A 344,355-nucleotide genomic window follows, 5' to 3' on the forward strand; every position below is an offset into this window, starting at 1 on the left:
TTCCTTCCGCGTGGCGAGCTGGGCGGAAAATGTGCCGGTCTCGCGATACATGGGGTACAGGCCGCCGACGATGCGGGTGGCCAGCGTGGTGTCGAACCAGGCGGGCCCGCCCGCGCGTGCCTCGTCCTCCGGCCGCAGCCGCACGCGTTGCAGCCCCTCGCCCGGCGCATCCCGCAACAGCGCGTCATCGCGCGCCCGCAGCCGCCGCACGCCACGCCAGCCGATGCGGTGATAGCTCATCGTCTCGCTTTCCAGACCCGGGACCACCACCTTCACCACGCGCACCTCGGCACTGGGCGAGCAGTCGACGTAGAGAACCTCGAGACCTTCAGCCGCCAGGGCCCGCACCAGCAGGTCCAGCCGGTCCTTCGAGGCGGCGACGGCGGGCGCGCCGGCATCCGGCAGGTCCGACAGGCTCCGGCGCTGCCGTTCGGAAAACACCGTGCCGGCGAGGCGCGCGCGCAATGTCGCGGCATCAAGCCCCATCCATTCCACCATGGCGGCCAATGCGCGCGGTTCCTCCTCGTCCAGCATGGCGACCGCAAGCTGGCGTTCCACATACTCCGCCGGCAACGCCTGCCGCAGCAGCGGCACCGGCCCGTGCGTCGCGGCCTTGCGGGCGCGCGATCCACAGAATTCCAGCAGCGCCTTGCGCAGCCCGCGCGAGCGGTCCGGGTGCACCGCCTCGCCACAGGCCGTCACCTGGATCGGCACCACCGGCTGGCCGCGGTCGTCGCCCACGACATACAGGTTGGTCATGCCGAACTCGGTGCTGGCGAGCTTCACCGTCACGCCGATGCCGAGGCCGCGCAGCCGGTCCAGCAGGCCCTGCACCTGCGCATCCGCCACCGCGTCCGGCTCCACCACGATTCCCTGGTCGAGCGCGCGGTAGCCGGTGACGTTGCCGTCGCGCTGCAGCGCTTCCATGATCCCGTGCGCGATGGCGTGTTCCAGGTCGAAGCCGGCGCCGAGGCCGTTGGTGATCGGCGTGATCAGTCGCGGCGTCGCGCCAAGCTGGTAGGGATAGGCCGCGACCCATTCGCGCGGCACCAGCACCGCCTCGCCGGATGGCCAGCGCCGCGCCTCGATCCAATCCAGCGCCAGGTCCGGCGTATAATCCGACCCGGCCGGCAGGCACAGCGTCAGCGGGTCCGCCACCGGCCGTTCGCGCGACAGGCCCGCCGGCTTCCCGTGACGCGCGGCGCCTCGGCCACATGCCGGCCGACATGCACTTCCTCGCACAACTCACCGAGCGCGCCGACCTCGGCCTCCACGGCGCTGAAGCCGTAGCCGTAGCCGATGGTGGCGGGTTCGTCGGGCAGGATCAGGCTCGCCTGCACCACCGGCACGCCGGTGCGATCGAGGCGGTCGATGCGGAAGACGGAGACATGGGCGTCACGCGGCATGGTCCCGCGGAAGGCGTCCGCCACCGCCTGAAGGTCGTCGCTCATCGGGCCTCGCGCAGTTGATCCAGGGGGATGTGCCGCACGCCCGGCGGGCCGCGCAGCTGGTCGTCCAGCACCGCCAGGGCGATCTCGGTCGTGATCCCCGGCGCGTGTTCAAAAGGCGTGCAGACGGTATCGAAGCGCAGCCCGCCGATCACCTTGCGGTAGTGCCGCACCTCGGCCGGCGACAGCGGGATATCCTTGTGGAACGCCTTGTGCGTCGAGATCGCCGTGCTGTGGCCGCTCTCGTCCTGGTCCACCTTGAAGGCGTCGCCGCAGAACAGGATTTTCCGGTTGCTGTCGTGCAGCACGGCCTGGCCCTCATAATGGCCGCCGACATGCAGCAGGCGCTGCCCGGGCCGCAACTCCAGCGCCTCGTCATAGGGCCAGGTGACGCGGAACGCCTTGGTCATCCGAAGGTCGTCCTTCTGGATCGCCGTGACTTCTGGCTGGAACACGTCCTGCAACTGCCACAGCGCGCCGTAGCCGTGGCAGTGCGAGGCGGCGAGAAAGCGGATGCCGCCGAGCCTGCGGATCTCCTCCAGCATCTCCGGCGTGTAGTAGGGCGCGGCCTCGAAGGCCGTGTTACCGTCAGGGTGCAGCAGCAGCCAGCCGGTGCCGTTCAGCCCGAAGGGCGGCGCGGTGGTGAAGGCGACCATGTCGCGGTCGAGCCGCCGCCAGCTTCCGGTCAGCTTCTCCGCCACCTCCGCCTCACGCAGGAAATGCCAGCCATCCGCCGGCAGGTCGTTGCGCGTGTCCTCGCACACGGGGCAGCCACGCGGCTCGAAATGCTTTTGCCAGAAGCCGCAATGCGCGCAGGCCCAGGGGATCAGCGGCATGCGCCAGCTCCTTCATAGGCCTGGTGCAGCAGCCGCATCGTGTGCAGGTCCCGCGTGGCGCTGAATCCCGCGCCACCATCCCGCATCGCCTGCCCGAACGCCGTCATCTGCCGCGCGAAGGGCGAGGCCTCCGCATCCGGCACCGCCAGCCGCCGCGCCCGCCCGCGCTCGTCCAGGTGCAGCACCGTGCCGCCGGGGTCCTGGCCCATCGTGTCCTCCGCCAGCAATTGCCCGGCCGAGCCGAGGATCTCGAGGCGCCGCCGCGGCAGCCCGTCGGGGCAGTTGTAGGCGACGTGCATCTGCAGCAGCGTGCCGCCGGTGGTGCGCCCGATCAGCACGGCGCCGTCATCCACGGCGTAGCGCTGCACACGCCGTTGGGTGAAGGCCGCCACCTGCTCCAGCGTCTCGTCCAGCAGGAACTGCGCGAGGTCGAGGCCATGCGGCGCCAGGTCCATCAGCGCGCCACCGCCGGCGCGCGCAGGATCGGCGCGCCAGTTGTCGCCCTCTCCGGTCACGCTCCACTGCGCGTCGAGCCAGCAGGCGTAGGCAATGCGGATGGCGGTCGGCGTGCCGATCAACCCCTGTGCGATCGCCTCGCGCATCGCCTCGTGCGCGGGGTGGTGACGCTGGTCGAAGGCGGTGCCGTACAGGATGCCGGCGCGCGCGACGCAATGCGCCATAGCCTCCGCATCCGCCAGCGTCGCCGCCATCGGCTTCTCGCACAGCACGGCCTTGCCGGCCGCCGCCGCCGCCTCCACCGCCGCACGGTGCAGGTGGTTCGGGGTGGCCACGTAGATGGCCTGCACCGCCGGGTCGCCCAGCAGTGTGGCGAGCCCCTCATGCACGCCGCCGGGCGGGTCCAGCCGCGCCCGCGCCGCGTCGCGCGCGGCGGCGCCGATGTCGCAGACCGCCTGGACGCGATGCCCTGCCGCCAGCATCGCCGGCGCCGCATAATCCCGGGCAACCCAGCCATATCCGGCGATACCCCAGCCCAGCATCACCAGCGCTCCGGCAGGTCGAGCAATTCGCGCCGCAGGGCCCAGGCGGCGGTGTGCGCGCCGGCCACCGCCGTCTCCGGCGCCGTCGCGCGCAATGGATAGGTGGCGCGCGGCCCGTATTCCCGTTCGTAGCGCGCGGATGGCCAGGCGATGGCGCCGTCCTCGCGGTACAAAGGATTGCGTCGCAACCTCACGCCGTGCGGCGGCAGCGCCAGGCGACCCATGGCCGGGTGTGCCGCGGCGAGGCCCGGCCCGGCGGCCACGGCGAAGGCTTCGACCTGCGCCAGGAATGCGGCGGGCGCCGCCGTGGGCACGCGCCCCTGCACCGCCGCGCGCGTCAACTCGGCATCGTCGTAGAAGACGCCGTCAGGGAACAGCGCCGCCATCTCCGCCGCCGTCACCGCGGCACCAGCGGACAGGTTTGGGCAGTCGCGGTTGTGGACGTGGCCGATGGCCAATATGCCATGCGGGCCTGCCAGGCCACGAAGCCAGCGCAGCACGTCCGCCTTCGGCTCCAGGAAGTAGAAGGCGTCATGACAGGCAACGAGGTCGAAGCCACCCTCAATCCCGAACGGCTCCGCCGCGTCCAGCCCCAGCGGCTCCGCCGCGTCCAGCCCCAACGGCTCCGCCGCATCCAGGCACATCAACTCCGCCGCCGGCACCACCCAGTGCCGCGCGACCTAAAGCTTGGCGAAGACCACATCCGCGCCCGCCACCGCAACATCCCGCTGCGCCAGGGCGCGCAGATGCTGGCCGATGCCGCACGCCAGTTCGAAGGCCCGGCGCGGCGCATTCCAATGCGCTTCGACCAGCGCAAGACCGGCGAGGAAGGTCGGGTCGCTCCAGCGATGCGCGAAGTAGTCGGCCACCGACCCCCAGGCCAGCCGCGCCATCGCCTCGCGCAGGCTCAGCCTTTCCCGGTTCGTGACGAGGTCGCGCAGCGCATCAGGTTCCGCGACAGGCCCGCGCCACCAATCGTCCTGGTCGGCCAGCAGCAGCACCAGCGCCGCATCCTTGTCGCCCGCATCGAGCAACCCGAGCGCCAGCCGCGCCATGTCCTGGCGCGAGGCACGTGCGAAGACGATGCCGTCCAGCACCGGCCAGCGGCGGCCTTGCGCATCCCGCACCGAATGCGGGCCATCGCGCCGCATCACGCCAGCAGCCCCACGTCGCGCAGCAGGCGATCCTGGAAGGGCTTCACCGGCCCGGCATGCACCAGTTCCATGTCCTCCAGCACGAAGCGCAGCGTCGCCTGGCCGGCGCGCAGGTGCTGTTCGACCTGCAGCACGCGGTCGAGCGTATCCGCCGCGTGGAAGGCGCGGCCCTCCGGCGTCGTCGTGCCGGTCAGGATACGCCTCGCCTGGCGCACCATCCCCGCGACCGGCGCGGGAAGTTGCGCCAGCGCCGCCTCCGTCGCGCGCAGAAAAGCCGGAGCAAGCTGATCGCCCAGAAGTTCCTCGCCGACGAAGCCGGAATCCGGCAGCAGCGCATTGTGCAGGTGGTGCGCGAGGGCGGCGACGAAGACGGTATCAGGATCGGCCGCATAGGCCGGACACAGCAGGACGCCGTAGACCGCCACGACCAGGCAATGCTCCGCATGATTCTCCGGCGGTTCCAGAAGCAGCCTGGGACGCCCGGGGCAGGTGACGCCGGCGCGCGGCTGCCGCGCCAGCGAGGCCACGAAAGCCGGCACCGCGCCTTCGTGCAGCGCGGCGCCCTCGTGCAGCGCTGCCCGCAGCCCTGCTTCGACGCCCTGCGCCGCATCCTCCAAGGCCCTGGCATGAATTACGCGCGCCGCCGAAGGTTCAATGCCGACGGTTGCGAGGGCGGCCGCATCCAGGTCGCCCATCCGTGTCGCCGCCAGCGCCGCGCCTACCGTAGCACGCCAGCCCTGCGCCGCATCGCCGCCACCTGCGAGATGCGCCCATGCGGCCGCGAACAGACGTTCCGCGATGGAGCCCTCCCGCGCCGCAGACCGCACCCGCTTCAGGTCCCCGATTTCGCGCAGAAGCGGCAGGTGTTCCGCCCGCAGCTCCTGCCGCGTGGCCAGACCGTCCGTCATCATCGGCGCGCCCCTATTGCGGCGCCCCCAGCCAGTCCATCAGCATGCGCTCCTGCACGTGGAAGGCATGTTCCGGCGGGTGGCCGTTGCCGACCATCGGCGCCTTGAAGAACACCGAGAGCTGTTCCTGCACGCCGCCCTCGCCGCGCTGCTCGGCCAAGTCCAGGACGCGGGCGATTTCCAACACCAGCGGCGCCGCGAGCACGCTGTCCTTGCACAGGAAGTTCACCTTGATCTGCATCCGCTGTCCCAGGAAGCCCGAGATGTCGATGTTGTCCCAGGCTTCCTTGTCGTCGCCGCGGGGACGGTAGTAGCGGATGTCGACCAGGTGATCCTCGACATGGTAGCCGAGGATGCTGTCCAGCACCTGGCCTTTGGTATCCAGCTTGGATTGCAGGCTGTCCGGGTCGCGCAGCGCCTCGCCGTCGCGGTTGCCGAGGATGTTGGTGCTGAACCAGCCATCGACATGCAGCGCACGCGCGCGCAGCGCCGGCGCCAGCACGGTCTTCATCATGGTCTGTCCGGTCTTGCCGTCCTTGCCCGCGACCGGCACGCCGCGCTGCCGCGCGAAGTCGATCAGGGCCGGTGCATCTGCTGCGAGGCTTGGCGTGAAGTTGCCGTAGGGCACGCCGCTCTCGATGGCCGCATACGCATAGAGCATGGCTGGGCCGATGGACGGGTCGTCGCGGTCCAGTGCCTGCTCGAAGGCATCGAGCGATCCCAGCGTCTCCTCCGCGACCGGCGTCCGCTCGGTGGAGGCGAGGTTGATCATGACGATGTTGTCGGCGCCGCTGTTCTCACGGAAGCGGCGCAGGTCCTCCGCAATTGCCTGCACGGCTGCGCGATGTCCCGGTGTCTCGCGCTTGTTGACGCCGTCAATGCCGCGGCAGAAGGAACCACTGCCGACGGCAGGCCAAGGGCGGATGGCGGAGAGCGCCTCGCCCGTACTCGCCATCTGCGCCTCGTTCAGCACGCGATGACCGGTCGCGGCCGTCGCCAGGTCTGCACCATTGAGGTCCCAGCCGCCGAAGATCATGTCGCGGTAATCCGCGAGACCCGGCACGTTCACATCGGCCAGCGGCAGCCCCTCGCGCCGGTTCGCGCCGCGCCGAAGGGTCTCAATCCCGGCAACTGCCGTCGTCGCCACGGCCCCGCCGAGCCCCACGACCGCAACACCGAGACGGCGGCCTGGATGTATCGTCAGCATGCTTTCACCTTGGCTCCGAGCAATTCCCAGAGCTACAGGTTGACCGCTTCTGGCTTTTGCCAATCACGAGGACGTGGGCGTAAGCAACAGGGCCAGTTACGAACAGTAAAACCGCGACATTCTGTGGTCGCCGCGTAATGTTATCCCAGCGCGATCAACTCCCACGGCTTATTTCTTGATACCGCATTGCTTGCATCCGCAGCGGTCGTCCTTTTTGACAACATGGCATATCGGCGGGAGGGAACAGATCCCATCTCGCATTGCTCGGAGTCGACGTGCCGACTTGCCCAATCCGATGGTCATGATGCGCCTGGGCTGATCCACGAGGCGGTTCCAGGTGTGGCAGCAGTGGGCGACAATGTCGTCACAGCCCTGGAGCACGCGATTGGAAGCTGGTTGGCGCAGAGGAACCGCCGGACGTTGTCCCTGACGTTCAACTCCGGGCAGTTTGGTTGCAGCGCCAGAAGGGTGACGTTGCCCGGCACGGCGTTATGGCCGGAGCGGTGCCGGCAGATGGCCTGCGCGGCGTCCTTCCCTCTTGAAGCCTCGCTGAAGTCCGGCCTCTGCGGGCGCCAGCGATGGAGCCACGCATCGCCTCTCAGGTCTTTGAAGGAGGATGGTGCCGACACCCGGGATTGAACCGGGGACCTACTGATTACGAATCAGTTGCTCTACCGCTGAGCTATGTCGGCGCACCAAGCCCAGCGCCTATAGCCGCCCCGACGCCGACCGACAACCCGTTCCCAGTGCCGGTCGCGCCGGCCCCGGCTCAGCTGACGGTCGCAGGCAGGGTCTGGGGGCTCGTCCAGTTGATGGTGCCCACCGCTTGGCAGCTCGGGCACACCGGTTGCCACGCCGCATGGTCCGTGCCGCAGGAGGCGCAGCGCCACCGCGGCTCCGGCGCGGCTGTGGCGGCCTGGCGCAGCCAGCGGGCCTGGGCGGCGCGGCCCTCCGGCGTCTCACCGTGCTCCGCTTCCTCCAGGTCGCTCAGCGCCAGGTAGGCGCGGCGGTCGGCCTGGCCGCCGGAGACCAGCGCATCCAGCTCCTGTCGCGCCCGGCCAGTCAGCCCGGCCTCCAGCGCCGCGCGGCCAACCAGCAGCCGGCTTTCGGCATGGCGTGGACTGCCCTTGGCCAGCGCCTCCGCCGACTTCATCCGGGCCAGCGCATCGGCGTCGTCCCGGAAATACTCCTGCGCCAGGTCCGGATGCGGCCGTGCCGCCCAAGCCTGTTCCAGCACGGTACGGGCCCGGCGCGGGCTGCCACTGTCGCGCAGCCGGCGGGCATGCGCCAGCGCCGCCGGCGCGAAGGCCGGGTCGGCCGCGAAGCCCTGCCGTTCCAGCTCCGCCGCGCGGATCAGGTCGGGCTCCTGCCCGGCCGCGGCCAGCGCCAGCGCCGCCTGGCCGGCGCCGGGCGGGGCCAGGGTCAGCGCCTCCCGCCAGTCGCGCATGCGCAGCGCCAGCGTCTCGCGTTCCTGGCGCAGCCAAGCGGCACCGGGCTGCGCCGCCTCGGCTTCGCGCGCCAGGCGCTGCGCCGCCGGCCAGTCCTCGCGCTGGATCGCTTGGCGCAGCAGGCCGCGCAGGCCGAGGAAGCGGGCCTCCGGGCTGGCGGCAAGCTGGCGGAAGATCTCCGTCGCCTGATCCTCCCGCCCCGCGAGGCGCTCGGCCTCGGCCGCCAGCAGCAGGGTCTGCGGCGTGTCGCCGAGCCCCTTGCGCGCGCGCTTCGATTCGATGCGTGCGGCATCCGGCGTGCCGGCAGCCAGCGCCACCAGCGCACGGGTCAGCGCGGCATCGCCTTCCGCGCGGCGCTTCGTCGCCTTGCGGGCACGCAGCTTGCCAGGCAGCCGCCGCAGCGCGGAGATGCCGGACAGGATCAGGTGCAGCACAAGAAACAGCACCGCCAGCAGCAGCAGCGCGATCGGCAGGCCGACCAGGATCTCCGCATCGCCGACGCGGACGGCGACGTCGCCGCCCACCTGGGCGAGCCACAGCACGCCGGCGATACCGGCCGCCAGAAGAACAAGGTAGATCAGGGCATGACGCATCGTGCGGCCCTCAGCCCGCGGCCAGGCTGCGCAGCGCGGCGCGGGCCTCGATCAGGGCTCGGGCCTGTTCGACCCAGGCTCGCATCGCCTCCTGTGCCGGCGGCGACAGGCGCTGCAACGGCGCGAGGCTACCCTCCAGGTCGCCGGCTTCCAGGGCGCGGCGGGATTTCTCGATCTCGGCGGCGGCGGCATCGCCGAACACCACCTCCTCCCCCCGGCGCACGGTGACCAGGCCGGACAGGCGCGACAGCGCGCTGTCCATCACGCCCTGGCCCTGCCGGCCGGGGTCGCTGGCGGCCATGGCGGCGCGCGCCGCCTCCTCGAAGCGCAGCCGCAGCGCGGATTCGGTCGGAGGCGCGGATTGGGCAAACCGTGTCAGCGCCGCCGGCGGCTCCCGCAGCGTGCCGAGCGCACCACCCAGCGGCGCCCCGGCCGCCAGCGCCGCGCGCAGCTGGTCCAACGTGGCCAACCGCCCGGCACGGCCTTCCAAGGCGGAGAGGCGCTGCGCCTGGCCCTGCAACTCGGTGATGCGGGCAGCCTGCTCCTCCAGCGTCGCGCGCTGGGCCGCCACCTGGTCCTGGATTTCGCCTAGCCGACGGGTCAGGGTCGACTCGACCCCGCCAAGCCGTTCCGTCGCCTGCGTCAAAGCCTGTTCCGCCGTGCCGACGCGCGCGGCCAGTTCCTGTGCCACGCCCTCGATCCGGGCGGAGCTGGCGGTGGCGCGGGCTTCCTCCTGCGCGATGGCGGCCTCGGCGCGCTGCGCCAGGCCATCGACACGGCGCATCAGCGCGTCCAGCGCCGGGCGCGGTGCCAGCTCGGCCGGGTCCGTCACCGGACGCGCGGCAAGTTCGGCGGCGGCGCGTTCCACCGCGGCGATACGCCCTGCCAGCGGCGCAAGGTCCGGCCCGGTGGCCGATTCCAGCGTGGCGAGGCGGCTGGTCAGCCCCTCCAGCGCCGGCTGCCGCGCGACGGCCGTCTCCAGCGCCGCCAGGCGCTGCTCCAGCGCTGCGACGGCCGGGCTGGCCTCGGCGCGGTCCTGCGGCAGCGGGCGCGCCAGCAACCAGGCGACAGCGCCGACCAGCACGACGGCCGCGACCAGGATCGGCAGGGCGGCGGGGTCCATGCGGAACCGTCGGAGCCGCTCGGAGAAGGAGGGGGGCGGGGTCGGGCTCATGGCTCTCCTGGCAGCTCGGCGGGGCAGCTTCAGCGTGGCACGGATTCAGGGTCGCGCTGCCCTTGCCGGGTTTCCCCGGGGCCGAGCAGCGCCAGCAAGGCATCCTCGGATGGCCGCCCAGCCACGCGCATCTCGCGCCATGCCAGCGGGGCGAGCGCCACGCGGGCCGCATCCGCGACCCGGGGGCTGATCGCCAGCGCCACCATGTCCGCGAGCTTCGCGGCAAGGCCTGCCTCCCGAAGCAGAGTGATGGCACAGGCCGCCGAGCGAGGCGAGTGGAACAGCACCTGCCCCGGTCCATTCCCGCCCCGCAGCGCCGCCAGCACCGGCGCCGGCACGCTCGTCGCGGGCGTCGCGGCATAGGCGACGCGGCGCAGCACGCGGAAGCCGCGCCGGCGCAGATCGGCGGCCAGATCCAGCGCATAGCCCTGGCCCACGGCCAGCAGCAGCGGGCCGGCCGCGGGATCAAGCCGGTGCGCGGCGAGCCGGGCCAGATCCTCCGCCGTGCCGCTCGCGGCCATCGCATCCGCCCAGCCGGCCGCCCGCGCCGCCTCCGCCGTCGCCTCGCCCACCGCCAGCAGCGGGAGGCCGCGCGGCTGAGGCGGCAGGGCGCGCGCTGCGGCGCGGCTGGTCAGCAGAACGGCTTGGCACTGCGGCAGCGCAAACCGTCGTGGCCGCAGCACCAGCGCCGGCATCGCCAACGCCCGAAAACCGAGCGCCCGCAGCCGCGCCATGGTCTCGGCCCCGCCCGGTTCCGGGCGGGTCACCAGCACCGCGGCCGGATTAGCCAAAGATGTCGGCGGGGCTGTCGCGGCGCAGGCCCTCGCCCAGGTCCCGGCCCAGCGCCACCGCATCGGCCACCGCGCCCTGGGCGCTGCGCTTCAGCAGGAAGGATCCGTCCGGCCGCGCCACCAGCCCGGTCAGGTGCAGCCTTCCGTCGCTCAGCAGCCGGGCATGGCCGCCGATCGGCGTGCGGCAGGACCCATCAAGTGCCGCCAGCAGGGCGCGCTCCGCCCGGCTCACCGCCGCCGCTTCCCGGTCCTCGATCGCCGCCAGCAATTCCAGCAAATCCACGTCATCAGCCCGCGCAGTGACGCCGACGATGCCCTGGCCGGCCGCCGGCACCATCGAATCGGGGTCCAGCACGACGGAAGCGCGCTCCTCCATCCCCAGCCGCCGGAGGCCCGCCAAGGCCAGCAGCGTCGCCGCCGGACCGTCCGGCTGCGCCAGCTTGCCCAGCCGGGTCTGCACGTTGCCGCGGATCATCTCGATCCGCAGGTCGGGCCGCGCATGCAGGATCTGGCTCTGCCGGCGGACGGAGGCGGTGCCGATGACGGCGCCCGCCGGCAGCGCCGCGAAGGGGTCGGACGGGTCCGGCGTGCCGCAGCGTGGGCCCAGGATCACCGCATCCCGCGCATCCTCCCGCCGCAGCGTGCAGGCCAGCACGATGCCGGGCGGCATCTCGGTTTCCAGGTCCTTCAGGCTGTGCACCGCGAAGTCGATGCGGCCATCCAGCAGCGCCTCGTGGATCTCCTTGGCGAACAGCCCCTTGCCGCCGATATCCGCCAGCCGCTTGTCCTGGATGCGGTCGCCAGACGTGGCGATGGCGTGTTCCTCGAAGGCCTTCGCGTCGCGCAGCACCGGGCAGAAGCGGGTGATGATCGACAGGAAGTGCCGCGTCTGCCACAGCGCCAGCGGCGAGCCGCGGGTGCCGACGCGCAGCGGCAGGTTGCGGAAATGCGGCCGGACCTGCCCCTCCACGGGGGCGGCGACGGGATGGATGGCGGACATGCGGCCTATTAGGCCCCTGCCCCGGACTTCGGAAGGTGCCTTGATGACGGATCTGCTGCGCGCGGACGCGCTGGTACTGGGCCTCGAATCGTCCTGCGACGAAACCGCCGCCGCGATCCTGCGCGCCGACGGCACCATCCTGGCCGAGGCGGTACTTTCCCAGCTCGAGGACCACACCCCCTATGGCGGCGTGGTGCCGGAGATCGCGGCGCGGGCGCACCTGGCGCACCTGCCGGGGCTGGTGCGGCGCGTTCTGGACCAGGCCGGCACCACGCCCGCAGGCCTCGCGGCGGTGGCCGCGACGGCGGGGCCGGGGCTGATCGGCGGGCTGATCGTCGGCGCCACGCTCGGCAAGGGTCTCGCCATCTCCCAGGGCATCCCCTTCCTCGGCATCAACCACCTGGAAGGCCACGCGCTGACGCCGCGGCTGCCCGGCGTGCATCCGGGCGGCCTGGAATTTCCCTACCTGCTGCTGCTGTTGTCCGGCGGGCATTGCCAATGCGTGCTGGTGGAAGGCGTCGGCCGGCACCGGCGGCTCGGCACCACGCTGGATGATGCGGTGGGGGAGGCCTTCGACAAATCCGCCAAGCTGCTCGGTCTGCCCTGGCCCGGCGGACCGCATCTGGAGCGGCTGGCGGCAGGCGGCGCTGCGAAGCGCTTCGCCCTGCCCCGCCCGCTGTTCGGCCGCGCCGGCTGCGACTTTTCCTTCAGCGGCCTGAAGACGGCGGTGGCGAACATCGTGGCGAAAGGGCTGGACGAGGCTGGACGCGCCGACCTCGCCGCCGGCTTCCAGGCTGCGGTCAGCGCCACCCTGGCAGACCGCGCGGCGCATGCCCTGGCGATGGCCCCTGGTGCCACGGCGCTGGTTGTGGCCGGCGGCGTCGCCGCCAATGCCGGCATTCGCGCGGCGCTGGCCGCCGTCGCGGCGCGCTGCGGCCTGCCTTTGGTGGCGCCGCCCATCCGGCTGTGCACCGACAATGCCGTGATGATCGCCTGGGCCGGGATCGAGCGGCTGCGCCTCGGCCTGACCGAACCGCTGGACCACGCGCCGCGGCCGCGCTGGCCGCTGGCGGAACTTTCCGGCGCGCTCCAGGAGAACCGAGCTGGATCCGATGCGTTAACGGGACAGGAATGTTGAAGGAGGTTTCGATGTCCATGATTCCCCGGCTCGCCGTTGCGCTTGGTCTCACCTTCGCCGTCGCCGCCTGCGGCCAGACTCCCGGCCAGCGCGCCGTCAGCGGCGGCCTGCTGGGCGCCGGCACGGGTGCCGCCGTCGGCTCGCTCTCGGGCAATGCCGGCACCGGCGCCCTGATCGGCGGCGGCGTGGGTGCCGTCGGCGGCGCCGCCACCGCCCCGCGCCGCTACTGAGCCCCTACACTGCGGGTTGCGCCGCCTTGCTGGTGGCGCTACCCGCAGCTTCGTGAACTATCGCCACGCCTTTCACGCCGGCAACGCCTGCGACGTTGCCAAGCACGCCCTGCTCGTCGCGCTGTTGCAGGCGTTGCGGATGAAGGCGAAGCCGTTCCGGGTGCTCGACACCCATGCCGGCATCGGCAGCTACGTCCTGGCCTCGGCGGAGGCAGCGCGCACCGGAGAGTGGCGGGCCGGCATCGGCCGGGTCGCCGACATCACCGAGGGGCCGCTCGCCGATTATACCGCGCTGGTTCGCGCCGCCGGATTTCCCGACATCTACCCCGGCTCCCCGGACCTGGCCCGAGCCCTGCTGCGCCAGGATGACCAACTCGTGCTGTGCGAACTGCACCCGGAGGATCACGCCACCTTGCGCAGCCGCTACCGCGGCGACCCCCAGGTGGCCGTGCATCGCCGCGATGCGTGGGAGGCGGTGGAGGCGCTGACCCCCTTCCCCGAACGCCGCGGCCTGATCCTTATCGACCCGCCCTTCGAACAGCCTGGCGAGTTCGAGCGCGCGGCCGCCGCCCTCGCCCGCCTGCGCCATCGCTTCCGCGCTGGCATCGTCGCTGTCTGGTACCCGATCAAGCACCGCGCCCCGCCCCGCGCCTTCCACACCGCGCTGCGCGACGCCCAGGTGCCGGACTGCATCACGGCCGAGTTGCTGCTGCGGGAGCCGACCGACCCGACCCGCCTGAATGGCTGCGGCCTGCTTGTCGCCAACCCACCACATGGCTTTGCCGGACGCGCCGAGGCAATCCTGGCCGCCCTGCTGCCGCACCTGGCACAAGGGGAGGCCGGCGCTGCCTCCGTCGTCAGCCGAATCACGCCGGAATAGGAACCAGGGGGAACGCATGCCGCAGCGCGCACGACGACGCATCGCGGTGCTGGGCGCCGGCGCCTGGGGCACCGCCCTGGCACTGCAGGCGGCGCGCGCCGGCAACGCCGTCAGCCTCTGGGCACGCAATCCGGACCGCGCCGCCGCCATCGTCGAGGCCGGGGAGAATGCGCGCTACCTGCCCGGCGTCCCGCTGAGCCCGGCCATCACCGTCACCGCCGATGCCGCCGCCGCGCTGTCCGAGGCGCTGTTCGCCCTGCTGGTGGTGCCGGTGCAGCACCTGCGGGAGGTGGTGGCCACGCTGCCGGACTCGACCTGCCCGCTGGTGGTCTGCGCCAAGGGCGTGGAGCGCGGCACCCTGTGCCTGCCGCTGGAGATCCTGCACCAGTCCCGGCCGCACACCCCGGCCGCCGTGCTGTCCGGCCCCAACTTCGCGCATGAGGTGGCGCGCGGCCTGCCCGCTGCCGCGGTGGTCGCCAGCCGCGACGCCGGGCTGCGCGGACTGGCGGCGGATCTGCTCGGCACCGCCGGCTTCCGGCTGTATGGCGGCGACGACCCGATGGGCGTGCAGGTCGGCGGCGCCGCAAAGAACGTCATCGCCATCGCCGCCGGCGCGGTGATCGGCGCCGGGCTTGGCGAGAATGCCCGTGCCGCGCTGGTGACGCGCGGCCTCGCGGAATTGTCGCGTCTGACGGTGGCGCTGGGCGGGCGGGCGGAAACGGCGGCGGGGCTGTCCGGCCTCGGCGACCTGCTGCTGACCACGACAGGCCCCGGCAGCCGCAACACGTCCCTCGGCATGGAACTGGCGCGCGGCGCGCCGCTGGAGACGGTGCTGGCCGGTCGCGTCGGCGTGGCGGAAGGCGTGGAAACGGCGCCCGCTCTGGTCGCGCGGGCGACGAAGGCGCGCATCGAGTTGCCGATCTGCGCCGCGGTGGCGGATCTGCTGGCCGGCGACCTGACGATCGGTGAGGCGATGGGCCGCCTGCTGGCCCGGCCCCGGCGCGACGAGTAGTCGCGCCGAGGCGCCGGGCGCTAAGGCCGCCCGATCGACCGGTAGCTGAAGCCGGCGTCGCGCATCGCCGCCGGCTCGTAGACGTTGCGCAGATCCTCAATGACGGTGCCGCGCATGGCCTTGCGCAGTCCGGCCGGCGACAGCGCGCGGAACTCGTTCCACTCCGTCAGCACCACCAGCGCATCGGCGCCCTGCGCCGCGTCCATCGCGCCGTCGGCATACTCGATGCCGTCGGGCAGCATGGTCCGGGCGTGGTCCATCGCCACCGGGTCGTAGGCCCGCACCCGCGCGCCCGCCTCCAGCAGCTTCGGCAGCACCACCAGCGACGGCGCATCGCGCATGTCGTCGGTCTCCGGCTTGAAGGCCAGCCCCAGCACCGCCACCGTCTTGCCCACCAGGCTGCCGCCGCAGGCCGCGATGATGCGGTCCGCCATCTGCCCCTTGCGCGCGTCGTTGATCGCGATGGTCGCCTCGATCAGGCGCAAGGGGCTGTTGAAATCGCGAGCCGTCTGCGCCACCGCCAGCGTGTCCTTCGGGAAGCAGGACCCGCCATAGCCCGGGCCAGGGTGCAGGAACTTGCGCCCGATGCGGCCATCCAGCCCGACGCCGCGCGCCACGTCGTGCACATCCGCGCCGACATTCTCGCACAGGTCGGCGATCTCGTTGATGAAGGAGATCTTCATCGCCAGGAAGGCGTTCGCCGCGTATTTCGTCAGCTCCGCCGTCTCCAGCGAGGTGTTGACGATCGGCGTCTCCATCAGGAACAGCGGCCGGTAGATCCGCCGCAGCAGCTCCCGCGCCCGCTCGCCGGCCTCACCCTCCTCGGTGCCGACCACCACGCGGTCCGGCCGCATGAAGTCGCCGATGGCATTGCCCTCGCGCAGGAATTCCGGGTTGGAGGCAACCGCGATCTCGACCTCAGGCCGGATGCGCGTGACGATCTCCTTCACCTTGCGGCCGGTGCCGACCGGCACGGTGGACTTCGTCACCAGCACGATCGGACCCTTGGCCGCGCGCGCCACCTGTTCGGCGGCGGCGAAAACGAAGGACAGGTCGGCGTGGCCGTCGCCACGCCGGGACGGCGTGCCGACGGCGAGGAACACCGCATCCGCCCCCTCCATCGCCGCATCCAGGCTGGTGCCGAACACAAGGCGGCCATCCTTGACGTTGTCGGCGACCAGGCGGTCCAGCCCGGGCTCGTAGATCGGGATGCGGCCGGCGTTCAGCGCCGTAATCTTGGATGGATCGGCGTCCACCACATGCACATGCATGCCGAATTCGGCGAAGCAGGCCCCAGAGACGAGACCCACATAGCCGGCACCAATCATCGCTATCCGCACAGGCTGCTCCGCTGCCGCAAGTTCGCGGCTGTCTTACCGCGCGGTCAAACATCCCGCCAACGCAGCGATCGGGCGTTCTCCGCCTCATGTGATCGCGCAGGCATCTACGTTTTCGGCATCGCCAGGGGGATCGTCATCGGGCGAGCCCGCTCCGCCGGCAAACTGGACGCCGCCGCGGCCGGAAGCTAGACGGACGGGGTCAGCCAGGAACGGGGATGCGGGTGCCGGACGCGGTGGAAGTACGCTTCGTCGCCAAGAACATGCGCCTCGACCTCCGCCTGATCGCGGAGATGATCGACCCGGGCGCCCGCGTGCTCGACATCGGCTGCGGCGACGGCGTGCTGATCGAGTACCTGACGCGGGAAAAGCGCGCCGACGCCCGCGGCATCGAGATCGACATGGCGGAAGCGACGGAGGCGGTGGCCGCCGGCCTGCCGGTCATTCATGGCGATGCCGATGCGGACCTCGCCTTTTACCCGGATGGCGCCTTCGACTACGTGGTGCTCAGCCGCACCCTCCAGGCGGTGGAGCGGCCGCGGGAGGTGCTGCGCCAGATGCTGCGCATCGGCAGCCGCGCCATCGTGTCCTTCCCCAATTTCGGCCATTGGGAGTTGCGACTGAGGCTGCTGCTGTCCGGCCGGATGCCGGACAACGAGACCTGGGACCGCCCCTGGTACGAGACGCCCAACATCCACCCCTGCACCATCCGCGACTTCTTCGAATTGTGCGCGATGGAGAACTACGTCGTGGAACGCTGGCTGGCGGTAGACGAGAAGGGCCTGCGGTCCCCCTGGAAACGCTCGCCCTGGCTTGCGAACCTGTTCGGCGAGCAGGCGCTGTTCCTGCTGCGGCGGCGCTGAGGCCGCCGCGAACAGGCCCTCAGTTCAGGCGGATGCCCGCCGGCGCGCCCAGGCCGGGCATCATGGCCGCCGCCAGCGCTGCATGCTGGGCCGCGGCATCGGCGCCAAGGCGCCGGCATTCTGCCTCGACATATTCCAGGATCAGGATCAGGGCGTTTCGATCGGTCTCGGCGTCGGCCGGGGCAGGCTGCTGTCTCGACATGGTCTGGGTCCTGGGGCGCACAGGTTGAGGCATGGCCGTTGCAGGATATGCCACACTCATCACGCCGACGTGAAGCCGCAAAAACTTTGTATCCTTTTCAACCGCCAATGTTCATCGCGTTCGCCCAACGATAAAGGCGGATGACTTCGCCGTTGAAACCCGGCCTGGGATCGGCCGGCAAAGCCAGGAATTGCGCGGCGAAGCTGGCCGGGCGAGGATGGGCCTGCAGCGCCACGGCGTTGGAACAGGAAGCGGTGGCCGGTCCGGATCTGGCGCGGCCGCCCCGGGGCACAGAACAGGGAGGAAAGCCGGCATGGCACGTGTGGCATTGGTGACAGGCGGGCAACGGGGAATCGGCGCCGCGATCAGCGAAGCCCTGAAGGAAGCCGGGCGCACCGTCGTCGCCTCCTACGCCGGCAACGACGCGGCGGCGAAAGCCTTTACCGACAGCACCGGCATCCCCTGCTACAAGTTCGACGTCGGCGACTACGACGCCTGCATCGCCGCGGTGGCGAAGATCGAGGCCGAGGTCGGCCCGGTCGAGATCCTGGTCAACAACGCCGGCATCACCCGCGACGCCATGATGCGCAAGCTGACGCGGCAGATGTGGGACGACGTGATCGATACCAACCTCGGCTCCTGCTACAACATGTGCAAGGCGGTCTGGGACGGCATGAGCAGCCGGAAGTTCGGCCGCATCGTCAACATCGGCTCCATCAACGGCCAGGCCGGGCAGCTCGGCCAGGTGAACTACGCCGCCGCCAAGTCGGGCATCCACGGCTTCACCAAGGCGCTGGCCCAGGAAGGCGCACGCAACCAGATCACGGTGAACGCTGTGGCGCCCGGTTACGTGGACACCGAGATGGTGCGCGCCGTGCCGCCGGACGTGCTGGAGAAGATCATCGCCCGCATCCCGCGCGGCCGCCTCGGCACCGCGCACGACATCGCCCGCGGCGTCGCCTTCCTGACCGCCGACGACGCCGACTTCGTCACCGGGTCGACGCTGTCGATCAACGGCGGGCAGCACATGTACTGAGGGAGGCGCGTCGGATGACCTACGCGATCCTCGGCTGGGACGGCGACGACGAAGGCGCGCCCGCGCGGCGCGCCGCCGCCCGCGACCGCCACGTCGCGCACATCACGGCGGAGGCGGCGGCCGGGCGCCTGCTGCTCGGCCTGCCGCTGCATGACGAGGCCGGGCGCAGCCTGGGCTCGCTGATGGTGGTGGCCGGCGATGCGGCGGCGCGCGACGCCTACCTGGCCGGCGAGCCCTTCGCCAACTCCGACGTCTGGCGCAAGGTGGAAAGCCACCCGTTCCGCATCGCGCCGCTGCCCTACCAGCCCTGGCCAGCCCCCGGTCAGCCGCCGCCCAACGGCCGCACCCACAGCATCATCATCGCCTGGGACGACACCGATGCGGAGGCGCCGGAACGTCGGCTCGCCGCCCGCCCGGCGCATTTCGAGCGGGTGCAGCCGATGGCGGCCAGCGGCACCCTGCTGTTCGGCGGCGCCATCCTGGACAGCGAGGACGGCCGCATGGTCGGCTCCATCGCGGTGACGCGGCATGTGACGCATGAGGCCGCCCGCAACTGGCTGGAGGGCGACCCCTACGTCACCGGCGATGTCTGGCGCGACATCGCGGTCCACGCCACCACGCTGCGGCCGCTGCCCTACGCCAGGCTTCCCGGCTGAACGGGCGGCGCAAGGAACAGGCGGCCGCCTGCCTCGTTTTCCTCCGCACCAGGAGGAGCGAGGCCATGAGCAACAAGCATCCGAAGAACCAGGCGGAGCGGCGGCAGGGACCCGGTGGGGACGTGCCCCGCCCGCCCTCCGACCTTGAACGCGATCCCGGCATCGGTACGTCCAAGGGCGTGTTCGGCCATGCCACGGACCCGGAGCCGATCGAAGGCGACAACACTTTCGAAGGCGATGTGATGAACGACCCGGACCGCACCGGCGCTGTTCCGGAAGACCACCGGGGCCGCACCAACCGCTGAACCCCCACGCGCCGGCACGGGTTCGCAATGGCGGCTGGCTGACCTAGAAGGCTGCCATGTCTCCCGCCACCCTTGCCGGCTGCGGCGCGCTTGCGCTGTGGGCCTTCCTCGGCCTGCTGTCGCGGCTGGCGGCCGGGCTGCCGCCGCTGCAGCTCACCGCCATGGGCTTCGCCCTCGGCGGATTGGTGGGGCTGGCGGTCGTCGCCTTGCGCGGCGGCCTCGGTGCGCTGCGGCAGCCGCCCCTCGCCTGGCTGCACGGCATCGGCGGGCTGTTCGGCTACCACGCCCTGTACTTCACCGCGCTCGCCCTGGCGCCGGCGGTGGAAGCCAACCTCATCAACTATCTCTGGCCGCTGCTGATCGTGCTTCTGGCGGCGCCGCTGCGCGGGCTCCGGCTGGGGCCGGCCCGGCTGGCCGGAGTCGGGCTCGGCTTCGCCGGCTGCGCCCTGCTGGTCGGCACCGGTGCGTCCTTCCCGCCGGAGGCCGCGCCCGGTTTCCTGGCCGCGCTGGGCTGCGCCGTGGTGTGGGCGGTCTATTCGGTGACCGCCGGCATGCCACGCCTGGCGCGGGTGCCGACCGAGGCGGTGGCCGGCTTCTGCCTCGGCACTGCGGCGCTGGCGGCGCTGGCGCATCTGGGCTTCGAGACGACGGTGGTGCCGGATTTCGGGCAGGCGCTGGCGGTGCTGCTGCTCGGCCTGGGGCCGGTCGGCGCGGCTTTCTTCCTTTGGGACGTCGGCATGAAGCGCGGCGACCCGCGGCTGCTGGGCACCCTGGCCTATGCCGTGCCGGTGGCCTCCACGCTGCTGCTGATCGTCGCTGGCGAGGGAGCCTTCACCTGGCGCGTCGCGGCGGCGGTCCTGTTGGTGGCGGGCGGGGGCTGGATGGCCTCCCGGTCCAGATGATCGAAGAATTCTTGTTGTTTTGCTGTATTGATCGCTAGGCTGCCGCCCGGGCGAACCAGAGGGCGCAAGATGGGCAGCGACATCCGATGAGCATGGCACTGCATCAGCCGGCCGCCGTCGCCGTGCAGGCGGGGCCGTTCTGGCTCAACAACCACCTCGTGACCATCTACAAGAACATGCAGAACCTGCGGGTGGAGGGACCCTCCAACCGTGTTGGAGGCCGCACGGATGCGCCACCGACCATCACCAACCACCTGAAGCCGATCGAGAGCATCGACCCGGCCAAGTCGCTCATCCTGCGCAACGGCCTGCCGGCCGCGGGCCTCGCGCCGATCGCCGAGCGCCGGCTGCAGGCGCTTGCGACCGTCATCGCGCAGGCGGCAGCCGGCAACGGATCGTCCACCGCCGCGCTGTTCGAGAACCTGACCATTGGTGGGCAGGCCTATCCCGGGATCCTGACCATTCGCGCCTTCATGAACATGACGGCGCAGAACCAGCTCGCCGTCATCGACGCCGGCTGGGCCCGCGTCTGCTTCAAGAAATCCTACGACAAGCTGACGCACCAGATGTTCGAGCCTGCCACCACCGCGGTGTCGGGCGACAGCAAGGCGCCGGTTCCCTCCGGCGTGGTTCCCGCGGGCGGTGGCCTGATGCGGGTCGACTATACCGGCGACAGTCGGCTGCCGGACGCGTTCTGCGGACTTGGCATCGGTTTCCGCGTCGATGGCAGCGGCGATGGTCACGCCGACAGCATCCGTCGCGTGACCACCACCGGCATGACCACGCAGTTGAAGAACGGCTACCTGATGCGCAACATCAAGGGCTGGGAGGTCGAGGGAACCCTGGTGGACCGGGACACCAACGCCCCGCGCGTCTGGGCCACCAAATGCGACCTGTTCAACGAATCCGCCGTGTGCGTCGCGCGCAACCTCTACGGCGCCACCGCCTTTCCAACCCGGGAGATGGACAACGAGGTGGCGGTGCTATGGGCCGTGGACGTGCGCGGGCTGCGCGGCTTCGACACCGAGACCTACCAGATGACGCTGGCGGGCAACAAGCAGTGGCGGCCGGGCGAGAAGGCCTACAAGCTGGTGCCGAAGGGCAACGTCATCGCGCATGTCCTATTCAACAAGCGCGGCTGTTCCGGCGCCGGTGGCTGGCGCTTCCAGATCCCGGGCGGCTCGACCTGGACCTACCATGGCGAGTGGGCGAAGCCGGCCGCCTCCGGCAGCCGCGAGGCAAAGGTCCGCGGCTACATCGAGAGCCAACTGGCGGCCTGGTCCGGCCCCCAGCACGAGATCGACGGCGCCTACGACTTCGCCTGAGCCGGCCTTGGATTCGCGAGGACACGCCCCCGCCCCGGGGCGCCTCCGCCTCGGTTGATCCAGCCGGAATGGCGTGCCTGTCTCGGATTCAACAGGTTGCAAGGCTACGAGCCCGGCTTGCGCCACAGCCCACGCACCACCTCCGCATGGCCCTGGTGGCGCGGCCCTTCGTCAAGAAGCACGGTGCCTTCCAGCAGTTCCAGCACCTCGAGTCCGTCGAACAGATCCTCCGCGATGGCGCGGGTCCAGAGCAAAGCGGGGATCTTCGGCCCGCCGCTGCGGCGGCCGTGCTGGGCCGGGGAGAAGCATTCCAGCGCCAGCAACCCGCTGGGCGCGAGCGCCCGCACCACGCCCGCCGCCGCCGCCGCGCGATCTTCCGGCGGCAGATGCAGGAAGATCCAGGCGACCAGGTCATAGCCCTGCGCCGGATATGCCCAGCCCGCCGCATCGGCGGCGACCGTCTCCAGCGCCACGCCGCGCGCCTCGGCCAGCGCCCGCGCCTTCTCCAGCCCGACCGGCGACCAGTCGAGCGAGGTCGTCACCAGCCCGCGTCCGGCCAGCCAGACGCCGTTGCGCCCCTCCCCATCGCCGACTGCCAGCGCCCGCATCCCCGGCCGCAACCGCGGCGCCAGGCTTTCCAGGTAGCGGTTCGGTGCCTCGCCGAACTGGAAGCTGCCGCCCGCGTACCGCTCGTCCCAGGCGAGGGACGTGCTCATGCGCCCGGTTTCCAACCCGGTGGTGCCAGTTCGAATCCCGAAAAATCGAAGGCCGGGCTGACGGTGCAGGAGACCAGGCACCAGCGGTCCCCGGCCGGCCGCGCCGCCTGCCACCACCCCTGCGGCACCACGCCCATCAGGGCCGCATCCTGCGGGCCGAGCCGGATTTCCTGATCCACAATTGTCCCGTCCTGCGACAGCGACAGCAGAAGTGGCCCGCCACCCTGCCAGAACCAGCATTCCGCGGCATCGACCCGGTGCCAGTGGCTGCGCTCTCCGGCATCGAGCAGGAAGTGGATCGCGGTTCCCGCGCCACGCCCGCCCCCCTTCGGCCGGTCGCGCCACATTTCGCGAAAATGGCCGCCCTCCGGGTGCGGTGCCAGCCCGAGCGCCGCCACCACCTCCGCGCCGGTCAAGGCTGGGTCGCGCAGGTCCATGTCGCTCAGCCCGGCGCGGTGCGCGCCAGCGCCGGCTCGCGCGAGACCTTCTCGAACCAGTCGGCCAGACGCGGATGCGCCGCGCGCCAGGGCTCGTCGGCGAAGCGGAAATCCAGGTAGCCGAGCGCGCAGGCCACCGCGACCTCCCCGATGTGCGACAGCGCCTCGGGCGGGTCGGCTTCCAGCGCCGCCAGTCCGCGCGCCACCGCCGCCTTCTGGCGCGCGATATAGGCCAGGCGGGTGTCGTCCATCGGCTTGCCGAAGCGCATCCGCCGCGCCACCGCCGCATCCATGATGCCATCCGCCAGGGCGTGGCAGACCTGGGCGGACAGCCGCGCCATGCTGCCGGTCGGCGGGAACAGCGGCGCCGCCTCGCCCACAGTGTCGAGGTACTCGCAGATCACCCGGCTGTCGTAGACCGGGCGGCCGTCGTCGGTGACCAGGGTCGGCACCTTGGACAGCGGGTTGTCCAGCAGCAGCGAGGCCGGGGAGGCGTGCGGGTCGGTCGGCACGATCTCGATGCGGGTCTCGATGCCGCGCAGCATGGCGCAGGCCATGACCTTGCGGGCGAAGGGGCTGGTCGGCGCGTGGTGCAGCTTCATGGGCGTCGGTTATCCCCGGAAATGGTTCTTGGCCTCGCGCCGGGCGGTGAATTCCGCCAGGTCGCGGGCGCGGAAGTACGGATTGGCGACCATCTCCTGCGCCAGGGTCGTCGGCACCGTGGGCCGTCCGGCGGCGCGCAGCGCGCCGGCCGCCTCGGCCTCCGCCCGCAACGCCTTGTTGCCGGGCTCGATGGTCAGGGCAAAGCGGGCATTGGCCTCGGTGTATTCATGGCCACAGCAGAAGCGGGTTTCCGGCGGCAGCTTGGCCAGGCGTTGGAAGGACCGGTACAGCGCTTCCATCCCGCCCGGCTCCAGCGGCCGGCCGCAGCCGAGTGCGAACACCACGTCGCCGCACAGCAGAAAATGGTCGGCGGCGAAGTGGAAGGCGATGTGGCCGGTGGTGTGGCCGGGCAGGTGCATCACCTGCGCCTGGGCGGCGCCGAAGGTGATGACGTCACCCTCCCCCACCGCCTGGTCCAGCTTCGGCAGCCGGTGCGCGTCCGGCGCGCCACCGATCAGCCGCGCCTCGGGGAAGCGGGCGCGCAGCTCGGCCACGCCATCGATATGGTCGCCGTGGTGGTGGGTCAGCAGGATCGCATCGAGCCGGCCGCCGGCGGCTTCCACCGCGGCGATGGCCGGCCCGGCCTCGCCCGGGTCGCAGATGCCGATGGCGCCGGTCGGGACATCCCGCAGCAGCCAAAGGTAGTTGTCCTCGAGGCAGGGAACCGCTTCCACCTTCACCGACATCGCGCGCATCCCTTTCAAAGTGGTCAGGTTCCTGAACCATGCCGGTCCAAACCGGGACCGTTCCCCCCTATATCCCCGGCATGACGACCGAGGTCCATGGTTTGCCGGCATTCCATGCCGCGGGGTTGCCGGCCTTCTACGCCTCGGCCGGCGGCACCGTCGCCGCAAGGCTGGTGCGGGACCGGCTGGCGGTGCTGTGGCCGGCGCTGCCCGGCCAGGCGGTGCTCGGCATTGGCCATGCGGCGCCCTATCTCGGCCTGTGGCGACGGGAGGCGGGGCGCTGTATCGCGCTGACCCCCGCCCATGGTGCGCACGCCAACGGCACCCACACCCCCTGCCCCCCCCTCTGGCCGCCCCCTTGGCCCGGCGCCGGCGCCCGTTCCGCAACCCTGGTGGCGGAGGAGGAGGCGTTGCCCTTCGCGGATGCCAGCTTCGACCGCGTGCTGCTGGTGCATGGGCTGGAGGCCGCGGACAATGCGCGCCGCATGCTGCGCGAGGTCTGGCGCGTGCTGCGCGACGATGGCCGGATGATCGTGGTGGTGCCGAACCGGGTCGGGCTCTGGGCGCATCTGGAACGCACGCCCTTCGGCCATGGCCACCCCTATTCCCGCGGCCAGCTGTCCCGCCTGCTGGCGCGCCACCTGTTCCGGGTCGAACGCCGGGAGGCGGCGCTGTTCATGCCACCCTTCGGCCTGCGCTTCCTCGGCGCCGCCGCGACGCCGTTCGAGAAGCTGGGCCGCGCGGTCTGCCCGCGCCTTGCCGGCGTCGCGATCATCGAGGCGGAGAAGGACCTGTTCTCCGCCATGCCGGCCGGCGCCGTGTCGGTTCGCCGGCGCGTGGTGGCGCCGGCGATGTCGGGCCGCGTCGCCATCCGGTCCGGCAGCCCGCACCAGCCGGGGTAAGCCCCGGCAACCGCTTGTTCACCGGAAGCTGGCATCATGGTTCGTCAGCGCGACCCGATCCGACGGGCGCCAGCGCCCCGGGGACCATCGCCATGTCCGAGACGATCTGTGCCACCGAGACGCTTCGCGAGGCGATGCGGGCCGAGCTTCAGCCGGCCTTCGCCGACCTGCATCGCTTCGTGGATCGTCGCTTCGCCGAGCTGAGCGCGGAGCTGCATGCCAGCGTCGAGATCTCCGACATGGGCGAGGAGCGCATGTCCCAGGAACTGGCGCGCATCCACGACCAGATCGGCCAGCTCGTCGCCATGCCGGCGGCAGCGACGCGCAACAGCGGGCTGGAGCTGGAGGCAGTGGTGCAGGCGACGGAAACCGCGGCCAACACCATCATGGAAGCCGCCGAGGCGATCCAGGACTGGGTCGCCGCCGGTCGCGATCCCAACGGCGTCGCCGCCATCGCGGACCGGGTGAACGCGATCTTCGAGGCGTGCAGCTTCCAGGACGTGACAGGCCAGCGCATCCGCCGCGCCATCCAGCACCTGCAACAGGTGGAGACGATGCTGGAGACGATGATCCCGGACGTCGCCCGGCCGGAGGTGCCGCGGCAGCAGGTAACCATCGCGACCGCCATCCGCACCGTCGAATCGCCCACCGGCGGCGATCTCGGGCAGGCCGCAATCGACGCCCTGCTGAACGATTTCTAAGTTCGGCTGCAGTCCAACCGGACTACAGGATGAAGTCGGCCTCCGTCAGCACGGTGTCCGCCGCGAAGGACAGGGTGATCGACGACCCGCCGGAGGTGGTGACCACCGCATAGGCGAATTCAGCCCCGGCTGGACTGACGCCGATTTCGAGAGCGGAAAAGTCCGCATAGCCGAAGGCGCTGAGATCGAGCAGATCCTCGCCCTGGACGAAGTCCTGGATGCTGTCATGGCCATGGCCCGAGGCGAAGACGAAGATGTCGCCGCCTCCGGCACCGGTGTAGATCTGCGCCTCCGCCCCGTCGATGAACCGGTCGTCCTGGTTGGTGCCGATGAAGCTCTCGAAGCGCATCAGGCTGGCGCCGGCCTGGCCGTCCAGCGAAAGGGTGAAGTTCCGCAGGTTCACCACGGCGCCGAAGATCTGTACGTTGAACAGGTCGAGCGTGTCGCGCCCGCCCCCGCCATCGAAGCGGTTGCCGAGGAAATCCAGCACGAGTTCCTCGCCGTCGAAATACAGGGCGAGTTGCAGCAGGTCGTCGCCGCCGCCTGTCGCCACCAGGTTGTCCCGCAGCACGATCCGCGCGTCGCCCGATGCGCCATCCTCGCCGGCCGCACCAGTCAGGCCGAGGCGGTTGGTCACGAGGATGCCGCCTTCCTCCGTCGTGCCGACATCCTCCTCACCCCCGCCAAAGCCATGCCAGCCGCCGAAGCCGCCCCAGCCACCGATGGCCGCGGCCTCCAGCCGCACCGTGGTCGCGGCCTCGCCCCCCGCGCCGATCCGGTTGCCGACCAGTTCCGCCACGGCATCACCACCGGCCCCGCCGGCGCCGCCATCGCCGCCGATATCCGAGCCTTCGTCGCGGGCGCCGGCGACCTCGTCATTGGCGTACTGCTCAAAGCCCGTGCTGCCGAAGCCGGCGTCACCGCCCCAGCCACCGTCGCCGCCATCGCCGCCCAGCGCCGTCGCCACAAGCACCCAATCCGTGCCGGGTGCGGCCTGGGCATCCAGGCCGGTGATGCGGGCCAGGGCATCGCCGCCCCGGCCGTCGGCGCCGCCCGCACCGCCCTCCCCACCGTCGCGTCCGTCGGACAGATCCGCGTCGAAATGCCCCCAGCCGCCATCGCCGCCCCAACCCCCCTCGCCGCCCGCGCCGCCGGTCGCCGAGGCATGGAGGGCGTGGTTGGCCCCGGGTCCATACGCAGCGACATAGGACCCGATGCCCGCCAGCGCGGCGCCCCCCGCGCCCCCGGCCCCGCCAGCGCCGCCGCTGCCACCCTGGCCGGAGGTGTCGTACAGCCCGCCGAGCAGGTTTCCCTCCCCATCCAGCTCCATGACATCACGCTCCGGCGCGGAATCGCCGCCCCAGCCGCCATCCCCGCCATCCCCGCCCTGGCCGCCCCGGGCGGTCATGCGGAATTCCGATTCATCCCGTCCGGCCAGCGCACCGCCCAGGCGAGTGCCCGCGCCATCCGCGATGGCCGAAGCAGCGCCGCCGCCACCACCGTCGAGGCCTGCCGCGCCATCCTCCCCGCGCGTCGTGATCCGCGTGCGCAGCGGGGCGGTGTACAGGTAGGTCTCGACCCCCTCCGCACCGTCGCCGCCATCGTCGCCGCTGCCGCCATTCCCGCCCTCGGCCAGGCCGTGGCGCCGCACCAGGTCCTCCCGCACGCTGCCCGCCAGCACGTCGTCGCGGTCGAACAGGGTCGCCTGGACCACTTCGCCGGCCTGGCCCATCGCGCCGTCCGCGCCGGCCTCCCGCCGCAGTTCGTCAATTTCCAGCGGGTCACCGACCGGGCCGAACAGCAGGTTGCCGGCATGCAGGTCGGTCAGTGCCGTGTTGCGAAGCGTCAGCCGGATCTCGCCGTCGAGGTCGATCCGCACGACCCGGCCGACCTGCGTCGCGACCGCCATCAGTCCATCCAGCGTCAGCCCATCGAAGGCTGAGAGATCGATCAGGTCCTCGCCATCGGTGAAGTCCACCAGGACCACATGGCCCGCCTCCGGCCCGATGCGGAAGACGTCCACGCCGGCACCGCCGGTCAGCCGGTCATTGCCGCCGCCGCCCTGCAAGGTATCGGCGCCGTCGCCACCCAGGATGGTGTCGTTGCCGAGGCCGCCGCGCAGCAGATCATCCCTACCACGGCCGACCAGGCGCAAATGGGTCGCGATCCCGGCGGCATCCACGTCGAGGCTGGCGGTGGCGATCCGGGCCAGGGTGATGGTGGCGGTCGGGCCCAGCGCGGTCTCCGCCGCGCTGCCCAGGGTCAGGCCGGCGGTGCCGGTGGCGCGCAGGACGACCTGTTCGAAACCTCGCAGCCCGAGGAAGGCTGCATCCCCGACCACCAGGGGGCCAGGCGACAGGATGCGCAGCGTGTCGCGCCCTTCGCCAGCATCCTGCATCAGCCCGGATGCGAACAGGCCGGGCGTGCCGAAGGTGAGGAAGACGTCAGGCCCCGCGCTTCCATCCTGCAGCAGCGGCCCGCCGGTCAGCGGGGTAATCCGAAACTGTGCCATCGCTGCGCCCTCCACTGCCACCGGTTCGGTTTCGCAGCGAAGTCAGCATAGGCACGGCGCGCGCGGCGTCCAGATGGACGCCGCACCGGCCACCGTCGGCCTGGACGGCCCGGATCAGAACTCCACGCACATCGCGCCGGTCAGGCGCGTTCGACGCACGTCGCGTGTGTCAGGCGCGTTCAACGCACATCGCGACACCCATCCCGCCGCCGATGCACAGAGTCACCAGGCCGCGCTTGGCATCGCGCCGCTGCATCTCGAACAGCAGCGTGTTCAGCACCCGCGCGCCCGAGGCCCCGATGGGGTGCCCGAGCGCGATCGCGCCGCCATTGACGTTCACCTTGGCGGGGTCCCAGCCGAGGTCCTTGTTCACCGCGCAGGCCTGCGCCGCGAAGGCCTCGTTGGCCTCGATCAGGTCGAGCGAGGCGACATCCCAGCCCGCCTTCTGCAAGGCCTTGCGGCTGGCCGGGATCGGCCCGGTGCCCATGATGGAGGGATCGACGCCCGCCGTGGCCCAGGACACGATGCGCGCCATCGGCGTGATGCCGCGGCGGCGCGCCTCCTCGGCCGACATCACCACCACCGCGGCGGCGCCGTCATTGATGCCGGAGGCATTGCCGGCGGTGACGGTGCCTTCCTTGCTGAAGGCCGGGCGAAGCTTGGCGAGCACCTCCAGCGTCGTCTCCGGCTTCGGGTACTCATCCTCCGAGATCACCGTGTCGCCCTTGCGGCCCTTCACGGTCACCGGGGTGATCTCGTCGCGGAAGCGGCCGGCCTTCATCGCCTCGCCGGCCTTGCGCTGGCTGGCGGCAGCGAATTCGTCCTGTTCCTGGCGCGTCAGCTGGAACTTCTGCGCCACGTTCTCTGCCGTGTTGCCCATGTGGTAGCCATGGAAGGCGTCCCACAGCCCGTCCTTGATCATAGTGTCGACCATGGCGAGGTCGCCCATCTTCTGGCCGGCGCGCAGGTTCGCGCAGTGCGGCGCCTGGGTCATGCTTTCCATCCCGCCGGCGACGACGATGCCGGCATCGCCGCAGGCGATCTGCTGCGCCGCGAGCGCGACGGTGCGCAGGCCCGATCCGCAAAGCTGGTTGATGCCGAAGGCGGTGCGCTCCACCGGGATGCCGGCGGCGATGGCGGCCTGGCGGGCCGGGTTCTGGCCGGCACCGGCCGGCAGCACCTGGCCGAGGATCACTTCATCCACCTGGTCCGGCGCGACGCCGGCGCGTTCGAGCGCGGCACGGATGGCGACGGTGCCGAGCGCATGGGCCGACAGGCTGGCGAAGGCGCCGTTGAAGGATCCCACGGGGGTGCGGGCGGCGGAGGCGATGACAATCTCGGTCGACATGGGCCCTGCGGCTCCTTCCTGCTTGGCTGGCGTTGGCTGCCAGTGTGGTGCGGCGCGAAGGCGGCTACAAGCCGCGCAGCCAGGCCAGCAGCGGGCGCCACAGCGCCGCCTCCGCCCCGCTGCCGGCGGCCATGCCGATATGGCCCGCGGCGGCCTCATGCACCGTGGCCCGTGGCAGTTGTGCGGCGAGGGCCCGGGCGGATGCCGGCGGCACGATGCGGTCCCGGTGCGGCACGGCGCAGAAGGCCGGCATCGCCAGCACGGACGGGTCCACCACCGCGCCGGCCACGCGCCAGGCCAGGCGGTGCGGGGTGTTGGCGCCGTACCAGCCGCCCAGCGCCTCCCGCGCCACGGGGGCTGCCAGCGGCACGCCGTCGTTCAGCCAATCCTCCAGCGCGACGAACTGCGCGGCGCGGTCGGAGGCCGGGTCGAGGCGGGCGAAGGCGCGGAATTTCTGCGGGATGCCGAAGGGGTCGAGCCCGGCGAACAGGGTCTGGATGACGTCGACCGGCAGCGCGCCGGTGGCCTGCATCATCGGCTCCAGCCCCGGCAGCAGGGCGGCGGCGCCACGCGCCCGATCAGCCTCAGCCACATCCGCGTGGAAATCCCACGGCGTCGCCAGCAGGCCAAGCGCCGCCACCCGGTCCGGCCGCCGCAGCGCCGCGGCCAGCGCCAGCAGCCCGCCCATGCAGTAGCCGACCAGCACCACCGGCCCCGGCAGCGCGGCAAGTGCGCGTTCCAGCCGGCCGGCGATGTAGTCGGTGAGGGAAAAGCCGCGCTCGGCCTGTTCCGGCCAGCCCCAGTCCAGCAACAGCGGGCGCTGCCCCTGCCCGGCCAGGAAACGCAACAGGGACCGCCCTGGCATCAGGTCCAGGACCTGCGCCCGGTTGATCAGCGAGGGCACGAACAGCACCGGCATGCCAGGCGCGCCGGCCGCATAATCCAGAACGCGGGATCCACCTTCGGCCCAGGCCACCGGCGGGTCCGGCAGGGTGCGCGTGTAGGGGTGGCGCCGATAGGCGGCGATGCCGGCCAGCAGCGCACGATCGGCGCGCAGCAGCCGGCGGATCACCGCGGCCCGGAAGGCCTCAGGCGGGTGGCTTCCGGCGGCGAGGGCGGCGACGATCCGGCGCATCTCCGCCTGCCCGGCCGGCGAGACCCGGCTGCTGCCGCCCTGGGCCGACGCGCTCGAGTTCGGCCAGCCGGCGCTCCAGCTCGGCGATCCGGTCAGCCCCGGCAGGCTCCCCGCGCTCGCGATCGCCGCCATCCCCCGGCTCGCGCCCAGGATCAGGTGCAGCGGCAGCGGGCGCGGGCCGCGGCGGCGCAGCGGCGCTGTCATGCGCGGGCCAGGTGGGCCAGGCGGGTGGGCTCCAGTTCGGCATGGGCCAGTTCGGCGGAAATCCTGGCGCGCCCGGCGGCGGCCGGCCGAAGGGCGGCGCGATGGCCGCCCGCAGCCACGCGCCACCCAGCCCGGCCCAGGCGGCGGTCATCGCGGCCCAGGTCTCGGCGGTTTCGCGGTCCGCCGCCAATCCGGCAATCTCGCTCTGCCACAGGGCGATCCAGTCCTCGGCCAGCGCTTCCAGCTCCGCCGCCGCATCCCGGCCGTCCTTGGCGCCGTCCCCGTGCATCATCCATCCTCGAGGAACCCGTCATGCGGACCGGCGAGGGCCAGCCCGCGCGGGATCATAGTCCAGCCAACGCCCGCGGACAGGACCGGCTGCGTGCGATGGCGTCAGAATCCGAGAAACAGGTGTTTCGCGCTGCGATGCAGCGCATGGTAGGATTCGATGACGGCAGCACCGCCGGGGAAAGCAGGGCGAACATGGCACAGGATACGATCCAGAAGGGAGCCGGCCAAGCGGCGGGCCGCAAACCCTCCCTCGCCAAGGGCTCGCCGCCGTCCGAGGCCCAGGGCAGGGCAGATAGCGAACAGCCGGGTGGTCCCCCGACCGGTGCGGCGCTCAACGAGGAAACCGCGGCAATGCCGCCGGTGGTTGTGAAGAAATACGCCAACCGCCGGCTCTACAACACGGAATCCTCCTCCTACGTCACGCTGGAGGACCTGGCGGTGATGGTCCGCCACGGGCGGCACTTCGTGGTCTACGACGCGAAATCCGGTGAGGACATCACCCGCGGCGTGCTGACGCAGATCATCGTCGAGGAGGAAGCCAAGGGCCGCAACCTGCTGCCGACCTCGTTCCTGCGTCAGATCATCGGCTTCTACGGCGACAGCATGCAGTCCCTGGTGCCACGCTACCTGGAATCGGTGATGGGCGCCTTCTCCCGCCAGCATGACCAGGTGCGGCGCACCGTCGAACAGACCATGGGCGGCTTCATCCCCTTCACCAACCTGGAGGAGATGGGCAAGCAGAACATGGCCATGATGGAGCGCGCGATGAGCCTGTTCTCGCCCTTCCGCGCCGCCGGAGAACAGGCCGAGCCGCAGCCCGATTCCGCCCGCCTCGCCGCGCTGCAGGCGGAGCTCGAGGCCCTTCGCCAGCAGATCGAGCACTACAAGGCAATGGAGGCCGCGAAGAAGCGGGATTAGCCGGACTCGCGTCCGACGCGAGTAGAATGTGGGACCTACACGCAAAAATAACGTAAGTCGGTCTACATCACGTCCTTGTCATGCGCGCGAGAGGCGAACCCGTGCGCAATAGAGCCTGCTCATCAGATGTATCGCGGCCGGCGCCGCGGAGGTCCAGCAATGCCGACGATCGAGACCGAAGAACAGGCCATTCCCGCCGTGGCCGGGGAGCGTCCGGGACAGCGCGCGAACGCCGCCGACCGCCATGTGGGAGCCCGCATCCGCGAGCGCCGCGTGATGATGGGCCTGTCGCAGCAGCAGCTCGCGAAGCTGATCGGCGTGACCTACCAGCAGGCGCACAAATATGAGCGCGGCCTGAACCGGATCTCGGCCGGGCGGCTGTTCGAGATCGGCCAGGTGCTGGGCGTGCCGGTGTCCTGGTTCTTCGACGGGCTGACGAGCGAAAATGCCGGCCCCGAGGCTTCCCCACGCCAGCGCATGTGCCTGGAACTGGCCCGCAACTTCGCGCTGATCGACAACGAGAAGCACCAGGAGGCGCTGAGCCAGATGGCCCGCGCCCTGGCCGCGCAGTCGCAGGCGGAACGCGGCGCATCGTGAGACGACTGGCGGGGCTGCTGCTGCTCCTCGCCAGCCCGGCTGCCGCAGAACCCCTGCTGATCGAGGGCAGCGCCCTGCGGCAAAGCCTGGACTGCACCGGCCGCGACGTGCTGGTGCGCGGCCACCGCAACGCTCTGGTCCTGACCGGCGGCTGCCGCAGCCTGCATGTGCAGGGCGATGTCAGCAGCATCCGCGCCGAACTCGAACCCGGCGCCCGAGTGACACTGGCCGGAGAGGTGCTGGACCTGGCCTGGTCGCTGAGCGCTATCGGGGCACCGCCACGCATCGCCGAGCAAGGCCGCCAGATCAGCATCGCCCGAGTCATCCCGCGCTGAGTCAGCGTGCCGGCAGGATCTCCCTCCCCCCGATCAGCCTGCGGCGGATGCGGGCGGAAATCTGGTCGATGATGGCGACCACGACCAGCATCAGGATGATGATGAAGGCCACCTCGTCCCAGGCACGGATGCGGATGCGCTCGGCGATCGCCAGCCCGATCCCGCCGGCACCGACGATGCCAAGCACGCTGGCGGAGCGCGTGTTGCTTTCCAGGAAGTACAGCGCCTGGGACAGCATCACCGGCAGGACCTGCGGCAACAGGCCAAAGCGGGTGCGCATCAGCGGGCTGCCGCCCACCGCCTCGATCCCCTCCGCCTGCCGGCGTTCCGCATTCTCGATCGCCTCGGCATACAGCTTGGCCAGCACCGCGATGTCCGCCGTCGCAATCGCCAGCACGCCAGCCAGCGGGCCGAGGCCGACGGCTCGGACATAGGCAAGCGCCCAGATCAACTGATCCACGCCGCGGAAGCCGTCGAAGACCCGGCGGATGGAGAAATGCGCCAGCGCGTTCACCACCACGTTGCGCGCGCCGAGGAAGCCCAGCGGCACCGCGATGACGGCGGCGATGAAGGTGCCGAGGAAGGCCATGGCGACGCTTTCGGCGATGCCCTCCAGGATATCCACCCACAGCTCGCCCGGCGAGGGCGGGATCATCAGCACGACGATGGTGCCGAGTCCCGAAAGCCCGTTCCATAGCCGGGCCGGCGTGATCTGGAACCACCAGAACAGGAAGCCGATCCAGGCGAGCGCGGCAATTCCCGCCGCCGCCCGCAGCGCCCGCACCCGCGGCGTCGGCCCGAACGCCGCCGGCATGCGCGCGCGGATCTGCTTGATCTGGCCGGGTGTCGGCTGGGCGAGCGCCATCGCCGTCAGCCCCGCGCCGTGCCGGCCATCAGGCCGTGCCGCAGGCGTTCGGACACCAGGTCGATCATCGCGACCGACAGGATGATGAGGACCACGATGGCGCCGACCTCCTCGTAGTAGTTGAAGGAGATCACGTGATACAGCTCCTCCCCGATCCCACCGGCGCCGACGAAGCCGAGCACGCTGGCGCCGCGCACGTTGATCTCGAAACGCAGCAGCGTGTAGCTGAGAAGGTTCGGCGCCACCTGCGGCAGCACGCCGAAGCGCACCCGGTGGAACCAGTTGCCGCCGGCGGCGCGCACACCCTCCATCGCCGAGGCTTCGGCATTCTCCACCACTTCCGCGAACAGCTTCCCGTTGGCACCGGCGGTGTGGATGATGATGGCAAGGATACCGGCCAGCGGGCCGACGCCGAAGGCCCAGACGAAGATCAGCGCGAAGACGATTTCCGGCACCGTGCGGCAGAACTCGAGGAAGCGCCGCGCGACCTGGAAGGCCACCCGGTTCGGCGCCAGGTTGCGGGCCGCCACGAAGCACAGGCTGAACCCGATGGCCGTGCCGAACAGCGTGCCCAGCAGCGCCATCTGGCTGGTCTCGAAGATCAGCCAGGCCCATTTGTCGAGGCGGTAGAACCAGGAGGCGAGGCTGCCCTCGGTCTCCCAGTCGGAAAACAGCGTCTCCCACCGCAGGGTCGGCACGATGCGCCAGAAATACTCGCCGATGCGCGGCAGGCCATCGGCGAGCGCGCCCGGCGTCATCTCGCTGAGCCAGGCCGACAGGACCAGGCACGCCAGCAGGATCACGCCCCACCGCAGCGTCGCCTGCCGCCGCATCCGCCGCGCCGCCCGGAACGCCGCCTCCGCCCGCGAGACGACATCCGCGGCAGGCAGGGAGGAGGCGGGCAGCGCGGCGTCCATCACTAGGAGCGGCGGCGGCGTTCGGCCGCTTCCTCGCGGCGCAGGCGCACGATCGGCTCGAACATTTCGTGCGTCACGGGCGCGTAGCCCTGGCCGCCGCCGCGTTCGATCTGGGCGTAGATCTGCGGATGCGCACCGGCGAGCGCCAAGTGGAAGTCGCGAAAATCGTCCTTGAAGGCCTGCGGCAGGTCGCGCCGCACCGTCATCGGCCCGTTCAGGATCGGCGCGGAGGTCCAGATGATGCGCAGGTCCGCCATGTTCAGCATGCCCTTCTCCACCATGGCGCGCAGGTTGCCGCGGGTGAAACCCTGGCTGACCTCGCCCTGGCCGGAGGCCCAGGTGACGGCGGCATCATACTGCCGTTGCAGAACCGCCACCACCGCCTGTTCATGCCCGCCGCCGAAGCCGGTGCGGGAGAAGTACTGGCCGCTTTCGGTGCCGATGCCGGCGGCGCGCAGCTCGCTGCGCGGCACCAGGTAGCCGGAGGTGGAGTTGGCGTCCGCCCAGGCCAACGCCTTGCCGCGCATGTCCTCCAGGCTGGTGATGCCGCTGTCGGCGCGCACCACCATCACCGCGATGTAGGAGATGCCGCCATCGGCCTCCCGCGCCACCCACAGCGGCTCGACCCCGCCATTGGTGTCGAGCCACGCGCCGGCATAGGCGGAGGCGCCCATGCCCGCGCCCTCGATCTGCCGCGCGCCGAAGGCCTGCATCACGCCGGAATAGTCGGCGGCCGGGAACAGGCGGACGGGGATGCCGAAGGTGGTCTCCAGCAGCGCGCGGTAGACCTCGTAGCGGCCGAGCCGGTCCTGCTCGTTCTCACCGCCGAGCAGGCCGATGCGCAACTGCGGCACCTGCTGCGCCCAGGCGCGGCGGCCCGGCTGCGGCATGGCCGGCGTGGGTGTCTGGCTTGCGGTCTGGGCGGCCACGGCGAAGGGCGCCAGCGTGGCGCCGGCGACCAGAAGGCGACGGGTGATCATGCGGGTCTCTCCAGGAGAGCTTGGGGGGAAATCCGCCGACCACGCCGCCCGGTTCAGGCGACGGCGAGGCCGGGTTGCGCGAGGAGGCCCGGGCGCGCGGCGGTGCTTGCCTGCTCCTCCGCCTGGTCCTCGAATTCATCCTCGGTGACGCCGTAGATCTCCTGCACCCGCGCCGCGGTCAGTTCGGACGGCGTGCCGTCGAACATCACGCGGCCGGCCTGCATGGCGACGATGCGGTCGCAGTACTGCCGGGCGGTGTTCAGGTGATGCAGGTTGGTGAGCACGGTCAGCCCGTCCTCCCGGTTCACCTGGCGCAGCGCGTCCATCACCGTCTTCGCATTGCGCGGGTCGAGGCTGGCGATCGGCTCGTCGGCCAGGATCAGGCGCGGTTCCTGCAACAGGGCGCGGCAGATCGCGACGCGCTGCTGCTGGCCGCCGGACAGCGTATCGGCGCGTTGCAGCGCCACCTCCGCCAGGTCGAACCGGTCCAGCGCCTGGATCGCCATGGCGCGTTCCTTCGGTGTGAACATCTTCAGCAGGCTGGTGACGGTGCCCATCACGCCGGGGCGGTGGTTCAGCCGGCCGACCAGCACGTTGGTCAGCACGTCCAGCCGCTGCACCAGGTTGAACTGCTGGAAGATCATCGCGCAGTCGGTGCGCCAGCGGCGCAGCGCCGCGCCGCGCAGCATGGTGATGTCCCGCCCGCCATAGGCGATGCGGCCCTCGGAAGGTTCGGTCAGCCGGTTGATCATGCGCAGCAGGGTGGACTTGCCGGCGCCGGACCGGCCGATGACGCCGACCATCTGCCCGTCCGGGATGACCAGGTTCACTTGGTTGACGGCCGTGACGGCGCCGAAGCGACGCGTCAGGCCCTGCAGTTCCAGCATCCGTGCAGCCCCTTGCTGTAGGGGGCTATACAAGCACCGGATGACGTGGCGGTGACACCGCCATGATGAAGCGGTTGCACCTGACGCGGCTTCCCCGCCCCGGCCCGGCGCGCCATGCTGGCCGCGGGACAAGGAGGAACACCCCATGCCGGCGCCTTACGGAATCGTCGACCTGCGCATCTACACCACGCTGCCCAACAAGCTGCCGGAATTCGTGGCGCTGTATGAGGAGAAGGCCTGGCCGCTCCAGCTCAAGTACCTTGAGAACTGCCTGGGCTGGTACACCACCGTCGAGGGCGCGCTGAACACCGTGGTGCACATGTGGGGCTATGCGGACCAGGGCGACCGCGAGCGCCGCCGCAGCGCCATGGCCGCCGACCCGGCCTGGGGCGAATACCTGAAGGCCGCCGGCGACCGCGGCCTGCTGGTCAAGATGGAAAACCGCCTGATCAAGCCGACGCCGTTCTTCACCGCGCGGCAGAAGGCGGCAGGCTGACCAGCGTTCAGCGCCGGCGCGACAGCATCGCGCCGGTCATCAGGGTACCGGCGACCAGCGCGGCAAGGCCCGCCGTCGCCGCCAGCGCCGCCACCGGGTTCATCTGCGCCTCCAGCAGCAGGCTGGATGTCCGCTGCGGCGTGCCGGACAGGCTCGACCGTTCGGCGCCGCCTGGCCGGCCCTGGTACAGGTTGTCCCGCCGCTCCGGCTTGCCCGTCCGCCGCGTGGTCTGGCTGCTGCGGCCGATCGCCTGCATCACCAGGTCGGTGCCACGCGGGAACAAGTTGCCGAACAGGGAGATCGCGGCCCCACCGCCGCCGACGTACAGGTCGCGCCGCGGCGTCGTGCAGGCGAACAGGATGGCGCGCGCGACCAGCCGAGGATCGTAGGTCGGCGGCGGCACCATCACGCCCGGCGTGTCCAGCAGGATGCGGGCATGGTCCTGGAAGGTGGTCTCGATGCTGGCGGGCTTGATCAGCGTGACCGAAACCGGCGCGCGCTCCGCCTCCAACTCCATCCGCAGCGCGTCGGTGAAGGCCTTCACCGCGTGCTTGGTGGCGGAATAGGTGCCCTGGTAGATCATCGCCCGGTCCGACAGAACGGAGCCGACATTGACCAGCGCGCCGCCCTTCGGCTTCAGATGCGCACAGGCGATCAGGCTGCCATGCACGGTGCCCCAGTAGTTCGTCTCGAACAGCCGGCGCTGGTCCTCGACCGGCGTCTGTTCCTGCGTGCCGTAGATGCTGCCGCCGGCATCGTTCACCCAGGCATCGAAGCCGCCGAATTTTTCCGTGGCGAGGTCGGCGGCGCCCTGCAGCGCCTCCCGGTCCGCCACGTCCGCGACACGGTACTCGGCCCGGCCGCCGGCCTCCCGGATCTCCGCCACCGCCTCGGCCAGCGATGCTTCGCTGCGCGCCACCAGTACCACGGCCGCGCCGCGCTGCGCCGCCATGCGCGCGGTGGCGAGGCCGATGCCGGAGGAGGCGCCGGTGATGACGAGGACCTGTTGCGAAAGGGGCTTGAGGCGAGGCGCCATGATGCCGATGACCCAGGAGGTGGAGCCGGCTCCAACGGCAGCCCCCCGCTCCCGGTTCCGACCTACACCGTCAGCGTGCCGGCCTTCGCCGCGGCGTAGCGCGCCGCCACCTTCTGCCAGTCCACCACATTCCACCAGTTGCCGGTGTATTCGGCACGGCGGTTCTGGTAGCGCAGGTAGTAGGCGTGCTCCCACACGTCGTTGCCGAGCAGCACGCGCTGGCCGTCCATCAGCGGCGTGTCCTGACCCGGCTTGGTCACCAGCGCGAGGCGTCCTTCCCGGTTGACCGTCACGAAGGCCCAGCCGCTGCCGAACACGCCATTGGCCGCCGCGTTGAAGCGGCTGCGCAGCGTGTCGAGGTCGGTGAAGTCGCGGCGGATGGCCTCGGCCAGCTCGCCATCGGGCGTGCCGCCGGACCCGCCCATGATCTCCCAGAACATCGTGTGGTTGGCATGGCCGCCGCCATTGTTGCGCACCGCGGTTCGCACGCTGTCCGGCACCTCGGCCAGCTTCATCAGCAGCTGGTCGAGCGGCAGTTGCGCCAGCGCGCCATGGTCACGCAGCGCCGTGTTCAGGCCGTTGACCTGGCTGCCATGGTGGAAGCGGTAGTGCAGTTCCATGGTCCGCGCATCGATCGCCGCCTCATTCTTGTCGAAGGCGTAGGGCATCGGCGCCTGCCGGTGCGGGCCGGAGGGCGGTGCGCCCGCGGCGGCCTGGGCGAAGGCAGGGCGCGGCGTCGCCCAGACCGGCAGGGCCAGCGTGGCGGCGATAGGCGCCAATCCGCCCAGCAGGCGGCGGCGGTGCAGTTGGGTCATGCGATGGCTTCCTTGGGTTTCCTGTGCTCGGACAGTGGGCCGCGGCACTTCGGGCGCCAAGGTGCCGCCCCCTCAGTTTTGCGCCAGGAGGGCCACTATCGCCGCAGCCCGGCCAGTCGTGTCTGCGGACAAGCCTTGCAGGCTCGCGATTCAATGAACACGGCCCGCGTGCTCGGGGTGGCAGGAAAAGCAACGGGATGGGCCCGGGGTGATGCCTGCGACGCTGGCGCAGCGCCTGGGCGTGGCGCGACTGCGCTGGCTGCTCGCTGCCGTGCTGGCGCTGCAGGTGTTCGACATCCAGGCCGGGATGAGCCGAGTTCGCAGGCTGGTCGCGGCCGCGCCGGCGCGACAAGGCGATGCGCCGCCTGGTGGCGGCACGTGCCGACCGGTCCCGGGACCTGCTGGCGCAACGCGACGGGCTGTGGGTGTTTGCGCCCGGCTGGCTGCGCGGCGCACCCCGCCCCTGAGCAAGCGGCGGGTCCCTACCCCGCCAGGAACGCCTCGAAGCGCCGGTTCAGCCGGTCCAGGTTGTCGACCCAGAAGCGGTCGTCGATGCGCAGCGAATCCTCCAGGTGCGATGGCGCCGTCGGCAGGCGGGCCAGCAGGGGGCTGGGCAGCAGGGCCTCCACCCCCTGCGCCGTCATGCCGTAGGGGATGCGCGGCGGCAGGCCGGCCTGCACCTGCGGCTGTCCGGCGAAGCGCAGGAACTCCAGCGCGCGGGCCCGGTTCGGGCTGCCGCGCATGATGACCCAGCTGTCCAGCGTGGTCAGGTTCTGCTGCCAGGCGATGCCGAAGTCCCGCCCGTCCTGCGCATTCGCCAGAGCGATGCGCCCGTTATAGGCGGCGGTCAGTGCCACCTCCCCGGCTGCCAGCCACTGCGTGGGCTCGGAACCGCGCTCCCACCACGCCAAGTCGGCCCGGATCGTTTCCAGCTTGCGGAAGGCCTGCGCCAGGCCGCGCTCCGTCGCCAACTCCGCATAGACCCGGTTGCGGGGCACGCCATCGGCCAGCAGCGCAATCTCCAGCGTCGTCTTCGGGCCACGGCGCAGCGCGCGACGCCCCGGGATGCGCGTGGTGTCGAACAGGTCGACCCAGCCGCGTGGCGGGTTCGCCACCCGGGGCCGATCCCAGGCCAGGATGAAGGAGTACTGGATGGCGCCGACGCCGCAGTGGCTGACCGCCTCCGGCCGGTAGGCCTCGCGGCCACCGATGGCGTCCCAGTCCATCGGCTCGAACAGGCCCTCGTCGCAGCCGATCAGCAATTCCTCGGATTCGACCTGCACCAGGTCCCAGGTGTTGGGGCCGGGCTGGATGCGGCGGCGCAGCTCGTCGATGCCGCCATCCCAGGTCTCCTCCAGGATGCGTTCGTTCTGGGCGGTCATCCAGGGGCGGAAGAACACGTCGCGCTGGGCGTCCTGGTAGGCGCCACCCCAGGAGACCACGGTCAGGTCGCGCGGATTCTGCGCCCGGGCCCCGCGCCCGGCCAGGGCAAGGGCCCCGCATGCCGCCAGCCATTGCCGCCGCCCGCGCATCTTCGTTTCCCTGTGCCACCCTGCGGCAAGGCTATCGCGCAGGCGACGCCACCGGAAGCCGAAGTCTCGCCTCCACGCGCGATGCGTGGTTCAAGTTCCGCGAACCCGAGATGGAACCGGAACGGGTCTGGCGCGTTAACCGCGCGACCAATTCACGAAAGGACCAGGATCATGTCGCAATTCGGCAAAGACGTGGGCAACGACATGCGCAATCTGCGTGACGACGCCACCGCCGCCGGCGGCCGCATGGCCGACGACGCGCGCGCCGAGCTCGCCCGCCTGCGCAGCCAGGTGGAGCGCCTGATGGAGGAGCGTGTGACCCCCGCACTCGGCCACGCCGCCGAGACGGTGGAGGATTATTCCCGTCGCGCCCGCGACACCATCGAGGACAACGCCACCGCCGTGTCCGAGACCATCCGCGCACAGCCGCTGCTGTACGTGACGGCCGCTGCGTTTGGTGGCTACATCCTGGGCCGGCTGATGGGCAGCCGCACCTACGTCTACCCCGACCGCAAGTAAGGGTGTTCGGCCCGATGCGCCTGCTGAGCCTGGTTCGTGCCGCCTGGCAGGCGGAAGGGCTGTATCTGAAGCGTACAAGCCGGAGCTACGCCATCCAGGCTGGCTACGGTGCCGTTTCAGCGGTGTTCGCGCTGATGCTGCTGGTGATGCTGCATATCGCGGGCTTCGCCGCCCTGGTCCCCTCGCAGGGGCCGGTCTGGGCGGCGCTGATCGTGGCCGCGGTGGACCTGGTGCTGGCCGGCATCCTCGGGCTGATGGCCCGCAAGCCGCCGCGCGACGCCATCGCGGAGGAGGCACTGGCGCTGCGCCAGGCGGCGATGCGCCAGATGGGCGACACCGCGGCGCAGGCGATGATCCTGGCGCCGCTGCTGCGCAGCCAGACCTTGAAGAAGGGCGCCATCGGCGCGGCCCTGACCGCGGCGGTGGTCGGCTTCTTCAACCGGCGCTGAGTTCTTCGGGCGGCAACGCCCGGAACAGCAGCATGCGGCGGCCGCGATGCTGGAATTCGTCGCACTCCACCATGCCGATGTCGACCAGCACCTGGCGGGAGGCAACGTTGCCCTCCCACGCCACGGCCTGGATCTGCGCCAGCCCGCGACGGAAGCCGAAGGCCAGCGCCGCCCGCGCCGCCTCCCGCGCATAGCCCTTGCCGCGGCAGGCGGGCCACAGCGCGAAGCGCAGCGCGACGCCCCGGCCATCGGGCCGCTCCATCAGCCCGGTAATGCCGAGGAAGTCGCCGGTGGCGCGTTCGTACACCGCCCAGGTGCCGTAGCCGCGCACCAGCCAGAACTCCATGTCGTCCTCAAGCTCCTCCCGCGTCCGCTCAGGCGTGCGGGTGCCATGGAGCATGAGGCCGAAGGCGTCCTCATCGGCTTTCAGCGCGATCAGGTCAGGCAGGTTCTCGGGCGCCACCGGCCGTAGCGAAAGCCGCGGCGTGGTGATGCCGTTGCCCTCCGCGAGGCGCTGGACGACCAAGGACCTGAACTGTCCCTTATCGGGCCAGCGGCCGGTACTTGATGCGGTGCGGCTGGTCCGCCGCGGCGCCGAGTCGACGTCGCTTGTCCGCTTCGTAGGCCTCGAAGTTCCCCTCGAACCACTCCACGTGGCTGTCGCCCTCGAAGCTCAGGATATGCGTCGCCAGCCGGTCGAGGAACCAGCGGTCGTGGCTGATCACCACGGCGCAGCCGGCGAATTCCTCCAGCGCGTCCTCCAGCGCCCGCAGCGTGTCGATGTCGAGGTCGTTGGTGGGCTCATCGAGCAGCAGCACGTTGTGCTCCCGCTTCAGCATCTTGGCCAGGTGCACCCGGTTGCGCTCGCCGCCCGAGAGCACACCGACGCGCTTCTGCTGGTCGGCACCCTTGAAGTTGAAGGCGGCGACGTAGGCGCGGCTGGGGATCGTGCGCTTGCCGATGGTGATCTGGTCCATCCCGTCGGAAATTTCCTGCCAGACGGTGCGGGTGTCATCCAGGCTGTCGCGGGACTGGTCGACATAGCCGAGCTTCACCGTGTCGCCGACCACCAGGCTGCCGCCATCCGGCTGCTCCACCCCGGTGATCATCTTGAACAGCGTGGACTTGCCGGCGCCGTTCGGCCCGATGATGCCGACGATGCCGCCCGGCGGCAGCTTGAAGTCCAGATCCTCGATCAGCAGCCGATTGCCGTAGCCCTTCCGCAGCTTCTCCGCCTGGATGACGATGTTGCCGAGGCGGGGTGCCGGCGGGATGACGATCTCGGCCTCGCCGCTGGTCTTCTCCTGGCTCTTCGCCAGCATTTCCTCATAGGCCGCGATGCGCGCCTTGGACTTCGCCATGCGCGCGGCCGGCGAACGTCCCATCCATTCCTGCTCGCGGGCCAACTGGCGCTGGCGCGTGCTTTCCTCCCGCTCCTCCTGCTGCAGCCGCTTCCGCTTCTGGTCGAGATAGGCGGAGTAGTTGCCCTGGTAGGGGAAGCCGCGGCCGCGATCGACCTCGAGGATCCAGTTGGTGACGTTGTCCAGGAAGTAGCGGTCGTGCGTGACGATCAGCACGGCGCCCTTGTAGTCCTTCAGCGTCTGCTCCAGCCACGCCACCGATTCCGCGTCCAGGTGGTTGGTCGGCTCGTCCAGCAGCAGCAGGTCGGGCTTTTCAAGCAGCAGCTTGCACAGCGCCACGCGGCGCTTCTCGCCGCCGGAGAGATGCGCCACCGGGCTGTCGAAGGGCGGGCAGCGCAGGGCGTCGAGCGCGATCTCAATGCGCCGGTCCAGCTCCCAGCCATCGGCCGCCTCGATCTTCTCCTGCAACTCGGCCTGCTCGGCGAGCAGGTCGTTCATCTGCTCCTCCGTCATCTCCTCGGCGAATTTGTCGGAGATCTCGTTGAAGCGGCGGAGCTGGCCGGTGAGGGCGGCGAAGGCTTCCATGACGTTCTCGCCGACCGTCTTGGTCTCATCCAGGTGCGGCTCCTGCGGCAGGTAGCCGACGCGCGCGCCCTCCGCGGCCCAGGCCTCGCCACCGAATTCCTTGTCCTGGCCGGCCATGATCTTCATCAGCGTGGACTTGCCGGCGCCGTTCGGGCCGAGCACGCCGATCTTCACGTCGGGCAGGAAGGACAGGGTGATGCCCTTGAACACCTCACGGCCGCCCGGATAGGACTTGGTGAGGTCTTTCATCACATAGACATACTGCCAGGCGGGCATTGGCTCGTATCTTCCGGGGCAGGAGGTGAAGCGGGGGGTTCTAGCCCGCCCGGCCCCGCCCTGCCAACCGCGACCTCAGACGGGCCAGGCCGCATCGGCGGGGCGTGCCGCGGCGAGGTCCAGCATCTCGACCACCGAGAGCACCCCATCGGCGAAGACCACCGCCACCGCGTCATGCCCGGTACGGCCAAGATCGGCGAAGCCCAGCGCCTCGCCATCCTCGAACAGCAGGCGGAGGTCCCAGGCGCCGGTCTCGAAGGCGACGTCGGCGATACGGATCTCGCGCAGTTCCACGCGGTCACGTCCCGGTTCAAAATCATGGATGGTGCGGCCGGCCTCCCCGGCGCCGAAGCGGAAGGTGTCGCGGCCAGCGGTGGCGTGCAGGTCGCCATCTGGGCGCGGGGGAGGCTGGAACGGCGGCAGCGGCGGGGTGTCGCGGCCGAAGGACAGCAGCAGCAGGGCGTCGGGCGTCCAGCCGGGCGAGGCCGGCAGCAGGGCGGTCGTGGCTCCGGTCGGTTCGGCGCGGACCGGGGCAGGAATCGGCACTTCAGGCCACGCCACCGCAGCCTTCAGACCCATGACGGGCGTCACACCCGTCGCGGGCGCCGGATCCGCGGGAAGCGGATCGACCGTTATCCGGGATAAGGTCGGGATGTCGGCAGCATCGTCCGGGCGCATTGGCTCCTGCACCGCAGGAGGAGGCGCCAGCAACGCGGGCGGCAGCAGGATCGGCGGCAGGAGGAAGAGAAAAGGCACCTCGACGGCCGGAAGCTCGTCGAGAACGCAGGTCTGGCGGGGAAGGGGCAAGGCTCAGTCTCCGGCTTGTCTGAAAGTGCCGGAGCGAGGGGCGTGCCACGCAGATTGCAGGAACGGAGCGTCCGTTCCTGCCGAAACCACGCCACAAGCATATCAAAATCGGGCGCTTGTCGCATTTTGCGATGCGTAGTCGCAAAATTAAGAAATGGGCCCGGAGGGACTCGAACCCCCAACCAAGCCGTTATGAGCGGCCCGCTCTGACCATTGAGCTACAGGCCCAGCGCCGCCCCCTGCATGGCAAGCGCCGCAGCCTCACGCAAGCCCGGCGAGCACCTTGGCCGTCGCCCCGCTGATTTCGCCGAGCTTCGCGCCCGCGGCGCAGCGCGCCTGGGTCGCCAGGCCGCGCTCCTGCGTCGCGATCGCGCGGCGGGCTTCCTCCTCCGCCTCACCCGGCGGCAGAACCAGCACGCCGGATTCATCCGCCAGCACGGCATCGCCTGGCATCACAACGACGCCGCCGATGGACACCGGCACGTTCATGCGCCCGCCGAGGTCGTAGATGCGCGTGGTGATCGGGGCCAGGCCGCGGCACCAGAGCGGGAAATCGCTCGCCTCCACCTCCTCCACATCGGTGCAGGCGCCATCGACGATGCCGGCTTTGGCACCAGCGGCCTTCGCGGCGACCGTCACGCCGCCGCCCCAGCAGGCGTGCCGGTCGTCGCCGAGCCGGTCCACCACCAGGATATCGCCCGGCCGCAGCAGGCCGAGCGCGTGGTGCAGCAGCGTCGAATCGGCGCCGGGGATCTGCACTGTCACGGCGGTGCCAGCGACCCGGCGGCGCAGCAGCCCCTGGATGCCGCGGTTGACGAAGCCCCAATGGCGCCAATGGCCGACGGTGGCGGTTTCCGCCTGCTCCAGCAGGGCCACGACCTCCGCGCTGATCTGCGCGGGCATGGGATCGACGACGTAGCGGGGGGGCATGGGGAACTCCGGGGCTGTGCGCGTGCCGCATCTCAGCGGCAAGCGGCGTCCCGGGCAAGTGCGGGGTCGGGGCGCAGCCTCGGAACCGGGCGGGGCATCCCCGCCGCGGTTCCTCGGCACGCGGGCGGTCAGTCGCGCCGGCGGCGGCGACGGGCAGCGCCCAGGGCGGCGAGGCCGAGGCCGAACAGCGCCAGGGACGCGGGCTCCGGCACCGGCGTCGGGCCGGGGCCAGGGCCGCCCCCAATCTCGATCACCAGCTTGGTCTGGATGGCCGTCGCGAAATCCTCGAAGCTGTTCGCGGGCAGGGAGAAGGCGCCCGGTCCGCCGATGACGTTGGTGGCGTAGAAGGTGTTCAGGCTCTCCGGCCCGCCGATCGGCAGCCCGTTGATGGTGTAGCCCAGCGCGACGGCCGCATCCCGCGCCGCGGCGGTGGCCGAGGCGCTGGAGGTGCCGTCACCGGAGACATCGATGACGTTGCGCGCCCCCTCGAAGCCGTTATCCGCCTGCAACAGGCCGGTGGAGAAGGTGATCGCCGTCTGCACGCTGGTGCCGCCGGAGAAGGCGCGGCCGAGGCTGGAGATCGAGGCGGCGAAGGCATTCGCCGATGCGGCACCGTCGAGCAACGTCCAGCCGATGGACTGCACGGCACCGGTGGACCACTGCACCAGCGTCACCGCGATGCCGCCGGGCGCCGCCGCGATGGCGTTCTGCACCACGGCGCTGGCGAAGGCATCGGTGTAGCCGGTGCGTTGCAGGTTGAACTCGCTGGTGCTGATGCTGCCGGATACGTCGAGCGCCAGGACCAGTTCCAGGGCCACCGGCCCCGCTTCGGCTCGCTCCGGCATCAGGGGTATGGCGAGGACGCCGGCTGCAACCACGCTGAAAGCGGTTTTCCTCAAGTTCAGCATTGTTCTTGACCTCCACACGCACCGGCTTCCAGGCCGGGCCTGTCAAGGCTGCAACTGCCGTGCCAGCAACCAAACATCAGCAAGTCCCGTGACTTGATCCGCGTATTCAGGATCTCCCCGGGGAACCGTTATGACCTCCGACACATCATCGCCGGCCGCGAGCCGGTGGAGATTCATCTGCTGCAACGTTATCCGTTACAGCGACTTGCTTCCAAAGCCGACGCGGCTGCGTTCTGCTACCGCGTCGACTATACCTCGGTTCAGGGTTGTGCGTTCAGGAATGCGCGGATGCGGCCCGCCACCGGCGCCATCCCGACCACGCCATTCAGATGCCCGAGCGGCCCCGTGACCTCCACCAGCTCCGCCGGCCTTCCCAGGCGGGTCAGCGTGGCGACCATCTCCCGGTTGTAGTCGAGCATGAACACCCGGTCGGTCGGCGATGCCACCACCAGCCAGCGCGCCCGGCTGCGGCCGAGGGCGGCTTCGGTGCTGTCGTATTCGTTCAGGAACAACTGGTTGGCGCGCGTCAGGTACAGGAAGTGGTTGGCGTCCGACGCCTGGGCGCGGGCCATGGCCGCGGTATCCAGCGCACTCTCCGCCTCGAAGCGGTCCGCCAGGCGCCGGGCCGGGTCCTGGCCCTCCGGCAGTCGACGGCCGAAGCGCGCCAGGGACGGCCGGTCCTGGGCGTGGACGGTTACGATCTTCAGCGCCGCCGCCAGGCCGCGCAGCGGTGGCTCCCGCCCCTGGGCGTAGTAGTCGCCGTCCCGCCAGTTCGGGTCGAGCCGGATCGGCGCCTCCCAGATGTCGAGCCAGTTCAGCATCCAGGGGTCCACTTCCCCGGTGCCGATCACCGGCATCACGCGATCGATCATCTCGGGGTAGGCCGCGGCCCATTCGATGGCCTGCAGCGCGCCCATGGAGGGGCCGGTGACCAATGCCAGGCGCCGCACGCCGAGGCTGTCCAGCAGCCGCTTCTGCACCTCGACGAAGTCCCGCATCGAGACCACCGGGAAGGCGGTGCCCCAGTTGCGCCCGGTCGCCGGGTTCACCGAGACCGGGCCGGTGGTGACGGTGCGGTTGTCACGCACGTTGAGGTTCACCAGCGTGTCGGAGGAGATGACGAAGAAGCGGTTGGTATCGATGGCGCGGCCCGGGCCGATGATGGCGTCCCAGTAGCCAGGCGGCTGGTCCGCCGCATAACGCCCGAAGGCATGGCTGTTGCCGGAGAAGAAGTGCGCCACCAGCACGGCATTGTCGCCGGCGGCGTTCAGCGTCCCGGCGGTCTGGTAGCCGATGCGGAGGTTGGCGATGGTGCCGCCGTTGCGGGTCTGGTGGGTCGCGGCTTCGAAGACCCGTTTCTCGACGATCTCGGTCGGGGGCGGCACGGCCGGGATCTGGGCCAGGCCTGGGGTTGCCAACGAGGCCAGCAGCAGGGCGGCCAGGATGGGGCGTAGGCGCATGGGTCGGGGTCCTTCTCCGGTCGGTTGCGGACAGGGTGGGCTGGCTCGGCGCCGCGCGCTAGACTGCGGCCACAACCGCCATCCAAGGGCCTCCTCCGCCATGAACCTCGCCAAGATCCCGACCGGCAAGGCGCCGCCGCACGACGTCAACGTGGTGGTGGAAATCCCCCAGGGCAGCCAGGTGAAGTACGAGCTGGACAAGGACAGCGGCGCGGTGGTGGTGGACCGGTTCCTTTTCACCCCCATGGCCTACCCGGCCGCCTACGGCTTCATCCCCGGGACGCTCGCCGATGACGGCGACCCGGCCGACGTGCTGGTGCTCACCCCGGCCCCGGTGGTACCAGGCTGCGTCATCCGCGCCCGGCCCATCGGCGTGCTGCACATGGAGGATGAGGCAGGGTCCGACGAGAAGCTGGTCTGCGTCCCGCACGACAAGGTGCACCCGATGTTCTCCGGCATCACCAGCGCCGAGGAACTGCCGCAGATCACCCGCGCCTCCATCGAGCACTTCTTCGCCACCTACAAGGACCTGGAATCCGACAAGTGGGTGAAGGTGCGCGGCTGGGGCTCGGCGAGCGAGGCGGCCGACATCATCATGTCCTCCATGGCCGCCTACCAGAAGGCCGGACTGAAGGACGCGGCCGAGTAGGCCACACCTCCGCGACTTTTTCTTGCGCGGTTCGAACGCGCGGCGTGGACAGCGCCGCACCTGACCGGCAAGCTTTCCCCTGGCCCGCGTCGCGGGGCAGGTCCCGCACGGCTCCTCCCGCGCGTCCCGCCCGCCTCGCCCGAGGACCGGGGAGACCAGGAAGGGGGAGTTCGTCGCTAAATGACGCTCGCATTGTTGCTGATCATCGTATTGGGCACCCTGTCCATCGCCTACGGCGTGGTGACGGCGAAGGAGGTGCTGGCGCGTGACGCCGGCACCGCCCGCATGCAGGAAATCGCGCTGGCCATCCAGGAAGGCGCCAACGCCTATCTGAAGCGGCAATACATCACCATCTCCGTCGTCGGCGTGGTGCTGTTCTTCGTCATCCTGGCCGCCTTCGGCTTCGGCGGGCACGCCTTCGCGGTGGCCATCGGCTTTCTGATCGGCGCCGTCCTGTCCGGTGCCGCCGGCTTCATCGGCATGAACGTCTCGGTCCGCGCCAATGTCCGCACGGCGCAGGCGGCGACGCAGTCGCTGGCTTCGGGGCTCGATGTCGCGTTCAAGTCGGGCGCCATCACCGGCATGCTGGTGGCCGGCCTCGCGCTGCTCGGCGTCGCCGTCTACTTCCTCATCCTGGTGCCGATCATGGGCCACGCGGCGAACAGCCGCCTGGTGATCGACGCGCTCGTGGCGCTCGGCTTCGGCGCCTCCCTCATCTCCATCTTCGCCCGCCTTGGCGGCGGCATCTTCACCAAGGGTGCGGACGTCGGCGGCGACATGGTCGGCAAGGTGGAAGCCGGCATCCCCGAGGACGACCCCCGCAACCCCGCCACCATCGCGGACAACGTCGGCGACAATGTCGGCGACTGCGCCGGCATGGCGGCCGACCTGTTCGAGACCTATGCGGTAACGATGGTGGCGACGATGGTGCTGGCCGCCATCTCCTTCACCGACGAGGCCCGCATCGCCGGCATGCTGTTCCCGCTGGCCATCGGCGCGGTCTGCGTCGTGACCTCCATCGCCGGCACCTACTTCGTGAAGCTGCCGGCCTCCAACAACATCATGGGCGCGATGTACCGCGGCTTCATGGTGACGGGCGTATTGTCGCTCGCGGTCCTGCTGCCGCTTTGCTACCTCGCCTTCGGCAGCACGCCGATCGTCTCCGGCGGGCGCAGCTTCGGGGCGTTCAGCCTGTTCCTGTGCGGCGCCGTCGGCCTGGCGGTGACGGCGGCCATCATCGTGGTGACGGAATACTACACCGGCACGCAGTTCCGCCCGGTGCGCTCCATCGCCGAGGCCTCGCAGACCGGCCACGGCACCAACGTCATCCGCGGCCTGGCGGTATCCATGGAAAGCACGGCGCTGCCGGCGCTGATCATCATCGCCGGCGTGCTGTCTGCCTATGGCCTGGCGGGCCTGTACGGCATCGCCATCGCGACCACGACGATGCTGGCGCTCGCCGGCATGGTGGTGGCGCTCGATGCCTTCGGGCCGGTTACGGACAACGCCGGCGGCATCGCCGAGATGGCGGGGCTGCCGGCGGAGGTGCGGGTCTCGACCGATGCGCTGGATGCCGTGGGCAACACCACCAAGGCGGTGACCAAGGGCTATGCGATCGGCTCGGCCGGCCTCGGCGCGCTGGTGCTGTTCGCGGCCTACACGCAGGACCTGAACCACTTCATCGCCAATCCGCAGACCTATCCCTATTTCGAGGGGATCGGCGTGCTGACCTTCAGCCTGTCCGACCCGTACGTCGTGGTCGGCCTGCTGTTCGGCGGCCTGCTGCCCTACCTGTTCGGCGGCATGTCGATGACCGCCGTGGGCCGTGCGGCGACAGCGGTGGTCGAGGAGGTGCGGCGCCAGTTCCGCGAGCATCCGGGCATCATGACCGGGGCGGAGAAGCCGGATTACGGGCGCGCGGTGGACATGCTGACCAAGGCGGCGATCAAGGAGATGATCATCCCCTCGCTGCTGCCGGTGCTGTCGCCCATCGTCGTCTTCGTGGTCATCCTGACCATCGGCGGCAAGGCGGCGGCGTTCTCCTCACTGGGCGCCATGCTGCTCGGCGTCATCGTCACCGGCTTCTTCGTCGCGGTCTCCATGACCACCGGCGGCGGCGCCTGGGACAACGCCAAGAAGTACATCGAGGAAGGCCACTTCGGCGGCAAGGGCAGCGAGGCCCACAAGGCCGCGGTGACCGGCGACACGGTGGGCGATCCCTACAAGGATACGTCGGGGCCGGCGGTGAACCCGATGATCAAGATCACCAACATCGTGGCCCTGCTGCTGCTGGCGATCCTGGCGCATAGCTGAGCCTGCCTCTCCCTCCCCCGCGCGCGGGGGAGGGTCGGGGTGAGGGCCGATGGCCCGCTCTACCGCCCCCGGAACACCGGCTTGCGCTTCTCCATGAAGGCCCGCGTCGCCTCCCGGAAATCCTCGGTGAAGGGGAAGCTGCGGCTGGCTTCATAGGCTTCCGGCGTGATCGGCAGTTCCCCGCGCAATTCCTGCAGCGCCTTCTTGTGGAAGCGGTTGGCCAGCGGCGCCCCCTGGGCGATGCGTTGCGCCAAGGCCAGCGCCTCCGCCTGCACATCCTCATCCGGCACAAGCCGGGTCAGCAGGCCCTTCCCGAAAGCTTCCTCCCCGGTGAAGACGCGGCCTTCCACCAGCAATTCCATGGCGACCGCATAGCCGACCGACTGCAGGATCGGGTCCAGCTCGTCATAGGCATAGAAGATGTTGAGGTTGCGCGCCGGGATGCCCATCCGGGTCCCAGGCCCGCCGACGCGGAAGTCCGCCATGGTCGCCAGGCCGCACCCGCCGCCCATCGTCCAGCCACGGCAGGCCGCGACCACCGGGTGCCGGCAGATGCGCAGCGACTGGAAGCTGCGGCCGATCTCGGCGGCATAGACCGCCTCGCGTTCCGGCGTCCCGCGCTCGGTCGGGAAGGCGGCGATATCGGCGCCGGCGCAGAATGCCTCCTCCCCCGCGCCGCGCACCACGACGCAGCGCAGTTCGTCATCGGCGGAGCAGTCCTCCATCGCCTCGGCGAGGGCGATCCACATCGGCAGGTCCATGCAGTTGCGCTTGGCCGGCCGGTCGATGGTGACGGTGGCGATGACGCCATCGCGGGTGAGCTTGATGAGGGGGTGCGACATGCCCGCACCGTAACGCGGGCCCAGAGCGAGGCAACCCTCGCCGCACAGGACCGTTTCATGCCCAACCAAAGCAGGAGATGCCCGCATGACCGAGACACGCACCGACCAGGCCGCCCGCGACAAGGTGTGGGAGTTGATCCGCGACGTCGAGGTCGCGACCCTGGTCACCGTGGACACCGATGGCCACCTGCGCGGCCGGCCGATGCGGGCGGCGAAGCTGCAGGAATTCGACGGCACGCTGTGGTTCTTCACCGGTGACCACACCCCGAAGACCGAGGAAATCCGCCACGACGAGCGCGTTCTGCTGGCCTATTCGGACCCGTCCGCGCAGAACTACGTCTCCGTCTCCGGCACCGCACAGGTGGTCCGCGACGTGGCGAAGCAGAAGGCGCTATGGTCGGAGCCGATGCGGACCTGGTTCCCGGGCGGACCGGAAGACCCCAGGGCGGCCCTGCTGAAGGTTGTGGTCGAGGGCGCCGAATATTGGGATTCGCCGTCCTCCACCCTTCTGCACGCCTATGGCTACGTGAAGGCGCGCCTGACCGGGGAGCCGCCGAAGGCGGGCGAAAACGACAAGGTTTCCTTCAAGCGTCCCGCCTGACGCCCGACAGCTCCGCCACCAGCGCCCCCACGGCGGAGCTGTCGAGACCACCCCGGCCGGACTGCACCAGCGCCTCCAGCATCTGCGCGGCGAGGGCGGTGGCCGGGGCGAAGACGGCGTTGTCCCGCATCGCGGTGGCGGACAGGCGCAGGTCCTTCCGCATCAACTCGGCCCGGAAACCGGGGGCGAAGTTGCCGGCCAGCATCCGGGTCGCGTGGTTTTCCATGACGAAGCTGGCGGCACTGCCGCCGCGCAGCGCGCGCCGCATCGCCTCCCCATCCAAACCGGCCTTGGCACCCAGGGCCAGCGCCTCCGCGACCGCCAGCATGGTCGTCGCGACGATCAACTGGTTGGCGGATTTGCAGACCTGACCGGACCCGGCCGGGCCGAGATGCGTCAGCGTCTTGCCCATCGCCCGGAAGCAGGGCTCGGCGCGGGCGAAGGCGTCCGCGTCGCCGCCGACCATGCAGGTCAGCGTGCCGTCCAGCGCGCCCTTCGGCCCCCCCGAAACCGGGCTGTCCAGCAGCACGGCGCCGGTCTCTCTGGCCAACCGTGCGGCGAAGCCGGCCGCGGCGCTGGCCGAGATGGTGGAGAAATCCACCACCACGGTGCCGGGCGCGGCTCCCTGCGCCACGCCATCCGGCCCGAACAGCACCGCCTCCACATCCGGCGTGTCCGGCAGGCAGAGCGCGACGAACCGCGCGCCCCTCGCCGCCTCGGCCGGCGTCGCCGCCCAGCGTGCGCCCGCGGCCTCCAGCGCCTCCGCCTTGCCGCGGCTGCGGTTGTGGATCGCCAGCGCGTAGCCGGCGCGGGCCAGGTTGGCGGCCATGGCGGCGCCCATCACGCCGAGGCCGATGAAGGCCACCGGCGCCGGCGGGCTGATCAGGTCCGGCATCAGGCGCGCATTGCCGCGCGGATGGCGTCCAGCAGCGTGTCCATGTCGCGCTGGAAGCCGGCGCCGTCGGCGTAGCCATCGGCCTCCCCGGTGGTCTGCATGAAGCGTTGCCAGCCGGGGGCGGACATGCCCTGGCGAAAACGATCATGCAGGTAGCTGACCATCTCCGGCGGCATGCCTGCGGGCCCGACCCAGCCCTTCATGTTGTCGGCCACCAGCTCGATCCCCCGCTCCCGCAGCGTCGGCACCTGCGGATAGGCCGGCATCCGCTGGGCGGAGGCGCAGGCCAACGGCAGGATGTCGCCGGAGGCCGCCAGGCCACGCAACTCGTCCGAGGCCTGCACCACCAGATCCACCTGCCCCGCCAGCAGCGCCTGCTGCTGCGGCCCGCCTCCGGTGTAGGGCACGTGCAGGATCTGCGTGCCGGTGGCGCGGCCGAGCATGATGAAGATGGAGTGCGACAGGGTGCCGACGCCGGAGGAGCCATGCGTCAGCGCTTCCGGCCGCACCTTCGCCGCCTCGATCACCTGTTCCAGCGCGGTGAAGCGGCCGCCCTTGCCGCGGGCGCAGATGAAATGCGCGTTGCGCGTCAGGCGGATGACGGCGGTGAAGGACTTCTTCGGGTCGTAGGGCAATTCGCGGTGCGCCGGCAGCGACGTGCTTTCGGACCCACCCGCGATCAGCAGCGTATGCCCATCCGGGGCCGCCCGCGCCACCTGTTCCGCCGCCAGCGCCCCGCCGGCGCCAGGCCGGTTGACCACCACCAGCGGCACCGGGAACAGCGGCGTGCAGGCCTCTGCGATGGTGCGCGCGATGATGTCGGAGCCGCCACCGGGGGCGAAGCCGACGATGAGCTGGATCGGGCGGGTCGGCTGCCAGCCGGATTGCGCCCGGCCAATAGAGGGCGCGAACAAGGGGGCGGCCAGCAGAACGCGGCGTGTCAGCTTCATGGATCTGTCTCCCGTTCCGGCCGTCTGCGCGGCCCATGCGGGGCAGGATGCCGCCCATGTCGACAGTCGGCAACCGCGCCGTGGCCGGGCGGGGTGGCTCAGTCTTCGTCGTCGGGGATGTTCAGCTGGATGCCGCAGGCCTTGCAGTGCACCGCATCCGTGTCGTGCCGGCCAAGGCCGCAGCTCGGGCAGCGGAAGCTCACCTTCAGCGGCCGGAACAGCGCCTGCGCCAGCCGCAGGAACAAGGTGACGCCGGCCAGCATGATCAGCACGGTCAGCAGCCGGCCGCCGGTGCCATCCAGCGTGATGTCGCCGAACCCCGTCGTGGTCAGCGCCGCGACGGTGAAGTACAGCGCATCCGTCCAGTTCGCGATGTCCGGATTCCGCGCATGCTGCGTGGCATGGACGAGGCCGGTCATCACGGCGATGAACACCAGCAGGTCCGCGGCGGCGATCGGGGCTTCCGGGTTGCGGCGGAACACCGGCAGGTCGCGGCGCAGCTTGGCCAGCAGGCGCGCGGACCGCAGCAGGCGCAGGGTGCGCAGGCTACGCAGGAAGCCCCAGCCGGGGGCGAAGGGCGCCAGCAGGAAGGCGGCGACCGCCACCACATCGGCGATGCCGGCCGGGTGCGCCAATTCCCGCCAAGGTCGCGGGCTGGCCCTCAGCCGCAGCACGAGCTCCGTCCCCAGCACCAGCCCGAAGCCGAAATCCACCAGCCGCAGCGCCGGCCCCTGCGGCAGGAAGGATTCCAGGATCACCCAGGCCAGCGCCGCCAGGTCCAGCGCCAGCAGCCCGTAGCCGGCACGGATGCCGACCCGACCGGCGACCCTGTCGAAGGCGCCGATGGGCTCGGACATGGCGGTCAGCGCGTCGGCTTCGGCGGGCTCACGCCATAGTCGTAGAAGCCGCGGCCGGATTTGCGGCCGAGCCAGCCGGCCTCGACATACTTTGCCAGCAGCGGGCTCGGCCGGTACTTCGGATCGCCCATGCCTTCCTGCAGCACGCGCAGCACGGCGAGGCAGGTATCCAGGCCGATGTAGTCCGCCAGTTCCAGCGGCCCCATCGGGTGGTTGCAGCCGAGCTTCATGCCGGCATCGATGGAGGCGACGTCGCCGACCCCCTCATGCAGCGCGAAGCAGGCCTCGTTGATCATCGGCAGCAGGATGCGGTTGACGATGAAGGCGGGGTAGTCGGCGGCATAGGCCACCGTCTTGCCCATGCGTTCCGCCAGTGCCGCCACGGCTTGCACCGTCGCGTCATCCGTCGCGAGGCCGCGGATCACCTCGACCAGCTTCATCAGCGGCACAGGGTTGAAGAAATGCATGCCGACGAAGCGCCCCGGCCGGTCCGTCGCCGCCGCAAGCCGGGTGATCGGGATGGAGGAGGTGTTGGTGGCGACCAGCGCCTCCGCCTTCAGATGCGGCGTCAGGCTCGCAAAAATCTTGGTCTTGATATCCTCGCGCTCGGTCGCCGCCTCGATCACCAGGTCGCAGTCGCCGAAGGCGGCATAGTCCGTGCTGGTGGAGATGCGGGCCATGGCCGCGTCGCGATCCGCCTGCGCCAGCGTGCCCTTGGAGACCTGCCGGTCCATGTTCTTCGTGAGCGTGGCGAGGCCTTTGTCGAGCGCGGCCTGCGCCACGTCCAGCATCACCACCGTCAGCCCGGACTGGGCCGCGACATGGGCGATGCCGTTGCCCATCTGCCCGGCGCCGATGACGCCGAGTTTTTCGATCGCTGGCATGGTCTGGGTCTCCGAGCGTGGCCCCCTCACCCAAACCTCTCCCCTGAAGCCGGGGGAGAGAGCTCCTGGCGGGCAGGCGGTCCTACTTCTTGTCGAGGGCGGCTTCCAGCTCCGGGATCACCTTGAAGACGTCGCCGACCAGGCCGTAGTCGGCCACCTGGAAGATCGGCGCCTCCTCGTCCTTGTTGATGGCGACGATCACCTTGCTGTCCTTCATGCCGGCCAGGTGCTGGATGGCGCCGGAGATGCCGAAGGCCATGTACAGCTCAGGCGCCACGATCTTGCCGGTCTGTCCGACCTGCATGTCGTTGTGCGCGTAGCCCGCATCGACCGCAGCGCGAGACGCACCGATGGCCGCGCCAAGCCGGTCCGCGACCCCGTCCAGGATCTTGAAGTTCTCCAGCGAGCCGAGCGCGCGGCCGCCGGAGACGACGACGCGCGCCGCCGTCAGTTCCGGCCGCTCCAGCTTCACCAGCTCCGAGCCGACGAAGCGGGAGATGCCGGGATCGTCCGAGGCGGGTGCATCCTCGATGGGCGCATTGCCGCCCTCGGCCGGCGCCGGGTCGAAGCTCGCCGCGCGCACGGTCAGCACCTTGACGGGATCGGCGCTGCGCACGGTCGCCAGCGCGTTGCCGGCATAGATGAAGCGGCTGAAGGTGTCCGGCCCCTCGATGCCGGCGATGTCGGAGATCACCTGCACGTCGAGCAGCGCGGCGACGCGCGGCATCACGTTCTTGCCGGCCGTGCTCCCAGGGGCGACCAGGTGGGAATAGTTCGGCGCCAGCGCGACCAGCAGCGCCGCCAGCGGCTCCGCCAGCCCGTGTTCGGCCACGGCGCCGCCGGCCACCAGTACCTTGGACACGCCCGGCAGCGCGGCCGCGGCCGGCGCGTCGTCGCGGCTCATCACCAGCACATGCACGTCGCCACCGAGTTGTGTGGCCGCAGCCAGGGCGCTGCGGGTCGGCTGGGTCAGCGGGTTGCCGCGGTCGGCAAGCAGCAGGATGGTCATGCTCAGATCACCTTCGCTTCGTTGCGCAGCTTGTCCACCAGTTCGGCGACGCTGCCGACCTTCACGCCGGCGCTGCGCTTCGGCGGTTCCACGACCTTCAGCACCGTCAGGCGCGGCGCGGTATCGACGCCGAGGTCGCCTGGCTTCACCGTCTCGATCGGCTTCTTCCGCGCCTTCATGATGTTGGGCAGGGAAGCGTAGCGCGGCTCGTTCAGGCGCAGATCGGCGGTGACGATGGCCGGCAGGGTCAGGGCCAGCGTCTCCAGCCCGCCATCGATCTCGCGCGTCACGTTCACGCTGCCGTCGGTGATCTCGACCTTGCTGGCATAGGTGCCCTGGGCCCAGCCGAGGAGTGCCGCCAGCATCTGGCCGGTGGCGTTCATGTCGTCGTCGATTGCCTGCTTGCCCATCAGGATGAGCTGCGGGCTTTCCTTGGCGACCAGCGCCTTCAGGATCTTGGCGACCGCCAGCGGCTCCACCGTGCCCTCGGCCTCGACCAGGATGCCGCGATCGGCACCCATGGCGAGCGCGGTGCGGATCTGTTCCTGGGCGGCGGCCGGGCCGATGGAGACGGCGACGATCTCGGTCGCCGCGCCCTTTTCCTTCAGGCGCACGGCTTCCTCGACGGCGATCTCATCGAAGGGGTTCATCGACATCTTGACGTTGGCGGTCTCGACGCCGGTGCCGTCCGCCTTCACGCGGACCTTCACGTTGTAGTCGACCACCCGCTTGACGGGGACGAGGATTTTCATCGGCTACCGGATCCCTGGGGCTTGGCGCGGCACGGGAAGGCGGCGCCAGGTGCTTTTCGCAACTGCGAAAGGATAAGCGAAAACGACGGTGAACATACGGCGGAGGCTTAGCGCGGACAAGTCACCGCCCCGGTTCCAGGCACCGTCGAGACTTCGGGCTCAGGCCCGCATCACGAACAACAGCAGCAGGAACAGCAGCAGGGTGACGCCCTGCAGGATAACGCGCCAGCGCATCAGCCGGTTCGACCGGCCGCCGCCGCCATCCTCGCTGCGCACCATTCCCAGCATGCCCGCGAACATCACGCCGAGGGTGCCGAGCATCGAAAGGCCCACCAGGACCGTCAGGAAGGTCGTCATCGCGGCAACATGGCATGTAACGGCGCGCCAGCAAGGCGGGCAGCCCCCCTACTTGCGCGCCCCGGCTATCGCCACCGCGCCGATCGCGGTGGCGACGACGCACATCAGGAAGCCGGCGCCATAGCCGCCGGTCAGACCGATCAGGCCGGAAAAGGCCGGAGGCGCCACCAGCATGGTCATGCCGAAGGCGAAGGACAGCGCCGCGGTCGCGCCGCCGACCTGCCCGGGTGGGGCCAGTCGCGCCGCCTCCGCCAGCATCACGCCGTTCCAGCCCACCGCCGTTGCTCCCATCACCATGCCGGCGGCGGCCACCAGGAAACCCGGCCAGTCCGGCCCCGCGAAGGCCAGCGCCAGCCCGGCCAGCGCCGCGCCGATGCCGCAGGCCGCCAGCACGCGGGAGGCGCCGATCCGGTCCGCCAACAGCGCCCACCCGATCCGTCCGATCACACCCGCCGCCTGCGCGATCGCCAGTCTCAGCCCGGCCTCCCCGAGGCTGGTGCCGAGCGAGGCGACCTGGAAGGCGACGAAGAAGGTCGAGAAGCAGAACTGCGCGATGCCGTAGCCGCAGGACATCAGCGTCAGCCGCGCCAGTTCCTTGTCGGTCCGCAGCAGGCCGAGATTGGCGGCGGATTCGCGCAGCACCGCCAGCAGCCCGGCGCTGGCCCCGGGCCTGTCCCGGTCGCGGTCCAGCCCGGCGCGCAGCGGCTGGATGGCGATGGCGACCAGGAAGGCGATGCCGGCCATGCACAGGATGCTGGCCCGCCATCCGGCGACCAGCGCGATGGCCGGCGCCAGCGCGGCGACCACCATGGCCCCAAGCGGCACCCCGGCCTGCTTCAGGCTGAACACCAGCGCCCGGCGCCGGGCCGGAGTATGCGCCGCGATCAGGTGGCTGCCGCCCGGCGTCACCGGCCCATGGCCCATGCCAGCCAGGATGGCGGAGGCTGCCAGCGCCAAAGGATGCCCCAGCGCCGCCAGCGCAATGCCGCAGCCCAGTACCACCATGGAAATCTGCAGCATCCGCACCCCGCCCCAGCGGCGGATCAACGGCCCGGTCAGCGGCCCGGTCACCAGCGCCCCGGCGTAAACAAGCGCGGTGTGCAGCCCGGCCAGGCTTGCCGGTACGCCCGTTTCCGACGCCATGGCCGGCGCCAGCACCGGCACCGTCAGGAAGGCGCCCATGCCCGCCAGGTGCGCCGCCATAAGGGCCAGCATGATCAATGGCAGGGGAGGAGCGGCCGGTGTCACCCGCGCATCCTCCGCCCGGATGCGCTGCACCGCAACATGCCCACCTGACATTTCCGCCGGTCGGCTTGAGCCAGGCCGGCTTGAGCAAGGGTTGACCGCGCAGGCCGGAACAAGCTTCACCCCGGCCATGCACGCGCTGTTCCGGCTGCTCCCCCTCCTCCTCCTGCTGCTCGGTGCCCCGGCCCTGGGCCAGGCCCCCGCGCCCCAACCCGCGCCGCAGGCGAGTACCGCCGAGCTGGATCGGCTGCTGGCGACGCTGCGCGACGAGGCCGGCCGCGCCGCCCTGCTGCGCAACCTGGAGGCGCTGGTGGCGGCGCAGCGCGCGGCCCCGGCGGGAACCACGCCCGCCGCAGCGCCTCCCGCCACCGCGCCGACACCCGACGCCGCCGCTGCGCCCGCTGCCGCGCCTGCTGCACCTGCCGCCCCCGATGCCCCGCTGCTGGCGCCGAACACCCTGGGCGCGCAGTTGCTGATGGGCGCCTCCCAGCGCCTGCAAAGCCTGTCGGAGAGCCTCGTCGCGGCGGCAGAGGCGGCGACGGACTTGCCGGCCGTCGCGCGCTGGGCCTCCGATGCGGCGCGCGATCCGGTGACCCAGACCCGCGTCATCGACGCCGCCTGGAAGCTGGCGGTGCTGTTCGGCGCCGGCCTGCTGGCGGAATGGTTGACGCGGCGCTTCCTGCATCGGTTCTCGGACCGGTTGGATGCGCTGGCACCGGAAGCCGGCAGCGCCTGGACCTGGATGCGCCGGGTGCCGCTGGTGCTGGCGCGCTTCCTGCTGGACCTGGTGCCCCTGGCCGCCTTCGCCGTGATCTCCTACGGCATGATCGGCGCCGTCCGCCCGCTGCCGACCACCGAGTTGGTGCTGCTGACCGCGAACAACGCCTACATCGCGCTGCGCGCCGTGATGGCGCTGTCGCGCATGCTGTTCTCCCCGGCCTCGCATCACCTGCGGCTGGTGCCCTGCCTGGACGAGACGGCGGCCTACATCACCATCTGGGTTCGCCGGATCATGGCGGTGGCGATCTTCGGCTATGCGATGGCCGAAGCCGGGCTGCTGTTCGGCCTGCCCTGGGCCGCCTATGACGGCATCCTGCGGCTGTCGGCGCTGATCGTCACGCTGCTGCTCATCATCGTCATCCTGCAGAACCGCGGCGCCATGGCCGATGTGCTGCGCGCCCCCGAGCTCAAGCCCGGCGACCACCCGGACCGCGCGCGGCGCACGCTGCGCCTGGCGCGCGATCGCATCGCCGATATCTGGCACCTGCTGGCGATCCTGTGGCTGGTGGCGCTGTGGGGGGTGTGGGCGCTGGAGGTGCGGGACGGGTTCGACCGCCTGATCCGCGTCTCCATCGCCACCTTCGTCATCCTCGGCCTCGCCAAGCTGATCGACGAGGTGGCACGGCGCGCCATCGCCCGCGGCTTTCGCATCGGTCCGGACCTGGCCCGCCGCTATCCAGGGCTGGAACTGCGCGCAAACCGCTACCTGCCGGTGCTCAAGGGCATCTTCAGCGGGCTGATCGCCATCCTCACGCTGCTGTTCCTGCTGGAAGCCTGGGGCGTGCCGGCCTTCGCCTGGTTCCGCCGCGGCCAGCTCGGCGCCCGCCTGCTGTCCTCCCTCGTCTCGGTCGGACTGACGGTCGGCGTCGCGCTGGCGGTGTGGGAGGTGGCGAACGCCGCCATCCAGCGCTACCTCGTGCGCCTTTCGCGCGACGCGCAGGCCGCGCGCAGCGCCCGGGTGCGGACGCTGCTGCCGATGCTGCGCACGCTGCTGTCCGGCACCATCATCGTCTTCGTCGCGCTGAACGTGCTGACCGAAATCGGCGTCAACGTCGCGCCGCTGATCGCCGGTGCCGGAGTCATCGGCCTCGCCATCGGCTTCGGCTCGCAGACCCTGGTGCGGGACGTCATCACCGGCGTCTTCCTGCTGTTCGAGGATGCGGTGGCGGTCGGCGACGTGGTCTCGGTCGGCGGGCTGTCGGGGGTGGTGGAGCAACTGTCGATCCGCTCCATCAAGCTGCGGGCGCAGGATGGCAGCATCCACATCATCCCGTTCAGCGCCGTCACCACGGTGACGAACATGACCCGCGACTTCTCCTTCGCCGTGCTCGATGTCAGCGTCGCCTACGGCGAGGACACCGACCGGGTGGTCGAGGTGATGCGGGAGGTGGCGGCCGAGATCCGCGCCGATCCGAAGTTCAACCCGATCATCCGCGACGACCTGGAGGTGCTGGGTGTCGAGCGGCTGGCCGATTCCGGCGTGCTGATCCGCGCCCGCATCAAGGGCGAACCGATGGCACGGTGGAACATCGGCCGCGAGTTCAACCGCCGCATCAAGCAGCGCTTCGACAAGCTGGGCATCGAGATCCCCTACCCGCACCAGAAGCTGATCATCGACCGCGGCGAGGCTCGGCACCCTGCCGAGAAGGAGGACTTTCCCGCCGCGCCGGAACCCGCTAAGTCATAGGCGTGACGACCTTCCGGATCCTCACGGGCCGAATTACCGGCCCGGCCGCCTGACCCCGACCCCCGCAAGGGGATGGGCCACGCGCGGCCGGGTGCCTTCTCGGTTCTTCGCCACCCGATCCGGAGCCTTCCACATGTCAGATTACGATCCCGAGCCGCTCGTCGCGGCGCGCTTCACAGTGACGGCGGACGTCTTCCCCGGCCTGCTGTCCCGCATCCTGGAGCCCTTCGCCAAGCGCGACCTGGTGCCCGACAGCGTCCGCGCCACCCGCGATGGCGATGCCATGCGGGCGGAGGTGGCGCTGGGCGCCATGCCGCTCTGCATGGTGCACCTGGTTGCCGGCAATCTCGGCCAAATCATCGGCGTACGGCGGGTGGAGGCGATGGAGGGGCGCATCGTCCGGTTGGCCGCCTGAAAGGGATGTGATCCGGCGCCGATTGAAGCGCGGGGAGCACAGGGCCATTTCATGCGGACCATGATGTACCTCCTCGCCATACTCGTCCCGCCGCTCGCCATCCTGTTCGCAGGCAAGCCCTTCCAGGCCGTGTTCAACGGCCTGCTCTGGGTCGGCGGGCTGGTCTTCATCCTGCTGCCCTTCGTCGCCGGGCAGGCGGCCTGGGGCATCGCGGTGATCTGGGCGCTCGCCGTGGTGCATGGCCGCCGCAACGAGGCCCGCGACCGCGCCCTGGTCGAGGACGCGCTGCGCCGGCGCGGGTAGGCTCAACATTTTCCGAGTCGTCCGGCGTACGCGCCGGACCTGAAAATGCTCTATCCCAGCTTCGGCTGCGTCTTCATGACTGAGGGCCGTGCCGCCATTCGCGCATGCCAAGCCGCCAGCTTCGGGCTGTCACCCAGTGCCGCCTGCCCGGCCTCGACCATCACCAGGTAGTCGAGCACCGGCAGCAGGTGCAGGTCGGCCAGGGTCACCTGCCCGCCGCACAGCAGGTCGCCCTGGACCAGGGATTCGATCACCCGCAGGCTCCGGCGCGTCGCCTCCAGGCCCGCCTCCAGCAGCGCCGCATCGGCGGTGCCGCCCTGCATCGGCACCACCACCGCTTGCCAGAACACCTTCCCGACCATGGCGCCGTAGGCGTAGCTGTCGATGATGCCGCAGATCTGCGTCATCCGCGCGCGAACCCTGGCATCCGCCGGTTGCAGGGCCGGACCGGAGAAGGCTTCGTCGATATACCGCGTGATTGCGAAGGTCTCGAACAGGACGAAGCCGTCATGCTCGAAGGCCGGCACCTTGCCCCAGGGCTGCCGCGCCAAATGTTCCGGCGCATGGCCCTTGCCGGACAGGATGTCGACCTCGTTCAGTTCGTAGGCGACGCCCTTCTCCTCCAGCGCCAGGCGGGCGGTGCGGGCGTAGGTGCTGTAGCCGGGACCGTGCAGGATGACCGACATCTTGTTTCCTCCCAGGTGCGTCGCGCGCGGCTACAGGAACCCGACCGGGTCCACATCCACCTGCACCCGCACGCTGTTCGGCAGCTTCACACGTTCCAGCCATTCGCGCAGCAGCGGTTGCACCGGCACGTCCTTGCGGGCCTTCAGCAGCAGCCGTCGCCTGTGCCGCCCCCGCAGCAAAGCGAGCGGCGCCGGCGCCGGCCCCAGAACCTCCACCCCCTCCGCCCTTGGCGCGGCAAGGCCGAGGTCGCGGGCGGCACGGTCCGCCTCCCGCTCATCCTGGGAACTCACCACCAGAGCAGCGAGGCGGCCGAAGGGAGGCCAGTGGCCAGGGCGGCGGCCGGCGGCCTCGGCGGACATGAAGGCCTCCAGGTCGCCGGAGACCAGCGCCTGCATCACCGGGTGATCCGGATTGAAGGTCTGCATCAGCACACGCCCCGGCGCCTCCGCCCGCCCGGCGCGGCCGGCGACCTGGTGCAGCAGTTGCAGCGTACGCTCCGCCGCCCGCAGGTCGCCACCGGCAAGGCCCAGATCGGCATCGACCACGCCGACCAGAGTAAGCCCCGGGAAGTGCCAGCCCTTGGCCACGATCTGCGTGCCGATGATCAAGTCCACCTGCCGGGCCGAGATCGCCGCCGCGGCCGCCGCCGCCGCCGCCGGGCCAGGGATGGTGTCGCTGGCCATGACGATGCGCCGCGCATCCGGGAACAGCGACGTCGCTTCCTCCACCACCCGTTCCACGCCCGGCCCGACGGGCGTCAGCGTGCCGGGGGCGGCGCATTCCGGGCAGACGGGTGGGATCGGCTCGGCATGGCCGCAATGGTGGCATTGCAGGCGCTTCTGCGCGCGGTGTTCCACCAGCCAGGCGGTGCAGTTCGGGCAGCGCATGCGGTGGCCGCAGGCGCGGCACAGCGTCAGCGGCGCATAGCCGCGGCGGTTGAGGAAGAGCATCGCCTGTTCGCCGCGCGCCAGCGTCTCCCGGATCGCCTCCACCAGCGGCGGCGCCAGGAAGCGGCCGCGCTCGGGCGGCGATTTCCGCAGGTCCAGCGCCTCGACCCGCGCCATGCCGGCGGCGCCGTGGCGTTCCGGCAGGTCGAGATGCGCGTAGCGGCCGGCCTCGACGTTGTTCAGCGTCTCCAGGGACGGCGTGGCGGAAACCAGGACGCAGGACGCCTTCGCAAGTCGGGCGCGGACCACCGCCATGTCGCGGGCGTGGTAGACGACGCCCTCCTCCTGCTTGAAGGCGGTCTCGTGCTCCTCGTCCACCACCACCAGGCCGAGGTCGGGGAAGGGCAGGAACAGGGCGGAGCGCGCGCCGACCAGCACCCCCACCTCCCCTTCGGCCACCGCCCGCCAGGTTTTTGCGCGCGTGCGGGAGCCCAGTTCCGAGTGCCACAGGGCCGGGTCGACGCCGAAGCGGTCCCGGAAGCGTTCCAGCCATTGGGCGGACAAGGCGATCTCCGGCAGCAGCACCAGCGCCTGCCGGCCGGCCCGCAGACATTCCGCGACGGCGTCGAGGTAGACCTCGGTCTTGCCGGACCCGGTCACGCCGGTCAGCAGCGTGACGGAGAAATCCCGGGCCGCGACCTTGCCCCGCAACGCCGCCGCGGCCAGCGCCTGTTCCACGCCGAGCACCGGGCCGGCATGGTCCGGGTCCGGCGGCGCGAAAGCCCGGCCGGGCGGCAGCAGGGCCGGCACCAGCAGGCCGGCATCGGCCATGCCGCGGATCACGGCGGGGGAAACGCCGGCGGCCTCGGCCAGATCGCGGCCGGCACGGACCTCGCCCGGTGCCAGCGCCGCCAGCACGCGGGCGCGGGCGGGGGTCAGCTTGCGGGTGGCCTCCGCGGGGGCCGCCTGCCAGCCGGCGCGGGCCGGCGCCGGCTCCAGCGCGGCCGGCGCGCTCATCGCCATGCGCAATACGGCACCGGGCGGGGCCAGGGTATAGGCGGCGACCCAGGCGACGAAGCGGCGCAACGTCTCGCCCATCGGCGGCGCGTCCAGCACCTCGGCCACGTTGCGCAGCCTGGCCTCCGGCAGCGCGGGGTCGGTGGCGCCGTCCCAGGCGACACCCACCACCTGCCGCCCGCCGAGCGGCACCACCACGAAATCGCCAGGATTGACCGTCATGCCGGCCGGCACGCGGTAGTCATACGCACCAGCCACCAGCGGAAGTGGCAGCAGAACACGGATTCGTGGCGCAGAAGACACGCCCGCCGGTTGGTTCGGATGCGGCGCCTTCCACCCGGGGGGGTGCATGCTATAAGCTCCAAGACAAACAAAACCGAAACAAAATAAACCGCGGCGTATGCGCGGGACGTGCGTTGCAGAACCTGACGTTATAGGAATTGCGTCTGATGAAATTCTTTGTCGACACGGCCGACGTCTCGGAAATTCGCGGGTTGGCGGAAGCCGGGCTGGTCGACGGCGTGACCACCAACCCGAGCCTGATCGCCAAGTCCGGGCGCAAGATGGCGGATGTCATCGCCGAGATCTGCGCCATCACCGATGGCCCCGTGAGCGCGGAGGTCACCGCCACCGATTTCGCCGGCATGCTGGCCGAAGGCAAGTACCTGCGTGGCATCGCCGCCAATGTCGCGGTGAAGGTGCCGCTGACGGAAGCTGGGCTGCGCACCTGCCGGGCGCTGGCGAACGAGGGTACGCCGGTCAATGTCACGCTCTGCTTCTCCGCCGCCCAGGCGCTGCTGGCGGCGAAGGCGGGGGCGGCCTTCATCTCGCCCTTCGTCGGCCGGCTGGACGACATCGCGACCGACGGCATGCTGCTGATCGCCGATATCGTGCAGATCTACCGCAACTACCCCGGGATCAAGACGGAAGTGCTGGTCGCTTCCGTCCGCCACCCGATCCACCTCGTGCAGGCCGCCAAGCTGGGCGCGCATGTGGCAACCCTGCCGCCCGGCGTCATCCGGCAGCTTCTGAAGCACCCGCTGACCGATAGCGGGCTGTCCGCCTTCCTCGCCGATTGGGCCAAGACGGGGCAAAGCATCCTGTGAAGACGAACGCCGCCACCATCCTCGACACCACCGCCGGTCGTGCCGCGCCTGATCCGCAGGGCCTTGACTCGATGGCCGAGGAGGTTGCGGCGTACCTGGCCGAACACCCGGATTTCCTCGCCCGCCGGCCAGACCTCTACCGCGCCCTGACGCCGCCGCGCCGCATCCACGGGGAGAACATGGCCGACCACATGGTCGCCATGGTCGCCGCCGAACGCGCCCGCACCCGCGGCCTGGAAGCCGAGATGCGCGCCGCGATCGACGATGGCCGCGCCGGGGCCACGCTGATGATGCAGGTCCGCCTCGCCGTGCTGGCGCTGATGCGCTCGCGCGACGTGGTGGAGACGGTGATGCAGGAACTGCCGGCGCTGCTGCGGGTGGAAAGCTGCAACCTGCTGGTGGAACCGGGCCCGCACAACCAGGACCGCGGCTTCGGCTTTCGCCGCGCCGGGATGCTGGCGCTGCCCGCCGGCGGCGTTTCCAACCTGATCGGCCGAGGGCGCGATGCCCGCGTGCGGACCGAGGTGACGGATGCCGTGCTGCTGCACACGGAAGCCGCGCCGCTGGTGACGCGGGATGCGCTGATCCGCGTGCCGCTGTCCTGCAACACGCCCTGCCTGCTGGCCCTCGGCGCGCGGGATGCGTCGGCGCTGCCGGTGCGGCAGACGACGACGACCTTCGCCTTCCTCGGCCGCACCGTCGCGGCGGCGCTGTCCCGCTAGCCCATGGAGGGCGCGCAGGCCCTGGCCGGCTGGCTCGCCATGCTGGCCGCGGAACGCCGCGCGAGTCCGCATACGGTCGAGGCCTATGGCCAGGACCTGTCGCTGTTTCTCGGCTTCCTGACGAAGCACCTGGGGGAGGAGCCGGATGTCGCGGCGCTCGGCGCGCTGCGACCGGCTGATCTCCGTGCCTTCCTGGCGGACCGCGCCCGCCTCGGCGACGGCAACACCACCCGCGCCCGCCGCCTGGCGGCGCTGCGCGGCTTCCTGCGGCATCTGGCCAAGCGGCACGGGCAGCCAGCCACCGCCCTGGCCGGGCTGCGCGGACCACGCGCGGGCAAGCCGGTGCCGCGGGCGCTTTCACCATCCGAAGCCAAGGAAGCCGCCGCCGGCATCGGCGCCGTGCACGACCCGGACCGGGCGGAACAGCCGAGGATGCAGGCGGCGCGCGACGTGGCGCTGTTCACCCTGCTGTATGGCTGTGGGCTGCGCATCGCGGAGGCCCTGGCGCTGCAGGTGGGCGATGCACCGCGACCGGGCCAGGACGGCGCCCTGCGAGTGACGGGCAAGGGCAACAAGCAGCGCCTGGTGCCGGTGCTGCCCGCGGTGCGCCAGGCAATGGAAGCGTGGCTGGCCGAACACCCGGACCGCCGTCCGGACGCGCCGCTGTTCGTCGGCGCCCGCGGCGGGCGGCTGGACCCGGCGGTGGCGCAGCGTTCCCTGCGCAACTGGCGTCGGTTGGCCGGCCTGCCGGAACATGCGACGCCGCATGCGCTGCGGCACTCCTTCGCGACGCATCTGCTGGGCGGCGGCGCCGACCTGCGGTCGATTCAGGAACTGCTTGGCCACGCCAGCCTGTCGACCACGCAGCGCTACACCAGCGTGGATGCGGCGTCCCTGCTGGAGACCTGGCGCCAGGCGCATCCGCGCGCCGATTAACCCAAAGCCAGGCCGCCGCCCCAGCGCCACCAGTCCTGTGGCAGGGCCGCTGCCGCCGCCTCGGCTCCGGCCGGGTCCGGAAACAACCCGAAGCAGGTGGCGCCGGAGCCGCTCATCCGCGCCATCAGGCAGCCGGGCCGTGCCGCGATCGCGGCCAATACCTCCGCCACCGGGGGGCATAGGCCGATCGCCGCCTCCTGCAGATCATTGCCGAGTGGCCGCAGCCAATCCGCCAGCGCCGCGGCATTGGCGAAGCCCGCCGGCATGGCGGGCTCTGCCGAGAAACCCGGCACCCGCGCCCGGAACACCGCGGGCGTCGCCAGTGCGACCTGCGGATTGGCCAGCAGCAGGCCGAGCGGCGGCAGCGCCGGCACCGGGGACAGCACCTCCCCCACCCCACGCATCCGCGCCGGCCGGCTTCCGACGCAGACCGGCACATCTGCCCCGAGCCCGGCCGCCACCCGCGCCAGCCCCTCCGGCCCCAGCCGTGTGTCCCACAGCGCATCCAGCACCCGCAGCGCCGCCGCCGCATCAGCCGACCCGCCACCGATGCCGGACGCCACCGGCAGATGCTTTTCCAGGTGCAGCGCCGCCAGTGCGGGGCGGCCCACAGCGGCTGCCAGCGCACGCGCCGCGCGCAGCACCAGGTTGTCCGGCTCCGCCGCCAGCGCCGTCGATTCCGGCCCGGCCAGGGTCAATTCCAGCCGGTCGGAGGCCTGGGCCGAGACGCGGTCTCCGACGCCGGCGAAGACCGCCAGGCTGTCCAGCAGGTGGTACCCGTCCTCGCGCCGGCCGGTGATGCGGAGGAAAAGGTTGACCTTGGCCGGTGCGAAGCCCGGCGCCTGCCCGCTCACTCGCTGCGCTGCGCCGTCGCGGCAGGCGGCTCGGGCAGGCCGTGGCGCAGCTTCTGCGTGATCTTGGCCAGGTCCGCCGCCTCCGGCTCCAGGCCGAGCGCGCGGCTCCACTGGAAGCGGGCCTCCTGCTGCCGGCCAGCGGCCCAATAGGCGTCGCCCAGGTGGTCGTTGATGACGGAGTTGCGCGGCTCCAGCTCCACCGCCCGTTCCAGGGCGGCAATGGCCCCCGGGATGTCGCCCATGCGGAACAGCGCCCAGCCGAGGCTGTCGACGATGTTGCCGTCGTTCGGCCGCAGCGCCACCGCGCGTTCCAGCATCTGGCGTGCCTCCGGCAACCGCTCGCTGCGCTCGACCCAGGTATAGGCGAGGTAGTTCAGGACGTAGGGCTGGTCGGGCGAAAGCTCCAGCGCACGGCGGAAATCCGCCTCCGCCTTCGGCCAGTCGCCGGATCTCTCGTTGGAGATGCCGCGGGCATAGAACAGCGGCCAGTCCTGCACGCCGGGCGTGGCGATGCGCGCGGCGGCTTGGTCATAGGCGGCGACCGCATCCGGGAAGCGGCTGCGGGCGCGCAGCAGGTCGCCGAGCCGCAGCAGCGGCTGCGGTGCCGTCGGCAGGTCCACCGCCAGCCCGCGCAGCGCCGCCTCCGCCGCCTCCACCCGCTCCAGCCGGTCGAACAGCGTGGCGCGACGCAGCGCGGTAACGGTGGCAAGCGGATCGGCGGCCGGCACGGCCTCCAGCACCCGCAGCGCGCTGTCCGGATGGTTCTCCTCGGCATAGCCTTCCGCGATCAGCAGCAGCGTGGGCGCGAAATCGGGGCGCAGCCGCAGCGAAAGCCGCGCCAGGATCAGCGCCGCATCGCCCGCCCCCTGCTGGCGCAGCGCGGTGGCGAGGGAGAGGTAGGATTCGGCGATGCCCTCCACCGCCGAGGCCATGCCCCGCGCACCCAGCAGCGCCTGCCGGCCGACATCGGTTCCGGCAGCGACGGCATAGTCGCCCGGGCCGCGGCCGAGGCCGTCCACCAGCGCCATCGCCTCCGCCTCCCGCCCGCTGCGCACCAGGATGGCGGTGGCCAGTTGCAGCAGGCGGATGGATGGCGCTGGCGTTTCGGCCATGGCGATCCGGATGGCGCGCTCCGCCTCCCGCGGCCGGCCAGCGAGATCGGCGATGAGCGCCAGGTGCAGCGCGTGGATGCCGCGCAGCGCGCCAGCTTCCGTCAGGGGTCGCAGCGTTGCCATGGCGGCATCGGTCTGGCCGCGGCCCTGCTGCATCCAGGCCAGAAGCAGCGGCCGCAGCAGCTGCGCGGGGCCGGTGTTGGGCAGCGCGCGCACGCGGCCCTCGGCGCGTTCCCAGCGGCCGGCCAGCGCCTCCGACCCAACCAGCAGCAGCCCGGCGGTCTGGTTGCGCGGCAGGCGGCGGGCCAGGCGCAGCGCCTCCGGCCGCCCGTCCAGCAGCGCCGCGGCGAAGGCGCGGGTCAGCACCTCCGCCTGGTCTGGATCGCGCCGCAGCGCCTCCAGCAGCCGGTCGGCGGCGGCGGCTGTATCCGTCTCGGACTGCGCGAAGCGGCCCGCGAGGTAGGTGCCGAAGACACCAACCGGCTCAGCGGCGACCTGCGGCACGGTGGCCGGGCTCGGCGTGCCGGCGGCGGCACCACCGGCCACCATGGCGGCCAGCAGCAGAAGGATGCGGCGGGGCGGGAGGGAGCTGTTCATGTCGGAAAACCTAGCAGGCAAGCCGGCCGCCTTGCCAGGATGGCGTGGCCGCGCTGCAACAGGGTGCAGCGTGGCGATGCCGAAAAGACACGGCGCGGATCATGATCCGGCCTTCCGCTTCGCGCGCTTCACGCCTCCGGCCGTTCCAGCCTGTGGCGATCACGCTCTATCCCATGCCGAGCACCAGCAGCAGCACCGCGCCGCCGGCCCAGAAGGCCATGGTGGCGACCTGCGAAGCGCCAAGCCGTTCGGCAATGGCGGCCGGGATGGCGGAGGCCAGCAGCGTGGCGGTCGCGACGATCAGGCTGGCGCCGTAGTAGATCAGCTCCTGCACCGGGGTGACCACCTGCGGGTACCACAGCGGCCAAAGCCCGAAGACCAGGCCGGTGGCGGGGCTGGTCATGCCGGTCAGCAGGCTGGCCGTCATCGCGACCAGGAACAGCGTCTGTGGGCTCATCGGATCATGCTCAAGCCGGCGCCAGCCGCGGCGCCCAGCCGGCGGACCACATGAAGATGCCGAAGGCCATGCGGAAGCTGAAGATCCAGAAGGCTGCGACCAGCGGCAGATACTGCGGCGCGACGTAGCGCGGCACCAGCCAGGACGCGGCGCGCACCGCCCAATCGGTCAGCAGGCGGAACCAGCGCCAGATGTACAGCCGGCTGTCGGGGGCGATGAAGAACTGCATCAGGAAACGGCCGAAAAGCGTCCAGCCGACCACGGCCAGGCTGTAGGTCACCAGCCAGAACGGAAGGTGCCCGAGGATGAAATGCGGCTGGTCCATCGGTCACCGGAAAAGGCTGCGGACAGAGGAAGGGCGGGGCACCCTTCGGCGCCCCGCCCGTGGTTCAGGCATACAGGCGCCTGTCAGTCCAGCACCTTCTCCCCACCCACCATGCGCACGCCGCCGCGCGGCGTCCGGATGCTGTCGATGAAGTCCTGCATCGCCTGGGACGGTGCCGGCGTCATCAGGCTGACGACGAAGGTGGTGAGGAAGGCGGCCGGGATGCCGAACAGGCCGCAGGAGATGTTCCGCACCCCGAACCACAGCGGCATGCCGTAGTACTGCGTGCCGATCAGGTAGAACAGACAGACGCCGTAGCCCACGATCATGCCGGCGACGGCGCCGGCGGAGGTGGTGCGTTTCCACCAGACACCCATCACCAGCGCCGGGAACAGCCCAGATGCGGCGATGGAGAAGGCCCAGGCCACCATGGCCAGGATGCCGGCGGGCCGTGTGCTGGCCACCCAGGCCGCGACGATCGCGACGGCGATCAGCAGAACACGCGCCATGGTCAGGCGGCGCTTGGCGTTCGCCTTCGGGTCGATCATCCGGAAGTAGATGTCATGGCTCAGCGCGTTGGCGATGGCCAGCAGCAATCCGTCCGCGGTGGACAGCGCCGCCGCCAGGCCACCGGCGGCGACCAGGCCGGCGATGACGTAGGGCAGGCCGGCGATTTCCGGCGTCGCCAGCACGATGGCATCGGCGTTGATGACGAATTCGCGGAACTGCAGGATGCCGTCCGCATTCGCATCCGTCACCCGCACCAGGCCGATGTTGGTCCAGATGCTGACCCATTCCGGCAGGCTCGCGATCGGCGCGCCGATGACGTTGGTGAAGACTTCCAGCTTGGCGAAGGCCGCATAGGCCGGCGCGGTAAAGTACAGCAGGAAGATGAAGAACAGGCTCCACGCCACGGACTTCCGCGCATCGCGCACGGATGGCGTGGTGAAGTAGCGCATCAGGATATGCGGCAGCGCCGCCGTGCCAATCATCAGGCAGAAGATCAGCCCGAAGAAGTTCAAGGGGTCGGAGTTGATGAACGGCGTGACGTGGGATGGCGCTCCCGCCAGGGCCTCCTTCGTCGTGCGCAGCAGCTCGATCTGCTCGAGCGCCTGGCCGTACATCAGCTGCGGAATCGGCACGCCCGTCACCTTGGCGGACAGCAGCACGACCGGCAGCAGGTAGGCGATGATCAGGATGATGTACTGTGCCACCTGCGTCCAGGTGACGGCGCGCATGCCACCGAGCATGGAGCAGACCAGGATGCCGGCGAGGCCCACGAACACCGCGACCTCGAAGGAGATGCCGAGGAAGCGGGACGCGATGATGCCGGTGCCGAAGATCTGCGCCACGACATAGGTGAAGGACGCCGACATCAGCACGATGACGCCGCAGAACCGCGCCAGGTTGCCGCCGTACCGCGCGCCCAGGAAGTCCGGCACGGTGTAAGCGCCGAACTTGCGCAGATAGGGCGCCAGCAGGATCGCCACCAGCACGTAGCCGCCGGTCCAGCCCAGCACGAAGGCAAGGCCGTCATAGCCCTGCAGGTACAGCGTGCCGGCCATGCCGATGAAGGAGGCGGCGGACATCCAGTCCGAACCCGTCGCCATGCCGTTGTACAGCGCCGGGACCCGCCGGCCCGCCACGTAGTATTCCGACACCTGCGCGGTGCGCGAGAGGTAGCCGATCAGCGCGTAGACGCCGATGGTCAGGAAGACGAACAGGTAGCCGATGATCCGGTTCGGCACGCCGACCTGTTCCAGCACCGCCAGGACCAGCACGAAGGCGGCGAAGCCGCCGGTGTACCAGCCGTAGACGCGGCCAAGATTGGACAGGAAGTCGCCGCTGTCGGCGCTTTTCGGGGAATCCGACATGGCTATTCCTCCTCCACGCCGAATTCCTCGTCGATCGCGTTCTGGCGGGAGGCGAACCAGAACAGCGAGACGACGAAGATGATCAGGCTGCCCTGCGCTGCCATGTAGAAGCCGAGCGGGAAGCCCAGGATGACGATGGTGTTAAGGCTGGTGGCGAACAGGTGCACACCGAAGCCCGCGATGGCCCAGATCGCCATCATGATCCACATCAGGCTGGAGGTGCGGCGCCAATAGGCATCCCCCGTCGCCTTATCTACACCCGGGTCCACCTTGGCCGAAACTGGCCCGCGTGGACCCCTCGTGTCTTCCACAAGCGGCATACCCCATTCTCCCCTGCTCGACCGGCTTGGCCCGGCATTCACCGTTTGCAGTACGTGCCCGGTGAAATTTCGCTGTCTCGGTGGCTATCATGGTCTGAAACCACCTCGCAACATCGTTGCTGTTCTGGGAGCTTATTCGCAATGCTGTCGTGGCTGACGCGCCACTTTTACCAGCCTCCGAGCGAGGATGCGGCTGATTTCGCCCGTTTTCTGGGCGAACAGGCGGCCTTCGTCGCGCAGAAGCCGGCGGTGGATTACTGCCGAGTGAAGGCCGGATTAACGGAACGACTGCTTTTCGAGGATCCGGACTTCCTCGCGGCCCTGGCGCATTGCCGCTGGCAGACCTTCGCCGCCGCGACTCCGGACATCCTAGCCCTGGCGGAGGGTTGGCTGCGCCCGCATGCCCCGGGCGCGGAGCCGGATCTGGCCGCTTCCCTCGCCCGCATCGGCCGCGACTTCCTCGACCAGTCGCCGGCTCCGGAGGCGGAGCGCGCCACGCTGGATGCGGCGGGCGCGGCGCTGGAGGCCCATCTGCGGGCCCAGCAGGTGGCACCCCCGCAGGGCGCGGACCGGCGCCCGATCAACGCCCAGGCCACGTTGTTGGCCACGTTGCCGGTGCATCCCGACCAGCGCCGCGGGGAGACGGTCGCCATCACCGGCGCGCTGCGCTTCCAGCTGGTCGCCGCGCAGCAGCGCATGGAGAAGCGCTTCCACGCACCGGCGCTGGCCCGGGCGCTGGTGCCTTGAGCGCCGGCCAGCGGGGGTCCAGTGGCTTGAATCGGCTTTGAAAAGGTTGCATCCGGCCCCGGCCGCGGCGCAGTCTGCGCGCCGGCCGAAGCGGCCTGCCAATGACGGGAACGCCAACATGCAAAGCCAGGCCCATGCCTGACGGCTCGACTCCCCTGCTGCTGCGGCAGGACAGCGAGGCCGGCATCACCCGCCTGACCCTCAACCGCCCGGACAGCCGCAACAGCCTGTCCTTCGCCATGCTGGGCGCGCTGCACCACGCCCTGTCCGAGATCGCCCAGGACAGCGGCCCGCGGGTGGTGGTGCTGGCCGCCGCCGGCCCGGTGTTCTGCGCCGGTCACGATTTGCGGGAGATCACCGCGCATCGCAACGACGAGGATGCCGGCCAAGGCTTCTACGACGCCGCCATGCAGCGCTGCGCGGAGGTGATGCAGGCCATCGTCGCCCTGCCGCAGCCGGTGATCGCGGAGGTCCAGGGCGTCGCCACCGCCGCCGGCTGCCAGCTTGTCGCCAGCTGCGACCTGGCGGTGGCCAGCGAAGCTGCCCGGTTTTGCACGCCGGGGGTGGATATCGGCCTGTTCTGCTCGACCCCGGCCGTCGCCCTGTCGCGGGCCATCGCCGCCAAGCCGGCGCTGGAGATGCTGCTGACCGGGGAGATGGTCGGCGCCGAGGAAGCCCGCCGGCTCGGCCTGGTGAACCGCGTTGTTCCGGCGGATGGGCTGACGCAGGCGACGGAGGCCCTGGCCGCGCATATCGCCGCCCGCTCCGCCCATGCCGTGCGGCTCGGCAAGGCGGCGTTCCACGCGCAGCGCGCCCTGCCGCTGGCCCAGGCCTATGTGCATGCCGCCGGGGTGATGGCCTGCAACCTGATGGCCGAGGATGCGGCGGAGGGAATCGCGGCCTTCCTCGGCAAGCGTAAGCCGGTCTGGCAGGATCGCTGACGCCGCCGCTTGCCGCCCCGCGCGGTTGCGGCAGATCATTGCCAATGCGGGGGGCGCCGTTCCAGTTTCGGCGCGGCGCCAAGACCGTCCGAGGAAATCCAGAATGGCCGCATCCGACTATGACGCCCTGCCCCGCACGCCGGCGAACCACCAGCCGCTGACGCCGCTGCTGTTCCTGGAGCGCACCGCGACCACCTTCCCCGACCATGTCGCGGTGGTGCACGGTCAGGTGCGCCGCAAGTACCGCGAGCTGCGCGCCCGCTGCGTGGCGCTGGCGGATGCGCTGGCGCGGCGTGGCGTGGTGCGCGGCGATACGGTGGCGGTGCTGCTGCCGAACATCCCGGAGATGCTGGAATGCCACTACGGCGTGCCGATGGCGGGCGCCGTGCTGAACACGCTGAACACGCGGCTCGATGCGGCGACCATCGCCTATTGCCTCGACCACGGGGAGGCGAAGGTGCTGGTGGTGGACCGGGAGTTCGCGCCGCTTGCCCGCATGGCGCTGACGCAATGCCAGGTGAGGCCGCTGTTGGTGGAGGTGGATGATCCCGAGGCCAGCGACGCCGCCCGTGCCAATCGGCTGGAAGGTGCCATCGACTACGAATCGCTGATTGCGGAAGGTTCGGACACGTTTGATTGGCCGATGCCGGGGGATGAGTGGGACGCGATTTCCCTGAACTACACCTCCGGCACCACCGGGCGGCCGAAGGGCGTGGTGTATCACCATCGTGGCGCGCAGTTGCTCGCCATCGGCAACATGCTCTCGGCCGGCATCGGCAAGCATCCGGTTTACCTCTGGACGCTGCCGATGTTCCACTGCAACGGCTGGTGCTTCCCCTGGTCCATCACCGCGCAGGCCGGCACGCATGTCTGCCTGCGCGCGGTGCGCGGCAATGCGATGTGGGATTTGATGGCGCGGGAAGGCGTGACGCATATGTGCGGCGCGCCGATCGTCATGGCGACGCTGCTGGCGACGCCCGAGGCCGAGAAGCGCCCCCTGCCCCACCAGGTGCAGTTCGTCACCGCCGGCGCGCCGCCGCCCGAGGCGGTGCTGGGCGCGATGAAGGAATCAGGCTTCGCCGTCTGCCACGTCTACGGTCTGACGGAATGCTACGGCCCCGCCGTGGTGAATGAATGGAACAGCAGCTGGGACTGGAAAACCGCGCAGGAACAGGCCGCGCTGATGGCGCGCCAGGGCGTGCGCTACATCGCGCTCGAGGGCCTCACCGTCATGGACCCCGACAGCATGGCGCCGATCCCCGCCGACGGCACCTCGATGGGCGAGGTGATGATGCGCGGCAACGTGGTCATGAAGGGCTACCTGAAGGACGAAGCCGCAACGCAAAAAGCCTTCGCAGGCGGCTGGTTCCACACCGGCGACCTCGCCGTGACCTACCCGGATGGCTACATCCAGCTCAAGGACCGCTCGAAGGACATCATCATCTCGGGCGGCGAGAACATCTCCTCCATCGAGGTCGAGGACGCGCTCTACAAACACCCGGCCGTCGCCGTCGCCGCCGTGGTGGCAAGGCCCGACGAGAAATGGGGCGAGACGCCCTGCGCCTTCGTCGAGCTGCGCCCGGGTGCCGCGGCGACGGCGGAGGATCTGATCGCCTGGTGCAAGGGCCGGCTGGCCAGCTTCAAGGTGCCGCGCCACGTGGTGTTCGCCGAATTGCCGAAGACCAGCACCGGCAAGATCCAGAAGCACATCCTGCGCGCCCAGGCGCGGGACGGCGTGGGCTGACAGCGAAACTTTCCTTGCACATGCCGGAAAGCCTCCCCATCATGTCAGGCATCAGGCAACAACCGAAAGGAGGTGATCCAGTGTCTCATGGTATCAATGCGGGCGTCCGTTCCGCGGGCTGGATCATCGCCACCGCCAGCGCGGCGGCGAGTCACTAGACCCAAGGCGGCAACGCCACAGGATCCATGCAAGGCCCCCGGCGAATGACTTCGCCGGGGGTTTTTCTTTGCCCGCTTCGCAAGTGGATTGACAGCGCGTCGGAAGCGGCAGGACCATCGGCCCTCGATCCAAACAGGGGGTTCAAACAATGTCTTGGGCACGAGGCCTCGCGGCCGCGTTCGTTGGCGCCTGCGCGGCGTTCATCCAGCCGGCACAGGCCGGGCCGACACTCGATGCGATCCGCGCGCGGGGCATGGTGGTCTGTGGCATCCATACCGGCGTTGCCGGCTTCGCGCTGCCGGACAGCCGCGGCGAATGGCAGGGCATGGATGTGGATCTGTGCCGCGGCGTCGCCGTCGCCATCTTCAACGACCCCAGCAAGGTCCGCTTCGTCGCACTGTCTTCCTCCACGCGCTTCACCGCGCTGGGCTCGGGCGAAGTGGACGTGCTGTTCCGCACTTCGACGCAGACGATGTTGCGCGACACCACGCTCGGCCTGCGCCATGCGGTGACGTATTTCTACGATGGCCACGGCTTCATGATCCGCGCCAACCTCGGCGTGTCGAAGGTCGCAGACATGCGTGGCGCAACCATCTGCCTGATCCAGGGCACCACGAACGAACAGGTGACAGCGGACTACTTCCGCTCCATCAACGTGCCCTTCACCCCGGTGCTGTACGAGCGCACGGACCAGGCCAGCGCCGCGCTCCAGGCCGGCCGCTGCGACGCCTTCGGCACCGATGCCTCCCAGCTTGCAGGCGTGCGGTCCTCGATGCCGCGGCCGGCGGACTGGACCATCCTGGACGAGCGTTTCTCGAAGGAGCCCTACGGCGCCTATCTGCGTCGCGGCGACGACGAATGGTATGACCTGATCCGTTGGTACACCTACGCCGTCATTGAGGCCGAGGAACAGGGCGTGACGCGGGCGAATGCCGAGGAAAGGCGCCGCACCAGCGTCAACCCCAACACGCGCCGCCTGCTGGGCGTGACGCCCGAGCTTGGCCAGTCGCTGAAGCTCGACCCGGCCTGGGCCTACAACGTGGTGCGCACGCTGGGCAATTACGGCGAGATCTACGACAGGCACTTTGGACCGAGCACGCCGGTGAACCTGCCGCGCGGGCCGAACCGGCTGTGGACGGATAGCGGGCTGATCTACGCGCTGCCGCTGCGGTAGGCCCCGCGCCCAAGGCATCCCACCCTGCGGCCGGCACAGCCGGACGAGGCCACGAACGTGGCCCGCCGCTTATGCGGCGAGCCAAGCGAAGCGCCGGCGCCTGAGGCAGGCAACATCAAATGGCGCCGCCATCCACCACGAAGTATTGGCCGGTGACGATCTCGCTGTCATCGGCGGCCAGCCACAGCGCCATGCGGGCGATGTCGGGTGGCATGACCTTTCGCTTGATCGCCTGCTTGTCCATGTGCCGCGCCACACCCTCCGGCGTTGCCCACAGCGCTTCCTGCCGCCCGGTGAAGACCCAGCCCGGCACCAACTCGTTCACCCGGATGCCATCCACGCCGAGGTCGCGCGCCAGGCCGCGCGTCAGGCCGCGCACGGCGGATTTGGCGGCGGTGTAGGCGGGCATGCCGCCCTGTCCGCCCATCCAGCTGACGCTGCCCATGTTGATGATCGACCCGGCCCCGGCGGCGCGCATGCCCGGTGCCACGGCCTGGGCGCAGAAGAACTGGTGGCGCAGGTTGGTCGCCATGCGCTCGTCCCAGTACTCCGGCTCCACATCGTCCAGCTTGTGGCGGTCGTCGCGCGCGGCGTTGTTCACCAGCACCTGCACCGGGCCGAGCTGTTCGGCCACCTGCGCCACCGCCGCCCGCAGCGCCGCGATGTCGCGCAGGTCGCAATGCAGGAACAGCGCACCGGTCGCGGCGGCGATCTCCCGCCCCGGCGGATCGTTGAAGTCGAGGAAGGCGACGCGCGACTTCTGCGCGGCGAATTGCGCCACCAGCTCCGCCCCGATGCCGGAGGCCCCGCCGGTGATCAGCACGACCTTTCCGGCCAGCGAGGGGTAGGTGGCGAAGCGCGTCTCAGGCATGGCGGTTCATCCTTGCTCGTGCGGCAACAACGGCTGGGGATCGAGAAAGGTCTGGTACCAGGACAATGAAAAATGCAGGTGCGGCCCGGTGACGCGGCCGGTCGCGCCCATCCGCGCGATGCGATCGCCGCGTGCCACCTGCGCCTCTTCCGGCACCAGCCGTTCCGAGAGGTGCGCATACAGCGTGTTCACCCCATGCCCATGGTCGATGACGAGAATCTGCCCGAAGAAGAAGAAATCGCCCGAGAGGCTGACCCGCCCGCCGAGTGCCGCGCTGATCGGCGTGCCGGTGGGCGCCGCGACGTCCAGGCCGTAATGCGGCTGGCGCGGCTGGTCATTCAGGATGCGCTGGCTGCCGAAGATGCCGCTGATGCGCCCGCGTGCCGGCCAGGCCATGGCCTCGGTGAAATCGGTGCCGGCGCTGTCCAGCGCCCGCGCCGCCGCCAGTTGCGCGCGTTCCGCCGTGATGCGCCGCAGCGCCGCCTCGTTCGGCGTCACCAGGCCCGGCGGCAGGCCGGTGATGCGCTGCACGTCCCAGTCGCGCGGCTCTACCGGCAGGCGCAGCGTCTGCACGCGGCCGCCGGGATGCGTCACGGCAAGCCGCGCCTCCGCCCCATGGTCGCGGGCGAAGCCGAGCGCGAAGTCGCCGCGCGGCGAAACGCGCACAGCGCGGCCATCCAGCGCCAGCCGCGTTCCCGGCTCCGCCCGCCCCAGCACCAGCGCGCCCTGCGCCGCATCGCCGCGCCATTCGATGGCCTCCGCCCCACGCGCCAGCATCAGCGCGGGGGCGGCGAGCAGGATTCGGCGTCCGATCACAGCAGCGTCTCCTGTTCCGGCGGCTTTCCCCGCGTTCGGCCTCGCTTCTGTGGCGGTCCGTCCGCGGTGGCCGCGACCTCGCCATCGGCGAATGCGATCGCAAGTTTCTGGCCGGGTCCCACCTGCGCGGCCCGCGTCAGGGCATGGCCCTCGGCATCCCGGACGAGGGAAAAGCCGCGGGCGAGGACGGATTGGTAGGACCCCGCCTCCAACCGCGCCGCGAGGCCCGCGAGCCGGGACGCCTTCTCCCGCAGCAGGCCGGCCAGCGGCGCCACGGAGAATGCCTGGACCGCACGGGCGCCGCGGGCACGCTGCACCTGACGAGCGAAGGCGGCACCCTTCCGCCCCTCCAGCAGCGCCAGCGTGGCGCGTCGTGCGGCGATGGCGGCGCGGGGGTGCGGCACCGGCAGCCGGGCCAGCGCATCGTGCCGCCGCCGCACGAAGCCGGCGAGCGCCGGGGCCAGGCATTCCTCCGCCTCGTCCAACCGGCGGCGCAAATCTGTGACGCGGGCCGGCACGTCCGGCAGGCGGCGTTCCAGGCGCAGCAGGATGGTCTCGGCGGCGCGCATCTGCCGAACCATGGCGCCGCGCAGCCGCGCCTCCCGCTGCGCCAGATCGGCCAGCAGGTCGGCCCGCGCCGGTACCGCGAGTTCCGCCGCGGCGGTCGGCGTCGGCGCCCGACGGTCGGAGGCGAAATCGATGAGCGTGGTGTCGGTCTCATGCCCCACGGCGGAGATCAACGGGATGGCGGAGGCGGCGGCGGCGCGCACCACCACCTCCTCGTTGAAGGCCATCAGATCCTCCAGGCTGCCACCACCGCGCGCCACAATGATGACGTCGGGCCGCGGGATCGGCCCACCCTTGGGCAGCGCGTTGAAGCCGGCAATGGCCGCGGCGATCTTGTCCGCCGCGCCCATCCCCTGCACGGCGACCGGCCACAGGATGATCCGGCGCGGAAATCGGCGCAGGATCGTGGTGCGGATGTCCTGGATCACCGCGCCGGCCTCGCTGCTGACCACGCCGATCACCAGCGGCAGGCGCGGCAGCGGACGTTTCCGGTCCTCCTCGAACAGGCCTTCGGCCAGCAGCTTCTTGCGCAGCGTCTCGATGCGGGCGAGCAGCGCGCCCTCGCCGGCGAATTCCAGGCGGTCGATCACCAGCTGGTACTTCGAACGGTCGGCATAGGTGGTGATGCGGCCGGTGGCGATGACCTCCACGCCGTTCTCCGGCTGCAAGGCCAGCCGCGGCACGGTGGTCTTCCAGATCACCGATTCCAGCTTCGCGTTCTCGTCCTTCAGCGACAGGTACCAATGGCCGGAGGGGTAGCGCTTGGCCTCGCAGATCTCGCCGCGCACGCGGACACGGCCGAAGGCGCCCTCCAGCGTGCGGCGCACCGCGCCGGCGATCTCGGAAACCGCGTATTCGGGAACGTTGGAGGCGGGGCCGTTCAGAGCGGGGGGCTGCGTCGTGTCCATCTCCCGACCCTATGCTAGGAGGCGGCGGGATGTCAGGGGGGCCGCGATGCGGGTGCTGGTGGTGGGCGGCGGCGGCCGGGAACATGCGCTGTGCTGGGCGATCGCGAAGTCGCCGCGGCTGGCGAAACTATGGTGCGCGCCGGGCAATCCCGGCATCGCCGCCCTGGCTGAATGCGTCCCCATCGGCGCCGAGGACATCGCCGCCCTGGTCGCTTTCGCCCGCGACCAGGCGGTGGACCTCGTCGTCGCCGGGCCGGAGGCGCCGCTGACCCTCGGGCTGGCCGATCAGCTTGCGGCTTCCGGCATCGCCTGCTTCGGCCCCTCCGCCGCCGCCGCGCGGCTCGAAGGCAGCAAGGCCTTCTGCAAGCAGGTCGCCGATGCCGCCGGCGTGCCGACCGCCGCCTGGCAGCGGTTCGAGGAGGCCGGCGCCGCCCGCGCGTATCTGCGCGAGACCGGCGCGCCCATCGTGGTGAAGGCCGATGGCCTGGCCGCCGGCAAGGGCGTGGTGGTGGCCGAAACGCTGGCCGAGGCGGAGGCCGCCATCGCCGCCATCATGGAGGACCGCATCCATGGCAGCGCCGGCGCCGCCGTGGTGATCGAGGAGTGCCTGGCCGGCGAGGAGGTCTCCTTCTTCGCCATTTGCGACGGCACGGAGGCGCTGGCCTTCGGGGCCGCGCAGGACCACAAGCGCGTCGGCGAGGGCGATACCGGCCCCAATACCGGCGGCATGGGCGCCTACGCACCCGCCCCCGCCTTCACGCCGGACTTGCAGGCCGAGGTGATGGACCGCTTCATCCGCCCGACCCTGGCCGAGATGGCGCGCCGTGGCACGCCTTTCCGCGGCGTCCTGTTCGCCGGGCTGATGCTGACCGCCGAGGGGCCGCGGCTGATCGAGTACAACGTCCGCTTCGGCGACCCGGAATGCGAGACGCTGCTGCCGTTGCTGCAATCGGACCTGCTACCCGTGCTGCACGCCGCCGCCACCGGAAAGCTGGCCGGCCACAGCCTGGACTGGTCCAGCCGCCACAGCCTTGTCGTGGTGATGGCCGCCGAGGGCTATCCCGGCACCCCACGCCGCGGCACGGCGATCCACGGCCTCGACGCCGCGGCACGGCGGGCGATGATCTTCCACGCCGGTACGACCTGTGACGCGCAGGGCGTGCTGCGCGCCCATGGGGGCCGCGTGATCGTCGTGGCCGGCACGGGCGACACCCTGCACGAGGCGCGCGATGCCGCCTACGCCGCCGTCGATTCGATCGACTGGCCGGCCGGATTCTGCCGGCGGGATATCGGCTGGCGCGCCCTGTAGCGGCGCGCGACGCGCATCAGTGCGGGCGGCATCCGAAAATAACACCAGAAATACAACCGAAGCGCCCGGGCGCGTGCGAAACTATCGCCCTGTGCAAAACAAATAAATCACCTTGTTTTGACGAGAAGGCCGATCCGCAATTGCCCATGGTGACAGTGGGACGTTCACCTAGGCTGAAGTTTCAACCGGGTTGGGCTGTTCGCCGGCACGGGAGACACGGATGCGATCAATCAGGCTTGCTGTAGTTGGGGCGGTGCTGCCGCTGATTATTAATCCGGCATCGGCCGCTATGGTCTACAGCTTCACCCAGACCGGCCCGACCATCGCGACGGGGTCGGATTACGGCCCCGATGGCCCGAACGACGTGTTCACGACCGGCAGCTTCATCCTGGCGGACCAGTTGGTGCGTGCGCCCTACAGCCTGGGCGCCGACAACAATGCGCCGTCCGCCGGCGCGCCACCGGCTGGGCTGATCGACATCTTCTTCGCGACCTTCGACCGAGGCCGCGCCGTCATCGGCGACCTGCCGCGATTCGTCACGCCGAACCGCAACCCCGGCAACGGGCAGTACTATTCCTTCGGCCTGCTCGGCACGCCCGGCGCGCTGTTCCCAACCGGAACCGTCGCCTACAACGACAGCGAATCGAATACCGACCTGGTGTTCGGCGCCGATGGCCGCGTCAGCGGGGTCTACAGCACGGATCGCGGCGGCCCCTGCTTCACCAGCGGCGCCTGCACCTTCACCGGCCAGTTGACCGCGACGCACATTCCGAATGCCCGCCCCGCGGCCGTCGCGGTGCCGGAGCCGATGTCGCTGGCCCTGTTCGGCATGGGCCTGTCCGCCCTGGTCCTGGTGGGCCGCCGCCGCTCGGCCGACTGACGTCCCAGGTCCGGGGCCTCAGACCGGCTCCGGCCAGACGAAGCGCTGGCGTTCCAGATAGGCCAGCCGCGCCGCCAGGTCCTCCGCCGCGCAGACCATGATGGAGACCACCCCGACTCCGACCTCGGGCGCGCCGGGCTCGGCCGAGGCCGGCGCAGCATCGGCCTCGATCGCGATCTCCAGCAGGCCGGGCGTGGCGGGCAGTTCCAGCGCGGCGACGGCCCGCGCCCCGGCCGCCAGTTCCAGGACCAGCGGCTCCACCCCCGGGGTCGCCAGCACCACGCGCTGCGGCCGGGTGGGGGCACGCAGCATCAGGTGCAGGCGCAGGGTATCGCCCGATCGGTCGGTGGCCGGTGCCACGGGCAGGCGCAGCAGGGCGCGGCCGGGGCGGGTCCAGCAGCCCCAGGCCTCGGCGCGGTGCCAGCCCTCTCCGGCGCGCAGCAGGTCGGCGCGGGCCATGGCGGCGGTGGGCAGCGGCGCCGCGACCTCGCCCAGGCCCAGCACAAGGCCCGGTGCCGCCGGCAACGACGCCTCCTCCGCGGGCGGTGCCGCGACCAGGCGGTCGAACAGGTCGCCCGTCACGTCAGGCCAGGCGCGCAGGCGCAGCCCAGCCTTCACCTTGGCCTCCTGCGCCGTGCGGAAGGCCGGGTCGAAGACCAGCTTCTCCACCGCATCCAGGAAGTCCGGCTCGCTCTGGTGGCGGAAATGCAGCGCGAGGCCCAGGCCGGCTTCCAGCAGCCCGCTATGGTCCGGGGCGAGGACCACCTTGCCGAGCGACAGCGCCTCCGTCACCGGCAGGCCCCAGCCCTCGTGGAAGGAATTGTACAGGCTGAACAGCGCGCCCCCGACCAGGCCGGCCAGCGCCGCATCCGGCACGTCCGACAGCAGCCGCACGCCGTCCCGCAGCGCCGGAGCGTTGCGCAGCAGGGCAAGCACGGGTTCCGACAGGTAGCCGGGTCGGCCGGCCAGGACCAGCAGCGGCAGCTTGGCCGCGCCGTGCCGGCGGATCAGCGCCAACCAGGCGTTCAGCACGAACAGGTGGTTTTTTCGTGATTCCAGCGTGCCGACGAACAGCGCGTAGGGGCGCCCGGCCAGCGCCGCGACGCCGGGATGCGGCCGCGTCGCCGGCGCCTGGCCAGCCTTGGCCCAGCTCGGCGCCGCATCCAGCCGCAGCACGGCGACCGGCGGCGCCGGCAGACCGGGCAGCAGCGTGGCGCGCAGCCGTTCCAGGTCCTTCCGCGTGGCGTCGGACACCGCCAGCAACAGATCCGCATGCGCGCCCAGCCCGGCAAACCAGCGTGCGAACTGCGCCACCGTCGCAGGATCGTTGTGTTCCGGCACCACCAGCGGCCCGCAGTCATGCACCAGCGCCGCGTAGCGCAGCCCATGGCGCGCCTTGGCCGCCCGCAGCGCCAGGTTGTAGTCGCCGAGCCACCAGGAGGAGCCGAGGTTCACCAGCCAGGCGCCCGGTGGGAAGGCCAGTTCCGGCGCCGCCGCGACGGCCTGCTGCGCCAGGCCCACCACCTCCCGCCACGCCGCATCCATCGGGTCCGCCCCGGCACGGGACAGGTTGGCGAGGCGCAGGAAGATTTCGCGCGGCAGGGCCCGCCATTGGCCGGCCGCGGCGTCGAACACTGCCAGCAGAACCGTCGTTGCCACCGTGCCGCCGCGCAGCGCCGGCACCACGATCTCCATCTGCACCCGCTGGATGCCCGAAGGCGCGCGGTGGCTGCCGAACCAGGACAGCAGGTCGGACAGGTCGAACACCACGGACAGGTCGCCGAGCAGCGTCAGGCCGCCCGCATCGGCCTCTCCCAGCCCGCCCTGCGTCAGCAGCGCCGCCACTTCGCGCCAGGCCTGGTCGCTGTCCGGCGCAAGGTCCAGCGCGCGGGCATAGGCCTGCCGCGCCGCGCCGCGATCCCCGGCCAGCTTCAGCGCATGGCCGAGTTGCATCGCCACATCCGCATCCTGCGGCCGCGCCCGCTGCGCCTGGCGGTAGGAGGCGATGGCGCCCGCCAGATCGCCCTGTTCCTTCAGGCAGTGGCCATGCTGCACCCAGATCGCGCCATCATCGGGACGCTGCGCCAGCCAGGCGGCATAGCCCTCGGCGGCGCCACGCCAGTCGCGCGCGTCGCGGCGGCGATCCGCCTCGCCCAGAAGCCCCGCGCCCTCGCCCTGCCGCGCCCCGTCCATGCGTCTGGCCCCGCCCGATGTCGTCGCGGGATGGCATAGCGCGAATCACACGGCGGGTGCAGCCGTGTCACGCTGCGCGTCGGGTCAGCTTGCGCCGAGGTTGACGGAGCGGCCCGGTCGTCGCTTAAGGAACCCGAGGCATCCTGCCTGGATGCGCAGCCAAGGGATTGCCCGTGTCGAAGCCGCGCATCGCCATCGATGGATACAACCTCGCCCTCGACCAGGGCACCGGCGTCGCCACCTACGCCCGCAACCTGTCGCACCGGCTCGGCGCGCTGGGGGCGGAGGTGGGCGTGCTGTACGGCCAGCGCGCCTCCGCCGGGAAGGACGAGCTGCTGCGCGAGGTGACGCTGTACGACGCGCGCCCGCGGCCGCCGCACTGGGCCAAGCGCATGATCGACGACGCGGTGCAGGGCGTGAAGCTGTCCTTCGGGCAGGAGGCGCAACGCGTGCCGCTGACGGATCGCGTGATCCGCAAGGGTCTGGAAGCCCGCATCCCGCACGCCGACACGCTGTGGAACATCCCGGAGGTGTTCCGCGCCGCGGTGCAGACCTTCGGCGCCAAGCGCAAGATGGGACGGGTGCGGCTGCCGGACCGGCAGGACGTGATGCACTGGACCTACCCGCTGCCGCTGCGGGTGGAGGGGACCAGGAACATCTACACCATCCATGACCTGGTGCCGCTGCGGATGCCCTACACCACGCTCGACGTGAAGCGCCGCTACCTCGGCACCTGCCGCGCCATCGCGGCGGAAGCGGACCACATCGTGACGGTGTCCGAAGCCTCCAAGCGGGACATCATCAACCTGCTCGGCGTGCCGGCGGAGCGGGTTTCCAACACCTACCAGTCCGTCGAGATCCCGGACCGCCTGGCGCGCAAGCCGGAGGGCCTGGCCCGCGCCGAGGTGCAGGGCGCCTTCGGGCTGGAATGGGGCCAGTACTGGCTGTTCTTCGGCGCCATCGAGCCGAAGAAGAATGTCGGCCGGCTGATCGAGGCCTACCTCGCCTCCGGCAGCACGTTGCCGCTGGTGATCTGCGGCAAGCAGGCCTGGCAAATGCGGCAGGAACTCGGCCTGATCTACGAGGACGATGTCCGCCTGATGTCCGACCCCGGCCCGGTCGATGGCGTGCAGAGCCTGGTCCGCAAGCTGCGCGACCGCGTGATCCTGCTGGACTACGCGCCGTTCCGCCTGCTGGTCAGCCTGGTGCGCGGCGCCCGGGCGTTGCTGTTCCCCTCCCTGTACGAGGGCTTCGGCCTGCCGGCGCTGGAGGCGATGCTGCTCGGCACGCCGGTGATGACCAGCAACACGTCGTCCCTGCCCGAAGTGGTGGGCGAGGCGGCGCTGACGGTGGACCCCTACGACACAAGGGCGATGGCGGAGGCGATCCAGGCGCTGGATGGCAATGCGGAGCTGCGGGCGGAGCTTGCGGCGAAGGGGCCGGTGCAGGCGGCGCTGTATGGGCCTGAGCAGTATGAACGCCGGCTGGCGGAGATGTATCGGCGGGTGGGGGTGCGGCTCGGGCAGCCTTCGGCCTGAGCCCAAGGGTCGCCTTTGGCGATGCGGATCGCGTCCCGATTGCCCAAGGCGGTGACGTCAGGTGGGGCGCCGCATGCTCACGCGATCCGAGACCCCAGCCGGTGCGTTGGCTTTGGTGTTCCGGCGCACGCCGGTCATGAGAAGAGGGCCCGCTGCCCACGCAGCGAGCCCCGTCCCTTCTACGCGCTGCGCCGCCGCCGCCGGGCCACCCCGAGCGCTGCAAGCCCGAATCCGAACAATGCCAACGAGGCAGGCTCGGGGACCGGCACGGCGCCGGTGAAGGTCGTCAGGACCTGGCCGCTCGTCTGGCAGACGTTGGCGATGCAGTAGCCGATGCTGCCGAATGCGTCGTCCGAGCCGAAGGTTGCCGTGAACAATCCATCAGGCGTGATCTCAAAATCCACCTGATTTCCGCCGCCGGTCAGGTCGAGAAAGCCGGTCGGCGTACCAAACGGGGTGCTCGTGAACCGGTAGCCCGTTTGGAACACCGTACCCAGGGTCGACGGAAAGATCCGTCGGTTGTCGAGGATCTCGAACCCCAGCGGGCTGAACAATGTCAGGCGGAAGTCGGGTAGCGCCCTGTAATCGGCATCCGTGAACGTGAACGGCGGCTCCGTATTCGTTGCGCGCAGATCAAAGCCTGAGGCGTACTGCTGATCCGTGACGATCAGCCTGCCCCCAAAGGAGACTGGCACAGTTGTAGGTTCAGTTCCGCCAAACGGTATGGAAGTCGTCGGGCTGGTTTGTTGAAAAGTGAATATCACGTCGGCTTTCGCTGGCGCTGCAACCGCCAAAGCAGTCGCAACCATGGCACCCAATCCTATGGCCAGCTTTCGTATCTGCATTACCATCTCTCCCCTGGCTTCCTGCCAGCGGAGGGTCAAGAGCAAGCGGCATGCCGCATATGAAATTCAATGACTTATGTCACTATTTCTGCAATTTCGATAGTTTCAACGTAAGCACGACCGACGAAGCGATTGCTCCTGTGCCTCCTGAAAGTCCCACTCATCTGCGGTGATTTACGCTTCTCACATTAAAATCCGATTGTTTACTGGGATGCCGCGAGGTGGAGCGTCATTCGGCGTCTGCTGTTTGGGCCGGACGGGCTGCCAGGCCTGCCGCCGGCGATGCTGCTCGTAAAAACACCACCCGCGCCGCCCCATGTTCCCTCTCCGCCACCGCCGCGAAGCCCGGCACCTCCAGCGTCTCCTCCCGCCCCACCTCGGCCACCAGCAGCGCGTCCGGCGCGATCCAGCCCGCCGCCGCCAGGGCCACGACCGCCTTCGGCACCAGCTCGCGCCCATAGGGCGGGTCGAGGAACACCAGCCCGCAGGGCGTCGGCGCCGCGCGCGGACGCAGCACGTCGCCAACCAGCACCGAGCAGCGCGCCTCCTCGCCCAGTGCAGAAACATTCTGGCGCAGCACGGCCAGCGCGACGCGGTCCTGTTCCAGAAAACTCGCATGCGACGCGCCGCGCGACAGCGCCTCCAGCCCCATCGCGCCGGACCCCGCGAAGGCGTCCAGCACGCGAACGTCCTCCACCGCCTCGCGCCCGGCCCAGGGCGCGTGCCACAGCATGTCGAACACCGCCTGGCGCACCCGGTCGCTGGTCGGGCGGGTGGTCTCGCCCGGCGGGGCGGCGAGCCTACGCCCGCGGTGGCGGCCGGCGACTACGCGCAGCACGGGCGGGCTTCCTGGGTTCGGCGTTGCGGGCGCGCGGGATGTTGCCCGGGCGGGGCGGGCGCTTCGGCGTGGCTTCGGCAGCCGGATCGGGCGGCGGCGCGGCGGCGGCGGCGGCCTCGGCTTCCGCCACCTCCCGTCGCCGACGCTTCTGCGGCACCTCGCCAATGCCGAGCTGTTCGCGCATCACCTTCGGATGCACCTCCTCCACCGCGCCCTTCGGCAGGGTGCCGAGCTGGAACGGCCCGTAGGCGGTGCGGATCAGCCGCGTCACCTGCAAGCCCAGATGCTGCATGACGCGCCGGATCTCGCGGTTCTTGCCTTCCTTCAGGCTGACGGTCAGCCAGGCGATGCCGCCCTGGCGGCTGTCCAGGCCGCATTCGATGGGGCCGTAGGCGACCCCCTCGATGGTGATGCCGCGGGCCAGCTGGATGAAGGCGCGCTCGTCGATGTGGCCGAACACCCGCACGCGGTAGCGCCGCAGCCAGCCATTGCTGGGCAGTTCCAGGCGGCGGGCCAGCGCGCCGTCATTGGTCAGCAGCAGCAGCCCCTCGCTGGTCAGGTCCAGCCGGCCGATGGACACCACGCGGCCGATTGCCGGCGGCAGGCGCTCGAACACCGTGGGGCGGCCCTGCGGGTCCTTGTGGGTGGTGACCACGCCGTCCGGCTTGTGGTGGCGGAACAGGCGGGTGCGCTCCGCCGTCGCCACCGTCTTGCCCGCAACCGAGACGCGGTCGCCCGGCGTGACGAAGGTGGCGGGGCTGTCCACCTTCTTGCCGTTCAGCTTGACCACGCCATCGGCGATCAGCTTTTCCGAATCGCGGCGGGAGGCGACGCCGGCACGCGCCAGGTATTTCGCGATGCGCTCGCCGCGCTCGGCGTTGTCGTCCTTGTCGTTGGTCTCGTCGGTCATCGGCGTGCTGCCTCGACAAAGGCCGCAAGGATATCCGGGTCGCGCGGGTCCACGGCGTATTCCGGGTGCCACTGCACGCCGAGGGCGAAGCGGTGGCCGGGATGCTCGATCCCCTCCACCACGCCATCCGGCGCCACGGCATTGACCACGGCGCCCAGCCCCGGCGTCGCGACCGCCTGGTGATGCGCGCTGTTCACCGCCATGCGGGTGCCGCCGACGATGCGGGCCAGCAGCGTGTCGGGCGCCACCGAGACCTCATGCCCCGGCTCGGTGCGCGGGTTCGGCTGTTCATGCGCCAGTGCGCCCGGCACCTCGTCCGGGATGTGCTGGATGAGCGTGCCGCCGAGCGCCACCGCCAGCAATTGCTGTCCGCCGCAGATGCCGAGCACCGGCATGTCCCGGTTCAGCGCCGCCCGCATCGCCGCCAGTTCGAAATCCGTCCGCCCCGGCTTCAGCGTCACCTTCGGATGCGGCGCGCCGCCACCCCACAAGGCCGGGTCGACATCGAACGCCCCGCCCGTCACCAGCAGCCCGTCGATCGCATCGAGATAGTCCACAGCGAGGTCCGGATGGTGCGGCAGCGCAACCGGCAGGCCACCGGCCGCGATGATGCTGGAGAAGTAGTTCTGGCGGAGCGCGTACCAGGGCAGCTTCGACCAGCCACCGGCCGGTTCCGCATCCAGGGTCACGCCGATGACCGGGCGTTTGTTCATGCCCCCGCTATAGCACCTTCCCGCCGCGCGGCACGCCCGCATGGCGGAAAACCGCTCGACCCGTGCCTCGTCAGCAGGCAAAGCAGCGCCGATGTCGCCCATGGAACTCGCGCTGGAGGAAGCCCGCGCCGCCGCCGCGCGCGGCGAGGTGCCGGTGGGCGCCGTCGTCACCGATGCCCGGGGCCGCCTGATGGCGCGCGCCGGCAACGAGGTGGAGGCCAGGTTGGACCCCTCCGCCCATGCCGAGATGCTGGCGCTGCGCGCCGCCGCGGTCGCCATCGGCGACAAATTCCTGCCGGAGGCGACGCTGCACGTGACGCTGGAGCCCTGCCCGATGTGCGCCCAGGCCATCGCCTTCTTCCGCGTCCGCCGCGTGGTGTTCGGCGCCTATGATCCGAAGGGCGGCGGTGTCGAGCACGGCCCGCGCATCTTCACCCAACCCACCTGCCACCATGCGCCGGAGGTGGTCGGCGGCGTGCGGGAGAGCGAATCGGCGGCGCTGCTTCGGGACTTCTTCCGGCTGCGGCGCTAAACCGGCCACGCCACCCCTCGCGAAAGCCCGCATGGACCACCCCTACCGCAGCCTTCCCGACACCGCCTTCTGGCGCCGCGCCGTGGCAGGCGTACCGGATGGCATGATGGACCCGGTCACGCAGGTGCCCTTCGGTATCGGCCCGGGCGATGTCGTGGCGACGGCGGGAAGCTGCTTCGCGCAGCACATCGCCGGCCACCTGCAACGCCGCGGCCACAGGCTGGTGCGCACCGAGCCACCGCCCGAGGCGCCGGAGGCCGCCGCCTTCGGCCTGTTCGCCGCCAACTACGGCAACATCTACACCTGCCGCCATATGCTGCGCCTGTCCGAGGAAGCCTTCGGCCTGTTCCAGCCGCGGGACATCGCCTGGCAGCGCCCCGATGGCCGCTACGTCGACGCTTTTCGGCCCGGCCTGCACCCTGCGGGCCACGCCACGGCAGACGCGGTGCGGGCGTCGCGCGAGCCGCATCTGGCCGCCCTGCGCCAGGTGTTCGAGACGGCGGATGTGCTGGTATTCACGCTCGGCCTGACCGAAGCCTGGATCGGCGCCGACGGCGCGGCCTACCCGCTGGCGCCCGGCATCCTCGCCAGCCCGCCCGACCCCGCCGCCTGCCGCTTCCACAACTTCACCCTGGACGAGGTGCGGGCGGACCTGCTGGCCTTCCTCGGCCTGCTGGCCGAGGTCAATCCGGACCTGCGCTGCATCCTGACCGTCTCCCCGGTGCCGCTGGCCGCCACCTACACCGCGGCCCACGTCCTGCCCGCCAGCAGCTACAGCAAGGCGGTGCTGCGCGTTGCTTCCGAGGAAGCCGCCGCCCGCCTTCCGTCCGTCGCCTACTTCCCCAGCTACGAGATCATCACCGGCCCACAGGCGCGTGGCCGCTACTTCGCCGAGGATCTGCGCAGCGTGACGGCGGAGGGCGTCGCGGCCGTGATGACGGTGTTCGACCGCCACTACCTGACGGGCGAGGCTGGGACGTTCGTGGCGCCGGCGCCGGCCGCCGCACCGCGGGCGGCGTCACCGGCGGACGCCGCCGAATTCGACAGGCTGGCGCAGATCCTCTGCGACGAGGATGCGCTGGACCCCGGGCTGCAGGATCGCTGACGACAATGCGCTTTGCGGTGATCGGCAATTGCCAGGCGGCCGGCTTCGCCGATTGCCTGCGGGTCTTCCTGCCGAAGGTCGAGACAACGCTGTTCGACCTGACGGCGCTGGGGGCTACCGGCGATCCGGTGGGCGCGGCGGCGGCGATCGGTGAGCGGCTCGGCGAGTTCTCGCATGTCTTCGCCCATCCGGTGCATGGCGCGCGGTTCGGGCCGCTGGAACAGCCGCGCCTTGCCGCCTCGGGCCTGCCGGTCTGGTTCATCCCGACGCTGGCCTTCCAGGGCTTCCACCCGGACTGCGTCTACCTGTTCCCGCCCGGCGGGGTGGTGGGCGGGGAGCCGTTGCGCGGGCCGCTCGATGTCTATCATTCGGCCATCGCCGCATCCGCCTTCCTGCTCGGCCTGCCGGTGGAGCGCACGGTGCGGCTGTACAACCCGCTGGTGTTCGGCCGCCTGGGCTTCGCCGAGGCCTACGAGACGGCCGTGGCGCAGTTGCTACGACACTACCGGGACCTGGGCCACGACATCGCGGACCGGCTGCCGGTCTGGACGCAGGCAGGATCAACGGCGGGCCGGGCCTTCATGCACACCATCAACCACCCCGGCCTGCGCCCGATCGCCGACACCTGCCGCATGGTCGCTGGCGCGGCGGGGCTCGGCGAGATGGCGCTCGAGGACGCGGAGGTGGTGCCGGACCGGCTGGCGGATCTTGCGATCTTCCCGGTCTATCCTGGCCACGCCCGCCGCCTCGGCGTCGCGGGCCACCTTCGCTTCCGGCCCCGGCTGCGGCAGGATCGCAGCTTTGAGGTCCTGGACCTGGAGGATTTCGTCTCCCGCAGCCATCAGGCCTATGCCGAGGCACCGGAGGCGGTGGATGCGGCGGTGCGTGCGAACCCGGTCTCCGCCCGGATCCTCGATCTGCTGTCGAAGCTGCTGGCCGGATGAACCGCGCGCTACAGCGTTCCGTGCACCCCGGCGGCGCGGCGGTCCCACCACCAGGCGGGGTCGGGGCCCACCATCACGCCGCCCTGGAAGCGCGGCGGCGGGCGGTGGCGGGCCTCGCCGGCCAGCACCAGCCGGCCGCGCTCGGTCAACTGCCAGGGCGCGTCGCGGCCGATTAGGCGCTGCGGGCCGGCGGACAGGCGCTGCGCCACCTCCTTCACGATCAGGTCCGTCACCTGGAACACCGGGTCCGCCTTTTGCAGCGCAGCCAGCGCGGCGGGCAGGCCAGCGGCGCCCTCGGCCACCGCGCGCAGCAGCAGGCGCTCCGTCAGCGCCAGCCCGTCGTTGCGCCAGGGCAGGTCCTGCAGGTGCCGGCGCAGTGCGGGTGCCAGGTGCGGCAGCGGCAGCGCGCGGCGCGAAAGCCGGTCGAGCGCCGTGGGATCGGGATCAGCGAAGGCGGCCCAGGCCTCGGCGCCGGCTTCCAGTTGCAGGGCGCCGAGAGCCACCGGCTCCAGCCCGGCCAGTTCCTCCGCCGGCAGGTGGGCGAAGGCGCGGCGGCCATCCGCCGGCATCAGGAACAGCCGGCCCTCCAGCGGCGCCCGCCCGGCCAGCAGCGACAGCACGCGGATCAGCACGGCCTGGTCCCACAGATCGTGCTCGAACCACAACAGCACGCGGTCGTATTTCCCGAGGCTGTTCAGCGCCATGTATTCGCGCCCGAGCCGCAGCCGCGCCTCCTGCGCATCCACCCCGGCATGCAGCGCGACGACGCGGGCGCGCTGGCCGAGATAGGCCATCAGGTCGCCGTCGGAAACGGCACCGACGCAGACCGGGTCCGCGATCGGCAGGTAGTCCCCTGCCCAGCCCGCCTGCGGCAACAGGTCCCGGAGGTCGTCGCCGCAGCGGATATGGGCGGTCGATGGCATCCCTATTCCTTCATAGCCAGCGGCCGGCGCTTCTTGCCGGCCGAGCGGCCGAATGGCCGCCGCCGCCTATGCGACGAAGCCCCGGGCCGCGGATGCGGTCCGCCCGGCGCTCGAGGGACGCCTCAGAGGCGCAGCCCCAGGCGGCGGATCATCTCGCCCTCCTCGGCGTATTGCCGGCGCGCGAAGGTGGCGTACTCCTCCGGTCCCAGGTGGAACGGCGCCATGTCGAAGCGGTCCAGGATTGCGACATGGGCAGGGTCGAACAGCGCCTCCCGGAACGCGTCGTGCAGCACCTTCACATGGTCCGGGTTCATGCCCTTCGGCCCGGCCAAGCCGTAGGGAGACGCCGAGACGATGTCGATGCCGCTTTCCTTCAGCGTCGGCACGTTGGGGAAGCGCTTGGCGCGTTCCGCCGACCAGGTGACCAGCAGCCGCATGCGCCCCGACATCACCAGTTCCGCCCAGCCGGAGCTGTCAGCACTCGCCTGGATCTGGTTGCCGAGCAGCGCCTGGCTGTTCTCCGCCCAGCCGCGGAACGGCACATGCGTCCAATCGATGCCGCCGCGCGCCCCGGCGATCTGTTCCATGGTGATGTGCAGGGAGGTGCCGACGCCGGGCGTGCCGTAGTTCACCTTGCCCGGATTGGCCTTCGCATAGTCGAGGAACTCCGACAGCGTCTGCCACGGGCTGTCCGCGTTCACCACGATTCCGAACAGGTAGCCGGTCAGGTGGATGACGTAGGTGAAGTCCTCGAGCGGGTTGAACAGTGCGCGCGGGGCCATCTGCGGGTGGCGGAACACGCTGATCGGCATCTGCGCCAGCACGTAGCCATCCGGCCGCTCGTTCAGCAACTGCTGCGGGCCGAGGATGCCACCGGCACCGGCACGGTTCTCGATGATGATGGGCTGGCCGAGGCGCTTCGAAGCCTGTTCGCCAAGCGCGCGCATCTGGATGTCGGTGGTGCCGCCGGCGGCCCAGGGCACGATCAGGCGGATCGGACGGTTCGGATAGCGGTCCTGCGCCCGCAGCGCCGGCGCGGCCAGCAGGCCAGCCCCGAGACCGAGCGCGGCACGGCGGCCAAAGGTGGTAAAGATGGGACGGGTCATTGGTCGCGGCCTCCCTGCCTGGCGCCGGCCTTGGGCCGGTCGTCCCATGCTGGTAACGCGCCGGACGCCGCGCCGCAATCGGGCGCGGCATCACGCACGGATCAGGTCATGCCAGCGGCACCAATGGATGACCCGCGGCCGGCCATGCCGGCCGGGCGCCCGGCGCCTGTGGCCAAGGCGATACCGGCGGTCATCCAGACCGACCGCCGGTGTCAGTTCATGAAGACGCGCGCCGACAGCGCCGTCTGGAAGATCAGGTTCAGCAGGTCGCGCGCGATCTGGAAGTTCTTCGGGTCCAGCCGCGGCAGCGCGATCAGCTCATCGCCTGGCGCCGGGCCCTCGGTGGGCTCCAGGATCAGCTCGCCGCTGGCCTTGCGGATCATGACCTGGGATTCGACGCCGCGCTCGGCGAAACCGCCGGCCGCGCGGACGTAGTCGTTGATGCGCATGTCCGGCCGCCAGACAACCGCCTGCGGCACCATCACCTCGCCGGAGACCAGCACGGTCTGCACCCGCTCCGGAACGACGACGACATCGCCATCCTCCAGCCGTACGTCGGCGCAGCGCCCGGCACGGTCCATCACCACCAGGCGGCCTTCCGGCCGGGTGCGGCGGGCGCGCTGGATATAGGTGGAGACCAGGTTCGCCTCGACCGCACGGATCTCGGCGACGCCGGTGGTGGAAGACACCGTCATGAACAACTGGCGCTCCAGCCGGTCCAGTGCCTCGTTGATCACCCGCACCTGCTGCTGCGCGACGGAGGGACGCAGCAGGAAGACGCCGCTGGTATTGGCCAGCGCCGGGTCCACCGCGACATGGTCGAGCAGCGTGCACAGGCTGATGTCGCGATCCGCGATCAGGACCGAAGGCCCGATGCGGCTGCCCTCCACGCTGACGCGCACGGTTGGGGCCGGGCTGTCGGTAATGAAGGTGATGGTGTCCTGGTCGAGCAGCTGCAGGCTGCCGAGTTCGCGCACCGTGGCGTAGCGGGCGAAGGGCTGGCTGCCGCGGGTGCCGCGGATCACCGCATTGGTCGCGGCCGGCAGCGGCGACGCCAGGCGCAGCAGCTCGCTGCCCGGCATGGCACGGCCGCTGACCTCGAACAGGAAGTTGTTGCGCACCGCGCCATCGGCCCCGACCATTGCGCCCTGCGGCGCGACCACGATCGTGTCGCCTTCCTGCATGGTGATGTTGGGAAGCTGGCCGGTCTGCAGGAAGCGGTAAAGGTCGATCCGCGCCACGGTACGGCTGCCGCGGTTGATGGCGATGTCGCGGTACGACCCGCGGCCCGGGTCCACGCCTCCGGCGCGCGTCAGGTAGTCCAGGATGCTGTCCGACCCGGCGCCGAGGTGGCGGCCCGGAAGGCGGACGTAGCCGGTGACGAAGACGCCGACCTGCCCCGCGTTCAGCAGCACGGCGTAGACCTGTACCTGCTGCGAATAGATCCGGCGGACCTCGGCCTCCACAACCCGCTGGACGTCGCCGGACCGGGTCCCGGCCAGACGGATCGGGCCGATCTGCGGCAGGAACAGGTTGCCCTCGGGGTCCACCACGCCGACGGCCGACGCCTCGATGAAGCCCCAGATGGTGACGGAGATGCGGTCGCCCGCGCGGATCACGTAATTCGGGTTCGGCGTCTCGGTCGCCGAGGGCGGCGCGCGCGTGAACAGGGCGGCGCCGAAGACCACGGTGGCTGGGCCGGCCGCGCGCGCCGGGTCACCGATCGGCCCCACCGCCACCGGCCCGCCTTCCGCCGCCGTGGCGGTGCCGGCACGGGCGGTGTTGATGTTGTCGGCCGTGGCGCCGAGCAGCGCCGGCAAATTACCGACCGCCGGGCCGCGCATGGCCGCGCCCGCCACGCCCGGCGGCTGCAGCTGCGCCGCGGCCAGGTCGGGCAGCAGCAAGCTGAGGATCAGCGCCAGGCAGACCGGCAGGGTTCGGAAGCGACGGGCGGATGCGGGCATGTGCTTGAAAGTCCGGATCAGGATCAGGCCGGGCCGGAATTCGGCCGGCGGCAGCATGGCGTGCCCGAAACGGAAACGCCATGCCTGGAGCGAAAGGACATCAGGCCCGGCGGTCAGCTCGCATGCTCACGCGCGCCCGCCATGATCAGCCATCCGATGGCGAAGAAGACGGTCAGGATGACGAACAGCGTCATGATATTGAAAAAGGCCTTGGGGAAGGTCGACCGTTCCGGCAGGTTCGGCTCCACCACCCGCATCAGGAAGACCTGCTGGCGCTGCGCATCCGCCCGCGCGCCCTCTAGCGATGCGATGGCGGAGGCGTAGACCCGCTCGGCGAACTCGCGCTCCAGCGTCAGGCGCTCATAGCCCGACAATTGCTGGGTCAGCGTCTCGTTGCCGCTGGTGCGTCGCGCGCGTTCCGTAGAGATCTGCGCCGAAAGGGCCGCGATGCGATTGTTGAGCACCTGGATCTGCGGATTGTCGGCCCGCATGAAGGCGCGCTTTTCCTGCAGTTCGGTCCGGGCCTGCGCCAGAGCGCCCTCCAGACGGCCGATCGTCTCGACAGCGGACCCGACGGCGGCGGTCGGGTCCAGCGTCTGCTCGCGTTCGCGGAAGGCCGTCAGCGCGGCACGCGCCTCGACGACGCGGCGCTCCGCGATGGCCACTTCCTCGCGTCCCACGCGCAACGTGTCTTCGGAGGTTCGCGCGGTGAAGCGGTTGACCAGGTCCTCCGACATCTCCAGCAGAGAGGTGGCGATCGCCCTGGCGTCCTCCGGCCGGTACGCCAGCGCCTTCAACGTCACGAGCCCGGTTTCGAGATCATAATCCACCGTGACCCGGCGGCGGTAGTATTTCATCAGTTGCTCGGCCTGGGGCTCCTCGTACCAGAGGCGCGAAATCCAGTCGGCCTCCTCCGGCCGCCAGATCGCGATAAGGTCGAGGCGTTGGCGAAGCCCAGACAGCGCATCCAGGCTGTTGACGAAGGCCCGCACGGCCTGCGCTTCCTCCCCCCCCGGCCGCATCGTGCCCGATGCGGCGCCCATCATGCTGGCGATGCCGCCGCTGGCCGAGGCCCCCGGGCGTCCGCGCACCAGGATGCGCGCCTCAGCCTCGTACATGTCTGAGGCGTAGGTTGCGTAGTACAGACCGACCAACAGCGTCGGCAGGGCGACCAGCAGCAGGAACCAGGCCAGTGCGCCGCTCGGCACCAGGGTTCGGCGCCTTCGTGCCGGCTCCGCGGAAAGTCCTGCGACGCCAGGCGCAACGCCCGTGGCGGCGAGGGACTCAGAGGGCCTTATAGGTGGCGACAGCTTCATCGACGTCCTCGAAGAAGGTCAGACTGCCGTCGTGCAGCACCGCGGCGCTCCGGCAATACAGTTTCAGGTGATCCGGTACGTGGCTGACCAGGACCAGCGACCGGCCACGGGTCTTTTCAGCAAGCAGCGCCTGGGCGCGGGCGATGAAGCGTTGGTCGCCCGTCGCCGTCACCTCGTCGATCAGGTAGCAGTCGAAATCCACCGCGAAGGACAAACCCATCAGGAGACGGCCCATCATGCCGACCGAATAGGTCTTGGCCGGCATATGCATGTACGGGCCGAGCTCCGCGAACTCCTCAACGAAGTCGAGCACGCGCTTGACCGGCTGGTTGTAGATGCGGGCGATGAACCGGGCGTTATCGGCGCCGGACATGCTGTTGTGCAGGCCGATGCCATGGGCCAATGGCCATGACACCGACATGCGCCGCTCGATCCGCCCGGAGTTGGGATGCTCGACGCCGGCCAGCATGCGGACCAGCGTCGACTTCCCGGTGCCGTTGCGACCGAGGATGCCCAGCGCATCCCCGGGGCGGATGATACCCGAGACATTGCGCAGCACGTGCTTCTTGCCACCACCGCGCAGTTCGTAGTGCTTGGAGACGCGGTCGAAGTAGATCATGCGCGCATCGTCAGAATTCGAGCTTCGCGCGCACCGCGCGCACCGCGGCAATGCCGAGCAGGTTCACCATGACCACCCAGATCACGACATAAGTCGTGTCGTAGTAGGCCGGGATCATGTCGCCGAACATGCCGTCGCGCACCATCTCGTGCAGGTTGGCCTGTGGATTCCACAGCAGCGCTTCGCGCCAGGAGGGCGGCATGAAGTGCAGCGCGAACATGCAGCCGGAGAAGGGCAAGGAAAGGTAGGTCAGCGGATGGACGATCTTGTCCAGGATCTCCCACCGCGCCGCACCCGCCGCGACCAGCAGCCCCAGCCCGTTGGCAAATGCGAACATCAGGATCATCGCCTCCACCAGCACCGGGATGGAGAAGGGCGTGAAAGCGGAGAACCAGGAGGTGCCGACGACGACCAGCACCAGCACGCAGGTCACCGCCCCCATCTCCAGCAGGTTCCGCGCGATCATGATGTCCAGCAGGCGGACCTGCCGGTGGTACATCAGGGTCATGTTCGCCTGGAAGGCGGTGCCGGCGCGGTTGACGATGGCGCGGAAGGCGAAATAGGGGGCATAGCCGACCACGACGAACAGGAAGGGCGGCACCGGTCCGGTGCCGCCGCCGCCGATCAGTAGCTTGAAGACGGAGATGCCGACCGACAGAAGCAGCGGCTCCAGGAACAGCCACAGGAAGCCAAGCTGACCGCGTCCGAACCGCGTTTGCAATTCGCGCAGCAGCAGCGCGTGGATCACCCGCCCCTGGACCCGGAAACCCTCGATCGTCCGGCTGAACTCGCTACGACGTTCCGGAAATCCTTCCGGCAGCCCGGAACCTCCGGCCGCCGCGCTCACGGACGGCCGGCTCCACCGCCACGCAGCAGGGGCCGCGCCTCCGCCCAGCCGCCATTGCCGGTGGCGCAGACCAGCCGCGGCCGCTCGATCATGCCGGAGCCGACCATCAATTCCCGGCATTCCCGCCCGCTGGCGGCGTTGTAGCTGCGTACCAGCCGGACCTGGGCGGACTGGCCATCGGCCATCACCACACGCTCCTGCGCGCCCGGACGGGCGCGGCTGGCGAAGACGACCAGGGGGTCGGTGGACGCCGCCGCAACGTTCGGTGCCGCCGACACGCCGCCAGCCATGCCCTCGCTGCCCATGCGGGCGCAGCCGCTGACCACCAGCAGTCCAAGCAGCGCCAGCGTGACCCGCGCTGCCGGCGGGCGCGCAGGGTGAGGGGCAAGGGCAGGTGTGCGGTGCGTCATAATTTCGGACACTAGCCGAACGAGTAGACTTAGGCAAAATGCAAATACATGCAGAATGCTTCGGCGGCCTGCTGCGACCGAATCTCGCCGACCCGGCGGGCCGGGCCGACAAGGACCGACTTCCTGCTGCCGCTCCGTCTTCCCCAAGCGCAACTCTTGCGATTCCCACACCTGCCGGCCTTCTGGCCGGACCGGAAGGTCATCGCGGTTGCGCCGGGCCCGCCGGATGCGTGGCCGGCAGATCACCCGGAACCAATCGCCTCCGCCCCGCCCGGCTACACGCCCGGCCCCTTCCGCCCGGCTCGGCTTGGCGGGCGGGAGGTCCCGGTGCTGCTCGTGGTCGGCCCGTCGCCCGATCCGGTCGGCGCCGCCCTGGCGGATTCCGCCCCGGGGCATCATCCGGAAACCGCCGCCGCCATGGCGGCGATGGTGCGGGGCCGGATTGGCGCGCCGCCGGGGCTGCCCGATCCCGGCACCGCGGGCACCGGGCTGGCGCCGGGCCAGACCCGTATCCTGCTCGACCCCTGCGACCCGGCGCTGGCCGGCGCGGCCCGCATCCTGCTTGCCAGGCTGCGCGCTTCGGGACTTGCGGTCCTGGTGGCGCGGGAGCCTTTCGCGGATGGCGCGCCGGTGCTGCCGGACAGCCTTCCGACAGCTGGCCCACCCTGGGATCCGTGGACCCTGCTGGATGCCGCCCATACCTTGCATGGCGCCAGCCGCGACCTGGCCATGCTGGCGCTGGCCGCGGGAGTCGCGGTGGCGGATGGCCCGCTGGCCAGCGCCGATCCGGCGCCGACCTGGTCCGCATTGCTGGCCGCGACCCGCGCCGCGGATCCGTTCCACAACCGCCCCTGCAGCATCGCCGAGGGTCTCGACCTGCTGGCCCTGTGGCGGGCGCGGCAGGCGGAATCGGGCGGCATCGCCGCCTGCCTCGGCGCCCATCCCTACAAGCGGGACCGCCTGCGCGCGTTGCTCGCTTCGGCCGGCCCGCCGCCCACCTTCACCGGCCGCGCCAGCCGCGCCGTCGCCCTGGCACGACGGCGCGGCGGCGCGGTGCTGGCCTGGAGCGCCAGCGCGCCGCCGACCCTCCCCGCCCTCTGCGCCGAAGCCGGGGTTCCGCTGCGCTGGCTGGAGGATGGCTTCATCCGCTCCGCCGGCCTTGGCGCCGCCTTCCGCGCCGGCGCGTCCTTCGCAGTGGATTCCAGCGGTCCCTACTACGACCCGACGACGGAAAGCGACCTGGCGCGGCTGCTGGCGACGGCGGATTTCCCGCCCGCGCTGCTCGCGCGGGCCACGGCGTTGCGGCAAGCCGTGGTGGCGCGCGGCGTCACCAAGTACAACCTCGGCGGCGACGCCCCGATCATCGCCGCGCCGGCCGGGCAGCGTCGCATCCTGGTTCCCGGCCAGGTCGAGGACGATGCCTCCATCCGCCTTGGCGCCGGCCCCATCCGCCGCAACTTCGACCTGCTGCGGGCGGTGCGCGCGGCCGAGCCGGACGCCTTCCTGATCTACAAGCCGCATCCCGACATCGAGGCCGGCTTCCGCCGCGGCCGCATCGCGCAGGCAGACCTCGCCGGCCTTGCGGACCAGGTGCTGCACCGGGCGCCAATGGCACCGCTGTTCGGCCTGGTGGATGCGGTGCACACCATCACTTCCCTGACCGGGTTCGAGGCTCTGCTGCGCGGCCTGCCAGTGACCTGCTGGGGCACGCCCTTCTATGCAGGCTGGGGCCTGACAACGGATCACGGCCCGCCCGCCACGCCGCCGCGCACCCGGGTCCTGACGCTGGACGAACTGGTGGCGGCGGCGCTGATCCTGTACCCGCGCAACATCGACCCACTGACCGGCCTGCCCTGCCCGCCCGAGATCCTGCTGGACCGCATGGACCGACCCGAGCTGTTCCCGACCGGCCGCCGCGCCCGGCTGCGCGCGGTGCAGGGCTTCCTGACCCGCGCCCTGTCGCGCCTGCGCGGCTGGAAGTGAGCCCCCCGACCGCCGAGGGCGTCGTGATCAGCGGCGCCTCCCGCGGCCTCGGCGCGGCGCTGGCCCGGCGCTTCGCAGCGCCCGGCGCGCGCCTGCTGCTGCTGGCGCGTTCGGCCACCGCGCTGGAGGACGTGGCGCGCGACTGCCGCGCGCGGGGCGCGCAGGTCGTCGTCGCCGTGCTCGACGTGACCGACGCGCCCGCCGTCGCCGCCGCACTGGCCGCCTTCGAGGCCGGCGGGCCGGTCGGGCTGGTGATCGCCAACGCCGGCACCTCCGCCGGCACCGCGCCGGATGGCACGCCGGAGGATGCCGTGGCCGCGGCACGCCAGGTCCAGGTGAACCTGGTCGGCGCCATCAACCTGGTCGGCCCGCTGCTGCCCGGAATGCGGGCCAGGCGGCACGGGCGGATCGGGCTGGTCGCCTCCGTCGCCGGGCTGCGCGGCCTGCCCGACTTCCCCGCCTATTGCGCCAGCAAGGCCGGGCTGATCGCCTGGGGCGAGGGGCTGCGCGCCGAACTCGGCCCGCTGGGCATATCCGTGACCGTGGTGACGCCGGGTTTCTTCGACAGCGCCATGGGCGCCCGCTTCCATGGCCGCCGGCTGTTCCTGCTGGGCCAGGCCGATGTGGCGGCGCGGGTGCAGCGCGCCGTGCTGGAAGGCCGTCCCCGGGCCGCCTTTCCCTGGCCGCTGGCCGCCGGACTGCGCCTGCTGGCACTGCTGCCACCCCGGCTGGGCGATTGGGCGGCGCGGCGGATGCGGTTCCGCGTCAGTCCGGGGTCGTAGAGCAACCCTGGAGCACGGTGTCCGGCAGCATCGGCCCCACCCTGTCGGCGTGCAAAGCCTCGACGATGGCCTTGACGGCGATGGCGCGACCTTCAATGCCGTAGAACACGCCGCGAAGCTGGGTGGAGCCTTGCAGCGCCGCCAGGAAGGCATCGCGCAGCTCCGGGTCCGGCCGCGCCACCTCCGGCCCCGCGGTTGCGGGCCAGAAGGCGTCGAGCCGGCCTTGATGCGCCAGCCCCGGCACGTCCCACACCGCCTGGCCCAGCGCCTTCACCGGCCGGCCGAGCACCAGGGCGCGAAGGCCGACCGTGCTGTTGATGGTGATCAGGCCCTGCGCGCGCTGCAACATCAGGTCCAGCGGCCCGTGATGCGCGACATGCACCCGGCCCGCGACGCCAGCCGCCGCCGCCATGCGCGCCACCCGCCGGTCCCAACGCTTCAGGCAGGGGTCCAGCGGATGCACCTTGACCAGCAGATGCGCCGTGGCCGGCGCATGCTGCGCGAAGCTGCCAAGGACCTCGGCGATCGGCGTGTCGAGGTCTGGATAGGGCGAATAGGCACGAACGGAGAAATCCGTCTCCATCTGCATGGCGAACAGCCAGAACGGCGCGCTTCCGACGTGCTCCAGTGCGCGGTGACCCTCCGCCATCTCTCGACCGCGACGCAGCAGGCGGCGGGCGATGCCCCAATAGGTCGCGACGGGATGATGCAACTGGTGGCTTTCGTAGTGGCGGAACGGCCAGGGCGCCAGGTTCGCCAGGTGGTACAGCACGTCCCAGCGGGCCTGCAGGCCGAAATCGTCGCGGTGACGTTCGGTCAGGTCCGCCGGCGGCAGCCCGGCCGCCAGGGCTCGGATCGCCTCCGGCCGGCGAGGGAAGTGGCTGTCGCCGCCCATGCCGTCACGCTCCAGCGTCACCCAGTCCGGACGGAAGTAGCCGAAATCGGTGACCGCAACGGCGATGCCTCGGGCCCGTGCGGCGGCAATGGCGGCGCGGTGGTAGGGCCGCTGCTCCCCAAGCAGCAGCAGGTCCGTGATCCCGTGCGCGTCGAGATAGGCGGCGACATGCGCCGGCCAGTTTGACAGGCGGCCTCTATAATCCTGTGCCGGCCGCGCGCCCGGAACCCGCCCCCAGAACAGCCGGTCCCCGAGCGACAGGTTGATGCGATGGATGTCGTGCCCTCGCGCGGCAAGGCTCGCCGCAACCTCGGCGAACACCGGGCTGATCGGACCCTGCAGGAACAGGAAGCGACGCGCCCCCCCGCGTTGCGGGCCGCGAACCCTCGGCTGATGCAAATCCGGATCGTGGAAGGCTGACAGTGCCATATGGCACCCATAGCCGTCATCGCTGGTCAAACTGTCAATGCCCGACACCCATCGGACAATTTCGTATCATTTCAGAGTTGCATCCGCCAGATGCGCCAGCGGCCGGAGACCGGCGCCGGAAGCCGCGCCATGGCGTTCCGCATCGCCGCGTTGTCCTCCAGGATCCAGGAGATCTCGAGGCGCTTCCAGCCGCGCCGCCCGGCGATGCCGATCGCTTCCCGCAGCAGCGCCCCCATGGCGAGCGCCGAGGCCGGATGGCCGCGGAAGCGGGACGCAATGCCGAGCATCGGGATGCGGGCCGAACCGACCCGGCCGGCCAGGGCGCCCGCGAGCGGGACCCAACCGAAGGGCAGCAGCCGCCCATCCGCCGGCATCGCCGCCGCCAGGTTCGGCACCACGGCGACCAGCCCGACCGGCTCGCGGTCCCAGTCGGCGAACACCACCTCGCCGCTCCACAACAAGGGGCGGAGCAGGGAAGCAAGTCCCGCGACCTCGGCCGGTCGCAGCGGCACGGCACCCCAGTTGCCCGCCCAGGCGTCGTTGTACAGCGCGGCGATGCGCTCGACTTCCGTGGCGTAGTGGCGCCGGTCCATCGGCCGCAGGCGCAGCCGAGCCATGTCGGGTGCGCGCCGGATCGCCAGCGCGGCGAAGCGGACGGAATGCCGTTCCTCCGCCACGTCCAGCGTGCAGGCCACGACATCCTGCGCCGGCTCCAGCCCGGCCGCCTCCAGCATCTCCGGCAGCCAGTCCGGGGTGCCGGGCATGCGCAGCATTGGCGGGCGCTCGTGGAAGCCGACCTGGGCACCGACCTCATGGTTGATGGTGAAGGACAGCGGGCCGAGCATCTCCGCCCGGCCCTGCCCCGCGACCCATTGACGCACCGCCGCCAACAGCGCGGTGACCAGCGCCGGGTCCTGCTCGGCACACAGGAAGCCGAAGGTGGCCGGTGCCGTGGCATCATCGGGCACGCAGGCGGCGATCCGCCCCACCGCCAGCCCGTAGCGATAGGCGACGAAGCGCATCACCCGGTGGTCGGCCAGGAAGCCGAAGCGGGCCGGATCGAACATCCGGGCTTCCTCGAAGGCCAGCGGCACGGACCAGCCGAGCCCGCGCAGCCGGGCCGGCAGGGCGTGGAAGGCGCGTGCCTCCGCGTCCGTCGCGACCTGCCGGATACCGGAGAAGATCACCCGGCGAGGTCGGCCGGCGCGATCCCGTCGGTCGCCGTGACCAGCGCCGTCACGGCGTCGCGCACATCGTGTTCGGAATGCTCGGCGGACAGGAAAAAGCGCAGCCGCGCCAGCTTTTCCGGCACCGCCGGGAAGACGATGGGCAACGCGTTGACGCCGAGGTCCAGCAGCGCGGCGGAAACCCGGATGGCGCGCACCGAACTGCCCAGTACCACCGGCACGATGCCGAGGCCCTGGGAGGTGCCGGTATCGAAGCCGCGCGCCCGGCACAGATCGCGGAACAGGGTCGCATTGGCCTGCAGCTTCGCGACCCGCCACGGCTCCTCGGTCATCACGTCCATCGCCGTCGCCGCCGCGGCCGCCAGCGCCGGCGGCAGCCCCACCGAATAGACGAAGCCGGGTACGGTATGGCGCAGCCAATCCACCAGGTCGCCGCGCGCCGCGATATAGCCGCCGCAGGCGCACAGGGTCTTGGACAGCGTGCCCATCCAGATGTCGATCTCGGCCGGGTCCACACCCGCCGCCTCGAACACGCCACGCCCGGTGGCGCCGACCACGCCGAGGCCGTGCGCGTCATCCACCATCAGCCAGGCATCGTGCTGGCGGGCGATGCGCAGCAGGCCGGCCAGGTCCGGCACATCGCCGTCCATGGAATAATGCCCCTCGACCAGCAGCAGCGCGCGCCCGGCGCTGCGCCGCACCGCCGCCATCTCCTTCTCCGCCGCGCGGATGTCGTTGTGCGCGAAGGATACCCGCCGCGCACCGGACAGGCGGGCGCCCTCGACGCAGGAATTGTGGATGGCGGCGTCGTGCACGATGACGTCGCGCGGGCCCATCAGGTGGCCGATCACCGTGACGTTGGTGGCATGCCCGCTGACAAAGGCGAGCGCGGCCTCCTGGCCGTAATGGGCCGCCAGCCGCCGTTCCAGTTCGGCATGGATGGGCCGTTCGCCGGACACCAGACGGGACGCGCTCGCGGAGATGCCATAGCGCGCCATCGCCGCCCCGGCCGCCTGGTGCAGCCGCGCATCGCCGTTCAGGCCGAGATAGTCGTAGGAGCCGAAATTGATGGTGTCGCGGTTGCCGATCAGGCTGTGCGCGCCGGCGCGGCCCTCATGGGCGCGGAAGAACGGGCTCTCGATGGCGAGTGCGCCCATCGCCTCCCGCATCAGGCCGTAGTCGCGCAGCCCCTGGATCGCGCCGAAGCCGCGCTGGTCGGAGGCGGCCTGCGCCTCCTGCCCCTCCCGCCGCCGCGCCAGGCGCTGCACCAGTGCCAGGCGCGCCGTGTTGGAAAGACCGAATCCCAGTCCGCGACTCATGCCGTGATGCCGAACCCCCGTTCGCCTATTCGGCCGCCTGAACGGCATCCACGCTCGGCTCGAAGGATTCCATCAGGGTGGAGATGGTCACCTCGTCGCCGGCCGGGGCCAGGGCGGCTTCCGCGATCTGCCGCGCCAGGGCCCCCACCGTCAACTCCTCCGTCAGGGCCGCCAGCGCCACCTGCACACCGAGCCGCTGTTCCAGCCCGCCGCGCAACTCCAGCGCGCCCAGGCTGTCGAGGCCAAGGCCCGTCACCGCCGCCTCCGCCGGCACCGCATCCGGCGGCAGCCGCAGGATGCGCGCGATCTCCTCCGTCACCAGGCGCAGGATCACCACCTCCGCCTCCGCCCGTGGCAGGCCGGGCAGCCGCGCGCGCAGATCCTCGGTCGCGGCCGGGGCCTCGGTGCCCGCCAGCGCCGCAAGCATCGGCTCCGCCATGATCGGCAGGGCAAGCCGGCCCTCCCCGGTGGATAGTCGCACCAGCAGCGGCGCCGCTTCCCCGGCCGCCAGCAGCGCCGGCAGGGCGGACAGCGCGGCCTCCGCCGCCATGCCGGCGACGCCGAGGCGGCGGTTCAGCTTCTCCGCCTTCTCCCGGTCATCCGCCAGCATGCCGACATCGGCAATCGGCCCCCAGGCCACGGCGAGCGCCGGGCGACCGGCGGCGCGGCGGCGGCGGGCCAGCGCCTCCAGCGCCGCATTGGCGGCGACGTAGTTCGCCTGGCCGGGATTGCCGAAAGCCGTGGTCGCGGAGCTGAACAGCAGGAACAGCGTCAGCGGATCGCCCGCCGTCAGCCGGTCCAAATTCTCTGCCGCCTGCAACTTCGGCGCCAGCACGCGGCGGAAGCGCGCAGCGTCCATCGCCGTCGCGGCGCCGTCATCCAGCACCGCCGCGGCATGCACCACGCCGCCGATCGGCCGCACCGCGCGGATTTTTCCGAGGGTCGCGGCCAGCGCCTCGGCATCGGTCGCATCGCAGGCGTGGATGGCGGCGCGGGCGCCGAGCACAGCCAACTCGCGCAGCGCATCGCTGTCCCCGGTTCCGCCGTGGCGTCCGATCAGCGCCAGATGCTTCGCACCCTGCCGGGCCAGCCACCCTGCGGCGGCCAGGCCGAAGCCGCGGGTGCCGCCGACCACGACGATGGTCTGGTCCGCGGCCGGCGCCCAGGCGGCCGGTGCGGCCGGGCGTTCGATCGGCGGGCGGATCACCAGCTTGCCGATATGGGCGGAGGCCTGGAGCGTGCGGAACGCCGCCTCCACCTCATCCGGCCCGAACAGCGCATGCGGCAGCGGCCGCAGCGAGCCATCCTGCAACCGGTCCCGCATCTGGCCCAGCAGCCGCGCCGCCTGGGCCGGGCGGGCGCGCGGCAGCTCGTCCACATCCACGGCGAAGTAGCTGGCGTTGCGGCGCAGCGTGCGGATCGGCGCGCGGCGGTTTTCCACGTAGTCCCGCTTGCCGAGTTCGACGAAGCGGCCGAACGGCTTCACCAGCCCCATCGAACGTTCCATCGCCTCCCCGGCCAGGGAGTTGAGCACCACGTCCACGCCCTCCGGCCATACGGCCCGCAGCTGGTCGGCGAAGCCCGGGTCGCGGCTGTCCAGCACCAGTTCGGCACCCAGGGCGCGCAGGAAGGCGCGCTTGGCCGGGCTGCCGGCGGTCATCGCGATGCGCGCGCCGAGCGCCTGCGCCACCTGCGCCGCCGCCAGCCCCACCGCGCCGGCGCCGCCATGGATCAGCACCGTCTCCCCGGCCTGAAGGCCGGCGCAGGTCTCGAGCGCATGCAGCGCCGTCATGAAGGCGACCGGGATGGTGGCGGCCTCGACCGGGTCCAGCCCCTCCGGCAGCGCCGCGATCGCCTCGACCCGGGTGATAACGCGCGCCGCGAGCGCACCGGGCGCGAAGCCGAACACGCGCGTGCCCGGGCGCAGCGCCACGCCGGCCCCGACCGCCTCCACCACGCCGGCGCATTCCATGCCGAGGGTGGGACCGGCGAAGCCCGCTTCCAGCACTTCCTCCGGCAGTAGCCCCTGCGCCCACATCAGGTCGCGAAAATTCAGCCCGGCGGCCTCGACGCGCAGCGCGACCTCGCCCGGCCCCGGCCGGCGCTGCTGCGCCGCCTGCCAGGCCAGGGACCCGAGCCGGCCGGGCTGGGCGATGCCGAGCGAAAGCGGCCCGCCGGGCGGCGACGGGGCCAGGCCGGGTTGCAGCCTCGGCACCAGCCGCGCATCCGGGCCCAGCGTCACCTCCGGCTCCGCCACGCCGTCCTGAGGCGCCTGGTCGAGTTCGGCGGCCAGCCGGCGCGCGGCGGCTTCCGGCGCCAGGCCCGGCGCCAGGTCGATGCGGCGCGGGTGCAGCGCGGGCATCTCGTTCGCCAGGACCCGCGCCAATCCGACCAGGGCCGCGGCTTCCGGCACGTGGCGTCCCTCGGCCGGCTGCTGCCCGCCCTGGGTCACCAGCACGAAGCCGTTGGCGGTGCCGCCCGCGGCCTCGGCCAGCCGGGTCACGGCGGCCAGCGTCTCGGCCAGCGCCGTTGCCTCGGGCGCGGCGAGAACCAGCAGGCGGGTAGCGCGAAGATCTTTCGGAACGTCGCCCAGCGGCGCACTGTCGACCTGCGCGCCGCGCCGCAGCAGCCGCGCGGCCAGCGCCTGGGCAAGCGGGGCGGAGGCGGCATCGTGCAGGATCAGGCTGCGCGGCGGCGCCGGCGGCGCGGCGGCCGGTGGCGGCGGTTGTTCGGCAGCCAGCAGCACGGCCGGCCAGGGCGCGCAGCCCAGCGGTTCCGCCAGCGTGGCCCGGAAGCCGGCTTCGGCCAGCCGGCCGAGCCACAGTGCCGCATCCGGCAGCGCCCCGCCGGCCGAGCCACCCACCGCGTCCGGCCCCAGCCCAGTCCACCAGGCGGGGTCCTGGCCGCAGGCGAAGGTCCAGACCCGACCGGGCAGCGGTTCCACCAGCAGCAGCGCGCCGCCTTCCGCCAGCGCCGGGCGTAGTGCGGCGGCCAGGGCGGAACCAGCCCGTGCGCGGGCCGCCGGCGCGAGCCCGATGACGATATCCGCCACCAGCGGCGGCGGCGCCTCGGCCAGGGACATCGCCAGCGGGTCCCACACCACGCCGCGGATTTCGCTGCCGGCCGGCATCCCCTGCGGCAGTTCGGGCAGCGCGACGCGCCCCTCTCCGGCCGCGACATAGACCAGGGCGCGGCCGAGCGGCGCCAGCCGCGCCAGCACGCGACGCGCCAGCACGCCGTTCGCGGTGCCGACTTCCAGGATACGCAGCGGCCGGGTTTCCGGCCAGGCTGCGGCCAGGGCGCCGACGGCCGCCGCCAGCGCTTCGGCCAGCCGGGCAAAGCCCTCGCCCTGCGCCGGCGGCGGTGCCGGGTCGCGCCGCAAGCCGCGCAGCGCCTCCGGCAGCCGTTCCGCCGCCTCCGCGATCCAGGCGAGGTCAAGTGCCAGGCCCGGCTGCTCGGCCAGCACCGAGCGCCAGATCTCCGCCGCCTCCGGCAGTGCGCTGTCGGGCAGCAGGCGGATGCCGCCCGCGCCCCCCTTCGCCACCGCCTCCGCCGCGCCATCCTCGACCAGGGCACGGCGCAGGAAGGCCTCGTAGGCGGAGGCCTCGGCCGTCCCGTGCAGGGCGTCGTCGGCGGCATAGAGACCCTGCGCGGCGGCGGCGACATGCGCTTCCAGCAGCAGGGCCGCTTCCGTCAGGTCGAGCCCGGCCGCCGCGGCGCGCGCGGCCGCCACCGCCGGCGCCAAGGCCGGCGCAGGCGGCGGGCCCTCCGCCGCCGGGGCCAGCCCGATGCGGTAGGCCCAGTCGAGCGCCGCATCGGCGTTGGGCAGGGCGAAGCGCTGGAACACCGCATCCTCGATGCGCGCCACCACCTGGCCGACCGCATCGCGCAGCACGATCCGGGCGGTGGCGGAGCGCACGCCGCGCCGCAGCAGCGTCACCTCCGCCGCCACTGCCGGCGCCCCGCCGGGCTGCGCCACCAGCCGTCCGAAGCGCACCGGTACCAACCCCGTGCCGGGCGGCGGCGGGCTGTCGGCCAGCAGGCCGAACAAACCCTGCATGGCGCCGTCCAGCCGCGAGGGGTGCAGCAGGAAGCCCGCATCCGGCGGAGCACTGTCCGGCAGCACCAGGCGGACGCGAAGCTGCCCGGCCAAGGCGGTCGGAACGACCGTCTCCACCGCGGCGAAGGCCGGGCCGTAGCTCAGGCCGAGGCCGGCGGCGACCTGGCGCAGCGCCGCGCCGTCCATCGGGCGCACCTGCGCCGCGTGACCCGGCTCGGGCTCCGGCGGCAGCAGCGCGGCGGCGGTCGCGGCGCGCAACTCGCCCTCCGCATGCAGTGCCCAGGCTTCCTCGGACAGCCGGCGGCGGCCCTCGATGCGGAACAGGCCGGCGGCAGCCTCCAGCGTACAGCGGAACTCTCGCGCCCGGCCCTGCTCCAGGGTCGCGGCGCGCAGGATGCGGAACTCCGCCACCTCCAGCACCGCGGCTTCGGGAAAGCGGGTGCGGGCGGCGGCGAGCGCCATGTCCAGCATGGCGGCGGCCGGCAGCACCGCATCCGGGCCGAGCCGGTGGTCGGCCAGCCAGGGCATCTCCTCGGTGTCCAGCGACCGCGACCACACCCCCGGCTCCCGCCGGAAGCCGAGCAGCGGATGATCCTGCTCCGGATCGATCATGCGCACCGCCTCCACCGTCCCGGCATACCAGGCGGGCTTCCGGTCGAAGGGCGTCAGCGGCAGCCGGATGGCGGTAGGTCCGGCGAAGGCCGGGCCGCCGCGCGGGTCGGCGCCGGCGGCGAAGGCGCGGTCGGCGATCCCGGGGAACGGGTCGGCCCCCTCCGCGTCGCGCCGGCTGAGGCTGACCAGGTTCGCCGCATCGACCGCAGCCGCCCGCGCCGTCTCCCGCAGGTAGGACTGCAGCACCGGGTGCGGCCCGATTTCCAGGAACAGCCGCGCGCCCTGCGCGATCGCCGTCCGCACCGCCGGCTCGAACCGCACCGGCTGGCGCAGGTTGCGCCACCAGTAGACCGGGCCGGCCGCCTCCGCCGCCAGCAATTCCCCGGTCACGGTCGAGACCATCGGCACCCGGCCGGGCTGCGCCGCCAGCCCCAGCAGGTCCGAGAGAAGACCCTCGCGCACGCCATCCATGGCGGCGCTATGAAAGGCGAAATCGAGGTCCAGCGCCTTGCAGGCGAGGCGCCGCGCCTCCGCCGCCACCTGCACCTGTTCCAGCGCCGTGGAGGATCCAGCCAGCGTCACCGCGGCCGGGCCGTTCAGCGCGGCGATCTCCACCTGCGCGGCGAGGCCGAGCTCGGCCAGCAGCGCCGCCGCCTCCGCCGCGGTGGTGTTCAACGCCACCATGCGGCCCTGGCCGCGCGTCAGCTGCTGCTGGCGGGACCTTGCCACCACCAGCCGCGCGGCGGCGGGCAGGTCGAGCATCCCGGCGGCATGGGCGGCCGCGACCTCCCCCACCGAATGGCCCAGCACGATGTCCGGCCGCAGGCCCTCCGCCGCCAGCGCCCGCAGGCTGGCGACCTGGATGGCGAACAACAGCGGCTGCGCCACGTCGGTATCGGCCAGCGCCGCCTCGGTCACGCCCGCGCGCAGGCGCGCCAGCGGCGACCAGCCCAGCAGCGGTGCCAGGGCCGCATCCACCGCGCGCATCCCGGCGCGGAACGGCGCGGACTGCGCCAGCGCGGCGCGTGCCATGCCGGCGTGCTGCGCGCCGTTGCCGCTGAAGACGAGGCAGAGCCCGCCGGTGGCCGTCGCGATGCCGTCCGTCGCACCCTCCGGCCGGTCGCCGGGGCGGCGCCAGGCGGCGATCCGCGCGGCCAGTGCGGCGCCATCCGGCGCGCGCAGCGCCAGCCGGTGCGGGTGCAGGTCGCGCTGCCGCGCCGCGCCGCGAGCCAGAGCCGCGACCTCCCCAGGCCCTGCCGCCGCGACCCGCCTTTCCCACTGCGCCGCCAGCGCGGACAGCGCCGCGGCGGACCGCGCCGAGATCAGCAGCGGCGGCATGGGCCCGGCTTTCGCAGGCCGCGCCACCCGCGCCGGCGCCGGGCCGAGCAGGACGGAGGCGTTGGTGCCGCCGAAGCCGAAGGAATTCACCCCCACCACCGGCTCGGCGATCTCCGCCATCGCCTCCAGCGCCGCCGGCACGCGGATGTTCAGCGTGTCGAAATCGATGTTCGGGTTGGGCCGGCCCTGGTGCAGCGTCGCCGGGACCTGCCGCTTTTCCAGCACCAGCAGCGCCTTCAGCAGCCCGGCGACGCCCGAGGCCGGCTCCAGGTGCCCGATGTTGGACTTGATGGAGCCGACCGGCAGCGGCGCCGCGCGGCCAGCCGCCGCCTGCCCGATCGCCCAGGCCTCCACTGGATCGCCTGCCTGGGTGCCGGTGCCATGCGCCTCGAAATAGGCCAGCCGGTCCGGCATGACGCCGGCATCCGCCATCACCTGGCGGATCAGCTTCGCCTGGCTGTCGCGGTTCGGCAGCGAAAGCCCGATGCTGTGGCCGACGGCGGATACGCCGCTCGCCAGGATCACGCCGCGGATCGCATCCCCCGCCGCCAGCGCCGCGTCCAGCGGCTTCAGCAGCAGCGCCGCCGCGCCTTCCGCCCGCACATAGCCATCGGCCTCCGCCGCGAAGGCGCGGCAGCGCCCGGTGGGCGACAGCATCCCGGCGCGGGAGAAGCCGACGAAGGAAAAGGGCGTGAGCAGCATCTGCACGCCCGCCACCACCGCCGCCTCCAGCCGCCCCTCCGCCAGCGCCCGGCAGGCAGCGTGCAGGGCCACGAGGGAGGAGGCACAGGCGGTATCGATGGTCTCCGCCGGTCCGCGCAGGTCGAACACGTTGGTCAGACGGTTGGCCAGGATCGACAGCGCGTTGCCGGTCATGAAGTAGCGGTCGGCGGCGCTGTGGTCGAACAGCTGCAGGTCGCCGTAGTCGGTCGAGGAACCGCCGACATAGACGCCGACCTCCCGCCCGGCCAGCGCCGAGGCGGGGCAGCCGGCATCCTCGAAGGCCTGCGCGGCGACCTCCAGCAGCAGGCGCTGCTGCGGGTCCATCTCCGCCGCCTCGCGCGGGGAGATCCCGAAGGCCGCGGCATCGAAGGCCCGCGCATCGCCGATGCTGCCGGCGGCGAAGGTGTAGCTGCGGCCGGGCTCGCCGCGGCGCGGGTGCAGGAAGGCGGCCTGGTTGAAGCGGTCCGCCGGCAGCGTTGAAACCGCATCGGTGGCAGTGGCCAGCAGCGACCACAGCGCATCCGGGTCCGCGGCTCCGGGCAACCGGCAGCCCATGCCGAGGATGGCGATGGGCGTGGCGGGGCGATCCGGGGCCGCCCGGGAGGAGCGGGCGGATCTCATCGCAGGTTCAGCCTCGGAGTCGGGGGTTCATGGCACGCCCTCGTCGCGGCGGCCGAGGCTGGGCACCGCCATCTGGCGCTGTGGCGCGGCAACATCCCGCGGCTCGGCCGGGCGGTGCAGAAGGTTGTGGAACAGCCGGTCCACCTCGAGGAAGTGGTCCTCCCAGGTGGGCGGCCGCCAGTTCGTCATTCGGCCCAACTGGGCGCGGCGGCTGGCGCTGTCCGGGCGGGCGTAGTCGAGCACGGCGGCGCGCCACGCCATGCCGTCCAGCGGGTCCAGGTAGTCCGGCACCTGCCGCCCCACCTCGCGCAGCGCCGGCAGGTCGGAGGACAGCGCCGGCACGCCGAGGGCCAGCGCTTCCGCCAGCGGCAGGCCGAACCCCTCGGCGAAGGATGGAAACAGCAGGGCGCGCGCGCCACGCAGCAGGGACGCCACCTCGCGGTCCGGCAGCGAACCCGATTCCCGCACCAGGCCATCCAGGGCGGAACATCGCTCCAGCATGTCCAGGATGTTCTCGTTCTCCCACCCACGGCGTCCGACGACGACCAGGCGCGGCGCGGCGCCGCCCAGGGTGTTCGCGAATTGGCGCCACAGGTTCAGCAGCAGCAGGTGGTTCTTGCGCGGCTCGATGGTGCCGAGCGCCACGAAATAGGGCCGCAGCGCCACCGGCGGCGCATCGACGGAAGGCGGCGACACGCCGAGGGGCGCGACCGAGATCAGCGGCCGGTCCTGCCGCGCCGCCAGCCAGGGTGCCAGTTCCACCGCCGTCGCCGCGGAATTGACGATGATGGCGTCCGCCAGGGCGGCCGTGGTGATGATGCGGCGCTTGTGCGTCTCCGCCTGGCCGGCGCGGGCGAATTCAGGATGCACAAGGGGGATCAGGTCGTGGATCAACGGCACGAAGTGGCAGCCGTTGCGCCGCATGCCGGCGATGCGGCCCGGCCGTTCCAGCGCCCGGTGCGACACCAGCAGGAACGCCTTCGGCCCGGGCCGGCGCAGCGCCTCGTTCAGCGCGGCGCGGCCGAAGGGCAGCGCAAGCCGTGCACGTCGGGCGGCACCACTGGCCAGCCGCGTGCCACTCTCCCAGCTTTCCTCCAGCGCCACGACAAGCTCACGCACCAGGGAGGTCGGCAGGGCGGAGAAACCCAGCAGCGGGACCTCGGCGATGAAGGTGCACGAACCCGCCTCGCCGGAAGCCCAATGCCGGGCATAGGCCAACTCAACCCGATCGATCCCCGAAGGCGCCGGCCGGTTGGCCACGGACAGGAGCCTGGAAACGTCGAGGAAGACCTGCACGCTGAGCAATCTCCTCGCTCTGCCCTGCCGGAAGATTGCCGGTGAGACGACCCAGATGGACGCACACGGCGCCGTGCGGTGTGCAGCGCAACAATGACCAGTATCGTATGCGCCGATGCCTCACAAGTGTGTGTTGTTTATCGCTCTGGGTCAATCTCTTTTTTTCAACGCAATCCGGAACGAAGTCTGAATGCGGGGAGGTTCCAGTCGAGCCTCAGCCCTGGTCCGGACGAATGACGTTGGTGGCGAGGCCTTCCACCAGCACGTCGCGCATTGTCTCGGCGCTTTTGCGGCGAATATCGAGCCAGGCCTCCGGCGTGTGGAAGGCGCTGTGCGGCGTGATGACGACGCGCCCAAGCAACCAGGGCTCCCGCGCCCGATAGGCCGCCAGCAGCGACGGCACGGGCTCCACCGGCGGTTCCACCGGGATGACGTCGAGCCCGGCACCGGCAATGCGGCCGGAGCGCAGCCCGGCCTCCAGTGCCGCGATATCCAGGCTGGTGCCACGCGCGGTGTTCACCACCACGGCGCCTTCCGGCAGCCAGGCCAGCTCGCGCGCCCCGATCATGCCGCGCGTCTCCCGCGTATCCGGCGCGTGGATCGACAGCACGTCGGCGCCGCGCATCAACTCCTCCAGCGTCCGGCACCGGGTGATGCCCAGCGCGCGGTCGACGCCGTTCGGCAGATGCGGGTCGTAGAAGCGGACCTTGAAGCCGAAGGCCTTGGCCCGCAGCGCCACCGCCGTGCCGATCCGGCCGAGGCCGACGATGCCGAAGCCCTGCACCTCCGCCCGCCGGATCAGCGCACTGTCGACGTAGCGCCAGGGTGCGGGCGGGCTCGCGCGCTGCAGGTCGTGATGCAGGAACAGGCCGCGCCGCAGGCCGAGCGCCAGCGAGATGGCGTGGTCCGCGACTTCCTGCGTGCCGTAGTCCGGCACGTTGCAGACGGTGATGCCGCGGGCGGCGCAGGCGGCGCGATCCAGGCGGTCGTAGCCGACCCCCATGCGAACCACCACGCGCAGCTTCGGGAAGCGGGCGATATCGGCGGGGCGCAGCCAGTGGCGGAAGATCAGCAGGCCATCGACCTTGGCACAGAGATCATCGGGCAGCGCATCCAGCGAGCCGTCATGCGGCGCGCCGCCATGGAGGATCTCGACGCCAGGGCCGAACACCTCCTGCTCCAGCAGCGTGTCCGGGTACATGCCCTCGGGTTCGAGGACGGTCAGTTGCGCCACGATATGGTTTTCCCTCTGCACCTGCCGTCCGGGTTGCAGGACGGCGGCGCATCCTTGCCCTTGACGCAGCGAGGGGGCAACCGGGGCGGGAAGATGGGGCGGGCGCTGCATCGCAACGCCCGCCCGTCCATCACGCCGGCTTTAACTGCGCCACCATCCCCGCTTGCGCGGCAGGTCGGCCACGGCACCCTCGCCGAGCACGATCGGCGCGACGGGCGGCGCCACCGTGGGCTCGATGGGTGTCGCTGCCTCGGGCACCACGACTGGCGCCACGACCGGCGCCACGACCGGCTCGGACAGCGCCGATTCGGCCGGTGCCTCCGGCTGCACCGGCGCGACCGGCTCGGCCGTCGCAGGCTCGACCGTCACGGCTTCCACCGGATCGGCTTCCGCAGGCATCGCCGCGACCGCGGCGACCTCGGTGGCCGGCGCCTCGACCATTGCGGCCGGCACGGGTTCCGCCACCGGGGCAGGCGGGGGCGGTGTGGCGCGGCGCGTCGTCACGGCGCGCTCGGCGGCCTGCTCGGCCGCCTCCATCGCCATGAAGATGTCGTCCATGTGCCCGGCGAAGGGGTCCGCCGGAGTCGGCGCACGACGCGGTGGCGGCGGGGCCTGCGGCAGGGTCGGCATCGGCGCCGCCATGGCAGGGGGCTGCGTGGCCTGGTCCGCTTCCGCGGCCGCCTCGCCTTCTTCGCGCCGGCGCCGGCCGCCGCGGCGGCCGCGACGACGGCGGCGGGCCGCCTCGTCCTCCTCGCCCTCCTCGACGGATGCGTCCGGCACAGCCACGTCGGCCGCGGCCTTGGCTACGCCCTCCGGCGCATCAGCCGCAGCAACGCCCTCGGCGGCTTCCTCGCCGTCCTCGCCCTCATCCTCAGCGGCACCGGACTCAGTCGCATCGGACTCAGTGGCATCGGGCTGGCCCGGCTGGCCCTCGACCCCATCGCGACGACCGCCACGGCGGCGGCGGCGGCGCTTGCGGCGCGCAGCCTCGCCCTCGGCGCCCTCGGCCGGGCGCTCCGACCTCGCCTCGAGGACGGACTCCTGCTGCGGGGAGGCCTCCTCCGGCAGCGCCTCCGGCTCCAGCTCCTCGATCTCCGCCGGCTCCTCGGCGAAGTCCTGGGTGGTTTCGGGCGCGTAGTCCATGCGCAGCGCGGAGGGACGCTCCGGCATCGCGTCCGGGTTGGCGGCGCGGGTGCGTTCGATGCGCAGCGCCGGCGGGATCAGCGTGTCGTCCGGCTGCACCATCACGCGCATGCCGAAGCGCTGCTCGATCTGGCCGAGCCGCTCCCGCTTCAGGTTCAGCAGCCACAGCATGACGGGCATGGCGACATGCACCACGATCTCGGCGGCGCGGCGCTTGGCGCCTTCCTCCTCGATCGCGCGCAGCACCTGCAGCCCGCTGGATTCGACGCTGCGAACCAGGCCACGGCCCTGGCAATGCGAACAGGCGACGTAGGCGTGTTCCACGACCGAGGGCCGCAGCCGCTGGCGCGACATCTCCAGCAGGCCGAAATGGCTGATCCGGCCGACCTGGATGCGCGCGCGGTCCTGCTTCAGCGCTTCCTTCAGCCGGCGTTCGACCATGGCGTCGTTGCGCGACGATTCCATGTCGATGAAGTCGATGACGATCAGCCCGGCCAGGTCGCGCAGGCGAAGCTGGCGCGCCACCTCGTCGGCGGCTTCCAGGTTGGTGCGCAGCGCCGTGTCCTCGATGTGCCGGTCGCGCGTGGCGCGGCCCGAGTTCACGTCGATGGAAACCAGCGCCTCGGTCTGGTTGATGACGATGTAGCCGCCCGACTTCAGCTGCACGTTCGGGCTGTGCATGGCATCGAGCTGTGCATCGACGCCGAAGCGGGCGAACAGCGGCACGCCGTCGCGCACCGGCTTGATGCGGTTCACATGCTGCGGCATCAGCATGCGCATGAAGTCGCGGGCTTCCTGGTAGGCGTCCTCGCCCTCGATGTGCACGTCCTCGACATCCTTGCCGTAGACGTCGCGGATAGATCGCTTGATGAGGTCCGCTTCCTCGTAGATCAGCGCCGGCGCGGTGCTCGCGAAGGTGCGTTCGCGGATGTTGTCCCACAGGCGCAGCAGGTACTCGCAGTCCCGCTTGATCTCGGGCTTCGGCCGCTGCGCGCCGGCGGTGCGGACGATCAGCGACATGCCCTGCGGCAGTTGCTGTTCCTCGATGATCTCGCGCAGCCGCTTGCGGTCGCCGGCGGAGGTGATCTTGCGGGACACGCCGCCGCCGCGCGGCGAGTTCGGCATCAGCACGGAGAAGCGGCCGGCGAGCGAGATGTAGGTGGTCAGCGCCGCACCCTTCCCGCCGCGTTCTTCCTTCACCACCTGGACCAGCATGATCTGGCGGCGCTTGATGACCTCCTGGATCTTGTAGTGGCGCAGGAAGCGCGGCGGGATGCGGCGTTCGCGCGCATCGTCCTCGGTGCTGCCGCCGAGCGATTCCGGCGGCGGCGCCTCGGAATTGCCGACGCTCTCCACATCATCATCCTGGCGCGACCGATCCCGGTCACCACCGCGGTCCCCGCCCCGCTCGCGGCCACGGCCGCGGCCGCCGCGATCCTGGCGCCCGCGGCCTTCCCGGCTGCGCTCGCGCGGGCGGCCCTCGGGGGTACCTTCACGCGCCACGGCCTCATCCTCGGAGCCGTTCTCCTCGCCGGCATCGTCCGCGTCGCCGGCCTCACCCTGCGCCTCGGCTTCGCTATCCTGCTGGTCGCGCGCCGCGTCCAGGTTTTCCTGGCGCTCCGCGGCCAGTTCGGCCTCCTCGGCGGCATAGCGCGCCTCGGCCTCGATCGGGGCTGCCACCGGCACGCCGTCCTCGGGCAGGGCGACGCCTTCATGCGGCACCGTCGCCTCGGCGGCCTCGGCCTCCAGCGAGGCGAGGTCGGGGGCGGAGACGCGCTCCACCTCGATCGCCATCGGCATGGCGGCACCGGAATCCTCCGGGTCGCCCGATTCGAGCGCCTCGGTCAGCGCGGCGTCGCCGTCGCGGGCGGCCTCCTCGGCCTCCTCGCGTTCCTGTTCCTCGCGCGCCTCGGCCTGCTGCATCTCGATCAGGCGCTGCCGGTCGGCGACGGGCAACTGGTAGTAGTCCGGGTGGATCTCGCTGAAGGCGAGGAAGCCGTGCCGGTTGCCGCCGTATTCGACGAAGGCGGCCTGCAGGCTGGGTTCGACCCGCACGACGCGGGCCAGGTAGATGTTGCCCTTGAGGGGCATCTTGTTCGCCGACTCGATGTCGAAGGCTTCGAGCCGGTTGCCATCCAGCACCACCACCCGTGTCTCTTCGGGGTGGGATGCGTCGATCAGCATGCGCTTGGTCATGGAGGAGGGGACTCCGCACCGCGCTGGCCAGGGTTGAACCCGATGGGCCGGCTGCGGCGGCAGGTGGTGGCGGGGCCCGTGACGAGGCGGATCGGCGGCAGGAAATCACCCATGCGGCGGCGATCCGGTCCTTGTCGCGGCGGGCCGGTCCCGGGCATGGCCCGGGGCGACGACCCTGTTGGGTTCAGTGGGATCGATGCGCCAGGGAAATCCCTGGCAGACCGGTCCCGGCGGGCGCGCCTCGCGCTGCCCCGGAAACCCTTCGGCCGACACGCCCCGGGCCCTGCGCCAATCGGGGCGCGGAAAGCCAAGTCTGGGGCGCCGGTCGCAGGCGCAATCGGGCTGGCGGCAGTCCTGCTGGCGCATCCTGTCCCACGCATCCACGCGAGGGCGAACGGAATGGCCGCACAGGATCCGCGCCGGCGAGGCCTGCATCGCGGCACCTGGCGAAACGCGGCAGCGGGAACGGATCCCGAAGCCATGCCAGGCATCCGGCCTGTCTCCCGCAACCTTGCCTGCCGCGGTGACGCGGGCGAAGGCGAGGCCGTGGGCGGCCGTACGACACGCAAACCCAGCCGGCGGCGTCTGCCACCGGGGCAGGTCACCATAGGCGGCCCGTCCCCACTTCACAAGGCGCCACACCGGACGCCACCGCTGATCTCATCCGCCGTCTGAACCCGCGCTGGCAAGCACCGGGCGGGATGTGGCATTCTGCCCGCGGGTCCGGCACCGGGGGGTGGTCCGACCCGCCGCATCCGGCCTTCGGAGGCGGTCCTGTACCCGGAACCAGGGGTCCGCACCATGTTTGGTCGCCGCGCCTTGGCGAGTCTGCTTCTCGGCCTCGCCGCCTTGCCGAAACCGGCCGGCGCCGCCGTCACCGGCGCGACGCTGGAGGCCGATGGCCCGGTGACCCGGCTGATCCTTGCCGTGCCGGATGGCGCCACCTGGCGTGTGGTCGCGGCGCGCAGCCCGAACCGCATCCTGGTCGAACTGCCCGGCCGAACCTGGCGCATCCGGTCCAGCCTGCCCGGCGCCGGGCGGGTGCGCGCGGCACGGCTCGAACGCGGACGAATGCGGCTGGACCTTTCGGCCCCCGTCGCGCTGCGCAGCGCGCAGGCCTCGGGCGGGCGGCTGGTGATCGAGTTGGAGCCCGGCACCGCCGCCGGCTTCGCCCGCCTCGCCGCCGGCGGACGTGCGATCGCGGAGGGTGGCGGCCGCACGAGCCTGCCGCTGGTGGTGCTGGATCCCGGCCATGGTGGCCGCGACCCCGGCGCCATCGGCCGCAGCGGCACGCAGGAAAAGCGCGTGGTGCTGGCCGCCGCGCAATCGCTGCGCCGGGTATTGGAATCGGGCGGCCGCTGCCGCGTGGCGATGACCCGCACCAACGACCGCTTCGTGCCGCTCGCCGGCCGGGTGGAGTTCGCCCGGCGGCGGGAAGCCGCGCTGTTCGTCTCCCTGCACGCCGACAGCGCGCCTGGGGCCCGCGGTGCCAGCGTCTATACCTTGGGCGAGTCCTCGGACCAGCTCGCCGGCGCCCTGGCGCGGCGGGAGAACCTGGCGGACCGGGCCGGCGGGCTTCGCCTGCCGCCGGTGCCGCCGGAGGTCCAGGCCATCCTGATGTCCCTGGTCCGCGCCGAGACCCGCATCGGCAGCGCCCGCATGGCGCAGCAGGTGGTGGCGGAACTGCGGCCGGACGTGCCGCTGCTGCCCAACACCCACCGCCAGGCCGGGTTCATGGTGCTGAAGGCGCCGGACGTGCCGGCGGTGCTGGTGGAGATGGGCTTCCTGTCCGACCCGAGGGACGAGGCGGCGCTGCGCCGGCCGGAGCACCGGGCGAAGCTCGCCACCGCGCTCGGCCGCGCCATCCATGGCTGGCTCGACCAGCGCCAGCACACCGGACACCCGATGGGCCACCCCTCGGGAACAAGCCTGGGATAGCGGCAGGGCCCTGGCAGGGGCCTCGCCGCGACACAAACTAGAGGATGCCGCTTTGTTGCGGGGCAGCATCCGGCGCTTGGCATGTGCCGCCTGCGGCGAGACAGTGTATGGGGAGCCCATGGACACCCACGACCTCCGTGCCGAAGGCCCCCTGGTCGGCCGCCGCCCTGCGAATGCCAGCCCGGAGCCCGGCACCACCCCGCCGCGACCGCCGAAGCCCCCGAAGGCGCCAAAGAGCCCGCGCCGGCGCGGCTGGTTCGGCGGCACGCTGGGCTTCCTGTTCAAGACCGTGCTGGTGCTGACCGTCGCCATCGGCCTGACCGGCGCCGGCGCCGCCTACGCGCTGTACCGCTCCGCCGCCGCCGAATTGCCGGACTACCGTTGGCTTGCGGACTACCAGGCGCCGCAGATGAGCCGCATCTACGCCGACGACAGCCGCCTGATGGCCGAACTGGCGCAGGAACGCCGCGTCTTCGTGCCGATCGAGGCGATTCCCCAGCGCGTGCAGCAGGCCTTCATCTCGGCCGAGGACCAGCGCTTCTGGACCCATTACGGCGTCGACCCCATGGGCATCGCGCGCACCGTGGTGACCAATCTGGAACAGCTCGGCTCCGGCCGGCGCATGGCGGGTGCCTCCACCATCACCCAGCAGGTCGCCAAGAACATGCTGGTCGGCAACGACCGCACGCTGATGCGCAAGGTGCGGGAGGCGATCCTGGCGCTGCGCATCGAACAGGCGATGCCGAAGGCGCGCATCCTCGAGATCTACCTGAACGAGATTTTCCTGGGCCAGCAGGCCTATGGCGTCGCCGCAGCGGCGCAGAACTACTTCAACAAGTCGCTGGACGAGCTTTCCCTGGCCGAGGCGGCCTTCCTGGCGGCGCTGCCGAAGGCGCCGAACAACTACAACCCCTCACGCTTCCCGGAAGCCGCGCGCGGCCGGCGGGACTGGGTGATCGACCGCATGGCGCAGGACAACGCCATCACGGTGGCGGACGCAACCCGCGCCAAGGCGGACCCGCTGGAGCCGCGCCCGCAGCGCCGCCCGGACGTGGTTCCGGTTGGCCAGTACTTCACCGAGGAAGTCCGCCGCGAACTGGTGGCGCGCTTTGGTGCGGACCAGACCACGATGGGCGGCCTGGTGGTGCGGACCTCGCTCGACCCGATCCTGCAGGCGGAGGCGGAACGCTCCCTGCGCGATGGCCTGCTGGCCTATGACCGCCGCCGTGGCGGCTGGCGCGGCCCGGTGGCGCGCATCTCCGCCAGCCCGACCGAATGGTTGCCTGCGTTGCAGGCGCAGGCCCGCCCGCCCGGCGCCATGCCGGAATGGCGCGTCGCCGTGGCGCTGGAAGTGCGGGACCGCGAGGCGCGCATGGCTTGGCTGGAACGCCCCGCCGGCGGCGCCGCCGCGCAGCCGCGCACCGGCACCCTGAACTTTGCCGAGATCTCCGGCTGGGCGCGCCCGGTGCGCGATGGCCGCGTCGGCGGCGCGCCGCGGCGGATGCAGGACGTGCTGGCACCCGGCGACGTGGTGATGGTGGAAATGCTGCCCGCCACCGCCGCCGAGGGCCGTACCCCGGCCCGCCCGGAACGCCTGACGCTGCGCCAGATGCCGGAGGCCGAAGGCGCCGTGGTGGCGATGGACCCCAACACCGGTCGCGTGCTGGCGATGGTCGGCGGCTGGTCCTTCGAGCGGTCCTGGTTCAACCGCGCCACCCAGGCGCAGCGCCAGCCCGGCTCCTCCTTCAAGCCCTATGTCTACCTGGCGGGGCTGGAGGCCGGCATCCCGCCGAACCAGCTACTGCTGGATGCCCCGGTCGAGCTGATGACGCCGCAGGGCATCTGGCGCCCGGGCAACTACGGCGGCGGCGCGCCGCAGGGCTGGGTCACCATGCGCAGCGCGCTGGAGCGCAGCCTCAACCTGGTGACCGTGCGTCTCGCCCAGCAGGTCGGCATGCCGGCGGTGGCGGAAGTGGCGGCGCGCTTCGGCGTCATCCCGAACATGCCGCGCGTGCTGGCGATGTCGCTCGGTGCCGGGGAGACGACGGTGCTGCGGCAGGCGGCGGGCTATGCCAGCTTCGTCAATGGCGGGCGGCAGGTGACGCCGACGCTGATCGACAGCGTGCAGGACCGGCTCGGCCGGCTGGTCTGGCGCACCGATGCACGCGAATGCGCGGCGTGCTCCACCGAGAATGGCGGCAGGCCGCCGGAGCTGACCGAGACACGCCGGCAGGTGACGGACCCGGTCTCCGCCTTCCAGATGACCAGCATGTTGCAGGGCGTGGTGCAGCGCGGCACCGGCGCGCGGGCCGGCGCCGGGCTGAACCGGCCGGTGGCGGGCAAGACCGGCACGACGGACGACTTCAAGGACAACTGGTTCGTCGGCTTCACGCCGGACCTGGTAGTGGCGGTGTGGGTCGGCTTCGACGATCCGCGCAGCCTGGGCAGCGGCGAGACCGGCGGCAGCAACGCGGCGCCGATCTTCCGCGACGTGGTGGCGGCGGCGCTCGGCGACAGCCCGCCGATTCCGTTCCGCGCCCCGCCGGGCGTGGCGCTGGTGCGGGTGCAGACTTCGAACGGCCAGTCGATCTTCGAGGCGTTCAAGCCCGGCACCGAGAACAGCGCCCGCCCGCCGGTGGACCCGCTGGCGCCGGACAGCCCGGGCACCGCGGCGGCGAGCGCCGACAGCAATCTGGGTGGTTTGTATTGAGTTTGCTGCCCTCAAGCGCCGGGCGCCCGCTCCGCGCGCTTGGCTGCGCGGCATAAGCCGCGGGCCGCATTCGCGGCCTCGGCCGCCGGGGGCGGCCGCAGATCGCTTCTCGTCTGGGACGGAGCGTAACGCCGCCCCAGCTACTGCGCGGTGATGCCGGCCGCGCGGATCACAGGCTCCAGCACCGCCTTCTCCCGTGCGATAAGTCGGGAAAATTCCTCCGGCGAGCCGCCGCCGAGCACCGCACCCTGCTGCGCCAGGCGGCCGCCGATGGCAGGGTCGCGCAGCGCCAGCGTGATCTCCTCCGCCAGCCGCTGGATGATCGGGTCCGGCGTGCCGGCCGGGGCCACCATGCCGAAGGCGGTGCCGAAGACGAAGTCGATGCCGGCCTCGCCCATGGTCGGCACGTCCGGCAGTTGCGGCAGGCGCTGCGGCGTCGCGGCGGCCAGCGCCCGCACCTGCCCGCCGGTGATCTGGCCGAGGATGTTGGGCAGGTTGTCGATCACCAGGTCGATCTGCCCGGCGATCAGGTCCGTGATGGCCATGGACGCGCCGCGGTAGGGCACGTGCTGGATCTCGGTGCCGGTGGTGCGCTTGAACAGCTCCAGCGCCAGGTGCAGGCTGGTGCCGGGGCCGGCGGACCCGCCGGTCAGCACGCCTGGCCGCGCCTTCGCCGCCTCCACCACCTGCTGCACGGTCTGCCACGGTTTCGTGGCGCCGACGCACAGCACCTTCGGCGTGCTGGCGAGCAGCACGATGGGCGCGAAGGCGGTCTGCGTGTCGAAGGGCATGCTGCGGTAGATGAACTGGTTCACCGCCACCGGGCCGAGCGAACTTGCCAGTAGCGTGTAGCCGTCCGGCGCCGATTTCGCCGCCGCATCGGCACCGATGTTGCCGCCGGCGCCGGCCCGGTTCTCCACCACCACCGGCTGCCCCAGCCGTTCCGTCAGGCGTTGGGAGATGCTGCGCGCCAGCACATCCACCAGCCCGCCCGGCGGGAACGGCACGATGAGCCGCACCGGTCGCGATGGCCAGGCCTGGGCAAGCGCCGGCGTGGCGAGGGTCGCGGTTGCGAGGAGGAGGCGGCGGCTGATCGGCATGGCGTTGCTCGCTGCGGCCCGTTGGTCAGGCCTTGTGGTAGAGGGTGGGGATCGCGGCATCGACCACGACCTCCACCAGCATCGGTCCAGGCGCGCTGCAGGCCTGGCGCAGCGCCTCGTCCAGCAAATCCGGGTCGGTGACGCGGAGGCCCGGGCAGCCCATGCCGCGGGCGATCTGCACGAAGTCGAGGCCCGGCAGGTCGATGCCCGGCACATCCCGCACCTGCATCGCCTGGCCGATCGATCGCATGGCGCCGTAGCCGCCATTGTTGATGACCACGGTCGTCACGCGCAGCCCGTGCTGCACGGCGGTCCACAGCGCCTGCGGCGAGTACATCATCGACCCGTCGCCGATCAGGCAGACCACGCGCTGGTCCGGCTTGGCCAGCGCCACGCCGATGGCGGCCGGCAGGGAATAGCCCAGGCCACCGCTCGCCATGGTGAAGAAGCTGCCCCAGCGCGTGCGCGGCATCTGCGCCTGCATGGCAGGGCGGTGGGAGGGTGCTTCCTCGACCAAAATCGCATCCGCGGGCATCGCCGCGTGCAGCCGGGCCAGCAGGAAGGCGGCGGGAATCGGATCTTTCCGAGTTGGCGACGCGGCGTGTTCGCGCCTCGGCGGCGCCACCCGTGATACCTCCGGCATTGCCGCGTGCAGCGCGGGAATGGCGAAGCGCAGGCTGCCGAGGATGCTGGTCCCGGCGGGGGCGGAGGCGGCGGTTGCCTCGTCGCTGGTCAGATGAAAAATCGGCACGTTGCTGCGGAAAATGCCGGCGACGTGGAAGGTGAAGACAGGCGCGCCCACCACCAGCACGCAATCATGCGGCGCCAGCGCCTCGGACACCGCCTGCGGGGCGGCGGCCAGGAAGCCGGCGAACAGCGGGTGGTCCTCGGGGAAGGCGATGCGGGCGCAGAACGGGCTGGCGAGAACCGGCGCACCGATGCGCTCCGCCAGGGCCACCATCGCGGGGCCCGCGCCCTCCTGATCCACCTCCGGCCCGATCACCAGAACCGGGCGGCGCGATGCCGCGAGCGCCCGCGCCGCCTGGTCGATCAGCGCCGGGTCGGGCGCGGTATCGGGTGACAGGATGCGGGCCTGCGGCACCTCGCACTGCGCCGACCAGTCATCGGCCGGGATGGAGACGAAGGTGGGGCCGCAGGGCTTCCGCATGGCAATCCGGAAGGCCTGGGCAATGGCGGCGGGCACGTCCTCCGCCCGCGCCGGTTCGATGCTGAACTTCACATAGGGGCGCGGAAAGGACGCGGCCTCCGTCGCACCGAGGAAGGGCTGGTTCGGCAGCAGCGCGCGCACCTGCTGGCCGGCGGTGATGACCATCGGCGCCTGGTTGCGATGCGCGGTGAAGACGTTGCCCAGCGCATGGCCGACACCCGCCGCCGAATGCAGGTTGACGAAGGCCGCCATGCCGCTGGCGCGTGCATAACCATCCGCCATGCCGACGACGCAGGCTTCCTGCAGGCCAAGAACGTAGCGGAAATCCGCCGGCCAGCGATCGAGGAAGGGCAGTTCGGTGGAGCCCGGGTTGCCGAATACCGTGGTGACGCCCAGCGAGCGCAGCAGGTCCAGCGTCGCCTCGCGCACCGTGGGCATGAATTCGGGCTCCCCTTTCCGGCCAGCATAGGGTGGGCCTTCGCCGCGCGGCAATCGGCGCGGCTATTCCGCCGCCTGCCGCCGCCCCGGCAGCGCCAGGCCGGTGAGGTCGGAGACGCGGGCGAAGCTCTTGCGGGCGCAGAAGGCCGCAAGCCCCGCCAGGACGGAGGGCATGGCATTCGGGCTGACGAAGCTGGCGGTGCCGACCTGCACGGCGGTGGCGCCGGCCATCAGGAACTCCACCGCATCCTCGGCCGTCGCGATGCCGCCGACGCCGATGACCGGGATGCGCACCGCCTGCGCGCATTGCCAGACAAGGCGCAGCGCGATCGGCTTGAAGGCCGGGCCGGAAAACCCGCCCATGCCCGCGCCCAGCTTCGGCGCCATGCGCTCGATGTCGATGGCAAGTCCCAGAATCGTATTCGCGACCACCACCGCCTCCGCCCCCGCCGCCTCCACGGCTTGCGCGACCGCGGCGATGTCGGCGGTGTTGGGCGAAAGCTTGGCCCAGATCGGCAGATCGCAGGCGGCGCGCATCGCGGCGATGGCAGCGGCGGCACTTTCGGGATGCATGGCGAAGGCGCGTCCATCCTCCTCCAGGTTGGGGCAGGAGATGTTGGCCTCGATGGCGGCGATGCCAGGCGTGGCGGCGATGCGCGCGGCGGCCTGCGCGAAACCCGCGACGGTGTCGGCGGACAGCGAGACCACCAGCGGCGGCTTGAAGCGCCGCCACGCCGGGATGGCGTGCGCGAGGAAATGGTCGAGCCCCTTGCCGGGAATGCCGATGGAATTCAGCACGCCCGCCTCGGTCTCGCACAGCCGCGGCAGCGGGTTGCCCTCCCGGGGTTGCGGCGTGACGGATTTCGTCACCAGCGCGCCGAGGGCATCCAGATCGAACACCTGGGCGAGTTCCGGCCCAAATGTACCTGACGCCGGCATCACCGGATTGACCAGCGTGAGCCGCCCGATGCGGACGGACAGGTCTACCATGCCAGCGCCGCCTGCAGGTCGAAGACCGGGCCCTCGGTGCAGACGCGTAGATTCTGCACGGTACCGTCCGCGTCCCGGATGGATCGCACGCAGCAGAAGCACATGCCGAGGCCGCAGCCCATCTGTTGTTCCAGCGCGATCTGCCCGGGGATGCGATACTCGGCTGCCAGCCGTTGCAGCAGCAGGAACAGCCGGTTGGAACCGCAGGTGAACACCGCATCCGGCCGCGCCTGCGCGAAGTCCTGGCGCAGCAGCGCCTCCACCGCCGGCACCGCGCTGCCACCGTCGCTGTCGAAGACGGCGGTAATCGCGGCGCCAGACGTGCCGGCGAATTCTCCGTCCATCAGATCCGCAGGATCCTGCGCCGACAGCACTGCGCGCACCGCGATGCCCTGCGCCGCCGCGGCCTCCGTCAGCGGCGCCAGCGTGGCCAGACCGACGCCGCGCGCCAGGATCAGGATGCGTCGCCAGCCGGGCTCGAGCACGAACCCCTGCCCGAGCGGCCCGACCATCGAAAGCCGGTCCCCCGCCCGCAGCGCCGCCAACGCCGCCGTGCCGCGCCCCTTCACATGGAACAGGAAGCCCAGCGGCTGGTCCGGCCCGCAGCGCCAGATGCTCATCGGCCGCCGAAGATAGGGCCCCTGGCCACCTGCGTCCCGGCACAGCAGGTGAAAGAACTGGCCGGGCCGGCTGCGCGCCGACAGGTCCGGGGCATCCAGCAGCAGCCGGTGGTAGCGCCGGCCGACCGGCGCACTGTCCAGCACCCGCGCCACGCGTTCCGCAACCGGGAAATCCGCTGCCCCGGTCTCCATGGAGCCTAGCGCAGGCTGCGGTTGCGCCGCGGCGTCGGGCCGCGGAAGCGTGTTGCGGCCGCCTCGCCCAGCGGGAAGCGCAGGCCGAGCCGCCGCAGCCGCGCCTTGCGCCAGGCGATGCCGGCCAGCGCCAGATCACCCGTCGCCATGCCCTGGATCACCGCCAGCACGTTCTGCCCCGGCTTCTCCCGCCCCGTGGCCAGCCCCGCCGCGACCAGGCCAAGATCGGCGGAGAGCCGCTGCGCCAGCGCCTCCGCCGTCACGGCGCCGCCGGCGATCCAGGCGCCGAGGTTGCCGCCCGCCGCGCTGAAGTCGTCGCTGTCGACGAGGAAGCGCTGCGCCCAGCCGGTCAGCACATCCGCCGCTACATCGGCCTCCCCCAGCGCGATGACGGTGGCGCCGGGGCGCAGGTCGGCGGCGTGCAGCAGGGGCGTGGTGGCGCCGCTCAGGGTGATGACAATGTCGGCCTTCGCCGCCGCCGCCGCCGCGCTGTCGGCCGGGTGCAGCGCCATCTTCGCCTGGTGCGTCACGCAGAACTCGGCCACCGCCTCCGGCCGCCGCGACGCGACATGCAGCGCGGCGAGGCCGGGCAATGCCTCCGCCAGCACCGCCGGCAGTTGCGCCGCGATGCGCCCGGCGCCGATCAGCGCGGCGCTCGTGGCGCCCGGCGTCGCCAGCATCCGCGCCGCCAGCGCCGCGGTGGTCGCGGTCCGCAGCGCGCGTAGCCAGGACGCCTCGATCAGCGCCAGCGGCCGGCCCTCCAGGTCCGCGAGCCAGATCCAGTCGCGGGACGCGGTGCCGCGCGACAGGATGCGGAAGCCGGCCAAACCGTCCTCCGCCAGCACCGCGCCCTTCACTGAAAAGCCGGCAGCCGGCGTGGCGAGCGACAACGCCGCAGGCCGGGACAGCACCTGGCGCGCCGTGCCGTACTCGCGCCAGGCGGCCTCGATGGCGTCGAGCGCCTCGGCCGGGGTCACCAGGCCGTCGGCCTCGCCGGCACGGAGGATGAGGAAATCGTCGGTGTCCATGCGCTGCCCGGCCCAATGCCCGCCGATGGTGGGGCGTCGCAGCGGCAATGCCAAGGGCCGAGGCTTGCGGCGCCGACAGGCCTGCGCGAGCATCCGCCATGGACCTGCCCCATCATGGCGCGATCCCGCCCATCGCGCCGGATCTCGCCGAGCTCGCGCAGCGCCTGTTCGAGGAGCTTCGCGCGGCGGATCATGACGGCGTCGGCATCACGCGGCAGACCTATGGCCTGGCGGAAACCGCGGCGATGCGACGGATCGAGGCGGTGGCCGAACGCGCCGGGCTTGCCACGGAATGGGACGCCGCGGCGAACCTCCGCATCACCCTGCCCGGCACCGATCCCACCCTGCCCGCCGCCGCCTGCGGATCGCACCTCGACAGCGTGCCGCAGGGCGGAAATTTCGATGGAGCGGCGGGCGTCATCGCCGGGCTGCTGGCGCTGCTTGCCGCCCAGCGGACCGGGCCGCGACCGCGCACGTTGCTGCTGCTGGTAATGCGCGGCGAGGAAAGCGCCTGGTTCGGCCGGCCCTATCTCGGCTCCTCCGCCCTGTTCGGCCGCTTTGACCCGCGCTGGCTCGAACTGCCATGCCTTCAGGATTCTTCGCTGCTGCTGCGCGACGCCATGCGGGCGGAGGGTGCGGACACCGATGTCGTTGCAGCCGGCACGCGGCTGCTCGACCCTGCGCGGCTCTCGCATTTCGTCGAACTGCATATCGAACAGGGGCCGGTGATGGTGGCGCGCGGCGTGCCGGTCGGCCTGGTCTCCGGCATCCGCGGCAACCACCGCCACCCGGCGGCGCGCTGCGTGGGCGAGGCCGCGCATTCCGGCGCGGTTCCGCGCTGGCTGCGGCGCGATGCGGTGCTGGGCGCGGCCGACCTCGCCATGCGCCTCGATGCCAGCTGGCGCACCCTGCTGGAACGCGGCGAGGACCTGGTGATGACCTTCGGAATCTTCACGACGGATCCGCGTGAGCATGCGATGACGCGCGTGCCCGGCGAGGTGCGCTTCACCCTGGAATACCGCAGCGAAAGCGAGCGCACCCTGGACGACTTCCTGGAACTGGCCGAGGCCGAGGCGGCCGAGATCGCGCGCGAGCGCCGGGTGCGGATCGAACTCGGCCCGGCGGTGCGCACGCCGCCCGCTGAAATGGACCTACGCTTGCTGGCCCACGCCCAGCGCCTCTGTGCGGCGGCGGCCATGCCGCACGAGACCCTGGCCAGCGGTGCAGGCCACGATGCGGCGATTTTCGCGGGCGCCGGCGTGCCCGCCGCCATGGTGTTCGTGCGCAACGAGCACGGCAGCCACAATCCGCGCGAGGCGATGGATTTTTCCGACTTCCTCGCCGGCGCCTCGGTGCTGCAGGCGCTGTTGCTGACGGGTGCGGAGGCTGTTGGACGATGAGCCTGGACCGAAAGGACATCGGCCGCCGCACGGCGCGCATCCTGCTGGATACCGGCAGCATCCTGCTGCGGCCCGACCGGCCCTTCATGCTGTCCTCCGGCTGGGCCAGCCCGGCCTATCTGGATATGCCGCGCGCCCTGTCCCTGCCACTGGCCCGCCGCGCGCTGCTGGACGGCGCCGAGGCGCGCATCCTGGAGGAAGTCGGCTTCGACGGCTTCGATGCCGTGGCCGCCACCGAACAGGGCGGCATCGCCATCGGCGCCATGCTGGCCGAGCGCTTTCACCTGCCCTTCGTCACGGTGCGGCGTCGCGCGCAGGGCTTCGGCGCGGACGCGCATATCGAGGGCGCGCTGCGGCCCGGCGCACGCACGCTGCTGGTCAGCGACGTCACCACCGATGGCCGCAGCAAGGCCGGCTACAGCCGCGCCCTGGCCCGCGCGGGGGCGGAGGTGACGACGATCTTCGTGCTGTTCAAATGGGGCATCTTCGATCGCGTGGTGACCGACATCGCCGATATCGGCGCCAGCCTGTTCGCGCTCGCGACGTGGGAGGATGTGCTCCCGGAGGCCGAGGCGCGCGGCACCTGGCCGCCGGCCACGCTGGCCGAACTGCGCCGCTACCTTGCCGACCCCTTCGCCTGGTCGGCCGCGCATGGCGGGCTGCCGGCGCCGGTTTGACTGGCGCCGTTCAGGTCAGGCCCAGCAGCGCATAGACCCGCAGGGCCGGTGGCCAGGCGGCGACGATCTCGGCCTGGTAGGCGAAGGCGGCGTAGCCTGCGCCCGCCAGCACGGCGATGGTCAGCAGCCAGCCGACCAGGGTGAAGCGGTCCGGCGGGCTGGCCGGCGCATCGCGCAGCCGGCCCTGCGCGCGGGTCTCGGGAATCGGCGGCAGCGTGGGTGCCGGCGGAGGCTCGGCCGCAGGCCTGGGTGCCGGCGGCTTGTCCGCCGCGATCTTCTCGGCAAGGCGCGGGGGCGGGGTCGGCAGCGGCGGGGCGGGTGCCGCGGCGAGCTGCGCCCGCAGCAGATCCGCCGCGGCCGGCGCACTGCCGGCGGCGGAAGGCGGCTCGGCACGCCCGGGTGCTTTCCCCGGCCCGGTCGCCGCTCCCGGCAGGGCCGCCGCGCCGGGCAGGGCTGCCTGGAACTGGTGCCCGCAGCGGGCACAGCGCAGCCGGCGCGGCCCCGTGGCGAGCGCCGTATCGGGCACCTCATAGGCGGCGTCGCATTTTGGACAGGAAATTCGCATGCAGACACAGTTTTGAAGCGCCGCGCCCGCCGCGTCCAGCCGTGAACAGGCGTGCCGCCCCGCACGGTTGCATCAGCAGCGCGTAATTTGGCGCCGCGCCCGGCGCGTGGCACACACCGCCCATGGTTCGCTTCGAAGCGGTCGGTCTCCGCTACCCTGGCGGCGGCCCGCATAGTGGGTCCTGGGGGCCGGAGGCGCTGGTCGACGTGACCTTCGCCTTGCCCCAGGGGTCCTTCACCTGGCTGCTCGGCCCCTCCGGGGCGGGCAAATCCTCGGTGCTGCGCCTGATGCACTTGGCGCTACGGCCAACGCGGGGCGAGGTCGAGGTGCTCGGCCTGCGCACCGCCCGGGCGAAGCGCGCCGCGCTGCCCCCGGTGCGCCGCCGGATCGGCGTGGTGTTCCAGGATTTCCGGCTGCTGCCCTACCTGTCCGCCTTCGACAACGTGGCTCTTCCCCTGCGGCTCGCCGGCCAGCCGGAGGGCACGCTGCGGGGCGACGTGACGGAGATGCTGCGCTGGGTCGGCCTCGGCAACCGGGCGGAGGCGCTGCCGCCGGAGCTTTCGGGCGGCGAGCAGCAGCGCATCGCCATCGCCCGTGCCGTGGTCCACCGCCCGGCCCTGCTGGTCGCCGACGAGCCAACCGGCAATCTCGACACCCACCAGGCCCGCCGCCTGCTGGCCCTGCTGCGGGAGATGAACCGCCTCGGCACCACCGTGGTGGTGGCGACCCATGACGAGGATCTGGTCGCGCGGTTCCCGGCACCCTCCCTGTTGCTGCGCGACGGCCGCCTGGACGACCTCGACGCCGCCCGCGGGCTCGACCAGGCGGATGCGGAGGAGCACCCGGATGGCTAGGCGCCGGCGCTATTCGCGCGACCCACTCGGCCTGCGCCGGGCGCTGTCCGGCCTGCTGCTGCCTGGGCTGGTCGCCGCCATGGCGCTGCTGGCCGCCCTCGCTTTGGCCGGCGCGCAGGGCGCCGCGGGCCTTGCGGAGCGCTGGCAGCGCGGTGCCGCCGCCGCCGTCACGGTGCAGATCCCGGATTCCGACCCCGCCCGCATCGAGCGCGCGCTGGTGGCCCTGCGCGCCATGCCGGAGGTGGCGGAGGCCAGCGCCATGCCGGCCGAGCGCCTGGCCGCGCTGCTTCGCCCCTGGCTTGGCGATGCGCCGGCGCTGGCGGTGCCCGGCGTCATCGAGCTCCGCCTGCGCAGCGCGCTGACGGACCCGGTGCTGATCGGCGACCGCCTGTCCGGCCAGGTGCCCGGCGCGCTGGTGGAGGCGCATGGGCTGTGGGTGCAGCGGCTGGCGGCGCTGGCGCGCAGCCTGCAGGCCATGGCGCTCGGCGTGCTGCTGCTGGTCGCGGTGGTGGCCGCCGCGGTGGTGGCGGTCGCGACGCGGGCCGGCCTGGCATCGCGCCGCAACGCCATCGAGGTGCTGCACGGGCTGGGTGCGCGGGACCGTGACATCGCCGGCCGCTTCGCCCGCCGGCTCGGCCTGCTGGCCGCCGCCGGCGCGCTTGCCGGCACGCTGGGCGCGGTGCCGGCGCTCGGGCTGCTGGCGAACCTCGCCGGGCCCTGGGTCGGGGCGGAGGGACGCATGGACAGCCTGGCGGGGCTGCCCTGGCTTGGACTGCTGGCGCTGCCGCCGGTCGCCTACCTGGTCGGCTGGGGCACCGCGCAGGCCACCGTGCGGCGCTGGCTGCGGCAACTGCCGTGAGGCGCTTCCTGCGGCTCGGCCTCGCCGCATCGGTGCTGGCGGTGCTGGCGCTGGGCGCCGGCTTCCTCGGCTTCCTGTCGCAGGCCGCGGCGCCGGTGGCGGCACCGGAGCGTCCGACGGATGCGATCGTGGTGCTGACCGGCGGATCGGACCGCGTGGAGACGGCGCTGCGCCTGCTGGAGGATGGGCTGGCGCCGCGCCTGCTGGTTTCCGGCGCCAATACTGACCTGACCCTGGCGGAGCTGGCCAGGGCGCATGGCCGGCCGCCGGCGGCGCTGGAAGGCCGCGTCATCCTCGGCCGCGTCGCCGCCACCACGCGCGGCAATGCGGCGGAGGTCGCGGATTATGCGCGGGCGCAGCGCATCGCCTCCATCCGCGTCGTCACCGCCGGCTACCACATGCCCCGCGCCCTTCTGGAATTGCGCCGCGCCGCGCCCGCCCTCCGATTGGTGCCGCACCCCGTGACCCCCGCCGCGCTGCGGGCGGACGCGGATCCGCCGCAACACGCCCGGGCGGAGTCCCCGCCACGCACCGGGGCGGAGTCCCCGCCACGCGCCAGGGCGGTCTCCGCGATGCGCCGATGGACCCTGCTGCCCGGCGAGTATCTGAAGTATGTGGCGGCGGCGGCCGGGCTCACGCGTTTCCTGCCGGCGAAGGAGCAGGCGCTGCCATGAGATCGATACCCCGGAATCCCGGCCTGCCGCGACCGGCATCCGCATGAGCCAGGCGATGATCTGGGCCAGGTCCCTGCTGTTCAACCTGCTGTTCTTCGGCATCACCTTCGTGATCGCCATCATCACCATCCCGACCCTGGTGATGCCGCGGCGCGCCGCGCTGGCGATGACGCAGCTTTGGGCGCGGCTGGTGATCTGGGCGCTGCGCTGGTCCGTCGGCGTGAAGGTGGAGATCCGCGGGTGGGAGAACCTGCCGCCCGGCGGTGTGGTGATCGCGGCGAAGCACCAATCGGCCTTCGACACCATCATCTGGCTCAGCCTGCTGCATGAGCCGGCCTATGTGATGAAGAAGGAATTGCTGCGCATCCCGCTGTATGGCTGGCACGCACGCAAGGCCGGCATGATCCCGGTGGACCGCGAAGGGGGTGGCGCCGCGCTTCGCGGCATGCTGCGCGCCGCCACCGCGCGCGTCGCCGCTGGCCGGCAGGTGGTGATCTTCCCGGAAGGCACGCGCACGCCGGTGGGCCAGCGCGTCAGCTACCAGCCGGGCGTGGTCGCCATTGCCGCCGGCACCGGGGCGCCGGTGGTGCCGGTGGCGACCGACAGCGGACGGGTCTGGGGCCGGCGCCATTTCATCAAGCGCCCGGGGATGATCCGCATCTCCCTGCTGCCGCCGCTGCCGCCCGGTCTGAACCGGGCGCGCCTTCTGACGGCGCTCGAGACGCAGATCGAGGGCGAGACGGATCGGCTGATGGCGGAGCCGCAGGCCGGGCCAATCGCTGCGATTCCAACGGGTCAGCCCGCTGTGGATAAATCTGTGGACTGACCCTGCCGTAGCGCGGCAGCCGCACCAGCCAAGCCCCTGTTCTTCCGCCGAATCCGGCTTCTGGGTTCATGCTGTTGTTACGCCACCGCTGGTCTGAAAATCCGTCAAGATACTGATATTGTTGATTTAGTTGATCGCTCGCCGGTGCTGTCCGTAAACAGAGGTCCGTCTTGTCCCCGCGCTTCCGCCGACCGCGTCGCTGCGTTGCGGTCGGTGGATTAATCTGCGGAGGACTGTGGGTTGGCCCTATGTGGGTTGGCCGGCGCAGGGGCAGGCAGCAGCGCCGCGATCCGCGCCAGGCCGGCATCGTGGACGCCCATTTCCGCCAGGTGCTGGATGGTGTTCAGCAGGTAGTCCCGGTTGGCGCCCATCTGGCCGACGCCACGCCCGATGGCCGACGCCGCCGCCGCGGTATCCAGCGAGCGCACATAAAGCCGGCAGGCGCGGTTTGCGACATAGGTGACGGCCGGCACCGGTCCGCTGCTGGGGCCGTGCCGCGGCGCATCCAGCCGGCGCACCCGCAGCACCCGGCGGTGGTACACCACCTCCGCCCCATCCGGCAGTTCGCGGTCGTCGAGGTAGCGCAGCACCTCGGCCGCCGCAGCGCCCGGCACGCGGAACAGCACGCCGCGGCAGGCGCCGCCGCGATCCAGTCCCAGCACCAGCCCCGGCGCTTCCGGCGTGCCGCGGTAGCGGTGCGACCACAGGCAGAAGCGGCGATGGAAGCCGCTGAGCAGCGCCGGATGGCTGCTGTCATGCGCGAAGCCCGGCCGCCAGATCAGCGAGCCATAGCCGAACACCCACAGCGCGCCGTCATGCAGCGGCACTGGGATTTCGCGGGCGGTGGGGGAGGAGAAGGTCTGCACGGGCGGGTCGCTTCGGGCTATAGCTGCCGGCGGAATGGAAATGAAGAGCTCTGGCCCCATTGGTGGCCCCATCTCAGGGCCGCGGCGGCGGCCGATCGGGCCGCGCCTGGCGCTTGGCGCCCTGTTGGCGGTGCTGGCGTTGGGTGCCGGCCACGCGGTGCTGTGGCGCATCATGGCCGGGCAGTTGGAGGCCGGGCTGGCCACCTGGGTGGAGATCCGGCGCGCGCAGGGCTGGCAGGTGGAGCACGCACCCCCGGTACGCGGCGGCTGGCCGTTCTCCGCCACCCTGACCCTCGGCGCCGTACGGCTGGAAGGTGGCGCAGCGACGCTGCCTGGCGGCCTGGCGCTGGAGGCGGAGCGCGTGGTGCTGCGCGTCACCCTGCCGCGGCTGAACCAGCTTCGGGTGGAAATGCCGGGGGCGCAGCGCCTGCGCCTGGATGCCACGGAATGGCGCTTCGCCGCGGATGAACTGGTGGCGCTGGTGCCGCTGGAAGCCGACACCCCGCCGCGGGAGGCGGTGGTGCTGGCCGGGCGCCTGCGGCTCGCCACGCCCGCCGGGCCGATGGAGGTCGCGAGCCTTCGATTTTCCGCCGCCGCCACCGCCACCGCCACGGATGACGAGGCGGCGCTGCAACTGAGCCTGGAGGCCGTCGCGATCGACCTGCCGATGCCCCCGGGCGCGGCGAACCCGGTCTTCGGCCGCCGCATCGAATCCCTGGCGGCGGAGGCGGCGCTGAGCGGCCCGGTGCCACCCGGCCGCGTGCCCGCGCGGCGCGCAGAGGCCTGGCGCGACGGCGGCGGCTCCTTCGAATTGTCGCGCCTGGCGGTGCAGTGGGGCCCGGCGCAGGTGGCGGCGGCGGCGACGCTGGCGCTGGACGAGGCGCTGCAACCGATGGGGGCCGGCAGCCTGCGCGTCACCGGCGCGAACGAGGCATTGCAGGCCCTGGCTGATGCCGGCCTTGTCGGCCGCCGGGCCGCCGGCACGGCGCGGATCATGCTGCCGCTGATGGCCCGCCCCAACGCCGCCGGCGCCACCGAGATCGAGGTGCCCGTGACGCTGGAGGACCGGACCCTGGCGCTGGCCCGGATCCCGGTGCTGCGCGTGCAGCCCTGGGTCTGGCCGGCTGCCGCACCGCGCCGCTGATGGCGCGGAGGTCAAATCGCAGCCTATGCGTGCCATAGGCAGTTCAACCTGGAGGGAAACATCTTCGCATCATACTCTCCTTGTGTCGGAGGGCGGCACCCGCACCCTCCCCGTCGCAAGGAACCGCCAAGATGACCCGCTTCGCCTCCACCGCCCGTGCCCTGGCCCGCCGCACCCTGGTCGCCGGCCTCGCCTTCGCCCCCCTGCTGGGGCTGGCGCCGGCCCCCGCCGAGGCGCAGACCGCCGGCTGCCGCGGCCGCGCCTTCGTCGACTCGGTCTACCAGACGGGCCTGGGCGGCAACCGCTACGAATACTACGTGCAGGTCCGCAACGGCACGTCCGCCCCGCTGACGGTGCAGCTGAACTTCGGCGGCTTCGGCTCGAACGTCAGCGTGTTCAGCGCGCAGCTTCCAGGCATCGCGCTGGCGTCGAACGCCAGCCAGACCATCAAGTTCGGCAACGGCACCGACGGCAACATCAACATGGGCACGGTGACCGTGACCTACGACATGCCGCCCGGCAACGGCCGCCCGGCCGTCTCCGTCACCGCCTGCCGCTGAGCATGATGCGGCCCGACGGCAGGGCTGGACCGCCCTGCCGCACCCGGCCGTAGCTCCGGCATGCTGGAACTGGTGGATATCGGCCGATCCTTCCGGGTCGGCCCCGGCGAGATGCACATCCTGCGACACCTGTCGCTGACGGTGGCGGCCGGCCAGCTCGTCTCCATCATGGGCGGGTCGGGGTCGGGCAAGACGACGCTGATGAACATCATCGGCCTGCTCGACAAGCCGACCAGCGGCCAGTACCGCATCGATGGCCAGGACGTGCTGCGCGCCGAGGCGCGGGAGCTTTCGCGCCTGCGCAACCGCCTCATCGGCTTCGTCTTCCAGTCGTTCTTCCTGCTGCCGCGGCTGAATGCCTGGCGCAACGTGGCGCTGCCCCTGATGTATCGCGGCACGCCGGAGGCCGAGGCGCGGGCGCGTGCCATCGCCATGCTGGAACGCGTCGGCCTCGGCGAGCGGACCGAACACATGCCGGCGATGCTGTCCGGCGGACAGAAGCAGCGCGTCGCCATCGCCCGCGCCCTGGTGGGCGAGCCGCGCGTCATCCTGGCGGACGAACCGACCGGCGCGCTCGACCCGAAGGTGAGCCAGGAAATCATGGAATTGTTCCTGGAGCTGAAGCGCGAATACGGCGTGCTGATCCTGATCATCACCCACGACCCTGGCGTCGCCGCGCAATGCGAACGCCAGGTGGTGCTGGCCAATGGGGTGCTGTCGGAATGCTGAGGCGCGTTGTCGCGGAAGCCGCGGCGAACCTGCTGGCGTCGCGCCAGAGATCGGCGCTGGCGCTGCTCGGCATCGTCATCGGCGCCGCCGCCGTCATCGCCATGCTCAATGTCGGCGCCATCGCGCGCAACGAGACGGTGCGGCAGTTCCGCCAGCTCGGCACCGATATCCTGACGCTGCGCGTCGATGGCACCACCGGCATGGGCAGCTTCCAATTGGCCGATGTGGAAGCCCTGCCGCGGGAGGTGCCGATGGTGGCGGAGATCGCGCCCTTCGTCATTGGTGGCGGCAGCGTCGGGCATGAGGGGCAGGTCGGCAACGGCTCCCACCTCGGCGTCACTGCCGCTTTCGCGCGGGTCTCGCGCCTGCGGATGCAGGGCGGGCGCTTCATCTCGGACCTCGACCGCTACGAGCTTTATGCGGTGGTGGGCCATGGCCTGGCGCGCCAGTTGTCCACGCCCTATGCGCCGCTGCGCGTCGGCTCGAACCTGCGGATCGGGCGCTACGTCTTCGCCGTCATCGGCATTCTCGACCCGGTGCTGCACAGCCCGATGATGCCGGTGGACATCGACAGCACGCTGTTCGTCTCCATCCCCAATGTCCGCCGCATCATGGCCAACCCGGCGCTGTCCATGGCCATCGCGCGGATGCGGCCGGACGCGGATGCGGACCAGACAACCGCGCAGATCCAGCGCTACTTCGCGCCGAAGCTGCGCGACGCCATCCTTTCCGTGCAGTCCGCGCGCCAGCTCATCGCCGGCATGCAGAGCCAGATGCAGTTGTTCACCTTGCTGCTGGGCGCGGTCGGGGCCATCGCGCTGGCGCTCGGCGGCGTCGGCGTGATGAACATCATGCTGGTCTCCATCGCGGAACGGCGGCGGGAGATCGGCGTGCGGCTGGCGATCGGCGCGGAGCCGGGCGACATCCGCACGCTGTTCCTGGCGGAGGCGGTGCTGCTGTCGGTGACCGGCGGCGTCCTCGGCATCTTCCTCGGCATCGCAGGGGCCTGGGGCTTCGCCTGGCTGTCGGGTTGGGAATTCGTGATCTCGCCCAGCGCGGCGCCGCTCGGTGCCGGCGTGTCCGTCGCCGTCGGCATTTTCTTCGGCTTCTACCCCGCCGTCATGGCATCGCGCCTCGATCCGATCGAGGCGCTGCGGGCGGAGTAGGGTCCGGGTCGGGCAGGCTGATAGGCGCCTCCCCGGTCGGCTCGGCGATGGCGGGCACCGGCAGGGCGACGGCGGGCGCCATGCTGGCGGAGATCGGCGGGGCGGTCAGCACCGCGGGCGTGCCGCAGGCGGCCAGCAGAAGGGCGCACCCACCGGCGAGGGCGCGGCAAGCCCGCGCCGCCCCCCTCACCCAATCCTCTCCCCCCCAAGCGGGGGGAGAGGGTTCCGGGCCGGTGCGGATGGTCAGGTCCGGATCGAGCAGGAGGTCACGCGCAGCGTCACGCGGCTGCCCTGCATGGAGCCGCTGACCGCCGACAGGCTGGTGGCGGTCGAGCGCTCGCCGGCATTGGCGTTGTCGACGCGTATCTCGGTCAGGGCCGTGCCCTGCCCGCCGCCGCGCTGGATCTCGATGCTGACATTGTAGCGCAGCCGGGTGTGGCTGGTGTTGGTGATGACGACGCGGAGCGGCTGCCCCGGGTTGTCCTGGACGATGCTTTCCAGCCGCAGGGTGCAGGACGGCACCGACGAGTGGTGCCAGGTGCGGGCCGAGTGGTTCCACTCATGCGCCGAGGCGCTGCCGCTGGTTGCCGTCATTGCCGCCAGGGCCAGTGCCGCGGTGGCCAGTTTCGTCGCGATACGCATGATGCGCTTCCTATTTCCGGGCAAGCCTTGTTGGCGCCCTGACAAACGGAAGGCTGCACGCTTTCCACTACTGCGACAATTCAGCTATCCTCAATGCGCGTCATAGGCACCATCTTTGTATCCTTGTTGAGCACCACATTGCTGCCCTCACCCACGCGATGTGATACTCGACCTCTGGTTGAATCGGCAGTCAAGGAGGGGCTTCAAGGTGGGAATTCGCGTCGCCGCGGGCCTCGGCGCGCTGCTGGTGCTGCTGGCCGGACCCGCCGGGGCACAACCGGCCCGTAGCCCGGCGCCACGGGGGCCCGAAGGTTCCGTCGCCCTGACCCTGCCGGAGGCGGTGTTCCTCGGCCTGCGCAACAACCGCGGCATCCGCGGCGACTACCTGCAACGCATCGCCGACCGCTTCGCGCTGCGCGTCGCGGAGAACAGCTTCGCGCCACGGCTCAGCATCGCCGGCGACATCGGCCGCAGCCGCAATGCCGGGGTCAACGTCACCCAGGCCGGCCTCGGCCCGGTGGTCAGCGTGGACACGCCGACGGGTGCGCGCTTCACCATGTCCTGGCTGGCGACGCAGACCAATGTGCGCGGCCAGACCGCACAGGCACCGTCCCAGATCGGCTTCCAGGTGGAACAGCCGCTGCTGGCCGGCGGCGGCATCGACTACGCGATGGCACCGCGTCGCATCGCCCGCATCTCCGAACAGGGCGCGAAGCTGCGGTTGCAGGCGCAGGTCATCGACCAGATCTCGCAGATCATCGTCGCCTACCGCACACTGCTGCAAAGCCAGGAGCAGCTTCGCATCGCCGGCGACAGCCTGCGCCGCGCCCGCGAACTGGTGGAGGTGAACCGCGCGCTGATCTCCGCCGGCCGCCTGGCGCAGGTGGAGCTGATCCAGTCCGAGGCCAGCATCGCGCAGCAGGAGTTGCAGTTGATCGGCGCCCAGAACGCGGCCAATTCGGCGCGGCTGTCGCTGCTGGTGCTGATGGGCGTCGACCCGGCCTCCCCGGTCTGGGCCAGCGAGCGACCGGCGGCGCCTGCCGTGCGCATCGACCTGGACCGGGCGCTGGCCACCGCCTACGCCAGGCAGCCGGGCTACCTGTCCACCCTGCTGGCGATCGAGGTGAACCGCATCAACCTCGACATCTCCCGCAACCAGCGGCTCTGGGATGTCTCCATCGTCGCCGGCACCGGGCAGCAGGCGTTGCGGTCCCAGGTGCTGGACACCATCGGCGCGCTGTCCACCGTGCGGTCCGACTTCAACATCGGCCTGCGCGTCAACATCCCGATCGGCGTGCTGTCGCGCGAACAGCAGGAGGTCAACGCGACCGTTGCCCTGCGGCAATCGGAGGTCGCAGCCGAACTGGCGCGCGATACGGTGCGCGCCCAGGCCGAGAACGCCGTCCGCACCATCGAGGCGCAGCGCCGCCAGGCGCAGCTCGCCGCGCGGGCGCGACAGTTGACGGCGGAGCAGCTTTCGGCGGAGCTGGTGAAGCTCCAGGCCGGGCGGTCCAGCAACTTCCAGGTCGTGTCCTTCCAGACCGCGCTGCAACAGGCCGAAAGCACGGAGCTGGGCGCGGTGATCGCCTATCTCAATGCGCTGACGGCGATGGACCAGGTGCTCGGTACCACGCTCGAGACCTGGCGCATCAGCCTGAACGAGCCGTGATGGACGGCGCCGCCTCGCCCGAAGCCGCGCGCCTCGCCGCGCTCGAACGCTACGCCATCCTCGACACGCCGCCGGACGCCGCCTTCGACGATGTGGCGCGGCTGGCGGCGGCGCTCACGGGCTGCCCGATGGCCTATGTCGCGCTGCTGGATGCCGGGCGGCAATGGTTGAAGGCGGCGCATGGCTTCGACGCCGCGTTGCTGACCTGCGCACGCGAGCACGCCTTCTGCAACGACACCATCAAGGCACGCCACCTGCTGGTGGTACCGGATCTGGCCGCGCATCCGCGCTACGCGGATTATCCCACGGTCACCGACCAGCCGTTCCTGCGCTTCTACGCCGGCGCGCCGCTGATCTCCGAGGACGGCTTCACGCTCGGCACGCTCTGCGTCGTCGATGTCGTGCCACGCGACCTGGCCCCGGCGCAGCTTGAGGGGCTCGGCCTGCTGGCGGCGCGGGTGGTGACGGAGCTGGAACTGCGCCGGCGGATGCTGGAGCTGGATACCGCGCATGCCCGCCTCGCGGCGTCGGAGGACGAACTTCGCGCGACGCATGACCGGCTCGACCTCGATTTCAGCGCGGCGATGGATGGGCTGACGGATGGCGTGTTGACGCTGCGCAGCGATGGCGCCGTGACGGCCATCAATGGCGCCGCCGCGGCACTGCTCGGCACGCTGCCGGACACCGCCACCGGCGCCACGCTGCAATCGCTGCTGCCCGAGGATGGCGCGGCGGACGACCTGCTGGATGCGATCCTGGCGCCGATCAGCCAGGACGCCCCGGTGCCGCGCCGCACCGTGGGCTTCGCCGGGCGTCGCATCTCGGTCGCCAGCCGCGCCTACCGGATGCGCGTCGGCCCGCAGCAGGGCAGGCTCGGCGTCACCGCCAGCCTGACCGACGTGACGGAGACGGAGCGGCTGGCCGAGGCCGAGGCGGCGCTGAGCCGCGACCTGGCCGACCAGCACCGCAAGTTGCAGACCGCCTACCTGCAACTGGAACAGGGCGCGGTGCGGGCGCAGCGCGTGGAACGCCGGGTGCGGCTGGCGCGGCTGGCCGGCGCCGCGGGCGTCGCCGCGCTGCTGCTGGCGACGGGGGCCTATGCCTGGCTGCCGATGCCCTCCGGCTGGGGCGGCGAGGTGGCGAGCAGCGACGGCGCGCAGCCTATCGCGGTCTTGCCGCGCCCGGTCACCGCCCGCATCGCCGTGGTGGGGATGCTGGATGCGGGGTCGCTGGTCAGCGTCGTCGGGCCGTTCGACGGGCTGGTGCAGGAAAGGCTGTTCCAGTACGGCGGCCAGGTCGAACGCGGCGCGCCGCTGCTGCGGCTGAACCTCGGCGAGGTCGAGGTGCGGCTGCGCGATGCCCGCAGCGCCGAGATCCGCGCCCGCCAGCGCGTGGCCGAACTGCGCGGCTGGGAAACCGGCTTCGAGGTGGCGCGCGCCCGCCGGACACTGGCCGCCGCCCGGCTTGAAGCCGCCGACATCGCGGCGCGGGCGGCGCAGACCCGCATGCTGCTGTCGCGCGGCATCATCGCGGCGGATGAACACCGCGCCCTGGTGCAGCAGCAGCGGAACCAGCAATTGCAGGTGCAGGCGGCGGAAAACGATCTGGAGGCGACGCTGGCGCGCGGTGACCCGCAGACACTGCGCGTGGCCGAACTCGAACTCGCCAATGCCGAGGCCAAGGTGCGCGAACTGGAATCGGATGTCGCCAATGCCACCGTGCTGGCGCCGGTCTCCGGCGTCGTGCTGATGCCGCCCGAGGGTGCGGGCGGCAGGCGCGCGGAGACCATCGAGGCCGGGTCCCGCGTGCAGCGCGGCCAGACCATGTTCACCCTCGGCGCGCTCGAAAGCTTTCGCGTCCGTGCGATGGTAGACGAGATCGACGTCAACAACGTCCGCGTCGGTCAGAAGGTCAGCGTCACCGGCGATGCCTTCGGCGGGCTGGTGCTGGAAGGCCGCGTCACCAGCGTCGCGGCGCAGGCCGGCGGCGAGGCCTCATCCCGCACCGGCATGCCGACCTTCCCGGTGGTGGTGGCGGTCGAAAATCTGGCGGAGGACCAGCGGCGGCAACTGGCCGTCGGCATGTCCGCCAGCCTGTCCATCATCACCTATGACAAGCCGGACGCGCTGGTGGTGCCGCCGCATGTCGTGCAGGATTTCGGCGCCGGCCGCGTGGTGCGGGTGCGGCGCGGCGGGCAGGACCAGGTCGTGCCGGTGGTGCTGGGCATCAACACGCCGGACGGCGTCGAGATCCGCAGCGGGCTGGAGCCGGGCGACCTCGTGCTGCCCTGAACGCCTACTCCGCCCGCTTCGCCCGCCAGGACGTGGCGCGTTCGAAGGCATGGCCGGCGCGCAGCACCAGCGCATCCTCGAAGGGCCGGCCGATGATCTGGGCGCCGACCGGCAGGCCGCCCTCCCCGAACCCGGTGCAGACCGTCATCGCCGGCTGGCCGGTCAGGTTGAAGGGGATGGTCAGGCCGGGGGCTTCCAGGCTGGCGAACTTGCCGACGGTCTCGATCACCGGCGCCTCGCCCACCTGCGCCGCGGTCAGCAGCAGGTCGCAGTCGGCCATCGCTGCCGTCACCGCCGCCGTCAGCTCCCGCCGGCGCCGCTGCGCCTGGATGTAATCCGTGGCCGAGACCAGGGACGCGAGCGCCAGCCTTTCGCGCAGGAACTCGCCATATTCGTTGAAGCGGGCGCGCAGCCACGGTTCGTGCACCGCCAGCGCCTCCGACATCAGGATCACCCAGCCGACGGCGTTGAAGTCCATCAGCGGCGGCAACGTCACGTCCCGCACCGTCGCACCCTCGGCACGCAGCACATCCGCCAGGTGGTCCACGCCGGTGCGGACGGCGGCGGAGGCGACGATGTCACGCTCGTGGAAATGCCGGATGACGCCGATGCGCAGGCCCTTCACGCCACCGGACAGGCCAATCAACAGGTCCGGCGCGGGGCGGTCGGCGGAGGACGGGTCCTCCCGGTCGTGCCCGGCCATCGTCTGCAGCAGCAGCGCGCAATCCTCCGTGGTCCAGGCCAGGGGGCCGGCGGTGTCCAGGCTGTAGGCCAGCGGCAGGATGCCGACGCGGCTGCACAGGCCGAAGGTCGGCTTGATGCCGGCCAGCCCGCACAGCCCGGCCGGGCCGCGGATCGACCCACCGGTGTCGCTGCCCGTCGCGCCCAGCACGATGCCGGCCGCCAGCGCCGCGGCGCTGCCGGTGGAGGACCCGCCGGTGAAGCGCGTGGTGTCCCACGGGTTGCGCGCCGGCGGCCAGGGCAGGTCGAAGGAAGGGCCGCCCCAGGCGAATTCATGCGTCGCCGTCTTGCCCACCATCACCGCGCCGCCGCCGCCCCAGGCGCGCACCGTGGCGGCGTCGCGCGCCGGCACGTGGTGTTCCAGGATGCGGGAATGGCCGGTGGTGGGGATGCCGGCGGTCTCGTAGATGTCCTTGTGGCCGATCGGGATGCCGTCCAGCGGGCCGAGCAGCCCACCCTGCATCTGCCGCGCCTCGGCGGCCTGCGCCTGGGCGCGCGCCACCTCCGGCGTCAGGCGGATGAAGGCGTGCAGGTCCGGGTTGCGGCGCTCGGCCTTCTCCAGCGCGATGTCCGCCAGTTCCACCGGCGAGACTTTCCGGGCCGCGATCAGCCGCCCCGCCTCGGCCAGGCTCATGGGCAGGCCGCTCATGCGTCCGAACCCTTCGGTGCGAAGACGGTGGCGGGCTCGACCTCGACGCCGCCTTGTGGCCGCAGCTTTTCCGTGGCGGCGGCGAGGTGGCGGGAGGCGGCGTGGATGCTGGCCCGCTGGTCCGGCGTCAGGGTCAGCCCGGCACGGGCGATCAGCGCGTCGAACAGGGGCTCGGGCATCGGGTCGGGCATCGGCGGCCTTCCTTCGTGGACAGCGTCGAGTGTCACGCCCGAAGCCTCTCCCGGCAAGCCGCCCTGCATGCTACCGGCGTGCCACGCAATTCAGGGGATCGGACATGGCACGCGAACTCACGGTCGGCATCGGCGGGCTCGGCGCCATAGGGCTGCATCTGGCGCGCGCGCTGGACCAGGGGGTGGAGGGGCTGCGCCTGGTTGCCGTCGCCGGGCGCGACCAGGCCAAGGCCCGCGCCAACATCGCAGGCTTCCGCAACCCGCCGGAACTGGTGGATTTGCCGGACCTCGCCCGCCTCGCCGATGTGGTGGTGGAGGCGGCGCCGGCCGCAGTGTTCGAGCAGATCGCCATCGCCGCCATCGAGGCCGGGCGCATCTTCGTGCCGTCCAGCGTCGGCGCGCTGCTGCCGCGCATGCACCTTGTGGAACGCGCCCGGGCGACCGGCGCACGCATCATCGTGCCGACCGGCGCGCTGCTGGGCCTCGATGCCGTGCGGGCGGCGGCGGAGGGCGAGGTGGCGACGGTGACGATCGAGACCCGCAAGCCACCGCGCGGCCTGGTCGGCGCTCCCTACCTCGACCAGCACGGCATCGACGTCGCCGCGATCACCACGCCGACGCTGGTCTTCAAGGGCAATGCCTACGACGCCGCGCAGGGCTTCCCGGCCAATGTGAACGTCGCGGCCGCGTTGGCCCTGGCGGGCATCGGGCCGGAGCGGACCATGGTGGAGATCTGGGCCGACACCAACGTGACGCGCAACACCCATACCATCCGGGTGGAGGCCGCCAGCGCGCGTCTGACCATGACCATCGAGAACGTGCCGAGCGAGGAGAATCCGCGCACCGGCAAGATCACGCCCCTGTCGATCCTGGCCTGCCTGCGCGGCCTGACCAGCACGCTGAAGGTCGGGAGTTAACGCCGGACGCGGCGCGCGGGCGCGGCAGCCGCCTGCGTGGGTGCCACGGCGCCGGCGGGGCGGCCGGCATCGAAGCCGAGGAAGCCGATCTCGGGCCGCGGCGTGCCGCCGTTGCCGGCCCAGAGCTGCGCGCCCACGGCACTCGCGGCCGGGGTCGCGGCCAGGGCCGGTGGCGCCTGCAACGGTGCGCGCGGCGCGGCGGGCCGGACAGTCGGCGTGCTCAAGGAGGGTCGCGGGCCGGCGGCCCCATCCTCGGCACTCGGCGGCGCCGCCGGGTTGCGGGTGCGGTCGCGCGCGGACAGCAGGTAGAAGGCGATTTCGTTGCGGCCCTGGTCCACCGCGGCATCCAGCGGCGACAGGCCGAGCGCGTTGCGCGCCTCGATATTGGCGCCACGCGCCACCGCATCCCGCGCCGCGGCGATGTCGCCGCGCGAGATCGCGTCGAACAGCGCCGCGTTCGGCGCCAGGCTGCCGGGCGTCTGGCGCGGGATCGGCGCCGGGGAACTGCGCGAGGTCAGGCCCGGCAGGGCCGGGGCGGCGGCGCGGGGTGCCGTCGGCTGGTCCGCCGGCCGGACGATGCCCTGGGCCTGCACCGCCGCAGGGGCGAGCAGGGTCGGAAGGATCAGGACGGTGCCCAGCAGGGCGAGACGATTGAGGCGCATGGCGCGGACCCTAGGCATTTTCACGCTCCCTAGGAAGGGCGGCGATCGGGGATTGCGGCTCAGCAGCCCTCGCCGCGATAGGTGAACGTCTCCACCCGCCCGTTGCGGATGGCGAAGGTCTGCTCGCAGCGCAGCTCCGCCACGCTCGGCACCGAAGGCCAGTAGCCGAGCGAGGGGCCCCAGGGGCCAGGGCCATAGCCGAGGAAAGGGCTTGGCGGCGCCACCGGCACGGTGCGGCGCTGCTCGAACAGCAGGAAGCGCCGGCCATCGGCCTCATGCACCCGCACCGGGACGCCGAGGGCGGCGACCAGGTCACCCTCCGTGCGGCCGACGAAGGTGGAAAGCCGCTGGTCCAGGGTTGGCCCCTGGGCACAGGCAGCGAGCAGGGCGAGAAAGGGCAGCGCGCGGAGCATCTGGACCATGCCTGTGCATTTTGGGCGCCGGCGGGCGCCGGTCCAGCGCGGCGCCCTTCACCATCCCGCGCGACTCAACGCCCCTCCCGCCGCCACGCCAGCAAGGCGAGGCCGAGCACCAGCGGCAGCGCCAGCCAGGGCGGCAGCAGCGGCAGGGCGGTGATGCCGGTGACGGTGTGGTCGCCGTTGCGGCGCAGCCCGACCCAGCCCGGCCCCTGCGCATCCCGGCCGAGGCCGACGCGGCGCAGCTCCGGTACCACCGGCACGCCCTCCGCCCCCAGCCAGCGCACGCCACCGCCGGTCGCCGCCACCAGCGGGCGCAGCGGCGCGGCATCGGCGCGCAGGTCGGCGACCTCCATCGGGTTCGGCGCATCGGCGGCGGCGAAGGCGGTGCGACGGCCGTCGCCGGCCTGCCAAACCCCCGCCTGCATCGCCGGCATCTCCACCACCGCGCGCCCGGCGCCGCGCTGCGCCGGCGCGTGGCGGGACAGGCTGCCCCCCGGGGCGGTGATGGTGATCTCGGGCGCGGCGCCAGGTTCCAGGGACCGGCGCACCACGGTCAGCGTGCCGTGCTCGATGCGGGCGGTGAGGTCCTCCTCCTCCAGCTCAGGCTCCTTCATCGTCCAGTGCGCGATGCGGCGCAGCAGTTCCTGCTGCGGGCCGCCGCCGTCATGGCCGCGTGACCACAGCCAGATATGGTCGGACAGCACCAGGGCGACGCGGCCTTCGCCGACCCGGTCCAGCACCATCAGCGGCGCACCGCCCGGCCCCTGCATGACTGTACTTCCAGCGCGGGCATCGGCGCGCAGCGCGCGGTACCAGCGACCCCAGGTGGCGTCCGCCACAGCGCTGCCATCCGGCGCAAAGCTGTTGGCGCCGGGCAGATTTTCCGTCACCGGATGCCGCGCGCCGAGTTCGGTGACGGTGGGCCGGAAGGGCTGTTCCAGCAGCGCCGCCTGCGCCGCCCCCATCCCGGTCGGCGGTCGCGCCGGCAGGATCTGGCCGAGCGGGGTGGAGGCCAGGCTGGTCGGCCCGGCGAATTCCGGCCCGACGGACAGCAGCAACGCGCCGCCGTCCCGCACGTAGTCGGCGATGTTGCGCAGGTAGATCGGCGGCAGCAGGCCGCGGTTGCCGAAGCGGTCGAAGATGATGAGATCGAATTCGCGCAGCTTCACCTGGAACAGCTCGCGCACCGGGAAGGCGATCAGCGCGAGTTCGTGCAGTGGCGTCAGGTCGTCCTTTTCCGGCGGCCGCAGGATGGTGAAATGCACCAGGTCCACATTGGGGTCGGCCTTCAGCAGCCGCCGCCAGGTGCGCTGCCCGGCATGCGGCTCCCCGCTCACCAGCAGCACCCGCAGCCGGTCCCGAACGCCGTTGATGGCGACGACGCTGCGGTTGTTGAGGTCGGAGACCTCGCCCGGGCGGGTTTCCGCAGTGATCTCCACCACGGTCGGACCGCCACGCTCGATCGGCACGGAAATCCTGTGCTCGCGGCCGACCGGCACCGATTCGACCCGCGGCGGCTGGCCATCTCGGCGGATGGTCAGGCGCGCGGCGCCAGCCTCGTTGGCCGGCGCGCCCAGGTCCTCGACCACCACGCGCAGTTCCACCGGCCGGCCGACGATGCCGAAGCCCGGCGCCTCGATGATGCGGATGCGGCGATCCACCTCGCCCTCCGCGCCCGGCAGCAGCAGATGGAAAGGCGCGTCGAGCGCCGGGGGCGCTGGCAGGTCGTGCACCTGCCCGTCGCTCAGCGCCATCACCCCGGCGAGGCGGGCGCGCGGGATGTCGGCCAGGGCGCGTTCCATGGCGGTGTAGAGCTGGGTGCCCTGGTTGCCACCCTCCGGCACTTCCACGGTACGCAGTTCAAGGTCCGGCAGGCGGCGGGCGCGGGCCTCGATCTCATCGCGGGCGGCGGTGATCTGGGCGGGACGGGCGTTCAGGCCGGCGCTGTCGCTGCGGTCCACCACCAGCAGGGCGATGTCCGGCCGCGTCGCCCGCGTTTCCTCCACCAGGCGCGGATTGGCCAGCGCCAGCAGCAGCGCGGCGAAGGCCAGCGCGCGGAACCAGGCGCCGCGCGCCGGGGACCAGCGCCGCGCGCCACCGGCCTCCGCCTGCCAGCGCAGCAGGGCAGGCAGCAGGGCGAGCGCGGCCAGGACGCCGAGGCCCGCCAGCAGCCACATTGGAATGACAGGTGCAAAATCGATCCCGGCGAGGGCCTGGTTCACGGGCTAATTCCCCAGCCGTTCGAGGATGGCCGGCACATGCACCTGGTCGCCCTTGTAGTTGCCGGTCAGCGCGTACATCACGAGGTTGGTGCCGAAGCGGTAGGCCAGGACGCGCTGCCGCGTGCCGCCGGGGATTGCCGCGTAGGGGTTGTTGCCCCGCGCATCGATGGCCCAGGCGGAGGCCCAGTCATGCCCGCCGATGATGACGGGGCTGACGCTGTCGTTTGCCCGGTCCTGGTCGCGCGCGACCCAGACCGTGCCGCCGGCGAAGCGGCCGGGCAGTTCGGGCAGCAGGTAGAAGGCGCGCTTCAGCACGTGATCCTCCGGCACCGGCGCCAGCGGCGGCACGGTGAGGTCCCGCGTCAGCCGGCGCAGGGCGGCGCGCGAACCCGGCGCGTAGCCCTCACCCGAGCCTTCGTCGCGGGTGTCGAACAGGATGATGCCGCCATTGCGCATGAAGCCGTTCAGCGCGGCCACCGCATTGGCGGCCGGTTGCGCGGACTCACCGGTCACCGGCCAGTACAGCAGCGGGAAGAAGGACAGGTCGTCCTGCCCCGGCTGCACACCGACCGGCTCGGCCAGCGCCGCGGCGGTGCGGCGGTTGACGAAGTCGGACAGGCCGATCAGGCCGGCGCGGCTCACCTCGTCCACCTGCGCATCGCCGGTGACGACATAGCCCAGCCGCGTCGCCAGCGCCGCGCCGCCATCCTGTGCGAAGGCCGGGGTCGCGGCGACAAGCCCAAGCAGCACCGCCCCCGCGAGCGCCTTCCGCGGCCGCACAAGCACGCCACGCAGCAGCAGCGACAGCAGCAAATCCACCACCAGCAGCAGCATCGCCGCCGCCAGCAGCCAGGGGCCGAGGTCGCGTTCCGCCGGCACGCCGCCGATGGCGCGCACCGCGGTGCCCGGTGGCAGGGCCACGACCGGGCGCGGGGCGGGCACGCCGGCGCCCAAGTTCAGCGCCCGCCGATGCGCTGCCTCCCCGCCGCGTCCACTGCCATACCAGCCGGGCGGATGCTGCGGCGAAGGCGCCTCGGCTTCCACCCGCGCGGCGGAGACCGGCTGCGCGCCGGGCGGCGGCGGGCCGAGCTGGCCGAAGCCGTCCAGCGTTTCCATCGGTGCCAGCGGCGCCTCTCCCTCGTTCCCCGCCACTCCGGCGGACAGCGCGACCAGCCGGCGCAGCATGTCCACGAACAGCCCGGACAGCGGCAGGCTGGACCATTCAGCGTTGGCGGTGACGTGGAACATCACGATCCGCCCGGCGCCTCGGGTCTCCCAGGTCACCAGCGGCGTGCCATCGGCCAGCCGCGCCCAGGTCCGGCCGCTGAGCTGCGCCGACGGCGTCGCCAACACCTGGCGTTCCACCGTCACCTCCGGCGGCGGCAGCAGGCCCTGGAAGGGCGAGCCATCCGGGAAGGGCGCCAGCGTCTGCGGCCGTTCCCAGGACAGCGCGCCACCCAGTTGCCTCTCCCCGGCGCGCAGCGGCACCGGCAGCAGACCATCCGGGCTTTCCGCCAGTCGCGGCCCGGCGAAGCGGATCAGCGTACCGCCAGCCTCGATCCATTGGGTAAGCTGGTCCCGTTCCGAGCCCGGGTCCACAGGCCGGTCGGCCAGGACCAGCACGGAAAGTCGGCGGGCCAGCAATTCCTCGACGCTGCCCCGCCGCAGCTCGGCATGCGGCGCCAGGGCGCGGTCCAGGTAGAACAGTTCGCCGATCAGCGGCACGTCGGCGGCGGTTGCCTCGCCGCCGGCGATCAGGCCCACGGGGCGGCGCCGGAAGCGCTCATCCAGCAGCACTGTGGCATTGGCGCCGGCGACGCCGTCGAGGTCGAGGCGCACCACCTGGTTACGGATCTCGATCGGCAGAGGCAGCGCCGCCTCGGCCTCGGTCGCGCCGGCCGGCACCGGAATTGCGGCGCGGGCCAGGGTGCGGCCATCGCCGGTGCGGGCCAACACCACGGCTTCCGACGCAACTGGGAGGGGCGTGGTCCGTAGCGCGATGACAAGCTGGTCCGCCTCGGCGCGCGGCGGCGGCAGCAGGCGGGTGGGGCGGCCCTCGCTGCGCGCCACGGTCAGCGCGCCGCCGGCGGCCAGCGCCTCGGCCAGGGGGCGGAAGGCATCGGCCTCGGCGTGCTCGATCCCGTCGGCGACGTAAAGCGCGCCGAAGCCGCCGGGATGCTGGGTGCGCCAGGCGGCCAGCGCGGCCTGCGCGGCGGCGCGATCCGGCGCCCAGGGCTTCGGGCGCAGCGCCACCAGCCGGCCGCGCAGTTCCTCGGCCGGCATCAGGCCGGTGATGCGCGGCGCATCGGGCAGCGCCGGGGGCGCGGTCAGAAGCAGGGCGGTGCGGCGGCCCTCCCGGGCGGCGGCGTCCAGTTCCGCCTCGGCGGCGGCCATGCGATCCGGCCAGTCGGCGGCGGCGGCCCAGCCATCGTCGATCGCGATCAGCAGCGGCCCGGCGCCGCCCGCGCTGGTGCCCGGCCCCCAGATCGGCCGCGCCAGGCCTAGAATCATCAGGGCCGCCGCTGCCAGCCGCAGCGCCAGTAGCCACCAAGGAGTTCGGGCGGGGGTTTCCTCCGGCGCCGGCATGTCCCGCAGCAGGCGCAGCGCCGGGAAATCCTGCCGCTTCGGCGCCGGAGGGGTGATCCGCAGCAGCCACCACAGCACCGGCAGCGCCGGCAGGGCCAGCAGCAGCCAGGGGGCGGCGAAGGTCAGGGAGCCCAGCGTCAGCATGCGGCGCGCCTCATCCCGGTGCCAATCGCTGGTGCAGCGCCAGCAGGGCAGCCTCCGGCGGCTGGTCCGTGCGGTGACTCGCAAAAGTCCAGCCGGCAGCGGCGGCCAGCGCGGCCAGACCTTCCCGGTGCCGGGCGACCCGTTCGGCGTAGATCGGCCGCACGGCTTCGACCCGGGGCACCAGCGCACCGTCCAATCCGGCGCTTACGCCCTCGAACCGCACGCGACCGGCATAGGGCAGGGTTTCCTCGGCGGGGTCGATCACCTGCAGCAAGTGGCCCCGCACCCCCTGCCCCGCCAGCCGGCCGATGGCGCGGCGCGTGTCCTCCAGCGGATCCCAGACATCGCCGAACAGCACGGCGCGGGCGTGGCGGGCGATACGCGGGTCCTCGGGCTTCGGGGCGATACCGGCGATGCCATCGGCGATCTGCGGCAGCGCGCCGCGCCCGGCATAGGGGCGCGGCAGGCCGAACAGCCGGACCCTTTCGCCGCCGCGCAGCAGCAGTGCGGCCAGGGCCAGCAGCAGCAATTCCGCGCGCATGCCCTTCTCCGGCAGGTCGCGGCTGCTGCGCCAGGCCATGCCGGCGTCGGCAGCGCGCCACAGCGCCACGGTCTGCGCCGATTCCCATTCGGTCTCCCGGATGAACAGCCGGTCCGACTTGCCGGATTGCCGCCAGTCGATCCGGTTGACCTGATCACCGGCGACATAGGGCCGGAATTGCCAGAAGGCCTCGCCGGGGCCGGAGCGCCGGCGCCCGTGCACCCCCGGCATCACCGTGGCGGCGACGCGTTCCGCCTGCACCAGCAGCGGCGGCAGCCGGGCACCGAGCTGTTCCGCCCAGGGAACCGTGAGCCGCGCGGAGGATGCCGCCTTAACCAAGCTGCGCCTTCAGCACATCCAGCACCTCGCCGAGCCGCACGCCATCGGCGCGGGCGGAGAAGTTGAGCGCCATCCGGTGCCGCAGCACCGGCTCCACCAGCGCCTTCACATCCTCGACACTCGGCGAAAGCCGCCCGTCCAGCACCGCCCGTGCCCGGGTCGCCAGCATCAGCGCCTGCGCCGCGCGCGGTCCGGGGCCGTAGGCCAGGTGGCGGCGCACATCCTCGATCTCGGTGGTTTCGGGCCGGGCGCTGCGCACCAGCCGCAGGATCGCCTCCAGCACCTGCTCGCCCACCGGCAGGCGGCGGATCAGCAGCTGCGCGGCAGCCAATTCCTGCCCGGTCATTGCCGGCGCCGCCTTCGCCTCCCGCGCCCCGGTCGTCGCCAGCAACATGGCGCGTTCGGCGGCGAGGTCGGGATAGGTGACGTCGATCTCCAGCAGGAAGCGGTCGAGCTGGGCTTCCGGCAGGGGGTAGGTGCCTTCCTGTTCGATCGGGTTCTGCGTCGCCAGGACGTGGAAGGGCAGCGGAAGGGCGTGCACCTCTCCGGCGATCGCCACCTTGTGCTCCTGCATCGCCTGCAACAGCGCCGATTGCGTGCGCGGGGAGGCGCGGTTGATCTCGTCCGCCATCAGCAGCTGGCAGAAGATCGGCCCCTTGATGAAGCGGAAGCTACGCTTGCCATGCGCATCCTCCTCCAGCACCTCCGAGCCTAGGATGTCGGACGGCATCAGGTCCGGCGTGAACTGCACCCGGCGGGCATCGAGGCCGAGCACGGTGCCCAGCGTCTCCACCAGCTTGGTCTTGCCAAGGCCGGGCACGCCCACCAGCAGAAGGTGGCCGCCGGACAGCAGGGTGATGAGCGTGCGCTCCACCACCAGTTCCTGCCCGAAGATGACACGGCCGACACCTTCGCGCACCCGCGCCAGCCGCGAGGCCAGGGAATCAGCTTCCTGCAACAGAGATTCGGCCTCGGCGCTGTCAGCCACTTCCACCATGCGGGTCAGGCTCCCTATATGCGTCACATCCGATATGGGCAGAGTATCCACGCCGCCCATCCCGGATGCCACATCGCCGTGCATCAAAGTGTAAGATGCCGCGAGCGGCGGAGAGGTAGCCCCGGGCCGCTCGGCCCGCGGCAGAAGCTGGGGGTGCGGAAGGGCGGATGAGCGAAGCACGACCCGACGGAGCGCGGGTGGCCGGAGGCTTGCCGGCCCAGGCGCCAATGCAGGCCCGCATGAGCAAGGCGGGTCCTCCCAAGACGCGGATGCCGCCGCTCAGACATGAGTGCGGCCAATTCTCCATGCGGATCGCCAAGGATGGAAGCTGGCACTACCGCGGCAGCCCGATTGGCCGGAAGGAGTTGGTCTGCCTGTTCGCCTCCGTCCTGAAGCGGGAGCCGGATGGCAGCTTCTGGCTGGAGACGCCGGTGGAGCGTGGCCGGATCGAGGTCGAGGACGCGCCTTTCGTGGCGGTCGAGATGTGGTGGCGCACCTGCGCCGACCCCTTCGCCCCCACGCCGGAGCCGCGGCAGTGCCTCACCTTCCGGACCAACCTCGATGAGATGGTGACCGCCGATGCGGACCATCCCATCCGGGTCGCCATCGACCCGCGTACGCGCGAGCCTCGGCCCTATGTCACGGTGCGCCCAGGGCTCGAAGCCCGCATCAACCGCGCGGTGTTCTACGAGCTGGTGGCGCTGGCCGAACCGGAAACAGTCGAGGGCCGGTCGGTGCTCGGCGTCTGGTCGCAGGGCGTGTTCTTCCCGATCGACGAGACTCCCGCGGCACACTGCCAGGCGGCGGAGTGATCGCGCGACGTCATCGATGAGCCTGTCCCTTCCCAGCCGGCAGGAAATTGCTGCCCGGCTGGCCGACCCGGAGGTGATGGCGCGTGCCGGTGCCACCGCCTCCGACGATGCGGAACATTGGCTGACCGCGGAACGGCCAGGTGGGCCGGTGCCGGCGGCGGTGCTGGTGCCGATCACTTGGCACGAGACCACACCCGGCGTGCTGCTGACCCTTCGGTCCAGCCGCCTCTCCTCCCATGCCGGGCAGGTCGCCTTTCCCGGCGGCCGCATCGAGCCGGGCGAGACCGCCGAGGCCGCGGCTTTGCGGGAGGCGGCTGAGGAGGTCGGGCTGGACCCGCGCCTGCCCCGCATCCGTGGCACCCTGCCGGACCACATGACCGGCACCGGCTATCGCGTGACCCCGGTGGTGGCCTTCCTCGACCCGCCCTTCAACCTGAGCCCGGACCCTTCCGAGGTGCAGGCGATCTTCGAATTGCCGCTGGCGGTCCTGCTCGACCCCGCGGCGCCGATGCGGCGCAGCAGGGAATGGCGCGGCCGGATGCGGGAGTATTGGGTGTGGCCGCATGACGACCACCTGATCTGGGGCGCCACCGCCACCATCCTGGTGAACCTGGCCCGCGTGCTGCGCGATTGAGACGGGTGCCGCTTCGGCGCACCGCGTCTATATCATCCATATGCCCTACCTCATTGCCGCGCTGCTGATCCTGCTGCCCTCACTGGCCTGGCTCGCCTGGCGGCAATTCGGGCCGGACCCGCGGCGACCCTCGCCGCTGCTGCTGGCGGCGCTGGCGACGGGGCTGCTGCTGGTCGCCGGCCTCGGCCTATCCGTGCGGCTGTCGCAGGGCGATGACACCACCTCGGTCTATGTCCCGCCGAGCCTCGGGCCGGATGGCAGGGTGCAGCCCTCGCGGATGGTGCCGACACGGTGACGGAAGGCGACCCGCCGCAGGACCGGATCGACCCGCCCGGTTTCCTGCGCGATGCCGCGCCGGCCGCGGTGCTGGCCGCGCTGCCGGGCGCGCGGGCCGTCGGCGGGTGCGTGCGGGATGCGCTGGCGCGGCGGCCGGTGCATGACGTGGACGTGGCGGCGCCGTGGCCGCCGGAGGAGATCGCGCGCCGCCTGCGCGACGCCGGGCTGCGGGTGTTCGAGACCGGCCTCGCGCATGGCACCGTCACCGCCGTGCTGGCGCGCCAACCGGTGGAGGTCACGGCGCTGCGGCGCGACCTGGTGACCGATGGCCGTCATGCCGAGGTCGCCTGGACCACCGACTGGCGAGAGGACGCGGCGCGGCGCGATTTCTCGTTCAACGCCATGTCCATGGATGCGGCCGGCCAGATCTGGGATTACTTCGGCGGGCGCGCCGACCTGACTGCCGGCCGGGTGCGCTTCGTCGGCGACCCGGCGACGCGGCTGGCAGAGGACTACCTGCGCGCATTGCGCTTCTTCCGCTTCTGGGCGCGCTACGGCCAGGGCACGCCGGATGCGGCGGCGCTCGCGGCGATCCGGGATGCGGTGCCGGGGCTGCGGGCGCGCATCGCGCCGGAACGCATCTGGATGGAGCTGAAACGGCTGCTGGCCGCGCCCGATCCGGGCGGTGCGCTCGTGCTGATGGACCAGGTGGGCCTGTTGGACGCGGTATTGCCAGAGGGTGCGGCGCCGGATGTCCTGATCCGCATGCTGCCGCGCGGCCTGCCCGCGGAACCGCTGCTGCGCCTGGCCGTGTTGCTGCCCGAGGCTGCCGACGCCGCGGCGCTGGCCACGCGATTGCGGCTTTCGGGAGATGAGCGGGAGCGGCTTCTGGTCCTGCGGCGCACCGAGGTCGCGCCGACGCCCGGTGACGAGGACCGTGGCTTCCATTTCCGCGCCTGGCGCGCCGCGGTCCGCGCCGCCTCCCGCCATGTGAAGCCCACGGAACCGCTCTGGGTGGCGGAGGCGCGGCAGGGCGGCGAGGGCTGGGACGAATTGCGCGACCGGGTCGCACCCGGCGACGCCGAGCCGGAATTTCCCCTGCAGGGCCGCGACCTTCTGGCGCTCGGCGTCCCGCCCGGCCCGGCGATGGGCCGCTTACTTGCGGCGCTGCGCCAATCCTGGCTCGCCGGGGACTGCACCGCCGACGCGGCGGAGCTGCTGGCGGAAGCGCGCCTGAAGTTGCGCGAAGCCGGGACGGCGGACGGGACCGCCGCCCCGGAAGGCACCGCCGCGAGACCCTGACGCCTCGGCAGGACTAGAACAAACCAAGAACTACCACCGGATCGCCACCGCCGCAACCCCTCGCCCTCGGCGCCCGCGTGCTCTACACGCGCGGCATGGCCCGCCCCGCCTTCGATGCCGCCTCCCTCCCGCTGATCCGCCGGCTGTGGCGCGACCATGTCCGGCAGCACCGGCGGGGCCTGGTGCTGGCCGCCATCTGCACCCTCGGCGTCGCCGCCACCACGGCGCTGTACCCGCTGATCATCCAGCAGGCCTTCAACCTGTTCGCGGAGGGCAATCCCGGCGTGGTCTGGGCGCTGCCGCCGATCATCATCGCCGTCACCCTCGCCCGCGCGCTCACCATGTACGGCCAGGCGGTCGCGACGCAGATGGTGGTGCTCAGCGTCATCGCGCAGTTGCAGCGGGACCTGTTCCACGCCCTGACGCGCGCCGACCTCGCCGTCGTGGCGCGGGAGGCGCCGGCGCGGCACGCCGCCCGCTTCACCGCGGACGCCGCCCTGATCCGGGAGGCGCTGACCAAGGCGATGAGCGGCGTCGGCGACGTGCTGACGGTGATCGGGCTGGTGGGATCGATGCTGTGGATGGACTGGAAGATGGCGCTGCTGTCCTCCCTTCTCTACCCCATCGCGGCGGTGCCGATCCTGCGCATCGGCAAGCGCATCCGCCGCGCCTCCGCCGGCATGCAGGACCGGGTGGGGGAAACCGCCTCGCTTCTGGTGGAGAGTTTTTCCGCCGCCCGCGTGGTGCGCGCCTACCGGCTGGAGGCCGCGGAGGAAGCGCGCGCCGCCAACGCCTTCGCCCGGCTGCGCGACAGCCAGTTGTCCATCCAGCGTTCCCGCGCCCGGCTCGACCCGGTGCTGGAGGCGCTGGGCGGCATCGCCGTCGCCGCGGTGCTGGGCTTCGTCGGCTGGCGCGTCTCGACCGGACTCGGCACCATCGGCGACTTCACAGGGTTCGTCGCGGCGCTGCTGATCGCGGCGCGGCCGGCGCGCGCGCTGGGCAGCCTGAACGCGGCGTTGCAGGAGGGGCTGGCTGGGTTGTCCCGCGTGTTCGGCGTGGTGGATGAGAAGCCGCGCATCGTCGACGCGCCGGATGCCGTGACGCTGCCGCCGGGCGAGGGCAGCGTGGCGTTCGAGGATGTCGGCTTCGCCTATGAAGGCGTGCCGGATGCGGCGCTATCCGGGTTGAGCTTCGCGGCGCGGCCCGGCCGCACCGTGGCGCTGGTCGGACCCTCCGGTGCCGGAAAATCCACCGCGCTGGCGCTGGTGCCGCGGCTGTACGACGTGACGGCGGGGCGCATCGTGATCGACGGCGCCGACATCCGCGGCGTGACGCTGGACAGCCTGCGCGACGCCATCGCCTATGTCGGCCAGGACGCCGTTCTGTTCGACGATACCGCCTTCGCCAATATCGCCTGCGGCCGTCCGGGCGCGACGGCGGCGGAGGTGGAGGATGCGGCGCGCGCCGCCGCGGCGCATGACTTCCTCGCGCTTCTGCCCGAAGGCTACGCCACGCCGCTCGGCAACCAGGGCTCCCGCCTGTCGGGCGGCCAGCGCCAGCGCGTCTCGCTGGCCCGCGCGCTGCTGCGCAATCCGCGCGTGCTGCTGCTGGACGAGGCGACCAGCGCCCTGGATGCGGAGAACGAGGCGCTGGTGCAGCAGGCGCTCGCCCGGCTGCGCGAGGGCCGCACCACGCTGGTGATCGCGCATCGCCTGTCCACCGTGCGCGACGCCGACCTGATCGTGGTGATGGAAGCCGGCCGCGCCGTGGAACAGGGCGACCATGCCGGGCTGATGGCGCAGGACGGGCTGTATGCGCGCCTGGTCCGCACCCAGGCCTTCGTAACATGAGATCCAAGGCCGAGGCGGCGCGGCTGCCGGACCCCGATGCGCTGCACCCGATCGCCAACAAGCCGCGCGTGGTGTTCCTGAAGCCGCTGCTGGCGACGCAGCCCGGCATCACCAACTGCGAAATCGGCGCCTTCACCTATTACGACGACCCGCTGCACGCGAAGGACTTCTTCCGCCGCAACCTGCTGTACAATTTCGGGGCGTCCGGCGCACGACTGGTGATCGGCAGGTTCTGCGCCGTCGCGACCGGCGCGCGCTTCATGTTCCCCGATGCGATGCACGCCACCGGCGGCCCTTCCACCTACCCCTTCGGCATCATGGGCGGCGCCTTCGAGATGGCGCTGCCGCTGGCGGACTACCCCTGGCGCGCCTCCGGCGACACGGTGCTGGGGCACGACATCTGGGTGGGGATGGAGGCGCTGGTGATGCCGGGGGTTCGCATCGGCCATGGCGCCGTGATCGGCGCGCGGGCGGTGGTGACGCGGGACGTGCCGGATTACGCGGTGGCGGCCGGCAACCCGGCCACGGTGCGGCGCCGGCGCTATTCCGAGGAGGACGCGGCGCGGCTGGTGGCGCTGGGCTGGTGGGACTGGCCGGTGGCACGCATCGCGCGGGCCATCCCGGTGCTGGCGAAGGGTGGCGTGGTGGCGCTCGAGGATTTTTCCGCGCAGGGCTGAGGCGGGCTATTCCCGCCGCAGCACCCCATCCACCAGCCGGTCCGCCCAGGGGCGGCTCTGGAACCGCGCGCGCAGATCGGCTTCATCGTAGTCCTGCCGGAGCCAGTCGAGGAACGGCTTCGGGCCGTGCCGCGCCTGGAACGCGGCGTAGTCGCGGAAGAACGCGTCGAGGATGCCGGTGCGGCTCGCAGCCACATGGCCGAAGCGCCAGTGCAGTTGGTCCAGCGCCGCCTCCACCGGGCGGCCCTGCAGCAGCAGCCAGATGCCGGCGATCAGCCCGGTGCGGTCGGCGCCGGATTTGCAGTGGATCAGCAGCGGCTCCGGCAGCGTCGGCAGCAGCTCCACCAGGCGCAGGATGCGGTCCTTGTGCGGTGCGCCGCGGCTCTCGAAGGGCGCGTCGGCGTGCACCAGCCCGAGTTCCCCGGCCCGCGCCCGGCCGAGCGCATCCGATCCGCACTCCTGCCGGTGCCCACGCAGGTTCAGCACGGCGCGCAGGCCGAAGCGCCGCTGCGCCGCGGCCAATTGCCAGGGCAGCGGGTGGTTGGACCGGTACAGCCGTCCTTCCTCCACCACGGCCCAGTTGCGCCACGGAATACGCAGCGCGGCGTGGTCGACCAGCAGGCTGTTGATCCAGGCGGCGCGGCGCCCGGCGGCGGAGGACAGGTTCACCGCCCTGATATGGCGCCCCGCGCCCCCCAAGGCCAGCCGCTGCAACGAACGGCTGCCATGCGGCCGCGTTGAGGGCATGGCAGCAGGAGGAAAAAAGCGCCATGACGAACGCCAAGATCCCGCCCGTTCCGCCCGCCAACCGCAGCCCCGCTGGTGGTTCCAAGGCGGGCGGCGCCACGCCGGGTGGCAGCCCGATCCCGGAAGACGTGGCCCAGGACAACATCGATTCGAAGAACCGCAAGATCGACCAGCAGGGCCGCCAGGGGAACATCAACCAGAACACCCACAACGTCGGCTATCAGCAGGACCGCTGACCCAGACGCGCGGCGGTGGTTCAGCCAGGCTGGCCGCTGCGCACCCAGACCGCGCGCAGCGACAGCCAGGCGCCCAGCGCCGCGATGGCGACCAGCACCAGCAGCAGCGGATCGGCGCGGTCCCCCAGCACCGCGGCGATCCACCCTGCAGCGGCCCCCGGCATCAACAGCAGCGGCACCCAGATCACCGCGGAGGTGACGTTGGCGACCTGAAACTGCCATTGGCGCATCCGCGTGACGCCGGCGATGATGGGCGCGACCGCGCGCAGCGGGCTGACGAAGCGGGCGATGAACACCGCCCACATCCCCCATCGCCGGAACGCCAGTACTCCGCGCGCATACATCCGCCGGTACTGCCGCGGCAGGTGGCGCCGCACGACGGTGGGCCCGAGCCACCGGCAAAGCCAGAACCCCACCGCATCGCCCACCACCGCGCCGGCGAAGGTCGCCACCAGGACCGGGCCGGGCGGCAGGATGCCGCTGCCGATCAGCAGGCCGATGCCGAGCAGCAGCGCCGAGCCCGGCACGAAGATCCCGATCAGCGGCACCGATTCGATGAAGGCGATGGCGAAGGCGAAGGCGGGCGCCCAGGCCGCATGCGCCTCCACCCACGCGATCAGCGGCACGATGAGATGGTCCATGAAGTGTCCGTCAGTTGGCCGCGGCGTCGGTCTGGGCGCGCTGCAGCGCCAGGGCGGCGGCGCTGCGCCCGCGGATGGTGGCATAGATCGCCCAAAGCAGCAGCAATGCCGTGGCGCCCAGGAAGCCGGCGCTGATCGGCCGTTCCACGAACACCGTCAGGTCGCCGCGCGACAGCAGCATGGCGCGGCGCAGATGTTCCTCCATCAGCGGCCCGAGGATGAAGCCGAGCACCAGCGGCGCCGGCTCGAACTTCAGCTTCAGCATGGCGTAGCCGACGACGCCGAAGAACATCACCAGCAGCACGTCGAAGTAGCTGTTGTTGATGCTGAACACGCCGATGCAGATGAACAGCAGGATCGCCGGGTACAGGATCGAATAGGGAATCCGCAGCATGCGCACCCAAAGCCCGATCAGCGGGATGTTCAGGATCACCAGCAGGATGTTGCCGATCCAGAAGCTGGCGATCAGGCCCCAGAACAGCTCGGGGTATTCCGTCATCAGCCGGGGGCCGGGCTGGATGCCCTGGATGATCAGCGCGCCCAGCATCAGCGCCATCACCGCGTCACCCGGGATGCCCAAGGTCAGGGTCGGGATGAACGCGGTCTGCGCCGCGGCGTTGTTGGCGGATTCGGGTGCGGTGACGCCCTCGATCGCGCCCTTGCCGAAACGCTCCGGCTGCTTCGCGATGCGCTTCTCCAACGCGTAGGACATGAAGGATGCGATGGTGCCGCCGGCGCCCGGCAGCGCGCCGAAGAAGCTGCCGACGCCGGTGCCGCGCAGCATCGGCTTCCAGGACCGCTTCCAGTCATCCCGCTTCGGCATCATCGAGCGCATGGTGATCTTCTGCCCGGCGACCTCCGCCGTGGTGACGCGGCCGATGCTGCCGATCACCTCCGCCACGCCGAACAGGCCCATGGCCAGCGCCACCAGGCTGATGCCATCCGACAGGTAGGGGATGTCGAAGGTGAAGCGCTGCTGGCCGGTCTGCACGTCGGTGCCGACCATGCCGAGGCAGAGGCCGAACAGCACCATCGCGATGCCCTTCGCCGGCGAGCCCTGCGCCAGCGTCGCCGCCGCCACCAGGCCCAGCAGCATCATGGCGAAATAGTCCGCCGGCCCAAAGGCCAGCGCCACCTCCGCCAGCTTCGGCGCGAACAGCGTCAGGATGACGATGCCGAGGCTGGCGCCGACGAAGCTCGCGATGGTCGTCATGAACAGCGCGACGCCGGCGCGGCCCTGCTTCGACATCGGGTAGCCATCGAGGCAGGCCACCGCGGCGGAAGGCGTGCCCGGCAGGTTCAGCAGGATCGACGCGGTGGAGCCGCCGTAGGAGGCGCCGTAGTAGATGCCCGCCAGCATGATGATGGCGGTGGTCGCGGGCACGTGGAAGGTGAGCGGCAGCAACATTGAGATGGTGGCGAGCGCGCCGATGCCCGGCAGCACGCCGATGAAGGTGCCGAGGAAGACGCCGAGGAAGCAGTAGAACAGGTTCTCGGGGGAGAAGGCGGTGGCGAAGCCCATCGCCAGCATGCCGAAGACTTCCATGTCAGTGGCTCCACCACCGGAAGGCCGGCACCGGAATGCCAAGACCCTTGGTGAACACGAGGACCGCCATGGCGGACAGGGCGATGGCAAGGACGGTGGTGCGCAGCCAGCGCAATTCCTGCTCGGCCAGCGAGACGATGACGACCAGGGCGACGGTGGCCGGCACCAGGCCCGCAGGCTCGATCAGGAAGGCGAAGGACAGGCCGCCGGCGATGATGGCGAGCAGCGGCCGAACGGCGGGGCGGGGCATTTCGCCGGGTCGGAACCAGGCTGGTACGAGGATCAGAAGGCCGAAGACCGTGACAAGTAGACCAAGCGCGCCAGGAAAAGCCCCAGGTCCCATCCGGCGCATCTGGCCGAAATCGTAATGTGTCTGTGCATGCCAGAACACCCACAGGCCAAACAACAGCAGGACGCAACCACCGATCACGTCCGTCCAGTCTCGCCTGTGCATCCCGGATGCTCTCCCTTTGCTTACACCACGGAGCTGATCCAGCGGCGCGGGGTTCGTGACACATGAACGTAGAATTGCAAGCAAGAAATCTTTGGATTGGGGACGCGGCCGGTCACGAGGCCGAAAGGCCAAGAGAAAAGGCGCGCCGCTGATGCGACGCGCCCTTGGTGGGCGGCAGCCTGGTGGCGATGCCTATTCGAGCCGCGCGCCGGAAATCCGAACCGTCTCCCGCCACATCGGGCGCTCCCGCTCCGCCCGCGCCTTGGCTTCCTCCGGCGTGCTCCAGATGGCGCGGGCGCCGGTGCGCAGGAAGCGGTCCTGCATCTCCGGCGTCTCCGAAACCTCCTTGATGGCGGCGGAGGCGCGCTGCGTGATCGCCGCCGGGACGCCGGCCGGGAAGGCCATGGCGCACCAGGAGGTGACGACGAAATCCGGCACGCCGGCTTCCGCCATGGTCGGCACGTCCGGCAGGGTCGGCCAACGCTCCGCGCTGGTCACCGCCAGCGCCCGCATCTGGCCGCTGGCGATGATCGGGACGTAGGAGGCCAAATTGTCGAGCGCGAAGTTGATGTCGCCGGACAGCAGCGCCGGGATGGTCTGCGCCGCGCCGCGGAACGGCACGTGCACGCCCTCGATCCCCAGGCGGTTGGTGAACATGGAACCCGAGAGGTGCGGCGTGGTGCCGACGCCGGGGGAGCCGTAGTTCACGCCGCCCTGCTTCGCCTTGGCCCAGGTGATGAAGTCCCGCAGGTTGGTGGCCGGCACATGCGCCGCCGGCACCGCCAGCACGTTGGGCAGTTCCCAGTGCATGGAGATCGGCGAGATGTCCTTCTCCGGGTCGTAGGGCAGCCGGGCGTACAGGTACTGGTTGATCGACCAGCCACCGACCGTCACCGGGCCCATGGTATAGCCATCCGCGTTGCTCTTCGCGATCGCGTCATGGCCGATGTTGCCACCGGCGCCGGGGCGGTTTTCCACCACGAAGGGCTGGCCGAGCTTCTGCGACAGTTGCTCGCAGACCAGGCGGGCCAGCACGTCGGTGGACCCGCCCGGCGGCCACGGCACGATCACCCGCACCGGCCGCGCCGGCCACTGCGCCTGCGCCGAGGCGGGGAGGGTCGCGACGAAGGGCGCGCCCAGAGTGGTGCCAAGCAGGATTCGGCGGCTGATATTCATTCTTGCTGTCTCCGGACGTTTCGTCTCGGCCCAGGATACCGCCCCCGGGCCGCCGCGGCTACCGCGTCACCCGTCGCGCCGCGCCTGGTTGACCCGGGTGGCCTGGGAGATGCTGCCGATCGCGCGCGGGTCGGGACCGGGATGCGCACGATCCTCCGAGGTGTCGCGCATGCCGCCGCTGGCGTGGCGGCCGGGGCGGGGATGATGCGGGCGGGCGGCGCGGCGCCGTGCCAGCGCCTCCCGCAGCGCCTCCGTATTGCGGGCGCGGCGCTGGTCGGCCTCCAGCCGCGCGAACTGCGCGTTCACACGCCGCAGCCCGGCCGCGAAGGCCTGCTTTTTCTGGGACAGCTTCTCGGCGGATCCGGCCGCCCCCCGCGCCTCGCCCTTGCCGCGCCGGGCCCGCGCCGCCTCCCGGATCAGGTCGCGGGCGCGCTTGTGGTGGGCGCGCAGGCGGAAGGCCAGGGCACGCAATTCCTCCGGCGGCAGGTTCCCGAGTTCCGGGTGGTGCGTCGGCGCCACGCTCTCGAGTTCCTCGTGCGAAAGCAGGCGCTGTTCCTCGCGGCGGGTGATGGCCATGTCGTTTCCGATCCTGTCCGTGCAGTCATGCCGATCCTCCTTCGGATCAGCTTATGAATTACAGATAGTTCAGAATCTGAGGCAAACCACCCCTTGTCGGATCACGCCTGGCCGAGGCGCTGCTTCGCGAAGGGCAGGCTGCGGATCCGCCGGCCGGTCAGGGCGGCGATGGCATTGGCCACCGCCGGCGGCACACCCGGTGTGCCGGGCTCCCCCACACCGCCCATTGGCGCGCCGGATTCCACGATGCGGACCTGCACCTTCGGCATCTCGGCACGGGTCAGGATGCGATAGCCGTCGTAGTTGCGGGCCACCGGGCGGCCACCCTCGAAGACCATCTCCTCATAGGCGGCCGACGACAGGCCGATGCAGGCGGCGCTTTCCACCTGCGCCTTGATGATCGCCGGGTTGACGATGCTGCCCGGGTCGATCGCCACGAACAATTCGTGCACCACCACCTCCCCCTGCCGCAGCGACACCTCCGCCACCGTGGCGACCTCCGACCCGAAGGGGGAGGCCATGGCCAGGCCACGGGCGCGGCGGCTGCCATCTGGCGCGTCGTACGGCCCGCGCCGCCAGCCGCCGGACAGGTCCATGACAGCATCGAGCAGCGCCAAGTGCCGTGGCTGGTCGGCCAGGTGTGCGCGGCGGAATTCCAGCGGATCGGCGCCCGCGGCCTCCGCCACCTCGTCCAGGAAGGCCTCGAAAAAGAAGTCGTTCATCGAATGGCCGACCGACCGCCAGAAGCCGATGTTCACGGGATGCGGCACATGCACCCAGTCGATCCGGCGATTCGGAATGGCATAGGGCTTGAACGCCACGCCCTCCACCGCCGAGGTATCGACGGGCGGCGTGCCGAGGCGGGAGGTACCGAAATGCTTCGCCACCGGGCCCTCCCCCGGCACCGTCGCATGGAAGGCGACGATCCGGCCGCTGGCATCGAGCCCGGCGCGCAGCCGCGCCAGGCTCAGGGGCCGGTAGGCATCACGGGCGAATTCCTCCTCTCGCGTCCAGATCACCTTCACCGGGCGGCGGACCATGCGCGCCAGGCGGATGGCCTGGTTCATCGGGTGGTGGCGGCCATAGGTGAAGTGCCGACCGAAGAAGCCGCCGAGAAGCGGGGTGTGGATGCGGATTTTCGCCACATCCACCTCGGATTCCCGCGCCGCGATGGCCGCGAAGGCCTCCGGTGCCTGGTTCGGCGTCCAGACATCCAGCGTGCCATCGGCGTTGAAGCGGACGGTGGCGGAGGGCGGCTCGAGCTGGGCGTGGGCCAGGTAGGGCGCGTCGTAATCCGCCTGCACCACGCGCGTTGCGTCCCGCAGCGCGGCGGGAGCGTCGCCGCTGGCGTCGCTGGCGGGATTGCCGGGGGCATCCGCCTGCTCGCGCAGCATCTCCAGCATGCCGGCGGAGGAAAAATCCTCCGCCACCACCGGCTGGCCGCTGAGCGCCGTCCAGGCGACGGTGGCCGCCTCCACCGCGCGGCGGGCGCGCCAGAAGCTGTCGGCCAGCACGGCGACGGCGCCGGGCAGGCGGTGCACGGAATGCACGCCGGGCATCGCCCGCAGAGCCGCCTCGTTCAGCACCTCCCCGGGTTCAGCGCCGGCGCGGGGGGCGTGCAGCACGGCACCCTGCAGCATGCCGTCCAGGCGGATGTCGATGCCATACTGCGCCTGACCGGTGCTTTTCGCGCGGGTGTCGAGACGTTTCGCGTCCTTGCCGATCAGGCGGAACGGGCCGGATTTCGGCGTGGCGTCGGCCGGGATGGGTAGTGCGGCGGCGGCTTCGGCCAGCTCGCCATAGGGCAGCTTCCGTCCGGTCCCTGCATGCAGCACGAAGCCCGGCTCCGTGGTCAGCTCCGCCCCCGGCACCCCGAGGCGCTGGGCGGCGGCGGCAATCAGCATGGCCCGCGCCGTGGCACCGAGCAGCCGGAAATGCGCGTAGGTGTTGCGGATGGAAAAGCTGCCGCCGGTGACGCGGCGGGTGCCGTTGGCCAGCACCTGGTAGTCGGCACCGGCCGGCGCCACCGTCACCTCAAAGGCCGCGAGTTCGGCGTCCAGCTCCTCCGCGACGATCTGCGCGACCGCGGTGTGGATGCCCTGGCCGCCCTCGGCAAATGGGTTCTGCAGCAGGATGCGGCCATCTGGCCGGATGGTCAGGTAGGCCGGCACCTTGCGGGCATGGGCGAGGCCACCGGCCGCCTGGGCGCGCGCGGCGCGCGGCGGCAGGCCGAGCGCCAGCAGCAGCCCGCCGCCAAGTACGCCGGCCAGGGCGCCGCGGCGGGAGAGGTTCACCGGTGTGCCGGATTGCAGCGCGCCCGTCTGCAGCGCATCAAGAAGGGGCTGGTCCATCTCCCTCCTCCTCATGCCGCATCCGCCGCCTGGCGGATGCCGGCGGCGATGATGTTGTAGGTGCCGCAGCGGCATAGGTTGGTCATGGCGGCGGCGATATCCGCCTCCTCCGGCTTCGGCGTCTGCTTCAGCAGCGCGGTCGCGGCCATCAACTGGCCGGACTGGCAGTAGCCGCATTGCGGCACGTCCAGCGCGACCCACGCGGCGACCAGTCGCGCGCCGATGGGGTCGGCCTCGATTGCCTCGATGGTGGTGACGCGGCGGCCGGCGAGGCTGTCCAGGGGCACCTGGCAGGACCGCATCGCCTGGCCATCGATAAGCACGGTGCAGGCGCCGCATTGCGCGATGCCGCAGCCATACTTCGTGCCGGTCAGGCCAAGCGTGTCGCGCAGCACCCAGAGCAGCGGCGTATCGCCTTCCACCTCGACCTTGCGGACCTGGCCATTCACGCTGATCTCGGCCATCGGGCTACTCCCTGGACGTCAGGCACGCATGCTTGCGGCGGGAATGTGGCGCGGCATCGGGCGTGCTGTCGAGCGCGCAGCGCGCGCCGCAGGCGGAATAACGCCTGCGGCAAAATGGCGGCCGGACGGCTCAGGGCCAGCCGGTCTCGGGCGGCAGGGACATCAGGATGGCCTCGACGTTGCCGCCGGTCTTCAGGCCGAAGATCGTGCCGCGGTCGTACAGCAGGTTGAATTCCACGTAGCGGCCGCGGCGCATCAGCTGGTGTGCGCGCTCGGCCTCGGTCCAGGGCTCGTGCATGCGGCGGCGGACGATGGGGGGGTAGGCGGCGAGGAAGGCCTCGCCGACATCGCGGGTGAAGGCGAAATCGCGGTCGATGCCCTGGCCGGGAGTGCGGTCGCCGAGCCAGTCATAAAAGATCCCGCCCAGGCCGCGGGGTTCGTTGCGGTGCGGCAGAAAGAAGTACTCGTCGCACCACTGCTTGAAGCGCGGGTAGTAGGTGGGGTCGTGGCGGTCGCAGGCGGCCTTGTAGGCGGCGTGGAAGCCCTCGGCGTCCTCCAGGCTGTGGGGCGCCTTGTGGTCCATCGGCGTCAGGTCGCCGCCGCCGCCGAACCAGGCCTTGGTGGTCAGGATGAAGCGGGTATTCATGTGCACGGCCGGCACGCGCGGGCTCCGCATGTGCGCGACGAGCGAGATGCCGGTGGCGAGGAAGCGCGGGTCCTGCTCCGCGCCCGGGATCTGCTTGCGGAATTCGGGCGAGAACTCACCGAAGACGGTCGAGACGTTGACGCCGACCTTCTCGAACACCCGGCCCTTCATCACGCCCATGACGCCGCCGCCGCCCTCCGGCCGGTCCCAGGGCGTGCGGACGAAGCGGCCGGCGGGCAGGCCGGCATGCGGGCCGCTGGCAAGCTCGTCCTCGCAGGCTTCGAATTCGGCGCAGATCCGGTCGCGCAGGCTCTCGAACCAGGCGCGGGCGGGGGCGACCATGGGGTGGTCCAGCAGATCGGTCGGCGTCTCGGGCATCCACGCACATCCTTGATGAGGCGCCCCTGGCGCGGGGGTAGGGCGCCATCGGTGCCGCCGGAGATTGCCAGGGCATGAACGCGAAGGCGACCCTTGCCACCATGGCAAAGCCCAGCCGCCGAATGGCTGGAATTTCAGCCGACGGAGCGGATGGACACCGCCGCAACCCACCCTTTATATGCGCCGCAGCGCCATTCCGTCCGCAGGGGCTTTCGAAACCTCCTCCGAACGGGCTGGCCAGCATGTTTCGCGGCGATGCGGGTCGCGCGTGGGTCCAGCCTGGGGCCGGTCAGCGACCTGGAAACGGGCCTGGCCGGTGGCGAGACCGCGGGGCGGCAGGCGGAAAAGGACGACGAGATGGCCGAGACAATGGTGCCCGCAGGGGCACCGCATGGCGCCGAACATCAGCCCCCGCATGCGGGCGGGCAGCCGGGCGAGACGCGCCGCGACTTCCTGACCCTGAGCACCGCCGCCTTCGCGGCCGTTGGCGTGGGTGCGGTGGTCTGGCCGTTCATCAGTTCCATGAACCCGGCCCGCGACGTGCTGGCGCTGGCCTCCACCGAAGTCGACCTGACTCCGATCGCCGAAGGCCAGGCGGTGACGGTGGTGTGGCGCGGCAAGCCGGTGTTCGTGCGCCACCGCACCGCGGATGACATCCGCCTGGCACGGGAGACGCCGCTGTCGCAGCTGAAGGACCCGGCGCCGGACCAGACGCGGGTGCAGAAGGACCAGTGGCTGGTCGTCGTCGGCGTCTGCACCCACCTCGGCTGCGTGCCGCTGGGGCAGCGGCCGACCGATGCGAAGGGCGAGTTCAACGGCTGGTTCTGCCCCTGCCACGGCAGCCACTACGACACGTCCGGCCGAATCCGCCTCGGCCCGGCACCGCTGAACCTTGCGGTTCCCGAATACAGCTTCACCTCCGACACGCAAATCCGGATCGGCTGAGGCGCCGGCGCGCGGTATCCTCCGCGCCCGCCCCCAGCCTCCACTGAGGAGCCAGGCAACGATGGCCATCGGCCTTCACGACAGCACCATCCAGAACCCGGTCATCCGCTGGGTCGACCAGCGCCTGCCGGTCTTCACCATGATGCAGAAGGAGTACGGGACCTTCCCGACTCCCCGGAATTTCAACTATTTCTGGAATTTCGGCGCGCTCGCCATGGTCACGCTGATGATCATGATCGCGACCGGCATCTTCCTCGCGATGAACTACACGCCGCACACCGCCTACGCCTTCGACAGCGTCGAGCGGATCATGCGCGACGTGAACTACGGCTGGCTGATCCGCTACGTGCACATGAACGGCGCCTCGATGTTCTTCATCGTGGTGTTCATCCACATCTGGCGCGGCATGTACTACGGCTCCTACAAGGCGCCGCGCGAATTGCTGTGGATCCTGGGCGTCGTCATCTTCCTGCTGATGATGGCCACCGCCTTCATGGGCTACGTGCTGCCCTGGGGCCAGATGTCCTTCTGGGGCGCCACCGTCATCACCAACCTGTTCAGCGCCATCCCGATCGTCGGCGAGAGCATCGTGGTCTGGCTGTGGGGCGGCTTCTCCGTCGACAACCCGACGCTGAACCGCTTCTTCAGCCTGCACTACCTGATGCCGTTCCTGATCGCGGGCGTGGTCTTCCTGCACGTCGCCGCGCTGCACATCACCGGGTCCAACAACCCGCTGGGCATCGACCCGAAGGGGCCGCAGGACACCCTGCCCTTCCACCCGTACTACACGGCGAAGGACAGCGTCGGCCTGATCGTCTACTTCATCGTCTTCGCCGTGCTGGTGTTCTTCGCGCCGAACTACCTCGGCCATGCGGACAACTACATCCCGGCGAACCCGCTGGTGACGCCCGCGCATATCGTGCCGGAATGGTACTTCCTGCCCTTCTACGCCATCCTGCGCGCGGTGCCGGACAAGCTGGGCGGCGTGCTGCTGATGTTCGGCTCCATCGCAGTGCTGTTCATCCTGCCGTGGCTCGATACCTCTCCGGTGCGGTCCATGCGGTTCCGCCCGATCGCCAAGTGGGCGCTGTTCGCCTGGCTGATCTCGTTCTTCGTGCTGATGTGGGCGGGCGGCAAGCCGGCGGAGGAGCCGTATGTCACGATCTCCCGCATCGCCACCGCCTACTACTTCGCCTATTTCCTGGTGATCCTGCCCCTGCTCGGCCGCCTGGAACGCCCCCTGTCGCTGCCCGAGAGCATCGCGATGCCCGTCCTGCGCGGCGGCGGACCGATGCTGGCGGGTGCCGCGGCGAAGCCGATGGAGAAGGCCTGATGCCCCGTCTTTTCGCCAAGGGCTTCCGCAGCCTGGTCGGCGCCCTGGTCCTGGGCGCCGCGGCGGCGGTCTCCGCAACCCCGGCCCGTGCGGCCGGGGAGGCGATCGCCATCCCGAACGCCGGCTTCGGCTTCGCCGGCTTCTTCGGCACGTTCGATCGCGGCGCCGCCCAGCGCGGCCTGCAGGTCTACAACGAGGTCTGCTCCGCCTGCCACGGCATGTACCAGCTGTCCTACCGCAACCTGACCGAGATCGGGTTGAGCGAGGAACAGGTGCGCGCCATCGCCGGCGCCGTGACCGTGATGGGCGAGCTGAACGACCAGGGTGAGCGGGTGGAGCGCCCGGCGCGCCTGTCCGACCGCTTCCGCCGCCCCTTCGCCAATGAAATCGCGGCGCGCGCGGCGAACAACGGCGCCTACCCGCCGGACCTGTCCGTGATCACCAAGGCGCGCGCCAACGGTGCCAACTACCTGCACGCGTTGCTGACGGGCTATGTCGACCCGCCGGCCGGCTTCAACCTTGGCGAGGGCATGTACTACAACGCCTACTTCCCGGGCCATCAGATCGCCATGCCGCCGATCCTGAACCCGGACCAGGTGCAATACGCCGACGGCACCGCCGCAACGGTGGACCAGATGTCGCGCGACGTCACCACCTTCCTCGCCTGGGCAGCGGAGCCGGAGACGGAACAGCGCCGCGCCATGGGCATCAAGATGATCCTGTTCCTGGTCGTCCTGGGCGGCCTGACCTATGCGGTGAAGCGCAAGGTCTGGGCCGACGTGAAGCACTGAGCGCCCGCTTCAGGAATGAAGGGGGCCGTCCCGCAGGGGGCGGCCCCTTTTTCATGTGATTTTCCATCCAGGGAGTCCGGGCATGCCCGAGCAGATCACCCCCGTCATCGGCCTGATCGGCGGCTCCGGCCTCTACGACATCCCGGGCTTGGCCGACCGCGAATGGCGCCGCGTTGAAAGCCCCTGGGGCGCGGCCTCGGACGAGATCCTGCACGGCACGCTGGCCGGCGTGCCGGTGCGCTTCCTGCCGAGGCATGGGCGTGGCCACCCGACTCCCCCATCCCGCCTGAACTACCGCGCCAACATCGATGCGATGAAGCGCGCCGGCTGCACCGAGATCATCTCGCTATCCGCCGTCGGTTCGCTGAAGGAGGAGTTGCCGCCGGGCCACTTCGTCATCGTCGACCAGTTCATCGACCGCACCTTCGCGCGCGACAAATCCTTCTTCGAGACCGGCTGCGTCGGCCATGTCTCCGTCGCCCATCCGGTCTGCCCCCGTCTCGGCGATGCGCTGGAGGCCTCGGCCCGGAAGCTCGGCCTGCCGGTGACGCGCGGCGGCACCTACCTGGTGATGGAGGGCCCGCAATTCTCGACCAAGGCCGAGTCGCTGCTGTACCGGCAGTGGGGCTGTTCGGTGATCGGCATGACCAACATGCCTGAGGCGAAATTGGCGCGGGAGGCCGAGCTTTGCTACGCGACCGTCGCCATGGTGACGGATTTCGACTGCTGGCACCCGGACCATGAGGCGGTGACGGTGGACCAGGTGGTGAAGGTGCTGTTCGGCAATGCCGACAGGGCGCGCGCCCTGGTGGCCGACGTGGTGCCCGGCCTCGGCGCGCCGCGCGGCCCCTGCCCGGCGGGCTGCGACCGGGCGCTGGAGCATGCGCTGATCACAGCCCCCGAGATGCGTGACCCGGCGCTGCTGGCGAAGCTGGACGTGGTGGCCGGGCGGGTGCTGAACCCACGTGGCTGAGGCTGGATCAGTCCTTCACTTCCTCGACCCGCACGGCCAGTTCGCCGGTCTGCGCCGCGCCTTCCCGCCGGCGGCGCTTCAGCACCAGCGGAACCACGATGACGATGATGGCAAGCAGCATGATCACCCAGATCGGGTAGGTCGGCTGCGCGCCGTTCGGGCTCCAGATCGGGATCAGGACCAGCAGGGCCAGGCTGATTCCAGCGGTGATGTAGTAGCCGAGCATGGTCTCAGCTCCCCAGGTGCCTGGCGAAGAAAGCCAGGGTGCGGGCCTGCGCCAAATCGGCATCGGCCGGCTTGTAGGAACCGCGTTCCTCGCAGCCGAAGCCGTGGCCGGCGCCCTTGTAGACGAAGATCTCGACGCCTGGCTGCGCCGCCCGGATCAGATCCACGTCCGACAGCGGGATGGAGGCATCCACCTCGCCGAAATGCAGCTGCACGGGGCAGTTCGGCACTTCGTCCCGCGTGCCGGCAATGCCGCCGCCATACCAGCCGCAGGCGGCCTTAAAGCTGGTGCTGCGGGTCGCGCCCCACCAGGCGACGGTGCCGCCCCAGCAATAGCCGACGATGCCGCGCGCCGCACCGGCGGGCAGTGCCGCTGCCGCGGCCTCGACATCCGCCATGGTGTGCGCGGCATCGACCTTGGCGCGCAGGTCGCGGCCGCGGGCGACGTCCGCCGGTTCGTAGCCGAGTTCGACATTGCGCTCGACCCGGTCGAACATCGCGGGGGCGATCACCTGGTAGCCCTCGGCGGCGAGGGTGTCGCAGACATGGCGCATGTGGCGGTTCACGCCGAAGATCTCCTGCACCACGACCAGCGCCCGCTTCGCATCGGCCGGGCCGGCACGGTAGGCGGACAGGCGGTGGCCATCGGCGGCGGTCAGTTCGATCAACATGGCGTATCCCGCGCAGGTTTGCGGCGTTAGTGTCCCTGCATGGGCAAGCTCGTCAACCTCAACCATGCGCGGAAGGCGGCGGCGAGGCGCGAGGCCGAGGCGCAGGCCGCGGCGAACCGCGTGAAGCATGGCCGGACGGGTGCGCAGAAGCAGGCCGACCGGCAGGCGGAGGCGCGGCGCCAGGCGGTGCTGGATGGGGCGAAGCGCGATGAATCGTAGGAGGTCGTCATGCTCGATCTGATCGGCACCTGGAAGCTGCTGGAGGCCCGCGCCTATGACGTGGACGGCACGGAATTGCCGCCGCCACTGGGGCCGGAGCCGGTGGGCGTGATCCTGTACGGGCCGGAGCGCATCATGGTGACGGTAGGCGACGGGCGGCGGGATGCCCCGGCGCCCCGCGCCTTTAACGCCTATGCCGGCCGCTACGACTTCGATGGGGAGACGCTGGTGATCCATGTCGATTCGGCGTCCAGCCCGGATCTGGCGGGCGACCAGGTCCGCCGGCTGATCTTCGAGACGCCGGACCGCTACGTGGCGGTGCCGATGACGCCGTTCTTCGGCATCGGCTCCGGCCTGAAGCACACCTGGCAGCGCACCGGCCGGTAGCCCCCCTGGATGCTCCCCTCTGGACGATCGGGCCTGGGTCGGGTGATCTGCCGCGCATGTCCCATGATCCGACCACCGAGGGCTGGCGCCAGATCGTCCCCTCCGGCCTGCCCGAGACCGCCAACCCGCTTTGGCAGCGCGGCACCGAATACGGCTTCCAGGCGCGCGCCGACCACGCCAATGGCCGCGGCGTCATCCATGGCGGTATCCTCGCCACCTTCATGGACCACAGCCTGGGGCTGATGGTGCGGGCAGCGACCGGCGGCGGCATGAACCTGGCGACCATCCAGCTCGACCTGCACTACCTGGCCGCCGCGATGCCGGGGCAGTTCCTGGTCGGCAGCGGGGAGATCACGCGCCAGACCCGCAGCGTGGTCTTCGTGCGCGGCACGCTCCGGCACGGCGACACCGCCGTTCTGGCCGCGACCGGCATCTGGAAGCTGCTGGCGCCGCCGCGCTAGGAAGACGCCATCATCAACGGAGACCGCAGCCCATGCAGATCACCTGGTTCGGCCATTCGGCCTATCGCCTGGCTTTCGGAAAGTCCGTCGTGCTGATCGACCCGTTCCTGACCGGCAACCCGGTCTTCAAGGGCGATGTGGAGGCCGCCACCGCGGGGGCCACCCACATCCTGCTGACGCATGGCCACAGCGATCATGTCGGCGACACGCTGGCGATCCACCAGCGCACCGGCGCCAAGGTGGTGGCGAATTTCGAGATCTGCATGTGGCTCGCCCGGCAGGGGCTGAAGGCCATGGATCCGATGAACACCGGCGGCACCACCCACCAGGATGAGTTCGCGGTGACGCTGACCATCGCCTTCCATTCCTCGGCCATGATGGACGAGAACGGCGTGACGCAGGACCTCGGCCTGCCGGGTGGGCTGGTGGTGACGCCGAAGCTGGCCGGCGAGCCGGTGGTCTACCACATGGGCGATACGGAGGTGTTCTCCGACATGGCGCTGATCGACGAGATGCATGGGCCGGATGTCGCCATCGTGCCGGTCGGCGACCGCTTCACCATGGATGGCCGCCGCGGCGCGCTGGCCGTGAAGCGCTTCTTGCCCAGCGTGAAGACCGCCATCCCTTGCCATTTCGGCACCTTCCCGATGATCGCGCCCAACGCCGACCTGTTCGCGACCGAGATGCAGGGCGCGAAGGCGAAGGTCCTGGTGCCGGAGATCGGCGTGGCCTTCACGCTGTAGGCGCGACCACCGCCATCACTTCCTCCGCCAGCGCGAGCGAGGCAGTGAGCCCCGGGCTCTCGATGCCGAACAGGTTGACCAGCCCGGCGACCCCATGCGTCGCCGGGCCCTGGATCACGAAATCCTGCCCCGGTGCGCCCTTCGGCACCGTCTTCGGCCGGATGCCGGAATAGCCCGGCGCCAGCACGCCATCCGGCAGGGTCGGCCACCAGCGGCGGATGGAGGAGTAGAAGCTGTCGCCGCGGCGCGGGTCGACGTTGTAGTCGATGCGGTCGATCCACTCGACATCCGGCCCGAACCGGGCCTGGCCTGCCAGGTCGATGGTCAGGTGGGTGCCGAGGCCGCCGGGCACCGGCACCGGGTAGATCAGCCGGCTGAACGGGGATCGGATGGTCAGGCTGAAGTAGTTGCCCTTGGCGTAGTAGTCGCCGGGGATGTGCTCGGCCGGCATCCCCTCGATCCGCCGCGCCAGGGACGGCGCGTGCAGCCCGGCGGAATTGACCAGCAGGTTGCACGACAGCGCCATCGGCTCCGCGCCGCCCACCTCGATCTCCACGGCATCGCCGCGCACCGCGCCGCGCAGCACCGGGGCGTGGAAGGCGAACATGGCGCCCGCATCCTCGGCATCGCCCTGCAGCGCCAGCATGTAGGCGTGGCTGTCGATGATGCCGGTGGAGGGCGAGACCAGGGCCGCGGTGCAGGACAGCGTCGGCTCGATCTGCCGTGCCTCCGCCCCGGTGATGAAGCGCAGATCGTCGACGCCATTGGCCGCCGCGCGCTGGCGGATGCCCTCGAGTTGCTCGGCCTCCGCCTCGCTGGTCGCGACGATCAACTTGCCGCAGTTGCGGGTGGGCACGCCGTGGCTTGCGCAATACTCGTACAGCTTCCACTTCCCGGCGACGCAGGTGCGCGCCATCAGGCTGCCGGCGCGGTAGTAGATGCCGGCGTGGATCACCTCGGAATTGCGCGAGGAGGTTTCCGTGCCGATGCCCTCCGCCGCGTCCAGCACCAGCACCTCCCGCCCCGCCTGCGCCAGGGCACGCGCCACGGCGAGGCCGACGACGCCCGCACCCACCACCACGCAATCCACCTGGTCCATCGGCATCCCTATCCTGGTCCGGCCCATCCTGGTCCGGTGATGGGTAGGTCAAAACGCGGCGGAGGGGGAGAGGCCGCCTTTCATAGCTGCAAGCTTGTTCATCAACCGGAAGCACCTTGAGCGTAGGTTCGCCACGACGCCCGTAGGAACATCTCGTCATGACCAGCATGCTGCGCCGACTGCTGCCCCGATTTGCGGCGACGGAGCTCCGGGTCCTGATCGCGCTCCTCGGACTTCTTGCCCTGGCAAAGTCGGTGGAGCAGGCCGTGCAGGCCTGGCAGACCATGGCGCGGAGCCAGGACCTGGCCGTGGTGAACCAGTCTGCCCTGCTGCTGCTGCGCGCCGCGGAACATGTGCAGCTGGAACGCGGCATGACCCAGGCCGCGCTGCTCGCCGCGGCACCGGCCGAGGCCGGCGCGACTGCGCCGATCCTGGCGCGCCGTGCCGCCGCCGCGGAAGCCCTGGCGGGCGCCTTCGCCGCGCTGCCCGCACAGCCCGGCCCAGCGTTGGCAGCGCGGATACGGGAGTTGAACGCCGCCCTCGCCACGCTGGAGGAGCAGCGGAGGGCAGCGGATGCCGCGCTGCGCCAGCCGCGCGAGGCTCGGCCGGCTGCGCTGCTGCAAGGCTGGTACCCGGCCGCGACCCGCGTCACCACCGGCCTCGGCGCCACCTGGGTCGAAGTCAGCGCCACCACATCGAACGCCGACCCGGCGCTCGCCCGCCTCAACGAAACCGCCTTCCTCACGACGCAGATGCGCGAATCGGCGGGGGTGGAGCGCTCCGGACTGACCGCGGTGGTTGCCGCAACCCGGCCAGCGACGCCGGAGCTGGTCGTGGCCTGGGCGCTGGAGCGCGGTGCGATCAACCTCGGCTGGCGTCGGGTGGCGGAGTTGAACCCGGCGGCCACCAACCCGCCCGTCATGGAGGCGGCCCTGAAGGCAGCGCGGGAGGGCTATGAGGCCCGCTACCTGCCGGTGCGCGATGCGATCCTGGCCGCCGCCGCCGCCGACCGACCGCAGCCGATCAACCAACAGGACTGGACCCGCCTCTCGAACGCCGCGCTGAGTGATATCGTCGGCGTCCGCGACGCCGCCCTCGGGCTCGGCGTCGCGCATCTGGAGCGCAGCATCGCGGATTCCCGCGCGGCGCTGGCCCTGCATCTCGGCCTGTCGGCGCTCGCCGTGGGGCTCGCCCTGCTGACCTACAAGCGCGCCGTACTGCGTGTGCTGCACCCGCTCAGCCAGATCGTCGCCGCCGTCGGCGAGGTGGCGAAGGGCTCCGCCAACCTGGCCCTGCCGCAAAGCTGGCGGGCGGATGACGAGATCGGCACCATCGTGCAGGCGGTGCGCGGCCTCGCCGACCAGACCGTGGCTCGGGAACGGCTCGCGGCGGAACAGGCGGCGGAGGTCGCGGCGCGGCAGCAGCGGACGCAGAAGGTCGATGCGCTGGTCGCGAGCTTCGAGGCCGATGCGTCCGAGGCCCTGACCAGCGTGACGAAGGCCGCTGGACAGCTGGCCCGCACGGCGGACACCATGGCGACCACGGCGGCCGACGGCATGCGGCTGACGACGGCCGTGGCGACGGCGGCGGATGGTGCCTCCGTCAACACGCAGCTTTCCGCGGCCGCCGCGGAGCAACTCGCCGCCTCGGTCGGCGAGATCACCCGCCAGGTCGGCCATGCGGCGGAAGTGGCGCGCCGCGCCAGCGCCGAGGCGAGCCGCACCGATGCCACCGTGCGCAGCCTGTCGGAGGCGGCGCAGCGGATCGGGGAGGTGGTGCAGCTGATTTCCGGCATCGCCGGCCAGACCAACCTGCTGGCCCTGAACGCCACCATCGAGGCCGCCCGCGCCGGGGAGGCCGGCAAGGGCTTCGCCGTGGTGGCGAGCGAGGTGAAGACCCTGGCGGAACAGACCACCCGGGCGACCGTGGAAATCGAACAGCAGATCGCCAGCATCCGCGCCGTCGCGGTCCAGACCGCGCAGGCGATCCAGGGCATCAGCACGGTGATCGCCGAGATCGACGAGGCCGCCGGTTCCATCGCCACCGCGGTGCAGGAACAGGGCGCCGCGACCGGCGAGATCGCGCGCACCGTCGCCGCCGCGGCCGCGGCCACGGGCCATGTCTCCCGCGACACGCGGGAAGCGCAGGGTGCCGTGACCCGCACCGGGGAACAGAGTGGCCTGGTGCGGCGCGCCGCCGCCGACCTGTCGCAGCAGTCCGAACACATCAGCGCAAGGATCGGCAGCTTCCTGCGGGACGTCCGTGCCGCGTGATGCCCGGACCCGCCGATCGTGGTCGCCTGGGGCACCAGCTCAGGCGGGACCAGTTCAGGCCGGACAAGTTCAGGCCGGGCCGGGGTGGTTCGCCCGTGCCCCGGCCGGCCACAGGTGCCGGCGCCAGACCAGCCCGATCAGCGCGGAGCACGCCAGGCCAAAGGCCGCATACAGCGTGGTGGCACCGGCGAAGCCCAGCCGGTCGATCAGCGGGCCGGACAACAGCAGCCCGATCGGCAGGCCATAGACCGCCAGCATGCGCAGCCCCATGACCCGGCCGCGGTAGCGATCCTCCGCGCAGCGCAGCAGGATCACCGTCATCGGCACCATGGCGAAGCTCTGCGTGAAGCCGATCAACACCATCAGCGCCATCCCGGCGGTGGCGTCCCGGACCTGCGCGAAGACCAGCAGCAGCGGAAACCAGACCAGGCAGGACAGCACCATGCTGCGCCCCGCCGCCAGCGCCGCACCGCGGGAAATCACCACCAGCGAGCCCACCAGCGCGCCGCCCGCGAAGCAGGCAACCAGCGTGCCGAGCCCGCCACGGTCCATCCCATAGACCTCCCGCGCCACATAGGGCAGCAGGCCCCCGGTGGTGGGGAAGGCGGCCAGGTTCACCAGGAAGGCCAGCAGCATGGTGGCCAGCAGCGGCGGGCTACCGCGGACATGCGCGAAGCCATCCCGCAGTTCGCGCCACGGCGAGGCCGGCGCCAGCGCCACGCGGGGCGGCACCGGGACCAGCAGGGTGCCGGCCAGCCCGAACAGGTACAGCCCCGTCACCACCAGATAGGCCGGCCCGATGCCGAGCGCCGCCGCCAACCCGGCGCCTGCCAGCGCGCCGACGATACGCGCCGAATCGGCGCTGCAACGAGAAATGCCCATCGCCTGGGTCATCATCCCCGTCGGCATGGACACCGCGATCAGCGTGCTGCGCAGCCCGAGGTCGGAGGGCCGTACCAGCCCCATCAGCGCCGCCACCACCAGCACCTGCACCGGCCCCAGCGTGCCGGTCATCGCCATCGCCGCGATGGTGGCGGCCTGGACGGCGTAGAAGCCGCGCATGCTGGCCAGCAGCCGGCGCGGGCCGATGCGGTCCCCCACCACGCCGAACATCGGCGCCACCAGCGTGCCGAGAAACTGCACGGAGGCGAAGGCGGTCAGCCAGACCACGGAGCCGGTCTCGACCAGGATGTACCAGCCGAGCACCAGCGTCTCGATCTCGAAGGCCCAGGAGGTCGCGAGGTCGGCCGGCCATTGCCGGCGGAAGCCGGGCTGGCGGAACGGGCCGAGGCTGGCAGGGCGCGGCCAGGGGTTCACGCCGCGTGTGCGTCCCGCATGTGGTCGATCGTTTCCCCCCTGCGCGTCCGAATCCCGCGCCAGGGAAAACAATGCCGCAAGCCGGCCTTGATGTCGAAATCGCGCCGGCCCGCGGGTCAGGTCATCGGCATCCCGCCACCGGAGAATCCCGCCATGATCGAGATCATCGGCTTCCCGCAGAGCAACTTCGTCTGGGCCGTCCGCATCGCCTGTGCCGAGAAGGGCGTGCCGCACAGCCTGGTACCGCGGCCGCCGCACCATCCCGAGGTGACTGCGATCCACCCGCTGGGCAAGGTGCCGGTGATGCGACATGGCGCCGTCAGGCTGGCGGAGTCGCGGGCCATCTGCCTGTACCTGGACCACGCCTTCCCCAGGCCCGCGCTGATGCCGCGTGGCGCGGCGGCGATGCAGGAGGCGCCGGGCTTGGCGGATTGGCTGGTGCGGATGCGGGCGCGGCCCTCGGTCGGGCAGACCACCCCGCCGCCACTCAGCCGCCCATGAAGTCCCGGATCGCGGCGTCGTAGTGCTCGTCGCGCTGCCAGCGCCGCGTCGTCGCGGCATCCGGCAGGCGGGCGAGGTCCTTTGGCGCGGTGCCGTCGCGCAGCGCCTTCAGCGTGTCGTGCACCGCCTGCATCGCCGCCGGGAAGGTGGCGTGGCCTTGCAGGGCGATTCGCCCGCCGTGGCGCGCAAAGGCTTCCGCCCCGCCAAGTCCGGCCTTGGCGTTGCCGACCAGGATCGGCAGGCCGGTCGCGGCGTGCAGCGCCTGAAGCTCGTCCAACGCCGTGACGCCGGTGACGAAGACCCCGTCCGCGCCGGCCTCGGCATAGGCGCGGGCGCGGGCCAAGGCATCCTCCAGCCCGGTGACGGACAAAGCGGAGGTGCGGGCGACGATGACCAGCGCCGGGTCGCTGCGGGCGGCCAGCGCGGCGCGGATTTTGCCGAGCCCTTCCTCCAGCGGCAGCAGCGCCGGCTTGTCCGGGCCATAGGGGCGCGGCAGCAGCGTATCCTCGATGGTCAGGGCGGCGACGCCGGCGGTTTCCAACTCCTCGACTGTCCGCATCACGGACAGGGCGTTGCCATAGCCGTGGTCGGCATCGACCAGCAAAGGCGGCGCGCCGCCGCGGGTGATGCGGCGGATGAGGTCGGCGAATTCGGTCAGCGTCAGGATGATGTGGTCCGGTGCGCCGAGCACGGCGAGCGAGGCGACGGAGCCGCCCAGGATCGCCGTCTCGAAGCCGAGATCGGCGGCGATGCGGCCGGACACCGCATCGAAGACGCTGGCGGGATGGACGCAGGCCTGGCCGGCCAATACGGCGCGGAAGGCGTTTCGGCGCTCGGTGGCATTCATCCGGCTTCGGTCCTGTCGACGTTTCCGCCGGCAGGGTAGCGCGCCGCCGGGGGGCTGACAGCCCACCCGGCGGCGCGGGGTGTCACCCGGCCAGGGGCAGCGCCACGAAGGCGCGGCCGCCCTCACGGTCGATCTGCAAGGCGATGGCCGGCCTTCCGTCCCGCCGCGCCGCCTGCACAGCCTCCGCCAGGTCCTGCGGCGAGGCGACCTCCCGGTCGCCGGCGCGGAGGATCACGTCGCCCGGGCGCATGCCGCGGGCGGCGGCGACGCTGCCCGGCTCCACGCCGGCCACCTGCACGCCACCGCCCTGCCCCTTGCTCGGCGCCAGGCGCAGGCCGAGGGCAGCCGGGCGCTCGGCTTCCGCCAGGCCACCGGCGCGGGCCTGCTGCCGTGGCGCCTCGCGGCGGCCCAGCGTCACCGCCTGTTCCACCCGCTGCCCGTCGCGCAGCAGGGCCAGCGTGGTCTCGCTGTCCGGCTCGATCTCGGCCACCGCCACGGCCAGGTCGCGCGGCGTCGCCACCTCCCGCCCCGCGACGCCGACCACGACATCCCCGGCGCGCAGGCCGGCGCGGGCCGCCGGGCTGCCGGGTTCCACCCCCGCAACCAGCGCGCCGCGCTGGTTCGGCAGGCGCAGCGCGGCCGCGAGGTCGGCATCGACCGGCTGCATGGAAACCCCGAGCCAGCCGCGATCCACCACGCCATCGCGCTGCAGGTCGGCGATCACGTTGCGCGCCATGCGCGACGGCACCGCGAAGCCGATACCGACATTGCCGCCACCGGGTGCGTAGATGGCGGTGTTGATGCCGACCACCTCGCCATTGCCGTTGAACAGCGGGCCGCCGGAATTGCCGGGGTTGATGGGCGCATCGGTCTGGATGAAGTCGTCATACGGCCCGGCGCCGATCTGGCGGCCGCGCGCCGAGACGATGCCCGCCGTCACCGACCCGCCGAGGCCGAAGGGGTTGCCCATGGCCACCACCCAGTCGCCGACGCGCAGCTGGTCGCTGTCGCCCCATTCCAGCGTGGGCAGCGGGCCGCCGGCCTCCACCTTCAGCACGGCGAGATCGGTCTGCTGGTCGCGGCCGACCACGCGGGCGCTGAATTCGCGGCCGTCGGCGAGTTCGACCTGCACCGTCCCGGCCTCCCCGACCACATGGTTGTTGGTGACGATGTAGCCGGCCGCGTCGATGATGAAGCCGCTGCCCTGGCCCATGCGGGGACGACCCTGGGGGGCCTGCTGCTGGCCGCGGGGCATCTGGCCCTCGAAGCGGCGGAAGAACTGCTCGAAGGGCGTGCCGCGCAGTTCGGGCGGAATCTCCGCCGCTGTGGCCGGGGCCTGCTGGCTGGTGACGGTGACGCGCACCACGGCCGGCGCGACGCGGGCGGCGAGGTCGCCAAAGCCCTGCGGGCCCACCTGACGCGGCAAGGTGATGGCGCTGCCGGGGGTGGCCGGTGTGGGTTGCGCATTTCCGGCGAAAGGCAGCGTCGTCAGCGCGCTGGTGCCGAGTGCCAGGGCCAGGAGGCCACCGACGAACATCTTCTTGCGGCCCGGCTTGGGCGTGGGGGTAGGAAGCGGGGCGTTGCTCATGGCGTGGTCCTTCTGCTGGATGCCATATTCGGATGGCGCCATCTGGCACCTGGGAGGCGCGGTTCACGCCCTGCTCGCGGCCGGCATACGGTTTCGTAAGGTTGGAAGGAGCCTCGGTTGCGGATCCTGCTGGTGGAGGACGATGCCGGAACGGCGGCGGAGGTGGCGCGCGGCCTGACCGGCGCCGGCCACCTGGTGAACCATGTCGCCGATGGACGCACCGGCCTGATGGAGGCGATCGGCGGCGGCTACGACCTGCTGGTGGTGGACCGGATGCTGCCAGCACTCGATGGCCTCGGCCTGGTCCGCGCGCTCCGCGCCGCCGGGGTGGCGACGCCCGCCCTGATGCTGACCGCCCGTGCCGGGCTGGGCGACCGGGTGGAGGGGCTGGATTCGGGTGCCGACGACTACCTGGCGAAGCCCTTCGCATTCGCCGAATTGCTGGCGCGGGTGCACGCGCTGGGCCGGCGCCCGGCCCTGAGCACGGAACCGAGCCTGCTGCGCGTCGCCGACCTGGAGATGGACCTGCTGCGGCGCAGCGTGACCCGCGGCGGCCAGCGCATCGACCTGCAACCCCGCGAATTCCGCCTTCTGGAGGTGCTGCTGCGGCATGCGGGCCGGGTGGTGACGCGGACCATGTTGCTGGAACAGGTCTGGGACATCCATTTCGACCCACGTACCAGCGTGGTGGAGACGCATGTCAGCCGGCTGCGCGCCAAGCTCGGCGAGCCCAGCCTGATCCACACGCTGCGCGGCGCCGGCTACGTCATCCGGGCACCCGATGCCTGAGCCAGAGAACGAGGCGAAGTCTGCGGCCGGCAGGCCGAGCGGCCGAATGGCCGCCGCCGCCAGTGCAACGAGGCCAAGGGCCGCGGATGCGGCCCGCCCGGTGTCTGAGGGACACGCCGAGAAGCCCGCCCGCTGGTACGCCACCACCGGCTTCCGCATCACCCTGCTGCACCTGGTGCTGACGCTGCTCGGCACCGTTCTGCTGGCTGGCATCGCCTTCTGGGCCACCTCCCGCTTCGCCGAGGGCCAGCTTCGGGCGGAGGTGGAGCGCGATGTCGGCGTGCTGCTGAACGCCGGCGCCCTTGGCGGCCCTGCCTCCATCGCGCTGTCGATCGAGGCGCGGATCGCCGCCGATCGCAGCGGCACGCAGTACTTTCTCCTGTCCGCCCCTGATGGCGGCCGCATCGCGGGCAATCTGGCGGCGGCGCCGCGACAGGCCGGCTGGACGGCGCTGGACCTGGATGGCGGCACGGCCGAGAGCGTGCTGCTGGCCTACGGCGCGCCGCTGCCAGCCGGGCATTTCCTGCTGGTCGGGCGCGACCTGGCGCCGGTGCGGGGGTTGCAATCGCAACTGCTCGGCGCCGCCGGCTGGGTCGGCGGCGCGGCCCTGCTGCTGGCGCTTGCCGGCGGGCTGCTGGTCGGCCGCGGCGTGGTGCGGCGCGCGGCGCAGATGGAACGTGCGCTGGCGGAAGTCGAGGCCGGGCGGCTCGGCACCCGCCTGCCGGCGCGGCCCGGCGGCGATGAGTTCGACCGGCTGGCGCGGCGCCTGAACGCCACGCTGGACCGGCTTGCCGGCACCATGGCGGCGCTGCGCCAGGTGACGGACGATATCGCGCACGACCTGCGCACGCCGCTGACCCGACTGCGCCAGCGCCTGGAATCGCTCGCCGCCACCACACCCGAGGCGGCTCCGGGGCTGGAGGCGGCGGTGGCGGAGTGCGACCGCATCCTGGATGTCTTCGCCGCCCTGCTGCGCATCGCCCAGGTCGAAAGTGGCGCCCGCCGCGCCGCCTTCGCCGTGGTGGACCTGACGGCGGTGCTGGAGACGGTGGCGGAGCTCTACGCCGGCGCGGCGGCGGAACGGGGCCAGATGCTGGCCACGGACCTCGCCCCCGGCATCCGGATGCAGGGCGATCGCGACCTGCTGGCGCAGATGGTCTCCAATCTGGTCGAGAACGCCATCCTGCACGGGCGCGCCGGCGGGCATGTGGCGCTGGCGCTGCGGCGCGCGCCCGGCGGCGGGGCGGAGATCACCGTGACGGATGACGGCCCCGGCATCCCCGATGCCGAGAAGCCCCTGGTGCTGCGACGCTTCCACCGGTTGGACGCGGCGCGCGCCACGCCCGGCTCTGGGCTCGGCCTGGCGCTGGTGGCGGCGGTGGCGGAGCTGCACGGGCTGATCCTCACGCTGGAGGATGCGTCGCCCGGGCTGCGGGTGCGGCTGGGCGTCCCCAGGTTGGCTGACCCAGGGCGGCTGAACCAGGGCGGCTGAGCGCGCCTCAGCCCAGGACCTGCTGCTGCGCGCGGGCCTGGCGGCGCATTTCCGGCACCTCCTCCGGCACCGCGAGGAAATCCCAGAGGCCCGGTATGGCGTCGGCCCGCAGGAAGCGCTCGCGGGTCAGCAGCGGGTTGCCGATGATGTCGAACAGGATGTACCGGCGCGCCGCGAACCAGTCGTACACCGCGGCGGGCTCAACGCCGTAGGCCTTGTAGGAGCGCTGGCCGAACTCGAAGCTGATGGCGGGGCGGTGGCGGTCCACCAGCCGTTCCGCGCCGCGCAGCGCGTCGAATTCCCCGCCCTCGATGTCGATCTTGATGAAGCGCAGCCGCGGCAGGTGGCCGAGCTGCGTATCCAGCCGCACCGTCCGCACCGCGACCTGCCGGGTGCGCATGTTCGGCTGGTCGTATTCACGCTGCTGCAGGCCGCTGTAGCCGGGACTGTCCAGCGCCATGACGTAGCTGGTTTCGCCATCCTGGGTCCCCACCGCGCATTCATGCAGGGTCACGTGTTCCCGCCCCGGCCGCGCCAGGAAGGGCTTCAGTGCCGCGGCGGTCTCGGGATTGCCCTCAAAGGCGTGCAGCGCGCCGCCATCGCCGCGGACGGCCTCCGCCATCGGCATGGTGTGGGTGCCCTTGAAGGCGCCGATATCCACCGCGATGTCGCCCGGCCGCAGCAGGCCGGCATAGAATCCGCGCAGCAGCGCCTCGAAATCCAGCGGGGCCCCGGCCTTCTGGCGGGCGCGCAGCGCACCATACTGCCCGGCGAGTGTGATCACTGGCCGAACACCATGTTGACGATGCGGCAGGTGTCGATGCGGCGGCGTTCCTCGGACCGGCCATCGGCCCAGACGATGCGGATGTCGTTCTCGCATTCGCCGCTGCGAAGCCGGACCCGCAGGTGCTGCCCGGGGGCGAGGCGCTGTTCGCCGAGCCGGTTGCTGCCCCAGGAATCCATCTCGACCGGGGAGACATGGACCGCGGTGATGTTCAGCGCCCCATGGTTGACCAGGTTGAAGGAGGGATTTTCCGAACCGCCGGGTCCCTGGGTCGTCCCAGGCGTCGGTGCCGCGTTCGTGCCAAACACCATCTGCGCGATGCGGCAGGTGTCCTGCGCCCGCCGTTCCTCCGGCCGCCCATCGGCATAGACCACCCGCACATCCTGCCGGCAGCCGGATGCGGGCGGCAGGCGCACCGCGAAGCTGCGACCGTTGGGCAGCACCTCGGCCTGCAACAGGTCCGCGCCCCAGTAGCGCTCATCGGTCGGGGAGACATAGATCTCCCGAATCACCTGGCCGCTGCGGTTGACCAGGTTGAAGGAGGGATCGCCTTGCGCCAGGGCGGGCCGGACTTGCACGAGGCAAGCCAACAGCAGCAGGCCCAACAATCGGCGCAGGATGGTCCGGTGCGGCATGGGGCGTGTTTCCGGTTGCGTTCCCGAAAGGTAGCGGCGCCGCCCCGGCGCCTCAACCACCGCGTCCCGCGCCTGGCTCAGCCGGCCCGGCTGCGCAGCGCCAGGGGTGCCGGCGGCGTAGGCGTGGCCCAGCCGGCCAGATCCTCCAACGCCGCCCGGTCCAGGATCTCGAGCCGGCCCTTGGCCAGGGTCGCCACGCCATCCCGGCGCATGGCGGCCAGCGCCCGGTTGGCGTGTTCCACGGACAGGCCCAGCGCATCCGCCAGATGCGCCTGCTTCAGCGGCACCGCCGCGCCGCGCTGATCCGCGCCGCCGCGGCGCAGCAGGCGGCCATGCAGTTCCAGCAGCAGATGCGCCACCCGCCCGGCGGCATCGCGCCGGCCCAGGCTGGTCAGGCGTTCGCGCATGCGGAAGCGGTCGCGGGTCAGGCCCTCGGCGTAGGACATGGCGAGGCCCGGATCCTCCCCCATGAAGGCGCAGAGCTTCTCCCGCGACAGGATGCAGAAGGAGGCATCGGTCAACGCCTCGACCTCCGCCACATCCTCCGTACGTTCCACCAGGTCGCCAGGCAGGTGGAAATCCAGCACCTGGCGACGGCCATCCGGCGTCGCGGTCCAGGAGAAGGCCCAGCCGGCATACAGGGTGAAAACGCTGTCGAGGATTGCGTCCCCGGCCCGGACCAGGCGGACTCCGGTGCGGACCTTGGCGATCTCCCCGACCCGCGCCTGCGGGACCACGCGGAACAAGGCGAAGGGGCGCACCGTGCAGGCGGCGCAACTGCCGGGCAGCGGTGTCAGGTTGGGGTTGCGGCCCATGGTGTCCTGCCATCCGGGTCGGCGGCTTGGTCGCCGTCCCACGATTGCAACCCTAGGCGTCCCTCCCTGCAATGGGAACCTGCAAACGCGACATTGCAGCCCCTTTCCACGCGCGCACCATATCCAATGCGCGCCTTTGGGGCCGGGTCTTGCGGGTCCGCCGGCGCAGGGCGATTTTGGGCGGAATGACGGAGGAAGCGCGCATGTCCGGTTTCGCCTCGGCCCAGGACCTGGCCGACAAGACGGTATCCTTCGATGAGCTCGGCGCCGGGCTCTATGCCTATACGGCGGAGGGCGACCCGAATTCCGGTATCGTCGTCGGGCCGGATGGCGTGGTGGTGGTGGATGCTCAGGCAACGCCGGCCATGGCGCAGGACGTGATGGCGCGGATCGCCCAGGTGACGCCGCGGAAGGTGACGCAGGTGGTGCTGACGCACTACCACGCGGTGCGGGTGCTTGGCGCCAGCGGGTATGGGGACCCCACGATCCTGGCCAGCCAGGTGACACGCGACCTGATCGTGGAGCGTGGCCGGCAGGACATGGACAGCGAGATCGGCCGCTTCCCACGCCTGTTCCGCGGCAAGGAAAGCATCCCCGGCCTGACCTGGCCGACCCATACCTTCGAGAAGCGGATGACGATCTGGCTTGGCGAGCGGGAGGCGCAGGTGATCCATGTCGGCCGTAGCCACACCGCCGGCGACACCGTGGTGTGGCTGCCGAAGGAGAAGGTGCTGTTCGCCGGGGACACGGTGGAATTCGGCGCCACGCCCTACTGCGGCGACGCACATTTCGCCGACTGGTCGGCGACGCTGGATGCCGTGGCGGCGCTGGGGGCGGAAAAGCTGGTGCCCGGCCGCGGCCGCGCGCTGCTGACCAAGGCGGATTGCGCCGAGGCGATCGAGGGCACGCGGTCCTTCACCTCCGACCTGTTCGCCCGCGTGCAGCAGGGCGTCGCGAAGGGCTGGGACCTGAAGGCAGTCTATGACGACACCATGGGCTTCCTGCGCCCGAAATACGGGGCCTGGGTGATCTTCGAACACTGCATGCCCTTCAACGTCACCCGCGCCTTCGACGAAGCCAATGGCCTCGACCACCCGCGGATCTGGACGGCGGAACGGGATGTGGCGATGTGGCAGGCGCTGGAACACGGCACGGCGATGAAATCCGCCGAGGTCCACCCGTAGCCCCATGCCGCGCGCCAACCCGACCTACGCCGCGCCGCCGCCGCCGGCCTCCGGCCAGGACCACCGCCGCGTCGTGGTGGTGGGCGGCGGGCTGGTCGGGCTGACCCTGGCACTGGACATGGCGCGGCAGGGCATCGCCGTGACGCTGCTGGACGAGGAGGACAGCGTCTCCACCGGCAGCCGCGCCATCTGCTTCGCCAAGCGCACGCTGGAGATTTTCGGGCGGCTCGGCCTCGGCGCGCGCATGCTGGAGAAGGGCGTGACCTGGAAGACCGGCCGGGTCTTTGACGGCGACCGGCAGGCCTATGAATTCGACCTGCTGCCGGAGGCCGGCCATGAATACCCGGCCTTCGTCAACCTGCAGCAATACTACGTCGAGGAATGGCTGGTGGAGGCCTGCGCCGCCGCCGGCGTCGAGCTGCGCTGGCGCCACGCCGTCACCGACATTGCCCCGGATACGACAGGCGCGACGCTGGCGGTGGCGACGCCCGGCGGCACCTATACGCTGCGCGCGGACTGGCTGCTGGCCTGCGACGGCGCCCGCAGCTTCATCCGTCGCAGCCTGGGGCTCGCCTTCCAGGGCCAGGTGTTCCGCGACCGCTTCCTGATCGCCGACGTCGTCATCACGGGCGACGTCGCCTTTCCTGCCGAGCGCTGGTTCTGGTTCGACCCGCCCTTCCACCCCGGTCAATCCGTACTGCTGCACAAGCAGCCGGACGATATCTGGCGCATCGATTTCCAGCTCGGCTGGGACGCCGACCCGGAGGTGGAGACGCAGCCGGCGCGGGTGCGGGCGCGCGTCGCGGAGATGCTCGGCCCGCTGGTGCCCTTCGATCTGGAATGGGTCAGCATCTACACCTTCCGATGCCGGCGGCTGGACCGCTTCGTGCATGGCCGCGTCATCTTCGCCGGCGACAGCGCCCACCAGGTCAGCCCCTTCGGCGCCCGCGGCGGCAATGGCGGGGTGCAGGACGCCGACAACCTGGCCTGGAAACTGGCCGCCATCCTGCGCGGGGAGGCCGGGCCGGGGCTGCTCGACAGCTACGAGGCGGAGCGCATCGCGGCGGCGGAGGAGAACATCCTGCATTCGACGCGGGCGACGGATTTCATCACGCCGAAGACTCCCGCCGCGCGGGCCTATCGGGACGCGGTGCTGGACCTGGCGGAGGGGCACGCCTTCGCCCGCGCCATGGTCAATTCCGGCCGGCTGTCGCGCCCCGCCGTGCTGGCGGACAGCCCACTCAATGCCCCGGATGACGGACCCTGGCCCGGCGGCGCCGTGCCCGGCACCCCGGCACCAGATGCACCGGTGCTGCGGGATGGTCGGCCGGACTGGCTGCTGCGCCACCTCGGCGGCGACTTCTCGCTCCTCGTCTTCGATGCGGTGTGGACGCCGGTGCCGGGGCTGCGGCCCGTGTACGTCACGGCGGAGGACACGCCCGGTGCGCTGTGGGACCATGCGGGGCTGGCGGCCGCGCGCTATGGCGCCCCGCCCGGCGGCGCCGTGCTGATCCGGCCGGACCAGCACATCGCGGCCCGCTTCGCGGCGCCACGGCCGGATGCGGTGCGCGCCGCGCTGGCGGCGTTCACGCGGGAGACGGTGGCATGAGCCTCGACACCACGCCGCGACTGGCCGATCCGGATGCCACCTACGCCATGCTGGTGGCGGCGCATCGCGACCTGGATGAGACCGCCTCGCGCCGGTTGGATGCGAAGCTGGTGCTGATCCTGGCCAACCATATCGGCGATGCCCGGGTGCTGGAACAGGCGCTGGCCCTGGCCAAGGCCGGCACCACGTCGCGCTGAAGCGCTGGCTACCGCAATGCGCTGAAGCGCTGGGCTGCTGACGCCAGCGGCGGCATCCGGTCGAGCTTCACGCCGGTGACCAGCCAGCGCGGTGCCAGCGCATCCCCGGCCAGTTCCAGATGCAGGGTTACCGGCGCGACATGGCCGCGCAGCGGCATCTCGAACCGCGTCAGGCCGATCGGCACGGTGCGGCGCAGCGCCTCGGTCGCCGCGCCGGGCGTCACGCCACGCGCCAGCGCCACCTGTGCCAGCGCGGCGGGTTCGGCCCAGGCCGCGGTTATCTCCTTCGCCATGCCGTGGAGAAAGGCGGCCGCCTGGCCGGTCTCGGTCGCCACCGGGCCGAGGTCCATCCCCTCCCGCACCGCCGATTGCAGGGCCGGCAGGTCCAGGTGCCGCGACATGCGCGTGGGGTCGAGCGCATCGATGGCATGGCCGACCTGCCACGCCGTGGCATAGGGTGCGCTGACCCAGGCCATGCCGAGGATCGGTATCAGCAGCGCCAGCAGCGGCCAGGTGCGGCGCCGGCGCGCCACCGGGGCCTCCGGAACCTCCAAGGTGGGGCGAGGCGGATAGGCGTCCGGCGCCGGCACGGCCGGACGGGATGGATGACGCTTGTCATACTCCGCCCATACGTCGTTCCAATCCGAAGCCACGAGGGCACTCCGTGTGCGCATGGTCTGACCACAAGTTAAAGTTGCGACACCGGATTTTCCAGATCGAAAGACAACCTTAAGTTGCGTCTATTGTCAGGAAACGTCCTGGCCATGTCGTCGTGCCGGCTGGCATCGGCGGGCCGGGAACGTCCCCTGGTGGGAGACTCAACGCTGCGGTTCTCAGGGTGCGGAGAATGACGTCCAGAGATGGGAAAAGGATGAACGAGACAGCACATGCCGTCTCATTTCAGGGATTGGCGCGAATTCCCGATCACGCTCGCAAGACATGAAAAAAACCGCGACCCCTGCGAGCCGCGGTCAAACGCGCGTGAAGCCTGGCCTGGTCAGCGGGCGAGGCGCGCCAGATCCGCCTCCAGCCGGCCCATCGTGAGGGCAAGTGCCGCCGACATCGCGGCCGCCATCTCCGGCGCCCGGGCATCGGCGGCCAATGGCGCCTCCGCCTGCGCTTCCAGCGTGCCGACGATACCGGTGCCGGCGCGGCCTTCCCGCAGCAGCACCCCGGCCAGCCCGGCACGGGCCTGGCCGGCGGCGGGGGCCGCCTCCAGCACCGTCAGCTGCATTTCCAGCACCAGGTCGGCATCGGCCCGGCTCCCCTGCCCCACCACGGCCGAGAACAGACCTGAATCCTGCAGCCAGCCACGCAGCGCCGCATCCACCAGGTCGCCGGGCGGGGCGAGCCATTCCTCATAGGGCAGGATCTCGTAGGCACCATCCGGCCGCAACCGCCGCAGGCCGAGATCCTGCAGGCCGGGCACCGCCCGCACACGCCGCACCAGCAGGACGCGGCCGCGTGCCGGCGGAGACGCGCTGCTCGGCCGGCGCGGGTTCAGGGCGAAGCGCCGGACCGGCACGTCCGGCCGGTCCGGCAGGATCGAGCAGCCGGCCACCATCACGGGGGCCAGGGCGGACAGCAACAGCGCACGGCGGTTCATCGGCGGCGATCCGGGGTCGGCGGCGCGCCGAACAGCAGCTGGGACGGCGCCCGGCGCAGCTGTTCGGCGGTGGCGCGCAGGTTGGCGGTGGTGGCCCGCAGGTCGATGAGGATGGGAATCAGCTCCGCCTGGATGTCCACCGTGGTCTCCCGCGCAGAGCGCATGGTGCGCTCGAAGCCCTCCACCGCCTGCGGCAGGCGCTGCGCGGCGCGGTTCAATTCGGCCGCGGCGCCGGAGGTGCTGCGCAGCGCATTGCGGATCTCGGTGCTGCCGAGCAGGGCGCGGGCGTCGGTGGCGGCGGCGCGGAATTCGGCCACCGCCCCGGCCAGGTCGCTGTCCTGCACCGTGCTGCGCAGCAGGGTCATGGTCAACGCCGCCTCCCGCAGCACCTGCGCCAGGTCGCCATCCCCGGTCTGTCGGTTCAGGTTGGACAGCAGGCCGGCGATGTCGCGGGCGATCTCGTCCACCGGCAGGTCGGCCAGGCGCGAGATCAGCAATTCCGCTGCATTCGTCACCTGCGCGACGGTGGAGGGCACGCCGGGAATCACCGGGTTGCGCGGGGTCCAGGGCAGGTTGGGCACGGGGAAGCGATCCGGGTTGACGAAGTCCAGCTCCAGGTAGTTCACGCCGGTGATGCCCTGCGCCGTGATGCGCGACCGCAGGCCAAGCCGAACGGCCTCCGCCAAATCCGGCGTCTCGCCGACCTGGGCGAGGTCGACGGCGAAGCGCAGGAACACGCGCTGGAAGCCGGCGCTGTAGCTGGTGCCCGCCTGCCGCGGATACTCCGCCGCGACCAGGCCTATCTGCGTCACCCGGCCGATCGCGACCCCGCGGTAGCGCACCGGCGCGCCGACATCGAGGCCCTGCACCGATTCCTCGAAATAGGTCTCGAATACCTCCGTTGCCTGCAGGCCACGCCCGCCGGCCAGGAACAGCACGAAGGCCACCGCCAGCACGATGCCGACCAGCACCAGCGCGCCGACCCGCGCGTAGAGCATCCGCCCGCCGCCCATCAGGCTGCCTCCCGCCGGAAGAAGGCGCGCACCGTGGGGTGGGTGCCATGGTCGCGCAGCTCGCGCGGGTCGCCTTCCGCGATCATCCCCTTGGCCTCCTTGTCCAGCATGATGCAGCGGTCGCCGACGGCGAGGATCGAGGCCAGCTCGTGCGTCACCACCACGAATGTCGTCCCGAGGGATCGTGATAGATCGCGGATCAGCTCGTCCAGCCCGGCGGAGGTGATCGGGTCGAGCCCGGCGGAGGGCTCGTCCAGGAACAGGATGGCCGGGTCCAGCGCCAGGGCGCGCGCGATGCCGGCCCGCTTCAGCATGCCGCCCGAGACCTCCGACGGCAGCCGCGCCGCGGCTTCCGACAGGCCCACCAGGCCGAGCTTGGCGCGCGCCACCTCCGTCCGCGCCTCCGGCGGCAGGGTGGTGTGCTCGGCCAGCGGCATCTCGACATTCTCCAGAAGGGTCTGCGAACCGAACAGCGCGCCCTGCTGCCACATCACGCCGATGCGCTTCAGCAGGTCGAGCCGGCCCTCGCCCTCGGTCGACCAGACATCGGTGCCGAGGATGCCGACGCGGCCCGCGGCCGGCGGCACCAGGCCGATCATCAGCTTCAGCAGTGTGGACTTGCCGCAGCCGGAGCCGCCGAGGATGACGAAGACCTCGCCGCGCTGCACGTCGAAGCTCACATGCTCGAACAGCGTGTTGCTGCCGAAGCGCGCGGTCAGGTCGCGCGCCTCGATCACGGTCGGTGCAACATCGCTCAAATGCCGAGCCTCTCGTAGAGCACGGCGAAGGCGCCATCGAGCAGCACGATGGCGACGATGCCGCCGACCACGGCCGACGTCGCCGCATCGCCCACCGCGCGCGGCCCGCGGCCGGCGCCGAGGCCGGCGCGGCAGCCGATGATGGCGATGGCCAGCCCGAAGGCGGCGGCCTTGAACAACCCGCCGAGCAGGTCGGTCAGCGACAGCGCGCCGGCCAGTTGCTGGCCCACGGTGGTGAGCTGGAACCCGAGCAGCCCCATGATCATCGCCATGCCGGCCAGCCCCGCCAGGGTCAGCAGCAGCGACAGCACCGGCATCACCAGCATCCCCGCCAGCACCCGCGGCAGCACCAGCAGGGCCATCGGGTCGATGCCCATGATGCGCAGCGCCGCCACCTCCTCGTTCACCGTCATGGTGCCGAGTTCGGCGGCGTAGGCCGAGCCGGTGCGCCCGGCGAGCACGACGCCGGCCATCAGCGGGCCAAGCTCGCGCAGCAGGGAAATGCCGACCAGGTTCGGCACGAAGACCTCGGCGCCGAACTGGCGCAGCGGGATGGCGGACTGGAAGGCCAGGATGACACCGAGCAGCGAGCCCAGCAGCACCGCCAGCCCGAAGGCCCTGGTGCCGGCCTCGTCCAGGTGGCGCAGCAATTCGCGCCATCTCAGGCGACCCGGACGGATCAGCGTGCCGAGCAGCACGACCAAGCCCTCGCCCACGAACGCCACGGCATCGACGGCATTGCGCAGCGCCCCCACGGCGCGGCGGCCGACGCCGGTCAGCGGCGAGAAGCGGTACGGCACCAGCTTCGGCCGCGGCGCCGCCAGCGCCACCCGGACCCGGTCCAGCACCGCGGCCACGCCAGGGCTTGCGCCTTCGATGCGGCCGTCTGGGCTGGTGGCTTCGGCGGTCAGCAGCATGGTGGCGCCGGTGGTGTCCACCGCCTCCACCGCCGACAGGTCGAGCACCAGCGCGCCGCCGGGCTTGCGCGCCTCCGCCATCAGCCCAGACCACATGTTGGCGGCGGCCGGCGTATCGACGCGGCCGGACAGCGCCAATATACGCTCGCCCGCCGCCTCCCGCACCATCAGACCATCCGCCAGCGCCCGAGCCCCTGTGCCTGCCGCCGCATCAAATGGTCGCTTCGAAGCGCTACCGCAATGCAGCGAGCGCGGCACGTGCCGCCGCCTCGCCGGACCACCAGGCGCCGCCGACGGTTCCCGCGAGCCGCGCATGGCAGGCCTCGCCGGCGAGGCAAAGCCGGCCGCCGGCCAGGGGTTCCGCGAGGATGCCCCGGGCGGAGGCCCGTCCGACGCGGGCGTGGCTGTACACGCCACGGGCGAAAGGGTCGCGCAGCCAGTCGGTCACGATCGTGCCATCCCGCAACGTCTTCGCGGCGGCGGCGCCGAAGCGGCGGGCGACCTCTGCCCGCATGAACGCCTCCAGTGCCGCATCGCCCTCCGCCTCCAGCGCCGCCGCGGCGTCGCCGCCGACATGGCAGGCCAGGATGTCGCGGCCGAACGGCCGGGCGCTCATCGCGACCAGCGGCTCCCCGGGGCGGACCTGGCGATCCACCGAGGTGAAGGGCGCCAGGCCCAGGGCATCGGCGCCGCGGAAGCCGACCTTGGCGACGGTGCCGAGCGGCAGGTCGTGCGCCGCCTGCATCACCTCCGGCGGCAGCGGCGGGTCGAAGCGCAGCGCCTCCGCGGCCAGCACGGCCGTGGGCAGCGTGGCGATGACGGCGCGGGCGCGGAGCGTGCCGAAGGCGCCTTCCGCCACCGCCACCTTCCCACCCCAGGCCAGGCGGGTGACTGGGGAGGACAGGCGGATCGGCAGGCCCTCCGCCAGCCGGGCGAGCAGCGTGCCGAATCCCTGTTCCGGCAGGCGGTTGCCGCCGTTCAGGGCGGTGTCCACGAAATCGCGCAGGCTGAGGCGGTCGAGCGGCGCGGCGGCAATGATGTCGCCCTGCCAGGCGGCCACCGTCGCATCCCAGGGCCCGCCGCGGGGTGCGGCCTCGGCCACGCTGCAATCCGGGCCATCGGCGACGGCACGGGCTTCGGTGCGGGCGGTGAAATCATCCCAGGCGGCGTCGTAGGCGGCGCGCTCGGCCTCGGTCGCGGGGCGGTCGCCGACCAGGGTGCGTTCCTGGCGCAGCGCGTCGGAGTCCACCAGCTTCGCGCCGAGTTGGTCCGCCAGGGCGACCAGCGGGTTGTCCTCGGCATTGTGCAGCCAGGCGGCGCCAAGGTCGAAGGGCACACCCAACCGATGGTCCGTCACCACCCGCCCGCCGACCCGGCCCCGCGCCTCCAGCACCACCACGCTGCGGCCGGCCGCCAGCACCGCGCGCGCCGCGGCGAGGCCGGCGGCACCGGCGCCGATCACCAGGACATCGACCTCGGCCGTCATGCCGGACGCGGCGTCAGGCCGACATGGCGTGGATCAGTACCGCCGCCGCCACGGAGACGTTCAGGCTTTCCACCCGGCCGCTGCCCGGCAGGGTGACGCGATGCGCGCAGGCAGCCGCCGTCAGGCCGGGCAGGCCGAACTCCTCGTTGCCCAGCGCCAGCACGAAGGGTTTTCCGCGAGGAAGGGCTTCGGGCGCAACGCCACCCGCGGCGACGGCGGCGACGGTGGTGAAGCGCGGCGCCAGCGCGCGCAGCGCCACCGCCGGGTTGGCCAGGCGCAGCAGGGACAGATGCTCCAGCCCCCCCTCCGCGATGCGGTAGGCGGCATCGGAGGGCAGGCACTGCCGCGGATCGTCGGACAGCATCACCCCGGCGCAGCCGAAGAAGGCGGCGGAGCGGGCGATGGCACCGAAATTATGCGGGTTGCCGATGCCGTCCAGCAGCGGCAGGACCGGTGCCGCCAGCAGCGCGGTCGGGAACGGCCCGGCACCCAGCGCCGGCACTTCCCGCGGCACCGCCACGGCGACGACGCCGCCATGGTGTTCCGTGCCGGCGATGCGGACCAGTTCCTCCGGCGTCACCTCCCGGTACGGGCGGCGCGTGCGGGCCATGATGGCGCAGAGCGGCCCGACCTCCCGCCGCCGCGTCGCCGCATAGAACAGCCGCAGCACGGAATCCGGCCGCACGGCGAAAGCAGCCGCGGCGGCAGCGGGGCCGCAGAGCCGGTCGAGATCCGAATCCCGCCAGCCGCGCACCGGCACCTGGCCGGGTTCCACCGGCGGGCGCGGGGTGTTCTGCATCTCCGGCCGCAACTCGGCGTCGCGGCCTAGGCCTCCGCCCTCGCCCCGGCCCCGGTCTCCCTGGCCTCGGTCTCCCTGGCCTCGGTCACCCTTTGGGGTAAAGCGTCGTTCGAACCCAGAAATCTCGCACCCTCCTCGCGCACCGCCGCGGCGGCCTCATCATACAGGAACGGCAGGAACGCGTATCGCCGCCCTTTCGTCACCGGGCGGGCCTCATGCAGCAGTGAGCAGGAAAACACCACCGCCCCGCCCGCCGGCGCCACATAGGCCCGCGGGCCGAATTCGGGAAAATTCAGCTCGCCACCCTCGTAATCCCCGGTGTTGAGGTTGATGGTCACGGCGAAGCGACGATGCGCGGTGGCCTTGGTGGTGTTGTCCCGGTGCGCGCGGAAGAAGCCTTTGTCAGCCGCATCGTAGCAGGCGACGACGTAGCGCTCGAGCCGCGTCACCTCGTACTGGAAGGCGCGGCGGATCTCCGGCACCAGGCGGGCGTTCAGCCGGGCGCGGATCTGCGTCCGCAGCGTCTCATCCTCCAGGAAGGCGTCGCGGCGGCGCTTGTGGCTCGCATCCATGACGCCGACGGTGCGGCCGCCCTCGTCACGCATGAAGCCGCTTTCGCCGCCGCCGATGCGCTCATATTCCGCGATCAGGCGCTGGCAGAAGGCCGGCTCGAAGACCCGCGGCAGCACCAGCACGGGCGCGACCACGGGCACGCCGGCATGTTCGGCCGGGGGCGGCAGCGCGGCGAGCGTTTCCATCGCCTCCGCTCCGCGCTCCAGCGGCCAGACGGCAAAGACGCGCAGCATCGGGTCGAGCAGCAGCCAGCCGGTGCGCAGCGTGCCATCGGGCGAGACTGCCCGCAGCGCGCGGCGGGCGCTGCCGTCATCGTCCCACAGCACGCGGCGCCCAGGGCCATCCACCAGCCGGCGGGCCTGGTCGTCCGCCAAATCCGTGCCGATCACCAGCATGTAGGCGTGCAGCGTATCCAGCCGCGCCGCATGCGGGCCGACCATGGCGGCCAGGCGCTCCGAAAGCCCGGGCGTGGCCAGGGAGCCGGGGATCAGCACCATGATCCAGCGGCCGGCCGTGGTGTCGAAGGCGAAGCGCGGGTTGCTGCTGGCCCGCGCATGGAAGGAGGCCACGGGTTCGCCCACGGTGAAAGCAGGGGCCTGCATGACGGTCAGGCTTTCCCGGCCAGGGTGCGCAATTGCGCCAGCAGAGCTTCCGGCACCTCCAGCCCCTCCGCCGCCGCACGGGCGGCCAGCGCCGCGCGGCGGCTGCCGGGCAGGCGGACGCCGGGGTCGCCCTGCATGGCGGCGAGCAGGAACTCGATCCGCTCGGCGAAGCAGTCCTGCCCGCCCAGCGCGGCGGGGTCGATGGCCAGCAGCGCCTGGCCGAGGCGCGGGCGGTTGCCTTCCTCGGTGAAGAAGCCATCGGCCTCGAAGCCGAAGGCGCTGCCGGTCAGGGCGCAGCACAGCAGTTCCACCACCAGTGCCAGCAGCGCCCCCTTGGTGCCGCCCATTGCCAGCATGGCGCCTGACAGCGCGGCGTTCGGGTCCGTGGTCGGGTTGCCCTCGGCATCCAGCGCCCATCCCAGCGGGATCTTCTTCCCCGCCTTCGCCGCCACCATGATCTTGCCGCGCGCCACTTCGGACAGCGCCATGTCGATGATGAGCGGGGCGGCGTCCCGGCGCGGGAAGCCGGCGGCGATGGGGTTGGTGCCCATCAGCGGCCGGCGGCCACCCGGCACCGGCATGGCGGCCGGCGAGTTGGTCAGGGCCAGCGCTACGAATCCCTGCCGCGCCAGCGCCGCCACCGGCAGGCCCATGGCGCCGGCGTGGTGGCTGTTGGCGATGCCGATGAAGGCGACGCCGTGGCTGCGGGCCCGCCGCGCCGCCTCCGCCACCGCCAGATCCAGCGCCGCATAGGCCAGCCCGTGCCGGGCATCGACCAGTGCCGCGCCGCCGCGTTCCGCCACGACCGCCGGCACCGCCGTTCCATCGGCACGGCCATTGGCGAGGAAGCCGGCATATTGCGGAACGCGCGACAGGCCATGGCCGCCCTGCCCTTCGGCCTCCGCCGCCACCAGGGCGCGGGCAGTGGGGCCCGCCATCGCTGTGTTGGCGCCGGCGGCGGCGAGGGCTGCGGTGGCGAGGGCTTCAGCTTCGGCGAGGGTCAGGCGCGGCATCGGGTCAGTCCCGGACGGTTTCACGCATCCGGCTTGATCCCGGCCTCCGTGACAAGGGTGGCCCAGCGATCCGTCTCCGCGCGGACGAACTGGGTGGATCGTGCGCTGTCCCAGCCGAGCACCTGGAAGCCGCCATCCCGCGCCCGCTGGCTGACGGTGGCATCGCCGATCGCCGCCATAACGTCGCGTTCCAACCGGGCCAGGATGGGGGGCGGCACCGCGGCGTTGGTCAGCACCGCGGTCCAGTTGGTGATCTCGAGCTCCGGCAGGCCCGCCTCGCGCACCGTCGGCACCTCCGGCACCAACGGGTGGCGTTCCGCGCTGGTCACCGCCAGGGCTCGCAGCCGTCCGCCCCGGATCTGCGCCAGGCATTCGGGCAAATTCGAGACCATCATGTCGAGCGTCCCTCCGGCAAGGTCGGTGACGGAGGGTGCGCCGCCGCGATACGGCACGTGGACGATGTTCTCGCCCGCGCGCGCCACGCGCCGGAACAGCTCGAGCCCCAGATGCGGCGGCGAGCCGGTGCCGGAGGATCCGACGTTCAGCCGTTCGCGCCGGCTGCGCGCCGCCAGCGCCGGCAGGTCGTCGCGCGGGTTCTTCTCCGCATTCACCACCACCGCCAGCGGCAGCGAGCCGAGCAGGGAAATGACGGAAAAGTCGCGCCGGAAATCATAGGGCGCGTTGGGGAACAGCGTGGCGTTCACCGCATGGGTCAGGGTGATGGCGAGCAGCGTGTGGCCATCGGCCGGCGACTTCGCCGCGGCGTCGGCCCCGATCAGCGCATTGCCGCCGGCGCGATTGTCGATCACCACCGGCCGGTTCCAGATCTCACCCAGCTTCTGTGCCACCAGCCTCGCCATGATGTCGGTCAGCCCGCCCGGCGGGAAGGGCACGATGTAGCGCGGGTTGCGGTCCGGGAAGGGCTGCTGCGCCAGCCCCATGCGGGACAGGAAAGGCATCGCGGCGAGGCCAAGCGTGGTGCGGCGGCGGATCATGAAACCTCCCATGGCTGCGTATTGGTTGCGCAGACAGTGGCAGCCGCGGACGGCGCCATCCACGGAAATCTGCCCTTGGGGAAACCCTGGCGTTCAGGACCGCGCCGCGAACCGGACCATCCCGGATGGCGCCTTGCCGAAGCGCCGGCGGCCGCGCGGGTCCTCGGCATGCGCCTGATCCAGCCGCAGCCTGCGCAGCGCGGCGATGCTGGCGAAGCCTTCAAGCCTTTCGGACTGCAGCGTCGATCTCCGAAGCCCTGGCAAGGACGTTGGCACGCGCAGACATCGCTGGTCATGACCCCACCCTTGCATCGCGGCGGAGGATCAGGCCCCGCGCCACCGAGCGCATCACGGGACTGCCGATGCCACCCAGTGCCAGGTGGCCGCGCGGCTGCGTCGTGAAGCCATGGAAGTCGCCTTGCGCGCCGCCGATCGAGACGTCGGTGTGAAGCGACCATCGTCGTGGCCCGCCAGGATGCGCCCGCACCACGAATCGCCCTGCCGACGATCGGAGTCTCGAACCGCGTGCGCGCCTTCCCGCAACGCATCGCGATGGACACAGCCCGACAGCGGGAAGCGTCCGCTTGTGCGCAATCCGCCATTGAGTCCCGCCGCGCTGCTGGCGCGGACGAGGTCGAGATGCGCGAGCCAGTTGGAATCGAGCGTGGTCCAATCGAATACCGTCGATCGTCGCTCCGAGCCGCGTGTTCCGCCCGAGCTGGCCGTGACCGTCCGGCTGCGAGGCACCCTACAGAAATCGCAGGGCCCGGACAGATCCGGCAGGAATGCGCACGGCTGCCGACGATAGCACCACCACAGGACATTTTGGCGTGGGAACCTGCATCGAGCCCTGGAGCATGTCGTCTTGCGCACAGCCGAGCATATTTTTTCCGCCACAGTAACGAAAGGCATCTGCAGGGATGACGCGCTCCATGCACCCAGTCACGCAGGGGTTGCGGCCCGGCCCCGCTCCATCCCGGCTGCGGATGCCGCCGCACGGCGCCGGAACACCGCAAGCCGTACGAGGGCGCCGGATACGCCTGGGACCTGCCGCCTCTCGGGGGCGCAGGACGCCATGACGCCGCCCTGGCCCGGCAGGCGCGGCTGCCTGGCGTCCATCGGCGACTGGCACGAGGTGGCGGCGTTGTCCTCCGCCCACCGCGAGCTTCTTCGCCGCGGCCCTGGCGGCGCAACAGCCGTGAAATCCGACGCTGCTAGCATCGGCAACGCCGAGACGGCCTCGACCGCCACGGGGCCATGCCCGCTCCATGCCTCAGCCTTCCTGCAGCCGATCGAGGGTTTGCCGACCCACGCGCCCGCGCCGTGACAGGAGGAAATCCATGACGAGATCCCGCCTTTCCGCCTTGGCCCTGACCTTCGCCGCCGGCGTCGCCGCGACACCGGTGGTCGCCGATGATCACACCACCTTCCACCATCTCGAGGTGACATCGGCGGCCAGGCCGGATTGCCGCACGGGCATGCTGCTCAACCTGCCGCAGTCCTGGCAGGTGGGCGATGGCGCGGTCGTGCTGCTGACGATGCGACCGCTGCGCGATGCCGGGTACGACCTGCTGGTGTCGGCGCTGCTGTCCGAACATGCGGCGGTGCTCGAACTCGTGCCGCTGCGCTGCGACAACTCGCATGGCGAGCATGCCAGCGCCATGGACAGCGCGCTCGGCGCGCTGGAGGCCATGGCGCAGACGCTGGGTGCCGGGCTGGTGGTCGCCATCGGCTACGGCCGTGGCGGCGCTGCGGTGCTGGACGTGCTCCATCAGCCGGAGGCCGGCCTGCCGGACCCGGACAGGCCGCACTACGTCGCCGCGGTTGCGCTGGGCGGAGGCCCGCCGGTCTTCGCGCTCGGACATCCCATGCCGGCGTGGGAACAGGCGCCGTCGCGCATCGCCCTGCTGTGCCGCGCGTTGGCCGCCCTGGTCGGGGGCATGGGCACGAGGTCGGGCGTTGCCGCCGAGACCTGCCACGCGGTTGTTGCCGACAGGATTGCGCCCGCCAGGGCCGCGCAGGCCGCGACGACACGTCCTTGAGCCGGCGAGGGCCGGCGTGGGTGGTCAACCCGGCCGCGCCTCGATCGTCGCGTGGCAGATGCGGTCATCCTCCGGCGCGCGGCCGAGCGCGGAATGCGCGCCACCCGTGGGCACAGGCGGAAGTCGCCAGACCAGCCGACTGTCAGCCTCCGCCCTGAAACCTGCGGCGGCAAAGGCCGCCAGCATCTGCGACAGGCCGAGCCGGTTGCAGTACAGCCCGGCGCGCGCCACGGCCCTGCCCTCCCAGAATTCCGGCGTGAAGGCCAGGTGGCGAAGCCGGCCGCCCAGGTGGTCGTGGAAATCCACCGCATGCTGGCCGAGCCCGCCCGGCGCCGTCACGCGCCGCAGGGCCTGCAGCAGGGGCGCCAGGTCGTCCCGGCGCACATGCTCCAGCGCCACCTCGGAGAACACCAGGTCCACAGAGCCGTCCGGCACCGCGGCCAACGCCTCCGCCCCGCCGACCAGCAGGCGGGCGCCGCAGGCGGCCAGGATTTCGGCCCGGCTGGCGCAGCCGGACAGGTCGGGCGGCACCAGCCCCGCCGCCCGCGCGGCCTCGGCCGCGGCACGATAGGGTGCCAGGTCGCGCGGCGCGGAATCCTCCACATCGAGGTACCAGACAGGCCCGAAGCCGAGCGCCGCCGCCACCGGCGCGCGCAGCACCATCGCCCCCGGCCCGACCTCAAGCACCCCGCGCGGCGGCCGGCCGGCCAGGTCGGCGAAACGCTGTGCGCGGCCGGCGAGTGGCGCCACCAGCCGCGCCGGATCGGCGGCGAAGAAGGAATGCCGGCGCAGCCCGAGGGCGCGCCAGGCGCCCGCCGGCACCGGCAGCGCCCCGAGCACCAGCTTCACCCCGAGCTTCAGCCACCATGGCACCGGCGCTCCGGCGGCATAGGCGGGTGGGGCCGGATGCTCGACGGGATGTGCTGGGACCTGCATGCCCGGGCATCTGCCATCACGCGCGATCCTTGTCCTCCCCGTCGCCGCCAGAAACCTGGCCGGCCGCGATGAAAAGGGCACATAAATGTCGGCGCCGGGCTGCCATGCGTGAACCCGGACCGGTGCGGCGGCGTTCCGGTTCAGTACAGCCGTCCCGCGCGACCCAAGGATCTGAACTTCAATGCCCAAGCTACCGCCCATCGCGGACCGGCGCGTCCGCCCGGCCGGCGTGCCCAAGGATGGCGGGGCGATCGCCCAGGCCGCGCTGGTCGTGGTCGCCGTGCTGTATTTCGCGCGCGAATTGCTGGTACCGCTGGCGCTGGCGGTGCTGCTGTCCTTCGTGCTGGCGCCGATCGCCCGCGCGCTGCGGCGCGTCGGCATCCCGCGCGTCGTCGGCGTGCTGGCGGCCGTGCTGGCGGCGGTGGCCGTCATCGGCATGCTGGGGCTGGTGATGGGGCGCCAGCTCAGCGAGCTCGCCTCCGACATCCCGCTGTACCAGTACGAGCTCAACCGCAAGCTGGCCTCGGTCAACGCCAGCGGCGGCCTGCTGGAACGGGCGCAGGAGATGCTGCGCGGCCTGGCCGATGGAGCCGAGCAGGCCGCGGCGCAGCGGCCGGAGCCAGCGGCCGCCAACGCCGCGCCGCCCCTGCTGGTCGAAGTGCAGGCCCCGCCGCCGCGGCCGTTCGAGCTGCTGCAGAACATCATCGAGCCGCTGCTTCTGCCGCTGGCCACCTTCGGCATCGTCGTCGTGCTGGTGGTCTTCGTGCTGCTGTACCGGGAGGATCTGCGCGATCGCGTGATCCGCCTGGTGGGCGCGGACGACCTGCACCGCACCATGGCGGCGATGGACGACGCGGCCTACCGCCTATCCCGCTTCTTCCTGGCGCAGACCGCGATGAATGCCGCCTATGGCGTGGTCATCACCCTGGCACTGCTGCTGATCGGCGTGCCGCAGCCGGTGCTGTGGGGCATCCTGGCCGGGCTGATGCGCTTCGTGCCCTTCGTCGGCACCATCGTCGCCGTCGCCTTCCCGCTGCTGCTGGCGCTGGCGGTGGAGCCGGGGTGGACCATGCCGCTGCTGGTGCTGGTGCTGTTCGCCGTCAGCGAAGGCTTGATGGGCCATGTGTTCGAGCCGCTGGTCTTCGGCCATTCCACCGGCTTGTCGCCGATCGCGGTCATCGGTGCGGCCACCTTCTGGACCTGGCTCTGGGGGCCGATCGGGCTGATCCTTTCGGTGCCGCTGACGGTGTGCCTGGTGGTACTGGGGCGGCATGTGGAGCGATTCGAGTTCCTGGAAGTGGCACTCGGCGACCGACCTCCGCTCGATCCTCCGGAAACCTTCTACCAGCGTGCCTTGGCCGGCGATGCCGATGCGCTGGGCGAGCAGGCGGACACCATGCTGCGCGACCACCGGCTGTCCGCCTATTACGACGAGGTGGCGCTGCCGGCGCTGGCGCTGGCGCAGGCCGATGCGCTGCGCGGCAGCTTCGCGGAAGAACGCCTGGTGGCGGTGCGCGCCCGCGTCGCCGCACTGGTCGAGGATCTGGAGGAGGAGGTCGAGGACGACCAGGCGCCGCAGAAGCCCCTGGCCGAGCCGGATGGCGACGACGCACCGCCGCCGCCGCCGCCCGATCCGCCGCCGGCACCCGAGGCGCTGGCCCAGCCCGGCGCCGTGATTTGTCTCGCCGGCCGCGGTCCCTTCGACGAGGCCGTGGCGGCGATGCTGGCACAGGTCCTGCGCAAGCGCGGTTTCGGGGCCGTGGCCGCGCCGGCCGAGTTGCTGCGCGGCGGCGACCTGACCGGCTTCGAGCCCTCCAAGGTGCGCCAGGCGTGGCTGTGCACGGTGGAGGGTGGCGGCTCCGCGGCCGCGGCGCGCTACCTGCTGCGCCGCCTCAAGCGCCGCTTCCCGGATGCGGTGACGGCCGCCCTGGTGGTCGGCGCGCCGGAGAACCGCCTGACAGAGGCGCTGCGGGCCGAAGGGGCTGCCGCGGTGGAGTTGGAAGTGGGCAGCGCGGCACGCACCGCGCTGCGGCTACTGCCGGCAGAGGCCGGCACCCAGCAAAGGGTGCCGGCGGACGGTCAGGCGCTTTCGTAGAGCCGCGTCAGGCTGAACTCCCGGTGGCCGAGCAGCTCGGCCGCCGTCAGTTCGCCATCGGCGGTGCGCAGGATGCAGTCCAGCAGCGCTTCCCCGGCCTCGTCCATGTTCATCTGCTTCTGCAGCAGGCCGGTCACGTCGACGTCGATATGCTCGGACATGGTGCGCTGCGTGCGCGGGTTCGCCGTCAGCTTGATGACCGGCAGGATCGGGTTGCCGATGACGTTGCCCTGGCCGGTCGGGAAGGTGTGCACCGCGAAGCCGGAAGCCGCGCACAGCGTCACCATCTCCGCCGCGGCGGAGGAGCTGTCCATGAACCAGAGGCCGGAATGCGTCGGCACCTCGGCCTTGTCCAGCACGCCGTCGACCGTGCACTTCTTGCCGATCTTGGTGATGTTGCCGAGCGCCTTTTCCTCGATGGTGGTGAGCCCCCCCTCGATGTTGCCCTTGGTCGGCTGGCTGTCGGACAGGTCGCTGGTCTTGTTCGCTTCCACCACGCGCTGGTAGCGGTCGAACATCGCCTGGAACTGTTCGCGGATCTCGGGCGTCTTGCAGCGCGCGGCCACCAGGTGCTCGCCGCCGGTCAGTTCCGTCGTCTCGCCGAAGACCAGCGTATTCCCGTTGGCCCAGAGCTTGTCATAGGAATTGCCGACGGTGGGGCAGGAGGCGAGGCCGGAGGTGGTGTCGCTTTCGCCACACTTGGTGGACACCCACAGCTCCACCAGCGGCGCCTTGGACTTCTTCAGCTTCGACGCGTGCTTGACCAGCCGGTAGGCGGCGCGGGAGGCGCTGGCGATGGTGTTGATGTCGCCATTCTGCTCGATCGCGAAACCCTCGACCGGCTTGCCGGACTTGGCGATGCCCTCGACGATCTTGCCAGTCCAGCCGGGCTCGATGCCGATGACGATGACGCCGGCGACGTTCGGGTTGGTCCCGGTGCCGATCAATGTACGAAAGTGCAGGTCGAGGTCGGCGCCGAATTGCAGGCGGCCATAGGCGTGCGGGATGGCCAGCGCACCCTTGATGTTGTTGGCGACGGCTTCCGCCGCGGCGTTGGACAGGTCGTCCACCGGCAGGATGATGACGTGGTTGCGCACGCCCATGCGGCCGTTTTCGCGGCGCCAGCCTTCAAAGGCGGCGTCCCTCAGGTTGATACCCATCGGTCGCGTTCCCTTACCAGCGCTTCGTCTTGACGTTGTGCACGTGCAGATGCTCACCGGCGCCGATATCGGCGACCGCGCGGCCGATATCCGTGCCGTACTTCATGATGGTGTCGCCCTTGGCGATGGACCTGATCGCCAGCTTGTGGCCGATCGGGATGTCCGACTTCGAGTCGAACTCCATCATCTTGTCCTGGTCCATGATCCAGCCATTGAGCCTGGTGCCAGCCTTGAGGCCTTCCACCACCACCACGCCCACACTGTCGCCTTCGTCATGGACGACGAAATGGATTTGCATCGGTCCCCCCGGGTTAGCTTCGCGGGCGCAGCCTAGGCGCGCGCGGCGCCCCCTTCAACCATGCCCCCGGACGTGGCAAAGCTGCCCGGCGCACATCGGGAAGGAAAAACCGCAATGGCGGGCGTCTATTGGTATGCCGGCACCTGGTCGACCGAGGAGCCGAAGATCATCGGGCCGATGGACCACTGCTTCTGGCTCGGCAGCGTGATCTTCGACGGCGGCCGGTCCTTCCAGGGCATCGCGCCGGACCTCGACCTGCATTGTGCGCGCGCCGTGCAGTCTGCCCGCAACATGCTCATGAAGCCGACCCGCACGCCGGCCGAGATCGAGGAACTGTGCCGCGAGGGTATCCGCCGCATGGGGCCGGAGGCGGAGCTGTATATCCGCCCGATGTTCTTCGTCCGCCGCGGCCTGGGGGCAGCGCGGCCCGACCCGGACAGCACGGATTTCATCCTGGCGATCTATGACGCTCCGTTGCCGCCCTACAAGGGATTCTCGGCCTGCCTGGCGCCGCAGCGCCGGCCGGCGCCGGACCAGGCGCCGACCGATGCCAAGGCGGCCGCGCTGTATCCCAACGGCTCCCGCGCCGCGTCGTTTGCGAATGACAAGGGCTTCGAGGCCGCGGTGATCTGCGACCCGATCGGCAACGTCGCGGAGTTCGCCCATGCCAACCTGATGTTCGCCAAGGACGGCAAGGTGGTGACGCCGGCGCCGAACGGTACCTTCCTGGCCGGCATCACCCGCCTGCGCGTCATTACCCTGCTGCGTGAGGCCGGCGTGACGGTGGAGGAACGCGCCGTGAAGCCGGAGGAGCTGGACACGGCGGACGAGATCTTCTCGACCGGCAACTACGGCAAGGTGCTGCCATGCTCCAACTGGCAGGGCCGCGACATGCAGCCGGGGCCCTTGGCGCAGAAGGCGCGCACCCTGTACTTCGACTGGGCGGCGGAGACCTGGCGCATCCTGCCGAAGGTCGCCGCCTGAACCGCGCGCAAGGGACGGTGTCTGACTACCGCCGGTAGTCAGCGCCGTCCCGGTCGATGCGGCGCAGCAGCGCTTCCCATTGCCGCTGGCCGTAATCCGGCGTGGCCCGTAGCGCCTTCATGCGCCTGGCGGCACGCTCGATGATGTGCGGCTCGATCAGCACCGGCGGCTCGTCCAGCGTGCGGGCAATCAGTTCCACTTCGCAGGCGCGCTCCAGCATGTACAGGCGCTTGAGGGTAGAGGGGATGGTGGGCCCGGCGGCCAGGAGGCCGTGGTTGTGCAGCACCAGGCAGCCGCCCTGCTTCGCGCTCTCGCCCAGCGCCTCGCACTCCTCGGCGGAGGTCGGAATGCCGTAGGGGTGATAGACCACGTCGTCCAGCACCTCCATCGCATCCTGGCTGATCGGGCGCAGGCCCTGCTTCAGCACGGAGATGCCGGCGCCGGCCCGGGTGTGCGAATGCATCACGCAGGCGACATCCGGGCAGGCCTTGTAGATGCCGCTGTGGATGGTGAAGCCGGCCGCGTTGTAGCGCGTGCCGCCGCCCAGCACCTGTCCCTCCAGGTCCATCTTCACGAGGCTGGAGGCGGTGATCTCGTCGAACATGTCGCCGTAGTTGTTGATGAGGAAGGTGCCGGGCTGGCCCGGGACGCGGAGCGACATGTGCGTCTCCAGCAGGTCCGTCCAGCCGAGGTGCTGCACGACATGGTAGAGTGCGGCGAGGTCGCAGCGCGCCTGCCACTCGGCCTCGGACATGCTGGGTTCGGCTTGGCGGATGGCGGACATCGGGGCGTTTTCCTTGGACCGTGCGGTGCGCCTCTGCCGGGCCAGCTTGCCGCGATGCGGGCAGCCTAGACCCGATGCACGGCGGGGCGAAAGCGCGTCCCGCTATCCCGCCTTCGGCTGCCGGGCCTCGAGTTCGTCCAGCACCGCCTCCGGTGCCACGTCCTGCTGGATTTCCTCAAGGTCCGGATCCGCCCGGGCCGGCACACCGGCGCGCTCGGCCAGCGCCGTCACCAGCTCCACCAGCCGGGTCAGTTCATGCTCGGTCAGCAGGCTGATGTGCAGATCGAGGTCCGCGCGCTTGTCGGCCGCGGCGGCCATGCGGTTCTGGCTGATCAGCACGAAGGTGGACAGGAAGATCGCCTCCACCGAGGCGACCATCGCCAGCACCACGAAGGAGGGATCGAAGCGCGGCAGGCCGGGGACCAGGCCGAGATTGACCAGTACCCAGGCACCGAACAGCAGCAGGTGCAGATAGACGAAGCGCATGCTGCCGGTGAAGCGGGTGATGGCCTCGGCGATGCGTGTCTCGGAGGAGGCGGCGGCCGCTTCCTGCCGCCGGCGCTCGTGCAGCGCCTCGATGTTGCGGCGGAGGGCGCTGTTCAGCGGGCGCGAGGGCGGGACGGTGGGCGTCATCAAGGGCGATGACGCAGCCGGTGGGGGGCAGGTTCCCCGCCCCCTCATCCAGCCCTCCCCCGTTAAGGGGAGGGAGAGCCCGGTGTCAGGCGGCCTTGGCGGTCGCCAGGGCCTTCCAGACGATCTCCGGCGTCGCCGGCATGTCGATGTGCGTCACGCCGGAACCCGACAGCGCATCGACCAGCGCGTTGATCGCGGCGGGCGGGGAGCCCACGGCCCCGGCCTCGCCGGCGCCCTTCACACCCATCGGGTTGGTCTCGCAGGTCACCTCGATCAGGTCGACGTCGATGTCCGGCAGATCCTCCGCCCGCGGCAGGCAGTAGTCCATGAAGGACGCGGACAGCAGCTGGCCGGAGCCGTTGTCGTAGGCGGTGCGCTCATGCAGCGCCTGCCCGATGCCCTGCGCCACGCCACCATGCACCTGGCCGCGCACGATCAGCGGGTTCAGCGCATGGCCGACATCGTCGACCACGATGTAGCGCGGCACGGTGACGATGCCGGTCTCGGGATCGACCTCCACCTCCGCCACGTGGCAGCCATTCGGGAAGGTGTGGAACTCGATGTTCGCCGTCTCCATCGTGTCCAGCAGGATGGCGGAGGCGCCGGAGGCGACGCGGCGGCGCTGTTCCGCGGCGAGGTCCAGGATGCCGACGCCACGGTCCGTGCCCGCGACCTCGAAGCGCCCCGCCGCGGAGACGAACTCGATGTCGGCGGCGGAGGTCTCAAGCTGCTCGGCCGCGACCTGCTTGCCCTTCTCGATGACGCTGGCGGTGGTCACCAGGATGGCCTGGCCTTCCGAGTACAGGCTGCGCGCGCCACCGGTGCCGCCGCCGGAGGGCAGGGTTTCGCTGTCGCCCTGCTTCACGCGGATCTTCTCGATCGGGATGCCGAGCTCGTGGCTGGTCATCATGGAATAGGCGGTCTCGTGGCCCTGGCCGGTGGATTGCGTGCCGACATAGACATCGACGAAGCCGTCATCGGCGAAGACCACCTTGGCATTCTCCGTGGCGGCACCGCCGGTGGCTTCCAGGTAGTAGGCAAGGCCGATGCCGCGCTGCTTGCCACGGCGCGCGGCCTCGGCACGGCGGGTCGGAAAGCCGTCCCAGTCGATCTTCGCCAGGGCTGCATCCATGAGCTGCGAAAAATCGCCGCTGTCGTAGCGCTGGCCCATGGCGGTGGTGAAGGGCATCGCCGTCTTGCTGACCATGTTGCGACGGCGCAACTCGATGCGGTCGATCTTCAACTCGCGCGCGGCGGCGTCGATCAGCCGTTCCACCAGGTAGTTGCTCTCGGGCCGGCCGGCGCCGCGATAGGCATCGACAGGCACGGTGTTGGTCAGCACGCCGATGACGTTGGCGTGGATCGCCTCGAATCCATAGACGCTGGCCAGCACCTTGGTGCCGGCGCCGGTCGGGATGAAGGGCGCGAAGGTGGAGAGGTAGGCGCCCATGCCGGCATAGTTGCGCGTCCGCAGCGCCAGAAATTTGCCCTGTGCATCCGTGGCGAGCTCACCGAGCGTGATGTTGTCGCGGCCGTGGGTGTCGGACAAAAAGGCCTCGCTGCGGTCGCTGGCCCAGCGCACCGGGCGTCCGACCTGACGGGCGGCGAAGCAGACCAGCACGTGTTCCGGGTAAAGGAACAGCTTCATGCCGAAGCCGCCGCCGACATCCGGCGTCACCACGCGGACATTTTCGGGCGCGATCTTGAAGATCGGGTCGGCCAGCAGGCCCTTCAGCAGCCACGAGCCCTGGGTGTTGGTATGCAGGGTCAGCTTGCCGTCCTGCCAGCCGGCGACGGCGGCGCGGGCTTCCATGCTGTTCACGACGACGCGGTTGTTCACCACGGTCAGGCGGGTGACATGGGCGGCACGGGCAAAGGCGGCGTCGGCCTTGGCCTTGTCGCCGGCTTCCCAATCGAAGCAGATGTTGTTGGCAGTGTCCGGCCAGACCTGCGGGTGGCCGGGCTGGAAGGCCACGGCCAGGTCGGTGACGGCCGGCAGTTCCTCATAATCCACCATCACCGCTTCGGCGCCGTCGCGAGCCGCCTGGGCGGTTTCGGCGACGATGAAGGCGACCGGGTCGCCGACATGGCGCACCACCCCATCGGCGAGCGCCGGGCGGGGGGTGTTGGCGCGGGGCGAGCCATCGCGGTTCTTCAGCGGGATCAGGCAGGGCAGGTCGCCGATGCCGGCGGCCTTCAGGTCGGCAGCGGTGACCACGGCCAGCACGCCCGGCACCGCCTTGGCGGCGCTGGTGTCGATGCTGGTGATGCGGGCATGGGCCTGGGGGCTGCGCAGCACGATGCCGTAGGCCTGGCCGGCCATGGCGATGTCGTCCGTGTACTGGCCCCGGCCGGTCAGAAGCCGGGGGTCCTCGACCCGCCGCACCGACTGGCTCACTCCGAATTTCGCCATGGCGTCAGACCCTCCGCTGGTTTGGCCTAGTATCTGCTGCCGAACCGCCCCGCGTGAAGGGGGGTTCGGGTCACTCATTCGGCGGCGGCGGGGGGTGGCGGCGCCACCGCCCTGGGGCCGAAGCGGTCCTTCACCTTCTCCCGCATCGTCTGGAACACGACATACAGCATCGGGGTGATGAAGATGCCGACCAGCGAGGCTGCGATCATCCCGCCGAACACCGGCGTGCCAACCGCGCGGCGGGAGGCACTGGCGGCGCCGGAGGCGATCACAAGCGGCACCAGGCCCAGGATGAAGGCGAAGGAGGTCATGATGACGGCCCGGAAGCGCAGCCGCGCGCCCATGATCGCCGCCTCGCGGATCGGCAGCCCGGCCTCCCGTTTCTCCTTGGCGAATTCAACGATCAGGATGCCGTTCTTGGCGGCAAGCGCGATCAGCACCACCAGCCCGACCTGGGCGTAGACATCGAGCGACAGCCCGGCCAGCACGATGGCGCCGAAGGACCCGAGCGCGCCGACGGATATGGACAGCAGCACCGGGATCGGGATCACCCAGCTTTCGTACAGCGCCACCAGGAACAGGTAGGCGAACAGCAGGGCCAGCGCCATGATGATGCCGGTCTGGCCGCTCGCCTGCTTTTCCTGGAACGCCGTGCCGGTCCATTCATAGCCGTAGCCCTGCGGCAGCGCGGTTTCCGAAAGCTGCTCCATCGCTGCCAGCGCATCGCCGGAGGATACGCCCGGCCGCGGCGAGCCGCCGATGCGCACGGAGCGCACGTTGTTGTAGCGGTTGATGGTCTGCGGACCGAGCACGATGCGCACATCCGCGACGGAACGCAGCGGCACCATCTCTCCGGCGCTGTTCCGCACGTGGATGCGCCACAGGTCGGGGATGTCGTCGCGATCCGTCGCCTCGCCCTGGATGTTCACCTGCCAGGACCGGCCGTAGATGTTGAAGTCGTTGACGTAGAAGCCGCCCAGCGTGGTCTGCAGCGCATTGAAGATGTCGCTGATGCGGATACCCAGCGCCTGCGCCTTGTCGCGGTCCACGTCCAGGAACAGCGACGGCGTGTTGGCGGTGAAGGTGGAGAACACCGCCGTCAGCCGCGGGTCCTGGTTCGCCGCCGCCGCCAGGCCCTGCATGGCACTCGCCATTTCCTCCGGCGGGCGACCCTCCAGGTTCTGCATCTGGTACTCGAAGCCGCCGCCGGTGCCCAACCCGATGATCGGCGGGATGTTGAAGGCGAAGGTGTTGGCGGCACGGATCTGCTGCGTCGCGCCGAACACCGTGCCGATGGCGGAGAAGACGCTTTCCTGCACCGTCGTCCGATCCTCGAACGGCTTCATCCGCACCACGATGAAGGCGGCGTTGGATTGCGAGCCGCCATCGATCAGGCTGAAGCCGACAATCGCCAGCACGCGGTCCACGCCAGGCACCGGGGCGATGATCGCCTCCGCCTGTTCCACCGCGGCGCGGGTGCGGGACAGGCTGGCGCCGGCCGGCAACTGCATCTGCACGAAGAAGGCGCCCTGGTCCTCCGCCGGCAGGAAGCCCTGCGGCGTGCGGTTCGCCAGGAACAGGATTCCGCCGGCGGAGACCGCGACCAGCAGCAGCGACAGGATGGAAAACCGCACCAGCCGGGCGACGATGTTGCCGTAGCGGTCACGCACCCAGTCGATCGCCCGCATCACCCGCGCCAGGATGCCCTTGCGCGGCCCGTGGCCGGGCGGGTGCGGCCGCAGGAACATGGCGCAGAGCGCGGGCGACAGCGTCAGCGCGTTGAACGCCGAGATGATCATGGCGACCGAGACGGTGACGGCAAACTGGCTGAACAGCACGCCCGACAGGCCCGGGATGAAGCCCACCGGCACGAACACCGACAGCAGCACCAGGGTGATGGCGATGATCGGCGCGGTGATTTCCCGCATCGCCTTCTTGGTCGCCTCGGCGGGAGTCAGATGCGGTTCTTCCGACATCACCCGCTCGACATTCTCCACCACCACGATGGCGTCGTCGACGACGATGCCGATGGCCAGGACCATGGCCAGCAAGGTCACGGTGTTGGCGGAGAAGCCCAGCAGCAGCAGCGCGGCGAAGGTGCCGATCAGGCTGACCGGCACGGCGATGACCGGGATGATGGTGGCACGGAAGCTGCCGAGGAACAGCAGCACCACGACCACCACCAGGATGAAGGCCTCGATCAGGGTGACGATGACCTCGTAGATGGTATCCACGACGAAGGTGGAGGTGTCGTAGAACACCTGGGTCTGCATGCCCTCGGGGAAGCGCCGCGACATGTCGGATAGCACGCTGGCCAGGTTGCCGGCGGCGGAGACGGCGTTCGCGCCGGGCGAGAGGTAGGTGGCGATGGTCACCGCCGGGCGGCCGTTCAGCCGACTTTCCTGGTCGATGCGCGCCGCACCCAACTCCACCCGCGCCACGTCGCGCAGCCGCAGCAGGGAGCCCTCGGGGTTCGCGCGGATGACGATGTTGCCGAACTCCTCCGGCGTCGTCAGGCGGCCCTGGGTCTGGATGTTGATCTGGTACTGCTGGTCGTCGGAGATCGGCTGCGCGCCGATACGACCGACCGCCGCCTGCACGTTCTGCGACTGGATGGCGGCGATCACGTCGGCCGGCGTCAGGTTCAGGCTGATCAGCCGGTCCAGCTCGAACCAGATGCGCATGGAATAGTCGCGTGCGCCAAAGATCTGCGCCTGGCCGATGCCGGGCGTGCGCGCCAGCCGGTCCAGCATGTTGATGGTGACGTAGTTGGAGATGAACAGCGCGTCGTGGTCCGGGTTGTCGGAGGTCACGGCGATGAACTGCAGCACGGCGGAGGATTGCTTGCGCACCGTCACGCCGGCGCGCTGCACTTCCTGCGGCAATCGCGCCAGCGCGGACTGCACGCGGTTGTTGACGTTGACGGTGGCGATGTCCGGGTTGGTGCCCAGCGCGAAGGAGACGGACAGGTTGTAGCTGCCGTCATTGGCACTGTTGGAGGACATGTAGATCATGCCCTCCACGCCGTTGACCGCGCTTTCGATCACCTGCGCCACGGTCGATTCGACAACGGCGGCGGAGGCGCCGCCATAGCTGGTGGTGACGGAAACCTGCGGCGGCACGATGTCCGGGAACTGCGCAACGGGAATGCGCAGCATCGCCAAGCCACCGGCCAAGGTCAGCAGGATGGAGAGCACGATCGCCAGCCGTGGGCGATCGACGAAGACGGCGGAGATCATGCGCGGTCAGCCCTGACGGCCAGCGGGGGTACCGGCGGGCGTTCCGGCGGGGGAAGCCGGCGCGCGCATCGGCGCGGTGGCCGGGCCGGGCTGCACCGCCTGGCCGGGGCGGACGCGCTGCACGCCCTCCACCACCACGGTCTCCCCGGCTTCCAGCCCGGTCTCCACCACCACCTGGTCCTCGATGCTGCGGCCCAGGGTCAGCGGGCGGCGCTGCGGCTTGTTCTCGCCGTCCAGCACCCAGACGTAGTTGCCCTGCTGGTCCTGCAACACGGCGCTGCGCGGAATCACCACCGCCTGCACCGGCTCGGCACCCTCGACGAAGACGTTGACGAACATGCCGTCGATCAACTCGCGGTCGATGCTGCCATCGCTGTTGCCGGCACCGTTCGCGGCGCGCGGCGGGTTCGGGATCAACGCGCGGACCAGCAGCGTGTCGGTGTTGCGGTCCACCTGCGGGTCGATGAACTCGATGCGGCCGGCCTGGCCATAGGTCTGGCCCGTCACAAGCCGGATGCGCACGCGCGTGGCATCGGCGCCGCCGCGGGTCGCGTAGCGGTCCCGCAACTCGCTGCCGGTGCGCAGGTTCACGGGAAAGGACACGCGCATCGGGTCCTGGCTGACGACGGTCGCCAGCGGCTCGCTCGTCGGGCCGACCACGGCGCCGACCGAGAAGGTGGAACGGCCGACCTTGCCGGCGAAGGGTGCCGTGATCTCGGTGTAGCCGAGGCTGATCTCCGCCACGCGCAACTGCGCCTGGGCGCCCAACAGGTTGGCCTGGGCGGTGCGCTGGGCGGCGGTCGCTTCCTCCACCCGAACCTGCGTGCCGGCCTGGCTGCGCACCAGGTCGCGGGCGCGGGCCAGTGCACTGTTGGCGTTCTGCAACTCGGCCTCGGCGGAGGCGACGGTGGCGCGGGCGCGCGCCACCTCCGCCTCGAAGGGCGCGCGTTCGAGGCGGAACAGCACCTGGCCCTCGGTCACCTCCTGGCCTTCCCGGAACGGGCGTTCCTGCAGGAAGCCGGTGATGCGGGCGCGCAGGTCGACCCGGTTCTGCGCCTCAACCCGCCCGACGAATTCGGTGCGTTCCGTCACCGGCCGGCGTTCCACCGCCAGTACGCCGACCGCGGGCGGCCCCTGTGGGCCGAACTGCGCCTGCACCGGTGGCGCCATGACCAAGGCCACACAACCGAAAATGGCCGCACGAAGCGCGGCCGGGACCCGAGACAGCATGGGAAGGCATCCAAGATTTGGAGGCAGCCAAACCTATCCCGACTTGCCGCGTCAAGTTTCCTGAGTGTTACAGACTCGGGGCATGCTGCGCTTCGTAGGCCGCTATCTCGGCTTGCAACGTCAATGTCAGACCGATTTCATCCAGCCCGCGAAGAAGGCAATCGCGCGCGAAGCCTGGAATGACGAATTGATGCGCCGCACCACCCGGTGCGGTCAGTATCTGAGTCTCCAGATCAACGGAAAGTGTGGTGCCGGGATGCGCCGCGAGGGTGCTGCGCAGGTCGGCGACGGTGGTCTCCGGCAGCCGAACCGGCACCAGGCCGTTCTTCAGGGCGTTGGAGAAGAAGATATCGCCAAAGGACTCGGCAACGACGCTCCGGATGCCCATGGCGAGCAGCGCATACACCGCCGCCTCCCGCGACGAGCCGACGCCGAAATTGCGCCCGGCCACCAGGATGCCGGCCTGGTCGAAGGGCGGGCGGTTCAGCACGAAGTCCTTCCGCGTCACCCCATCCGGCTCGAAGCGCAGATCATGGAAGCCGTAGGACACGTAGCGCTCGTCGCGCGGGCGCCGCATGAAGCGGGCGGGCATGATCTGGTCGGTGTCGACATTCGCCAGGTCGAGCGGCGCGGCGATGGCGGTCAGCGTGCGGAAGGGTTCCATCAGGACGCCGCCACCAGCCGGCCGGCCAGCGCGGAGGCCGCGGCGGAGGCCGGCGAGACCAGGTGCGTCCGCGCCCCCCGTCCCTGGCGTCCGGCGAAATTGCGGTTGGAGGTGGAGGCGCAACGCTCCCCCTCCCCCACCGTCTCGCCATGCATGGAGACGCACAGCGCGCAGGAGCTTTCCTCCCACCGCGCCCCGGCCTCGCGGAAGATTCGGTCGAGCCCCTCGGCCTCCGCCGCGCGCTTGACGCGGGAGGAGCCGGGCGAGACCAGCATCGGCACGGCGATGTGGCGGCCGCGCAGCACGGCGGCGGCGGCGCGCAAATCGTCCAGCCTTGCGTTGGTGCAGGAGCCGAGGAAGACGCGGTCCAGCTTCACCTGCTCCATCGCCTCTCCGCCCCGCAGGCCCATGTAGTCCAGGCTGCGCGCCCAGGCCTTTCGGCGGGCTTCGTCGGGCGCCTCGTCCAGGCGCGGCACGCGGCCGGAGAGCGGCACGGCTTCCTCGGGGCTGGTGCCCCAGGTGGCCATGGGCGCGATGGCGCCGGCGTCCAGCGTCACCTCCGCGTCGAAAGCGGCATCCGCATCGCTGAACAGCAAGTCCCAGGCCGGGTCGGGCCGCGCCGGGGCGAAGGGACGGCCGGCGAGCCAGGCAGCCGTGGTGGCATCGGGGGCGACCATGCCGGTGCGGGCGCCGGCCTCGATCGCCATGTTGCACAGCGTCAGGCGCGATTCGATGGAGAGCGCGCGTACCGCGGAGCCGGCGAATTCGATCGCCCCGCCCAACCCGCCGCCGGTGCCGATGCGGGCGATCAGTGCGAGTGCCATGTCCTTGGACGTGCTGCCGGTGGGTAGGGTACCCTCGAAGTTGCAGCGGATCTGCTTCGGCGCGGACTGCCAGATGGTCTGCGTCGCCAGCACGTGCGCGACCTCGGACGCGCCGATGCCGAAGGCGAGCGCGCCGAGCGCGCCATGGGTGGAGGTGTGGCTGTCGCCGCACACCACCGTCATGCCCGGCAGGGTCAGCCCCTGTTCCGGCCCGGCGACATGCACGATGCCCTGGTCCGGGTCCGCCAGTTCGAAGGCGCGGATGCCGTGCGCGCGGGCATTCCGCTCGAAGGTCTCGATGATGCCGCGGATCTCGGGATCGGCGATGGCCTGGGTGCTGCGGCCGACCGTGGGCGCGTAGTGGTCGCCGAAGCCGAAGCTGAGGTCCGGCCTGCGGACCTTCAGGCCGCGGGAGCGCAGGATGTTGAAGGCGTGGAAGCTGCCCTCGTGGAAGTAGTGGCGGTCGACATACAGCAGCGCCAGGCCATCGTCGCGCGCCTGCACGACATGCCGGTCCCAGATCTTCTGAAACAGCGTTCTTCCCATGCGCGCCAGATTGGCCCCGCCTAGGCGCAGCGGCAAGGCCCGGGCAAACTCGGAGCATGTGGAACACCGCTCCCGCCGTCATCACCCCCACCCTGCTCTCCCGCCTGCCCGACGCGCTGCGCCGGATGCGGCCCAGCGCCTGGGCGGAGGCCAACCGGGGCGGTGCCGCGGTGGACAGCTTCCTTGAAGGTCCCTGCTTCGACGGCGGCGGCAACCTGTTCTGCACCGACATCCCGCATGGCCGCATCTTCCAGGTCTCGGGCAGTCACTGGCATGTGGTGGCGGAATACGAGGGCTGGCCGAACGGCCTGGCGGCGCGGGAGGAGGATCTGCTGGTCGCGGATTACCGCCATGGCGTGCTGAGCCTGGACCCGCGCACGGGCGCCATGGCGCCGCTGCTGGAGACCATCCTCAGCGAGGGCCTGCGCGGGATCAACGACCTGATCCTGCACCCCGATGGCAGCATCATCTTCACCGACCAGGGCCAGACCGGGTTGCAGGACCCGACGGGCCGCGTCTGGCGGCGCCATGCGGATGGCCGGCTCGACAAGCTGATCGGCAATGGCCCGAGCCCGAACGGCGTGGTGCTGAACCGCGAAGGCACGCACCTGCTGGTCGCCATGACCCGGTCCTGTGAGGTCTGGCGCTTCGCGTTGCGGCCGGATGCGGTGGTGACGAAGGCGAATTTGTTCTTCCGCGTACCGGCCGGCACATCCGGCCCCGATGGCCTGGCGGTGGATGCCGCCGGGCGGCTGTTCGTGGCGAACCCCGGGCATGGCCAGGTCTGGGTGGTGGACCCGCATGGAGTCGCCACGCATCGGGTGGACTGCACCGGCTTCGGCCGCATGCCGACGAACTGCGCCTTCGCGCCGGATGGCCGCACGCTGGTCATCACCGAAAGCCAATCCGGCAGCCTGCTGGCGGCGGAGATCCCGGCGCCGTGACGGTCTTCCACTGCCACATCGCCACGTCGCTGGACGGACGCATCGCGCGGCCGGATGGCTCCGTGCAGGATTGGCTGGTGGAGGGTGGGCCGCCGCCGGAGGCCTTCGGCTTCGACGCCTTCTACAAGTCCGTGGACGCCATCCTGATGGGTCGAGGCACCTATGAGGCGGTGCGCGGCATGGGCGAATGGCCCTATCCCGGCCAGCGCGTCTTCGTCGTCACCAGCCGCCCGCTGCCGGATGCGCCGCCCGGCGTCGAGGCGCGGCAAGGCGACCTGCCGGCCGTCGTGGCGGAACTGGAAAGCTGCGCGCGGGTCTGGGTCGAGGGCGGCGGGCAGTTGCTGCGCGGGATGATCGCGATCGGCCGGCTTGACCGGCTGGAGATGGCGGTGCTGCCCATCATCCTGGGCGACGGCATCCCGCTGTTTCCGCCTGGGACACCGGAGCTGCGGCTGAAGCTGGTGCAGTGCACCACGGTGGCGAGTGGGTCTCTGCACCTGGTCTACGAACGAAACGCTTGACCGCGCGGGCGGCCGCGGCACAATCAGGAACCGCAAATAGAACGATGTTCTGCTTGACAGAACGCAAGGGAGGTACCGTTCATGACCATCCATCGCCGCGCCCTGCTCGGCGCCCCCGCCCTTCTCGCTGGCCTGCCCGCCCGCGCCCAGGACTCCTGGCCGAGCCGCCCCATCCGCATGGTGCTGCCCTATGCCGCCGGCGGCGCCACGGATGTCATCGGGCGGCTGGTGGCGGACCGGCTGTCGCAGCGCCTGCCTCAGCGGGTGGTGATGGAAAACCGCACCGGCGCGGGCGGCGCCATCGGCAGTTCCTTCGTCGCCAAGGCACCCGCCGATGGCCACACCCTGCTGTTCCACAACATCGGCCACGCCGTGACCAAGGCGCTGTACCCGCAGCTGGACTATGACCCGGCCGCCGACCTGAAGCCCGTCACCATCGTGGCGGAAAGCCCCATGGTGCTGCTGGTGCCGCCCAGTTCGCCGCACCGGACGCTGGCGGATTTCGTCGCCTTCGCTCGCGCCAACCCGGAGAAGCTGTCCTATGGCAGCACCGGCGGCGGTGGGGCGCTGCAACTGGTCAGCCTGCTGTTCCTGCGCGAAGCCGGCATCCGCATGACGGAGGTGCCGTATCGTGGCGGTGCTCCCGCGGCGCTCGACCTCGCCTCCGGCACGCTCGATATGCTGTACGATGCCGGGCTGACCGCCTTCGGCCTGGCGCAGGGCGGCCGCGCCCGGGCCCTTGCCATCTCCGGCCCCAACCGCAGCCCGGTGATGCCGGAGGTGCCGACCATGGCTGAATCCGGCTTCCCTGACGCCACCTTCATGGTCTGGCAGGCGGTGCTGGCCCCCGCCGCCACCCCGGCCCCCATCATCGGCCGCCTGCAGCAGGAAGTCGCCGCGGTTCTGGCGGAACCCGCCACGCGCACGCGCCTGGCCGAGCTTGGCGCCGAGCGCCTGGTCGGCAACAGCCCGGCGGAGGCGCAGGACTTCGTGGCCGCCGAGATGGCTAGATGGGCGGTGATCCTGCGCGAGGCTGGCGTGCGGGCCGGCTGATGGACTCTCTGCCCAGCCGAGCGGCCGAGGAGAAAGAGGGCGTTGCCGCCGTCGATCGCGCACTGGCCATCCTCGGCGCCTTCCGGGATGGCGATGCGGCGCTGACGCTGGCGGAACTCGCGGCCCGCACCGGGCTGTACAAAAGCACCATCCTGCGGCTGCTCGCCTCCCTGGAGCGTGGCCGCTGCGCCGCGCGGCTGCCGGACGGACGCTGGGCGCTGGGGCCGATGCTGTTCCGCTGGGGCACGCTGTATGCCCGCGCGCAGCCGGTGGAACGTCACCTGCCGGCGCTGCTGGCGGCGCTGGCGGAACGCTCCGGCGAGACCGCCTCCTTCTGGGTGCGCCATGCCGGGCACCGGCTCTGCCTGGCGCGCGTGCGCAGCCCGAACCGCATCCGCGACGACCTTTCGGTGGGCGACCTGGTGCCGCTGCCGGCCGGCGCCGGCGGCCGGGTGCTGACGGCGGCCGACCCGCGCAGCCTAGGCGCCGTCGCCACCTTCGGCGAGCGCAACCCAGAAACCGCCGCCATCGCCGCGGCAGTGTTCGGGCCGGGCGGCGGGCTGGCCGGGGCGCTCGGCCTGTCCGGCCCCAAGGCGCGGATGCAGGAAAGGGCGGAGGCGCATCTTGCGGCGGTGGCGGAAGCCGCGTCCGATCTCAGCCGAAGACTCGGCGGCGACCTATAGCCGCGACCGGAGCGACACGCATGACCAGCCCGACCCCGCTGAAGGGGATCCGCGTCCTCGAATTCACCCACATGGTCATGGGCCCGACCGCTGGGATGACGCTGGCCGACCTCGGCGCGGAGGTCATCAAGGTGGAACCGGCGCCGGAGGGCGATTCGACGCGCCGCCTGACCGGCTCCGGCACCGGCTTCTACGCCGCCTTCCAGCGCAGCCGCCGCAGCCTGTGCATCGACATCAAGGCGCCGGAGGGCCTGGCGCTGGTCCGCCGACTGGCGCTGAAGACGGACGTGCTGGTGGAGAATTTCCGGCCCGGCGCCATGGCGAAGCTCGGCCTGGGCTTCGCCGAGTTGTCGGCGCTGAACCCCGGGCTGGTCTATTGTTCCTGCAAGGGCTTCCTGCCCGGCCCCTATGAGCACCGCACCGCGCTGGACGAGGTGGTGCAGATGATGGGCGGGCTCGCCTACATGACCGGGCTGGAGGGCCGCCCGCTGCGCGCCGGGTCCTCCGTCATCGACATCATGGGCGGGCTCTCCGCCGTCGTCGGCATCCTGGCCGCGCTCTCGGAGCGCCAGCGCACCGGCCTGGGTGGCGAGATCCAGGCCGGGCTGTTCGAGACGGTGGCGCTGCTGATGGCGCAGCACATGGCGCAGACGAAGATCACCGGCACCGCGCCACCGCCGATGTCGGTACGCCGGCCGGCCTGGCCGGTCTACGACATCTTCGAGACCTCGGACGGCGGCCAGGTCTTCGTCGGCGTGGTGACCGATACGCAATGGCCGGCCTTCTGCGCCGCCTTCGGCCTGCAGGATCTGGCCGCCGACCCGACCCTGGCGACCAAGCAGCAGCGCGTGGTGGAGCGCGAGCGTACCATTCCCCGGATCGCCGCCGCGCTGGCCGCCTATACCAAGCCCGAACTCATGGCGAAGTGCGAGGCGCTCGGCCTGCCCTTCGCGCCGATCGGCAAGCCCGCCGACCTGTTCGAGGACCCGCATCTGCTCGGCTCCGGCGGCCTGGTGCCGCTGACCCTGCCAGATGGCAGCACCATCGACCTGCCGGCGCTGCCGGTCTCGATCGACGGCGCCCGCCCCGGCGGCACCGGCGACCTGCGCCGGCCGGGGGAGGATGGGCCGGCGATCGCGGCGGAACTCGGCTACTCGGCGGAGGAGATTGCCGCCTTGCGCGCCACCGGCATCCTCGCCGGGTAGCCCACGCACATGGAACGGATCCGGAAGGACCTAGCCGACGATCTCCGCGTTACATAGAATACCTTAAGTAAATTTGGAATCGGTCCATGCCGAAGCTGGGGGGAACCTCCGAGGCGGAGGTACTGGAGGGAACGGCGGGCGCCGATACGCTGGACGGACTCGGCGGCAACGACACGCTGAATGGCGGCGCCGGCAACGACGTGCTGGTCGGCGGCGCCGGTGATGATCGTTTCGTCGTGCATGGCCGCGGCTTCGGCAGCGATGTCATCCAGGATTTCAGCGGCGGCGACATCATCGACCTTTCAAGGCTCGGCATTTCCGCTCTCGCCCATCTGACGCCGTTCCTCGGGCGATCGGTGTTCGGCGACGCGACGCTCAGCCTGACCTTCGGCGGGTTGACGGACCGGTTGACGATCCTGGGCCTCGGGCCCGCCGATCTCACCGCGTCCGCCTTCCTGCTCGATACCAGCCTGGCGGGAGGGGAGGTCGCCGGCACGGCCGCCGCGGACGTGCTGTTCGGCGGGCTGGGGAATGACCGCCTGTCCGGCAGCGGGGGCGCGGACACGCTGTTCGGCGGCGCCGGCGCGGACACGCTGGCCGGCGGCGCCGGCAATGCCACGCTGACGGGCGGGGCCGGCGACGACCGCTTCATCATCGAGGCGCTGGCCGGCGGCGCCAGGACCCACACCATCACGGACTTCGCCGCCGGTGACCTCATCGACCTGTCCGCCTTCGGGGTGACCGGGCTGGAGGATCTGGCGACGGTGATGCGGGCGCAATCCGGCTCCGGCCCGGGTGGCACCGATGTCGGCATCCATCTCACCGTCCAGGGCGCCAGCGTGCGGGTGGTGGTCCAGGCGACGCAGATGGCTGCGTTGACGGACGCCAGCTTCGTCTTCGCGACCGATCCTGCGCCGCGCGACCTGATGGGCACCGCCCAGGTGGATGTGCTGTTCGGCGGTGCCGGCAACGACACGCTGCAAGGCGGCGGCAACTGGGACACCTTGCTCGGCGGTGGTGGCGATGACCGTCTGGTCGGAGGCTGGGGAAACGACCTGATGCTCGGCGGCGCCGGGGCCGACACGCTCATTGCATCGGGCGGCACCCCTGTCATGGCAGGCGGGCCGGGCGACGACCTGTTCATCCTGTTTCCGGACAGCAGCCATCTGACGGAGGAGGGTGAGGTCCGGTTCACGGGCTACGCCGGCTTCGCCGACATCTGGGACCTGTCACCGGGCGACGTGGTCGATCTGTCGGCTACCCTGGTTCCGGACCTGGCAAGCCTGCTGCTGTTCGCGCGGCAGGACGGGGCGGATGTCGTGATCGACCTCGGCGACACGGGCCTGGTCCTGCGCCACACTGCGCTGGCCGGGCTGGGTCCGGACCAGTTCGTTTTCTCTCCACCGGCCGCCGAGGGCCGCTGGATCTTCGGCCACTGGGACGCCTACAGCGTCATCTTCGGTGGCGCGGGCGACGACACGATCGAGCCCGGGTCCGGCCAGACCTCGAGCTTCGGCGGCGCCGGCGACGACAGCATCGGAGGCTACGACAATGCCGGCAATGACTGGCTGAACGGCCAGGCCGGAAACGACACGCTGATCGGCGGGTGGGGCCACGATACGCTGGACGGCGGTGACGGCAACAACCTGCTGAATGGCGGCGGCGCCCAGACCTATGGACGAAGCGACCAGTACCGGATCGACTATTTCGACATCGCCTCCTACCGCGGCTTCTCCTTCGACCAGCTTGTCCTGGCACCCTATCTCGATAGCTATGGCAGCCGCGCGGGCCTGACCGTGACGCGCCTCGACAGCCCGGGGGGAAGCGTCCTGGGATCGGACACGCTGATCGGCATCGAACGCATCGAGACCCGCGACAGGCTGCTCGACCTCGGGACAGGCTTCGACGGGCTGTTCGCCGCCACGAACCGGCAGGACGGCGCCAACATGCTCATGATCGGGCAGGCCTATGCCGGGCCGGTCGACGGCCTCGACTGGCAGTTGCTCGGCAGCGGCGCCGACGAGATCTTCGGCGGCACCGATGGCCATGACTTCATCAATGCGCTGGGCGGTGACGATGCCGTGGATGGCGGCGGCGGCCACGACGTGATCGATGGCAACACCGGGTCCAACTTTCTCACCGGCAACCAGGGCCGCGACGTCTTCTTCCTCGATGGCCGTGGCGGCAGCACCACCTGGTCCACCATCACCGACTGGCAGCAGCCCTTCTGGATGCAGGAGCGGGAGCAACTCTCCATCTGGGGCTTCCGGCCCGGTCTCAGCGTGCTGAACTGGGCGGCCGAGGACGGCACGGCGGGTTATCGTGGCGTGACCCTTCATGCCGACCTGAACGGCGATGGCACCATCGACACCAGCGTGACCTGGGCCGGCAGGACGCAGGCGGACCTGCCCACGCCGTTGCAGGTCGACGGACTGCTCTGGTTTACCTGAGCCGCGGCGTGCGGCTTGCGGGACCAGAGCCGGCCAGGCGTTCCCCGCCCAGCCCGCCGAACAGCACGTCGTTGGAGTTGGTGCCGCTGGTCTCCAGCCCCGCCAGGCCGGTGTTGAAGGCAAAGCGGGCAGCGAGGCGAGCGACCTGTTGCGCAGGACCAGCCGCTCCGTCCCGCCGAGCCACCCGGCGGTGAACAGCGCATCGGTGCCGGAGGCCGACAGGAAGGGTTGCAGCGTCGCCAGGCCGCCGATGCCCAGGAAGGACAGGCCGACCACGTCGCCCGGCACGAAAACCTGGATCGTGTCGGTATCGAAGCCACGCAGGTCGATCAGGAAGCGGTCATTGCCGACGCCGCCGATCAGCAGGTCGTCACCCCCGCCGCGATTCAACGAATCGTTGCCGCTCAGGTCCCGAAGAACATCATTGCCATCGAGCCGGGTCAGCGCATCTGCGCTGTTCGTGCCAAGAAGCGTGGATCGAGAGGCGCGCCTGGGACCTGGGCGGCCATCGCGAGGCCGATCCACATGAAGATCCCGCAATACACAACGGGGCTCGACCAGGTCGTTTCGAGTCATCGCTGCCAGCAAGGGCGCAGGCGCAGGACCCGTCCGGGCAGGCGTGGCCGGCAGGTGCCGCGCGTCCGGTCGCGCCAATAATGACGCAGTTGATAATGAATCGTTAAGGTATAACGTAGGCTTGTGGTGCGAAAGAAGGCGACATCAAGGCAGGTTGCGTCGTTGCCCTGGCCTGGAGATGCCGCCGCAATGTGTTCCGCCACAGTCATGCCCAGGATCCGCGAGACGCCGGACCTCGAGACCTCATCCGAACGCTACGCCCTGCGCTTCGCAGGGCCGGCCGGCCACTACATGCTCGGCGTGCAGGAGGATGGGGTCGTCAGCCTGCTGGGCCACGAGCCCTCGGCCCTGGGCCGCACCGTGCTGGATGTGGGCGGCGGCCACTTGCAGACGGTGGCGCCCCTGGCGCGGCATGGCTGCGAAGTGACGATCTTCGGCAGCGACACGCGCTGCGGCGAGCGCTGGAACGCCGGCCCCCTGGCCAACCAGGTGCGCTTCGAAGCCGGCGACCTGCTGGAGATGCCCTTCGGCGACGGGCATTTCGACGCGGTGGTCAGCATCCGCCTGATGGCGCACATGCAGGATTGGCGCGGTCTGGTGCGGGAGATGTGCCGGGTCGCGCGGCAGAGCGTGGTGATCGACTACCCCACCTTCACCAGCCTCAACGCGCTGTCCCTGGTGGCTTTCCCGCTGAAGCGGGCGGTCGAACACCACACCCGCACCTACCGGACCTTCCGTGATTCCGAGGTGCGGGAGGCTTTCGCGGCGAACGGCTTCACACCGGTGGCGACCTACAAGCAGTTCGTGCTGCCCATGGTGGCGCACCGGTTGCTCGGGCGGCTCGGCGTGCTGCGCTGGACCGAACGGATGCTGCGGGCGATCGGCGCCACGCAGGTCGTCGGCAACCCGGTGCTGATTCGCTTCGACAGGGCCATTGGCTGAACCCAACCCACTCGCGTGCCGATTGCGTCAGTGGTGGATGAAGACGGGGCAGGTGGCGCGTTGCAGCAGGACATGGGTGGCGCTGCCGGTCAACAGCCGGCGCAGGCCGCTTTCCTCGTACGATCCTACCACCAGAAGCCGGGCGCGAAGGCCCTCCGCCTCGGCCAGCAGCAGGTCCGCAGGGCGGTCGCCGACCAGCGCCAGCGGCGTCGCATCCAGCCCGTGGCGGCGCAGGTAGGAGCAGGCCTCCTCGGCCATGGCGAGCGCCGCCTCCCGCGTCTCCGCGGCGGAGGCGACACGGACCGGCGCGCCCTCCCCCATCCCGAGCAGGGCGAAAAGCTGAAGGGCGGCCATGGCGGGAATCGAGGCGTCGTAGCCGACCAGCACCGGGCCTTCCTCCGGCACGCTGCCCGCCGGCACACAGTTCGGTGGCCCGCTGTTCGGCGGCCCGCTGTTCGGTGGAATGACCAGCAGCGGGCGGGCGCCGTCCATCAGCAGCCGCTCGATCACCGGGGCGACGCCATCCTCGGTCGCCTCCAGGCCCAGCGTGCTGTCGCGGCCGATCACCAGCAGGTCGTGCGTCGCGCCAGCGCGCAGCAGCGCGGGTTCCGGCGCGTCGTCCAACTGAAGTTCCGCATAGGGGTGCCCAGCGGCGGCCTGCGCGCATTCGGCCAGCGCCACCGTCGCATCCTCCGCCGCGCGCTTCGCCAGGGCGGCGTCGCGGCGCGCCTTGAAGGCGGCACCGCCGATCGGCACGAACTCGTGCTCGCTCTGCGTATGCGGCCGGTCCAGCACCACCGCCGCGGTCAGCGTCGCGCCACTGCGGCGCGACAGCGCGAAGGCGGCGTCGCGCGCGGCCTTGGCACCGGGCGTGTCGTCCAAGGCGACCAGAATGCTGCGCAGCATGGGCGATCCTCCTGAAACCGAAGGATAACGCAGGACCGGCCGGCGCGGCACCCCACCCGCGCCGCGGTTCAGTGGCAGGCAGCGCAGGTGCCGGCGGCGATCCGCCCCACCTCGCCCTGCGCAGTCGCGCCTCGCACCAGCACCCAATGCCCGCCAAGGGCCAGCCCCGCCAGCACCACCAGCAACCCGATGAGCCTGAGCATGCAGCCGTCCTCCCGCCCGGACGGTAGCAGCGCGCCTTCCCGAAGCGACACTTGCAACAACGGGAAGGCCTGTCGGACGCGAAGTCTCAGCGACGCGGCCGTAGCGCCAGGAAGCCCAGCGAGCAGATCACCAGCGCCACCGCGAAGGTGGACAGCGCCGCCGCCGGGCCGCCCCAGCCGGCCATGGCGCCCGAGGCGCCTTGCAGCACCGCGGCGCCGGCGAAGAAGAACAGGTTGGCGGCCGACAGCGCCCGCCCCGCCTGGTCCGGCGGCACCGCCGACCGCACGATGGAAAACGCCAGCACCTGGAACGAGATCACCAGGCCGAACAGCACCAGCAACGCCAGGTCCCAGGAGACCGGCAGCATGGGCAGGCCCATCGCCTCCGAGATCCAGCCGCCCGGCCCGCCGGCGACCAGCAGCAGGATCATCCCGGCGCAGGCCAGGTGGCTGCCGGCCAGCAGCGCGGGCGCGCGGCCGATGCGGCGCAGCACCAGGCCGGCCAGCAGCGGCCCGGCGGTCAGCGCCACGGTGCAGGCCAGCAGCACGTTGCCGGCGGCCACCCGGTCCAGCCCCTTCACATCCATCAGCCACGGCCCGCCCCACAGCCCGCGCAGGCCGAGCACGGCGGCGAAGGAGGCGAAGGTGAAAACCATGACACCGCGCAGCGCCGGCTGGGCGGCCATCCGCGCCACCTCCCGCACATCAGTAGCGAGACTGCGCGGCGCGGTGGCAGCGGGCCGGTCCGATGGCACCAGCAGCGCCACGATCGGGATCGCCAGCAGTGCGATGCCGGAACAGGCCCAGAAGCCGGCGCGCCAGTCCACCGCCTCCACCAGCAGCGCCAGCGGGCTGGCGGACAGCAGCATGCCGGTGTTGCCCACGGCCTGGATCAGCCCGGACCAGACGGCGAAACGGGCGGTGGACAGGCCGCGGGCGGCGAAGGTGATGGGGCACATCAACATGCCGGAACAGCCGGCGCCCAGCACCACCTGCGCCGCCAGCATGGACCAGGGCCCGGTCGCCAGCGCGCCCAGCACCGCGCCGCAGCCGGCCACCGTCAGCAGGCCAAGCGCCACCCGCTTCACGCCGTAGCGGTCCAGTGCGATGCCGACCGGGATCATCACCATGGCGAAGGCCAGCGGGAAGGCGCCGGTGATCTGCGCCAGCGCCTCCGCCGAGATGCCGAGGTCGCGCGTCAGCACATCGACCGCGACCGCCGGGATGGTGCGGACCGCGTTGGAGAAGATGTGGCCGAGGCACAGCACCAGGATCGCCACCGGAGTCACGGTGGCGAGGCGCGCGGGCGCGGACATCGGGTTCAGTTCCGGAACATCTTCCCCGGATTCATGATGCCGTGCGGATCGAGCGCCACCTTCAGGCTGCGCATCACGTCGAGCGCGCCGGCGCCGTGCTCGGCCTCCAGGAAGTCGCGCTTGCCGAGGCCGATGCCGTGTTCGCCGGAACAGGTGCCGCCGAGCGACAGGCCGCGCGCCACCACGCGCTGGTCCATGTCCCAGGCGCCTTCCAGCCCCTTCGGATCGGCCGGGTCGTACAAGATCATCTGGTGGAAATTGCCGTCGCCGACATGGCCCACGATGCAGGTGGTGTGGCCGAGCGCCTTGGCTTCCTCCTTGGCGCCGACCAGCGCCTCCGCCAGGCGGGAGATCGGCACGCAGACATCGGTGGTCAGGGCCTTCCGGCCCGGAATCCAGGCGACGCCGGCCCAGTAGCTGTCATGCCGCGCCTTCCACAGTTTCGCCCGCGCGGCGGGATCGGTTTCCCAGCGGAAGCCGCTGCCGCCATTCTCGGTGGTAATCGCCTCGACCAGCTCCGCCTGCTCCTTCACCCCGGCCTCGGTGCCGTGGAATTCCAGGAAAAGGGTGGTGAGTTCGGAAAAGCCCTCCAGCTTCGAGAAGGCGATCGCGGCGGCCATCATGTCGTCGTCCAGCAGCTCGATCCGCGCCACCGGAATGCCGAGCTGCATGACCTGGATCGTGCTCTCGACCGCCGCGGCGAGTGTCGGGAACTGCACCACGGCGCTGCTCATCGCCTCCGGGATGCCGGTCAGGCGCAGGCGGATCTTGGTGACCACGCCGAGCGTGCCCTCGCTGCCGATGAACAGCCGCGTCAGGTCGTAGCCGTTGGCGGCCTTGCGGGTGCGGCCGCCGGTTGCGATCACGCGGCCATCAGCCAGCACCACCTCCAGCCCCAGCGTGTTCTCCCGGATCGTGCCGTAGCGCACGGCATTGGTGCCGGAGGCCCGGGTGGCCACCATGCCGCCCAGCGTGCAGTGGCTGCCAGGGTCGACCGGGAAGAACATGCCCTTGTCGCGCAGATGCTCGTTCAACTGCTGGCGGGTGACGCCGGGCTCCACTAGGCAGTCCATGTCGGCCTCGTTCACCTCCAGCACCGCCGTCATGCGCGAAAGGTCGAGGCTGATGCCGGCGCGGACCGGGTTCACATGGCCCTCCAGGCTGGTGCCGGCGCCGAATGGCACCACGGGCACCGCATGCTGGTGACACAGCGCGAGCAGGCGGCTGACCTCCTCCGTCGTCTCCACGAAGGCAACGGCATCCGGCAGCGTGGGGGTGGAGCTGTCCTCGCCATGGCTGTGCTGTTCGCGCAGCGCGGCATTGGTGGTGATGCGGTCGCCGAGGAAGTCCGCGGCGGCGGCGATCACCGCATCCACGGGACGGGGGGAAATCGTGTTCATGCGGCGCTCCCGGCGGGCAGGGTTCCGACTTTGCCATGCCCGCCGCCGGCCGGCAAAGCTGGGGGCGGCGAATTGACGCCCCGCGCCCCCCGGCCTAGCGTCGAGTCATCGTACAACTGAGGAACGCAGCAAGATGGCAAACGGCGTCAAGGCGGCCTGGGCAGCAGGCAAGCCGGTGGTGAACGGGTGGCTCGCCATCCCGCATGGCTTCACCGCCGAGGTGATGGCCCAGGCCGGCTGGGACAGCCTGACGGTCGACATCCAGCATGGCGTTCAGGACTACATGTCCATGGTCGCCTGCTTCCAGGGCATGCAGCCGCATGGCGTCACGCCGATGGTCCGCGTGCCGTGGAACGAGCCGGGCATCATCGGCAAGGTGCTGGATGGCGGGGCCAAGGGCGTGATCTGCCCGATGGTGAACACCGAATCCGAGGCCCGCGCCCTGGTGTCCTACTGCCGCTACCCTCCGAAGGGCACGCGCAGCTTCGGCCCGATCCGGTCCGGCATCTACGGCGCCGCCGCCGACACCAACGCGGCGAATGACGACATCCTGGTCATCCCGATGATCGAGACCAAGACGGCGCTCGACAATCTGGAAGCCATCGTCGCGGTGCCCGGCGTGGACGCGATCTATATCGGCCCGTCCGACCTCAGCCTGTCGCTCGGCATGGCGCCGCTGCAGGACCGGCAGGAGCCGGAGTTCCTGGCCGTGCTGGACCGCATCCGCAACACCGCGCAGGCGGCGGGCGTGAAGGTCGGCATCCACACCATGACCGGCGCCTACACGAAGCAGATGTTCGAGCGCGGCTTCAACCTGGCGACGATCATGAACGACAGCGGGCTGATGCTGACGGCGGCGAAGGCCCAGGTGGCGATCGCCAGGGGCTGAGGCGCGGCGCCTCGCCCCCTCACCCAACCCTCTCCCCCTGACGTGGGAGAGGGCTCAGGCGGGGCGACGCAGCACCAGAGTCGCCCAGGCACCCTGCGGCAGGCGGCGTTCCAGCACCAGGCCGTGCCGGCGATGCGCCGCCAGCACCATCCGCACCTGCGTGCCCAGCAGCCCGGCCAGGATCGCGGTGCCGCCGGGCGCGAGCCCCACCGCCAGGTCGCGCGCCATGGCGCACAGCGGACGGGCCAGGATGTTGGCGAAGACTAGGTCGTAGGGCCGCCCGGCCTTCACATGCCGGTCGCGCCAGCCATCCGCCAGCCGCGCCCGGAACAGTCGGCCGACGCCATTCATCTTCGCATTGTCGGCGGCGACGCGCACGCTCCAGGGCTCGATATCCGTGGCCAGCACCGGCCGGCGTAGCCGCTTGGCTGCCGCCATGGCCAGGATGCCCGACCCGGTGCCGAGGTCCAGCAGGCGCCGCAGCGGCCGGCGGTCCTGCGCCACGCGGTGGAAGGCCAGCAGGCAGCCGCGCGTGGATCCATGCTCGCCCGAGCCGAAGGCAATGCCGGCATCCAGCTTCAGCACCATGCGGCCGTATTCGCGGCGGTCCGGCACATGGGTCGGCCGCACCAGGAAGCCGGCGCCGATTTCCTGCTCGCCGAAGGCCTCCACCGTGCGGGCCAGCCAGCCATCGGATTCCACCGGCGCCGCCTGCAATTCGGGCGGTGCAATGCCGGAAACCAAGGCGGCGATGGCCAGCGCGCCGGCCAATTCCTCATCGCCCTGCCCGCAGGGCCGCACGCCCTCCACCCGCCAGGTATCCGTCGCCTCGTCCCGGAAGATCGCGACGGAGGGGCAGACGCGCTGCAGCGCGGCCTCGAAAGCCGGCACCGCCTCCTCCGGCAGGGCGTCGAGCCAGATGGTCTCCAGCGGGTCGGCCCGCCGCGCCTGGCGCTGGGCATAGGTGTCACGCGGCATGGGCGGGGCCTTCGGTCTCGGATCGGTGCATGTGGCAGGTCCGGCGCCGAACGGCCAGCCGGGTCGGACGGGAAGATCCCGACTTCAGCCCTCGCCCGCCTTCTGCACGAAGCGGTCCAGCACGCGCTTTTCCCCGGCATGGTCGAAGGTGATGTCGAGGCGGTCTTCCTCGATGTCGGTGATGGTGCCGGTGCCGAATTTCTGGTGAAAGACGCGGTCGCCGATCGCCATGGCGCTTTCGCGCGGCGGGCGTTCTCGCACGTCCCAGGGATTGGCCTCCAGCATCCGCGGGCGGCGCGCCATCAGCCCCTGCTGGCCAAGGAAGACGCTGGGCGTGTCGGCCATGCGGTTGGCGCGGATGGCGGCCTGGCCCTCGCGCAGCACCGCCTCCTCCGGCAATTCGTCGAGGAAGCGCGATGGCAGGGAGGAGGTCCAGTTGCCGTAGATGCGGCGGTTGGCGGCGTGGCTGATGATGGCGGTGCGGCGCGCACGGGTGATGCCCACGTAAGCCAGCCGCCGTTCCTCCTCCAGCGCCTTGTCGCCGCCCTCGTCGAGGCTTCGCTGGGAGGGGAACAGCCCCTCCTCCCAGCCCGGCAGGAACACCGTGTCGAACTCCAGGCCCTTGGCGGCGTGCAGCGTCATGAGCTGCACGCGCTCGGCCTCCGCGTTCTCGTCGGTCTCCATCACCAGGGCGACGTGGTCGAGGAAGCCGGCGAGCGTCTGGTAGTCGCCGAGGGCGCGCAACAATTCCTTCAGGTTTTCCAGCCGCCCCGGCGCCTCCGGGCTGCGGTCCTGCTTCCACATCTCGACGTAGCCGGATTCCTCCAGCAGCGTCGCGGCGGCGACGACGTGGCCTTCCTTCTCGTTGATGCCACGCCAGCGCACGAAACCGCGCATCAGGTCGCGCAGCGCGCCGCGTGGCTTGGGCTTCAGCGCGTCGGTCTCCACGATGCGCTCGGCGGCCAGCGCCAGCGGCACCTGCTCGGCGCGGGCGGCCATGTGCAGCGCGCGCATCCCGCTGTCGCCCAGGCCACGCTTCGGCGTGTTGACGATGCGCTCGAACGCCAGGTCGTCGGCCGGTTGGTGCAGGATGCGGAGATAGGCCATCGCGTCGCGAATTTCCGCACGCTCGTAGAATTTCAGGCCGCCGACGACGCGGTAGGGAAGGCCGAGGGTGATCAGCCGTTCCTCGAAGCTGCGGGTCTGGAAGCCGGCGCGCACCAGGATGGCGAATTCCGACAGCGGATGACCACCACGCCGCGCCGCCTCGATTCGCTCGCCCACCATGCGGGCCTCTTCCTCGCTGTCCCACAACGAGACGACGCGGACCTTGTCGCCCTCCGCGTCCTTGCGACCGGCGCGCAAGGTCTTGCCGAGGCGGCCAGCGTTCTTCGCGATGAGGCCCGCTGCGGCGGCGAGGATCGGCTTGGTGGAGCGATAGTTGGATTCGAGGCGGACGGTGCGCGCGCCAAGGAAATCCTTCTCGAAACGCAGGATGTTCTCGATTTCGGCGCCGCGCCAGGAATAGATCGACTGGTCATCGTCGCCGACGCAGCAGATGTTCCGTTGCGCCGGGTCTTCCCGCTGCGCCAGCAGCCGCAGCCAGAGGTACTGCACCGTGTTGGTGTCCTGGTACTCGTCGACCAGGATGTAGCGGAAGCTGCGGTGGTAGTCGGCCAGGATGTCGGAGCGGGTGCGCAGGATTTCCGTGACGTGCATCAGCAGGTCGCCGAAATCGGCGGCGTTGAGCTCGACCAGGCGGCGCTGATACGCCTCGTACAGGCTGCGCGCGCGGTTGTTGGCGTAGTCCGAATCCTCGGCCGGGGTGATGCGCGGCGGGGTCAGGCCGCGGTCCTTCCAGCGCTGGATCACCGCCATCAGTCCCGGCGCCGGCCAGCGCTTGGTGTCGATGCCGCCGGCGGCCTCCATGATCTGCTTCAGCAGGCGCAACTGGTCGTCGGCGTCGAGGATGGTGAAGTTGGATTTCAGCCCGACCACCTCCGCATGCCGCCGCAGCATGCGGGCGCACAGCGCGTGGAAGGTGCCGAGCCACAGCCCCTCCGCCGGCTGGCCGAGGATGGCGGCGACGCGTTCGCGCATCTCCCGCGCCGCCTTGTTGGTGAAGGTCACCGCCAGCACCTGCCACGGCTTGGCGCGGCCGGTCATCAGCAGGTGGGCGAAGCGGGTGGTGAGCACGCTGGTCTTGCCGGTGCCGGCGCCGGCGAGCACCAGCAGCGGCCCCTCCAGCGTCTCCACCGCTTGCCGCTGCTCCGGGTTCAGCCGGGCAAGGTAGTCCGGCTGGGGTAGCGGCAGGTTCATTGGCAGGACCCGACGGAACCGGCGGCGCAGACCCGCGCGCCATCCGTCCAGGTGACGCCGGCCAGGATCACGTTGGTGAAATCGGTACCGAGCAGCATCGCGCCGGTCAGGTCCGCATCCGTCATGTCGGCGCCGAACAGCCGGGCGCGACGCAGGTCGGCGCGCAGGAACTTGGCGCCGCGCAGCGAGGCACGGGTGAAGTCGGCCTCCCGCAGCCTCGCCTCGGTGAAGTCGGCGCCATCGACCTGCGCGGAGACGAACCGGGCGCGGTCCGCGTCGGCCCCGACGAGCCGCGCATTGGCCAGCTTGGAGCGGTGCAGGGAGGTGTCGCGCAGATGCATGCCGGACAGGTTGGCGCCCGTCAGGTCCTGGCCATCCAGGCTGCAACGCCGCCAATCCACTCCGGGACCGGGTGGGTCGGTGCAGGCGGCATGGGCGGATGAGGCGCCGAAGGCGGCCATCAACGCAACCAGGGCGAGCGAAAACAGGGTGAGATGACGTCCGGGCACGCGGAAGATATAGAACACAGGTCGAACAACTCCAACCTCAGCCATCTGGTCCCCCTTGGTCCAATTCCTCGAATGGTCGGCCCGCCGCGGCGGAGCGCTGCTCGGCTTCGGCGTCTTCGCGGGTGTCCTCGTTCCGCCGCTGGCGGCCGCGACGCGGGATGTGGTGACGCCGGTTGTCGCCTGCCTGATGACACTTGTGTTGTTGCGGGTGGATTTCAGCCAGGTGCTCGGCTACCTGCGGCGTCCGCTGCTGGTGGCGGCGTTGCTGGGCTGGGTGTTGCTGGCCTGCCCGCTGGTGGTCTTCGCCATCGTCCGGCTGCTCGGGCTGGATGGTCCCCTGGGCGCGGCGGTGGTCATCATGGCGACTGGCTGCGCCGCCACCTCCTCCCCGGCCTTCGCCCGGATGGTGGGGCTGGACGGTGAGATCTCGCTGGTTGTCGCCGTGCTGTCGACGCTGCTGATCCCGTTCACGGCGCCGCCGCTGGCGCTGGGATTGCTGGGGATCGACCTGGCGATCTCGCTGACGGGCCTGATGGGGCGGCTGGCGCTGGTGGTGGGGCTGCCGCTGGTCGTCTCGCTGGTGATCCGGCGGCTGGCCGGGCCGGTACGGCTGGAGACCTATGGCCGCAGCGTCGATGGCGCCGTGGTGCTGCTGGTGGTGCTCTACGGGTTCGGCGTGATGGATGGCTTGCAGGCGAAGATCCTGGCGGAGCCGCTGTGGGTCGCGGGCGGCGTGGCGCTGGCGTTTGCCGGCAATTTCGGCCTCAACATCCTGACGGCGCTGGTCTTCCTGCGGGTGGCGGGCGCCCGGATCGCGCTGTCCGGCGGCCTGCTGTCAGGCAACCGCAACATGGCGCTGTACCTGGCGGTACTGCCGGCGGCGACCGATCCGCGCATCCTGATCTTCTTCGCGCTGTGCCAGTTCCCGCTGTTCCTGTCCCCGGTGCTGCTGCGCCCGGTCTATGACCGGCTGCGGGTGCACCTGGTGCGGTAGCGCCGTTGCCGTCGGGTGCGGTAGCGCCGTTGCCGTCGGGTGCGATAGGCCCTTGCCGCCGGCCGATTCGGGCATTGGTATGGACATGAACGCCCAGAAGGAAACGCCCGCCATGGCCTGGCCCGACCCCGCCCGCCCCGGCGAACCCGCCGACGCCGCCCGCCCCTGGCATTGGGTGGCGCGCAGCGACGATACCGGCCGCGCTCCGCTGCCCATCGGCTGGAACGGCGCGCTGCGGCAATGGATGGTCTGGGATGGCAGCGCGGTGACAGCGCCGGAGGCGGCGCGGCGCTTCACCTATCTCGGGCCGTGCCTGACCCCGGTCGAGGCCGAGGCGGCACTGGCCAAGGCGCGCACCGCCCCGCCGCCGGCACCCTCCGAACCCGAGGAACCGCGCGGCCTGGCGGCGCTGGCGGCCTCCGCCACCCCGCCGCCGCCGCCGGCCATGGTTTTCCGCAAGGACGCCATCCGGAACCACATCCTGATCTTTGCCGGGACGCTGTTCGGAACGCTGTTCCTGGCGGAGAAGATCGTGCGCTGGTGAGGCGCCTCCTCCGTCACCCAACCCTCCCCCCCCCTGAGCGGGGCGAGAGGGCTTCAGGCGGCTGCCTTCGGCCGGGCGCCGAGCAGGTGGGCTATGGCGTAGGTCAGGTCGGCGCGGTTCAGCGTGTAGAAATGCAGTTCGTCCACCCCGTTCGCCTGCAGCAGCCGCGCCTGTTCGGCCGCCACCACGGCAGCGACCATGCGGCGGCTGTCCGCATCCTCGTCCAGCCCCTCGAACAGCCGGCCCATCCAGGCCGGCACCGAGGTTCCGCACATGGCGGAGAACTTCTTCACCTGCGCGAAATTCGAAACCGGCAGGATGCCGGGGACGATCGGCACCGTGATGCCGGCCGCGCCGCAACGGTCGAGGAAGCGGAGGTAGATATCGGTATCAAAGAAGTACTGCGTGATCGCCCGCGTCGCCCCGGCATCGATCTTGCGCTTCAGGAAGTCCAGGTCGGCGGATTGCGAGGTCGCGGCCGGATGGGTTTCCGGGTAGGCGCCGACGCTGACCTCGAAATCGCCGATCCGCCGCAGGCCGCGCACCAGGTCCTCGGCCTGGGCGTAGCCGCCCTCATGCGGGGTGTACTGGCTGGCGCCCGCCGGCGGGTCGCCGCGCAGCGCCACGATGTGGCGCACCCCGGCCTCCAGGTAGCCACGGGCCACCTCGTCCACCTCGTCCCGCGTCGCGCCGACGCAGGTCAGGTGCGCGGCGGGGGTCAGGCTGGTCTCCCGCGCCAGGCGGGCCACCGTCTCATGCGTACGGGTGCGGGTGGTGCCGCCGGCGCCGTAGGTGACGGAGACGAAGCGCGGCCCGAGCGGCTCCAGCCGCCGGATCGCGGCCCACAGGGATTGCTCCAACGCCTCGTTCTTGGGCGGGAAGAACTCGAAGGACAGTTGCGGCGGCGGCATTTCGGTGGGCACCGGCAGGCCGGCGATCCGGGGGCCGGTCAGCCAGCGCTGCAGCGTGCCGACGCCAGGGGGGGGAGCGATATCCATGGGCGGTTCCCTCGCGGGTGTGGCGGCCTGCACGCCAGGATTGGGCAGGAAGTGGCGGAGGATGTCTCGTATCGTAACATCGGTCGTAACGTCGGCGGCACCACCGTTTAATGGCTGCCTTGCCGTGCATATAAGTGTATCTGCGCGTCCCAGGAAGGCCTGGGCCGCGAAGGGCCATTCGTGCCCGGCCGCCTGAACCCGGAGATCGCATGTTGATCCGCGCCCCCTCAACGCCCGCCGCCGACCACGCACGTCGCATCGTGTCCCGGCTTCCCGGGCGCTTCGCCGCGCTGCGGCCGGCCCTGGCCCTCGCGGTGGTACTCGGCCTCGGCGCCTGCGCGGCGCGGCCCGATCCGGCGGATGCCGCCGCGGTGGCGGAATTCCGCGCGAACAACGACCCGCTGGAGCCTCTGAACCGCGGGGCCTACTTCGTGCACGACGGCATCGATACGCTGGTGCTGCGCCCGGCGGCCGAGATCTACCGCATCTTCCTGCCGCCGGAAGTCCGCACCGCCATCCGCAACGTCCTCGCCAACCTGCGCACGCCGGTGATCCTGGTGAACGACGTCCTGCAGGGCGAGACGCAGCGTGCCGCCACCACCGCAGGCCGCTTCGTGGTGAACACGACGGTTGGCATCGGCGGCATCTTCGACCGTGCGACGGATTTCGGCCTGCTCGGCCATACCGAGGATTTCGGCCAGACCCTCGCCGTCTGGGGCGCGCCGGAAGGGCCTTACCTGTTCATCCCCGTCCTCGGCCCCTCCAGCCCGCGTGACGTGACCGGCTTTGCCGGTGACATCGCCATGAACCCGCTGACCTATGTCGGTGGCGGCGAGACGATGGATGCCATCACGGTCACGCGCACGGCCACAGGTGCGCTGGACACGCGGGAAGGCCTGATCGACACCCTGGACCAGGTCCGGGCCACCTCGCTCGACCCCTACGCCACGCTGCGCAGCGCCTACCGGCAGCGCCGCGTGACGGAGATCCGCAACGAACCCAGCGCCCGGCCGGCGACCTCCGACCCCGGCCTCGGGCTTGGCTTCCAGGGCCTGCGGCGCTGACGCGCGGCACCCCAAAGGACATCACTGCATGACGAACCCGACCCGCCGCCCCCTGCTGCTGGCCGCCCTCGCGCTGGCCGGCCTGGCCCGCCCCGCCGCCGCGCAGCAGATGGACCCAAGCCGGGCCACCAGTTTCATCCAGGCCACCGGCCAGGAACTGGTCGCCGCCATCAATGCCGACGGCCCTGTGCCGCAGCGGCGCGACCGGGTCGGCGCCATCCTGCGCCGCGCCGTGGATGTGGAAGGCGTCGGTCGCTTCATCCTCGGCCGCTGGTGGCGCACCGCGACCCCGGCGCAGCAGGCGGAATACCTGCAACTGTTCGAGGAGGTGCTGATCCGCAACCTGTCCTCCCGCTTCGGCGAGTACCAGGGCCTGACCTTCTCGCTCGGCCGCAGCCAGGCGCGGACCGAGGAGGACGTGCTGGTCAGCACCATCATCGAGCGCGTCGGCACCCCCGCCTTCGGGCTGGACTGGCGCGTGGCGGAGGTAGGCGGGCAGCCGAAGGTCGTGGACGTGATCGCCGAGGGCACCAGCCTGCGGCTGACCACCCGCAGCGAATACAGCAGCGTCGTCTCCCGCGGCGGCAGCGACGTGGGCGCGCTGCTGACGGCGATGCGGCGCCAGATCTCGCAGATGGCGGCGCGCGAAGGCGGCTGATGTCCGAGGAACCCACCGTCGTCCAGGGCCGGGCGGGTGCCGCCGGCACCCTGCTGCTGAACCGGCCGCGGGCGCTGAACGCGCTCGACCAGGGCATGATCGCGGCGCTGGATGCCGCCATCGTCGCGCTGCGCGACGATCCGGCGGTGAAACTGGTGATCCTGGAAGGCGCCGGCGGCCGCGCCTTCTGCGCCGGCGGCGACGTGCGGCGCATCCGCGAACTGGCGCTGGCCGGCGACGCGGCGGGCGTCGAGGCGTTCTTTGCCGCCGAATATGCGGTGAACGCGGCGATCGCCGGCTTCCCGAAGCCGTGGATCAGCCTGATCGACGGCGTCTGCATGGGGGGTGGCATCGGCCTGTCCGTGCACGGCGACATCCGCGTGGTGACGGAGCACGCGATGCTGGCGATGCCGGAGACCGCGATCGCGCTGTTCCCGGATGTCGGCACCTCCTACGTCCTGCCGCGGCTGCCCGGCGCGATGGGCAAGTTCCTGTCGCTGACCGGGGCCAGACTGCGCGGGGCGGAGGCGGTGGAAGCCGGGTTGGCCACGCATTTCGTGCCGCGGGAAAAGCTGCCCGCCCTGCGCCAGGCGTTGCTGGCGGGCGAGACCTCCGCCCTGGCGGAATTCGCCGAGACCGTGCCGCCCGGCACCATCGCGGCGCAGCGTCCCGCCATCGACCGCTGCTTCGCAGCTGACACGCTGCCCGCCATCCAGGCGGCGCTGGCGGCCGAGGGTGGCGAATGGGCTCAGGCGCAGGCAACCATCCTGGCCCGGATGTCGCCCACCAGCCTGGCAGTGACGCTGGAGTTGCTGCGACGCGGCGCGGACCTGTCGCTGGGCGATTGCCTGGCGATGGAGCTGGCCCTGACCCGCCACGTCACCCGCCACCCCGACTTCGCCGAGGGCGTGCGCGCCGTGCTGGTGGACAAGGACAATCAGCCCCGCTGGGCGCCACCACCCGCCGACGTCAGGGCATTTTTCGCGGGGTAGACCCCGCTCGAGTCGGGCGTGGGCGCTGGACGACGCGCAACACGCGGCAGAAGCGATAAGCCGAAGCCATTTCACATCGGCCGGGATCGCGCAGGGGATGCTCCGCGGCCCGCAGGGGCCGGACGCCTGTTCCCGCTATTAGGCGGGACCTGCATGGCGCGCACCGCCAGACAGCTGCATAGTTCCGACATCGGAATTTTGCGCCGGCGGCGGGCAGCGGCTTTAGGCCAAGCCATCATGCCGCGTCTGGCGGGGGAATGCGGATGGCGGGTATCAAACAGACCTTCGCGATGGCGCAGGGAGAGGTCCTGGGGAATGATCAGGTCTTCCAGGCGACGTTCCACGCCCCTCTGGACGACCCGAAAAGGGCAGGAATTTGCTGCGGCCTGTCGATGTTGTGGGTTCGGAATCTCATCACCCACCACAAGCGCACCGCGGAGCAACGCAAGGAGGGTCTCAGGACCGCGGCGGCGTACGCGAAGGCGGGAGAGACACAGGACATCCACCACCGGGACAGCCCCACTGCCGACAGCTACGAGAACTGGGTCCAGAGAAGTTACGGATCGGCGCTTCGCAACAATACGCTTCGGGCCGTGACGAGCAGCCTCATCTGCAAGGAGAGTTCGGCCCCGGGTACCCTGGCGAAGACCATGGAAAGCGCGGCTCAGGCCAAGCATTCCTACCGCTTGTATTTCCTCCGGATGCAGCCTGTCGGGAAGGCGACCCAGAGCGGGCACGTCGTCGCGTCCTATGCCTCCAGCGGAAAGATATTCGGCTGGGGCCGTCACCTCTATTTTTTCGACTGCGAAAGCGGCGAGTACAAGGTCGACATCGCCGAAACGAACAGGTGGCTGACGGTCTGGTTGCAGGCTTGGCAGACCCGTGGCCAGAAGCTCCTGGAACTCCGCAGCTTCGCCGTGGAGGCGGGCGTTTGATTTCCGTGGATGGGCCGATCCCGCAAGCCCTGGCGCCGTCCGGAGCGGCCGCCTAACGCAGCTTCACGTCGATGCGCACGGTGTCGCCCCGGTAGATGCCCTTGGCCGCCAGCAGCAGCGTGCCGGCGGGGTCGAGGGCGGTGCGGTAGACATGCGCGATGGGGGCGTTCAGCGGCAGGTGCAGCGCGGCCGCGGTTTCCACATCGGCCGCGCCGATGGTCAGGGTCTGGTGCGCTCCCGCGATGCGGATGCCGGGCAGGCTGGCCACCAGGCGCAGCGCCGTCTTGGTCAGCAGGTCCTCCGGCGTGACCAGGGGCGACAGCCGCTGGTCAAGCCAGACATCGGCCAGCAGGAACGGCTTCTCGTCCCGCCAGTGGCGGCGGCGCAGGTGGCGGTAGGCCGGCGCGCGGCGGCCGGGGCTGGCCGGGATGGCGTCGCCATCCTGGTCCGGCGTGTCCGACAGGATCTCGATGCGGGCGCCCTCGCGGGATCGCAGCAGGCCGTTCCAGTCGGTTTCCACATCGCACCACAGGCGCGGCGGCGGGGTGGAGGAGACGAAGGTGCCGCGGGCGCGGAACCGCGCGATCAGCCCATCCTCTGCCAGTTGGTCCAGGGCCTGGCGGATGGTGGCGCGGGCGACGCCGCATTCGGCGGCGAGTTCATCGACGGTCGGAATGCGGGTGCCGGGCGCCCAGACACCGGATTCGACACGGTGGCGGAACAGCGTGGCCAGCTGCAGGTACCGCGCAACGGGGCTGCGGTTCAAATCCGGGCGGTTGAGGTCGGGCGTCGGGCCAGCCAGGCGGCGGCTATGGGTCATGCGGGTTTCCGCTGTGGGTGGCGGAGGTTACGGCCCCGCCACGCCGCACGCCAGCATCAAGCGCCGGCGCGCATGACCTTCGGGATTTCCTCCCGGAAGCGGAAGCGCAGCGCGGACCAGGTATCGTCCAGCGCCACCTGGGTGACCGGCAGCAGGCCCTCCGTGGTCAGTGGGTCCCAGCCATGGTCGCGGTCAAGGTCGGAGCGCACCGGGCCGGTCTTCTTCGGATAGGCGAACCACAGACGCGCGCCGATGCCGTAGAGGTTGAGCGCCCGCGGGGCGATGCTGCGCAGCGCGATCTTGTCGGCCGCGAAGGCGAGGATGAGGTCGGCCGCCGCGGTCGCGCCGTTGGGCAGCCCGAAGGTCATCCCCGGAGGGTTGCCAAGTACTGCACACGCCATCCCCGGGCGGTAGCCCAGCTTACGTGCCACCTCCCCGATTACCACGCCCATTCGAATAGTTTCCGTCATGGAGTTGCCACCTTCGGTGTGGTCTACCGCATAAGCAGCCGGTGTGCAGCCATTCGTTGGGCAGGGCCGCCCTGCGTTTTGTGCGACCCGGCGATCGTTACGTATACTTTAACGATAGGGAGCGCCGGCCATTCGGCAATTTTCGGCAAGGGGTCAGCGCGGCCGCAGCACCGCCACCGCCTCCACGGTCGCCGAGACGACCGCATCCTGCGCCACCGCGACCGGCGGGCTGCCGGAAGCGGCGCCGCGGGCGGCCATGGCCATCGGGCGCGGCGCCGCTTCGCCGGCATGGACCGTCACCTCCCGCAGCCCGGCGACCTGAAGGCCGAGTTGGCCGGCGATCTCCGCGGCGCGGGCCTGCACCGCCTCGATCGCCAGGCGAGCCGCGTCCTGGCGTGCCACGCGCGTCGTCTCCCGCCGCAGGGTCCAGTCGAGCGAGGCCATCGCGAGGCCCTGGCCCTGCAGGGTCCCGGCAAGGTCCAGCAGCGCCGGGCCTGCAGCGGCGCGCAGCGTCAGGGACTGGCTCGCCTGCCAGGCGCGCGCCTCATCCACCCGCGCGGTCCAGTAGCCGCCGGTCGAGACCTGGATGCCCGGGGTCGCCTGGGCTTGCGCGACGGCGGCGGCGATGCTGCGGTTCACCGCCTCCTGCGCCGCGGCGGCGGTGCCGGCACGGGCCTCCGCGCGCAGGGTGGCGACGACCTCGTCGGGCGGCCGCGTGACCTCGGCGGTCTCGGACAGGCGCAGGATGGTCTCGGACAGCCCGGCGGGTTGGGCCGCGGCCGGATGCGCCAGGATGAGGGCAGCCAGCAGGGCCAGGGCGCGGCGGGTCATGCGCGGGGTCTCCTTGGGTGTCGCGGCATCCTAGCAGGGCAGGCGTGGTGTCACCTACGCGGTCGCAAGACGATTGACGCGCCGGCAGGGTGGATCGACGCTGGCATCTCGCCGAACCCGGAGACCTCCCCCATGCGTCCCCTTGCCCCCATGGCCCTGTGCGCCGCCCTGCTTGCCGCCGGAATGGCCGCAGCGCCGCCGGCCGCCGCCAAGACCTTCACCTGGTCCTACAACGCGGATGTGCTGACGCTGGACCCGCATTCGTCCAACAACACCTTCACCAACACCTTCATGGGGAACGTCTACGAATCCCTGGTGCGGCACAACGACCGGATCGAGCTGGAACCGGCACTGGCGGAAAGCTGGGAACGCACCTCCCCCACCGTGTGGCGCTTCAACCTGCGCCGCGGCGTGGTGTTCCATGGCGGCGAGACCTTCGATGCCGACGACGTGCTGTTCACCTGGGGGCGCGTCAACGGCCCGGGATCACTGGCGCGCGGGCTGCTCGGCGCGATCAAGGAGATCCGCAAGGTCGACAGCCACACGATCGAGATCGAGACACACCGTCCCTTCCCGATCCTGCTCGCCTCCATCACGCAGTTCTTCATGATGGACGAGGGCTGGTCGCGGGCGAACAACGCGCAGCAGGCGGCGAATTTATCGCAGCAGGTGGAATCGGGGGCGACCCGCACCGCCAACGGCACCGGGCCCTTTCGCATCACGGAACGCCGCCCGGATGAGCGCACCGTGCTGGAGCCGCATGCCGGCTGGTGGGATCGCCCGGTCCACAACCTGACGCGGGTGAATTTCCAGCCGATCCGCAGTGCTGCGACCCGTACGGCGAGCCTGCTGTCGGGCGCCATCGATGCCAGCGTGGAAGTGCCGTTGCAGGACGTGCCCCGCCTGTTGCAGGACCAGCGCGTCCAGATGGTGGAGGGGCCGGAGCTGCGCACCATCTACCTCGGCTTCGACCATGAGCGCGACGAGCTGCTGTATTCCGACGTGCGCGGCGCCAACCCGCTGAAGGACCGCCGGGTGCGGGAGGCGATGTACCGCGCCATCGACGTCAACGCCCTGCGCCGCACCGTGATGCGCGACAAGGCCTGGATCGCCGGCATGATGGTGAGCCCCTTCCTGACCGGGGCGCCACAGGACCTGAACGACCGCCTGCCCTACGACCCGGAGGCGTCCCGCCGGCTGCTGGCGGAGGCCGGCTACCCGAACGGGTTCTCGGTCGGCATCGTCTGCCCGAACGACCGCTACGTGAACGACGAGCGCATCTGCCAGGCCGTCGCCGCGATGTTCTCCCGCGTCGGCATCCGGCTGCAGTTGCAGTCGGAGCCGACCAACATCTGGTCTCGGCGCACGGCGACGCGGGACTTCTCGCTGTACATGCTGGGCCATGCCGGGCTGCCGCTGGCGGATGCGTATTCGACACTGAACGAGGTGCTGCGCACCAACGGGCCGACGACGGGCGGGCTGAACTACGGCCGCTGGTCCAACGCGCAGTTCGACGCGCTGGTGGCGCAGGTGGCGGAAGCGGCGGATGAGCCGACGCGGCGCGGGCTGATCCGCCAGGCGCTGGAGATCGAGCGGGCCGAGATCGCGCATATTCCGCTGTTCCAGCAGCCGATCGCCTGGGCGTCCCGGCGCGGGATCGACCTGCGGCAGGCACCGGACAACCGGCTGCGGCTGTGGCTGGTGAAGGTGGACTGACACTTCCACCACTTTTCGCCCTGGGGTCGGCTGCGCCCCCTCGTCCAACCCTCTCCCCCGGAACGGGGGAGAGCGCTCTTCCGCACTCAGGAACGCATATGACCGATCTTCTCATCCGCGGCGGCGTCGTCATCACCATGGACGCCACGCGCCGCGTGATCCCGGATGGCGCCGTCGCCATCAGGGACGGCCGCATCCAGGCGGTCGGCACCACCGCCGAAGTCGAGGCCGCGCATCCCGGCGCCACGCAGACCATCGAGGCCAAGGGCCGCGCCATCCTGCCGGGGCTGATCGACGGGCACGCGCATGCCGGGCATGGCCTGGTGAAGACGCTCGGCAACAATGACAGCAAGGCGTGGATGGAGGCGTGCCGCGTCATCTACACCCTCGCCTCCCCGCCCGCCTTCTGGCGTGCGGAGGCGAAGCTGGCGGCGCATGAACGGCTGCGCTTCGGCGTCACCACCGGCGTGTCGCTGCTGGGTGGCGGCGACAGCATCGGGCGGGTCGACGACACCGCGTTCACCGATGCGCATGCCGAGGCGACCGAGGAAGTGGGCATCCGCAGCGTGCTGGTGCTCGGCCCGACGCGCCCACCCTTCCCGCGCCCCTATGTCGGGCCGGACGGCGTGGAACGGCCGGTGAGCTTCGAACAGCAGCTGGAGGTCATCACCGCCGGCGTCGAGAAGTGGCACGGCCGCGGCCGCGTGAAGGTCGCGACGCTGATGCCGGTGTACCGCGAGGCGACGCACGACCCGGCGAAGGTGAAGGAAATCGAGCGCCAGGGCCGCCTGATCCGCGATGCGGGCCGATCGCGCGGCGCGACCTTCCACCAGGACGGCCATCGCGACGGCAGCATCGAGATGGCGGACCGCATGTTCGGCCTGCTCGGTCCCGATGCCTGGCTCAGCCACTGCACGGAGCTGACCGACGGCGACATCGAGACGCTGGTCCGCACCGGCACCAGCGTGGTGCACAACCCCTCCGCCATTGCCGCCGTGCGCGGCTACTGTCCGGCGCCGCGCATGATGGACGCGGGCGTCACGGTGATGATCGGCTCGGATGCCACGGCGCCCGACCGTTCCGGCGACATGTTCCGCCACATGTTCCAATGCATCCGCTACCACCAGCGCCACTTCCGCGACGAGACGATGATGCCGCCGGGCAAGGCGCTGGAGATGGTGACCATCGATGCCGCGCGTGGCCTCGGCCTGGGCGACGAGATTGGCAGCCTGGAGGTCGGCAAGAAGGCGGATGTCATCACCGTCGACCTGACGGCGCCGCACATGGTGCCGGCGAACATGCCGGTGGCACGCGTGGTGTATTTCGCGAACGGGCAGGACGTGCTGGACGTGGTGGTGGACGGACAGCTGCTGATGCGCGACCGCGTCTGCGGGCATCTCGACGCGGCGGGGATCGCCGAGGCCGCGAACCGGGAGACGGCGGCGATGCTGGAGCGGTCCGGCCTGTCGCACATGGCGGTCGAGGACCCGGGTTGGGGCCTGACCAGGCGTTGAAGGGACACCCCGGCCGCGTCATGATGCGGCCGGGAAACGCCCCGGGAGAACGGCACATGCCGCAACGTCGCACGCTGATGGCCGCCGCCCTTGCGGGGCTGGCCGCCCCCCGCCTTGCCCTCGCCCAGGTCTGGCCCACCCGGCCGGTGCGGCTGGTGGTGCCGGATGCGCCGGGCGGCGGCAACGACAGCACCGCGCGGGTCTTCGCGCATCACCTGGAAGCCGCCCTCGGCCAGCCGGTGCCGGTCGAGAACCGCGCCGGCGCCGGTGGGCGCATCGGCGTGGAGAACGCCTTCCGCTCCCCGGGCGACGGCACCACGCTGCTGCTTGGCAATGCCGGGTCGAACGGCATCAACGCGGCGCTGTACCGTGACCTGCCCTACGACCTCGAGACCAGCTTCGTGCCGATCTCCCTGCTGGTCACCGGACCGAACGCGCTGGTTGTGAACAGCCGCGTGTTTCCGGTGAACACCGTGGCGGAGCTGCTGGCGATGATCCGGGCGAAGCCACCGGGCCACTACAACTACGCGACGGCCGGCGCCGGATCCTCCGCGCATTTCTCCTGCGAGCTGTTCAAGTCGATGACCGGCACGGACATGGTGCATGTGCCGTATCGCGGCGCCGCCGGCATGGTGCAGGCGGTGGTCGCCGGCGACGCGCCATTCCTGATCGCGAACATGGTCAACGTGATGCCCTTCGCCCGCCGCGGCGAGGTGAAGATGCTGGCCGTCACCAGCCTGGAGCGCTGGCCGGACGCGCCGGACGTCCCGACCCTGCACGAAAGCGGCCTGCCGGGCTTCGAGACCATCGCCTGGAACGGGCTGTTCGGCCCGCCCGGGCTGCCGGCGGAAGTCGTTTCGCGGCTGCTGCCGGAGTTGCGCCGCATCGGTCGGCTGCCGGAGGTGATCGACCGCATCAACCTGCTCGGCGGCCGCATCGTCACCAGCGACCCGGACGTGCTGATCGCCCGCGTGCGCGCCGATATCGCCAAGTGGAAGGCGTTGGCCGAGAGCGCGAATATCCGCCTGTCATGAAGATCGCTTCCATCGCCTATCGCGGCCTGAACGTCACGCCGAAGACCAATTGGGGCTTTCTCGAAGTACGGACGGAGGATGACCGCACCGGGCTCGGCGAATGCACGCTGGGGAACCAGGAGCCGCTTGTGGCGGCGGAGGTGGACAGGCTGGCGGCGAACCTGGTCGGCCAGGATGCGCGCGATCGCAACCGCATCGCCCGTTTCCTGCCGCACGCGCCGGGTGGGCTGGTGGCGGCCACCACGCTGTCCGCGCTGGACCAGGCGCTGTCCGACCTCGCGGCACAGCGGAACGGCGAGCCGATCTTTCGCCTGCTGGGCGGGGGGTTCCGCGACAGCGTGCGGCTCTATGCCAACATCAACCGTGGCGCCAACCCGCGCACGCCGGAGGGCTTCGCCGCCGCCGCCCGCCGCGCACTGACGGATGGCTTTGCCGGCATCAAGCTGGCCCCCTTCGAGCCGCTGATGTGGGAGGATGGTGCAACGCCGGACAACCGCGCCGCCTATGCGGAGGGGCTGGACCGCATCGCCGCCGTGCGTGAGGCCATCGGGCCTGATATCGACCTGATGGTCGATGCCCATTGGCGCTTTTCGCCCGGCTCCGCCGCCGCCTTGATCCGCGATGTAGCCCGGGAAAACCTGTTCTGGCTGGAATGCCCGGTGGCCGAGGCGAACCACCGCGAGATCGCCCGGCTGCGCGGCCTGTGCAACGCGCGCGGCATGCGGCTGGCCGGGGCCGAGAGCCTGTCCGGCCTTGCCGCCTACCGCCCGCTGGTCGAGGCCGGCTGCTACGACGTGCTGATGCCGGATGCCAAGCACGCGGGCGGGTTGCAGGAAATCCTGCGCATCGCCGCCCTGGCGCAGACAGCGGGGGTGGAAATCGCGCCGCACAACCCGACCGGGCCGGTCTGCCACGCACACTCCGTCCACCTCTGCGCTGCGATCCCGAACTTCCTGGTGCTGGAAGTCCAGTACGGGGAAACCGAGGCCTTCTTCGATATCGTGCAGGGCGAAAGCCTGCGCTTCGACCGAGGCGCGGCGCGGCTGCCGCAGTCTCCGGGTCTCGGGATCAGCCTGGCACCGGGCGACACGCCGGCCTGGAAACGCATGGACCGCCCTTGGCTGGACCCTCGGCTGGGCTGATAAGCACCGGATGATATCCGGCTGGATCGGCGTAACCGTCACCGCGGCACTGTTCCAGTGCTGGCGCACCGCCATGCAGCAGCGGCTGCGCGGGCAGCTTTCCGTCAATGGCGCGGGGGTGGTGCGCTACCTGTACGGCGTGCCCGTGGGCCTGTTGCTGCTGGGGCTGTATGTCCTGGCCTTCGGCGGCAGCCTGCCGCCGCTGGGCCTTGCCGTGCTGGCGCTGTGTGCGCTGGGCGGTTTCCTGCAGATCCTCGGCACCAACCTGCTGATCATGGCCTTCGGCTACCGCAACTTCGCGGTCGGCACCGCCTACGCCAAGACCGAGGCGATGCAGGCCGCCTTCGTCGCCACGCTGCTGCTGAACGAACATCTGTCGCTGCTGTCCTGGATCGGCATCGCGGTCGGTGTCGGTGGCGTGCTGTACCTGTCCCTCGCCGGGCGCGGCACGTCGCCTGCCGAGCTGCTGCGCGGCGTGACGCAGCCGGCGGCGCTGTGCGGCATCGGCGCCGGGCTGTGCTTCGGCATCACCGGCGTGCTGATCAAGGCCGCGAACCAGGCCATGCCGGGGCCCGACGTGGTGTTCAAGGCGCTGCTGATCCTGGTCATCACGAACAGCCTGCAGACGCTGATGCAGGGCGCCTACCTGGCCTGGAAGGAGCCCTCGCAGTTCCGCGCCGTCTTCACCACATGGCGCGACAGCGCGAAGGTGGGGGCGCTGTCGGCCATGGGGTCGGCCTGCTGGTTTTCTGCCTTCGCGCTGGCGCCGGTGGCGCTGGTGCGTGCGGTGGGGCAGGTGGAGATCCTGTTCACCCTGGGCTTCAGCCGCTTCTACCTGCGCGAGAAGGCGACGCGGTCCGACATCCTTGGCGCGCTGGTCGTGGTGGCGGGCGTGGTGCTGGTGCTGGCCGGAAGCTGAGGGGCGGACGATGAATTTTTCGCAGTGGCTGAGCACGCGCGGCCGCATCACGCGGACCATCTGGTGGCGTTGGTACGGCTTCGTCTTCCTGGGGTTCGGCCTTGTCAACGGCCTGGTGCAGCGCGGACACGGCATGCCCTCGCTGCTGGAAGCGCTGCTCGGGCTGGTGTCGCTGCTGCTGATCCCGGCGGCGATCTGCGGCGGCGCGAAGCGCTGGCACGACCGGGATTGCAGCGGCTGGTGGCAGCTCGTGGTGCTGATCCCGGTGGTGGGGTGGCTGTGGAACCTGATCGCGGTCGGCGCGATGCCGGGCAATACCGGCCCGAACCGCTTCGGCCCGGACCCGCGCGAGACCGGCGGCATCGCGCCACCCTGGGGGCCGCCCTCGGTCCCGCTGCGGCGGGGCACCGACGCCTCGCCACGGCGGAATGGCGGCAGCGTGCCGCCGACCGGGACAGGCTGAGTTCAGCGCCCGCCCGCGCCGGGGCGGGTGCTGCCGTCGCGCTGCGGCACCTCGATCGGCTCGATCACCACCGGCGCCGTCCCATCCTCCCGCATCCCCAACCGGTCCGCCGTGCGCGGGCTGACATCGAGGATGCGGCCGCGGGCATAGGGACCGCGATCCTCGATCTCGACGGTTGCGGTGCGGCCGGTCTCCGTATTGGTCACCCGCGCCGTGGTGCCGAGCGGCAGGGTACGACTGGCGGCGGAATCGGACTGCGCATCGAAGCGCTCGCCATTCGCCATCGGCCGGCCATGCAGGCGGGGATGGTAGAAGGAGGCCTCGCCCCGCTGCACGCGGCCGCTGGTGTCGTCGCCCGGCCGCGCCCGTTCCTCCCGCGGGTTGCGATCCTGTGCCAGGACCTGACCGCTGAGCGCCAGAGAGGCCAGCGCGACCACCATCATCCGATACCGGGCCATCCTGCCCTCCTGCCCGTTGTTTCGCGGCATGAGACGCGCGGCGGGCACCAGGGTTCCCTCAGGGCCAGTAAAGGCGGTTCGGGTTGGCCACCACCACCTGGCGCAGCAGGGCTTCGTCGCCCTGCACCATCTCGCCCAGCAGATCCACCAGGTCGCCATCGTTCGGCATGTCGCCGGCGATGTTGGGGTGCGGCCAGTCCGTGCCCCACAGGCAGCGGTCCGGCGCCGCCGCCAGCAGCGCCTGGGCAAAGGGCACCGCATCGCGGAACGGCGCACCCGACGAGGACACCCGCTCCGGCCCCGAGATCTTCACCCAGGCCAGCGGGTTGCGCATCAGCTCCAGCAACTGCCGGAAGGCCGGCTGGCCGGTGCCGTCCTTTGCCTTCACGCGGGCCATGTGGTCGATGATGAAGGGGATGCGGATGGCGGAAATGGTGTCCGCCAGCGGCACGATGTCCTGCGCATCCAGGTGCAGCACCACGTGCCAGCCCAACGCCTCCGCCTGCGCCAGCACCCGGCGGAAATGCGCCATGTCCGGCATGCCGCCCAGGTGCTTCACGAAGTTGAATCGCACGCCGCGGATTCCGCCTTCGTGCAGTCGCGCCAGTTCCGCATCCGTCACGCCCTGTTCCACCACGGCGACGCCGCGCATGCGGCCCTCGCTGCGGGCGATGCCGTCCAGCGTCACGGTCATGTCGCTGCCGTGGCAGGAGGCATGCACGATGACGGCGCGGGAAATGCCGAGGATGCCGTGCAGCTTCACCAGCCCCTCATAGGGGCTGTCGGGCGGCGTATAGGCGCGGTCCGCGGCATAGGGGAACACGGCGCCGGGGCCGAAGACGTGGCAATGCGCGTCGCAGGCGCCTTCCGGCAGCACCAGGCGCGGCGTTCTCGTAGCCGGGTCGGGTCCCTTGCAGGTCGGGATCATTGGCGCGGGATTCCTGCCTTCTCGATCACTTCGGTCCAGCGCGCCGTGTCGGCGGCCAGCAACTGTCCCATCTCGGCCGCCGTGCCACCGCGCGGCTCGACGCCCACCTGGGTCAGCGTGGCGCGCAGTTCCGGCGTGCGGAGCGCCTCGTTCACCGCCGTGTTGTAGGCGGCGATCGCCTCCGGCGGCGTGCCGGCGCGGGCGACCAGCGCGTTCCAGGAGGCGACGTCGTAATCCGCGACCCCGGCCTCTGCCAGCGTCGGCACGTCGGGCAGGTTTTGCGCCCGTGTCGCGGAGGTCACGGCCAGGACGCGCAGCGCGCCGGACTGGATCTGGCCCCAGATCGGGCCGGTGATCTCGAAGGCCGCATCGACATCGCCACGGATCAGCGCCGTGGTCAGCGCCGGGGTCGCCGGGAAGGCGATGGTCTCGAACCGCGTGGCGGAGCGGATCTTGAACAACTCGGCCGAAAGGTTCTGCGTGCTGCCTGCGGTGATGCTGCCGATGTTGAGCCGGCCCGGATTGGCCCGCAGCCGCGCCAGCAGCCCGGCGATGTCGCGGTCCGGCGAATTCGGCGCCACCACCACCGCGATCGGGAAGGCACCCATGGTGACCACGGGGGCGAAGTCCGTCAGCGGATCGAACGGCAATTGCCGGAACAGCGCCTTGCTGATCGCGGTGCCGTTGGAGGCGACGAGCAGCGTATGCCCATCCGCCGGCGCCGCCATCAATTGCTGGCCGGCGACGATCCCGCCCGCGCCGGGGCGATTGTCGATCACCGCCGGCTGGCCGAGCCGTTCAGAGATGCGCTGCGCCACCGCGCGCGCGGTGAGGTCCGCGACGCCGCCCGGCCCGAAGGGCACGACGATGCGGATCGGCCGGGACGGCTGCCAGCCAGCCTGGGCGCGCGCCGTGGACAGGAACGGCAGGGCGAGGCCGGCGCCGAGCAGGGTGCGGCGGGTTGTCGGGTTCATGGTTGCAAGCTCCCGCTCAATCGTTCGTCACATTGGCGCGGCGGATCACCTCACCCCAGCGCGCACGCTCCGAGATGATCAATTCCCGAAAATGCTCGGGCGTGCCGGGGGCGGCGTCAGCGCCCTCGGCTTCCAGCCGCGGCCGCAACTTCTCGCCGCGGAGCGCGGTGGCGCTGGCGGCGTTGACGCGCTCGACGATGGCGCGTGGCGTACCGGCGGGCGCGACAAGCCCGTACCATTGCACCGCGTCGAAGCCCTTCACGCCCTGTTCGTCCAGAGTCGGGATGTTCGGCTCGCTGGACAGGCGGGTCAGTGAGGACACACCAATGGCGCGCAGCAGCCCGGCGCGCACCGGCGGCAGGATCGGTGGGCCGCCTGTCATCGTCATGTCGAGCTGGCCGCCAACCAGGTCGTTCATCATCGGGCCGGTGCCGCGATAGGGCACGTGCAGCAGCTCGATCCCCGTCGCCAGGCAGAAGGCCACCACGGCGGTATGCGCGGCGGAGCCGTTGCCGCCGGAGCCGTAGGTGATGGCGCCGGGGTTCGCCTTGGCGCGGTCGATCAGCTCCTGCGCCGTGGTGATCGGCAGCTTGCGCGGGTTCACCACCAGGATGTTCGCGACGTTCGCCACCAGCACGATCGGCTCGAAGCTGGTCACCGTGTCGAAGCTCAGGTTGCGGTAGAGCGAGGGGTTCACCGCCAGCGTGCCGATATGGCCCATCATCAGCGTGTAGCCATCCGGCGCGGCGCGGGCGACCAGTTCGCTGCCCAGCGTACCGCCGGCGCCCGGGCGGTTCTCCACCACGAAGGGCTGGCCGAAGGCCTCCTGCAACTCGGCGCCGAGCGCGCGGGCCAGGATGTCCGTGCTGCCGCCCGGGGTGAAGGGCACCACCAGGCGCACCGGACGCGTGGGCCAGGCGCCCTGGGCGTGCAGCAGGCCGGGGGTGGCCAACAAGGCCGCGCCAGCGCCGAGCAGGGCGCGGCGGGGGGTGCGGAAATCATTCATGTCGTTTCTCCCAAGGCGCCGGTTCGCGCCAGTTCTTCGATTTCGTCCGGGTCCAGCCCGGCCTCCGCCAGCACGTCCCGGCCATCGGCACCGAGCCGCTGCGCCGCCGGCAAGGCGGGCGTCATGCCGCCCGAGAGGCGGTTCGGCGCGGCGATGGCGAAGGTGGGGCCTTCGGTCGGATGCTCCTCCTCCCGCACCAGGCCGGTGGCGCGCAGATGCGGGTCGGTCAGCAGGCTCTCGATGGTGTTGTAGGGCATCGCCGGCACGTCGTGCGTGGCGAAGATCTCCAGCCATTCCGCGGTGGGTCGTCCAATCAATGCGGTGGCGCGGATCGCGAAGTAGTCCTTCGTATGCTGCGTGCGCGCGGCAACGCGGGAAAAACGCGGGTCCTCCACCAGCTCCGGCCGGCCGATGGCGCGGAAGAAGCCATGCGCCTGCGCGTCGGTGTTGGCGGAGACCGCGATGAAGCCGTCGGCGGTCTTCAGCGGCCGCGCCTCGGGGCTCAGCACGCGCTGGTCGCCGGGGGGGCCGAGGGCGGGGCGGAAGGACATCGGGCCCAGATGTTCCTGCAGCACGAAGGCCGCCATGTTTTCGAACATCGGGATTTCCAGGCTCTCGCCGCGCCCGGTCTTCTCCCGCCGGTAGAGGGCGAAACCGATCTGCTGGGCGGCGATCAGGCCGCAGACGTGGTCCGCGATCAGCATCGGCACGTAGCGCGGCTCGCCTGTCGATGCCTCGAAGCAGCCGGCGACGCCGGAGACGCCCTGGATCACCGTGTCGTAGGCCGGCCTGCCGGCATAGGGGCCGGTGGTGCCGAAGCCGACGATGGAACAATGGATCAGCCGCGGCAGTTTTTCGGCCATGGTCGCGGCATCGACGCCGAGGCGCTTCTGCGCGTCCGGGCGGATATTCGTCACCAGGATGTCGCAGTGCGCCGCGATGCGGGCCAGCACCGCCTTGGCACGCGGATGCTTCAGGTCCAGGCAGATTGACCGCTTGCCGCGGTTGAAGTTCAGGAACTTCCCCGCCATGCCCGGCGAACGGCCCTTGCCGCCGAGCTTGCGCAGCAGGTCGCCTTCCGGGCTTTCCAGCTTGATGACCTCCGCCCCCTGTTCCGCCAGCACGCCGGTGCAGACCGGTCCGACGACGACGGAGGACAGGTCGAGCACGCGCAGCCCGTCCAAAGGTCCTGGCATCAGGCGATCCTCGCCTGGATGCGCAGCGCCATGCGGCCCGCCTCGTCCTCGGCCCAGAGCAATTGCCGCCCTTCCTCGTCCGGCGCGGTGCCCGCGAGGAAGGCAGGGCGGCCCGCGGTCAGCGGGCGCAGCGTGCGGGTGTCGGTGGCGCGGATGGCGGCGTCCGGGTCGGCGTGGCGCAGCGCGGCCTCCAGCAGCATCATGGTGGTCAGCCCGCCATTCACCACCAGGCCGGGATAGCCTTCCTCATCCCGCGCATAATCGGCATCGTAGTGGATGCGGTGGCCGTTGAAGGTCAGGGCGGAATAGCGGAACAGCAGCACCGGGTCGGGCTTGAACGGCTCCCGCCACGCGGCCTCCGGCAGCGGGTCGGCGGGCGGTACGGCGTCAGGCGTTGCGGTCGCGGCCTCACGATACGCGATGTCCTGTTCCTCCACTGCCACCATCCCGGCCGGGCCGGTGACGGTGTGCCGGACGGTGACGAAGACCAGGCGGCCGCTGCGGCCCTGCTTCGGCGTGATCGCCGTGATCTCCGACCGCCGCACCACGGCGTCGCCGATGCACAGCGAGATGCCATAGGTGGTGCGGCGGCCGGCCAGCATGCGGCGCGGCAGGTCCACCGGCGGCAGGAAGTCCCCCTTCGCCGGGTGCCCGTCCGGGCCGAGTTGCGATTGCGGCTGGGCATCGTCGAACAGGATGGCGAGCCAATGCGGCGGCACCGCCGCGCCGATGGCAAGCGGCGGCGGCGCACGGTCCAGCATGGCGGCCAGGCGGCGCGCGGCGGGCGCCGTCATCTGATCCTCGACCTCCCGCCAGCGGCCGACCCAGTCGGACAGTTTTTCGCTCATGGGTCCACGCCCTCCGGCAGCGGCGGTGTTCCGTGGGTATGAAAGGAAGAAATGGTCTGCAGGCCCCAGGCCTGGCCGCGGCGGCGCTCGGCCTCGGTCCAGACGATGGGCTTCCAGTCCGGCGCCAGCACCAGCCGCGCCCCGGCATTTGCCAACTCCACGCGGTTGCCGCCGGGTTCATACACGTACAGGAAGAAGGTCTGCTGGATGGCGTGCTTGTGCGGCCCGGTCTCGATGTGCACGCCGGCCTCCAGGAAGATGTCGGCGGCGCGCAGGATGTCCTCGCGGCTATCCAGCGCGTAGGTCAGGTGGTGGAAGCGGTCGCCGATGCCGTGCGCTTCCCGCGAATAGGCGATGTCGTAGGATTTGTTGGTGCAGGTCAGCCACAGCCCGGCTTCGACGCCGCTGTCGAGGATGATCTGCTCGGTGGTGCGCATCCCCAGGCATTGCTCGAAGAAAATGCGGTTGGCGCCGATGTCGGCCGCCAGCAGGTTGATGTGGTCCAGCCGCCGCACGTTCACGCCGCGCGCCGGGAAGCGCTGCGCCTGGTTCTTCAGCGCCGGCTTCTGGCCGGCCGGCGGGTCGTACCATTCGGTATCGTAGTACAGCTCGATCGTGTGGCCGTCCGCGTCGCGGCAGACGAAGCTGCGGCCGTGGCCGAGGTCGCCATCGGTCCAGCCCATCCCGAACCCCGCCGCCGTCAGCGCAGCGGCGCGGCGTTCCAGCGCCTGCGGGCTGCGCGTGCGGAAGGCGAAGTGGCGGATGCCGGAGGTCTCGTGCGCCGTCAGCTTCAGGGTGTAGCGCTCATAATCGTCCCAGGCGCGGAGATAGGCGGAACCCGGCGCCTCGCCGGAGACGGTCATGCCCATGACATCGACGAAAAAGCGCAGGCTGTCGTCGAAGCGCGGTGTCAGCAGTTCCAGATGGCCGAGATGGGCCAAGTCCATCACCGGCTCATCCATGCTCAGACCAGCTCTTCCAGCGCCTGCGGGAACAGCCGCTGATAGGCCTCGCCATGCACCATCGGCTTGCCGGAGTTGCGGCCGCCCTGCATGCCGCGGTTCAGCGCCACGCGCTCGTAGTATGCCCACAGATGCTTTTGCGCCGGCAGGCACTGGAACGCCTTGAACTTGGTCTCCCACACCTCGGAGATGTTGAGCAGCACGTCCGGCTTGAAGCCGCATTGCTCGGGCTGGTGCGGTTCGAACAGGAACATCGCCGGCGCGCTGTAGGTGTAGTCCGCCTGCGGCTTGTGCCCCATCGCCTGGGCGATGACGCGCGCCTTCTGGGCGAAATGCACGGCCTCGGGGTGGTCGAAATTGTAGGGGTCGTGCAGCGCGTGGCTGAGCACGAAGCTGGGGTTCAGCTCGCGGAAGATGTCGATGGCGCGGTCCAGCATGGCCTCGGTCGTCACCAGCGGGTAGTCGCCGGCATCCATGAACTCGATCTCGGCGCCGAGCACCGCGGCCGCCGCCTCGGCCTCGGCCTTCCGACCTTCCTTGACGCCCTGCAGCGTCGCGCCCTTCTCCTTCCAGGCGAACTGGCTCTCGCCGCGCTCGCCATAGGACAGGCAGAGGATCTTCATGCGGTAGCCGCGCTTCGCATGCAGTGCGATGGCGCCGCCGGCACGCCAGACGAAGTCGCCGGGATGGGCGGTGACGACGAGACCCGTCTTGGACATGCGATTTCCCCTGTATGGCCAGTTCGCCGAAGGTATGCCGGTGGCGCGGCTTCGCCACAAATGGAAAGAACGGCGAGACTATGCCGTTTTCTGCATCTTCGTCCCCTGCGCCTTGAAGCGCCGCCGCAGCAGGCCCAGCAGCGCCTCCGCCGCCGGGCTGAGCGGCACGCCGCGCCGGGAGACCACGCCGAGGCGCCGCAGCACCCCCGGATCGCGCAGCGCCACCGCCACCACCCCGGCCGAGCCCGCCGCCTCCACCGCCAGGCGCGGCACGACCGCCAGTGCCAGGCCGGCTTCGACCATGCTGATCGCGGTCGCCAGGTGCTGCACCTCATACCGCCAGTCCATCGCGTCCCGGCGGGCGCCCAGCGCCTCGTCCAGCAGGGCGCGGTTGCCAGTGTGCGGGGCAACGCGGACCAGCGGGTGGCCCTCCAGATCGGCCCAGGACAGGTGTGGCCGGGTGGCGAAGGCGTGCGCGGCCGGGCAGGCGACGACGAAGACCTCGGTCAGCAGTGGCACGATATCCAGATCCCACCGGTTGGCGGAGACGATGGTGATGCCGAACTCGGCCTCCCCGCGCGCCACGCGCTCCGCGATCTCGCTGGCCGAATTGTCGAAGACCTTGACGGTTACGCCGGGATGGGTGCCGGCGAATTCGACCAGCAGGCGCGGAATGTGGTGCACGGCGATGGTCGGCAGGCAGCCGATGGCGACCGTCTGGCCGCCCTGGCTGGCCCCCGCGCGCAGTTCCGCCAGCACGGTGATGAGCGCCTCCACCGGCCCGCGCGCCCGGGCGGCGAGTTCCAGCCCGGCCGGCGTCAGCGTCACCTGCCGGGTGGTGCGTGCCAGCAGCCTGGTGCCCAGCGCGTCCTCGAACTTGCGGATGCGGTGCGACAGGCCGGTCTGCGACAGGTTGAGGTGGGCGGCCGCCTTGCGGAACGATCCACGTTCCGCGATCGACAGGAAGGCTTCCAGGCCGAGGAAGTCCACCGCCATGCCTGCGCCCTCCCCCGCCGCGTTCCGTGAACGCTACGGGGGCGCCGGCGTCAAGCTTTTGCGGTGCGGCGGCGCAAGGGCTCCAGCCGGCGCCGCGGTTCCTGGCAGGCCTTCAGGCAATCCGCGGCGGTGTTGGCGGGTGGCTGCTGCCGACGCCACAGGGCAGCGAGGCTTTCGCGCGTGGGCGCGCCCCGGCGCGCCCAGATGACGCGGCGTTCGAGGTCGGTCTGCATGTCGGCTCCTCCGGCCCGCGCAACGCCGCGGGCCGGCACAGGTTCCCGCTCAGTTCAGCCGAAGATCGTGGATGTGGCGTGGGTCGGCCGCGATCTCGCCGCGCTCGACACGCTGCACCAGGCTGGTCAGCGCCGCATTGGCCGGCGTGGGCAGGCCGAGCGGCTGCGCCTGGTCCACGATGAAGCCGTTGAGGAAGCCGATCTCCGTCCGCCGCCCCTTCACCATGTCCTGCCCCATGGAGGGCCGGTGCGCGCCGCCGCCGGGCTTCTTCGCTTCCTCCAGCCGATGCGCGTCGTACTGCGCACGAGCCGCGGCATCGCCCTCCCCGGCGCGGGCGATCACCTCCGGGTCCAGATGGTGGATCTCCTCCAGCGCGTAGCCGAGCGCCTGGCCAAGGCGGATCGCCTCGCTGCCCAACCGGGCGCCAAAGTCGCGCAGCCGGTCGTCCAGCAGCGTGTCGCGGCTGATCAGGCCGGTGCAGGCGCACAACCCGTTGCCCATGACGTTGGCGACCAGCTTCGACCAGCGCTCGCCCCACAGGTTGGTGGTGACGGTGGTGCTGTCGGAAAGTGCCGTCAGCCGCCCGACCTCCCGCGCCCGGTCGGTGATGCGGCCATGCACCTCCCCCACCCGATACACGGTGTGCGCGGCGCCGCCCTTGCCGGAGGCGCGGCGCACATGACCAGGCTCGCACAGATCCACGGTGATCGAGCTGGCGATGGCACCCAGGGTGCGGCCCCAGCCGACGATGCCGGCGATGGTCTCCTCGTTCATGCAGTTCTGCAGGCTGACGACGAAGCCCTCCGGCGCCAGGTACTGCCGGATCATCATGGTGGCCCAGGCGGTGTCGTAGGATTTCACGCAGACGAAGGCGATATCGAAGGGCTTTTCGCGCGCGACCGATTGCAGCTCGGTCAGGTGCAGCGCGCGCACCGGCACGGTGAATTCCGGCACGTCCTTGAGGTGGCTGATGCGCAGGCCGCGGGCCCGCATCGCCTCGACATTCTCGGGCCACATGTCGACGAAGGTCACATCCTCCCCGGCCTGCGCCATGTGCGCGCCGGCATAGCCGCCAACCGCGCCGGCGCCGATGATGGCGATGCGATGAGCCATGGTTCGTCCCCTCGATGTTGGCCGAAGGCTAACGCGAGAGGCGCGGGCGCACCAGACGGGCCACCCTTCCCGCGCCCCGGCCCGCTGCTATGGTCGCGGCCATGCAGCAAGACCGCCCCGTCCGGATCGCCGTCGATATCGGCGGCACCTTCACCGACCTCCAGATCCTCGATGCACGGCACGGGAAGATTTGGGCCTGGAAGACGCCGACCACGCCGCAGGACCCGTCGGAGGGGCTGCTGCTCGGGGTGCGGGAGGCCGCCGCGCGGTTCGGCTTCGCGCTGGCGGATGTCGGCCTGCTGCTGCACGGCACCACCATCGCCACCAATGCGGTGCTGGAGCGTCGGCTGGCGCGCGGGGTGCTGCTGACCACCGCGGGGTTCGAGGATGTGCTCGAGATCACCCGTCATGTCCGCCGCGACATCTATGGCCTGGCGCCGGATCCCTTCCCCTGCCTGATCCCGCGCGACCGCAGGATGGGCGTGGCGGAGCGGTTGCGCGCCGACGGCAGCGTGGAGACGAAGCTGGCGCTGGGCGACCTGCTGGCACGGCTGGCGGCGCTGCGGCCCGAGGCGGTGGCGGTTTGCCTGCTGCATGCCTACGCCAACCCGGCGCATGAGCGCGCGCTGCGCGATGCGATCCTGGCGGCGCAACCCGGGCTGCCGGTCTCGATCTCCTCCGACATCTCGCCGGAAATCCGCGAGTATGAGCGCAGCAGCACCACGGTGCTGAATGCGCTGCTGGTGCCGGTGGTACGCGACTACCTGCAACGGCTCGCGGCGCGGCTGGGACAGGATGGCTTCGAGCCGCGCATCTTCCTGGTGCAGTCGAATGGCGGCGTGTGCAGCCTGGAGACGGCGGCCGAACAGCCGGCCCGGCTGCTGCTCAGCGGCCCCTCCGGCGGCGCGCTGGCGGCGTCGCGCATCGCGCAGGAACTGGGGCGGCCGAACCTCGTCGCCGTCGACATGGGCGGCACCAGCTACGATGTCTCCGTCGTACAAGAGGGCCGCGTCTCCCTCGTCACGCAGGGCGAGGTCGATGGCCTACCGGTGCGCCTGCCGATGGTGGAGATGCGCACCATTGGCGCCGGCGGCGGGTCGATCGCCATGGTGGAGGCCGGCGGCCGCCTTACCGTCGGGCCGCGCAGCGCCGGGGCGCGGCCGGGTCCGGTGGCCTATGGCCGCGGCGGCACGGAGCCCACGGTGACGGATGCGAACTTGGCGCTCGGCCGGCTGGATGCGGATTTCTTCCTCGGCGGCACGATGACGCTGGACATGCCGGCCACCCATCGGGCGCTGGCGCGGCTCGGCGCCGCGCTCGGCCTCGGAGAGGAAGCGACGGCGGAGGGGATCATGGCGCTGACCAACGCCTCGCTCGCTGCGGCGGTGCGGCTTTCGCTGTTCGAGAAGGGCCTGCACCCGCGCGACTTCGCGCTGCTCAGCTTCGGCGGCGCCGGTGGGCTGCACGCGACGGAGGTGGCAGAGGAAATGGGCATGACGGAGGTGATCTTCCCGCGCGATCCCGGCACGCTGTCCGCCTACGGCATCCTGTTCTCAGACCTGGTGCAGGATCTCGCCCGGTCCCGCCTGTTCACGCTGGGCGCGGATGCGTTGCCTGGGCTTGGCGCCCTGATCGAGGAATTGCGGGCGGAGGCCGATGCGCGGCTGGCGCGGGATGGGGTGGCAGAGGCCGATCGCGCGCTGCATGTCGCGGCCGACATGCGCTACCACGGCCAGGCCTTCGAATTGGTGGTGCCGTGGGGCGACGTCACGCAACCCGACGCCGAGAGCCTGGCCGGGCTGGCGGAGCGTTTTCATGCGACGCATCGCCAGCGCTTCTCCTATGCCTCGGAGGCTGAGCCAGTCGAGATCGTCACGCTGCGCGTCACCGCCACCGGCCGCCTTCCGCGCCCAGCGCCAGCGGTGCCGCAGCCGGTGGATCGTCCTTCGGTGAAGGGCACGCGACGCATCTTCGCGCATGGCGCCTGGCACCAGGCGGTGGTGTGGGACCGGGAAGCGTTGCGGCCGGACGACATCCTCGAAGGCCCAGCGATCATCGAGGAAGCCTTCGCCACGCATTATCTCGCGCGCGGCTGGACCGCGCGGCCCGGCGCGGCGGGCGCCATCATCGCGACGAAGGATGCGGCGGGATGACCCTGCTCAACGGGACCGGGCTCAACCCGATCGACATCGAGGTCATCCGCAACGCGCTGACAGCCGCAGCGGCGGAGATGGATGTGACGGTCTGGCGAACCAGCCGCAGCACCATCGTGCGGGAGCTGCTGGACTACTCCACCGCCGTGTTCGACTCGGAAGGCTGGAACCTGGCGCAATCCGCCCGCATCCCGAGTCATCTGAACAGCATGAGCGCGGCGCTGCGCACCCTGCTCAGCGACTTCGTGCGGGCGGAGGACTGGGGGCCGGACGACGTCGTCATCACCAACGACCCGTATTGCGGCGGCCAGCACCTGCCGGACATCATCGCCTTCCGCCCGGTGTTCCACGAGGGCACGCGCATCGCCTATGTCGGCACGCTGTGCCACCACATCGATGTCGGCGGGCTGGTCGCCGGCAGCTATCCGTCCAAGGCCACCGAGATCTTCCAGGAAGGCCTGCGCATCCCGCCCGTCAAGCTGATCGACAAGGGCGTGCGCAACGAGGCGGTGTGGGCGATCATCCGGCAGAACATCCGCAAGCCGGACCTGCTGCTGGGCGACCTGCAAAGCCAGGTTGCGTCCCTGGAAGTCGGCCGCCTGGCGCTGGCCCGGCTGGCGGCGCGCTTCGGCGCGGCGGCGATGCTGGAGGCCGGGCGCCGCATCCTCGACATGAGCGAGGCGGCGATGCGCGCGGCGCTGCGCGACATGCCGGACGGCGTCTATGAGTTCACCGATCAGCTCGACGATGACGGCATCGAGATCGGCACGCCGATCCTGCTGCATGTGAAGCTGGAGATCGCCCGGGACCAAGCCATCGTGGACCTGTCCGGCTGTTCCCCGCAGGTGCAGGGGCCGACCAATGCGACGTTGGCCAGCAGCAATTCCGCCGTGATGTTCGCGCTGATGAGCGCGGCACTTGGTGGCCAGCGCGGCGGCAATTTCGCGATGAATGCCGGCTGCTACCGCCCGATCACGGTGATCGCGCCGGAGGGGCTGGTGGTGAATGCGCGGGCGCCCGCGCCGGTCGCGCACCGCATTGCGGTGACGCACCGCCTGCTGAACGCGATGTTCGGCGCGCTGCACCAGGCGGTACCGGACCGCATTCCCGCCGCCTATTACGGCTGTTCCTACGTCACCACCTTCCAGACCATCGGCGCCGATGCCAAGCGCGACGTACTCGTGGAGATCGAGATCGGCGGGTCCGGCGCGACGCCGGGCAAGGATGGCGTCAACGCCTATTCCAGTGGCATGCACAACAACAGCAACATCCCCGTCGAGATGATCGAGGCGCAGATGCCGCTGACCATCCTGCGCTATGCGCTGCTGCCGGGCACCGGAGGCGACGGGATGCACCGCGGCGGGCTTGGCCTGGTGCGGGAATGGCGGATCGATTCCGAACGCTGCTTCTTCACCGCCAACATGGACCGCTTCTTCAGCCAGCCCTACGGCCTGGCCGGCGGCGCGCCGGCCAGCGTCGGCCGGTTGGAGTTTTGCCGGGGTGGCGCCACCACCGCCATTCCGCCGAAATCGGACAACGTGCCGCTGATGGCCGGCGATATCGTGCGGCTCGAAACTTCGGGCGGCGGCGGCTTCGGCCCGGCGACGCAGCGGCCACAGGCGAAGCGGGACGACGACCGCCGACTGGGCTACGCGCCGTGAGCTTCGACCCGCGCGCGCACCGCCTGACACCACAACGCTGGTTCGAGGACTTTGCCCTCGGCGAGGTCTTCAACCTGCCAAGCCGGACCATGACGGAGGCGATCTTCCTCGCCTTCCAGGCCGCATCCGGCGACAACCACCCGATCCACTACGACGTGGAATTCTGCCGCGCCCGCGGCATGCCGCAGATGCTGGCGCACGGATTCCAGGTGGCCATCCAGACCGCGGCCGGCGCCGGGCTGTTTCCCTTCATGGTGGAGGACAGCCTGAAGGCGTTCCTCGACCAGTCCAGTCGCTTCCTGGCGCCGGTCTTCGTCGGCGACACGCTGTACGCATCGCTGCGCGTCGCCACGCTGGAGCCGCAGCGCAGCACCGGTGTCCTCGGCATGGAATCCACGGTCCACAACCAGGACGGCGTCCTGGTGATGGACGGCACGCAGCGCTACCTGCTGCGCAAGCGAGGCTAGCCGCAGCGAACGGACATGCCGCCATCCACCACCAGCTCCGTGCCGGTGATGAAGCGCGCTTCCTCGGAGGCCAGGAACAGCACGGCATTGGCAGTGTCGCGCCCATCGCCCGCGAAGCCCAGCGGGATGCGTGACAGGCGCTGGCGCAGCAGCGCGTCCACGTCGCCGCCGGCACGCTGGCCGGCGAGGCGCACCTCCACCATCGGCGTGTGCATCTGCCCCGGCACCACGGTGTTCACCCGGATGCCCTTCGGTGCGTATTGCACGGCGACGACGCGGGAGAACTGGATGACGCCCGCCTTCGACGCCGCATAGGCGACCTGCGCCGCGCCGGTCCATCGGATGCCGCTGGTTGAGGCCAGGTTGACGATCGCGCCGCCACCCGCGGCTTCCATGACCGGAATCACATGCTTGCAGGTCAGGAACACGCTCTTCAGGTTGCGGTCGATCTGCGCGTCCCAGACCTCCTCCGCCATCTCCACCGGCCCGCCGGCGGCGGAGCCGCCGACATTGTTCACCAGCACGTCGATGCGGCCGATGCGCGCCACCATCGCCGCGATGGCGGCGCCATCGGTGACGTCGCATTGCACCGCTTCGAAGCTGCCGCCGAATTCCGCGATACGCTCCGCCGTTTCCGCCATCGCCGCCATGTCGCGGTCGGCGCCGACCACCCGCGCGCCGTCCCGCGCGAAGCCGACCGCGATGGCGCGGCCATTGCCCCAGCCGGGGCCGACCGACCCGGCGCCGGTGACGAGGACGCTTTTGTCGGCGAAGCGCGTGGACATGGGGCTGGCTCCTGGATGACGTCGCACCGCTACCACAGGATGAACGCCTCTTCCATCCTGTGGAAACCTCGTCTAGCGTCGCGCCGTGAGGAACCCCAAGGCCAGAACGGCGCCGGCAGCCCTGCCCGATGCGCCCGCCAGCGAGCCTGGCCTGGACGGCAACGTCCGCGCCGTGGACCGCGCGCTGGCGCTGCTCGGCGTGTTCGGGGAGGAGGACGGGCCGCTGGCGCTCGCCGATCTCGCGCGCCGCAGCGGGCTGCACCTGACGACGGCATTGCGCCTGCTCGGCACGCTGGAAAGTCACGGCTTCGTCAAGCGCCTGCCCGGCGGCGGCTACGTGCTCGGCGCCACGCTGCTGCTGCTGGGCGAGCGCTTCCGGCGTACGCTGCGCCTCGATGACCATGTGCGGCCGGCGCTGGAACGGCTTCGGCTGGAAAGCCGGGAGAGTGCCACCTTCTTCGTGCGGGAGGCCGATCGCCGCCGCTGCCTCTTCCGCCTCGACAGCCCGCATCCGGTGCGCCACCACGCGCGGGTGGGCGAAGTGCAGCCGCTCGGCATCGGCGCGCATGGCCGCGCGCTGCTGGCACTGGACCCGGTGCCGGAACTGCGCCCGCGCCTGCCCATCATCAGTCGCGGCGAACGCCTGGCCGATGTCGCCGCCATCGCCGCGCCCGTGCTGGGCGCCGGTGGTGTGCTGGCGGGGTCCATCGGCACCACCATGCCGCTGTACCGCTTCGACGCCGCCGCGGAACGCCTCTGCGCCACGCTGGTGATGCGGGAGGCGGTGGCGGTTACCACCGCCCTCGGCGGCGACCCCACGCCCTTGAACGGAGAGTCCTGATGGCCCGCCTGGAACTGCCACCCGAAGCCGAGCGAACGCCGGAACAGCAGGCGGCGATCGCGGAGGTGACCGCCGGCATCCGCGGCCGCGTGCCCGCGCCGATGATCGCCTGGCTGCGCAACCCGGAACTCGCCAGCCGCGCCCAGAAGCTGGGCGAGCTGCTGCGCTACCAGACCAGCCTGGAGCCTCGGCTGTCAGAACTCGCCATCCTGGTCACTGCGCGGCACTGGACCTCGCATTACGAATGGACGGTCCACAAGCGGGAGGGCCTGAAGGCCGGCATGGACCCGGAGGTAGTGGCCGCCATCGCGGCGCGCGCCGAGCCCACGCTGCGCGATGCGCGCGAGCAGGCGGTGTACGACGTCGCCCGCACCCTGGTCGGCACCGCGCGCCTGCCGGAGGCGCTGCATGCCAGCGGAACCGCGGCGCTCGGTGAGCAGGGCATGGTCGAGCTGGTGGCGCTGGTCGGCTACTACAGCATGGTCGCCCTCACCTTGAACGCCTTCGAGATCGGGCTGCCCGCCGCTCGCGCACCCGAACTGGGAGACGATGCATGAGCGGCACCATCCAGCACTACCTGCCGGTTCGCGAAGCTTGGCTGGCGGCAAGGCAGGAGGAGATTCTCGACCCCGACCAGCTCATCGTCGACCCGCACCACCATCTGTGGGACCGTCCCAACTGGCGCTACCTGCTGGACGAGATGCTGGCGGATATCCGCGCCGGCCACGACGTGCGCGCCACGGTCTTCGTGCAGGCCCGCGCCATGCACCGCGCGTCGGGGCCGGAGGCGATGAAGCCGGTCGGCGAGACCGAATTCGCCAACGGCGTCGCCGCCATCTGCGCCAGCGGCATCCATGGCGATGTGCGTGTCTGCGCCGGCATCGTCGGCATGGCCGACCTGACGCTGGGCGCGGCCGTGCGACCGGTGCTGGAGGCGCATATCCGCGCCGGCGGCGACCGCTTCCGCGGCATCCGTCACAGCGCCACCTGGGACCCCGATCCGGCGATGCTGAACCCGGCCTACAACCCGGCCGAGGACATGCTGGACAGCCCCGGGTTCCGCGAGGGCTTCGCGCAGCTCGCGCCGCTCGGCCTCAGCTTCGACGCCTGGCTGTATTTTCATCAACTCCCGCGCCTGATCCGCCTCGCCCGCGCCTTCCCCGAGACGAAGATCGTGCTGGACCATTGCGGCGGCATCCTGGGAATTGGCCGCTATGCCGGAAAGCGCGACGAAGTCTTCGCGGCATGGTCCGCATCCATGCGCGAATTGGCCACCTGCCCGAACGTGATGGTGAAGGTCGGCGGGCTCGGCATGCGGCTTCCCGGCTTTGGCCTGGACGAGGCGGACATCGCGCCATCCTCGGAGATGCTCGTGGAGGCGTGGCGCCCGTGGATGGAGCCCTGCCTCGAGATGTTCGGCACGGACCGCTGCATGTTCGAGAGCAACTTTCCGGTCGACAAGGGCGGCTACGGCTACGCCGCCGGCTGGAACGCCTTCAAGCGCCTGGCGCAAGCGGCCTCGGCCGAGGAGAAGGCGGATCTGTTCTGGCGCAGCGCGACCCGCTTCTACCGCCTGCCGGATATCGGCTGAACAGACCTCAAGGGAGGAAACAACATGATCCGCAGGACAACGCTCGGCGCGCTGCTCGCCGCACTCACCGTGCTGCCCGCATTGGCGCAGGACAACTGGCCGAACCGGCCGATCCGCTTCGTCGTACCCTTCGCGGCTGGCGGGCCGAGCGACATCGTCGCCCGCATCATCGCGCCGAAGATGTCGGCCACCCTCGGCCAGCCGATCGTGGTGGACAACCGCGCCGGTGCCGGTGGCGTCACCGGAGTCGATGTCGTGGCGAAGGCGGCGCCGGATGGCTACACCTTTGGCATCGGCAGTGCCGGGGCGCTGGCGATCTCACCGAACCTGGACCGCGGCACGCCCTACAACCCGCTGCGCGACCTGGCGCCGATCACCCTCGGCGTGCTGGTGGCGGAACCGCTGGTGGTGCCGGCCGCGACCGGCTTCCAGACCATGCAGGATTTGCTGGCGGCAGCGCGCGCGCGGCCCGGCAGCCTGAACTTCGGCTCCACCGGGTCCGGCAGCATGCCGCATCTGGCGGCGGAGCAGCTTCGCGCGGCGTCGGGCATCGACATCGTCCACATCTCCTACCGCAGCGGCGGCGCGCTCGCGACGGCGATCCTGACGAACGAGGTGCAGCTGGGCTTTGCCGACCTGCCGGTGCTGCTCTCCCACATCCGCGCCGGATCGATGCGCGCACTCGCGGTCGGCACGCGCGAACGCCTGTCCTGGATTCCGGATGTGCCGACCATGACGGAAGTCGGCATGCCGAGCGTCGATGCCAGCAACTGGCACGGGCTGATCGCCGCGGCGCAACTGCCGGAGCCGATCCTGGTGCGGCTGCACGCGGCCGCCGCCGGCGCCTTCCAGGATGCCGAGGTGCGGCGCCTGCTGGACGCGCAGGGCGCCATCCCCGGTGGCAACAGCCGCGCGGAATTCGGCGCCTTCCTGCGGCGGGAGAATGAGAAGTGGGCGGAGGTGATTCGCGCCAACAACATCCGCGCGGATTGAGCATCGCCTGCGCGGGCAACCTATCGGCGCGGCCTGTCAGGCCGATTGGCTGCATCGCATGGACGGGTCCGGTGCAACGCCGGCATGATGACGGCGTCAGGGAAGGAACCCGCCATGCAAGCTTCGCCCGTCGCGATTTTCCTCGCCGGCTTCATCGCCGGGGGCATCGTGCTCGGCGGCGTCGCGCAGGCCCGCATCGTCATGCTGAATTCCGCCATAGCCGGGGTCTTGCCGAACTCGGAAGGCAGCCTGTTCTGCGTCACCGCGGGCAACGTCCTGCGGCCGATCAGTGGGGTCCAGCGCGGGACCAGCGTCAACGCCCCCGGCGGCGTTTCCTACGGGGTCACGATGCGATGCCCGGCCTGACGGCCGGGCACTGAGGGCCGTTAGATCGGGCACGCGCCCGATGCGCATTGCAGGTGGGCGTAGTCCACCGCCTCGTGCAGCGCCGGGTCACTGATCCCGGCAACCAGTTCCAGGAAGCGGTCGGAGGAGACCTCCTCCTCCGGCAGATACTCATAGCCAAGCTCGTGGTCCGGCCGGCTCGGCAGGATGGCGCAGCAGCGGATGCGCGGCTGGTGTTCCAGCACCATCTCGCGGAACGCCGCCAGGTCGTGGCGGTCGGTCATGATCTTCAGCGTGTAGGACACCTGGTTGCCGCGCTCGGCGCCGATCCAGTGGCGTTCAAGCAGCGACAGCCAGCGATACTGCGATTCCGGCGCGGCCTGCGAGGCCGTCACCAGCCGATCGCCCAGGCCGAGCCGCTGGATCAGCGACAGGGTCGGGAAGCCGACGATGGCCATGCCGGGAAAGGACTGCAATTCGCGCACGGGGTAGCCGCGCGCCTCGTAGTCGGTCAGCAGCCGGTCGCTGTCCGCGCTCCAGCCGCCATCCTCGCTGCGGTGGCCCTTGAACTGCACCCAGCGCAGGTATTGCCGCCGTGCCGGCAGATGCGCGCCCTCCGTCAGGCCGAACAGCTTGCTGGTGGTGCCGGCGGGCTTCACCGTGGTGACGGTGACCGGCACCGCGACGCCAAGCTCCGTCGCGTAATCCGCCGCCTCATCCTTCGCAGCGGCGGACAGCCGCGAAAGCAGCGCCCAGAATTCCGCCGAATGGCGTTCCTCAAGCAGGTCATCGAAGCCGAGGCCGAAGCGCATCCAGGCCCATTCATGCAGCCCAGTGGGGCCGATGCCGATGCGGTTGGTGCGCCGCACCTCCTCGCCGTACAGCGCGTCCATCAGATTGGCGCGCATCAGGAAGCGCACGCCCAGCCGCACGCTGTCCTCCACCCGCGCATCCCATTCCCGCGCGAGGTCGTCGGGCAGGTCGCCCGGCGTCAGCGTGGTGCGGTCCACCGGGCAGGCCAGCAGCGGCGCGAAATCGGCGATGACGCAGTAGCCGCCGGTGACGTGCAGCGTGATCTCGCCACAGGGGTTGGTGGTGACGGGGAAGCTGCTGGCGTTGGCGCGGCGCGAGATCTCGGCCAGCAGCGACACCGCATGGTTCGCCTGGTAGCGGGCGGAGCGCACGTCGCGGCCGTCCTCATGCACCGGCTTGCTCCAGGCGCTGCCGGTGCGATGGTCCTCCAGCTTGTCGCCGTTGATGAAGCCGGGCTCGCCGTTGATGTAGCCACAGCGCGTGGCCTCGTCGAACACCGTCAGCGCATGGCGGTGCAGCGGCGCTTCGCTGCCGGCCTGCGCCGCGCGCACGCCGTCCCAGAAGCCGGCATCGGCCATGACAGAGTTGTTCGCCGTCCACAGCCCGCCTTCGGACTTGGCGCGGATGAAGCGCAGGATGCCCGGGTCGCGCCAGGATTTTGTCGCCATGCGCGCCGCGCGGCGGGCGCCGCCTACCTGGACCTCGACGGACAGGTGATGATCCACGAGCAGCGCCTGCTCCCAGGGCTGCAACGCCTCCCCGTCCGGGTCGCGCAGGCGGGACGGCTCGATCACCTCGCGACGCAGGTTCACGAAGCCGCGCATCAGCGACAGCGGGCCGGAGGCCGGGCGGCCCTGCATGCCGCCAATCGGGGCGCCGCAGGGGCGGATGGCGGAGAAGTCCAGCAGCAGGGTGCGGTCGGCGGCGCCTTCGAAGGCCAGGCTCTCCAGAAGCTCCACCGCCTTGGCCCAGCCCTCCCGGCTGTCCTCGACGGCGTGACGGATTGCTCCCGCCGGCACCTGCGCCGCATCGGACAGCACCTCCCGCGCCAGCCAGTCGCGCAACTCCGCCTCCTGCGCCGCGGAAAAGGCTTCGAGCGTCGTGCCCCAGGGCAACAGCGAAAAATCGAGGCCGAACCGGTGCAGGGCCGCACGGTCGGCGGGGAAATCCGGATGCGCGGGGTCGATATGCAGCAGCAGCCGCGGCGCCTGACCCCAATCCACCGCCATCAACTCGTCGTCATAGGCGCGGCCGACGCCGCTGCCGTTCAACAGCAGGTAGAACAGCGTAAAGGAGGCGGCGGCGGTGGCGCAGTTGGTGAACACCTCCATGTTCCGCCGGGACTGCGCCGCATCGCCGTGCTGCAGGTGCCGGCCGGAGGTGATCAGCGCGCCGCTGGCGATGGCATTGCGCAGCCGCGCCTGCTCGGTGCCGTCGGCCTGCGCGCCCAGCAGGCCCATGTTGCCGGCCGCCACGCGGTCGGCCACGCGGCCGAAATCCTCGGTGTCTTCCGGCCGGAACACTGTGCGGCGCGCGACCGCGAGGCCCATTCCCGCATCCAGCACCCGTGCCGCCGCCGGCGCGGTGCCGAAGCTGGCACCTGCCGCGCCACGGGGATGCAGGATGCGGTCGCGGGGCCATGAACCGTCCATATGTGAAGCTTCCTCGCCGCGGGTGATGCAGGGTGCCACACAAGATGTGGTGGCGTTCTGGGGTTACGCATACCACTGCTCGGAGTTTCCTGCCAGCCTCCTGTGATCGCGCCGCGACGCTTGCCGGAAAAGTAACTTGCTTTAGCTTTGGATACGGCCGAGTCGAACAAGGTCGTTCCGCAAGGGGCCGGAGGCAAACGGCGTGGGGGCTGGGGGAAGCAAAGGGCGGCCCGGGATCGGGTCTCGCCGCTTCGGCGTGCATCTGCTGCGCATGGTCCTGGCCGTCACCCTGCCCCTCGTCGTGCTCGGCGCCGGGCTGGTGGTCTGGGCGGCCGAGGGGCGGCGTGACGCCGCGCTCGCTGCCATCGGCGCCACCGCACATGCGTTGCAGACCGCTGTGGACCGCGAGCTGGACCTGACCGTTGCGGCGCTCGAGGCGCTGTCCACCTCGCCCTCCCTCGACCAGGCACTGGCCTCCGGGCCGGGCAGCCCTGATGCGGTGGCGTTCCGCGATCAGGCGCTGTCCCTGGTGGCGCGTCGCGCCGCGTCCCTGTCGATGATCTGGCTGATCCCTGCCCCGGCCGGCGATGGGGTGCGGGAGACGCTGGTGCCGGTGCCGGTGGTCAACACGCAGGTTCCGGCCGGGCAGGCGCCGCCCGCGCTGGGCCAGGTCCGCTACCCACCGCGCCCGATCGGCGATGCGCCCACACCAGGCACCGCCGTCCGCACCGCCATCCAGACGGGCCGGGTGCATGTCGGCGATCTGGTGCAGGGTTCCGTCGCCGGCTGGACCATCGTGGTGACGCTGCCGGTCTGGCGCGGCGACCGCGTCGTCGGCGTGCTCGGCGCCGGCATCCGGCCCTCGCATCTGGGCGGGGTGATGCGGGCGGAGCTGGCGGCGGGCGCCGGCGTGGCGGCGCTGGTGGACCGTGGTGGCGTCATCATCGCCCGCACCGTGCCGGAGCACGCGGATACCGGCCGCCCCGCCGCCGCCGGCGCCATCGCCTTCCAGCGCAACCCATCCGTTCGTGAGGCGCGCGAAGCGGTGTCCCTGCTGGAGGGAACGCCGGTCCATGCTTATTTCCGCAGGCTCGACCTGGCACCCTTCGCCCTGGCCTATGGCGCGCCACGGGCGCTGGTGGACGGGCCGCTGCGCAGCGCGTTGCTGGCGGCGATCGGGGGCGGGCTGGCGGCGCTCGCCCTCGCCGCCGCCGCCGCCCTGTGGTTCGGCCGGCGACTGGGGGCGGAGGTCGCGGCGCTCGGCGCCGATGCGCTGCGCCTGGCCAAGGGCCGCCCCCTGCCCGACCGTCCGGCCTCCCAGGTGCGGGAGGTAGAGGCGGCGCGCGGGGCGCTGCTGGGCTCGACCGCGGCGCTCGCCGCCAGCGAGGCCCGGTTCAACCGCGCCGTCGCGGCCGCCCGCATGGGCACCTGGGAATGGGATGCCATCGCCAATCGCCTGACCGGGTCGCCCGGCCGGGAAGCCCTTTACGGTCGCGCGCCCGGGTCGCTGCCGACGCGGGAGGCGCTGCTGGAGGCGGTGCATCCCGAGGACCGGGGGGCCGTCGCCGCCGCCGGCCGCAAGGCGACCGATCCGGCCGGCGACGGTGACTACGTCGCCGAGTTCCGCACCGTCTGGCCGGACGGCACCATTCGCTGGCTGCGCAGCAAGGGCCGCGCCGAGTTCGCGCCCGACGGCAAGCCGGTGCGGATGAGCGGTGCCGTGGTGGACGTGACCGAGCGCCGGCTGGCAGAGGCGGCGCTTCGCGACAGCGAACGCCGGCTGCGCCTGGCACAGGAAGCGGCCGGGATCGGCGTGTGGGAGCGCGACCTGGTGACCGGCGAGGCCACCTGGTCGGTGCAGGAATACCGGCTGCATGGCATGGACCCGGGCCAGCCGCCGCCCAGCCTGGCGGAGCTGCGCGCCATGATCCTGGCGCCCGACCAGCCCCTGGGCCTGCTTTCGGACCGGCTGCGGGAGGCGGCGGCGGACAGCACGCCCGACACGGAGGCGGCGGCGCAGGCCAGCGAGTACCGCATCCGCCGGCCCGATACCGACGCCATCCGCTGGTTGCAGGTGTTCGGCCGCGTGCTGCCCGGCCCGGACGGCCGCCCGGCCCGCGTCATCGGCGTCAGCCTGGACGTCACCGAGCGGCGCGAGGCGGAGGAGCGCCAGTCCCTGCTGGCGCGCGAGGTCGACCACCGCGCCAAGAACGCCCTGGCGGTCGCGCTCTCCGTCGTGCAGCTGGCACCGCGCGATGCGCCACCCGGGCAATTCGCCACCGCAGTGACGGACCGTATCGCCGCCATGGCACGGGCGCATTCGCTGCTGGCCGACTCCGGCTGGTCCGGCGCCGATTTCGGTACGCTGGCGGAAGGCGAACTGGCGACCCATGCCGGGCATGTGACGCTGGCCGGACCGCCGGTGCGGCTGGCGGCGGCGGCGGCGCAACCGGTGGCGATGGTGCTGCACGAACTCGCCGCCAATGCCGCGCGGCACGGCGCGCTGTCGCAGCCCGGCGGGTCCGTGGCGCTGTCCTGGGAGGTGACGGGCTGCGACGCCCTGCGCCTGGTCTGGCGCGAGTCCGGCGGACCGGAGGTTGCCGGGCCGCCGACGCGCAGCGGCTTCGGCAGCCGGCTCATCGCGTCCCTGACCAAGCGCCAGCTTGGTGGCGCAGCCAGCTTCGACTGGTCCGATCCGGCCGGGCTGGTGGCGACGGTGAAGGTGCCGGCGGCGCAACTGGTGGGCGCGCGGCCGGCTGGTGGCCAGGAAAGCTTGTGTGCCTGACCCGCAGCCCCGGACTTGCGATGCGCCCCCCATACCCCAAGATTTCGTCGCGTTCATGAGGGAGGATGCGATGCGCCGCCGCGATCTGCTGACCCTGGCCGGAGCCACCCTGGCCGCCCCCGCCCTGCTGAAATCCGCCCCGGCCGCCGCCGCGCCGGCTGTGCCGCCCGGCTACCGGATGACCTGGTTCGATGCCAAGGCCCCGGGCGTGACCGGCCGCATCGGCTCGCGCGACATCACCGCGTCCGGTGACGGCACCTTCTGGTTCTGCGGCCAGCGCAACGGCACGCTGAACCGGCTGGACCCGCGGACGGGCGCCATCCACGACGTGAAGCTCGGCGAGGGCTCCGCCCCGCATGGCGTCATCATGGGCCCGGATGGCGGCGCCTGGGTGACGGATGGCGGGCAGAACGCCATCGTGCGCGTCGACCCGCGCGACCACCGCGTGCAGGTCTGGAAGCTGCCGGAGCGGTTTCCCAACGGCAACCTGAACACCGGCGTGTTCGACCAGCAGGGCACCTACTGGTTCACCGGGCAGAACGGGTTGTATGGCCGCTTCAAGCCGGCCTCCGAACGGCTGGATGTATGGGAGGCGCCGCGCGGCCGTGGCCCCTACGGCATCACCCGCACCCCACAGGGCGGCATCTGGTATGTCTCGCTCGCCGGCAACCACCTGGCACAGATCGAGGACCTGGACACCGCCCGGGTCCGCATCGTCGAGCCGCCGACGCCGAACCAGGGTGCCCGCCGGGTCTGGACCGATAGCCTGGGGCGGCTGTGGATCAGCGAGTGGAACAGCGGCAACGTCTCCGTGCATGACCCGCGCGACGGGTCCTGGAAGGCCTGGCGCCTACCGGGGGAACGGCCGCGGGCCTATTCGGTCTGGGTCGATCCCGCGGACAAGGTGTGGCTGACGGACTTCCCGGCGAACGCCATCGTCCGCTTTGACCCGGCGGATGAGAGCTTCCTGGCGTTCCCCTCCGACCGCCCCGGCGCCAATGTCCGCCAGATGGACGGCATCGCGGGCGAAGCCTGGGGCGGCGAGAGCGGCACCGACCGCATCGTGCGGATCGAATACGGCCTTTGACCGTGACGCCGAAAATCCCTCTCCCCCTGCCCCAGGGGGAGAGGGTTGGGTGAGGGGGTCAGGCGCCGCCCTTGCCATCGCCCTGCTGACCTTGGCCTCCTCCGCCCAGGCCCAGAATGGTCGCGCCATTTTCGAGAACCACTGCGCCAGTTGTCACGCCGTGGAACGCGACGCGCCCGAACAGGCCGGCCCTAATCTGCACGGCGTGATGGGCCGCAGAGTCGGCGGCGCCGCGGCCTTCGGCTATTCGCCCGTGCTCGAAGCCGCCCGGGACGCCGGCGAAACCTGGGACCGCGACCGCATGGTCCGCTTCCTGGCTGACCCGGAAGAGATGTATCCGGGCCTCTGGATGGGCGCCAACGGGCTGCGCCAGGCGGCCGAACGCGAGGCAGTGGCGGACTACCTTCAATCCGTCAGGTAGCGCGCCGTCAGGTGCGCGGTGAAATCCGCCGGGTCCAGCCGCTTGCCCGTCGCCGACTGCAACAGGTCCTGGAACCCCAGCCGCGCGCCCTGGCCATGCACCGCGCCGCGCAGCCAGGCCATCATCGGCGCCATGTCGCCACGCGCCAGTTGGGCATCGAGGTCCGGTTCCGCCCGCCGCAGCGCCGCCATCAACTGCGCCGCGGCCATGGCGCCCAGGGTGTAGCTGGGAAAGTAGCCGAAGGCGCCGTCATGCCAGTGGATGTCCTGCAGGCAGCCCAGCGCGTCGTTAGGCGGGGTGATGCCGAGCGCCTTGGACAGGCCGGAATTCCACGCCTCCGGCAGGTCGGCGACCTCGAGCCCGCCCTCGATCATCGCGCGCTCCAGCCTGAAGCGCAGGATGACATGGGCCGGATAGGTCATCTCATCCGCATCGACGCGGATGAAGCCGCGTTCCACGCGGCGCCAATGCCGAGCCAGGTTGGCCGCGGTGTAGGCCGCCGCATCGCCGCCGAAGGCCGCGTGCAGCTTGGTGCCAAGAAAGGCGAGGAAGGCGTCGGACCGGCAGGCCTGCATCTCCACGATCAGCGACTGCGATTCATGCGCCGCCATCCCAGCCGCCTCGCCCACCGGCTGGCGGGCGAAGGCTTCAGGCAGGCCGCGTTCGTACATCGCGTGGCCGGTCTCGTGCAGCACGCCGAGCAGCGCCTTGGCGACGTTGGACTCGTCGTAGAAGGTCGTGATGCGGACATCGGTGGGCGTGCCGCCGCAGAACGGGTGCAGGCTTTCGTCCAGCCGGGCGTGGTCGAAATCCAGCCCGACCGCCTGCGCCATCGCCTTGCACAGGTCGCGCTGCGCCGGCACCGGGAACGGCCCGGGCAGCGGCAGCGCGGCGCCACGGCGGGACTGGATCGCCTCCGCCCGCGGCAGGGCCTCCGCCAGCCAGGATTCGTAGGCTGAGAAGACCGGGTCTACGTCCTCGGCGGTGACGCCGCGCTGGTAGCCATCCATCAGGGCATCATAAGGCGCCATGGCCAACGCATCGCCAAGGCCCTGCGCCACCTCCCGCTGCAACCGCACCACTTCTTCAAGGTACGGGCGCACCAGGGCGAAGTCGGCCGAAGCCTTGGCCTGGCGCCAGATCTTCTCGCAGGCGGAATTGGCACGCTCCACCGCCTCGACCAGCGCGGTCGGCAAAGCGGTGGCGCGCAGGTGGGCGTGGCGCATCAGGTCGAGGTTGGCCTGGTCCCATTGCCCCTCGGCGGAGGCCTCCGCCAGGTCCAGCGTCACCTCGGGCGAGACCAGCAATTCGTGCCGCAGCCCGGCCAGCGCCGCGAGTTGTTCGCCCCGCGCCGCGCCACCACCCGGCGGCATCATGGCGCTGGCATCCCAATGCAGCATCCCGGCGGCCTCGCCGAGGGCACACAGGCGGGCGAAGCGGGCGGTCAGTCTTGCATAGGCGGGCATGCGGGCTCCCTCAGGCGGCGGCGGGCCCAGACGGCGAAGACGCCGAGCAGGGACAGCGCCAGCCCGTACCAGGTGATGGCGTAGCCGAGATGACTGTTGGTGGGTCGCGGCAGCGTCCGTGCCGGATCGGGCAGGCCGTTGGCCGGACCCAGCACGACGAGTCCGAAGGGCGCGATTTGCGGCAGGCCGAGCGCCTCGGCGATCTCCGCCGGCACGAAGCTGTAGAATTTGCGGCCCGCGGCGTCGTTGGTGGCGGCGAAGAAGCCCGGCGATTCGGCGGGGCGGATGTAGCCCTCCACCGTCACCGCGCCTTCCGGCCGGGCGATCGGCACGCGGCTTTCGAGCGGCACCCAGCCGCGATCGACCAGCAGCGACGGCGCATCATCCCGCAGCAGCGGCACCAGCAGGTGGCTGCCGAGGATCGCGCCACGCACCTCGAGGCCCAGCAGGGCCTCCCGCGCATGGTCGAAGCGGCCGGTGGCGGCGACCTTGGTCCAGGGGCGCGGATCAAGGGTGATGGGGACGGCGGGGGCGGCCTCGGCGGCGGCGATCTCGGCCAGCAGGTCGTTCTTCCAGTGCATCCGCTGCAGCTGCCAGGTGCCGAGGAACAGCAGCACGCCCAGCACCGGCAGCGCCACCAGCGCCGGCAGCAGCAGGCGCCTCATGGGTGTCGCTGGCGCCAGGTCAGCGCGATCAGCGCCGCCTTGGCGAAGCGCATGGTGAGGATAGCGGCCGGGATCAGCAGCGCGGGCCAGAGCAGCGCGTGGACCCAGAGCGGCGGCTCCAGCCGGAATTCCACCAGGAAGGCGCCGATCATGGTCAGGGCGCCGAGCACGAAGATGCCGAGCACCGCCGGCCCGTCGCCCGAATCCTGCGCCGAAAGATCCAGGCCACATTCGGCGCAGGCGGGCACGACGGCCAGCGGCCCGGTGAACAGGGCACCCTGGCCGCAGCGCGGGCAGCGGCCGAGGCCGGCCGCCCGCCAGAAGCCAGGACTAGTGATGCGCGATCTCGCCGGCGCCCCACCAGTAGATCGAGACGAACAGGAACAGCCAGACCACGTCGACGAAGTGCCAGTACCAGGCCGCCGCCTCAAAGCCGAAATGCTTCTCCGGCGTGAACTGCCCGCGGATCGCGCGGATCAGGCAGACGGCCAGGAAGATGGTGCCGACGATCACGTGGAAGCCGTGGAAGCCGGTGGCGAGGAAGAAGACGGAGGGATAGACGCCGCCGGTGAACTGGAACGGCGCCTCCATGTACTCCACCACCTGGAAGAAGGTGAAGAACAGGCCGAGGAACACGGTCAGCGCCAAGCCGAGGATCAGGCTGCGGCGATCGTTTTCCAGCAGCGCGTGGTGCGCCCAGGTGACGGTGCAGCCAGACAGCAGCAGGATCAGGGTGTTGAGCAGCGGCAGGCCGAGCGGGTCGAAGGTCAGCGTGCCGGCCGGCGGCCAGACCGCAGTGGCGGCGGCGGTGCCGGAGACATGGTCCGGGTACAGCGCGAAGTGGAAATAGGCCCAGAAGAACGCGACGAAGAACATGACCTCCGACGCGATGAACAGGATCATCCCGTACCGCAGGCCGAGGCGCACGACCGGCGAATGAAGGCCCTTGGCCGCGCTTTCCTTCAGGATGTCGCGCCACCAGAAGAACATCGTGGCCAGCACGCCGGCCACGCCGACGCCGAGCATCCACCAGCTGTTGTAGTGCGCGATCATGATGATGCCGAGCACCAGAGCGCCACCCGCGAAGGCGCCCAGTAGCGGCCACGGCGAAGGGTCCACCAGGTGGTAGGGATGCTTGTAGGTGGGGTGGCCGGTTTCGCTTGCCATGGGTCGTCCTGGTCTCACTGGTCTCGATCGGGGGCCGTCCGGCCGGCGGGCATCAATCCTGAAAACCGTCCGGCCTTCAAGTAACCCGGGTGGTCATTGCGTCTGGCTGGGCGGACGGCCGACATGCGGGCCGGCCGAGGCCAGGGCGCCGGCGCGCTCAGCATCCTTCAGGCTGCGGAAGAAGGTGTAGCTGACGGTGATGGTCCGGATGTCGCGCGTATTGGGGTCCTGCGCGATGGCCGGGTCGATCCAGAAGGCCAGCGGCATGTCCACATGCTGGCCCGGCGTCAGGGTCTGCTCCTCGAAGCAGAAGCAGGCTGTCTTGTGGAAGTACTTGCCGACGACTTCTGGGGTGACGTTGTAGGTAGATATGCCGGTGGAGGGGCGTTCGCCGGTGCTGGTCGCGTTGTAGAAGGCGACACCCTCCTCCCCCACCCGCAGCCGAAGGCTTGGCGCGGCCGGCGTGAAACGCCAGGGCAGGTCGGGCTGGGTGTTGGCGTTGAAGCGTATGGTCATCACCTGCTCGCCGGCGCCAGGCGCCGCGGCGCTGCCGATCATCGGCGTGCCGTTGAAGCCGGTGACGCGGCAGAACAGGTCGTACAGCGGCACCGCGGCGAAGCTGACGCCGACCATGCCGGCGACACCGGTGAACGCCGCCAGCACGGTGCGGCGGTTGCGGCGTTCCATCTGCTGCTTGCGGGCGGCGTCCACCGGTCAGGCTCCCAACAGCTTCGCGGTTGCGATGAAGTAGAACAGCACGACGAGGGCCAGCAGCGCGGCCAGCATGGCCCAGTTGCGGCCGCGGCGGCGCTTCTCGAAAGCGGTGCGTTCCTCGGGCGTCATCGGAAGGCGATGACGTCGACGGCAAGCGCGCCGAACAGCACGAAAAGGTACATCAGCGAGAAGGCGAAGGTGCGCCGCGCTGCGGCATCCTGCACCAGGCTTCGCCCCGTTTCGTCCTGCGCTTCCCGCAGCGTACGGACCGCATGGTACAGGAACATGCCGCCGAGAACCGTCGCCACCGCCGCATAGAGCGGCCCTGCGAAGCCCACGGCCCAAGGCGAAAGCCCGGCCAGCGCCAGCACCACGGTATAGATGAAGATCTGCCGCCGGGTCTCGCGCGCGCCAGCCACCACCGGCAGCATCGGCACGCCGGCGCGGGCATAGTCGCCGTGCGCCCAGAGCGCCAGCGCCCAGAAATGCGGCGGGGTCCAGGCGAAGACGATGGTGAACAGCAGCCACGGCACCAGCGTCACGTCACCCGTCACGGCGGCCCATCCGATGATCGGTGGGAAGGCGCCGGCGGCGCCGCCGATGACGATGTTCTGGCTGGTCCGGCGCTTCAGCCAAACCGTGTAGACCACGACGTAGAACAGGATGGAGAAGGCGAGCCAGGCGGCCGCCACCCAGTTCGTCGCCAGCCCCATGATGGCGACGCTGGCCACGGCGAGCACGATGCCGAAGCCCAGGGCTGCGTTGGGCGCGATGCGTCCGGCCGGAATCGGGCGCCGCGCCGTGCGGCGCATCAGGGCGTCGATATCCCGGTCGTACCACATGTTCAGCGCGCCGGCGGCCCCGGCGCCGAGGGTGATGCACAGCACCGCCGTCAGCCCCAGCACCGGGTGGATGGACCCCGGCGCCACCAGCAGCCCGACCAGGCCGGTGAAGACCACCAGCGTCAGCACGCGCGGCTTGAGCAGCGCGACCCAGTCACGAACCTCGGAAAGGTCGCTGCTGGTCTCCGTCCCGGTGGTCTCGGCCGAAATGGTCGTGCTGCTCATCAGGCTTACTTGATCCGGTTACTTGATGCGGGGCAGTTCATCGAAGGAGTGGAAGGGCGGCGGGCTGCTGACCTGCCACTCCAGCGTCGTCGCACCCTCGCCCCACGGGTTCGCCGCCACCTTCGCACCGCGCGTGAAGGTCACGTACAGCACGTAGAAGAACATCAGGAAGGCGGCGACCGAGATGTAGGACCCGATGGAAACCACCAGGTTCCAGCCCGCAAAAGCGTCAGGGTAGTCCGGGTAGCGGCGCGGCATGCCCTGGTTGCCCAGGAAGTGCATCGGGAAGAAGGTCAGGTTCACGCCGATGAAGGTGAGCCAGAAATGGATCTTGCCGAGGCGTTCCGGATACTGCCGGCCCGACATCTTGCCGAGCCAGTAGTAGATTCCGCAGTAGATGCCATACACCGCGCCGAGCGACAGCACGTAGTGGAAGTGCGCCACGACATAGTAGGTGTTGTGCAGGATCTGGGTGATGCCGGCATTGGCCAGCACCACGCCGGTGACGCCGCCGACGGTGAACAGGAAGATGAAGCCGATGGCGAACAGCATCGGCGTATCGAGCTTCAGCGAGCCGCCCCACATGGTGGCGATCCAGGAGAAGATCTTGATGCCCGTCGGCACCGCGATGACCATCGTGGCCGCCATGAAGTAGGCCCGCGTGTCCACATCGATGCCCGAGGTGAACATGTGGTGCGCCCACACGATGAAGCCGACGACGCCGATCGCCACCATCGCATAGGCCATGCCGAGGTAGCCGAAGATCGGCTTCTTCGAGAAGGTGCTGATGACGTGCGACACGATGCCGAAGGCCGGCAGGATCATGATGTAGACTTCGGGGTGGCCGAAGAACCAGAACAGGTGCTGGAACAGCACCGGGTCGCCACCGCCGGCCGGGTCGAAGAACGCCGTACCGAAGTTGCGGTCCGTGATCAGCATGGTGATCGCGCCCGCCAGCACCGGCACCGCCAGCAGCAGCAGGAAGGCGGTGACCAGCATGGACCACACGAACAGCGGCATCTTGTGCAGCGTCATGCCCGGGGCGCGCATGTTGAAGATGGTGGTGATGAAGTTCGCCGCGCCGAGGATCGAGGACGCACCGGCCAGGTGCAGGCCGAACAGCGCCAGGTCCATCGCCGGGCCGGTCTGGTAGGTGTCATCCGACAGCGGCGGATAGATCGTCCACCCGGCACCGGCGCCGCCGCCCACGAACAGCGAGGCGCCGAGCAGCAGGAAGGCCGGCACCAGCAGCCAGAAGCTGATGTTGTTCATGCGCGGGAAGGCCATGTCCGGCGCGCCGATCATCAGCGGCACGAACCAGTTCCCGAAGCCACCGATCAGCGCCGGCATGATGACGAAGAACACCATGATCAGCCCGTGGGCCGAGACATAGGCATTCCACATCTGGCCATCGGCGAAGATCTGCATGCCCGGCTGCTGCAGCTCGATCCGCATCAGCAGCGACAGGCCGATGCCGACGATCGCGGCGATCAGCGAGAAGCCGATATAGAGGGTGCCGATATCCTTGTGGTTGGTGGAGAACAGCCACCGGTTCACAAAGCTCGGCTTGTGGTCGTGGTGGTCGTCATGTGCGTGTGCCGCGGTCGCCATCGGATTATCCGCTTCTGATGTTGGCTTCGGGGCCGCCTAGCGGCGGACCTCGGCGACGTTGATCTGGGTCGGCTCGGCGGGGCTGCCAGTGGCCGGGGTGCCAGGGGAAGCCGCGATCGCGCGCGGCGCGCCCGGCGGCAGCCCCTGGGCGAAACGCGTCTGCGCCTCCGCCGCCCAGGCTTCGAACTCCGCCTGCGGCACGGCGCGCACCACGATCGGCATGAACCAGTGGTTCACACCGCAGATCTGGTTGCACTGGCCGTAGAAGGTGCCGGGGCGGTCGGCGCGCATCCAGGTCTCCAGCGTCCGGCCCGGGATGGAATAGCGCTGCACGCCGAGCGAGGGGACGAAGAAGGAATGGATCACGTCCTGGCCGGTGCTCAGGATGCGGACATTGGCGCCGACCGGAATCACCAGCGGGTTGTCCACTTCCAGGTTCCGCATCTGGCCGGCCTGGAGGTCCTCGTTCTGGACCGGGTAGCTGTCGAAGGTGAAGTTGCCGTTGTCGGGGTAGCCATAGTGCCAGTACCACTGCCGGCCCTGGACGTTGACGGTGATGTCCGCGTCCACCGTCCGGTCCTGGTAGTAGATTAGGCGGAAGGACGGGATGGCGATGATCACCAGGATCAGCACCGGCACCACCGTCCAGGCGATTTCCAGGGTGGTGTTGTGGCTGGTGCGGGACGGATTCGGGTTCACCTCCGCCCGGAACTTCCAGACCACATAGACCAGCAGCAGGAACACGAAGATCGTGATCGCCACGATGATCCAGAACACCAGGCTGTTGAAGGACGAGATCGCGTCCTTGATCGGCCCGCCGGACGGCTGCAGCCCGATGCCCCAGGGGACCGGCGCACCCACCATGGCGTCCTGCGCCAGGGCCACGCCCATCGGCCCGAGGGCCGCAAGCCCGCCCGCCAGAAGCGCCAGCCCCAGCAGGCCGGCGAAGCGGCCTGTCATTCCCCGTATCGCACCGATCACGTGCTGCATCCTGTCATCCCGCCAGCGCGTCGCGTCGCACGCTGAAACTGCTGTCGGACCATCCGGTGGTCACCCGCCGGAGGCCATCTGCGCGCCCGTTGCACCGCCGCCGCGGCAGGTCGCACTGCGAGCGGACCATAGTGGCGCGTCCCGCACCGCACAAGTGACGTGACACTTCCATTCCGCAAGTCAGAGACGCGTGCACCATTGGGAAGGTTAAGGATTTTCCCGAATGACGCCCCCGATGACACCCATGTCAGCCGCGCGGGACAAACCCCGCGCTCAGGCAGCCGCCGCCAGAGCCGGCGCCGGCTGGTTCCGCACCCGCACCAGGGTGAACAGCCCGCCCGGCTTGCAGGGCTCCATCGCCTCCACCTGCACGCGCTCCGGGTCCAGCAGGTCGCGCAAGGCGAAATCCGGATGCCAGCCGAGCAGGCGGGACAGCGGCGCCATGGCGCGCTCCACCCACCAGCGCGGGCCATCCTCGGCGGCGAAGTGGTTCACAAACAGCAGGTGCCCGCCAGGGCGCACCACGCGCGACATCTCGCCGTACAACCGCTTGGCGTCGGGCACCACGCTGGCGGTGAACATGGCGACGGCGATGTCGAAGGCGCCATCGGCGAAGGCCATCTTCTCGGCGTCCATCTCGGCCAGGCCGACGACCTGGCCCAGCCGTTCCTCGCGCACCCGCTCCGCCGCCTTCTCCAGCATCTCCCGCGACAGGTCGATGCCGACCACGCGCTTGTCGCCGCGGTAGCGCGGCAAGGCGAGGCCGGTGCCGACGCCGACTTCCAGCACGCGGGTGCCGGGCAGCCGGTTGACTTCCTCCACCGCACGACGCCGGCCGAAGGCCGAGACGCCGCCGAACACGGCGTCATACACGCCGGCCCAGCGCCGATAGGCGTCCCGGACGCCGGCGGCATCGAGCGCCGCGCGCGGGTGGTCACGGTCGGGAGCGTCGGTTCTGATGGTCATGCCGGGCCAATTGCAGAGGTGCGGATGGGGCTAGTCCCTATCGGGCGGTTTAGGCAAGCGTCTTGATGCGGTTGAACGTCACGCGGTCGCCGCCGTATGGCCTTGCCGGCATCACGAGACCGCAATCCCACTGTCATGCCAACGAGTTCAGCCCGCCCGGTCCCTCCGGCGCTCCGGGATTGCCACCAGGACGCCGCCCGCCGCGATGATGCCGGCGCCGAGCAGGGTCCAGCCGTCCGGCCAGTCGCCGAACACCAGCACGCCCGCCAGCCCGGCCCACAGCAGTTGCGTATAGGACATCGGTGCGAGCACCGAAGCCGGCGCGCGGGCGAAGGCCAGCACCAGCAGGCAGTGCCCCGCGCCGCCGAGCAGGCCGAGGGCAGCGAACAGCGGCCAGTCCCAGGCGCCCGGCGTCACCCAGACGAAGGGCTGCACCAGGCCGGTCACCACCGCCGCGGCGATGGAGGTATGGACGAAGGTGGTGTGCGGGTCGTCCACCGCGGCCAGCTTGCGGGTCAGCAGCTGGTAGACGGTGTTGGCCGCGGCGGTGACCAGCGGCAGCAGCATGGCCCAGTGTAGCGCCTCCCCGGTCAGGAAGGGCGGGCGCAGCGCCACCAGCACGCCGACGAAGCCGATGCCGACGCCGACCCAGCGGCGCGGCGAGACCTTCTCCCCCAGCCACAGCGCCGCCAGCGCCACGGTCAGTACCGGCGCCGCGAAGGCCACGGCGGTGGCGTCGGCCAGTGGAATGTGGATCAGCGCGACCGAAAGTGCCGCATTGGCGGTGGCGAGCGACAGGCTGCGCAGGGTCTGCAGCCAGGGCGCCCGGCTGCGGAACGGCACCTTGCCGGTGATCAGCCGCAGCGCGCCCATCACCAGGATGGTGTGGAACACGAAGCGCACGAACATCAGCTGCGGCACTGCGTGGCTGGCCACCAGCACCTTCAGCAGCGCGTCCATCGCGACGAACAGCGCCAGGGCGACGAGCTGGATCAGCACACCCTGGAGCGATCGCGACATGACCGTTCCTATGCCAGCACGGCCCGCCCGCTCCAACCACCAACGGCGCACCCCCGCCCCGCTTTGCGGGCGGGGCCGCGCTCAGCGCGGGATCAGGCCGCGTCCTCGCGGCGGTCGCGGGCCTTCACATAGGCGACCGCGGCGTGCTGCGTGCAGTAGGGCTTGCCGGTCGTAGCCTCGGCCGAGCAGAAGCGGAAATCGGGGGTGCCCGGCTCGCCGATTGGCCAGCAGCAGCTGCGCGCGGCGCCGAAGCGCGGAAATGCGCGCACCACGGAAGGCTGGGGCGACGCCGCGGCCGCCGGCCGCTGCGCCACGCTCGCCGCCCGCGTCGCCGGCGCGACCGAGGGTGCCGGCACGGCGTTGACCGTCGGCGCCTGCGGGGCGGCGGTGTTGCTGCGGACAGTCGCACGCACCGGTTGTACCGCGCCCCCCAAGGCCTCGCGGCGGATCGGGCTGGGGCGGGCCGGCAGGGTCAGGCGGTGGGCCTTGCCGACCACGGCATTCTTCGAGATGCCCATCCGACGACCGATCTCGGCTGTCGAGTGACCCTCCGCCCAGAGCGCCCGAAGCCGCTCGATGGCCTCCGCCGTCCAATCCATGCGCTCTCTCCAAACCCGCGGCTGACACCACATACGGTAGGCCAACGCGGCGGGAGCCCACAAGTTGTAGAACGCTCAACGCGACGGATTTCTGTGGACAGAGTTGGATCGGTGCCGAATCCGGTTACACAATATTCAGAAGAACAGGCCCTTCTTCAGCATCCCGTGTACCCCCTTTTCCCCGTTCACCGTCTGCGTCACGCGAAAATCGACGGCCAGCGAGCACAACTGGTAGGCGTCGGCGGCGGATACGTTCATCCGCGCTACGATGAAACCGATCATCTCCCGCAGCGCCTGCTTCATGGCGAGGTCGAGATCCTCGTTCAGGCCCATGGAAACATAATGCGTCTTCGTCTCAGCGCGCGGGAAGCGCAGCACCGGGTCCTTGGTGCCGCCGCCCTTCTCCAGGGTCAGGCGGAAATGCCCGGTCAGGCACATCTCCAGCGCATTGATGCAGACCTCGCCATCGCCCTGCACGCCATGGCCGTCACCGGCCGAGAAATTGCCGCCCGCGACATGCACCGGCAGCCACAGCGTGGTGCCAGCGGTGAGTTCCTTGTTGTCCAGGTTGCCGCCATGCGCGCGCGGCTCCTTGGTGCTGATCGCGCCCCATTCACGCGGTGGCGCAAGGCCCATGACGCCGAAGAACGGGCTGAGCGGCAGCGTCACCCCCGGCCCCACCGGCACCCGCCCCGTCATCGCCGCCCGGTCCACCGGGATGTGCAGCATGCGGGCATAAGGGAAATCCTCCGGCAGCGTCCCACCAAGAGGGCGAAAGCCGCAAAAACCCCAGTCGCAGCCCAACTCGATCTGCTCGATATCGATGCGGATCGCATCGCCCGGCTCGGCGCCCTGCACCGCCACGGGGCCGGTCAGCATATGCGGGCCGAGGCGCGGCGGCTTCGCGGCGTGGATGGCGGCGAGCGCCGGCGGCGGCACCAGGCCGGATTCGGCCGGCGGCATCACCTCCGGCGCGCCCGACACGCATTCCAGCACCACCAGGTCACCGCTGGCGATGGTCGCGACCGGGGCGAAGCTGGCGTCGAAGGCCCCCCAGCGGATGGTTTCGGGGGTGGCGGCGATGCGGTGGCTGGCGGGCATGCGGGAACCTCGATCGGGGGCTATGGGGTCACCCAAGCAAGCAGCCTGCCACCGGTCAACCGGGCCACCCTCAGCCATCCCCCAGGCTGCGGCTCAGGCGCCGCTGGTCGGCGGGGCAGACGCGGCCGAGGCGGCGGTATTCTTCCGGCGTGTCGATCTCGTCATGGCCGAACTGCCGGGCGTCCCGCAGCATCGCCAACACCGGCTCCACCGCCGCGGTCAGGTCGTCCTGCAGAAGTTGCGCCGCGGCTGCGGCGTTCGGCGCCTGCGCCTCCGCCCGCGCCGCCCAGCTTCGTGCCACGGCGCGCAGCGCATCCGCCGCCTGGCGCAGGGTACGGCGGTTGACCTCCGCATGGCGCCGTTCATGCGCCAGCACCTCCCGCGCCAGGCAGCCGCCGCGCGGAATCTCGCGGGCCAGGCGGATGCTGTGCTCGGCATGCACCAGGCTGAGCCGCACCTCGGAGGGCACGCCGCAGACCGGGCCGTTCGGCAGGCCCTGGCTGCGCACCGTGATCTCGCTGCGCCATTCGACGCGGGACATGGTCAGGCCCAGGTGGTGCAGGATCTGGCCGGCAACCTGCTCGTGGTCCTCCTGCACATCGGCCAGCCGGCGCAGTTGTTCGGCCGAGACCGGAGGCAGCACGCGCACATCAGGGTCGGAGACGCTCACGCGCAGCAGCGGCGTGCCACGCGGCGGGCAATCGGCCGGCCGCGGGACCGGCGGCGCTGGTTGCGCCACCGCCGACGGCAGGGCCTGCGGCAGAAGGGCGACGCCGCCGAGAACCAGGACAAGGACGGCGACGCGGAGGATCAGAGCCAGCCCTTCCGCTTGAAGTAGAAGATCGGCAGCAGGGCCGAGCACACCATCAGCAGCAGCGCCAGCGGATAGCCGATCCGCCAGCCCAGCTCCGGCATGTACTGGAAGTTCATGCCGTAGATGCTGGCGATCAGCGTCGGCGGCATCAGCGCGACGGAGGCCACGGTGAAGGTCTTGATGATGTTGGACTGCTCGACGCTGACGATGCCGAGCACCGCATCCAGCAGGAACTGCGCCTTGTCGTTCAGCACCTTGGCGTGGTCCACCAGGCTGCGCACGTCGCGCACCAGGGTCTTGATGACCACCTGGTTCACCTTGCGTACGGTCGATGCCTTCTCCGCCCCCACGAAGGTCAGGATGCGCGACAGGCCGAGCAGGGTCTCCGACGCCCGCGTCGTCACCTCCCCCACGGTGCCGAGCGTGATCAGCGTCTCCTTCAGCTCATCCGCCCGGACCCGCGCCTTCTCCTTCGCCTTGGTGGCGGCCTTGGCGCGGCCGCCGCGGAAGGTGGCGGCGGAGGCGCGGTCCATGTCGGCGCCCAGCTTCTCCAGCACATCGGCCAGCCGGTCCACGATCTGTTCGAACAGATGCAGCATCACCGCGTCCGGGCTGGCGGTGAGGGACGGGGTGCGCTGGCAGCGCAACGCGAAGACGCTGAAGGCCTTCGGGGTCTGGTAGCGCACGGTGACGAGGGCGGTGTTGGTCAGCACGAAGGTGATGGGGGTGGAGCCGTAGTCGCCGCTGTCGGTGCCGTACAGGAAATTGGCGGTCAGGAACAGCGCCTCCTCCTCCCGGTACAAGCGGGAGGAGCTTTCAATTTCCTGCATCTCCTCCCGTGTCGGGATCTCGAGCCGCAGCGCGGCCTGCACCGCATGCTCCTCCTCCGCCGTCGGACTGAGCAGGTCGATCCAGACCGCGCCTGCGATCTGTTCCAGGGGCAGGACGCCATCGCGCACGGCGAGTTGCCCGTGGGCGACGGCGTAGGTCGTCATCATGATGGATCTCCCGCGCCAGGCATCCAGGGCCATGGCCATCTAGCCCGCGCAGGCGGGAGATGTCACCCAGGCAGGGGCAGACCGAATCGGCGGGCGACGTCGGGGAAGTCGGCTGCCTCCGGGTGGCGGCCGGCGGGCCGGGTGCCGTCCGCGGGGCGCACCAGTTGGCAGGTGCGGAGGCCTGCGTCCCGCGCCGCGTCCAACTCCTCCGCCACGTCAGACAGGAACAGGATGCGGCCGGGCGACTGGCCCAGCTCGGCGGCGATGGCGTCATAGGCGGCGGGGGTGCGCTTGGTGCCGATGCGCGTGTCGAAGAAGCCGGAGAACAGCGGCACCAGGTCGCCGGCCTCGGAGTGGCCGAACAGCAGGCGCTGCGCGGCAACGGAGCCGGAGGAATAGATGGCAAGCCCGATGCCGGCTTCGTGCCAGGCGCGCAGGCAGGGTGCGACATCCGGCCACAGATGCCCGCGCAGGCGGCCATCGGCGAAGCCCGCCTCCCAGATCAGCCCCTGCAACGCCTTCAGCGGCGTAACCTTGGCATCGGCCGCCATCCAGTCCCGCAAGGTCGCCGCCCGATCCGGCCCCGGCACCTCCGCCAGGATCGCCGCGACCTCCGGCTCCGTGCCGCGGGCGGCCAGGAACGTGTCCAGCTCGGCCTCCGCGAAGGGGAACAGGGTGTCCTTGACGAAGGCGATGGCGCTGGTCGTGCCCTCGATATCCAGCAGGACCAGGGCCGGCGCCGTCACGCCGTGGCGGCCGGGAAGCGGTTGGCCATGTCCGTGCCGGTGTAGTGCGGGGTCCAGCCGGAGGTGTCGGTGAAGACGCGCAGCACGGCGAAATCCGGGTTCTCGCCGGCATCGAACCAGTGCTTCGAATCGGCCGGCACCGAGATCAGGTCGCCCGCCGTGCAATGCGCGTCGAAAACCTTGCCATCCATGTGCAGCACGAAGTTGCCGGAGCCGGCATGGAAGAAGCGGACCTCGTCCTCGGTATGCGTGTGCTCGGACAGGAACTTGGCCCGCATCGCATCCTTCGCCGGATGGTCCGGGGTCAGCTTGATGACGTCGGCGGTGCCGGCGCCGGTCTCGCCCATGAAGGCATCGAGGCGCGGGCGATAGGCTTCCAGCACCGCCTCGGCCGGGGCGTCGGCGGGCAGGTCCGCAAGCGGCCAGCGCTCGAAGCGGACGCCGATGGCGGACAGGTTGCGGGCGATCTCGGACGCATCTTCCGTCACCAGGATCTGCGCGTCGGTGGCGGCGTCCCACACGGTCAGGCGGCTCATCGCAGGCTCCTTTCTTCCAGTTCGCAGCGGAGCATGAACTCCAGCCCCTCCAGTCGGGCCAGGGCCCCGGGCATGTCGGGCGCCCATACATAGCACCCGTGGCCGCGGATCAAGTAGCCGGGCGGCACCTGCGCCATGCCATCCCACAGCGCATCGAGCCCGCGCTGCATGCGGGCGATGTCCTGGTCGTTCGGCACCACCGGGACCTCGACGGAGGCGTCATGGGTGGGAAGGCCCGGGAAGACCTTCAGCAGTTCATAGCCGGCGAGGGACAGGCTGTTCCCCACCGCACGCGACAGCACGGTGTTGGCGATGGAATGGCCGTGCAGCACGGCACGCGCCTCCGGAAAGCGACGGTAGATGCCGCAATGCAGCAGCGTCTCGGCCGAGGATCGCTTCGCCGGATCCTCGGGCACGCCGTCGAGATCGACGACCATGACATCATCCGTCGCCAGGAAACCCTTGTGCCGGCCGGAGACGGTGACCGCCAGCCGGCGTGCATCCAGGCGGACGGAGAAATTCCCCGCCGTCGCCGGCACCAGTCCGAGCGCATCGAGCCGCCGCCCGGCGGCGACGATCGCCTCCGCCGCCGCCTTCATGCCGCGACCGGCGCCTTGAAGCTGCGATGCTGCCAGGCCAGCAGCGCCGCGGCGATCACGAGGCCGCCCAGGTCGGTCCAGAGTTCCGGCACCATCAGCGCGAGCCCGGTGGCGCCGGAGACGACGCGCAGCGGCAGGGCGAGCGGCCCGTTCAGCATCCAACCTTCCGTCGCGCAGGCCAGCAGGAACACGCCGAGCCCGGCGGTGGCGACCGCCTGCAGGATCACGTGCAGATCGCCCTGTGCCAGCAGCGCCGGGGACAGCCAGAACATGAAGGGCACGATGAAGGTGGCCAGCCCCAGCTTCACCGCGATCATGCTGGTCTTCCACATGTCAGCCCCCGCCATCGAGGCCGCGGCGAAGGAGGCGAGTGCGACCGGCGGCGTGATGGAGGACAGGATGGCGAAGTAGAAGATGAACATGTGCGCCACCAACGCCGGCACGCCGATGTTGATCAGGCCCGGCGCCACCACCGCCGCCGCGATGGCATAGGCCGCCGTGGTCGGCACCCCCATGCCGAGGATGATGGCGACGACCATGGCGAACAGCATCGCCAGGAATTCGGAGGAGGCCGCGATCTGCAGCAGCATGTTGGCGAAGCGGCCGCCGACGCCGGTCAGGCCGATGACGCCGGCCACCAGCCCGGCGGCGGCGCAGACGGCAATCAGCTGCATCACCTCCTTGGCCGAGCCGGCCAGGGCGCGCTCGATGGCCCAGAACAGCTCCACGAAGGCACCGACAAGGCCCGGCACCAGCGCCTCACGCCGCAGGATCAGGCGGTGTGCCAGGGCGGTGAACAGCATGATGGCGATGGTCGCCGCGATGCCGGTGGCCGCGGCGCGGAACGGGGAATAGCCCATCACCAGCATGGCGATCATCAGGATCAGCGGGGCCGCCATGTAGGCGCGGCGGCCGAGATCCACCCAGCGCGGCAGATCCTCCCGCTTCAGGCCCATGATGCCGGCCTTGCGGGCGTTCAGGTCGCAATGGATGTAGTTGGCCAGGTAGAATAGCAGCGCCGGGATCAGGCCGGCCAGCGCGATCTCGGTGTAGGGAATGCCCAGCACCTCGGCCATGATGAAGGCGCCGGCGCCCATGACGGGGGGCGTGATCTGCCCGCCGGTCGAGCTGGTGGCCTCCACCGCCGCGGCGGTTTCGCGCGAATAGCCGACGCGGCGCATCATCGGGATGGTGAAGGTGCCGGAGGCGACGACGTTGGCCACCGCGCTGCCGGAGATCGCGCCGAACAGGATGCCGGAGATGACGGTGACCTTGGCCGGCCCGCCACGTGCGCGCCCGACCAGGGCGAGCGCGAAATCGTTGAAGTAGTCGCCGGCCTTGGAAGCGGTGAGGAAGGCGGCGAAGGTGACGAACAGGATGATGAAGGTGGCGGAGACCTGCACGATGGTGCCGAGCACCCCGTTGTTGTTGAACAGCTCCACCACCGCCTGCTCGAACGCGATGCCGCCATGGAACAGGATGCCGGGCATCCAGGGCCCGACGAAGCAGTAGGCGATGAACACCACGGCGATCAGCGGCATGATGAAGCCGGCGGTGCGGCGGGCGAATTCCAGCACCAGCAGGATGCCGACCGTGCCGACCGCGATGTCCTGCCAGTTCGGCCCCATGAAGCTGCGCATCTCGATGCCGTCGGCATCCAGCATGTAGTGCAGAGGCACCAGCAGGCAGGGGATCATCAGCAGCCAGTCGTACCACGCGACCCGCGTGCCGGCGCCGCCGACGACGGTGCTGGGCGCGAACAGCGCGAAGCCGAGCGCGGCGCCGAGGAAGACGTGCACCGCCCGCGCCACGGTCGGGTCCGCAGGCGCCACCAGCAGCACCCACATGTGCCACAGCACGAAGGCCACAGCCGCGACGCGCCAACCGATGCCCTGCCAGCCCGCCAGTTCGCGGCGGGCGGAGGCGAACTCCATGTCGTCGATCGCCGTCACGGTCGCACCCGATTCCGCGATGACCGACGCGCCGCCGTTCGTTGCCGGCCTGTTCATGTCTTGAAGCCCCCCAAACGCAAAACGCCGGCCCCTTTGATCAGGGGTCGGCGCGCGACCCCGCCAATGACGGGGCACGTCCATTACGTGGCAAGTCTAGGGCTGCCACGTCTGCTGGGCAACCAAGCGATGACGGCCGCGTGATGCGGCCGCAAGTGCCTGGTTCAGGCCGCCCGCTTCAGGCCTCCCGCTTCAGGCCGCCGGGCGGCTGGTCCCTGTGGTCTGCGCCTGGGCCGGCTGCGTGCCGGGAGCCGCGATGGAACCGGCCGGCTGTGCCGGGGTCTGGGAGGCCGCGTCCGCCGTCATGGACGCATCCTTGTCGTCGTCTTCCTTCATGTTCGACTTGAAGGACTTGATGCCCTTGGCCAGGTCGCCCATCAGCCCGCTGATCTTCCCGCTGCCGAACAGCAGCAGGATGACGAGCAGAACGACAAGCCAATGCCAGATGCTGAACGAACCCATAGCGACGCCTCGATCCCGTGAGTGGCCCGCCTGTTGCAGGGGGCCCGATTGCCTCAAGGACGCAGGTTAGTCCGCCCCCGCGTCTTCCGCAAATCAGCACATGGCCTGCCGGGCCGCCGCAGACAACCGGGGACGGCCCGAATTCACCGCCAGACGCCCGGCTGCGTCACGTGGCCAAATTATTTCATCCCGTCCATGCGTGGAGGCTTGAAGCCCCTCCGGCCGGCCATTACGTCGGCGCCTGATCCGGGCCCCTCTGGCGGCTCGGGCGGCGATGTATGCCGCCCCCGCGATGTCGGATCGCCAGAGACCGCCAAGCCTGCCACGAACCCGGCCCGGATCGTGACACCCGTTGCCGGGGTGCCCTTGTGAATTCGCCCGCGACCGCGGGCGTCTTCCGCATGACCCGGAGCGAGATGTTCATGGAATTCCTGTTGTACGAATGGATCGGCAAGCCGGTCTGGATGTGGGTTGCCTTCCTGTCGATCGTCTTCGGCCTGCTCGCCTTCGACCTCGGTGTCCTCCACAAGGAAGACAAGGAGATGGGCATCTCCGAGAGCCTCTATCTCTCCGCCTTCTACATCGGCTTCGCGATGCTCTTCGGCGGCGGCATCTGGTGGGCCTACGAGGCCGGGCACATCGTCACCTCCGACGGCACCCATGCCGGCGTCACCTATTTCACCGGCTTCTTCATCGAGAAGGCGCTGTCGATCGACAATGTCTTCGTCATCAGCCTGATCTTCGGCTTCTTCGCCATCCCGCGGAAATACCAGTACCGCGCCCTGGTCTGGGGCATCATCGCCGTCATCGTGCTGCGCGGCCTGATGATCGGCATCGGCGCGGCGCTGGTGCAGGAATATGACTGGCTGCTCTACATCTTCGGCGCCTTCCTGATCGCCACCGGCATCAAGATGCTGTTCGTGCCGGAAGGCGATGCCGACATTTCCAAGAACCCGGTGGTGAAGTTCCTGCGCCGCCACATGCGGGTGACGGATGCGCTGCATGGCGAGAAGTTCTTCGTGCGCCAGCCCGACCCCAAGACCAACAAGCTGGTGGTCTGGGCGACGCCGCTGTTCCTGGCGCTGGTCGTCATCAACCTGGCCGACCTGGTCTTCGCGGTGGACAGCGTGCCGGCGATCTTCGCGATCACGACGGACACCTTCATCGTCTACACCGCGAACATCATGGCGATCCTCGGCCTGCGCGCGCTGTACTTCGCGCTGTCGGCCATGATCCACCGCTTCCATTACCTGAAGTATGCGCTGGCGCTGGTGCTGGTGTTCATCGGCGGGAAGATCTTCTGGAACCAGCTGTTCGGGAAGCTGGACCCGGCGATCTCGCTCGGCGTGACGCTGGCACTGATCGCGGGCGGAGTGCTGTTCTCCCTGTGGAAGACGCGCAACGACCCGCCGGCGGAGAAGCTGGCCTGACACGAAAAAGGGGGCCGGTTTCCCGGCCCCCTTGCTGCCCAACTGGCCCGGCTTGGTTACCGGCCCATCTTGGTGAGCTTCTCGGCGATCTCGAACATCTCCTCCGGCGCGTAGTCCGGCGTGAAGGCCGAGGGCACGCCGACCAGCTGATGGATCTTGCCGCCCTCCGGCATGCCGTCGATCACCTCGAGCTCGCCCGGCGGGTCGCCCGGCAGCGCGGTTTCGCCATTGCCCCAGATCCCCACCATCTCCTTGTAGTCGTTCGGGGAGAAGCGATAGAGCCGGCGGTGGGAGCCCTCATCCAGGTACTTCTGGCATTCCGGGATGTTGCCCAGCGGGATGTTCGGCGTCGGCAGCACCTTGGTGATGTCGGCCCCGGTGATCTGCTTCAGTGCCAGCGCATAGGCGTGGGCATGGACCGATCCGCGCACCAGCAGGTAGCCGCAGACCTCCCGCGCAGTCGGATCCTTCACCGACTCATAGACCCGCAGCTTGTGCAGACGCGCGCCGCATTCCAGGTGGAAGTTGTGCAGCAGGTCGACCACGACGTTGCCCGTGGTGGTCACCATGTCGGCGTTCCAGGACATGGCGTTGCTGTTGATCGGCATCGCGCCGCCGGCGTGGGAGAAGAAGCCGCCGGCCAGCCGGATCTCCTTCATCGCGTCGAAGGGTGCGCCGGAGATGTCGCCGCCATCGCCGGTGTCGTCGCCCTCGCTGTCAGGGCCGTTGTTCAGCATGGCGACGCCGTTGCTGACCAGCTCGACATGGCCCAGCTCCTCGGCCGTGATGCTGGCGACCAGGCTGTAGAACGGGCGCAGCTTGGCCTTGCTGCGGAAGTTGAAGCTCTGGAACATGTAGTTCCCGAGGGTCGACATCTCGCCATACTTGCCGCCGAGCAGTTCCTGCAGCGCGGCGGCCTCGTTGGGGTCTTTCCGCTTCGGCGGCGGCAATTCGGTCTGCAGCTTGTCGATGCGCAGGAACATGGGCGTTCTCCCGGTGTGTCTCCGGGGGCAACGGCAGGCGTGCCAGATGGTTCAGCGGAACGGCGCAGGAACGCCGCCGCGCCGGTCACCGTTCAGTGGTTTCGGCTCTGGCCAGCGATGCCCTTACGCATCCATCCGGATGCCGAGCCGCCGGATCATGCCGCCCCAGCGGTCGGTCTCCTCGGCCAGGAAGGCGGAGGCCTCGGCGGGCGTGCTGGCCATCACCTCGAAACCCGCGGCCTCCAGGCGCTGGCGCCCGGCAGGCTCGCGCAGCGCCCGCTGCGCCTCCGCCGCCAGCCGCGCGATGCGCTCCGGCGGGGTGGCGGCCGGTGCCACCATGATCTGCCAGCCATAGGATTCGGCGTTTGCAATGCCCTGTTCCGCCAGCGTCGGCACCGCCGGCGTCAGCGCGAAGCGGTTGGCGGAGGTGACGGCCAGCGCCCGGATGCTGTTATCCCGCACCTGGCCCATCACCGCCGCCGTCGTCACCACCATGGCCTGGATTCGGCCGGCGACCAGATCCAGCGTCGCGTCGGGGAAGCCGCGATAGGGCACGTGCAGCATCTCCAGCCCCCCCGCCTTGGCCATCAGGTCGATCATGCCGAGATGCCCGCCCGAGCCCGGCCCGACCGAGCCGAAGGCCAGCTTGCCCGGATTGGCGCGGACATGGGCGATGAAGCCGGCGAGGTCCGTCACCGGCAGGTCCTTGTTCACCACCAGGAATTGCGGCCCGCGCACCAGCAGCGAGATCGCGACCAGGTCCCGCTTCGGGTCGTAGGGCAGGTTCGGGAACAGCGCCGGGGCGGTGGACAGCGGGCCGTTGATGGACAGGCCAATGGTGTGCTCGTCCGTCGCCTTTGCGACGATGTCCGTGCCGATGTTGCCGCCGGCGCCGGCGCGATTCTCCACCACCACGGGCTGGCCCAGCGCCGTCGCCAGATGCGCCGTCACCACCCGGCCGGTCAGGTCCGGGCTGGACCCCGCCGGGAACGGCACCACGAAGCGCACCGGGCGGTTCGGCCAGGTGGCCTGGGCACGGGCGGACAGGAGGGGCGCGGTCGCCAGGGTAGCGCCCAGCAGCAGGCGGCGGGTGGGGTGCATCTCGGGGTTCCTCGGGTTTCGTTGCGCACAGGATGACGTGTTCGGCTTGCGCCGGAAAGCGCTTCAGCCGCCGGCGTAGCGCGCCTGCGGGTGGATGAAGCCGCGCGCCGGGTAGGCGGTGTTGCCGAGCGCGTTGATCGGGGGATACCAGACCCGCACCAGCGACCAGTCATTGCCGGCCGAGACATCGACCACGCGCTGATCCGTGGTGATCCGCCCGCGCGCCGCGCCGGTCGCCCAATTGGCGTGGTCCACCAGCACCTCCCGCCGCCCGACCACGCGGGAGACGACCGCGACATGGCCGAGCCGCATCCGCCCGGTGCGGCCAATGACCAGCACGCTGCCCGGCCGCGGCGCCACGCCCCGGTCATACCGCCCGGCTGCCGCGTCCCACCATTGCCAGGCATCGCCGGCCAGGCTCACGCCGGACCGTGCGCGGGCATAAGGCACGCACGAAATCGGCTCGCCCAGCTGCGGCCGCAGCGGTGCGACGGAGGCAGTGCGGCTGCTGCCACAGGCGGCGAGGCCAATCAGCAGCAACAAGGCAAGGACGGCGCGCATGGCCCTGTTCTAACAGGGCACGGCAGCCGAGGCGAGGTCGTTACGCGGCCCGAGCGGCCGGAACCGCCCGCATCCGCCCGCCCGGCAGCGCGCCCGGAATGTCCGCCGCGAAATCCGCCGCCGCCAGCAGGGCGTTCCACTCCACGCCCGTCGCCACACCCATGCGCCGGAACAGCCAGGCCACATCCTCCGTCGCGACGTTGCCGGTGGCGCCCGGCGCGAAGGGGCAGCCGCCCAGGCCGCCGGCGGCGCTGTCGAACACCCGGCAACCGGCCTCCCACGCCGCGGCGCAGTTGGCGACGCCCATGCCGTAGGTGTCGTGGCCGTGGAAGGCGAAGCGGGGACCCCAGCTGCGGATCGCCTTCTCGAACACGCGATGCACCTGGTCCGGCGCGGCATTGCCGGTGGTGTCGCAGATCGAGATCTCGATGCCCGGATCGAGCGCCATCACCCGCTCCACCCAATCCAGCGCATCGTCTTCCGGCACCACGCCCTCGAACGGGCAGTGGAAGGCGCAGGACAGGTTGAAGCGAAGCTGCATGCCCGAAGCCACGGCATCGGCCACGATGCCGGACAAATCGGAAAAGCTGTCCATGCGGCTGCGGTTCACATTGGCCAGGTTGTGGCTTTCGGTGACGGACATGAACACGCCGACGCGCTGCGCGCCCGCCGCACGCGCCGCCTCGAAGCCGCGGCGATTCGGCGCCAGCACGGTGCATTCCAGGCCGGGCAGCGCCAGCGCGGCTTCCAGCACCGCGCCGGTATCTGCCATCTGCGGCACCGCCTTCGGGCTGACGAAGGACCCCACCTCCATCCGCCGCAGGCCAGCGGCGTGCAGCCTGCGGACCAGTTCGATCTTCGACGCGGTCGGCACGAAGGGGCCGATGGATTGCAGCCCGTCGCGCGGCGCGACCTCGGATATCACCGCCTCAGCCATCGTTTTTCTCCCCCAGCAATTCGGAAAAGACGTGGTGGTTGTGCGCGCCTACGGCCGGCCCCGTCCAGCGCACCATGTCGCGCGGGGCGACACCATCGAAGCGGAAGGGCGCGGCCGGGTGCAGCAGGGTCTCGCCGATCAGCGGGTCCTCGACCCGCATCACCGTCTGGCGGGCCTGGAAATGCGGGTCCTCGGCGCAGTCGCGCATGTCGTACAGGCGGGAACAGGGGATGTCCGCCGCCTCCAGCACCGCCTCGGCCTCGGCGGCCGACAGGGTGCGGGTCCAGCGGCCGATCTCGCCGTCGATCTCCGCCATGTTGGCGCAACGGCCGCGGTTGTCGGCAAAACGAGGGTCGGCAGCCATTTCCGGCCGGCCGATGGCGTCGCACAGCCGCCGGAAGATCGGGTCCGAATTGCCGCCGATGCACAGCCATTTGCCATCGGCGCAGAGATAGGTGTTGGTCGGCGCCGCGGTCAGGATGGCTGACCCCGCCGGCTGCCGCACCGCGCCGGTCAGGCCGTACTCGGGCAGCATCCCCTCCATCAGGCTGAACACGCTGCCGACGAGGTCGACATCGATGATGCGGCCGCGCGCCTCCGGATTGCCCTTGAGGCCCCAGCAGGCGGCCGCCACCGCCAGCGCGGTGTACATGCCGGCCAGGTCGTCGCTGATCGAAACGCCGCAGCGCGGCGGCGCGTGTTCCGTCACGCCCGGCGTCGCAGTCAGGTGGCGCAGCCCGCCCATCGCCTCCCCGATCGAGCCGAAGGCCGGCTTGTCCCGGTACGGGCCGTCCTGGCCGAAGCCGGAGACGCGGGCGATGACCAGGCGCGGGTTTTCGGCGTGCAGCACATCCGGCCCCAGGCCGATGCGCTCCAGGAAGCCGGGGCGGAAGTTTTCCACCAAGGCATCGGCGCGGGCGCACAGCTTCAACAGCCGGGCGCGGTCCGCCGCGTCCTTCAGGTTCAGGGTCACCGACAGCTTGTTGCGGGCGTGGATGCTGAACCAGACGGGATGGCCGTTGTGCCGGCTGCCCCAGCCGCGGATCGGATCGCCCTCCGGCGGCTCCACCTTGATGACCTCCGCGCCGAGATCGGCCAGCAGCCGCGTCGCAAAGGGCCCGGCGATGTAGTGGCCCAGCTCGACGATCTTCAGCCCGGCCAGCGGCAGTCCCTGGCCCCCATCCTGCGCCATGCGCTCCAGTCCCTCCGAGAATGCGGCGCAGGCTTAAGCCCTGCGGTGGCGAGCGAAAAGACCGGGCAAGCCCGGCGCCGGAAAGGATCGGGAAACATCCTGCTGTCATAACGGGTCTCGGGTTGCCCTTCTCCCGCAGCCCGTCTCTCCCTCGGATGCCGTGCCGACCCTCCCCCCGATCTGGCCGGCATCCCCAACTCGGCGGGGCCCCTTCCCCGGGGTCCCGCCATTTCCTTGCGCTCAGCGGCGCGCCAGGGCTGCGGTCAGCGCCGCCACGGACAGAGCCAGTCCGACGCCGAACACGGCGGCGTGGCTTTCGCCGGTTCCGGCGAACAGCGCGGCCAGGGCGAAGGCGACCGCCGCCTGCGCCACCGCATAGGTCGCCGTCGCGCGCACCCACAGCACCCCGGCCTGCACCCCCGCCGCCTCCCGCGCCGCGGCCAGCGTCACCGCCGTCACGCCGATGCCGGCGAAGCCGCCGAGCGGGGCGGCCAGCAGCAGCGCCGGCCACCACGGCACCAATGTCGCGGCCAACGCCGCCACCTGCACCGCCAGCCAGATCGGCACCGCCCGCCGCCCGCCGATCCGCCCGGCGACCCCCCCGCCCAGCAGCGTGCCCGCCACCGCGCCCAGCCCGAACAGCACCCAGACCAGGGAGGCCGCCTCCACCGGGAGCCCGCGCCCGCGCACCGCGAGGTCCGCCAGGTAGACCATCGGCGCCACCATCCCGGCGCCCGACAGACCATAGGCCAGCAGCAGCCGCGCCGCCCGCGGCACCGCCTGCGCCGCCTCCGCCGCCGCCAGGGCCGGCGGGTTCGGCCAGTGCGGCCGCGCCGCGACCCACAGCAGCCCGACAGCCACGGCAAGGCCGCCCCACGCCAGGCTGAGGCCGCCCAACAGCAGCAGCGGCACCAGCAGCCCCACCACCGCGACGCCGCTGCCGGCCCCCGCCATCACCACGCCGCCCGCCATGCCGCGACGCTCCGGCGCCACGCTGGCCTGCACCGATGGTCCGGCGAGCGCCATCAGCAGCCCGCCCGCGACGCCGGCGAGACCGCGCCACAGCACGAACCACCACAGCCCGCCGGGCACCGCGCAGGCCAGGAACGAAAGCAGCGCCAGCGCCATGCCGGCATCCAGCACCCGCGCCACGCCAGCCCGCGCCGCCAGCGCCCGGCCGCCCAGCACGCCGAGCAGGTAGCCCGCGAGATTCGCCGCACCGAGCAGGCCGCCGCCGGCACCATCCACCCACCCTTCGCCCACCATGGCCGGGAACAGCGGCACATAGGCGAAGCGCGCCAGGCCGATGCCGGCCAGCACCGCGCCCGCGCCGGCCAGCGCGGGGTGCCAGAAGGCCTGCTCCGCCACCGGTCAGCCCACGGGCAGGCGCAGCGTCACGGTGAGGCCCGGCGGCACGGTGCCCGGATGGCTGTCGGCCAGCACCACCTCCCCGCCATGCAGCGCCACCACCGCGCGGACCAGGGACAGGCCGAGGCCGGACCCCGGCGTGGTGCGCGCCGCATCGGTGCGGAAGAAACGCTCGCCCACCCGGACCCGGTCCGCCACCGCGAGGCCCGGGCCGTCATCGGCGACCGCGATCTCGACCACATTGCCGGATTGCCGGGCCGAGAGGACGACGCGGCCACCCGCCGGGTTGAATTTCAGCGCGTTGTCCAGAAGGTTCGCCACCGCTTGCAGCAGCAGGTCGCGGTCGCCCACCAGGGGCAGCGCCTCCGGCAGGTTGGTCTCCAGCACCTGTTCTCCCACCTCGGCCGCGGCGCCGTACAGCTCCGCCGCATCGGCCAGCATCGGCGCCAAATCCAGCAGCGCGAAGGCGGCGCGGCGGGCGCCGGCCTCGACCTCCGCGATGCGCAGCACAGCCTTGAAGACACGGGCGATGTCGTCGAGGTCCGCGATGCCCTGTTCCACCGCCGCCCGCAGCGCCTCCTCGTCCGAGGCGGCGCTCAGCGACTCCTCCAGCTTCGCCCGGGCGCGCGCGATCGGCGTGCGCAGGTCGTGCGCGATGGCATCCGAGACACCGCGTACGCCCGCCATCAACTGCGCGATGCGGTCCAGCATGGCGTTCATGGTCATGCCGAGCCTGTCGAACTCGTCCTGCCGGTCGGAAAGCGGCACGCGTCGGGACAGGTCGCCGCCGCTGATCGCCGCCGCGGTGCCGTAGACCGGCGCAAGCCGGTCCTCCAGCGCGCGCCGCAGCAGCCAGGCGCCCAGCACGGCGATGGCGGCGGACGATGCGGCAGCCCAGGCGATGCCTTCGCTCAGCAGCGCCCGTAGCCGCAGCTTCTCCGCCACGTCGCGGCCGACCAGCATGCGGTAGCCCTCGCCGAGGTCGATGCGCAGCAGCCGCGCCTCGCTTTCCGAATCCTCACGCAGCAGCGGGATGCGAATCCAGAGCGGGTCGCCCTCTGCCTCCTCCGGCCACGCCTCGAGGTTGCCGGCGAGGGTCGTGCGGTCCGGCGACTGCAACAGGTACAGCGCCTCGTTCTGCACATCGAGCGCGATGCGGTCCGCGATCGAGGTCATCAGCCCGCTGATGCCGGCATCCTGGCGACGTTCCGCCAGGGCCGTGGCATCGGCGCGGATCGCGGCATCGGTCTGCCGGTCCAGCGCGCCGGCAGTGTTCCACCACAGCACAACGGCCGCGGCGGTCGCGGCGGCGGCGAACAGCGCGGTGAACAGCAGCGCGAAGCGGCCGGAGGCGCTGCGCAGCAGTCCGATCAGCGGCAGTTCCGCCAGGCCGGGGGTCACCACCTCATGCCTGGGCGCGGATCATGTACCCCGCATTGCGCACGGTGTGGATCAGCGGCCGGTCGAAGCCCTTGTCCAGCTTGTGGCGCAGGCGGCTGACATGCACGTCGATGACGTTGGTCTGCGGGTCGAAGTGGTAGTCCCACACCTTCTCCAGCAGCATGGTCCGCGTCACCACCTGGCCGGCATGGCGCATCAGGTGTTCCAGCAGCCGGAACTCGCGCGGCTGCACGTCGATCCGCTTGCCGCCGCGGGTCACGGTGCGGGACAGCAGGTCGAGCTCCAGGTCGGCCACCTTCAGCCGCGTCGTCGGCACCTCCGCCGAGGGGCGCCGGCCCAGCGCTTCGACCCGCGCCAACAATTCCGCGAAGGCGAAGGGCTTGGTCAGGTAGTCGTCGCCGCCGGCCTTGAGGCCCTTCACCCGCTCATCGACCGCGGTCAGCGCCGACAGGAACAGGACCGGCGAGAGGTTGCCCTGCCCGCGCAGGGTCTCCACCAGGCGCACGCCATCCACGCCGCCGGGCAGCATGCGGTCCAGCACCAGCACGTCGAACGGCTCGGAGGCCGCCAGGAACAGGCCGTCGCGGCCGTTCGCCGCGTGCTCGACCGTGTGGCCAGCCTCCTGCAGCCCCTTCTTCACGAAGCGGGCGACCTCGACGTCGTCCTCCACCAGCAGGATCCGCATGGGTGTCTGGGCCTTCTTACCAATGCGGCAGGATAGGGCGCCGGGTGGCTTGGCGTCACCTGCCCGGCCGGGCGCCTTGAGATGACGAGTGCTTAACCCTCAGCCGGGCGCTGTCGGTCGCCGTCCGACCTGCACCGGCACTTCGGTCGGCCTTCCGTTGCGCAGGATGGACAGGCGCACGGTCTGGCCCGGCGTCACGGCCGCGATGCCGCGCACCAGCGCCCGGCTGGTCGCCACCGCCTCCCCGTTGATCGCCACCACCTGGTCGCCCTGGCGCAGGCCGGCCCGCGCGGCGGGGCTGCCACGCTCCACCCCCGCCACCAGCACGGCGCCGGCCGGCGTGGCGGCGGGCGTGGCACCTGGCTCGCTGCCGACATCCTGGACCGAGACGCCAAGCCAGCCGCGCTCCACCCGCCCGCTGCCGCGCAGCTGGTCGATGACGCCGCGCGCCAGGTCCGACGGCACCGCGAAGCCGATGCCGGCGGAGGCGCCGGAGGGCGAGTAGATGGCGGTGTTGATGCCGATGACCTCGCCCGCCGTGTTGAACAGCGGGCCGCCGGAATTGCCGGGATTGATCGGCGCATCGGTCTGGATGAAGTCGTCGAACGGCCCGGCGCCGATCTCCCGCCCCCGCGCCGAGACGATGCCGGAGGTGATGGACCCGCCGAGGCCGAACGGGTTGCCCGCCGCCAGTACCCAGTTGCCGACGCGCATGGCGGCCGAGCTGCCCCAGGCCAGCGCCGGCAGGGTTCCGCGCGCCTCGATCCGCAGCAAGGCGAGGTCGGTCAGCTCGTCCGATCCGACCAGGCGTGCCTGGTACTCCTGGCCGTTCTGGAACGTCACCTGCACCCGCGTGGCGTTGCCAATCACGTGGTTGTTGGTGACCAGCAGCCCGGCCGGGTCGATCACGAAGCCGGAGCCGGCGCCCTGCACCTGCGGCCCACGGCCGCGACCACGCTCCCGTTCGCGAAAATAGCGCTCAAAGGGTGTGCCGCGTAGTTCCGGCGGAATGTCCGCGCGGGCCTCGGAGGTGACGGAGATGCTGACCACCGCCGGCAGCACCCGTTCCGCCAGATCGGCGAAATCCGGCAGCAGCGCACCGCGCTGAGCCTGGGCCGGCGGCGCGGCGCAGCCGACCACGGGCAGCAGGGCGAGGCCGGCGAGGGCGCGGCGGCTGAGGACTGTGGACATGGGCTCTCCGGGGGCAGGCAGGCCGCGCTTCATATGGTCTTCCGCTGGCATCACACCATCCTGTCCCTCCGGCCTGGTCAAGAACCTCGCGGTGGCGGCGGCTGCGCGGCCCAGGGCTCCTCTGGCCAGGGGTGGCGCGGATAGCGGCCACGCATCTCCCGCCGCACCTCCGCCCAGCCGCCATGCCAGAAGCGCTCGAGGTCCCCGGTCACCGCAATGGGCCGGCCGGCGGGCGACAGCAGGGAGACCTGCAAGGGCACGCGCCCACCGGCCAGCTTCGGCAGGCCGGGCAGGCCGAACAGGTGCTGCGCGCGCGCCTCCAGCGTCGGCACGTCCCGGTCATAGTCGATGGCGGCGCTGCGGCCGGCGGGCAGGTCCAGCCGTGCCGGCAAGGCCGCCTCCAGCCGCCGCTGCGCCTCCCAGGGCAGCATCCCGCGCAGCACGGCGACGAGGTCCAGCGCCTTCGCCTCGGTCAGTTTCGTGCGACCATGCAGGTGCGGCGCCAGCCAATCCGGCGCGGTGGCCGCCAGCGCGGCATCGGAAAGGTCCGGCCAGTCGCCGCCCTCCTCCGCCCGGCGCATCCAGCCGATGCGGGCGCGCAGTTGCTTCGCGGCGTTCGACCAGTCGAGGTCGCGCAGCCCGCGCTCGGCGATGGCAGTCGCCAGTGCGGCCGCCATCACGCCAGGGTCGGGCGATTGAAGAAAATGTTCCTCCAGCACCAGCGGGCCGAAGACCAGGCGGCGGCGGGCCAGCACGGCGCCGGCGCGGGCATCGAAGGCGGCGCCCTCCACCCAGCGCAGGCGTTCGGGGAAGCGGCTTTCCAGCGCGGCGCGGTCCAGCCTGGCGGCCATGCGGATGCGCGCCTCGGTTCCCTGCAATTCCAGGTCGGCGACGGCCAGCAGCGGCGCGCGGGACAATGGGTCGGTCGCCATCAGACGCGCACCCTGACCCGAGGCCAGCCGGAAGGCGCCGTCCATGCTGCCGCGGCGCGCGGCGATGCGGTCCGGGAATCCCGCCGCCAGCAACGGCCCGGCCTCCCCGCCCGGCAGCGCCGAACCGTGCAGGCGCAGGCGCTTGCGGTGCAGCGCGCCGGCGCGGCGGATGCGCTGGATGGTGGCGCGGTCCGCGTCCGGATGGTCCGCGCCATGCAGCAGTTCCAGCCGCGAGTTGATGTCGGAGGGCTGGTCGCGGCCCCGGATCGGATCGCGCTCCTCGAGCAACGCAGCGAGGTCGGCGGCGAGCGCCTTCTCCCCCTCGTCCACCGCGGCCAACAGCATCCGGGCGAGTCGTGGATGCGTGCCCATCCGCGCCATGCCCTGGCCCATGGTGGTGATGCGACCCTGCGGATCCAGCGCATCGAGATCCGCCAGCAGCGCCCGCGCCGCCGCCAGAGCGCCGGCGGGGGGTGCATCGATGAACGGAAGATCGGCCGGCGCGGCGCCCCAGGCGGCGCAGTCCAATGCCAGACCTGAAAGCTCGGCCTCCAGGATCTCCGGCCGGTCCTGCAACGGCAGGCCGCGATGCAGCGCCTCCGACCACAGCCGGATCGCAACCCCCGGGGCGGTGCGCCCGGCGCGGCCGGCGCGCTGGTCCGCCGCCGCCCGGCTGATCCGCACCGTCGCCAGCCGCGCCAGGCCGGAGGCGGGGTCGAGTCGCGGAGTGCGCCGGAAGCCGCCATCCACCACGATCCGCACCCCCGGCACCGTCAGCGAGGTTTCCGCAATCGAGGTCGCCAGGACGACTTTTCGGCGATCCGAGGGATTCAATGCGCGGTCCTGCTCGGCCGGCGGCATCTCGCCATGCAGCGGCAGCACCTCGGCATCGACGCCCGAGAGCCGGTCCGCGGTGCGGCGGATCTCGCCCCAGCCGGGCAGGAAGGCCAGCACGTCGCCGGGATGTTTCGCGAGCGCCTCCCGGATCGCCGCCGCCATCGCCTCCGGCAAATCCCGGGAGTCCTTCAGGTCGCGCTGGCGGTGTTCGATCTGCACCGGGAAGGCGCGGCCGAGGCTCTCGACCAGCGGGCAATCGCCCAGCAGGGACACGAACTGCGAAATATCCAGCGTCGCGGACATCGCCAGCAGTCGCAGCTCCGGCCGCAGCGCGCGCTGCACGTCGAGGCAGAAGGCGAGCGCCAGGTCGGTGTCAAGGTTGCGCTCATGCGCCTCGTCGAACAGCACGGCAGCGACGCCATCAAGGCCCGGGTCCGATTGCAGCCGGCGGACCAGCAGGCCCTCCGTCACCACCTCGACCCGCGTGCGGTCGGAGACCATGCGGTCCAGCCGGGTCGCCAGGCCGATGGTGCCACCCGGTGCGGGCTCCCCCAGCAGATCGGCCATGCGTCGGGCGGCGGCGCGGGCGGCGACGCGGCGCGGCTCCAGCACCAGGATCTTGCCGGCCTGCGCCCAGGGCTCGGCCATCAGCGCCAGGGGTGCCAGCGTGGTCTTGCCGGCGCCGGGCGGGGCGACCAGGACAGCGTTGGAGCCCTCGCGGAGCGCCGCCAGCAGGCGGGGCAGCGCTTCGGAGACGGGGAGTTCGGGCAGTTCCATCGGCAGATCCATGGCCGCGCTGCCTACGCCGGCGCGAAACAGAAGTCACATTGCGTGTCGCGCAACGCGACGTTCCGCGAAACGAACCAAACGGTAACGGCAACAGCGCAACATCGCCCTGCAAGGTCGGGCCGGCAGAAAGGCGCCACGACGCGGCCCCAACAAGGGGGCGCCCTCCCAAGGACCTGCCCGATGCGCCCCAGCCTGCTCCGCCGCGCCGCCCCTGCCCTGTTCCTCGGTGCCATGCTGGTGCTGCCCGGGCTGGCCGCGCCCGCCAAGGCCCAGTCCCGCAGCCTGCACCCCGAGGCCGGCGCGATGTGCCGCGCGGAATGTGCCCAAACGAGTGGAGCCCGGACCAATGCGGCACAGGCCTGCGCCATCCGCTGCGCCGCGACCGTCGCCTACCTGACACAGCAGAGCGGCCGCGCCACCGCCGAGGCCAGCGGTCGCGGCCGGCAGCCGGGTGCAGGACCTGCGCATGCGACCCCCGCCGCGCTCCGAACCTCCCATCCGCAGGCGCTGCGCCCACAGTCGGTGGCACACCGCAGGGTCCAGGCGCCGATCATCCAGGCACCGAACATCCAGGCTCCGGCCGCACCGGCGCCACGCCCGCTGCCCGCAGCCACCCGCCCCGCCACGGGCCACGGCGTAATTTATGGCGCCCGCACCCCCTCCGCCGCCTTCGGCCTGGTGGTGGGCGAGCGGGACCGGATGGCGGCGCACCGGGTCGCGGAACGCACCTGCTCCTCCGCCGGTCCCGGCTGCCGCATCCTGGCCGAGTTCACCGCCGCCTGCGGTGCCGCCGCACATGGCGTGAAGCGCAGCCAGTGGGCGATGTTCATGACCTCGAACCCGGACTCCTACGTGGTGACCTCGCTCTCCGCCGGATCGGGGCCGACCCAGGCGGTGGCGGAGCGGGACGCGATCGCCGAGTGCCGGTCGCGCGACCCGCTCGCCACCTGCCGGATCACCGCCTCGGCGTGTGGAAGGGGTTAATCCCCGCGCAGCGCAGCCCCGGCGGCCAGCGGCGCCAGCGGCGCGGCCAGCGCCAGCAGGGCGGCCAGCAGCAGCAGGTAGGGGCGCGCGGACAGGCCGGCGGCGGCGGCCTCGATCGCGGCGGCGCCGAAGATCACCGCCGGGATCGACAGCGGCAGCACCAGCAGCGGCAGCAGGACGCCGCCGCGCCGGGCGCCGAGCGTCAGCGCCGCCCCCGCCGTGCCGAACAGCGACAGCACGCCAGTCGCCAGCCCCAGCGCCAGCATCGCCACGCCCCAGGCCTCCACCGGCAGGTTCAGCATGGCGGCGGCGACCGGCGTGGCGAGCAGCAGCGGCAGGCCGGTGACCACCCAGTGGCCCAGCGCCTTCGCGGCGGCGAGGCCCGCCGGCGGCAGGCCGGACAGCAGAAGCTGGTCGAGCGAGCCGTCTTCCGCCTCGGCCCCGAACAGGCGGTCCAGCGGCAGCAGCGCGGCCAGCAGCGCCGCGGCGAGCAGGGCGCCGGGGGCGATCCGCGCCAGGACCTCCGGCGAGGGGCCGATGCCGAAGGGGAACAGGGCGCAGACCAGCACGAAGAACAGCACCGCCGCCAGCGCATCGGCCGGATGCCGCAGGGCGAGGCGGATTTCCCGCCCGAGGACGGCGCTGAAACCTCTCAAAGCGCCAGCTCCCGCGCGCCCGGAAGCGGCAGCGGCAGGTGGGTGGCGGCCAGCACGGCGCCCCCGGCCGCCCTGTGGGTGGCGAGCAGGCCGCCGAGTCGTGCGACGGAGGCCGCATCCAGACCCACCGTCGGCTCGTCCAGCAGCCACAGCGGCACCGGCGCCAGCGCCAGCCGGGCCAGCGCCAGCCGTCGCTTCTGGCCGGAGGACAGCACCCGCGCCGGCAGGTCGGCCAGCTCCGCCAGGCCGACCGCAGCCAGCGCGGCCGCCACGTCGCCGCCCCACAGACGGGCGTAGAACCGGAGGTTTTCCACGGCCGAGAGCGAGGGCTTCAGCGCGTCCTGGTGGCTCAGGTAGCGCAGCCGCGCGGCATGGCCGACGCGATCCGCCAGCGCATCCTGGCCATCCCACAGCAACTGCCCCTCGGCCGCCGGGATCAGCCCGGCCAGCAGCCGCAGCAGGCTCGACTTTCCCGCACCGTTCGCGCCGAGCAGCAGCAGCGCGCCCCCCGCCTCCAGGGTGAAGGAAAGTCCGGCAAAGATCGCGCGGTCGCCCCGCCAACAGGCCAAATCCCGCGCTTCCAGCATACCATCCCCGCATAAGGCGGGCTGGCGGATGGACCGGCCCGGAGGCCTGTGGTTTAAGCCGCAAGCCGCGGTCGCGAAAGCGCCGGGGCGGAACCGCGCCCGACCTGGCGCAAGGCGCCCCGCTTCCGGGGTGGCACCCAGGCCGGCGCAAGGCCAGACGGGGACCCCGGACCATGCGGATGATCGGGCAGGACAGCCTGAAGACCCGCCGTACCCTCAAGGTGGACGGCAAGGATTATCATTACTTCAGCCTGCCCGAGGCTGCCGCGGCGATCGGCGATCCGAGCCGCCTGCCGGTCAGCCTGAAGGTGCTGCTGGAAAACGTCCTGCGCTTCGAGGATGGCCGCAGCTACACCGTGGACGACGCCAAGGCCGTCGTCGCCTGGCTGGAAAACGGCTCCTCCACCAAGGAGGTGCCGTTCCGCCCGGCCCGCATCCTGCTGCAGGACTTCACGGGCGTTCCGGCCGTGGTCGACCTGGCCGCGATGCGCGATGCGCTGGACAGCCTTGGCGGCGACCCCAAGAAGGTGAATCCGCTGGTGCCGGTCGACCTCGTGATCGACCATTCGGTGATGGTGGACTTCTCCGGCACCGCGGGCGCGCTGCAGAAGAACGTCGACGTGGAATTCGAGCGCAACGGCGAGCGCTATGAGTTCCTGCGCTGGGGCCAGTCCGCCTTCGCCAATTTCCGCGTCGTGCCGCCGGGCACCGGCATCTGCCACCAGGTGAACCTGGAGTATTTGGCGCAGGTCGCCTGGACCGCGCAGGACGGCCCGGACACCTACGTGTTCCCGGATAGCTGCTATGGCACCGACAGCCACACGACCATGGTGAACGGCCTCGGCGTGCTCGGCTGGGGCGTCGGCGGGATCGAGGCCGAGGCCGCGATGCTCGGCCAGCCCATCGCCATGCTGATCCCGGACGTCATCGGCTTCCGGCTCGTCGGCAAGGTCCGAGAGGGCGTGACGGCCACCGACATGGTGCTGACCGTGACGCAGATGCTGCGCAAGAAGGGCGTGGTCGGCAAGTTCGTCGAATTCTACGGCCCGGGCCTGGAGGACATGGCGCTCGCCGACCGTGCCACCATCGGCAACATGGCCCCGGAATACGGCGCGACCTGCGGCTTCTTCCCGGTGGACCAGACCACCATCGACTACCTGCGCCTGTCCGGCCGCGACGAGCATCGCATCAAGCTGACGGAAGCCTACGCGAAGGCGCAGGGCCTGTGGCGCGATGCCTCGACGCCCGACCCGGTGTTCACCGACACGATGGAACTCGACCTGTCCACGGTCGAGCCCTCCATGGCCGGGCCGAAGCGGCCGCAGGACCGCGTGCCGCTGACGCAGGTTTCGTCCAGCTTCGGCAAGGACCTCGCGGCCGGCACCATGGGCGTGCCGGGCGACAAGGCCGACCTGCGCGTGCCGGTGGCGGACCGCAACTACGACCTCGGCCATGGTGACGTGGTGATCGCGGCGATCACGTCGTGCACCAATACCTCCAACCCCTACGTCATGGTCGCGGCGGGCCTGGTGGCGCGCAAGGCGCGGGCGCTGGGGCTGCGGCCGAAGGCCTGGGTGAAGACCTCGCTGGCGCCGGGTTCGCAGGTCGTTACCGAATACCTCGACAAGGCCGGGCTGACGGCGGACCTGGATGCGCTCGGCTTCCAGACCGTGGGCTATGGCTGCACCACCTGCATCGGCAATTCCGGCCCGCTGGAAGACCCGATCCTGGAGGCGATCGAGGACAACAAGCTGGTCGTCTCCAGCGTCCTTTCCGGCAACCGCAACTTCGAAGGCCGCGTCCACGCCAACGTCCGCGCCAACTACCTGGCCTCGCCGCCGCTGGTCGTCGCCTATGCCCTGGCCGGCACGGTGAAGCTGAACCTGACCGCCGACCCGATCGGCACCGGCAGCAACGGCCAGCCGGTCTACCTGAAGGACATCTGGCCGACGCAGAAAGAGGTCAACGATACGGTTCACTCCGCCGTATCCCGGGAAATGTTCATGCAGCGCTACGGCGACGTGTTCAAGGGACCGGCGCAGTGGCAGGCGATCCGCGTGGACACCGACAGCGACACCTATCGCTGGAACGGCGGGTCCACCTACGTGCAGAACCCGCCCTACTTCACCGGCATGACGATGGAGATCCCGTCGATCCCGCCGATCACCGGCGCGCGCGTGCTGGCCTGCCTGGCGGACAGCATCACCACCGACCACATCTCTCCGGCCGGTGCCATCAAGAAGGCCTCGCCGGCCGGTGACTACCTGCTGGAACACCAGGTGCGCCAGCATGACTTCAACAGCTACGGCGCCCGCCGCGGCAACCACGAAGTCATGATGCGCGGCACCTTCGCCAACACCCGCATCCGCAACGAGCTGGTGCCGGGGATCGAGGGCGGGATGACCAAGCATCATCCTTCCGGCGAGGTGCTGCCGATCTACGACGCGGCGATGAAGTACAAGGCGGAGGGCGTGCCGCTGGTGATCTTCGGCGGCAAGGAATACGGCACCGGCTCCTCCCGCGACTGGGCCGCGAAGGGCACCTTCCTGCTCGGCGTGAAGGCCGTGATCACCGAGAGCTTCGAGCGCATCCACCGCTCGAACCTGGTCGGCATGGGCGTGCTGCCGCTGGTGTTCCAGAATGGCGAGACCCGCCAGACCTTGGGCATCACCGGCGCCGAGACCATCGACCTGATCGGGCTCGAGGACCTCAAGGCCCGCATGCAGGTCGGCTTGGTGATCCACCGCCCGGACGGCTCGACGCACCAGACCAGCCTGCTCTGCCGCGTCGATACGGCGGATGAGGTCGAGTACTACAAGAACGGCGGCATCCTGAACTACGTGCTGCGCGGAATGGCCAAGGCCGCCTGACCAAAGCCGCATCGGTTGGTTGAGGGGCGCGGTCCGCAGGGGCCGCGCCCTTTTTCTTGAGCGGCATCGGCATTTCGTTGTGGTAGCGTATCCGCGCGTCCCACAGGCCGATCGGAACCGCCATGGCCGACCTCATCCCGAAGGACTGGATGCCCGACGCCCGCATGGAGCGAATCCATGTGCACTGGACCGCCGGGCGCCACGCGGCCAACGCCACGGACCGCAAATCCTACCACATCCTGATCGAGGGCACCGGCGCGCTGGTGCGCGGGGACCGGTCCATCGCCGCCAATGCGCGCGGCTCCGGGCTGCCGCCGGCCTCGCACACGCTGAACGCCAATACGGGCGCCATCGGCGTTTCCATGTGCTGCATGCACCAGGCGGAGGAACACCCTTTCGCCGGTGGCGCAGCGCCGCTGCTGAAGCTGCAATGGGACACGATGGTGGCCGTGGTGGCGCAACTCGCCCGGCGCTACGCCATCCCGGTGACGCGGGCGACCATCCTGACCCATGCGGAGGTGCATGCGACGCTGGGCATCCCCCAGCGCAACAAGTGGGACATCACACGGCTGGCCTTCGACCCCTCCGTCGTCGGGGCGCACCCGGTGGGTGACCGGATGCGGCTGGAAGTGGCTGTGGCGCTGGACGCGCTGAGCCCGGCTCCCACGCCCACCCTGGTGCCGGAACGCCTGCCGCGCTTCCGCGTGCAGGGCGTCGCGCCCTCCACCCTCACCTTCCGTCGCAACCCGGCTGGTGAGGCCACGGGCGCGCTGCCGGAGGGCACGCTGGTGGAACGGCTCGCCATGTCTCAGCAGTGGTGGCAGGTGCGCACGCCGCGCGGCTTCGTCGGCTGGGTCTCCTCCGACTTTCTCGTCGCGGTGCCCTGAGGGCGTGTAGCCGTTTTATTTGCACCGACGAAGGATGCTGGCGAACCGATGGCGCTCCGGCGCATTCTGACATCGCCCGCCCCTTCCGGAACCTGAGCCACGTCGCCCGAACCTGTCGCCACGTCCCCGCACCTCGCCGCCACCGCGACGCCCCACGCCGCCACGGCGACGCCCCACGCCGCTCCGGCGATGCCCCACGCCGCTCCGGCGATGCCCCACGCCGCTCCGGCGATGCGCATCGCCGTGGTCATCAACGCCTCCTCCGGCACCGCCCTCGGCCGCGACACGATCGAGGCGGAGGTCACCCGCCACCTGAAGGATGCCGGGCTTGAGGCCGTGCTGGTGCCCGACCATGCCGAAGGCCTCCTGGCCCGGCTGGACGAGGCGGTGGCCATGGGCGCGCAGGCCGTGGTGGTGGGCGGCGGCGACGGCTCCATCATGGCTGCGGCCGAGCGGCTGATGGGCAAGGACACCGCACTCGGCATCCTGCCGCTCGGCACCATGAACATGCTGGCCAAGGACCTCGGCATCCCGCTGGAACTGGCGGCGGCGGCGGAGGCGCTGGCGCACGGCACCATCCGGACCATCGACGTGGCGGAGGTGAACGGCCACGTCTTCCTATGCTCCTCCGTCCTCGGCACCCCGTCCTGGCTCGGCCGCCACCGGGAACGCGGGCGCGGCAAGGCCGGCTGGCGGCCGCGCCTGATCTTCGCCCTGGCGGCGCTACGCTCCGAATGGCGGCACCGGCCGATGCGGCTCTCGGTGGCACTGGAACAGGGGCGTACGGTGCGGCTGTGGACCCGGGCCCTGGCGGTGGCGAACAACCGCTACGACGAAGGCTTCGGGATGATGATGACCCGCCAGCGCCTCGATGCAGGGGAACTCGCCCTGTATGTGGCACGTCGCTATGGCGCGTGGTGGTGGGTGAAGATGATGGCGGGCATGTTCCTCGGAACCTGGCGTGGCTCCCGCCTGGTGCAGGAGCGTACGGCGAAGGTGGTGACCATCGGCTCCGCCCGCACGGCGCTGCGGGTGATGAACGATGGCGAGGCGCTGCTGATTCCGCCGCCGCTGGTCTACCGCATCCATCCCGGCGCGCTGCGCGTCATCGTGCCCTCCCCTGAGACGGCGGCCGAAACGGCCCCATGACGCGTCGCATCGCGCATCTGTCCGACCTGCACTTCGGTGCGGAGGACCCGGCCGTGGTCGCGGCCCTGGCGCAGGAGGTCGCGGAGTGGGCGCCGGACCTCATCGCCGTCTCCGGCGACCTGACGCAGGGGGCACGGCACGATGAATTCATCGCGGCGATGGACTTCCTGCGCGCCCTGCCGGCGCCGCTGCTGGTGGTGCCGGGCAACCACGACATGTCGCCCTACAACCTGGTCGAGCGCTTCTCCGACCCTTACCGCCGCTGGCGCCGCCACGTGCAGGAGGCGACGGAGCCGGTCTTCGAGGATGCCGAGATTGCCGTGGTCGGCATGAACACCGCCCGCCGCGGCGGGCTGTACCTGAACTGGGCGCGCGGCCGGGTTTCGGGCAGCCGGCTGGCCATTGCGGAAGGCCGGCTGGCGGCGCTGCCGCCGGGCCTGTTCCGGATCGTCGTGGCGCACCACCCCTTCCTGGCGCCGCAACTCAACCCCGGCGCGCGGCTGGTCGGCAATTCCGAGCCGGCGCTGGCGGCCTTCGCCCGGCATGATGTGCGGCTGGTGCTGACCGGGCATCTGCATCTCGGCGATGTGCGTCCGGTGCGGGAAGGCGGGCTGGTGGTGGCGCAATCCGGCAGCGCCACCTCCGTACGGCTGCGCGGCACGCCGAACGCCTACAACCGCATCCTGGTGGAGGATGGCCGCGCCCGCATCATCCCGCGCATCTGGCACGGCGCGGGTTGGGAAGATCTGCCCTCAGCGGCGTAGAGCGGCTGCCAGCCACAGGCTGGCCGGCACCGCGAGCGCGCAGAGCCCGGCCATGAACCAGAAGCCGGTCCCGCCGAAGGCGGCGTAGAGCGGCCCGCTGGCCAGCGCCAGCAGCCCCATCCACAACCCGACGCCGAGCGCCGCGTGCAGGGTCTGCGCCGTGCCCGCCTCGGCTGGCGGCACCACGCGGCCAAGCACCGCCATCATCGCCAGGTGCTGCATGGCGAAGGTGCCGGCATGCAGCGCCTGGGCCGGGAACAGGAACAGCGGGTCCACCGTGACGGCCGTGACCGCCCAGCGCAGCACCCCCGCGAGTGCCGCGACCACCGATAAGCCAACCGGCCCGAGCCGCGCCACCAGCCCGCGCCCCCACAGGAACAGCGCGATCTCGGCCAGCACGCCCACCGCCCACAGCCCGCCGATCAGCCCGGCGCCCAGCCCCGCCGCCTGCCAGTGCAGCGTGCCGAAGCCGTAGTACATCGCATGGCTGCCCTGGATCAGCGCGGAGACCAGCATCAGCCGTCGCATCGCCGGGATGCGGAGCGGCGCGAAGAACCCGGCCCAGCCGCGGGACACCACCCGGCCGGCGCGCGGGACGACCGGCGGCAGGGCCAGCGCGGCCAGCGAGGTCGCACCAAGCCCCGCAATCAGCAGCCACACCGCCGCATCGATGCCAAACAGCGCCACCGCCTGGCCACAGGCGATGGCCGCCAGCATGAAGGCGATGCTGCCGGCGGCGCGCACCCGCGCATAGTCGAAGCCGCCGGTCCGCTGTCCATCGGCGCCCCGGGATGCGGTGACGGCCAGCGCATCGGTCAGCGGAACCACCGGCGCGAAGGCGGCGCTGTGCAGCGCCATCACCAGCAGCAGCAGCAGGAAACCGGCCGGCAGCAGCAGGCCGCTGGCCACCAGCGTGGCGAGGCCGGCCCCCACCGCCAGCACCAGCCGCGCATCGCCCAGCGCATCCGCAAGCCGCCCGCCCAGCGGCCCCGCCACCAGTCGCACGGCGGAGGCGGTGGCCAGCAGCACGCCGACCTCCTGCGGCGACATGCCGCGCGCTGTCAGCACCGCTGGCAGGAAGGGAAGGGTGATGCCCACCGCGACGAACTGGGCGCTGTAGAGCAGGGCAAAGCGGGTTGCGGCGTTCACCGGGCGCAAATTGACCTGCGCCGCAGGCCCCGCCAAGGCCCCCAACCAGACCGGGGTCCGGGTCGGCCGGGAACGCCAGCCGCATGTCGCCGCCCGACCCTCAGGGCCGTCGGCGCGGTCAGCCCAGGCGTGCTTCCTCCGGCACCCGGGTTGCCGCCGCTTGGCTGGTGCTGACCGGCGCGGCGGCCTGGGACAGGTGGCCGATGGCATCCAGCGCGCGCTCCGTCGCCGCGCGGATCGCCACAACCTGGTGCGACAGGTCCCGGACGCCCTGGGCGACGCCGGATGGGTGCGCCTGCCCGAGGTCCAGCGTCGCCTCCAGTGCCAGGGCCGCGGCGGCGGCGGCGGCGCATTCGATGCGGCGGGCCGCCGCCTCCAGTTGCAGCCCGGCCTCCTCAAGGCTTGCCGGCTCGGCGTCCCGCTCGGCCTGGGCGGCCAGCGCCAGGTGGCGCACACCCTCCAGCGCGCGGGCCAGGGTACCGGCCTCGTCGTCGCGGCCGAGGCCCGGGATGGGCTGGTCCAGGTCCCCCTCCACAAGCGCCGTGGCGGCGGCGCGCAGCGCCCGGAACGGCCCCAGCAGCGAGCGTTCCAGCAGCAGCGCCGCCACCCCGGCCACCAGCGTGACGGAGGCCAGCAGCACCGCCAGCACGACCAGGACCAGGCGGCCAGGGTTCCAGGCGGTCGCCGCCGCTTCCGCCGCTTCCTCCGCTTCCCGGGCCGGGGCGGATGGCGGCGTGGGATCGCCGCGCAGCCCGGCGCGCAGCGAGGCGAGGTCGAGCGGCCCCTGCGGCGCCACCAGGCGGTGCCAGACGCCCAGGTCCCGCTCCAGCGCCGCCATGGCGCGACCCATGCCGGCCAGGGTGGCAGGCTCCGGCCTCCGCGGTTCCAGCAGGGCCGGCGCATCGGCTGAAGGCGATCGCCCGGCGGGGTCCTGCCAAGCCAGGTACAGCCCGGCGGCCAATCCCAGGCCGGCGAGCGACCCGATGCCGGCGAACCAGGCCAGCCGCGTGCCATTGACGAGTGCGGTCTGACGTCGAGCCATGATCGACATGCCGGGCCTCCTGCCCCCTCGCATGGCCCGATGCGGCCACGGGGTCAGGTTGGACGCGGGAGGTTACCGCATCGTTGAGAGCGTGAAGATCACGCTTCCGAAGCGTTTGCGCGGCGCCGCGGACGGCGCCCGCATGGGCCGCCGCAGTTGCCAAGGGCGCGGCGCCGTGCCACGCAACCTCCGCCCCCACGGACCTCGTCGAATACACATATGTCCCACGGTCAGATGTTCGCCCCACGGGTCCGCGCCGTCCTCGGCCCGACCAATACGGGCAAGACCCACCTCGCCATCACCCGGCTGCTCGCGCATGCCTCCGGGATCATCGGCTTCCCGCTGCGCCTGCTGGCGCGGGAGAACTACGACCGCATGGTCGCGGCGAAGGGAGAGAGATACGTCGCGCTGATCACCGGCGAGGAGAAGATCGTCCCGCCCGAGGCGCGCTGGTTCGCCTGCACGGTGGAGGCGATGCCGCTGGACCGTCGCGCCGAATTCGTCGCGGTGGATGAAATCCAGCTTTGTGCCGATGCGGATCGCGGTCACATCTTCACCGAACGCCTGCTGCATGCGCGCGGCATGGTCGAGACGATGTTCCTCGGCGCGGAGACCATCCGCCCGCTGCTGCAAAGGCTGGTGCCGCAGGCCGAGATCGAGACGCGCCCGCGCCTGTCGCAGTTGACGCATTCGGGTCCCGCCAAGCTGACGAAGCTGCCGCCGCGCAGCGCCGTCGTCGCCTTCAGCGCGGCGGAGGTCTATGCGATCGCGGAAGCGATCCGCCGGCGCCGCGGCGGTTGCGCCGTGGTGATGGGCCGGCTGTCGCCGCGCACCCGCAACGCGCAGGTGGCGCTGTATCAGAACCGGGAAGTGGATTTCCTGGTGGCGACGGATGCCATCGGCATGGGCCTGAACATGGATGTGGACCATGTGGCCTTCGCCGACCTGAAGAAGTTCGACGGCCACCAGATCCGCACGCTGAACGCCCAGGAAGCCGCCCAGATCGCCGGCCGCGCCGGCCGCGGCATGCGCGACGGCACCTTTGGGACCACCGCGGACTGTCCGGCCCTGCCCGATGAACTGGCGCGCCAGATCGAAGGCCACGCCTTCGAGCCACTGTCCCAGATTGCGTGGCGCAACTCGGACCTGGACTTCGCCAGCATCGACGGGCTGCTGGACAGCCTCGCCGCCGCGCCGCCGACGCCCGGCCTGTCCAAGGGCAACGACGCGGTCGACCACATCACGCTGAACGCCCTGTCCCGCGAGCAGGAGATCCGCCAGCTCGGCCAGGGCCGCGCCCGCGTGCGGCTGCTGTGGGAAGCCTGCCAGGTTCCGGATTTTCGGAAGATCGCCGATGACAGCCATACGCGGCTCTGTGCCAAGATCTTCGGGCATCTCGCGACCGAAGGCCGGCTGCCGACGGATTGGGTGGCCGGCAACATCGCGGCGCTGGGCAATGTCGAAGGCGACCTCGACACCCTGATGGCGCGGCTCGCCACCATCCGCATCTGGTCCTACATCGCCGCCCGCGCCGACTGGATCGCCGACGCCGCGAGCCAGCAGGCGGAAGCCCGCAAGGCCGAGGAAGCGGTGTCCGACGCTCTGCATGAGCGCCTGATCGCCCGCTTCGTGGATCGCCGCGCCGCCCACCTGATCCGTCGCCTGGATGACACCGAGGAGACGCTGCTGTCCGCCGTGACGCGGCAGGGCGAGGTGGTGGTCGAGGGTCATACCGTCGGGAAGGTCACCGGCTTCCACTTCCAGCCCGACCCGGAGGCGACGAAGGAAGAAGACAAGCGGCTGGTGCTGCGAGCGGCCCGGCGCGCGCTGCGGGAGGAAATTCCGCGCCGCCTGGCCAGCCTGGAGACCGCGAAGGACGACGCCTTCCGCCTGACGCCGCACCACCGTGTAGTGTGGGACAATGCGGAGATCGCCCGTCTGCGGCCGGGGCCCGAGCCGCTGAAGCCGCATGTCGACGTCATCGCAACGGAGTTCCTGGACAACGCGCAGCGTGAGCGTGTGCGGGTGCGGCTGGCGAACTGGCTGGAGGCGCTGGTGAAGCGCGACCTCGGCGGGCTGGAGGCGATCGAGGCCAAGGCGGCCGAGGACAACACCCTGCGCGGCCCGGCCTTCCGGCTGCGCGAGCAGATGGGCCTGGCGCCCGGCGCGACCGACCGGGAGATTCCGGCGGAGTTGCGCGCACGGCTGAAGGCCATCGGCATCCGCGCCGGGCGCTATGCGATGTACCTGCCGGACGTCCTGAAGCCGCGCGCCATGGCGCTGCGGGCGCAGCTCTGGGCGCTGCGCCGCAACCTGCCGACGCCGCTGCTACCGAACCCCGGGCTGGTGTCCATCACCCTGCCGGAACCGCGGCCGGATGCGGCGGCGGAAGCGCCCGCCGATGCCGAGGCGGCCGCACCGCGGGGGCCCGATGCCTGGCCGCAGGGCTTCGCCATCATGGCAGGCTGGCTGCCGGCCGGGCGCGTCCTGCTGCGGCTGGATGTGGCGGAACGGATTGCCGGTGAGCTGGGCTACCTGACCCGGCGCGCGCCGGCGCCGGTGCCGGAGGGCCTGGCCTCCCGCCTCGGCGTGAAGGGCGACACGCTGTCCGCGGCGCTGGAGGCGATGGGTTTCCGGCTGATGCCGTCGCCGCCGTTGGAGGAGGGCCAGTTCGGCCCGCCACTGCCGGCGCGGATCAGCGTGGTGCGGCAGGACCGGCCGATGGGGCCGCGCCGCGGGGACAGACACCAGGGCGAGCGGCGCGACGGCGACAGGAACCGAGGGCCGCGGCCAGAACAGGCGGCGCGGGAGCCGCGTCCGGATGCCGGCCCGCGACCCGTCTACTACGGCCCGCCGATTCCGCCCGAACTGCGCCAGCCGCGCCGCGACGGACCGCGCCGGGATGGACCGCGCGGCCAGCCGCCGCGGCGCGAGCGCGTCGACCATGGCCCGCGCCGCGACTGGCGCGTGGACGGGCTGCCGCCCGGCGTCTCCCCGCCGGTCGAGGTCGCGCCCGGCGGCGATGCGCCGCGCCAGGATGGGCCCCGCCAAGACAGGCCGCGCCAGGATGGGCCGCGGGGCCCGCGCCCGGGCCAGGGTCCGCGCCCGGACCGGCCGCGCTTCGAGGGGCCTCGCCCGGGTGGCGGCGCGCCGCGTCCGGAAGGGGCGCCGCAGGAGGCGCGGCGCGACGATCGGGGGCCCCGGCCGGATCGGGGGCCTGATCGCGGGCCGGGCCGTGGCCCGGACCGGGGTAGCGACCGGTTTCCGCGCCAGGACCGGGGTGACCGGGATCGGGGCGGCGGGGATCGGCAGCCGCGCGAATACTCCTCCGGCCCCAAGCCGGAATCGCCCTTCGCCGTGCTGGCCCAGCTCAAGCTGCGCAAGGACTAGATGGTCGCAACGGAGGAGGGCTGGCAGCGGCTCGACCTCTGGCTCTGGTGCGCGCGCATCGCCAAGACCCGGGCGGAGTGCTCGCGCCAGGTTGCGATGGGCCGGGTGCGGATCAACCGGCAGCCGACGGACAAGCCGCACTACAAGCTGCGGCCAGGCGATGTGCTGACCCTGTCCATGGGGGGCACGGTGCGGGTGTGGCGTGTGCTGGCGCTGGCCGAGCGGCGCGGCCCGGCCCCAGAGGCGCGCCGCCTGTACGAGGACTTATCCGACCCACCTGATGAGGATTGATGCACTGCACCCGCTTGCCTTGTGAGCGGTGCTGCGCCATGTGGAACTGGCCGCGCCGGACTTTCCGCGCGGTGGTGAGGCCGCCGCAGGGCGCGGCATCGCATCCCCGCCGGAGGCGCAGTTGACCTACGTCGTCACCGAGAATTGCATCAAGTGCAAGTACATGGACTGCGTCGAAGTCTGTCCGGTGGACTGCTTCTATGTCGGCGAGAACATGCTGGTCATCCACCCGGATGAATGCATCGACTGCGGCGTCTGCGAGCCGGAATGCCCGGCCGAGGCCATCCTGCCCGACAGCGACGACAAGGCGACCCCCTGGGTCGAACTGAACCGCACCTATGCCGCGGAATGGCCGAACATCACCCGCAAGGGCGAACCGCCGGACGATGCGGATGCCTGGAAGGACAAGCCCGGCAAGAAGGAGCTGTTCGACCCCGCGCCCGGCAAGATCTGAAGGATTTCCGCAGCCTGCCGTCCCATGACGTGACAGGGGTGGAAATTCGTCGGGCTTTGTATTATATTATCAATGGGATCGGGAAACTGCGACGAAAACTGTGACACCGTCGCGCGTTCCTGCCCATTGGGTCCATGACATGCCCGGGACCGCCGCGCCTCCGCCTTTGGCCGGGGGTGCTGCGCGGCACGGGATGCAGAATCGGGTGGCCAGATGAAGCAAACCGCCCAGGCGAAGCCCGGCGATACCGGCGCGGCGAAGTCCAAGCCGGCGACCGAACCGGCCGCCGCCGTCGAGAAGCCCGCGGTGAAATACGGCACCGCGCCTCAGCCCCTGCGCCAGGATTCGCCGCCGCCGCCGCACCGGCCGCCCTCCCGGTCCGGGTCCGGCTCCTCCAACGCTCCGCGCCCGCCGATGTACCCGCCCCGCGGCGCGCCGCGCGTCGAGGATCCGGAGGATGGCACGCCGTTGCCGCCGCCGCGCCCCAAGGGACCGCCGCCGGAATTCAAGCCGGGCGACCATGTGGTGTATCCGACCCATGGCGTCGGCCAAGTGCAGGGCATCGAGGAAATGCCGGTGGCCGGCATGTCCCTGAAGGTGATCATCGTCACCTTCGAGGAGAACCGCATGACGCTTCGGGTGCCGGTGAACAAGGCCGCCTCCTCCGGCCTGCGCAAGCTGGCGACGGATGAGGCGATGGCGGAGGCGCTGGAAGTGCTGCGCGGCCGTGCCCGCATCAAGCGCACCATGTGGTCCCGCCGCGCCCAGGAATACGAGGCGAAGATCAACTCCGGCGACCCGCTGGCGATCGCGGAGGTCGTGCGCGACCTGCACCGCAACGCCGGCCAACCGGACCAGTCCTTCTCCGAACGGCAGATCTACGAACAGGCGCTGGACCGCCTGGCCGCGGAACTCGCCGCCATCGACCGCACGGACAAGGCGGCGGCGTCGGAGAAGCTGCTGACCTTCCTCAAGGCGGCCTGAGGGCGAGGCGCCAATCAGGGCGTCACGTCAGGCGGAAAGCCGGTCCCGACGCATCTGCAGCGTGACGATCAGCCCGTCCGGCGCCCAGTCGAAGGCAATGCTGCCGCCGAGCTGATGCGCCATGCTGCGCCGGATGAGCTCGCTGCCGAAGCCGGTGGCCGTCGAAGGCGGCACGACCGCCGGACCGCCACGTTCGGTCCAGACGACGACCACCTCATCGCCAGACGCGGTACAGCCGATGTGCAGCGTGCCGCGTTCCGCTGAAAGTGCTCCGTATTTCAGAGAGTTGGTTGCCAACTCATGCACCACAAGGGCCAGCGCGGTGGCCGCGCCCTCGCCGATGTCCATTCGCGGCACCGAGACCCGGATGCGGCCCGAGGATCCGTCCGTCTCGTCATAGGCCTGCAACAGCACCGAGATCAGGTCGCCGAGCAGCGCCGCCTCCACCGGGCGGCCTCCCTTCGGGCGGACGAGATCGTGCGCGCGGCCCAGCGCCGTCAGCCGCTTTGAAAGATCCTGCGCCATCTGCGCGGTGGTCGTCGCGGATCGCGAGGTGATCTGGGCGAGTTGGGAGGCGACGAGCAACAGGTTCTTGACCCTGTGGCTCATTTCCCCGGCCAGCAGCTGGTTGGCTTCCTCGGCCTGCTTGCGGCCGGTCACGTCGAGGAAGATGCCGCGCATGACGTTGTGCTGGATATCAGCATCATTGCCTTTGCCGCGCGCCGAGACCCAGCGGATGTCGTCGCCGGACAGGATGCGGAAGTCGATCTCGTAGGGTCCCGCGATGGCACGCGTCTCCGCGAAGGCCGCGCGCACGCGGTCCAGGTCCTTCGGATGGATCTTCGCGGACAAGTCGTTGAAGGTCGCGGCGCTGCCTCCGTGCATGTCCCACAAGGCGTAGGACCGCTCGTCCATCGCCATTTCGTCGCTTTCGACGTTCCACCACCACAACCCCACGCCGGCGGCATTGATGGCCGCATGCAGATGCCTGGAATTCCAGTCCAGCGGACGCGGCGTATTGGCTAACAAAATGCAGAAATTCCTATGCTGGCCGCGGCGAAAGCCCGCGTTCGCGATGGCCGCCCCGGTGACGCATGCAATGCGCCCGACCCGCAAATCATAACAAATCCGTGTTCCCGTGGCTATGAGCCCCCGTGGATACAGCGCCGTCCCTGACCTTGCGGCAGCATCAGCGCCGCCGTGCGCCCCAGTGGTCCCTGAAGATCCGGCTATTGGTCCGGATCATTTGCGCCGCCATGCGCAATTCGGTCGGCCTCATCACGATCGATGCCGATGATGCCCCTGCTCACCCAAGCGCGTATTCCACCTCTGGCGTGTAATGCGCCGCCTCCTTCCCGAGGAAGGACGAGAACAGGCAGAAATTCTCCACCGGCACGGGTGGCGAACGAAACAGGCTGTGCGCCTGGATGAAGCCGATCAGCTTGTGCGTTTCCACCTTGTCGGTCCGCGCCAGCGTCACGTGCGGGGCGAAGCGGCGGCGCTCGGGAGGCAGGCCGACCCGTTGCAGCGCGGTCTCCACCTTCGCCTGCAGGTGGGTCAGGCCCGGGCTGCGTTCTGCCGTGATGTGGATGGACTGGATGCGGCCGCCCTTTTCGAAAGTGCCGATGCCGGCCAGCGCCAGGTCGAAACGCGGTGCGCGGATGGCGGCCAGCGCCGCATCCACCTCCTCCGCCTGCCAGGCCTCGATCTCGCCGATGAAGCGCAGCGTCAGGTGGTAGTTCTCGGCGGGCACCCACCGGGCGCCGGGCAGGCCGCCGGACAGGGCGGCGAGTTGCGCCTTGACCTGGTCGGGCAAGGCGAGGGCAACGAACAGGCGCAACATCCCGGCGCTCCGAATCAGGCGGGCTGCACTACCGTGGTGCAGAAGCCGACACGCGGTCCAGTAGCGTTTCGATGGCAGGCAGCATGCGCTCCGCCAGGATCTGCGCGCCGCGCGGGTTCGGGTGGATGCGGTCCGCCTGGTTCAACGCCGGGTCGCCGGCCACGCCCTCCAGCAGGAAGGGGTAGAACACCAACTGCGGCCGGGCGGCGGCCAGGTCGCTGAACACGGCGGCGAATTCGCGGCCGTATTCGGCACCCAGATTGGGCGGTGCCATCATCCCGGCCAGCAGCACGGGAATGTTGCGCGCCGCCAGCCCATCCAGGATCGCGGTGAGGTTGGCGCGCATCTGCGCCGGCGTCAGGCCACGCAGCGCGTCGTTGCCGCCGAGCGCCACGATCGCGGCATCCGGCCGGTCCGCCAGCGCCCATTCCAGCCTGGCACGCCCTCCCGCGGTGGTGTCGCCGGACACGCCGGCATCCTGCAGCGTCACGTTGCGGCCACGGTCGCGCAGCAAAGCCTCGATCCGCGCCGGCGGTCCCTCCCCCCGCGCCAGGCCGTAGCCGGCGGTGATCGAATCACCCAGCATCAGCAGGCGGATGGGCCGGCCGGAGGGCTGGGCTTCCACCAGCTTCGTTCCGGCCAGCAATACTCCGATACCCAGAGCCGCCTTTTGCAGCGCAGCGCGGCGCCCATATGGCGTGAAACCTTCGTAACAGGACCGATCACCCGTGACAGCAGCGCCATTGATCGCCGCCCACAACCTCGTCTTCACCGCGCGCGCGGCCTCCGGCCCGGTGCATGTGCTGCGCGGGGTGGACCTGGACGTGGCGTCGGGGGAGGCGGTGGGCATCGTCGGGCCGTCGGGGTCGGGCAAGACATCGCTCCTCATGCTGCTGGCGGGCCTCGAGACGCCGAGTGCCGGGCGCCTGACGGTGGCCGGGCGGGATATGGGGGCGCTGGACGAGGATGCCCTGGCCCGGTTCCGTCGCGACGAGGTGGGGATCGTGTTCCAGGCTTTCCACCTGGTGCCGACCATGACGGCGCAGGAGAATGTCGCGATGCCGCTGGAATTCGCCGGAAGGCGGGATGCCTTCGACGTTGCCGCGGCGGCGCTGAAGGAGGTCGGCCTTGGCCACCGGCTGGACCACTACCCCGGCCAGATGTCGGGAGGCGAACAGCAGCGCGCCGCCCTGGCGCGCGCCGTGGTGGCGGAGCCGCGGCTGATCCTGGCCGATGAGCCCACAGGCAATCTGGACCGCGCCACCGGCACCATGGTGATGGACCTGCTGTTCGGGCTGCAGGCGCGGCTCGGGACCACGCTGCTGCTGATCACGCATGACCCGGTGCTGGCGGAACGCTGCGGCCGGCAGGTGCGGATGGAGGATGGGCGCATCGTCTCCGACACCGCAGGGCTGAAGCTGGCGGCGGAATGACGGATATGTGGGTGCATGTGGTGCAGGGCGCGCGGCTGGCGCGCCGGGAACTGCGCGGCGGCGTGCGGCAGTTGCAGATCGTGCTGGCCTGCCTGGCGCTCGGCGTCGCCGCAATCGCCGCGGTCGGCACCCTGCGTGCCGCGACGCAGGCCGGGCTAATGGCCGATGGCGCGCGGCTGCTCGGTGGCGATGTCGAGGTGCGGGTGAACTACCAGCCCTTGCCCGAAGCGGCTCTGGAATGGGCGCGGGCGCGGGGTGCCGCGACCTCCCAGGTGGTCGAGATGCGCGCCATGGCCGTGGCGCCTTCCGGCGAGCGGGCGCTGGTCGAGATGAAGGCTGTGGATGCGGCCTATCCGCTGTATGGCGAATTGCGCCTGGAGCCGCCGGGCGCCAGCCTGGCGACGCAGGATGGCCGGCACCGCGTGGCGCTGGAGGCTTCGGTGGTCGAGCGCCTGGGTGTGCGCCCGGGAGACGCGGTACGGATCGGCGAGGCCTCCCTGGTCTTCGCCGGCACCATCGCGCAGGAACCGGACCGGATCGCCAGCCCCGCCGTGCTCGGCCCGCGCGCCCTGGTGCTGGCGGAGGCGCTGCCGGAGACGGCGCTGATCCAGCCCGGATCGCTGATCTCCTACGACACCCGCCTGCGCCTGCCGGAAGGTACCGATGTGCGCCGCTTCGCCACAACCTTCCGGGATACGGTGGGCGACGGCGGCTGGCGGGTGCGGACGGCGGACCAGGCGGAGCCGGGGGTGAACCGCTTCCTGGACCGCGCCTCCGCCTTCCTGGTGCTGGCCGGCTTCACCGCGCTGCTGGTCGGCGGCATCGGCGTCGCCACCGGCGTGCGCGCCTGGCTCGAGGCGCGCGGCCGCACCATCGCCACGTTGCGCTGCATCGGCGCGCCGGCCGGAACCATCCTGGCGACCTACCTGATCCAGGTTCTGGTGCTGGCGGTGGCCGGCATCGGCATCGGGCTGGTGGCGGGCTTCGGCCTGACCTGGCTGGCGGCGCAGGCGCTGGCGGGGGCACTGCCGGTGCCGCCGCGACTTGGCATCTACCCGGTGCCGCTGGCGCTGGCGGCGCTGTACGGGTTGCTGACGGCGCTGACCTTCTCATTGTGGCCGCTTGGGCGGGCGCAGCGGATTCCCGGCGCGGCGCTGTTCCGGGACCTGGTCACCGCGAATCCCGGCTGGCCTTCGCGGGGCATCCTGGTGGCGACGGGGCTTTGCGCGCTGGCGCTGGTCGGGCTGGTGGTGGGCACGGCGGAACAGCCGCGCTTCGCGCTCGGCTTCTGCGCCGGCGCGGCGCTGACCCTGCTGCTGTTCCGGCTGGGCGCGACCGGGCTGATGGCCTTCGCGAAGCGCCTGCGCGGCATCCGCCGGCCGGCCTTCCGGCTGGGGCTTGCCAATCTGCACCGGCCCGGTACGCCGACGCCGACCATGCTGGTGGCGCTCGGCATCGGCCTGACCACGCTGGCGGCGATCGCGACCATCGAGGGCAATCTGCGCCGGCAGCTTTCGGACCAGATGCCGAATGCGGCGCCGAGCTTCTTCTTCATTGACATCCAGTCGGACCAGTCGGCGCAGTTCAACAGCATGGCGGCCGGCCTGCCGGGCGTGTCGGAGGTGCGCAGCGTGCCCTCGCTGCGCGCCCGCATCGTCGCGGTGGACGGAACGCCGGCGGAGCAGGTGCAGGCGACGGAGGACACCCGCTGGGCGCTGCGCGGCGATCGCGGCCTGACCTATGCGGCAACCCCGCCGGACGGCACGCGGATCGTCGCCGGGCAGTGGTGGCCGGCGGATTACAGCGGGCCGCCGCTGGTGTCCTTCGATGCGGGGCTGGCCGCGGGCTGGGGCGTGAACATCGGCTCGACGCTGACGGTGAATGTGCTGGGCCGTGACATCGACCTGCGCGTGGCCTCGCTGCGGGAGATCCAGTGGCGGGGGCTCGGCATCAACTACGTCATGGTCGCCTCCCCCGGCCTGCTGGCCGCCGCGCCGCACACGCACATCGCCACGGTGCGCAGCGCGGAGGCTGTGGAGCCCGCCGTGCTGCGCGCCCTGACTGACGCCTTCCCGAACATCTCCGGCATTCGCGTGCGCGATGCGCTGGAGGCAGTGGCCGGGCTGCTGACGCGGGTGGGTGTGGCGTTGCAGGCCACCTCCTCCGTCACGCTGCTGGCCGGCATGCTGGTGCTGGCCGGCGCGGTGGCGGCGGGGCAGCGGGCGCGGGTGCGGGATGCGGTGGTGCTGAAGACGATCGGGGCCACGCGGTCCCAGATCCGAGGCGCCTGGCTGGTGGAATTCGGGCTGCTGGGGTTGGTGGCCGGCCTGCTGGCGGCGGCGGCGGGGTCGGCTGCGAGCTGGGCGGTGGTGCGCTTCGTCATGCGGGCGGAGTGGATCTTCCTGCCCGGTACGCTGGCGCTGACGGTGCTGGGCTGCGTGCTGCTGACCCTGGCGCTCGGCTACATCGGCACCGCGCTGGCGCTGCGCGCCCGGCCGGCGCCCCTGTTGCGCAACGAGTAGCTTTGGCGTCAAAGGCGGCATGGAAACCGACATGCTGCCCGAAGACGAAGACCATCTGCGCCACGCCTTCCGCCTGGCGGGCATGGCGCGCGCCCGCGGCGACCGGCCCTTCGCGGCCGTGGTGGTGGCGGAAGACGGCACGATCCTGGCGGAAGGGCTGTCCACCCAGGGCGCCGGCGGCGGCGGCACGCTGGCGCATAGCGAGATGAACGCCTGCGCCGCCGTCATCGCGGCCGCCGTGCCGCGGCCCCGGCTGCGGCGCGCCACCATCTATTCCTCGGGCGAGCCCTGCGCGATGTGCGCGGCCGCCATCTTCTACACCGGCATCGGGCGGGTGGTGTACGGCCTGTCCGCGGCCGCCATCCTGCATCTCCGCAACGCGCAGCCGCATACCGCCGGGCTGAACCTGTCCGTTCGCGCGGTGCTGGAGACGGCGGCGGAGCAGGTGGAGGTGGTGGGGCCGGCGCTGGAGGCGGAGGGCGCGGTGCCGCATGAGGGTTACTGGACCGAAGGGGCCGCCTGAGCCCGAAAACATCCGCATCTTCCGGTCAATCCAGCGGTTGATCCGGATTACGAAAACTCCATATGATGCGCCGAACGCGGACGGTCCTTCACCCTCGTCCGCAAGGAGGATTTCACGACCATGGCTCTCGGTCCCGACAACCGCCTACGGACGGGCACGTCGGCCTGGACCCAGCCCTTCGGGCGGTCCACGGGCGTCGACGCGGCTGCGCTCGACGCAGGCCTGCGCGCCTACATGCTACGGGTCTACAACTGGATGGCGTCCGGCCTCGCCCTGACCGGCATCGTGGCCTACCTGATCGCGTCCAACCCGGACATCGCCAGCCTGTTCTACCAGGTGGTCCGCACGCCACGCGGCAACGCGACGGCGCCGACCATTCTGGGCTGGATCGCGATGTTCGCGCCGCTGGCCTTCATCCTGGTGCTCAGCTTCGGCATCAACCGGATGAGCAAGACCACGGCACAGGCGCTGTTCTGGGCCTTCTGCGCCGTCATGGGCGCGTCGATGTCCAACATCCTGCTGATCTACACGGGCGCGTCCATCGCCAGCACCTTCTTCGTCACGGCCAGCATGTTCGCGGCGATCAGCCTGTACGGCTACACCACGAAGGCCGACCTGACGCGGATGGGCAGCTTCATGATGATGGGCCTGATCGGCATCATCATCGCGGGCCTGGTGAACCTGTTCCTGCAGAGCTCCGCCCTGCAATTCGCCATCAGCGTGATCGGCGTGGTGGTCTTCGTGGGCCTCACCGCCTACGACACGCAGCGGATCAAGGCGGACTACATCGAGCACGCCTACGCCGAAGGCACGGACGAAGCCGGCAAGCGCAGCGTGTTCGACGCGCTCGGCCTGTACCTGAACTTCGTGAACCTGTTCCAGCTGCTGCTCCAGTTCATGGGCGTCCGCCAGAACAGCGACTGAGCTTGACGGCCTGACCATGTCGCGGCGCGCAATCCGGAAGGGTTGCGCGCCGCTTTCGTTTGTGGGGCCGGCGGTGCTAGGGTCCACGCGTGCGCCTGCGCCCCACCCTGACCCGGCTGCTTGTCCTGCTGCTGCTGATGCAGTGGGGGACCGCCTTCGGGCACTGCCTGAGGCTGGCGGCTCCGCACGACCTGCTGCACATGGACATCTGCACGGCGGAGGGGATGCGCAGCATCGCCCTACCGCTGGACGAGGCCGATGGCCAAGCCCCGGCCGGGGATCACGCGGCCGCCATGCCCTGCCCGGTCTGTGGCGGGCCGGGCGTCGCCAACTTGCCGGAGCCGCCGGTTACGCTCGTAGCGCCCCTGCTGCTGGTCCAGGCCGTGGACCCGCCGCCGCCTAGCACCCCCAGCCCTGCGCCTCCGCCGCGCTGCCAGCCACCGCCGAGGGCGCCGCCCACCTCCTGAACCACCACCGAGGCTTTCCCTCCATGGACTCAGGATCGCGTTCATCATGACCAAGCTCCACCTGGCCAGCCTCGCGCTGGCCTGCGGCCTGGCAAGCACGCCGGCTGCCGCGCATGTCACGCTGGAAACCCAGCAGGCGCCGCCCAACAGCACCACCCGCGCTACCTTCCGCGTGCCGCATGGCTGCGACGGTGCGCCGACCATCCGCTTCACCGTGCGCCTGCCGGAGGGCGTGACCAACGCCCTGCCGATGCCGAAGCCGGGCTGGACGCTGCGCACCGTCCCACGCGCCGACGCGCCCGCCCCCACCGGACATGGCGCCGCACCGCAACTGTCGGAGATCATCTGGGAGGGCGGCAGCCTGGACTCGGCGCATTACGACGAGTTCGTCGTGCGGCTTCGCCTGCCCGACGCGCCCGGCACCCTGCTCTACATTCCCGTGGTGCAGGATTGCCCGGAGGGAATGCAGGCCGCCTGGACCGAGATTCCCGAACCCGGCCGCCGCATCACCGACTATCGCATGCCCGCCCCTGCCATCCGCCTGCTGCCGCGCAACTGAGAGGGCCACCCCGATGACCCATTCCCGCCGCTTCCTGCCCCTCGCCGCCGCCGCGATCGCCGCCGGCAGCCTGGCCCCCCGCCGCGCCGCCGCCTGCGATGCGGAGGCGATGGAGGCGCACTTGACCGCCGTCTGCGACGGCGCGCTGGAGCCTGCCCGCCTGGCACTGCAGGCCGCCCTGGCCCACGCCACCCCGGCCGAGACCATGGCGATGCAGCGCGCGCTGACCATCGCCAGTGCCACCTGCACCACCGGCGACCCGGTCGCCGGCGCCCGCATCGCCGCCAATCTTGCCCGACTTGCGGGACGGATCGAGGGTCGCGCTGGAGTCGGGGCGGACAGCCTCGACCTGCTGGGCTGAGAGCATGATCCGGATCACACGACGCGGCACGCTCGGCCTGCTGCTGGCCGCTTCCTGCATCGCCCAGGCCCAGGCCCAGGCCCTGGCCCAAACCCCGGCCCAAACCCTGGCCCAGCAAGCCAGCGACCTGCGCATCGAAACGCCCTGGACCCGCGCCGCCGGGGCGGGTCGCACCGGGGCCGGCTACCTCACCATCCGCAATGCCGGCAGCGCGGCGGACCGGCTGGTCGCGGCCCGCGCCGGCATCGCCGGGGCGGTCGAGTTGCACACCCACCTGCACGAGGGTGGCGTGATGCGGATGCGGCCGGTGCCGGCGATCGAGATCCCGGCGGGGGAGACGGTCACGCTCGGCCCGGGCGGCCTGCACCTGATGCTGCTGGAGCTCCGCGCGCCGCTGAACCAGGGCGAGGCGGTGCCGGTGACCCTGGTGTTCGAGCGTGCGGGAGAGGTCGAGGTGCGGCTCGCCGTGCAATCCGCCGGCGCCCGTGGCCCGGCCGCAGCGCATCGGCACTGAGGGAGGCACCATGGCCAAGCGCATCGACCCGGCCACCGTCCCACCCGTGATCGGCTCCGCCTACCCGGCACCGCATGACCTGCCCTGCCGGACGCGGGAACGACGACGGCTGGGCGATGCGGCGGGGCTGACGCAGTTCGGCGTCAACCTGCTGCGCCTGCCGCCCGGCGCCTGGTCCAGCCAGCGCCACTGGCAGCACGCCTCGGACGAGTTCATCCATGTGCTGACCGGCGAGGTCACGCTGGTGACCGACGCCGGGGAGGAAGTGCTGCGCCCTGGTGATTCGGCCGGCTTCAGGGCCGGCGACCCGGACGGCCATTGCCTGCGCAACCACACGGATGCGGAGGCGACGGTGCTGGAGGTCGGCACCCGCCTGCCCGGCGATGGCGCCACCTACTCGGATATCGACATGGTGGCACACCCGGCCGGCAGCCCGGTGCGCTACACGACGAAGGACGGCCGGAAGCTGAGCTGATGGCCGGCGGCGCCGGTCCGGTGTAGGGGCTGGCTGTGCCCCTTCTCGCCCTCGCCTTCCTCGCCTTCATCGGCCTCGGCCTGCCGGACCCGATGCCGGGCAGCCTCTGGCCCGAATTGCGGCCGCACTACCTCGTGCCGAATGCGGGCCTTGGCCTGGTGCTGGCGGCGATGGCCAGCGGCTACGTGGTCGCCGGGATGCTCGCGGGGCGGCTGATCCAGGCCTTCGGCATCGGCAATCTGCTGGTGGCGAGCCTGGCCGCGACCTCCGCCGCGGCACTTGGCCAGGCGATGGCGCCGCCCTGGGTGGTGTTCGTGGCACTCGCGGTGTTGGCGGGGCTGGGCGGCGGCGCGGTGGATGCGGCGATGAACGCCTTCGCCGCCGCGCGCTTCCAGCCGCGCCACCTGAATTGGCTGCATGGCTTCTGGGGCGTTGGCGCAACGCTCGGCCCGGCGGTCGCAGCGGCGCTGCTGGCGGCGGGGCATGGCTGGCAGGCGGGCTACCTGGCGGTGGGACTGGCGCTCGGCCTGCTGACGATCTGCTTCGGCTTCACCCGCGGGCGCTGGACCGATGGCGCGCCGCCGCCCGATGCGCCGCGCAGCAGCATGGGCATGGTGCTGCGCAACCGGCTGGCGCGGCTGCAGGTGCTGATCTTCTTCCTGTACACCGGGCTGGAGGCCGGCGCCGGGCAATGGGCCGCGACCGTGCTGACCGGCGCGCGCGGCGCCACCCCGGCCGAGGGCGCCGCCGCCGCCACGCTGTTCTTCGCGGCGCTGACCGGCGGCCGCATCGGGCTCGGCTTCGTGGTGGACCGCATCGGCGCCGACCTGCTGCTGCGGCTGCTGGCGCCGGTCGCGGTGCTGGCGGCGCTGGTATTCGGCAGCGGCGTGGCGGACTTGCCGGCGCTGGCGCTGCTGGCGGTGGCGCTGGCGCCGATCTACCCGACCCTGATGGCGCGGACCCCCGCACGGCTCGGGGCCGCGGCGGCGGCGCAGGCGGTGGGGTTGCAGGTCTCGGCGGCGACGCTCGGCGTGGCGGTGGTGCCGGCGGGGCTTGGGCTTGCCGCGGATCTCTGGGGCGCCGCGGTGGTGCCCTGGCTGCTGGCGGCGATGGCCGTGGTGGTCGCCTGGCTGATTTTCCGGCTTCCGGCACGCCGATGATCGCGCCTCTGGCCCTGCTTGCGCTGCTGCTGGCCGGACCCGCGCTCGGCCAGCCGCTGCCGCTGCCGGGCCTGGACGGGCAGTCATCGCGGCAGCCAGCGCAGGTGGCCGAAGCGCCCTGGTCCAGCCTGGTGCGGGTGCAGTCGGAGGCCGGCGGCCGCTGCACCGGCGTGCTGATCGCGCCGGACCGCGTGCTGACCGCTGCGCATTGCCTGGTGGCGCGGCAGACCCGCCGGATGCTGCAGCCGGGCCGGGTGCATGTGCTGGCCGGCTATCACCGGGGCGCGTTCCGCGCCCAGGCCCGCGTCGCCTCGCTGCTGGTGGCGCCGGGCTTCGAGGCGGCGACCTCCGGCCCCTTCGGCGCCGACTGGGCCGTGCTGCGCCTGACGGCGCCGCTGGCCGGGCCGGTGCTGCCGCTCGCCGGGCTGCCGGCGCGTGGCACGCCGGCGATGCTGGGCGGATGGCAGCAGGACCGCGCCCATGCGCTGCTGGCGGATACGGCCTGTTCGGTGCTGGCGCAGGTGGTGGATGGCGCCGGGCGGTTGCTGGTGCAGCATGGCTGTGCCGGCACCCGTGGCGTTTCCGGCGCGCCGCTGCTGGTACGCCGGGGCGAGGGCTGGGCGGTGGCCGGCATAGCCGTCGGCGCGATGCGGGAGGCCCGCGGCGGGCTCGCCGTGGCGGTGGCAGGATTGCCCCTGATGGAATGAGGTCTGGGCCAGACCTTCGCGTCACATATCGTTACGACCTCAATCTTGACGATGGACAGTTTTACGTCGAACTTTCGGTGCTTCCACCCTGAAAGGCTCGACCTTCCGATGCACCCTGCCCTTCGACCGGCCCTGCTCGCCGCCGCAATGCCTCTGCTCCTGGCCGTGCCGGCGCATGCCCAGGGTGAGCCCCGGGTCTCGGGCTTTTTCAGCCTCGGCGCGCTGTCGGGCCCGGACTACGAGGGCTCGGACGACAGCACCATCGGCCCCCTGCTGGCGGCACGGCTGGGCTACGGGTCCAACTATGTCGAAACCGCGACGCTCGGCGGCGGCATCGGGTTGCGCGTCAACCTCTCGCCCTGGCCGGCGGCCGAGTTCGGCCCGGTGGTGGCGCTGCGGCGTGGGCGATCCGATGCCGACAATGCGCGGGTGAAGCGGCTGGACGAGGTCGATGACGCTGTGGAGGCCGGCGCCTTCCTGCGCCTGCCCTTCCGCGGCCTGCTGACCGCGCGCGACGAAGCGGCGATCGAGCTGCAGGTGTTGCAGGACGCGTCCTCGGCGCATGACGGCACGCTGTTCACCTTCGGCGGCAGCTACCGGTTCAGCCCGGTGGCGCGGCTCCGGGTCGGCCTGACCACCGTCGCGACCTATGCCAGCGATGACTACACCGAGACGCATTTCGGCATCGACGCGCGCAACGCCGCTGCCAGCGGCCTGCCGGCCTTCAGCGCCGGGGGCGGCATCAAGGATGTCGCGCTGTCCCTGACCGCGAACTACGAGCTGACCCCGAATTGGGGGCTGGTCGGCGTGCTCGGCTATCGCCGCCTGCTCGGCAGCGCGGCGGACAGCCCGATCGTGCGGCGGGAGGGCAATGAGAACCAGTTCAGCTTCGGCCTCGGGATCAGCTACGGCTTCTGATAAGCCGGAGGCGCGCCTGCTGGCGCATTTTCCAGACTGGCCGGCGTGTCAGCCGGACCCGAAGATGCGTCAACCCGGTTGCATCGCCGCGCTGGCCCGGCTGGCCGCCTGCCAGCCCAGACGGCGCAGCAGCCAGAGCTGATAGGCCAGCGAGGCCTCCGGCGAGGGGCACAGCGTCGTCATCAGCGTCGTCGCCGGACCGGCACCGACGCGGCGCGTGCCGGCTTCCGGCGCGTCGGGCGCCTCCTCCGGCCAGGTGCGGGCGGCGGCGCGCCAGAGGGCGACGACATCGGCCGCGGTCAGCGCCGGCAGCACCAGCATGGCGCGGCCGCGCAGGGCCGCGCCCGCGCCACGCGCCGCCTCCAGCAGGTCGGGCCGCGGCGTGTCGGCCAGTATTTCCCCCAGCGCCGGCACATTGGGCAGGGCCGGGTCGCGGGCGCTGCCGGCGGCATCGAAGGCAAACCACGGTACCAGGCCGAGCGCCGCCGCCTGCGCCTCAGCCGTCAGGCCGGACAGCACCAGCGCATCCGCGCCACCGTCGCGGATCGCCGCCTCGGCCTGGGCACCGGCCAGGTTGAACACCGGCACGGCAGGCTGCCCGGCGAGGTCCAGCGCAAGCAGCGCCGCGGCTTCCGGCGCCGCCGGGCCGGGCAGCGCCAGGCGCAGCGGCGCCGCACCGCGACCGCCCGGGGGCGGGCCAGCAAGGATGCAGGGCTGCACGCTGCCGCAGATCGCCGGCCAGTGCCGCGGCTCGAACCGCGCGCGGGGGTCGCCCACCAGCTGCGCCTGGGCCGCCGCACCGGGCATCAGCAGCAGCATTGCGCCGTCGCGGACGGTGGAGGAGGCGAAGCGGTTGGCCGCGGTGATACCGTCAGGCCCGCCCAGCACCGCCACGCGCAGTGCCGACGCCTGCACAAGGCCGCGGGACAGGGCGCTGGCGGCGCGGCCGGCCAGACCGGCAATGGCCCCACCCTCGGGACCAGGGGCCAGCAGCGTCGCGGCTTCCGGCACGGGCACGGCGGCCCCCGCCGGGCGCAGGGCGCAGCCAAGCGCCGCGCTCGCCAGCAGGCCGGCCAGGACGCGCCGGGTCGGCGTTCCAGGTTGCATCCCCTCGCCCTCCTTCTGCCGCCTGCCCGGACTACTAGCCGGGCGAATGGGGCAGAAACGTGGCGACCGCGCTTTCAGTTGTCGTAGGTCACCAGGGATTCGAACGGCACGTCGATCCGCGACCGGCCACCCAGGAAGCTGAGTTCCACCAGCGTCGCCGCACAGGGGACCACGGCGCCGGCCTGGCGCAGCAGCGAAATGCCGGCCGCCATGGTGCCGCCGGTGGCCAGCAGGTCGTCCAGCACCACCACGCGGCTGCCCTTCGGCACGGCGTCGGCCTGCATCTCGATGCGGTCCGTGCCGTATTCCAGGGCGTAGTTCAGGCCGATGGTCAGGCCCGGCAGCTTGCGCGGCTTGCGCAGCATGACGAAGCCGAGCCCGAGTTCCAGTGCCAGCGGCGCCGCCACCAGGAAGCCGCGGCTCTCGATGCCGGCCAGCACGTCCGGCTTGTGCGGGCGCACCATCTCCGCCATCCGCGCCATGGCGGAACGCCAGGCCGGGCCGTGCCGCAGCAGGGTGGAGATGTCGTAGAACAGGATGCCAGGCTTCGGGAAATCCGGGATGCCGCGGATGTGGTCCTTGAAGTCAATGCCGGGATCGGGCTGAAGCGGCTGTCGCTGCGTGCTGGGTTCGGCCATGCGGTCGGAGGCTCCTCGTGTGCGGCGGACGCTACGCCGGCGCGTGGCCGTGCCGCAACAGCGCGCGCTCGCGCCAGGCTGCCAACGAATGGGGCTTGGCGGATGTGCGGCGCCGGGCCACATCGCCGCCATGTCCCGCATCGCAATCGCCCTGGTCGCCGGGCTGCTCGGCTTCACGCTGTACGTCATGGTCGTGGTGGCACTGGCCGACCATGTGCTCGGGCTGCACTGGCTGGTGCAGGTCCTGTATTTCGCGGCGGCCGGGATCCTCTGGGCATTCCCGGCCAAGTCGCTGATGTTCTGGGCGGCGCGCAGCGGCTGAGCGCCCGCCGCCCCGTCGGGTCAGAAGACGCGGCTGAAGGTCAGGATGACGCGGTTGTCGCAGACCTTGGACCCGCCGAAGCATTCGGCATCCTTGTCGAGCGAGGTCACCACACCGGTCAGCGCGCCGGTGAAGCCGGCGAAGATCTCGCGCGAGATGGTGAGCGAGGCGTTGGCGTAGTCGGGTGCGCCGAAGTAGCCGTCCGTGGCGTTGGCGGGGGCGATGTTGCGCTCGATGAACTGGTAGCCGGCGCGGGCGGCCAGGGTGAAGCCGAAGTCGAGGGCCATGTCGAAGCCACCCTCGACATAGTAGCCGGCGCCGGATTCACCGGTGAAGTTCGGCGAGAAGGCGGCGAGGCCAACCAGCTTGACCGGCGCGATCTCATAGGAGGCGCGCAGCGCGAACTCCAGGAAGTTCAGCTCGTAGCCGCCGGTCGGCGCGTCATAGCCCGGATAGGTGTAGTAGATGGCGCCGACATCCAGCTTCAGGTCGCCCACCGCGAAGCGGTAGCCGGCGAGCAGGTCGAGTTCCTGACGGGCATTGGTGCCGGGGAAGGTGACGTTGCTGGCGAAGGCGCCGACATAGACGCCGGAGCTGTGTTCCGCATCGACCGTCAACTGGACCGCAGGACGGCCACGGGTCTGGCTCATGCCGCGGAAGACATAATCGGTGGTGGCGGCGGGCGTTGTGGCGATGGTCAGCCCGGCGCTTTCAATCACTGTCTGCGCCGGCACTGCACCAATATTCGACATTATGCCCACGAAAAGGGCGGCGGCGGCGAGCGGATAGGGTCGGTTCATGGTCATTCCCCAGGCATCGCAGCGATTTGCGTGCTTTTTAAGCATTGCACACGATCTCGTTTTGGGAACAGGGCGATGCAGCCGATTGTGATTAATTCTGCGCAATGACGCTGGGGGATGACCGCGCCGGAATCAAAAACCCCGCCAGGACGAGGTCCTGACGGGGCTTGCGCGCCTTGCGATGATGGTCGGAGTGAGAGGATTCGAACCTCCGGCCCCTGCGTCCCGAACACAGTGCTCTACCAGGCTGAGCTACACTCCGGCGAGGCGCGGGGTATAGCGAAGCCCTCGCCGGGGGGCAAGCGGGCCCTGGCACATGCCGCGTCGCCCGCGAAGGCTGTCCGCGACATGACCAGGAACGACCGCCGACGCGTCTCCGAACCCTATCCCGACCGCCGTTCTATCCAGAAGAACGGCCGGCCCAAGGCTGACTTGTGGCATCTTACTCGGCCTGCAACTTGTCCTGTTGCGTCATGCGTCGTCACGCCGCAGGTTGCCGGGGTCGGTCTCGCGGCTTCGCCGCGACCTCGCCCCAGGGATTCGAATCTTGCGCCAAGCCTTCACCTTCTCCCCGCCGGATGCTCGGGACTGTCCGCGGGGACCCTGCCGCGCCGCTGGGGCGGCGTGCGGGGCGTGATGCAGGGCTGGCTACCTGTGCTTGGTCTGACCGCCGGCGCGCTGGCGCTCCTCGGCGCCGGCATCGAACGCTGGGCCGCCGCACGTGATCGCCGTCGCATTCCGATGCCGGGCCAGCATGTGCCGATTGGCGAGACGCTGCTGCATGCCAGCCTGCTCGGCCGCCGGCGCGACCCGGCGCAGCCGGTGATCGTCATGGATGGCGGCCTGGTGCGTGGCAGCCTGGCCTGGACGGAGGTGGTGGCGGCGCTGGGCCCTGGCTGGCTCATCCTGGTCTTCGACCGCGCCGGGCACAATTGGAGCACCCGTGCCACGGGACCACGCAGTGCCGAGGCAAACTTGGCGGACCAGCGGGAGATGCTGGCGGGGCTGCATCTGGCACCGCCCTGGCTGCTGGTGGCCCAGGACACCGCCGCCCCCATCGCGCAGATGCACGCGGCCCGGCATCCTTCGGAGGTTGCCGGGCTGGTGCTGGTGGACCCCCTGTCCGGCCCGCTGGCAGCAGAGCTGCTCGGCTCGGGATTCGCGCGCTCGCTCCGGTGGAAGGTGCCGGTCGCCCGGATCGGGCTGTGGAGGCTGGCGCGCCACCTGCGGAGACGATCGCCCAGGCCATCGGAGCCCGCCGAGCCGCTGTGGCAATCTGCCAAGGACCTGTCGGCCTGCCGCGCCGAACTGGCGAGCCTGGTCCGGGACGTCGCGGCCGCCGAGGCGGCACCGCCGCCGCGGCAGCCCTGCCGGATTGTCGCCGGCGCGACGCCGGCGGCGGTGGCGCAGGCCATCCTGGAGGTCGCCGAACAGACCGCCTTGCCGCAACCTCGGGGCCATGTTCCGCACGGGGCGTAAATCCCAAGGGCCGTGCTATATCTGCCGCATGAAGCGCCTCGCGACCCTGCTCCTCGGGCTGACCCTCGCCATGGGGGCCTGGACCCCCGCCTGGACCCCCGCCTGGGCGAATGAAAGCCGGTCCGTCGCATCGCTGCGCGCCACGGCGACGCTGGTGACGGATGCCGCCGCGGTGGCGCCGGGCGAGACCTTCCGGGCCGGGCTGCGGCTGCGGCTGGCGCCGGGATGGCACAGCTATTGGCGCAATGCCGGCGATGCCGGGGCGGCGCCGGAGCTGGCGCTGGATCTGCCGCAGGGCGCCACGGCGACGCCAATCGCCTGGCCCGCACCGGAGCGCATCCCCTACGGCCCACTGGTCAATTTCGGCTATACCGGGGAGGTGCTGCTGCCGGTGACCGTCGCCGTCCCAGGAACGTTGGCGCCCGGCGACCTGATGACGCTGCGGGCGGAGGCGACCTGGCTGGTCTGCGCCGATGTCTGCATCCCCGAGGAAGGCAGCTTCGAACTGGCCCTGCCGGTCGCCCCGGCGCGCCTGGAGTCACCATTCGGGGCGCCGCTGTTCGAGGCCCTGGACGCGCGGCTGCCCCGGCCCCTGCCCTGGGCAGCCCGTGCGGGAGCCGGGCCGGGCCGCGCGAGCCTGACGCTGGCCGGCACCGGGCTTGATGCAGCCTCGGTACGGGAGGCGTTCTTCTTCCCGGCGGAACCCGGGCTGCTGGACAACACCGCACCACAGCCCCTGACCCTGCGTGACGGCACGCTGAACCTCGGCCTGGCGCTGCTGCCCGACGTGGCTCCAGCCGCATTGCGTGGCACGCTGGTGCTGAGCGATGGCGGCGGACAGCGGGCAGCTTTCGATGTCTCGGCGGCCGTCTCCGGCCCGGCGGAGACCCCTGGCGGCACCACCACGCTGTGGAAGGCCGTGCTGCTGGCATTGGCGGGCGGGCTGATCCTCAACCTGATGCCCTGCGTCTTCCCGGTGCTGGCCATGAAGGCGATGGCGCTGGCCCGCCTCGGCGGCGCGGGGCGCGGCGAGATCCGGCTGCATGCGGCGGCCTACACGGCCGGGGTGCTGGTCAGCTTCGCTGCCGTCGGTGGGCTTTTGGTGGCGTTACGCGCGGCGGGCGTGGCGGCGGGCTGGGGCTTCCAGTTCACCCAGCCGGCTTTCGTCGCCGGCATGGCGTGGCTGGTGCTGGCGGTCGGGCTGAACCTTTCGGGCGTCTTCGCCTTCGGCCGCACCGTGGGCGCCGGGCAGGCCGTCGCTGGGCGCGGCGGGCCGCTTGGCGCCTTCGCCACCGGTGGCCTTGCGGTGCTGCTGGCGACGCCCTGTACCGCGCCTTTCATGGCGGCGGCGCTGGGCGCCGCGCTGGTGATGCCGCCGGCCGCCACCATGGCGGTGTTCCTGGCGCTGGGTGTGGGGCTGGCGGCGCCCTATGCGCTGCTCGGCGTGGCGCCGGGGTTGGCGCGGGCGCTTCCACGGCCGGGCGCCTGGATGGAACGGCTGCGCCAGGCGCTGGCCTTCCCGATGTATGCGACCGCCGCCTGGCTGATCTGGGTGCTAGCGCTGCAGGCTGGCCCCGATGGCGTGCTGTTCGGCCTTGCCGGGGCGGTGGTGCTGGCCGCGGGCCTCTGGGGCCTTGGACTGGTGCAGCGCGCCGGTGGCCCGCGCCTCGCCGGCGTGGCGGCGACGGGCCTCGCCGTGCTGGTGGCGCTTGCGCTGCTGCCGCAGTTGGCGACGGCACCGGCCGCCGCGGCCGCCGAGCCGGGCGCGGAGGCCTGGTCCGAGGCGCGCGTCGCGGAACTGCGTGCCGCCGGTCGCCCTGTCTTCGTCAACGCCACCGCTGCCTGGTGCATCACCTGCCAGGTGAATGACCGCGTGGCGCTGCGGGCGGATGCGGTGCAACGGGCCTTCGCGGAGCACCGCATCGCCTATCTGAAGGCGGACTGGACACGCGGCGACCCGGCGATCGGCGCCATGCTGCGCGCCCACGGACGGGATGGCGTGCCGCTGTACCTGTTCTGGGCGTCCGGCGCCCTGGAGCCCGTGGTGCTGCCGCAGATCCTGACCGAGGGGCAGGTTCTTGCAGCGCTAAGCCCGGGTTAAGCCGCCCCGGCGCAGCCTTTGGGGATGCACCGCATCCCGCTCATCCTGTTGCTTTGCGGCCTTGCTACGCCAGCATCGGCCCAGCCGCCTCCTGCCTGCACTCCGGTGCGGGAGGGGACCGTGGCGTGCCTGTCCGGCAAGCTCTGCGCCTGCCGTTTCATCCGTGGCGGCAGCCTGACAGGCCAGCAGGACCGCCACGCCTGGGATTGCGGCATCCTGCGGCCGGCCTGCGGCACCGGGTTGGTGCCACCCAGCCTGGGGCAGAGCCAGCCCGTGCCGCTGCCGAACCTGTTCCTGCAGGTGCCGGATCGGCGGGTGCGCTGAGGCTCAGCGGCGTCCGCGCGCGGGCGGGGCCGCGGGCGAGGCAGGCGGCAGGTCTTCCTCCAGCACCGTCAGCATGACGGAGTAGGACACCTCCCCCTCCTCGTCGTCACGATGGACGGTGCCGATCACCTCGTCCTGCACCGACACCTCGACCGAGAGGCCGGGGCGCTGCGGCGCGAGCAGGGTGATGCGTTCCGTGCCGAGGAGGCGGCGCAGGTAGGCCTGCACGCGCGCGATGTCGGATGGCTTCATCCGTCTTGAACTCCGATCAGGATCAGTGGCGCCCCTATGCACCGCCCAGCGAGCGAGGTCGAGGCGGCGGGCTTCAGGTGGCGGGGTTCAGGTGGGGCCGGTCATCTTCGCGAAGACCATTCGGTCCCGGTTGTCCTGCATCAGCATGGTGAAGCCGGTGATGCTGTCGAGGCCGAGGCCGATGGGCAGGCCAGTGTCCGGGTCCGGGTGGATGTCGCCATAGGCGGCGCCGGTCATCTTCTCCCACTTTCCGGCCGGCTTCTTGACCTCGACGTGCACGACCGTGGCCTTCAGCACCAGGCGCACGATCGCCTCCTTCGGCGCGCGAGGCTTGGTCAGGCTGGGATGGCCAGCCAGCATCTGCCAGCCATTTGCCAGCGCCCAGCGTGTCAGATCTTCCTTGTCCATGGCGACGGCTCCTCGGACGGGTTGGGTTACCGGCTATGGGGCATACACGGGGCCGCCGGCAACCTGCGCCAATTCCGCAGGACAAGGGGCGGGCGGGGTTGCGGGGCGGGAACTTGCTGGGTAGATAGCGCGCCTTGCGCAGGACGGGTGGCCGAGCGGTCGAAGGCGCACGCCTGGAAAGTGTGTAGGCGCGGAAGCGTCTCGTGGGTTCGAATCCCACCCCGTCCGCCACATTGGATTCGTGGTCTTTCCTCGCCAGTCGCCGAGCCCAGAACACGGCGCGAAAGTCCGCGTATTCTAAGCGGTTAGTAGGCGGAACCGTCAACATCCCGTTCAACACCGCACTGCACCGGATCAGGGGCGCGGGACAGCGGACGGGTAAAAGGGCGGGTAAAATCGGCCGTCAACATTCGTTACCCGTTTTTTTCGGTGCTGTAAGAGAACGAACTGGCTGAAGGCTAGGTCTTCCGCCACTTATATTTCGTTGCGTTTTGCTTTCGTTGCGTCCGGCTGGGTAAACTCGATTGCTTGGTGCCTAGACCACGGGCATGCAAGAGTCGCTGGGCCAAGCCCTGTCGCCGCGTGCACCAGTCCTCTGTCCCGCCATCATCGGCCTCACCGGCCTTACCGGCCTTACCGGCCGCAACGGCCTCGACGGCCTCGACGGACTTAACGAACTCAACGGACGAACGCCGGGACCGATCCTTGCAGTCCCGCCTCCACGAGCGGAAGCCCGATCCCCTCGCTCAACACCCGCCCCCGTTCACGACGATGCGAGCCGAGGACTTCAGCACCGCACCGCACCGTGCCGGAAAGCTCCACACCGACACCAACGCGGCTGTTTAAGCGCCAGCCATATGTGACTAATCCCTGCGTCCGCCGAAGACCCACAGGAGGCGGACGTGACCACCAATGAAGGTCCGAAGCCGAAGCGCAGGAAGCTACTGACCGATGCGGAGATCCGCAGGGCGAAGCCACAGGCGAAGCCCTGCACCATCAGCGACGGCAACAACCTGCGTGTCCGCATCATGCCGAGCGGGCGGCGGTACTGGCAGGTTCGTTACATGTTCGGGGGCGTCGAGAAATCCTTTCAGATCGGTGTCTACGAGGAAGGCGCCCCGGGGCCCAAGCGGTTCGGCATTCTCGCCGCGCGGGAAGCCCGAAACGAGATCATGGCGCTCGTCGAGGCGGGCTACGATCCCATGGTCGTCAAGGAGCGGCAGGAGACGGCGGACGAACTGGAGGCCGCACAGGCGAAGGCAGAGGACGCGGGGGAGTTCTCCGTCAAAACGCTCGCGTGCCGTTGGATCAAACGCCAGCAGTGGGTGCCCGGCCATAAGGAGCGCGTGCACCGCATCTTCGAGCGCGAGGTGTACCCGCAGATCGGGTCCATGCACGTCGCGACCATCACTCGGGACGCAATTCTGAGGCTGGTGCTGCGCCCCATTGAGGAGCGGGGGACGCTCAGGACGATGCATGACCTACGCGGGATGCTGAGCACCTTCTACGACACGCTGGAGATTGAAGGCTATGTTCCAGACGGCTTTGCGAACCCGGCAACCGAGAAGCTCTCGAAGGTGTTGCTGGCGGCGCCCAAGGTCCAGCATCAGCCCGCGATCATCGATCTCGACCAACTGCAAGACTTCCTGGCCAAGTGCGATGCCCTTCCTGGGCAGCCGGTGACCAAGGCGGCCAACAGGTTCATCCAC

Annotated in this window: 335 protein-coding genes, 4 tRNA genes and 1 pseudogene; 140 read left to right on the top strand and 200 right to left on the bottom strand. The window is 71.1% G+C overall.

Annotation, left to right across the window (positions count from 1 at the left end; all coding sequences use genetic code 11):
* The 13 genes from ACLF3G_RS14260 to hemC all read right to left on the bottom strand — a co-directional run.
* The coding region (locus ACLF3G_RS14260; RefSeq protein ID WP_430670050.1) for a YcaO-like family protein at positions 1–1,158 on the bottom strand (1,158 nt) is incomplete at its 3' end.
* A complete protein-coding gene (locus tag ACLF3G_RS14265) occupies positions 1,143–1,451 on the bottom strand; it encodes a hypothetical protein (protein WP_430670051.1) in 309 nt (102 codons plus the stop codon). The genes ACLF3G_RS14260 and ACLF3G_RS14265, both read right to left, overlap by 16 nt.
* Positions 1,448–2,284 carry an MBL fold metallo-hydrolase gene (locus tag ACLF3G_RS14270; RefSeq protein ID WP_430670052.1) on the bottom strand — a complete coding sequence of 279 codons (837 nt, stop codon included), beginning with the start codon at positions 2,282–2,284 and terminating at the stop codon, positions 1,448–1,450. The genes ACLF3G_RS14265 and ACLF3G_RS14270 overlap by 4 nt, the downstream gene beginning before the upstream one ends.
* Complete coding sequence (locus ACLF3G_RS14275; protein WP_430670053.1) at positions 2,275–3,282, bottom strand: Gfo/Idh/MocA family protein; 1,008 nt, start codon at positions 3,280–3,282, stop codon at positions 2,275–2,277. Before ACLF3G_RS14275 ends, ACLF3G_RS14270 begins: the two co-directional genes overlap by 10 nt.
* On the bottom strand, positions 3,282–3,944 hold the full coding sequence (locus ACLF3G_RS14280) for a hypothetical protein (RefSeq protein ID WP_430670054.1): 663 nt from the start codon (positions 3,942–3,944) through the stop codon (positions 3,282–3,284). Before ACLF3G_RS14280 ends, ACLF3G_RS14275 begins: the two co-directional genes overlap by 1 nt.
* Before the next feature lie 18 nt (positions 3,945–3,962).
* Positions 3,963–4,433 carry a hypothetical protein gene (locus tag ACLF3G_RS14285; RefSeq protein WP_430670055.1) on the bottom strand — a complete coding sequence of 157 codons (471 nt, stop codon included), beginning with the start codon at positions 4,431–4,433 and terminating at the stop codon, positions 3,963–3,965.
* A complete protein-coding gene (locus ACLF3G_RS14290; RefSeq protein ID WP_430670056.1) occupies positions 4,433–5,347 on the bottom strand; it encodes an HD domain-containing protein in 915 nt (304 codons plus the stop codon). Before ACLF3G_RS14290 ends, ACLF3G_RS14285 begins: the two co-directional genes overlap by 1 nt.
* A 10-nt stretch (positions 5,348–5,357) precedes the next feature.
* Positions 5,358–6,551, bottom strand: a complete 1,194-nt coding sequence (locus tag ACLF3G_RS14295) for an inositol-3-phosphate synthase (RefSeq protein ID WP_430670057.1) — start codon at positions 6,549–6,551, stop codon at positions 5,358–5,360.
* A gap of 617 nt (positions 6,552–7,168) precedes the next feature.
* Positions 7,169–7,243 (bottom strand) — tRNA-Thr (locus ACLF3G_RS14300).
* Positions 7,244–7,320: 77 nt separating this feature from the next.
* On the bottom strand, positions 7,321–8,592 hold the full coding sequence (locus ACLF3G_RS14305) for a heme biosynthesis HemY N-terminal domain-containing protein (protein WP_430670058.1): 1,272 nt from the start codon (positions 8,590–8,592) through the stop codon (positions 7,321–7,323).
* Positions 8,593–8,602: 10 nt separating this feature from the next.
* Positions 8,603–9,766 carry a hypothetical protein gene (locus ACLF3G_RS14310; protein WP_430670059.1) on the bottom strand — a complete coding sequence of 388 codons (1,164 nt, stop codon included), beginning with the start codon at positions 9,764–9,766 and terminating at the stop codon, positions 8,603–8,605.
* A 29-nt stretch (positions 9,767–9,795) separates the two neighbouring features.
* Positions 9,796–10,533 (bottom strand): uroporphyrinogen-III synthase, encoded by a 738-nt coding sequence (locus tag ACLF3G_RS14315; protein WP_430670060.1) that lies wholly within the window; start codon positions 10,531–10,533, stop codon positions 9,796–9,798.
* A gap of 16 nt (positions 10,534–10,549) precedes the next feature.
* Complete coding sequence (gene hemC / locus ACLF3G_RS14320) at positions 10,550–11,557, bottom strand: hydroxymethylbilane synthase (RefSeq protein ID WP_430670061.1); 1,008 nt, start codon at positions 11,555–11,557, stop codon at positions 10,550–10,552.
* Positions 11,558–11,600: 43 nt separating this feature from the next.
* Here hemC and tsaD point away from each other — a divergent pair, with 43 nt between their 5' ends.
* From tsaD to ACLF3G_RS14340, 4 genes are read left to right on the top strand one after another with little or no spacing between them, the layout of a single operon-like run.
* Positions 11,601–12,695, top strand: a complete 1,095-nt coding sequence (tsaD, locus tag ACLF3G_RS14325) for a tRNA (adenosine(37)-N6)-threonylcarbamoyltransferase complex transferase subunit TsaD (RefSeq protein ID WP_430670062.1) — start codon at positions 11,601–11,603, stop codon at positions 12,693–12,695.
* Between the two features lie 11 nt (positions 12,696–12,706).
* Positions 12,707–12,925, top strand: coding sequence for a YMGG-like glycine zipper-containing protein (locus tag ACLF3G_RS14330; RefSeq protein WP_430670063.1), 219 nt, complete (start codon positions 12,707–12,709; stop codon positions 12,923–12,925).
* Positions 12,926–12,977: 52 nt separating this feature from the next.
* Positions 12,978–13,805, top strand: a complete 828-nt coding sequence (locus tag ACLF3G_RS14335) for a 23S rRNA (adenine(2030)-N(6))-methyltransferase RlmJ (protein ID WP_430670064.1) — start codon at positions 12,978–12,980, stop codon at positions 13,803–13,805.
* 16 nt (positions 13,806–13,821) lie between these two features.
* The gene (locus ACLF3G_RS14340) at positions 13,822–14,817 is read left to right on the top strand and encodes an NAD(P)H-dependent glycerol-3-phosphate dehydrogenase (protein ID WP_430670065.1); all 996 of its coding nucleotides are present in this window, start codon (positions 13,822–13,824) and stop codon (positions 14,815–14,817) included.
* 20 nt (positions 14,818–14,837) lie between these two features.
* Here the strand turns inward: ACLF3G_RS14340 and ACLF3G_RS14345 are convergent, their stop codons facing one another.
* Positions 14,838–16,157, bottom strand: a complete 1,320-nt coding sequence (locus tag ACLF3G_RS14345) for a UDP-glucose dehydrogenase family protein (protein ID WP_430670066.1) — start codon at positions 16,155–16,157, stop codon at positions 14,838–14,840.
* A gap of 260 nt (positions 16,158–16,417) precedes the next feature.
* Here ACLF3G_RS14345 and metW point away from each other — a divergent pair, with 260 nt between their 5' ends.
* Positions 16,418–17,017 (top strand): methionine biosynthesis protein MetW, encoded by a 600-nt coding sequence (metW, locus tag ACLF3G_RS14350; protein WP_430670378.1) that lies wholly within the window; start codon positions 16,418–16,420, stop codon positions 17,015–17,017.
* A gap of 19 nt (positions 17,018–17,036) precedes the next feature.
* Here metW and ACLF3G_RS14355 read toward each other — a convergent pair whose 3' ends face one another.
* Positions 17,037–17,219 carry a hypothetical protein gene (locus ACLF3G_RS14355; protein WP_430670067.1) on the bottom strand — a complete coding sequence of 61 codons (183 nt, stop codon included), beginning with the start codon at positions 17,217–17,219 and terminating at the stop codon, positions 17,037–17,039.
* Positions 17,220–17,316: 97 nt separating this feature from the next.
* A complete protein-coding gene (locus ACLF3G_RS14360) occupies positions 17,317–17,454 on the bottom strand; it encodes a hypothetical protein (RefSeq protein ID WP_430670068.1) in 138 nt (45 codons plus the stop codon).
* A gap of 78 nt (positions 17,455–17,532) precedes the next feature.
* Between ACLF3G_RS14360 and phbB the strand changes: the two genes are divergently transcribed.
* The 5 genes from phbB (at position 17,533) to ACLF3G_RS14385 (ending at position 21,443) form a co-directional block, all read left to right on the top strand.
* A complete protein-coding gene (gene phbB, locus ACLF3G_RS14365) occupies positions 17,533–18,255 on the top strand; it encodes an acetoacetyl-CoA reductase (RefSeq protein ID WP_430670069.1) in 723 nt (240 codons plus the stop codon).
* A 14-nt stretch (positions 18,256–18,269) separates the two neighbouring features.
* Positions 18,270–18,911, top strand: coding sequence for a YciI family protein (locus ACLF3G_RS14370; RefSeq protein WP_430670070.1), 642 nt, complete (start codon positions 18,270–18,272; stop codon positions 18,909–18,911).
* 65 nt (positions 18,912–18,976) lie between these two features.
* On the top strand, positions 18,977–19,216 hold the full coding sequence (locus tag ACLF3G_RS14375) for a hypothetical protein (protein WP_430670071.1): 240 nt from the start codon (positions 18,977–18,979) through the stop codon (positions 19,214–19,216).
* Between the two features lie 56 nt (positions 19,217–19,272).
* Positions 19,273–20,118 carry an aromatic amino acid exporter YddG gene (yddG, locus tag ACLF3G_RS14380; protein WP_430670072.1) on the top strand — a complete coding sequence of 282 codons (846 nt, stop codon included), beginning with the start codon at positions 19,273–19,275 and terminating at the stop codon, positions 20,116–20,118.
* Between the two features lie 92 nt (positions 20,119–20,210).
* Entirely contained in the window at positions 20,211–21,443 is a 1,233-nt protein-coding gene (locus ACLF3G_RS14385) for a hypothetical protein (RefSeq protein ID WP_430670073.1), read from the top strand.
* 104 nt (positions 21,444–21,547) lie between these two features.
* Here the strand turns inward: ACLF3G_RS14385 and ACLF3G_RS14390 are convergent, their stop codons facing one another.
* The 4 genes from ACLF3G_RS14390 to gloB are packed head-to-tail and all read right to left on the bottom strand — an operon-like array spanning position 21,548 to position 23,945.
* Positions 21,548–22,159, bottom strand: a complete 612-nt coding sequence (locus ACLF3G_RS14390) for an SAM-dependent methyltransferase (protein ID WP_430670074.1) — start codon at positions 22,157–22,159, stop codon at positions 21,548–21,550.
* Positions 22,156–22,596: a cupin domain-containing protein gene (locus ACLF3G_RS14395; RefSeq protein WP_430670075.1), complete on the bottom strand. Its 441-nt coding sequence runs from the start codon at positions 22,594–22,596 to the stop codon at positions 22,156–22,158. The genes ACLF3G_RS14390 and ACLF3G_RS14395 overlap by 4 nt, the downstream gene beginning before the upstream one ends.
* A 5-nt stretch (positions 22,597–22,601) precedes the next feature.
* Positions 22,602–23,198: a glutathione S-transferase N-terminal domain-containing protein gene (locus tag ACLF3G_RS14400; RefSeq protein ID WP_430670076.1), complete on the bottom strand. Its 597-nt coding sequence runs from the start codon at positions 23,196–23,198 to the stop codon at positions 22,602–22,604.
* A gap of 9 nt (positions 23,199–23,207) precedes the next feature.
* Positions 23,208–23,945, bottom strand: coding sequence for a hydroxyacylglutathione hydrolase (gene gloB / locus ACLF3G_RS14405; protein ID WP_430670077.1), 738 nt, complete (start codon positions 23,943–23,945; stop codon positions 23,208–23,210).
* Between the two features lie 80 nt (positions 23,946–24,025).
* Here gloB and ACLF3G_RS14410 point away from each other — a divergent pair, with 80 nt between their 5' ends.
* Both ACLF3G_RS14410 and ACLF3G_RS14415 read left to right on the top strand, forming a co-directional pair.
* Complete coding sequence (locus tag ACLF3G_RS14410) at positions 24,026–24,847, top strand: class I SAM-dependent methyltransferase (RefSeq protein ID WP_430670078.1); 822 nt, start codon at positions 24,026–24,028, stop codon at positions 24,845–24,847.
* Positions 24,848–24,939: 92 nt separating this feature from the next.
* Positions 24,940–25,548 (top strand): hypothetical protein, encoded by a 609-nt coding sequence (locus ACLF3G_RS14415; protein WP_430670079.1) that lies wholly within the window; start codon positions 24,940–24,942, stop codon positions 25,546–25,548.
* Between the two features lie 22 nt (positions 25,549–25,570).
* Here ACLF3G_RS14415 and ACLF3G_RS14420 read toward each other — a convergent pair whose 3' ends face one another.
* The 4 genes from ACLF3G_RS14420 to ACLF3G_RS14435 all read right to left on the bottom strand — a co-directional run bounded on the left by ACLF3G_RS14420 (position 25,571) and on the right by ACLF3G_RS14435 (position 31,039).
* Positions 25,571–28,060, bottom strand: coding sequence for a calcium-binding protein (locus tag ACLF3G_RS14420; protein ID WP_430670080.1), 2,490 nt, complete (start codon positions 28,058–28,060; stop codon positions 25,571–25,573).
* A 169-nt stretch (positions 28,061–28,229) separates the two neighbouring features.
* A complete protein-coding gene (locus ACLF3G_RS14425; RefSeq protein WP_430670081.1) occupies positions 28,230–29,408 on the bottom strand; it encodes an acetyl-CoA C-acetyltransferase in 1,179 nt (392 codons plus the stop codon).
* 64 nt (positions 29,409–29,472) lie between these two features.
* On the bottom strand, positions 29,473–30,543 hold the full coding sequence (locus ACLF3G_RS14430; protein WP_430670082.1) for an alpha/beta fold hydrolase: 1,071 nt from the start codon (positions 30,541–30,543) through the stop codon (positions 29,473–29,475).
* Positions 30,497–31,039: a hypothetical protein gene (locus tag ACLF3G_RS14435; RefSeq protein WP_430670083.1), complete on the bottom strand. Its 543-nt coding sequence runs from the start codon at positions 31,037–31,039 to the stop codon at positions 30,497–30,499. Before ACLF3G_RS14435 ends, ACLF3G_RS14430 begins: the two co-directional genes overlap by 47 nt.
* Before the next feature lie 143 nt (positions 31,040–31,182).
* On the opposite strand from ACLF3G_RS14435, the gene phaR reads away from it, so the two are divergent.
* The 3 genes from phaR (at position 31,183) to ACLF3G_RS14450 (ending at position 32,888) form a co-directional block, all read left to right on the top strand.
* A complete protein-coding gene (gene phaR, locus ACLF3G_RS14440; protein WP_430670084.1) occupies positions 31,183–31,956 on the top strand; it encodes a polyhydroxyalkanoate synthesis repressor PhaR in 774 nt (257 codons plus the stop codon).
* A gap of 159 nt (positions 31,957–32,115) precedes the next feature.
* A complete protein-coding gene (locus tag ACLF3G_RS14445) occupies positions 32,116–32,553 on the top strand; it encodes a helix-turn-helix domain-containing protein (RefSeq protein ID WP_430670085.1) in 438 nt (145 codons plus the stop codon).
* Positions 32,550–32,888, top strand: coding sequence for a hypothetical protein (locus ACLF3G_RS14450; RefSeq protein WP_430670086.1), 339 nt, complete (start codon positions 32,550–32,552; stop codon positions 32,886–32,888). The genes ACLF3G_RS14445 and ACLF3G_RS14450 overlap by 4 nt, the downstream gene beginning before the upstream one ends.
* 1 nt (position 32,889) lies before the next feature.
* On the opposite strand, the gene phnE (ACLF3G_RS14455) is transcribed toward ACLF3G_RS14450, so the two are convergent.
* From phnE (ACLF3G_RS14455) to phnC, 4 genes are read right to left on the bottom strand one after another with little or no spacing between them, the layout of a single operon-like run.
* A complete protein-coding gene (phnE, locus tag ACLF3G_RS14455; protein WP_430670087.1) occupies positions 32,890–33,753 on the bottom strand; it encodes a phosphonate ABC transporter, permease protein PhnE in 864 nt (287 codons plus the stop codon).
* A 5-nt stretch (positions 33,754–33,758) separates the two neighbouring features.
* Positions 33,759–34,670: a phosphonate ABC transporter, permease protein PhnE gene (phnE, locus tag ACLF3G_RS14460; protein WP_430670088.1), complete on the bottom strand. Its 912-nt coding sequence runs from the start codon at positions 34,668–34,670 to the stop codon at positions 33,759–33,761.
* Positions 34,671–34,672: 2 nt separating this feature from the next.
* On the bottom strand, positions 34,673–35,650 hold the full coding sequence (phnD, locus tag ACLF3G_RS14465) for a phosphate/phosphite/phosphonate ABC transporter substrate-binding protein (RefSeq protein WP_430670089.1): 978 nt from the start codon (positions 35,648–35,650) through the stop codon (positions 34,673–34,675).
* A 53-nt stretch (positions 35,651–35,703) separates the two neighbouring features.
* Positions 35,704–36,537, bottom strand: coding sequence for a phosphonate ABC transporter ATP-binding protein (gene phnC / locus ACLF3G_RS14470; protein ID WP_430670090.1), 834 nt, complete (start codon positions 36,535–36,537; stop codon positions 35,704–35,706).
* 145 nt (positions 36,538–36,682) lie between these two features.
* Here phnC and ACLF3G_RS14475 point away from each other — a divergent pair, with 145 nt between their 5' ends.
* Complete coding sequence (locus ACLF3G_RS14475) at positions 36,683–37,033, top strand: NIPSNAP family protein (RefSeq protein ID WP_430670091.1); 351 nt, start codon at positions 36,683–36,685, stop codon at positions 37,031–37,033.
* A gap of 7 nt (positions 37,034–37,040) precedes the next feature.
* On the opposite strand, the gene ACLF3G_RS14480 is transcribed toward ACLF3G_RS14475, so the two are convergent.
* From ACLF3G_RS14480 to ACLF3G_RS14490, 3 genes are all read right to left on the bottom strand, one after another.
* Positions 37,041–38,069 (bottom strand): SDR family oxidoreductase, encoded by a 1,029-nt coding sequence (locus tag ACLF3G_RS14480; RefSeq protein WP_430670092.1) that lies wholly within the window; start codon positions 38,067–38,069, stop codon positions 37,041–37,043.
* A gap of 62 nt (positions 38,070–38,131) precedes the next feature.
* Positions 38,132–38,884, bottom strand: coding sequence for a superoxide dismutase (locus ACLF3G_RS14485; RefSeq protein WP_430670093.1), 753 nt, complete (start codon positions 38,882–38,884; stop codon positions 38,132–38,134).
* Positions 38,885–39,366: 482 nt separating this feature from the next.
* Positions 39,367–40,416: an extracellular solute-binding protein gene (locus ACLF3G_RS14490; RefSeq protein WP_430670094.1), complete on the bottom strand. Its 1,050-nt coding sequence runs from the start codon at positions 40,414–40,416 to the stop codon at positions 39,367–39,369.
* 171 nt (positions 40,417–40,587) lie between these two features.
* On the opposite strand from ACLF3G_RS14490, the gene ACLF3G_RS14495 reads away from it, so the two are divergent.
* Positions 40,588–40,935, top strand: a complete 348-nt coding sequence (locus ACLF3G_RS14495; protein WP_430670095.1) for a hypothetical protein — start codon at positions 40,588–40,590, stop codon at positions 40,933–40,935.
* Positions 40,936–40,949: 14 nt separating this feature from the next.
* A complete protein-coding gene (locus ACLF3G_RS14500; RefSeq protein ID WP_430670096.1) occupies positions 40,950–41,384 on the top strand; it encodes a phage holin family protein in 435 nt (144 codons plus the stop codon).
* On the opposite strand, the gene ACLF3G_RS14505 is transcribed toward ACLF3G_RS14500, so the two are convergent.
* The 7 genes from ACLF3G_RS14505 to ACLF3G_RS14535 form a co-directional block, all read right to left on the bottom strand.
* Positions 41,371–41,910: a GNAT family N-acetyltransferase gene (locus tag ACLF3G_RS14505; protein ID WP_430670097.1), complete on the bottom strand. Its 540-nt coding sequence runs from the start codon at positions 41,908–41,910 to the stop codon at positions 41,371–41,373. The genes ACLF3G_RS14500 and ACLF3G_RS14505 overlap by 14 nt on opposite strands.
* Before the next feature lie 16 nt (positions 41,911–41,926).
* Positions 41,927–43,606 carry an energy-dependent translational throttle protein EttA gene (ettA, locus tag ACLF3G_RS14510; RefSeq protein WP_430670098.1) on the bottom strand — a complete coding sequence of 560 codons (1,680 nt, stop codon included), beginning with the start codon at positions 43,604–43,606 and terminating at the stop codon, positions 41,927–41,929.
* Between the two features lie 75 nt (positions 43,607–43,681).
* Positions 43,682–44,413, bottom strand: coding sequence for a hypothetical protein (locus ACLF3G_RS14515; RefSeq protein WP_430670099.1), 732 nt, complete (start codon positions 44,411–44,413; stop codon positions 43,682–43,684).
* A gap of 155 nt (positions 44,414–44,568) precedes the next feature.
* Positions 44,569–44,641, bottom strand: a tRNA-Ile gene (locus ACLF3G_RS14520).
* A 33-nt stretch (positions 44,642–44,674) separates the two neighbouring features.
* Positions 44,675–45,343, bottom strand: a complete 669-nt coding sequence (locus ACLF3G_RS14525; protein WP_430670100.1) for an RraA family protein — start codon at positions 45,341–45,343, stop codon at positions 44,675–44,677.
* 128 nt (positions 45,344–45,471) lie between these two features.
* The gene (locus tag ACLF3G_RS14530) at positions 45,472–46,188 is read right to left on the bottom strand and encodes a DUF1194 domain-containing protein (protein ID WP_430670101.1); all 717 of its coding nucleotides are present in this window, start codon (positions 46,186–46,188) and stop codon (positions 45,472–45,474) included.
* A gap of 323 nt (positions 46,189–46,511) precedes the next feature.
* Positions 46,512–47,711, bottom strand: coding sequence for an E22 family MetX-like putative esterase (locus ACLF3G_RS14535; protein WP_430670102.1), 1,200 nt, complete (start codon positions 47,709–47,711; stop codon positions 46,512–46,514).
* Positions 47,712–47,811: 100 nt separating this feature from the next.
* Here ACLF3G_RS14535 and ppa point away from each other — a divergent pair, with 100 nt between their 5' ends.
* Together ppa and ACLF3G_RS14545 are read left to right on the top strand one after the other, a co-directional pair.
* The gene (gene ppa / locus ACLF3G_RS14540) at positions 47,812–48,360 is read left to right on the top strand and encodes an inorganic diphosphatase (RefSeq protein ID WP_430670103.1); all 549 of its coding nucleotides are present in this window, start codon (positions 47,812–47,814) and stop codon (positions 48,358–48,360) included.
* A gap of 180 nt (positions 48,361–48,540) precedes the next feature.
* Positions 48,541–50,673, top strand: coding sequence for a sodium-translocating pyrophosphatase (locus ACLF3G_RS14545; protein ID WP_430670104.1), 2,133 nt, complete (start codon positions 48,541–48,543; stop codon positions 50,671–50,673).
* A gap of 59 nt (positions 50,674–50,732) precedes the next feature.
* Here ACLF3G_RS14545 and ACLF3G_RS14550 read toward each other — a convergent pair whose 3' ends face one another.
* Positions 50,733–51,515, bottom strand: a complete 783-nt coding sequence (locus ACLF3G_RS14550) for an enoyl-CoA hydratase/isomerase family protein (RefSeq protein ID WP_430670105.1) — start codon at positions 51,513–51,515, stop codon at positions 50,733–50,735.
* A gap of 85 nt (positions 51,516–51,600) precedes the next feature.
* On the opposite strand from ACLF3G_RS14550, the gene ACLF3G_RS14555 reads away from it, so the two are divergent.
* Complete coding sequence (locus ACLF3G_RS14555) at positions 51,601–52,116, top strand: pyridoxamine 5'-phosphate oxidase family protein (RefSeq protein ID WP_430670106.1); 516 nt, start codon at positions 51,601–51,603, stop codon at positions 52,114–52,116.
* Here ACLF3G_RS14555 and ACLF3G_RS14560 read toward each other — a convergent pair.
* The 8 genes from ACLF3G_RS14560 to ACLF3G_RS14595 form a co-directional block, all read right to left on the bottom strand.
* Complete coding sequence (locus ACLF3G_RS14560) at positions 52,100–53,011, bottom strand: NAD(P)-dependent oxidoreductase (RefSeq protein WP_430670107.1); 912 nt, start codon at positions 53,009–53,011, stop codon at positions 52,100–52,102. The two genes, ACLF3G_RS14555 and ACLF3G_RS14560, sit on opposite strands and share 17 nt — an antisense overlap.
* The gene (locus ACLF3G_RS14565) at positions 53,011–53,961 is read right to left on the bottom strand and encodes a Bug family tripartite tricarboxylate transporter substrate binding protein (protein ID WP_430670108.1); all 951 of its coding nucleotides are present in this window, start codon (positions 53,959–53,961) and stop codon (positions 53,011–53,013) included. The genes ACLF3G_RS14560 and ACLF3G_RS14565 overlap by 1 nt, the downstream gene beginning before the upstream one ends.
* Before the next feature lie 98 nt (positions 53,962–54,059).
* Complete coding sequence (locus ACLF3G_RS14570; RefSeq protein ID WP_430670109.1) at positions 54,060–54,818, bottom strand: potassium channel family protein; 759 nt, start codon at positions 54,816–54,818, stop codon at positions 54,060–54,062.
* A 5-nt stretch (positions 54,819–54,823) separates the two neighbouring features.
* Complete coding sequence (locus ACLF3G_RS14575) at positions 54,824–55,702, bottom strand: 3-hydroxybutyryl-CoA dehydrogenase (protein ID WP_430670110.1); 879 nt, start codon at positions 55,700–55,702, stop codon at positions 54,824–54,826.
* 82 nt (positions 55,703–55,784) lie between these two features.
* Positions 55,785–56,711: an electron transfer flavoprotein subunit alpha/FixB family protein gene (locus ACLF3G_RS14580; protein WP_430670111.1), complete on the bottom strand. Its 927-nt coding sequence runs from the start codon at positions 56,709–56,711 to the stop codon at positions 55,785–55,787.
* Positions 56,712–56,713: 2 nt separating this feature from the next.
* On the bottom strand, positions 56,714–57,463 hold the full coding sequence (locus ACLF3G_RS14585) for an electron transfer flavoprotein subunit beta/FixA family protein (protein ID WP_430670112.1): 750 nt from the start codon (positions 57,461–57,463) through the stop codon (positions 56,714–56,716).
* Between the two features lie 159 nt (positions 57,464–57,622).
* Positions 57,623–57,820, bottom strand: a complete 198-nt coding sequence (locus tag ACLF3G_RS14590) for a twin transmembrane helix small protein (RefSeq protein WP_430670113.1) — start codon at positions 57,818–57,820, stop codon at positions 57,623–57,625.
* Between the two features lie 48 nt (positions 57,821–57,868).
* Positions 57,869–59,119 (bottom strand): MFS transporter, encoded by a 1,251-nt coding sequence (locus ACLF3G_RS14595; protein WP_430670114.1) that lies wholly within the window; start codon positions 59,117–59,119, stop codon positions 57,869–57,871.
* Positions 59,120–59,159: 40 nt separating this feature from the next.
* On the opposite strand from ACLF3G_RS14595, the gene ACLF3G_RS14600 reads away from it, so the two are divergent.
* The 3 genes from ACLF3G_RS14600 (at position 59,160) to ACLF3G_RS14610 (ending at position 62,250) form a co-directional block, all read left to right on the top strand.
* Positions 59,160–61,532, top strand: a complete 2,373-nt coding sequence (locus tag ACLF3G_RS14600) for a mechanosensitive ion channel domain-containing protein (RefSeq protein ID WP_430670115.1) — start codon at positions 59,160–59,162, stop codon at positions 61,530–61,532.
* A 133-nt stretch (positions 61,533–61,665) separates the two neighbouring features.
* Positions 61,666–61,947: a hypothetical protein gene (locus ACLF3G_RS14605; protein ID WP_430670116.1), complete on the top strand. Its 282-nt coding sequence runs from the start codon at positions 61,666–61,668 to the stop codon at positions 61,945–61,947.
* 60 nt (positions 61,948–62,007) lie between these two features.
* Positions 62,008–62,250: a hypothetical protein gene (locus ACLF3G_RS14610; protein WP_430670117.1), complete on the top strand. Its 243-nt coding sequence runs from the start codon at positions 62,008–62,010 to the stop codon at positions 62,248–62,250.
* Positions 62,251–62,300: 50 nt separating this feature from the next.
* Here the strand turns inward: ACLF3G_RS14610 and ACLF3G_RS14615 are convergent, their stop codons facing one another.
* Positions 62,301–62,936 (bottom strand): glutathione S-transferase family protein, encoded by a 636-nt coding sequence (locus ACLF3G_RS14615; RefSeq protein WP_430670118.1) that lies wholly within the window; start codon positions 62,934–62,936, stop codon positions 62,301–62,303.
* 30 nt (positions 62,937–62,966) lie between these two features.
* Positions 62,967–65,192: a primosomal protein N' gene (locus tag ACLF3G_RS14620; protein ID WP_430670119.1), complete on the bottom strand. Its 2,226-nt coding sequence runs from the start codon at positions 65,190–65,192 to the stop codon at positions 62,967–62,969.
* A 98-nt stretch (positions 65,193–65,290) separates the two neighbouring features.
* Here ACLF3G_RS14620 and fsa point away from each other — a divergent pair, with 98 nt between their 5' ends.
* The 3 genes from fsa to ACLF3G_RS14635 are packed head-to-tail and all read left to right on the top strand — an operon-like array spanning position 65,291 to position 67,605.
* Entirely contained in the window at positions 65,291–65,947 is a 657-nt protein-coding gene (fsa, locus tag ACLF3G_RS14625; protein ID WP_430670120.1) for a fructose-6-phosphate aldolase, read from the top strand.
* Positions 65,944–66,669, top strand: a complete 726-nt coding sequence (locus ACLF3G_RS14630; RefSeq protein WP_430670121.1) for a DUF484 family protein — start codon at positions 65,944–65,946, stop codon at positions 66,667–66,669. Before fsa ends, ACLF3G_RS14630 begins: the two co-directional genes overlap by 4 nt.
* A 3-nt stretch (positions 66,670–66,672) precedes the next feature.
* Positions 66,673–67,605 carry a tyrosine recombinase XerC gene (locus ACLF3G_RS14635; protein WP_430670122.1) on the top strand — a complete coding sequence of 311 codons (933 nt, stop codon included), beginning with the start codon at positions 66,673–66,675 and terminating at the stop codon, positions 67,603–67,605.
* Here ACLF3G_RS14635 and ACLF3G_RS14640 read toward each other — a convergent pair.
* The 6 genes from ACLF3G_RS14640 to ACLF3G_RS14665 all read right to left on the bottom strand — a co-directional run bounded on the left by ACLF3G_RS14640 (position 67,602) and on the right by ACLF3G_RS14665 (position 73,093).
* A complete protein-coding gene (locus ACLF3G_RS14640; RefSeq protein WP_430670123.1) occupies positions 67,602–68,459 on the bottom strand; it encodes a 4-(cytidine 5'-diphospho)-2-C-methyl-D-erythritol kinase in 858 nt (285 codons plus the stop codon). The genes ACLF3G_RS14635 and ACLF3G_RS14640 overlap by 4 nt on opposite strands.
* A complete protein-coding gene (locus ACLF3G_RS14645; RefSeq protein WP_430670124.1) occupies positions 68,456–70,168 on the bottom strand; it encodes a tetratricopeptide repeat protein in 1,713 nt (570 codons plus the stop codon). The genes ACLF3G_RS14640 and ACLF3G_RS14645 overlap by 4 nt, the downstream gene beginning before the upstream one ends.
* A gap of 166 nt (positions 70,169–70,334) precedes the next feature.
* A complete protein-coding gene (locus ACLF3G_RS14650; RefSeq protein WP_430670125.1) occupies positions 70,335–70,625 on the bottom strand; it encodes a hypothetical protein in 291 nt (96 codons plus the stop codon).
* A gap of 10 nt (positions 70,626–70,635) precedes the next feature.
* Positions 70,636–70,950, bottom strand: coding sequence for a hypothetical protein (locus tag ACLF3G_RS14655; protein ID WP_430670126.1), 315 nt, complete (start codon positions 70,948–70,950; stop codon positions 70,636–70,638).
* Positions 70,951–71,033: 83 nt separating this feature from the next.
* Positions 71,034–72,824: a sodium:solute symporter family protein gene (locus ACLF3G_RS14660; protein WP_430670127.1), complete on the bottom strand. Its 1,791-nt coding sequence runs from the start codon at positions 72,822–72,824 to the stop codon at positions 71,034–71,036.
* 2 nt (positions 72,825–72,826) lie between these two features.
* A complete protein-coding gene (locus ACLF3G_RS14665; RefSeq protein WP_430670128.1) occupies positions 72,827–73,093 on the bottom strand; it encodes a DUF4212 domain-containing protein in 267 nt (88 codons plus the stop codon).
* Positions 73,094–73,285: 192 nt separating this feature from the next.
* Here ACLF3G_RS14665 and ACLF3G_RS14670 point away from each other — a divergent pair, with 192 nt between their 5' ends.
* From ACLF3G_RS14670 to ACLF3G_RS14685, 4 genes are all read left to right on the top strand, one after another.
* Complete coding sequence (locus tag ACLF3G_RS14670; RefSeq protein ID WP_430670129.1) at positions 73,286–73,891, top strand: hypothetical protein; 606 nt, start codon at positions 73,286–73,288, stop codon at positions 73,889–73,891.
* A 134-nt stretch (positions 73,892–74,025) separates the two neighbouring features.
* The gene (locus ACLF3G_RS14675; RefSeq protein WP_430670130.1) at positions 74,026–74,832 is read left to right on the top strand and encodes an enoyl-CoA hydratase; all 807 of its coding nucleotides are present in this window, start codon (positions 74,026–74,028) and stop codon (positions 74,830–74,832) included.
* A gap of 103 nt (positions 74,833–74,935) precedes the next feature.
* Positions 74,936–76,576, top strand: coding sequence for an acyl-CoA synthetase (locus tag ACLF3G_RS14680; RefSeq protein ID WP_430670131.1), 1,641 nt, complete (start codon positions 74,936–74,938; stop codon positions 76,574–76,576).
* A gap of 307 nt (positions 76,577–76,883) precedes the next feature.
* Positions 76,884–77,909, top strand: coding sequence for an amino acid ABC transporter substrate-binding protein (locus ACLF3G_RS14685; RefSeq protein WP_430670132.1), 1,026 nt, complete (start codon positions 76,884–76,886; stop codon positions 77,907–77,909).
* 115 nt (positions 77,910–78,024) lie between these two features.
* Here the strand turns inward: ACLF3G_RS14685 and ACLF3G_RS14690 are convergent, their stop codons facing one another.
* The 3 genes from ACLF3G_RS14690 to xseA are packed head-to-tail and all read right to left on the bottom strand — an operon-like array spanning position 78,025 to position 81,071.
* Positions 78,025–78,780: an SDR family NAD(P)-dependent oxidoreductase gene (locus ACLF3G_RS14690; RefSeq protein ID WP_430670133.1), complete on the bottom strand. Its 756-nt coding sequence runs from the start codon at positions 78,778–78,780 to the stop codon at positions 78,025–78,027.
* Between the two features lie 6 nt (positions 78,781–78,786).
* Positions 78,787–79,596, bottom strand: a complete 810-nt coding sequence (locus tag ACLF3G_RS14695; protein WP_430670134.1) for a M23 family metallopeptidase — start codon at positions 79,594–79,596, stop codon at positions 78,787–78,789.
* The gene (gene xseA / locus ACLF3G_RS14700) at positions 79,593–81,071 is read right to left on the bottom strand and encodes an exodeoxyribonuclease VII large subunit (protein ID WP_430670135.1); all 1,479 of its coding nucleotides are present in this window, start codon (positions 81,069–81,071) and stop codon (positions 79,593–79,595) included. The genes ACLF3G_RS14695 and xseA overlap by 4 nt, the downstream gene beginning before the upstream one ends.
* Before the next feature lie 46 nt (positions 81,072–81,117).
* Here xseA and purD point away from each other — a divergent pair, with 46 nt between their 5' ends.
* Together purD and ACLF3G_RS14710 are read left to right on the top strand one after the other, a co-directional pair.
* A complete protein-coding gene (purD, locus tag ACLF3G_RS14705; protein ID WP_430670136.1) occupies positions 81,118–82,380 on the top strand; it encodes a phosphoribosylamine--glycine ligase in 1,263 nt (420 codons plus the stop codon).
* A gap of 220 nt (positions 82,381–82,600) precedes the next feature.
* Entirely contained in the window at positions 82,601–83,260 is a 660-nt protein-coding gene (locus ACLF3G_RS14710) for a PEP-CTERM sorting domain-containing protein (RefSeq protein WP_430670137.1), read from the top strand.
* Between the two features lie 18 nt (positions 83,261–83,278).
* On the opposite strand, the gene ACLF3G_RS14715 is transcribed toward ACLF3G_RS14710, so the two are convergent.
* On the bottom strand, positions 83,279–85,453 hold the full coding sequence (locus ACLF3G_RS14715; protein WP_430670138.1) for a glycosyltransferase: 2,175 nt from the start codon (positions 85,451–85,453) through the stop codon (positions 83,279–83,281).
* A 173-nt stretch (positions 85,454–85,626) separates the two neighbouring features.
* Here ACLF3G_RS14715 and ACLF3G_RS14720 point away from each other — a divergent pair, with 173 nt between their 5' ends.
* Positions 85,627–86,991 (top strand): glycosyltransferase family 4 protein, encoded by a 1,365-nt coding sequence (locus ACLF3G_RS14720; RefSeq protein WP_430670139.1) that lies wholly within the window; start codon positions 85,627–85,629, stop codon positions 86,989–86,991.
* 179 nt (positions 86,992–87,170) lie between these two features.
* Here the strand turns inward: ACLF3G_RS14720 and ACLF3G_RS14725 are convergent, their stop codons facing one another.
* The 4 genes and pseudogenes from ACLF3G_RS14725 to ACLF3G_RS14740 form a co-directional block, all read right to left on the bottom strand.
* Complete coding sequence (locus tag ACLF3G_RS14725; protein WP_430670140.1) at positions 87,171–87,836, bottom strand: PEP-CTERM sorting domain-containing protein; 666 nt, start codon at positions 87,834–87,836, stop codon at positions 87,171–87,173.
* A gap of 229 nt (positions 87,837–88,065) precedes the next feature.
* Positions 88,066–88,674 (bottom strand): 16S rRNA (guanine(966)-N(2))-methyltransferase RsmD, encoded by a 609-nt coding sequence (rsmD, locus tag ACLF3G_RS14730; protein ID WP_430670141.1) that lies wholly within the window; start codon positions 88,672–88,674, stop codon positions 88,066–88,068.
* Between the two features lie 139 nt (positions 88,675–88,813).
* Positions 88,814–89,584 (bottom strand): annotated as a pseudogene (locus tag ACLF3G_RS14735) (pseudouridine synthase); the annotation flags it as partial.
* Positions 89,581–90,297, bottom strand: coding sequence for a gamma-glutamyl-gamma-aminobutyrate hydrolase family protein (locus tag ACLF3G_RS14740; protein WP_430670142.1), 717 nt, complete (start codon positions 90,295–90,297; stop codon positions 89,581–89,583). The gene ACLF3G_RS14740 and the pseudogene ACLF3G_RS14735, both read right to left, overlap by 4 nt.
* Before the next feature lie 100 nt (positions 90,298–90,397).
* On the opposite strand from ACLF3G_RS14740, the gene ACLF3G_RS14745 reads away from it, so the two are divergent.
* The 3 genes from ACLF3G_RS14745 to ACLF3G_RS14755 are packed head-to-tail and all read left to right on the top strand — an operon-like array spanning position 90,398 to position 92,878.
* A complete protein-coding gene (locus ACLF3G_RS14745; protein ID WP_430670143.1) occupies positions 90,398–90,829 on the top strand; it encodes a nucleoside deaminase in 432 nt (143 codons plus the stop codon).
* A gap of 31 nt (positions 90,830–90,860) precedes the next feature.
* The gene (locus tag ACLF3G_RS14750) at positions 90,861–91,934 is read left to right on the top strand and encodes a GSCFA domain-containing protein (protein WP_430670144.1); all 1,074 of its coding nucleotides are present in this window, start codon (positions 90,861–90,863) and stop codon (positions 91,932–91,934) included.
* Between the two features lie 5 nt (positions 91,935–91,939).
* Positions 91,940–92,878 carry a WcbI family polysaccharide biosynthesis putative acetyltransferase gene (locus ACLF3G_RS14755; RefSeq protein WP_430670145.1) on the top strand — a complete coding sequence of 313 codons (939 nt, stop codon included), beginning with the start codon at positions 91,940–91,942 and terminating at the stop codon, positions 92,876–92,878.
* A gap of 8 nt (positions 92,879–92,886) precedes the next feature.
* On the opposite strand, the gene ACLF3G_RS14760 is transcribed toward ACLF3G_RS14755, so the two are convergent.
* From ACLF3G_RS14760 to ACLF3G_RS14790, 7 genes are all read right to left on the bottom strand, one after another.
* Entirely contained in the window at positions 92,887–93,801 is a 915-nt protein-coding gene (locus tag ACLF3G_RS14760) for a hypothetical protein (protein WP_430670146.1), read from the bottom strand.
* Positions 93,802–93,923: 122 nt separating this feature from the next.
* A complete protein-coding gene (locus ACLF3G_RS14765; RefSeq protein WP_430670147.1) occupies positions 93,924–94,907 on the bottom strand; it encodes a tripartite tricarboxylate transporter substrate binding protein in 984 nt (327 codons plus the stop codon).
* Positions 94,908–95,119: 212 nt separating this feature from the next.
* A complete protein-coding gene (locus ACLF3G_RS14770) occupies positions 95,120–96,928 on the bottom strand; it encodes a polysaccharide biosynthesis/export family protein (RefSeq protein ID WP_430670148.1) in 1,809 nt (602 codons plus the stop codon).
* Positions 96,929–96,984: 56 nt separating this feature from the next.
* Positions 96,985–98,079, bottom strand: coding sequence for a capsule biosynthesis protein (locus ACLF3G_RS14775; protein ID WP_430670149.1), 1,095 nt, complete (start codon positions 98,077–98,079; stop codon positions 96,985–96,987).
* Positions 98,080–98,155: 76 nt separating this feature from the next.
* Positions 98,156–98,806, bottom strand: a complete 651-nt coding sequence (locus tag ACLF3G_RS14780) for an ABC transporter ATP-binding protein (protein WP_430670150.1) — start codon at positions 98,804–98,806, stop codon at positions 98,156–98,158.
* Positions 98,807–98,816: 10 nt separating this feature from the next.
* Positions 98,817–99,653, bottom strand: a complete 837-nt coding sequence (locus ACLF3G_RS14785) for an ABC transporter permease (RefSeq protein ID WP_430670151.1) — start codon at positions 99,651–99,653, stop codon at positions 98,817–98,819.
* Positions 99,650–100,063 (bottom strand): DVU3141 family protein, encoded by a 414-nt coding sequence (locus ACLF3G_RS14790; protein WP_430670152.1) that lies wholly within the window; start codon positions 100,061–100,063, stop codon positions 99,650–99,652. The genes ACLF3G_RS14785 and ACLF3G_RS14790 overlap by 4 nt, the downstream gene beginning before the upstream one ends.
* Before the next feature lie 156 nt (positions 100,064–100,219).
* Between ACLF3G_RS14790 and ACLF3G_RS14795 the strand changes: the two genes are divergently transcribed.
* Positions 100,220–102,046 (top strand): capsular biosynthesis protein, encoded by a 1,827-nt coding sequence (locus ACLF3G_RS14795; protein ID WP_430670153.1) that lies wholly within the window; start codon positions 100,220–100,222, stop codon positions 102,044–102,046.
* Positions 102,043–102,828, top strand: coding sequence for an SDR family NAD(P)-dependent oxidoreductase (locus ACLF3G_RS14800; protein WP_430670154.1), 786 nt, complete (start codon positions 102,043–102,045; stop codon positions 102,826–102,828). Before ACLF3G_RS14795 ends, ACLF3G_RS14800 begins: the two co-directional genes overlap by 4 nt.
* Here ACLF3G_RS14800 and ACLF3G_RS14805 read toward each other — a convergent pair.
* The 7 genes from ACLF3G_RS14805 to ACLF3G_RS14835 form a co-directional block, all read right to left on the bottom strand.
* Entirely contained in the window at positions 102,812–104,152 is a 1,341-nt protein-coding gene (locus ACLF3G_RS14805; RefSeq protein WP_430670155.1) for a capsule biosynthesis protein, read from the bottom strand. The two genes, ACLF3G_RS14800 and ACLF3G_RS14805, sit on opposite strands and share 17 nt — an antisense overlap.
* Before the next feature lie 71 nt (positions 104,153–104,223).
* Entirely contained in the window at positions 104,224–105,339 is a 1,116-nt protein-coding gene (locus ACLF3G_RS14810) for a GNAT family N-acetyltransferase (RefSeq protein WP_430670156.1), read from the bottom strand.
* A complete protein-coding gene (locus ACLF3G_RS14815) occupies positions 105,336–106,658 on the bottom strand; it encodes an aminotransferase class I/II-fold pyridoxal phosphate-dependent enzyme (protein WP_430670157.1) in 1,323 nt (440 codons plus the stop codon). Before ACLF3G_RS14815 ends, ACLF3G_RS14810 begins: the two co-directional genes overlap by 4 nt.
* A gap of 25 nt (positions 106,659–106,683) precedes the next feature.
* Positions 106,684–114,012: an SDR family NAD(P)-dependent oxidoreductase gene (locus tag ACLF3G_RS14820; RefSeq protein ID WP_430670158.1), complete on the bottom strand. Its 7,329-nt coding sequence runs from the start codon at positions 114,010–114,012 to the stop codon at positions 106,684–106,686.
* Positions 114,013–114,039: 27 nt separating this feature from the next.
* Complete coding sequence (locus ACLF3G_RS14825) at positions 114,040–115,308, bottom strand: glycosyltransferase family 4 protein (protein ID WP_430670159.1); 1,269 nt, start codon at positions 115,306–115,308, stop codon at positions 114,040–114,042.
* 214 nt (positions 115,309–115,522) lie between these two features.
* Complete coding sequence (locus ACLF3G_RS14830) at positions 115,523–116,542, bottom strand: C-terminal binding protein (protein WP_430670160.1); 1,020 nt, start codon at positions 116,540–116,542, stop codon at positions 115,523–115,525.
* 141 nt (positions 116,543–116,683) lie between these two features.
* Positions 116,684–119,881: an Rne/Rng family ribonuclease gene (locus tag ACLF3G_RS14835; RefSeq protein ID WP_430670161.1), complete on the bottom strand. Its 3,198-nt coding sequence runs from the start codon at positions 119,879–119,881 to the stop codon at positions 116,684–116,686.
* 819 nt (positions 119,882–120,700) lie between these two features.
* Here ACLF3G_RS14835 and ACLF3G_RS14840 point away from each other — a divergent pair.
* Positions 120,701–121,819: an N-acetylmuramoyl-L-alanine amidase gene (locus ACLF3G_RS14840; RefSeq protein WP_430670162.1), complete on the top strand. Its 1,119-nt coding sequence runs from the start codon at positions 120,701–120,703 to the stop codon at positions 121,817–121,819.
* 118 nt (positions 121,820–121,937) lie between these two features.
* On the top strand, positions 121,938–124,529 hold the full coding sequence (locus ACLF3G_RS14845; RefSeq protein WP_430670163.1) for a penicillin-binding protein 1A: 2,592 nt from the start codon (positions 121,938–121,940) through the stop codon (positions 124,527–124,529).
* A 140-nt stretch (positions 124,530–124,669) separates the two neighbouring features.
* Here the strand turns inward: ACLF3G_RS14845 and ACLF3G_RS14850 are convergent, their stop codons facing one another.
* From ACLF3G_RS14850 to ACLF3G_RS14870, 5 genes are all read right to left on the bottom strand, one after another.
* The gene (locus tag ACLF3G_RS14850) at positions 124,670–125,629 is read right to left on the bottom strand and encodes a Bug family tripartite tricarboxylate transporter substrate binding protein (RefSeq protein ID WP_430670164.1); all 960 of its coding nucleotides are present in this window, start codon (positions 125,627–125,629) and stop codon (positions 124,670–124,672) included.
* Positions 125,630–125,654: 25 nt separating this feature from the next.
* Positions 125,655–127,235, bottom strand: a complete 1,581-nt coding sequence (gene mdlC / locus ACLF3G_RS14855) for a benzoylformate decarboxylase (RefSeq protein ID WP_430670165.1) — start codon at positions 127,233–127,235, stop codon at positions 125,655–125,657.
* 63 nt (positions 127,236–127,298) lie between these two features.
* Positions 127,299–128,225: a dihydroorotate dehydrogenase gene (locus ACLF3G_RS14860; RefSeq protein ID WP_430670166.1), complete on the bottom strand. Its 927-nt coding sequence runs from the start codon at positions 128,223–128,225 to the stop codon at positions 127,299–127,301.
* Entirely contained in the window at positions 128,219–129,037 is an 819-nt protein-coding gene (locus ACLF3G_RS14865) for a dihydroorotate dehydrogenase electron transfer subunit (RefSeq protein WP_430670167.1), read from the bottom strand. The genes ACLF3G_RS14860 and ACLF3G_RS14865 overlap by 7 nt, the downstream gene beginning before the upstream one ends.
* A gap of 5 nt (positions 129,038–129,042) precedes the next feature.
* A complete protein-coding gene (locus tag ACLF3G_RS14870) occupies positions 129,043–130,119 on the bottom strand; it encodes a hypothetical protein (RefSeq protein ID WP_430670168.1) in 1,077 nt (358 codons plus the stop codon).
* 44 nt (positions 130,120–130,163) lie between these two features.
* Here ACLF3G_RS14870 and ACLF3G_RS14875 point away from each other — a divergent pair, with 44 nt between their 5' ends.
* Both ACLF3G_RS14875 and ACLF3G_RS14880 read left to right on the top strand, forming a co-directional pair.
* A complete protein-coding gene (locus tag ACLF3G_RS14875; protein ID WP_430670169.1) occupies positions 130,164–131,465 on the top strand; it encodes a hydantoinase/carbamoylase family amidase in 1,302 nt (433 codons plus the stop codon).
* The gene (locus ACLF3G_RS14880; RefSeq protein ID WP_430670170.1) at positions 131,462–132,142 is read left to right on the top strand and encodes an orotate phosphoribosyltransferase; all 681 of its coding nucleotides are present in this window, start codon (positions 131,462–131,464) and stop codon (positions 132,140–132,142) included. The genes ACLF3G_RS14875 and ACLF3G_RS14880 overlap by 4 nt, the downstream gene beginning before the upstream one ends.
* 10 nt (positions 132,143–132,152) lie before the next feature.
* On the opposite strand, the gene ACLF3G_RS14885 is transcribed toward ACLF3G_RS14880, so the two are convergent.
* A complete protein-coding gene (locus tag ACLF3G_RS14885; RefSeq protein ID WP_430670171.1) occupies positions 132,153–132,707 on the bottom strand; it encodes a zinc-ribbon domain-containing protein in 555 nt (184 codons plus the stop codon).
* Positions 132,708–132,829: 122 nt separating this feature from the next.
* On the opposite strand from ACLF3G_RS14885, the gene ACLF3G_RS14890 reads away from it, so the two are divergent.
* From ACLF3G_RS14890 to ACLF3G_RS14905, 4 genes are read left to right on the top strand one after another with little or no spacing between them, the layout of a single operon-like run.
* Positions 132,830–133,561: a cell division ATP-binding protein FtsE gene (locus tag ACLF3G_RS14890; RefSeq protein WP_430670172.1), complete on the top strand. Its 732-nt coding sequence runs from the start codon at positions 132,830–132,832 to the stop codon at positions 133,559–133,561.
* Positions 133,554–134,420 carry a cell division protein FtsX gene (locus ACLF3G_RS14895; protein WP_430670173.1) on the top strand — a complete coding sequence of 289 codons (867 nt, stop codon included), beginning with the start codon at positions 133,554–133,556 and terminating at the stop codon, positions 134,418–134,420. Before ACLF3G_RS14890 ends, ACLF3G_RS14895 begins: the two co-directional genes overlap by 8 nt.
* Positions 134,417–135,094 (top strand): YdcF family protein, encoded by a 678-nt coding sequence (locus ACLF3G_RS14900; protein ID WP_430670174.1) that lies wholly within the window; start codon positions 134,417–134,419, stop codon positions 135,092–135,094. Before ACLF3G_RS14895 ends, ACLF3G_RS14900 begins: the two co-directional genes overlap by 4 nt.
* A gap of 43 nt (positions 135,095–135,137) precedes the next feature.
* Positions 135,138–135,920: a lysophospholipid acyltransferase family protein gene (locus ACLF3G_RS14905; RefSeq protein WP_430670175.1), complete on the top strand. Its 783-nt coding sequence runs from the start codon at positions 135,138–135,140 to the stop codon at positions 135,918–135,920.
* 218 nt (positions 135,921–136,138) lie between these two features.
* On the opposite strand, the gene ACLF3G_RS14910 is transcribed toward ACLF3G_RS14905, so the two are convergent.
* Positions 136,139–136,786, bottom strand: a complete 648-nt coding sequence (locus ACLF3G_RS14910; protein WP_430670176.1) for a gamma-glutamylcyclotransferase — start codon at positions 136,784–136,786, stop codon at positions 136,139–136,141.
* A gap of 40 nt (positions 136,787–136,826) precedes the next feature.
* Here ACLF3G_RS14910 and ACLF3G_RS14915 point away from each other — a divergent pair, with 40 nt between their 5' ends.
* From ACLF3G_RS14915 to ACLF3G_RS14930, 4 genes are all read left to right on the top strand, one after another.
* A complete protein-coding gene (locus tag ACLF3G_RS14915; RefSeq protein WP_430670177.1) occupies positions 136,827–137,930 on the top strand; it encodes a DUF2125 domain-containing protein in 1,104 nt (367 codons plus the stop codon).
* Between the two features lie 131 nt (positions 137,931–138,061).
* The gene (locus ACLF3G_RS14920; RefSeq protein WP_430670178.1) at positions 138,062–138,490 is read left to right on the top strand and encodes a hypothetical protein; all 429 of its coding nucleotides are present in this window, start codon (positions 138,062–138,064) and stop codon (positions 138,488–138,490) included.
* Positions 138,491–138,550: 60 nt separating this feature from the next.
* Positions 138,551–139,219: an ABC transporter ATP-binding protein gene (locus tag ACLF3G_RS14925; RefSeq protein ID WP_430670179.1), complete on the top strand. Its 669-nt coding sequence runs from the start codon at positions 138,551–138,553 to the stop codon at positions 139,217–139,219.
* The gene (locus ACLF3G_RS14930; protein WP_430670180.1) at positions 139,213–140,385 is read left to right on the top strand and encodes an ABC transporter permease; all 1,173 of its coding nucleotides are present in this window, start codon (positions 139,213–139,215) and stop codon (positions 140,383–140,385) included. The genes ACLF3G_RS14925 and ACLF3G_RS14930 overlap by 7 nt, the downstream gene beginning before the upstream one ends.
* A 243-nt stretch (positions 140,386–140,628) precedes the next feature.
* On the opposite strand, the gene ACLF3G_RS14935 is transcribed toward ACLF3G_RS14930, so the two are convergent.
* Positions 140,629–141,027, bottom strand: coding sequence for a hypothetical protein (locus ACLF3G_RS14935; RefSeq protein WP_430670181.1), 399 nt, complete (start codon positions 141,025–141,027; stop codon positions 140,629–140,631).
* 208 nt (positions 141,028–141,235) lie between these two features.
* Here ACLF3G_RS14935 and ACLF3G_RS14940 point away from each other — a divergent pair, with 208 nt between their 5' ends.
* Positions 141,236–142,696 (top strand): TolC family protein, encoded by a 1,461-nt coding sequence (locus ACLF3G_RS14940; RefSeq protein ID WP_430670182.1) that lies wholly within the window; start codon positions 141,236–141,238, stop codon positions 142,694–142,696.
* The gene (locus ACLF3G_RS14945; RefSeq protein ID WP_430670183.1) at positions 142,696–144,987 is read left to right on the top strand and encodes an HlyD family efflux transporter periplasmic adaptor subunit; all 2,292 of its coding nucleotides are present in this window, start codon (positions 142,696–142,698) and stop codon (positions 144,985–144,987) included. Before ACLF3G_RS14940 ends, ACLF3G_RS14945 begins: the two co-directional genes overlap by 1 nt.
* Before the next feature lie 4 nt (positions 144,988–144,991).
* Here ACLF3G_RS14945 and ACLF3G_RS14950 read toward each other — a convergent pair whose 3' ends face one another.
* Together ACLF3G_RS14950 and ACLF3G_RS14955 are read right to left on the bottom strand one after the other, a co-directional pair.
* A complete protein-coding gene (locus ACLF3G_RS14950; protein ID WP_430670184.1) occupies positions 144,992–146,377 on the bottom strand; it encodes an amidase in 1,386 nt (461 codons plus the stop codon).
* On the bottom strand, positions 146,374–146,556 hold the full coding sequence (locus ACLF3G_RS14955; protein ID WP_430670185.1) for a hypothetical protein: 183 nt from the start codon (positions 146,554–146,556) through the stop codon (positions 146,374–146,376). The genes ACLF3G_RS14950 and ACLF3G_RS14955 overlap by 4 nt, the downstream gene beginning before the upstream one ends.
* A gap of 116 nt (positions 146,557–146,672) precedes the next feature.
* Between ACLF3G_RS14955 and ACLF3G_RS14960 the strand changes: the two genes are divergently transcribed.
* Positions 146,673–147,485 (top strand): aspartate dehydrogenase, encoded by an 813-nt coding sequence (locus ACLF3G_RS14960; protein WP_430670186.1) that lies wholly within the window; start codon positions 146,673–146,675, stop codon positions 147,483–147,485.
* Here ACLF3G_RS14960 and ACLF3G_RS14965 read toward each other — a convergent pair.
* The 6 genes from ACLF3G_RS14965 to ACLF3G_RS14990 form a co-directional block, all read right to left on the bottom strand.
* Positions 147,482–148,165, bottom strand: coding sequence for a hypothetical protein (locus tag ACLF3G_RS14965; protein WP_430670187.1), 684 nt, complete (start codon positions 148,163–148,165; stop codon positions 147,482–147,484). The genes ACLF3G_RS14960 and ACLF3G_RS14965 overlap by 4 nt on opposite strands.
* A 41-nt stretch (positions 148,166–148,206) precedes the next feature.
* Complete coding sequence (locus ACLF3G_RS14970) at positions 148,207–148,569, bottom strand: hypothetical protein (protein WP_430670188.1); 363 nt, start codon at positions 148,567–148,569, stop codon at positions 148,207–148,209.
* A 65-nt stretch (positions 148,570–148,634) separates the two neighbouring features.
* Entirely contained in the window at positions 148,635–150,788 is a 2,154-nt protein-coding gene (locus ACLF3G_RS14975; RefSeq protein ID WP_430670189.1) for a hypothetical protein, read from the bottom strand.
* Between the two features lie 3 nt (positions 150,789–150,791).
* Entirely contained in the window at positions 150,792–153,518 is a 2,727-nt protein-coding gene (locus ACLF3G_RS14980) for a DUF4159 domain-containing protein (RefSeq protein WP_430670190.1), read from the bottom strand.
* Positions 153,519–153,528: 10 nt separating this feature from the next.
* Positions 153,529–154,398 (bottom strand): DUF58 domain-containing protein, encoded by an 870-nt coding sequence (locus tag ACLF3G_RS14985; RefSeq protein ID WP_430670191.1) that lies wholly within the window; start codon positions 154,396–154,398, stop codon positions 153,529–153,531.
* Complete coding sequence (locus tag ACLF3G_RS14990; protein ID WP_430670379.1) at positions 154,391–155,395, bottom strand: AAA family ATPase; 1,005 nt, start codon at positions 155,393–155,395, stop codon at positions 154,391–154,393. Before ACLF3G_RS14990 ends, ACLF3G_RS14985 begins: the two co-directional genes overlap by 8 nt.
* Before the next feature lie 269 nt (positions 155,396–155,664).
* On the opposite strand from ACLF3G_RS14990, the gene ACLF3G_RS14995 reads away from it, so the two are divergent.
* From ACLF3G_RS14995 to ACLF3G_RS15020, 6 genes are all read left to right on the top strand, one after another.
* On the top strand, positions 155,665–156,207 hold the full coding sequence (locus ACLF3G_RS14995; RefSeq protein ID WP_430670380.1) for a DUF1285 domain-containing protein: 543 nt from the start codon (positions 155,665–155,667) through the stop codon (positions 156,205–156,207).
* Positions 156,208–156,223: 16 nt separating this feature from the next.
* Positions 156,224–156,841 (top strand): NUDIX hydrolase, encoded by a 618-nt coding sequence (locus tag ACLF3G_RS15000; protein WP_430670192.1) that lies wholly within the window; start codon positions 156,224–156,226, stop codon positions 156,839–156,841.
* Between the two features lie 40 nt (positions 156,842–156,881).
* Positions 156,882–157,136 carry a hypothetical protein gene (locus ACLF3G_RS15005; protein WP_430670193.1) on the top strand — a complete coding sequence of 85 codons (255 nt, stop codon included), beginning with the start codon at positions 156,882–156,884 and terminating at the stop codon, positions 157,134–157,136.
* On the top strand, positions 157,133–158,419 hold the full coding sequence (locus ACLF3G_RS15010) for a CCA tRNA nucleotidyltransferase (protein WP_430670194.1): 1,287 nt from the start codon (positions 157,133–157,135) through the stop codon (positions 158,417–158,419). Before ACLF3G_RS15005 ends, ACLF3G_RS15010 begins: the two co-directional genes overlap by 4 nt.
* 95 nt (positions 158,420–158,514) lie before the next feature.
* Positions 158,515–160,269: an ABC transporter ATP-binding protein gene (locus ACLF3G_RS15015; RefSeq protein ID WP_430670381.1), complete on the top strand. Its 1,755-nt coding sequence runs from the start codon at positions 158,515–158,517 to the stop codon at positions 160,267–160,269.
* On the top strand, positions 160,266–160,946 hold the full coding sequence (locus tag ACLF3G_RS15020; protein WP_430670195.1) for a CatB-related O-acetyltransferase: 681 nt from the start codon (positions 160,266–160,268) through the stop codon (positions 160,944–160,946). Before ACLF3G_RS15015 ends, ACLF3G_RS15020 begins: the two co-directional genes overlap by 4 nt.
* 6 nt (positions 160,947–160,952) lie before the next feature.
* Here the strand turns inward: ACLF3G_RS15020 and ACLF3G_RS15025 are convergent, their stop codons facing one another.
* Positions 160,953–161,693: a tyrosine-protein phosphatase gene (locus tag ACLF3G_RS15025; protein WP_430670196.1), complete on the bottom strand. Its 741-nt coding sequence runs from the start codon at positions 161,691–161,693 to the stop codon at positions 160,953–160,955.
* Positions 161,694–161,716: 23 nt separating this feature from the next.
* Between ACLF3G_RS15025 and ACLF3G_RS15030 the strand changes: the two genes are divergently transcribed.
* Entirely contained in the window at positions 161,717–161,929 is a 213-nt protein-coding gene (locus tag ACLF3G_RS15030) for a hypothetical protein (protein ID WP_430670197.1), read from the top strand.
* Positions 161,930–161,949: 20 nt separating this feature from the next.
* Here ACLF3G_RS15030 and ACLF3G_RS15035 read toward each other — a convergent pair whose 3' ends face one another.
* The 8 genes from ACLF3G_RS15035 to hemF all read right to left on the bottom strand — a co-directional run bounded on the left by ACLF3G_RS15035 (position 161,950) and on the right by hemF (position 170,161).
* Positions 161,950–162,570 (bottom strand): DedA family protein, encoded by a 621-nt coding sequence (locus ACLF3G_RS15035; RefSeq protein WP_430670198.1) that lies wholly within the window; start codon positions 162,568–162,570, stop codon positions 161,950–161,952.
* 10 nt (positions 162,571–162,580) lie between these two features.
* The gene (locus ACLF3G_RS15040; RefSeq protein ID WP_430670199.1) at positions 162,581–164,116 is read right to left on the bottom strand and encodes a tripartite tricarboxylate transporter permease; all 1,536 of its coding nucleotides are present in this window, start codon (positions 164,114–164,116) and stop codon (positions 162,581–162,583) included.
* Between the two features lies 1 nt (position 164,117).
* The gene (locus ACLF3G_RS15045) at positions 164,118–164,570 is read right to left on the bottom strand and encodes a tripartite tricarboxylate transporter TctB family protein (protein ID WP_430670200.1); all 453 of its coding nucleotides are present in this window, start codon (positions 164,568–164,570) and stop codon (positions 164,118–164,120) included.
* 192 nt (positions 164,571–164,762) lie between these two features.
* Entirely contained in the window at positions 164,763–165,746 is a 984-nt protein-coding gene (locus ACLF3G_RS15050) for a Bug family tripartite tricarboxylate transporter substrate binding protein (protein ID WP_430670201.1), read from the bottom strand.
* Between the two features lie 66 nt (positions 165,747–165,812).
* Entirely contained in the window at positions 165,813–166,322 is a 510-nt protein-coding gene (locus tag ACLF3G_RS15055) for a hypothetical protein (RefSeq protein ID WP_430670202.1), read from the bottom strand.
* Positions 166,323–166,423: 101 nt separating this feature from the next.
* Positions 166,424–168,673, bottom strand: a complete 2,250-nt coding sequence (locus ACLF3G_RS15060) for a molybdopterin cofactor-binding domain-containing protein (protein ID WP_430670203.1) — start codon at positions 168,671–168,673, stop codon at positions 166,424–166,426.
* A gap of 11 nt (positions 168,674–168,684) precedes the next feature.
* Positions 168,685–169,137 (bottom strand): (2Fe-2S)-binding protein, encoded by a 453-nt coding sequence (locus ACLF3G_RS15065; protein ID WP_430670204.1) that lies wholly within the window; start codon positions 169,135–169,137, stop codon positions 168,685–168,687.
* Positions 169,138–169,267: 130 nt separating this feature from the next.
* Positions 169,268–170,161, bottom strand: a complete 894-nt coding sequence (gene hemF / locus ACLF3G_RS15070) for an oxygen-dependent coproporphyrinogen oxidase (protein ID WP_430670205.1) — start codon at positions 170,159–170,161, stop codon at positions 169,268–169,270.
* Positions 170,162–170,416: 255 nt separating this feature from the next.
* Here hemF and petA point away from each other — a divergent pair, with 255 nt between their 5' ends.
* From petA to ACLF3G_RS15090, 4 genes are all read left to right on the top strand, one after another.
* Positions 170,417–171,106, top strand: a complete 690-nt coding sequence (gene petA, locus ACLF3G_RS15075; protein WP_430670206.1) for a ubiquinol-cytochrome c reductase iron-sulfur subunit — start codon at positions 170,417–170,419, stop codon at positions 171,104–171,106.
* Positions 171,107–171,167: 61 nt separating this feature from the next.
* Positions 171,168–172,439 (top strand): cytochrome b, encoded by a 1,272-nt coding sequence (locus ACLF3G_RS15080; RefSeq protein WP_430670207.1) that lies wholly within the window; start codon positions 171,168–171,170, stop codon positions 172,437–172,439.
* A complete protein-coding gene (locus tag ACLF3G_RS15085) occupies positions 172,439–173,230 on the top strand; it encodes a cytochrome c1 (protein ID WP_430670208.1) in 792 nt (263 codons plus the stop codon). The genes ACLF3G_RS15080 and ACLF3G_RS15085 overlap by 1 nt, the downstream gene beginning before the upstream one ends.
* Before the next feature lie 82 nt (positions 173,231–173,312).
* Positions 173,313–174,203, top strand: a complete 891-nt coding sequence (locus ACLF3G_RS15090; protein WP_430670209.1) for an S-methyl-5'-thioadenosine phosphorylase — start codon at positions 173,313–173,315, stop codon at positions 174,201–174,203.
* Between the two features lie 7 nt (positions 174,204–174,210).
* On the opposite strand, the gene ACLF3G_RS15095 is transcribed toward ACLF3G_RS15090, so the two are convergent.
* Entirely contained in the window at positions 174,211–174,429 is a 219-nt protein-coding gene (locus tag ACLF3G_RS15095) for a hypothetical protein (RefSeq protein ID WP_430670210.1), read from the bottom strand.
* Between the two features lie 4 nt (positions 174,430–174,433).
* The gene (locus ACLF3G_RS15100; protein ID WP_430670211.1) at positions 174,434–175,099 is read right to left on the bottom strand and encodes a dienelactone hydrolase family protein; all 666 of its coding nucleotides are present in this window, start codon (positions 175,097–175,099) and stop codon (positions 174,434–174,436) included.
* A 39-nt stretch (positions 175,100–175,138) separates the two neighbouring features.
* On the opposite strand from ACLF3G_RS15100, the gene ACLF3G_RS15105 reads away from it, so the two are divergent.
* The 4 genes from ACLF3G_RS15105 to ACLF3G_RS15120 are packed head-to-tail and all read left to right on the top strand — an operon-like array spanning position 175,139 to position 176,909.
* Positions 175,139–175,318, top strand: coding sequence for a DUF4169 family protein (locus ACLF3G_RS15105; protein WP_430670212.1), 180 nt, complete (start codon positions 175,139–175,141; stop codon positions 175,316–175,318).
* Between the two features lie 9 nt (positions 175,319–175,327).
* Complete coding sequence (locus tag ACLF3G_RS15110) at positions 175,328–175,705, top strand: lipocalin-like domain-containing protein (protein WP_430670213.1); 378 nt, start codon at positions 175,328–175,330, stop codon at positions 175,703–175,705.
* A 56-nt stretch (positions 175,706–175,761) separates the two neighbouring features.
* Complete coding sequence (locus ACLF3G_RS15115; protein WP_430670214.1) at positions 175,762–176,166, top strand: PaaI family thioesterase; 405 nt, start codon at positions 175,762–175,764, stop codon at positions 176,164–176,166.
* Positions 176,167–176,198: 32 nt separating this feature from the next.
* Positions 176,199–176,909 (top strand): metal-dependent hydrolase, encoded by a 711-nt coding sequence (locus ACLF3G_RS15120; RefSeq protein ID WP_430670215.1) that lies wholly within the window; start codon positions 176,199–176,201, stop codon positions 176,907–176,909.
* Here the strand turns inward: ACLF3G_RS15120 and ACLF3G_RS15125 are convergent.
* Entirely contained in the window at positions 176,899–178,008 is a 1,110-nt protein-coding gene (locus tag ACLF3G_RS15125; protein ID WP_430670216.1) for an NAD(P)/FAD-dependent oxidoreductase, read from the bottom strand. The genes ACLF3G_RS15120 and ACLF3G_RS15125 overlap by 11 nt on opposite strands.
* Before the next feature lie 158 nt (positions 178,009–178,166).
* On the opposite strand from ACLF3G_RS15125, the gene ACLF3G_RS15130 reads away from it, so the two are divergent.
* Positions 178,167–180,281: a methyl-accepting chemotaxis protein gene (locus ACLF3G_RS15130; protein ID WP_430670217.1), complete on the top strand. Its 2,115-nt coding sequence runs from the start codon at positions 178,167–178,169 to the stop codon at positions 180,279–180,281.
* A 69-nt stretch (positions 180,282–180,350) separates the two neighbouring features.
* On the opposite strand, the gene ACLF3G_RS15135 is transcribed toward ACLF3G_RS15130, so the two are convergent.
* A complete protein-coding gene (locus ACLF3G_RS15135) occupies positions 180,351–181,598 on the bottom strand; it encodes an MFS transporter (protein WP_430670218.1) in 1,248 nt (415 codons plus the stop codon).
* 90 nt (positions 181,599–181,688) lie between these two features.
* Between ACLF3G_RS15135 and ACLF3G_RS15140 the strand changes: the two genes are divergently transcribed.
* Positions 181,689–182,099, top strand: a complete 411-nt coding sequence (locus ACLF3G_RS15140; protein WP_430670219.1) for a glutathione S-transferase family protein — start codon at positions 181,689–181,691, stop codon at positions 182,097–182,099.
* Here ACLF3G_RS15140 and ACLF3G_RS15145 read toward each other — a convergent pair.
* On the bottom strand, positions 182,086–182,946 hold the full coding sequence (locus ACLF3G_RS15145; protein WP_430670220.1) for an isocitrate lyase/PEP mutase family protein: 861 nt from the start codon (positions 182,944–182,946) through the stop codon (positions 182,086–182,088). The two genes, ACLF3G_RS15140 and ACLF3G_RS15145, sit on opposite strands and share 14 nt — an antisense overlap.
* An 82-nt stretch (positions 182,947–183,028) precedes the next feature.
* The gene (locus ACLF3G_RS15150; RefSeq protein WP_430670221.1) at positions 183,029–184,534 is read right to left on the bottom strand and encodes a Do family serine endopeptidase; all 1,506 of its coding nucleotides are present in this window, start codon (positions 184,532–184,534) and stop codon (positions 183,029–183,031) included.
* A gap of 117 nt (positions 184,535–184,651) precedes the next feature.
* Here ACLF3G_RS15150 and ACLF3G_RS15155 point away from each other — a divergent pair, with 117 nt between their 5' ends.
* Both ACLF3G_RS15155 and ACLF3G_RS15160 read left to right on the top strand, forming a co-directional pair.
* Complete coding sequence (locus tag ACLF3G_RS15155) at positions 184,652–185,323, top strand: winged helix-turn-helix domain-containing protein (RefSeq protein WP_430670222.1); 672 nt, start codon at positions 184,652–184,654, stop codon at positions 185,321–185,323.
* A 100-nt stretch (positions 185,324–185,423) separates the two neighbouring features.
* A complete protein-coding gene (locus ACLF3G_RS15160) occupies positions 185,424–186,815 on the top strand; it encodes a sensor histidine kinase (RefSeq protein WP_430670223.1) in 1,392 nt (463 codons plus the stop codon).
* Positions 186,816–186,822: 7 nt separating this feature from the next.
* Here the strand turns inward: ACLF3G_RS15160 and ACLF3G_RS15165 are convergent, their stop codons facing one another.
* The 3 genes from ACLF3G_RS15165 to ACLF3G_RS15175 all read right to left on the bottom strand — a co-directional run bounded on the left by ACLF3G_RS15165 (position 186,823) and on the right by ACLF3G_RS15175 (position 189,049).
* Complete coding sequence (locus tag ACLF3G_RS15165) at positions 186,823–187,599, bottom strand: FkbM family methyltransferase (RefSeq protein WP_430670224.1); 777 nt, start codon at positions 187,597–187,599, stop codon at positions 186,823–186,825.
* Positions 187,596–188,234: a hypothetical protein gene (locus tag ACLF3G_RS15170; protein ID WP_430670225.1), complete on the bottom strand. Its 639-nt coding sequence runs from the start codon at positions 188,232–188,234 to the stop codon at positions 187,596–187,598. The genes ACLF3G_RS15165 and ACLF3G_RS15170 overlap by 4 nt, the downstream gene beginning before the upstream one ends.
* A 77-nt stretch (positions 188,235–188,311) precedes the next feature.
* Entirely contained in the window at positions 188,312–189,049 is a 738-nt protein-coding gene (locus tag ACLF3G_RS15175; RefSeq protein ID WP_430670226.1) for a Crp/Fnr family transcriptional regulator, read from the bottom strand.
* 203 nt (positions 189,050–189,252) lie between these two features.
* Between ACLF3G_RS15175 and ACLF3G_RS15180 the strand changes: the two genes are divergently transcribed.
* The 3 genes from ACLF3G_RS15180 to ACLF3G_RS15190 are packed head-to-tail and all read left to right on the top strand — an operon-like array spanning position 189,253 to position 192,039.
* Positions 189,253–190,233, top strand: coding sequence for an MBL fold metallo-hydrolase (locus tag ACLF3G_RS15180; RefSeq protein ID WP_430670227.1), 981 nt, complete (start codon positions 189,253–189,255; stop codon positions 190,231–190,233).
* Positions 190,234–190,237: 4 nt separating this feature from the next.
* The gene (locus tag ACLF3G_RS15185; protein WP_430670228.1) at positions 190,238–191,842 is read left to right on the top strand and encodes an FAD-dependent oxidoreductase; all 1,605 of its coding nucleotides are present in this window, start codon (positions 190,238–190,240) and stop codon (positions 191,840–191,842) included.
* Positions 191,839–192,039 carry a DUF2783 domain-containing protein gene (locus tag ACLF3G_RS15190; protein ID WP_430670229.1) on the top strand — a complete coding sequence of 67 codons (201 nt, stop codon included), beginning with the start codon at positions 191,839–191,841 and terminating at the stop codon, positions 192,037–192,039. Before ACLF3G_RS15185 ends, ACLF3G_RS15190 begins: the two co-directional genes overlap by 4 nt.
* A gap of 8 nt (positions 192,040–192,047) precedes the next feature.
* Here ACLF3G_RS15190 and ACLF3G_RS15195 read toward each other — a convergent pair whose 3' ends face one another.
* From ACLF3G_RS15195 to ACLF3G_RS15245, 11 genes are all read right to left on the bottom strand, one after another.
* The gene (locus ACLF3G_RS15195) at positions 192,048–192,692 is read right to left on the bottom strand and encodes a DUF2939 domain-containing protein (RefSeq protein WP_430670230.1); all 645 of its coding nucleotides are present in this window, start codon (positions 192,690–192,692) and stop codon (positions 192,048–192,050) included.
* A 344-nt stretch (positions 192,693–193,036) separates the two neighbouring features.
* Positions 193,037–193,645 carry an ABC-type transport auxiliary lipoprotein family protein gene (locus ACLF3G_RS15200; protein ID WP_430670231.1) on the bottom strand — a complete coding sequence of 203 codons (609 nt, stop codon included), beginning with the start codon at positions 193,643–193,645 and terminating at the stop codon, positions 193,037–193,039.
* Entirely contained in the window at positions 193,642–194,658 is a 1,017-nt protein-coding gene (locus tag ACLF3G_RS15205; protein WP_430670232.1) for an MlaD family protein, read from the bottom strand. The genes ACLF3G_RS15200 and ACLF3G_RS15205 overlap by 4 nt, the downstream gene beginning before the upstream one ends.
* Positions 194,658–195,416 carry an ABC transporter ATP-binding protein gene (locus ACLF3G_RS15210; RefSeq protein ID WP_430670233.1) on the bottom strand — a complete coding sequence of 253 codons (759 nt, stop codon included), beginning with the start codon at positions 195,414–195,416 and terminating at the stop codon, positions 194,658–194,660. Before ACLF3G_RS15210 ends, ACLF3G_RS15205 begins: the two co-directional genes overlap by 1 nt.
* The gene (locus ACLF3G_RS15215; RefSeq protein WP_430670234.1) at positions 195,413–196,501 is read right to left on the bottom strand and encodes an ABC transporter permease; all 1,089 of its coding nucleotides are present in this window, start codon (positions 196,499–196,501) and stop codon (positions 195,413–195,415) included. Before ACLF3G_RS15215 ends, ACLF3G_RS15210 begins: the two co-directional genes overlap by 4 nt.
* 64 nt (positions 196,502–196,565) lie before the next feature.
* Entirely contained in the window at positions 196,566–197,819 is a 1,254-nt protein-coding gene (locus tag ACLF3G_RS15220) for a flavin monoamine oxidase family protein (protein WP_430670235.1), read from the bottom strand.
* A 13-nt stretch (positions 197,820–197,832) separates the two neighbouring features.
* Positions 197,833–198,618: a TrmH family RNA methyltransferase gene (locus tag ACLF3G_RS15225; RefSeq protein WP_430670236.1), complete on the bottom strand. Its 786-nt coding sequence runs from the start codon at positions 198,616–198,618 to the stop codon at positions 197,833–197,835.
* 26 nt (positions 198,619–198,644) lie between these two features.
* A complete protein-coding gene (locus tag ACLF3G_RS15230) occupies positions 198,645–199,772 on the bottom strand; it encodes a 2OG-Fe(II) oxygenase (protein WP_430670237.1) in 1,128 nt (375 codons plus the stop codon).
* Positions 199,773–199,798: 26 nt separating this feature from the next.
* Positions 199,799–200,806: an Ldh family oxidoreductase gene (locus ACLF3G_RS15235; protein WP_430670238.1), complete on the bottom strand. Its 1,008-nt coding sequence runs from the start codon at positions 200,804–200,806 to the stop codon at positions 199,799–199,801.
* Between the two features lie 20 nt (positions 200,807–200,826).
* Positions 200,827–201,801 (bottom strand): Bug family tripartite tricarboxylate transporter substrate binding protein, encoded by a 975-nt coding sequence (locus ACLF3G_RS15240; RefSeq protein ID WP_430670239.1) that lies wholly within the window; start codon positions 201,799–201,801, stop codon positions 200,827–200,829.
* A 93-nt stretch (positions 201,802–201,894) separates the two neighbouring features.
* Positions 201,895–202,077, bottom strand: coding sequence for a hypothetical protein (locus tag ACLF3G_RS15245; RefSeq protein WP_430670240.1), 183 nt, complete (start codon positions 202,075–202,077; stop codon positions 201,895–201,897).
* 799 nt (positions 202,078–202,876) lie between these two features.
* Here ACLF3G_RS15245 and ACLF3G_RS15250 point away from each other — a divergent pair.
* Together ACLF3G_RS15250 and ACLF3G_RS15255 are read left to right on the top strand one after the other, a co-directional pair.
* Positions 202,877–203,128: a hypothetical protein gene (locus ACLF3G_RS15250; RefSeq protein ID WP_430670241.1), complete on the top strand. Its 252-nt coding sequence runs from the start codon at positions 202,877–202,879 to the stop codon at positions 203,126–203,128.
* A gap of 13 nt (positions 203,129–203,141) precedes the next feature.
* A complete protein-coding gene (locus ACLF3G_RS15255) occupies positions 203,142–203,843 on the top strand; it encodes a hypothetical protein (RefSeq protein WP_430670242.1) in 702 nt (233 codons plus the stop codon).
* Between the two features lie 24 nt (positions 203,844–203,867).
* Here ACLF3G_RS15255 and ACLF3G_RS15260 read toward each other — a convergent pair whose 3' ends face one another.
* Positions 203,868–204,779, bottom strand: coding sequence for a class I SAM-dependent methyltransferase (locus ACLF3G_RS15260; RefSeq protein WP_430670243.1), 912 nt, complete (start codon positions 204,777–204,779; stop codon positions 203,868–203,870).
* 181 nt (positions 204,780–204,960) lie between these two features.
* Here ACLF3G_RS15260 and ACLF3G_RS15265 point away from each other — a divergent pair, with 181 nt between their 5' ends.
* Positions 204,961–206,874, top strand: coding sequence for an AI-2E family transporter (locus ACLF3G_RS15265; protein WP_430670244.1), 1,914 nt, complete (start codon positions 204,961–204,963; stop codon positions 206,872–206,874).
* Here the strand turns inward: ACLF3G_RS15265 and ACLF3G_RS15270 are convergent.
* Together ACLF3G_RS15270 and ACLF3G_RS15275 are read right to left on the bottom strand one after the other, a co-directional pair.
* Positions 206,859–208,034 carry a UxaA family hydrolase gene (locus ACLF3G_RS15270; RefSeq protein WP_430670245.1) on the bottom strand — a complete coding sequence of 392 codons (1,176 nt, stop codon included), beginning with the start codon at positions 208,032–208,034 and terminating at the stop codon, positions 206,859–206,861. The genes ACLF3G_RS15265 and ACLF3G_RS15270 overlap by 16 nt on opposite strands.
* Before the next feature lie 13 nt (positions 208,035–208,047).
* Complete coding sequence (locus ACLF3G_RS15275) at positions 208,048–208,332, bottom strand: UxaA family hydrolase (RefSeq protein WP_168049516.1); 285 nt, start codon at positions 208,330–208,332, stop codon at positions 208,048–208,050.
* Positions 208,333–208,446: 114 nt separating this feature from the next.
* Between ACLF3G_RS15275 and ACLF3G_RS15280 the strand changes: the two genes are divergently transcribed.
* Positions 208,447–209,316 carry a branched-chain amino acid aminotransferase gene (locus ACLF3G_RS15280; RefSeq protein ID WP_430670246.1) on the top strand — a complete coding sequence of 290 codons (870 nt, stop codon included), beginning with the start codon at positions 208,447–208,449 and terminating at the stop codon, positions 209,314–209,316.
* Between the two features lie 25 nt (positions 209,317–209,341).
* On the opposite strand, the gene ACLF3G_RS15285 is transcribed toward ACLF3G_RS15280, so the two are convergent.
* The 7 genes from ACLF3G_RS15285 to leuC all read right to left on the bottom strand — a co-directional run bounded on the left by ACLF3G_RS15285 (position 209,342) and on the right by leuC (position 219,649).
* A complete protein-coding gene (locus ACLF3G_RS15285) occupies positions 209,342–210,100 on the bottom strand; it encodes a class II aldolase/adducin family protein (RefSeq protein WP_430670247.1) in 759 nt (252 codons plus the stop codon).
* A gap of 102 nt (positions 210,101–210,202) precedes the next feature.
* Positions 210,203–210,733: a DUF1003 domain-containing protein gene (locus ACLF3G_RS15290; RefSeq protein WP_430670248.1), complete on the bottom strand. Its 531-nt coding sequence runs from the start codon at positions 210,731–210,733 to the stop codon at positions 210,203–210,205.
* Between the two features lie 85 nt (positions 210,734–210,818).
* The gene (locus ACLF3G_RS15295) at positions 210,819–213,146 is read right to left on the bottom strand and encodes a xanthine dehydrogenase family protein molybdopterin-binding subunit (protein WP_430670249.1); all 2,328 of its coding nucleotides are present in this window, start codon (positions 213,144–213,146) and stop codon (positions 210,819–210,821) included.
* Positions 213,147–213,220: 74 nt separating this feature from the next.
* Entirely contained in the window at positions 213,221–216,385 is a 3,165-nt protein-coding gene (locus tag ACLF3G_RS15300; RefSeq protein WP_430670250.1) for an efflux RND transporter permease subunit, read from the bottom strand.
* A 6-nt stretch (positions 216,386–216,391) separates the two neighbouring features.
* Positions 216,392–217,555: an efflux RND transporter periplasmic adaptor subunit gene (locus ACLF3G_RS15305; RefSeq protein WP_430670251.1), complete on the bottom strand. Its 1,164-nt coding sequence runs from the start codon at positions 217,553–217,555 to the stop codon at positions 216,392–216,394.
* 127 nt (positions 217,556–217,682) lie between these two features.
* Positions 217,683–218,279 carry a 3-isopropylmalate dehydratase small subunit gene (gene leuD / locus ACLF3G_RS15310; protein ID WP_430670252.1) on the bottom strand — a complete coding sequence of 199 codons (597 nt, stop codon included), beginning with the start codon at positions 218,277–218,279 and terminating at the stop codon, positions 217,683–217,685.
* On the bottom strand, positions 218,279–219,649 hold the full coding sequence (gene leuC / locus ACLF3G_RS15315; RefSeq protein ID WP_430670253.1) for a 3-isopropylmalate dehydratase large subunit: 1,371 nt from the start codon (positions 219,647–219,649) through the stop codon (positions 218,279–218,281). The genes leuD and leuC overlap by 1 nt, the downstream gene beginning before the upstream one ends.
* A gap of 56 nt (positions 219,650–219,705) precedes the next feature.
* On the opposite strand from leuC, the gene ACLF3G_RS15320 reads away from it, so the two are divergent.
* From ACLF3G_RS15320 to ACLF3G_RS15345, 6 genes are all read left to right on the top strand, one after another.
* Positions 219,706–220,593, top strand: coding sequence for an SMP-30/gluconolactonase/LRE family protein (locus ACLF3G_RS15320; protein ID WP_430670254.1), 888 nt, complete (start codon positions 219,706–219,708; stop codon positions 220,591–220,593).
* Entirely contained in the window at positions 220,590–221,114 is a 525-nt protein-coding gene (locus ACLF3G_RS15325) for a dihydrofolate reductase family protein (RefSeq protein ID WP_430670255.1), read from the top strand. Before ACLF3G_RS15320 ends, ACLF3G_RS15325 begins: the two co-directional genes overlap by 4 nt.
* Positions 221,115–221,195: 81 nt before the next feature.
* Positions 221,196–222,167 carry a Bug family tripartite tricarboxylate transporter substrate binding protein gene (locus tag ACLF3G_RS15330; protein WP_430670256.1) on the top strand — a complete coding sequence of 324 codons (972 nt, stop codon included), beginning with the start codon at positions 221,196–221,198 and terminating at the stop codon, positions 222,165–222,167.
* Positions 222,167–222,850, top strand: a complete 684-nt coding sequence (locus ACLF3G_RS15335; RefSeq protein ID WP_430670257.1) for an IclR family transcriptional regulator domain-containing protein — start codon at positions 222,167–222,169, stop codon at positions 222,848–222,850. The genes ACLF3G_RS15330 and ACLF3G_RS15335 overlap by 1 nt, the downstream gene beginning before the upstream one ends.
* 20 nt (positions 222,851–222,870) lie before the next feature.
* Complete coding sequence (locus tag ACLF3G_RS15340; RefSeq protein ID WP_430670258.1) at positions 222,871–224,055, top strand: CaiB/BaiF CoA transferase family protein; 1,185 nt, start codon at positions 222,871–222,873, stop codon at positions 224,053–224,055.
* Between the two features lie 86 nt (positions 224,056–224,141).
* Entirely contained in the window at positions 224,142–226,505 is a 2,364-nt protein-coding gene (locus ACLF3G_RS15345; RefSeq protein ID WP_430670259.1) for a calcium-binding protein, read from the top strand.
* Here ACLF3G_RS15345 and ACLF3G_RS15350 read toward each other — a convergent pair.
* On the bottom strand, positions 226,498–226,689 hold the full coding sequence (locus ACLF3G_RS15350; protein WP_430670260.1) for a hypothetical protein: 192 nt from the start codon (positions 226,687–226,689) through the stop codon (positions 226,498–226,500). The genes ACLF3G_RS15345 and ACLF3G_RS15350 overlap by 8 nt on opposite strands.
* 44 nt (positions 226,690–226,733) lie before the next feature.
* Here ACLF3G_RS15350 and ACLF3G_RS15355 point away from each other — a divergent pair, with 44 nt between their 5' ends.
* Positions 226,734–227,162 (top strand): hypothetical protein, encoded by a 429-nt coding sequence (locus tag ACLF3G_RS15355; protein WP_430670261.1) that lies wholly within the window; start codon positions 226,734–226,736, stop codon positions 227,160–227,162.
* Between the two features lie 126 nt (positions 227,163–227,288).
* Positions 227,289–228,023 carry a class I SAM-dependent methyltransferase gene (locus ACLF3G_RS15360; protein WP_430670262.1) on the top strand — a complete coding sequence of 245 codons (735 nt, stop codon included), beginning with the start codon at positions 227,289–227,291 and terminating at the stop codon, positions 228,021–228,023.
* 27 nt (positions 228,024–228,050) lie between these two features.
* Here ACLF3G_RS15360 and ACLF3G_RS15365 read toward each other — a convergent pair whose 3' ends face one another.
* The 4 genes from ACLF3G_RS15365 to ACLF3G_RS15380 all read right to left on the bottom strand — a co-directional run bounded on the left by ACLF3G_RS15365 (position 228,051) and on the right by ACLF3G_RS15380 (position 231,848).
* On the bottom strand, positions 228,051–228,929 hold the full coding sequence (locus ACLF3G_RS15365; RefSeq protein ID WP_430670263.1) for a universal stress protein: 879 nt from the start codon (positions 228,927–228,929) through the stop codon (positions 228,051–228,053).
* Positions 228,930–228,997: 68 nt separating this feature from the next.
* Positions 228,998–229,132, bottom strand: coding sequence for a hypothetical protein (locus tag ACLF3G_RS15370; protein WP_430670264.1), 135 nt, complete (start codon positions 229,130–229,132; stop codon positions 228,998–229,000).
* Positions 229,133–229,218: 86 nt separating this feature from the next.
* The gene (locus ACLF3G_RS15375) at positions 229,219–230,448 is read right to left on the bottom strand and encodes an MFS transporter (protein WP_430670265.1); all 1,230 of its coding nucleotides are present in this window, start codon (positions 230,446–230,448) and stop codon (positions 229,219–229,221) included.
* A 5-nt stretch (positions 230,449–230,453) separates the two neighbouring features.
* Positions 230,454–231,848 carry an FAD-binding oxidoreductase gene (locus ACLF3G_RS15380; protein ID WP_430670266.1) on the bottom strand — a complete coding sequence of 465 codons (1,395 nt, stop codon included), beginning with the start codon at positions 231,846–231,848 and terminating at the stop codon, positions 230,454–230,456.
* 133 nt (positions 231,849–231,981) lie between these two features.
* Between ACLF3G_RS15380 and ACLF3G_RS15385 the strand changes: the two genes are divergently transcribed.
* Positions 231,982–232,737: an HpcH/HpaI aldolase family protein gene (locus ACLF3G_RS15385; RefSeq protein ID WP_430670267.1), complete on the top strand. Its 756-nt coding sequence runs from the start codon at positions 231,982–231,984 to the stop codon at positions 232,735–232,737.
* A gap of 54 nt (positions 232,738–232,791) precedes the next feature.
* Here ACLF3G_RS15385 and ACLF3G_RS15390 read toward each other — a convergent pair whose 3' ends face one another.
* The 3 genes from ACLF3G_RS15390 to ACLF3G_RS15400 all read right to left on the bottom strand — a co-directional run bounded on the left by ACLF3G_RS15390 (position 232,792) and on the right by ACLF3G_RS15400 (position 236,543).
* Complete coding sequence (locus ACLF3G_RS15390; RefSeq protein WP_430670268.1) at positions 232,792–233,715, bottom strand: 50S ribosomal protein L11 methyltransferase; 924 nt, start codon at positions 233,713–233,715, stop codon at positions 232,792–232,794.
* An 84-nt stretch (positions 233,716–233,799) separates the two neighbouring features.
* Positions 233,800–236,034, bottom strand: a complete 2,235-nt coding sequence (locus ACLF3G_RS15395) for an ATP-dependent helicase (RefSeq protein ID WP_430670269.1) — start codon at positions 236,032–236,034, stop codon at positions 233,800–233,802.
* Positions 236,031–236,543 carry a pentapeptide repeat-containing protein gene (locus ACLF3G_RS15400; protein ID WP_430670270.1) on the bottom strand — a complete coding sequence of 171 codons (513 nt, stop codon included), beginning with the start codon at positions 236,541–236,543 and terminating at the stop codon, positions 236,031–236,033. The genes ACLF3G_RS15395 and ACLF3G_RS15400 overlap by 4 nt, the downstream gene beginning before the upstream one ends.
* Before the next feature lie 55 nt (positions 236,544–236,598).
* Here ACLF3G_RS15400 and ACLF3G_RS15405 point away from each other — a divergent pair, with 55 nt between their 5' ends.
* Together ACLF3G_RS15405 and ACLF3G_RS15410 are read left to right on the top strand one after the other, a co-directional pair.
* On the top strand, positions 236,599–237,537 hold the full coding sequence (locus ACLF3G_RS15405) for a bile acid:sodium symporter family protein (protein ID WP_430670271.1): 939 nt from the start codon (positions 236,599–236,601) through the stop codon (positions 237,535–237,537).
* 85 nt (positions 237,538–237,622) lie between these two features.
* Positions 237,623–238,081 carry a hypothetical protein gene (locus tag ACLF3G_RS15410; protein ID WP_430670272.1) on the top strand — a complete coding sequence of 153 codons (459 nt, stop codon included), beginning with the start codon at positions 237,623–237,625 and terminating at the stop codon, positions 238,079–238,081.
* Between the two features lie 53 nt (positions 238,082–238,134).
* Here the strand turns inward: ACLF3G_RS15410 and metF are convergent, their stop codons facing one another.
* Entirely contained in the window at positions 238,135–239,079 is a 945-nt protein-coding gene (gene metF / locus ACLF3G_RS15415) for a methylenetetrahydrofolate reductase [NAD(P)H] (protein WP_430670273.1), read from the bottom strand.
* Positions 239,080–239,288: 209 nt separating this feature from the next.
* Here metF and ACLF3G_RS15420 point away from each other — a divergent pair, with 209 nt between their 5' ends.
* The 4 genes from ACLF3G_RS15420 to ACLF3G_RS15435 all read left to right on the top strand — a co-directional run bounded on the left by ACLF3G_RS15420 (position 239,289) and on the right by ACLF3G_RS15435 (position 242,728).
* Positions 239,289–240,143 (top strand): MlaA family lipoprotein, encoded by an 855-nt coding sequence (locus ACLF3G_RS15420; RefSeq protein WP_430670274.1) that lies wholly within the window; start codon positions 239,289–239,291, stop codon positions 240,141–240,143.
* 28 nt (positions 240,144–240,171) lie between these two features.
* Positions 240,172–240,801 (top strand): MlaC/ttg2D family ABC transporter substrate-binding protein, encoded by a 630-nt coding sequence (locus ACLF3G_RS15425; protein WP_430670275.1) that lies wholly within the window; start codon positions 240,172–240,174, stop codon positions 240,799–240,801.
* A complete protein-coding gene (locus tag ACLF3G_RS15430) occupies positions 240,801–241,793 on the top strand; it encodes an enoyl-CoA hydratase/isomerase family protein (protein WP_430670276.1) in 993 nt (330 codons plus the stop codon). Before ACLF3G_RS15425 ends, ACLF3G_RS15430 begins: the two co-directional genes overlap by 1 nt.
* 263 nt (positions 241,794–242,056) lie before the next feature.
* Positions 242,057–242,728, top strand: coding sequence for a hypothetical protein (locus tag ACLF3G_RS15435; protein ID WP_430670277.1), 672 nt, complete (start codon positions 242,057–242,059; stop codon positions 242,726–242,728).
* Positions 242,729–242,780: 52 nt separating this feature from the next.
* On the opposite strand, the gene ACLF3G_RS15440 is transcribed toward ACLF3G_RS15435, so the two are convergent.
* The 3 genes from ACLF3G_RS15440 to ACLF3G_RS15450 all read right to left on the bottom strand — a co-directional run bounded on the left by ACLF3G_RS15440 (position 242,781) and on the right by ACLF3G_RS15450 (position 244,849).
* Entirely contained in the window at positions 242,781–243,548 is a 768-nt protein-coding gene (locus tag ACLF3G_RS15440) for a GntR family transcriptional regulator (RefSeq protein WP_430670278.1), read from the bottom strand.
* A 56-nt stretch (positions 243,549–243,604) separates the two neighbouring features.
* The gene (locus ACLF3G_RS15445; protein WP_430670279.1) at positions 243,605–244,018 is read right to left on the bottom strand and encodes a hypothetical protein; all 414 of its coding nucleotides are present in this window, start codon (positions 244,016–244,018) and stop codon (positions 243,605–243,607) included.
* Positions 244,019–244,171: 153 nt separating this feature from the next.
* Positions 244,172–244,849 (bottom strand): SIMPL domain-containing protein, encoded by a 678-nt coding sequence (locus ACLF3G_RS15450; RefSeq protein ID WP_430670280.1) that lies wholly within the window; start codon positions 244,847–244,849, stop codon positions 244,172–244,174.
* A gap of 132 nt (positions 244,850–244,981) precedes the next feature.
* Here ACLF3G_RS15450 and ACLF3G_RS15455 point away from each other — a divergent pair, with 132 nt between their 5' ends.
* From ACLF3G_RS15455 to ACLF3G_RS15480, 6 genes are all read left to right on the top strand, one after another.
* A complete protein-coding gene (locus ACLF3G_RS15455; RefSeq protein WP_430670281.1) occupies positions 244,982–246,565 on the top strand; it encodes an ABC transporter substrate-binding protein in 1,584 nt (527 codons plus the stop codon).
* Between the two features lie 98 nt (positions 246,566–246,663).
* Positions 246,664–248,079: an amidohydrolase family protein gene (locus ACLF3G_RS15460; protein WP_430670282.1), complete on the top strand. Its 1,416-nt coding sequence runs from the start codon at positions 246,664–246,666 to the stop codon at positions 248,077–248,079.
* A 56-nt stretch (positions 248,080–248,135) separates the two neighbouring features.
* Complete coding sequence (locus tag ACLF3G_RS15465; RefSeq protein ID WP_430670283.1) at positions 248,136–249,113, top strand: Bug family tripartite tricarboxylate transporter substrate binding protein; 978 nt, start codon at positions 248,136–248,138, stop codon at positions 249,111–249,113.
* The gene (locus ACLF3G_RS15470) at positions 249,110–250,255 is read left to right on the top strand and encodes a mandelate racemase/muconate lactonizing enzyme family protein (protein WP_430670284.1); all 1,146 of its coding nucleotides are present in this window, start codon (positions 249,110–249,112) and stop codon (positions 250,253–250,255) included. Before ACLF3G_RS15465 ends, ACLF3G_RS15470 begins: the two co-directional genes overlap by 4 nt.
* A 10-nt stretch (positions 250,256–250,265) precedes the next feature.
* Positions 250,266–251,174 (top strand): EamA family transporter, encoded by a 909-nt coding sequence (locus ACLF3G_RS15475; protein ID WP_430670285.1) that lies wholly within the window; start codon positions 250,266–250,268, stop codon positions 251,172–251,174.
* A 10-nt stretch (positions 251,175–251,184) separates the two neighbouring features.
* Positions 251,185–251,637: a DUF805 domain-containing protein gene (locus ACLF3G_RS15480; RefSeq protein ID WP_430670286.1), complete on the top strand. Its 453-nt coding sequence runs from the start codon at positions 251,185–251,187 to the stop codon at positions 251,635–251,637.
* A 2-nt stretch (positions 251,638–251,639) separates the two neighbouring features.
* Here the strand turns inward: ACLF3G_RS15480 and ACLF3G_RS15485 are convergent, their stop codons facing one another.
* The 11 genes from ACLF3G_RS15485 to ACLF3G_RS15535 all read right to left on the bottom strand — a co-directional run bounded on the left by ACLF3G_RS15485 (position 251,640) and on the right by ACLF3G_RS15535 (position 261,071).
* A complete protein-coding gene (locus ACLF3G_RS15485) occupies positions 251,640–252,095 on the bottom strand; it encodes a septal ring lytic transglycosylase RlpA family protein (protein WP_430670287.1) in 456 nt (151 codons plus the stop codon).
* Between the two features lie 58 nt (positions 252,096–252,153).
* Positions 252,154–253,023 carry an amidohydrolase family protein gene (locus ACLF3G_RS15490; protein ID WP_430670288.1) on the bottom strand — a complete coding sequence of 290 codons (870 nt, stop codon included), beginning with the start codon at positions 253,021–253,023 and terminating at the stop codon, positions 252,154–252,156.
* Positions 253,020–253,997: a Bug family tripartite tricarboxylate transporter substrate binding protein gene (locus ACLF3G_RS15495; RefSeq protein WP_430670289.1), complete on the bottom strand. Its 978-nt coding sequence runs from the start codon at positions 253,995–253,997 to the stop codon at positions 253,020–253,022. The genes ACLF3G_RS15490 and ACLF3G_RS15495 overlap by 4 nt, the downstream gene beginning before the upstream one ends.
* A gap of 16 nt (positions 253,998–254,013) precedes the next feature.
* The gene (locus tag ACLF3G_RS15500) at positions 254,014–255,003 is read right to left on the bottom strand and encodes a Bug family tripartite tricarboxylate transporter substrate binding protein (protein WP_430670290.1); all 990 of its coding nucleotides are present in this window, start codon (positions 255,001–255,003) and stop codon (positions 254,014–254,016) included.
* On the bottom strand, positions 255,000–256,199 hold the full coding sequence (locus ACLF3G_RS15505; protein WP_430670291.1) for a CaiB/BaiF CoA transferase family protein: 1,200 nt from the start codon (positions 256,197–256,199) through the stop codon (positions 255,000–255,002). The genes ACLF3G_RS15500 and ACLF3G_RS15505 overlap by 4 nt, the downstream gene beginning before the upstream one ends.
* Positions 256,199–257,047, bottom strand: a complete 849-nt coding sequence (locus ACLF3G_RS15510) for an FAS1-like dehydratase domain-containing protein (protein ID WP_430670292.1) — start codon at positions 257,045–257,047, stop codon at positions 256,199–256,201. Before ACLF3G_RS15510 ends, ACLF3G_RS15505 begins: the two co-directional genes overlap by 1 nt.
* A complete protein-coding gene (locus ACLF3G_RS15515) occupies positions 257,044–257,994 on the bottom strand; it encodes a catechol 2,3-dioxygenase (protein ID WP_430670293.1) in 951 nt (316 codons plus the stop codon). The genes ACLF3G_RS15510 and ACLF3G_RS15515 overlap by 4 nt, the downstream gene beginning before the upstream one ends.
* 17 nt (positions 257,995–258,011) lie before the next feature.
* Positions 258,012–258,728 carry a PIG-L deacetylase family protein gene (locus ACLF3G_RS15520; protein WP_430670294.1) on the bottom strand — a complete coding sequence of 239 codons (717 nt, stop codon included), beginning with the start codon at positions 258,726–258,728 and terminating at the stop codon, positions 258,012–258,014.
* 78 nt (positions 258,729–258,806) lie between these two features.
* The gene (locus ACLF3G_RS15525; protein ID WP_430670295.1) at positions 258,807–259,724 is read right to left on the bottom strand and encodes a LysR family transcriptional regulator; all 918 of its coding nucleotides are present in this window, start codon (positions 259,722–259,724) and stop codon (positions 258,807–258,809) included.
* Positions 259,725–259,774: 50 nt separating this feature from the next.
* Positions 259,775–259,957, bottom strand: coding sequence for a hypothetical protein (locus ACLF3G_RS15530; protein WP_430670296.1), 183 nt, complete (start codon positions 259,955–259,957; stop codon positions 259,775–259,777).
* A 49-nt stretch (positions 259,958–260,006) separates the two neighbouring features.
* On the bottom strand, positions 260,007–261,071 hold the full coding sequence (locus ACLF3G_RS15535; RefSeq protein WP_430670297.1) for a ketopantoate reductase family protein: 1,065 nt from the start codon (positions 261,069–261,071) through the stop codon (positions 260,007–260,009).
* Positions 261,072–261,172: 101 nt separating this feature from the next.
* Here ACLF3G_RS15535 and ACLF3G_RS15540 point away from each other — a divergent pair, with 101 nt between their 5' ends.
* From ACLF3G_RS15540 to ACLF3G_RS15550, 3 genes are read left to right on the top strand one after another with little or no spacing between them, the layout of a single operon-like run.
* Entirely contained in the window at positions 261,173–263,224 is a 2,052-nt protein-coding gene (locus ACLF3G_RS15540) for a hydantoinase/oxoprolinase family protein (RefSeq protein ID WP_430670298.1), read from the top strand.
* Entirely contained in the window at positions 263,221–264,885 is a 1,665-nt protein-coding gene (locus tag ACLF3G_RS15545) for a hydantoinase B/oxoprolinase family protein (protein ID WP_430670299.1), read from the top strand. Before ACLF3G_RS15540 ends, ACLF3G_RS15545 begins: the two co-directional genes overlap by 4 nt.
* Complete coding sequence (locus tag ACLF3G_RS15550) at positions 264,882–265,352, top strand: MaoC family dehydratase (RefSeq protein ID WP_430670300.1); 471 nt, start codon at positions 264,882–264,884, stop codon at positions 265,350–265,352. Before ACLF3G_RS15545 ends, ACLF3G_RS15550 begins: the two co-directional genes overlap by 4 nt.
* Here the strand turns inward: ACLF3G_RS15550 and ACLF3G_RS15555 are convergent.
* Positions 265,349–266,137, bottom strand: a complete 789-nt coding sequence (locus ACLF3G_RS15555; protein WP_430670301.1) for an SDR family NAD(P)-dependent oxidoreductase — start codon at positions 266,135–266,137, stop codon at positions 265,349–265,351. The genes ACLF3G_RS15550 and ACLF3G_RS15555 overlap by 4 nt on opposite strands.
* A gap of 85 nt (positions 266,138–266,222) precedes the next feature.
* On the opposite strand from ACLF3G_RS15555, the gene ACLF3G_RS15560 reads away from it, so the two are divergent.
* From ACLF3G_RS15560 to ACLF3G_RS15580, 5 genes are all read left to right on the top strand, one after another.
* Positions 266,223–266,978: an IclR family transcriptional regulator gene (locus ACLF3G_RS15560; RefSeq protein ID WP_430670302.1), complete on the top strand. Its 756-nt coding sequence runs from the start codon at positions 266,223–266,225 to the stop codon at positions 266,976–266,978.
* Complete coding sequence (locus ACLF3G_RS15565; RefSeq protein ID WP_430670303.1) at positions 266,978–267,535, top strand: carboxymuconolactone decarboxylase family protein; 558 nt, start codon at positions 266,978–266,980, stop codon at positions 267,533–267,535. Before ACLF3G_RS15560 ends, ACLF3G_RS15565 begins: the two co-directional genes overlap by 1 nt.
* The gene (locus tag ACLF3G_RS15570) at positions 267,532–268,569 is read left to right on the top strand and encodes an amidohydrolase family protein (RefSeq protein WP_430670304.1); all 1,038 of its coding nucleotides are present in this window, start codon (positions 267,532–267,534) and stop codon (positions 268,567–268,569) included. The genes ACLF3G_RS15565 and ACLF3G_RS15570 overlap by 4 nt, the downstream gene beginning before the upstream one ends.
* 24 nt (positions 268,570–268,593) lie before the next feature.
* Positions 268,594–269,562: a Bug family tripartite tricarboxylate transporter substrate binding protein gene (locus ACLF3G_RS15575; protein WP_430670305.1), complete on the top strand. Its 969-nt coding sequence runs from the start codon at positions 268,594–268,596 to the stop codon at positions 269,560–269,562.
* 114 nt (positions 269,563–269,676) lie between these two features.
* Complete coding sequence (locus ACLF3G_RS15580) at positions 269,677–269,928, top strand: hypothetical protein (protein WP_430670306.1); 252 nt, start codon at positions 269,677–269,679, stop codon at positions 269,926–269,928.
* A gap of 20 nt (positions 269,929–269,948) precedes the next feature.
* Here ACLF3G_RS15580 and ACLF3G_RS15585 read toward each other — a convergent pair whose 3' ends face one another.
* Positions 269,949–272,372, bottom strand: coding sequence for a recombinase (locus ACLF3G_RS15585; protein ID WP_430670307.1), 2,424 nt, complete (start codon positions 272,370–272,372; stop codon positions 269,949–269,951).
* A 256-nt stretch (positions 272,373–272,628) separates the two neighbouring features.
* Here ACLF3G_RS15585 and ACLF3G_RS15590 point away from each other — a divergent pair, with 256 nt between their 5' ends.
* The 3 genes from ACLF3G_RS15590 to ACLF3G_RS15600 all read left to right on the top strand — a co-directional run bounded on the left by ACLF3G_RS15590 (position 272,629) and on the right by ACLF3G_RS15600 (position 276,665).
* Complete coding sequence (locus tag ACLF3G_RS15590; protein WP_430670308.1) at positions 272,629–275,157, top strand: sensor histidine kinase; 2,529 nt, start codon at positions 272,629–272,631, stop codon at positions 275,155–275,157.
* 70 nt (positions 275,158–275,227) lie between these two features.
* Entirely contained in the window at positions 275,228–276,244 is a 1,017-nt protein-coding gene (locus ACLF3G_RS15595) for a virginiamycin B lyase family protein (protein WP_430670309.1), read from the top strand.
* A gap of 49 nt (positions 276,245–276,293) precedes the next feature.
* On the top strand, positions 276,294–276,665 hold the full coding sequence (locus ACLF3G_RS15600) for a c-type cytochrome (protein WP_430670310.1): 372 nt from the start codon (positions 276,294–276,296) through the stop codon (positions 276,663–276,665).
* On the opposite strand, the gene ACLF3G_RS15605 is transcribed toward ACLF3G_RS15600, so the two are convergent.
* From ACLF3G_RS15605 to ACLF3G_RS15700, 20 genes are all read right to left on the bottom strand, one after another.
* The gene (locus ACLF3G_RS15605; protein ID WP_430670311.1) at positions 276,650–278,131 is read right to left on the bottom strand and encodes a carboxypeptidase M32; all 1,482 of its coding nucleotides are present in this window, start codon (positions 278,129–278,131) and stop codon (positions 276,650–276,652) included. The two genes, ACLF3G_RS15600 and ACLF3G_RS15605, sit on opposite strands and share 16 nt — an antisense overlap.
* Positions 278,110–278,796, bottom strand: coding sequence for an SURF1 family protein (locus ACLF3G_RS15610; RefSeq protein ID WP_430670312.1), 687 nt, complete (start codon positions 278,794–278,796; stop codon positions 278,110–278,112). Before ACLF3G_RS15610 ends, ACLF3G_RS15605 begins: the two co-directional genes overlap by 22 nt.
* Entirely contained in the window at positions 278,793–279,227 is a 435-nt protein-coding gene (locus tag ACLF3G_RS15615; RefSeq protein WP_430670313.1) for a DUF983 domain-containing protein, read from the bottom strand. The genes ACLF3G_RS15610 and ACLF3G_RS15615 overlap by 4 nt, the downstream gene beginning before the upstream one ends.
* Entirely contained in the window at positions 279,127–279,963 is an 837-nt protein-coding gene (locus ACLF3G_RS15620) for a cytochrome c oxidase subunit 3 (protein WP_430670314.1), read from the bottom strand. The genes ACLF3G_RS15615 and ACLF3G_RS15620 overlap by 101 nt, the downstream gene beginning before the upstream one ends.
* A 93-nt stretch (positions 279,964–280,056) precedes the next feature.
* Positions 280,057–280,674 carry a cytochrome c oxidase assembly protein gene (locus ACLF3G_RS15625; RefSeq protein WP_430670315.1) on the bottom strand — a complete coding sequence of 206 codons (618 nt, stop codon included), beginning with the start codon at positions 280,672–280,674 and terminating at the stop codon, positions 280,057–280,059.
* A 3-nt stretch (positions 280,675–280,677) separates the two neighbouring features.
* Positions 280,678–280,806, bottom strand: coding sequence for a hypothetical protein (locus tag ACLF3G_RS15630; RefSeq protein WP_430670316.1), 129 nt, complete (start codon positions 280,804–280,806; stop codon positions 280,678–280,680).
* A complete protein-coding gene (locus tag ACLF3G_RS15635) occupies positions 280,803–281,744 on the bottom strand; it encodes a heme o synthase (RefSeq protein WP_430670317.1) in 942 nt (313 codons plus the stop codon). The genes ACLF3G_RS15630 and ACLF3G_RS15635 overlap by 4 nt, the downstream gene beginning before the upstream one ends.
* 18 nt (positions 281,745–281,762) lie before the next feature.
* On the bottom strand, positions 281,763–283,355 hold the full coding sequence (gene ctaD, locus ACLF3G_RS15640; RefSeq protein ID WP_430670318.1) for a cytochrome c oxidase subunit I: 1,593 nt from the start codon (positions 283,353–283,355) through the stop codon (positions 281,763–281,765).
* A gap of 36 nt (positions 283,356–283,391) precedes the next feature.
* Complete coding sequence (gene coxB, locus ACLF3G_RS15645) at positions 283,392–284,315, bottom strand: cytochrome c oxidase subunit II (protein ID WP_430670319.1); 924 nt, start codon at positions 284,313–284,315, stop codon at positions 283,392–283,394.
* Between the two features lie 303 nt (positions 284,316–284,618).
* On the bottom strand, positions 284,619–285,311 hold the full coding sequence (locus ACLF3G_RS15650; protein ID WP_430670320.1) for a class I SAM-dependent methyltransferase: 693 nt from the start codon (positions 285,309–285,311) through the stop codon (positions 284,619–284,621).
* 147 nt (positions 285,312–285,458) lie between these two features.
* On the bottom strand, positions 285,459–286,331 hold the full coding sequence (locus ACLF3G_RS15655; protein WP_430670321.1) for a DMT family transporter: 873 nt from the start codon (positions 286,329–286,331) through the stop codon (positions 285,459–285,461).
* 92 nt (positions 286,332–286,423) lie between these two features.
* Positions 286,424–286,930 carry a GcrA family cell cycle regulator gene (locus ACLF3G_RS15660; protein WP_430670322.1) on the bottom strand — a complete coding sequence of 169 codons (507 nt, stop codon included), beginning with the start codon at positions 286,928–286,930 and terminating at the stop codon, positions 286,424–286,426.
* 135 nt (positions 286,931–287,065) lie between these two features.
* A complete protein-coding gene (locus tag ACLF3G_RS15665; protein WP_430670323.1) occupies positions 287,066–288,031 on the bottom strand; it encodes an acetamidase/formamidase family protein in 966 nt (321 codons plus the stop codon).
* Between the two features lie 70 nt (positions 288,032–288,101).
* Positions 288,102–288,770 (bottom strand): hypothetical protein, encoded by a 669-nt coding sequence (locus ACLF3G_RS15670; protein WP_430670324.1) that lies wholly within the window; start codon positions 288,768–288,770, stop codon positions 288,102–288,104.
* Positions 288,771–288,841: 71 nt separating this feature from the next.
* Positions 288,842–289,843: a magnesium transporter CorA family protein gene (locus ACLF3G_RS15675; RefSeq protein ID WP_430670325.1), complete on the bottom strand. Its 1,002-nt coding sequence runs from the start codon at positions 289,841–289,843 to the stop codon at positions 288,842–288,844.
* A 62-nt stretch (positions 289,844–289,905) separates the two neighbouring features.
* Positions 289,906–290,589 (bottom strand): acireductone synthase, encoded by a 684-nt coding sequence (gene mtnC / locus ACLF3G_RS15680; RefSeq protein WP_430670326.1) that lies wholly within the window; start codon positions 290,587–290,589, stop codon positions 289,906–289,908.
* Positions 290,586–291,125, bottom strand: a complete 540-nt coding sequence (locus tag ACLF3G_RS15685; protein WP_430670327.1) for a 1,2-dihydroxy-3-keto-5-methylthiopentene dioxygenase — start codon at positions 291,123–291,125, stop codon at positions 290,586–290,588. The genes mtnC and ACLF3G_RS15685 overlap by 4 nt, the downstream gene beginning before the upstream one ends.
* Complete coding sequence (locus tag ACLF3G_RS15690; protein WP_430670328.1) at positions 291,122–291,724, bottom strand: methylthioribulose 1-phosphate dehydratase; 603 nt, start codon at positions 291,722–291,724, stop codon at positions 291,122–291,124. The genes ACLF3G_RS15685 and ACLF3G_RS15690 overlap by 4 nt, the downstream gene beginning before the upstream one ends.
* On the bottom strand, positions 291,721–293,733 hold the full coding sequence (locus tag ACLF3G_RS15695; RefSeq protein WP_430670329.1) for a TRAP transporter permease: 2,013 nt from the start codon (positions 293,731–293,733) through the stop codon (positions 291,721–291,723). The genes ACLF3G_RS15690 and ACLF3G_RS15695 overlap by 4 nt, the downstream gene beginning before the upstream one ends.
* Positions 293,734–293,925: 192 nt before the next feature.
* Complete coding sequence (locus ACLF3G_RS15700) at positions 293,926–294,195, bottom strand: twin-arginine translocase TatA/TatE family subunit (protein WP_430670330.1); 270 nt, start codon at positions 294,193–294,195, stop codon at positions 293,926–293,928.
* Between the two features lie 401 nt (positions 294,196–294,596).
* On the opposite strand from ACLF3G_RS15700, the gene ACLF3G_RS15705 reads away from it, so the two are divergent.
* Complete coding sequence (locus tag ACLF3G_RS15705) at positions 294,597–295,625, top strand: TerC family protein (protein ID WP_430670331.1); 1,029 nt, start codon at positions 294,597–294,599, stop codon at positions 295,623–295,625.
* Between the two features lie 56 nt (positions 295,626–295,681).
* Here ACLF3G_RS15705 and ACLF3G_RS15710 read toward each other — a convergent pair whose 3' ends face one another.
* The 10 genes from ACLF3G_RS15710 to hrpB form a co-directional block, all read right to left on the bottom strand.
* Positions 295,682–296,608 carry a manganese catalase family protein gene (locus ACLF3G_RS15710; protein ID WP_430670332.1) on the bottom strand — a complete coding sequence of 309 codons (927 nt, stop codon included), beginning with the start codon at positions 296,606–296,608 and terminating at the stop codon, positions 295,682–295,684.
* Between the two features lie 123 nt (positions 296,609–296,731).
* Positions 296,732–297,709 carry a Bug family tripartite tricarboxylate transporter substrate binding protein gene (locus ACLF3G_RS15715; protein ID WP_430670333.1) on the bottom strand — a complete coding sequence of 326 codons (978 nt, stop codon included), beginning with the start codon at positions 297,707–297,709 and terminating at the stop codon, positions 296,732–296,734.
* Positions 297,710–297,772: 63 nt separating this feature from the next.
* The gene (locus ACLF3G_RS15720) at positions 297,773–298,270 is read right to left on the bottom strand and encodes a CHAP domain-containing protein (RefSeq protein WP_430670334.1); all 498 of its coding nucleotides are present in this window, start codon (positions 298,268–298,270) and stop codon (positions 297,773–297,775) included.
* Between the two features lie 40 nt (positions 298,271–298,310).
* On the bottom strand, positions 298,311–299,207 hold the full coding sequence (locus ACLF3G_RS15725; protein WP_430670335.1) for a hydroxymethylglutaryl-CoA lyase: 897 nt from the start codon (positions 299,205–299,207) through the stop codon (positions 298,311–298,313).
* Positions 299,200–300,399: a CaiB/BaiF CoA transferase family protein gene (locus ACLF3G_RS15730; RefSeq protein ID WP_430670336.1), complete on the bottom strand. Its 1,200-nt coding sequence runs from the start codon at positions 300,397–300,399 to the stop codon at positions 299,200–299,202. Before ACLF3G_RS15730 ends, ACLF3G_RS15725 begins: the two co-directional genes overlap by 8 nt.
* 240 nt (positions 300,400–300,639) lie before the next feature.
* Positions 300,640–301,767, bottom strand: a complete 1,128-nt coding sequence (locus ACLF3G_RS15735; RefSeq protein ID WP_430670337.1) for a YbfB/YjiJ family MFS transporter — start codon at positions 301,765–301,767, stop codon at positions 300,640–300,642.
* Between the two features lie 3 nt (positions 301,768–301,770).
* A complete protein-coding gene (locus ACLF3G_RS15740) occupies positions 301,771–303,168 on the bottom strand; it encodes a sensor histidine kinase (RefSeq protein WP_430670338.1) in 1,398 nt (465 codons plus the stop codon).
* 4 nt (positions 303,169–303,172) lie between these two features.
* The gene (locus ACLF3G_RS15745; RefSeq protein WP_430670339.1) at positions 303,173–303,853 is read right to left on the bottom strand and encodes a winged helix-turn-helix domain-containing protein; all 681 of its coding nucleotides are present in this window, start codon (positions 303,851–303,853) and stop codon (positions 303,173–303,175) included.
* A gap of 99 nt (positions 303,854–303,952) precedes the next feature.
* Positions 303,953–305,044 carry a trypsin-like peptidase domain-containing protein gene (locus ACLF3G_RS15750; protein WP_430670340.1) on the bottom strand — a complete coding sequence of 364 codons (1,092 nt, stop codon included), beginning with the start codon at positions 305,042–305,044 and terminating at the stop codon, positions 303,953–303,955.
* A gap of 77 nt (positions 305,045–305,121) precedes the next feature.
* Positions 305,122–307,602, bottom strand: coding sequence for an ATP-dependent helicase HrpB (gene hrpB / locus ACLF3G_RS15755; protein WP_430670341.1), 2,481 nt, complete (start codon positions 307,600–307,602; stop codon positions 305,122–305,124).
* Positions 307,603–307,782: 180 nt separating this feature from the next.
* Here hrpB and ACLF3G_RS15760 point away from each other — a divergent pair, with 180 nt between their 5' ends.
* Positions 307,783–308,586, top strand: coding sequence for a DUF4189 domain-containing protein (locus ACLF3G_RS15760; protein WP_430670342.1), 804 nt, complete (start codon positions 307,783–307,785; stop codon positions 308,584–308,586).
* Here ACLF3G_RS15760 and ccmB read toward each other — a convergent pair.
* The gene (ccmB, locus tag ACLF3G_RS15765) at positions 308,583–309,242 is read right to left on the bottom strand and encodes a heme exporter protein CcmB (protein WP_430670343.1); all 660 of its coding nucleotides are present in this window, start codon (positions 309,240–309,242) and stop codon (positions 308,583–308,585) included. The two genes, ACLF3G_RS15760 and ccmB, sit on opposite strands and share 4 nt — an antisense overlap.
* Entirely contained in the window at positions 309,239–309,829 is a 591-nt protein-coding gene (gene ccmA, locus ACLF3G_RS15770; protein ID WP_430670344.1) for a heme ABC exporter ATP-binding protein CcmA, read from the bottom strand. The genes ccmB and ccmA overlap by 4 nt, the downstream gene beginning before the upstream one ends.
* Before the next feature lie 173 nt (positions 309,830–310,002).
* On the opposite strand from ccmA, the gene acnA reads away from it, so the two are divergent.
* The 4 genes from acnA to ACLF3G_RS15790 all read left to right on the top strand — a co-directional run bounded on the left by acnA (position 310,003) and on the right by ACLF3G_RS15790 (position 315,499).
* Positions 310,003–312,699 (top strand): aconitate hydratase AcnA, encoded by a 2,697-nt coding sequence (gene acnA, locus ACLF3G_RS15775; protein WP_430670345.1) that lies wholly within the window; start codon positions 310,003–310,005, stop codon positions 312,697–312,699.
* Positions 312,700–312,821: 122 nt separating this feature from the next.
* A complete protein-coding gene (locus ACLF3G_RS15780) occupies positions 312,822–313,586 on the top strand; it encodes an N-acetylmuramoyl-L-alanine amidase (protein WP_430670346.1) in 765 nt (254 codons plus the stop codon).
* A gap of 210 nt (positions 313,587–313,796) precedes the next feature.
* On the top strand, positions 313,797–314,735 hold the full coding sequence (locus ACLF3G_RS15785) for a diacylglycerol/lipid kinase family protein (RefSeq protein WP_430670347.1): 939 nt from the start codon (positions 313,797–313,799) through the stop codon (positions 314,733–314,735).
* Positions 314,732–315,499 (top strand): metallophosphoesterase family protein, encoded by a 768-nt coding sequence (locus tag ACLF3G_RS15790; protein ID WP_430670348.1) that lies wholly within the window; start codon positions 314,732–314,734, stop codon positions 315,497–315,499. The genes ACLF3G_RS15785 and ACLF3G_RS15790 overlap by 4 nt, the downstream gene beginning before the upstream one ends.
* Here the strand turns inward: ACLF3G_RS15790 and ACLF3G_RS15795 are convergent.
* Both ACLF3G_RS15795 and ACLF3G_RS15800 read right to left on the bottom strand, forming a co-directional pair.
* Positions 315,488–316,648 (bottom strand): MFS transporter, encoded by a 1,161-nt coding sequence (locus tag ACLF3G_RS15795; protein WP_430670349.1) that lies wholly within the window; start codon positions 316,646–316,648, stop codon positions 315,488–315,490. The two genes, ACLF3G_RS15790 and ACLF3G_RS15795, sit on opposite strands and share 12 nt — an antisense overlap.
* 118 nt (positions 316,649–316,766) lie before the next feature.
* Entirely contained in the window at positions 316,767–317,690 is a 924-nt protein-coding gene (locus ACLF3G_RS15800; protein ID WP_430670350.1) for a HAMP domain-containing protein, read from the bottom strand.
* Positions 317,691–317,909: 219 nt separating this feature from the next.
* Between ACLF3G_RS15800 and ACLF3G_RS15805 the strand changes: the two genes are divergently transcribed.
* From ACLF3G_RS15805 to ACLF3G_RS15820, 4 genes are all read left to right on the top strand, one after another.
* Complete coding sequence (locus ACLF3G_RS15805) at positions 317,910–321,080, top strand: helicase-related protein (protein ID WP_430670351.1); 3,171 nt, start codon at positions 317,910–317,912, stop codon at positions 321,078–321,080.
* Positions 321,081–321,371, top strand: a complete 291-nt coding sequence (locus ACLF3G_RS15810; RefSeq protein WP_430670352.1) for an RNA-binding S4 domain-containing protein — start codon at positions 321,081–321,083, stop codon at positions 321,369–321,371.
* A 121-nt stretch (positions 321,372–321,492) separates the two neighbouring features.
* Complete coding sequence (gene fdxA, locus ACLF3G_RS15815; RefSeq protein WP_430670382.1) at positions 321,493–321,825, top strand: ferredoxin FdxA; 333 nt, start codon at positions 321,493–321,495, stop codon at positions 321,823–321,825.
* A 213-nt stretch (positions 321,826–322,038) separates the two neighbouring features.
* Entirely contained in the window at positions 322,039–322,809 is a 771-nt protein-coding gene (locus tag ACLF3G_RS15820; RefSeq protein WP_430670353.1) for a CarD family transcriptional regulator, read from the top strand.
* Positions 322,810–322,836: 27 nt separating this feature from the next.
* Here ACLF3G_RS15820 and ACLF3G_RS15825 read toward each other — a convergent pair whose 3' ends face one another.
* The 3 genes from ACLF3G_RS15825 to ACLF3G_RS15835 all read right to left on the bottom strand — a co-directional run bounded on the left by ACLF3G_RS15825 (position 322,837) and on the right by ACLF3G_RS15835 (position 325,298).
* Positions 322,837–323,925, bottom strand: a complete 1,089-nt coding sequence (locus ACLF3G_RS15825; RefSeq protein WP_430670354.1) for a sensor histidine kinase — start codon at positions 323,923–323,925, stop codon at positions 322,837–322,839.
* Between the two features lie 190 nt (positions 323,926–324,115).
* Entirely contained in the window at positions 324,116–324,652 is a 537-nt protein-coding gene (thpR, locus tag ACLF3G_RS15830; protein ID WP_430670355.1) for an RNA 2',3'-cyclic phosphodiesterase, read from the bottom strand.
* 28 nt (positions 324,653–324,680) lie between these two features.
* Positions 324,681–325,298, bottom strand: a complete 618-nt coding sequence (locus tag ACLF3G_RS15835) for an arylesterase (RefSeq protein WP_430670356.1) — start codon at positions 325,296–325,298, stop codon at positions 324,681–324,683.
* Between the two features lie 82 nt (positions 325,299–325,380).
* On the opposite strand from ACLF3G_RS15835, the gene ACLF3G_RS15840 reads away from it, so the two are divergent.
* The 12 genes from ACLF3G_RS15840 to ACLF3G_RS15895 all read left to right on the top strand — a co-directional run bounded on the left by ACLF3G_RS15840 (position 325,381) and on the right by ACLF3G_RS15895 (position 335,215).
* Positions 325,381–326,085 carry an ABC transporter ATP-binding protein gene (locus tag ACLF3G_RS15840; protein ID WP_430670357.1) on the top strand — a complete coding sequence of 235 codons (705 nt, stop codon included), beginning with the start codon at positions 325,381–325,383 and terminating at the stop codon, positions 326,083–326,085.
* Entirely contained in the window at positions 326,082–328,607 is a 2,526-nt protein-coding gene (locus ACLF3G_RS15845; RefSeq protein ID WP_430670358.1) for an ABC transporter permease, read from the top strand. The genes ACLF3G_RS15840 and ACLF3G_RS15845 overlap by 4 nt, the downstream gene beginning before the upstream one ends.
* Before the next feature lie 31 nt (positions 328,608–328,638).
* Entirely contained in the window at positions 328,639–329,130 is a 492-nt protein-coding gene (locus ACLF3G_RS15850) for a nucleoside deaminase (protein ID WP_430670359.1), read from the top strand.
* A 120-nt stretch (positions 329,131–329,250) separates the two neighbouring features.
* The gene (locus ACLF3G_RS15855) at positions 329,251–330,054 is read left to right on the top strand and encodes a Bax inhibitor-1/YccA family protein (RefSeq protein WP_430670360.1); all 804 of its coding nucleotides are present in this window, start codon (positions 329,251–329,253) and stop codon (positions 330,052–330,054) included.
* Between the two features lie 89 nt (positions 330,055–330,143).
* Complete coding sequence (locus ACLF3G_RS15860; RefSeq protein WP_430670361.1) at positions 330,144–330,521, top strand: DUF2946 family protein; 378 nt, start codon at positions 330,144–330,146, stop codon at positions 330,519–330,521.
* A gap of 46 nt (positions 330,522–330,567) precedes the next feature.
* On the top strand, positions 330,568–331,080 hold the full coding sequence (locus ACLF3G_RS15865) for a YcnI family protein (protein ID WP_430670362.1): 513 nt from the start codon (positions 330,568–330,570) through the stop codon (positions 331,078–331,080).
* 13 nt (positions 331,081–331,093) lie between these two features.
* Positions 331,094–331,441 carry a hypothetical protein gene (locus tag ACLF3G_RS15870; protein WP_430670363.1) on the top strand — a complete coding sequence of 116 codons (348 nt, stop codon included), beginning with the start codon at positions 331,094–331,096 and terminating at the stop codon, positions 331,439–331,441.
* 4 nt (positions 331,442–331,445) lie between these two features.
* Positions 331,446–331,955: a copper chaperone PCu(A)C gene (locus ACLF3G_RS15875; protein ID WP_430670364.1), complete on the top strand. Its 510-nt coding sequence runs from the start codon at positions 331,446–331,448 to the stop codon at positions 331,953–331,955.
* A gap of 10 nt (positions 331,956–331,965) precedes the next feature.
* A complete protein-coding gene (locus ACLF3G_RS15880) occupies positions 331,966–332,430 on the top strand; it encodes a cupin domain-containing protein (protein WP_430670365.1) in 465 nt (154 codons plus the stop codon).
* Between the two features lie 35 nt (positions 332,431–332,465).
* Entirely contained in the window at positions 332,466–333,590 is a 1,125-nt protein-coding gene (locus ACLF3G_RS15885; RefSeq protein ID WP_430670366.1) for an MFS transporter, read from the top strand.
* Positions 333,587–334,297, top strand: coding sequence for a trypsin-like serine peptidase (locus ACLF3G_RS15890; RefSeq protein WP_430670367.1), 711 nt, complete (start codon positions 333,587–333,589; stop codon positions 334,295–334,297). Before ACLF3G_RS15885 ends, ACLF3G_RS15890 begins: the two co-directional genes overlap by 4 nt.
* A gap of 147 nt (positions 334,298–334,444) precedes the next feature.
* Complete coding sequence (locus ACLF3G_RS15895; protein ID WP_430670368.1) at positions 334,445–335,215, top strand: MipA/OmpV family protein; 771 nt, start codon at positions 334,445–334,447, stop codon at positions 335,213–335,215.
* A 69-nt stretch (positions 335,216–335,284) separates the two neighbouring features.
* On the opposite strand, the gene ACLF3G_RS15900 is transcribed toward ACLF3G_RS15895, so the two are convergent.
* Positions 335,285–336,322, bottom strand: coding sequence for a hypothetical protein (locus ACLF3G_RS15900; protein ID WP_430670369.1), 1,038 nt, complete (start codon positions 336,320–336,322; stop codon positions 335,285–335,287).
* 74 nt (positions 336,323–336,396) lie between these two features.
* Positions 336,397–336,912, bottom strand: coding sequence for an adenine phosphoribosyltransferase (locus ACLF3G_RS15905; RefSeq protein ID WP_430670383.1), 516 nt, complete (start codon positions 336,910–336,912; stop codon positions 336,397–336,399).
* 178 nt (positions 336,913–337,090) lie between these two features.
* On the opposite strand from ACLF3G_RS15905, the gene ACLF3G_RS15910 reads away from it, so the two are divergent.
* Positions 337,091–337,282: a DUF2842 domain-containing protein gene (locus ACLF3G_RS15910; protein WP_430670370.1), complete on the top strand. Its 192-nt coding sequence runs from the start codon at positions 337,091–337,093 to the stop codon at positions 337,280–337,282.
* Positions 337,283–337,302: 20 nt separating this feature from the next.
* Here the strand turns inward: ACLF3G_RS15910 and ACLF3G_RS15915 are convergent, their stop codons facing one another.
* Together ACLF3G_RS15915 and ACLF3G_RS15920 are read right to left on the bottom strand one after the other, a co-directional pair.
* Positions 337,303–338,082 (bottom strand): TorF family putative porin, encoded by a 780-nt coding sequence (locus ACLF3G_RS15915; protein WP_430670371.1) that lies wholly within the window; start codon positions 338,080–338,082, stop codon positions 337,303–337,305.
* A gap of 185 nt (positions 338,083–338,267) precedes the next feature.
* Positions 338,268–338,344, bottom strand: a tRNA-Pro gene (locus ACLF3G_RS15920).
* Positions 338,345–338,736: 392 nt separating this feature from the next.
* Between ACLF3G_RS15920 and ACLF3G_RS15925 the strand changes: the two genes are divergently transcribed.
* The 3 genes from ACLF3G_RS15925 to ACLF3G_RS15935 all read left to right on the top strand — a co-directional run bounded on the left by ACLF3G_RS15925 (position 338,737) and on the right by ACLF3G_RS15935 (position 341,986).
* Positions 338,737–339,561: an alpha/beta fold hydrolase gene (locus tag ACLF3G_RS15925; RefSeq protein WP_430670372.1), complete on the top strand. Its 825-nt coding sequence runs from the start codon at positions 338,737–338,739 to the stop codon at positions 339,559–339,561.
* A 28-nt stretch (positions 339,562–339,589) separates the two neighbouring features.
* On the top strand, positions 339,590–341,662 hold the full coding sequence (locus ACLF3G_RS15930) for a protein-disulfide reductase DsbD family protein (RefSeq protein ID WP_430670373.1): 2,073 nt from the start codon (positions 339,590–339,592) through the stop codon (positions 341,660–341,662).
* Between the two features lie 105 nt (positions 341,663–341,767).
* The gene (locus ACLF3G_RS15935; RefSeq protein ID WP_430670374.1) at positions 341,768–341,986 is read left to right on the top strand and encodes a hypothetical protein; all 219 of its coding nucleotides are present in this window, start codon (positions 341,768–341,770) and stop codon (positions 341,984–341,986) included.
* Positions 341,987–341,989: 3 nt separating this feature from the next.
* Here ACLF3G_RS15935 and ACLF3G_RS15940 read toward each other — a convergent pair whose 3' ends face one another.
* Positions 341,990–342,238, bottom strand: a complete 249-nt coding sequence (locus tag ACLF3G_RS15940) for a DUF3126 family protein (protein ID WP_430670375.1) — start codon at positions 342,236–342,238, stop codon at positions 341,990–341,992.
* 87 nt (positions 342,239–342,325) lie between these two features.
* A complete protein-coding gene (locus ACLF3G_RS15945) occupies positions 342,326–342,646 on the bottom strand; it encodes a hypothetical protein (protein WP_430670376.1) in 321 nt (106 codons plus the stop codon).
* Between the two features lie 141 nt (positions 342,647–342,787).
* Between ACLF3G_RS15945 and ACLF3G_RS15950 the strand changes: the two genes are divergently transcribed.
* Positions 342,788–342,877 (top strand) — tRNA-Ser (locus ACLF3G_RS15950).
* 671 nt (positions 342,878–343,548) lie between these two features.
* Positions 343,549–344,355: tyrosine-type recombinase/integrase (locus tag ACLF3G_RS15955; protein WP_430670377.1), on the top strand; the 807-nt coding region annotated here is incomplete at its 3' end.

Origin of the sequence: Falsiroseomonas sp. HC035 (genome assembly GCF_050563525.1) — a bacterium.
Taxonomy (GTDB): domain Bacteria; phylum Pseudomonadota; class Alphaproteobacteria; order Acetobacterales; family Acetobacteraceae; genus Falsiroseomonas.

Bases quoted from the DNA above. Each gene is read 5' to 3' on its own strand.
- ACLF3G_RS15570 (WP_430670304.1), top strand. From the start codon at position 267,532: ATGAGCGGCACCATCCAGCACTACCTGCCGGTTCGCGAAGCTTGGCTG.
- ACLF3G_RS15945 (WP_430670376.1), bottom strand. From the start codon at position 342,646: ATGGACAAGGAAGATCTGACACGCTGGGCGCTGGCAAATGGCTGGCAG.
- ACLF3G_RS15595 (WP_430670309.1), top strand. From the start codon at position 275,228: ATGCGCCGCCGCGATCTGCTGACCCTGGCCGGAGCCACCCTGGCCGCC.
- ACLF3G_RS14570 (WP_430670109.1), bottom strand. From the start codon at position 54,818: ATGTCCGAGCCCATCGGCGCCTTCGACAGGGTCGCCGGTCGGGTCGGC.
- ACLF3G_RS15760 (WP_430670342.1), top strand. From the start codon at position 307,783: ATGCGCCCCAGCCTGCTCCGCCGCGCCGCCCCTGCCCTGTTCCTCGGT.
- ACLF3G_RS14865 (WP_430670167.1), bottom strand. From the start codon at position 129,037: ATGGAGACCGGGGCAGCGGATTTCCCGGTTGCGGAACGCGTGGCGCGG.
- ACLF3G_RS14645 (WP_430670124.1), bottom strand. From the start codon at position 70,168: ATGAACAGCTCCCTCCCGCCCCGCCGCATCCTTCTGCTGCTGGCCGCC.
- ACLF3G_RS14710 (WP_430670137.1), top strand. From the start codon at position 82,601: ATGCGATCAATCAGGCTTGCTGTAGTTGGGGCGGTGCTGCCGCTGATT.
- fsa (WP_430670120.1), top strand. From the start codon at position 65,291: ATGAAATTCTTTGTCGACACGGCCGACGTCTCGGAAATTCGCGGGTTG.
- ettA (WP_430670098.1), bottom strand. From the start codon at position 43,606: ATGCCCGCCTGGCAGTATGTCTATGTGATGAAAGACCTCACCAAGTCC.
- ACLF3G_RS14490 (WP_430670094.1), bottom strand. From the start codon at position 40,416: ATGCGCGGGCGGCGGCAATGGCTGGCGGCATGCGGGGCCCTTGCCCTG.
- ACLF3G_RS15555 (WP_430670301.1), bottom strand. From the start codon at position 266,137: ATGTCCACGCGCTTCGCCGACAAAAGCGTCCTCGTCACCGGCGCCGGG.
- ACLF3G_RS15820 (WP_430670353.1), top strand. From the start codon at position 322,039: ATGAAGCAAACCGCCCAGGCGAAGCCCGGCGATACCGGCGCGGCGAAG.
- ACLF3G_RS14580 (WP_430670111.1), bottom strand. From the start codon at position 56,711: ATGACCATCCTGCTGCTTGCCGACCGCGGCAACCCGCTGACCCAGCCG.
- ACLF3G_RS15725 (WP_430670335.1), bottom strand. From the start codon at position 299,207: ATGGCTGAGGCGGTGATATCCGAGGTCGCGCCGCGCGACGGGCTGCAA.
- yddG (WP_430670072.1), top strand. From the start codon at position 19,273: ATGTCTCCCGCCACCCTTGCCGGCTGCGGCGCGCTTGCGCTGTGGGCC.
- ACLF3G_RS14680 (WP_430670131.1), top strand. From the start codon at position 74,936: ATGGCCGCATCCGACTATGACGCCCTGCCCCGCACGCCGGCGAACCAC.
- ACLF3G_RS15185 (WP_430670228.1), top strand. From the start codon at position 190,238: ATGCCGCGCGCCAACCCGACCTACGCCGCGCCGCCGCCGCCGGCCTCC.
- ACLF3G_RS14745 (WP_430670143.1), top strand. From the start codon at position 90,398: ATGGAACTCGCGCTGGAGGAAGCCCGCGCCGCCGCCGCGCGCGGCGAG.
- ACLF3G_RS14945 (WP_430670183.1), top strand. From the start codon at position 142,696: ATGGACGGCGCCGCCTCGCCCGAAGCCGCGCGCCTCGCCGCGCTCGAA.
- ACLF3G_RS14610 (WP_430670117.1), top strand. From the start codon at position 62,008: ATGATGTACCTCCTCGCCATACTCGTCCCGCCGCTCGCCATCCTGTTC.
- ACLF3G_RS15510 (WP_430670292.1), bottom strand. From the start codon at position 257,047: ATGAGCGAAAAACTGTCCGACTGGGTCGGCCGCTGGCGGGAGGTCGAG.
- ACLF3G_RS15865 (WP_430670362.1), top strand. From the start codon at position 330,568: ATGACCAAGCTCCACCTGGCCAGCCTCGCGCTGGCCTGCGGCCTGGCA.
- ACLF3G_RS15055 (WP_430670202.1), bottom strand. From the start codon at position 166,322: ATGGCCATCACCCGCCGCGAGGAACAGCGCCTGCTTTCGCACGAGGAA.
- ACLF3G_RS15370 (WP_430670264.1), bottom strand. From the start codon at position 229,132: ATGCTCAGGCTCATCGGGTTGCTGGTGGTGCTGGCGGGGCTGGCCCTT.
- ACLF3G_RS15190 (WP_430670229.1), top strand. From the start codon at position 191,839: ATGAGCCTCGACACCACGCCGCGACTGGCCGATCCGGATGCCACCTAC.
- phbB (WP_430670069.1), top strand. From the start codon at position 17,533: ATGGCACGTGTGGCATTGGTGACAGGCGGGCAACGGGGAATCGGCGCC.
- ACLF3G_RS15225 (WP_430670236.1), bottom strand. From the start codon at position 198,618: ATGCAGAACACCCCGCGCCCGCCGGTGGAACCCGGCCAGGTGCCGGTG.
- ACLF3G_RS15690 (WP_430670328.1), bottom strand. From the start codon at position 291,724: ATGAAGGCGGCGGCGGAGGCGATCGTCGCCGCCGGGCGGCGGCTCGAT.
- ACLF3G_RS15410 (WP_430670272.1), top strand. From the start codon at position 237,623: ATGAACGCCCAGAAGGAAACGCCCGCCATGGCCTGGCCCGACCCCGCC.
- ACLF3G_RS15930 (WP_430670373.1), top strand. From the start codon at position 339,590: ATGAAGCGCCTCGCGACCCTGCTCCTCGGGCTGACCCTCGCCATGGGG.
- ACLF3G_RS15475 (WP_430670285.1), top strand. From the start codon at position 250,266: ATGATATCCGGCTGGATCGGCGTAACCGTCACCGCGGCACTGTTCCAG.
- ACLF3G_RS14535 (WP_430670102.1), bottom strand. From the start codon at position 47,711: ATGCGCCTACGCCCCATCCTGGCCGCCCTGCTGCTGGCCTCGTTGGCA.
- ACLF3G_RS14660 (WP_430670127.1), bottom strand. From the start codon at position 72,824: ATGTCGGATTCCCCGAAAAGCGCCGACAGCGGCGACTTCCTGTCCAAT.
- ACLF3G_RS15880 (WP_430670365.1), top strand. From the start codon at position 331,966: ATGGCCAAGCGCATCGACCCGGCCACCGTCCCACCCGTGATCGGCTCC.
- tsaD (WP_430670062.1), top strand. From the start codon at position 11,601: ATGACGGATCTGCTGCGCGCGGACGCGCTGGTACTGGGCCTCGAATCG.
- ACLF3G_RS15655 (WP_430670321.1), bottom strand. From the start codon at position 286,331: ATGTCGCGATCGCTCCAGGGTGTGCTGATCCAGCTCGTCGCCCTGGCG.
- ACLF3G_RS14370 (WP_430670070.1), top strand. From the start codon at position 18,270: ATGACCTACGCGATCCTCGGCTGGGACGGCGACGACGAAGGCGCGCCC.
- ACLF3G_RS14780 (WP_430670150.1), bottom strand. From the start codon at position 98,806: ATGATCTACTTCGACCGCGTCTCCAAGCACTACGAACTGCGCGGTGGT.
- ACLF3G_RS14530 (WP_430670101.1), bottom strand. From the start codon at position 46,188: ATGCCGGAGCGAGCCGAAGCGGGGCCGGTGGCCCTGGAACTGGTCCTG.
- ACLF3G_RS14475 (WP_430670091.1), top strand. From the start codon at position 36,683: ATGCCGGCGCCTTACGGAATCGTCGACCTGCGCATCTACACCACGCTG.
- ACLF3G_RS14995 (WP_430670380.1), top strand. From the start codon at position 155,665: ATGCCGCCGCTCAGACATGAGTGCGGCCAATTCTCCATGCGGATCGCC.
- ACLF3G_RS15440 (WP_430670278.1), bottom strand. From the start codon at position 243,548: ATGACCCATAGCCGCCGCCTGGCTGGCCCGACGCCCGACCTCAACCGC.
- ACLF3G_RS14835 (WP_430670161.1), bottom strand. From the start codon at position 119,881: ATGACCAAGCGCATGCTGATCGACGCATCCCACCCCGAAGAGACACGG.
- ACLF3G_RS15215 (WP_430670234.1), bottom strand. From the start codon at position 196,501: ATGGTGCGGGAGGCGGCGGGCGAGCGTATATTGGCGCTGTCCGGCCGC.
- ACLF3G_RS15700 (WP_430670330.1), bottom strand. From the start codon at position 294,195: ATGGGTTCGTTCAGCATCTGGCATTGGCTTGTCGTTCTGCTCGTCATC.
- ACLF3G_RS15450 (WP_430670280.1), bottom strand. From the start codon at position 244,849: ATGACCCGCCGCGCCCTGGCCCTGCTGGCTGCCCTCATCCTGGCGCAT.
- ACLF3G_RS14605 (WP_430670116.1), top strand. From the start codon at position 61,666: ATGTCAGATTACGATCCCGAGCCGCTCGTCGCGGCGCGCTTCACAGTG.
- phnD (WP_430670089.1), bottom strand. From the start codon at position 35,650: ATGATCACCCGTCGCCTTCTGGTCGCCGGCGCCACGCTGGCGCCCTTC.
- ACLF3G_RS15085 (WP_430670208.1), top strand. From the start codon at position 172,439: ATGCCCCGTCTTTTCGCCAAGGGCTTCCGCAGCCTGGTCGGCGCCCTG.
- ACLF3G_RS15490 (WP_430670288.1), bottom strand. From the start codon at position 253,023: ATGATCCCGACCTGCAAGGGACCCGACCCGGCTACGAGAACGCCGCGC.
- ACLF3G_RS14290 (WP_430670056.1), bottom strand. From the start codon at position 5,347: ATGATGACGGACGGTCTGGCCACGCGGCAGGAGCTGCGGGCGGAACAC.
- ACLF3G_RS15465 (WP_430670283.1), top strand. From the start codon at position 248,136: ATGCCGCAACGTCGCACGCTGATGGCCGCCGCCCTTGCGGGGCTGGCC.
- xseA (WP_430670135.1), bottom strand. From the start codon at position 81,071: ATGGACACGACGCAGCCCCCCGCTCTGAACGGCCCCGCCTCCAACGTT.
- ACLF3G_RS14805 (WP_430670155.1), bottom strand. From the start codon at position 104,152: ATGGCACTGTCAGCCTTCCACGATCCGGATTTGCATCAGCCGAGGGTT.
- ACLF3G_RS15090 (WP_430670209.1), top strand. From the start codon at position 173,313: ATGCCCGAGCAGATCACCCCCGTCATCGGCCTGATCGGCGGCTCCGGC.
- ACLF3G_RS15900 (WP_430670369.1), bottom strand. From the start codon at position 336,322: ATGCAACCTGGAACGCCGACCCGGCGCGTCCTGGCCGGCCTGCTGGCG.
- hemC (WP_430670061.1), bottom strand. From the start codon at position 11,557: ATGTCCGCCATCCATCCCGTCGCCGCCCCCGTGGAGGGGCAGGTCCGG.
- phnC (WP_430670090.1), bottom strand. From the start codon at position 36,537: ATGCTGGAACTGCAGGGCCTGACGCGTCGCTTCGGCGCCGTCACGGCC.
- ACLF3G_RS14560 (WP_430670107.1), bottom strand. From the start codon at position 53,011: ATGCCGGACCTGATCAGCCCGCCGGCGCCGGTGGCCTTCATCGGCCTC.
- ACLF3G_RS14500 (WP_430670096.1), top strand. From the start codon at position 40,950: ATGCGCCTGCTGAGCCTGGTTCGTGCCGCCTGGCAGGCGGAAGGGCTG.
- ACLF3G_RS14875 (WP_430670169.1), top strand. From the start codon at position 130,164: ATGGACCTGCCCCATCATGGCGCGATCCCGCCCATCGCGCCGGATCTC.
- ACLF3G_RS15495 (WP_430670289.1), bottom strand. From the start codon at position 253,997: ATGAACCCGACAACCCGCCGCACCCTGCTCGGCGCCGGCCTCGCCCTG.
- ACLF3G_RS15290 (WP_430670248.1), bottom strand. From the start codon at position 210,733: ATGACGCCCACCGTCCCGCCCTCGCGCCCGCTGAACAGCGCCCTCCGC.
- ACLF3G_RS15800 (WP_430670350.1), bottom strand. From the start codon at position 317,690: ATGGCTCGACGTCAGACCGCACTCGTCAATGGCACGCGGCTGGCCTGG.
- ACLF3G_RS14265 (WP_430670051.1), bottom strand. From the start codon at position 1,451: ATGAGCGACGACCTTCAGGCGGTGGCGGACGCCTTCCGCGGGACCATG.
- ACLF3G_RS14270 (WP_430670052.1), bottom strand. From the start codon at position 2,284: ATGCCGCTGATCCCCTGGGCCTGCGCGCATTGCGGCTTCTGGCAAAAG.
- ACLF3G_RS15250 (WP_430670241.1), top strand. From the start codon at position 202,877: ATGACGCCGCCCTGGCCCGGCAGGCGCGGCTGCCTGGCGTCCATCGGC.
- ACLF3G_RS14760 (WP_430670146.1), bottom strand. From the start codon at position 93,801: ATGCCATCGACCGCCCATATCCGCTGCGGCGACGACCTCCGGGACCTG.
- ACLF3G_RS14410 (WP_430670078.1), top strand. From the start codon at position 24,026: ATGACGACCGAGGTCCATGGTTTGCCGGCATTCCATGCCGCGGGGTTG.
- ACLF3G_RS15270 (WP_430670245.1), bottom strand. From the start codon at position 208,034: ATGGGTATCAACCTGAGGGACGCCGCCTTTGAAGGCTGGCGCCGCGAA.
- leuD (WP_430670252.1), bottom strand. From the start codon at position 218,279: ATGGAACCCTTCCGCACGCTGACCGCCATCGCCGCGCCGCTCGACCTG.
- phnE (WP_430670088.1), bottom strand. From the start codon at position 34,670: ATGGACGCCGCGCTGCCCGCCTCCTCCCTGCCTGCCGCGGATGTCGTC.
- ACLF3G_RS15520 (WP_430670294.1), bottom strand. From the start codon at position 258,728: ATGTCCAAGACGGGTCTCGTCGTCACCGCCCATCCCGGCGACTTCGTC.
- ACLF3G_RS15280 (WP_430670246.1), top strand. From the start codon at position 208,447: ATGGCGGGCGTCTATTGGTATGCCGGCACCTGGTCGACCGAGGAGCCG.
- ACLF3G_RS14920 (WP_430670178.1), top strand. From the start codon at position 138,062: ATGACCCGCTTCGCCTCCACCGCCCGTGCCCTGGCCCGCCGCACCCTG.
- ACLF3G_RS15470 (WP_430670284.1), top strand. From the start codon at position 249,110: ATGAAGATCGCTTCCATCGCCTATCGCGGCCTGAACGTCACGCCGAAG.
- ACLF3G_RS14670 (WP_430670129.1), top strand. From the start codon at position 73,286: ATGCTGTCGTGGCTGACGCGCCACTTTTACCAGCCTCCGAGCGAGGAT.
- ACLF3G_RS14650 (WP_430670125.1), bottom strand. From the start codon at position 70,625: ATGAGCCCACAGACGCTGTTCCTGGTCGCGATGACGGCCAGCCTGCTG.
- ACLF3G_RS15715 (WP_430670333.1), bottom strand. From the start codon at position 297,709: ATGCACCCCACCCGCCGCCTGCTGCTGGGCGCTACCCTGGCGACCGCG.
- ACLF3G_RS15585 (WP_430670307.1), bottom strand. From the start codon at position 272,372: ATGGACGGTTCATGGCCCCGCGACCGCATCCTGCATCCCCGTGGCGCG.
- ACLF3G_RS15020 (WP_430670195.1), top strand. From the start codon at position 160,266: ATGAGATCCAAGGCCGAGGCGGCGCGGCTGCCGGACCCCGATGCGCTG.
- ACLF3G_RS14575 (WP_430670110.1), bottom strand. From the start codon at position 55,702: ATGCCAGCGATCGAAAAACTCGGCGTCATCGGCGCCGGGCAGATGGGC.
- thpR (WP_430670355.1), bottom strand. From the start codon at position 324,652: ATGTTGCGCCTGTTCGTTGCCCTCGCCTTGCCCGACCAGGTCAAGGCG.
- ACLF3G_RS15040 (WP_430670199.1), bottom strand. From the start codon at position 164,116: ATGGAAGTCTTCGGCATGCTGGCGATGGGCTTCGCCACCGCCTTCTCC.
- ACLF3G_RS14615 (WP_430670118.1), bottom strand. From the start codon at position 62,936: ATGTCGGTCATCCTGCACGGTCCCGGCTACAGCACCTACGCCCGCACC.
- ACLF3G_RS15115 (WP_430670214.1), top strand. From the start codon at position 175,762: ATGTCCCATGATCCGACCACCGAGGGCTGGCGCCAGATCGTCCCCTCC.
- ACLF3G_RS15295 (WP_430670249.1), bottom strand. From the start codon at position 213,146: ATGGCGAAATTCGGAGTGAGCCAGTCGGTGCGGCGGGTCGAGGACCCC.
- ACLF3G_RS15845 (WP_430670358.1), top strand. From the start codon at position 326,082: ATGACGGATATGTGGGTGCATGTGGTGCAGGGCGCGCGGCTGGCGCGC.
- ACLF3G_RS15300 (WP_430670250.1), bottom strand. From the start codon at position 216,385: ATGATCTCCGCCGTCTTCGTCGATCGCCCACGGCTGGCGATCGTGCTC.
- ACLF3G_RS15395 (WP_430670269.1), bottom strand. From the start codon at position 236,034: ATGAACCTGCCGCTACCCCAGCCGGACTACCTTGCCCGGCTGAACCCG.
- ACLF3G_RS14595 (WP_430670114.1), bottom strand. From the start codon at position 59,119: ATGTCAGGTGGGCATGTTGCGGTGCAGCGCATCCGGGCGGAGGATGCG.
- leuC (WP_430670253.1), bottom strand. From the start codon at position 219,649: ATGGGAAGAACGCTGTTTCAGAAGATCTGGGACCGGCATGTCGTGCAG.
- ACLF3G_RS15710 (WP_430670332.1), bottom strand. From the start codon at position 296,608: ATGTTCCTGCGCATCGACAAGCTGCAGACCGAATTGCCGCCGCCGAAG.
- hemF (WP_430670205.1), bottom strand. From the start codon at position 170,161: ATGCCCGAGACGCCGACCGATCTGCTGGACCACCCCATGGTCGCCCCC.
- phaR (WP_430670084.1), top strand. From the start codon at position 31,183: ATGGTAGGATTCGATGACGGCAGCACCGCCGGGGAAAGCAGGGCGAAC.
- ACLF3G_RS15100 (WP_430670211.1), bottom strand. From the start codon at position 175,099: ATGTTGATCGAACTGACCGCCGCCGATGGCCACCGCCTGTCCGCCTAC.
- ACLF3G_RS14385 (WP_430670073.1), top strand. From the start codon at position 20,211: ATGGCACTGCATCAGCCGGCCGCCGTCGCCGTGCAGGCGGGGCCGTTC.
- ACLF3G_RS14755 (WP_430670145.1), top strand. From the start codon at position 91,940: ATGCGCTTTGCGGTGATCGGCAATTGCCAGGCGGCCGGCTTCGCCGAT.
- ACLF3G_RS15745 (WP_430670339.1), bottom strand. From the start codon at position 303,853: ATGCGGATCCTGCTGGTGGAGGACGACGTCGAGGTCGCCCGCTTCGTG.
- ACLF3G_RS14950 (WP_430670184.1), bottom strand. From the start codon at position 146,377: ATGAGCGGCCTGCCCATGAGCCTGGCCGAGGCGGGGCGGCTGATCGCG.
- ACLF3G_RS15045 (WP_430670200.1), bottom strand. From the start codon at position 164,570: ATGCACAGGCGAGACTGGACGGACGTGATCGGTGGTTGCGTCCTGCTG.
- ACLF3G_RS15285 (WP_430670247.1), bottom strand. From the start codon at position 210,100: ATGTCCGCCATCCGCCAAGCCGAACCCAGCATGTCCGAGGCCGAGTGG.
- ACLF3G_RS14585 (WP_430670112.1), bottom strand. From the start codon at position 57,463: ATGAAAATCCTCGTCCCCGTCAAGCGGGTGGTCGACTACAACGTGAAG.
- ACLF3G_RS15685 (WP_430670327.1), bottom strand. From the start codon at position 291,125: ATGAGCCGCCTGACCGTGTGGGACGCCGCCACCGACGCGCAGATCCTG.
- ACLF3G_RS15180 (WP_430670227.1), top strand. From the start codon at position 189,253: ATGTCCGGTTTCGCCTCGGCCCAGGACCTGGCCGACAAGACGGTATCC.
- ACLF3G_RS15140 (WP_430670219.1), top strand. From the start codon at position 181,689: ATGTCGAAATCGCGCCGGCCCGCGGGTCAGGTCATCGGCATCCCGCCA.
- ACLF3G_RS15780 (WP_430670346.1), top strand. From the start codon at position 312,822: ATGGCCGACCTCATCCCGAAGGACTGGATGCCCGACGCCCGCATGGAG.
- ACLF3G_RS14675 (WP_430670130.1), top strand. From the start codon at position 74,026: ATGCCTGACGGCTCGACTCCCCTGCTGCTGCGGCAGGACAGCGAGGCC.
- ACLF3G_RS15630 (WP_430670316.1), bottom strand. From the start codon at position 280,806: ATGACGCCCGAGGAACGCACCGCTTTCGAGAAGCGCCGCCGCGGCCGC.
- ACLF3G_RS14725 (WP_430670140.1), bottom strand. From the start codon at position 87,836: ATGCAGATACGAAAGCTGGCCATAGGATTGGGTGCCATGGTTGCGACT.
- ACLF3G_RS14480 (WP_430670092.1), bottom strand. From the start codon at position 38,069: ATGGCGCCTCGCCTCAAGCCCCTTTCGCAACAGGTCCTCGTCATCACC.
- ACLF3G_RS15530 (WP_430670296.1), bottom strand. From the start codon at position 259,957: ATGCAGACCGACCTCGAACGCCGCGTCATCTGGGCGCGCCGGGGCGCG.
- ACLF3G_RS14295 (WP_430670057.1), bottom strand. From the start codon at position 6,551: ATGCTGACGATACATCCAGGCCGCCGTCTCGGTGTTGCGGTCGTGGGG.
- ACLF3G_RS15065 (WP_430670204.1), bottom strand. From the start codon at position 169,137: ATGGCCGAGATCAGCGTGAATGGCCAGGTCCGCAAGGTCGAGGTGGAA.
- ACLF3G_RS15810 (WP_430670352.1), top strand. From the start codon at position 321,081: ATGGTCGCAACGGAGGAGGGCTGGCAGCGGCTCGACCTCTGGCTCTGG.
- phnE (WP_430670087.1), bottom strand. From the start codon at position 33,753: ATGGCGCTCGCCCAGCCGACACCCGGCCAGATCAAGCAGATCCGCGCG.
- ACLF3G_RS14550 (WP_430670105.1), bottom strand. From the start codon at position 51,515: ATGTCGCACCCCCTCATCAAGCTCACCCGCGATGGCGTCATCGCCACC.
- ACLF3G_RS14425 (WP_430670081.1), bottom strand. From the start codon at position 29,408: ATGTCGACCGAGATTGTCATCGCCTCCGCCGCCCGCACCCCCGTGGGA.
- ACLF3G_RS14850 (WP_430670164.1), bottom strand. From the start codon at position 125,629: ATGCCGATCAGCCGCCGCCTCCTCCTCGCAACCGCGACCCTCGCCACG.
- ACLF3G_RS15175 (WP_430670226.1), bottom strand. From the start codon at position 189,049: ATGGGCCGCAACCCCAACCTGACACCGCTGCCCGGCAGTTGCGCCGCC.
- ACLF3G_RS15460 (WP_430670282.1), top strand. From the start codon at position 246,664: ATGACCGATCTTCTCATCCGCGGCGGCGTCGTCATCACCATGGACGCC.
- ACLF3G_RS15720 (WP_430670334.1), bottom strand. From the start codon at position 298,270: ATGCGCGCCGTCCTTGCCTTGTTGCTGCTGATTGGCCTCGCCGCCTGT.
- ACLF3G_RS14960 (WP_430670186.1), top strand. From the start codon at position 146,673: ATGGCACGCGAACTCACGGTCGGCATCGGCGGGCTCGGCGCCATAGGG.
- ACLF3G_RS15915 (WP_430670371.1), bottom strand. From the start codon at position 338,082: ATGAACCGACCCTATCCGCTCGCCGCCGCCGCCCTTTTCGTGGGCATA.
- hrpB (WP_430670341.1), bottom strand. From the start codon at position 307,602: ATGGATCTGCCGATGGAACTGCCCGAACTCCCCGTCTCCGAAGCGCTG.
- ACLF3G_RS15445 (WP_430670279.1), bottom strand. From the start codon at position 244,018: ATGACGGAAACTATTCGAATGGGCGTGGTAATCGGGGAGGTGGCACGT.
- ACLF3G_RS14890 (WP_430670172.1), top strand. From the start codon at position 132,830: ATGGTTCGCTTCGAAGCGGTCGGTCTCCGCTACCCTGGCGGCGGCCCG.
- ACLF3G_RS14915 (WP_430670177.1), top strand. From the start codon at position 136,827: ATGAAGAGCTCTGGCCCCATTGGTGGCCCCATCTCAGGGCCGCGGCGG.
- ACLF3G_RS14400 (WP_430670076.1), bottom strand. From the start codon at position 23,198: ATGAAGCTGCACCACGCGCCGACCAGCCCCTTCGCCCGCAAGGTCATG.
- ACLF3G_RS14655 (WP_430670126.1), bottom strand. From the start codon at position 70,950: ATGGACCAGCCGCATTTCATCCTCGGGCACCTTCCGTTCTGGCTGGTG.
- ACLF3G_RS14880 (WP_430670170.1), top strand. From the start codon at position 131,462: ATGAGCCTGGACCGAAAGGACATCGGCCGCCGCACGGCGCGCATCCTG.
- ACLF3G_RS14740 (WP_430670142.1), bottom strand. From the start codon at position 90,297: ATGAACAAACGCCCGGTCATCGGCGTGACCCTGGATGCGGAACCGGCC.
- ACLF3G_RS14635 (WP_430670122.1), top strand. From the start codon at position 66,673: ATGGAGGGCGCGCAGGCCCTGGCCGGCTGGCTCGCCATGCTGGCCGCG.
- ACLF3G_RS15515 (WP_430670293.1), bottom strand. From the start codon at position 257,994: ATGGACTTGGCCCATCTCGGCCATCTGGAACTGCTGACACCGCGCTTC.
- ACLF3G_RS15850 (WP_430670359.1), top strand. From the start codon at position 328,639: ATGCTGCCCGAAGACGAAGACCATCTGCGCCACGCCTTCCGCCTGGCG.
- ACLF3G_RS15870 (WP_430670363.1), top strand. From the start codon at position 331,094: ATGACCCATTCCCGCCGCTTCCTGCCCCTCGCCGCCGCCGCGATCGCC.
- ACLF3G_RS15255 (WP_430670242.1), top strand. From the start codon at position 203,142: ATGACGAGATCCCGCCTTTCCGCCTTGGCCCTGACCTTCGCCGCCGGC.
- ACLF3G_RS14770 (WP_430670148.1), bottom strand. From the start codon at position 96,928: ATGCTGCCGCCGGCCGAATTCCGGCCCGGCCTGATCCTGATCCGGACT.
- ACLF3G_RS15360 (WP_430670262.1), top strand. From the start codon at position 227,289: ATGCCCAGGATCCGCGAGACGCCGGACCTCGAGACCTCATCCGAACGC.
- ACLF3G_RS14485 (WP_430670093.1), bottom strand. From the start codon at position 38,884: ATGACCCAACTGCACCGCCGCCGCCTGCTGGGCGGATTGGCGCCTATC.
- ACLF3G_RS15365 (WP_430670263.1), bottom strand. From the start codon at position 228,929: ATGCTGCGCAGCATTCTGGTCGCCTTGGACGACACGCCCGGTGCCAAG.
- gloB (WP_430670077.1), bottom strand. From the start codon at position 23,945: ATGTCGGTGAAGGTGGAAGCGGTTCCCTGCCTCGAGGACAACTACCTT.
- metW (WP_430670378.1), top strand. From the start codon at position 16,418: ATGCGCCTCGACCTCCGCCTGATCGCGGAGATGATCGACCCGGGCGCC.
- ACLF3G_RS15240 (WP_430670239.1), bottom strand. From the start codon at position 201,801: ATGATCCGCCGCCGCACCACGCTTGGCCTCGCCGCGATGCCTTTCCTG.
- ACLF3G_RS15095 (WP_430670210.1), bottom strand. From the start codon at position 174,429: ATGCTCGGCTACTACATCACCGCTGGAATCAGCCTGGCCCTGCTGGTC.
- ACLF3G_RS15545 (WP_430670299.1), top strand. From the start codon at position 263,221: ATGACCCTGCTCAACGGGACCGGGCTCAACCCGATCGACATCGAGGTC.
- ACLF3G_RS14845 (WP_430670163.1), top strand. From the start codon at position 121,938: ATGGACACCCACGACCTCCGTGCCGAAGGCCCCCTGGTCGGCCGCCGC.
- ACLF3G_RS15265 (WP_430670244.1), top strand. From the start codon at position 204,961: ATGCCCAAGCTACCGCCCATCGCGGACCGGCGCGTCCGCCCGGCCGGC.
- ACLF3G_RS15080 (WP_430670207.1), top strand. From the start codon at position 171,168: ATGGCCATCGGCCTTCACGACAGCACCATCCAGAACCCGGTCATCCGC.
- ACLF3G_RS14305 (WP_430670058.1), bottom strand. From the start codon at position 8,592: ATGCGTCATGCCCTGATCTACCTTGTTCTTCTGGCGGCCGGTATCGCC.
- ACLF3G_RS15125 (WP_430670216.1), bottom strand. From the start codon at position 178,008: ATGGACCAGGTGGATTGCGTGGTGGTGGGTGCGGGCGTCGTCGGCCTC.
- ACLF3G_RS15260 (WP_430670243.1), bottom strand. From the start codon at position 204,779: ATGCAGGTCCCAGCACATCCCGTCGAGCATCCGGCCCCACCCGCCTAT.
- ACLF3G_RS14395 (WP_430670075.1), bottom strand. From the start codon at position 22,596: ATGGACCTGCGCGACCCAGCCTTGACCGGCGCGGAGGTGGTGGCGGCG.
- ACLF3G_RS15060 (WP_430670203.1), bottom strand. From the start codon at position 168,673: ATGGACCAGCCCCTTCTTGATGCGCTGCAGACGGGCGCGCTGCAATCC.
- ACLF3G_RS14935 (WP_430670181.1), bottom strand. From the start codon at position 141,027: ATGCGTATCGCGACGAAACTGGCCACCGCGGCACTGGCCCTGGCGGCA.
- ACLF3G_RS15455 (WP_430670281.1), top strand. From the start codon at position 244,982: ATGCGTCCCCTTGCCCCCATGGCCCTGTGCGCCGCCCTGCTTGCCGCC.
- ACLF3G_RS14750 (WP_430670144.1), top strand. From the start codon at position 90,861: ATGGACCACCCCTACCGCAGCCTTCCCGACACCGCCTTCTGGCGCCGC.
- ACLF3G_RS15130 (WP_430670217.1), top strand. From the start codon at position 178,167: ATGACCAGCATGCTGCGCCGACTGCTGCCCCGATTTGCGGCGACGGAG.
- ACLF3G_RS15025 (WP_430670196.1), bottom strand. From the start codon at position 161,693: ATGCCCTCAACGCGGCCGCATGGCAGCCGTTCGTTGCAGCGGCTGGCC.
- ACLF3G_RS14310 (WP_430670059.1), bottom strand. From the start codon at position 9,766: ATGAGCCCGACCCCGCCCCCCTCCTTCTCCGAGCGGCTCCGACGGTTC.
- ACLF3G_RS14285 (WP_430670055.1), bottom strand. From the start codon at position 4,433: ATGCGGCGCGATGGCCCGCATTCGGTGCGGGATGCGCAAGGCCGCCGC.
- ACLF3G_RS14815 (WP_430670157.1), bottom strand. From the start codon at position 106,658: ATGAGTCGCGGACTGGGATTCGGTCTTTCCAACACGGCGCGCCTGGCA.
- ACLF3G_RS15030 (WP_430670197.1), top strand. From the start codon at position 161,717: ATGACGAACGCCAAGATCCCGCCCGTTCCGCCCGCCAACCGCAGCCCC.
- ACLF3G_RS15345 (WP_430670259.1), top strand. From the start codon at position 224,142: ATGCCGAAGCTGGGGGGAACCTCCGAGGCGGAGGTACTGGAGGGAACG.
- ACLF3G_RS15580 (WP_430670306.1), top strand. From the start codon at position 269,677: ATGCAAGCTTCGCCCGTCGCGATTTTCCTCGCCGGCTTCATCGCCGGG.
- ACLF3G_RS14765 (WP_430670147.1), bottom strand. From the start codon at position 94,907: ATGACCCGTCCCATCTTTACCACCTTTGGCCGCCGTGCCGCGCTCGGT.
- ACLF3G_RS14990 (WP_430670379.1), bottom strand. From the start codon at position 155,395: ATGGTGGAAGTGGCTGACAGCGCCGAGGCCGAATCTCTGTTGCAGGAA.
- ACLF3G_RS14495 (WP_430670095.1), top strand. From the start codon at position 40,588: ATGTCGCAATTCGGCAAAGACGTGGGCAACGACATGCGCAATCTGCGT.
- ACLF3G_RS15305 (WP_430670251.1), bottom strand. From the start codon at position 217,555: ATGGCGCCACCGGTGCAGGCGCAGTTCGGCCCACAGGGGCCGCCCGCG.
- ACLF3G_RS15340 (WP_430670258.1), top strand. From the start codon at position 222,871: ATGACCAGCCCGACCCCGCTGAAGGGGATCCGCGTCCTCGAATTCACC.
- ppa (WP_430670103.1), top strand. From the start codon at position 47,812: ATGAACCTCGCCAAGATCCCGACCGGCAAGGCGCCGCCGCACGACGTC.
- ACLF3G_RS15000 (WP_430670192.1), top strand. From the start codon at position 156,224: ATGAGCCTGTCCCTTCCCAGCCGGCAGGAAATTGCTGCCCGGCTGGCC.
- ACLF3G_RS14545 (WP_430670104.1), top strand. From the start codon at position 48,541: ATGACGCTCGCATTGTTGCTGATCATCGTATTGGGCACCCTGTCCATC.
- ACLF3G_RS15635 (WP_430670317.1), bottom strand. From the start codon at position 281,744: ATGAGCAGCACGACCATTTCGGCCGAGACCACCGGGACGGAGACCAGC.
- purD (WP_430670136.1), top strand. From the start codon at position 81,118: ATGCGGGTGCTGGTGGTGGGCGGCGGCGGCCGGGAACATGCGCTGTGC.
- ACLF3G_RS15620 (WP_430670314.1), bottom strand. From the start codon at position 279,963: ATGGCAAGCGAAACCGGCCACCCCACCTACAAGCATCCCTACCACCTG.
- ACLF3G_RS15665 (WP_430670323.1), bottom strand. From the start codon at position 288,031: ATGCCCGCCAGCCACCGCATCGCCGCCACCCCCGAAACCATCCGCTGG.
- ACLF3G_RS14885 (WP_430670171.1), bottom strand. From the start codon at position 132,707: ATGCGAATTTCCTGTCCAAAATGCGACGCCGCCTATGAGGTGCCCGAT.
- ACLF3G_RS15660 (WP_430670322.1), bottom strand. From the start codon at position 286,930: ATGGATTGGACGGCGGAGGCCATCGAGCGGCTTCGGGCGCTCTGGGCG.
- ACLF3G_RS15120 (WP_430670215.1), top strand. From the start codon at position 176,199: ATGCAGATCACCTGGTTCGGCCATTCGGCCTATCGCCTGGCTTTCGGA.
- ACLF3G_RS14690 (WP_430670133.1), bottom strand. From the start codon at position 78,780: ATGCCTGAGACGCGCTTCGCCACCTACCCCTCGCTGGCCGGAAAGGTC.
- mdlC (WP_430670165.1), bottom strand. From the start codon at position 127,235: ATGCCCACGGTGCGCGAGGCGACGCTGGACCTGCTGCGCTCGCTGGGC.
- ACLF3G_RS15790 (WP_430670348.1), top strand. From the start codon at position 314,732: ATGACGCGTCGCATCGCGCATCTGTCCGACCTGCACTTCGGTGCGGAG.
- ACLF3G_RS15730 (WP_430670336.1), bottom strand. From the start codon at position 300,399: ATGGCGCAGGATGGGGGCCAGGGACTGCCGCTGGCCGGGCTGAAGATC.
- ACLF3G_RS15335 (WP_430670257.1), top strand. From the start codon at position 222,167: ATGGACTCTCTGCCCAGCCGAGCGGCCGAGGAGAAAGAGGGCGTTGCC.
- ACLF3G_RS14905 (WP_430670175.1), top strand. From the start codon at position 135,138: ATGAGCCAGGCGATGATCTGGGCCAGGTCCCTGCTGTTCAACCTGCTG.
- ACLF3G_RS15805 (WP_430670351.1), top strand. From the start codon at position 317,910: ATGTCCCACGGTCAGATGTTCGCCCCACGGGTCCGCGCCGTCCTCGGC.
- ACLF3G_RS15425 (WP_430670275.1), top strand. From the start codon at position 240,172: ATGACGAACCCGACCCGCCGCCCCCTGCTGCTGGCCGCCCTCGCGCTG.
- ACLF3G_RS15420 (WP_430670274.1), top strand. From the start codon at position 239,289: ATGTTGATCCGCGCCCCCTCAACGCCCGCCGCCGACCACGCACGTCGC.
- ACLF3G_RS15105 (WP_430670212.1), top strand. From the start codon at position 175,139: ATGGGCAAGCTCGTCAACCTCAACCATGCGCGGAAGGCGGCGGCGAGG.
- ACLF3G_RS14390 (WP_430670074.1), bottom strand. From the start codon at position 22,159: ATGAGCACGTCCCTCGCCTGGGACGAGCGGTACGCGGGCGGCAGCTTC.
- ACLF3G_RS15500 (WP_430670290.1), bottom strand. From the start codon at position 255,003: ATGAATGATTTCCGCACCCCCCGCCGCGCCCTGCTCGGCGCTGGCGCG.
- ACLF3G_RS15940 (WP_430670375.1), bottom strand. From the start codon at position 342,238: ATGAAGCCATCCGACATCGCGCGCGTGCAGGCCTACCTGCGCCGCCTC.
- ACLF3G_RS14375 (WP_430670071.1), top strand. From the start codon at position 18,977: ATGAGCAACAAGCATCCGAAGAACCAGGCGGAGCGGCGGCAGGGACCC.
- ACLF3G_RS14355 (WP_430670067.1), bottom strand. From the start codon at position 17,219: ATGTCGAGACAGCAGCCTGCCCCGGCCGACGCCGAGACCGATCGAAAC.
- ACLF3G_RS15785 (WP_430670347.1), top strand. From the start codon at position 313,797: ATGCCCCACGCCGCTCCGGCGATGCGCATCGCCGTGGTCATCAACGCC.
- ACLF3G_RS14420 (WP_430670080.1), bottom strand. From the start codon at position 28,060: ATGGCACAGTTTCGGATTACCCCGCTGACCGGCGGGCCGCTGCTGCAG.
- ACLF3G_RS15375 (WP_430670265.1), bottom strand. From the start codon at position 230,448: ATGTCCGCGCCCGCGCGCCTCGCCACCGTGACTCCGGTGGCGATCCTG.
- ACLF3G_RS14925 (WP_430670179.1), top strand. From the start codon at position 138,551: ATGCTGGAACTGGTGGATATCGGCCGATCCTTCCGGGTCGGCCCCGGC.
- ACLF3G_RS15505 (WP_430670291.1), bottom strand. From the start codon at position 256,199: ATGCCAGGACCTTTGGACGGGCTGCGCGTGCTCGACCTGTCCTCCGTC.
- ACLF3G_RS14330 (WP_430670063.1), top strand. From the start codon at position 12,707: ATGTCCATGATTCCCCGGCTCGCCGTTGCGCTTGGTCTCACCTTCGCC.
- coxB (WP_430670319.1), bottom strand. From the start codon at position 284,315: ATGACAGGCCGCTTCGCCGGCCTGCTGGGGCTGGCGCTTCTGGCGGGC.
- ACLF3G_RS15890 (WP_430670367.1), top strand. From the start codon at position 333,587: ATGATCGCGCCTCTGGCCCTGCTTGCGCTGCTGCTGGCCGGACCCGCG.
- ACLF3G_RS14430 (WP_430670082.1), bottom strand. From the start codon at position 30,543: ATGCGCCGGATCGTCGCCGCCCTCGCCGCCGGAAGCCACCCGCCTGAG.
- ACLF3G_RS15200 (WP_430670231.1), bottom strand. From the start codon at position 193,645: ATGAACCGCCGTGCGCTGTTGCTGTCCGCCCTGGCCCCCGTGATGGTG.
- ACLF3G_RS15220 (WP_430670235.1), bottom strand. From the start codon at position 197,819: ATGACGGCCGAGGTCGATGTCCTGGTGATCGGCGCCGGTGCCGCCGGC.
- ACLF3G_RS15750 (WP_430670340.1), bottom strand. From the start codon at position 305,044: ATGTCCACAGTCCTCAGCCGCCGCGCCCTCGCCGGCCTCGCCCTGCTG.
- ACLF3G_RS14860 (WP_430670166.1), bottom strand. From the start codon at position 128,225: ATGGTAGACCTGTCCGTCCGCATCGGGCGGCTCACGCTGGTCAATCCG.
- metF (WP_430670273.1), bottom strand. From the start codon at position 239,079: ATGGATATCGCTCCCCCCCCTGGCGTCGGCACGCTGCAGCGCTGGCTG.
- ACLF3G_RS14980 (WP_430670190.1), bottom strand. From the start codon at position 153,518: ATGCTGACGCTGGGCTCCCTGACCTTCGCCGCCCCCTGGCTGCTGCTG.
- ACLF3G_RS14415 (WP_430670079.1), top strand. From the start codon at position 24,940: ATGTCCGAGACGATCTGTGCCACCGAGACGCTTCGCGAGGCGATGCGG.
- ACLF3G_RS15485 (WP_430670287.1), bottom strand. From the start codon at position 252,095: ATGGCCCGGTATCGGATGATGGTGGTCGCGCTGGCCTCTCTGGCGCTC.
- ACLF3G_RS15480 (WP_430670286.1), top strand. From the start codon at position 251,185: ATGAATTTTTCGCAGTGGCTGAGCACGCGCGGCCGCATCACGCGGACC.
- ACLF3G_RS15575 (WP_430670305.1), top strand. From the start codon at position 268,594: ATGATCCGCAGGACAACGCTCGGCGCGCTGCTCGCCGCACTCACCGTG.
- ACLF3G_RS15525 (WP_430670295.1), bottom strand. From the start codon at position 259,724: ATGGCGGTGGACTTCCTCGGCCTGGAAGCCTTCCTGTCGATCGCGGAA.
- ACLF3G_RS15910 (WP_430670370.1), top strand. From the start codon at position 337,091: ATGTCCCGCATCGCAATCGCCCTGGTCGCCGGGCTGCTCGGCTTCACG.
- ACLF3G_RS15540 (WP_430670298.1), top strand. From the start codon at position 261,173: ATGCAGCAAGACCGCCCCGTCCGGATCGCCGTCGATATCGGCGGCACC.
- ACLF3G_RS15110 (WP_430670213.1), top strand. From the start codon at position 175,328: ATGCTCGATCTGATCGGCACCTGGAAGCTGCTGGAGGCCCGCGCCTAT.
- ACLF3G_RS15705 (WP_430670331.1), top strand. From the start codon at position 294,597: ATGACCCGGAGCGAGATGTTCATGGAATTCCTGTTGTACGAATGGATC.
- ACLF3G_RS14790 (WP_430670152.1), bottom strand. From the start codon at position 100,063: ATGACGCACCGCACACCTGCCCTTGCCCCTCACCCTGCGCGCCCGCCG.
- ACLF3G_RS15650 (WP_430670320.1), bottom strand. From the start codon at position 285,311: ATGACCATCAGAACCGACGCTCCCGACCGTGACCACCCGCGCGCGGCG.
- ACLF3G_RS14590 (WP_430670113.1), bottom strand. From the start codon at position 57,820: ATGACGACCTTCCTGACGGTCCTGGTGGGCCTTTCGATGCTCGGCACC.
- ACLF3G_RS15015 (WP_430670381.1), top strand. From the start codon at position 158,515: ATGGCCCGCCCCGCCTTCGATGCCGCCTCCCTCCCGCTGATCCGCCGG.
- ACLF3G_RS15150 (WP_430670221.1), bottom strand. From the start codon at position 184,534: ATGAGCAACGCCCCGCTTCCTACCCCCACGCCCAAGCCGGGCCGCAAG.
- ctaD (WP_430670318.1), bottom strand. From the start codon at position 283,355: ATGGCGACCGCGGCACACGCACATGACGACCACCACGACCACAAGCCG.
- ACLF3G_RS14955 (WP_430670185.1), bottom strand. From the start codon at position 146,556: ATGCCCGAGCCCCTGTTCGACGCGCTGATCGCCCGTGCCGGGCTGACC.
- acnA (WP_430670345.1), top strand. From the start codon at position 310,003: ATGCGGATGATCGGGCAGGACAGCCTGAAGACCCGCCGTACCCTCAAG.
- ccmA (WP_430670344.1), bottom strand. From the start codon at position 309,829: ATGCTGGAAGCGCGGGATTTGGCCTGTTGGCGGGGCGACCGCGCGATC.
- ACLF3G_RS15320 (WP_430670254.1), top strand. From the start codon at position 219,706: ATGTGGAACACCGCTCCCGCCGTCATCACCCCCACCCTGCTCTCCCGC.
- ACLF3G_RS15895 (WP_430670368.1), top strand. From the start codon at position 334,445: ATGCCTCTGCTCCTGGCCGTGCCGGCGCATGCCCAGGGTGAGCCCCGG.
- ACLF3G_RS14715 (WP_430670138.1), bottom strand. From the start codon at position 85,453: ATGGACGGGGCGCGGCAGGGCGAGGGCGCGGGGCTTCTGGGCGAGGCG.
- ACLF3G_RS14445 (WP_430670085.1), top strand. From the start codon at position 32,116: ATGCCGACGATCGAGACCGAAGAACAGGCCATTCCCGCCGTGGCCGGG.
- ACLF3G_RS15610 (WP_430670312.1), bottom strand. From the start codon at position 278,796: ATGAGGCGCCTGCTGCTGCCGGCGCTGGTGGCGCTGCCGGTGCTGGGC.
- ACLF3G_RS14820 (WP_430670158.1), bottom strand. From the start codon at position 114,012: ATGAGATCCGCCCGCTCCTCCCGGGCGGCCCCGGATCGCCCCGCCACG.
- ACLF3G_RS14565 (WP_430670108.1), bottom strand. From the start codon at position 53,961: ATGAAGCTGACACGCCGCGTTCTGCTGGCCGCCCCCTTGTTCGCGCCC.
- ACLF3G_RS15535 (WP_430670297.1), bottom strand. From the start codon at position 261,071: ATGGCTCATCGCATCGCCATCATCGGCGCCGGCGCGGTTGGCGGCTAT.
- ACLF3G_RS15605 (WP_430670311.1), bottom strand. From the start codon at position 278,131: ATGCCCGCCTATGCAAGACTGACCGCCCGCTTCGCCCGCCTGTGTGCC.
- ACLF3G_RS14525 (WP_430670100.1), bottom strand. From the start codon at position 45,343: ATGCCCCCCCGCTACGTCGTCGATCCCATGCCCGCGCAGATCAGCGCG.
- ACLF3G_RS15695 (WP_430670329.1), bottom strand. From the start codon at position 293,733: ATGAACAGGCCGGCAACGAACGGCGGCGCGTCGGTCATCGCGGAATCG.
- ACLF3G_RS15565 (WP_430670303.1), top strand. From the start codon at position 266,978: ATGGCCCGCCTGGAACTGCCACCCGAAGCCGAGCGAACGCCGGAACAG.
- ACLF3G_RS15855 (WP_430670360.1), top strand. From the start codon at position 329,251: ATGGCTCTCGGTCCCGACAACCGCCTACGGACGGGCACGTCGGCCTGG.
- ACLF3G_RS14620 (WP_430670119.1), bottom strand. From the start codon at position 65,192: ATGCACCCCCCCGGGTGGAAGGCGCCGCATCCGAACCAACCGGCGGGC.
- ACLF3G_RS15385 (WP_430670267.1), top strand. From the start codon at position 231,982: ATGGCAAACGGCGTCAAGGCGGCCTGGGCAGCAGGCAAGCCGGTGGTG.
- ACLF3G_RS14555 (WP_430670106.1), top strand. From the start codon at position 51,601: ATGACCGAGACACGCACCGACCAGGCCGCCCGCGACAAGGTGTGGGAG.
- ACLF3G_RS15390 (WP_430670268.1), bottom strand. From the start codon at position 233,715: ATGCCGCGTGACACCTATGCCCAGCGCCAGGCGCGGCGGGCCGACCCG.
- ACLF3G_RS15380 (WP_430670266.1), bottom strand. From the start codon at position 231,848: ATGAACACGATTTCCCCCCGTCCCGTGGATGCGGTGATCGCCGCCGCC.
- ACLF3G_RS14895 (WP_430670173.1), top strand. From the start codon at position 133,554: ATGGCTAGGCGCCGGCGCTATTCGCGCGACCCACTCGGCCTGCGCCGG.
- ACLF3G_RS14930 (WP_430670180.1), top strand. From the start codon at position 139,213: ATGCTGAGGCGCGTTGTCGCGGAAGCCGCGGCGAACCTGCTGGCGTCG.
- ACLF3G_RS15675 (WP_430670325.1), bottom strand. From the start codon at position 289,843: ATGATGACGACCTACGCCGTCGCCCACGGGCAACTCGCCGTGCGCGAT.
- ACLF3G_RS14275 (WP_430670053.1), bottom strand. From the start codon at position 3,282: ATGCTGGGCTGGGGTATCGCCGGATATGGCTGGGTTGCCCGGGATTAT.
- ACLF3G_RS15235 (WP_430670238.1), bottom strand. From the start codon at position 200,806: ATGCCGCGCCTGACCCTCGCCGAAGCTGAAGCCCTCGCCACCGCAGCC.
- ACLF3G_RS14435 (WP_430670083.1), bottom strand. From the start codon at position 31,039: ATGATGCACGGGGACGGCGCCAAGGACGGCCGGGATGCGGCGGCGGAG.
- ACLF3G_RS15430 (WP_430670276.1), top strand. From the start codon at position 240,801: ATGTCCGAGGAACCCACCGTCGTCCAGGGCCGGGCGGGTGCCGCCGGC.
- ACLF3G_RS15005 (WP_430670193.1), top strand. From the start codon at position 156,882: ATGCCCTACCTCATTGCCGCGCTGCTGATCCTGCTGCCCTCACTGGCC.
- ACLF3G_RS15050 (WP_430670201.1), bottom strand. From the start codon at position 165,746: ATGAATATCAGCCGCCGAATCCTGCTTGGCACCACTCTGGGCGCGCCC.
- ACLF3G_RS14965 (WP_430670187.1), bottom strand. From the start codon at position 148,165: ATGCCTAGGGTCCGCGCCATGCGCCTCAATCGTCTCGCCCTGCTGGGC.
- ACLF3G_RS15035 (WP_430670198.1), bottom strand. From the start codon at position 162,570: ATGGACCATCTCATCGTGCCGCTGATCGCGTGGGTGGAGGCGCATGCG.
- ACLF3G_RS15205 (WP_430670232.1), bottom strand. From the start codon at position 194,658: ATGGGCGGCGGGCGGATGCTCTACGCGCGGGTCGGCGCGCTGGTGCTG.
- ACLF3G_RS14685 (WP_430670132.1), top strand. From the start codon at position 76,884: ATGTCTTGGGCACGAGGCCTCGCGGCCGCGTTCGTTGGCGCCTGCGCG.
- ACLF3G_RS15330 (WP_430670256.1), top strand. From the start codon at position 221,196: ATGACCATCCATCGCCGCGCCCTGCTCGGCGCCCCCGCCCTTCTCGCT.
- ACLF3G_RS15875 (WP_430670364.1), top strand. From the start codon at position 331,446: ATGATCCGGATCACACGACGCGGCACGCTCGGCCTGCTGCTGGCCGCT.
- ACLF3G_RS15275 (WP_168049516.1), bottom strand. From the start codon at position 208,332: ATGCAAATCCATTTCGTCGTCCATGACGAAGGCGACAGTGTGGGCGTG.
- ACLF3G_RS15170 (WP_430670225.1), bottom strand. From the start codon at position 188,234: ATGCCGCACCGGACCATCCTGCGCCGATTGTTGGGCCTGCTGCTGTTG.
- ACLF3G_RS14970 (WP_430670188.1), bottom strand. From the start codon at position 148,569: ATGGTCCAGATGCTCCGCGCGCTGCCCTTTCTCGCCCTGCTCGCTGCC.
- petA (WP_430670206.1), top strand. From the start codon at position 170,417: ATGCGGGTCGCGCGTGGGTCCAGCCTGGGGCCGGTCAGCGACCTGGAA.
- ACLF3G_RS15435 (WP_430670277.1), top strand. From the start codon at position 242,057: ATGGCGGGTATCAAACAGACCTTCGCGATGGCGCAGGGAGAGGTCCTG.
- ACLF3G_RS14340 (WP_430670065.1), top strand. From the start codon at position 13,822: ATGCCGCAGCGCGCACGACGACGCATCGCGGTGCTGGGCGCCGGCGCC.
- ACLF3G_RS15145 (WP_430670220.1), bottom strand. From the start codon at position 182,946: ATGAATGCCACCGAGCGCCGAAACGCCTTCCGCGCCGTATTGGCCGGC.